Origin of the sequence: Vibrio owensii (assembly GCF_002021755.1) — a bacterium.
GTDB lineage: Bacteria > Pseudomonadota > Gammaproteobacteria > Enterobacterales > Vibrionaceae > Vibrio > Vibrio owensii.
Window position 1 is genome coordinate 115,343 of sequence record NZ_CP019960.1, and the last position, 461,373, is coordinate 576,715.

A 461,373-nucleotide genomic window follows, 5' to 3' on the forward strand; every position below is an offset into this window, starting at 1 on the left:
GCTCAAGCCATGCTAGAGCAGGTCGGGCTCATTGCGGCTCAAGATAAGTATCCCCATGAGTTATCAGGTGGCATGAGACAACGGCTTTCGATTGCTCAGGCTTTGATTAAGAAGCCAAGAATACTCCTACTGGATGAGCCGTTTGGTGCACTTGATCCTGGTATTCGAAAGGACATGCACACCTTAGTTAAATCGCTGTGGAAAGAGCAGCAACTCACCGTATTTATGATCACACATGATCTCAGCGAAGGTTTTCACCTTGGTAATCGCCTATGGGTGTTTGACCACACTCGACAAGATGACCAAGCCCCGGAAAGGTTTGGCGCTCAAGTGACGTTTGATATCCCGACAGAGCAAATTGATCAAACGCCTCGAGATCTTATTCTCAAGAAAATCGCATAAGGAACTGAATATGTTAATAGGACAGGACGTGTCTTTTTCCGACACATTACCCGGTGCTGCACACTGGTCTATGGTGGTGCCGAAAGGGCGCACGGTAAGGTTTAAAGACTTAGAAGGCGGAGCAAACTTGAGTGTGTTGTTCTACAACCCTGCAAACCCTCTAGAGCGCTACAATGCACCAGATACATTGAAGTGCCAACACACCTTTAAGCTTTCGACGGGTAACTGTTTGTACTCGGATATGGGGCGAATCTTCTGTTCTATCGTTCGTGATGATACCGGATGGATCGATACCGTTTGTGGTGTCGCGAACAAACAGAAAGTGGCGCAAAAGTGGGGGGAAAGAGACTACCAAACTGAGCGAAATCAATGGAAGCAAAATGGCTACGATGCCTTGCTAGTTGAAGTGGCAAAATACGGCTTAGGAAAGCGAGATTTGGCCGCAAATCTTAATCTGTTTAGCAAAGTGGCGACGGATGAAGAAGGCAATCTGGCTTATCACTTAGGTCACAGTAAAGCCGATGACTGTATCGAACTTCGCTTTGAGATGGATACCTTGGTTGTGATGACCACGTGTCCACATCCTCTCAATCCATCAGAGACCTATCCATATAAACCAGTAGAAGTATCCGTGTTTGAGTCGGAGGCGATGTTAGAAAGCGATGCATGCCTAAATCATCGAGAAGAAAATGCGCGCGGTTTTGAAAACAACCGACGCTATACCAATGCTACTCAGCAAGCGTCCTCTCAATCTCATCATCGTTATTAAAGGAGTAAAACATGATCGTCGAAAGCCAATTAATACCAAGTGAAGCGCTCTATCGAGATGTCGTTCCTGCGGGTGACTACTACATGAAGGTGGTCAAGAAAGGCCACACCGTTCGTATTCTAGATATTGAAGGCAACCAAGCGGCGGATGTGCTGTTTTACAATGCGAATGACCCATCAGAACGTTACAGTGCAATTGATACGATACGAGAGCAAGGCAATGTTTACCTCACCGCAGGCACTAAAATTCTCTCAGATCTTGGTAACGTGATGCTTGAAATCGTCGCAGACACATGTGGTCGACACGATACTCTTGGTGGTGCGTGTGCGACGGAGAGCAATACGGTCCGCTATTCGATTGACAAAAAATGCATGCATGCCTGTCGTGACAGCTGGTTACTTGCGGTTTCAGAGAATGAGCATTTTGGCATGAGTAAGCGCGACCTTACTCATAACATCAACTTTTTTATGAATGTGCCTGTTACCGCGGAAGGTGGGTTGACCTTTGCCGATGGGATCAGTGGCGCTGGTAAATACGTTGAGCTCAAAGCCCACATGGATACCATCGTACTCATGTCAAACTGCCCGCAATTAAACAACCCATGCAACGCTTACAATCCAACGCCTGTTGAGGTTCTTGTTTGGCAGTAAATCCCAGTAAATGAGCTGAGAAAACGAGCTAGGGACGACCCTATTTGATGCTCTTTATTCTTCCGGGACGACCCGGATTTTAGGGACAAAATTATGTTTAGTAAGGTGTTAATTGCTAACCGTGGTGCCATTGCCTGCCGTGTCATTCGTACATTAAAACAACTCAATATCGGAAGTGTCGCCGTTTACAGTGAGGCCGATGCGCAAAGCCTACATGTTGTCGATGCAGACCAAGCTTTCTCACTTGGAAAGGGTGGAGCATCGGAAACCTATCTCGATCAAGAAAAGATTATCTCTATCGCCAAACTGACGGGTGCGGAAGCCATTCATCCCGGCTACGGCTTTCTTAGTGAAAACCCAGAATTTGTAGAACGTTGTGAACAAGAAGGGTTGGTCTTTTTAGGACCGACCGCGGAACAAATGCGAGCGTTTGGCTTGAAGCATTCAGCTCGCCGTATTGCAACACAAGCGAAGGTTCCGTTGCTTCCCGGGACGGAGCTTCTCAGCGACAAACAGCAAGCACTTTTCGCGGCAGAAAAGATTGGTTATCCAGTGATGCTAAAAAGTACCGCTGGTGGTGGTGGCATAGGCATGCAATGTTGCTTTTCTAGTGATGAACTGACGGAAGCTTTCGATAGCGTAAAGCGGCTTAGCGCAAACAACTTCAGTAATGACGGTGTGTTTGTCGAAAAGTTTATTCAGCAAGCTCGCCACATCGAGGTACAGATTTTTGGTGATGGACGCGGACATGTGGTTGCACTCGGAGAGCGAGATTGCTCAGCTCAGCGCCGAAACCAAAAAGTCATTGAAGAAACGCCAGCTCCGAACTTGAGCGAAAGTACTCGAATAGAACTTCAGAACACGGCAATTCGTCTTGCTAGCAAGGTGAACTATCGAAACGCGGGTACGGTCGAGTTTGTGTTGGACCAACAAACCCAAGCGTTCTACTTTTTGGAAGTGAACACACGGCTGCAAGTTGAGCATGGTGTAACGGAAGAGGTGTTTGGTGTTGATCTGGTCGAATGGATGATTCGCCAAGGTGCAGAGGCATTCGATCTGGAAAAAGCAGGCACAAACCTAGAATCAAAAGGCCATGCCATCCAAGTTCGACTCTATGCGGAAGACGCCAACAAAAATTTCCAACCTTGTGCTGGGTTATTGAGCCATGTGGACTGGGCGAAGCAAGATAACTTACGCATCGAACATTGGATTGAGGCCGGGGTGGAAGTCTCTCCGTTCTTTGACCCTATGCTTGCTAAAGTCATCGTTCATGCGAAAGACCGAGAGACCGCACTAGCAGAGCTTAAACGCGGCCTTGATAGCAGCACTGTTTATGGCATTGAGCACAACCAAGCTTACCTGAGCCAACTACTCGATAGTGAGTTAGTCAAAAAGGGCGAAGTGCTGACTCAATCTTTAAATAGCTTTGAATTCCAACCTCATACTTTTGATGTTCTCAGTGGCGGGACGCAAACCACGATTCAAGACTACCCTGCACGCACCGGTTATTGGGATATTGGTGTACCTCCGTCGGGCCCCATGGACTCATTAAGTTTCCGTTTAGCGAATTGCCTTGTTGGAAACCTTGAGTCAGTTGCAGGATTAGAGATGATCGTGTCTGGTCCAACGTTAAGATTCAATCAGGCCACGTTTATCGCGCTGACTGGGGCAACGATAGAAGCTTCACTGGATGGTCAGAAAATCGAAATGAAAACCCGTGTGAAAGTGGAAGCGGGACAAGTGTTAAAGCTGGGCAAGGTACTTGATAGAGCTAGAACTTATCTGGCGGTGCATGGCGGCATAGATTGTCCAGAATACCTTGGCAGTCGTTCAACATTTACCCTTGGGCAGTTTGGTGGTCACGCTGGGCGAGCACTTGTGGCTGGTGATGTTTTGCACCTCAATAGAGAAGTGTCAAAGGCAGAACCTAAGCTAGACGCGATAACACAAACCGAATTTGATGGTGAGTGGCAAATTAGGGTGATTTACGGCCCACATGGAGCACCGGACTATTTCACCCAACAGGATATTGACAACTTCTTTGACGCAGAATGGAAAGTGCACTTCAACTCCAGTCGTACTGGCGTTCGCCTAATCGGACCGAAACCAAATTGGGCGCGCTCTGATGGTGGTGAAGCAGGGCTACATCCCTCCAATATCCACGATAATGCGTATGCGGTTGGCACGATTGATTTTACTGGGGATATGCCAGTCATTCTGGGGCCTGATGGCCCAAGCTTAGGTGGTTTCGTTTGTCCTGCAACCATCATAAAAGCAGACCTATGGAAAATGGGACAACTCAAAGCGGGTGACAAAATTCGTTTTATTCCGGTGTCGGTGGAAGATGCAGAACATGCGGAGCGCGTGCAACTGGCTCAGATTGAAACGGGCGTGATCAGTGAACTAGCACTGCCAAAAGCCGAGCCTATCTCACCAGTCATCAAAACCATTCCAGCTGATCGCTGTGGCGAAGAGGTTATTTATCGTCCAAGTGGTGAAGATTACTTATTGGTCGAATATGGTCCTCAAGTGTTGGATATCCGTCTTCGCTTTCGTGTTCATGCCCTCATGCTCAAGTTGCAGCAGAAGCAAATTGTGGGTGTTGAAGAGCTCACTCCGGGGATTCGTTCCTTGCAGATTCACTACGATAACCTTGTGTTACCGAGAGAGCAGTTACTAGCAGAGTTAGAAGCGATTGAAGCGGGGTTAGATAACATTGACCAGTTATCGGTGCCTGCCCGAATCGTGCATTTACCGCTTTCTTGGGACGACGAAGCAACACGACTTGCGATTCGAAAATACGATGAAGTGGTTCGTAAAGATGCGCCTTGGTGCCCTGATAATATTGAGTTTATCCGCCGTATCAATGGCCTCGATTCTGTCGAGGACGTAAAGAAAATCGTCTTTGATGCCAGTTACTTAGTCATGGGACTTGGGGACGTTTATCTTGGAGCGCCAGTGGCAACACCGATGGATCCTCGACATCGCTTAGTCACAACAAAATACAATCCAGCTCGTACTTGGACACCTGAAAATGCGGTGGGGATTGGTGGTGCATATATGTGTGTCTATGGCATGGAAGGGCCGGGAGGGTATCAATTTGTGGGGCGTACCTTGCAAATGTGGAACCGTTACCGCCTAACAGAGGCTTTCACTAAACCTTGGCTGTTGCGATTTTTTGATCAGATTAAGTTCTATGAAGTCAGTGCAGAAGAGCTCCTTGATATTCGTGAGAAACACCCACAAGGTCATTATCCAGTGAAAATTGAACAGACAGAATTTTCACTCTCGGATTATCAAGCTTTTCTCGATGAGCATGCCGATGAGATCAAAGCGAGTAAAACGCGTCAGCAGAAGGCTTTTGAAGAAGAGCGTCAACGCTGGGAAGAGTCAGGACAAGCGAACTTTGTAGCGACAGAAATCGAGCAATCAACTGTGAAAATGGAACTCGCAGAAGGGCAAGAGGCGATAGAAAGTCATGTCGCAGGCAATATTTGGCAAGTGCTTGTTGAGCCGGGGCAGACCGTTAAAGAAAACGAGGTCGTGATGATACTCGAAGCCATGAAGATGGAACTAGAGGTGACGGCAAGTGTGTCTGGTGTTGTCGATTCCATTTGTCATGATGCCGGCGCTCAAGTTCATGCTGGTGAGCCACTCCTTGTTGTAAACACGTGTGCCGCATAACGGTTCTAAGGATAGAAATATGAATGATTCAACCGTATCAAATCTCTCTCAATCAGCCCCTTTAACGATTTGTGGTTTGCTAGAGGCTTATCGCTCTGAAGAACTCGACGTTAAAGCGTTTCTAACTGAAAAACTTCAGCAAGTGCGAGAGGATGAGTTTAACTCTTGGATTTCAGTGATTTCAGATGAACAACTGGATGTTTTTCTAAATTACCTAACGGAAAAGGGCAGCCACGACTTACCTCTGTTTGGTGTTCCTTTCGCCATTAAAGACAATATTGATCTCGCCGGATTAGAAACGACAGCGGGTTGTGAAGCATACCGCTATCAACCTTCTGAATCCGCATTTGTTGTTGAACTGCTGATAAAAGCGGGGGCTGTACCACTTGGAAAAGCCAATATGGATCAGTTCGCGACAGGCTTAGTTGGTACTCGCAGCCCTTGGGGGGCAGTGAAAAACAGCTTCGACCCAAGTTATATTTCGGGCGGCTCAAGCTCGGGTAGTGCGGTTTCTGTGGCGACTAACCAAGTCTACTTTTCGTTAGGGACTGACACAGCAGGCTCCGGGCGCGTTCCTGCTGCATTTAATAACCTATACGGTCTAAAGCCGAGTAAGGGCTTGTTGAGTTGCAGTGGCGTTGTTCCTGCCTGTCGAACCTTGGACTGCGTAACTTTCTTTGCAAAGAGTGCAGAGGATCTCAGTGCACTGTATCAAGTCGCTGCTAAATACGATGAGAAGGATTGCTTTTCACGATGTTCTATTGGGCGAAGCTTTGACGACCCGAAAACATTTGCAGGTGTTCGGGTTGGTGTTCCAAATGAAGCGCAATTGAAGTTCTTCGGTAATGATGAGTATCGCAAGCTTTATGCTCAGGCTGTAGCTCGCTTGGAAGCATTGGGCGCGGAGGTTATTACGTTTGATCTTAAGCCATTTATCCAAGCTGCAGATTTACTTTATCACGGTCCTTGGGTTGCGGAGCGATATGCTGCGATACAAGAGTTCTTTGAGAGTAATGAAGAAAACTGTTTGGATGTGATTCAAAAGATTGTCGGTGGAGCAAAAACGCTCTCGGCGGCAGATACCTTTAAAGCCATCTACCAACTTCAAGAATACAAAGTGCAGTGTGATCAGTTAATGGATGACATTGATGTTGTTCTAACCCCAACGACAGGCACCATCTACAAGATTGAGGAGGTCAATAACGACCCTATTGCACTCAATACCAACCTCGGTTACTACACTAACTTCATGAACTTGTTGGATTACAGCGCCATTGCGATACCCGCCGGGTTTACCGATGAAGGGCTGCCATTTGGCGTGACTTTATTTGCTCAGGCGTATCAAGATGAAACCTTAATCAACTTGGCTTGTGAGTGGCAAACCATGATGAACTTGCCTCTTGGTGCGACTCAAATTCAGCTTGCTAATCTTGATAGCGTAGATCTGCTGGTGTGTGGGGCGCACATGAAAGACTTAACGCTAAATCATCAGTTGATTGAGTTAGGGGCGAATTTCAAGCTGCGAACAACAACGTCTGAAAACTACGCGCTTTATTGTCTTGCTGGTGGACCACCATTAAGGCCGGGCCTGGTAAGAATGCCAGAGCAAGGCAAGAGGATTGAAGTCGAAATTTGGCGAATACCAAAACGTCATATTGGAGCATTGCTTGAACAAATTCCACACCCTATAGGATTAGGTAATGTCGAGTTAGATTCCGGCCAATGGGTGAAGGGCTTTATATGTGAACCCATCGCTGTCGATGGTTCAACGGACATTACACATACTGGCGGGTGGAGAAGGTTTATCGCTGAAACGCTCTAGCTGAATACAATACTAAAAATTCTGTAATTAGCAGATTTTCTCCCTCAGCTCATTACTATGCTTGTGCTGAGGGAGGTCACAGTATCAAACGATCAATAACGATCCCAATACGGTGTATCAGTGCCGAGCTTCTCGCTGATGAAGTCGATGAATACACGCACTTTCAATGGCATGTGTTTGCGTTCGGGGAACACCGCATAGATGGCATGCTCTGGGAGGGAAAACTCTTCCATCAGCGGTTTTAAGTTACCGGCTGCAAAGTCTTTCGCGGCGATGAAAGTCGGTAATTGCGCGATGCCAGACCCTCTTAATAGCAACTGGCGAATCGCTTCACTGTTGTTGACCACAAAGTTGCCCTTCGGCAGTACCTTATATTCGTTACCGCTGTTGATGAACATCCATTCCACCCCGCCTCGGAAATACGAATAACGCAAACAGTTGTGTGTCACCAAATCGCTTGGTTTAGTTGGTACGCCAAACTCTTCTAGGTATTTGGGAGAGGCACACAGCACGCTTTTACACGGAGCAAGGCGCTTAGCGACAAGGTTAGAAGTCGCAAGTTCGCCAATGCGAATCCCCAAATCAAAGCCTTGTTCAACCAAATCCACCATGGCGTCTTCGAGTTGTAAATCGACCTCAATTTTCGGGTAACGTGCAAGAAATTCGCTGATAAGTGGCGCAACGTGCAAAACACCGAAAGACATCGGTGCAGTGATTTTTAGTCGACCTTGCGGTGAGCCTTGCAGCTCAGAAACGGCATCGACACCTTGTTGAGCTAAGTTGACTGCTTGTGAAGCGTACTCGAAGTATCGACGTCCAGCTTCGGTTAGGCTGAGCTTTCTTGTGGTGCGATTAATCAAGCGAATGCCGAGGTCATCTTCGAGTTGGTTAATGCGTTTGCTTATCGCCGATTTAGTCAGGTTTAACTGCTTGGCGGCAAGGGAAAAGCTGCCGCATTCGACGACAGCGACAAATACTGGCAGTGACGCAATGGCATTCACGGCGTGCTCCTAGGTTATGGGGGTTATTTATTATTAATTTTATTGTTGAGAAAAACGATACAATCATTTTCCAATTATAGAGATTATCTTCAAGAAGAAAACAATTAGACTATGCGGCAGAAAACGACCTGGATATTGGAAAGAAGAAAATGAAATACGATTGGATCTTGTTTGACGCTGACGAAACCTTGTTTCACTTTGATGCCTTCAAAGGTTTGCAGCTGATGTTTTCTCGCAAAGGCGTAGATTTCACCGAGCAAGATTTTGCCCACTACCAAACGGTCAACAAACCACTTTGGGTAGATTACCAAGATGGTAAAGTGACGGCAGATGAGCTCAAGCACAAACGCTTTACTGAGTGGGCTGAAAAGCTCAACACCACAACGGCGGATCTTAACAGCGCATTCTTAGAAGCGATGGCAGACATCTGTACTTTGTTGCCGGGGGCGAAAGAGTTGATGGAAGCGCTGCAAGGTAAAGCAAAAATGGGCATCATCACCAATGGTTTTACTGAACTGCAAGCGATTCGCCTAGAGCGCACAGGCATGAGCGATTACTTCGAGCACGTGGTGATTTCTGAGCAAGTTGGTATTGCTAAGCCGGATCTGGGCATCTTTGAATATGCGATGACGCAAATGGGCAACCCATGTAAGACGCGCGTATTGATGGTGGGCGACAACCTGCATTCCGATATCTTGGGCGGTAACAACTTTGGTATTGAAACGTGTTGGCTGAACACCACAGGCGCAAGTGTCGATGAGCGTATTGCACCAAGCTACACGGTGGAATCGTTGAACGAGCTTAAGAACATTCTTGTGGCCTAAGTGAACAAACAAACCAAAAAAAGCGCTGATTTCTCAGCGCTTTTTTGTTTCTATCGATGCTGTTTTGTATTCATCGATCTTGCTTATTAGCTAGCGTTATTTTCTGCCAACTCACGTTGTGCTTGTTGTTCTTTCTCACCAAGTTTGAAGTAAATCTTACCGACGATGACTTCTGAAATCAGGATGGTAAACACCACTGCAAAGAAGGCGACGACACCGTTCCAAGGGCCACTAAAGTCAACCTTGTCACCAAATAGGATGTTAATTGCTTCTAGCATCACGAACTTCGAACCGACCAAGATAACGTAAGTCGAGATACCACGGTAAATCTTAGGTGCCGTACCCGGCTTCGATTTAAAGTACTCTGCGATTTTGTGTTCCGCTTTAATAGACAGCTTCAAGAGCAACTGAAGCAGCAATGCCGCGGCGAAAGAAATCGTAAATGAATCAATGGTTACGAAATCCCAATATTCGTCATAGAAGTTCAGTACCGTAAGGTCTACCAATACCGCCAAGGTATAACCAACAAACAGACGTTGTGGAGTGTTGAAACCGTAGACTTTATCCGATGCGCTCATAAGAACCCTCAATCAATAATGAACAAGTTTGCAAAGCCATGCCTTGCGTCGATGGGTTAACTATATGAGTTCCTCGAATTGAAAACTTGCCATTTCGCGCCATCGTAATCATTGCGATGAATGATTGTTTTGATTGGATATATTGAATACCAATAAGCGCGTTGAATTTGAAAACCGTCTACAAACTGACACGCAAACAGCGTTAGAATGGCTTCTAATCCAATAACTAATTTCGAAGAATCAAGCAGTAAGGACTCTCATGGCAGACATCAAGCAGCTCGACAGCAAAGTGGTGTATCAAAACAAATGGATGACGGTACGTGAAGATAAAATCCAACGCCCTAGCGGAGCAGAAGGCATCTACGGTGTGGTCGACAAGCCAGACTGTGCAGCAATTCTGGCTATCGATAATGGCGTGATTCACTTAGTACAGCAATTTCGTTACACCGTAGGGCAACGTTGTTGGGAAATCCCACAAGGTGCTTGGGAATCAAATCCAGATGCGGATCATCTTGAGCTAGCAAAAGGTGAGCTTCGAGAAGAGACGGGCATGCAAGCCAATAAGATGGAGTACGTTGGTGCGCAGTTCATCGCTTATGGATTCTTAAACCAGACTTGCCATGTGTATTTCGCGAGTGAGTTGGCCGAAGTGGGAAATCAGCTAGACAGTGAAGAAGAAGACTTGATCACACGCTCGTTCTCAGTTGAAGCATTCGAGCAAATGATGATAGATGGTGAAATCAAAGACTGCGTCACCATCGCCGCTTATGGTTTGGCGAAATTGAAAGGCTTGGTGTAAGCAAAACGAAGCTTTGAAGTTACCAAAGGTGATAAGCTAAAAGGCTCGTGATGAGCCTTTTCGTGTTTAATATTGAGATGACTTAGCGTCGCTTTTTATTACCACAGATGCTAGCGTGATGCTATTCACCGCCACCATCTCCACCGCCGTCTCCTCCAAAGTCTCCGCCATCAGCATCGAAATCATCCGAATCGGTAGCGGGCTGTTGTTTGTGGCTGTCTTGAATCTCCGCGTAAGTCAGTAAAGCACTGACGCTCACAAGATCCGTCGCTTGGTCAAACAAAGCAAGTGAGACTTCTGATTGAAACTCAGCATGCTCACCTAACTCTTGGCTTAGGCCCATCGGCACGTAAGCGGCTTGGCTAATCAACATGCCGTATGCGATCAGGGCAAAGGCATCATCTGTCTTACCATTTTCTTTCAGCGCCCAGTCGATCTCTTCCTTCGAGTAATCTGCTTTCTCACCATACTTGAGTGCTAATTTGGGCGTAATGTCTTTTGCGACCTCGCGAATTTGGCGGTTTCGTTTCCAATTTCCAAACATAAAACTTCCTTTTCTATGGGTGGTGAACGTTATGGTTATCGCTTCTCTAACACTTCAATCAGCTCGTATCGATACAAGCTCGCATCGGCTGGTGCATTCTCTGGGGTAAATCGCTGAGTGCGTTTGATTTTTAAGGTGTACTCGGAACCTGATTCAAATTCAAAACCGTCGATTTGGTCATAGAAGTAGTTACCATCGACCACCATGCATTTCATTGGCCCGACACCCACACAATCCACCAGTTCTGGACCTACATTAACGGTCATGATTTTTGCGGTGTCATCGGATTCGTGTTGAGCACAGCCAAATAGCGCAGCTGCCATCATGGGCAACACAACATAGCGTTTAAGATTCATTCTTTGCTCCTTAAAGGGTTACCAAATCATCATAGCAAGATTGACGAAAAGTGATGGTAAACCCACGATAAAAAAGATAAACCCACCCTAACAATTTTTGCCTGTGTCTGTCTCTAAACGCTGCTTATAGAACCCGACACTGTACATTCTCGTTGTAGAGACGATTACTCATCGGGAAAAGGGATTGAGAGGATGAGCTTGAACTTTGCGATGGTGGCTTTATAGTACTCCATTCACAAACCTTTTGGCGGAGCAGTAACGTGAAATTATTGGCAGATAAAACGGGCGAGCAGTTCTTGCAGATTTTAGATGAGCAAGGTGACGCGCTAACGGTGCAATTCATCTCCAATGAAGGTGAGCCAAAAGGACAACCATTCAAAGATTCTCTCAAGGGCTTGAAGCTAGCGGGATGGTCTCATCGAACAACGTCGACTGCGATTGGTATCTCTCGATTCAAAAAGGGTTATCTAGAGGATGCGCATGTGAGCTTTGCGCTGCATCGTTTGTACCCGTTGGGACGCAAAGTCAAACTGCCAAGCGGCGAGATTGTGCAAATTGCCAGTTACGCCAATACCCACGCAGATGGTTACTACATGTTTGTTCGACGTGATGATGAGCAACAGTTGGTGCGCATGAAGATGTCACCAGATTGGCTGTTAATGCCATCAGAGAAGTTACTTGCGCTGCCGTATTATCCGCGTCCTCGTACTCAACAAGAGCTCAACGTGATTGACGATTTCGACAAATGGGCTGGTGGCTTTTAAGCGCCAGTCTGTTGATAATCAAACCCAAATCGCGCTAAGTAGTGCCAGACTTTTTTCAAATCTTGCTCGTCAAACGTTTTTGCTTTTACCGCTTCACCAATAATGCGAGGTGTTAGCATGCCATTTTCTGCAACCTGATTGGCGATGTCTAAAATGGCTTGTCCTCGGTAGTCTGGATAAAGATTGATGTCTTCTATTGAGACACAAAAACCACTGTGCCAACGAATTTCAACTGGTAATTCACGAGCGTAATCTTCTACCTCTGTGCCTTTAAATGAAGGGTCGAGCACCAAGGCTTGAATATCTTCCTCTAAGCGCAAATCGCCGTGGATTTGAGTCTCGATATAGGCGTCCAACCTGTCTGGCGCTTGTGCGTTTAACTCATCCAACAAGGGTTGAACGCGTTCAATGGTGGCAAAGTGCTCTGGCTCGAAGAAGCTATCTGGATAACAGAATGTCGCTCGTTTGCTGATCTCTGGTTTCAATAAGAAGTAGCTCGAACCAAATCTTGGTGAAGCGCCAATTTCTGAACCTGAGAAGTTTAATGCGCCATACTTTGGGCGTTGATTTGGTTGGCTATTGTCGTAAACCCCATCAAACACACGTTGCTCCCAACGCCAACGCTCCCCACCTTCGTAAGCCGTCAGTCCGCCATTGCTTGTACCGGTTTCAAATTGGGATTTGAGCTTGCCATCTTGGGCTATTGCCATAAGCAAAGACTCGCCCTTAGAAGTGGTTCGATCGGGATGAAAGTTGATGGTCACTGCGAAAGGATGTGATTGCGGCGCTCCTGCGGATTTCGAGCGAATCACATCAAGAGCACGTTGAGTTAATGGATGATCGAGCACGACATTGACCTCTGGTTTTTCTTTCAACTTACCGAGTTTATCCGTGCGGTGCAATTGGTTGATTTAGCTTTTCTCACCATCCTGTGGCCAGTCGCGAACGTGCACATCCATTTGTGGGAAGGCGATTTCGATGTCGTTCTCTTTGAACAGTTTATCGATGTTTTTGTTGATGATGTGAATGGTCGATAAGCGGTGATCGATGGAGTTAATGTGCACACGTAACTCAAAGTCTAAACTGCTTGCCCCGAACGCTAAGAAAAAGACTGACGGAGACGGATCGTTCAGCACTAATGGGTGCTCTTCCGCTACTTGATACAACAACTCTTCGACTTTTTCGACATCAGAGCCGTACGCCACGCCAATTGGAATCACAATACGAGTGATTGAATCCGTGAGTGACCAGTTGATGAGCTTTTCGGTAATGAAGGTTTTGTTCGGCACCACAATCTCTTTATTGTCCCAATCGATGATGGTGGTAGCGCGAGTTTGGATTTTGCTCACTGTGCCAGATAGGTCATTGATGGTGACGATATCTCCAATACGAATTGGGCGTTCAAACAGCAAGATCAAACCAGAGATAAAGTTCGCAAAGATTTCTTGCAGACCGAAGCCCAAGCCAACACCAAATGCCGCCACGAGCCATTGTAGGCGCGACCACTGAAAGCCAAGAATGGCGAAAGCAGACAGCACACCCGTCATCAAAATCAGATAGCGAAGCAAAGTGGTCACCGCGTAGCCCGTGCCGGGAGATAACTCTAAACGGCGCAGAATCAGCAGCTCCAGAATACCCGGTAGGTTGCGCACGCCAACAAAGGTAACAAGCAAGGTGATTAGCGCATAAATCAGAGACTGTAGCGTTACGTCAACCAAGGTCGAACTGCCGCTGACCACTTCACTGACTTGCCACACCACCACTTTATCGAGCCAACTGGTCATCTCTAACGCACTCGACCATAAAGTCAGAACCGCAATAACCAAGCCAATCAAGGATAAACCGCGCAACAGTGTCATGGATTGTTCGCTGATCTGCTCGCTACCTAAGCCTTGCTCTTCCACTTCTGGGAAGTTTTCTCTGAGTTCGGCGATTTCCGGTGGTTCGTCTGCTTGTTCTTGTTGCTGAGCAATTAGCTCTTCACGGCGCGCCAGTAGGCGTTGGTAATTAAGTTGACGGTGTTCGAGTTTGAGCCAGCGCTCGCCAAGCTGATAAGTAAACAAGACGCCAAGCACGACAAACAAGGTGAGCTGCTGGTAAATGAGCAACAGCCATGCAGCAATGTACAAACCCATCAACGCCATAATGATGATGGCAATGAAGGAGCCGAGGATCATCACTTTAAGCAGCAACAATCCAAGTCCGCGATTAAGGGGAACAGGCAGTGTCGATGGGATGCGATCAGATTTAAGTAAAGCGCCATACACCATTGTCATGCCGACCATTAGCATCAGAAAGAACAGGCGAGATATTTCTGCTTCTTGGTCACCGGCAACCAACTCTGCAAAGAAGATCAACAAGAGGAAGAGGGCAAATGGAAAGCGCAGGCGGTTACTCTGCTTATGAACATAATCACAAATGCGTTCTGGCCAATTTAGGTGCAGCTCCAACAAGCCTTTTTTCGAACTCATGGCGTAAATCAATTCAATAACAAACAAGGCAGAAGCGCTAGCAACAATCAGCATTTTGGATTCGGTTGCGTTGGGAGCCGGCCACAGCCAGAACAGTGCTGCTGCGGTGATGGCATACCAAAGTGGCAAAATCACGGCTCGACACATCGCCATAAACAGCAGTGAAATACTGTTTTGGAAGCGGTCCTTGAGCGGGTGGCCAAACACCTTTTTGTATTCATGACGAAGTCGAGTCGTACGACGAACCAAACGACGCCCCAGATAAAACAACACCAAGGTGTAGAAAACAAACGCACCACCCACCATTTTGAGTTGGTCAGGATTGACCTCATCTTGCAGGGTTTTCAATGGGGTTTTGGTGCCAAACCAAATCTCTTTATCGAAGTCAGTCAGGTGCTGCCAGAAAGGCACATTACTGCGTGTCCAAAGTTGTTGTTCACGTAAGAATGCTCGCGCATTTTCGACTTCAATGGCGTACTGGTTAATGGTCAGCTGCAGTTTTCCTAAAGCAATAATGAGCTTTTCATAATCTTGAGATAGCTGCTCTATGAGCTCATGCGATAAGGTTTCTAAACGGTCTGGAGCTTTGGCATTGGATTGCGTTGCACGAACGGCATCTTCAAGCGCAAAATCATCCAACAACTGGCTGATTTCGTATTTGCGAATGTGAGCATTGGCAATCTCATCGGGAATGGTCTTGTTTTGAATTTGGTTTGGCAAACGCTGTAGCTGAGCGCGAATCGAAGCGCCAAATGCGGTGCTGTCTCGCAGCCATGAGAGGTTTTCTTTGATTAGGCGCTGTTCTTCCGACAAGCTCCGGCGCTCTGATTCAAATTTTTGCCCAGCAATGCGAGCTTGGTCGATTTCTACCAATACTTGTTCTAGCTCTAACGTGTACTGACGAAGCTGCTCGATGAGTCGCTGTTTCTCCACGTCAGATTCATCGGCCTTCGCGCTTAGCTCCCGCGCTTCGGCAATCAAACTTCTTACCGATTCTTGTTCAACTCGGGTGAGCTTGTCTTGCAGTTCAATCAGCATGGGAGAGGCTAACTGAAGCTTCTTCGCCAGTAATTGCTGTTCTAATCGTACAAGCTCTGTGCGTTCATCCAAACTTTGTAGTTCAGCCGTCATCACCTCTTTTTGTAACTTAAGGTAGGTGAGATTCGCGGTCTCTAACCATTGATCTATTTCTGCGCCGTTTTCACTTTTGACCAATGAAGCTTGCTCAATTTGTTGATTCAATTGAGCCAAAGAAACGGGGAGGGAGGTTCTTGCTGCGTTGAGTTGTTTGGTCTTTTCAGCATTCGCTTGTGAAGTGGTGCGCCATTCACTCATGGCTGCCTGAAGTGACGCTATAGATTGAGATAGGTCGCTGTAACTATTGAGCTGCTTGGCCTTGAACATGTCGAGCTTTTCGGCTTCTTCGATTTGTTTGAGAAGACGTTCTCGCTGCAAGGGGAACTGGCTAATGATTTTTCGGTAATCGTCACGCGATGCTCTCTGTGCGCCGAACCCCGTAATTTGATTGAGTAGTGTTTCGTACTGACCAATCAGCGTGTCGTTTTTTGGTGACTCCGCGTTCAAGCGTGCGATTTCGCTTTTCAGAAAGTCGGTTTCGGGTAGGGTTTGCGCGACGGTGACAAAGGAAATCAGCAATAACAACACAGCGGTTAAGCAACGCAAGCTGCGGGCAAACATCGGCTTTCTCATTCCCTTCACACCAACCTCGACTCTGAATTTATTGAGTAGAAATAAGTGTATACGCTAGATGGGATGTACGCCTGTTTTGACAAAAAATCCCCGAGCGCACCAGAAGCAAAGCACTCGGGGATAAACTAAGAAAAGATAGTTGGGGGGTTAAGCGACCGCTTTTTCGCCAAGGGCGCGTAGGTCTTGCATGGTGTCTGCGTAGCTCTTTGGTTTACCAAACAGCCCCGCAGTACCAAGAATAAAGTACTCCACTTTGTCGCTCAGACGTTCAATTACTTCTGGGCTGATCGCGCCGTCGATGGCGATCTTAGTGTTGGTGCCTTTCGCTTCGATCATTTCGATAATACGCTCGATGCGGTTGTAAGCATTTGGAATAAAGGCTTGTCCTGCAAAACCAGGGTTTACCGACATCACCAAAATCACGTCCGTCACATCCAGTACGTCTTCAATTGCGCTCAATGGCGTACCTGGGTTGATTGCTAAGCCAGACTTAATGCCTTTCGCTTGGATGTTACCGAGTGAACGATGCAGGTGCGGTGGTGCTTCTGCGTGGATGTACATCAACTTAGGGCCCAGTGCTGCAAACAAGTCGATGAACTGGTCTGGATCCGACAACATTAGGTGCACATCGTATTCGATGTCCGTTAGGTTACGAATCGCTTTGATGTCTTCTGGGCCAAGCGCGAAGTTTGGTACAAAGTGACCGTCCATCACATCAATATGCAGCATATCGACGTTCGCTTTTTCTAGCTCTTTCAGCTCGCTTGCCAACTTAGAGAAGTCGACACACATCATTGAAGGACAAAACTTAGCCATCTTATCGCTCCTCAATTTCTGTAATTTGGTTTACACGGTTCTGATGACGACCACCTTCGAACTCTGCTTCTAACCAGCTATCGATGATCATTTTTGCTAGCTCAATGCCAATAACGCGAGAGCCGAACGCAAGGATGTTGGTGTTGTTGTGCTGTTTAGATAGCTGCGCTGTGTATGGGTCGCTACAAACGACTGCGCGAATGCCCGGAACTTTGTTTGCTGCTAGCGAAATGCCAACACCTGTACCGCAAATCAAAAGACCTTGGTCTGCATCGCCACTTGTTACCGCTTTCGCGACCGCTAAACCGTATTGAGGGTAGTCAGTACGCTCTGCTGAATGCGTGCCGAAATCAATCACTTCAATACCTTTACTTTCTAAGTGTTTGATAACCAATTCTTTATGTTCGATCCCTACATGATCACAACCGATAGCAATTTTCATATTCGTAACTCTCAAGCGTTCAGATTTGCTTTAAAGTTTACAAATAAAATCACAACTGTAAACATTGAATTTAATTGAAACTCACCGAATGTTATTTAAGTTGTTGTATTTAAAATAAATAAAAGTTCACAATAAAATTCACAGAAATGAAAAATTCACAGAAAGTTTATTTTTGTGATCTCGGTAGAGGCAGAGTCTATGACTTATTGATAGCTTAATAGGCAGTTAATCCATTAATCACGAAACAGGTTTGAATATGTCTTACACGATGATTGCAGAAGAGTTGGTGGGCTCGTTAGGCGGAGAAGAAAACATTGTCTCTGTCGCTCACTGTGCCACTCGATTACGCGTAATGGTTGCCGATGAAAACAAAATTGATAAGAAACGCATCGAAGGCACCGACAAGGTAAAAGGCGCATTTTTTAACAGCGGCCAATACCAAATTATTTTCGGCACCGGAACGGTGAACCGAGTCTTTGAAGCGTTTGAGAACTTAAAGCTGAAGACCGCTTCGAAAGATGAACAACGTAAAGCGGTTGAAAAACAAGGGACGGCTTTCCAACGTGCGATCCGTACGTTTGGTGATGTTTTCGTGCCAATCATTCCAGCGCTTGTTGCGACAGGTTTGTTTATGGGGTTGCGTGGCTTGTTCATGCAGCCAGAGATCTTAGGCTTGTTTGGTCTAACGCCAGAAACCATTCCGCAAAACTTCATTCTTTATACTCAAATTCTGACGGATACTGCCTTCATTTTCCTACCAGCATTGATCGCGTGGTCGGCGGCGCGCGTGTTTGGTGGCTCTCCTTTAATTGGTTTGATTTTGGGTATGATGCTGGTGTCGCCAGCGCTGCCAAATGCATGGTCTGTGGCGTCTGGTGAGCTTGATCCAATCATGTTCTTTGGCTTTATTCCTGTGCTTGGTTACCAAGGTTCGGTTATCCCTGCCTTTATTGCCGGTATGTTGGGAGCCAAACTAGAGCGCCGTATTCGTAACTTCGTACCAGAAGCTTTGGACTTAGTCGTCACGCCATTCCTAACGCTATTGGTGATGATTACGGCTTCTCTATTTGTGATTGGTCCTATCTTCCACTGGTTAGAGCTTATTATTCTGCAAGGCGCACAGTTCATGCTGGATCTGCCACTGGGTCTGAGCGGTATCTTGATTGGTGGTCTGCAACAGATCGTTGTGATGACGGGTGTTCACCACATCTTCAACCTGCTTGAGATTCAATTGCTGACCAACACTGGCGCAAACGAATTCAACGCCATCATCACCGCTGCAATCGCTGCACAAGGTGCTGCTTGTCTTGCGGTAGGTGTGAAAACCAAAGACAAGAAACTCAAAGCTCTGGCAATGCCATCAACACTATCTGCATTCTTGGGTATCACTGAGCCAGCGCTATACGGTGTGAACCTTCGCTTCTTCAAACCATTCATTATGGGCTTGATTGGCGGTGCTGTTGGCGGCTTCTTCGCAACGGTATTTGGTTTGAAAGCAACAGGCATGGCTATCACGGTAATTCCAGGTGCGCTGCTCTACTTGAATGGTCAAATGCTGGGTTATCTAGCGGTGAACTTAATTGCTATCGGTACGGCATTTACTCTGACTTACCTATTTGGTTACTCAGACAAGATGCTGCAAGACAAGTAATCCCTTGTGTTTTCATCCCCCTGACTTCAGGGGGATTCCTGTTTCTAGATTTTAATAAGGCTTACCATGACAGCAGAACAAACCTACATTAACGACGTGTTGGCGATTGCCTTAAATCAGATGGCAAATCCGCAAGAAGACCCTTACCGTCCAACTTGGCACTTTGCGCCGCAATTTGGTTTATTGAACGACCCAAACGGCTTGGCACACTTTGCGGGTGAATATCACCTGTTTTATCAATGGAATCCAAAAGCGTGTGCGCATGGTGCGAAAGCATGGGGACACGCCACCAGTAAAGATCTTATTCACTGGCAGCATCAACCTTTGGCGTTAGCACCAACAGAAAACTACGAAACGCACGGTTGTTATTCTGGCTCAGGCTTGGTAGTGGATGGTGTGCTGGAACTGTTTTACACCGGCAACGTGAAGTTCGAACAAGGTGGCCGAACCGCTTACCAATGCCGAGCTACGTTAGAGGCGGGCAAACAGGCAGAGAAGCAAGGCATTGTGCTCGACTTACCACAAGGCTACAGCGGCCATGTGCGCGATCCAAAAGTGTGGCTGCACGATGGTGAGTACTACATGGTGCTGGGTGCAGAAGATCTCGATTACAAAGGCAAAGTGCTGTTGTACCGTTCATCAGACCGAAAACAATGGCAGTTTGTTGGTGAAGTATTTGGTGATGGCTGCAATCAACATCAAAGTGATGACTTTATGTTGGAATGCCCAGATCTTTTCCCGATTGGTGACCAATACGCGCTGATCACTTGCCCGAAAAACTGGTTAGAAGTGGACGGTCGTAAAGTGGAAACCTTTGATGTGACTTATCATCTCGGTCAGCTTGATTACCCAACGGCGGGCTTTGAACATGGCGAAGGCGTATTGATGGATCATGGTTTCGACTTTTACGCGCCACAAACGTTTGAAGATGAACAAGGTCGTCGCATTCTCTTTGGATGGATGGGAAAACCAGATGAGTTCGAATCTTACCAACCAACGATAGAGTTTGGTTGGATTCATCAAATGACTTGCCCGCGAGAGCTGATTCTTCAAGATGGCCGCTTACTGCAAAAACCAAGTGCAGAACTCGAATCTTTGCGTTCTCAACCACAAAGCTTTACCAACCAATCGCTGCGTTTTTATGGATTGTCTTCTGAACTGCTGATTGAAGATGTTCCGGCACAACTGACCATCGACGTTGCCGCCGATTTGAAGTTGCAAGTGACGCCACAAGGGCTAGCAACGATTCGCCGAAATCTCAAAACGGGTGAGTGGGAATCAAAGCAGTGGCAAGGTGAGGTTCGTCACTTACAAATTCTACGCGACCATTCATGTGTGGAAGTATTTATTAACCAAGGTGAGGCGGTATCGACATCACGCTTCTTCGGCCAAAACGCGCAAGGTGTGGGCTTTGTGATTGAGAGCGAAAGCGCAGTCACGGCAACACATTGGCAATTAAAGGCATAACTGTAGCTGCAAGTGCAGTTACCATGACGAGAGAGCGGTAGCTATGTATAATGATCCGACTGTTTCACAAGGAATGATATGGTCCGTGGATGTCAATCAAGTAATTCCCAATATTCGTATGCGTATGCCTTCACTCACGCGTACCGAACAATCCATTGCGGAAAACTTTCTCAAGCCTCACTTCATGCAGAAGTCGACTTCAATTAAAGAAGTGGCGGAGCGATTGGGTGTGTCAACGGCGTTGATCGTTAAGGTGTCAAAGAAGCTTGGCTTCAGTGGTTTCAAACAGCTTAAAGACGCGTTAAACGCTCATCATCACTCAGATTCTTACGCGCCAAGTGAGCAACTTCAGCCGGATGATTCTTGCGAGCAGATCGTCACTAAGGTGCTGCAAAACTCCATCAATGCCTTGACGGAAATCCTCAACTTCGTGGATGCTAACATGGTGAGCGCTGCTGCCGAGGCCATCATTAACGCACGTAACATAGAGTTGTACGCAGCAGGTGGTTCGAACATCATCTGTGAAGACTTCCAGCATAAGCTTTTGCGTTTTGGTATTCGCGCCTCAGTGCCTCGTGACCGTCACTTAATGTTGATGTCGGCTAGCGTGTTGAGCGAAAAAGATGTGGTGCTGGTGGTATCGCATTCAGGTCAAACCGTTGATTTGATGGATGCTGTCCGTCTTGCGAAGCAATCTGGTGCGACGATCATCTCTATCACCAACAACTTCCACGCTGAGTTATCCCAGCTTTCCGATTACCCGCTATACGCGCCTGCATCGCCAGAGCCACTACTGGGTAAAAACGGTATCGCGCGCTTGGTCAAACTTGCCATGATCGACAGCTTGTATGCGACCATTGCGAGTAAGATTCCAGACCAAGCGGAAGAGAATTTAGAGAAGACCACTAAAGCGGTGGCGATTCTGCATCGATAAAGGTCGCTAGACGAGGCAAAGCTTCGAGATAAACAGGATTCAAAAATAATAAAGGCTGACATTACGTCAGCCTTTTTCTTATCTGTACCTCGGGTTCTAGGATTAGAACGGATGGTTCGATAGCTGGTTGCTGCTTTCTAGCATCTTCTCTGCTACGTAGCGATGCGTGGCCGTAGTTGGGTGAGTTACATCCCAGAACACAAACTTGTCAGAGCCAGAAGAAGCACACTCAGAGCGCAGCGCATGATGATACAAGTAATCTGCAGAAGACGAACGGTTAATGTCTTGGCAAGCTTGGCTCGCATTAACGAAGCCGTATTGCTCAGGGTTCGCTGTTAAGCTTTCAAACAGGGCATGGGTATCATACAGAGTGATGTTGTAGCCTTGCGCTGTGTAGTACGCCGCTTGCGTTTTGATGAACTCGTTCATTTCCACGATCTTCGCACGGATCTTGTCGATTTCCTCTTGAGTTGAGTAGGTAAACTGTGGCGCACGGGTGGCGTCTGGCAGTGTCATCAACAACAAGTTCTTCGCACCCGCATCGGTCAGTTTGATCAATGCTTCCGCGTAGTCTGATTTCACTTCGGGAACGCTGCGGTTGTAGTTCATGAAGTCATTCAAACCAAACTCAAGCGTAAACAATGTATTGGCTGGCTTGTAGTTTTTGGCAAGTTTCGCATACGCCAAGTAAGAAGAAACTTGCTCACCCACTCCCGTCAGAGCGATGTATTGGTTTTCACCTGCTGCGCCGCCAACAGCCCAGTTGTAGAGCGGTAGGTTCTTCGCTTGAGCAATGTACTCTGTCCATACAAACCCGTTAGAGAAATGCCCTAAGAACCAGCTATTTGGATTCGGGAATCGCCATTGTGATGCGTTAAAGATGTTGCCTGTATCCGACAAACTGTCACCCAGCGCCACGACCTTGTTGATTTGATCGGGCTGCATGACAGGATCATTACTCCAGATGGTGTGGTTGTAGGAGAAACGGTTATCGGCAGCAAAGAAGGTGATGTCTGCGTTTTCATTCGCCAGATCTAGGGTCTGCTCACAACGCTCTTTGATGATGTTTTGTGGTGTGTCGGTGTAAAACATGTTTTTGAAAGAAACAGCACTCCACCAATAGCCGTCAATTGTGAAGTAACTGCCGTCAGGATTCTCGGCCCATTCCCAATCTGTCGCAGGCTCGTCTTCTGAATAACTGGTGCGGTACCAACAGCGAACATAAGTGTAGGTTTGTTTCGCTTGCGCACTTCTGACTTGCGAGGCGCTTACCATTTCAGGAGTCAGGGATGGCTCGTCGGCGTGAGCCAAACTCAGTGGTAGTAATAATGCACTAAGTAACGTAATGGTCTTATTCATGATTCACTCTCTATGATGATTATCGTCATGATTTAAGTGAGAATTTATCTCACCAAACGCCCTCATTCTGAGTAAATACCCTACTTAGTCAAATATCTAATTATTCATTCTGTCAATTTTGGTACCGCAATCGTATTTCAATAGATTTGGTAAATACTAAGACTTTATAAAATCTAGAATAATTACTCACTAACATTAATTTAACATGCACTTTTTGTGTTAATAAGTAATTGCTTTATAAGGTTTTGGTGGTGTTTTTATATGTTAACTAAATCTGTTGTTTAGATGATCTTTTGTTCATTGTTGTGTATTCATGAAACAAATTGTTTGGCATTTTTAGGCGATAACCTATAGCTGAATCGCTCATGCATAAGTCAGGGTTATGATTTTTCATGAGAATAAAGTGAATAAAAATCAGCTCAAAAAGGAATAGAGCAAATGCATCACACAACAACTAAATTAAATGGCTTGTTTTCATTGTCTGCCGTTGCAGTAGCACTGACGTTTTCGATGTCAGCGCATGCGGCTCCTTTAACGGGGTTCGACGAATCTAACTTGCCGACTAAATACATCGTCAAATTTAAAGAAGATACGTCCAGTCCTTCAGCATTGGGTGGGAACTCATTCTGGGGGCCACGCATCGCGCAAGAGTCGGTCTTAGATCAGCTCAAAGCGCGTAAAGTGGAAAAGCTAGGAAATCGCGCGATTTACAGCGTGGAGATGGAAGACTCGGAGTTGGGGCAATTACGTAATCGCAGCGATGTGGAATACGTTGAAATTGACCCACCGCGTTATCTGTTAAGCGAGACTATCCCTTGGGGCTATGAGGCGGTGAACGCTCAGTTTCTGGATGACTCAAATGCAGGGAATCGCACCGTGTGTATCATCGACTCGGGTTACGATCTGGCGCACAACGATCTGAGTGGTAACCGAGTGTCGGGCACAAACGATAGCGGTACAGGTTCTTGGAGTGTTCCGGGGAACAACAACGCTCACGGTACGCACGTAGCAGGTACGATTGCCGCGATTGCCAACACAGAGGGCATCAAAGGCGTTATGCCGAACCAAAACGTGAATTTGCACATCGTTAAGGTGTTCAATGAAGCGGGTTGGGGCTACTCATCCAGCTTGGTTAAAGCGGTACAAACTTGTGCTGACAACGGCGCGAACGTCGTCAACATGAGCCTTGGTGGTAGCCAGTCGAGTGTGACAGAGAAAAACGCGTTGCAAACCATTTACGACCAAGGCGTGCTGCTGATTGCCGCTGCGGGTAACGATGGTAACACTGCGCACAGCTACCCAGCGTCTTACGACTCAGTTATGTCCGTTGCGGCGGTGGATGATAAGCGTGATCACGCGGCGTTCTCCCAAGCGACAGACCAAGTTGAAATCGCAGGTCCGGGCGTAGCAATTCTGTCTACGGTGACTGTGGGCGAGGGTAAGCTTTCAGACATTCGCTTGAATGGTGTTAGCCAGTTCGATCGTGGCATCGTTCCTCACAACCGCTTGATCCAATCGGGCGGCAGTTACGGTCCTGATCCAGTAGCCGGTTCTATCACAGCGACACTGGCAAGCTGTGACGTATCTGGTAGCAGTTTCAGCTGTGGCGATATGACGGGCAAGATTTGTTTGACCGAGCGTGTGGGCAACCAATCATCAGGCAACTACCCAGAAATCGATGCAGTTCAAGCGTGTTACAACGCAGGCGCAAGTGCGGCGATTGTGTACAGTAACTCTGAGCTACCGGGTTTGCAGAATCCTTTCCTTGTCGATCAAAACAACGCGGCGCGTATTGTGTCAGTAACCGTTGATCGTGCCTTCGGTCAGGAGCTGTTGGGCTACGTTGGTCAAGACATCACGGTATCGACCACCAAGGGTGAAGACTACGAGTACTACAACGGTACTTCGATGGCGACACCGCACGTAACGGGTGTTGCAGGTTTAGTGTGGAGTTACCATCCAACCTGTACCGCAGCACAAGTACGTAACGCATTGATCAAGACAGCAACGGACATCGACGTAACAGGTCGTGATAACCGCACAGGTCATGGTCTTGTGAATGCTGAAGCAGCGAAACAATACCTAGACGCAGGCTGTAATGGTCCGGATGGCGGCGGTTCTGGCGACGACAACGTTCTAGAAAACGGCGTGGCGAAAACGCAGCTTTCTGGCGGCAGCAAATCAAGCACAGTATTCGTGTTTGACGTCCCTGCGGATGCAACGCAAGCGACATTCAACATGAGTGGTGGCTCTGGTGATGCTGACCTTTACGTGCGCTTTAATGGCACACCAAGCACCAGCACTTACGACTGTCGTTCATGGGCGGGCGGTAATGGCGAAAGCTGTAGCTTGAACGTCTCTGGCGCAGGGCAATATGAAGTATTGGTTTACGGCTACAGCGCGTACTCTGGTGTTTCTCTTGTTGCCGCGCATAACGGTTCGGACGATTCATCAGGTGGCGGTTCTGCACCTTCTAGCTACACCAACTCGAATGCAGTAGCAATTCCTGACAACAGCTCTGCAGGTATTGTAAGCCCATTAGATGTGGCTCGCTCTGGCGATGCAGGTTCAGTGACTATCGACTTGGATATCACTCACACCTACATTGGCGATCTTCGTGTCACGCTAACGTCACCTGACGGTGGTCAAGTAGTACTGCACGACAATGCGGGTGGTGGTGCGAACGACATTAAAACCAGTTTCCAAGCGGACTTCTCTGGTTTTGAATCGCAAGGCACATGGGAACTTAAAGCGGTGGACAATGCCAGAAGAGACACAGGCACCATCAACAGTTGGACTCTGACCTTTCAATAAGGAGTGACTATGAAGAAGTTGACCTTACTTTCTTTGTCTGCGGTAGGCGCTACCGCACTATTGGCAATCGGACTGAGCTCAAGCAGCTTGGCAAACAATCAAGGATTTCCTCTCGTGGATGAACGCCAAGATCAAGCCGAGCAGCAACCTGCACGTTACTTTGTTAAGTATCATGAAGGGAAAGAGAGCGAAGTGAGAGCGCTTCTTCGTCAGCACAACATTGAAGTGGTCGACGCTCTGGTGAAACAACACGTGTTGATTGTGGTGGGTGAACAGGCGGAAGTCGATAAGCTCGCCGATCACGATGCGGTCGAGTACACCGAGCAAGAGCCGACAAGAAAGCTGCTATCTAACGGAAGTACGCTTCAATAAGCCAAACCTCCTTAAGATAGTGCCAAAAAGAAAAACGCCCCTCACGTGAGGGGCGTTTGTTTTCTTTCTATGATTACTTTTTATGACTGGGTTCTTCTAAAGTCAGTCGCTTGCTATGACTAGAGACTCTTTAGGATTGATGCCGATGAGCCTATTCGCGCATCAATCAAGTCAGTTATCAGCTAGTCATATTCAGACTAACCACTTAGCGAACAATCAGACCCAGTAGGATACCAACAGCGCCGAAGTCTGCGTCACTAAAGGTCGTGTTGGCAAAGCCTAGGTCACCCAGTACCGGCATTAGGAATACTGGTAGGAAGGTAATTAGTAGACCTTGTGCAAAAGCACCCAAGATTGCACCGCGACGACCACCTGTAGCGTTACCAAATACACCTGCTGCTGCACCCACAAAGAAGTGTGGAACGACACCAGGGATAATCACAGTAAGCCCCATCACGTAAAGTAGGAACATGCCCAAAAGACCCGCCGCAAAGCTCGATAGGAAGCCAACCAATACTGCGTTTGGTGCGTATGGGAATACAACCGGACAATCAAGTGCAGGTTTTGCGTTTGGTACTAGTTTGTCTGAGATACCTTTGAACGCTGGAACGATTTCTGCGATAACCATACGTACACCTTGAAGGATAACGTACACACCACCGGCGAATGTGATGGATTGCATCAGCGCGAACATGAACCAGTGCTTACCACCACTGACTTCGCGTACAAAGTCACCGCCAGCGAAGATACACGTCACCATAAAGATGATGCCCATGGTGAACGAGATTGCCACTGGCGTATCACGTAGGAACAACAAGCTCTTAGGTACGTTCATCTCTTCAGTAGAGTGTTCTTTGTTACCGAACTTGCTGCCAATAAAGCCCGCTAGCACGTAAGAAAGGGTAGAGAAGTGACCAATCGCAACGTCATCAGAACCTGTTACTTGCTTCATGTACTTGTGAGCAATCGCAGGGAAGAACACCATCACAGAGCCCACAACCAGAGAGCCAAGTGCGATCAGTGGAACACCTTTCATGCCGCTAGAAGCAAGGATCGCCGCTACCATCATCGACATGAATAGCGTGTGGTGACCTGTTAGGAAGATGAATTTCCATGGCGTGAAGCGAGCGATCAAGATGTTCACTAACATACCGAAGAACATGATCATCGCCATCTCTTTACCAAACGCTTCTTGCGCGATAGAGACGATAGCTTCGTTGTTTGGAACCACGCCAGTGATGCCGAACGCGTGTTGGAAAATCGTCGCAAAGTCACCCAGAGAAGTCACAACCAGACCCGCACCCGCGCCAAGCACGATGAAACCAAGAATGGTTTTTACTGTACCTTTAATACACTCAGTGATCGGTTTTTTCTGGGCAATTAAGCCGATTAGGGCGATGAGACCTACCAGAACTGCCGGCTCTGATAGGACATCGTTCATTAAGAAACTGAAGAATTCCATAACGCCACCTTATAGAGCGCCAAGCTCTTGAAGTGCTACAGATAGACGCTCTTTCATTGCCACTTTGTCGACCATGTTATCAAGCGCAACGATGCGAGGTTCAACGCCAAGTGCGTTCAACTGTTCAACGATGTCGTTAGTACCGATGAAGATGTCACAATCCGTACCTTTTGCAGAGCCTAGATCGATATGATCCACTTCTGCGTTTACATTCAATTCTTTCACGATGCCTTTGATGCTCATTTCCATCATTAGGCTAGTACCAAGACCGTGACCGCAAACAACCATAATTTTCATAATTCAGACCTTTTCTTTTTATAGGGGTGTATGCCCATTTTGAAGGGCACATCAGGAGTTAGTATTTTTCGATGATCGCGAGAACATCTTGTGTGTTTTGAGCGGTGCAGATGGCTTCTACATGCTCTTCATTCATAAACAACTCAGCCAGTTTAGAAATCGCATTCACGTGCGAGTTACTGTCTGTCGCGGCTAACGTAACCAGCATTTTTACTGGATCGTTACCTTCAGAATCGAAGTTCACGCCGTTTTGAATCACTGTGATGGCAAGAGACAAACGGTTAACACCATCTTCAGGGCGAGCGTGTGGCATTGCCATACCAGGACCTACCACGTAGTAAGGACCGAGCTCTTCGTGTGAGCGGTAAATAGCGTCCACGTAGCTTGGCTCAATCGCACCATTTTCAATCAGTGCTTCACAGGATTTGCTCACCGCATCTTTCCAGTCAGTAGCATCAGAATGGATGCGAATCACATCAGAGGTAATCAGTTCACGTAGCATTGGATCTTTCCGGTTTGTTGTTTTGTTGATGGGTACTTTATCGATCAATTTGTCAGAAAAACCTGAGAATGATCACAAATGGTAGCGCTATCTGATAGCGCTATCATAAATTGTGATAGCGCTACCATTTTTATCAGTCATCCGAGTTTCATATGCTTGTGATCGACTTCTAATGCGCTAATATCAAAACCACTAAAACGCTGTGGTAAGATGTCGCGGCAGAAAATAGAGAACACTAAATAAGAACAATGAGCGAACCTCGCAAACGAAGAAGTACTGGCAATGTCACCTTGGCGGACGTCGCTAAAAAAGCCGGCGTAGGCACCATGACGGTATCGAGAGCATTACGAACGCCCGAGCTAGTATCTGACAAGCTGAGAGAAAAGATTCAACAAGTGGTTGATGAGCTCGGCTATATCCCGAATAAAGCGGCAGGGGCTTTGGCGTCTGCTGAAAGTTACTCCATCGCTCTTATCATTCCTTCCCTGTTTGAAAAAGCGTGCGCGCTTTTCTTACCGAGCTTTCAACAAGCGTTGAACAAAGCGGGTTATCAGTTGCTGCTTGGCTACAGCGACTACTCGGTAGAGCAAGAAGAGAAACTGCTTTCGACATTTCTTGAGAGCCGTCCAGCCGGAGTGGTGTTGTTTGGTAATGAACACAGCCAACGTACTAATCAGCTTTTGGAAGCCTCGAACACACCAGTGTTGGAAATTGCTGAGTTAAGTTCGAAAGCCAGTTATCTCAATATCGGTGTTGACCATTTTGAGGTGGGTAAAGCCTGTACCAAGCATGTGATTGAGCAAGGCTTCAAGAACGTGGGCTTCATTGGTGCGCGCGGCGATCACTCCACTTTGCAACGTAAGCTACACGGCTGGCAAAGCGCAATGATTGAGAACTACCTTGCGCCGGACCATTTCTTAACCACGCACGAAGCGCCATCTTCACAATTAGGTGCGGAAGGATTGGCAAAACTATTGCTGCGCGATTCAAGTTTGAATGCTCTGGTATGTAGCCATGAAGAGATTGCGATTGGCGCATTGTTTGAGTGTCACCGCCGAGTGCTGAAAGTCCCGACCGACATTGCGATTATCTGTTTGGAAGGCTCTTCCATGGGTGAGCACGCCTACCCAAGTTTGACTTGTGCGGAATTCGATTACGAACGTATGGGGACGAAAGCCGCAGACAAGTTACTGCAAGCCATTAAAGGTGAGCCCGTAGAGCATGCAACGGACATGGGCTTTAAGCTAAAACGCCGAGCGAGTACTGCGATCAACTAACCTCATTTGGTTAGAAACTAATACGTGATACAAAAAACCTCTCGATGCTGAGAGGTTTTTTATGCGTGAGAATAATGATTCTCTACTAAGGGCGTTCACCTGCTGCTAGGCGACGTTCGATATCTGCCACTACTTCTGGGAAGTCAGCAATGGTGTCGATGAGGTAATGCGGCGAGCTCTTGAGCAATTTTGCACGCGCTTTTTCACGAGCGGCATCAAGCGTTGCTTCGTCCGCGGCTTGGTATTCTTCAAACGTTAGACCTGCTTCGTTACCAGAAAGCAGCAAACCAACGGTCCACATACCGGAGTTGTGACCTTCATCGATGCCCGGTGCGGCGTCATCCACTTTGATGCACGCATTAACGTCGGTTACATTCAGCTCAATCACGTTCTTCAGTGCCATAAATGGTGCAGGGCGACCACCTTGTGGCAGGTCATCCGTTGCTACTACGTAATCCGGTTTGTAGCCGTAATCCGCTGCCACGGGAATCAGTACGTCCATCACTTCACGAGGATAACCAGAACAAGAACCGATCTTGATGCCTTTGTCTTTCAGACTGTTCACAACTTCAATCGCATTTAAGATAGGCTCTGCATGGTCAGCCACTTTCGCTTTTTGCAGAGGCATAAATGCTGCGTAGATAGCGTCGATGTCTTCGCTGGTCATTGAGCGACCAAACTTCTCATTCCAACGCTTATCAACGGCAGGGATGCGTCCCACTGCTTGGATGTGATCCCACTTACCAAGACCCATTGGTTCGCGCGCTTCTTCAAGGTCGATTTCGAAATCAAAGCCTTGTTTGAACGCTTCCACAAAGATGCTGGTTGGCGCAAAAGAGCCAAAATCGACGATAGTGCCAGCCCAGTCAAAGATCACTGCTTGAATTGGTGAGTTGCTCATGTTCAATCCTTTTTCTTGCTTGCCAGAGCGCTTGCCTTCACATTGGAACCGCGCTCTGGATAAATTGGTTTTGTTGAGGTTAGAAGTAGTTAAAGTCTTTGCATACTTTGGCGATGGCTTCTTCGAATATCGCCAACGCTTCGGTTAGTTGTTCGCGAGTAATGATCAGCGGTGGGCTGAGCTGAATCACGTTACCTTGCGATACCTTGAAGCTCACTCCGTTGTTGAGGCATTGGTACAACACAGCTTCCGCTTCGTCATACGCGCGTGCTTTGCTTTCGTGGTCAGTGACCAACTCAATGCCCCACAACATGCCAATGCCACGCACATCACCAATCACTGGGTATTTGGCTTTCATCTCTAGCAGCTTTTCACGCATGAACTGGCTGTCGGCTTTGGCTTTATCTAGCAAGCCGTCTTGCTCAATAGCTTCCATGGTTGCCAGTGCCGCAGCACAACCGATAGGGCTTTTCTCATGAGTGTAATGACCCATGGAGATTTGCTCGGCGGTGTTGTATTTGTCTTTGGTTACCATGGCTGCGATAGGTACTAAGCCTCCGCCCAAACCTTTACCGATGCAGAGCATATCTGGCTCGATGTCGTAGGCTTGGTAGGTAAACCATTCACCGCTGCGACCCATGCCGTTAGGGATATCGTCGATGATCAGCATGACATTGTGTTTGTCACAGATTTCACGGATACGTTTCCAGTAGGCTTTGCTCGGCACTTGTACGTCGGTATTACGAACTGCTTCTGCGATAAACGCGCCCACGCCGCCTTCTTTCTCAATCACGTATTCGAGGTAATCGGCGTAATGCACGTCGCTGCCGTCCGCGATTGGGAAAGCACCACGGTAAGATACGGCTGGTGGGATGCGCTCAACACCTGCCATTAATGGTCCCATGCCTTGGCGGAAACACGCTTCGCCACCCACTGAGATGGCATCCAACGATGCGCCGTGGAAGGAGTCCCACAACGACACCACCTTATAGTTGCCCGTGATGTGGCGAGCTAATTTAAGAGCCATGCCAACCGCAGATGTGCCACCCGGAGCAAACAACACGCGATTCAACTCGCCGCCACAGATTTGGGTGAGTTTTTCGGCACATTCAATCGCGGTCTCGTTGGTAAAACGACGTGGTGAAAACGGCAGTTTGGCAATTTGCTCTTGCACACGTTTAATCACATGCGGGTGACCGTAGCCCAGTTGATGGACGTTATTGCCATGGAAATCCATGTACTTTTTACCGGTAGCATCTTGGATGTAGATGCCTTCTGCTGCTTCCAAGGTATCTAAGCAAGGCGTCGACATGGCTTGATGAAGAAAGACCTCCGAATCACGCTTCAACAATGCTTGTGTGCGTTCATCGTCCATCGATGCATTCCAAGCTTGGCGCGCTGGTGTTGTGTTAACATCGCCTTCGCTGCGGAAGTGGGTGGGTTTGATATTCTGAGTCATAACGCTCTCTCAATCAGAAGGCTGCTTTACGCAACTTGCCAGTACATTGCTTTTTCAATTGCACCGATTAAGCGCTCGATATCTGCTGGGTAAACTTCACCAATGTTGCCGATGCGGAAGCAATCTGCGTTCGATACCTTACCCGGATAGATCACGAAGCCCTGCTCTTTCAAACGTGTGTAGAACGCTTTGAACTGGTAATCACTGTGCGTCGGAGAGTAGAAAGAAGTGATGATTGGCGAGTGAAGGTCATCACTCAGTAGTGGCTCAAACCCCAAAGAACGCATACCTGCAACCAGTGTTTTCTGGTTAGTTTGGTAACGGTGATGACGAGCTTCAATGCCGCCTTCTTGCTCCAGCTCTAATAGTGCTTGGTAGAAAGCGCGAACCGTGTGCGTTGGAGACGTGAAACGCCATTTACCGTGGTTCACTTCCATGCAGTGCCACTGGTCGTAAAGATCAAGGCTCAAAGAACGTGCCTGACCTTGGCACTTTTCGAGCTCAGTTTGTTTTGCAATCACAAAGCCAAAGCCCGGCACGCCTTGAATACATTTGTTTGCAGAGCTGATCATAAAATCGATGCCTAGCTCTGCGATATCGATAGGAATGCCACCAAAGCTCGACATGGCATCGAGAATCACTACTTTACCGTGAGCTTTTGCCGCAGAAGCAAATGCCTCAATTGGGTTAAGCATGCCAGTGGTTGTCTCGCAATGAACAATCGCCACGTGTGTGATTGTAGGATCCGATGCCAATGCAGTTTCCACCTCGTTCAAGTGTGGCTGTGATGTTTCGCCTGGGGAAACTACATGGCATGGAATATTTAGGTATTCAGCGATCTGAGCGATACGTGCACCGTACGCACCGTTGTCGACAACCAACAATTTTCCATCTTTGCCAATGGCGCTGCCAATCGTTGCTTCTACTGATGCGGTCCCGCTACCTTGCATTAGTACGCTGGTGTAGCCGTCTTGTTGAGTCGCCAGTTTTACAAGCTTAGTGCGGATCACTTCTACGATGTCTTTGTTGTATTCATCATCCCAAGTACACCAGTCTTTAAGCATGGCTTCACGTACCGTTTCAGAAGTAGATAGAGGACCTGGAGTCAGTAGTAGGTATTCGTTTTTCATCTCGATTTCCATCAGAATAGGCTAATTGGTCTACACCAAATTTCGAGTTCACTCTAGCGAGGAAGAAAAGGGCAGTAAATAGGCGAATCTCCAATTTCATAAAACTTTAATATCCAGAAAATGGCGGATCAATTGAACGATTATTCATCGCAAATTTTCGTAAAACTGCCATTTAATGGTCATAATTTCGTCACAAAGGCTCAGTAGGGTGTATATCGTCAACTGGTACAGACCAAATGAAAACTTAGCCAAATTAACTGGAGAAAATGATGAAAAACCGTTTGATGAAAGGATCGCTGGCTGCACTTGTCTCTCTGCTAGCTACGAATGCAATGGCAGCACAGGAAGTCACGGTTTACACCGCTTTCGAAACTGACATTCTTGCTAAATACAAGTCTGCGTTTGAGAAAGATAACCCAGATATCAAGATTAAGTGGGTTCGCGATTCCACCGGTATCATGACGGCGAAATTGCTGGCCGAAAAGAACAACCCTCAAGCGGAAGTGGTTTGGGGTCTTGCTGGCTCGTCAATGGCACTGCTTAAAGATGAAGGTCTTCTTAAGCCTTACACACCAAAAGGTTTGGAAGAGCTGCACGCGAACCTAAACGACCCTCAATCAAACCAAGCTTGGTTTGGTAACGATGCGTTCTTTAACGCAGTTTGTTTCAACGAAGCGGTAGCGAAACAACTTAACCTACCGAAACCAACGTCTTGGGAAGACCTAACAAAGCCGGTTTACAAAGGTCACATTGCAATGCCGAACCCAGCGTCTTCAGGCACTGGCTACATGCAGGTTTCTGCTTGGCTACAAAACATGGGTGAAGATCAGGCATGGAACTACATGCGTGACCTAGATAAGAACATTGCACACTACACGCACTCTGGCTCTAAACCATGTGTTCAAGCGGGTATGGGTGAAGTGGCTATCGGTATTTCGATGGCAAGCCGCGGCGCGAAGCTGAAAACACAAGGCGCACCACTAGCGGTTATCACACCAAAAGGCATCGGCTGGGAATCAGAAGCCGTTGGCCTAGTAAAAGAATCGGATGCAGCGAAGCGCGTCGTCGACTGGTCAATCTCTAAAGCGGCAAACGAGCTTTACGTAGAAATGTACCCAGTGGTTGCACATAAAGAAGTGAAAGCGACTGTGTCTAACTTCCCTAATGTTCAAGAGAACATGGCGAAGATGGACTTCGCGCAAATGGGCAGCAAGCGTGCAGAGATTCTAGCGGCATGGTCTGAGAAGTTTGACGCGAAATCAGAACCAAAGTCTTAATTGAATTTGCTTTGAGTTGAATACTGAAATCCACCTCGGTTGAGGTGGATTTTTTGTTTTTGGAAGAGGCGAGAGTCAAAAGCCTTAAAGCAGCAACCCCACCTAACCTCCCCTTGGCTTTAACTTCTGGGGACTACAACAGTCGCGCTGGTAAAGGGGAGGGACTAACTGTACTTGTTGCTCGTGATAGGGAAAGCATCAAAGTCTGTATAACGGGGGGCACTAAGCTCACCACGAAAAAGAAAACCCTCCCCCTTGATAACCGCATTCAAATGCTTGGCAAACTATGCTGATAAAAGGGGGAGTTGGAGGGGGTTGCAAGCGTAGAAACAAACCTCATCACCCTTCATCTATTTGTCATCTTCTGGCTATAAATTTGTCATTGGAACGTAACACTCCAAAACTAAAGTTGGTATATACCATCTGGAGCGTGTGTTATGTCAACTAACCAACATTACCTAAATATTGAAAATGTAGTGAAGCAATTCGGACAGTTCACTGCATTAAAGAAGATCTCGCTAGCGATTGAAAAGGGCGAGTTTGTTTGTTTTCTTGGTCCTTCTGGCTGCGGTAAAACCACTCTGCTACGTGCCATTGCAGGTTTAGACTTGCCAACGTCTGGTGCGATTTTTCAAAACGGTCAAGAGACCACATTCCTACCACCAGAGAAGCGCGATTTCGGCATCGTATTCCAATCTTATGCGCTGTTTCCGAACCTAACTGTGCAAGAGAACATTGCGGTGGGTTTGAAAAACCAAGGTATTTCGACCAAAGAAGCGTTAGAGAAGGTGGATTACTGGCTAGAAACCATTGGTCTTCCAACCTCTGGCGAGAAATTCCCGAATCAACTTTCTGGTGGTCAGCAGCAGCGTGTTGCTTTGGCTCGTGCATTGGCGCTATCTCCGGGTCTACTGCTACTTGATGAGCCGCTGTCAGCGCTGGATGCAAAAGTACGTGTTCACTTACGTGATGAGATTTGCAAGCTGCAACGTAAGCTGGGCATCACCACCATCATGGTTACGCACGATCAGGACGAAGCATTGTCGATGGCGGATCGCATTGTGGTGATGAACCATGGCGTGATTGAGCAAGTAGGTACACCTCAAGAGATCTACCAACAACCAGCAACGCGCTTTGTTGCTGAGTTTGTCGGCAGCATGAACTTTATTGAAACCTCAGCCGCAACAGACTCCCAAGTGCGCATTGCTGAAACCTTGATGCCAGCGCCAAGCTTGACTAATCGTAAGATCCAACGTGGTGACCGCTTCGACCTTGCGGTGCGTCCTGAAAGCATCAAGTTCGTTGAAAACTACAATAACTCTTTACCTGTGCGAGTTACGGCAACCGAGTTTCTGGGGGCGTTTTTCCGCATTGATTGCGTATTGCAAAACGACAGCTCAACGAAAACCATCGTAGTGGATGTGCCTGTGGAAACGGTTCAAAAACTCAATATCAAGGCGGGCGATGTACGTTACATCCAGTTTGCTGAAGAAGGGCTGCATGGTTACGCCGTGCCCTCGGTTGATAAAGCGCTAGCAGCGTAGGTGTAAACATGGATGCGAAGACAATGACGATGAATAGCCTGACCACACAAGACAAAGCAAAATCCTTACTCGGACGTGTTAGCCGCGACAACCTTGTGTTGTTTGGTTTGCTCGCTGGTTTGTCGACCATGATGGTGCTGTTCATCTTAATGCCGCTTTGGGCAATGTTGACCAAGAGTGTGCAAAATGCCAATGGCGAATTTGTTGGATTGGCAAACTTTGCGACGTACTTTTCCTCTTCAAGCTTGTGGGTGTCGGTAGGCAACACCTTCACTTTGGGCGTGATAGTGACCTCGGTGGTGGGTGTACTTGCGTTTGGTTATGCCTACGCGCTGACTCGTTCATGCATGCCGTTTAAAGGTTTGTTCCAAATCTTAGGTACTGCGCCAATCCTTGCGCCTTCGTTGTTGCCGGCGATCAGTTTAATCTTCCTTTTCGGTAATCAAGGTATTGCGAAAGAAATGCTGTTAGGAAACTCGGTTTACGGCGTGATTGGTATCTCGATGGGTTTGATCTTCTGGACCTTTCCTCATGCATTGATGATCTTAACCACTTCGCTGCGCACTTCTGATGCTCGCTTGTATGAAGCAGCCCGCGCACTGAAAACTTCACCCATCAAAACCTTCTTTATGGTGACGTTACCTGCGGCGAAATACGGTTTGATCAGTACGCTTATCGTGGTCTTTACGCTGGTTATCACGGACTTTGGTGTGCCGAAAGTGATTGGTGGAAGCTACAACGTCCTGGCGACTGACATCTTCAAGCAAGTTGTGGGACAGCAAAACTTTGCCATGGGTGCGGTGACCAGCATTATGTTGCTATTTCCTGCGGTAATGGCGTTCGGCGCAGACCGCTGGGTACAGAAAAAGCAAAAGAGCTTATTCGACACACGTTCAGTGCCTTATCAGCCTGAACCCAACAAAGCGCGCGACAGCATTTGCTTGGTTTACTGCAGCATCATTTCTATTGCAGTGTTGGCTGTGCTTGGCATGGCGGTGTATGGCTCGTTAGTTACGTTCTGGCCTTGGAACAAAGCGCTGACGCTAAACAACTACAACTTTGCCGAAATGAGCACTTACGGTTGGAGCCCATTCTTCAACTCACTAACACTGGCAGGTTGGACGGCAGTGATCGGTACAGCCATTATCTTTGTCGGTGCTTACTGCATTGAGAAAGGGCGTGCGTTTGGTCCAATTCGTCAGGTGATGCAAATGCTCAGCGTGGTGCCAATGGCGGTTCCTGGTATGGTGCTTGGCTTGGGTTACATCTTTTACTTCAACGATGCGAACAATCCTCTGAACGTGCTTTATGGCACCATGGCATTCTTGGTGATTAACACGGTAGTGCATTACTACACCGTGGGTCACATGACCGCCCTGGCAGCGCTAAAGCAGTTGCCATCGGAGATTGAAGCCACAGCAGCATCGGTGAAGCTTCCTCAGTACAAGTTGTTCTTTAAAGTGACATTACCTGTGTGCTTACCTGCGATTTTGGACATTGCGACTTACTTGTTTGTTAATGCATTGACCACCACTTCTGCGGTAGTATTCCTTTACTCAACCGATACGATTCCGGCTTCGGTCTCGATTCTGAATATGGATGATGCAGGTCAAACTGGCGCTGCAGCGGCAATGGCTGTCATGATCATGATTGCTGCCGCAATTGCGAAGATTGTTCAGATGACTTTGGGTAAATTGTTAGAAAATCGCACACAAGCTTGGCGCAAAAGATAAGGACACTTCGTGCAATACGTAAAAATTAAAGATTCGATTGTTGAACAGATTGAAGCGGGCATGCTATCGCCGCGTCAAAAACTGCCAGCAGAGCGTAAGTTGGCGGAGTCGTTCGATACTACACGCGTCACTTTGCGTGAAGCGTTATCACTGCTGGAAGCAGAAGGTCGAATCTATCGCGAAGATCGCCGAGGTTGGTTTATCTCACCTGAGCCATTGCGTTACGACCCAACCCAAACGCTGAACTTCCCGAACATGGCGAAAGCGCAAAATCGTGTGCCAAAAACGGAGTTGGTCGCAGCAAAAGGGACGTTGGCAAACAAACAAGCCGCGCGCTTGTTGGACTTGCAGCCTTTCTCGGATGTGTATCGAGTCGACCGTGTGCGATACCTTGAAGACAGACCTGTGGTGTTCGTAACAAACTACATTCGCCCAGAGTTGTTTCCGAACCTGTTGGACTACGATTTATCAAATTCGCTGACGGATATTTATCGCGATCATTATGGCGTTACATATCAAAAGATTCGCTACCGCATTTCAACCAGCACTTTGTTGGGGGAAATGGCTCAAGCACTGCGCGCGACAGTCGGCACGCCAGCGATGGTGGTGGAGCGCATCAACTATAACCAGCACGGTGAGTTGATTGATTGCGATATCGAGTATTGGCGACACGATGCCATCAGCATTGAATCTCTGGCGGAACTCAATCGTTAAGTGGATTTTCTCATTGTCTAAGGCTCCATCTCGGGGCCTTTATTTTATTCAGACAGGAACATTGAAATGGATTTGTTGGCGATTGGTCTCGTCGTTTTTTCTGCTGTTCTCCATGCGGGTTGGAATATCCTTGGTAAAAGCAACTCAGGCTCTGGACTCGCGTTTACTATGGCGGCCAGCTTTTCTGCATGTTTCATTCTTACCCCTTATTTGATTTGGTATTTGGCAACCATTGGCTGGACATCATTACCGAGTGAGTTTTGGGGGTTGCTGTTCATTAGCGGCACTTCACAAATGGTTTATTTGGTCGGTTTGATTGTCGCTTATAAGCACGCTGATGTGGGTGTGGTTTATCCGATTGCTCGGGCGCTGCCTGTGATGATGGTCGGCGCAATCAGTGTGGCATTGGGGCATGAATTATCTAGTCAGCAGTGGCTTGGATTCTTACTAATTACTCTTGGTTGTATGCTGGTACCACTGACGAATTTTCGTCAGATGACATTGGGCTCTTATTTGAACGTTGGTGTGTTCTGGGCATTGATTGCCGCAATAGGCACAACGGGTTACTCCGTGGTTGATAAAGAAGCGCTGAGTTTACTCACAGGGCAAGCGTCAGAGATCTTGAATGATCAGTACAGTGCAATCTTCTACTTAGGTGTGCAGTTTTGGGCGATAGGTATTCCTGCTCTTGTGTGGTGCTTAGTTACGGGCAAGCCAGATGAGATTAAGACAGCGTGGCAGATCCGCAAAACAGCCAGCATGGCAGGGGTAATGATGGCATCCACCTACGGCTTGGTGTTGTTTGCGATGACCATGACAGACAACGTGAGTTTGGTGGTGGCACTAAGGCAAATCAGCATCGTGTTTGGATTGTTTATGGGGATTTGGTTTCTGTCTGAGAAATGGTATCTCACGCGAGGGCTAGGCGTTGCTTCGATTGTGGCAGGGATCATTCTTGCGTTGACGAACTGACACATATTGATGAAAGAAAAAGGCAGCGACTCAGGCCATCGCTGCCTTTTTCTTTTTTAGTTTTTGGGAAGGTTAGGAGTATAAGGGACGTCAGAAACGCAATTGAGCGCCGAACATCACGCCACCAGAATCAAAATCACTGTTCTTTGAGTACACATACTCAGCATTCAAACCAAAGTGCTTGTAGCTCCATCCTAATCCTGCCGCTGCTTCACCGCCAACGCTAGTATGTTCAATGTTTCGGCTCTGTCCATTCACCTTGTAAGTGTACTCAAGGGTGTAGAGCGTCATACCTGCTTTACCGTAAAGTTCGAAACCAGCACCAAGAGGATAACTCGCATAGCCACTTAAACGTGGGCCAGAAAAACTCGTGTCGGTAACCTCTGAAATTGGGCTTAACAGCGTTGAGCCAATACCATCAAACGCCCCTTTGAAGCCCGCTTCAATCCCGAAGTTTTGCGTCGGCATGTATCGGTAATAAACTTCACCAAGAAACATATCACCGGATTCTTCACTTGCGGGGGCGTCATAGCTTACACCGCCATAACCTAGGTTCGTGCCTATGATGTGCTGGCTTGTACTAGCGTTCGCCGATAGGGAAAGAGTCGACAACACCAGAGCAGCAACGAATGAATAACGCATGAACGTTTCTCCTCAGCTTTTTAGCTTTTAGGCTTTTAGCTTTTTAGTTTCTTAGTACTTGTTCGAATGTTGCTTTGGTGTTGTCTAGCCATTCATAACGACGACGGTACATCGAACGTTTAGATCGCGACATCCCGTCGAGATCACGGCGCGGAGCATTCACTGGGAGTGAGTAGAAGTTGCGATCGTACTCAGTACCGCCAAGTTCCTTCCACAATGCATCGTAATCCGTTTTAATTCGTCCTTTGCTATAACGTTTAGCGGCATAAGTGTGTGACTGGGTTTTCACTGCAAGAATGGTTTCACCCCCCCAAATCTGAGCAAGAAGATCCAGCAGACTGACCATCAAACTTTTTGGACGCTGACCGTACAATTTACGAGTCAGCTTTTTGATTTTTTCATTGCTAGTTTCGTTACTGCGTGGGCCTTGTAAGCCACCAATCATGATGCTGCGAGCGCCGTTCTCGTGTCCCAATGTGAACGATAGAGTATAGAAGTTGCCATCTTCTTGGCTGTGTAATACCAAACTCATGTCGCCTTCTTTTTGGTAGCGAGCTTCATAAACCAATTTGACCGTGTAGAGAATATCCTCGATCTCAAAGGTCATCAGAGTGAGTCCCTTGGCATCGGTATAGATCTGTTTCATTAGATCAGGCGAGACGAGCTCCGACACTGTGTTGTAGTGATCAACCACAAGCGCTGAACGATCAATCGCAGGGCTATTTTTTACGATATACGGACGAAATGGTTTTTCTAAGAATCGATGAGTGCGCGTACATAGCATCTCCAACAGTGAAGCCTCGATGTTGTCTGCCAGATACTTAAATGACTTTCGGTAGAACAACGCACGCGCAATGAACTTGATGCGGTATGTCCAGATTGGATGATAAATCTCAGCATACTCATCCGAGTAAATGGTTTTGCTGTGGTGAAGGATGGATTTATTCATGGTTATTTCACTCCAAACTCATTTCCAGTGGTGTCGGTCCTGTCATGTGGCTGTGAGCGTTAGGTATCGAACGCAAAAAGGGAGAAAGCAAAGTGAGCCGTTCTTCACTCCAGCTAGACAGGAACTAGTTTTGAACAGTGTTCTTTTGCTGAGGATTCTATGAGAAAAGCGTGGCGAGGTATTGTAAGGCTTGGTATGAGAGTGTCAGGATTCGCGGTCAGAGCGCGTACAAGAGAGAAGCATCGTGTCATATCCAAAATGCACTTATTTATAGCGATTAGATATATTAAATCTGATAAGAAAAAATTTAGACGGTATGATTAAGCTATCGAGAAAAGCTAATCTACGGATTTACTTAGTTTTTTATTAAAAGCAAAAGCCAAGCCTAACAGTAAATTAAAAATAAAATGGAAATTAATTAAAGTTTTTCTGAAATTAATCTGACTCGCTATAGGTCTCTATACGTACCCTACATTAATCGAGTATTTGGAACTCGATATTTAAAAGGTAAGTAAGGAGCACATTATGAAACGTTTAATCACTCTAGCAAGTCTTATCGCATTAACCGCTACTCCAATCGCTGCTATTGCTGGTGGTTACCAATGGACTAATAACAGCAGAACCATTCATGGTAATGTTGTAGATAGTAAACAAGCCGCTTACGACATGGGCTTTGAAATGATTAAGAACTATCAAAGCAAGTCGTCAGCACAGCTAAGAGACGAATTCAAAAGCTCATTTGATATCGTAGACCGCCAGTCTTTCTCTATTACTAATGCGAAAGTAACAGTAGATGAATTCCTGCAAGATAACGGTCAAATCGCATACCAACCAATATTGAATGTGAAATACGAATACCGCATGCGTGAACCTGGTAATCGTTAATTAATTTATTCGCTAGCATTTATAACTCTATTGCCTGTTTAATCCTTGTTGTATATTCGTTCTATTATTTTTGGGGAGCATTTGCTCCCCTTTTTTATTATTAAATATATATTTCCGGTGAATGTGTTTCTTAAATATAATATCTCATAAATATTTTCTAACGCTCAGCGTAAGTTTTTCTAGCTCGTTGAATATTCGGTAGGTTTGTAAAGTGGTGACAAAGCACGGTTGTGTGCGTCACTTTTACAAAGGATATCGAATGACTCACCCTTCATATTGGTTTAAGCAAGCGCTTGAAATTGAGCAGCCAGAAACCGCTAAACCACTTCAACAAAATATCCAAGCAGATGTCGCTATCGTCGGCGGTGGTTACACAGGTCTTTGGACTGCGATCATGATCAAGCAGCAATCGCCGGAAAAACAGGTGGTTGTGATTGAAAAAGGCTTGTGTGGCAGTGGTGCATCGGGCGCAAACGGCGGTTGTATGCTGACTTGGTCGACAAAGTTTCCGACCTTGAAACGCTTATTCGGTGAAGAACACGCCGCTTGGTTGGTAAAAGAGTCGGAACAAGCAGTGCTAGAGATTGACGACTTTTGTCAGCAGCACAACATCGATGCGCAATTATCATTAAAAGGGGTTTATTACACTGCAACCAATCAGGCTCAAACTGGGGGAATGCAGCCAGTTGTGGACGAGTTAAAGCGTTTAGAAGTAAATAGTTGGCGCCGTTGCCAAGCTGAGGAGCTGCGTGCCAATGCGGGATCGCCGCGCAATATAGAAGGCTTTCACTCTCCAGTAGCAGCCAGCGTTCAACCAGCTTTATTGGTGAGAGGATTAAGACGCGTCGCAATAGAATTGGGTGTTGAGATCTATGAGAATACGCCGATGACGCGTTTAGATTATGGAAAACCTGCCACTGTCTGTACACCTAAAGGAAATGTTCAAGCGCAGCAGGTGGTGTTGGCATTAAACGCGTGGATGGTGGAGCAGTTTAAGCAATTCAAAAGCAGTATCGTGGTGGTCTCTTCCGACATGGTGATCACCAAACCGCTTGGTGACGCGCTATCTCAATCTGGTTGGCAGGCCGGTTCTAGCGTGTTGGATTCACGTATTTTCGTCCACTATTACCGAGATACGCCAGATGGCCGTTTGATGTTGGGGAAAGGCGGCAATCAATTCTCTTTCAACAACCAAGTCAACGCGATGTTCAACAAGCCAACGCGCTATCAAGAGCTACTGCGTAAATCGTTCGATAAGTTGTTCCCGCGTTTGAAAGGGGCTGAGTTCGCTTATTCATGGACGGGCGGTTCAGATCGTTCCGCTACTGGTTTTCCATTCTTCGGTGAGTTAGATAACCAAAGCAATATCTTTTATGGCTTTGGTTATTCGGGTAACGGGGTAGCGCAGACTCGAATGGGCGGAAAGATCTTATCTTCGTTGGTATTGGGAATCGAGAATGAATGGACGAAAAGCGGTTTAGCCAAAGGGCCGTTGGGGCATTTCCCGCCAGAGCCATTTCGATGGACGGGAGCGATGATGGTACGCAACGCGGTACGCCGAAAAGAGGAAGCAGAAGATAACGAGCAGACGCCGTTCATCTGGGATAAGTGGCTAGCAAAACTCGCAGGACCAGCAGGCAAAGCGGATAAGCTCGACTAAACTGAATATTTTGATCGCAAACGGATAGGGAAGAAGTGAAAGTGTTAGAGGCACCTCTTCCCTTTGTGTTAGCCTCAGTCTTTCAAGCTCAGATGCAAAAGGTGAGTAATAAAATGAAAGTATTCAGCAACTTTGACAGCGGCAGCATTCACGTAGTGAAAGCGGACGACAAAAACGACATCCAACTCAAAATTCCTAACGACAACATGTCGGAATTCTACCAGTGGTTCCACTTCCGTCTAGAGACAGAAGCCGAGCAATCACACACCATCAAACTTCTTGATCTTGCGAAATCGGCTTACCCAGAAGGTTGGCAAGGTTACGACGTGGTTGCGTCTTACGATCGTGAAGAGTGGTTCCGAGTACCGGCAGAGTTCGATGGCGACACGCTGACTTTCACTGTTATCCCTGAGCGCAGCTCAATTTACTTCGCGTACTTTGCACCTTACACGTACGATCGTCACCTAGACCTGTTACACATGGCACAAAGCGCGCACCACTGCCAACTAGAGACGCTTGGTCATACGCTAGATGGCAATGACATGAGCCTACTTACTTTCGGTGAGCCAGAAGAAGGCAAAAAGAAAATCTGGATGATTGCACGTCAGCACCCAGGTGAGACGATGGCTGAATGGTTCATGGAAGGCATGATCCAACGTCTGCTTGATGAGAACGACACGGTTGCACGCGCATTGCTTGAAAAAGCAGTACTTTACGTTGTACCAAACATGAACCCAGACGGCGGTGTGCGTGGTCACTTACGTACTAACGCGGTTGGCGTAAACCTAAACCGTGAGTGGCAAACGCCATCAATGGAAAAGAGTCCTGAAGTCTTCTTGGTTCGTGAGCGCATGCTAGAAACTGGCGTGGATATGTTCCTAGATATTCATGGTGATGAAGCTATCCCGTACAACTTTGTAGCGGGCTCTGAAGGTATTCCTTCTTATGACGAAGGCATGGCTGAGTTGGAAAACGCGTTTAAACAAGCACTTCTAACGATTACACCAGAGTTCCAAGACGAGATCGGTTACGACAAAGATGAACCGGGTAAAGCGAACCTAACCGTTGGCTCTAACTGGGTGGCAGAGCAATTCAAGTGTTTGTCTTACACCATTGAGATGCCATTCAAAGACAATAACAACCATCCAGACCCTCTATACGGTTGGTCTCCTGAGCGTAGTGTCTTGTTTGGACAGGATGTTTTGGCTGCAACATTGGCGGTCTCTGACAAAATTTAACGCAATTCGTTCACAGCCCGTACTTTACGGGCTGTCTTTTCTGCCACTATTCTTTCCACGTTCTCTATTGACGAACTACTTTCTAAGCGCTTTAAACAAAAAATCTGCAATATCTGATGGTTATCTGAGTATCGATAAGAATTTTTTGTCGTGACGACAAAAATAATGATTTATTTTAGAGATGGTTATTCTGTTAAAGTCCGTTTCGAGATTCTTGTCACAAAACTCATATCATCTCATAGGGTTACCGATCCAGAGTTTGCGGTTGAAGTAGGCACAGCCGATTAAATTACTTTTTAGTTGCTATGTGATTACAAGATAGAATCCGGATAATTTTTGTCCCGGAATCTTGTACCTACAGAGGTTTGCTCATCGTTATCTCTCACTCCTGATGTGCTGGTTAAAGGCGTCAGTGATATCGTGGCAGATAGGTGCATCAAAATTCCAACCAACGCTCTTAATGGATGAATCCCGATTAAGGCGTCGCATGAAGATGCGTTAATAGAGATTGTTGGCGTAGTTTTTAATCACTTGAAAACAGTGTAGGTTCTGAGTTTCCTAAAAACAGATTTTTCTGGGGAAAGTAATCGGGTCGCCTCGCATAAAGGAAAAATAATGAAAAAGATCGCTCTTGCAGTGGCTACCGTTCTAGCTGGTGGCGTAATGTCGAATGTTGCTCTTGCTGATACATACATCGGCGGCAAACTTGGTTACAACGCTCTAAACGACGCATGTCACCTAGACGCTCCATGTGATGACGACAGCTTCGCAGCTGGTATGCACATTGGTTACAACTTCAACGAATACGTTGCAGCTGAATACGGTGTTGATTACCTAGGTAACTTCACAGCTAACTTCAACAAAGCTGGCCTAAACACAGTTGACGGTGACCTATGGGCGCTAACTCTAGCTCCTAAGTTCAACCTTCCTCTAACTGATTCTTGGAACCTATTTGCTAAAGTAGGTGCTGCATACATGATGGCTGGTGACGAGAAAGATTTCGTACCAACTGGCTCTCTAGGTGCTGAATACCAAATCAACTACAACTGGAGCCTACGCGCTGAGTACCAACGTTACCAAGACATGTCTGATGACATCATCGACGACATGGATGCTGACTTCTTCGGTATCGGCTTCAACTACAAGTTCGGTTCTGAGCCAGTAGTTCAAGAAGAAGTAGTTGAAACTCGTCCAGCGACTCGCATCGTTGAGAACGAATACCCAGCTCAAACAGCAACAGTACAATTCGGCCTAGAAAGCGCTGAACTACAAGACGCTTCTGCGTTCAACGGTACTGTAGAGCTAATGAACACTTACCCACAAGCTCAAGTTGAAATCAACGGCTACAGTGACACAACTGGTTCTGAAGCTTACAACCAACAGCTAACTGAGAAGCGTGCACAAGCAGTTGCTGATCACTTCCAAGCTGAAGGTATCGCTGCAGACCGTATGACTGTTAAAGGTATGGGCGAAGCTAACCCAGTAGCTAGCAACGAAACTCGCGAAGGTCGTGAAGAGAACCGTCGTGTAGAAGTTGTTGTTCCTGCGTTCCAATACCAAACTGAAGAAGCTGCTCAATAATTCATTATTGAATCAGTAACTTTAAAAGCCAGCGTCTGACGCTGGCTTTTTTGTTTCCCCTTCATTTATCTGTCACAGCTCCGTCATAGTATTTTCTTACTTGTTCGTCTGGAGCCTGATATGCAAAACCTACCGCCACTCAATTCTCTCAAAGCGTTTGAAGCAACCGCTCGATTGCAAAGCTTTACTAAGGCGGCAGAAGAGCTCAATGTCACCCGTGCGGCGGTCAGTCAGCAAGTAAAATCCCTCGAAGTGTACTTAGACGCCACCTTGTTTGAACGCAATGGTGCTCAGCTCAATCTTACTCAAGCTGCTCATGATTATTTACCTGTGGTAAGTCACGTCTTTCAGAGTCTTTCTGCAGCAACCCAACATCTTTTCTCTCGACAAAAGCAGGCGCAGTTAACGTTACACGTGGCACACAGCTTTTGCTCTCAATGGCTAATGCCACGACTGGCTGATTTTCATCGCCAACATCCTAAAGTGAGTTTTAAAGTCTCTACCACGGCCAACGCAATGCCGAGCAACAGTGATATCGCTGATGTGGAGATCATCAATGGTTATGGCGATTGGCAGTCACAGCAAGCCATTCAACTGACGCAAGAAAACTGGATTGTGGTGGCAAGCCCAGGCTTTTTGCATCTGAATCCCATTTCTCACTTATCTGATCTTGCTCGTTTGCCTAAGTTGGCTACGGGAGGCTACCAAGAAACGTGGCAGTGTTGGTTAGCGTATCAAGGTGTCGAAAGCAAAGGGGTGAAGCTCACAGGAGAGTTTGAGCACTCTCTGTTAGCGATCGAAGCTGCGGTGAATCAACTGGGCATTTTGCTTGTAAGAGACTTATTGGTCGAGGACCATCTTCAGCAAGGATCGTTGGTGCAAATCGGAGGTTGGTCGATGCCAAGCCGAGGTGCGCATCACATGATTGTTCGTGGTGAAGAAAGGCCGCACGTGAAAGCATTTATCGAGTGGTTAAGGCAAAGTCTAGAAGCGCAATTTTAGCGCTCAATCACAAGACGGAAACGAACTGCGATTTATCTAACAATCTGAAACATTATCAGCCTCCATGAGTAAAGTTCGAGTGCTAAGATGACGAAGTACGTTTCATGTCGTCATCACTCACAGAGCGCACGCTCTGAGCATCAAGGAGCTGTAATGGAAGCGTTAGAAGGTGGCAGAGAGAATGCCATTTACCGTAAGGGAGAGCTCGTTAGCCGGCCTGCCAGTCATTGGACGATGACGGTTCATCAATTGCTCCAACATCTTCACAGCCACGGCTTTACTGCGTGTCCAAAAGCCGTCTCCATTGAGGGAGGAAAAGAGCTGCTGACTTTCGTTGAAGGCGAGACTTACAATTACCCGCTAGAAGGCCCAATTAGCTCGTTAACGGCGCTGAAATCCGCCGCTAAACTACTACGTCGTTTTCACGATGCCTCTGGAAGTTTCCTCAAGCTCAATACACAAGATGTCCATCACTGGATGCTGCCTTCACGCTCTCCAAAAGAGGTGATTTGCCATGGCGATTTCATGCCTTATAACGTCGCGTTAGAGGGCGATGTTGTGGTGGGAGTATTCGATTTTGATACCGCTCACCCAGCACCTCGAATTTGGGACATCGCCTTTTCTGTGTATGGCTGGGCACCGTTCAAAACTAATGAAGACGATAAAATGGGTACGCTTGAGGAGCAAATTCGCAGAGCCAAGATCTTCTGTGATGCTTATGGTTGTACTCGATTAGAGCGTGAAGAGTTGGTCGAGGTAATGACGTTGCGTTTGACGGCGTTGGTAGACCACATGCGGTCAATGGCTGCGAATGGCGATGCTCAGTTCCAAGCTAATATGGAGGACTGTCACCATACCGCTTACTTGCAAGATATTGAATACATTAATAAGCATCACCAAGCCATTACGCTCGGAGTACTCGGCGAAATCAAATTTTAATCTGGCTTTGAATGCTGCTTAATGATGGATTGAATCACGTCAAACAACCATTGGTTTTGTGGATCATGCTGCTGAGAACGTCGGCAGCTCATCACAAAGCTCACGCCAAGTTCCAGCCCGTTTGGTAGCTCGATACTGCGACATGATTCAGGAACGTTTCCACTCATGGTAATACCGAAATGGTCGGTGTTCATGATAATGCTGTGAATCATCGCAGGGTGCTCAATCTCAACTTTGGGCTCAACGTGAAAACCGATGTTTCTTAATCGATCCAAAAGCGGGTATTTGTGATCGTTCCACCCCGGTGTTTTGAACAGAACAAAGGTGTAATCGCTCAAAGATTGAAAGTCTTGCGCAGGATGATCTTCTTTCACAAAGAAGACGGCTTTCCCTCGACCAAGTTCTTTTTGAGCGATGGATTGAGGCAGGTCTTCATCAAAGTAGTGAATCGCAATGGCATTCTCACCTTCAATGATGCGATTGCGCGCATCTGCCCCCCATCTTAAAAAGGCATAACTGGCGTGTGGTGCTTGCTTGAGTAGTTCGAGATAAAGCTTGTCACCGAATCGATCCCAAAACAGTGTGTTGGCATAGATGGCAACCTCGCCCGCAAATAAATCTGGTGAGAACTGCTGTGGCTTAATGGCGTCTGCACTGGCGAGGATCTGTTCAAAGTGAGGCATGTTGGCTTCAATAAACGAGGTCGGCTCAAAGCCATTTTTGGTTTGAATGAACAAAGGATCGTCCAGTTGCGCTTTCATCTTGGTTAAGTTCTTACTGATGGCACCTGAGGTTTTCCCCATTGATTCTGCCACTAAACGAACGTTACGCAGCTCATACATGCGCTTTAATACCAAGACGTTTTGCATATCTAGATTCATTGTCATTCTTTTACTCCAGCCAACGTTGCCACGGCATCATAACTCCGCCTCCCATAAAAAAAGACAGGGGATGGTCAATTCTAAGTTTATGGCAGAAAAGCATTTTTTGGCCGAGGATTTCCATTTGGTAAATTCGGGTTTTCCTCGTGCTACTTTGGAACTGTTGCTACAGTTTCTTCATCGAAACGATGTACCACAAATAATCGAGGTGACGTATGAAAAAACTAATCGCACTAGTAGGCTTAATGGCTTGTTCAATGAATGTAGCATTCGCTGGCGATGGCTCATACACGGGTACTATTGATATGGCTACTAGCCAAACAAACCAAGTTAATGTGGAGCGCGCGGATTCTAATCTGACTCTTAAAGGTCGTAATGACGCTACTTACGGTGGCGTGATGATTCAAACAGACGCTTCTAACCAACCAATTCAATTGCGCGGCCGTCGCGACTAAGTAATCGAAACCATCCCCCGCTTTCAATGCCGCGTCTAACGCGGCATTGTTGTTTTTGGTCGATGGCAATCCAAATTCAACAGAAGGTTTTTGATAGCTTTTGTTTATCGATAATTAAAAATTAATTGTTGAAATCTTAATTACCGTTTTTGCGTACCTAAATGATATTGATTCTCATTTGGGTGGGCGTATGATTCTCTCATCGACTAGAGAGGAATATCGCCATGAGTAATGTATCGATAAATAATGCATCCATACATTTAGATGCCGCCACAACATCAAAAGTTTCGGCATTCAATAAAATCAAACGCAAAATGCTGATGTTAGGCCCGGCGTTCATTGCGGCGATTGGTTACATCGACCCAGGCAACTTTGCGACAAATATTGAATCAGGATCTTCATTTGGTTACCAGCTACTTTGGGTAGTGCTATGGGCGAACCTAATGGCGATGTTGATTCAGTATTTATCCGCCAAGCTAGGCATCGTCACAGGCAAAAACCTAGCAGAGCATCTACGTGACCACTTACCAAACAAATGGGCGGTGGGCTTCTACTGGATCCAAGCTGAAATCATCGCGATAGCGACAGACCTTGCCGAGTTTATCGGTGCAGCAGTCGGCTTTCAGTTGTTGTTTGGAATTAGCTTAATGGAAGGTGCGATGATCACTGCGGTAGCAACCGTGATGATTTTGATGCTGAACCAGAAAGGCCAAAAACCGCTAGAAGTCGTGATTGGTTCACTTTTGATGTTGGTGGCGGTTATCTACATTGCTGAACTGTTTTTTGCGCAACCTGCGGGAGGTGAAATGGTGAAAGGTCTGCTGACTCCAACCTTTACTGATTCGCATCAAATCTACCTTGCTGCGGGTATTTTAGGCGCGACTGTAATGCCTCACGTGATTTATCTTCATTCTGCACTGTTCAAAAACAGCTATGGCGAAAGCACCAAAACTCGCCTTCGTACCACTCGCTTTGATGTGTTGATTGCGATGGTAATTGCAGGCTTTGTGAATATCGCGATTGTGGCGATGGCAGCTGCCGTGTTCCATTACTCAGGCAACCAACATGTGGCGGAAATTGAAACGGCATACATGACACTAACGCCATTGGTAGGTAAAGCCGCATCTGTGTTGTTTGGCGTCTCGTTGATTGCTTCAGGCTTGTCCTCTACCGTCGTTGGCACAATGGCAGGTCAGGTGGTGATGCAAGGCTTTGTCCGCTTCTCTATCCCAATGTGGGTACGACGCTTTATTACTATGGCACCTTCGTTTGTGGTGATTGGTTTGGGCATGAACACCACCGATATCTTGGTGATGAGCCAAGTGGTATTGAGCTTTGGTATTGCGCTGGCGATTATCCCATTGCTTATCTTTACCAACAGCGAACGCTTGATGGGTGAGTTCAAAAACAACAAATGGGTCTCTTACGCAGGTATGGTTATCGTTACTTTGGTACTGGCACTCAACGGTTATCTGATGGTTACCTTAACCGCTTAATGATTTCTCCCTCCTTTTCTCTGTCGATAAAAAAAACGGAAGCCGCTTGGCTTCCGTTTTTGTTTGATGCTGAGAGAGAATTAGTTTTGCTCAACCACTTCCAATTCAGCTTCACTTTGTTTTGCCGCTTCAAGCATCTTACGAATGATGAACGATGCACCAAGTGCGATAGCCACCATGACAACCGCTAGGATAGTCAGCAGTTGGAAGTAGTCACCGTAAACGTGTTGTACGATTTCTTGCGTGATCTCTTGGCCTTTCTCTAGTGCGATAGACGTAGAGAACGCAGCACCGACGATACCACTTAGCGCGATTGCTACAGAGAACAAGCTTACTGAGAAGTTTTCAATGTGCTTAGGTGCCACAGATAGAATGAACGCAACAACCATTGAACCTACGATAACTTCCGCAATTGCTTGGAAGAAGTGAATCGCTAGGAAGATTTCAGGCATGATGATAACGTCTTCGCCAACAGTCGTTACCGCGAATGTTAGGATGCCGAATGCGATAGCGGTTAACACGAATGCCAATGCAATCTTAGTCGCTGTTGATAGGTGAATATCGCGTTTTTCTAGCATGCCAAAGAAGCCAGCAACGATAGGGCCACCAACCATACACCATAGTGGGTTCATTGCCATTGCGGCTTCAGGCTCTAGTGGGATGAAGCCAAATAGAGAACCTTTCAGAGTGTTGATCGCTACCATGTTCATTGAAGTCATCATTTGACCGTAGTAAACGAAGAAACACGTGGTTAGGAAGGTAACGATAAGGATAGTACCCATCTTCAATGATTCCGCTTTGCTTGCTTTCAACATCAAAGAAACAAAGTAAAGAATCGCTGCACCGCCGATGGCGTAAACGATGTTTTGACCGATATCCATGTTAGAGAACATGAAGAATACCAGTGCAATCATCGCAGCTGAGATAATCGCGAAGAAAATCCAGTTCTTCGTGCTTACGCTTTGACGATCCAGATCAGAAGCAACGCCAACCAAGCCTTTACGGAACACAAGTAGCATCACCAATGCTGCGCCAGCCATCACTGCTGAAATAGTGAAACCACCATTAAAGCCGATGATCAGCACAATCATAGGGAACAAGTATTGGCCTAGGAAAGCGCCCACGTTGTTCACTGAGTAGTTGATTGGGTAGCCTTTCTCGAAGTCTTCTTGTGACTTAAAGGTACGTTTGTACAAGCTAGGATAAGAAGGAGACATCAAACCACGGCCGTAACTTGCTAGCGCGATACCACACATTGAAAGTGGTACGTTGGTTGCCGAAGCACCAAGAACAAGCAGTACGTAGCCAGATGCGAATGCTAAGAAGGCAATCGATAGAGAGCGGTAAGCACCTAAAAATTTGTCAGCGATAAAGCCGCCAGCAATCGCAAATAGAGGGCCAATCGCCGAAAATGCACCGACGATCATCATGGTATCAGCTTCGTTGTAATTCAGATCCTCTAAGAAGAAACGCGTCAGACTGACTAACACGCCGTAAAATGATAAGCCAAACATCATTTGGCAGAACATCATAGATTTATTTAGTTTATTCCACATAATTAAATACTCACTATTGCGAGAAAGGTAGTTATTATTTCTGTTAAATGTTACTTAAACGCTATGTTACATATTGAAACAATTGTCGCATAAAACGAAATTAATGCACTAAAATTTCTAATGCGAAACGTTTGCCTCGCTAATGTGTTGTTCTAGATCAACTGAAAATTATGTGAATAAATGACTAAAAAATAACAATTTATAAGACTATTATTCTTTTGTGTTTTTTAAGGTTTTGAAAAGTCGCTGAATTAATAAGCTGAATGAAGAGAAGCGAGAGGTAGGCTGATTTTTATACACGAACAAAGGCGTTGGCGGAATTTTGTCCGCCAACAATGAAAAATATTAATTAGCAAAAACTGATATAAAGTATGCTATTCGCATGGTGGAGCCATATGAATCACCGCGAGTCCACCAAGTGATGTCTCACGATATTTCTTATTCATGTCTTTGCCCGTCTGATACATGGTTTCGATAACTTTATCTAATGAAATAAGGCATTTGCTGGTGCGTTTCAGTGCCATGCGTGATGCGTTAATGGCCTTCATCGCGCCCATCGCGTTTCGCTCAATACACGGCACCTGAACTAGACCGCCTATTGGGTCACAAGTCATGCCTAGTGAGTGCTCCATGGCGATCTCTGCGGCAATACAGATTTGTTCGTTGCTGCCTCCACGCAGTGCCGTTAAGCCTGCGGCCGCCATCGAAGAAGATACGCCGACTTCGCCTTGGCATCCCACCTCAGCCCCAGAGATGGAAGCGTTGGTTTTGTACAAGATGCCAATTGCCCCCGCCACGGCTAAGAAGTCTTTTAATTGTTTGTTATCGAGCTCTTTAATGAAGCGATGGTAGTACATAAGCACGGCAGGAATAACACCAGCAGCGCCGTTGGTTGGCGACGTCACTACCTGGCCACCTGCGGCGTTCTCTTCACTTACTGCAAAGGCAAACAGGTTAATCCAATCCATGATCTCCATTGGATCGTTCTCTACTGCCGCATTGGCTTCGAGTTTTTTGAGTAGGTTTGGCGCGCGGCGCGTTACGTTCAACCCGCCTTCAAGAATGCCTTCGGTATCAAAGCCTCGTTGCATGCACAGCGACATCACTTTCCAGATTTGTTCGGCTTTTTGATCGATCTCTTCCTGTTCACGGAAGGCACGCTCGTTTTGCAGAATCATTCCACCTAAGCTGAATCCGTTTTGCTCCGCTTTTTCTAGCATTTCATCGGCGGATTTGAATGGGTAAGGTACCTGTACTTCCGCTTCGGAACTGCCATTTTCCAACTCGGCTGCGGTTGCAATAAAGCCACCACCGATAGAGTAGTAAGTTTCAAACGCCACCTGATCACCAGCAGCATCATAAGCCGTGATGGTCATGCCATTTTCATGAAGGGGAAGGTTATCACTGTGGAAGACAATATCGTGATCATAGCTAAACACGATTTCATGAACACCTGCGACCGAGAGTGTGCCATGTTCAATAGTATGTTGCAGTGCACTTTTGGCGCTGGTCATTTTAATGGTATCGGGCTTATTGCCCATCAAACCAAGGACGGTGGCTCGGTCTGTATGGTGGCCTTTGCCAGTCAGCGATAAAGAACCGTAAAGGTCAACTTGCACCTTGTGCACTTTCGCCATAGAGTCGCTAAGTAATTGAGTGAAATGGTAACCTGCGAGCATTGGGCCATTGGTGTGGGAACTGGATGGACCGACACCGACCTTAAAAATATCGAAAATCGACAGCATAATTGACTTCCTTTCTCTGCGGACCTTTGTTCAGGTCTCTAGAACGACATTGTTAATTAGATGTTAATGCCTGAAAGAGTATTGGCAAAGCAAATTTTTGTATACAAATTGTTCGCTAAAGTATGAGTAATTGAGATCTGGGTAATGAAGTTAAACAAGCTAGTGATCATTCTAGGTAAGCGGTTGGTGCACGATCAGTTGAGTGCTGAAGGTCGCTCACGCGTGGAAGCGCTGTTGAATGTTTTAAACGAATTTTGCTTTGAGACGACTGCCTTGGTTTTTTGTGGCGGTGTGACTCAAGGACAAACCGTCTCAGAAGCGGATGCGATGTATCGCTACTTTTGCCAGTTAGCCAAGGCTAGGGAAATCGATTTTCCTGAGCAGCAGGTCATCATCGAGAATCGCTCACTCAATACGGTGCAGAACATGCAAAATGCCGCTGCGGAATTATTGAGAAGTGGTCTTTGCGAGGCAGGGCAAACCATTGAAGTCACTTTACTCTCCAATGACTATCACCTAGAGCGCATCATCGAGATTCAAACCTTAATGGATGAACAAGGCTTATTGCGCGTGCTGAAGTCGCGTTGTGCGGACATGGGGGTAAAGCTCAATATTCCACTCGATCTCTCGCATCATGTGAGTGTGCCTTACCCCAATACAGGTGTTTTAGCGGACGCATTTCTATTGTTTGATGAACTCACGACTTACCGCGTGTATCTAGAGGGAGTCAAGCGTGGTGCCTTTGAACGTGATCTCGCTGAGGTACGAGCAAAGCCCTTAGCCATTGGCCTTGGTGCGATAGAAAAGCTTCAAGCGCTCGATTTAGAGCCTGAAGTGCGAGGGCAAATTGCAGATATGAAAAAGGCCATCGAAATGACGGCCTTTGATGATTCAGTGGTTGCAGCAGAGCAAGCGTTAGCAGTGTTTCATCCGATATTGACGACGTTGAACCTGCAACTTGACCCCGAAGCGAATGGCTAGTTAAGCCACTTCAACTTACTGACGCTTAAGTTCGCGACGTGTACGTACGGCACTTAGCGCGATTAGGCTGTAACACAGCAGCTCCATCCCTTCTTCTGAGATGTTTTTCACATCGCGTACGTAGTGCTCACCCATTACGTGTTGCCAGAAGCTACCCATGCCGTACAGGCGAGAGAACACCAACAACAAGATCACCGAGCCGATAAGTAGCTTCATGTAAGGTGATTGTAGAATGGTTGCCATTTCGTTCACCGTGCCTTTACCGCCTTGGTACGCTTTCGCACAAGCTAGAGCAGTTATCGCAAGAGCAGGGAAGACCCAAGAACCGTGGTGAATCATGTCGAACCAGTAGTCCATTTCACGGATCATCAATACCGCAAAGAACCCAGCGATCAAGATTGCCGCGTGTGATACATGGCTTTCTTGTTTAGAAATGCGGAAGAAAGACCAAGACGCAACAGCCAACATGATCAGCTGTAAGGTTTCCGTAACAGAGGTTTCCCCCAAGCTTGAACCAAGTAAAACGTAATCCACACGGATACTTAGGTTGACCAAAATACTAAGCGCAATGATGGTCAATGCACTTAACATCGATTTGTAGATGATGCGCTTTGACTCTTCAGTAATCACATTAGTTTGTGCCGATTCGGCTTGTTTGACTGTATCTGTTTTCATCCTGACCACCCGCTCCCGTAAAAAATGTGGAAAAAACGTGAAATTTCGTGATGTGCGCGAGAAATTTTATTGACCAAGTGGAAAGTAATGTCAGAGGAATGTCAGGAATAAAACGCCGTTCGATATCGTACCGCTATGCGGTAAGGCCGATGGATAAAGGGGTAAGTATCAGAAAGTAGGGAAATTTACGGTAAACAAAAAGGAGCTTAAAGCTCCTTTGTTGATAAAATTGCAATCTTAGATTGCGTAAATGTTAACGTTGTTTACGACTCGCCATCTTCTTTGTGGTTGTTGCGGTAGTATTCCCACTGCTCAAAGCGCTCGTTTTCAGACAGTTGGCAGTAAGTTACGCGTTCACCATTTTCCGTTACTGTATCTAGCTCGCCGCCTTGCTGTACGCAGTATACCGCTGCTGGGTTTGCTGCTGATGTGTATTCATTTGAGCGAGTTGCACCGTCATAAGTTGAGCAACCTGCCAACACCATCGCTGCTGCCACTGCCGTTACTAAAGTTGTCTTTTTCATTCTTGATCTCCGCATGGGATTAACGAGTAGTGTGTTGATTATAGGAGAGTTTCAGAAAAATATTGTCTTATGTTTGTTAAAAGCACGACGCTTGTAAGGGAATTCTGTGCAATTTTAGAATTTGCTCACTGTTCGCCTATATTTGTTTCAGACGTGCTCAAATTGAAACTTGGGAATGCGCATGAATTTCGGTAGTATGCGCGCAAAACATTCACAGTGGATTCTGCGATGAGACATTTGAAAACCACCACGCACCCAGACATCGAACATCTGGATGACAAAATCATCTTCCAACGCAATGCGGCGCGCGCCATTGTATTAGACGGTGAAGATGTCCTGCTTCTTTACACAGAGCGTTACCACGATTACACACTGCCTGGCGGTGGCATCGATGACGGTGAGGATGTGATTGCAGGTTTAGTTCGTGAGCTGGAAGAAGAAACCGGTGCGAAGAACATTCACAACATCAAGCCTTACGGCATCTTCGAAGAATTTCGTCCTTGGTACAAAGACGATGCGGATGTGATGCACATGACGTCATACTGCTACACGTGCAAAATTGACCGTGAGCTAGGTGAAACGGCTTATGAGGATTACGAAGTGAAGAACGGCATGCGTCCAGTTTGGATGAATGTTCACGACGCGATCGCGCACAATGAAAAGACGATGGCGGAAAGCCCGAAGAAAGGCATGAGCATTGAACGCGAAACTTTCTTGCTACAACTTATCGCAAAAGAGCTGCTGTAACCCCCTCAGATCAAAATTGTAACTTCCAAGCAATAAAAAAAGTCCGAGCTCCCCCCCGGAACCCGGACTTATTCCAGACGCGCAAGCGAAGCGTCATCTCGATATTCTGTTTTTTGTATCAATCTGTGAAAACAATAGCGGCTTTATATTTGTTGTGTAAATAATTAATAGGTCTAACTATTGGTTTTCACTTTATTTGCACACGTAATGTGATGGATATCTAGCCAATACACAAGTGCAAGTTGGTAAATTATCAGCAAACCACTGCTCTTTCTTATCTTTGAGATACATTACCGTAACTTTTATGCACGCGTTTGCATCGAGATCACGAGTTTGCAAATTGGCAGAACAGGATCTTGTAATTTTACGTGCTTCTGACATTGGTTGAATTTAGTGAGAGTGTTCACAATTCCACGAGTGGCGGTAATCGACTAAGGTCTATAAGCGGTTCGGCGTAGATAGTGGAATGGTTTGCAAACAAAAGTAATGGCTGGAAAGAATCGGTACGCAATTGCTGTATATTCACCAAACGTTCCAACGCATAAAAGCGATTGACGTATTGCTGAGTCTCTTTCGGCAAAGTAAGTGCCGTGAAATCTCGACTACCTGCCTTTTTGATCGCTCGTGCAACGCGACCTTCACCTGCGTTGTAAGCGGCCAGAGTGAGCGCAATATCTTGATCAAACTTGTTATACAGAAATTCCAAATATCTTATGGCGGCTTGAGTGCTGGCTTTGGTATCAAAGCGCTCGTCTTGCTTATCGCTCACTTGCAAGCCAAAGCGCGTCGCCGTAGCAGGAATCAGTTGCCATAAACCGGCGGCATTGGCGTGTGATACAGCTTTGGGGTTGTAGGATGATTCCAGCATGGGCACTAACACCAAGTTGGCGGGCAAAGACTTTTGCTTAAGCTGTTTGAAGATATGATCGAGAAGCGGGCTAACGGAATCGAGACGTTGGGTAATTTGCGTTTGATATGGCGCGAGCACTTGATATTGCTGGTCGATAGTGGCTTTATGCGGCTTGGCCATCGTCATTGGAGACAAGCACATCACGCACAAAACAAAAAAGCCCACAGCAATCGACCGGGATGGCGGTAGACTCTGCAGGCAAGGCGAGAATCGTTGTTTAGAACGAACGCTCTTCATAAGTGTGTTGCACAGGTTGTTTGAGTTGACTGACTAACTCTTGGAACGCTGCAGAGCTTTGGCCATTGCTCTGATTGTCCTGTTGGCATTGTTTCACCAAGGATTCCAACAGCGTCCATTGTTTTCTCGCTTGCGTACCAATCTTGGCGGGCAAGGCATTGAAAATACGATTCACACTGGTCTCATTACAAGGCAATCCGAGCTTACGCATTAACTGGCTTCTTTCGCTTGCAGAGCGACCAAGCTGATTCAAAATCGGCATTTGTTTTTGAATGTTCTCGCTTAGCGCCTCACCATCGAACTTCAAATACAGTGCTTTTTGCTGTTGAGTCAGCCCAAGCAATTGCTGGTAGAGTTTGATGTCTTCCGAAATAGAACGAACAAACTGCTGAATATGCTGTGATGCCGCCGTTGCCATGCATGACTCCTAGTGCGCTGCGTTACTCGTGACCGGTGTGAAATTGCATTACTGCTTTGGATAATGCTTTGGTATCTAGATTCAGTTCACCACGTGCCAACGCATTACGAATTTGCTCAACCTTTGCCATGTCTACGTCTGGCAGGGATTTCATTTCTGCTTGAGCGCGATCTATCGCAGCCGTGTTCGCTTGAAATGCTGGCTCGTTAATTTTGCTCTGTGCGATGGTGTCGACTGGCTTTTTACTCGCCTGCTGGAATTTAGTTTGTGGGACATGACCGCCCGCGACTTTGTCGATTTTCATGCTGTTGTCCTCAATCATCATGTTCTAAATCGAATAGGCGACTAGGGTGTGATGAACATTAAATATTTATTTTTTGTACTCGAAGTTCACCTGTGATGACGAGTGCCTAAATCGAAAAATGATAACCTGAGTCCAAAATCAAAATTGGGTATGCACCTGATTGAGCCCCGTTACGACAGCGCGTATCACCTTGCCAGAACTGATGTTTTCTACCTCAATCTGCTGACCTTTCTTACCTTGTTCTAAAGCGACTCCCTTAGTGCTGGCACTAAATCCATCTTTGCTGGCGATGATAATCACTTCGTTGCCTTTCTCGATCAATGGCGGCGAACTTAAGTTGGTTGGGTCAATGATTTGACCTGCTCGAATGCGGCGGGTGGTCTCAAGGCCAATGGCTTGGTTTGCTTTCGTGTAGAAATCGTCTTGGCGCGAAATCGTGCGTGTTTCAGATTTTAAGTTTGAGGCTGAGAGGGTTTCGTTGCGGTCAATTGTGCTGGTGGCAACAAGCACAGGAAGCGTCACCGCCGATTTGATTGTGACATTGATGCGCCATGGAGAGCTTACCGCTTCACAACTGACAGCACGCTTTAAATTGCCAACAGGCAACGGGCGGTTATCGCGTCCTGTGATTGCCAAAGGGGCGTCACAAACCGGTAGATGATTGGCAGAGCCTGGCACCCATATTTGATAATCGAGTTGGTAGCTTCCCCATTGACGTGAGTGTGCTATTTGCGCCACTTCTTGCTCAAACTGCTCGCCGACAATGGCTTTTAACTCGTCTGCGGTTAGGTTTTTCTCATTCTCTAAAGCACTGACTGAGCTTGCACTCATAGCCAAACCGCAAAGCAGCATGATTGAGGAAAATCGACCTTTCCCCTTGGCTTGAATGGTTTCCGTAAACCGGAAGCGAGGCTTCCTTCCTTGCTTGTAATTCATTGATATATATAACTAAATTTTATGGCATGCATCTTGTTTTGATCTTGGCGTATTCGAGCCGACTTTAAGGAAAGATGCATGGCGATCACATTCGAAAATGCGTTAGGTGTACATCCAGAGGCACTCAATTTTCGCGTTCAGCGTACCAAAGTCCTCGCCAGTAACCTAGCAAATGTTGATACCCCTGGGTACTTGGCGAAGGACCTAAGTTTCACCACCGTGATGAACCAAATGTCAGCGGGCAGTGTGAACAAACCGGTGCCGAAGTTTCAGGTTGAGGCGCAATATTCGGTGCCTTACCAAAACAGCAAAGACGGCAACACTGTGGAACTGGGCGTTGAACAAGCCAAGTTCACGCAAAACAACATGGACTTTCAAACCAGCCTGACGTTTCTCAACATGAAATTCAGTGGCTTGGCGAAAGTGATTGAGGGACGTTAAACATGTCATTTACTGATATCTATTCGATCACTGGCTCGGCGATGACGGCGCAAACCGTTCGCCTGAACACGGTAGCCAGTAACCTTGCCAACGCCGATGCGGTGTCTGCCAATCCAGATGATGCCTACAAAGCACTCAAACCTGTGTTTGCCACTGTGTATCAAAAAACGCAGATGGCGACGGAAAACGGTGTTTATCCGAATGCGGAAGTGCGCATAGTAGATGTGGTGCAAAACGCAGGTCAGGCAGAAAAACGCTTCGAACCTAACAACCCGTTAGCGAACGACGAAGGCTACGTGTACTACCCAGACATTGATGTGGTGTCAGAGATGGCCGACATGATGTCCGCAACGCGCAGCTTTGAAACTAACGTGGAAGTGCTGACGAATGTGAAAAGCATGCAGCAAGGTCTGCTTCGACTAGGGCAGGGTAACTAATGAGTCTCGCACAATACACAGCGCTCTCTTCTGACGCACCAGTTGCCACTACCGCTAGTGGTGATACCGGCGGCATTTCTGCGAACCCGTCGGATATGAACAGCGCAACGTCACTGCAAAATGAGTTTATCTCGCTCATGGTGGCGCAAATTCAAAACCAAGACCCGCTGAACCCGCTTGATGGTACTGAGTATGTCAGCCAGCTAGCGCAATTTTCGCAAGTTCAAAGTACTGAAAATATGTCGATGCTAATGCAAAACAGCATGGTATTGCTCGACAACATGCAGGTGCTTTCAACGGCTGGTTTGGTTGGTCAAACCGTGTACGTCTCTTCGAATGAATTTGAACTTGGTGAAGGCGTGCAAAGTGGCAAGGTCGAGCTTGAACACGGTTCGAACCAAGTGACATTAGTCGTCAAAGATGAATTCGGCCAATCGACCAAAGTGCCTTTAGGTGCGCACGGTGCGGGTGACGTTGAGTTCTCGCTCAATCCCGAAGAGCTTGGTTTGAAACCGGGTAAATACACCGTTGCGGTGGAAGTTCAAGAAGGGCAAAAGAGCCCAAATGTTTTGCTGGCAGGCACGGTTGAGCAGGTACGTATTCCTAGCTCTGGTGGCGCAGCACTGGTCAATGTTCAAGGCGTTGGCAACGTTCCTTTCTATCAAATCACTCAGTTTGGTGCTTAACCAAATAAGGAAATCAGAGGTTATTTATGAGTTTTAACATCGCACTTAGTGGTCTGGACGCGACCAACACAGAGTTAAACACCATCAGCCACAACATTGCCAACGCATCAACGTACGGCTTTAAAGGTGGCCGCACAGAATTTGCAGCGGTTTACAACGGCATGCAGCCTGGCGGCGTAGAAGTGGCGTCGATTTCTCAGAACTTCGATAAGAATGGTTCGGTGACAGGCACAGGCCGTGCAATGGACTTGGCGATCAACGGCAGCGGCTTCTTCGTGACGAAAGATCACATGGGGCAGATGCTTTACACTCGCGCAGGTGTGTTTGGCACTGATAAGAACAACTTTGTGACCGCAAATAACGGTGCCAAGTTGCAAGGTTACAGCGTAGACAACAATGCGAACCTTCAAACTGGCTCTGTTGGCGACATCAAAGTATCTACTTCTTCACTTAACGCAAAAGCGACCGACAATCTGGACTTTGTGGCGAACTTCGACGCAAGCGCAACGGCAGTCGACCAAGCGATTTACCCATTCGATTCTTCCGATCCAAACTCATTCAACTCTTCTTACACCACCAAGGTGTACGACTCACTTGGTAACTCGCACACAGTCACTCAGTACTTCACCAAGACATCAGATAACGAATGGCAAGTGAATGTGGAAGTTGACGGTGCACCAACGACGCCAGCAACGGCTCAAACGGTTCAATTCAATACCGACGGCACGCTAGCTTCTCCAACGGGTTCTTTCAATGTTGCATTCCCAGCAGCGGGCGCAAACGCAATGAGCATTGATATCAGCTTGAACGGCAGTACTCAGTTTGGCGCTGCGTTTGGCGTGAGCACCAACAACCCGAACGGTTACACCTCTGGTGAGCTTGCGGGCGTTCGAGTGGAAGATAACGGTATGGTTTACGCCACTTACACCAATGGTCAGTCTCAACTGCAAGGTCAGGTTGTGCTTGCGGATTTCGCTAACACGCAAGGTCTATCGAAAGTGAGCGGCACGGCTTGGACACAAAGCTTTAGCTCAGGCGCGCCAATCATGGGTGTTCCGGGGACGGGCACATTGGGTGACTTAACACCGGGTGCGCTAGAAGGCTCTAACGTTGACTTAACCAGCGAACTGGTTGCGCTTATGACGGCGCAGCGTAACTACCAAGCGAACGCGAAAACCATTTCGACCAATGACAAGCTGACTCAAGCTCTGTTCAACGCGGTGTAATGGGAGAGTCGCATGGATAGCTTGTTATTTACTGCCACGTCGGGTGCGAGTCGAGTTCTCAAAGCTCAGCACGTACGTTCGAACAACTTATCGAACGCTGACACCGCAGGTTTCCGTGCCGATATGGAACGCGTTCGCAGCGTTGAGCTACAAGGTGCGGGCTTTGATGGCCGCACCATGGTGGTGACCAACTCAGCCGCAACGCGTTTTGATTCTGGCGACATCATGAAAACCGGTCGTCCTCTCGATGTGGCGATCATGGGCGAGGGCTACCTTACCGTCGAAACGCCAATTGGCAATGAGGCTTACACCCGAGCGGGCAACATCAAAGTCGATACCTTTGGCGCAATGAGCATCAATGGCTTCCCCGTTGTCGGTGAAAACGGACCCATCGTTGTGCCTGATTTTCAGAAGATTGAAATCAGTGAACGTGGCCGCGTATCTGTGATTCCTCCGGGTGGTGGTGCAGAAGTGGAAGTGGGCACTTTGAAAATGGTGAAACCACCAATCAACCAGCTGCAAAAAGAGAGCGACAGCTTGTTGCATAGCGTAGATGGTGTGCCTTTCCCTGCGGATGAAACCGTGCAGCTATCTCCAGAGCACATTGAAGGCAGTAACGTGTCTGCCATTGATGAACTGCTGAGCGTGATGTCGCTGACACGTAACTTCGAAATGCAAGTCCGCATGATGAAAACCGCAGAAACCTTGGCGCAAGCCGGAAACAAATTGATGGCGGCGAGATAACCCTCTCACCAAGGGATTCTCGTCCAAAGGAGATAACCAATGCATTCAGCATTATGGGTAAGTAAAACGGGCATGGCAGCTCAAGATACCAAAATGACTGCCATCTCTAACAACCTAGCGAACGTTAACACGGTCGGCTTTAAGCGTGACCGCGTGGTGTTTGAAGACTTGTTTTACAGCATTCAGCGTCAGCCGGGCGCGCAAGTCGACCAAGTGAATGAACTGCCAAGCGGTGTTCAGCTTGGTTCCGGTGTTCGCGTAGTTGGTACGCAGAAAGTCTTCACTCAAGGCAACACGCAAAACACCACTCAAGAGTTGGATCTAGCGGTGATGGGGCAAGGCTTCTTCCAAATCGAAAACTCTGACGGCCAGATCATGTACACGCGTAATGGTCAGTTCCACATCAACTCAGAGGGTTTGATGGTCAACAGCCAAGGTTTGCCACTAGAGCCACAAATTCAAATCCCAGACAACGCGATTTCGTTCTCTGTGGGTGTGGATGGCACGGTAACAACCACATCGGCTGACGACCCAACGCCGCAGCAACTGGGTCAAATCACACTGGCGAAGTTCATCAACCCAGCCGGTCTAGAAGCCGTTGGCGGTAACTTGTTCCGTGAGACAGAAGCAAGTGGTCCTGCGGATGAATTGATTGCAGGCGAAGACGGAGCAGGCAGCATCAAACAGGGCGCTTTAGAAGGCTCAAACGTGCAGGTAGTGGAAGAGATGGTCGACATGATCACCACTCAACGTGCGTACGAGATGAACGCCAAAGTAGTTTCTGCCGCAGACGACATGCTGAAGTTTGTCGCGCAATCGATGTAAGTAAGAAATTGGTGATGATGAAGGAAAAAGCAATGAAATGGCTTTCGAAGAGTTGGGCAGTTGCCGTCGTGTTGCTGGTGGGATGTGCAGGGCGTCAGGAGTTTATTCCACCTGAGCCAAACACAGAGGAATACGCGCCGCCAGTGCTGGATTACACCTTGCCAGAAGCCAAATCCGGCAGCCTTTATCGTCACCAATACACCATGACGTTATTCCAAGACCGCCGCGCTTACCGAGTGGGTGATGTCTTGACTGTGCAGCTTTCTGAAGAGACCGAGTCCAGCAAGAAAGCAGGCACTCAGTTTGGCAAAAGCTCTACCGTTGATTTTGCTACGCCAACCATTGGCACCAAAACCATAGATGAGTTGGGCGTGAGTATTGATGGCAGTCGTAATTTCGATGGCAGCGCATCTAGCTCGCAAGGCAACAAGTTACAAGGCGCGATCACCGTGACGGTGCATGAGGTACTGCCAAATGGTGTACTTCGCATTAGCGGTGAAAAGTGGCTCCGACTCAACCAAGGCGACGAGTTTATTCGCCTAACGGGCATTGTGCGCGTTGATGATATCAACCGCAGCAACCAAGTGTCTTCTCAACGTATTGCGGATGCTCGCATTACTTATGCTGGTCGTGGCGCATTAGCCGACAGCAACGCAGCCGGGTGGCTGACTCAGTTCTTCAACAGCCCATGGGTACCATTCTAATGAAGCCAATCAACGCATTCTTTACTTCTTTCCTATTGGCTCTGACCTTGGGACTTCCTGCCACTTCACAAGCCGAAGTGGAAATTCCGATCATGGACTTGGTGGATGTGCAGGGCATCCGAGAAAACCAATTGGTCGGTTACGGTTTGGTGGTGGGCCTGGCCGGTCAAGGCGACCGTAACCAAGTGAAATTCACCGCCCAATCGATTACCAACATGCTGCGCCAATTTGGTGTTCAGATTGACGACAGCATGAATCCGAAGTTACGTAACGTGGCTTCTGTAAGTGTTACCGCATCCGTTGACCCAATGGCGGGACCGGGTCAAACACTGGACGTAGTAGTTTCTTCTATCGGCGATGCGAAAAGCTTACGTGGCGGCACGTTACTGCTGACGCCACTGCGCGGTATCGATGGTGAAGTGTACGCCATTGCTCAAGGTAGCGTGGTGGTTGGCGGTTTGTCAGCCGAAGGCAGAAGCGGCTCTAAGGTGGAAGTGAACACGCCAACTGCGGGTCGCATTCCAAACGGAGCTACGCTAGAGCGAGAAATCGAAACCGACTTTAACCAACGCGATGAAATTACTCTGAACTTGCGTAAACCAAGCTTCACAACGGCGAAAAACATCGCCCGTGAAATCAACAATACTTTTGGTCCAAACGTAGCGAAAGCGATCAACAAAGCGCGAGTAGAAATGCGTGCACCAATGGACACCCAACAGCGTGTCACCATGATGTCGATGTTGGAAGAAATGAGCGTGGAAGAAGGCCGTAAACCAGCTCGAATCGTCTTCAACTCACGTACGGGTACAGTGGTGATTGGTAAGAACGTTAAGGTTGGTGAAGCGGCAGTAAGCCACGGCAACTTGACTGTTCGAATCTCCGAATCTCAACAAGTCAGCCAACCGAACGCGTTTGCTGATGGTGAAACCAAAGTCGTGGATCAAACCCAAATCGAAGTAAACGAAGAACAAGCGCAAATGGTGATTTGGCCTCCGGGTACGGAACTGAACACCATCGTCAACGCAGTAAACAGCTTGGGCGCAACGCCAACGGATCTGATGTCGATTCTGCAAGCATTGAACGAAGCGGGCGCACTGAATGCTGAGCTTGTGGTGATTTAAGGAGTTAGCGATGAAGTTAGATACGAGCGGCGATCAAGCTCAACTCAATACCATGCTGTATCACGACAACAGCGCCCTAGCGAGCATCAAGAAAAGCCGCGATCAAGAAGGTGCTCTTGAAGTGGTTGCGGGTCAATTCGAGGCGATGTTCCTACAAATGGTGCTACGCCAAATGCGCAGCAGCAGTGATGTATTGGCCGACAAAGACAGCCCGTTTGCTAGCCAACAACAAGGCGTGTTTCGCGATATGTACGATGGGCAATTGGCGATGGAGCTGGCGAAAAAACAGAACTCTGGTATCGCCAATATGCTGATCCAGCAACTTAGCCCTTCAATGCGAGAAGTGGCGTTCGACCAATCACGGAATGTCTCTCCGGCGAACGATGGAAAAGTGGTCAGCCTTGAACGCATGTCACAACTTGAAAACGATGAAATCGCGATGAAGACCGATGCAGTTAATCCCACACTGCAAGCGGTCGCCTCTGTTAAACAAGTGCTCGGTGAAGCCGGAATGACGACCGCATTTACTCAGCCGCTGATCAGGAAAATGGAGCTGTAAATGAACCTTGTTAATATCGCCCTTTCAGGCTTAAACGCGAACCGTGTGGCGTTGGATGTGACCGCGCAAAACGTGGCAAACATTAATACGCCCGGATACAGCCGCCAACAAGCGCTAACCGCGTCTGTCGGTGACGGTAAGTACAACAAGCTAAGCCCAGGCATGGGTGTTGAAGTGACGAGCATTCGTCGTGTCACTGACCAGTTCTTGGTGAAGCAAACGTGGTCCACCAACAGTTTAGCGGCGTATTCGGCAGGTTATACCACCGCTATGAGCCAGCTTGAGAACACGCTTGGCGCGGATGGATTTAGTGTTTCTGCGGGGTTAGATTCCCTTAATGCTGCGCTTAATGATGCCACAGTAAAACCAGAATCAATCCCATACCGTCAGCAGATCATTAATGAATCGGAAGCGTTGGCGCGTCGTTTCAATACGTTAACTGAGTCCCTTCATAATCAGCATAAAGACATGAGTGACAAGCGCACTGCGGCGTTGAACCATGCCAATAGCTTGATGGCGAACATTGCGGATGTGAACAAGCAGATCGTAGAGATGCAAGGCACGGGCGGCAATCCGGCTCAATTGATGGACACTCGCGATGTGCTGATTGGCGAGCTTTCCCAGATCGTTGAAATCAAAACTACCGATCAACCAGATGGCAGCATGCAGGTGACACTCGCTTCTGGTCAGCCTTTGGTAATGGGTTCGGATTATGGTCAGTTGACAGCGAAGCCAGATCCAAGCGACCCATATCTTGCGGATTTGAGTGTCGATTTCGCCTCGCAAAGCTTTGTCATTGACCACTCGGTAGGCGGTAAGTTGGGTGCGATTAACGATTATCAAACCGATGTGCTTAAGCCAAACCAAGTCGCTTTGGATGACATGGCAAAAGCATTGGCGGATGAATACAACGCTGTGCTGGCGACAGGGCAAGATCTTAACGGCAATCCGGGCAAGCCATTGTTTAGCTACGATCCGGCAAACCCAGCAGCGAGCCTCACCATTACTGATATCAGTGCGGAAGAATTAGCGTTCTCCAGCGATGGCACTCCGGGTAATGCAGATGTGTTGAATGACCTAATTCAACTGAGCAATAAGCCGGTTTCAGTTACTGGCTATGGCTCGCTGAGCTTAAACGATGCGTTCACCGCAATGGTCGGTGAAACGGCAATCAAAGCACGCCAAGCGGAAGCGGATTATGAAGCTAAAGCGGCAATGAACAAACAAGCGCATGCCGCGCGCGACAACGTCAGTGCGGTGAACAGCGATGAAGAAGCGGCGAATCTGATGACATTTGCTAACGCACACAACGCCAACATGAAAGTCATTAGCACCGCTAACAAGCTTTTCGACTCTGTATTGCAGTTATTCTAAAAGGAACCCGAGATGCGAATCAGTGACAGTCAATTTAGCCAAATGATGCTGCAAAGCCTGCAAACCAACAACGCAGGTTTGGGGCATGTTCTTCAACAAATGGCCACGGGTAACCGACTAACCAAGCTTTCTGATGATCCTATGGCGTCGATAAAGCTGCTGAACCTTGAGCGTGAAAACAGCGCGATTGGCCAGTACCAGAGTAATATAGCTAACCTGAAAACCACACTCTCTGCTCAAGAAACCCATCTGGATTCGGTCAACGAGAGCTTGAAGAGTGTGCGTGATTTGGTGCTTTGGGGCGCGAACGGTACATTAACTGATGAAGACCGTAGCGGCATGGTCATCGAACTAAAAAGCTACCGTGATTCGATTGAATCTTCATTCAATGCGCAAGACGAAGAAGGCCACTACCTGTTTTCAGGCACTCAGACGGACACGCCTGCGGTGAGTAATGCAGGCGGTGCGTACCAAGTTGATGGTAACAGCGATAAGCGTGTGGTCACCGTCGCGAAGGGCGTGACCATGGATTCCAACATGACGGCAAAAGAGATTCTGGAACTTGGCGGTGGCGATAACGTATTGAACCAAATCGACGCTTTGATTGCAGAATTTGAGAACCCGAGTCCGAATTTTCAAGCGGAAGTAGACGCTAGCTTATCTGCCATTGATGATACCTTGGCGAACGTGCTGGGGGCGATGACGGAAATTGGTGGCCGCCATAACAACCTTGACTTAATGGACAGCGCGCACGGCGAAAATAAGTTGTTCGTTGATAAGGTGACCAGTGACTTATCGGCATTGGATTACGGTGAGGCGTCAGTACGTTTGAGCAACTACATGGCGGCGTTACAAGCAACGCAAGCTAGCTACGTGAAGATCAACGATCTCAACCTGTTTGATCGTATTTAAGGAAGTTTTGTATGGTGATGAGCACAGTAGAGGTAAGACCCCATAGCATACGCTTAGGAGGGCAAGAACAAGCCTCTATCATGCCAACCCGCTCCGCGGATTCGAGCAGTGCGATTAAGCCGCGTCCTACGCAAATTCAGGCTGACACCGCGTCAGCCTATTCCGTTTCTGGCATTCAGCTTACTCAAGGTCAGCAACAAGCAACAGCGGTGCAAATCGCCTCTAAATCGTTGCAAGTGATCGGTAAAGAGCTGACTCAAATCAAGCGGGGTTTGACCCAAGCTGTCAACCAAGGCGTGCAGAATGTTCCCGGTTTGCAAGAAGGGCTAGTACGTTCTAAAGCTTTGATTCAACAAGTGGTTGAACAGGCACGTTTTGACGGGCAGAAAGTGATTGATAACGAACTGCACCTCAAACTGGATAAAGCGGATATTCGCCGTTTCTCCATTCCCGGTTTGAACGTGCATCGTTTGAGTGAGAAAGCCGAGCAAATCCGTTTAGACTTTCCGCAAGGTCAATCGGTGATGATCCAATTTGATGGTCAAGCCGATGGTGCGCGCACTGTGAAAATGCTCGACCGCAGTTTGATTGCGATGGGCATGCGAGCGTCACTGGCAGAAGACGGCACCATTTTGTTTGAAGCGCGCGATACGGCATATCAACAAATGCAGCAAAAGGTACTAGTGACGGGCGAAGGTCATCGTTTTCCTGCAGGGCAAGCGAATGTTCTGAACCTAAAATCAGAACCGGATGGCATCGCTGAGTTGAGCTTTGATTTAGGCTCTCGTGATGGCATTAAGCAAACCATCGCCAAAGTGAATCAGCATATAAGACAAGTGCAAACCAGCTTGGAAGAAGCCAAAGCGTTTCACGGTGAGTTTAACTCCCAAATGCGCGCTGTGCAGAGCCAATCCAAGCAGTTAAGTGCTGCTGATGTGAATGCGAAACTCGATGGCTTTATGGCCACTTCCGGTCAGTTTAGCTCGACATTCCAAGCGCTGAATGCGCAAGCGAATGTTCGTCGTCATACGGTTGTGGCGCTGTTGAAATAATTCTTTATTTGAAATGGACCCCAGTTGAAATAGCGCAGTAAGAACACTCCAAGATTCCCTTCTCAATTCACCAGTGGTTGCGTAACCCAGAAAAGAGTTGGGAATCACCTTTCTTATCTAAAACTTTATTCCGCTTGCTCGACAGGCTCTGCGACCGAGCGGTGCAGTTTTTGGAATAACCATCCTAATCCAATCAGTGATGCGCCTAGACCCAAGAAGCTGATCGCACGCCAGAAGCCATCCAATGAGCGGACATCCCACAGGAATACCTTAAGCGCGACGCACGCCAGTACGGCTAAGCCAAGGCGTTGAATCGTCATCGCTTTGCGGGTTGCGCCAACCCAAGTCAGTATGCCGCCGACAATCAAACCAGCAATCGAGTAAGTAAACAGCTCTGCCATGCCAGTTGGCTGAGCTAGTGTCATCGAGATAGGTTGCCAGAACTGGCGAATCGACATACCTAGCCAAATGGCTGCCAAGATAAGACCAAAGCTGGCGACCACAGGGCGAGGGATCTGCAACGTGTTCCAACGCTTGTAAGTGGTTACTAGCAAAACAATCGCAGGCAGTAACCAGCCAAGAGACAGCATGTTGAACACAGGCATGGATTCCGCGGAAACATTATTGACCATCAACGGTGATTCAAGGCTATTGAGCAACATCATCAGCACAACAAAAGCGCCCCAAAGTAGATAGCTGTATGCTTGATAGACGCGTTCTAGTTGCTGCGCAAACTGGCTGCGATAGCTGTAAACCAACCCCATCACTAATGCTTGGTTAGCAAACACAATCGCCGAAGTGAAATCGATGTAGCCTAGGTAGCCGTATTGTCCCGTCAGCCAGTAGTTGGTTTGGGTGAACACCGCCATCAAGAACACGTGTAAGAACGCCCCTTCAAACCAATTGGCGAGTTCTGTATCTGAGCGGTGTAACACAGTGCGAGCGTAAGCAAGAATCACCAAAGAAGGCAGGTAACTGATCAGTACCCAAGCCCAATGTCCAGCATTAACAGGCTGCCACTCTGGAATAAACGGTAATAGTGTAAGACGTACGACTAAGATGCCCATGGCGACTTTGACTGCCCAATTCGCAGGGCGGAAAACATTGGCTTGAGTCTGCAACGCCATAACCGCCACTTGAATCGAAATAGCGGTCGTGAGCCATGTGTCATTCAGCCAAACGAAAGCCGTTCCGGCAATGATGGCATGCATGATGGCAGAGCATTCCAGTGCCAGCGCTTTGAACCTTTGTCCTAGTAAGGCGTAGTAAACCGTAATTGCAGCGGTGAAGAGCGTCCAACCTAAAACATGACGGCTCATGAACTCGTAGGTGTAGAGCAGGGTAATCAAGGTCATCGCAGGGGCAAGTACAAGGAAGAGGATGCCCGTTAGTTGAGAGCGGTCACCTGCCAATGTCTGGAATAATGTTCTCAGTGCAATCAACACGATACTGATGCCGAGCGCGAGCAGTACTGGCGTTTGTCCTTCAGCCATGTAGATAGATTCAAGCGCAATAGAAAGCAACATGATCGCGGTAGAAGGCACCAATATCGATGGTAAATAGACTCTTAATGACCAAGTTTTACGAATGGCGGGTAGCCAAATCATGGCAGTAAAGAAGGCATAGAAGTAAATCATCTCAGCGGTATCAATGCTAGACATGCGAGCTAGTGCCGACAGCACTAATAATGTCAGTGCGAGAGCAATACCTGTCGGTGGATGCGTCCATCTGCCTTGGCAATGACGGTAACGCGGTTTGAGCATCCAACCCATTCTTGGCACCGCAAACAGCAGGTACAAACTCAGAGAAAGGAAGATCGCAAGCCATGAGAAAAGTTGCTCTATCGGCATGCTCTCAATCAGCAACAACATCCACAAAACATGCGGCACGGTAATCGATGGTGAAATCCAAGCGTGTCGGATCTTTTGCATCAGTAGCGTTGCGGCAACTGAAATTGCAGTGATGTAGCCAGCGAGTAAGTAATAGTTAGGCTCTGCACCGCCAATCCAAAGTGGTGCTGAATAACCGCCGATTAAGCCGAGCACGGCCATCAAAGGACCTTGGCGTAGAGAAAGCGCTAAGCTCGAAAATGCCGCGCCTGCCAAAATTATCAGAGATGCACTTGGCGATAAGAGTTGATAAAAGACAAACGCAAAGATCACCGTGCAGTAGATGCCAGTTAACCCTGTTCCGGTTATGGCGGCAGGAACGTAAGTAAAGCCTTTCGCTCGTTCTGCTCGGTCTGGGGATTTCTGCTCGCGACGATGGAACCATTCACCTGCTATCACGGTAGCGAAAGAGATAGAGAATGCGATGGTCACGCGCATGATTGGTGAGAACTCAATGTGACTGCCAATCACTTGTACAAGGTAACCACCACCAATCAACATGGCGAGCGCGCCAACCCAAACCAACCAGTTTTCTTGGATGTTGGTCAGCAGTTTATTGGCTTGTTTCTCAAATACCGATTCACTGCTTTGCGCCAGACCACCGATGTGTACTTCATCGAGTGAAGGGAGGCTCGGCTCGACAATTGGCGGTGGTACTTCTTTGGCTGCTAGAGGCGCAGAGGTAGGCTCTGAAACCAATGTTGGACCTGATTCAAGCGTCGGAGCACTAGGTTGTGCGGGCTGTTTCGGAGGCGCCTGTTGTGGTTGAGAAGCGTGTTGCTCGGGTTCTGGAGTCGACGGTGTCTCTCTCTCAAACCAACGCGCGCGCAGTTCTGCCAGTTCTTTATGAAGCTGAGACACTTCGTCTTCGAGTCTCGATACTCGACCGACTGCTTTCAATGTGATGAGTAAGGCGCAAACCGCCAAGATAACCGCCAATGAGATAAACAACTGCTGCACTCCCTGTCCTTGTTTCAGAATCCTTAACTTTGAGCAACTTAGCTAAGCTTAGTTCACTGTGTGACAAGCTAACGGGATATACAACACAGACCGATAATTTTGAGAGAGAGTCGCATATTTGAACGAAAACTGGCGGAGCGTTCACTCTAAACTAATCTTTTTTATAGAGTTAATCGGTTTTGGGCGAAAGCTCACCAGAACAATAACAAATTAGGTGATGATAAATGCAAGTGGGCAACGAAGCACTGGTGCTATCGGCGGTTGGGGTAATAGGTTTAGGTTGTCAGTGGTTAGCGTGGCGAATGCGCTTACCAGCCATACTGTTCTTATTGTTGGCGGGGATCATTGTTGGGCCGATCCTGCAATGGCTTAATCCAGACGACATTCTCGGGGATTTACTCTTTCCCTTAGTCTCTCTCGCGGTGGCGGTGATTCTGTTTGAGGGCAGTTTAACCCTTAACTTTAAAGAGATTCGTGGCGTGAGCGGTTCGGTGTGGAGCATTGTGTCTGTTGGCGCGATCATCTCTTGGGTGGCAACTAGTGTAGCGACGCACTATTTCCTTGATTTTACTTGGGAGCTTGCGATTTTGTTCGCCAGTTTAACCGTCGTGACTGGTCCAACGGTGATTGTGCCGTTGCTGAGAACCGTGCGCCCAAGTTCCAAACTCGCCAATATTCTGCGCTGGGAAGGTATCTTGATCGACCCATTAGGCGCGTTGTTTGTGGTGATGGTGTACGAGTTTATTGTCTCGCACAATGCCGTTAACAGCGTCGAAGTGTTTGGCACCATCATTGCGGTGGGCTTGATCCTCGGTGTCGCTTCTGGTGCTGCGGTGTCTACTGTTTTGCGTAGAGCTTGGCTGCCAGAATACCTTCAGCCCTTTGCGGTATTGATGGTCGTGCTCGGTGTGTTCTCGATTTCTAACCAAATGGAATCGGAAGCAGGCCTACTGACGGTCACCGTTATGGGCATGTGGTTAGCAAATGCAAAGGGCATCAACATTCAGCAAATCCTGCACTTTAAAGAGCACTTAACCATCTTGTTGATCACTGGGTTGTTCATCTTCCTAGCGGCACGCATTAGTCTTGATGATTTTGCGGCGCTTGGTAGCGGTGCGGTGTTGCTGTTTGTTTTCATGCAGTTAGTGTCGCGTCCACTTTCGATTTTCGCTTCAACCATTCGCAGTAATTTGACCTTCAAAGATAAGCTGTTCCTCTCGTGGGTTGCGCCGCGCGGTATCGTGGCGGCGTCCATCTCATCACTGTTTGCTATCAAGCTAACGGAATATGGCATTTCAGAAGCCATGCTGTTGGTGCCAATGACCTTTATGGTGATCATCGGCACGGTGGTGCTGCAAAGTGCGACGGCGCGTCCTATGGCTAAAGCGCTAGGTGTGGCTGAGCCAGCACCAAGAGGTTTCCTACTGATTGGTGCAAACCGAGTGGCGCAAGAGATAGGTAAAGCGCTGGCGAGATACGATCGCAAAGTTCTGCTCACCGATTCAAACTGGGACTACATTAGCCAAGTTCGCATGCTGGGCCTAGACCATTACTACGGTAACCCGATCTCTAGCCATGCTGATGACAACTTGAATCTAATTGGCATTGGGCAAGTGGTGGCACTAACTCCAGACCAACACTTCAATATCATGGCGTGTATGCAATTTGTCGGCGAGTTTGGCGAAGATAAAGTACATTGCCTGCAGAAAACCAAATCTAACGGCAATGAAAAACACTCGGTTGCCGAGGAGTATCACGGCAAATTGCTGATGGGCGGCAACGTCAGTTACACCCAAATGGCCAGTTTGCTGAGCCAAGGTGCAGAAATCAAACACACTAAGTTGAGTGAGAGCTTCACCTACCAAGATTACCTTGAGCACCACAAAGACAATTTGGTGATTCCGCTTTTTCATGTTGAAGAGAAAGGTAAAATTCAATTCTGTGATGATCCGGACCAGTTCACACCACCTACAACCAGCACGGTGGTGGCGCTTATTCAATCCGTCGAGACTCAATAGTCTAAATGACATCTAGAACTGCCACTTTTGGCACATCGGAGTGGCAACATTGTTAATCGTTACCCAAGCTTAATAGAGCAGTGGGGCGCAGTGTTTTAAACGCTGCTCCTTAATATGATTCCTTAGTCATAAGGCCAGAGCCCACAAGGCTCGATTCGGTAAATAAATTGTTCAATTTCCGAATTTTCGCATTGACGGCAATGACAAGGATCGCAATACTGCGCGACTGTTTTACTTTAGGGTGACATTATGGCTCCGCAATCTAATCGAAAAGACTTACATCTAGACGCTGTTTTACATCATGACATGAACATGAAAAGCAAAACGGCGGGCTTTGAGTCTGTCGAATTTGAGCATTGCGCATTGCCTGAATGTGACTTTAACGCCATCGATCTTTCGAGCGAGTTTCTTGGCCATTCATTAACGCTGCCGTTTTTGATCAGTTCAATGACGGGTGGCGCAAAAGATGCAGAGATCATCAACTGTCGTTTGGCAGAAGCGGCCAGTGAAATGGGCATTGCGATGGGAGTTGGCTCGCAGCGCGTGAGCCTAGAAGACAGCCTACATTCAGGTTTGGGCAAAACCATTCGTGATCTTGCGAAAGGCGTGCCTTTGTATTCCAACTTAGGGGCCGCTCAACTGAGAGACAAACAACGCCTCGACAACGCCCAACGTGCAGTCGACTTTATCCAAGCGGACGCTTTATTTGTGCATCTCAACCCTATGCAAGAAGCCTTTCAGCAGAATGGTGACCATGATTGGATTGGTGTGCTCAAATCGATTGAACAGTTAAAACAGCGCGTCGATGTCCCGGTGATCATCAAAGAGGTTGGCTTTGGCATTAGTGGTGCAGTAGCCAAGCAGCTTGTTGACGCTGGAGTGGATGCAATTGATGTTGCGGGCGCTGGTGGCACGAGTTGGTCTGCGGTTGAAGGTTATTGTCAGACAGACAACAAGATGCAGCGCGCTGCGGAGCTATTTCGTGACTGGGGCATTCCTACGGCTAAGTGTTTAGAGCAAATCCACGCTCAATACCCTAACTTACCTTTAATTGCGTCTGGTGGCGTGCATAACGGCTTAGAAGCGGCCAAAGCGATACACCTTGGTGCTAGCCTTGTTGGGCAAGCTGGTGCGGTATTAAAAGCCGCGACGATTAGCACGCAATCTGTCGTCGACCACTTTGAACAAATGGCATTAGAGTTACGTTTGGCGTGCTTTGGTACAGGTTCTGCGAATCTCCAAGCATTGACTCAAGCTCGCCGTCTTTAGCGTCAATCAGACCTAGAGCTCTTCTAGGTCTCGGACAAATTCTAAAACTTAAACCTACAAAACAGTTTTGGACTATTCGTCCTGATAGCGATAGCTCTGCAAGGTTTTTACTAGAGCTTGCAAAACCGGGCCCATACCTCGGGTTCGAGAGACTAAACATCCAACTGTCGTGAGCCAGCCATCAAATTCGTGCGCAACGGGCAGAGCAACGAGCTTACCGCTCTCAATCTCATTGCTGACCACTCTTTCTGGCAATAATCCCCAACCAACGTTTTGACACGCTAAGTCGGTCAGCGTCTGATGCGAATTAGCGAACCATAACTGAGTGCTGATAGCGTAACTGAACCACAGTTCTTTCCTTTGTGCACTGCGCAGTACCAGTTGGCGATGGGCTTTGAGCTCCGCATCATGAACCACCGACAGCTGTGCCAATGGGTGAGAAGGCGAAGCCACAGTGAGAAAACGAGTGTGCCCGAGGGTAAAGAAATCCATGTCCATTTTTAGCTCACCATCAGCCAACACGATACCCACTTGCGCTTTTCCTTTGCGAATCAGCTCTTCTACATCGAATGTTGGTGCGGTAATGATATCGAACTGCGTAATAGGGAATTGGTCAGCCAAGCTAGCAAATTGCGCCAGTAGCGATTGGTTGATAAGAGATTCATCCACCGCAATCACTAGCTCGTGTTCGTAGGCTTGCTCTAATGACTCGACTTTTTGGTCGAAGAATTTCTGTTGATGCAGAATGGACTGAGCGATGGGCAATAAGGCTTTACCGTTATCTGTGAGTGTCGGTGTATTTTTCTCTCGATTGAACAACTCTTGGTTAATTGCGATCTCAAGGTTAGCGACAGATTGGCTTACACCTGATTGTGCGCGCTTTAGTTTTCTTGCCGCTGCGGAGAAAGAACCTGTTTCGCACACGGTGACAAAGATTTTGAGTTGTTCAAAGCTGTACATTTAAATACCTAAAGAGAATTTGGATGAGACTCATCCAGAAAGCCTAGTTGTAAGCTATCACTATTCGTGATGGTTGTTAACTTTCCCTTCGTTATCACGCTGTCATAATCGCCGCCACTTAACTTGTTCCATGTGAAGTTGTGAGGTTTTTATGGGAGCGTTAGAGCGTGTGTTTCACGCCGTATTATTTGAAGTATTGGCAATCAGTTTATCCATTATTGGTTTGGCATTGTTTACGGATCATGAAGTCAGTGCATTATCAGGAACCATGATAGTCGTTGCGACCATTGCGATGATTTGGAATTTTATCTTCAACTGGATATTTGATCGCTTTGCGACAGGGGCAAAAGAGAAACGCACAATCCGACTTCGAATCGTACACGTGGTGTTGTTTGAAGCAGGCCTGTTATTTGCCACCATTCCGGCGATGGCGTGGATGCTAAAAGTCAGTATGTGGGAAGCGTTTGTCATGGACGTGGGCGTGACGATTTTCATTACCCTGTATGCGTTTGTCTTCAATTACATCTATGATCATGTTCGAGCGTTTATGATGAGACGTCGAATGGCAACTTCGGTGCAGTTAGGCTGATTTAAGGGAATTTCGTCACTTTTACGGAGCGTGAGTCGATAAATTGTCGTTGGCTTAACACGAGCACTGATATTTTGGGTATAGTTCATTCATCAATTGAAAGTGGAACCTAAATTTATGAAAAAACTGGTAATGCTACTGCTAGCGGCAACAGCGCTAACGGCATGTTCTGACGAAGTGGGTACAGAAGCTTGGTGTAAAGACATGCGCGAAAAGCCAAAGACAGAATGGACAACAGACAACGCGGTTGATTTCGCGAAGCACTGTGTTCTGCAAGATGGCATCGGTAGCGAGCAGTGGTGTAAGAACCTAAAAGACAAGCCGAAAGGTGAGTGGACGGCAAACGAAGCGACAGACTTTGCTAAGCACTGTGTGTTCTAAATTGACCGAACAAAAATGAGAAAGCCGAGCACTATGCTCGGCTTTCTTGTATTTGAAGGTCATCAACACCGACACTAACATCGATATCTACGTCGGTGACCTTTTGTAGAGTCGGCTCAACGGCATTCTTATGGGTTCTCTTGGTGACGTTCTTTTGTAGCAAGAGGTTATTTGGGTAAGTCGAAAAGTCGCCGTCTTCATGTTTTATCAAGGTGTGAAACAAACGAATGTCTATGATCATCCCTTCAATTCCTGCGCCATCATCAATACGAATGTTATCGCCTACACGGTAAGGGAAAACGAAGAAGATAAGAAAGCTAGCGGTGATGTTGCTCAGAATTGACCACTGAGCAATAAAGCTCACACCTAGAACGGTAAACACAGAAGAAAGGAAGATCGAAAAATTCCCATAGCCAATACCACTCACGAGCAAAAACGTAGCAAATAAGAAGACGAACAACAAAATGTTCACCGTTCTGGTAATGAATAAAATTCTTGGTGGTTTGACTTTTTTATTCCGCGCTAACGTAGTGAGTGCTTTCGTCGCGATCTTACTGAAGATTTGATAAGCCAAAATGAAAATCAGACCGAGCAGTATGTCGTAGTCACTCAGGATTTGTAGAAGTTGTTCAATCGATGACAGCATTACGTTCTCCTCTTTATAGGGCGAGTGTACGGTCAACCATCAGAAAAAGCGTCAAGTCTCTCTCAGCAAAAAATCATATCTCCCTCATGCTATTTTATAAGCCAAAGAAACCGTTTCTTTTGGTACGAATTTCTCACCTTTGGTGGTTTTTGGTTTGTTTAAAGTAATGAAATTGAAGTGTTTATTTGTTTTATATTTTCTTTATCTTTTTCTAAGTGCTTTGTGATGTGGTTATGAAACGGGTGAATACAATAGCCTTCCTCTGATTAACCACAACCTTGGAGAAAGTGATGACACTTATCGCGATCAAATTGCTTTACGTGTTCTACAAAGCAATGAAAAGACGCTACTCATAATTGCGTCATTAGGGAACAACTCACCCAAAGCACCTAAGAACGGAATACAGACTTCCCCATGTTAGAGAGGGGATTTGAGCGCAAGGTAGTGCCTGCTTAGGAGAGAGTGGATATTGAATAACTATTCTTTCGTACTTTGCACAGAGAACTTAAATAATGAATCTCGACTACTTTATCGCCTTCGGCACGTTACTCATGTTAGAACTCATTCTGGGTGTCGATAACATCGTCTTTATTACCATCATGACGGAGCGTCTTCCTGCTCATTTGCGTCAACGCGTACGTAATCTCGGTATCGGTTTAGCAGTGTTAAACCGCATTGCACTGGTCTTTTCGGTATCTTGGTTGCTGTCTTGGAAAGAACCGTTTGTCGAATACCAAGGGGTATCACTCTCTTGTAATGATCTTATCTTTATTGTCGGCGGTGCATTCCTGTTGTTTAAAGGCATCAAAGAGCTTTGGGCGTGGGTCGTGCCTATTGAAACGCCACCACATCAATTCTTTGCTGGGCAAGTTGGCACGGTAATATTGCAGATTATTGCGGTGGACGCGGTGTTTTCTCTCGATTCGTTGATTATCGCGGCGAGCCTAACGCAGGACATCACCATTCTTGCTGGCGTGATCATCTCTTCAAGCGTGATTCTGATGTTGATGGCGAATAAAGTTCAGGCTGTAATTACTCGCCATCCGGGATTGAAAGTGCTCGCGCTGCTATTCCTCATTGTATTAGGTGCGCTGCTGATTGTTGAAGGGTTGGGGCTGAACATCGATAAGCACTACGTTTACAGTGCGCTCGCGTTTGGTTTGCTGCTTGAGCTATGCCATATCTTAATCAGCCGACAACCTTCTTCTCGACGTGTGGCAGGACAATATTTCTAAACTTTAATGCGAAGCTAACCACTATGGGTTAGCTTCGCTTTTTACGCTTTGCAATTCTTTAATCATGGTGTCCAAGTTGCTGTCAAAGAACAATGGACCCGCAAGTTTCAGTGCAATTGGCGACGACGTATTTTGTGTCGCTTGCAAATACAGTTCTTTTGCCCCACTTGTATGACCGCGAGCTTCTTCCGCTTTCGCTAGTAATAGATAGGTTAAGGACGTTTGCTGATTGTACGGAATCGACAGCAGTATTTGTGATGCCTTATCTGGGTTATCTTCCGACAGCGCCAAGATTGCGTTGGCTTCACACACTCTTGGGTTATTCCCTCGCTTCAACACCTCGGACAAAGAAGAAGAGTATTCTTTGTTCAGTGTTTCAATTACTTGCTTCTTATTCGCTTCATCTTTTGCAAATACTCTCATGACTTCACCAATGTAGCTTACCGAAATGGTGTAGGCATTATCTGGTGCGAGGGCTTTTGCTTGGCGAAAATACGCCATCGCATTCTCATAGCCAGCGTTGTTGTACAAAGCCCCCGTCCCAGACATCAAGGCTTTTACTGCTTCTGGATCTTTAGGGAAGATCGACACATTGTGTTCCAACTCTTCTTCCGGCACTTCAATGTACATCGCGCGCAGCATGTCATCGATCATGGATGGGAAAGTTTGATGAAACCGTTCAAAGTTGGTCGAGTAACGACGATTCAAATGAGTCTGCCCCGATACGCGATTGTGATACTGGAACAACAAACGCAGCTTTTTACCGTCGCTGCTCTTGCTGGTGGAGATGTTGAACTCTACGGCGGCGAGTTTTCTGTGTTCTTTAGATTTGACCACACGAATATTGCTGTAAAACCCAATGTGTTCCATGAACTTAATGACGATACCGTACAATTCTGGTCGTGCTTTCACATCCTCACTGACATTCAATACTGCATAACGAAATTCGTAATGGCTCAAGTGCCCGGTGCGAACATCAGGGTTCGGTTTTGAGTCGTTTGCGCTAAACAGTAAAAATGCCGCCTGAATAAGAACAATCAAAGAAAGTGCACCAATTAAGATGGGGTGTTTGCTCTTTTTAGGGTGGGATTTAACGGCCTCTACCGAAGGTTTCGAGGCTTCAGTTTGCGACTCTTCCTCTTCAATCACCTGATCTTCAGGTTTCTGTATCGCGATTTTTTCCAGTTTTACTTCGCCATCAAATCGATACCCACGCTTTGGTACGGTGACGATGTAGCTGCATTCCTGTTGGCTGTGCTTTTTCAGTACTTTTCTGAGTTCAAATACCGCTTGAGTGACCACTTGATCGGTCAATACACTGCCGCCCCACACTTGCTCGATAAGTTCATCACGCGTGTGAGTCAGTCCTGGGTTCAGACACAAGAACTCAAGCAACTTTGAGAGACGGTTATCAATCGTAATGCATGAGTCAGCAAACTGTATTTGCCCCTCATTGGGCACAAAACGCCACTCATCTACGATAAAACTGATGTTTTTGTCAGGCATTCACGCTCGCTCTTCTATTTTTTATTCATCTCATTGAGTAAATGTAGTCTCAATTGAATGATTTTGCTGACAATTTAAAGCGCGAGTAACGTGATTTTCTACACATTTCGTTATTGGAATGCCGATTTCTGCTCTCAACCTCTAGTGCTTTCCTTTTTACCTAGGAAATCAACACTGAATGGAAGAAAAGTTCCAATTAATTTGGTTGTTTTACCTTCTGTTTTGATGTTTAAGTTTATGTATTTATTGGTTTTATATTTTGTTTATATGCCAGTGATGAAGTTTTATTAACTGCTGAGCTTTACGTTATGTCACAGCGGCGAAAACACAGGATGATGCATCCCATACCGCAAGTGAGGGGCGAGCTTCTTAAAAGAGAAAAGGCGCAACGTTCTCTGGAGTCACTTGCAATAAGGAAATAAAAAATCGATGCATGAGCATCACGTACTGAAGGATTAGGGAATGTTAGTCAACCTTTTATATTGAGAGTTATTAAGAAATGAAACTGAACAAATTTATTCTTCCAATCGCTGCTATCTTCTTTGCTACACAAGCTGCTGCTAACCCATACATTGGTGCTAGCTACCTATATTCTGAATACCAAGTAAAGAACGAGAACACAGACTTTAGTGATCAAAACAGCGGTTACAACCTTTACATCGGTTACCAGTTTAATGACCTACTATCGATTGAAGGTGGATATGCAGATTTCATCGATACGCACAAAGACTTCGAGCACATCTATTCTGATGCTTGGTTAGCAAGTGCGAAACTAACACTACCAATCACTATTTTCGACGTTTACGGTCGTGTCGGTATGGGTCACTTCCAAACTAACCTTGGTGACACGAACGACATCTACTACGGCGTAGGTGCTGGTGTGACATTGGGCCCAGCTCGCGTTGCACTTGAGTACACCATGTACGAAGCAAAAGTTGTTGAGAACAGCTACGCGCTAAGTGCAGAGTTCCGCTTCTAAAAAAAAGCAACGACTTGTCCTAGTTGTTTTCCACTGCGCTTATGGAAGAGTGCGGTGGTTTTCTTCGTTCCATTTTTGCAAACCTGACTTACTTGTCTTTATTTCGTCGTGTTGGACTGGCATGGTGATTCGGTAACTGACATTCCAATAAAGAGAAGGACTTAACAATGGAAGTACTCAAAGGCTCATGTCTGTGTGGCAAGGTGAAACTCGAAGTCGCGGATGAATTCAAATACATGGGCAATTGTCATTGCTCTGAATGCCGCAAATTTACCGGATCCGATTACTCCTCTGCAGGTGGCGTTGCACTGGATAAACTGATTGTGATCGAGGGCGCGGAACACATTCAAACCTATCAGAAGAGCGCCAATACCGAACTCTCATTCTGCCGTCACTGCGGCTCTAGCCTTTATTCGAAAAAGAACAACGGTATCGTCAATGTGCGCTTGGGTATTCTTGATGATGTGCCTTCCCATAAGCCAAGCTTCCATATTTTTGTCGCATCCAAAGCGCCTTGGAATGACATTACTGATGACCTCAAGCAATTCGAAGCCGAACCCAAGCTATAAGCCGGTTTGAGACTGAGCATCGTACCAAATCAGAAAGCATTTAAAGTTGTGAGATAGAGCCACTCAAATGAGTGGCTTTTTGCTTTTGAGTGGCAGTAATATCCGACACTATACGGATACGGTTAAATAACATCGACAGATTTTGGGAGAACATCAGTGAGCGAAGAATACAACCAAGCCATCTCTAAGCATTACGCGGCTTATCGTCCGCCGCTGCATCAAGTCATCCTACAAGCCAATTTAGGTGTGTTACCCCAGTTCCAGTTGGGATTAGATATTGGCTGCGGTACGGGCGTATCAACACTGGCATTGGCTAAATACTGTCAGCAACTGCATGGTGTGGATCCGAGCACGTCAATGATTGAGCAAACCAAACCATCAGCAGGAATTGAGTATCATGTCGGCGATGGTGAGCATGTGCCATTACCAGACAACAGTGTGGATGTCGTGACGTTTGCTGGCTCACTTTCTTACGCAAAGTCTGCGGCTTTGGTGACTGAGCTTCAACGCGTTTGCCAATCTGCAGCGCACGTTGTGGTGTACGATTTTGAAGTGCTGTTAGAAAAGCCCCTAGAGCTATTAGGCATAGAGATGGAGCTGACGGAATCCAACTATGACCACGCTATCAACTTCAGTGATTGTGACGCTTTCCAAGCGATGAAGGTTTACAAAGAGACCGTAGAGCTAGAAGTCAGCGCTGAAGAGCTGGCGCATGTGCTGTTTTCTTCTTCAAAGCGTTACAACAAGTTGGTTGAAGAATTCTCAGGAGATGACCCATTCGCAAACGCTGTTGAGGCTTTGAAGCACCTTAGCCAAAAACACGTTATTCAAGCCGATACCTATTTCGCGATGTACCAGATAAATGCGTGAAGTTCACGCCAATTAATGACTTACCAAGGCCGCTATCACAGTGGCCTTTTTGTTCCGTGAAACTGTGAAATACGCTCCGTTTTTCTTTTGTATGTGAATTTGCGGTCAGATTTTGAGTAACTGTTTCATCTGTAAGTAAATCCAAAGGAAAGTGCGGTCAAACTCTAATTTTGGGGGTAGGGGCTTGTGATAGGCTCACTTCAATTATGGAGCAGAATCACCATCAAATTAGCAAGCCTTTCTATTTGAGCACCGGGATGCTGCCTATTTCCAGATCTGCACTGTTACCTTAGGACCCCATTATGGCGAAAGCACTAAAAATCGAATCTGGTCGTTACCTGAATATGGACCAAGTTGTTACGTTCGAACTCAGCCATGATTCCATCAAAATTACGTCGACGGTCGAGTCTTTTGCTCATGTGTATATCGGCATTGATGGTAAAACAGAATACGCCGATTGCTTTGTCTCGGTACAAGACTTTCACCGAATTAAACGTGAACTGTGTGACTACATGGGTATCGACGAGCCAACGCTATTAATTGACTGATCACTCAAAAATGACAACAAAATTACAAGTACAGTATGCGGTGTTGCAACTTGTAGTCTAACTTTTAACAACCACTGGCTAGGGTGAGCAATAACACGGCGGCGAAGATCGTCCGTTCACCAAATACAATAAGGGACGTTATGTCTGATAAATACATCTCAATGATCCAGGACTTTTTTCATGTGTTCGAAGCACTGAACCAATACGTCTTGGATTCCTACGGTGAATTGGCAGCGTGGGAAACTCAATTGGTGAGGCTTGATATTGACCAAGGTGATAAAGAAAAGTCGTATGACGTCGCGCAAGTCGCGAGCATGCTTAACTTTTCGGAAGACGCAGTAAAATCATTCTTAGTGGTATACAGCTTCTTAAGTAATAACCTTTACGATCTCATTGGTAATCGTGAGTACGAAGATTGGGGTACGGACGGCAACAGCCTGCAAGTCGAGTATTCTGATCTGACGATCGAATCATTTGATGCAGACCAAATTGCTCCGCTGATGGAACGTCGCGTCTACTTCGAATGGACGTTTGATGCATTACAACGTACCTACGATGAAATGATGGCAATCAGCCACGGAAGAATTGCCTGACAGGTTTAATGTTTACTTAAACACCTGAGTAAACACTAAAGCAAATACAAAAGCCGCTCATTCGTAGCGGCTTTGTTTTTGGGGCTTTCAAACGTTTCTGTTTCCTCTTCTTACAACTCTTGAATTAAAATCTATCGGCTAATCACGTATTGTGATGATTAGCGATTTACTTGTTAGAAGAACAAATATGAAAAAGACAATCTCAACAATGGTTTTAGCAATGGCACTTGTCGGCTGTGATGACGCAAGCAAAGCCATTGACCAAGCACAAGAAGCCGCAAACAAAGCGATTGATACGGTTCAAGAGCAGATGGATTCAGTAGAAGAAGCGTTTAACCTAGACCAATTTGGTGATGCTGCGGAATCTGCAGAAGAACTTGCGGCATCGGTTGAAGAAGCAATGAATGTGGATTTCAGTGACCCTGAAGCGCTTATTGAAGCGAAAGAACACATTGCCAATGCGTACGCTTGTTTGGTGGAAGCGTCTTCTGAATCGACAGTGGATAAGGTGATGGACAAAGTGATGTCATCTATCGGCAGCGAAGAAACCAAGTCTCTGATTGAAGAAGGCATCGAGAAAGCACAAGCAGCAAAAGAGTGCGTGATGTAATCACTCTCAGCGAATCAAACCGATGAAAAAGGGGATAGTGATATCCCCTTTGTTGTTTCTGTGTGTTGTTTTTATCTGTCGTTGTTTCTACGCTGTGCGAGCTCTACTCGCTTTTCAGCTCTTGCTGGAAGTAATCCATACAAAGCTGCTGAGCTTCCGGCTTAATACTGACTTGCTCGTTCTTTCGCAGCGATAGATACAGCTCTACGATCTTTTCAAATGCAGGAATCAGCGCTTCTCGCTCTGGCATTGCGACGGTTTGTTTTAGCTGCGCCGTAAACGCAGGCATGCGTGATTCAATTTTTCTCACGCCAGAGGGAGTTAATCCTTGTTGTTTCAGGGCTAATGGTGATATCGCAACAGAGCGCAGGAACGACAAGAATTCCGCGGCCTCAAAGTATTCCCCACGCGCAATCTTGGTTGCGCCGTAATGAACCCAAATCCAAAAGCGGTCTTCAATCCATTGTGGATCAGGTTGAGGGTAGTGAGGCTCTGCAGTCTCGAAGACTTGCGATAGCTGCCCGTCACGTTCCCAAAGCACTTTGGTGTCATCAACACGAGTCGCAGCATCGGGTAAAGATACAAATTTGAAATCGACATGAATCGCATCTGGCGCGTAGATTGCGATCACCAATCTTGGCTCTCCCACGTGTTCGCCAGTGAAAGCCGCGACTTGGCCTTCTACTTGGTCGATAAGTGCAAAGCGCTCTGCCATTACCGAGTCAAAATCTTCAGGATTGATGGCGATGACCAAATCCAAATCACTGTATTTGTCCATAGAGTCAGAGGCGTAAGAGCCACTTGCACCAATGCCAAGAATACGTGGGTCAGCAGTAAATACCGCAAGAATTTTACTTAGAAGCTGTTCATGAGTTTGAGGAAGCGTGCTTGAGAATTTCATATTTTACCTATTAATCATGGTTGATATTAGAACCATCAGCAGGATGGTTAGTGCGGTAAAATTAGCGCAGCATTACAATATGGCGTGAAGCATCTTAAGAAGCAACAAAAACCGCCCAAAATTGAACGGTTTTTGATATGGGCTGTGAATTACTTCAGCGAGTTATGGTGCATAAATTGCTCGTCGATGCCTTTTAGTTTCATTTCATCCATGATGAAGTTCACTGTGTTCAACAAACGCTGTTCGCCTTTCGGAATAAGGTAGCCAAACTGACCTTTGGTGAACGGGTCTTCACAGCGAGCCGCTTCTAAACGCTCGTCCGTGACTTGATAGAACAGGCCTTCTGGCGTTTCGGTTACCATCACGTCGACTTTACCTGTTGCAACAGCTTTCGGTACGTCTAAGTTATTTTCGAAACGAGTAAAGCTGGCCTTTTGTAAATTAGCATCGGCGAAGGCTTCGTTTGTACCGCCAATATTCACGCCCACACGCACTGAAGCCTGATTTACTTTGTCTATTGTGTTGTATTGCTCGGCTTTCCCTTTAGCGACCAAGAAGCACTTACCAAACGTCATGTAACCTTGGGTTTGTTCTGCATTCAGTTGGCGTTGCATTTTGCGGGTAATACCGCCCATGGCGATGTCGTACTTATCTTGGTTCAGGTCGGTCAGAAGATCTTTCCAACTTGTGCGAACAATTTCTAACTCTACGCCGAGCTGTTTCGCGACGTGCTTCGCGACATCAATATCGTAACCAGAGTAGGTCTTGCCATCATAGTAAGAAAACGGTTTGTAATCGCCCGTGGTTCCGACACGTAATGTGCCTGATTTTTGGATATCTTCCAGCTTATCGGCTTGGGCGACACCGGAAAGCGCCATTGCTACGGAAGCAAGTAAAAGTGTTGTTTTTTTCATTGTCGTTGTTTGATGTGTTGTGTTTGTTTGAACACTCAAAGTAACAGGAAGTATCAGAAAAAGAGATCAAACCAATAAGAAAAAACACGATATTGAAGAAAAAAATAGCGACATTGAATGTGATTGCATTTGCTAATTTATACGTATGAAAAGCAAACTTTTTCTTATGAATGGCAGAGCGTTATGAATCGAGTTCACCCTAAAAAGTTACTTCGCAGCAAATGGACTGCGACAGAGCCGGTAAACAAAGAGAAGCACTTCATCATTTCAGAAATGGAGTTTGATGAAGAAGGCAATGTCGTGAGATGCGTGATTGAAGCGGTTATGACCAAGCGAGAGCGCGAGCTAGATTGGCATGATTTGAAAGACACGCAACAATGGCGACAAGGATGGAAATAACCATGGTGTGAGGAGCAAAAACGAGATGGAGTTAGAAAAGTCACCAAAATCAATAGGCTCGTGGTAGAGACTTTGCTATTAATTGATGAGTGATTTTATTTACATTCTAAGGTAACGCCATGATCGATTTCGAAAACTCATCGATATTCAAACTCAAGCCAATTGAAATCTCAAAGGTGCGCGATGATTTCCACAAATTCTTAATTGATGGAGAAAGCATTTTCGCTGGCTTCAAAACGGTACGTGATCAAGTGGTGTTCACCAACAAGCGCGTTATCGCAGCGAACGTGCAAGGGATTACAGGTTCAAAAGTGGACTACACCTCTCTGCCATACAGCAAGATTAATGCATTCTCGATTGAAACCTCAGGCACGCTAGATCTGGACTGTGAGATTGAATTGTTCCTCAGTGAAGTAGGGCGAGTGCGCTTTGAAATCAGAGGCTCTTTTGATCTAGTCTCGTTCAACAAGATGATCAGCGAACGCGTACTGGCTTAAATATCAGCCCAGAAACGAAAAGGAACGCCAAAGACAAGGAGTCAACATGGCCAAACAAATGGTATCGAAAGAGAAGCACAGCAAACCGAGCTCAACATTTTTGGCCATATTAGGGTTCACGGCAGGTGTTCTCTTTTATTTGATGATTCGGTAGTCCGATACAGAACACTTCAAAGCCCATCTATCACTTTCAAAGGAAGCTATTATTGCTTCCTTTTTTCATTTCTTTCATATGGTTATCAGAGGCACGTTTGCTAAGTATTTGATGGTCAACACTACTATTACGATTCTCGTTGGAGCCATGATGGGATGGACGATGCTATGTTGGACATTTGGCGCTCTAAACTTTCAAAAGAAACATGCTGATACCCGTTTTCTTGTCTACTTGAATAAGGTCTTGTGGTACGTGCTTTTGATTGCACACCCGATCATCATTTACTGTTCTTGGAAGGCATGGCTGACATTTTCTGAGGCGCTGTTTCCTCTGTTGATTTGTCATGTGCTGTTTGGCGTCATTTTTGCCCGAGACGTCGGTACCGAATGATGCGTAACAATCACACCAAAAAGAAGAAATACAGAAAGCAGACGAACGCTAGTAGCGTTGCTGAAAGTACTGGGTAGATGATGTAAGAATCGTGGTTGCTGGTGCGCTGGTAGCAAAAAGAGACCAGCAAGATGTTATAGAGCACGAGCAACAAGCTAATCATGGTGCCGCTGTTGAGATTGAGGCTTGATAACTGAGTGAGAAAAAACGCCAGCAATAGGTAGTCGAAAATGATCAGCCAGAGAAAGGCTTTTTTAAGCGAGTCATTTTTTGATTTATTGGGCGCGGGTACGGGCATATCGAACTCAACTAAACAAATTTCAGCAATATTATCGTTGGGAATAAAAGGTCACGCAGAGGGTAGAAACTGGTGACCTTTTAGGGGGTTAGAGGTCTTGAATCTGAGCTTTTTGGTCGCTCGGTTCGACCGAGTAACGAATCACTTCTTGCCTAATGACGGGCTGATTAAATTCCGCTTGTTGCTTGGCCTTTTGTAACTCACTGTCTTCTTGATTACCAAAGAAGGTTTCCAACACTTGTGCCGCTGGCGTAGTCAGAATAAACAACTCGATTCGACGGTTTTCGCTAGAGTCAGGCTCTTCAGGATTCAGTAGCGCGCGATCCGACATGCCTGTCACTTGCATGACGCGATCATCTGGCATGCCGCCTTCCACCAAGGTATTTCTTGCAACATCCGCACGAGAGGCGGACAACGCCCAGTTTGATTGTCGACCAAAACGCTTCTTGAACGGTGTCGAGTCAGTATGGCCACTGATGATCAATGGATTGCTGATACGTTCGAACACAGGAGCAAGCGCAAGTAATAAGTCTTCAAAGAAAGGGGTCAACTCAGCGCCGCCACGACTGAACATGTGTTGCTTGTAGTCATCTTGCAAAACAATACGCAGACCTTGCGGTGTGATGGTGACATTAACGTTACCTTGCGCGCTGATTTGTCCGACGACTTCATCAATTACTTTTGCCAGCAGAGCAAGTTGCTCTTGGGTATCGAAATTGCCTGGGATAAGCGAGTCAATCTCTGGGCCATCGCCGTCACCTTGGAAGAACGAGCTGACGACATGGTTGGAGTTGTGTTTACTTGGCACAGAAGAGTCCTGTGCCAAGTCGATAGGAGAGATACTTTGTGAGGTATCGAAAGGGTTGCCGTAGCTCTTATCAAAAACGCTCGAACTATGAAGGTGCGCCACAATGGCTTTGCGCTCTTCCTTGTCGACCACTTGCATGACCCAAAGGACAAGAAACAGCGCCATCAACGCGATCATGAAGTCGGCAAACGCGACCTTCCACGCGCCACCATGAAACTCGTCATGGTTATGTGCTTTTGCGCGTTTGAACACCACATGCTCTTGTTTTTGCATTATCCCTCCTGTTCAGCTAGCCACTTCTCCATTTGGTTGAAAGTTGGTTTGATGTCTAACTGAATGTGTTTACGGCCAGCGTCGATAGCGAGCAAGGTAGGCTTCTTCGCAACGTAAGCAACCAAAGTGGCGCGTACACATTCGAAAGCCGTCATGTTTCGTCTAACTCGTTGAGCCATGGCGTTACTGAGTGGATCTAAACAACAGTAACAACCGAAAATACCAATGAATGTACCAACAAGGGCGGCAGCAACGTGGTAACCAATCAACGCAATTGAGCCATCAATGGCTTGCATGGTGATGATGATGCCACCGACTGCTGCAAGAATACCGAACCCTGGAAGTGCCTCTGCCGTGCGCTGCATAGAGCGTGAAGGTAGGAGCATCTCGGTTTGAATCGCTTCGATTTCTTGTTCTAACAGTCCCTCTAATTCATGAGGCGACATTTGTCCCATTGCCATTAAACGTAAATTGTCGGTAATGAAAGAAATAAGGCGGTGATCGTTACTGACTTGTGGGTAAGCAAGGAAAATCGAGCTCTGCTCTGGTGATTCAATGTGAGAATCGAGAAACTTAAAGCCACGGCTGCGTGCGGTTTCAAGTAAGTTGTTCAGCAGCGCCATCAGTTCCATGTAGTACTCGTACTCTTCACGTGGGCCAGAGATGGTCGCACGCACTTGTTGGCGCATTTCTTTTAGCACTTGTGGCGGGTTACCGATGATCAGTGAGCCAGCGGCCGCGCCAATGATGATCAAAAACTCGGCTGGCTGCCAAATTGCACCGAGGTTACCGCCTGCCCACATGTATCCGCCGAAGACACACATCAGGACGGTAATGGCTCCAAAAAACTTTTGCATCTTGTGACTCCTAAGAGGACATTAATTGGTTGAGTTGTTTAAGCGCTTGTTTGTGCAACTGACAGATGCGAGGTGGTGTCAGGTCGAGCACGAGCGCGATTTCATGGAGGTTGAGTTCGTGTTGATAGAACAAGGTGAGCAAGAGCTGATCGCGCTTCGACATTTTGCCAAGTGCGGTGTCTAAACTGCGACGAATGTGTTCATGCTCCATACCGTCGTATTGGCCGCCGAAGTGGCTGTCTCCACCTGTTTCCATCAGTTGGTCGAGGCTTTGCATTTCGCCCGCCAACGCTGCATTTTGACGGTTGTAGAAGTCTTGCTCGTCAGTGCCAAGCGCTTTGATGATTTCCGCATCGGTCGGCATTCTGCCCAGTGCACGAGTGAGGTCTCGGGTTACGTCGTTCAACTCATGCGCTTGTTGGCGGGTTTTGCGAGAGCGCCAATCTAAACGGCGAAGCTCGTCCAAAATCGCGCCACGAACACGACAAACAGCAAAAGCGGGGAAGTGTGGGTCATCCACATCCCCATAACGACGTCCGGCTTCGACAAGCGCTATCAAACCAATTTGCTGCATGTCTTCAATACTGCAATGAGAGGTCGCGTGAACGCGCAGTTGGTTGACCACGCGTTTAACCATGACTTGATGACGTTGCAGCAAGGCGTTTTCATCAATCGGGCGAGACGGAGTATTCACTTCCTCCGTCGCGGTATAACTTTCCTGTAAGTTCATCTCCAACATAGCTGTGCTCCGTTATTGCACAACGTATTTGGTCAGCAGAACATCATCGATATCGCGCACGATGTCGGTTTTTGCAAAGGCCAGTAGTAGGGTTTCTTTCACTTCGCTTTGCAGAATATCGATAGCGCCCGTTTGTTGTAGCTCATCAAAGGTTTTGTCACTGAAGAGTTTTAGCAGTGAGTTTTGTACCATTGGCATGTAAGCATCAATGTTCTTCATGCGTTCAGGACGGCGTGTTTCCACGGCAAGCTCAAGCATCACAAAGTGCGTCTGCTTTTTACCTTTGATGGTTAGAACCACTTTGTCTAATGGATGAAAGCTTGGGCCTTTCGTCGTCGGTTGCTCACCAGTTAAGAAAGCCAGCGGTGAATCTTCCAAGAAAGTGCTCACGCTCGATTCAGATGAAGAAGACTCCGAACTTTTGTTGAGGTACCAAATACCGCCTACCACAGTGGCAGCGGAAACGAGGGCACTGGTGATGATCATGGCGATAAACAGGGCGATCATTTGTTGTTTGGTCATAACCTTTTTCCTCGATGATTAATTAGGCTTGAGTGTTCAGCCAATGCTCTGAATAGTTTGTTGTTGTATGTGTTTGAAATGCGTTGGTATCACGCGCAGCGAAGATGTTTGTCTCTTCTTGAGCACCTTCATGTGCTTGTCTTTCTTGACCTTGGTCCGAACCTACGTTGACATCTACATGCACAAAGTTTTGCTCTTGAAGCTCGGTGCGAAGGCGCTCAGACACTTGCATCAAGGCTTCACGAGTTGCGGCGGTATTGGCGTTGATTTGCACGCTCAGGCGGTCACCTTCCACGCGTACCAGCAAATCCAACTTGCCCAGTTCTGGTGGGTCGAGACGGATTTTAGCTTCTTGTAGGTTTTGCTGAGCTTGCAAAGTCACGCGGTCTTGCAGCACTTGCATCATCTGCTCGCCCCATTTACCAGAACTGGTATCCACGCGAACCGCCGCCCACTCCGCACCTTGAGCTGGAGTCGCTGCCAATGGTGAGGTTGGGTTCGAATGCGTCCCTGTTGCTGTGTGCGTTTGTGAGCTGGCCGCTAGCACTTGCCCTTGAACGGGTTGATTAAGCAGAGTTTGCAAGTCCGAAGCCGACACCTTTAGTGCGCTTGTTGTGCCGGTTTGAGGGGCGTTTGGGCTCTCTTGCACTGTGGCGTTAAGCATTGGGTTTGCTTGGTTTCCGACATTTGTATTTTGATAAGACTGACCTGCCGATACTTGCGCAAGTTGGTTGGTTTCGCCTTGCTTGAGCTCGGTTTTACCCATTCCTTGGATGAGAGCTTGCGCTTGAGTGGCGAGATCCGTAATAGCAGGAACCGCAGTCAGTAACGCGCCATCAGGGCTGACTTCAGCGTTGAGTTCCTGTGTGTCAGCTTCTGGTGGGGTAGCTTGCGCTGGTAAGGCTTGTGCATTTAAACGAAACCCCGCCACCACAAGAGGTGCGTTGGTTTGGCCCTGTTGATTTACCGAGGCTGCATCGGTTTTCGAAAAGCCTTGTTCTGAACGCGCTTGTGAAATTTTGCCCGACGATGACGACTGAGAAGACGCATTTGCAGGCACTGAATTGGTTACCATCATTGCGTTAGCTCCATCGTCATCGCGAGTTGATAAGCCATGGCACGCTCTTGTTGATCGTTCACCATATTCATTTCTTGTTTTAGCTCGCTGGTGGCTTTTTCCAATGCCGTGAACGCGCACGCATGCACGGCTTTTGCTCGCTGGATTTCCGGTGCGAGTTTCGGATCTTTCAAAAATGGCTTATGGCTGATCAGCAGTTCGCGCAATTGTAAGTCGTAACGTTTAAGCGCTTGCCAATCGGCCGTTTTAGTGGCGATTTGGATCAGTTTTGACAAGTGGCGAAATCGCTCTGGCGACACTTTATGCTTGCTGTCCAAAGTTCATCCATCCTTCTCGAATGTTACCCATTACACGCTCAACATTGTCTAAGCGCGCTGCATCATTCTGTACACTGGTGTAATACAGTTCGACTTGGCAGAAGTCATAGAGTTGGCGTAAGTTTTCCGCGATCTCTCCGCCATTTTCTTCATCTAACGCGCTGCTCAGGCCGATAAGGATATTCATACACTTATTGATACCCGTTCCCTTTTCTGCCAGACGGTTTGCCGCCAGATGGCCACGAACACGTTCTATTTCATCGAGTAACCCATCGATCAACATGACGACGAGTTGGTGTGGGTTGGCTGATGCAGCTTGAGCATCAAGATCGACCTGTTGGTATGAGTCGTAGCCGGAATCCATTAGCATGAGTACTTCTCCTAAAGCCTTAACCAAACATCGACATGGTTTGGTTCATTTGCGTCATTAAGGTGTTCATTTGAGTGAATTGTTTTAGGTAGCGGTTGTACGACATCTCGTACTTGCGTTCTAAAGTGGTTTGTTTGTCTTCAATTCGGTCTAAGTTGGCTTGCAGCGCATCTTTGCGAGAATTGAACGTGCCTGAAGAGAACTTCAAGAATGGTTCTGCCATGTCATCAAGCGAGTCGAGCAGGGCGCCATCACCGTTAAACATGGTTTCTAGTGCGGCACTGTTGTTCTTCTGTGCTTCGGCAAACTTATCCTGATCGACTTTCATTTTGCCGTTTCGATCAAGAGTGATACCGACTTCGCTTAAACGCATGCCTCCATGTTCGCCACGAACTAAGCTAGTTAGTTGGCTTTCAATAGAGCGTAAGGTTGGGTCGCTGGCCAAAACGCCACGGGCTTTATCTTCCCCGCCAACTTGAGTGTATTCATCGAGTGTAGAGACTAAGGAGTTATAGGCTTCGACAAACTTGTTCAGTTGTTCTTTCGTGCCTTCGCTGTCCGTTCCTACTTCCATTGAAATAGGTGCGTCACCTGAGGTTTGTGCTTTGGTGACGGTAATATCGACACCACCAATCACGCCTTCAAAAGTATTGCTAGAGTTGGTGAGTTGAAGACCAGTTCCTTCCGCGCCAAGCCAGATAACAGCATCTTGTGGTTTGCTGATTTCTGTCGTGTTGGTGAACGCATCTTCAAACCAAGCTTGCCCTGTTCCCGTCGCACTGACATTGATGGTGTTTGCCACGCCTGTCTCGGTACTAGAGAGCATGAAGTGTGTTTGTCCGTTTGAGCGAACAAGTGTGGCATTTACGCCTGGGTTATCAGGGTTGTTGTTGATTGCACTGACTAGGTCTGTCACGGTCGCTTTGCCATCGCCGTCGGTATCTACCGTCGACATATCTAACGTCATAGTTTCACCGTTGATGGTGAACTCTAGAGTGCCGGCAGTCGGAACTTCTGTTGAGGCATCTAGATTTGCTGGCATGCCGGTAGATATTTGGTGTGACGTTGCGACTTGTTCAACAAAGATCTGGTAGTTACCGACTAACGCGTTCGCATCGGCACTCGCGGTGAAAAAGCCATCTTGAGAGGTTGTTGCCGTATTCTTGATGATGCTGTTTGTGCTGCTGTTCATCTCGTTAACCGCAGTGCGGAATTCACGCAGTGCACTTTCCACTTTACCTAAAGCAGTAAGCTGCGCTTGGTATCGATCGGCTTGCAATTGGTAGCGCTGTTGAAATGGCTGAACATCTAACGTGGCGAACTGGGTTGCCATGGTAATTGGATCTAACGAACTCATGAGGTCGCTCCCTCTCTCATCTGTATTTGGCTTTTGTTGTGCCAGTAATAAATACTCAATCGCAAGATGTGTGCCTGATGTTTATATCTATATAAAACAGTGTCTTACGATATTTTTTGTTAGTTGGGAGGAAGCGCTTTTTCCACCTTGTTGGTTCCGCTTTCCCCTTGATGGTTAAAGGGGTTTCCCAAATAAAACAGGCGACCAAAAGGGCTGAAAGATTTAATCCAATGGAGGAAAGAAAGGAGAGGTATGGGGTTGTATGCATAACGAGCAGAATTCGGCGTTTACTGCTAAAGGATTCAGATTTTTCTGATCCTGTCTGAATGCAAAGGTTTGCTATCTTATGCCCCTGCAATTTTTGTGGTTGCTAACGTCTGGCTATTCCCCCCAATTCGACTAAAAAGAACGACAGTAATGAATGAATTTGTTTTACGACTGATGAAGTGTGCCCGTGCGTATGAGGCTTTCATTGGCACTAAACTACGCAGTAAACAGAACATTAATGCCGAAGAACTGGCGAACATCCGCATAGAAGCGATCTCTCGATTCCCTGAACTCAAAGCGTATCAACCTCATCGAGGAGTAGAGTCTGCCGAGTTGGAGCTGTTCAACAAGGTTTTGCACAACACCATGCTAAAAGCTGGTTTCCGTATTCCTGCTAACCACACTAACGAAGCCACTTCCATCTACATCCGTCGCTAGAACGCTTTTCCAAAGCAGACAAAGAAAAAGCCTCCCGGATGAAGGGGAGGCTTTGAGCTTTCGGACGAACTAAATTTTGCGCGTTGTTAGCGAATAGAAAGGTTCTATTAACGCAGTAGCGACATTGCCATGCCTGGCAGCTGGTTAGTTTGAGAAAGAACTGTTGTACCTGCTTGCATTAGCATTTGGTTCTTAGTCATGTTTGAAGATTCAACAGCAAAGTCTGCATCAGTGATACGGCCTTTCGCTGCAGATGTGTTCTCAACCATGTTGCCTAGGTTAACCATTGTGTGTTCAAGACGGTTAATGCTTGCACCTAGGTCTGAACGAACAGCACCTAGTTGACCAATAACACCACCATCGGCAGCAGTACCAGCGGTGCCATCAGCTAGCGTGTCAGAGTTAACAGATAACGCATCCATCATAGACTGTGGTGAGTCACCACCAGCTGCTGTGAAATCAGCCGCTTTAGCATCAGCTGCGAAGGCCTTTAGAGCAGCTAGTCCATCAGTGCTTGCAGCACCAGTACCACCAATGCTTAGTGTTTCTGCTTGCGAAGCACCGATTTGGAATGTTACACCGGTGCTGATTGCGCCGCCTGCATCAAGTAAATTGTTACCACCAAAGTTAGTGTTTGTGATGATATTTTCTAGCTCTGCGCCTAGAGCTTGGAACTCTGATGATAAAGAAGCGAGGTCAGCATCAGAGTTGGCACCGTTTGCAGCTTGCGTTGCTAAGTCGTTCATACGGTAAGCAATGTTAGTCATTTCGTCCATTGCGCCTTCGGCGGTTTGCATCATTGAGATGCCGTCTTGTGCATTACGCATCGCAACGTTCATACCACGTGACTGAGCTTCTAGACGGTTTGCGATTTGCAGACCTGCAGCGTCATCTGCTGCTGAGTTGATGCGGTAACCCGTGCTTAGACGCTCCATCGCAGTGTTAAGCATGTTGTTTGTATTGCTTAGCGTGTTTTGAGTAACCAGCGAAGCGTAGTTAGTGTGCATTGATAGAGCCATAATCTGTTCTCCTTGATTGTTCAATGTGGGACTATCGCCCCGCTCACTAACTAGAGGCGGTCGGTTGGTTTTAATGATTAATTGGAAATTTAAAAATTTTTTCGAAATCGCCTAATTTGATGATTTTTGGTGACATCTATTCCAGAAAATCCGCATTTTAAGGCTGTTCAGACATAAAAAAGGGCGAGTTCTTATTGCTGAACTCACCCTTTATCGTCACCCCTGTTTATTCATCGTCGAACGATTTAAACGACAATGAAGTGGGAATATCACTGAAATAGCCAAAGTAATAACTCGCACCAAGTAAGCGGTAGCGGTTGAGTTCATTTTGGCTTGCGACTCTTCCGGCTACCCAAGGAAATTGGTTACGACGCAGGAAGCGAGCTATAGGTAGGAACGCGTGTTGATCTTGTTTGTTTTCCATGGTGACGGACAGCTTGATCATGTCGGGTTCAAACTCAGCAATGCGCTCAAAGTGCGCTTGGCTGGTCGCGATTTCAAACCATAAGGCATACGCGTTGTCTTTCAGTTGTTCAACCAAAGTGGTGACTCGTTCGTGCAGGCACAGGGTTTCATCGGCCTGCAAAGAGGGCACCACATGCTGAAATGCCGCTTTGTGGAATTGAATCATCTGATTCAAAAAATAGCCGCCTGCCTGCCACAACAAAGCGTCAACACGAATGGGTACGACGACATTGCTGATAAGGTCGGGATGAAAGGTCTCAAGTTGGAACTGTGTTTGGCGCAGCGCTAAATACAAGCTGTATAAATCTAAGCAATATTGCATTTGCTCTGACAATTCAAACTGATAGACACTCTGCTCCCCACGTAGGCCAAAGCGTAGAGTGAGGTGTTGGTATTCCACCTCGCCAGTTTTGGTTTCACGGATCGCCTGACAGGCGTGTTGAATGTCATTGTGTTTAAGTGCATCAAACACCAGTTGGTCGTCGTCCGTGACAATGTGTTGCAGTGCGAGATCGCACAGATAGTCGTACATCGCTTTTGTTGAGATGAGATTAACCAAGGTTTCCTACCACGTTGATCTGTTTGTTTTCTGGAATTTCATTGTAAGACAGTACCGCCAATCCTTGGGTAAAGGTACGTGCATATCGTGCCAGCAATGGGCGCAGCTGAGGCATGACCAATAAGATTGGCGGCAGCCCTTGTTGCTTCAATTGCTGACGAATCAAAGGCAAGTTCTGTTGGAACTGACTAAGAATGTTTGGCTCGATTGGGAAGCTATCGAGCATGACAGCGCCTGCGGCTTGAGCTTGTTGCAACGACGTCATTAACATCTGTTCAAGTTCATCAGACAAGGCGTAGACGTTCAGTTCGTTTTTCTGACCCGCAACCAAGTTAATCAAGGTTCGCTTAAGTGCGCAGCGTACATCCGCCGCGAGTAAAATCGGATCTTTGGTGTTTTCTGAAGATTCCAACATGGTGTTAGCGATGGTGCGAATGTCTTTCAATGGCACTTGGTCGAGCAGAAGCTGACGGTAAACCTTAAGTTGCTGTGCTGGCGTTAGTGCAGCGGCTAAGGCTTCAGCCAATTTTGGCGCTTGCGCCGTAAGACGTTGAGTCATGGCTTCAACATCGTCATGAGTAAACAATTCAGCCAAATTGGTTTTCATGATTTTGCTGATGTGTGTGGCGATAACCGTGCCATCATCAACCACTTGGTAGCCCATGTTTAGCGCTTTCGCTTTGTCTTGATGTTCAATCCAAACCGCAGGCAATTGGTAGGCTGGGTCACTGCCAAGAATACCATCCACTTCGCCATAGGTTTCACCCACAGCAATCGCCATCAAACGTTCTGGCTCGATAAAACCTTGTTCAATCACTTCGCCGTTCAGAGCAATGGTGTATTGGTTCGGCTTTAAACTTAGGTTGTCGCGAATACGCACTTCCGGCAGTAGAAAGCCCACTTGCTCGGACAGGTTTCGACGAACACCGCGAATACGCTGCGCCAAAGGTGCACCTTGCTCTTTGTTAACCAAGTGAACCAATCGGTAGCCCAACGCAAGAGACAGGGTATGGACATGAGGAATATCGTCCCAAGTAAGTGCGGTTTCTTCTTCCTGCATGGCATGAGAGAGTGCTTCTACTTGGTCGATTTGCGTATCTTGCACTGGCTTTTTGCTCTGTCGCCAACCTGCAAACGCCAATACTGCTGCAAAGGTGAAGAACGCGAGATGAGGCATTCCCGGAACCATACCAATAATAGCCATGATCGCCGCTACGGTAAACAAGGTTGCCGGTGTTGCAAGCAACTGCTTGTGCATGGTTTCCGACATGCCGTTATCGCTGTCGTTAATGCGCGTTACGATGATAGCGGCAGCGGTAGCAAGTAGAAGTGATGGAATTTGAGCAACTAAGCCGTCACCGATGGTCAGTAGGGCGTAAGTCTTGAAGGCTTCTGATGCTGGTAGTCCGTGTTCGAACACACCAATGCTGATACCACCAATGATGTTGATGAACAGGATCAGCAAGCCGGCAACCGCATCACCGCGAACAAACTTGGATGCACCATCCATTGAACCGTGGAAGTCCGCTTCGTTTGCCACTTCTTTGCGGCGTTGACGCGCAGTTTCTTGGTCAATCAAGCCTGCGTTTAAGTCGGCATCGATGGCCATTTGTTTGCCCGGTAGCGCATCCAAGGTAAAGCGTGCTGATACTTCAGAAATACGTTCGCCACCTTTGGTGATCACGACAAAGTTAATGATCATCAAGATGATGAACACCACCATACCGACCACGTAGTTTCCGCCGATCACCACTTCACCGAAGGCTTGAATCACCTTACCAGCCGCATCGCCGCCGTTGTGACCCTCAAGCAATACGATACGCGTTGAAGCCACGTTCAGAGTAAGACGCAGCAAGGTCGCGACCAACAGAATGGTTGGGAAAATCGAAAAGTCGAGTGGTCGCTTCGCTGTGGTGCTGACCAACAATACCAAGATGGCTAATACGATGTTGAAGGTGAACAGCGCATCCAATAGCAAGGGTGGCAAAGGCAAGATGACCATCGCCAGTACCATCAACAAGACGATTGGAATGCCAATGTAGCCTTTGGTGGAAGTTTGAAGTTGTTTTAACCGGTTAAACATACTCTGGTGTCCTTGGGTAAACGCGGGTTAATCAGTGTTGCAAATGCTTTGGAATTGAAAAATGAGGCAAAGGCGTTGGCTCTTTTCCATCCCCTTTACGGAAGGCTTTCAATTGCAAAACGTAAGTCAGAATGTGTGCCACGGCGATGTAGAGCTGGCTTGGTATGGCTTGCTCAATCGCCGTGGTGTGATAAATCGAACGAGTCAGCGGCGGCGAGTTGATGATCTCAACTTTGTTCTCGCGTGCGATGCGTTGAATGTGCATGGCGGTTTCATCGACGCCTTTTGCCACCACAAATGGTGCATCGGACAGGGATGGCTCGTATTTCAATGCAACGGCATAGTGGGTAGGGTTGGTGATCACCACGTCTGCGGTGGGCACCATTTTGTCGATTTTTCGACGTGCGAACTGTTGCTGAATTTGGCGAATGCGTTGTTTAACTTCAGGTCGACCTTCGTTGTTCTTAAATTCTTCTTTCAGCTCTTGTTTGGTCATGCGCAGTTCTTTGAGGTGCTCCCAACGTTGATAAGGAATATCAATCACCCCAAACAACAACAGGGCAAAGCCCATCAGCAGCAGACCTTCAAACAGAATCGACATGATCAGTGAGAAGCCTTGGCTAAGTGGTAAGTTTTGCATGCCAAGCAGTGGCTGAAGGTGGTTGTCTAGGTAGCCATAAAGAATGCCGAAGATGACTAATACTTTGACGGTGGATTTAACCAGCTCCACCACTGAGCGAGTGGATAAAATACGCTTGATACCCGAGATAGGATTGAGCTTACTCAGTTTCGGTAGCACGTTCGCCGGACGGAACATCCAGCCGCCTAACACCATGCTGCTGCCAAAGGTGACAATGATGATGACCGTGAAGAGAGGCAAGAGCATCTCAATGATCACCGCCAAGCTCTGACCAAGGTGCTCCACCAATTGTTTTGGGTTTTCTAGGTCTGCTTTGGTTAAGGTCATGTTGTAACGGAATACGCCCGACATGCTCTCCCAAATGCTATTGAGCTGGGAATAGAAAAACATCGCAACGGCTAAGAAGATAACCGCGGTAGTGAATTCTTTTGCACGAGGAATTTGCCCTTCTTGACGGGCTTTTTTTACCTTCTGGGGGGAGGCTTTCTCGGTTTTGTCTTGAGACGACTGTTCGCTCATGCGCCCCCCAACATAAAGTTATTTAAGAAACGAATGGTGTCGTGGACTAACGCGGTATAGCGACTTGGCACCCCAGAAACAGAGATCAACACGCTGAACAAACCTAACAGCATGGTCATCGGGAAGCCCAGAGCATAAACGTTTAGAGAGGGCGCGGCTCGGTTCATCACACCAAAGCTGATGTTGGCGAGCAGCATGGAAACGATAGCTGGCAATGCGAGAGCCAACGCAGAAGCAAACATCCACCCAAAGATATTCACGACGCCTTGCAAAGACAGGGCGGTGATACCCGATCCCACCGGCCAAACGACAAAGCTCTGAATGACGATGTCGATAACCAGTAAATGCCCTTCAAGCGCAAGAAACAGCAAAGTTGAGAGGATAAGGAACATGCGACCGAGAATTGCCACGGACAAGCCGTTAACCGGATCGTTCATCACGGCCATACCTAAGCCCATTTGCAATGAAATTGTCTGGCCGAGCATGGTAAAAACATTGAATAACATGTGCAGGATTAAGCCGAACATCAGGCCCCATATCGCTTGCTCAAACGCTAAGAAAAGCGAGGTCATTGAGAACAGTTCGACTTCTGGCATCGGTGGCATAAGTGGCGCGGTGATCACCACAATTGAGAGGGCAAGCAAGCTGCGAACCCAGACTGGAATCAACGCGTCACCAAAAAATGGCATGGAAATGAACACGGCACCGACGCGAAAAAATGGCCACCAAAGCTGACCTAGAATCACGGATAGTTCCGCAAACGTGATCGCCATTAGCCGATCATCCCCGGAATGTTGTGGAACAAGAAATCAAACAGTTCCATGATTTTTCGCAGCATCCAGTGACCTGCAAAAATCACCATTAGCAGCGTGACCAACAAACGTGGCAGGAAGCTTAGCGTTTGCTCGTTAATTTGCGTAGCAGCCTGAAATACAGCAATACACAGGCCGACAATCAAACCCGGTACGACCAAAACGGCCACCATCAAGATGATCAGCCAAACGGCATCAGAAAATAGGGTAACGGTGAGTTCCGGTGTCATGATGCGCCCCCACTACCCAAAGCTGGCGGATAGTGTGCCGACCGTCATTGCCCAACCGTCGACCAGAACAAACACCACCAATTTGAATGGCAGAGAAATGATCAGAGGTGACAGCATCATCATACCCATCGCCATCAAGACGCTGGCGACGACAAGGTCGATGATCAGGAACGGGATAAACAACATAAAGCCGATTTGAAACGCGGTTTTCAGCTCACTGATGACAAAAGCCGGCAACACGACCGCAAACGAAATGTCTTCCACATTTTGGTCGATGGGCTCGTTGGCAATGCGCAACATTTGCTCCAGCGAGCTTTGGTGGGTTTGTGCCAACATAAAGTTTCGCACTGGTTTTTCGGCCACCGAAAACGCCTGCATCAAGGTGATTTCGCCATTGTCATAAGGCTTAAAAGCATTGTCGTGGATATCGGTCCAGACAGGACGCATGATGAGTAACGTCAATGCCAGTGCAATGCCGACCAACACACGGTTTGGTGGACTTTGTTGTAGACCTAATGCCTGACGCAGAATCGCCAATACCACGATAATGCGCGTAAAGCTGGTGGCCATGAGTATGAAAGCTGGCAAGAAGCTGAGCGCCGTCATCAGCAATAGAATCTGCAGCTTAACGCTGTACTCTTGCTGCGTGTCTCCGTCGGAAACGGATAAGATGGTTAAACCGTTGTCAGCAGCCATGGTTGGAAGCGTAAACAACAGCACACCAAGCAATGCAATCACCAATAAAGGTAATCGACGCTGACTGGCACCCAGAACATTCATCGCACAACCCACCTGAAATTATCGACCTACGCTGTTAAGCGCAGAATCATGAACGTTGATCAGGCGCAGGCCATATTTGTCGTTAATGACCACGACTTCCGCTTGCCCCATTAGGGAACCATTTACTTTTACATCAAGCGGTTCGCCATTGAGCTTGTCCAGTTCAATCACGGTTCCTTCACCGGCTTTCATCAAGTCACCCAAAGGAATTTCTTTGCTCGCCACCTCAAGTGTCACGGTAACCGGGATGCTTTTGAAGAAACTCAAATCGCGCTCAGCAACGGGCTCTGGAGCGAAAGCTTGTTCGGTTTCGAAATCTTCTAATTGAAAATCGTCAAAGTTTAATTCATCGGCGTCGAATGCTTGGTTCTCTTGCGCTTCGCTCATCGCTGCGATTCCTTATCTGGGTTAAAGATCAATACAAGCTGACCGTCTTGTTCTGCAACACGACCAGAGAAAAGAGTTTGGTTACCAATGCTCACTGGCACGGTATTGAGAAGTTCGATTGGCAAAATATCGTCTGGCTGTAATCCAACCACATCACTCAATGCCATGGTTTTCTTGCTCAAAACGACGTTAAGACGTACGGGGGTTGACTCTAACGAGCGACAAAACGGCTGATACAAATCCGCATCGTTATGAAGGGCTAGCTGCTCAATCAAGGTTTGAATCATGGTGCTATCAAGCTTGAGATGAATGGCACCTTGGAAATCTTCAAACGCGATTGAAAGCTCAGCATGCAGACCGATGCCTCGTGGCGTTTCATATTCGCAGGGTTGCCACATTTCTTGAGGCGCTAGCCAGTTGATGATGATTCGACTGATACGCTCTTGAAGGCGCAGGTCACTCGCGGTCAAGCTAGTAGAAGTACGCTCTGTTGCCGCACCGTAAAAACGGTCAGCCAGTTTGATTAGTGCTTGTGCGTCTCCGTGGATATACACCATGCCACCATCTTGATGCTGATAAGTGGAGGTTTGGTCTTTATCCAATAACGTTGGCGAGAATCTGTGTAGCTCTACTGCAACTAAATTCGCTTCGATTTTGTTGGAGCTGAGCCAATTTTGTAATTCATTGGTTAGGCTTGAACAAGATTCTGAAATCAAACTTTCGAGCTTTTCACGAATGATATGAATAGGTTTGCCTAGCAACTCTACATCAAGCAATTTGATGTCGGAAATAGGCTCGTTAACTCTGCTTTCCATTTATATTTTACCGTGCGTTAACAAACGAAACTGTTTTAACTTAATTGCGGACAGTCTACACAGACTTTTTTATGATCCTTTAGTTTCAACTTTAAAGATTGTGACTTTAGTTCACATGTTGATTTGAAGCTAACCATAGGTACTTTTAATAAAAATTAAAAAGAGTTAGTTTTGACTTATAAAAGAGTTAATAAAAAATTATAACAATTATTAGCTAAGTTGTTGTTAATTCGGTCAGTTTATGCTGATAGGGAAAACGGCAGCTTTTTCAATTTGAGCTTTGTAACTCATTGTTTTGTTGGTCTAAAAAAGTCTTTCGACGAATGCTTCTCTAAGCTGTGTGAACGATTAATGACCACTTTTAATATTTCAGAATAGGGAATTAATATGATTACCTATGCCAAATTTTTTCATCCAATGGCATATTTAATTAAACCTTCAATGTCAGGGTTGTGTGATAAATACCTGCGAAGAAGAGGTTTGATAATATTTTCTAAAGTATTCCTATTAGCTGGTTTAACTTCACCTAATTTTGCATTGGCAGGTGAAAAAATCACCATACCCATGGACCTTTCTACTTGGCTATATAAAGGAAATAAATTTGAGTGCAACTTAATGCATTCAAATATTCCACAGGGGAAGTTTTATTTCCTAGCGGAACCAAATAACCAAGTTACATTTATTGCTGACGTTCACAATAACAACAATAAATGGAATAACGTTTTATTGTTTAGTGAGAGTGCTCCTTGGGAAAAAGAGCTTTTAAGGAAAGAAGAGGCTTCTCTTGCATTAACAACAGCAACGAATCAGTTTGCTTTCACGCATGGGACGGAGTCTCTACTTAAAGCCATTACTTCCGGAAGTTGGGTTACGTTGTCACTAAGCGGAAAGAATGATTCCGCCATCAGTGGTGTCACCTTACCAACCATTCAAATTCAAAATGCGTTGGCATCATTCAATCAATGTCGAGCGCAGTTGCCGAAGTTGTCGTACTCCCAAGCTCGTGATGTGAACTTGCCATTCCAGTTTGGCCAAAAAACACTAAGTCGTAGCCAACAAAGCACTATCGTAGCTTTATACAGCTACATTTCTGTCGATGACCGCGTCACCAAGATTCTGGTTGATGGTCATACCGACAATGTTGGCTCTCAATTGGCGAACTTAACCGTATCTCGCCAGCGAGCGGAGCAAGTCGCAGAAGCTCTGGTTCAACTAGGCGTTGACCGTTCGTTGATTGAAGTTCGTGCTCATGGCTCGCGATACCCAATAGCAAGCAATAACACGCAAGCGGGACAAGCTAAAAACCGTCGTGTGACGTTGCGCCTTGTTCGAGACAACGAGCGTGTGGTTGCCAAAATCAACGTTGCTACCAACAACGCAGAAGCAAAACAACAAACCCAACAAGAGAAGGTAAAGGTTCAATGATGACGAAAACGGATATTTTGTTGGTTGAGCCAAATGAACACCTTGCTCAACCAGTGCTTGATGTTCTCGGGAACGCTGGTTATTCCGCAAGACACAGCCGCACTGGTCGCAGCGCGCTATTGGAAGAGCGAGCTTGCATTACGTTGGTCAGCTCAAACTTACCGGACATGTGTGTGCGTGAGTTTGTCGCTTGTCATCAAAAGCAGCGTAATGCTGGCGTGGTGATTGCGATTGTTGACCAAGAGCAGGGCATTTTGGCGGCGGAGACGATGAAGTCGGGTGCGACGGATTACTTGCTTCGCCCATTTGAAACAAACCAATTGCTGAACTTGCTCAAGCGTGTAGAAGCGTTGGGCAAACCACTGGCAAACATCGTTGCCGAATCATGGCGCAGTAAACAAGTGCTTCAACTCGCGCATCGCGCCGCGTGTACCAATGCTAGCGTGCTTATTACTGGTGAATCTGGCACGGGTAAGGAAGTGCTGGCGCGTTACGTTCATGAACAATCGCCTCGTGATGATGGCCCGTTTGTTGCCGTTAACTGTGCCGCTATTCCAGAATCAATGCTGGAAGCGGTGTTGTTTGGTCACGTGAAAGGGGCATTTACCGGAGCCACGAATTCGCAAAGTGGTAAGTTTGAAGAGGCCAATGGCGGCACGATTCTGCTCGATGAAATTGGTGAAATGTCACCGGCGGTTCAAGCAAAGTTGTTACGTGTACTTCAAGAGCGCGAAGTAGAACGTGTTGGCAGCCACAAAGCGATTCAGTTGGATATCCGAGTGATCGCCGCGACCAACAAAGACTTGCGTGAAGAAGTGCAAAAAGGCACGTTCCGTGAAGATCTTTACTACCGCCTAGATGTGCTGCCATTGCATTGGCCGCCATTGCGTGAGCGCAAAGAAGACATCTTACCTATCAGCCAATTCTTTATTGAAAAATACCAAGATAGCAGCCGTTGTCATCTGTCCCAAGATGCCATTGCTGCGCTAAGCCAGTACCACTGGCCGGGCAATATTCGTGAACTCGAAAACGTCATTCAACGAGCACTTGTCATGCGCCATGGGGATTACATCACGGCTCATGATCTAATGCTGCCGATTGAATTGCTGACGCCAGTGCCTTCCGCTGAGCCTGTTTCTAGCTTTGGTCATGTCGAAGCGAAGAAGCAAGCCGAGTTCCAATTCATCCTAGATAAATTACGTCAGTTTGGTGGAAACCGAACCAAAACCGCCAACGCTTTGGGTGTGTCTACTCGGGCGTTACGTTACAAGCTTGCAGCAATGCGCGAACACGGTATTGATTTACAGTCGGCGCTTGGCTCGGCTGCCTAAAAGGAGAAAAGTAGATGGCAAGTCAACCAACTAATGCAGTCTCAGCAGAGCAATTAATGCTGTCTAAAATGGAGGCGATGCGAACGCAAGCTCAGCCACCTGAATTTGTTGTGAGTGCAAACCCGTTAGATCAACAGACTTTGAATGCACCGATTTCTTTCTCACAAGCGATGACCAATGTGCTCGACACGGTCAATCAACATCAATCGGTAGCAAGCCAAAAAATGACCGCAGTTGAAACCGGCGCGAGTGACGATCTGGTCGGTGCGATGGTCGCCAGTCAAAAGGCGAGCCTTTCTTTCAATGCTTTGATGCAAGTGCGCAACAAAGTGGTCATGTCCTTTGAAGATATCATGAAGATGCCGGTGTAACCCATGTCAGAACTATCCACTCAAGTGGCCGGAAATTCTGCAATGCATGCCGGCTCCACTCAGACTCTGTCCCCAAACCGTGGGATGGATGACGTAACCAATAAACTCAAGCAACTGTGGTCAAGCAGCCAACGTAACTTGGTATTGTCTGCGGTTTTAGCGGCCATTGTTGCGGCTATCATCGTGGTAGCGCTCTGGAGTTCTTCGCAAAGTTTCCGTCCGCTTTACAGTCAGCAAGAGCGTTTTGATATCGGCGAAATTGTGTCGGTATTAGAAACTGAAGGCATCAGCTACCGCATGCAAGAGCAAAATGGCCAAGTATTAGTTCCAGAAGGTGAAGTCGCCCGTATCCGCATGTTGCTTGCGTCGAAAGGTGTCAAAGCCAAACTGCCAACCGGTCTGGATTCATTGAAAGAAGACAGCTCTCTGGGTACGAGTCAGTTTATGGAAACGGCACGTTACCGCCATGGTTTAGAGGGGGAGTTAGTGCGCACTATCATGTCGCTGAATGCGGTAGCCAACGCGCGTGTGCACTTAGCGATTCCTCGTCAAACCTTATTCGTGCGTCAAAACACGGAAAACCCTTCGGCTTCTGTCATGTTAGAACTCAAGCCGGGTGAAGATCTTAAGCCTGAGCAAGTGGAAGCGATCATCAATTTGGTGGTTGGCAGTGTCACGGCAATGAAGCCAGAATTTGTTTCAGTGATTGACCAATACGGCCGACTACTTAGTGCTGACGTCGCTTCTGCCGAGGCGGGTAAAGTCAACGCGAAGTACCTTGAATACCAAAAGAGTGTTGAGAAGCAGATTATCCAACGTGCGGCAGACATGCTAACGCCAATCGTGGGGCCAAGTAACTTCCGCGTACAAGTTGCGGCAGACATGAACTTCAGCCAAGTCGAGGAAACCCAAGAGATCCTCGATAACGCACCAGTGGTTCGTAACGAGCACACCATTCAAAACAATTCCGTTGATCAAATTGCGCTTGGCATTCCTGGCTCTCTAAGCAATCAACCGCCAGTAACCGGTGAAACGCCAACCAACGATAGCCAGAACACCAATGCTCGCTCAGAGATCAACCGTCAGTATGCAGTTGGCAGTAGCGTGCGTCGTACTCAGTACCAGCAAGGCCAAATCGAAAAATTGAGCGTTTCTGTATTGCTTAACTCGCAAGCGGCACCAGACGGCGTTGCTTGGAGTGAAGCGGACAAAACTCAGATCTCAACCATGATCATGGACGCAGTAGGCATCTCAAATACTCGTGGTGACAGCCTAAGTTTGATGAGCTTTAACTTCACTCCGATTGAGATTGATGCGCCGCCAGCACTGCCTTGGTGGCAAGACCCGACGGTACAGCAGCCACTGCGCTACGTAATTGGCGGCATGCTGGGCTTAGCGATGATCTTCTTCGTGCTTCGTCCTTTGATCATGCACCTAACGGGCGCGGACAAACCAGCACCAGAGCTTGAATTTGCCGAGCCACAAGTGGAGCCGGAATACGACAACCTTCAGACACGTGAAGAGCGTGAGCGAGAAGAAGTGCTTAACCGCAAACTGTCGGAGAAAGGCATTGCCGTGTCGTCTGGCTTGGATGTAAACAGCGACATGCTGCCGCCAGCAGGCTCTCCACTCGAGATTCAATTGAAACACCTACAGCTTATTGCTAACGAAGAGCCAGAGCGTGTAGCCGAAATTCTGAAACAATGGGTAAACATCAATGAACACAGCGCAGTCGACGTCAAAGCAGACGCTTAGTTATGTAGAACAAACCGCACTTGTGCTGTTGGGCATGGGTGAAGATGCGGCAGCCAAAGTGTTGCAACACTTCAGCCGAGATGAAACCCAACGCGTCACACGTGCAATGGCGAAGTTGAATGGCATTAAGAGTGATTCTGCACGAGGGGTGATTCAACATTTCTTCGAAGATTTTCGTGAACACAGTGGTATTCGTGGTGCTTCAAAAGAGTACCTATCGAATACGCTGCGTAAAGCCTTGGGTAATGACTTAGCGAAAGGTTTACTCAATAATCTGTATGGCGATGAAATTCGCAACAACATGCAGCGTTTACAATGGGTAGAAGCAGAAACGTTGGCTCGCTTTATTGTCAATGAACACCCTCAGATGCAAGCTATTTTCTTGGCCTATTTGCCAGCAGACAGCTCTTCGGCGGTCTTAAAGCATCTACCTCAGGATTACCACGATGAAATCTTGTTCCGCATCGCTCAGTTGCAAGACATCGATCATCAAGTAGCGAATGACTTGCATGAACTGGTGGAACGTTGCATCGAGAAAGTGTCAGCAAGTCAAAGCACACCGCTTTCGGGCGTGAAACAAGCCGCAGACATCATTAACCGATTCGAAGGTGACCGCGCATCCTTGATGGAAATGCTCAAGTTGCACGACGAAAACGTGGTCAACGAAATCGAAGAGAACATGTTCGACTTTATGGTGCTTGGCCGTCAGCGCGAAGAAACCATGGATGCGCTTGTTCAGCAAATCCCGTTGGAATTGTGGGCGGTGGCATTAAAAGGCTCCGAGATTACCTTGCAGCAAACCATCAAACGTTCAATGCCACAACGCATGGCGAAAGCATTGGAAGACGATATGGAGCTGCGCGGTGCTGTGGTATTAAGCCGAGTACAACGCGCTCGCCAAGATATTATGCAGCTGGTTCGTGAGCTTGATGAAGCGGGCGAAATCCAATTGCTGCTTTATGAAGAGCAGACGGTGGAGTAAGGCAATGGCAGAAAGAGCAACCAACACCATGCGCTTACCACCGAGTGGCTACCGCTTACATCGTTTTCCGCCGCTAGCCCAGCCAGTGAATATTGAAGATGATTTCGCGCTAGATAATCAAGGTTGGCAAGATACCCAAGCGGATATTCAACAGCAGCTTGAAGCAGGCTTCCAGCAAGGTTTGCAGCAAGGCCATGATGAAGGGTTACGTCAGGGGCTTGATCAAGGTAAACAACAAGGATTGCTTGAAGGGCAGAAAGAAGGCTTCCAGAAGGGATTCATCTCTGGTGAGCAATCAGGTAAGCAAAGCTTTGTCGAAGCGGCGAAGCCAGTCAATGAACTGTTTCAAGCCTTGTCTCGTTGGCAAAATGACAAAGAACAACAGCAGCGTCATATGATTTGTGAGCTGGTGCAGAAGGTGGCGCAGCAAGTGATTCGTGCGGAGCTCACCTTGATGCCACAACAGATTCTGGCTCTTGTTGATGAAACCTTGTCAGCCATGCCGGGTAAAGCGGAAAGCGTGATTGTTCATCTTAATCCTCAGGATTTGGAGCGAATTACGCAAATCAATGCTGACCTACCAACGGCTTGGAAGTTAGTGGCAAACGCGGAACTACCCGTTGGTGGATGCCAACTTGTGACAGAAGACGCAGAAGCAGACGCAAGCTGCGATTCACGCCTGCAAGCCTGCATGGATAACGTAAAACAGCATTTGCTCGATGAAGTCTCGATGCCACAAGTAGAGACTGAACATGAGTAACACGTTGAGCCACGAACTGTTAAACGAGAGATTGAGTGATGCGTTGGCGTCACTCGATTCGATTCCTGTTGCGCGAGTGACGGGACGTTTGATTAAAGTGAACGGCTTAATGCTGCAAGCCGTCGGGTGCCGATTCAAACTTGAACAGCGCTGCCTAGTGGAAACGGCAGAGGGCGACATGATCGAGGCACAAGTGGTTGGTTTTGATCATACTGTGGCCTACTTAATGCCGATTCGCCGCTTAGGTGGCTTGTTTGCTGGTGCCAAGGTGATTCCCCTTGATGGCGACAGTACGGTTCAGCTCAGTTCACAATGGCTAGGGCGTGTAGTGAATGGGCTTGGCGAACCTTTTGATGACGGTGCGCCGCTTAAGGGGGGAGATCGTGTTTCACTTGAACCTAAACCGATCAACCCACTTAAGCGTCGTCCTGTTGATACGCCTTTAGACGTTGGCGTCCGCGCGATCAATGGTTTGCTCACCGTGGGCAAGGGACAACGCATCGGCTTAATGGCGGGCAGTGGCGTGGGTAAAAGTGTCCTGATGGGCATGATTACTCAGAACACCGAGGCCGATGTGATTGTGGTGGGCTTGATTGGCGAACGTGGTCGAGAGGTGCGTGAGTTTGTTGAACGAAACCTCACTCCAGAAGCGCGTAAAAAAGCCATTATCGTTGCCGCGCCAGCCGATGAATCTCCGCTCATGCGACTGCGTGCGACATTACTTTGCCACCGTGTTGCTGAGTATTTTCGCGACCAAGGCAAAGACGTCTTACTACTGATGGACTCATTGACGCGATATGCCATGGCACAACGTGAAATTGCCCTTTCTTTAGGTGAGCCGCCTGCCTCACGTGGTTATCCGCCTTCGGTATTCAGCGTATTGCCTCAGCTTCTTGAGCGAGCAGGTAACAGCGAAAACCCCCACGGCAGTTTAACCGCGATCTATACCGTTCTCGCCGAGGGGGATGATCAACAAGATCCAGTGGTGGATTCGGCGCGCGCAATTCTTGATGGACACGTGGTGTTGTCTCGTCAACTGGCTGAGCAAGGCCATTATCCTGCGATTGATATCAACGCCTCCATCAGCCGTTGTATGAACGCTTGTACTCATGAAGCGCACAGTACGATTGCGAATAACTTCCGTCAGCTTTACTCCAATTATCTGCAAGTGAAAGAGTTATTGCCTCTTGGTGGATACCAACCTGGGCAAGATCCTGAACTGGATCAGTCGGTTTCTATGTATCCGCATTTGCGTGCTTATTTACAACAGTCAGCCAATGAAGCGGTGGACTACCCAACCAGTTTGACGGCGTTAGCGCAGATGTTTCAAAGCGAGCAGTAATTGCTGCTTGATAAGCGGATTAAGGAATTAGATGGAGTCGAAACTTAAGGCGGTGGGCAAGCTGCAATTGATGGAAGAGAAGCAGCGAGACAAAGTCGGGCAGCAACTTGATGTCATGCGTCAGCGTCACTCCCACCTTACGATGCAACTAGCGCAACTTTCTGCCCTGAAGAACCACGCTGGACAATCCGCTTTAACCACGCCTGTGCTGAATAGTGCCGCGCTGATGAATCTTAATCGAGTAGACCAAATGCTACAAAAGATGTTGCGCCACCACGAACACGAACAAGCGGTGATGCAGGCGGAATGTGCATCGGTACAAAAGCACCTCGAATACAAACACGCCCGAGTTCAAGGCTTGGAGAGGGTGCTGGAACGTTGGCGCACTAAGCAAAACTACGAAAAAGCCAAGAAAGAACAAAAGCTGATTGAAGATATCATCAACTCTCGCTTAAAGCGCAAAGCCTTATAGCGTCTCCAACTCTGGCTGTTGAGCTTTGTGTGAAGCCTTAAATAACTCGTCTAAATACTCGCTCAAAGGTATCGGTTTCGCGACCCCATAACCCTGCGCAAAGTCGATGCCTAGACCTCTTAATATCGCAATGTGTGCGGTGCTCTCGACAAACTCTGCCACTGTTTCTAAATGCATTTCTTTTGCGACCGTCGCGATAGAGCTGACGATCAAACGGTCGGTTTCATTCTGCGTAATCTCACGAACAAACGCTCCTTCAATTTTAAGAATATCCAGTGGCAATCTGCGCAAGTACGCGAAGCTAGCGTAACCTGTTCCAAAGTCGTCTATCGCGATTTTGCAGCCCTGATTTCGCAAGTAATTCAAGGTTGCAATGGCTTGCTGTTCATTGATCAGGGCGGACGATTCGGTGATCTCAAAGCAAATCTTATTTAACGGAATAGAGAAGCTTTGAGCGCTTTCAATAATGCGTGCTGCAAGGTTTTCGGCACTGAGTGTTTTGGCGGTTAAGTTGATTGCACAGTGGCCAATCTCATCCCAATTCTTAACCTTGTCACTCAGCATTCGGAAGGTATTGAGAATGACCCAATGGTCGAGTTTGAGCTCCAACCCAAACTGATTAATCAATGGGAAAAATGCCGAAGGTGGTAGAACTTGACCATCGCGCTCTTTAAGGCGAAGGAGCACTTCAAAGCTGTGTTTAGACGGCTCAGATTCAGAAAGCTTCATGTATGGTTGGCAGAACAACTCAAACTGCTCGCGCTTAAATACCTGTTGAATGTGATTGAGTTTGTCCACGCGGTCCATCTCAAAAGATTGGATGTTGACCCAATGGATGCTGCTGTCATTCTGAGGTGGTTGATCGCACAGAATCGACACCACTTTCTCAATGTCTTGGTCTTGGCTAACGAGCGTGCAGAAGATGGTCGGCGACACCAATGCGACGGATGTGCCTCGCCAGTAGAATTGGAAGCTCTCTAAGTACTCGGCGACTTCGTTAAGGTCATCCTCTGCAGTATCTGAGTAATGGGTAAAGCTCAGCAGCCCTGTAGAGAAAGGCGGGCGATAGCAGCGATTGATGCTGTTGTTTCGTGAGTACAAAAACTCACTGAGTTGCATGATGAGCTGAGATTTTCCCTCATGTCCTAGATCGGTCAACATCGATAGCGTTGGCGTTAAGTCAAGGTAGATCAACAAGGAACGAGATTGATGACTGATGTCCTCTTTCAACTGAGCAATGTTCGAAAGCCCTGAGTATGGGTCGATACGCTCTGAGCGGATTTGTCTTTGTGTCATCTCAAACAGTTTCACTGAGTAGCCGCCAAGTAGGTAAGCTAACGTAGTGAGCACGGTAATAATGATCAGCAAGCCGTAGAACTGTTTGTCTCCAATCAATCCTTCATTGAAGTGACGAATACCGTCGTTAAGGATCAACAAAATAAACGGCGACCCGACAAAGAGTGGGCGAATCAAGCCGTGTTTTGCTAAACCAACTACGACAAGTAAGACGGCAAAGAAGCTCAGTGAATTGAGCATAAATGAAGAAGAAGAGAGTGCGGCAGCAAAGAAAATCGCGACGCAACTTACCAACCAAGTTATGTAGCTTTGACAACGGTTGTTAGAGACCCTCAAACGTTTATCCAGTGCAAGGTAGGACTGGGTATCGGTGTCGGTCAACAAACTGACCACTACGTACAAGATTGGCGTGACTAGCAATTGAGTTAAGTAGTTACCTAACGTGGCATAAAACAGAAAATCGGCACTCAAGAACTGGCCATCAACGAAGGTGTTGACCAACATCATCTTGGTGGTATTAACGAACGGAAATAAACAACCAATAATGATGAAAAACAGGCTGATCCGCCGTGCGGCAGGTTGATGAAGTGAACGACTGTTGAGATAGTGAAATAAGCTTGAAAACGCAAAAGGCAGTATGGGAACCGTGAGGGAGTAGAGCAATGCATGCTCAAAGCTTCGACCCGTAAAGAAGTAATAGGCCATCAAGCTCAATACAATCGCAGGTAAAGCTCGCCATTGGTAACGTAAAAAACTCACCACCATTACTGAGCTAACGACTGATATAAGCTGGAATGCATCTTTTTCAATGACGAACATTTGCGACAGTGCAAATCCGGCAAATACGGACAGGGTGACGCCAAGAGTCAGAAACAGCATCGCTTTGATTCGGCGAGCCGATGCAGCTTTATTCATGAGTTTGATCTGAAAATGGTTGGATAGCCGATAATAACAGTATTATCGGCTTGAGATGAACTGGAAAATAACGTGGATTAGAGTTTTTATTCTAAAAAATGTAACTAAGGATAAAGTTACGTGCTACAAAGACTTACGTCGTCTTGTCCAAGCCAGTAGGCCTCCTAAAGCGACCCAACCAAGTCCGATAGAACCCCCATCACTGCCATTATCACCGAAGTCATTACTTGTGGTGTCTTCTGGGTCAAAACCGGAATCTCCTTCACTGTGATAATCTTCGGTCGTGGCTAATGCGGCATCGTAAGTGGTCTTAGTGCCAGCGCTGGTTTGTGCCTCAATCCAAGGGGTGTAATTCAATACTTCAGTAAATACGCTAGGAATGGCAGGAGATTCGCAAACTGATGAGCCATAACTAACGATGCCGATTTGTTGATAATTACCGCTACCATCTTGATACGTTAACGGGCCGCCGGAATCACCACTACATATTCCCGTGTAAGCTCGGTTTGGGAAGCCGTTCGCACACAAACTTTCTTGAGAGTTAAAACCAGAAACCAGTGAAGAACATTGTGAGTCTGTAAGAGGTTGGATTTCTGCCCAGCGCAGGTAATTCGGTCCTGTCTCATCGTTGGTCGAGGTTTGACCAAGGCCAAAAATTTGGAAAACTGACCGGTTACTGTAGTCACCAAAGTCCTGTGGCAAAGTGATGGATTGGACGTTGTCTGTGATAGGGCGAGTCAGTTCCAGTATCGCGATGTCATTGATCCACAAGTCACTCGCGTTGTAATCGGGATGAATCGTGATAGAGCGTACGTCTTTGAACTCTTCGACAAACACATCATCCATGGTTGGGTTTTTGACTAACACGCGAAGATCATTGATTGTCCACCCGTCGGTGAATACATCCGATTCTACACAGTGTGCTGCCGTCATGATGTACCTGTCATTGACGATCGTACCGCCACAGATGTTGGCAAATTGACTTGAGCCAGTGCGGTGCAGTATAAGGCGCGCAAAGAAGGGGAGTTGATTAGCAGACGCTTGTTGCCCGCCAATAATAAACGTTTTTAAATCAGGGTCGTTACCGCTACTGGCGGTTTCTGCGGATCCAGACAGTGGCACCATGAGTAAAACGCCACTCATTAAGACATGATACAACCTCATAAAGCCATCCTTGGGTTTTGAAAGTACTCTTCTTACTTTATACCAATTCCGGCATTAATCTATTCACTTAAGAAACGAATAATTTTAATAAAGCCTATAGGTTACTCAAGGGGTTGTATATTGCTCTGACCAAACTCTTGTCGCAGCCAAGAGCGTAACAAGTGAAACGCCTCATGTTTAAGTTTGTGCGGCGGACAGACAAAGTAAAACTGCTGATAAGGATTGATGATTGGCTGGCCTAATTCTACGAGTTGGCCGTATTTGATGTCATCTTTTACAAATAGACGGTGCGTGACCAACAAGCCCAGTCGCCGTGTTGTGGCTTGCACGGCCTGAATCGACATATCAAAGGTGACCGGCTTTTTCCCTTTTGGACGTTCTATGCCGGTTTCTTCTTGCCAAACTTGCCAGTCGTGTTTGCGGCGGTCATTGGTGACTTCGATAATGGGGTAGGTGTTCAGAAGTTCTGGAATGTCATATGGGGCAGAGTGTTCGAGTAGTTCAGGGCTGCACACCAAGACCAACTCATCCTCACTCAGCTTCTCACAATAGTAATCTTGCCATTCAAGAGGACTGCCGTGCACCAAGGCGGCATCAATGCCTTCCTGTTCCAAACTGAATTGACCAATCAGGTTAGATAAGCGGATATCTAGTTGCGGGGCGAACTCTTGCAAACTCGACATTCGAGGTATCCACCAATGCAGGGCCAGTGAGTTGACCATATTAAAGGTAATGCGCTTGGAATTTTGGTCATGAATCAGCGCTTCTGTGGCATCGACAATCTGCTCAAGTGCAGGTGCGACTTTACGATAGTATTTTTTCCCTTCGTTATTGAGGCGAACTTGGCGACCAACTCGATCAAACAAAGGCTTGTTCACTTGGCTTTCTAAGGATTTGATGGCTTGGCTAACCGCGGAATGGCTAACAGAGAGCAGTTGAGCCGCTTCTGTCATGCTGCCAGTCTCTGCTACCGCAACAAAGGCATAGATTGACTTCAGTGGGACTAATTTGCGCATAGTGTCTTCACTCCTATTACCTTTGTAGTTAGCGGTAAGCTGATTCTTAATCTGTAAGTTTTTCTTACATTAGCGTTTAAAATAACTCGCTATTTCTGATGAACGCCTTTGCCTAAAATACTCCATGAATTAAGGAGTATCCAATGAAAGTCGAAAATAAACCCGTCATCTTTATGTTGATGTCTACATTAAGCTTATCTGTTACTGGACTGCTAGCGAAGCAGCTTAGTGATGATCTTTCGGTGACCCTATTCAGTTTCTTGCGCTTTTTCACTCCGGCGTTGATTTTATTGGTCATGCTGCGCTTCAAAAACCTGACTCTCCCTACTGGCAAGACTTTTAAACCCATTTTGCTTCGTGCCTTTTGTATTGGTATGTGTCAGTTGTGCTTTATCGCTTCTCTACAAACGCTCACCCTAGTCGAAGGTGTGGTGTTGTTTGCGACAGGGCCTTTGTTTATGCCTATCGTAGAAAAACTCTTTATGCGCGGACAGATTCGAATGTCGACCATAGTGGCACTGATTATGGCATTCACTGGGGTCATTCTGTTGGCTGGCGCAGATGGTGAATTTACATGGCGAGTCGACCTGTTATTGGGTTTGGCTGGCGGCTTGTTCAACTCAGGCTCGCAACTGACACTCTATAAAGCCAGTAAAAGTGACTTGTCGCCATTAGAAATCAACTTCTGGACGTTCGGTTGTGCTGCTTTACTGATATTGCCACTGATGCTTTTCAACGATACAAGTGTGTTATTGCACTCGCTTTCACTCCACGCGTTTGAAACACCGAATACATTGCTTGTCTTTTTGATGTCTCTTTTGATCATCAATACACAGGTCTTTCGTTCGAAAGCGTATCAATTGGCTAGCAGTGGCTCTCAACTTGCCCCGCTTATTTTCACCAATCTACTGTTTACCGCAGTATGGCAATGGATGTTTTTCGATGACCAAATGAGCCACAGACAAATATTCGGAATAAGCCTTATTGTGCTAGCAACGATATTAAACACCTGTTGGGTTCGGTTCTCTGCAACGTTTGAAATGCGAAAACAGAGGCACGGATTTACAAAAATTCACTAAAAAATAGAAGCGGAAGATATAAATCTTCCGCTTTTTTTATGTTTTTTCATCTCTGTCTTAGAACTTAGTACTCAGTTTGAATTAACAGTTTTTTATTTCCATAATGCATTCGTATGCAAGAATTTTATTCTTGAATTATATTCAGTTGAAGATCGAATTGACTGAAAATCGACGTAATCTCTCCTCTAAATCTGTAGCACATAAAATAACCATGACAGTTTTAAGTCATTTGTAGCTAAAGCCCTGTCGTATCTAAATTCCTTATCGATATTCTTATCAAATTAGACCAGTTGCTATGAAATTGGCTTATTAGCATTGTTATGGAAATGATTTATAAAATGCTAATTTGAGATTTTATTAGCCTGATAAATTAAATTTGAACTCAGGAAATGAGAGTTTGGTTCACAAAATAATGTTGAATCCCGAAGTTTACATTTATAAATCAAGATTAAAGGAAGATTTCATATGAAGCTCACTCAATTAGTTTCTATCTTAGGTTTCACTCTATTCACATCATCTGTACTTGCGGCATCTGCAAATACCATCACTTTCCAGGGTGAAGTTACGGATGAAACTTGTACGGTAGCGGTGAATGGTGAAAGTGCGTCTCCAGTGGTGTTACTGGAAACCGTGTCTAAATCGCAACTAACGACCAATGGTGATACTGCTGGCGGTGCTGACTTTGATATTTCTATCTCTGGCTGTACTGGCGACGTTGCAGGTGTTCCAAACATCTCGACTGTCTTTGTTGGCAACCAAGTAACGGGCAATGGAAACCTTGGCAATACGGGCAGCGCAACCAATGTTGAGATTCAAATCCTAGATACATCAGGGTCTGCGATTGATCTGACAGGTGGCTTTAAAGGCAGCAATGACCTAGCACTAGCGGCAGGTGAAACCTCAAATACTGCGACATACAGTGCGCAATACTACGCAACAGGTGCAGCAACGGCAGGTACGGTGAACGCGTCACTTCAATACGCGGTTTCTTACCAGTAATCAGTGTTGGGAGAGAGGTTCACCCCTCTCTCTAACCAAGCCAAATAACGAGGTGATAATGTTTTTGCGATTCTGTGTTGTCTTTATCACGTTAATTTCTGGCTTCGCTGCCCATGCCAATATTGTCATGACGGGAAGCCGAATTATTTACCCAGAAGGTGAACCCTTCGTTAACGTTTACCTAAAGAACAAAAGTCAAAACGTCTTCATGGTTCAGTCTTGGTTTGAGAACGAAGATGGAACCAAAGCGACTCAAAATGAAGTGCCATTTATTGTGCTGCCGCCAATCGCGAAAATCGAACCGCAGCAAGGCCAAACACTAAGAATAATCAAAGGGGTAGAAGGAGAGCTGCCCCAAGACAAAGAGTCTGTATTTTACTTTAATTTCTTGCAGATCCCATCCAATGCAGCCATCTCAAAAGTGGTTTCAAGTGGCAATAAGCTTGTCGTGACAGTGAAGCACAAAGTGAAACTGTTTTATCGACCATTGTCAGTGGTTAATTACAAAAGAAATTGGGTTGATGATTTTCAAATACAGCTCATTAAATATCATGATGGAATAGCTAAAATCCGCATTAATAATAATCAGCCATTACATGTTTCTTTATCATCAAGTATTTACTTTGAACATAAAGGAAAAAGATGGGCTACAGATGCGAAGATGATTTCTCCTTATTCATATAAGGACTTTACTTTCAACAGTATGGAAGTGAAGAAGGGTGAGAAAGTGGACTTGGTAATAACTACAATTAGTGATCAAGGAGCTTTAATACCTAAGCGCTACTCCATCCAATTTTAAAAACTATTTTAAATTTGGTGAGTGTTATGTTGTTCGTCAAACGTTCGTCTTTTATCTTTTCCTTGCTTGCTATCCCGCCAACCTTCGGTGAGGAACTGGCTTTTGACCCATCCCTTTTTCAAGGTGATGTCGATATAAAAAAGCATACGATTTCCAATGGTGCTTTTAACGGTTCTACGTTTGAAAATGGTCATCTAGTGGACCTGTATGTGAATGGAGAAATGATTGCTCAAGGCAGTGTGGTTTCTTCTGCTTTCAATAAGAAAACGAAACGCAAAGAACCCTGCTTTACGACACAGCAACTTGAGCTGGTTGGACTCAAAGTTGAGCCAAAAGGGAAAGCGAAATCTGGTTGCCACTTATTGTCAGAGATCGCTCCCATGGTGAAGTGGAATTACGACGAGTCAAATTTTCATTTGAACTTAGATATTCCCCAAGCCGCTATGGTCAACAAGCCACGTGGTTACATCGACTCAGAGAAGTGGGACGAGGGTATGACGGCTTTGTTCATCAAGCACAATACGAATTACTACCACAACGAGTATGACCGCTTGGAAGACAGCGATTATCTCTACAGTAATTTGAAAGTCGGGATGAACCTAGGCTTATGGCAATTTCGCCATGATGGTTACTTCCGTTATCTCGAGGATGAAACGAAATACACCACGTTAAACACCTATGTTCAACGTCCAATTGCATCGATAAATAGTTCGTTGCTATTAGGTGAGTCTTACACCAATGGGTCGATGTTTGGCAGCTTGTCATTCAGTGGTATTCAACTGTCGACAGACAAGCGCATGCTGCCGCAGAGTCAGCTTGGTTACGCCCCTGAGGTTCGAGGTGTCGCGGCGACTTATGCCCATGTGGTTATTAAGCAGCAAGGCAAAGTGATTAAAGAAGCCGATGTGCCCCCTGGTCCCTTTGTGATCAGCGATTTGAACGATACCAAGAGCGACGGTGAGCTAGAGGTATTCATTCATGAAGCAGACGGCAGCGTGAGTTCATTTAACGTTCCTTACTCGTCGGTACCACTGTCGGTTAGACCAGGGCAAGTGCTTTACAACACAGTAATAGGGGATGTTCGTGGTTATGAAGACGTTAGCAACTGGTTTGCAGAAGGCTCTATTCAACAAGGTGTGAATAACCGTTTAACGCTCAACTACGGTCTTCGCATGGGGAAAGACTATCAAGCTTACTTAGCTGGTGGTGTGGTTGCGACGCCGATAGGTGCCTTTGGTGTGAACAGTACATTCTCTTTCGCGCGAGTCTATGAGGAAGAAGAGTATCAAAGAGGTTGGCAAGTAGAGATGAACTACGGTCGCTCATTTGATACGGGAACAAACTTCTCCTTGTTGGCATACCGATACTCTTCCGAAAACTATAAGGAACTTGAAGATGTTCTCGGATTAAGAAAGCAACGCCAAAACACCAGTGATGACGATTACGACTATCAATCACAGTCACTAAACCAACGAAACAGGCTGACGATGTCGGTGAGCCAGTCGCTGAACGAGTATGGCACCATCAACTTAAGTGGCTCTTTGGTGGATTACTACGACGGTGATGAGAGTGTGGATTATCAAGCGAGCTACAACAATCACTGGAACAGCATTTCGTACAACGTCAGTGTTGGTCGTCAGTATTACTACGGCACACAGGATAGCGGTGACTACGAAAGTACAGTGGCGCTGGGTGTATCCATTCCATTTGATTTTTATGACCGTTGGTCAACATTTGGATTCAACCATACGCACAGCAAGTCGAACGAATCTTCGACGGCTAATGTGTCGGGTACATTGGGTGAAGATGCGCCAGTTTCCTATTCGGTTTATGCCGGTCGAGAAGGCGACAGTAATACCTATGGTGGCAGCTTATACACAAGAACTCCTTATGGCGGCGTTTCTTTAGCGTCTGCGAGTGGTGAAGACTACCATCGCCTGTCTGCTGGTATTTCTAGCACGGTCTTGGTGCATGGTGGAGGCGTGACTCTTGGTCCTTATACCAATGATTCATTTGCTCTGGTTGAAGCCAAAGGAGCGAAAGGTGCCAAAGTCATGAACGGGCAAGGCGCAAGAATAGATGATTCTGGCTATGCCTTACTGCCTTCTTTAATGCCTTATCGTTACACCGATGTGTCATTGCAAAGCACTGGGTTGGATAACGGCGCAGAGATTAAAACGGGCAGTCGCAAAGTGGTTCCGTATTCCGGTGCCGTCGTGAAGGTCAAGTTCGAAACCTTAAAAGGAAAAGCGGTGCTGATTAACACGACTCTGGATGAAGGGGGCATTCCTCCAATGGGGGCAGACGCGTTCGACCAACAAGGCATCAAAATTGGCATGGTAGGCCAAGCGGGACAAGTCTATGCCCGATTGAAAGAAACGAATAAAGAAGTGATTTTGCGTTGGGGAATGGGCAAAGAGTGTCACATTCGTTACACGCCACCTAAGTCTGACAAGGTCCTTCTTCTTACAGAACAAACCTGCATGATGAGGTAAACATGAACAATTCAATCAGGATGATTGGCCTATCCGTTTGGTTTGTAAGTGCATCAGTTTTTGCAACTTGTACCAAGCTGAACACAACGAATCAGAACTACTTGTCTGCGGAAGCGCAAAGCGCAGGCTATTACGTGAGTAATAATTTTGTTGGTGCCGCTGACGGATACTTTGGCCAGTATGGCTTGCCAAGTGTCATCAACATCAATAGCGGCAGCAACTTTCAGCCTTATGGCAGCGTACTCGCATCAGCAACAACGTCATTCTTAGGCGCTGCAAACCGCACGCCTTATGGAGATAAGCAAGTGTTATTTCGCTGTGACTTAACGGATAAGGACGACTTGTGGGAGTACTACTCGGTAAATGGTGACGATGGCTATGCGGGCCAGCATGACGTCCCCGATATTCCAGGAGCTTACTATTCGGATTATCGCTATGCCGCATTTCGTCTGACCAATTTAGCGACGGGTGAATACTACTCACGTTACTGGAAATCGAGAAAGCTCAACCCAGACGACATGTTTCAAGACAGCAATTACATCTATGTGCATGCCGGATTGTTCAGTGATGTCAGTGTTGAGGTTTTGAAAGTGACGGAAGAGCCGTACAAAAACTACGGTTTGAATTACGGTCGATACCGACCAACCGCACAACGTGTTCAAGGTTACATTGCGTTCAAAGGCGGCGGCCGAAGTGCAGGGCTGAGCGTTGGCTGTGACCACGGTGGAGGTTGCTACAGTGGCTGGTATGGCGATTGGCCTGGCGCATGGGGGTGGGCAAATCAAGTGACCTTCATCCGAGGCGCATTTTGCCAAGTCTCAGATTACACACCCGTGGTGACCATACCTAAAACAACGGCAGCGTCCTTAAATGGCGGCATACCTTCACAAGCCAATTTTACTATCGGCCTGTCGTGTGAACTTGATGCGGAATCAGGAACCACATCCAACACCAGCAGCAGCTTGACCGCAACAAGGCCAATAGCAATTGGATTGCTAGCGAATTCAGCTAACGCCGTTAGCCAAGCCGAGTTGTTGGGACTTAAAACAACAGGTGGAGGTTTGACGTACTTGCTAAGCAATGACTACGGCAATGCGGGCGTGGCGGAAGGTGTTGGTATCAAGATATATGACGACTCGGGTACCGCGATGAACTTTTTGCCAAGCCCGACTACCGGAACGGGGAATTCTGGTGGGTGGTATGGCTTTAAAGAAGTCACACAACTGGAATCGACAGGCACGTCTTTAGAAACATATCGAGGTCACTTTACGGCCTCACTAGAAAAAATAAGTGGCGAAACCGCCACCCCAGGGACAGTTTATGCACAAGCTCAAATTATCGTTACTTTTCAATAGCTTTATATGCTTGTTCTTTTTCATGGTTCTCAATCTTTGGATATCGACTGCGAACGCTGCTGTCGACATCGATAGAACCCGAATTGTAATGAATGAAGGGGACACAGAAGCCGGCTTTATGCTGGCAAACACTGGCAAAGGAAACGTGCTATTGCAGATTTGGACAGATACAGGGGATCTCACCGTTTCCCCTTCTGAAGTGGAGACGCCTTTGTTTGTTGTTCCGCCTATTTTCAAGATGGCGCCAGAGGAAGTAAGGGGAGCGCGTTTGTTACTTAATCGAGAAGATTTGCAGTTCGATGACCGTGAAAACTTGCTGTGGTTAAACATCTTTCAAGTAAACGAAGTGACAGATGACGCCAATGCAAACAGCCAAAAGATCGTTTTGCCATTGAGGTTGAGATTAAAAGTATTTGTTCGTCCCGAAGGGATTGAAAAACCGAATAAAAAATCCTTTGAGAAGATTCGCTTCGTACAGACAGGGGAGAGCATTAAGGTTGTCAATGAACTGCCTTGGTATGCGAATTTTCTCGCTATCAAAGTAGGAGAGGAGAAGTTTGAAAGAATCACTGTTGAACCTTTCTCCAGCATTAATCTAACGCTGGCTCAACAACTAAAAACACAACAAGTACAGTTTGACATCCTAGGAGATGACGGCAATACAACAAACTATAAAAGTACCTTGGTTAATTAGCATTTAAGTGGTGGATTTATGAATTACAAGTTTGAGAGGGAGCTCGCTTCTTGGCTAGAGGAAAAATCAATCTCTAGAAAAGAACTGATCGCGATTTTACAGCAAAATTATTACGAAGAATTTAAAGGTTTGGACACGATCACTTTGAGTCGTTGGTTGAACGGGAAAGTGGTGCCGCCTTTGTATAAACAGTTCTACATAGCACGTTCGTTGGAAGTGAGCTTGATAGATATCTTCCTTAATATCGACGAAAGCCAGCATAAATTTCCAGTGCGTTATGCGTCGGTTGTGGCTAACTTGGTAAAAGCATTCGACTTCTCGTTAACCGCGCTCTCGTACTACAAGGTGACAGAATGCGTTCGAAGTGAAGTGCGTTGTCAGACTTACTATGAGCATGTGGATACATTCCAAGATTTTTACAGCAATGTGTCCGCTCTAGAGGGCTTCATCAGTGAACTTTATGCGATGAAGACGGACATCAAATATCAATGTATTTTGTTGAAAAATAAGAGAGATGACATCGTTGGTCACTGGGCGGGCATCCTCAATTTGGAGAAGTTAAATAACCTACCAAGCTTTATTTCTATTCCTGAAAGTGAGCTCAAGCGCAGCTGCTTAGTGAAGCTGGGATACTCCATGAACTCGACTCACTTTTTTGAATTAGTGGTGCAGGCTATTTGCTATTACTTACTCGATCTTTATAAGACAAAAGACTACGTATACATGTTTGTTTCTGGATACCCAATTCTAGAACTGGCGAAAAAAGTGTTTAACGCAGAAGAAGTGAAATACTACCCACCGAAGGACAGAAGCCAAAAAGTCGGCTTATACCTTGTTAAAGTGGATATCGTTCGTTCCATTGCAAACCCAATTTTGATCCCTAAGGTCAAAAAGAAACTTCAATGTCTGCAAGATACCAGCAAAGATTGCAGCTTCTGTAATTTGAGACAGTTTTGCTAGCTCTCTCCTTATAGACTGACCGCTCGCGTATTATATAAGAACCCTTGTAAGCCCCAAAAAGGCACCTGATGTAGAGTGATATCGCTTCGCTCTAGGTGAGACTCGACCCGTTCAATGATCAGCTTTGTGCGGGTCCTCTTACTCAGTTCAATGACTTTGTTGTAGTAGTTGTCTTCGGCTGAGTGTTCAACTTTCACGAATTGATAGAATCCAGAAAGTAACTCTTGCTCTCTAAAATCAGCGTTAAGGTCATAATCATCCACGGCCAACAGCACTTTGTGGTCGCGGAGAAATTCAAAGCCTTTACGAACGCTAGAACAGTCTTTACAGACATTTCGTTCAGTGATTTCAATGACTAAATAGGCGTTAAGTGCTTCTAACGCGTTCTTAAGCATTACTAGATCGCACAATAGATACTTATCGCATAGATTGCTTCTCTCTAGGTTGATAAAGAGGTGCTTGCCGGCGAAGTCACTCACATGGCGATTAATGTATCGCTCTAATCGAGTGACTAACGCACGGCTTAGATGTGGATATTTTATTTCTCTTTTATAGACGTCGTTAGCAAGTTTCTTTGAGAGATTGATAGGGTCGATCAGAACTTCGTAGCCAAGGTTTGTTCCGTTTTCATCGACGATCTCTTGTAGCTTGTAATTGATATCAGAAAGGTTGATCTTGCTGTTTTTATTTAAGTAATCTTCAATCAAAAAGCACATTTGTCCGTTATTCCATTTTCTTGAACATGATGGTGATGAACTCCATCTCTTCATCGGAGATAAGTGGTTTCTCATCGAGTAGCGATTTCCTTTTAAATTCAATGACGCCTTTGATTTCGTGGAGCTGTTCTGGCCTCATTTCATTAATGCGTTGTTTTATGTAATTAAACTCGCTGTGTTCTACGCTATTCATGCTCATTCCATTGCTAGTGTATTACTGTGTCGCGGGTTGTTATCGACGAGGTAAATGTAATAAAAACCACTGAGCATTGAGATGGCACTTCTATATAAAAATGTCCTAAACTGCTAAGCCTTTCTAAGTGCTCATATTTCCCTGTCAGGTTGCACCATTGATGTCGGGCTTCGCAATTCTCCTTTGGTTGCCATTGAATTGTTTGATTTTTAATCAGAATGAACTAGCGTCAAGAAAGGAGCAGGGAGAGAAAATATGCTGACTTTAAACTATCATGTCGAGATTGCCGCGACGCCTCAACGCGTATGGAGCGTGTTGACCGATGTCGAACTATACAAGCGATGGGCGCAAGCCTTTTCACCTCAGTCTCAATTTGATGGTGCATGGGAAGAGGGAAGTGACATTACTTTCTTTGACCCTGATATGGGCGGGACAAGGGCGATCATCGATACGGTGCTGCCGCTGCAAAAACTCGAGTTTCATCATGTTGCCATTTTTAACCCGGATAATCGGCAGCAGTTGGATGGGGATTTGGCATCTAAGTGGATCGGATCGCGGGAGATCTATCAGATCGAGACGATAGAAGATCGCTTGTTGCTGAGTATCACCATTCATACTCACAGTGATTTTGTGTCGATGTTCAATCATGGTTGGGAAAAGGCACTGCCGTTAATCAAGCTCATCAGCGAAGAGTAAGGTTAGATTGCGGGTCAATTTGGGCTGACGACAGGTTGCTTGTGGGTATACAATAGCCGCCAATTTGCGCACCAAGAGAGTTGATGATGGAATTTAAGGTTGATACCCACACGCATACGTACGCCAGCGGCCACGCTTATAGTACGTTGATTGAAAACGCGAAATCGGCAAAAGAGAACGGGCTGGATATGTTCTGCACGACCGACCACGCTGAATCAATGCCGGGTGCGCCTCATTACTGGTTCTTCTCTAACCAGAAAATTCTGCCTCGCTTTCTTGAAGGCGTTGCGATTATTCGTGGCGTTGAATCTAACATTATGAACACCAAGGGTGAGATCGATATTCCAGATAGCGTTGATCGCAATTTGGATTGGGTGATTGCTAGCTTTCATGAGCCAGTGTTCCGCCCAGCAGATAGTGCTACGCACACTGAAGCGCTGTTGAACATCATCAAAAATGGTCGTGTTGACGCGCTAGGCCATTTGGGTAACCCCAACTTTGACTTCGATTTTGAAGCCGTACTGAAGTGCGCTAAAGAGCACAATGTCGCGATTGAAATCAATAACACCACATTGAAAGGCAACAGCCGTGTTGGCAGTGTAGACCGTTGCCATGAGATTGCCCAAATCGGTAAAGAGCTCGGTGTCTTCTTCACCACAGGCAGTGATGCGCACTTCTGCCACGATGTGGGTAACCTGAGCTTGGTAGGTGAGTTAATGGATAGAGTTGGCATTGATAGCAGCAAGGTTATTACTCACTCAGCACAACAATTCTTGGCCTTCTTAGAGCTGCGTGGTCGTATGCCAATTGCAGAGTATGACGAGATTCGCAACGCATAAACTTGATTACATTTTTGGTTATGCAAGTGTTAAGGGATTGCTTTACACTGCTCGCATTAAAAAGCCGACTCAGAATTCGGCATTCAATGGAGAAGTGAAGATGTTACGTCCTTTAGTGTTGGGGTGTGTAATTGCGTTAGGCTCAACGTACGCAATGGCAGAAGCCGTCGACTTAAAACAAAACATGAAGCAGATGAAGATGGAATTCAAACAGGCGGCAGAAGCGTCTGATGTTGAAACCATGAAATCTGCGATTGATAGCTTGCAAGCGATCGTTGAACAATCTAAGCGTGGTAATTACCCACCAGAGAAGTTCGATATCTACCTAGAAGGCTTTAATAAGCTGACGGTAACGCTAGATAAGATTGAAGCAGATCTTGATGCAGGCAAGCTAGAAGAAGCGAAAGAGCAACTGCGTGAAATCGATAGCCTTCGTGAAGAGTATCACGACAAACGCAACCCAAGTATCTGGAGCAAACTGTTTAGCTAACCGTTTATCCAACTTGAAGAAATGACCATAGGCCTGCCACTTCGGCGGGCTTTTTTGTGCCTGTCAATCGAGGTATTCAAGAAAACCTGTGAGGTAGCAGCCACTTATTGATCCTGTTTTTGAGCTACCACTCAGAATTAGTTACGCTGTGTGAAATTTGTTAAGTCACCGTTATGCGTAGATTAATTCCTTTTTACCGCTCGATGTTATTTGCTAGTGCTCTCAGTTGGGCGCTAGTGACGCTGATGCCTGTTATCAATGCTCATGGTAACAGCATGGGCGTGTGGGCGACGTTATGTACGCTTAACGGTTTTGAGTTGGTTCAAATAGAAGAGGGCGACAATTCTGTCAGCCACAAAGGTAAGCCTTGTCCTTTTAGCCACTTCTCGACTTTTCATCACGATACACTTCCAACGACACCAATACTCTCAAGACTGAGCTTGGTGATTTCTGACAGCTACGCTTATTTGGCTCTAAGTGTGCGATTTGAAACACCAGTTCCTCGAGCGCCGCCAGTTTCCCTTCTCTCATAACAAAAACAATTACAAGTAAAGTCACATAACACTGCCACTTCGAGCAGTGGTACTCCCAAATCTAAGTCAAATAGCGCCGCATACGAATGCGTATGTGCAGGATGCGTTTGGCTGAATTTGGGTGTTCAACAATGAAAAAAGGAAAATACACATGTTGAGAAACTCGGCAAAGCCTCAACTCAAGGAAGCCTCACGCGCAAAATCCATCTACTTTATGACGTGGCGATGGCACTTCTACGCAGGTTTGTTCGTCATTCCATTTATGCTCATGCTTTCCCTCACGGGGTTGGTGATGTTGTTTGATGATGAAATCGAACTGGCTCGATACGAAGCGACATTACAAGTTTCACCACAAGAGCAAATAGTTCCTGTCTCTGCACAATTGGAAACCGTCAAGCAGGCGTATCCCGATTTTAATGTTACTCAATTTGTACCTGCTAAAACGGCCGATATTGCCAACCGATTCTCGATTCAAAACCAAGAAGGCAGCTCGCTGATTGTTGCAGTAAATCCTTACACAGGAGACGTACAAGGCACCATTAATCGTGGTGATAGCATCTATGAACTGATGAACAGCATTCACGGTACGCTGCTCATCGGCGACCTAGGCGACCGTTTAATTGAAATCGCCGCAAGTCTGGGGATTTTGCTGTTGGTGTCTGGTTTGTACCTTTGGTTACCGAGAGACAACGCCAGCCGCGCCGGCTTTTTGAAAATTCGCCTTAACAATGGCCCTCGAATTTTGATGCGTGACCTGCATGCGAATTTAGGTGGTGTACTGTCGCTTGTTCTGTTGTTCTTTTTGATTTCAGGATTGTCGTGGGCAGGGATCTGGGGGGCGCAAATGGTGCAAGCTTGGAATACCTTCCCAACCTATTACACATGGGGTGAGAAACCGGAATCCACACTGACACATAAAGATCTTAACCACGGTGTTTCAGAAGAGATGCCATGGAACTTAGAGCTCGCTGCTGTACCAGAGTCGAAAGATAAGCCCGCTCATGATCATGCCAATATGAAGGAAGAGATGGCATACGCAGGCAGTCATGATGCGCTCTCCATTGATGATATCATCCTCAAGGCTGAAATGATGGGCTTTACGGGCTATAAGCTGTTTTTGCCACGCTCTGAGACGGGCGTTTATACCGTTGCCGCTAACTCTATGGGTGGCGATATCTCCGACCCAAGACAAGATCGCACCAGCCACTTTGACCAATATTCCGGTCGCTTGTTGGTGGATGTAACGTGGCAAGATTACAGCCTATTTGCCAAGTTCATGGCGGCAGGTGTGTCATTGCATCAAGGTGATGTCAGTGTGGTTAACAAAGTGCTCAACGTAGTGTTCTGTTTGGCGTTCATTTTAATCTCAATCACAGGTGTGGTGATGTGGTGGATTCGTAGACCAAGTCGCAGTGCCGCATTGGGCGCACCACCTAAGTTTCAGCAAGACGGCATTTGGAAGCTTGGTTTAGTAACTTTGGTAGTATTGTGTCTGGCGTTCCCGATGGGCGGTTTGGCGATTGTTACGGTCCTCACTCTGGATTGGTTGTTGTTTAACCGCGTTGAGAAGCTGAAAACGGCGTTGAATTAGTAACAGACAAAGAGTGGAATAGTAGAAGAGCCAGCGAAGTGCTGGCTCTTTTTATTTCTGGTAAATTTCCAGTGGCAAGCCATCTGGGTCTTGGAAGAAGGTAAAAGCTTTGCCTGTGAATTCGTCAATACGAATTGGCTCAACTTCAACGTCATTCGATTCTAGGTAGGCTTTCACCTGTTCAACATCATCAACCAAAAACGCGAGATGTCGCAGCCCTTGTGCTTCAGGAAAGCTCGGTCTCTCTGGTGCGCTCGGAAAGCTAAACAGTTCCACTTGGCTACCGTCAGGTAAAGCGAGGTCAAGCTTGTAGGAGTCTCTGGCTTCACGATAGTTTTCAGCAATGACTTTCAATCCCAACACTTCAGTGTAAAAGCGTTTTGACCTTGGGTAGTCGCTGCAAATGATCGCGACGTGATGAATGGCATTAAACATGGTTAGCCTCTTCAAACATGGCTCGTATCCTCAAGCATGGTTAGTATCGTCGGAGACTAAATGCTCCTTAACGAAGTCGATAAACACGCGCAGACGAGCAGGCATGTATTTGGTTTGTGCATACTGCATCGCGATAGCGCCATGGTAGTTACTCTTGATCATCCAATCCGGCAATACTTCCACCACTTCCCCTTGCTCTAATGCGTCTTTGATCACGAAGTCATGGAAGATCCCAATTCCCAAGCCAGACTTAACCCCGTTCAAGCGCATTTGAGAATGGTTGACGGCGTAGCGTCCACTCACGGCAATCGAGTGGAAAGCTTCCTCTTTAAAGAACGACCAGATATTGTCTTTGTCATTCTCGGCAAGGTAAATACAGTCGTGCTGCTCAAGCTCGGTTGGATGCTCAGGCATACCGTGTTTGGCTAGGTAATCTGGAGAGGCACATAAAACGAGATTGGTCTTGCTGATCTCTTTGAGTACTAGATTCTCATCGGGTTTGTCGGTGAGCTTAAACGCGACATCAATACCTTGGCGGAACAAATCGATCTCACCATCTGCTGCACGCAGCTTAAGCTGAATGTTTGGATAACGTTCTAGGAATGGCAACACAAATGGCTGAAGCACCGAATTAAGAAATGCTTCAGGGGCTGCCACTGTGAGTGCGCCTGTTGGCTCGGCATGATCTTCTGCAGATAGCTCAACGGCTTGCTGCGCGGCATTCACCATTGCGATGCTTTGGTCGTAAACCTTTTGCCCAGCTTGAGTGATGATCAACTTACGAGTCGTGCGCTCAAACAGTTTGACCGAGAGGGCTTGTTCCAACCGTGTGATCAACTTACTTAAAGCCGATGGCGTCACGCCGAGTTGTTTGGCTGCAGCGGTAAAACTGCCTTCGTTTACCACTAAGATAAACGAAGCAAGATCAGGAAGTAGGGCAATGAGTTTTGGATTAACCATAATTGTTCAGTTCTGCGCAGCGGAATAACGATATTGTCTGGTACGGTTTCACGAGGTTCAAGTGTCACCGTCTCGCTTTAACGATATTTTGCCAAAAATGCATTGAGTGCAGGCAAGCCAGATTCACCAGTATGGTATTGCTGCCAACAGTGATAAATGGCCGTTTCGTGGTCTGCAATCAACTCGATAGCTTCTCGCTCAGCGATTGAATACTGGTGTGAAGCTTTCACTTCTTCATGCCACTCTCGATACTTGACCTCATAAGGTTCTACCCACTTCAGAAGAGTCGCCACCAACTCTTGCCATGGTAAACCAATCCACTTGGTTGCATCTGCCAAGCCTTTATCCAGCATCTCTTGGTGTCGACTTTCGATATCCATGCCATTTGTTAGCAGTACAGGTTTGAGCTTTTCTGCGGTGAGTTCTTCCACTTCAATCAAGGTTTGCCACAGTGTTTGTTGTTCACTTTGGGCGTAATGGCTCAAGTAGTGGTTGAAAAAAGCGATGCCGTAGATTTCGCCGTAGTAGGCAGACAGAACGTTATGAATCATGCTGAGAATCGTGATTTAAACAGAGAATACCGCATTGTAGGAGGGGAAAGCGCGACGTGTAAATACCTGATTAAGAGTAAAAAAGTGCTGCTGGCAGAATTCGAACAGAACTTGTGAGAATTTTATGAGAATTCGATGAAGTTGCTGATAGATTTGCTCGTCATTCTTAGAGGCAAGAACGCAAAACGTTCGAAACGTAATGCTTAACCTACTCAAGTCACGAACAAAGAAGTAAAGCCGTACACATGGGCTTGGGTAGTTCAACCCTCATTAAAGGATGGAATCACAATGAAAAAACGTACCCAACTCGGACTCGTCATGACTTCAGTCGCTATGGCACTAGGCTCTGCATCAGTGAATGCGGCGGAATTGGAAATCACCGTGACAAACGCAACCAAAGGCATCTACTTTACGCCACTTATTGTTGCTGCACATGGCTCTGATCTTCAAATGTTCAGAACGGGTCAAGCAGCAACGCCAGAACTAGAAGCAATGGCAGAAGGTGGTGATATCTCTGGGCTTGCTAGTGTGATTGGTAACGCTGGTGGTGCGGTGGTTGAGAACCCTGCTGGTGGCATTTTGAACCCAGGTGTTGCAACCACCTTCACCTTGGATAGTGGCGACCACGGTTATCTTTCTCTGAGCGCGATGTTGCTGCCAACCAATGACGGTTTCGTCGGTCTGGATAGTTGGAAGATTCCAACGGAAGCGGGTACATACCGAGCAACGCTAAGAAGTTACGATGCCGGTACAGAAGCGAACGATGAACTTGCGTCTAGCATGCCAAACCCACCTTTCATTACCTTTGGTACTGGCGGCACAGGCGTTGAAGCAACGGTAACTAACGACAAAGTTCACGTGCATCCGGGTAACCTTGGTGATAGCGATCCAACCGGCGGCATCAGTGACCTAGACAGCAGCAGCCATCGTTGGTTAAACCCAGTTGCAACCATCACAATCGTTGTGAAGTAAGGGGGATGTATGAAATACAGAATCTTACTAGTAGCAGCTTCAGTCGGCTTGCTCGCCGGTTGCCCAAGCGATGATGATAATGACGTAGTGAAATCGTACCGCTACACCGTCAACGTGGCGAACTTGACTGCGAATCAACCTATGTCTCCGCTCGCGGTACTCACTCACAATGGTGACTACCAACTGTTTGAAATTGGCCAAGCGGCATCTGTTGAACTCGAGCATCTTGCCGAAGGCGGCAGTAACGCAGAGCTGATTGAATTGATGAACAGCAATGACAGTGTTTACCAAGGTATTTCGGGTAATGGATTGGTGTTGCCGGGGGCATCGGACGAAGTCACCATCACGGTTGATCCTAGTCGTTACGGTTACTTGTCTGTGGCGTCTATGTTTGTGAATACCAATGATGCCTTTGTTGGCGAAACGGGGCTATCGCTCAAATCGCTCGCTGTGGGTGAAAGCTACGAAATGAGCATGAACGTTTGGGATTCTGGCACGGAACTGAATGATGAACTTGCTGCAACCATTCCGGGCCCAGCAGGTGGCGGTGAAGGTTTCAATGCCGCTCGTAATGATAGCAATGACGTTGTTGCATTCCATGCGGGGGTAGTTAGCCAAGATGATGGATTAGCAAACTCAGCACTTTCTGCGAACCATCGTTTCCTGAACCCAGGTGCGAAAGTCACCATCACTCGAGTCGAGTAACACAGGCTCCGATGACGTCTCCTTTCCAAAGCGCTTGTAGCCGAGTGCTTTATCCCTCATGGCGTCATCGGAACCTTTTTTGAAAGAATTTCTAATTTGTTCCGGTCATGTGCAAAGTGAGGATACTCGAAGGCAAGGAAAGGACCATGGAACAACAGGCAATCAATTTAGTCGCGAACATCTTGTTGGTGGAAGATGACGATGATTTGGCAGAACTGGTTCAGATGCATCTCAAGTTTCAAGGACACCAAGTGTCGCGAGCCACAAATGTCGCCGATGCTAAAGCGCAATATCAGCAACAACCCTTTGATTTATTGATCCTTGACCGAGGTTTACCAGATGGTGATGGCCTAGACATCTGCCATTATTTGCGTCAGCAACAAGATTGGAGCCCAGTGCTCATGCTGACAGCCAGAGACGGTGAAATGGACAAGGTAGACGGCTTAGAAGCGGGCGTTGATGACTACATCACCAAGCCATTTAGCGTATTAGAATTCCAAGCACGAGTGCGAAACGTGCTACGCAGAGTCAGCCAAACCGCAGAAGTCAAAGTAGCAAATGAAGTCCTCGATGATGCGATGGATTTTGGTCCGCTGAGAATCATTCCGGAGTTGCACCAAGTATCCCTAAACGACAAAGACGTCGCTCTTACCGCGACAGAGTTTACTTTGCTGCAGTTTCTCGCGACTCGTCCGGGCAGAGTCTACAGTAAAGATGAATTGCTCGATCACGTTTGGAACACCAGTCATTCTGGTTATCACCATACGGTGTGTAGCACCATTAACCGTTTACGCAGCAAGCTGTCGTTGTCTGACTCTGATCATCACTTCATTCAAACCGTGTGGGGTGTTGGATATAAGTTTCAGCCAAGACTCTAATGCAAGAAAGTAAGTCAAAACATCAAGCCAAGACAGTAAGTCGGCAGTTGTTTTCACCGTCATTTTTCAATCATCACGGGTGTTGCAAAAGCACCGCTGTTTAAGGAGGCGATAGGATGAGCTTCAAATCTCGCTTGGTAGTATTTACTAGCTTGTGGTTCTGCCTCGCGGCGGTGGTGATTGCACTGACTTACAATTGGCAAAAAGAAACCATTGAGTTACGCACCAAGCAAAGCTTGCATAAAGAGCTAGCCAGCCACATGCGTGATGATAACCCGCTGATGATCGGGACGGATTACAACCCTAAAGCGCTCAAGTCGATTTTTCACACGCTCATGCTGATCGGCCCTGATTTTGAAATCTACTTCCTCGATAGCCAAGGCAACATTACCACTCACGCAGCGCCGGAAGGGGCGGAGATCATGGGGAAGGTGGATCTCAATCCCATTAAGCAATTCTTAAATGACCAGCCTTTTCCTATTTTGGGTGAAGACCCACGTAATCGTGGTGAACACAAAGTCTTTTCTGTCGCGGCGATAGAGGAATTAGGCTCTACGGTCGGTTATCTCTACGTGGTGATTGGCAGTACCCGACATGACGCCATTGCCAATGCTCAAGTCGACACCCCTTACATCGCGCTGGCAGGATTGGTCTTAGTGTCCATTTTAGGCTTTGCTCTTGGAGCTTATGTGCTGGTCAAACGTAGTCTGTTGAACCCGATTGAGCGTGTGACCAAACAACTACAACAGCAAGCTGAACATGATTTCCGCCTGCAACCTGATTTCACTCACCAAGTGCCGGAGCTCGTGCCGATTGCGAACTCTTATCAGATGATGGCGAAGCATATTCAGCAGCAGTTTTTACAGTTGGAGTATCAATCGTCTCATCGTCGTCAAAGTCTGTTGCAGCTCAGTCACGATTTAAAAACGCCGTTATCGAGCGTGCTGGGCTATTTGGAAACGTGGCGTTTGCAACATCCGGAATCCGATCCTTTGATTGACGTTGCTTTCCGAAATTGTGAGAAGCTCTCAACTCAATTGCATTCTTTGTTAGACGCCGCGCGCAAAGAAGCTCCAATGCCAAACTACGAGTACCGCCCCGTAGATCTTGGCGCGTTGATGGCAGAATGTGCTGAAACGATGCAGAGCCAGTTTTCTCGTAAAGAAGTGGTGTTGAAAGTGGATATCGATAGTGAAATCCAAACCGTGGGTGATAAAGGACTCTTAGAGCGGTTGGTATTGAACCTGCTTGAAAATGCATTGCGCCACAGCCCAATCGGCTCAGAAGTGCATTGCCAAGCGCATTTGAGTGAAGATAAGTCGCGTATCCACTTTACCTTCGTCAATCACATCGAGGAAGAAGCGGAGGGCGGTTCTTTGGGGATCGGGACGAAGATTGTCCAATCGATCTTAATGCTTCACCACAGCTACCTTGAGACCAATGCAACATCCTCTCAGTATCAACAGAAGTTCACTCTTAGAGCGGTGTGAGCGCTTTCTCACCGCCTCTAGGTTGTTACTCTGATTTCCTAGTTCCAACTCTTATCACACACAAAGCAAGCGCCTATCTATCGGGCGCTTTTTGTTTGTCTCATACAACTGGTATTTCTCTTAAGTTACACACTCAATGTACCTGCTCAAAAACAGAATCGGCTAATCATACTCATTAAACATTAATTTCATCTCGAATAATTCATCCAATCCGTTATTTAATCGGTGAACAAATAACATGTGCGAATAAAACGTATTCTGTTACATATTTAACGTGCTAGATTGCAATATTAACCTTGTTGTCTAATTTGTGATGAAAATATTACAAACATAGTTTTTCTCTTTTAGTGGAGATTATAAATTGATTTGTGATTTATATTAGCAATAAGTGTTTTAGTGAATATTTTAATATGTGTTTGGTTGTCTATTTGTAGGTGTGGGAATTGTTGCTTATATCATCAGATAGAATGAAAAAGTGGAACTAAAGTCACTTAATTGCAGCGGAAAAATCTAAACTATAGACCTATTAGGTAATAATGGTTTAGTAACAGATAGTTACGGATTCATAATTAATAATATGGCTAAACTTCCGACAAGGATCGAAAAGATGAGCGACAAGGAATCTATTCAGACTAATCGCAGCCGCCGCAATTTTTTAAAAGGTGCAACTGGTGCAGTTGTGGCTGGCGTCAGTGCTTCAGCGTTTTCTGGTGCTGTTCAAGCAAAGGAACCGAATATCGACTGGAGCCGTCTAGGTAAAAAGAACGATAAACGCTTTTGGCGTAAAGTTCAAAAGCAGTTCGTATTGGATAAACGAACGACTTACATGAACATCGGTACGACAGGTTCGATGCCAAAACATGTTCTTGAAGGATACGAAGACAACAACAAAATCGTTGCTAAGTACCCATGGGATATGAAAGACAAGTTTGGCGCTTGGCCTCATGTTTCTGAAATGGTGACGCAAGTAGCGCCGGGCTTTGGTGCTAACCCAGATGAAATCATTCTAAGCCGCAACACTACTGATGGCCTATGTTCTATTATCAATGGCCTTCATTTTGAACCGGGCGATGTCATCCTAACAACTCACCACGAACACGTTGCTGCCACTTCTCCAATGAATGTAGCAAAACACCGCTTCGGTGTGGATGTGGTCGAAATTCAACTTCCTGTTTTCACTGGTACTGAAGACGTTTCTGAACAAGATTACATTCAAGCGTTCCGCGAAGCGATTGAAGCCCACCACAACGTTCGTCTTATCGTTTTCTCGCACATTACCTACAAAACAGGTACTACACTTCCAGCCAAAGAAATCTGTTCTCTTGCAAAACAACACGGTATCCCAACCTTAGTTGATGGTGCGCACACTGTTGGTATGTTCGATTTAGACTTCCACGATATGGATTGTGATTTCTATGCAGGATCTGGTCATAAGTGGCAGTGTGGTCCTGGCGCGACAGGTATCTTGTATGTACGTGATAACGGCAACCGTTTGAATGAGTACTGGAGCGATCGCGAGAATCCACTATGGTTGATCAACTCTTCTCTTTCTCACGCTGATTACCTAGGCAAGCAATTGCAAATGCAATACATTGGTAATGACAACTACCCAGCAAAACAAGCACTTGCTGATAGCTGTAAGATGTGGGACGAGATTGGTCGTGACCGTATTCAAGAGCGCGTTCTTGAACTAAGTGACCTATGCAAAACGCTGCTTAATGAAGCGTTACCACATGCTCAAATGTACTCGCCAAATGTGGAAGGCTTAACCAGCGGCCTAACGACGTTCAACCCATTTAGCGATGTGACGGATGAAGAACGACTCACCTTGTTCCGCGACCGTCTGCGTGAAGACTATGGCTACATCATCCGTACGACAAGCTTCAAGCTGTACAAAGATGATGCATATGAAACACAAGCACTGCGCATCTCAACGCATCTATTCCACGATGAGAAAGACGTAGAAGGGCTTGTTGAAGCCATCACGGATCTTTACTACTCGTTCTAACGTTGTTGAACTTTCAAAGCGCCCTTTATTGGGCGCTTTGTGGAAGAGAGGGATATTCACCATGTCAGTGAAAACAATCAAACGAACCATGACGGCACTTACCGTTGCTCTTGCTTCAATCATGTCGACTTCTGTCTCGGCAGGCGATCTGCAAGACATCAAAGACAGTGGCGTGCTGCGTCATATCGGTGTGCCTTATGCCAACTTCGTTTCTTACATTGATCAAGGGGAAATGCAAACACTGACAGGTCTCGATGTCGATATCATCAAAGGGTTTGCTCAATCTCTCGGCGTGCGTTACCAATACGTACCAGCGCAGTGGAATAATGTGGTTGGTAAACTGACAGGTCAGCAAGTCGAATACAAAGATGCGCAGCTGGTTGTGGGTGAGAAGATGCCGGTTGAAGGCGACCTGATCGCTAACGGTGTCACTATTTTGGATTGGCGTGCTCAAATCGTCGATTTCTCAGATGACTACTTTCCATCTGCAGTGTGGCTGGTGGCTCGTACCGATTCTACTCTTACGCCAATCACGCCGACTGGCTCGGTGGAGCGCGACATCACCAAAGTAAAAGCTTTGATTAACGGACGTGAAGTTCTAGCGATGGAGCACTCATGCCTAGACCCAAATCTTTACAACTTGTATGACACGGGGGCTAAGGTGATTTTGCCTGATGGCCAGCGCCGTTTGAACGAAATGGTTCCTGCTATCATGAAGAACGATGCAGAGAGTACGCTGCTAGATGTGGCAGATACACTGATTGCATTAGAAAAATGGCCAGGTGAAATCAAAGTCATTGGCCCAGTCTCTGAAAATCAAAAAATGGCGGTTGCCTTCCGTAAGGATTCTCCTGAATTAAAAGCCGCGTTTAACCAATATTTGAATTCAATTAAGCAAGATGGGACGTACCAAGCCTTGGTCGAGAAATATTACCCATCTATTTACTATTTCTATAATGACTACTTCTTAGAAGATAGTAAGAAAGATATATGAGAAAGTCTGTAAAAAAAATATCAAGCCAGAAGATCATTACCATCAGTGCGATTTTGGTATCGCTCTACTTGGCGATGCTTATTACTGTGACGAGTTTAGGTCAAAATAAATTAAAAGATTCACAACACCGAGAACTCGGCCTAAAGGTGAAAAGTTACGCAGGTACGCTTGATAATTTATTTACGCTTGCCAGCGAAGATATAGACCATCTATCCACCGATAAAACGGTGCAGACCTTTTTTGCTAACCTCGCTTCTGGCATGTCGATGGAATACGGTTTGGGTGCGAGTTTAATTAATTTGAAACGCAAGCTGCAAGAAAAGTCCGAAACGAAAATCGTCAACAACCAAATCATCTACAAGAAGCTGACTCTGATTGGCCTAGATGGCTCAACAATCGTCACAACCGGTGCGAAAACAGACCATCGCATCGACACCTCGCGATTACTGCAAAACCACAAAAATACCGAAGAGATACGAGCCGTTCGTGATGACGGCAGAGTGTTAATCCAAGTGGTCAAGCAAGTGATGTTCTCAGGCAAACCGGTTGGTTACTTGATTGCAGACATCAACAAGCAAGTGGTGATTTCTCAACTCACCAATCAGGAGCATGAAGACAGCTACAGTCGCATGGTGCTGAAGATCAATGACGTTGAAATGGAAGTTTGGGATTCGATCAGCCGCAAACTGGAACAAGAAAACGTTACGGGCCCAGAGGCGCTTTCTCAAGAGCTTAAACAGAAGATTTACTTCGAAGTGCCAATTGAACGTCATCATTTTGAGTTGATGGCGTGGTTTGAATCGCTCAGTGAACGCGACATCTACACCTCGCGCGTATTCATTACTGGATTGAGCATCCTTGCTATCTTGATTGTGTTTGGTCTCTTGTATGCGTTTAGCCTAAATAACACGCGTGTTGAGCTTAAGATCAAACTGGAAGAAGAGAAAAAGCGTAAAGACTTCCTGTCTCAGCAAAACCAGCGATTAACCAGTGAAATCGAGCGCCGTAAATCATCAGAGATGGAGTTGGCTTACCAAGCAAAACATGACTCTCTGACCGGGTTGCCAAACCGAGTATATGGCTCAGAACGTTTGGAGCTGGAACTGTCACGCGCTGAGCGAATGGGGGCCAACGTGTTGGTTATGTTCATTGACCTTGACCACTTCAAACAAATCAATGATTCAATGGGTCACTTTGTCGGTGATGAAGTCTTGAAGCTGGCAGCAGAACGCTTGCACAACGCAGTACGCAAGACTGACTTACTCGCGCGTATTGGTGGCGATGAGTTCCTCTTGGTCATCCCAGATTTGCAAGATGCCGACAGCGCAAAACGTTTTGCAACAACTGTCCTGTCTGTGTTCAATGAACCGTTCGTTTGGCAAAACCATGAATTCTTCCTATCGGCGAGTGTTGGTATGTCGGTGTTCCCAGAGGATGGCGACAACGCAGAGCAACTACTGGCGTGTGCAGACATGGCGATGTACCGCGTGAAGCAAGACGGTCGTGATGCGTTCTGCTTCTATGACCACAACATGAACCAAGATTTGCAGCGCTTCTTAGATTTAGAGAGTCGTCTGCGTCATGCTATTGCGCACGATTTATTAGAGCTCTACTACCAACCTATTATTGACTTGAACAGCGGTACGATTGTCGGCGCTGAAGCTTTGATGCGTTGGAACGATGAGAAGTTTGGTTTCGTCAATCCAGAAGAGTTTATCTCGATTGCCGAGAAGAACGGTTTGATTCATCAGCTAGGGGACTTTGCGATTCGCCAAGCGTGTCATCAAGCTGCCCAATGGCAGACCCTTGCACCTCTGTTCGTGTCAGTAAACTTCTCTAGTGTGCAGTTTAGATACTGTGATCAACTCTTAGAACAAATTAAGCAGCATCTTGAAGAGTCGGGATTACCTGCTGAGATGTTTGATGTAGAAGTCACGGAAAGCTTGCTCTTCAACCACAGTAACGAACTGATGGGGATGTTAGACAGCTTACGAGCATTGGGCGCGAAGCTCACCATTGATGATTTCGGTACTGGTTATTCCGCATTAAGTTACTTGCAGAAGTTCCCATTTGATCGCCTTAAGATCGACCGCAGCTTCTTGCAGAACATGTTTGAAAATGAGTCCGACCGTGAACTTGTGAACGTGATTATTGCGATGGCGAAAGCGCTGAATCTGAAGATCGTCGCAGAAGGCATCGAAGAACAGCGTCATGTGGATTACCTGAAAAACCTAAACTGTGAGTTCGGACAAGGTTTCCACTATAGCCGACCATTACCTGCTAAGGACTTTGAAGCACTTTTAGCTAAGCCGACTTGGCTATAACTCCTTTCATTACAACCTCATAGAAAAGCATTAACTGGATTCGTGCCTTGGATTCATTAATGCTTTTCCACCTTGAGGGATAATCGTTTTTCCTTCCTTGAATTACACTACACTTAATTGATAAGTAAGTGCCTGTGACCCCCGTCACATAAAGGCTCAACCTAATTCTAATCGAGTGAAAACTCGACAAAATAAACAGGAAGGAATTGCGAATGTCTTCTGCATTTTACCAACAGATTGAACAGCAAATTGAAGAAGTGAAGGCGGAAGGCCTTTACAAGGCAGAGCGTATCATCACGTCTCAACAGCAAGCGGCTGTTAAAATCTCTACTGGTGAAGAAGTACTAAACTTCTGTGCGAACAACTACCTTGGTCTTGCTAACCACCCAGCACTTATCGAAGCGGGTAAAGCAGGCATGGACGAGCACGGCTTTGGTATGGCTTCAGTACGTTTCATCTGTGGTACTCAAGACATCCACAAAGAGCTTGAGCAGAAGCTTTCTAAGTTCCTAGGTAAAGAAGACACGATTCTTTACACATCATGTTTCGACGCAAACGCGGGCTTATTTGAAACTATTCTAGGTAAAGAAGACGCAATTATCTCTGACGCACTAAACCACGCGTCAATCATCGACGGTGTTCGTCTATGTAAAGCGATGCGTTTCCGTTACTCAAACAACAACATGGAAGAGCTAGAGCAACAACTGAACGCTGCGAAAGAAGCAGGCGCTCGCCACATTCTTATCGTAACGGACGGCGTGTTCTCAATGGACGGCGTAGTGGCAAACCTACCAGCTATCTGTGACCTAGCAGAGAAGTACGGCGCATTGACTATGGTTGATGACTCTCACGCTGTTGGCTTCATGGGTAAAACAGGTGCAGGTACGCACGAGCACCACAACGTGGTTGACCGTATCGACATCATCACTGGTACGCTAGGTAAAGCAATGGGCGGAGCTTCAGGCGGTTACACATCTGGTAAAGCAGAAGTGATTGACTGGCTACGTCAGCGTTCTCGTCCATACCTATTCTCTAACTCTGTTGCACCAGCAATCGTAAGCGCTTCTATCCGCGTTCTAGACCTACTAGAAGAGAGCGGTGACCTACGTGACCGTCTATGGGAAAACGCAGCACACTTCCGTACTCGTATGGAAGACGCTGGTTTCACAATGGGTGGTGCTGACCACGCAATCATTCCAATCATGCTTGGTGACGCAAAAGTAGCAGCAGAATTCGCAGAGCGCGCTCTAGAGAAAGGCATCTACGTAATTGGCTTCTCATTCCCTGTTGTACCAAAAGGTCAAGCGCGTATCCGTACTCAAATGTCTGCGGCGCACTCTCGTGAGCAACTAGACCGTGCAATCGACGCGTTCATCCAAGTTGGTAAGGACATGGGCATCATCTAAGTTTCGTTTCACCTTCCTAGCCTCCTCCTAAAACATAGGAGAGGGATTAGATGGAAAGGAGAAAGAGCTTACGTTTAAAGATAAAAAGGCTTTCCCAACTCTTCTGAGTCGGCTCATGGGCAAAGCCTTTATTTCTTCCTTAAACGCATTAGATGAAAGAATTTTTTGTCACGCATAGAGCGGGGCAATGTTTGGTGAATACTATGAAAATTAAAGCATTATCAAAGCTAAAGCCTGAAGAAGGCATCTGGATGACTGAGGTTGATAAACCTGAAGTTGGCCATAACGACATTCTGATCAAAATTAAGAAAACCGCTATCTGTGGTACAGACGTACATATCTACAACTGGGACGAATGGTCACAAAAGACAATTCCAGTACCGATGGTTGTTGGCCACGAATACGTGGGTGAAGTGGTTGCGATTGGTCAGGAAGTTCGTGGCTTTGAAATCGGTGACCGCGTATCTGGCGAAGGTCACATCACGTGTGGTCACTGTCGTAACTGTCGTGGCGGTCGTACTCACCTATGTCGTAACACAATTGGTGTGGGCGTTAACCGTGAAGGTGCATTCGCAGAATACCTAGTGATTCCAGCGTTCAATGCGTTCAAGATCCCTGAAGGCATCTCTGACGATCTAGCGTCTATCTTTGACCCGTTTGGTAACGCAGTACACACTGCGCTTTCTTTCGACCTAGTAGGCGAAGACGTGCTTATCACAGGTGCTGGCCCAATCGGTATCATGGCTGCTGCAGTCGCGAAACACGTTGGTGCTCGCCACGTAGTGATCACAGACGTGAACGAATACCGTCTAGAACTTGCTCGTAAGATGGGCGTAACGCGCGCAGTAAACGTTGCTGAAGAGAAGCTAGAAGACGTAATGGCTGAGCTAGGTATGACAGAAGGCTTCGACGTAGGTCTAGAAATGTCTGGTAACCCAGCTGCATTCAACTCAATGCTAACCACGATGAACCACGGTGGTCGTATTGCACTACTAGGTATTCCACCATCAGACATGGGCATCGACTGGAACCAAGTTATCTTCAAAGGCTTGGTGATCAAAGGTATCTACGGCCGTGAAATGTTCGAAACTTGGTACAAGATGGCTTCACTGATCCAGTCTGGTTTGGATCTATCACCAATCATCACGCACCACTACAAGATTGATGACTTCCAAGAAGGCTTCGACGTAATGCGCAGCGGTATGTCAGGAAAGGTTATTCTTGATTGGGAATAAGGTCGCGATAAAGCAGCCTAAAACCTCTTGATATCAAATTAATAAAAACGCCCTAAGTGAACCTTAGGGCGTTTTTTGTTTTTAATGACTGACTATTTTATTGGATTGCGCTCATTTACAACTCAAACTCATTATTACTTCAACGTTAGCGTTTTATTACTATGGTTCCCGTCTCAACCACACGAGACTCCTTCGACGCCATGACTTTTGCCGTGTGCTTTTCTGATGAGAAAAGAGTTTTAGCTGATGTCGTAGGTTGGCTGATAGAAGGAGCATGCTCTTGCTTCTGGTAATGAATTTCCCAATTTCGAGTTTGGGTGTTGTAGCGCATAAAGGCAAAGCCCGTAATATTCTTAATCGTGGTGCTGCCTTTTTGGTAAAAACCATAATCACGGAAACTCATATAGTTGATTAATCCGTTACTGTGGTCTTTCACGTCATTGTATTGCTTATCTTCTTTGCCACCTTCCACATGGTAAACCCTGATTAAATCATCGCTCCAGTCATCCACAACAAAAGAGCAGCCGCTGAAGTTGGGCGTGAAAACATATAAATGGTCGCGATGAGGATCAGGGTGTTTAGGTATATCGAGATACTTGCCTTGTGCGACCCAGTAGGCCATCTGTGATGTATTTTTATCGGGTTGTTCGCCTGCATATGTATCGACAACTTGAAGTGCACCTACCGTGCCATGAGCATGTTTGTATTGCATGCCGCTAAATACAAGCTCACCACTCTCTTTAACTTCCTTTTGAGTCGCAGGATTGAGTGATGACATCTGAAGAGCGACAACCTCTGCACTAACAGGCTGATTGGCAAAAATAGAACCGAGCAGGTCGGATGGCAATACACGTTTTCCTATCGCATCGTTCATTGCCATTCTTGATGTGGGCATCGGTGACAGGATAGCGTCAGGCACCTCACGCTCTTCGCCCACGTGAATATGGTTTTTCTGTTCTTCTTCTTTGCGGTCGGCGACGACTTTATCTCGGTTATCATTCCAGCGCTTATAGTCACTTGAGGAGTAAGTTAACTCATTCCTGCGTTCTTGCTGTTGTCGTGCTGCTCGTTGCGCTGTGGTTTCTTGTGCTTCTTCTGTATTAGCAGGCGCTGATTGATATCGCATAGTCGGCATTCCAATAAAAATAAATAAAAGAATACCTATGATTTTCAATATTTCATGAGGTGACTGTTTAAATAGTGATTTTTACTAACAGAAAGCTCAGAACGAAATTGTATTTTAAATTCGGCTGTGTGTTTAAGTTTGTTGTGGCTAAATAAAAACCACTTATAAAATTCAATAGATGACTGCTAAGAACTTATTTATTTGCAATGGTTATTAAAGTGTGCCTTTATAATATTCAAGGTTATTGTTTTAACAGTCAGCTTAGCCAATAACCTCCCCGTTATTGCTGCAATATTTTTGTACTGAACTGATTCTCTATGGTTTCTAATTGTCGACTTATCAATTACATAAAATGTGGAGATCATTTCCAAATTTAGCAGGTAAACATAGATTGCATAGCGCGAGCTAATCCATTTTCTTCATTCCTTTGTTAATACTGCATGCGTGAACATACGCATAAGAAAGTGTTCATTACTTAACCATAGATACAAAAGGAAATGAAAATGAGAAAGTCACTGACAGCACTTGGTTTAGCATTGGTATTTGCAGGCTCAGCAAACGCGGCAAACTGGGGCTATGAAGGTGAACACGGCCCGGAAAATTGGGGTGAGTTCGCTTCTGAATGTGCGAAAGGTCAAAACCAAAGTCCAATCAATATCGAATCAGCGACCGAAGCCAAGCTAGAAAAACTGGATTTCGATTACGAAGGTAAGGCAATTTCACTGCTGAATAACGGCCACACTTTACAGACCAGTCTAGAAGGCAAAAACACGCTCACTATTGATGGTAAAGAGTTTACGTTAAAACAGTTCCACTTCCATACGCCATCTGAAAACCATGTAGATGGTAAAGAATACCCACTGGAAGCACACTTTGTGCATGCCGACAAAGTTGGCCATCTGGCGGTTGTCGCTGTCTTCTTTAAACTGGGTGACGCGAACCCAGATCTAGCTAAGCTGCTCGCTAACATCCCAACTAAAGATCAAGATGTTGCCATCAAGGTTCCATTTGATGCTGACGCGCTAATCCCAAGTGACAAAGATTACTACCGTTTCAATGGTTCTCTAACCACGCCACCGTGTTCTGAAGGTGTTCGCTGGTTGGTGATCAAAGAGACACAAACCATTTCCCCAGAGCAGGTGAAAGAGTTTGCGAAAGCGATGGGGCAAAACAACCGTCCAATCCAACCGCTTAACGCTCGAATGATTCTAGCGCAGCAATAATGGTTGAAGTGACCAGTCATAAAAAAGCCCGCTGATTTAGCGGGCTTTGTGTTTGGTATTTTGAAATTAGAAACCACTGTCGTCTTGCGCTTGAGCTTTCGCCATTTGAATCGGGTCAAGCTTGAGTGTTTGCGTAGGGAACGCAATATCCGCTTCGTGCTTCTTAATGATCGCCATGACCTGCAAAAGCACATCTTGCTTCACTTCGTGGTAGCGAACCCAGTTCACTGTTTTGGTGAAGGTATAGATAAAGAAGTTCAGTGAAGATGCACCAAACGCATCGAAGTTGACGATAAGTGTCTGGCGCGTATCGATGTCTTTGTGGTTCTTCAGCATTTCGCGCACTTCATCAATGATTACTGGTACTTTGTCTGCATCGTCGTAGCGCAGGCCAATTGTCTCAAAGATTCGGCGGTTCAACATGCGAGACGGGTTTTCGACCACGATGTTGCTAAATACTGAGTTAGGCACATAGATAGGTCGCTTATCGAAGGTACGAATGCTGGTCATGCGCCATCCAATACGTTCCACCGTTCCTTCTATTTGACGGTCTGGAGAGCGGATCCAATCGCCAACTTTAAACGGACGATCGAAGTAAATCATCAAACCACCAAAGAAGTTTGATAGAAGATCTTTGGCTGCCAAACCGACAATCAAACCACCGACACCACCAAAGGTCAGTAAACCAGAAAGGCTGAGACCAAATGCCTGCATAACGGTCAATACGCCGATGACGATAAAGAACAGGCGAGCGACTTTCGCGACGGCTTGTACGGTTGTCTCGTCACGAGTTTTTTGCTCAAGCACGTAGTCTTCGACGTTGGTGATAAGACGCATCACAATCCAAACTAGGATGCTGATAACAAGAATGAGTTTAAGAGTGCTGAGCCAGTTGAACTCGTTCCCCAACTCACTTTGCAGAACAATGCCTAAAGATACCGTCGCAGGCCAACACCAGATTAAGGTGCTGACGGGGGTTTTGAGTGCTTCTAATAAAAGGTCATCCCAATGAAAGGGGGTTTTCTCGACCAAAATGGCTAATCGAGAATGCAATACGCGCCACGCAATCCAAGCAAAAAAGCTCGCAATCGTAATGAACAGTACGCTGCTGCTCCAGTCTTGATGATGGGCCATGATGTAAGTTTGAAGTTCTGTAAACCACTGTGGCATAAGTAAAGTTTCATTTTTTGGAACAATGAGTGAAAGGTAGCAGAGTTTGAGTTTTCGCCCTAGCAAAATGATGTGATTCGAATAATCCGTTCTTGTCTTCTTATAACTGTTATTAAGGAGATGAGTGTTTAGTGTGATGTTAATGATTAATGTGTAAATACAAGATAATGATACGTATGGTGAAATGTAAAGTTTGTGCTGTTCAACCTACATGGTGTGATGAAACTCGAACTTTGAAAGATAAGCGCTATCATTCGAACCATCAATTGTAGGTTCTTTGACTCATCGCTAACATTTATCAAGCTCAAATATGAGACTTTAGTGTCACTTTGACATACGGAGATAAACCATGGAATTCACAGAGCTAGATAGAAATGCGCTCTACGACATTTGGATGTCGCAAAAAGCAAAAATGCACCTCACCCAAATGGAGATGGCAAAGCGCCTAGGCTTAAGCTTGCATGAGTTCTCTGCTTTGTTACGTGGGAATGCTCCGCTAACACTTGGCTTCGTGAAGCAACTTTGCGAACAATTGCATGTTCGTCCAGGTCAAGTGATTCCATCTATGAGCAAACGCGATATTTCTTCTTCGGGCTCCGTGTACCTGCAAAACCGTATCACTGTAGATGGTGAAATCCGTAATGTCTTCATTGAAGGCAACCAAGTTGTGATCGAGTACGAACACACGGTGAACTAACCGATTCCATCCGTGTATTTTTTGTCGTAGACAATTTATTCACATCTCTACTGATAAAACTAGCAGCCATGATGTCCCTTTGAATGAAAGGAATGGCTGTGAAGACTTTTCTCCGTAATTTCGATAAACAACGTCGTCGTTTGACGCACCAACTTGAGCCTAAACTTGCAGGTTGGTTGAATGACGACTCTCTCACTGTTCACGACCCAATGCCCCACGATCAGGTGAAACGTATTTTGATCGTGAGAAACAACAGTCGTATCGGAAATATGTACTTCCTGCTTCCGTTTGTTCATCAGGTTCTGCGCTTATACTCCAATGCGAAAGTTGATCTATTGTTGAATTCGCCTTGGCAAGGTGAAGTCTTCAAGAATCTTGGCATCAATCAGATTCATTACTCCAACTTGTCATTCAAATCGCCAGATAAAGCACTTGCGACCATCCGTCTGTTAAAGCAAGAGAAATATGACTTGTTGTTTGCACCGACGGCGGGCGCGTGTGACACTTTTCTTTCCGCTGTTATTCCCGCGAAGAACAAGATCGCTTTTAAGAAAGTGAAAACAGAGCAAGTATTTACTCACTCCTCGGTCACCGATTCGCCTTTTCGTCACGGTGCCTACAAGCCACTTTCTATCCTTGAAGCGATGGGACATGAGCTTGATAGCGCCTTGGACCATCATATTGTGTTTGATTCAAAAGAGCTTTCCTCTGGTATTCAGCAAGCACGTAAATTACGCGAAGAAGGCAAGCCAACATTTGCTTTCTTCCGTGGTGCGCGAGGCAAGAAAAAGCTCAGTGATCATGCTTGGTTAACCATTCTGGCTGAATTTGAACGCAAGCAAGGACAGAGTGTGAATTGGGTAGAGGTATTAAGCCCAGATATCCAGCAGCCACTATTAAAAGACTCCCGCACTATGGCATGCAAGGACCTGCGTCAATTGGGTGCAACGTTGCGTTATCTTGATGGCTTTCTTTGCTGTGATACGGGGCCGCTGCATTTAGCGGATGCCGCAGGTGCGACTTGCTTTGGTTTTTATACAGAGACGTGCCCACAGCGATTCGGATTGATGGGAGAGAAATGCCATGCGATTCGATTGTTTCTTTCGGAGGAACAAGCCGAGTTTGAGCCTGTGTTAAGAATGGCGTAACGCCGGATGAAATGAAAAAGTGACAGCACCATAGGCTGTCACTTTGTGTATGAACATGGTTTAGGGCGATTTGCCTAAGGAATCTTCACCAAAGAATCACGCGATAGGTCAGAGATGGTTTTCGCTCCTGTAAGCGTCATTGCTACGCGCATTTCCTTGTCGTAAAGGTCAAGCAAGTTCTCTACGCCTGCACCGCCTTGCGCTGCGAGTGCGTATACAAAAGAGCGACCAAGTAGCGTACAGTCTGCGCCAAGTGCCAGCATACGCACGACGTCCAAACCAGTACGAATGCCTGAATCGACGAAAATCTTCAGGTCACCTTTTACGGCATCTGCAATACTTGGCAGCGCTTTTGCTGTTGAAAGTACGCCATCAAGCTGACGACCACCGTGGTTCGATACCACGATACCATCGGCACCGAAGCGAACCGCGTCTTTGGCATCTTCTTCATCCAAAATACCTTTGATGACCATTGGACCATCCCAAAAGTCTCGAATCCACTCTAGATCTTTCCAAGAGATTGAAGGATCGAAGTTTGCGCCTAACCAGCCAATGTAGTCTTCCAACTTGGTTGGCTCGCCACGGTAAGTCGAGATATTGCCTAAGTCGTGAGGTTTACCTAATACACCGACATCCAACGCCCAACTTGGGTGACGCATTGCTTGGAATACACGGCGCATTGCGGCATTAGGGCCACTCATACCAGAGTGCATGTCACGGTAACGCGCTCCCGGAACTGGCATATCTACTGTGAAAACCAGCGTTGTTACACCAGCGGCTTTCGCGCGCTCAAGTACGTTCTTCATAAAGCCACGGTCTTTTAGAACATACAGCTGGAACCACATTGGGCGTTCAATCGCAGGTGCCACTTCTTCAATTGGACACACGGATACGGTCGACATGGTGAAAGGAATGCCTTTCTTTTCTGCCGCTTTTGCTGCTTGAACCTCACCACGTCGCGCGTACATGCCGGTCAGGCCAACAGGCGCCAGAGCGATTGGCATTGCCAACTTCTCACCGAAGATTTCTGTTTCTAGGCTTAGATCGCTCATGTCACGCAGAACACGTTGTCGCAGTGCAACGTCACCTAAGTCATCGGTGTTGCGCTTTAATGTGCGCTCGTCGTATGAACCGCCATCAATGTAATGGAAAAGGAATGGAGGCAGCTTGGCTTTCGCAGCAGCGCGGTAATCTGTAGAAGCAGAGATAATCATATTCGTGTGTCCTGGCTGTTATTCTAAGATTGCGTCCTGAGTCAATGAGCACCTGCTCTGTCAGTGTTTCACTGACTGCCATCCTTTCGGCAGTCGACATCAGAATAGAGTATAGATAAGTGATTGAGCTGTGAGACATTCCATACACGGAACAATCAATTATCTGCACTGAAAAAGACTGGCACATCGGTCGGGGGATTGATGCAGCAAGCCACACCAAAAGTGTCGGGGTAGTAGTGCTGACCGCTGTGCCAGAGAAAGTGCAGGGCGGGGGAGACCCTGCGTAAGTGTTACTTCATTAAGGCGTCTGTTAGTTGGAATCCGTAAATCAGAATCAGACCGATGATGCCTGTGACCACCAAGTAGTAGAACGTTGGGATAACCGTCTTGCGCAGCGTTGCACCTTCTCGTCCTAGCAGGCCAACCGTTGCAGAGGCTGCCACAACGTTGTGGATGGCAATCATGTTACCGGCAGCAGCGCCAACCGCTTGAAGAGCAACCACAATGGCACTTGAGATAGTCAGAGTCTGCGCTACTTCGAACTGGAACTGGCTGAACATCATGTTCGACACGGTATTAGAGCCGGCGATGAATGCACCAAGGGCACCAACAGTAGCACTCAACGCCGGGAATGCTGAGCCAACGAGGTCTGCTGCAAAGTTCGCCGTCGTTACAGGCATACTTGCTAGCTCGGCGCCGTTGACACCTGAGTTAATAAAGATACGAACCATAGGGATGGTGAACACGAGAACGAAACCTGCACCGACTAGTGTCTTGCTTGATTCGCCAAACGCTTTGCCTAGTGACTTAGCGCCACCACCTTGCAGAAGAACCGCAAGTAACGCAACGAAGACTAAGATGCCACCCGGAAGGTAAAGAGGTTGAATCGCTGTGCTGATGCCTGTTTCACCAAGAATATTACCAAATGATAGGCTTACACTCTTAAGCAGACCTTTGAACTCAGGGCTTACACGGCTTGCCACTAGGATAACCGCTAGCATCACGTATGGTGCCCAAGCTTTGGTTAGGCTCATTGGTTTGCCTGGGTTGTCATCAAGATTGATCTTTAGAGAACCTAGCCATTCTGCTGGCCATTTATCTTCGCTTTCGAAGTCCCATTTGGTTTTTGGTACGAGGAAACCTTTCTTCGCCGCAGTAACTACAATCGCCAGACCAACTAGACCACCGATTAATGACGGGAACTCAGCACCTAGGAACACACCTGTTAGTGCGTAAGGCACGGTAAAGGCAACACCTGCGAACAGCGCGAAAGGTAGAATGTCTAGACCTTCGCTCCAGCTCTTATTCTTACCGAAGAAGCGCGTCAGCATCATTGCCATGAGTACAGGAATGAGAGTACCAACCGTTGCGTGAATCATTGCTACGCTTGCGGTGATTTGCTGTAGGTACGCGTCCCATGTTGATCCATGAGCAACCAGTGCTTCGCCGATGTTGTGCGTATCTAAACCTTTGTTCACACCTACGATGATTGGTGTCCCAACCGCACCAAAAGATACTGGCGTAGATTGGATCATCATACCCATCAGTACCGCTGCAAGTGCAGGGAAGCCAATGGCGACCAATAGAGGAGCGGCGATAGCAGCAGGCGTACCGAAGCCCGATGCGCCCTCAATGAATGAGCCGAAACACCAAGCGATGATGATGGCTTGAACGCGACGGTCGGCTGAAATATCAGTAAACCCATTGCGAATAGTGGTGATCGCGCCAGTGTGTTTTAAAGTGTTGAGCAAGAAGATGGCACCAAACACGATCCATAGAACAGAGACTGTAATACCTAATCCTTGGAAGACAGACGCCAGTACGCGAGTAGCTGACATATCCCAAAACATTAGGGCGATAGCGACGGTTAGACCGAACGCAACAGGCATGGCTTTTTTAGCAGGCCAGTTGAGACCAACCAATAATATGGCGGCGACAACAATTGGCGAAAACGCCACAAGGGCAAGTAGGGTTTCACTCATTGGTACATCCTCGTACGCTGACTTCTCGAACGGCTTTATGCTGTAGAGATGATTTTTGTTGTAATGGTTTTGTTAATTTGGCGTGAATTTACCCCTTTATTTTTTATAGATATAGGGAAATAATGAAATTAATTTATTCCAAAAGTGACATAATCGATGCGTGCAGATGACCTAATCCTGTTCTCACAGGTAGTAGAAATGGGCAGCTTTAGTAAGGTGGCGGAAGAAAATAACCTTACAAATTCGGTAGTTAGTAAGAGAATTGCTCGGCTAGAAGAAGAAATCGGCGCTCAGCTATTATATCGAACAACGCGTAAATTGACCCTGACCGAAGCGGGAAAGGTTTTGTTACACAGTGCTAAAAATGTGAAGCAAGCCACTCAGGAGGCTATGGATGCAGTTTCAGGCTTTGGTGAGAATGTCAGCGGTCATATCAAAATGTCGGTGCCGACTATCTCGGGTGATTTGATTTTGGCAGACGCCGTTGCCGAGTTTTGTAATATGCATCCAGGCCTCACCGTCGATATGTCGCTTGATAATCGCTTTGTTGACTTGGTTGCTGGAGGCTTTGACTTGGTAATTCGAACTGGCTATCTAGAAGATTCCAGCCTGATTGCCCGTCATATTCTCGATTCACAATGGGTGGTTTGTGCGTCGCCTTCTTACATCGCCAAGAATGGCAAACCAATTGAGCCTATCGATTTAACCACACACAACTGTCTGCAATACGCTTATCAAACTACTGGGGCGACCGACTGGCAGTTTAAAGGCAAAGATGGCGATTACATCGTCAGAGTCTCGGGTTGTTTCTCGACAGATAACGCTACGGCCTTACGCAAGGCAGCTTTGGGTGGGCATGGTATCGCCTACGTACCGCGTTGTTTGGTCTATCACGATATTCGTAGTGGTGAGTTGGTGGATATTTTCCCTGAGTTAGTAGGTAAAAAGCTTGGCATCTATGCGGTTTACCCTTTTACTCGTCAGCCGCCGAATAAAGTGAAGCTCTTGATTGAACACATCCGAGAGCGATACCTCACTATCTCGCATTACTTTTAATTGGTTCATAAATATAAGAAATGTTTCAATCTATTGGTTGAAATTCGGTGTTTGAACCCTAAGGTAGGTATTGAGAATAAATCTCAACAAAATAATAAAACAAAACACTTAACTTCAAACGGAGTAACACGGACGTTATGCATTACCCAAAAACTCGTAAAGATTCTGTCGTCGACACTTATTTTGGTCACGACATCGCAGACCCATACCGCTGGCTAGAGGACGATCTCAGCCAAGAAACGGCGGAGTGGGTTTCAGGACAAAACTCAGTGACCTTTGATTACCTAGGTCAGATTCCTTTCCGCCAACAAATTCGCGACTTAGTGGCGAGCAGTCAGAATTACGAAAAGTACTCTCAACCTTTTGTTCATGGTGAATACACTTACTTCTACAAAAACGATGGCTTGCAGAACCAGAGCGTTTTATACCGTCGCAAAGGGGATGAAGAAGCGGAAATCTTCTTAGACCCGAATACCTTTTCAGAAGAAGGAACAACATCACTTGGTGAAGTGAAGTTCTCTAAAGACGATTCTCTTGTCGCGTATTCCATTTCTGAGGGCGGCAGCGACTGGCGTAAGATCTTCGTCATTAATGTAGAAACCAAAGAACAGCTTGAGCCTGAAATTGTCGACGCTAAGTTCACCACAATTTCTTGGCTTGGTAACAAGGGCTTTTACTACGCGAGTTATGACAAACCTAAGGGCAGTGAGCTTTCGGCGCGTACTGAGCAGCACAAGCTTTACTACCATGAGTTAGGCACACCACAATCTCAAGACAAAGTCGTCTTTGGTGCGTTGGACGCGCAGAAGCATCGTTATGTAGGGGGAGTGACAACCAAAGATGATCGCTTCCTTATCATTACCGGCGCAGAGTCGACATCGGGTAACAGGCTGTTCTATGTCGATCTAGCTTCAGAAGGGCAAGACGTAATCACGCTTCGAGATACAACCGATGGTGATACACATCTGATTGATAACCAAGATGACACCTTAATCTTCTATACCAACCTAGATGCGCCTAACGGCAAAGTGGTTGGCTATAACACTCAAACTCAACAATGGACAGAAATCATTGCCGAGCAGGAGCAACCACTGGATATCAGCAAAGGTGGTGGTTACTTGTTTGCAACTTACATGGTTGATGTTCTCTCCAAGGTTCAGCAGTTTACTTACCAAGGTGAGTTAGTGCGTGAGGTTACTCTGCCTGATCAAGGCACCGTATATGGCTTACAGGGCAAAGCAGAAGATAAGACGCTTTACTACACCTTTACTAACTACGTGACCCCTCCAACTATCTTCTCTTTTAATGTGGAAAGCGGTGATTCTGCACTCTACCAAGAATCGAAAGCCCCGTTCGACCGTAAAGAATACGAGTCTCAACAAGTGTTCTATACCTCAAAAGACGGGACGAAAGTGCCGATGATCATCTCGTATAAGAAAGGCACCAAACTCGATGGTACAGCACCAACCATGCTTTATGGCTATGGTGGCTTTAACATCAGTTTGACGCCGATGTTCTCGGGAAATGTCGCGAACTGGTTAGAGCTTGGTGGTATTTACGCGGTGGCAAACATGCGTGGCGGCGGCGAATATGGCAAAGCTTGGCACAATGCAGGTACTCAGCAACAAAAGCAAAATGTGTTTGATGACTTTATTGCCGCGGCGGAATACTTGATTGAGCACGACTACACTAGCTCAGAGCGCCTTGCGATTCGTGGTGGCTCAAATGGCGGCTTGTTGGTTGGCGCTTGTATGACTCAGCGTCCAGAACTGTTTAAAGTGGCGATTCCTGCAGTTGGCGTATTAGACATGCTTCGCTACCACACCTTTACCTCTGGTGAGGGCTGGAAGTACGACTACGGCACGTCAGAGCAAACCGAGGCGATGTTCCAATATCTACTTGGTTATTCACCAGTGCATAACGTGAAAGAGGGTGTCTCGTACCCGGCTACACTTGTTACGACTGCAGACCACGACGACCGTGTTGTCCCTGCGCACTCATATAAGTTCATTGCAGAGCTGCAAGAGAAGCATCAAGGAGACAATCCGGTGCTGATTCGTATCGATGTGAATGCTGGCCATGGCGCGGGGATGCCGCTGAGCAAACAAATCGACCTGACTACCGACGTTTACGCGTTTGCATTACATAACATGGGCATCGAAACGCTCGATATTTAATGCCAAGCGTAGGCTCAACATAATAAAAAATGCCGCGACATCCATCGCGGCATTTTTCATGGTTGGGGGAACTCAATGTGTTAGTTAGGGTGACTAAGCCTAACTTTGAACCAACCAGTCTCGGCGGCCAAACCGAATGGCAGCTATACCATTTTTCGTAGTTATGGCGAAAAATTCACCATACTTTAATCCTAGTTTAAGAATATGAAACTGTGATGAATCTAGGCTGCATCATCTTGATTTTCATTGTTTTCAAGGTCAAATGAGGCATCAATCAGTTTTCTTGTGTAATCGCTTTTCGGATTATGGAAGATTTCTTCTGCCGTTCCTTGCTCCATGACTTCACCCTTTTGCATCACCAGAACACGGTCCGACAACGCTTTGACTACGGAGAGATCGTGACTGATAAACAAGAAGCCGATGTTGTGTTTCTTCTGCAGATCTTTCAGAAGATCAATGACGGTCAGCTGAACAGAGCGGTCGAGAGCAGAGGTTGGCTCATCAAGCAAAATGAAAGAAGGCTCAAGAATTAACGCACGCGCAATAGCGATACGTTGACGCTGACCACCAGAAAACTCGTGCGGGTAACGGTTAATAGATGCAGGGTCTAAGCGCACCTCTCGCAGAACATCACGTGCTTTTTGCATTCGTTCTGCTTTGCTCATTTGAGGTTGATGCACTGTGAGACCTTCAGTGATGATGTCACCGACCGTCATACGAGGAGAAAGCGAGCCGTAAGGGTCTTGGAACACCATCTGCACATCTTTCTTTAACTCAAAACGTTGTTTGGCAGAGAGTAGGGAAAGGTCTTGTCCTTTGAATTGAATCTTGCCACTTGATGGCAGCAAACCAATCAAAGCTCGTCCTAGTGTTGATTTACCGGAACCTGATTCACCAACAATACCAAGCGTTTCGCCTTGCTTTAACTCTAGTGAAATGCCTTTAACTGCCTCAAAATACTCGTTCTTGCTGGCGATGAAGTGCGGCTTAACAAGAAACTTAACGCGGATATCATCGGCTTTAAGAAGTTCAGCGGCGTTTTCTTCAATCGGGTCTTTGCTGCCTTTAGGAATCGAGTTAATCAGCATCTTGGTGCAGTCATGCTGCGGTTCGGAGAAGAGTGCGTCTGTAATGCCTTCTTCGACCACTTCACCTTTACACATCACCAATACTCGGTCAGCAAAGTGTTTCACTACGCCTAAGTCATGAGTGATGAACAAAATCGCCATGCCCATCTTGGCTTGGATCTCTTTGATCAGATAAAGCACCTCTGCCTGAACGGTAACGTCAAGCGCCGTGGTTGGCTCATCAGCAATCAGAATGTCTGGCTCGTTGATCAAAGCCATGGCAATCATGATGCGTTGCAACTGACCACCGGAGAATTCGTGCGGATACTTTGTGTAAGCTTGTTGAGGATTTGGTAGGTGCACCAAGTCAAACAGCTCAAGCACCTTATCTTTGGCTTGTTTCTTACTCACCGGGCGATGACACATAATGGCTTCCGCCACTTGAATACCAACGCGCATGTATGGGTTAAGAGAAGTCATTGGCTCTTGGAAAATCATACCAATGCGATCGCCACGGATGCTTTGCATTTGGCGTTCGGTTTTCTCTAGGATTGATTCGCCTTCAAAGACGATAGAGGAGTCGGCGTGCAAAATGGCATTATCTGGCAGCAACCTCATCAACGCATTGGTTGAGACAGATTTACCAGAGCCAGATTCGCCTACGATAGACAGCGTTTCACCGGCTTTAAGATCAAAGCTAACCTTCTTTACTGCATCGACGATACCATCGTTTGTCGTAAAGCTGACAGACAGGTTGTTCACCGAAAGAATGGTTTGTGTGGACATCACGTTTCCTTGTGTATCGAGTTGTTATTACTGTTATTTGTTGTGCCTTACCGTGGCAGCTTCTGATGAAGAGGGCTAATTGTAGAGTTGAGACGCGCCCGCTTCTGCAGAACTCATGGCTTGTAGATACAAGAACTGTTCATGAGCTCGGGTGACGTGATCGAGCTCTATCATCCATTGAGCGTTACGTTGGGCAGAGCAAAATGCTGCCATGTGCGCCAATAAATCTTCACTCTGTTTGCTCAGCATTTGGCTAACGCGGCCAATTAAATCGTGGCTTTCGAGCTGTAAGAACTGGAACAGAGCGTAAGACTGGTTAAGCGCCGCGAACGCTTCTTGCTGCATACCGAGTTTGTTGAGAATTTCTGACTGCGCAACGCTCGCATCACGCAACCCACTGATTAAACACACAAACTGACACGGCTTGGTTTGTTCGTTTTCAAGTGCGGAGTGAATATGGTTTGGCAGGTGGCTAAGCACGTCTTCGTACAAGCGATGAGCTTCTGGCCAATGGCCTTGTTCCATCAGCTGCTCTGCTTTCAAATAGCGCATCCAGCATTGCTCAATATTCATCTTCATCTCCACAAAATTCGATTTGAACAGATATTAAATGAAATTAATTATCAATTGCAAGTGCGACTTTTTATCATTTTAAAAGGCGTACAGCTGTTCGTAAAATGTCCAAACGAACCGGGGTGGAAGATAAATCACTTAAATTTAAACAAATAATCTCTACACTGAGGTAACGACAATAAGAAAAGGAGGCGAGTATGGCAGTACAAAGATTGGAACCTAAACAGCTGTATTCTGTAGCTGATCTAGAGAATATGCCATGTAAGTCGACCAAGGAATTACCTCCGATTGACGAAATTGTAGGGCAAGAGCGCGCACAGAAAGCGGTCGAGTTCGCCATGTCAATCAAGGAGAAAGGGTACAACATCTACGCCATTGGTCAGAACGGCCTAGGCAAGCGCACCATGATTTTGCGCTATTTAAACCGCCATCAACATGATGCTGCGGCACTGTTTGATTGGTGTTATGTCGCGAACTTTGAAGACACGCGTATACCAAAAGTCCTAAAACTCCCTTGCGGAATTGGCAGCAAGCTAAAAGTAGACATCGAAAAGCTGATGGGTAAATTGCTCAATGCTTTACCTCTCGCGTTCGACAATGAGATGTACTACAGCCGAGCTGATCGCTTAAAAAACCAACTTGCGAATAAACAGCAACACGAGTTGGACAGCATCAGTAAGGAAGCAAAAGAGAAAGGCATCAGCCTAACGATCACGGCGCAAGGTGATTATCAGTTTGTTGCGATGGACGGTGAAGAGCTGCATACCGAAGAGTCTTTCGAAGCGCTCAGCAAGAAAGAGCAAGAATACTTTGGCAGCAGTATCGACGAGCTAGAAGTCAGTTTGCGTAATATGGTTCGCGAGCTCACTGAGTGGGAAGACTCATTTAGCGAGAAGATCAAAAAGCTTAATGATGACGTAACGCTGGACGTGATTACCCACTTCATCAAGCAATTGAAAGTGGATTACGCTGAGTATTCGGAAATCAAAACCTACCTAACTGATCTGCAAAAAGATATTGTCGAAAACGCTGACATCTTCCTAGAGCAGAGTGGTGAACAAGGTGAGATTGCTACCGCTTCCTTAGATAAGAAGCTTCCACGTCGTTACAAAGTCAACGTACTGGTTAGTCGTAAAGATTGCGAGTTCCCAATCGTGGTGGAAGAGAATCCGAACTACCACTCGCTATTTGGTTCAATTGAAACGGCGACGTTCAAAGGCACAGTGTTTACTGATTTCTCTTTGATTCGAGCGGGTAGCTTGCATAAAGCGAACGGCGGTGTGTTGTTGATGGATGCACAAAAGGTGCTTGAGCAACCTTATGTGTGGGATGGATTGAAGCGTGCATTACGTTCTCGTCAGCTGAGTTTTACCTCTTTAGAAAAAGAAGTGACATTGACTGGCGCGGTTTCTCTTGATCCTGAACCGATTCCATTAGACATCAAAATCATTTTGTTTGGTGATTACCGCACTTACCAACTGCTACAACACTACGATCCAGAGTTTGGAGAACTGTTCCGTGTGACGGCGGATTTCGAAGACGAAATGAAGCGTACACCGGATTCAGAACTGCAATACGCACGTTTTATCTCTAGTGTGGTGAACGACAACAACATGCTGCACTGCGATAAGAAAGCCATCGCGCGCATCATCGAGTACAGTTCGCGTTTGTCTGGAGACCAAACCAAGCTTTCGTTGCATTCTGCCAACATCGCTAACCTATTGCGTGAGTCTAACTACGTGGCTCGTCAGGCGAATTCCAACATGATCCGTATCGGACACGTGGAAGAGGCACTGAGCAATCAAGAAATGCGAGTCAGCCGTTTGCAAGATAGCGTGATGGAAACCTTCGTTAACGGCACGACCTTGATTCGTACAGAAGGCTCTGCAGTTGGTCAGGTTAACGCACTGTCGGTATTGAGCACCAGTGACCACATGTTTGGCGCGCCGAACCGCATTACGGCAACCACGTGTTACGGTGATGGTGAAGTGATTGATATCGAAAGAAGTGTTGATCTTGGCGGTAGCATTCACTCGAAAGGTGTGATGATTCTGTCTGCTTACTTGTCGTCTGTGTTTGGCAAGACAGCACGCGTGCCACTCACAACCACGATTACCTTTGAGCAATCGTACGGTGGTGTAGATGGTGACAGTGCAAGTATGGCTGAGTTCTGTGCAGTTGTTTCTGCGTTCTCGAAACAGCCGAACCGTCAGGACATTGCGATTACCGGTTCGATGAACCAATTCGGTGAAGCGCAGCCTATTGGGGGTGTAAACGAGAAGATCGAAGGCTTCTACGATGTGTGTGAAATCAAAGGTCGTCATGCTGGACAAGGGGTAATTATTCCGCGTTCAAACGTACATAACCTGATGCTTCGCCCAGACATTGTCAAAGCGGTAGATAAGGGGGATTTCCACATCTGGGCTATCGACCACGTAACCGAAGCGGTAGAGCTGTTTACTGGCAAAGATGCTGGTGAAGCGACCGACGAGGGAACTTACCCTATCGACACCATCTTTGGCTTGGCACAAGCTAAGCTAAATGCGCTGAGAAAATAAGCACTTATTGACATAAAAGTTGATAGAAAAGCGTATAAATTTTCATAACTTGTCACAATGACAATATCCCGACGCAGTTGTCGGGATATTGTCGCTAAAGCCATGAAATTGATGGCTTTTTGCTCTGGACAAAAGTGTGATCTATCTCTAGTATTTGCCCCCTTGTCTATTCGTCTGGGAATAATCCCATCGCAAGGAAGCCAACACTCAAATACCTGAGGTTACTCATGCAGCTATCACTGAAAAACTTGTCAGTACGAACGCAAGTTTTGGTTCCAGTTCTATTCACCGCGATCACTCTGTTCATCACATTGTGGATCACTCAAAACAACCTAGAAGCAGAGCAAGAATTGGTTGCTTCTAACTCCGACTCTCTTGTGTTCTACAAAGACACATTGGCTAAAATCGACGACCAAGTTTACCCATTGCGCATTAGCGCGGTTTACGCGATTTACGATGCGTCTCGTCGTGATGCTTTCCTTGCTGACCTAAAAGCGGGTGCAAAAGCAATTGATGCTGATCTCGATCTTGTCGATGCTCGCGGTACGTTCAGCAAAGAAGCGCAGAAAGTACGCCAAAGTATTGATGCTTACATTGATTACTCAACACGTGCGGTAGAATTCTTTAACCGTCACGACCGTGGCTTAGTATCTGATAGCGAATACACAAACTTTATCTCAGGTTACCGCCGTGTTGGTAACGAAATGGTGGCAACCATCAACGCGCTATCACAGCGTGTGAATGAGATTGCGACGGAAGCAACCGCAGCAAGCGCACGTGAACATACTCGCGTACAAAACAATGCCATGATGTCAGTCATTGCGGTATTTGCATTCTCTTTGCTAGGTGCTTGGTTCCTATCTGGCATGATTGTTACGCCAATCCAAAAACTTCAAGAAGTGATGCGCAAGCTAGCAGGTGGTGACCTGTCGGTACGTGCAGACATTGATGGCGACAACGAAATTTCACAGCTAAGCAAAGACGTAAACCAAACAGCGAAACAGCTTCACGATACGGTTGATCAACTGATGCGCATCAGTGAAGAGGTGGCTTCTGCTTCAACAGAACTTGCAGCGGTAATGACACAAGCTGAAGCGAATGCACAACAAGAATTGGCTGAAATCGAGCAAGTGGCATCGGCGGTTAACGAGCTTGCGAGCACAGCAAACAACGTAAGCGACAACGCGACATCAGCAGACGCAACAGCACGTGAAGCAGACGGTCTAGCACAATCTGGCCTAGCTATCTTCCAAGAGAGTGCACAAGCAAGCGAGCAAATGTCTCAAGCGCTTAACGATGCGGCGCAAGTGGTTCTTCGTCTGAAAGAACAATCGGTTCAAATCAACGACGTTATTGAAGTGATTCGTGGCGTATCTGAGCAAACTAACCTTCTAGCACTGAACGCAGCGATTGAAGCAGCACGTGCTGGTGAATCTGGTCGTGGTTTTGCTGTTGTAGCAGATGAAGTTCGTATGCTAGCGGCACGCACTCAAGACTCAACGCAAGAAATCTCTTCTATCATTGAAGAGCTTCAAGCGCAGTCTGGTCTTGCAAACGACAGCATGCAGGTGAGCCTAGAGATGCTTAACCGCAACAACGAGCTAACTCAGCAAGCGAACGATGCGTTGATTGGTATTACCGAGTCGGTAGCGAACATCAACGATTCAAACACGCAAGTGGCGACGGCAGCGGAAGAGCAGTCTCAAGTAACACAAGACATCAACCGTAACGTGGTAAACATGTCTGAACTTGTAAACCAAAACGTAGCGGGCATCAGCCAAAGCGCGAGCGCAAGTACAGAGCTTTCTCATCTTGCTGAAAAACAAAAAGAGCAGTTGAGTTTCTTCAAGCTTTAGTCAAAAGCAGCAAGCGACAAACATCGACTGATTGAAAAGAATCCCTGAGCTTCGGCTTGGGGATTTTTTTATCAAAAATCGAGTAATGATTTAATTAACAGTAATTAAAACAGTCAGTTACTAAAAATAAAAGGTGATTAATGTCACATTTATAAATGTTGGATCTCACTTTTTAGCGTCAAAAGTTTTTTGACGCGCACGCTTTTATTCACCGAACCGATAACTTGAGGGTTTGGAGGTATTCATATCGTCATCTCCAGTGGTGTTTTGTTCAATTGAGGCTGTGTATTCAACTTGTTGCGTTAAAAATAGCAGCTGCTACGATGCCGCCCGTTTTCTCGTTGGTACAGAAAAGTCCTGTTTTCTGGTGAGAAAATGATGACAAAACAAAGATATGGAAAACTATAAATGAAATTGAAAACTTTAGCTGTAGCAGTGGCGCTAATGGCATCTGGATCTCAAGTTGTCGCTTCAGAATTGTACAACCAAGACGGTACATCACTAGAAATGGGCGGCCGCGCTGAAGCTCGTCTATCTATGATCGACGGCAAAGCAGAAGACCGTTCACGTATCCGTCTTAACTTCCTAGGCAAACAGGAAATCAGCGATAGCCTATACGGTGTTGGTTTTTGGGAAGGTGAGTTCGAAACATTCGAAAACGGCGCAGTTGATAACAACAGCGATCTAGAGACTCGTTACGCGTACGCAGGTCTTGGCGGTAAATACGGTGAAATCACTTACGGTAAAAACGACGGTGCACTGGGCGTTATCACTGACTTCACTGATATCATGGCTTACCACGGCAACACTGCAGCACTAAAACTGCCAGTTGCTGACCGCACAGACAACATGGTTTCTTACTCAGGCCAGTTCGAGCAACTAGCGCTTCGTGCAAGCTACCGTTTTGCTGATCGCACAACAGATGCAAACGGCTTTGACGACAACGAGCAAGATGGCTTCTCTCTATCTGGTATTTACGCATTCGCTGACACTGGCCTTGAGCTAGGTGCTGGCTTTGCTAACCAAGATGACGTTGACCAATACATGCTAGCGGCTTCTTACACTGTAGGTAACTTCTACGTTGCTGGTAACTACACAGGTATCGAGCAAGATTCTGACGATTACAAAGGTTACGAACTAGCAGCTGCATACACTATGGGTCAAACAGTGTTCACTTCTACTTACAACAAAGGTGACGTAGAAGACACAGATACTGTAGAAAACCTAGCTGTTGACGTAACTTACTACTTCAAGCCTAACTTCCGTGGCTACGCGTCATACAACTTCGACCTAATGGACAACGAAGGTTCTGACGAGCAAGACGAACTAGCACTAGGTCTACGTTACGACTTCTAAGTCAAATTGTTTTCTAAGATCCCGCCTTTTTCTTAGTAAAACAAAACCCCTTACCGTGTGGTAAGGGGTTTTCTTCATTTAAGGGGCATTTGAACGCCTTAGGGTTATTTGAACTAATTAGGCACTTGAACGCAGTGCTTCATACGTTGGATATGGGTTGGTTTATCCTTTCAGCGTTAGCTTGGTGCCATCAAATTTGAGGTGACTTAAAAGGTTTTTGGCATTTGCTTTCCCGAAATCATCAAACTCGACCCCGTATCGTGCGTAGTGTGTCGATTTCTGTAAGTTACAGATTCGCCCTTTTAGTGGCGCTAACATGCGTCCGTTACCCGGCATTGTTATGTCGAGAGTGACAAGATCACCGACTTGGAGCGTTCTACTCATCGGTGAGGTAACAAATCGACAGCCACTCTTAGAAAGATCTCGTATTTCACATTCTGCTCGGTATTGCTCGAACTGAAGGCGGCTGCGCAGATTCACTTCGTATCGCATTTCTTTTCGTAGTTGATAAACCTGCATGGTGTTAGGCAGACTCAGTACCAATAATGGATATGGGTCGCCCAAACGGTGTTGAAGCTGGGCGCGAAAAGGGATCACGGCGCCTTCACCACGATGGGAATAGGCTTTTACGTTAATCCAGAAGCCTTCCTGAAAGTAAAACTTCAAATCCTCGTCGGAGATATTTGGGAGTTCAATCAGCGCGGTATTGTTGGAATGACAGCCCATAAATGTGCTAGTGGTGATGAACTTGGTGCCTACCGGCGTGGTGACGTTAAGTGTCACTTCACTTCCATGTTCCACCATTGCCATTGCATCGGTGCTGTTTAATGTGCTTGCCTGACGTTCTGGTGCTTTTTTATTTGTAAGAGACGAACGATTGTCCCTTGCACTCGTCATCATATTTCTCATTATTATTGTCGTACCTAATGTGAGAAGACGGTTTTGCGCTATGTTATGGTAGTACTAAATGACTAGACTATTGCGTGGATATCATTCTATGCAGTCACATAGCTGGTTTCAATAAAGCACGAGTGAAAAGTGGGGCACGGATAATGCAGAAAGTGACACAAGACACAACAAGCCAAATTTTTTGGGTCGATTTAGAGCAAGACCACAAAGCAAAAGTGGTTTATAAGCTTGATGGACAAGAGATGCACATAACATCCACGCTGATACCTGAGGAAGTGCGCGGTAAAGGCTATGGCAAAGTGATGATGGAAGCCGTCTTGCCAGAGATTGAAGCACAAGGCTATCGCGTTGTACCCGTTTGCCCTTACGTGATTAAATACATGGCAACACACCCTGAATGGGCGCATTTACTCGCATAATGGAGCCAATGAACAATCCGCTTTATCAAAACATCGGTGACGAGCTCAAGCTAGGTTCGCTTGAACGCATCGATGTGATTCAATCTCTATGGGGTGGTTATGGTGAGTTAGTTCGGCTGACTTTTCCGTGCCGCTCGATCATTGTTAAACACGTTCAACTTCCTAAACCATCGGAACATCCGCGTGGTTGGAACACCGATCGCTCCCATCAACGTAAGCTGCATTCTTATCAGGTTGAAGTCAGTTGGTATCAGCACTTCAGTCAACAGGCCGACGAACGTTGCCGAATCCCGCAAGGGCTCAAGTGTTTTCAGAACGAAAATGAATGGCTGATTGTGATGGAAGACCTCGCTCAAGCCGGTTATCCAAACGTGATTAAAGAGGCGAGTAAAGCACACTTGAAAGCCTGCTTGGTTTGGTTGGCAAACTTCCACGCGCGCTATATTGGTGTTACTGACGACACTTTATGGCCAACAGGTACCTATTGGCATTTGGACACAAGACCTGATGAATTGGCCGCACTTCAAGATGACAGGCTCAACCAACATGCGGAGATGATTGACTGCACTTTGCGTCAGGCACGCTTTCAAACACTGGTTCATGGTGATGCCAAGCTGGCCAATTTTTGCTTTGATGATGAAGGCTCAGCTGTTGCTGCAGTAGATTTTCAGTATGTAGGTCATGGCTGCGCGATGAAAGACGTGGCGCTGTTCATGAGCAGTGCTGTTGAACCGAATCAGTGTGCAGAGATGGAATCTTGGGTGCTGAATACCTACTTTGACGCCCTAGATAGTGCACTTAAACATTATCAACCTGAGCTTGATGCTTCTTTGGTTGAGCAAGAATGGCGACTATTGTTCGCTGTTGCTTGGGCGGATTTTCAGCGCTTTGTGAAAGGTTGGAGTCCGGGTCATTGGAAGATTAACCCCTATACCGAATCGTTAACGAAACGAGCGTTAGACTATTTGGACTTAAAGCAGTAAATAAAAACTCCCGCTGGATTTCACAGTGAAAAAGCGGGAGTTTTATCATGGAGGATAACTGTTAGTTTTTCGGTTTTCGAATGCGAGCCATGCTATAGGTGTTGATAAACTCACCGTCTCGGAAGGAGGCATCAACAAACTCACCTTCAATCTCAAAGCCGTGCTTCTTGTACAAGCCTATTGCAGCGTCGTTATCGGCATTCACTTCGATATGGATACGTCTTACATTTAACCAGTTATCGGCCAGTTCTGTCACCGTACTAATCAACGCACTTCCAACGCCTAAGCCGTGAAACTTGTCATGAACACCAATGCCAAACGAGGCGGTGTGCGAAGTTCTCGGGCGCTGTGAATGATGAAATCCAATGTTTCCCACTACCTTGCCATCGATTTCTGCAACATAGCTATACACACCAGCTGGCATGTTCGATAGTCGCTCAACCCACATCTTGAGAGATGGCTTAGGGAGTTGCAGGGTTTCACGTTGTGCTTTTGGTTGCGAATAAATTTCGACTAGCGCAGCGGCGTCTTCAACAGTGGTTGGACGAACGATAATTTCCATGCTTCTCTCCTGTGGTTTGTTGGAATTAACTTCAATCTAACCAGAGAAAGTTACTTTGAATAGCCTTTTTTTGCTTTTACCCTTCAAATGGCTTTTAAATTAGTATGTTACGAACCTCCAACTTTCACTTTTTATAGTGAATTATCATTGAAAATACCAATGAGAGTGATTTTCCGTTGAATTTTTGTACTAAGAAAGTTCACCTTTATGGAGAATAATGGTGAAGTTGTATTGACTAAAATAAACTCATTTTTATCAAAGTGTGAAGTTGGTATCTGCAACGAGTTGATTTTAATCAAGACAGGTTGGAGTTACCTCTTATGGGGTATGGGGAGCACGCCTTTTTAGCGCTATTTATGCTTAACTTATTTAAGAGCAATTAGAGCGTGTTTGGGGAAAATAATAATGAAATCCTCTCAGTCAAAAGTCTCGCAAAGTCGACGTCGATTCTTGCGTGACACTGCCCGTACCGCCGCTGGTGTGGGTGCGGCAGCGTGTGTTCTTGGATTGCAGTCTTTGCAGAGCCAAGCACGCGAAACTAAAGGTGTGCCTATTCGTCCGCCTGGCGCTTTGCCAGAAGGTGATTTTGAGTCTGCCTGTATTCGTTGTGGGTTGTGTGTTCAGGCGTGCCCTTATGACACTTTGAAGCTTGCGAGTCTGCTATCTCCAGTTGCCACAGGTTCACCGTACTTTACTGCGCGCGATATTCCTTGCGAAATGTGTGAAGACATTCCTTGTGTCGTGGCTTGTCCTAGCGGTGCGCTGGATCATGACCTCACCGATATAGATGATGCGAGAATGGGAACGGCTGTGCTGATCGACCACGAAACCTGCCTCAACTGGCAAGGTTTACGTTGTGATGTTTGTTACCGCGTGTGCCCGCTGATCGACGAAGCGATCACATTGGAAAATATTCGTAATGACAGAACGGGCTATCACGCGAAACTGATCCCGACCGTCAATTCTGATGTATGTACGGGCTGTGGTAAATGCGAACAAGCTTGCGTGCTTGATGTGGCAGCGATCAAAGTGGTGCCGACCGATCTCGCCAAAGGTAAGGTTGGTAGTCACTACAACTTTGGCTGGCAAGAAATCGACAAGCCGCTTGAAAATGTCTTACCAGCAGATAATCCAGTACCAAGTGGTGCGCTTGAGTCGCTCAAAGGAGGTCAATAATGGCCAAGAACTTAGCGCAAGATGCTGGCAAAGAAGCCATCGAAAAACTGGGCTGGTGGCGTGCGCATCGTTTTCTCATTCTACGTCGATTATGCCAACTGACCATCATTGTTCTGTTTATGGCAGGGCCAACATGGGGCATTCTGCAAGGCAATTTATCTTCCAGTATGCTGCTTAATACGGTGCCATTAAGCGATCCTTTGATTGTATTACAGTCTCTCGCCACAGGTCATATTCCAGAGTTTAACGCTTTCCTGGGCGTAGCGATTGTGTTGGTGTTTTACGCGACTCTTGCTCCGCGCGCTTTTTGTGCTTGGGTATGCCCACTCAATATCGTGACGGATTTTGCTGCGTGGCTGCGCAGAAAACTCAATCTCAAAGCGAGTTATCGTTGGTCGCCAAACATTCGCTATTGGTTAATTCCCGCATTGATGCTTGGCAGCGCGATTTCGGGCTCAGTGCTTTGGACTTGGCTGGACCCTGTTGCGGCGCTGCATCGTGGTTTGGTATTTGGCATGGGCGCTGGCTGGGTTTTGATCTTATTGGTGTTTGTGCTGGATTTATTGCTAGTTGAGCACGGCTGGTGTGGTCATTTGTGTCCACTGGGAGCAACGTACAGTGTGATTGGTAGCAAGAGTTTAATGCGAGTCACTGCCGTGCGCCGAGAACACTGTACTAAGTGCATGGATTGTTTTTATGTTTGCCCCGAGCCGGAGATTTTGCGTCAACCGTTAAAAGAAGGCGACCGTCGCGTGATGGATCAAACCTGCATGAGTTGCGGGCGTTGTTTAGATGTTTGTCCTGAAAAGGTGTTTGAGTTCCAGAATCGACTGAATGTGAAGAACATTGAATAACAAAACAAAGAGTAAGAGAACAAAGAGCGAGTTTAGCTGGTAGGCAGTCTAGTTTTGCTTAATTTTTCGATGCCATCAAAATATTATTGAGCTTAATTAAGATTCATCACTGTTATAGAAATAGCGTATTCCTTTTTATTAACCACCCTTGTATCTGGGTGGTTTTTTTTGACTGTTATGACGTGAATGAAAGACTCTATTGTTATGAAAAGCCTCTTAGTTCCTTTTGTTTTACTTAGCGCTGGCTGTGTTAACCAAGCTCAACCCACTGGACGTGAAGTTGACATCATCGTTGTTGCTCCTATGGAGTCTCAAGTCAGAGTTACTTATCAAGAGCACAATCTATTGAATACCGTTTACCTTAGTGGCGAAGCATGCCGCTTTGATATTGGGCCTACGACGATTAAAGGCGAGGGGGCTTCGGTTGAGCTAAAACCAAATGGCCAGTGTCGATAAACACTGGCCATTTTAGGAAGGAATGGAAGGTGGGCGCTTAGTCCGACTTTTCGTCTTTGATAAGGCCTTTTCTTTCTAGTCGCTTCTTAGGGTTAACGCGATGGTCGACGCCTAGCGCTTCTTTCGTAGTATCCGCGATCGTCTCATCAAGCGTACAACGGTTACCTACAACCTTCGTTACACCGTTAGCCAGCTTCTTAGGGCTACATTTCGGGTCGATAGGGCCAGCGTTTGCGACCACAGGAAGCAGTGACAATAACATCACTGAAAATGCGTATTTCATCTCATGAATCCTAATCTCTCAATTCGGTGCTTAATTTAGCATCGGTACTAAAAAGGATTTAGGCATTCCCAAGATTGTTCATCATCCAGATGACTATAGACGTTTAGTTCGGTATAGAAAGTTGAAAGCCCTCTCTCTTCCGTGAGAAAAGGGCTTTCGATGAGGCTTCACCTCATTATCACTAGGCGTGCGGTCTGCTTGTTTAATGGAGCAAGTAGTCCATGCTGACTAGCTGTCGCCAAAGTATCGAACTGCTGACCACAACCCACAAAACGGTCTTCGCGATTTTAGCGTTTCGCATGGGTATTCCCGATTATCAAAGATGAAATATTGATTGAGCCAGTTGTTTGGCTGATGTTCAGATGATATCTCAATGAATACTGGCCGAAGTTATCACCTTTAAAACATATCGGTCTGGAATGCCTACACACTGCATCTTTTGAAAAAAAGCCCACCTATGGAGTGGTAGGTGGGCAAGGCTTATGTGGAGTCACAAACTGCTACCAGCTGGAGTCGGGACCGTAGTAGCAAGATACTTACAATATCGTTTGCCTGTGTGTTCAAAAAGGCATCTTAAATAAAGCGATTTTGGTCGATGCCCAACAGAGAAATGGTTATTTTGCTCATCTAAAACCAAGAGGTATGGGTTATACCCAAAAGCGGAAAGATTGCGCTTTATTATTTAAATATATCAATGGTTTATATTTTTTTTGAGCTTGGGTAATTACCAAGCAATAGAATTGACGAAACGATGACAAGGTGACACTGCTTCAAATAAAAATATTCAGCAGTGTCTTTGAATTAAATGTAGCGGTGTGGTGGGAGTGAAGCTCTTATTGCTCGTTCTGTTGCGCGGCTTTTAAGCGCGATTTCTCAACGTTAATGATGCCAGGGTTACCAACGCGAACCGTTTGCAGTAAATGCTTGATCCACATCGGCAAAGATGGCGATAAGCGGTAATGAATCCAAAGCCCTTGGCGTGTGTCTTTTAAGAATGTGGTATCGCGCAATAATGCTAAGTGGCGAGAGACTTTAGGCTGGCTTTCATTTAACGCGTTTTTAAGATCCGTGACCGTCAAGTCTTGTTCGTCCTCCAAAAGCATTAATATTTTCAAGCGTAGCGGATCGCTCATCAGTTTAAAGAAGCTGCTCGGGTCAACATGCGTGTTGTTCTCTTCGCTGTTGAGGAGCAAAAATAGGCTAATGCGTTCAATCAGTTCTTTGGCGGTATTTTTAAATGGCTTAACGCCTTCCAGTGGTTTGGGATCAACAAGATTCCAATGCAGCTGATCGACATCTTGCTCGAAAATAACACATTCATCTTTTGCGTTGTCACATAAGGTGATGACAAAGTCGTAGTGCTTGCTTTCAACTTCCGCATAATCTTTAGAGCGAAGCCCTTCACTCGTGATGTTTTGCCCATCTAAAACTTCAAACACTCTTGGGTCGACTTCACTTGGGTGAACGCCTGCGCTGTCAGCATGAAAACGGTCTCCTGCCATGTGGTTAAAGATCGCTTCGGCAAGTTGCGAGCGAGCGGAGTTACCAGTGCAAAGAAATAGGACTTGTTTTTTCATCATATCAAACTAAAAAATGCGGAGGCGTATGCCACTGTGACCATTGATAGAAGACAGTATAACGCTGCATGGGGTGAACAAGAAGCACTCGAACGTGCATCAGGTTCTATATTAACCGTTTAGACGTGCTAGATATGAAGAATCGTGATGAAAAAGTGGAGAATAGAAAAGTGCGGAAGAGAAAGTTATAGCGGGAAGAGTAAAGTAGCCTTACTGCGACGTTTGCGCAGTAAGGCTCAATCCGAATTACTTCTCTAGCTTAGTGAAGTAGTCGAAGATTACTGGTACGTCAGATTGACCTAGACCAGCGTTTAGCGCTGATTGTAGGTTTGCAGAAGTACCTTCAGCGATAAGAGACTCAGTACCTAGGTCTTTTACCATCTCTAGGAAGTAACCAAGGTCTTTGTTTGCGTTTGCAATAGAGAAACCTAGGTTTGGATTACCATCTACAGCGTAGTTCTTACAGAACTGCATAAATGGTGAGTTTGATGGGCCTGCAGACATGATGTCGAACAGTTGTTGGCCATCAACACCAGCAAGTTTTGCAACTGCAAACGCTTGAGACATGGTTGCTACTGTTGTCATACCCATGAAGTTGTTTACAAGTTTCGTCACGTGACCAGAACCTAGTGCGCCTAGGTGGAATACATTCTCGCCTTGCTCATCAAGTACTGGCTTCACTTTGTTGAATGTATCCATGTCACCAGCAGCCATGATGTTTAGTAGGCCTTCTTTCGCGTGAGCAGGAGTACGGCCAAGAGGGGCGTCAATCATGCCTGCGCCTTTTGCCGCTAGATCTGCGCCAATCTTACGAGTAGAAGCTGGGATAGAAGTACCGAAGTCGATCAGCACTGCACCTTCTTTGATGCCTGCTAGGATACCGTCTTCTGCGTAAACCAGTTTTTCTACAACTTCTGAAGTGGTTAGACAAAGCATCACGATGTCACTTGCTGCAGCCAGTTCTTTTGCAGAGCTTGCTTCTTTCGCACCACGAGCAACACACGCTGCAACCGCTTCTTTGTTCAGGTCCATTACGTTTAGTTCGTAACCACGGTTTTGTAGGTTCTCAACCATGTTGCCGCCCATTAGACCTAGTCCAATGAAACCAATCACAGGTTTTGTCATATCTAACTCCTAAAATATACTATTGTATGATTATATGGTCATTATAATATTCGCCCGTCTGGAATTTGCAATGAAAAAATTCCCCAAATGTGTTGTCGGATCTCAGTTTCTTCTAGTGAATTAAATTTTATGTTTTTGTTTTTAATTTATATCAATGGCTTATGTTCAGTTTTGACGCCTAAAAAGGTTAAAAAGCTAGAGGCATGAATTCACGGTTTTGTGATCTGGCGAGCATACAAGTCTTCGTAAGTAGAATAAGTTCATTTGTATTACAAATATATCTTGTTTTATTTACTTGAGGCATTTATGTACACCGGACATTTAGCACACTTAACGTTCCTTTCTTATTTATCTCCTAAGCTGCAAAGCGTCATCGAGATAGCAAAAGATAAGCTCAGCACACCGATTGAAAATGGTAAGTATGAGTTATTTGGAGAATCGGCTTTTATGATGGTGGTTGAAGATCAAACCCAGCCACTTGAAAACCGACGTTCTGAGATCCACCGTAACTATCTAGATGTACAAATCCTGCTCGAAGGTGAAGAGGTATTTGGCTACAGTTTGAATCCTTTCACAGCGATAGAAGAAGACCTGCTAGCAGACAAAGACGTGGCCTTCAGTGAACAGTTGGTTGATGAGAAGTTCATAAAAGTGGGAGCCGGAGAGTTCATTATTTTCTATCCGGGGCAACCACATCGCCCATTGGTTGCAACAGAATCAGGACCGGCATCCGTTCGTAAGGCAATCATCAAAGTACATAAAGATTTTTTGTAAAATAAACTTTAAAAAATAAAGACATAGCCGCTTTTTAAACGCAAGTTTAGAGGCGGTTTTTTATTCTAACTTTCGGAAATTTAAGTGAAAAACACAAAGTAAATAAATAATAATGATATTGCGAATTTGTTACATTTGGCGGTATGATGGCGGCTTCATATCCTAAGGACTCATCATGAATACGCCACAAAAAAGTTGGAGAACGCCACAAAACTTTCTTCTGCTGATTTCCATTATTGTTCCTATTGCCTTCTCCACTTGGATGGCGCTGCTGAACAACTTCGTTATCGAAAAAGCCAACTTTGATGGAGCTGACATCGGTTTACTGCAAAGTGTGCGTGAGATTCCCGGTTTTCTTGCTTTCACTGTTGTCTTTGTTTTGCTGTTTATCCGTGAGCAACGTTTTATGTTGGTCTCGCTCGCCATGCTGACACTGGGCACGGCAATCACAGGTTACTTCCCATCTTTGTTTGGACTTCTTTTTACTACCTTGTTGATGTCGACTGGCTTCCACTATTTCGAAACATTAAAGCAATCTTTGTCTTTACAATGGCTTTCTAAAGAAGAAGCGCCAGAGATGTTGGGTAAGTTCATCTCGGTTGGGGCATTGGCGTCTTTAATTACGTATGGTGCGATTTGGGTTCTGCTAGAACAGCTGAAGCTGGATTTTAAAACGGTCTATTTATTAGCGGGTGGTACGGGTTTTATCCTGATTATGGTGATGGCGTTTGCGTTCCCTGAATTCAAAACGGAAGTACCACAAAACAAAAAGTTGGTGCTGCGTAAGCGCTATTGGCTTTACTATGCATTGACCTTTATGAGCGGTGCTCGCCGTCAAATCTTCACGGTCTTTGCTGGTTTCTTGATGGTGGAGAAGTTTGGCTATTCGGCTGCGGACATTACACTGCTTTTCTTAATCAACTATTTGTTCAACTTCCTATTTGCTAAACGTATTGGTCGTTTTATCGGAGCAGTTGGTGAACGCAAAGCATTGATGTTTGAATATGTGGGACTGATTTTTGTCTTCGTCGGATATGGTTTAGTGCAAACTGCGGAGTGGGCGGCAGCATTGTACGTGATTGACCATTTGTTCTTTGCGTTGGCTCTCGCAATCAAAACTTACTTCCAGAAGATAGCTGATCCGGCAGATATGGCATCAACCGCTGGTGTGGCGTTTACCATCAACCACATTGCCGCTGTCGTGATTCCGGTAACCTTTGGTGTGATTTGGTTGGTTTCGCCTTCAAGCGTGTTTTACATTGGTGCCGCTATGGCCGCAGTGAGCTTGTTACTGTCCTTAAATATCCCAGCTAAACCGGGAGAGGGTAACGAAACACGTGTGTTGAGATGGAACTAAGTTAGTGCTTACTAATCAATGACTTAACGCGAAAATTGGTTATAAAAATGGGATGCAGAGGCATCCCATTTTTGTATTCGGTTTTCAACGTGATACTGGTTTGTTGTGAGAGTGGTTCGTTTAGAACGGATACCAAAACAGTTGAGTGTCTATGACGCGTTTGCTAATCGCTGCGGCAACAATCACGACGATGCCTGCCATACACACCATATCGGCCTTGGTAAGCGGCTTTAGGCTGTACCAAGTACGAGAAGAATGACGACCAAAACCACGCAATGTCATCGCGTTAGAGATTTGGTCAGCGCGATCTAGGCTAGAGAAAATCAAAGGGCCTAAGATCTTAGAAACGTTCTTCATCCGGGTAAACAACGGCGCTTTCTTACTCAGTTCAACACCACGAGCTTGTTGAGCGTGCATGATGTTGACGAAGTCTTTCTTCACTTCTGGCAAGTAACGCAAGGTCAAACTTACTGCATAGGCGATTTTGTAAGGCACACCCATGCGGTTCAAACTTGCTGCAAACTCAGTAGGATGCGTAGTAAACACAAACACCAAAGCAATTGGGAACATGCTGAAGTATTTCAGTGTCACGGTTACTAAATAGAATAAGGTCTCTTGGGTGAGTGAGTAATTACCCGGTAACGATAACAATACCGTTGTTGAGCCCATGTATTCACTGCCTTGCTGCGGCGCTAATGCGAACATAAACAGCGCATTAATCAACAAAACACTGCCTGTACCGATCAGTAAAGGTTTGTACACATGGAAAGGTACCTTGGTCATTTTTAACAAACCAAGACCTACAACGATCAGTAGAGCAATGATGCGCAAATCAAAGGTCGTAAGTACCACCGTTACCCATGCAATGAACATCAAAAACTTGGTGATGCCATTGAGTTTGTGCAGTGGCGATTGGGTATCGATGTAGTTGATACCAAACTTCATCTTGTTGTCTTTCATGCCACTACTTTCTCAATGTTTTTAGCATCATTATTTTGTGAATCTTGAGCTTCTGAAGTTTGTACATCGGCGTTGTTTTCACGCTCTCGACGCGCTTTTTCAACGTCAATAAAGTGCTGCATAAAGTCGTTCGTATTCTCAATGCCTAACTCAGTAGCCAGTTCATACAAGCTAGTTGTCGCCAAGTTCGCTTGGTCTAACAGTGCTGGGGAACTAAACACCTCAGTCATTGGCGCGTCAGCAATCAACTTGCTGTCGGCAATCACGATGGAACGAGTGGTGTACTCCAAGACCAAGTGCATGTCGTGAGAGATGATCATCACCGTAATGCCAAGTTCACGATTAAGCTTCTCGATAAAGCTCAGCATTGATGTGTAGTTACGATAATCCTGACCAGCAGTAGGCTCGTCCAGAATCAAAAGCTCAGGCTCTAGGGCAAGAATCGATGCAATCGTCACACGCTTCTTCTGACCGTAGCTTAATGCTTCAATTGGCCAGTGGCGGTACTTGCTCAAACCACACAGCTCAAGGACTTCCAATACCTTCGCTTCGACTTGTTTCTCTTCAACACCACGGTTACGCAGACCGAAAGCCACTTCGTCGAAAATCATGTGATGCGAAATCATATGATTTGGGTTTTGCATTACCACGCCAACCTTTTGGCTGCGCTCGAAAATGGTTAGCTCGTTTAAGTCTTGGCCGTTCAAGATCATCGAACCTTGGTCTGGTTCAATCACGCCCATCACAAGTTTAGTGATGGTGGATTTGCCGGAACCGTTTTTACCCAAAACCGAAACGAATTCGCCGCGTTTTACATCGAAGCTAACGTCTTCAAGTGCGTTTTTCTCACCATCGTATGAATAGGTAAGGTTACGAACAGCCAGAAGAGTCTCGGCTTGCTTTTCAACGTGGGTCGCTTTTGAGGCTTCAAACCATGCGCTGACGGCGGTTTGGTATTGCGCCAATGGCAGTGTGCTTAAGCTCGATGGCTTTGCATTGCCTTCAATCGCGCAGCCCGCTTCTTTCAACGCGGAAAGGTAAAGTGGCTCACGAATACCGTATTCCTCAAGAAGAGGGGATGCCAATATCTCATCCGGTGTGGTATCTGCGATTATTTCACCGCTTTCCATTAGAATGATGCGGTCAACAGAGCGGTGCAGTACATCCTCAAGACGGTGCTCGATAATGATGATGGTTTTGCCCGTTTCACGGTGCAGATCATCGATAATCTCGATGGTCTTCTTACCCGTCTTTGGATCAAGGGCTGCAAGTGGTTCGTCAAACAACAAGATGTCGACGTCATCGACTAAAATACCCGCCAAAGAAACGCGCTGTTTCTGACCGCCTGATAAATCGTGAGGAGAGCGATCTAACATCTGTTCCAAGTCGACCATTTTGGCCGTCGCTTTGACCAATGGGTACATGTCGATGTTAGACATCAATTGGTTTTCCAACGCGAATGCGATGTCTTCACCAATGCTCAACCCAACAAATTGGCTGTCCGTATCTTGTAGTACGGTACCAACTTGTTCGGTGAATTGGTGCATGTCAAAAGGGGCGGTGTCTTGACCGTTGATGGTCAGTTGGCCACTGGTTTCCCCTTTGATAGCGTGTGGGATCAGTCCGTTAAGACATTGGCCAAGGGTAGATTTACCACTACCACTTGGACCGATAATGACGATTTTCTCTCCTTTCTCTATCCTTAGATTGATATTTTTTAGCGTCGGTTTGTCCAGCGACTCATATCTAAAAGAGAAGTTAGAAAATTCGATTGTCATTCGACATTAAGCCTCTGTTAAGTTGCGGCTTTGCTTGTTACGTTTTGCGACAGACTTAAGAATGAAGAAGCCAACAATAGCAATAAGAATGGTGTTACCCAGTGCGATGATCGACAGCTGTGTAAATACCTTAGTGAACGGTTCTGCATACAAGATGGTGTCTAGGAAGGCTGAGCAGCCGTAACCAAATACGTTACCCAATAGAGCAAGCACCACGAACAACGCGAAGTCTTTCATATTGAAGTCACCTTTCTCTAAGCGGTTGCGTGTTAGAGAAGGGAAAAGACCGATAATTAAACCGACAATGCCTGAACCAAGTACCCAAGTTAGCCATACGCCCCAGCCTGCAAATAGGTCAGTAACCCAGTGGCCAATGAAGCCAACCAAGAAGCCTACAAGAGGGCCGAATAACACTGAGAACAATGCCAATACCGCCATTGCTGGTTTCAGCGTCGTGTTTGCAAACACAGGAATGCCAAACATTGGCAAACCGCCGATGCCGTATAGCGCAGCACCGATTGCAATAACCACTACGGTTTTAGCAGAAAGATTCATAGATAACCTCAGTTCAATTGTCGATTTTAAAGAACGTTCACTTGCTTTGTTTTATAGCGCTGATTGTGTAACAAAGTTAGGAAACAACCAAGCTGCTTATTGTTTGCTCTGTTTTTCTTCAAGAAATGTGTGATTGGATTCACGCATCCCATTGACTGGCTTAGTTTTTCAGCAAGCATCAAAAATAAGGCGCGCATTATACAGAATATTGATAAAAGTGGGAATGCTATCTGTCTGGATGGCTAGAATGAAAACAGGGGCTGACTGTCAGCCCCTGATTACACTTTTTGATGCGTTTTTCGCCATTAAATTAATGGTCTAGGTATAGGTAGTTTTGCCAGCTCTTCATGCGGATAAGCACTTTTCGCATGATAGAAACGTGGGTAAAGCTATCTGAATAAACCGCGACCTCAACCGCCGTACCGAGTGGTAGGTGATACTCAGTCAGATCATCAGTGATTTGCAAAGTAACGAACACACGACCACTGGTGCGAAGCGCATCGGTACCCAGTAGTGCACCACGTGCTTGGAACTGGCTTTCCGCGATGGCAGGTAGCACTTCGATGACCTTACCTTTGAACACTTGTCCCGGTAGCGCACGGAACATGAACTCGGCCTCAAAGCCAGGTTCTAGGCGTTGCAGAGAGTTTTGACGAAACGCTGCGGTGTACAGTTTTTGTTCGGTGTGAACGAAAGTCATCACAGGAGCAAGTGGCAGCGGTACCGCCATTACGCCCGGGCGCAATGCCAACTGAGTCACGTAGCCGTCTGTTGGCGCTTTCACGACGGTTTGATCGAGGTTGAACTCTGCTTGGCGTAACTCGGCCAATAGTGAAGCAACCTGAGTGTTTTCTCCGCCGACTTCAGAGTCCAACGCAATTTGTGCTTGTTCACGTTTGGACTGAGCAACTTCAAGCGTCGCTTGAGCCGCTTTAAATGCTTGACGGCGAGTATCCAATTGTTGCTCGGTGAAGGCGCCACGATCGAAGCCACGTTGGTAACGGTCGAATTCGCGTTGCGCTTTATCACGCTCAGCAAGTGCTTTGATGACCGCTGCTTCCGCTTCTTGAACGCCAGACTCTAGCCCCAGTGCACCTTGGCTGGCTTCTTTCACTTTCGCGCGCAGCTTATCCACTTCCGCTTGGAATGGAATCGGATCGATACGGAAAAGTACATCACCTTTCTGCAATGGTTGGTTTGGTTGAACAGGTACTTCAATCACTCGGCCACGAACGCCAGAAACGACGGGTGTGGTTGAGAAGACTTGGTTACCAATTTGCGTGAACGGATGGTTGTAGTTCATCAGCAAGATAAGTGTACCGACCAACACCACACCACCAAGAACAGCAGTTGGAACTGTCCATTTGTTCAATGGGATATTGAAGATTTTGAAAATCGCGATACATAACGCGGCGTAAGTCAGAACCAGTAGTAAATCCATTATTGTTCCTCCTTACCTTGTTCTTTTTGTGCTGGAGTGCTTGACGTTGGCTTTTCGCCTTTCAGCGTAGAGACTTCTTTTTTCAATTCGTTGACTTCATCTATTAGCTCTTCGAGGCGATGATGGATATCATGCGTTTCTTGTTCGAGTTGTTTGAAGCCCCAGCCTCGTTCTTTGCGCCATAATGTCGCCCAAATCCAAAGGAAAGGCCAAAGGGCGTGAAGTGTGAAAAGGCTTACCCAGCCAGCGTAGTGAATAGCGTCTTGGTGAGGATGCTCGCGCTCTTTTGCTATTTCATAAGGAATATCGTGAATCACAATGATTCCGTAGAAGATAACCAAAGCAACGAAAATGAGTAACCCAAGTGCAAAATAGTCTAGAAACATCTTACTTCCCTGTGCTTGTTGCTAAATAGAAAAACTTACGTAAATTAACTGTTTAAGTATTTGATGAAACAATAAGTGAATCAAGTTATTTATAACTCGATGCGCTGTTATTGAGAGATACGGCATGCAATACGAAGGAGTAAGCAGTGCAATATTCAGGTGAGATCGCTGCAATTTGCGCGGCGGTCGTTTGGGCGGTTGCCACATGGATATACAGTCAGTTCAGTCATCGCTTTTCGGCGATGCAGTTGAACATTGTCAAAGGCGTTATTGCGTCGGCGATGATGCTGGTGGTCATGCCATTTTTGCCGCAGGGTATACCAACACAAATTGAACCATTACATCTCGCGGTATTGGCGATTTCCGGTGTGATTGGTATTGCCATTGGTGACAGTGCTTACTTCGCTGCGTTGAAGCGCATTGGTCCGAATAAAACCTTATTGCTGGAATCTCTTGCTCCTCCGCTATCGGGCGTGCTTGCTTTGGTGTTTCTTGGTTCGGAGCTGACATTACAAAGTTGGCTTGGCGTGGTAGTGACAACCGCAGCAGTGACTTTTGTGGTCTTTCAACCTTCTTCTTCAGGCGAAGAAACAAATTGGAGCGGCATCGGGTTTGGTCTGTTGGCGAGTGTATGCCAAGCTTCGGGTGTGGTGATTTCGCACTATGCGTTGGTTGCAGGCGATCTTCCACCGTTGCTTGGTGCATTGATTCGACTCAGCATTGGTGTGTTAGCGGTTTGCTTGGTGATTAAAGTCGTTGAGCCTGCACCGTTTAAAGGCATCAAGCAGCACATTCAAGAGATGGGTAACAAAGCAATGGGATGGTTGTTACTGGCGATCTTTGTCGGGACCTTTCTTGCCCTTTGGCTACAACAGATTGCGTTGAAGTACGCCAACCCAGCGATAGCGCAAACCTTAATCGCCACAAGCCCGCTGTTTATCTTAGTAATTTACGCCATTAAAGGTGAAAAGGTTGGCGTGAAGAGTGTAATAGGAACATTGGTCGCGCTCGGCGGTATTTCATTGTTCTTTCTTTAAGTCTTTCTCTTAACGAGTGGAAGCAAGATATAAAAACGCCCCAGTTTGAGCTAGGGCGTTTTTTGTTGTTCAGAGCTTGGTTTGTGGGGCAGAGCTTTGTTTATCGTTGAGGGCTTGACTTATAGCTCAGTACACACTTGATTTCGGCCGTTGGCTTTCGCGCGATACAGAGCTTTGTCGGCACGATAGAAGGTACGTTGAGTGTTTTCACCTTCGCGATGTAAGGTGATGCCGATGGAGACGGTCAAACCGCGCTCGCCCAAGATTTCATGCCAACCAAACTGGTAAATGCGCTCACGGTAGTTTTCAGCGTGCATTTCAGCTTTAGCGACTTCGGTGTTTTCAAGAATCACCAAGAACTCTTCTCCACCAAAACGTACACATGAAGACCCACGGAATTTAAAGTAATCGGAGAGTTCTTTCGAAACGTTCACAATGGCTTTATCACCCACTAAGTGGCTTAGCTCATCGTTAATCGATTTGAAGTGGTCAATGTCGATAACCAGTAAGGCAAAAGGCGTGTCGTGCAGCAGCAAATCTTTGAGCTTCACTTCCAACCAACGTCGGTTGTGCAAAGACGTCAGAGGGTCTGTGAACACGTCTTGTTGCAACTGAGCTACCGTATTTTTGTGTTGTTGAGTCGTCTCTTTCAGTTCTTTGTTTTCAATCTCTGAAAGGATTAGTTTGAGTTGTAATTCAAATCGAGTGAGGCGGCGCAATTGCGCAGGCCCTAGCTCGCTGATTGGAATGTGTTTCACCAAGTCAGATTCGACACGAAACGCTTTCTTCTCGTAATTGAGTGCCTCTTTGAACAAACCTTGCGATGAACACACTTGGCTCATTGCATTGTAAAAGCGGTTCGCAATCAGTGGTGAAGAATGTTCGTTGATACGTTTGCCAGTCGAGGCCAACAGTAGGTTTGACAGCGATTGGTGACCGACTTCATTCAAGCAGTAAGCCGTCTCTATTTTTACCATGGTTGAGAGCCAGAATGTGTGCTGCTTACCGGTCGCATACTGGATTTGAGAGATGGCAAGCAGCGCTTCGTTGTACTCTTTTTGTAAACGGTGCAGTTTGGCTCGGTATAAATGAATCTGACCCGTTAGGTTTTTATCACTGACCAAGATGCTGAGTTCTTCACATTCGCTGAGCAAGTCTGTCGCCGCGCCGATGCGCTGAAGGCTGATGTAACACGCCAACATATAGAGTTTGTAGCGTAATCTCAGTGAGCGGCTACCAATCGCATGATCAATTGCATCGATCTTTTGGTAGTAGCGTAGAGCGCGATTATGATCGCCATACGCGTCACACAGATTGCCCATTCCAATGATAGCTAACACGTACTCATCAATGTAACCGTATTCCACCGATATATTGGAGGAAGAGATGTACTCGGTTAATGCCGCGTTGTAGTCGCCTTTCTCGACCAAGCGATCGCTCAAGCTCGATTTCACCGAAAGAATGTCTTCGACGTCCTCTGGCAGTTTGAGTAAATCGAGCGCGTGGCGTAACTCTTCAATGCTTTCTGTTAACTGTTTAATCTTGCTGCGATACTCAGCACTGATGATATAGCAATGCGCTTTCTCTCGATTGGTTGAAGCAATATGTAGGCGAATGTGTTCCCACAAGATCAACGCCTCTTCACCAGTGACTGAGGAGGGATCCATGCCTGCATCAGTGACCTTACTAAGCAGTTGTTCCATTCTTCATTACCTCAATGTGGCTCTCTTCCAACTGCTCTAATGTGAACGGGAAGGTTAGGATGTCCTGTAGATAAAGGGTCGGCTTAGGGCCAGTTAAACCGCGACGTTTCCAAGGGTAGATGTCTAACATCGCGCAAACGGTGCGGTAGAGATCTTCGGCGGCTTGATCCTTTTCAGCAATCAACATTGCCAGACGGTCGCTGCTCAAGCGAGAGATAAGATCACTAGACGTGGTGAGCGAGTGGACTAATTCGGTACAGATGTCGAGAAACGCTGGATCGGAGTGACGTATCATGATGATCGCATGATTAGAGCGTTTCAATTCGGTCTTAAACAGAACCAGTTGTTCCCACCAATAGGTTTCTGACACTACATTTGAGAACTGCTTTTCTGGGTCATATTCATGTTGAGCACGAATACGGTTGATGAGTTTTCTTGCTCGCTGTTCTAGCTGGCGTTTTGAGCCACGAGCTTTGTCCATGCTGACTCGGTGTGTCTGCTCTTTAAGCATCTTGAGGGCATGTTTGCGATATTTTTGAAACGCTTGGAAAGCGAGCTCGTAATTGCCTTGCTCTTCGGCAACTCGTGATTGTTGGAAGCAGATTTGGCTGAGTAGTTCACCGTTATCAAACGCGAGCGCGGATTGTTCGGCGGATTGCAAAAGTTTAGCCGCACTTTCGGTGTTTTTACGCAATAGTTCGAGTCTTGCTCGGCTGATGAAAGAGTGGGCCTTCATCCAAGTCAGGTCTTGCTCTATCGCGAGCTGGTGGGCTTTTTGCGTCGCTTCTTCTGCGGCATCGAGACGTTCTAAGCCAAGAAGCGCCAGTCCTTTAAAATCCCATATCTCAGCTTGCCAAGTGCTGTCTTCATGATCTCTCAGGACTTCGGTTGCGCCGTCTAAAACGGTGAGCATTTCAACAAAGTTGTTGAGTAGGTAGTAATCCCAAGCCAGCAGGATTCTCGCTTTCCCCTCTAACCAAGCGATACGGACGTTATTTGCCACTTTAACCGCAAGCTCGTGCGTGGAAGCGGCAAGCTTATGTTCATTAGTGATTCGCCAAACATTGCCTAGGCCAATTAAGGCTTCGATTTGAATCTCGATGTCGTCGACCAAGGCCGATTGTTCAAGGGCATTAATCCAATATTGTTGAGCGGAGTAATATTTAGCTTGTCCCCAATATTGAAGCGCGAATAGGTGGAGAATTTCTGGAAGGTGATCGTCAGTATCGAGTTGAATTTGAATATTGTAAGCGTCTTTAATCAGCTTTAGGCCATGACGATAGTCCATGCTACACCAGCATGCGTGCGACATGATGATAAGTGCACGGATCTCGCCATCGACAAATAGAATTTGCTCTGCACGAATACGGCACTGCTCTGCGATTCGGAATGCTCGCTCGGGATCAGATTTTATCTGGCCTTCAAGGGCGTTGAGCTCGGCCTCGAGCTGAATTTGGCTTTTATCCAACGTTCACATCCATGACTATCGAACTGGAATTTACACCTAAAAACAAGTGGTTAGATGCGTTTATCGTTTTGGTGTGGAAAATGGCCACACCAATAAGGAATCGGATACTGTAATGTATACCGTGTTCAACACTTACTTACCACTCATAAATGAGTAAACTGTTAAATAGTCATGACAACAATTGTTTGATCGTTAGCGGTGCGTCTGTGACCTTCAGTCTTTGGGCAGCAGTAAGTCCTTGCTTATCCTGATAGCACAAATTATGCCAAGCTCTGAATATATCTAAAAGAGGCAATATCCCGGCAGGTCGTAATTTGCGACGTGGCTCGTTGATAAAGCTCTCAAACAGCAGTTGGAAGCGGTTTTGATAGAACTGAATGTGACGTGTTGTTGCCACATTAAACCAGGCTTCTGGCTCGTTTTTATCGCCAGCTAAATAGCAAATACCCTTGTTACACTCATACTGGCTAGAAATCGCCCAGCGATCTCGCCACCAACTCATGTAGGCAATGTCTACTTTGCCAAATGGCGCATTCATGTCCCAAATCGCATCTTCTTCTACGTACATCAGATCCACATTTTTCTCTTGGATACGAGACAAACAAACGCTCAACGCAGCAGAGCGGAGCAGGGGATCTTGAGGCATGTAAATAGAAACGCGCTTCTCAGGGCAGCACATATCTAGCACATGAAGATAGTGCGCATAAGAAGTGTATGGCGGACGAATCAAAGCGCCCTTGGATGGGTAATGGAACACCGAAAGGTTACCCAAAGGATCCTCAACGTTGCCACGAGCCAGAATGGTTTGATATTTCTGATCGATGCGCTCACGCAGTTTTTTAGACGGTGCTGGTGGCGGTTCACTCGCTTCCGCTGTGTATTCTTGCGAGACAAAGCGAGACACTTCATCGTATGGGTTGTGATCCAGTGTAGCGACTGGCTCATCATCAGAAGAGTAGTTCACATGCTGACAAAGGATATAACCCGAATGTGCTTCACCCGAAGCGATCCAGTAAACGCCATTATTGCTGTTTGGTTGCAGCGCGACGTAGTTCGACGCGAGCTCATAATGCTCAGCGTGGTTTACCCAACGTGCATCAATCGTTGCCAGTTTGCGTCGGCAACGGCTAGCGATGTGGTCAACATGATCGTAAAAGGTTTTTGGGTTGATGCTGAGTTTGCGGCAGATTTCACGAACGGAATAACCAGTAAACAATAAGCCCATTAAATTCTCTTGGAATTGAAGCTTTTTGTTGGCACCAGACCATTTATCGACAAAAGTACTTTGACACACTTTGCAGCGGTAACGTTGGCGATCGCCACTGTAACCGAAAGCGTGATAGAGGTGTTTATGAGTATGGACAGAAAGCCCAAAGTTATCGCAGTCATCGTTGCGACAAGCAGGTAACCCGTCACTGTGGACGTGACGCAGACGATGAAGCTCGTTCACTACATCGCGGTTATTAAGTAAGGGGGGGAAAGCTCCACACTCACGGCATACCATCGCCGGACGTTTAGGGTTAGCATGTTGCAAAACGTATCGCTTTGCATCACTCAATCCAAAGTTGTCACACGCCAATGTTTTACAAAAGTTGAGTTGTAACCCATCTGCGTCCCTTGGCAGTTCGCCGTTAGACACAATCGCCCCCTCGGGATAATTCTTGCAGCCGGTCAGGCCCCGGCTGCTATTTACTACTTAGGTGTTTCTTAGATGTTGATTGCTGTTTCTAGAGCAACTTTCATCATGTCGTTGAACGACTTTTGACGCTCTTCAGAGCTTAGTTTTTCGCCACGGATGATGTGGTCAGAAACTGTTAGGATAGTTAGAGCTTTCGCGCCTAGGTCAGCAGCAACGCCGTAGATACCAGCCGCTTCCATGTCTACACCTAGGATGCCTAGTTTTTCCATTTTCTCGAACAGGTCTGCTTCTGGTGTGTAGAACAGGTCTGCAGAGAATACGTTACCAACTTTAACTGGTACTTCTTGAGCACGTGCTTGGTTAACCGCTTCTTCTAGAAGACCGTAGTCAGCGATTGCAGCGAAGTCGTGGTTGTTGAAACGGATACGGTTAACTTTTGAGTCTGTAGATGCACCCATACCGATAACAACGTCCATTAGTTTAACGTCGTCACGTACTGCACCACAGCTACCTACACGGATAACGTTTTTCACGCCGTATTCAGCGATTAGTTCGTGCACGTAGATACAGCAAGATGGGATACCCATACCGTGGCCCATTACAGAAACTTTCTTGCCTTTGTAAGTGCCAGTAAAGCCGAACATGTTGCGAACGTCACAAACTTGTTTCACATCTTCTAGGAACGTTTCTGCGATGTATTTAGCGCGCAACGGGTCGCCTGGCATTAGAACTGTTTCAGCGAAATCACCTGGTTGTGCGTTAATGTGTGGGGTTGCCATAAGTGCTCTCCAAAGTTTTGTTCAGGTAAAACGCATCAATTATAGAATGCTATTACCAATTCTGTTGAACTTGTTCGTTTTCGTTGAGGCCATAATATCGGGACAGGGTAAGGGTACTTGAGAGTTAAGTCACAAAACGGTCGGTTTTAGTGTTTAAATATTCTGTTGATAACTAAATCTGTTGAAAGCAAAAAGGCAATCGATTTGCTTTTGAGCAGTTTGTCGATTGCGCGCACAAATTCTTCCTTTCTTCGCCTAAATTTTTTCTGAAATTGTGCTGATCGAATTCCTGTACAACTGAGTAAAACGGTTAAATTGTACAATTTATTTTCTTGTACAATCTGGAAAGGCTTGCTATAAGTTATACAACAAAACATTTTGTATAGGGATGCGTCATCATGGAATCGTCAATCAAAGTAGGTATCAGCTCTTGTGTGTTAGGTGAACGTGTACGTTTCGACTCTGGGCACAAAATCAGCAACTTCGTTACTAAAGAATTAGATGGGTACTTCAGCTTCGTGCCCGTATGCCCGGAAGTCGGTGTTGGCATGACAGTGCCTCGCCCAACCATTCGTCTAGTGAGCAACGAAGAGCGCATTGCATTGGTCGAAACAAAGAATCCTGAAAACGATCATACCGATAAAATGCTGACGTACTCAGAAAACAAAGTGAACGAGCTGCAAGGGGAACAGCTGTGTGGCTACATCGTATGTGCTAAGTCTCCAACATGTGGCATGGAACGTGTGAAGGTTTACAGCAAGAACAGTGCTGCAAAAGAAGGCATTGGCTTGTACACCAAAACTTTGATGGAAAAAATGCCGTGGTTACCAGTAGAAGAAGACGGTCGCTTAAATGATCCTGTATTGAAAGAGAACTTCATTACTCGCGTTTACTGCTTGAACGACTTTTATGAGTCGATGGACGGCGAGCCAACCCGTGGCAAGATCATCGAGTTCCACTCACGTTACAAACTAACACTGATGGCGCACCACCCAGAATCTTACCGCTCTCTAGGTCGATTAGTGGCTGATGTTGCGAACTATGAAATCGAAGACTTCTACAGCGAATATCGCCTTGGCCTGATGAAGGCATTGCAAAACCGCGCGAGTCGTAAAAATAACACCAACGTGTTGATGCACTTACAAGGCTACTTTAAGCGTTCGCTGAGCAGTGATGAGAAAGCAGAGTTAGCGACGGTTATCAGTGACTACCGAACTGGCCTGTTACCATTGCTTGCCCCGTTAACCTTAATTAAGCACTATCTCAATGCGTACCCAGATGAGTACCTACAAAAACAAAAATATTTAGAACCATACCCGCAGGAGATGAGACTACGTTATGGATTGTAGCCAAGAAGAAAAACTATACGCAATTAGAGATGTATCAGAGTTGACGGGCGTAAAACCCGTCACCCTGAGAGCTTGGCAAAGACGCTATAACTTGATTCAACCTCAGAGAACAGAAAAAGGCCATCGCCTATACCGCCAACAAGACCTAGATACGATCCGTGAGATCCAAGGGTGGCTTGCCAAGGGTGTGGCGATTGGCAAAGTTAAGGGATTATTGGGTCAAGAGTCCGATGTTGACGTCGCCTCTGACGTTCAGCGTTTGGAAGAAGCCGAAGCCATGCTGAAAGCCCTGTCCGAACTCAACCGTGGCAAAACGGAAACCTTGTTATCTGGTGTATTAAAGGAATACCCACTTAACATTGTTATAGAACAGCTGATAAACCCAGTTTTCGAAGCGTTAGACTTAGTGAAAGTGTCGCAGCGTTCTCTGCAACTGGGGTTGTTCCAGACTTGTTTGATCACTCGATTGGCCTTGGTTGTCGATTCTGAAAACAAAGCGTCCTCAAAGGGTAAATGCTTACTGCTTAGCTTTGACCAAGCACGTGATTCAGAGAGTTGGGTACAAGCAGCAAAACTGTGTGAACAGGGCTATCACATTACTTTGATCGATAAAGTAGAAGACGTTTCTGGTCTGATTGACCATGACGTGCTCTCTCGTTATCAATTCGTCCACTTCTTCTCAAACAAAGCACTGCCTATCAAGCAAGTGGAAGTGCTAACCACTTTACAAACACAACTTCCAGAAAAGGTTCAGTTTTCTGAAGTGATAGAAAAGTTGCACTTCGCTGCCTAAAAATACCCTCGTAAGGAGACGACATGATTCTGGTTTGGTTTCGACGTGATCTAAGAACGTTAGACCACACAGCGCTTAAGGCTGCTCTCGATTCTGGGCAGCCTGTTGTTGCCGGTTTTGTTGCAACGCCAGAGCAATGGCAAGAACACCACATGGCACCCATGCAGGCGGATCTCATTGCACGACGTTTGACGCATCTTGAAGAAGAGCTTACAGAGCTTAATATCCCGCTCCTGTACAAAGAAGTACCCAAATTTTCCGACGTGACCGAGGTCATTAAGGGTTGGGCGTTATCATTGAACGCAGAAAGCGTCATGGCGAACATCCATTACGAGGTCAATGAACAAGCGTTAGACCGAGAGGTGTCAGAGGTTCTTGCTAAAAGCGACGTCGCGTTCGAAGCCTTCCACGACAAATGTGTTCATGCGCCAACCACGGTATTAAACAAGCAAGGTGAATACTTCAAGGTATTCACGCCATTCAAACGCGCTTGGTTGCTGAAATTCCAAATGCCAATGGTGTTCAAACCACAACCGCAAGCCGAGCTGTCCAAAGACGTGCTTCAGACAGTTGAAGCAGATCTTTATCATGCCGATGTGCCTTTTTCTTACCCACGCGAATCCAGTGAACGTTGGCACGCCTCAACCACAGATATTGTTCAACAGCTGAGAGAGTTCGCCCGTGAGCGCAGCGATGCGTATCAAGCAGAAAGAGATCTACCTGCTGTCGATGGAACCAGTCAGTTATCTCCGTATCTCGCAATTGGCGCGCTGTCTCCAAGACAATGTATCGCAAGGCTTTATGCAGAAAACCCACTTCCTGATCTCACCGAAGGGAAAGCCACTTGGTTGAGTGAAATTATCTGGCGAGAGTTTTACCAACATTTATTGGTGTTTGAACCAAAGCTTGTTAGAGGAAAGGGCTTTATTCCGTGGGAAGAGAAGATCCAATGGTCTTATGATGAGCAAGCTTTCGAACGCTGGAAAACAGGCACAACAGGGTACCCTATTGTTGATGCTGCAATGCGCCAACTGAACATGACGGGTTGGATGCACAACCGTCTACGCATGGTTGTAGCGAGCTTCTTAACTAAAGACCTGCATATTGACTGGCGTTGGGGAGAGGCATACTTCATGAGTAAGCTGGTGGATGGCGATTTCGCTGCCAACAATGGTGGATGGCAATGGTCGGCGTCCACGGGCTGTGATGGGCAACCTTACTTCCGAATCTTCAACCCTATCAGTCAGGGTGAAAAGTTTGACTCTGATGGCACCTTTGTTCGCCATTGGGTACCGGAAATTAAAGAGGTACCGAATAAGTTTATTCATAACCCTTGGCTATGGAGTGGTTTTAATTTACTGGATTATCACAAGCCGATGGTTGATCACAAGGTGGAAAGAGAGATAACCTTACGGCTCTTCAAAAACGCCAAGGAATAGAGAGAGATGCCTAGCAAGAAGCGTCCGATGAGTATCGCTAAACGAACCCTGTTGTCTGTATCGCTATCTTTAGTGAGTGGTTTGTCATTCGCAAAGATGTACGAATTGCCGGAGGACGGGGCGCGCGTCATAGGCCGCATGGAAAACCACGTGGTTGAACAAGGCGAAACCATGGCAAACATTGCTAAGCAGTACGATGTTGGCATGCTGGCGTTAATGGCGGCCAACAAAGGCGTGGACCCTTTTCTACCAAAAGAAGGCCACGTTCTGACTATTCCTACTCAGCTTATTCTCCCAGACGTTCCCCATAAAGGCATCGTTATTAACTTGGCAGAGCTGCGTCTTTACTACTTTCCGGCTAAAGAAAATGTGGTTCATGTATTCCCGGTAGGTATTGGCCGTATTGGCCGAGACACGCCAGAGATGACAACGAGCATCAGCCAGAAGCGTCCAAACCCAACCTGGACACCACCTTCATCTATCCGTGCGGAATACAAGGCGAAGGGCATTGACCTACCTGCAGTCGTACCAGCTGGGCCTGATAACCCACTCGGTATGTTTGCGCTGCGCTTGGCGTATGGTCATGGTGAGTACTTGATCCACGGTACTAACAAAGACTTTGGTATTGGCATGCGTGTAAGTGCGGGTTGTATTCGTATGGACCCTAACGACATCGAGTGGCTATTCGACAAGGTACGTCGTGGTGAAAAAGTGAAAATCATCAATCAGCCAGTTAAAGTCACGCTAGAACCAGACCGCAGTGTATTTGTTGAGGCGCATGAACCATTGACTCGCAGTAACGGCGAGAAAGATCACCTACAAATTCCACAAGAGTTGAATTGGTGGTTGGATGAATATGGGATGACGAATGCGAAAGCTAAAGCTAAAGCAACGATTGCTGCTCAGAATGGTGTTCCAGTAGAAATAACCGCGCCTTAACAAGCGTTAAAGCGCGGAATCACATCTTACTTAGTGTAATGCATAGCAAGTTCTTGAGCCCTTTAAAGTCAAGAGTTTTCCCGTTGTTTCAATGACTTAAAAAATGTGCGTTTATTCAATATGATTTAATATCCGTCAGTAACGATAAAATTTGTCATCACTTTGCCGCCACTTTTTTGGATTGAGTGGCTACAGAACTAAACTGGAAGTAGGGTTCAATTCAGCTGCTTGAATTAGGTGGTAGGGTGAAAAATGGGCATATCTCATTGTCATCTTGATGTCACTGTGACCAAGGATTTTTTGCAATACTAGAATGTTTCCGCCTGCTCCCATAAACCGACTTGCAAACGTATGACGAAACACGTGCGTATTTTGCCCTTTAGGTAAGTCATGGAATGTCTTGTTAACAATATACGCGATGCCGTGAAGACAGCATTTAAATAACTTATCCTTGTCGCCCGTTCGCTTAAACTCTATCAACTCGTTATAGAGTTTCTCTGTGATTGGCACAGTACGGTTCTTTTTGCTTTTGGTATCAAGACACGTGATCTTGTATTTCGTAATCTGTGGAATACGAAGATTATTAGCTTCGGAAGTGCGTGCACCAGTAGACAAGCAAATCTTGCAAACTAGTTCATATTCTTTGGCTCGTTTACTTTTGCTTATCCTATCGAATAGCGTAGTGATATTTTCATTTGAGAAAAAGCCCATTTCGGATTCAGCGACTTGAATCGATTTAACACTGGTAAGTGGGTTTAGTTGGGTCCACTCGCCAAGGGCAATAAGCTCATTGAAAACGGCTCGCAAATATCTCAAATCGAGATTGTTGGCTGGAGCAGAAATTGATTTCCCTGCAGTAGTCTCATCACCGTATCGGTTTTTTGCTTTTCGACTAGAACGCCAGTGAACAAAGTTTTTTGCAGTAAACTTGATTGCAAACGGGTTGCCGAGTTCTTCAACGATAGTGCAGAGGCGAGGGTAAACTTTTTTCGCGGATTTTAGGTGTTGACCGTGCAGCTTATACCAAAGTTCGACTAAGTCTTGAAGTGTGCGTAAGTCCTTCTTATCACTAAGCTAAGGTTTGTCGCCGACTTCTTTCATCAAGAACCTTTCGCAAGCTAACGCCTCGTCTTTGGTGGCGAAGCGTTTACGTTTTCTGGCTCCACTTCGGCCTTGCGGGTAACACTCGCAAAGCCATGGTTTTTTATTTTCGCCTTCAAGCTTTCTTACAGACATTGTTTTAATCCAATGAGTGTTAGGGACCACAGTTGTTTAGCCTTGATTTTCATAGTTTTTATATTGTAGATGGTGAACTGTTATAGAAGTGCTATGAATCATCGAGGTATAAAAAAAGCTGCTAAAGCAGCTTTTCTATCTTATTCCAAATTAGCCACCTAGGCTAAGAACTGTGACAATGGGCATTGCGAATTTGGCTGCTAACTCATTGTATTTGTTTGCAAGTGATTCGACTTGGTTGTATAAGTTACCTGCCTGGTCGATAACTTTGCCTACGCTGTTTGCCTTAGTTAAAGCAGCTTCTAAGAAGTTTTGAACTCTAGAGAAGTGCTTCAAATTTCTTTCTGCTGATTCTTTGTCTTCAACTTCTGCTTCTAAGGTTTCAATTGCTTGAGAAACTTTTGAGCATTCTTTAGTTGCAAATTCTTTCAGCTTTCTGTCGCTATTAGTTAGTTCTTCAATCGCTTCTTCTATATCTTCGATAACAAACTCTGACTGACCTTTGAACGCCCTCAACTCTTGTTTTATATCGATAGTAGAGGTCGCTGTGGCTGTTACTTCTGCAGCTTGGTCTTGCGTAGTTGTGACTGTTGTAGTTACGTTTGCACCAGTAACAGTGTTGGTGTTTTCATTATTCATTATGTTTATCATTCCGCTAGGAGCTGATTCTAACAAAGTTTGAATCGCTCTCTTGGTATCTTGTGGAGGTTCGATTTCGCCCAAAAGCTCGCTTATGTTGAATGCTCGGCCTAGTTTTCCACTTATGTATTTTGACTCGCCCATCGACTTTAATCCTATAAGCTCAGTATAGCCCACAGTTTCAGCTGAGTCATTAAGCGGAATTAGCTCTTGTAATCCAATTGCGTTCTTGCTTGCCAATTTATCAATAAGTTCATTTATTGTTGACCTTAAATTGATAAATAGATCTCGTTTCTCAGCGCCGCTAATTTGGATGTGAAGCTCTCTCTCTACTTTGGCTAGTTCTAGTTTCGCTTGAGCTCTTAGGTGAGACGGTGTGAGTATTGCACCTGTCCTCCAACGCTTATCACCATGAATCCACTCATGTATTCTAACTAGCAGCATGGGCATCAAGTTTGGTGGAAGAAACTTTTCAAACTTGAACATAAAGCGAATGCTATCTTCCTGGACAAGCTCTGAATCGATAGCTGAAGTATCAATTTGTGGAGGAAGAAGTATAGGTATTAGGTATGTCTCAGAGCCTACCGTTCGGTGACAAAGTTGGAATGTTTCCATGGCATCTAAGATATATGATGCTTTGTCTTCAAAGCGTCCTACAGCGTCAGAGTAACTATCAAGAGCTGCTTGGGCCTCTTTTATTGAAATGACACCGTTGTTTTCAGCTAAAGGCCTTGAACGTATGAGACCATAAATACCCTCAGTTATCCATGAAGGCTCAAGAATTGCGGTATTATGTTTTTTTAACTCTTCAAAAGCGATTACTTCACCAAGATCGTGGAGCAAACGTAATAGAGTCTCTTTAGCCACTTTGTTTCTTATATCATGCTTTGAACAGATTTCTTGGTACGTATTTAAGTGTAACAAGTCGTGTGTTTGTGCCTGAGATTTTAGTTCATTTTTTACGTTAAGCCAGTTTTGCGGTAACTCTAGTCTTCGCATTGGCAAGTCAATGATGCAACGGTTTAGTGTAGCTGATAGCCTATCTAGCCCCGTGCCTTTTAAGCATGACACTTCATGAAATGCGACAATATTTGGAAACTTTGTTTTAAGTCGGTTAGTTTGAATATCACCATGGGGGTTTTCGTCTATTTTATTCTTTACGACAATAATAGGCGGCTTTCCACCCAGGCTATTTATTTGCGTAAGCCATTGTTCTATATCTTGGTCTTTGTGCAAATCATTTTTCCTATCCTCAACTACTAATACATAGATACTGCGTTTTGATAGGAAAAGCTGATGAGTTGCTTGCAATATTTGTTGCCCACCAAAGTCCCAGATAGCAGCATTAATGCAACATTCATTTTCTAATGGTACTTTGTAATTCATTATTTCGATGCCGTCAGTCTGGCTTTCTCTTTCATCGAAATCATCGCTTACGAGCCGTTTCATCAGTGAGGTTTTACCTGCAGCCCCATCCCCAACAAAAACCACTTTTGCTTCATTTAGTGTGGTTGTTTTTCCTGTCATCGAGGAATAATATTCAATGATAGATTCTCTTCCTTGTGCAAGTAGCTCTAATGGAGGATTTTGTAATGGGTTTTCAGATAAGTTGATAGTTCCTTCTTTTATAGCTCTTTCCCTTGTTTTTCCAACATTTATTTCAAGGGATAGAGCAATGCTTTTGGGGATATTGATTATTTTGCATCCACAAGCGCTTATTCTTCTAAGTTTTTTGGGTAGATTGTTCGGTATTTCTTCTATTGGGTTTAGATCGACGTGTAACAATTCTATATTTGTCAGACTCTTTATGAAATCTAGGTTTTTAATATTACACTTGTTTAAGTATAATCTTTTGATTTTTTTGTTTTCTTTTATTCCATTGGTATCTATAGGCATGTTTGTTAAGTAGAGCGTTATTAAGCTTTCCAGCTCTAGTGCTGTTTTTAGAATGCTACTATCTAATATTGAACTACTTAAGTTTAAATTGGTTGCTCTATTGATTGATGAAAAGTTGTGACTTTTAATATTCAACCCAAGTATTGTTACGTCTTCGATATTTTCATTTAAAAATATGTTTTGTGGAATTTTCTTGGCTAAAGCTGGGGTGTTATCAATAGATATGCCATGAATGTCGTATATCGTTAATTTTTTAATTTCCTTGTTTTCTCTAAAATCATAACTTTCTATTTCTGGTTTAAAATGAGAAATTATACTTACTTCATTTAATTCCTTCATTTTATTGATTCGAGATAATATTGCGCCTGTAAACATACCATACCAACTGAAATATTTTAAATTCTCTGAGTTTAAAATATCAAAATTATCAGCTTTAATACGATTGTCTATATGAATTCTTAAGTTAAATACGTGTTGGGGAACTTCAAAAGAAACTGGATTATTTGAATCTATATGTAGATCTATGCTAGTTAGATTTTTTAATTCATCAAATATGGATGGGTCATTGTGAATATTGGTTTTTATATGTTCAATATTTTTGATTGAATTTAAAATATCTATATTTTCTTTGTTGATAATTATATCTAAATGCAATAAGTCTTCTAATAGTTTTAATTCTTTAAGCTTTTCTATTATTTTTTTCCGTTAGACTCTTCTATAAAAGTGTCGCAATTTGCTATTTTTATTAATTTGTCATTTTTCACAACAAGTAAAATTGTCATGAAGTCTTCGTCGAGATTCTTATCTACAATTTTTACGTTGTTACTAATGTTGGCAATGAACCAGTCTTTAAACTCATTGATGGGTTTTATCATTTTTATCTAGCCTTACTTTTTCTTCATTTCCATAGCTACACGGCCTACAACCTTGATATCTTCTTCGGATATTTCAATGGTCGAAGTATCAAACGTGATGGCTAATTTCTTACCTGGTAAACGTTGCAGATAGTTCACAGAGATTACACCGTCAATATCAAGTACGTAGTCACCAGAAGATGGCTGTTTCTCGGCGGTGTTGACGTATAGCTGAATTCCATTTTGCTCAATCACAAAAAGTTCATCTTTGACGAGTCCGAAATCTTCCAGAGTCGATAGTCCAAGATCGACAGTACCAGTTTTTTCTAGCTGCCCATTTGCGAAGATGAACTTATCAATGCCGCTCGTTGGTGAGGAATCATTATTCAGAGGGAAAGGTTCACCTTTTCCAAGAGCCATGTAGCGAACAGAAGCTCCCGTAGCCAAGTGAGTTCTGACTATCAATTCCCACCCAGTTCGGTTGTGCGTGTGCCACGTAGAAAACGTAGAGTTAGGGACACCATAGTAATCACTGAGCAATTCATACGTTTTGCACTCAGTTACCGCCTTTAGCTTTTCGGTAAATTCTCGACCACTAAGGTAGTCAAATGGTGGTGCCTTGGCTGGAATTCTGCTCATTAGATAAAAAACCTCCATCTCTCCTTAGCTAAATGAGTAATTGATTGCTCAAATGCAACCTTTAACTTCTGTTATGAAAATGAAAATTATCAAAGCAGAAATTTTGATCTAATAATTACTCAAACGCGAAAATGGTTTGTCAATCTCACTCAATAACCATCATTAAAATCTCAAACGAGCAGGATACCACTTATGGCAGCACTGCAAATAGCAATTGATGCACCCGTATGCACAAAAAAGGAATTTTTGCGTCGTACTGGCATGTCTTCCTCTTCATTTGATCTCTAAAAGGACCTTGGCAACATTCCTATTGTTCTAAAAGACGCTTCTGAAGTCCTGATTATGGTGAATATGGTCAGCACACTGAAGACGCGGTCACCATCAAGTTCAATGGCGGAAAAGGTGTGTACACAGACACGAGTATCTGCCTGTTTATGGGGAAGCCGAATGTAGACGTATCAAGCACTGTAGTTGCAGGAAAAGACTTATGATACTAAGCAAAGCATCACTGAAAGAGAAGTTAGAAAACGAGTTAAAAGCACAGGGCTTTGTTCTTGATGGTGAATTCGCTATGGCAGGTAAGATGGCAGAAGCCATTGCTAATGCAGTAGTGGACGAAATTACTCAGAATGCCCAAGTGCCAGTTACAGGCGGCAGCTCAACCGAGAATTACAAAGTAACCTAAGCTAAACACATACCATATCATCACCAAGAGCCCACCATGGGCGCTTTTCTTATATCCAAAGCCCAATGGTATGGCTGCAGCCTAATGCCACGGAAAGGAGCAATCAGGTGACGGAATCTGCACTCCTCCTCCCCACCTGCGACGTTTTCGACCTGATTTTTTCGCAATTTTGATTTAGTGAAAATCTACGATGCTAGGAAAGGCGTAGAGGACGCGATAAAACCCTTTGCCATAAGGGTTTCGAGTGATATGAAAAGCCGCTGAAAAGGGCTTATATTGCGCCTAATAGAATTTCAACAATTATGTTTTTTTCGATAAATTGAAAAAATGATGATCAGAAAAGATCTTGGATTAAATTGTAACTTATTGAATTATATTGGGTGGTTGTAATTTTTGTCAGGGTTTTAATGATCTGGTGAGAAAAGGTAAAGATCCATTCTGGTGGTTTTAAGCCCAGATTTATTAAGGCCTGAATGCTAATAACAGGCCTAAAGTAAATTTTCGGAACCGATCTTTCAAGAGAGCTTACGATTCATCTTCAAGGATTAAGTGATGCGCACAAAGTTCAAGAATCACTTCGCGTCTCATTCCTTCCGTAGATTTCTTAACGCCAGTTTCATAGTATTTCTTCAATGCTTCACACTTATTTGAGGAAAATCCCACGAAACAATCCGAGTAGCGATAAGTTATTCCAATAGCTTCATCATTCTTCAAATTCGTGATCTCGAAAAAATCAGTCTTCATAAGATAGCTATACCAATCCTCACTTGGCTCTGTTAGAGTTAATTCATCTACTTCTTCCAGTGTCATTTGTAAATATTCGTCATTGAAATCAGGCTCGTCATTCTCTTCAGACACGTATACCGATGAACAAAGAGGTCCAATTTGCTTGAATAATAATTTGTAGAAATTATAAGTAGCCTGTCTTATTTCACTGTGATGGATTAATTCTTTTGTTTTCTGTTCCCCAACCTCTTTGTCATGCAAGCTACCAACTAGGGCTTCAAGTTTAGAGGATGAACCAGCTAATTTGCTAAGTATTGATGCCATTTCTTCCACTCTATCTTGTTCTTTACGCTTTTGTAAAAATGAAAAGAACAAACCTGCCCACTGTTTTTTGAGGTGGTTTTCGATATCAGTAAACGACTGATAGGTTTCAATTCCATTGTTGGTACTTGCGCGATGAACTGATTCTATAAAACTAAAAATAGAAGTCGCGTCGCTTTGCTTTTGAATTGCTGGATAAGTAATTTGTTCGGCGAACTCTCTACTGTGCTCACGTGAGTTTTCTTTGTAGTAGTGCTGGGCAGCAGAAACATCTGCTTTCACAAAGGTAAAGATTGGTAAACCAAGTTCTCGGGCTCTGTTGTATTCTGCTTGAGTAATTGACTCACCATTGCCACCTCTATACTTGCCGCCGTATCGACCAGAAATAATCAAAACAAACATGTCACAGTACATCACCTCGTTTACGCATGATTCATGAGTGTGTTCATCGACGTCATAGTAAACACCGCTGTATTCGCTTAAAACGGGTGTAAAGCCGTAGCCACTAATAAATCGCTCTAATTGAGCGCGTTCTTCCTGTAGGTCATAACAGGTAGAACTTACGAAAACCTTTGGTATAGCCATGTTGTTGCTCTTTATTGTTTTTAGTTGGTGTCGACATTCCTCAATGCATACGAATATAACCCATTGACACAAAAGGGGCTATGATCTACGAGACAAACTCACTGGCAAAACGTAAAGATTTACGTTTGGTGAATAAAGCAGGTTTTCAGAGCTTCTAAGCCAGATTATAACTACAACAAAACTAATTGATGAGATGATGCGAGTGAGCAGAAACCACCGTTCGTTGAGTGGGCATAATTTGTATGATTAACTGACAGTCGGCATAAAACAAAAGTGGCGACATGAAAACATGTCGCCACTTTATCGCTTTCATCTTGCCTAACTTTTTAATAAATAGAGACTTATTAGGCTGCTTATTCTTACTTAGTGTAAGACTGAGCGATGTTGTCGATACGCTCGTTAGCACGTGCAGCTTCTTCTTGAGCTGCCATAGCCGCGTCGTTAGACTTTTGAACGTCAGATTGTAGAGACTGAACGTCTTGGCTTAGTTGGCTAACTTGGTTGCTTAGTTCGTCTAGTTTAGTAGCTGTTGCTGCTTCGTCAGAAGAAGCACAACCTGCTAGTAGAAGTACTGAAGTTGCTGCAGCTGCGATCAACGTTTTGTTCATTTTAGAACTCCTTGCCTATAGTTAAATTCCTACGCTATACGTTTTGTGTCATATAGTCATAGTGGTAAATGTGAATACATTCTATCAGTACATGATGTAGCAAAAGTCAAAAAAATCCAAGGATTTCATAGAGTACCTGATACGGACGCTAACCTTTAGTTTACATAAGTGAGCGTTTACTCACCTTTAACGCCAGTATCGGGTAGTACAGCAGCTCTTTTACCACGTCCCTGATATCAATAATTTAGACGAAATTTACACAAATGAAAGTTTCTTAGATGAATCTTTATTTTTTCTAATGGAATTAGTTTGTGTGATCTCTATCTATACTCCTATGATTTGCGGTATTATATCGAGCTTTTATTTTTTGCTGCGTTAGAGCGGAAACGACACTGAAAAAACGCTCAAACGATGACTATTTATTGGAGAATACTTTGCAATTTAAAGATCTAGGCCTAGACAACCGATTGTTGAAGAACCTAAAACACTACGATTTCAAAAAAGCGACTGACATTCAGAAGCAGGCGATTCCTGTTGCGATTGCAGGCAAGGATCTATTGGCATCTTCGAAAACGGGTTCGGGTAAGACTTTGGCGTTTGTATTACCAATGCTTCACAAGTCACTAAAGACGAAGTCGTTTTCTGCAAAAGACCCTCGTGCAGTCATCCTTGCTCCTACTCGTGAGCTAGCAAAACAAGTATATGGCGAGCTTCGTTCAATGCTTGGTGGTCTGAGTTATGACGCAGCATTGATTCTTGGTGGTGAGAACTTTAACGATCAGGTAAAAGCGCTACGCCGCTACCCTAAGTTCATCGTGGCAACACCAGGACGTTTGGCTGACCACCTAGAGCATCGCTCTCTGTTTCTTGATGGTTTGGAAACGCTGATTCTAGATGAAGCTGACCGTATGCTCGATCTAGGTTTTGCACCAGAGCTTCGTCGTATCCACAAAGCGGCGAAACACCGTCGTCGTCAAACTCTGATGTTCTCAGCAACGCTTGATCACGCAGAAGTGAATGACATTGCATCAGAGATGCTGAATGCGCCAAAACGTATTGCTATCGGCGTATCAAACGAAGAGCACAAAGACATCACTCAAAAATTCTACTTGTGTGATCACCTAGATCACAAAGAAGCGATCCTTGAGCGTGTTCTTGAAGAAGCAGAATACCGTCAGGTGATCATCTTTACTGCAACTCGTGATGACACTGAGCGTCTAACGAACAAGCTGAATGAGAAGAAGCTTAAAGCGGTCGCGCTGAGCGGTAACTTGAACCAGACTCAACGTAACACCATCATGAGTCAGTTTGAGCGTGCTGTATTTAAGATTCTAGTAACGACAGACGTTGCATCTCGTGGCCTTGATATCGCAACAGTAACGCACGTTATCAACTTCGATATGCCGAAGCACACAGAAGAATACGTTCACCGTGTAGGCCGTACTGGTCGTGCGGGTAACAAAGGTGACGCAGTGTCTCTTGTTGGCCCTAAAGACTGGGATAGCTTTAAGCGTGTTGAAACTTACCTACAGCAAGATTTGAACTTCTCTGTATTTGAAGATTTAAAGGGTAAATTCAAAGGCTTGAAACCACGTAAACCTGATTTCCGTGGTAAGAAGACCGAAACCAAAAAAGCACGCCCACAAGCGAAGAAAGTCGCAAAGAAACCTGCTAAGCGCGATAAAGGTTTCTACCAAAACGTGGCAGTGGGTGAAAACGTGTTTATTCCTAAGAAAAAGCCAGCGGAACCAAAAGCTGAAGATTAATCTTCAACTCAGCGTTAGAGGTTAACTGAATTCAAATCCGAGCTTACGAGCTCGGATTTTTTATATCTGAAATTTGCTTTCTCACGACTATTGTTTAACTGCTCTAAACAAGGGTTAAATAGTCTTTGATTTTTCTGAACGCCAATTTTGCTTAGCATAGGTTTCCAGAAGAGGAGACAAAATATGTATCAAGAAGAACAGTGGTTAGAAGACATCGATCTGAGCCTTACAGAACAACAGTGCAAATCGTTAGGTTGGGGAAAGAAAGGCGTCTGGGTTGAGATGTTGGCGTTTCTCTGCGTAGCGTTGGTGAGTTGTACCTTAGTACACAATCGCGGAGGCTCACATGATTACTGAAAAGTCTCAAATGGGTGAATTGATTAAATCGGTCGTTTTTTCCTCCCTCTATTTTGTTGGATTTCTTGCTTTACTTTGGGTTGTAACTAGTCATCTTTTCTAGTTTTTCTACCCCTTTTGAGCTACTGACTAAAGTAAAAAAGTTACCCTCGTCACCTTCTTCAGGTGACGTTTTCATTTCTTGATTCTTAATTGCATAGCAATAGATGACTTATCTAACAATAGCTTTGCATCACAGTGCATTCATCCATGATTTAAACGTTTGGCATAATAAAAACCGATAAAAATGTCACGAAAATATGTAAATGATAATTGATCTCATTTTTATTTAAGGGCAGAATACGCGACATAATATTAATCCTATAAATAGTTGTGCCATTTATATGAAATTTAGTCATGTTTTTTTGGGGCTTTTAGTCACCTCTATGCCCAGTGTTGCCTCGGATAACTTTGATTGGCTGAGAGACGATTCCAGACAAGATGAGCGAGTTCTCTCTTACCTCAAGCAACAGAACCAAAAAACAGAACAATTTCAGAAACGCTATGATGAGATTACGCAAAATCTGTTGAGCCAATGGGAAGCCATGGCAGCAGAAAAAGGCGAGAAGCCTTGGGCGATTAAAAACGGTCAAGAATGGAACCTGACTCGTCGACAAGGCAACTTCGTTTTGCTTTCGCGAGCTGATAACAACGCGCAAGAGAAAGTGGTTTACGATTTCTCTTCTCGCCAAGAAGAACGTCAATACTTCCAAATTGGTCAATGGCGTATTCAAGGCGACTCTTTGTTGTTTACAGAAGATATTGATGGCAGCGAGCAGTACCGTGCTGTGTTGGTTGATCTAAAGAGTGGTGCAGCACGCGAGCTTATCAGCAACATTGATAATGGGGTTCTGCTCTCACCAAATGGCAAGTTTGCTTTCGCCGTCTCAAAAGAAGCGAAAACTCAACGTCCTTACCAAATCGTTCGAATTAATACTCAAACCAATGAGCAGAAAGTACTTTGGCAAGAGGACAAGACCGATTGGCTCATGTCTTTTTATCCCTCAGCCGACGCGCGTTTCGCACTGGTACAAAGTAACAATGAATCGACCACCGAACAAAAGATCCTAGACCTTGATTCTGGAGAGCTAACGGCCTCGTTACGTAAACCGGAATCCGGTGTGGAGTATTATGCGGATGTTGCTCAAGACAGAGTCTTTATCAACAGCAATCTTAATGGTCAGTTTGGTTTGTTTGAAACAGCGATGCCCGAGAAAGATGCGGACACTGTTGAGTCTAATTGGAAGTCTTTTTTACGCTCAAAAAATGGCGTAGAACAATTTTACTTGTACGATGCGGGACTTGTGGCATTAACCAAGCAAGACAATCAAACGACAATCTCGGTTTACTCTTATGATGGCACCGCGAAAAAAACGCTTCCGTTAGAGTCGGAAGGTCGCGTTGCTTGGTTGAGCACACTTGGTGACTACCGCTCTAACAAAATCCGAATTCGTAGTATGTCGATGACGACACCGCCGCTGTGGGAAGAGTTTGATGTTAAAGCACTGACAAAGACAAATCTCTCGCAAGATATTTATCACGGCTTCTCTAGCCAAGATTATGTTTCTCAACGCATTATGGTCAAAAGTCATGGTGTGGAAGTGCCGGTTTCTCTTGCTTACCGCAAAGATAAGCTCAGCGACAACGCTCCTGTTGTGCTGTACGGCTATGGCGCTTACGGGTTTACCATGAAACCTTACTTCATGCCTCAAACCGTGAGCTTACTAGATCAAGGCGTTATCTACGCGATAGCGCATGTTCGTGGTGGCGGTTACTTTGGTGCTGACTGGCACGAGCAAGGCCGAGGCGTTCTTAAAGCTAACTCTATCAATGATTTCACGGCAGTTGCGCAAGCACTTAAACACTTTGATGGTGGTGAGCGTGATGTTTACGCGATTGGTTCCAGTGCCGGTGGCACTTTAGTTGCCGGTTCGATCAACCAAGCTCCTGACTTGTTTGCTGGCGCAGTGATGAAGGTTCCTTTTGTCGATGTTGTTGCCAGCATGTCCGATACGACGTTACCACTTACCGCACAACAATATGGAGAATGGGGGAATCCGACACTCCCAGAACAGCTCAAAGCGATGCAAGCTTATGATCCTATTATCAATATCCACAAAGACGCTTACCCACCCATGTTGGTTCAAGTCGGATTGAACGACCAACGTGTGCCTTATTGGGAAGGCGCGAAGTATCTCGCTCAAATCTCGTCGACCAGTGAATCGACAGGCCCTTATTTGTTGCAAACGGATTTTCACTCTGGCCACCGCATGGATCCAAGGCAGGCAAGAGAGCAACAAGCGAAGGAATACGCATTTCTACTATCACTAATTAAAACATCTAAAGCGGAGCAGTAAATGAAGCTTAACCCAGTGTCAGCGGCAGTACTTTCGGTACTTGCTGCCAGTCAAGTGCACGCCGAATCTAAGGTTTTCTCAATGGAAGAGGTGGTTGTAACCGCCAATAAAATCGATCAGCCATTGTCAAAAGTGGCAGGTAGTGTCGCGGTTATCACAAACGAGCAAATCGAAGAACGAGGCGAAACCGAGCTTTATGACGTGCTGCGTAACGAACCTGGTGTAAGCGTGACGGGCGGTGCAGGACGTCCGCAAAACATTACCATCCGTGGTATGACAGGTAACCGCATTATGATCGTTCGTGATGGCATTCGTTCTGCGGATGGCTTCGGTGCGAATGACATTAATGATGCAGTTGGGCGAGATACGTTTGATTTATCCAATTTTGAATCGCTGCAAATCATTAAAGGTGCAAGCTCTTCGGTGCATGGCTCTGGCGCGATCGGCGGTGTGGTGATTTTAGAATCCAGTAAGCCGGGTGATTTCTTAAAAGACAAAGACTTCTACACCGATGTATCCGGTACTTACACCGATATCAGCAACAAGTACAAAGGCACGAGTAATCTAGCTTTCCGCTCCGGTGATACAGAGAGTTTGTTTAACGTTTCATACTGGCAAGGGCAAGAGACACGTAACTTTGATGAGGATTTGTATAACCGCGATCTAGATGGTTACAGCGGTGCTTATACGATCAACCACTTTTTCAATGAAGAGGTGATGTTGAAAGCCAAAGCGGAACTCTACACCCAGAATCAAGAGCGTTTGGAGGGTTCTCCGTCCATTCAACCTGATGGCATCTGGCATATTGAAGACTTTGCTGAAGATGAAACCTCCGAAGAGTACAGCGCTTACATTGGTGCGGAGGTGACACCGATTAATCCAACTTGGTTCGAAGAGTTGGATACCAAAGTTTACTGGCGTCACACCGAAGTCGTGGAAGACACCAACCGTTTAATGCGCCAAGTGGATCACAATGGTTTGATCACCAAACGTCGCGAGCTGGAACACAAAACCTTCATTGACGAGACAATAGGCTTCCGTGGTGACTTCACCAATACGATTTATGCAGCAAGTGCAGAGCACCAATTGGCTTACGGTGTCGAGCTTTCTACTGACTATTACGAACGCACAGATAGCGATTCCAAGATTGATTGGAACGGGGTAACGCCTTCGACCAAACAACCTTTCGCTCCTGCTCGTGCTTATAACATTGGTTTGTACGTTCGAGACATGGTGGAACTGGATAAATGGACCATCACAGGCGGTTTGCGCTTTGATGCGCACCGTTTAACGCCGGACGGTGAGGGTGAAGTGGGCGGCTTCCCATTAAAGGACATGGATAGCTCGGAGGTGTCTCCAAGCCTGTCGGTTTCTCGTGAAATGTTTGCCAACAACATCGTTTATGTATCGTACAACCACGGTTACCGTGCTCCGGAATACGACAAAGCATATGGCTTCGTGAACCATGATTTCGTACCACTAACGCCTTTTGTTATCGCACCTAACTTAGACCTAGAAGCTGAGACTTCGGACTCATTTGAAATTGGTAACAAGTTCGATAACGGTCGTGCGCATGTCTATGCGTCTGTGTTCTACAACAAGTTTGAAAACTTCATCGATGTTGTGACCACAGGCTTTGACTCAAGCACTGGTAATTACATCAAACAGTACCAAAACCTTGATGGCGTAGAGACTTATGGCGCAGAGCTTTCTGCGGGGTACGCGCTCACCAAACAATGGGACATCAGCACTAAGTTTGGCTACGTAGATGGCAAAGACGCGGAAGGCGAATACGTTCGAAGCATTACGCCATTCGAAGGTAATGCTCAACTGAAATACGCCAACCAAGACTTCAATGCTTACGTGGCTTGGAACTGGGCCGCTGCTATGGATCGCGTTCCTAAATGCCAGACCACGCTTGGCCTAGCGACAGAGTGTGCGCAGACAAGCGCGTGGAATACGTTTGATATTGGCGCAACTTACTACGTTTCCAAAGACCTTCGTGTTAGCGCAAACATCGTCAACTTGTTCGACAAAGAGTACATCCGATACCAAGACGTAGCGGGTATCGCTGAGGAAAGTAAGCGTTACTCAACTGAGCCTGGGCGCTACTTCACGCTAAATGCAAAATACGAATTCTAGGACGAAATCATGAAGCTAAAACCATTGGCGTTTTCACTGCTTATTGCATGTACCCCAGCGGTGCAGTCTGCAGAGTGGGATTATCCCGCAACGGACTCTGTGGTAACGAATGAAGCGCAAGCGAAAACTTATCTAGACAGCCACTACTCAGAAGCGGGCGAGTTTAAGTTCCGTTACAAAACCCAGTCTCAGCTTGGTGAGCATTACAATTTTGATGTTTGGGTAAACGGTGAATATCAAGCACAGCGTGCCCTAGTAGTAACAACCGATAAAAATCATCACGTTGTGCGAGTGTTTAAGAGCCTTGAAGATACGATAATTCGCAACGGTAAACCAACGGTTGCAATGGAATTGGAATCGCCTCGCCAACTGCAAGCACAAGAGCCACCTGCTCTGAGCTCTGGAAGTCTGGTTGATGTTGAGGTTTCTTTATTCAACCCAGATCTTCGTACCATGCAACAGCAAGCGGCACCAGAATCGACGTGGTCAGCACTATCTGATTACCCTCAGCCGCTCGAGTACGTAACCAAGTCGATTGAGGTTTTAAAGTCGGGCGGTAAGTTCTATCTCTCTAACCCACGATTAAAACAAGTAGATGCGACGGGTTTATTTGCAGCCCCGACACCTGGTGAAGCACCTGTACTTGATACGTTGGACTTTCTCAGCGCAGAAGGGGTTCAAGCATTTGACAGTGTTGATGAGATGCAAAGCACCGAGTTTGGTGACAATGCGTTCCCACAGTTGATGGCTTTTTATCATCTTGATAGCTCGATCCAATATTTGACAAGCCTGACTTACGACTTGTTTGACGAACCGCTTCGTTTTGATGCTCGCGGTTTATCAAAAGATAACTCTACTTACTATTACGGCCCGAAAGCACTCATGCTCGGTGTCGGTGGTGTTTCTCCGGATGCAGTCGATGCTGATGTAGTGATACACGAACTTGGGCATGGCATTCATTACCAAATCGTACCGGATTGGGCGTACGGTCACACTGGTGCTATCGCAGAAGGTTTTGCTGATTACTGGGCGGGCAGCGCGAGCTACCGCACTCAATATTTGGATGCTTCGCGTCGTGGTCAAGAATTCGAGTTAGATACGGTGTTCAACTGGGACGGTGTGTTCGGAACACGCAAAACAACTCGCAGCTTATGGAACCAAAGAGCGCGTTACTTCGAGAGCTCCGAGTATCCAGCGCACGTCAGTGTGGGCGGTGAACTAGGCGACGAGCTTTGGTCAACGCCACTGTTCCAAGCGCTTAAAGCGTCGGTTGAACGATACGGTGATGATACCGATAACGTATTCCGTGAGTTTGACGCCATTGTACTTGAAGGCATGTATGGCATTGGTCGTGGCGTGAAAATGCATGATCTGGCGGAATCGACCGTGTTTGCCGCAAACACCTTGTTCCCAAATAAAGATTACGCCCAATTCCTAACGGACAGCTTCAACAAACACAACTTACTTAAAGCGCCTCTTCGTGTTCGCTATGACGCTCGATACATCGCACAAGATGAAGACGTTGGTGTGAGCCTGAGCCAAACTGGCCGCGAAGCGAGCATCAAAGGGCAATGGCAGCTAAACAACGCATCCGTTTTCGACTTTGATGAAACGCTTTCTGATTCGACCTCAATGAAGGTGGCGTTACCAAGCGGTCTGACGTGTGGCACGCAATTCGATTCCTCTATTTCATTGGATTACCAATTTGCAGAAGGTTTAAAGACTCACCAGTGGAGTGAACAGGTGATGCTGGTTAATGGTACGCCAGAGCTTGATATCCAGCCTCAATCAGTGAATTCCGCTTTGCCAGAGCAGGGCGACAGACTGTTCTCTCAGACGCTATCGGACAAGTCACGCACGATTGATGACTCGTTTGCGGTTTACCTGAACATCGAACATGACTCACTGCAGGATCTGCAAGTGACGCTTGTGTCTCCACAAGGCAAATCGGTCGTGCTACTTAGCCATCAATCAAGCAATACCAATGGATTTAAAGGTTACTTCACAGCTCAGTATGACGAGGAGTTACAAGCGCTTGTCGGTCAACCGAGTTGGGGTACTTGGCGTCTCGAAGTGTCTGACCGTGTGTCAGGTAACTCTGGGGTGTTGAAAGAGTGGGGTGTGAGTCACTTTGCTCAGTATCAGTGTAGTGCTGATACCACTAAAGAAAGCAGTGGTAGTGGTGGTGGTTCAGGTGGCAGTGGCTCGCCTTGGACCTTGTTAGGACTTTTCCTGCTTTCAATGGTGAGAGTGATTCGCTCTCGTTAATTAAAATCAAAAGAAGATAAAATCTATGAAGTTTCAATATTCTTTCGTTGCTATGTCACTAGCCCTAGCTGGCTGTGGTGGTGGTTCTGGTGGTGACACGTCGGCACCGACCTATGATGTAGCTGGCACCATCGTTTCTGCAGGTACACTTCTTGATACGCCAGTGTGCATCGATTTAAACCAAAACTACGTTTGTGATACTACTGAACCGAGTGCTAAAACGGATAATGCCGGTAAATTTAGCCTGACTTCAAGCGATAAAAACGTACTAACCAGCACCATTCTTGCTCAAGTTGATCAAGGTTCAAACCAAACGTTGCGTCTTGCGGCGCCGGGGCAAAATTTAGCAACGGGTAACACGGTCAATGGTGTAACAACGTTGCTCGCAGGTCTTGTGGTTGACGGTAAAACCGTTGCTCAAGCTGAAGAGATCGTGAAAGCGCAACTCACCGATGCCGGCGTTTCTTTGTCTGGTACGGTAATGTCTAACGCAGAAGCCAGCGAGCTAGACAAGCTAGAGCAAAACACGGTTGCGCTATTAGCTGCGATGCAACCACAACAAATGACCAAAGGCGTAGCGTTGCTTGCTCAAAGCCTTAGCTTCCAAGGTAAATCGTTGGCCTCTGATCTTCTGTCTGAAGCGGAAGTGAGTGCATTTGCTGAAGAAATTGCAGCGGTTGCTGAACAAACGGTTGGTAGCAACGATACGGGTGCCGTTCTTCATTTTGCTGATGGCGCAGCAGATGTTGCTGAGGTTCAAGCTTCTTACCCTGGTCAAGATGCGGAATACGGCTTCGACAAAGAGGACAAGCAAACGTCGACAGGCGCAGGTTTTAAGTTCGTTAAGCTAGATGCACAAGGTGCTGCTTTAGCTGCAGATGCGACTGAGTGGGCTTGTACTATGGACGAGCGTACTGGTCTTGTTTGGGAAAACAAGAGTGCGGATGCGAGCTCGGTTCAATTTAAAGATCGCCTATTTGCGTTTGAGTCTGAAACATTTAAGCCATTTAGTAAAGATGTAGAACTTGCAGGTTGTAAAGACGCTGGTGATGAAGTTTGTACCACTAGCCAATATGTGGAGCATATCAATAAGCAATCTTTGTGTGGCATCGCTGGTTGGCGCTTACCTACTTACCGCGAGACTTATGACTTATTAGACTTTGGTGAACAAACACTGTTCGCTCCGAAACCATACAACGTGTATGGATTTAATGTTAAATACTTCCCACAGCAAACGATAGGCAGTCCTTATTTAGAGTATGGTGCGTTTTGGCATAGCGATTTTACGTTTGTGAATACATCATCACAGCTCGTTGATGCTGAGGTTTATTTCCCTGCAATTATCTCTCGGGGCGTAGATAGAGGCACTATTTCACTCGTCGATATTCGCTCAAGCAACACAAGTGCAGACGCCGATGACTCATACCAATTCCCAATCCGTCTAGTAGCAGTAAAGGGCCAATAAGATGAAGAAATTAATAACTGTACTATCTCTTGCTTTGGCCTCTCAAACTGCAATGGCTGCACAAGAGTGTTCTACTGACTTTGCTAAAACGGCACCTAACACGCGTTATACATATTCTGATAACGGTACCGTAACTGACTTAAAAACAGGTCTTACATGGATGCGTTGCCCTGTTGGCTCAACGTGGAATGCGGCAAATGAAGCCTGTGATGGCGCTGCGACTAAGATGTCATGGCAGTTAGCGCTATCAACCGCTGAGCAAATCCGCAATGAATCAGGTAACCATGCTTTACATGACTTCGCTGGCAAAAAGAATTGGCGCTTACCAAACATTAAGGAGTTGGTCGCGTTGACGGAACGTGCTTGCCACAGCCCTGCGATGAACGGCACTGCATTCGCAAGTGGTTACACGCTAGAGGTGGGTGACTACGCAGGTTATATATGGAGTAATACTCCGAACGGTGATGGTTCAAACGTTATTGTGTTTGATTCAGTGAATGGTGAGATTTACAACTGGAACCCACTAGAGCCAACGAACACTTTCTCTGTTCTACTAGTCACTGACGAAGAATAATCACACCGTTGGATTTTCTCTAATCCAGATATTAAAAAGCTCCGCCAGTGCGGAGCTTTTTTCTTTTCTAATCTTTGAAACTTATCGTCTTGAGCAGAACCTTTAAACTTGGAACTGCTTAAGTTGGTGCTTTTGGTTTTCTGCTAAGCCAGACAGCTCTTGCGCCGCTGCGGCGGATTGAGTGATACCAGTGACGTTCTGACTCACCAATTCATAGATGGTGCTCAGGTTGTTGTTGATGTCCGACGTTACTTGCTTTTGTTCTTCAGAAGCGGTCGCAACTTGGGTGTTGATCGCATTCAAATCTGAAATCGCACTGTTGATGTCGCTCAGTGAACGACTTACTTCTGCAGCAAGCGCTTGGTTGTCTTCTAACATGGCTAAGCTTGAATGCATGCTTTCATTTGCGTGGCCAGACTGCTGCTGTAGCTCTTCAATGATGGTTTGGATCTCTTTGGTTGATTCTTGAGTTCTCGCTGCCAGCATACGTACTTCGTCAGCAACCACGGCAAAGCCTCGACCACTTTCACCCGCTCGTGCTGCTTCAATCGCCGCATTCAATGCAAGTAGGTTGGTTTGCTCAGAGATGCTCTCAATAACTTCAATCACTTTACCAATCTGCTCGGACTGATCTTTAAGCGAGGTGATAACGTGTGCGGCTTCATTTAGCTGATCCGCCATCTTGGTACTTGCGCGCGTGCTTTCTTCAAACATGCTTAAGCTTTGAGAAGTCAGCTTACTTGCTTCATTCGACGCGCTATCTGCTTGTTGTGCATTACTTGAAACCTCAGCCGCTGTGGACTCAAGCTGGTTAATTGCAGACGCAACCTGTTCGACTTCTTGCTTTTCTTGATCAGAGTTTGCGCTGCTTTGCGTCATTACGGTTGCCAGTTCGGTCGATGCTGATGCAACGTCTTCACTGATTCGAATCAGTGAGTCGACCGTACCACGAAGCTGGTGGATGGTTTGGTTTACGTCATGCGCAAGTTGTGAGACTTCGTTCTTGCCCACTTCGTCGGCTTCTACCAACAAGTTACCTTTTGCGACTTCTCGCATGGTTTCTTGCAGGTTACGGATCGGGGCCACAATGTAGCTCGCCAATAGCCAGCTGATCAAAGAAGCAACAGAAAGAATAATCACCAGAGAGACCGTACTGTAGGTCAATGTGGTGGAGTGAAGAACACCGTTTTCTTCGACTTCGTCAGTAACGATTTGATTGAGCTTCTTAGACAAGTTGTCGATAGCGTTAATCATCGCTTCACCGGCAAGGCGGTATTGACCCATTGCGGTTTCATACTCTCGGTCAAAATCGGACGTGGTGTAATCAGAAGAATGCTTGGTATTAAGAAGTGGCGTCATGGTGACACGAGTAAAATCGACGTAATGATTCATCGCATCGCGCATGGCGTTAACTTCAGTTTGAATGCCTTCAATTTGGTCGATGGAGTTGAGAAATTCTCGGTTGGTTGCCTGACGTTGTTGTAATTGTTGGTTAAGTGTTTTGACATCTTCAGCCCTGAAGAGACTGTAGATTGCCTTAATGCGCATCGCGTAAGTGTTGTCTACGATGGAGCTTAACTCTTCTTTATGCACGATAAGGTTATTGGTGGAAACCGTCACCTTGTCGAATGCTTGTTCTAACTTTCCTATGCCTATGCTCAAACCGACGATGAGAAGTATGACAGTAAAAAGTACGGGCACGAAAACCTGTGACTTAATAGACAGCGTACTAAGTAATTGACGCATGATTGACCCTCTAAAGATTGGAACTATTATCATTTTTGTAAATAAAGCAACCCGATTCTAATTATTAGGCTTGATATATCAATCATTTAACGATGTTTATTTGTTATGAAATATATTAAAAGCGATGTGGTTGGCATTTTGTTATAACCAAATCATTGCAAAGTATTTTGAGCTCGAAAGTAAATAAAGTTTGATTGCCGATTTATTAAGCAGAAATGACAACGTGTCATAGAGCTTTCAACTAAGTGAAACACAACTGTCATATTTGGATTCTAAAGTGAGCACCGTTCAAGTGAAACACAACGGCAATAAGGCCACTTAAAGGAAATTGTGATGAAAAAGACAGTAATCGGTGCAATCGCACTTCTAGGCGCAATGGCAGTGACTCCTGTTTCTGCTAAAGAAACTATCTCTGCAGTGGGTTCTAGCAGCGTAACTCCACTGATGGAAGTTTTCTCTGAAACATACATGAAGACAAACCCGAACGTATTTATCGAAGTTCAAGGTCCTGGTTCATCTGCAGGTGTTAAAGCAGCGAAGAACGGTTCTGCTGACCTAGGTATGTCTTCTCGTAACCTAAAAGATTCTGAAAAAGAGCCAACGCTAAAAGAAGAAGCGGTTGCTCTAGACGGTATCGCAGTTGTTGTAAACCCACAAAACAAACTTACTGGCCTTACAGCTGAGCAAGTTACTGCAATCTACAAAGGTGAAGTAACAAACTGGAAAGACGTTGGCGGTGCAGACAAGCCAATCGTTGCTATCACTCGTGACACGGCTTCTGGTACTCGTGGCGCATTCGAAGACATCATGTCTCTAAAAATGAAGATTTCTGGTAAAAAAGTTTCTGCAATCTCTCAACGTGCTCAAGTTGCTAACGGTAACGGCGCACTGAAGACAATGGTTGCTTCTAACCCATACGCAATCGGCTACATCTCTCTAGGTACGGTTGATTCATCTGTAAACGCACTTCCAATTGATGGCATCCAAGCTTCTGTAGACAACGTGAAAAACGGTTCTTACAAAGTTGCTCGTCCATTCCTTGTTCTTTACAAAGAAGGCAAGCCATCAGCTGAAACTCAAAAATTCCTAGACTGGATGCTAACTGACGAAGCGCAAGCGCTAGTTGACCAAAAAGGTTACATCTCAGTTAACTAATTCTATCGGGACTCTAAAGTTTGCTCAGCCCATCGTTTCGGGCTGAGCCTTTTCTATCCATTGTGTTCGACGCCATTGCCAAGAACCGTGAGATTTTTATGACCATCGCAACAAATAGTGAAAAGCTTATGACTACTGACGCAAAAGCGATCAGCAAGCCAGGCCTACGCGAAAAACGCCGCGTAGACTGGAGAGAGCGCATCTTCCACGGCTTGTTCCTAACGAGTGCTGTAATCGGCATCGTATCATTAGCAGTTATCGCATACTTCATCGTTCGAGAGAGTATCCCAGCATTCCAAGAAGCGGGCGTCTCGGGCATCGTTCTAGGCCAAAACTGGCTACCACCGGCACTGTACGGTGTTGCAACCATGATTGTTGCTTCTATCGTTTCGACAGCAGGCGCTGTTTTAGTGGGTGTTCCAGTTGGTGTCTTAACCGCTATCTTCATCGCTGAAATCGCACCAAAGCGTTTAGCTGACATCATCCGCCCAGCGGTTGAGCTGCTAGCCGGTATTCCTTCGGTGGTTTACGGTTTCTTTGGTCTGGTTATTATCGTTCCACTGATTCAAAACGTATTCGATGTACCAGCAGGTAACACTATCTTGGCCGGTATCATTGTTCTTGGTGTGATGATTCTACCAACGGTAATTACGGTATCTGAAACCTCTATCCGCGCTGTTCCTCGTACTTACAAAGAAGGTTCTTTGGCACTGGGCGCATCGAAAATCTACACCATCTTTAAATTGCTCGTTCCAGCGGCTCGCTCTGGCATCATGACAGGTGTGATTCTGGGGATCGGTCGTGCGTTGGGTGAGACCATGGCGATCATCATGGTAATGGGTAACGCGCCGGCAATGCCAGAAGGCATCCTTGATTCGGCTCGTACGCTAACCGCAAACATCGCTATTGAAATGTCTTACGCAAGTGGTGTTCACGCGAACGCACTTTACGCTACAGGTGTGGTACTTCTGGTCTTCATCATGTCGTTGAACGCTGTACTACTGTACCTAAACCGAGAAAAAGCGAAGTAATCGCTCGTTAAAGGTGACTATTATGGATCGCGCAAAACTGAAAAAAGCACGCCAGTTCAAAGATAATGTCTTTAACGCATTTGTCTGGATCTCGGCAGCACTAACGGTAGGTTTCTTGTTCTGGATTATCTGGTACATCCTATCAAACGGCCTACAACACGTAGATTGGAACTTCATTACTGATAACTACACGCGCACAGGTGAAGAGCACGGTATCTTCCCAATGATTGTGGCGACAATTTACATGGTTATCGCTTCTATCGCAGTGGCAGCACCACTCGGTATCATGACGGCAATCTACTTGACCGAATACGCGAAAGTGGGCAGTCGTTTGGTGAAAATCATCCGATTCTGTACTGAGTCATTGGCGGGTATCCCGTCGATCATCTTCGGTCTGTTCGGTATGACTTTCTTCGTGGCGATTCTTGGCCTTGGCTTCTCGATTCTATCGGGTGCATTGACGCTAAGTATCCTAATCCTGCCAGTTATCATCCGTACTACGGAAGAAGCGTTGATGGCAGTACCACAGACGTACCGTGAAGGCTCTTACGGCCTGGGTGCATCTAAGATTTACACTATTTGGCGTTTGATTCTTCCAAGCGCAATGCCAGGTATCTTAACCTCGGTCATTCTAAGTATTGGTCGTGTCATTGGTGAGTCTGCTCCAGTATTCCTGACAGCAGGTATGGTTGCACGTATTCCGGATTCTTTATTGGATTCAGGTCGTACGCTAACCGTTCACCTATACAAACTGACTACCGAACTGTTTACCATTGAAGAATGGAATCAGGCTTACGGTACGGCGACAGTTCTGATTGTTGTTGTTCTACTGATCAACATGTTTACAAAACTGATTGCACGACGTTTTAACACCGCAACTTACTAACAAAACGAATTAAGAACGCACGTTAAAAGACACGAATTCAAGATTTAAGAGATTAAGAAAATGAACAAGTTTGATATTGAAAACCTAGACCTGTTTTACGGTGACAACCAAGCACTGAAATCAATCAACCTGCCTATTCCAGTACGCCAAGTGACGGCACTTATTGGTCCTTCTGGTTGTGGTAAATCAACACTACTACGTTGTTTGAACCGCATGAATGATCTTATTGAAGGCGTAAAGATCACGGGTAAGCTGTCAATGGATGGCGAAGACATTTACGGCAACATTGACGTTGCTGACCTTCGCATCAAGGTGGGCATGGTATTCCAAAAGCCAAACCCATTCCCGATGAGCATCTACGAGAACGTGGCTTACGGTCTACGCGCTCAAGGCATCAAAGATAAGAAGCACATTGATGAAGTGGTTGAGAGCTCACTTCGTGGCGCAGCGCTTTGGGACGAAGTGAAAGACCGTCTTAAGTCACATGCATTTGGTCTATCTGGTGGTCAGCAGCAACGTCTATGTATCGCGCGCACAATCGCGATGGAGCCTGATGTGATTCTAATGGATGAACCAACATCTGCACTTGACCCAATTGCAACACACAAAATCGAAGAATTGATGGAAGAACTGAAGAAGAACTACACCATCGTTATCGTGACTCACTCAATGCAACAGGCGCGTCGTATCTCTGACCGCACTGCGTTCTTCCTAATGGGTGAACTGGTTGAACACGATGATACACAAGTTATCTTCAGCAACCCGCAAGACGACCGTACTCAAGGTTACGTAAACGGTGACTTCGGTTAATCCACACATTTACTGGCATATACACAAATAACTATAAGCGATGGTACTCTTGCCCCTCTTGATGAGGGGCCTTTTTTATTTTTGGACTTGAAAAACACCAATATTAAGAATGTTCATGTTGATTCATTTTTGCGCATATTTTTGCAGTATGTAATCCGGATGAAACACCTGTCTAAAAATGTTGAAGGGTTCTCGAATGTGAAATTAAGTCCATATTTTTTGCGAATGACTTAACAGCTCAACTTGGATTCCATTGATTGCATATCCACCCCTAAGTAGTTTTTTATCGAGGATAAAAAAGTAGATTAGGTTGGTCAGGTGAGTTTAAAGAGTTTTACAAGAACGGTCTCTTCCACAAGGGACCATAGGTTATTGGCTGAAGCCATATTCGAACATCTAGAGCAGCATTTTTCCCCCAGTGCGATAGCGATCTTTGATGATCCGCTGACCAACCCTTCTTGGACAGTTCGATTCTCGCGGGGTGACCTCTTTCCTCTCCAAAATTATCCAGAAGCATTCTGGGATTGGGCTAACCAATTCGATACTTCAGAAAGCATCATTCCTCTGGCCATCAATACCTGCAATTGGAATCACGTCCAAGACCTCGGTGGCGAAAGTTATATCATGATGCTCGACAACACGCCGATTAAACGTACCTACCTACTGATTCAAAACGTTCAAGCTCGCAGCGCACACAATATTTATGAAGAAAGCTATGACGCAATGCAACTCTCGGCGGCGCGTTGGCAGTGTGTCCGCGCAGAAAAACACGCCTCGTTAGAAATGAAGCATCGCGATGTACGAGAAGCGCAGTATGTCGATGAGCTTGGGCAACGCGAACGTTTTATCGAAAACATGAAGCTTGTCCAGCAGGTTGCATTAGATATTTCTAACCCTGATTCACTGAAAGATCTTTATTTGAAAGCGGTGGAGGCACTTCGAGAACATCTAGGTTTCGACCGCTCCACCTTAATGTTGCTGGACATGAAAAAGCGCAGTTTCAGTGGTACTTATGGGACGAACGAGGATGGCATCACCATTGATGAATTCCATACCCAATATGACCTTCATCAGCTGAGTGAAGAGTACATTGCATCACTGTCCAGCTTGGATCGTAACCTCGTTATTGTAGAGGATGCGCCTATCTATACGGCTGGCAAAGTTGTGGGGCAGGGCTGGAATGCAATGCTGATTTTAAGAGATGGAAACGAGCCATTTGGTTGGTTTGCTCTTGATAACTTTATCCACCGTAAACCCGTCACTGCCTATCAAAAACAGATGCTGGAATCATTCGGTTCGCTTTTCTCTCAAATCTTTATTCGCAAACGCCAAGAGCAAAACGTACGTATGCTGCATTCGAGCATGGTTGAGTTATCACGCTGTACAACGGTAAGCGATGTTTGCAAATCTGCCGTGACGTTTGCCATTAAGAATCTAGGTATCGACCGTATGGCGGTGTTTTTGACCGATGAAAACTGCTCTTATATGCAAGGAACTTGGGGAACCGATATTCAAGGCAATGTGGTTGATGAGTCGTATTTTTTTGGGGAAACCCAAGACTTTTCTTTAATAAACTTAGCTAAATCCATGCCCAATGAAGTGGCGTTCGAAGAGTCCGTTCCTATTTACCATGATTGCAACATCGTCGGTTTTGGTTGGGCGGCCATGACAGTGCTGACGTCGAACAGTAGTGGGCCAATTGCGTTCATCGCGGTCGATAACTTGTTAACCCGTGCGCCTTTGACCTCGCAACTGCGTGAAGTGATTCGGATGTTTGCTTCTAGCTTGGTTGAAGTCTTACAACGTACACAAGCACAAGAGGCAATCAGAGAGCTCAATGAGAATCTAGAGCTCGAAGTGCAGAACCGAACTAAAGAGTTGGAAGAAGCCAATCGGCAATTGGAAGTCTTGTCTAAGCTCGATCCCTTAACGAGACTGGGTAACCGACGCATGTTAGAACACGTTATGCAAAAGTACTGCTCTCTTGAGCATAACGAAGTGATGTCGTTTGGATTGATTCTGATCGATATTGACCACTTTGGCTTGTTTAACAATCATTATGGGCATTTAGAAGGTGACATTGCGCTGATGCGTATTGGCAACATTCTCGACCATCATACAAAAGATGAAGACGAAGTCTTTTGCCGAATCGGCGGAGAAGAGTTTGTTTTGTTGATGATTGGGTCAAACCAAGAAGAGGTCAGGTTGAGAGCTGAATGTATTCGTCAATGCATTGAAGAAGAAGGCATAAGACATTGCCATAATCCTGAAGGAGAGTTGCTGACCGTATCTGTGGGTTACTCGCGTTATCAAGCGCAAGGCAAAGACTTTAATTTTGATCACTTATACCAACTGGCTGATAAAGCACTCTACCTAGCAAAAAACAGTGGTCGAAACTGCGTTCGAACCTGTGAGCTGACAAGTCAAATTGTCGCTTAAGCCATCACGACTGAATGAATAGATACAAAAATGGCAGCTCAATAAGAGCTGCCATTTTCACTAGTCACGCCATTTTACTATTAGAGCTTTTCTAGCTGGTGGCTAGGCTTACTCTTCTTCTCTTTGGCCAATTGCTTGAGCTTAGCGAGCAGAGAATCTGGTTTCCATTCTTGCTGAGTAGCGCTAAAGCGAGCTTGATTCATCACATTCAACTCTTCTTTCACCGCTTTTGTCGCTTCGGATTCACTGTTGAAGTGATGTGTGTTTAAGTAGTCGTTAACCGCTCTTTCAATCTTGGCACTATCACCTTGCTTGATGATGCTTTCCAAATCTTGCAGAGATGAGCCGTGCGTTGAAGTCTCGACTTTCTCAGGCTTTACGGTTCCGCGCTTTTTCCAAAACCCAAACGCAATTGCTGATGAGACAAGCCAAAGGGCACCAAACACGAACGTCAGTGTTTTCCAGACTGTATCCACACCACTTTGAACCACAGGTGCTGAGGTTGTCGCTGGTTGTGCTGGCAACGCACTTTCTGGCAGCGTGATTAGGCCACTGTCACTTTTCTCTACCTTAAGTTTTAATGCTGAAATGTCGGCTTTTCTCGCTTGGTCACGGTTACTGTCCCACCAATTTAGGCTGTAGCCCGGCAGGGTGAGATCCCCGGCTTCTGTGGGAATCAAAACCTGCTTCACTGTCATGGTGACAGTGCCATCACGCGATGTCTCGAACTGAGGTTGTTCAGGATAAACACGCAGTGTGCTTGGATAGACAATACCAATACGAGGTAGATATTCCGCTTGTGTACCACGAGCTCGAATACGAATCGTACGAGTAATTGAAGAGCCTTGTTTCACTGTGCTGACGGCATTTGCTGATAGCGGATTGCCTTGCTCATCTTGCCAGCTTTGCGTTAATTCTAAAGCAGAAGCTGGCAGCCAGTTACCTTTAAAGTCTTTAGGGATAGGCTTTACAGTAATTGGCATTTGCTCAGTTTTAGTATTGATTGGCATGACCTTGGTTGAGCCGGTTAGGCTGTCACCATAGATGTAAGACCCCGTCAATTTAGGGCCATTCAGCGTGTAGGTGCCAGGTTGCTCCGCTGTAATGCGGAAAGCTTGCTCTACGACCGTCACTTCTAAGCCATCAATGATGCGTTGTGCCTGCTTCATATCGCTGGCTGGCTCAATTTTCATCCCATCAATGCTTGGCGGCACGACTTGTGGATTATCTAAACGACGAGGGTCGACTTTGATCGCCAACTGCATACGCAGCGTTGCTGACTGTTGTGGGTACAAAGTATGGCTATCCACGCTCATGTTAAAGCTAAACAAATCGTCGAGATTCGGCTCACCTTTGTCTTTTGTCACACGCAGCTTAATTGGCTCGGTTTTCATCCCATCTGCAGAAAAGCTCGGTATGGTGATGACGCCTTCTTTCATCGGTGCAATCGAGATGCTCCATTCTGTGCGAACGGTTTTGTGGCCGTTAATGTTGTTACTAGAACGGCCGTAGCGAGGTTGTCCTAAAAAGAAGTCCTGTTTCAATGCATCGAAGTCAATCGCATCTGAGCCAAGCTCGGTATCTGCCATGATCCTTAGGTTGATCACTTCGTTCTTCGCCACCTGAGTTTTGTTTACACTAGCTTGTAGGGTTTGTGCAAAAACCGAAAAGCTAGTCAGTAGGCTGGCCATCAGAACAAAGACCAGTTTTGCGCCTTTTTTCATCATGGACTTACCACTCCTTATTAGATTGTTGTGGACGTTGTTTTTGTTGAGCTTGAAGCTGCATTTGAGCTCGAATCAAGAAACTAGGGTCACGCGCGCTTTCTACCGCTTCTAAGCGACGGAACTCAGGATCATCCTGAGGCGTTTTCTCTGGCTGAGCTTGAGCCTGCATAGGTTCACCTTTTTGCTCGCCTTGTTTTTCTTCTTCTTGTTTAGCTTTTTGTCGCTCAGATTTCTGATTTTCTTGTTTATTTTCAGGTTCTTGCTGGTTTTGTGACTGTTGCCCTTGCTCTTGTTTAGCATCACTCTGAGACTTTTGTTGCTGCTGTTGCTGCTGTTGCTGCTGTTGCTGCTGTTGCTGCTGTTGCTGCTGTTGCTGCTGTTGCTGCTGTTGCTGCTGTTGCTGCTGTTGCTGCTGTTGCTGCTGTTGCTGCTGTTGCTGCTGTTGCTGCTGTTGCTGCTGTTGCTGCTGTTGCTGCTGTTGCTGCTGCTGCTGCTGTTGCTGCTGTTGCTGCTGTTGCTTCAGTTTCTCCTCTACAACCGACAGGTTCTTTTTCGCAGCTTCAAAGTCAGGCTTTTCTTGAATTACGTTTTTATAGAGCTCCGCCGCATCCTCAAGCTGTCCGTTCTTGGCAAGTGCGTTTGCCAAGTTGTAACGGCCATCAAGGCTTGGATTATTGGAGAATGCTTCTATCGCACTTTCGTAATCCCCAGCTTGGTAGCTTGCTGCACCTTTCCAGTTAGGATCAGTAAAGGTACTTTGGGCTTTTTCGTATTCACCTTGTTGATAAAGCTGTTCGCCTTGTTGGTTTTGATTCAAGAACGCATTGGCTTCTGCTTTCGGTGTCCAACTCATCGGTAATACGGCCGCGACCAGTACCCAAATCATGCCGCGTCGGAAGAGTAGGGCTGCAGGAATCAACAGCAGAGGTAGCAACCAGAAACCACCGTTCAAGCGAGAGTCGGTTTTTACGTCGTCACTTTGCTTGGCGGCAAGGTTGTTGCTCGCGTTATTGGTAAACGCGGCAATGTTCTCAACATCACGGTTATTGTGTTGAATTGGCACAAATAATCCGCCGGTATCCTTGGCTAACTTCTGTAAGTTTTTCAGGTTAGTCTTCGCTACCACGGTGTTGCCTTGTCGGCTCTTCATTAAAGAACCATCCGGAAGAGCAATTGGTGCGCCAGTTGATGTGCCGATAGCAAGTACTGACACACGAATGTCTTTACCGTTTAATAGCGCTAATGAGCTAGACAATTCAGAGTCATCCAAATCATCTGCCAGCACGACGATGTCACCTTTATTTACACCCGCTTGAGTAAACTGACCAAGCGCGGTTTCAATCGCTGATGGTAAGTTGGAGCCTTGATAAGGCATTAACTCAGGGGATAAGTTTTCGATGATGCCAGCGAGTGTGCTGGAATCTGTCGTCAGTGGACTTAACGTATAAGCATCGCCCGCGTACGCGACCAAACCTGTTGAGCCTTCTTTCCATTTCGGCAATAAATCCAACGCTTTATAGCGGGTTTGTGACAGGCGATTTGGCTTCACATCCGTTGCGTACATAGACCGCGACATATCCAGAACTAACACTCGGTTTTGACTTAGTTCAAAGCTCGGACGAGTGTTGGATTGCCAACTTGGACCTGCTAGAGCAATACATGCGATCGCCCATGCTAATCCCCAAATGGCGAAGTAGTGCTTGGTTTTCACTGAATGGCCAAGCATTTTGGCTAAATGGGGCGCAATCAACGATGACTTTTTGGTTCTGTATTGGCTGTTAATCGCAAGAACGACAGGAATGACGAGCAAACCCAACAACCAATATGGATTTAGGAAAGTAAACTCAACCATGTTTTCTCCTTAGAACAAACAGGAACACGGAAAGCACAAGGGCAGCACCTAGTGGGTAAGGGAACCATTCCGACTGAGGACGCCAAGTTTGCGTATCGCTAGAAACTGGCTCTAGTTGATTAATGGTGTCGTAGATCGTTTCAAGTTCTTTAGCATCACGTGCTCGGAAGTATTTACCACCTGTCATCTCTGCAATCTTGTTCAGCGTTTGCTCATCAAGATCTGAGGCGGTATTGACTTTGCGAGTCATGAAGAAGTCTTTCACCATCATTTCACCAGCGCCCACACCTACGGTGTAGATGGTTGCGTTGTATTTTTTAGCGATTTCAGCGGCTTCAAGCGGATCAAGGACACCAGCTGTATTGCTACCATCGCTGAGCAAGATCATCACACGTTGTGGTGCGTCACTGTCTACAAAGGTTTTGGTGCCTAAGCCGATACCATCACCAATTGCGGTGCGCTGGCCAACCAAGCCAATGACGGTTTGATTGATCTGTTGCATCACGGTTTTACGGTCAGCGGTCAGCGGCGTTTGTAGATAAGCATGATCACCAAATAGAACCACACCTAAGCGGTCGCCTTGGCGTTTTTCTACGAAATCAGATAAGACTCTTTTGACGGCGGTTAGACGGTCTATGTATTCACCGTTGTCGTTCATGTCTTCTTTCTGCATAGAGCCAGATAAGTCGACCACTAACATCATGTCGCGGTATTTCGGTTGGAACTCAACCGGATCGCCATACCAAACCGGTCGAGCACAAGCGACAACCAACAGAGTCCATACGCCAATAGACAGGAATTTTTGCACGACCTGTTTTGGTTTGTTGCTGTGTTTGTTGTCTGGCAGGTACGCCAGCTTAATTTCAGCTTGCTGAGTCTCTTCAGGGAAGAACTTATAAATCAGCCAAGGTAGAGGCAGTAACAATAATGCCCACCACCAGACAAACTCAATGTTCAACCACTGAGAGAGGCTCGAAACGAGAGTTGCCTCAGTCACGAGTTTTTGCCTTTTTCTTTGGTGGCAATGCGGTTTCAATCCAGAAAGCACAATCATCAATTAAGGCTTGATGCTGCTCTTGACCAGACTTTTGATACAGCGCCGCTTGCCACTGTTGTTGTTTATCGACAAATCGAGTTTCTTTGGTGTAGCTATCAAGAAACTCGTACCAAGCAGAACCTGTTAATGGCGCGATTTCTTCACGAGGGAAGTAACTCAAAGCCGCTTGACGAAGAACCTCTAATGCAGAAGACGGTGTGTGTGGTGTGATCGGGTTGGTCAATAATTTCAATGCGGTCTTCTTAGCAACAAGACGCTTTGTACGCCATCTTAAGTACAGTACGACGATTAAGATGGAGAGAACTACACCACCCAGAACAGCCCACCATCCCCAAGCAAGTGGGAACCAATCAGGTGCATTCGGTAGGATTAAAGGTTCAAGGTTTAGGCTTTGATTATTCGTTGTCATTATTACTACTGCTTGAATGATTTGTATGTTGTTGCTTTGACTAGCTTAACTGCTGAACTAGCGGTAACCCGCTCGACAGACTGTTAAATGGAATTGCCATTGAGTGACACTGCTGTTTAATGGCTTGTTGATGCTTAACGAAGTGAGACTCCAATTCTTGGCGTTCCCCTTTAGATCCGAAATTAAACCACTGACTTCGATGACCATCGGATGCTTTCGCCTGGCCTCGGAAGTCGGTTTCGCCTCGCTCAAGAGGATCATAAAACTGCACTGCACGAACGCTGTTGTGTTGCTTTAATCGACGCAATTGAACCAGCTCTTTCTCTTCCACTTGAGCAAAGTCGCTCAGCAGAATAAGCTCACTGCCTTTCGGCGTCAGGTTGTGTAGCGTTTCAATTGCGCTCATGTATGGCAACGTGCGTGTGCTGTCAGCTTGTTGATTCGTAAGTAATTGATTGTGAGTATTCACTATCGCGTCAAGAATTCTCAGCCCTTGCTTTTGTAAAGAAGAAGGGCGGAACTCAATACACTGGGAACCATCATCTATCACTGCGCCGATGCGGTCTTTCTTGGCTAACGTCAGCCAAATCAAGACGCTAGCGAAATGCGCCAGTTGAACCGATTTCAATACATATTGCGATCCAAAGTGCATGCTTGGGCTCAAGTCGATGTATAAGATCACCGCTTGCTCTTTGTCTTCAGCAAACAACTTGGTGTGCGCTTTTCCCGTTCGAGCCGTGACTCGCCAATCGATGCTGCGAATATCATCACCCGCTTGGTATTGGCGCACTTCCATGAAGTCCATACCGCGCCCTTTTTGACGACTGGTATGGTTACCGCTCATTTGCGACCAAATGCTCTGGGCTGGTGGCAACCAACGAACCGATTGAGTGCGATATTGAAGCAGCTCTTCAAGGGTTAATGTCACCCCATTCGCATGAGGTGGCAATGCATATGATGCAGACATGTCACCTACCTACGTTATGCGCTACCTACAAGATTAAGAAGCTTGTCGATAACCTGATTTGCTGTAATGCCTTCTGCCTGAGCGTGGTAGCTAAGCAGCAGACGGTGACGTAGCACAGGGTAAGCCATGGCTTGAACGTCTTCTGGTGAAACGAAGTCACGACCTGCCAGCCACGCATGAGCACGAGCACAACGGTCAAGGGCGATCGTCGCACGCGGGCTCACACCCATAGATAGCCATTTAGCAAGCTCTGAGTCGTAATCGCTTGGCTGTCGAGTCGCCATCACAAGGCGAACGATGTATTGCTCAATCGCATCTGCCATGTGGATGTTGAGTACTTCTTTGCGTGCGGTGAAGATGTCTTCTTGGCTCAAGCTTGGACGTTCAATCGTCGCTTCGCCTTTTGCCTCACCACGGTTGATGCGCAAGATAGCCAACTCATGTTCCGTATCTGGATAATCCACATCAAGGTGCAGCAAGAAACGGTCAAGCTGCGCTTCTGGGAGCGGGTAAGTACCTTCTTGCTCGATTGGGTTTTGAGTTGCCATCACCAAGAACAGCTCTGGGAGTGCGTATGTGTTTCGTCCCGCTGTCACTTGCTTCTCAGCCATTGCTTCAAGCATCGCGGCTTGCACTTTAGCTGGCGCACGGTTGATCTCATCAGCAAGGATCAGTGAGTTGAAAATAGGACCAGACTGGAAGGTAAATTCGCCCGTTTCTGGACGGAAGATGTCGGTACCCGTCAAATCGGCTGGCAGTAGGTCTGGTGTGAACTGAATACGGTGGAAATCACCTTCTACACAATCCGATAGAGATTTCACCGCACGGGTCTTAGCCAATCCTGGAGGACCTTCAACCAAGATATGCCCATCGGCAAGTAGAGCAATAAGTAATTGTTTTACCAGATCATGCTGACCAATGATCTGAGACTCTAAGTAGCTTTGAAGAGTTTCGAAGTTTGTTTTGTGCATTTTTTGGACTCTCTGGTATCCATATGATTCTTGTTTTGAGTATTGGTCACTTTCTCAAGGGGAAAAGTTCCAGTACGTCCGTGTAATTTATCTTTTCAATATTGGGGTATTGCTATGTTTTACAAGGTTCTGACGTAGTCTTCGGTGTATCGAACGTTCTAATCATACGGTAGCTCACAATGCGTGCTTTAGTGTGAGCCAAAAATTGTCATCTTCATCCGCATTTATTGAAACCGTCGCTTCTTCTGTGATGTTGTGGCCAACTTGAGTCACCAATTCAAACAAACGTACTTTTTTGCCTCCAACACTGTAGGTGTATTGAGGCACTAAGTTCACAAACCAGTCACTGCTTACTTGCCAGCGAATGAGGCTATAAAGCGTAATAATGGGGGTGTCGGGAAACAGGCTTTGTCGTGCTCGTTTATCGTCTGTCCAAGTTGAACCATACAAGAGTGCAGGATTAATGCGTAATGTCTCAGTGACAGGAATAACTTGAATCGCCCCGAAAGAAGCACGGTTGATAGGAATTGGGTTGGTATTATTGCGCTGCGCATCGACAAACAGACCTGTTCCTGTTGGTTTATAAATAGAGAAGTGGCGTAAATGCACGGTTTCAAAGTCGTCTTTAAATTGAAGGAAACTGTTATGACCAAATGCGCTATCAGGACGATGGAAACTCAGTTGGCCAATGGCACCGTATCCATTGCTACCAGAACGGAGCCCGACAAATGAACTGAGTGCAGTAGGGTCGTCCAGTTCCGTATTACTTTCAGAGTGAGAGGTTGGTGATGCGTACACTGTTGCGACGAGAAAAACGAACAACAGCAAACACAGTAGCTTAAGAGTCATGGCTACCTCGATATCAGTCTGTATTTGAATTAGGAATGGCAGGAAGGGGATACCTGCCATAGGAATCAAGCGAGTGGAGTAACTAACTTTGATGACAAGGGAACATCAGTTCAAAGTTGTTAGTGGTGGTATAGAAGGTTCTCGGGTAGTACTCGCGCATCACGGAGGCAATGTCTTTGTCTTGTTGGATATTTTGAATGGCATGCTCGAATTTAGGTGAGGCAAGCATATGACGAATTTGAACGATTGATGCATCTTTATCTACAATCCCATCTCCATCATCAGCCATTGGAAGCCAACCAATACCACATTGAGTAAAAGCATTGCGAGGCCTGTCTGATTTGCGACTTACGGCAATGGTATAGTAACCATCTTTGTCGACGGGGATGCGCTCGTCGTATAGGCAATCGTTGACTTTGGTAACCGCAAAACCTTTGTTCGAACATACTGACCAGTAACGCAATTCACCGCCAGTCATCTGTTTATCGCCATGAAACGTTTTCGGGGTTACGGGAGCTTTAGCGCGTAAAACATACACAGGACCATGTTTACGATTCACTACGGTTCTAATGTAGTTATTGTCTAAGTTTGGATAGAAACCACCTGAACTACGACGCGCCTCAGGATTGATCTTCCCTGTGTAGATGCCAAGCAAGCTCTGACGATCTAACTGAATATGCCAAGTAGAAGGGTTCGTTGCGGGGAATCCTGCTGGCTTATTTGGTTGGGTGACCAGTTTGCGATATTTCTCGACAGGTATTCCAAGAGCGTTGAGTTGTGCCTTTAAGGGCTGGGCACTATTCAACGCTGCGCACGCTTCAGAACCACGCAACACTTTACCAGAGGCAAGGGTTAGGATGGGTTTAGGTAAGGATACGTTTGCGGTTCCATCGCTATTTTCGTCTTTGGCGTAAATTCGATAAATCAACACTTGCTGATTCGCAGAGGACTTTGGTGCATGCAGTTGGTCTGACTCGACTCCCTCACGAATTTGTCCTGCGGTGTAATCGTCTTTGGGTTCGTAATCGAGCACATTTACAGCATAGTTTCTGAAAACGCTGTCCCTCTGACTTCCTTCACGAAAAGGGTTCACGTTACTTTGGCTTGGCTTAATCATGTAATCTGGAAGAGATTGAACCGGCCTTCCTCGATCATCATAGCTAATCAGTGACATGTAGCGAGCATGGGGAAATTGACCTTCTAGCTTCAGTTTCGCCCCTTTAGGCATTGTAAATGCTGCACCCCAATATTTTACAGCGGCATCAGGGTAGGCAACGTTAATGTAAGGATCGGCTGAAACTGGCCCATAACGAAAGAAACAAGTTCTTTCGCCGGGAATTCCCTCAAAGGTGTCGTTCGCAACAGAAGTTGTCGTCCAAGTCGCAATGGTAAAATACATTGCTGTGATGGCGGTTGTACGTATCCATCGGCTTAGAGTTGTTACGCATGGCATTAGCATAATTAAATCCTCGTCCCACAACCTTGTGGTTTTTCTCTGGTATTTTTATTCGATTAATTGTTAGTCTTTCTGTAACAATTAATTAACAACGTATCAGAGGTAGGATTCGAACAATGTCTAAAATCTTACAATCTCACTTGAGTCATTCATTGAGCCAAGAAGATCCCACTGTGTTTACTGACCAAGTGCTAAATACAGATCCGACATTGGCAGAGTTGGATAGGACGGCAGTGGACGAAATGGTACTCGCAGCTAGAGTCGAGAGTTATAAAGTGCCTACTTTGCTAAATTCAGCCCACACCAAGGTAGATACCATGCGCCTTGTTGTGTCCGGTCATATCGAGCTGGTGAGTTGTAATGCAAATGGTGAAGAGGCCTGCATTGCGATTTTGGGTCCAGGAAGTTGGTTGACGTGGCTAGGCTGTTTTGAAGACCAACCAACAAAACATGATTTTTACTCTGCTTCTGATACGCTCACCATCGCTATACCAGTGAAGAAAATGCGCGATATCGCATCGCGTTATCCTCAACTTTATCAAATCGCTATCCATGAAATCAGCGTCCGCTTTAGGCTTTTGATGGAGTGGACCACAGAATCCGTGTTGCTAAAAAATGAGTATCGAGTCGCTAAATTGCTTGCATTGGTTAGTCGATTGAATACGTCTAGCGGGCACAACGCTCCTATTTTATACACTCAAGATAAATTAGCTCACCTTTCAAGGTGTTCACGCCAGACATTAAGTCGTTCACTACAACAGTTGGCTAAACAAGGAATCATCAGCATTGGCTATCGTCGAATCGATATTATTAATGGCGAAAAGTTGGACGATTTTATTCGCTCCGGACTGCCCAATTGATGATGTTAAGTTCATGATCAAAAGAAAGAAATTTTAGCTGAGCTTGATTAATGTCACGTATTTAATTATCAATTGCATTTTAGTTGCACATATTTGTGAGAAATTTCTCTAGTTTTGTAGGGGAAGGCCGATATAAGTTCCAAGCCGTGCATAGCGAGTTGTTATGCATCCAGTTTTATCCTGTTCAGAATACAGATAACGAGTGATTCTTTTTAAAGGTCCAGATATGTTGAAACTTAACTCCCTGAGTATCAAACAGAAGGTTGTCATTGGTATTACTTTTGCCGTGCTCGCTTCTACCATCATTGTCGGTGTCATGGCACAGCGACACGCACGTGAAGTGCTAAGTCATCGCTTAATCGATATCGAATTACCTGCAATGCTGCAGCAGATTAATACTGAAATTGACCGTGAAGTTGTACAAATGCAGCAAGCGGCAAAACAGCTTGCCACGAACGAATTTGTCATTGAGGCGCTATCGACGACAGATCGTAACCCAATGGTAGAAGCGCAACTTGTTCAACAGCTTAACAATGTGAAGTCTCAATATCAGTTGAACGATGCTTCGGTAGCAAACCGACAAACAGCATACTACTGGAACCAAAACGGTTTCTTACGCCAGCTTAATCGTTCGCAAGATGCGTGGTTCTTTGGCTTTACATCTTCAGGGCAAGACACGTCGGTAAGCGTTTTCCAAGAAGCGAATGGTGATGTGAAAATGTTCACTAACTACCAAGATGTGAATGGCGTATCGATGTCAGGCCTGTCTAAGTCGATGGATGACATGGTTTCGCTACTGAATGGCTTTAAGATTGAGAAAACAGGCTATGTGTTTCTGACCAATAGCAAAGGTGATATCCAGATCCACCGTCAGCAAGGCAAAAACAAAACCTCTATTAGCCAATTGTTTGGACGTGAAGCTTCCCAGCTACTTAACAAAGGTCACTTCAATCTTGTGACAACAGAGATTGAAGGCCAAGACATGTTCGTGTCTAGCTTGTATGTGCCCTCGATGGATTGGTTTGTTGTTGGTGTTGTACCTGTCGATGAAGTCTTTGCTGATCTTGATGCAACCGCAGAGAAAATGTTGTTCACGACAGCCATCGTCGCGCTGATCTTCATCGCAATGGGCGTTCTGTTAGCAAACAGCATTACTAACCCAATTAGCCAAATTGCAGACCGATTCACTGACCTTGGCGAAGGAGAAGGTGATTTAGCCCAGCGTATTGAAATCAAGGGTAACGACGAGATCGCCCAGCTATCAAAAGGCTTTAATGGCTTTATTGAGAAGATTCACGCAACCATGAAAGAAGTGTCTCTAACTAGTGGTGCGTTAAGTGAGGCTGCGGATAGTGTTTCTAGCAAAGCGACTTCGACTCATGACAACAGCCAAGAACAACGTGACCAAACGATCCAAGTCGTGACGGCAATTAACCAAATGGGTGCGACGATCAGTGAGATTGCCTCAAACGCAGCAACCGCAGCTGATACGGCAAACCAAGCATCTGACAATACACAGACTGGTCGCCAAGTCGTGACGCAAGCGAAGGAAGTGATTAGTCGTCTTGCTGATGACGTTGAAACGACCAGTATGGTAGTGACCCAGCTTGCAACAACCACCAAAGACATCGGCTCTATTCTGGATGTGATTCGCGATATTTCTGAGCAAACCAACTTACTTGCGTTGAACGCAGCGATCGAAGCAGCACGCGCAGGTGAGCAAGGACGAGGCTTTGCAGTGGTAGCGGATGAGGTGCGCAATCTAGCATCTCGTACTGCAGATTCAACGGAAGAGATTCAGAAGATGATCAACCAACTTCAAAGTGATGCTCAAGACGCAGTGACCGCGATGGAAGCTGGTAAAGTGGTAACGTTTGAAGGTGTGGCATCAACAGATGAAGCGGTTGATGTACTGATGAATATTTCTGAGCGTATTGCGGATATTTCAGATAGAAACACCCAAGTTGCGACAGCGACAGAAGAGCAATCGACAGTGGTTCATACTATCAACCAAAACATTGAAGAAATTAACGCTATCAATGAGATGACAACAGCAACAGCAGAAGAACTGGCTGGAGCAAGCCGAGACCTACAAGAGCTGTCATCTCGCCTAGATAAGATGGTTGGTAGCTTCAAGCTGTAGAGTTGGATAGAATAGGGCTAGTTTACAAGTTTAATGACTCGATATTTTAGGTAAGTACTATGAATGATTTCGAAAAAGAACTAGAACTGATCTCACAAGAAGCTGGTGACGAACCAGAGGTAAAGCTGCCATCTCTTGAAGAACAACAGGAAATCGTAGCAGAGCTTAAAAAGCTAGAGGCTGAAGGAAAGCTGACACCAGAAATCCTTGAGCAATACTTTGGTAAGTTCAATCAGAAAAGTTCGGTGCCAGTGCACTAATAAAGAGGGAGTTTCATACTCCCTTTTTTAATACCCGCCATTTAACTCATGCCTTGCAACTATTTACTAATCAATAAGTTATTAGTTGTTACTACTTTTTTTCATACTTGACAATACTGCCGCTCTAACTAAATCTATTGCTTATTTCAATCAAAATAACTAAAGGGCAGCGAACAAGATGGAGCATCAAAATACAAGGAACGTGATCTTAATAACTGAGGACAGCTTACAGTCCTCTTTATTGAAGGATGTGCTCGAAACGAAGCTCAGCATCAACGTAAGTCTAATCGCACCTGAAAAGCTTGCTGCCCAAGCAGAGTTGCAAAATCCCGCCTCAGCAATCGTGTTGGACTACAGTGTGATTACCGATGAAGTGTTCTCTCATTACATGGAATTTAAGAAAGCTACATTTAAAGACACTATTGAGGTCTTGATAAACTGTGACAAGTCTATTTCTACGGAAGAGTTATTTGTATGGCAAACGCTCGCGGGAATATTCTACACATCGGATGACATAAGCACTCTTCAAGTTGGAATTGGTAAAGTATTACAAGGTGACATGTGGTTTAGCCGCAAGTTTTCTCAACAGTACATTACTCATCTACGTAGACACAGCAGACCACTTAATAAGAACGTTCCCGCAATTTTAACTAAAAGAGAACAACAAATAATTACCTTCTTATCAATGGGTGCTTCGAATCAACAGATCGCAGAACAGTTATTTGTGAGTGAAAATACTGTAAAAACCCATCTTCATAATATTTTTAAGAAGATTGACGTGAAAAATAGAGTGCAAGCATTAATTTGGGCTAAAGAGAATATGTCTGATCTTTCTATTGCCGTATAATAAATATGGTTATTTCAATCAATTTCATAATCTTTGCGACTTATATCTAATATAATTATCTCGTTCCAAAAAAGTGTTTCTTTTATGAGAAACACTTTTTTTGTTTATGATCTTAACGAAATTGCAATTTAAAAAAGTAGCAAATAACTCTACTCTATCGGCTAGCACTTAGATATGAGTTCAAATACTTATAACTAGTTATTAATCTAAAATATTTAGTCAATAAAAGTATGAGAAACATTATGGGACAGTATAAAGAAAAACCTGAAATCCTAATGATCACTCAACAAAGTCTGCAGAGTGAGAACTTCAAGGAGATGCTTTCAAAAAACACCGATACCAAGATTACGATTATCGATAGCAAAAATCCAAGCTATCATGAACTCATTCCAGAACAATATTTCCTGTTGGTAGATTTTTCAGTAGATACGCCATCTGATACTTTAGTTTATTTAAAGGATAGCGATAAAGTATTAGGTACTATTATGCTCAATTTAGGGCATGAGTTGGATACATCGGAGTTAGCTTCTTGGCCCAATGTTAAAGGTATTTTTGGTCCAAGTGATTCTATGGAGAAATTATGCCAAGGCTTAAGTGCAATTATAGAAGGAGAGAATTGGCTATCGCGTCGTTTGCTTGATCAACTTGTCAATTATTATAAAGGAAAAGAAGCGAGTCATATTATTGATCCAACTATAGAGGTAGAGCTCACGCGAAGAGAGGTTCAAGTTTTACAGATGCTGAAAGAAGGCGGATCAAATATGGAAATTGCCGACTCTTTATTTATCAGCGAGCATACTATTAAATCTCACCTTTACAACATATTTCGAAAAATAGAAGTCAAAAACCGAACGCAAGCCACTAGTTGGGCGAGAAGAAACCTGTAGTACTAGATTTAACCTTATGTTTTAAATACCTTTTATATCTAAAAGTACCAGTTTTTAATGTGCTAATAATATTGTTAGTTTGAAATATCAATCCATATTCAAACTTGTTCCTATGCTTTTGTTTATTAGACTTCCGGTGTCTGTAGGAAGTTAAACAGGCGTGAAATAAAGGTCTATTCAAATAGAAAGCCAAGAGGGACATAAAATGAGCACAAATGACACTTACTATGGTGACGCGGGTGATAACCATCAGGTCGCTGACTTTGACGGTGGCAATGACGTATTTATCGGTTTTGGTGGCAACGATTCTTTCGTTGGTGGCGGTGGTAACGACTTCGTTGTCGGTGGTGAGGGAAATGATCGTCTAACTGGTGGTGCAGGTGACGACATTCTAATGGCTGGCACAGGTAACGACTATCTCGGCGGTGGTACAGGTAGCGATTTATTGCTCGGTTTGCTGGGTGACAACAAGCTAAACGGTGGTACAGGCGATGACCTACTGGTTGCTGGTTCTGGTGACAATGTAATGGTTGGTGGTAGTGGCGCAGACAAGTTTATCTTTACCGACAAATTTGGCGGTCATGGGGAAGCGAAAGTCGTTGATTTCACTATTGGTGAAGATTCACTGCATATCATCAGCGACTCTGTAACATCATATGCTGATCTGAGCTTTACTTATGACGCTAAAGGCAATGCTGTCTTTACTGATGGCGCGGATCTGACGGTCAAATTGCTTGGTGTTACGCAAGAGGACATCAACTCATACGGCAGCGACTTATTCATTATCTAAGTCACCTTTTTGGGCGCTAGCGAGTCTAGCGCCTAATGTATAAAAATATGTGGAAATAATCGTGCAACAAACGGTTTTCAAAGAAGTTAGACAAAAACTATGCACGCTCATAGGCTTGCTGGTTGGTTTTAGTTTATTCATAAATTTATTAGTACTTGCTATTCCTCTGTACATGCTCCAAGTGTACAACCGCGTTATCTCTTCTTATTCAATCGATACACTTTTCTTACTGACCGTTATTGTCCTTGCGGCACTACTTACCATGTCTTTGATAGATATTGCTCGTGCGCAAATGAGTAAGTCATTTGGCTATTGGCTGGATGCAAAACTGTCGGCATTTATGCTCAAGCGTAGTATCCAATATCAAACTCATACTGGTAAAAGCTACACATCCCAAGTGCTAAGGGATATACAAAACATTAAGAGTTTTTTAAGTAGTCAGGCGCCTTATCCTTTGCTGGATGCACCTTGGACACCAGTTTTTATCCTTTTCGTTTATTTGCTGCATCCTGTTTTAGGTCACATTGCTTTAGGTGGTTCGATTGTTCTGTTTAGCCTTGGAATCATCAATGAACTGGTGACAAGAAAGGTGTTACAAGAGAGTGAAGTTCGGTCAATTTCGCATATCAATCACGCTGAAATTGCCACTCAAAACGCAAACTCGATTGTCGCAATGGGGATGATGAATGCGTTCTTAGAACGATGGTATGCGAAAGCAAACGAATCCAACTTGTTAGAACAGACGGTGGCGGGGAAGTCGATCTATCTCGCTAATTTTTCTAAGTTTGTTCGTGGCTCGTTGCAAATATGCTTGCTAGGGGGAGGCGCATGGCTGGTGATCCAGCATGAGATTACCGCAGGCGCGATGATTGCCAGTTCCATTCTGATGAGCAGAGCGTTATCGCCAATGGAACAAGCCATAGGAACATGGCGCAGCGCGATGTCTGCTCGAAATGCTTATAAGCGGTTGTGGGAAATTGATAGGATCGTTAAACAAGATGAATCGGACATGCCGCTACCTCGTCCGAAAGGACATTTTGAATTTACGGGTTTAGCTTATCGTCACCCTGGCGCGACAGAGCCTGTTTTATCATCCATCTCTTTATCAATACCTCCCGGTGTCTCCGTGGGGGTCATTGGCCCCTCTGGTACAGGAAAGTCGACCTTTGCAAGACTGCTTCTCGGTAACATCAAACCGCTCGCAGGCAAGGTTACTCTAGATGGGATGGAGGTTTCTTCGTGGGCTTCTGAAGATAGAGGAGCCCACTTTGGTTATCTCGCACAAGAAGTGGAACTGTTTCCGGGGACGATTAGAGATAATATCGCGCGATTTAAAGATGAAGACCCTGCAAAAGTCATTCAAGCCGCTCAGTTAGCCGGTTGTCACGAGCTTATCCTTAAGAAAAACAAAGGCTATGATTTTGTCATTGGCGAAAATGGACGTGGATTGTCCGGTGGAGAGCGTCAGCGTATTGCTCTGGCTCGCACCGTTTACGGCAATCCATCCGTTGTTGTATTTGATGAAGCCAACGCGAATCTCGATGGGGAGGGCGAAGCGTCATATCAGCGTTTAATCGCGCACCTTAAGTCAGAAGGGGCCACTGTCATTGTGATTGCTCACAACCCAAGTACGTTGCGCCAGATGGACCGATTACTGTATCTCGCTGAAGGTCGCGTCAAATTGTATGGCGTAAGAGATGAGGTGTTAAAGCGCTTAATGGGAGAAGAAAGAACAGATATACCGAGGGTGCGAAATGAGCAATCAACTGCCAACCGATAACAAACTGACGGCGGAAAACGTTTTCCGTTTTATGCCAACGGCCGAGCTTAAACTTAAAGGTCCCATTCTACTCGGCGTGTTGACGCTGAGTTTATTCTTGGGCGGATTAGGCTACTGGGCTGCCACCTCAAAACTAGAGAGTGCTGCTATCGCTTACGGTGATTTATCTGTATTGAGTAAGCGCCAAGAGATTCAACATTTGGAAGGTGGAATTATTGAAAAGCTTTATGTTCAAGAAGGCGACTTGGTCGAAAAAGGACAGTTACTTATCCAGCTTTCGAAGCGTCAAGCAAATGCAAAATTAGATTCTCTTGGTGGTCAGTACATTCATACTCTAGCCAAAGAAAATCGATTGAATGCTGAGCTTGATGAATTACCGGAGATTAATTGGGCGCAAGATATCGAGACGATTAAAAACGCAGAGATTGTTGCTGAAGCTAAATCAGTACAACGTAAGATATTTGAGGCGAGAAAGCGCTTTTTCGACAGCAAACTAAACATCATTGCGCAGAGCATCTCAGGCGCGAATTTGGAATTGGATAACCTCAATGCAACGAAAGTAATCGAACGTGAGCGCTTGAAATTCATTGAGGAAGAAATTGCCAGTAATCAGGCGTTAGTACAAAAAGGCTTTTCAGGGAAGTCAGCTCTACTTCAGCTTAAACGTCTTGCCGCAGAAGTCCGCAGTACGCTCAGCCAATTGGACCGCCAATCATTGACCGTGGCCAAGCGATTAGATGAAAACCAAGCAAAAATCGAAGAATTGAAACTAGAGCGACTCAATCAAATTGTCGAAGAGTTGCGTAACACTAAGACAGAGCTTGTTTCGATCAAAGAGGAGTATGGTTCTGCAAAAGATGTCGTCGCAAGAACAGCGATTGTCGCTCCAATCTCCGGCAGAGTAGTGAATATGCAAGTGTTTACTGAAAAGGGGGTGATTGGCTCGGGCGAGACCTTGCTTGAGCTCGTTCCTCAAGATGACAAGTTGCTGGTGGAGGCGCGTGTGAGTCCACAAGACATCGATTTGATTACGCCAGGGCAGCATGCTCAAGTTCGTTTAACGGCTTTGAATGCAAGAACGCTAGCACCTCTCGATGGCACCGTATTAACTATCTCCGCGGATAAGCTCTCAGAGCAAAACCAAGATGATTTTTATCTTGCCCGTATTGCTTTAGCTCAAGAGGACGTTGCGAAGCATCGGTTGACTTCTGGGATGAACGCTGAAGTGTTGATTCTATCAGAGCCAAGAACACCGCTGAGTTACCTTGTTAAACCATTAACCGAGAGTATGAATCGCGCATTCCGAGAAGACTAGCAGATAGCTTCTGTTTGAAATCTCGTCATTGAACGTACGTAAATTACGTAAATAAATGATCCATTAACGAGGTCACATTTTGTGAGATTGGGATGTGTTTTGATGCGCCTTTATTTTGTGTGAGATGACGTGAACAATGAGAACAGAAAAAGAAAAAATGTTGGCTGGTGAGCCATACAATGCATGGGATAAAGAACTTTACCAAGCACGTATTGAATGCAGAAAAGTACTGCAGAAAATCAACAACAGCATTCCAGATACAGAGGAATGGCGTAATGCAATTGATGCACTTATTCCAGACTCTGAAGGGGCCTATTTAGAACCGCCTTTCCGATGTGATTATGGCTCAAACATCAAACTAGGAAAGAACTTCTACGCGAACTTTAACTGCGTCGTACTAGACGTGGCGGAAGTACATATTGGAGATAATGTTCTATTTGCTCCTAATGTACAGATTTACACTGCAGGACACCCTTTGGATGTAAAAGGCCGGGTAGAAGAAGGAGTTGAGTTTGGCACGCCGATTACTATTGGCGACAACGTATGGTTAGGCGGCGGCGTGATTGTTTGCCCAGGTGTGACTATCGGTGAAAACTCAGTGATTGGTGCGGGTAGCGTTGTTACGAAAGATGTGCCACCGAACGTAGTTGCAGCAGGAAATCCATGTAAAGTAATTCGTCCAATCGAACAAAAATAATCGAATTGGTTACTTATCTCAGGGCGGGATAGCGAATTAACAGTAAGAAGCCGACACTCCGTCGGCTTTTTTTATGCATTTTAAAGGTGTATTAAAGCATGCTGGAGTGAACTTGTTGCCCTTGCTCTGTCAGCGAGTAAATTCGCCCATCCTCTTTAATTACCAATCCGCTGTTGACAAGTTGTTTTAGGTGGAAGTTGAATTTGGTGTGGTCCTCAATACCAACCACACGGCAGAGGTCCATGAACTTCATTTTTCGATGGATCTTGAGCTGCTTTATAACCGAGCGACGAATCGGGTTGGATAGCGCACTAAAAATCTGGTCATGCTTTCTTTCATCAAGCGGTGACTTTGGTGACCGCTCTGCGTGGACACGCTTTAACGTGACAGACAATGCAGCAAGGTTGAACGGCTTAGTAAGAAATTCATCAGCACCCTTCTTCATCGCATCGACGGCGACATCAACAGTAGCAAAAGCGGTGGTGATGATGATGCCAATGTTTGGATGTAGGCGTCTTAGGGCAGAAAGGGCTTCAATCCCTGTCATGCCTGTCATCACGACATCAAACAAAGCTAAGTCAAAGTGTTGCTCGCTGGCAATATCTAGTGCGTCTTCAGCGTTATCACACGCGACCACTTCAAACGATTCCAAGGTTAATGCCTCAATGAGGACCTCTCGCAATTCAACATCGTCTTCTGCAAGTAAGAGTTTTAGTGTCATTCAATATTCCTTGGTAAGCGGATTTCAACTGTTAAGCCAGTAATGTGGTCACTCTTCTTCGAGTTCCTCAAGTTTAGCTCGCCACCGTGTTGTAAGATAATTTGATTACTGATTGCCAATCCCATACCTGTGCCTTCACCCCTTGGCTTTGTGGTGTAGAAAGGTGTTTTCGCTTTGGCAATTTTGTCCAGTGGCATCCCAGTCCCCCAATCGGAAATGGAGAGAATTGCCACCAGTTTGTCTTGATACGTTTCTATGTAGAGTTGCTTGTGTTCTTGGCTAGCGTCAATCGCATTGCCGATGATATTGGTCACCACTTCTTCTAATTGGCCTGCATCACCTAAGACATTAAGTGTGTCATCAAGGGAAGTACTTACAATGAAGCCCTCTAAGCGGTATTGGTTTAAGGAAAGTGCTTGGTCCACGATCTTTTTCAAAGAAACCACTTCGCGTTGGATTGGTTTGTGGTGAGCATAATTCAAGACTTCATGGCTGATCTCTGCAGCACGTTCTAAACCGTGACGGATGCGGGCTAGGTGTCTATGACTGTCTTCGTTGTCTGGTAAATGTTTCTCCAACAAATCGCAGCTCATCGTCGCACTGGAGAGTGGCGTTTTGATTTCATGAGCGACCGCGGAAGTCAGTTCACCAAGTTCTTTAAGTTTGGCATCTTGTTGAGAGAGTTGGATGTTACTTTCAAGTTGTTTGCTTTTTTCATCATCAAACACGCGCAGTGCGATCCATAAGGTGCATAAAATACAAATGGCACAAACCATTCTGACGCCAAGCACCCAAAGGCCTAAATCGGAGGTCAATACACCTGCTGCAATGCCATAAGCGATCAAAGCAAGACCGGTTAACTTAAATGGAAGTGATGCGCCATGGCCTTCTTTTTCTAGGATGTTCGCATAGCTCATCATTGCTAACCCAGAGATGGCGCCAGCGCCCAAGCCGAAGATCCATCGGACTTGGTTTGCGGTGTTGTGAATGTAAATTGCGTACTCGTTACTTCCGAACCGAACGATTAAGCTGATAACAAACAAGGTAAGGACAGTGAGTGCACCATATTTGATGGCTTTAATGTACTTCCAGTCCGTGAGATCTAGCATCTTCCATGCAAAAGCACCAAGCGCAATAAATGAGAACCAGAGCTTGAATACCTTAAAAGTCTCTATTCCCTTGGTGAGCGTGAACTCATGCTCATACATGACCAAGTAAAGTTCTGACCATTCGTGGAAACCGTGAATGAACCCAAATAACGCAAGAATAGGTAAAGCAGAAGCGATAGCGATCCGGCTTTTGCGTAAGTCTCGAAAAAGAATGGCAAAAAAGATGGCGAAGAAAGCTAAGCCATAGAAGAGGTAGATCTTAAAGATGAGTAACATGTCCATGGTTTGAGTCTAAATGACTCCGTACCCTTCATCAATATTTAATATTTGCAATCTTATTATGGTGCATTGCATACATATCCTTTTACATCTGCACTTACTTTATAAAAGTTGTGTGAAGTTTTCTTATCATAATTAATTCCGCCGAGATAATTGTTATTCACATGGTGCGCTTTAGTGTCGATGTTTAATAAAACTGTCATATTGAATTTCTAATCTGCACCCGTCGATTGGTGAGCACCGATTGATTGTTGGATTTATTTCAATACCTAGTTTTACTTGAACACTAAAACTAATCTGGGCTAATTAAATGTTGCTTTTTTTATTAGCCCAACTTAATCGCTAAATTATATCGGAGATATATTGTGAAATTCATGAAATCAGCTCTAGTGTCTTCAGTTCTGGTTGCAGCATCATTTGGCGTTGCTGCCAAAACAACGATCAATGGCGCTGGTGCGACATTCCCTCATCCAATTTATGCGAAGTGGGCTGAGCAGTACCAAAAGGAAACGGGCGTTCAGATCAACTACCAAGCGATCGGCTCTGGTGGCGGTATCCGTCAGATCACAGCAAACACAGTAGACTTTGGTGCGACAGATGCGCCGTTGACTATTGAAGAGTTGAACAAAGAGGGCATGATTCAGTTCCCAATGGTGATGGGTGCAATTGTTCCTGTAGTAAACATCCCTGGCATTGATGCTGGTGAAGTTAAGCTAACAGGCAAAGTGCTGGCTGATATCTACCTAGGCAACATCAAGAATTGGAATGATCCGGCGATTGCAGCGCTAAACGAAGGCGTGAAGTTACCAAATCAACCTATCTACGTAGTGCACCGTTCGGACGGTTCTGGTACGACTTACAACTTTACTGATTACCTAGACCGCGTAAGCCCTGAATGGCATGAGTCTATTGGTGTTGGCAAAGATATCACATGGCCAAAGAAAGCAACAACAATTGGCGGTAACGGTAACGCAGGTGTCGCAAACTTCGTAAACCGTACTCGCGGTGCGATCGGTTATGTGGAATACGCATTTGCTAAGCAAAACGACCTTGCTTACACCCAAATGCAGTCTAAAGAAGGCAAGTTCCTAAACCCAAGTATGGACACTTTCCAATCAGCTGCAGTTAACGCTGATTGGGAAAATGCACCAGGTTACCACCTGTTACTCAACGACCAGCCAGGTGCTGATTCTTGGCCAATGACGGCTGCTACGTTCATCCTAATGCACACAGACCAATCGGATGCGAACAAAGCAAAAGAAATCGTGAAGTTCTTCGAGTGGAGCTATGAGCAAGGTGAGCTTGCGGAAGAGTTAGATTACATCCCAATGCCAAGCAAGGTAGTTAACATGGTTAACGAAACTTGGAAAAATGGTTTGAAATCAGACGGCCAAGCGATTATTCAATAATTAATTAAGTTGTCTGGGGAATATATTCTCCAGACAACTGAATAAAATATTATGACTACATTAGCTATTAAAAATAAAGTAAATGGTGATTCGGTTTTTAATAAATTGAGTTTCGCGAGTGCTTTATTAATTTTTGTGACTCTAACTGGTATTTTATTATCACTAATTGAAGGTGGATGGCCTGCTTTTAAAGAATTTGGCCCTGGCTTTGTATTTAGAGATATTTGGGATCCTATTAATGGTCAATTTGGTGCTGCCTCTGCAATTTACGGCACACTTGTTACTTCTTTCATCGCTATTGTTATTGCTGCACCTATCGCGTTAGGTACGGCAGTGTTCCTCGCTGAACTAGCACCTAAATGGCTAAGTCAGCCAGTGAGTAAGGCTATTGAGCTACTCGCTGCCGTACCAAGCATTATCTATGGTATGTGGGGATTGCTTGTCTTTGTTCCTTGGTTCTCTGAAGGGTTCCAAATGTGGGCAGGCATGCATTTAGTTGATATTCCTTTGATCGGTAGTTGGTTTAATGGACCACCGATTGGTATCGGTTTATTAGCGGCGGGCATTATTCTTTCATTTATGATTTTGCCAATCATGACATCATTGACGCGTGACGCACTTAAATCGGTTCCTGATGTTCTTCGTGAAGCGGCGTATGGAACAGGTGCGACACCATTTGAGGTGATCACCAAAGTTCTTATCCCAAAAGTAAAAAACGCAACGGTGAGCGCAGGCATCTTAGGCCTGGGGCGAGCACTTGGCGAAACAATGGCGGTGGCTTTTGTTATCGGTGGTGCGAGTCGTATTGAGTTCTCATTCTTTATGCCAGCGAGCTCAATTTCATCGACGATTGCTCAGCAATTTAATGAAGCGACAGACCCAATTCATATCGCTTCACTGATTGGCCTTGGCGTCGTGCTCTTTATTATCACTTTCTTTGTGATGGGCTTTGCTCGACGTTTACTAAGGAAGTCATCATGAATACTAGAAAATTAAAGAACTTTAGTTTCTTAGCGTTTTGTTCTTTGTCAGCTGCCTTCGGTGTCTTTGTTCTCGCCAGTATTTTGTACACGCTTGTGGGTGAAGGTGTGAAGGGCTTGAGTTTGGCTATCTTCACCGAACTGACTCCAGGTCCTGGCAGCCAAGGTGGTTTGAAAAACGCACTAATTGGTAGCTTGATGCTGACTGGTTTGGGCATTTTAATCGCAGCACCGATTGGTATTCTGGCTGGTACTTGGCTTGCTGAGGCAGGTAATGACAACAAGATCGCGGAGTCTTTGCGCTTCCTTAACGGCATGCTAATGAGCGCACCATCAATTCTCGTCGGTCTGTTTGTTTACGCTTTGATTGTGGTTCCAACTGGTGGTTACTCGGGTTGGGCGGGGGCAATTGCACTCGCGGTCCTTGCATTGCCAGTGATTGTGGCATCAACAGAAGAGATGCTTCGTCTTGTTCCACCAACACTCAAAGAAGCAGGCAGTGGCGTAGGCGCACCTAAATGGCGCGTGATTACCCAACTGAGTTACCGAGCTGCCGCACCGGGTATTATTACCGCGATTCTATTATCTATCGCACGTATCTCGGGCGAAACAGCACCCTTGCTGTTTACTGCGCTAAACAGCAGTTTTATGACCACGGACATGAGCAAACCGATGGCAAACTTGCCAGTAACGATTTACCAGTTTGCGATGAGTCCTTACACATCGTGGCAGGAGCTAGCATGGGCTGGCGCACTGATTGTCACGACCTTTATTTTGATTGTTAACGTACTGGCGACCTCGTTGCCGCAGCTATTTAAAGCGAGAAGAGCATGAACACGGCAACTTTAAACCCAGTCACTACAAACAACATGAACGGGCCAACTATGAGCACTTTGGTAGACAGCATTAATACCAACGATGTGACAGCAAATCTGACTCATCGTATGGATATTCAAAACTTAAATTTTTACTACAACAAAGGCGCAGATGCAGCACTGAAATCGGTATCCATGCCGATTTACAAAAACCGTGTGACAGCACTTATTGGTCCATCGGGTTGTGGCAAATCCACGCTTCTTCGTACCTTGAACCGAATTTACGATTTGTACGGTCATCAGTATGCAGAAGGTGAAATCCTGTTGGATGGCGAAAGCATCTTTAACAACACCGATGTTAATGAGTTGCGTTCTAAAGTCGGAATGGTTTTCCAAAAACCGACACCATTCCCAATGTCGATTTACGAGAACATGGCGTTTGGTCTAAAAATCCAAGGTACGTTCAGCAAAGCAGAAATCAAAGATCGTGTTGAGTCTGCATTAAAACGCGCGCATTTATGGGAAGAGGTGAAAGACAAGCTGGATGCTGATGCAAATGGCCTATCTGGTGGTCAGCAGCAGCGTTTATGTATCGCTCGTACGATTGCTCTAGAGCCGGAAGTAATCCTAATGGATGAACCGACTTCTGCGCTTGACCCAATTGCGACTGCAGCGATTGAAACCTTGATTACTGAACTGCGCGAGAAATACACCATTGTTATCGTTACGCATAACATGCAGCAAGCGATGCGTATCTCTGATTACACCGGGTTTATGTACCTCGGTAAGTTAGAAGAATATGGCACGACCGATAAAATTTTCCACCACCCAGATAATGATCGTACTAAGCGATACATCTCTGGTGATTTTGGATAACGAATAACAACAATAGCGGCTGTTGACTCAGCACTCTTTAGGCACGATTTTGCGAGAATCGTGCCTATTTTTTTATGCGTTTGGGCTCTAAAATTGGGGTTATTAAAAATAATTAAGAACTCTGTATGTATAAAGATAAAGTGGTCGTGATTACTGGCGGTAGCCAAGGTATCGGTCAACACCTTGCTCTTGCCTACCTTGAGCAACAAGCAAAAGTTATCGTGCTAGACATTGCGCCCAATAGGAATCCAGATATGGATTTTCACCTCGTTGATTTAGGGCGACCAGAGCAGATTGAACAGGCTTTTGATGAGATCCAAGGAAAGTACGGCAAAGTCGATGTTCTCATCAACAATGGTGCGATCGCCAACTTTAACAAACCCATTCAGCAGCTGACTTTTGAAGAGTTTTCTCGTGTGATTGACGTTAACCTTAAAGGCGCGTTTGCTTGTTCCCGACGATTTATCGCATTGAATCATGCTCAGTCTTATGGACGAATTATCAACATTGCTTCTACGCGCTGGAATCAAAATGAATCTGGTTGGGATGCTTACGGCGCATCAAAAGGTGGTGTGGTCTCTATGACACAATCGATGGCCATTTCGTTGTCAGATACGCCAATTACCGTCAACGCGGTTAGCCCCGGTTGGATTCAGGTTGAAGGGTATGGTGAACTTGACAGTTTTGACCATCAGCAGCACCCATCAGGTCGAGTCGGGAAAGCAAAAGATATTGTTAATGCGTGTCTTTTTTTAACGCACCCAGAGAATGACTTCATTAATGGCCATAACTTGGTCGTTGATGGTGGAATGAGTAAAAAAATGATTTATCAAGACAGCTTGCTAGATTAAGAAAAGTCCCTTCTCTATCGACTAGGAATGCTCTGAAATAGCGCGTTCCTAGTCTTTCATGTCAACAAAAATTTCCCTTTCCGATTTTGAATTGATTGCTTATTGACCGGTTTTATAAGTTTTTATCAACTAAAGAGTTATAAAATCATTGGTTCTGATTTGGCGAGTTGTAGCGATATATCAATGCTTTGAATGCTACCCCCCTTAAATCCTGCCTTACATATTGTTTTTCTTCATGGTCGTAATAGGCATTTAAAAAACTCTTCGCTCAAAAGATGCCGACTGTAATCACACTCGCTTCGCTAAACTTTTCTGCTGATTAATTCGCCTTAATTAATCTTAATTCTCCTTAACTAGCTGATTTGGGTAGTAGAAGTAAGCATGTCGAAAGATTTTAGTCGTTTGATTCGCACCCTAGGTGGTGCGTTTTTGTCGTTCCTAATGGTATTGATTGCTATGCCTGCGAAAGCGGATATAGCCGGGCTTGATGTCCAGTTGTCACCAGTAAGTGGCCAATACGATAACGGCAACCAGATTGAATACACGTTGACCTTAACCAACACCTCTGGTTCCACACTTTCTGGGTTAGAGGTCAATGATGAGATCATGAACATCATGACTTCCGGTGACTCCGGCGGTTCAGTGAATGCGTTTGAAAGCGCAGAGATCTCCGCGTCCGCTTCTTTTCTATCTTCTGCTGGTGACTACGACAGAAATGGCAACCTTACTGCGACTGATGTTCGAATTCGCAATAACGGCACGGTTTCTTACACTATCGAAGCAACCGTTTCTGAGCAGGCGGCGGGTGATATTAACAACGTTGCCAATGTTCGCTCTGGTGCGCTTTCACGAGAAGACTCAAACACAACTACCCACCAGAGAGTGGTATATGAACACAGCATCGATCTTTCTGCGTCGGTTGATAAATATGGCACAGGGCAGGCTCTGGTTTACACCCTAAAAGTATCGAACACAGGCTCTGCAAAAATCCAAGGTATGACTGTTACCGACCTTGTGGCCGATATTGAGGCCGAAGACATCAATGGTGCAATGATTCCAGCTTTTACGTCTGTCTCAAACAGTTCTTCTACTTCGGGCTCTGGCAGTAATGCGGGGACGTTCTCAACAAGCGGCAACTTGGATGCGAAGGATGTATCTATCGCAGTTGGTGGTTCAGTCACCTATACCATTCGAGGTCAAATCGATTCGACGTTGGTCGGCGACATCATCAATGACAGCGCTGAAGCAAAAACACGTGACGACAACCAATCAGCTGGTGGTATCACAACGCCGCCAAAAGACGCTGATGTCACACTCTCGCACTCGCTAAACAAAACGGACGATTATCTCGTTAGCGAAGATTTCTCCTACACCATCACAGTGCGTAACGCTTCAGGTGCAGGTATCGCTCACAACTACACTGTTCAGCAGTTGATGGACTCGTTGAAGTCGGATCTAGGTAACGACATCAGCAACGACAAAAATGCCGATGACACAACGGGTAACCCGTACTCGACTTGGACCAATGAAGTGGCATCGATTGGCTCGAACAGCCTTTCTGAGCTTCAAGCATCGGGCAAGCAAACCGACAAATCACTCGACGACAAAGTGTCTATCTACCCTGGTGAAGAAATCGTTTATTCCATTGTGGTGCATGCAAGTCCCGTTTCTATCGGTAAGATCCCTCAGTTGGAGGCGAAAGTTCTTAACGATGAAGGCGGCGCTGATTCAGCTGGCGTGCTTGCAAATACGCTAAACACGGAAGATGTTCTCGATTCATCATCGAGCCAAATTAAACGCGACAAGCGAACCAAAGACACGACGTATGTGCCAGGTGTTTCTGGTGAGAATGAAGTGGTTTACGACATCGAAATCTCGAACGCGGATTCGAAATACTTTGCCAATGATGTCATCGTGCTAGACAAGTTTGCGTGTAACGTTACTGAGCAAGTTGATGGTTCGTCTGGATCTGCTTTTTCTGAATGGAAACTTGAAGTTGCGGATAGCCGTGGCGAAGGCTCTAACTACGGCTCGTTTAACTATGGCGCTTGGACCACCGACGACATTGACCTAAAAGTCGATTTGGCTCCTGAAGGTTATGTTCGTTACAAGTTGACGGCAAGAGTGGCGGACGACAGTGTAGGTCAGATTGTTGATGATGAAGCTGATGCAGGTTTGTGTCTGGGTGATAACCTCATAGAGAGTGGCTCTGGTGTACAAATGCCAAACGCCAACTTAAAAGTTCAAAAAGAGGTGGATTCACGTTATTACTCTGCTGGTGGTACGTTGAACTACACCATTACGGTCGAGAATAGTGGTGATGGGTACGCTATTGATGTGCCGGTATTTGATGATCTTGCATCGGTATCTACTACATCAATCAACGGAACTAATGTTAACGCTTACGTCAGTTGGGTCGTTACTGCTCAAGCTTATTCTGAGGATGGCTCCCCTTCGACTATTAGCAAGCCTGGATTTGTTGACCCGATCGAGGGCAACCAGACCAACGATAACATTCTCGATGTGGATGCGATGCTCGCTCCGCGAGAAACGATCATCTACTCTATTTCTGCGGTAGTGAACCCAATCGCTGATGGGGAGATCCGAAACCAAGTAGAAGTGGATGGTAAGCTCTATTCTGACCGAGGCTCATACCCTCGTGATTACTACTTAGTGCTGGATAAGCGCGTTGATGGTAATGATGAACAAAACTGGTACACCAATACGACCAATGAAGTGACTTACACCATCAGCGTAACTAACCCTGAAGGTAATGGTTTTGCTTCCAATATCGAAATTAAAGACGACATCAGCACCATAGAGGCAGAGCTCTTAGAGCCAGCTGGTGCGATGAAGAAAGTCTTCACCTCTTGGACTATTTCTGCAGACATTGAGGCGGATTCGCCTTGGTTAAAAGTAGCCGCTGACGCAGGAGACTTTTCTGATAACAACGACCTTGATGTTATCGCTCAAATCCCACCGGGTGTAACCATCACATATACAATCGTTGGTACCCTTGATCGCAGCGTAGACACTGAAATCCTATGGGGACATTTCTCAAATACGGCAACCGTCAAATCGACTGAAGCGGAAGACAGCATCAACTTGTCAGATTCAGTAACGACGCACCCGAACGAACCAAACCTTGTTGTCGCGAAAACAGCTCAAAACACTGATTTTGTCGTTGGTGAAACGGCCACATTTGATATCTATGTGTATAACCGTGGTGCTGGTTATGCTAATGACGCAACAGTAAAAGATGATATTGAAGCGTTGAATTTCTTCTCCAATTGGTCCGTAACTGGTTCGACAAACACTGACGAACCTGGCTCGCGCTACGGCGATGTATCAAATAACGAAAATATCGATACTGACGTCGATATTACTCCAGGAGGTTGGGTTCATTACGAAATCACTGGGTTAGTGAAGAGTGATTATCCTCATGAACAAGTTTCTAACCGAGTAGATGTATATGATCCACTTACCGATCGCGACCACAGTTCGTCGGCCCAAATCGATAATAGAGACAGTGTATATGATGTAAACGTCTCTCTGACAAAAACAACGAGTGTTGTGCGCTATACGCCGGGAGAAGAGCTGATTTACACGATTGTCGTAGCAAATAATGCTGATGAGCCAGAATCTGAGCTGATATTAATTGACCGCTTGAGTGAGATAACGACAACATTAGCAAACGACAAAGATGGAGAAGTGGAAGATTTGCTCGAGCAAAATCCATTTGAACATTGGTCGTATTCAGTGGATGGCGGTGCCTACAGTACGCCTAATACCGACGATGTTGAGATCCCGCTGAACATTCCTGCGAACGATTTTGTTACCGTTAAAATCAAAGCGCTGGTCAAAGACAACGCGGTTTCTAACGGGGTCGAAGCGGGTGAACAATATTTGATCCGCAACGAGGCATTGTTGATTCACAAAGATGACGCAGGTTGTACTACTTCATGTGAGTACTTAAAACGTGCTGTGGCTGAAAACCATCAGGTTTATAACAATGGTGAAGTAATTCGTACGACCAACATCAACCGATACTCTCCAGGTGATGAGCTGATCTACACCTTCAAATACACGTCACAAGATGGCAAAGGCTACCGCAATAACGTTGATGTTAATGAATTGATTAATGGTATTTCGGTTGAGCTGCAAGATGGTTCTGCGGGCAACCCATTCTATGATCCTACGACAAAGACCAATCAGTTCAGCGTAAGCGTAGAGAAAAGTGATCCTGCGAATGCGGGCACGACAGATGGTACTAAAGACGGTACGGTCGCTGACAATAATGACATCGTGACTACGATTGATATCGATGAAGGAGAAGATGTTACGTACACCGTGAAAGGGATGATTCGTCCAGATGCGGTGGGTAATATCAGCTATCGTGACACCATTGTCATTCCGAATGATTATCACCTGAATTTTGACAAAATCACTGATGAAACGGTTTACGAGCCGGGTAAAACCATTACCTATCGCCTGATCATTGAGAATGATGGAAAAGCAAATGCAAATGATATCCCTATCTTGGATGACATTTCTTCTATTGAAACTCAATTGGTCGATGGTACTTCTGGTAAGGCTTTTACTGATTGGACATTAACTTCTAGTGCGTCGGGGGCGAATGCTGAATACGTAGATGCTGGTAATGGTCAGGGCAATGTGTATACGACAAATAGCTCGGAGAGCGCTGGGTTAAATGTCACTGCAGATATTCCAATGGGGGCTTCTGTTGAGTATCGAGTCATTGCTAATGTTAACGAAAATGCCAATGGCAATATTGTCAATCTATTGAAGGTTGATGGCGATACCATCTCACACGACATCCAGCAGGAATCCCGAAAGATTGAATATCAAAAAAATATTCTAGCTTTCTACGATGTTGATGGTAACGAGATGCTAGGTGCGTCAGATTACATGCCAGGTGGTTATATAGAATATGAGATTCTGATTGGCAATATTTCCAACGCGCACGTTGATGATATGAGCTTGAGAGATGATCTAGATACGATTACCACCGATTATTATGACGGAACTAGTGGACCTGCATTCGAAAGCTGGACCATCGACACCTTTTCAGACAGTTCTAGTATCAGCGACCCCGATGTAGATAGTGCTATTAGAGATAATCAGCCTATCAACACGCATTTCGACATTGCAGCGAAAGGTTTTAGTGGCTTCTTATCGGATTCTTATGTGCGATATGTCATTCGTGCAAAGATCAGTCCAAAAGCGGTTGGTTCATTCACTAACCGAGCTTATATCGATGAAGGCAATGGCAACAAGCTAATTGCTGTATCACCAATAGCGTCAATGGCCGATCCGGAAATCAGCTTTAATAAGAAAGCCTTCTCTGATGCTGGATTCAGCACAGAGAAAACCACCTACTCGCAAGCATCGGGTGAGAGTGAGGTTTACTACCGTATTCTGCTGAAAAACAACGGCTATGGCACCGAGTATGGCTCTCATTTAAAAGACACCATCTCTGCGATTCAAACCCGTATTGCGGAAGATAATTCGACGGCGGGTGGCGATCCTGTCGGCCAACCATTTAATGCGGGTTGGGAAGTGAGTTTGGCGAAAGATGCAGCAACAGACTCGATTACCGAGGCAGTTGGTTTTGTCGATGGTTCTCGTATTGATATCGACAATGACATTGTTATCGCACCTCAGGAGTCATTGACGTTCACCATCCATGGCACCATCCGTGAAGATGCGTTGGGAGATATTCAAAACACCGCGAACTACGATGGCAAAAATCGTACGGCGCTGTTGCTGCCTTTGGCGAACAACATCAATGTGGAAAAACGCGTCGTGTCTATTAATGGTACGCCTTTCACCTCAGGAGATACTTACATTCCGGGTGACGAAGTAGAGTACGAGTTCGTCGTTACTAACCCAGAAAACGGGTGGGCGAACGATGTGCGTATTCAAGATACGGTGACCGATATTGGTGTTGAAGTTATTGGCGGTACCACCAAACCGGCGTATGCCTCTGGTGATATCAGTCATACGGTGAGTAATGGTATCGACACGAATATTGATACCTATGTTCCGGGTTACAGCGTAGCCGGCAATCTCGATATCGAAGTGGATATTGCAGCTGGAGAAGCGCTGACCTTTAATCTGACAGGTGCAGTGAGAGACGATGCGTTGGGTGAGATTGAAGCGAACCGAGTGACCGCAGATGGTAAGTCGGCTTCGTCGGAAACTATTCCACCTAAGCCTTCAGAAATCAACTACTTCAAGACGCTAGAGTACACCGATGGCGATTCCGCGAGTTGTTCGGTTCCTTCTAGTGATGGCAGTGGCTGTACTTATGCACCTCGCGGTGATGTGGAGTATCAAGTCACCCTTGAAAACACGGGCGATAGCATCGCTAATGACGTTCGGGTTATCGATGCCATCAACAATATTAATACTTCAGATGGCACAGCAGCATTTACGCAATGGTCAACGTCGATCGCAGTTGAGCCGGCGGGAACCTACGACGTCCAGGGTAACTACAACGGTAACGTACCATTGAATGCCACAGTAGACCTTCGACCAGGAGAACGCATTGTTTTTGATGTGAAAGGGACGGTGGCTGCTTCTGCGACAGGTTCAATAACCAATGCTGCACAAGTCAATGGCGACAACACGAACGATATTGTTCTGGAAGCTGGCCGATCTCAGTACTTAATCGATAAATGGACTGATACTCCTCAATATGTACCGGGGGGCACAGTTAACTACTACATCGATATTACCAATGACGATGTAAGTACCGGCTTTTTTGGTCTGCTGGATGACATTAACAGTTTTGAAGTTGAAACAGTTGATGGCTCTATGAAGCCTGCTCTAGAAGAATGGACTCTGGATTATGAAGTGTTGTTTGATTCTGCACCTTCAGATCCTGCGGCAAATGATTTCTCCGAGCTAGATAAGCTCGTTGGTGTAACTAATCCGGATATCAATATTCCTGCGGGCTCAATAAAAATGGCAGGACGTGATGATGCAGGTACTGGTGGTGGAGATAAATACACCGTTATTCGTATCCACATACAAGGTAAAGTTCGTGATGATGCCGTAGGTCGTTTTACCAATACCGCTTTCCTTCTTTATGGTCTGGGTAGTAAACGAGCGAAGCTAACACAAGGCTACATCACACCAAAACCGGGCCAATTGGAACTGACAAAAGAGACGACACCGATTGCGGAGCCGGATGCGAAATACCAACCGGGTCAGCCTGTTGCGTACAAAATCACGTTAACTAACGTCGGTGAAGGTTACTTGGTCGACCAAGTACTGGTGGATCGCATCGATACCATTATGACCGATGTGGCGAACAGTACCGACAAAGCACAAGCCTTCACGGGTAAGTGGGTGATCAGTGATGAAGTACTTGGTGGTAGTGGCGATCCTTTGCTAAACGCTCGCAAAAACGTGATCGATACCGATCAAGGTTACAGTGCGACTTACAGTATCCATCCTGGTGATAGTTACTCTTTCGTTGTGACGAATACCGTTAACGACAAGGCCAAAGGCAACATCACTAACCTAGTTAAAGTGGACAGTGATGGCACAGACTACACAGCGGAAGCAACGTATTTGCCTGAAGACGCACAAGTCACGTTGGCGAAAGAAGTCGACAAGCTTGAATACCTACCGGGTGATACGCTGACTTATACCGTTACGGTTAAGAACAACGGCTTAGGTTGGGCGGAAGCCGTTGAAATTGAAGACACATTGAAGTCGATTGAAACAACGCTTGCTGGCGGTACCACAGGAAAAGCATTTGACCCAAGTTCAATTCAGATTTCAGCGGTCTCAACTACGGGTGAAACGCCAGTTCCAGCACCAACAACAGGTGAAGATCTGAAAGAGACGCTGGATATCGCTCCTGAAGATACGATCGTTTATACCATTCAAGCGACAACGGTAGCCAATGCGACGGGTGACATCACCAATACCGCGAGTACAACGTTTGAAGGGAATACAACAGAAAAGAGTGCAATCAGTACACCGATCCTCGCGACGGTATCCATCGACAAATCAGTAGACACTCCAACCTATGAAGTGACGAAGCTGATCAACTATGACATTACCGTGAGTAACACATCATTGGCGTTTGCTTCTGGTGTTGAACTGAAAGACATCATCAGCGACATCAATGTTGATACCACCAGTGGTAATAAAGAGTCGGCGTTTATGTTGTGGGAAGTGACGTACGAAGCATCGGATGAACGCACTGTTGTGACACCAAAAACGTTCGAACTCAGCGACGATATTAATGCAACCATGGATATTGCGCCTGAGAGTACCGTGACCTTCCGTGTGAAAGCGCTGATCCGTACCACCGCGATTGGTGAGATCAGTAACACTGCAACCGTCACTTACAACGGTGTTTCTCAAGATTCAACGGCGATTATGCTGCCGATGGATTCCGATTTTGTTGCCACCAAAACAAACGTTCAAACCGAATACGAGCCTGGTGAAGAGTTGGAGTTCTTGATCACTATCGAGAACACCTCGAATAACTACATCACCGATTTGAGCGTGGTGGATGACATGTCTTCTATCCAAGTTGGTTATTACGATGGTACGACAGGTCCTGCGTTTGTCGATGGCTCAACATCGCTTGAGGTTGAATCACAAACCATAGGCAGTAATGTCGAATCAGTCAGTCCAACAGAATACAGCGTGGATATTGCACCAAAAGGTAAGGTGGTATTCCGCGCGAAAGGCACGGTTGTGGATTCAGCGACCGGGGCTATTGTAAACACCGCGCAAGTCGATGGTGGTGATGTGATCAGTCCACCCGTTCAGAGTGTGAGTGCGGTTGTACAAGCTGAGCTGTATACCGACGCACCACATTACGTGCCGGGTGAAAAAGTGGAATATCACCTAGTGATTGAAAACATTGGACGCGGTATTGCGAAGAACGTTGCTATCTATACCCAGTTCAGTGAATCCATGGGTGATTACATCGATGGTTCTCGTGACAAAGCCTTTGATGATTGGACGTTAACGGCGGATTGGCAGGGTGCTGAAACTCAGCCGGGCGATTATGAAGACGATAAAGATCTGTTCACCATCGTTGATATTGCGCCGGGCGGTAAGATTGATTACACCTTCACGTTGACCGTCAATGAAGACATGCTGACCAACATTGATGTACTCGGTTACTACTTAGATCTGACGTGGAATCCGGCTGCAATGGCGCGCTCAAAAGGCATGATGCCGTCGCCAACCTCAGTGCAAGGTTCTGCAGACCAAGTCGCAGCGTTGGATTTACCACCTGTTCCTGCTGAGCTTGTGGTTGAGAAGCGTTCTGATAAGCCGGAATACACACCGGATGATGATTCCGTGACTTACTACTTAGCCGTGACGAACCAAGGTGACGGTAACGCAGCCAATGTTCGTCTGACCGATGAAATCAGTGAGCTGCAAAATGACGCGGGCAACAAAGTCTTTACCGACTGGACGATTGAAGGTGTTGAAGTAGACGACAGCGGCAGCGTGATCGATCGCCACACCTTCCCGGCAAGCGAAGATTTGGATTTAACGGTTAACTTAAAGTCGAAAAAACGTAATGCGTTTGCCTTTGAAGTTGTGGGCACGCTAGGTAAAGGCTTGGATGACGACATCACCAACACCTTTACCGCGACAGAAACCGACGGTACACAAACCAGTGACAGCGTGACCACGCACATCAAGAAGATCCCGGATAACAGTGGTGAACTTCTGCTAACGAAAGCGGCGTTGCAAGACACCGCGCAAGTGGGCGATGCCGTCGAATACGAAGTGATCGTGGAAAACAACAACGAATCGTACTTCAAAAACGTCACCGTGGAAGACCGTTACCCAGGCGGCTTCAAGTACATCCTTGATACATCGGAAGTGGTGTTGAGTGGCCCAGATGGTGAGTTTGGTAATGAAGACGACCGAGTGTTGACTATTGAACCATCAGACACGGGCAAGTTGCTGTTTACTTCATTGAACTTCGATCCGGGCGAGAAGCTACGTATTCGTTATCTACTGCGAGTTTCCGTTGGCGCAACGTTTGGAGACTACATCAACACCGCGGTATCGAAAGTCGATGGCCTTGCGGTGTCGAACGAAGACAGTGCCAAAGTGACCGTAGAACCGGACAAGGTATTCGATACCTCATCCATCATCGGTAAGGTGTTTGAAGACCACAACAAAGACGGTTTCCAAGCAGACGCGACGGCATTTGATGTGGAATTGATTGCCAACTTGCCTACACAGGACTACATCGCTGGCTCTACAATCGTCGTCCGTGATGGGAAAGAGCTGTCGGTTGAGGATGAGCGAGACAATGGTCAAGTGATTTCAGCCGTGCAAGAAGGTGTTGAATTGGGTGATCTTTGGGGCCACTCGATAAACCGCACCATCTCTGAAACAAAATCTGTCGCGATTCAATTCAAAACACGTACTCGTGAGAGCTTTGATTTTACCGTCACATCGGACGGTGGCTCACGCATCGAATTTGATGCGCAAGGCCAAATCAAGTTTGCTCATGAATCAGACAAAAAGAACGGCCTAAGTGCAGAGAATCTTAACGTCACAAGAAACCTCTATCGACATGGCGATGCCTACTTGTGGGAAATCGTGATTGAGAACAAAGGGGTTTATGAAGACGGGATACCTGGTGTCAAGCTGATGACGGTGGAAGGCATCGTCATTCATACAGACCAGTACGGACGCTACCACGTGCCCGACCAATGGGTACTGAATAAGAAAGGGAAAAACTTCCTAGTGAAGTTAGACACTGACTCGTTACCGACTTCGATGGAAGTGGTGAGCGAAAACCCGAAAGTGTTGCGAATTACCCCGAATAAGCTCACGAAGTTTAACTTCAGTGTTCATCGCAAAGCGAAAGACACCGAGCAAGAGTAGTGAGTCATTGGAGCAGTATCTGGAATTTGTATGAAAGTATTTAGCAAGTCTCGTTTAGCTACCTGTATTATTTCTGCCATGCCGATGATGGGCATGGCAGCCGATACCAGCAAGTTAGAAAAACTCGAGTCAGAGACCACTGATATCTCGGTCGAAACACCAAAACAAGAAGACGACGCATCGCGTATTTATTTAGACCAAGGCGCTATTTGGGCGAGTCGTGATATCACGCGATTTGACCCTGTGCTGGATGTGAGCGTCAGTGATGAGCTAGAAGTGGAAGAGGGTACGCTGCGCGATAGCGTTGGTTTCACCATTACCACTAACTACAGCTACTACATCAAAAAATACCAACTTGAAGTTTATCGTGTGGGCGACTTTGGTTTGTCCGAGCCGATTGCCGTGCTAGAAGGCGATAAGTTGGCCAACGATTTTGATATCAACTGGGACGGTGCTACAGATGTAGACTACCAGTTTGATGTTGGCGGCCAGCTGTTGTTCCGACTAAAAGCATGGGACAAAGACGGCAATATGGATGTCACTACGGTGGGTGTGACGGATCTCGTTCGTCCGGATGCAGAAGTGGACATCGACCGAAACGACAACGAAGACGAAGAAGGCAAAGGCCGCAGCTATGGCCAAGCTAAGTTGATGCGTCACAACATTCCGACCGACGCAGGTCTGGCGAAGTTTATTGGTACCGGCCTTAAAGGCGTTGATAAAGTCATCATTGGCGAAGACGAATTCGACGTTGAAGATGGCAACTTGTACGCAGAGCAGTACCTACCTACCGACGCGTACGTATTTCCAACCAAAGTCGTGTTTGATAATGGCGATGAGCGTCGTTACCAACTCTACGTGCGTATCCCAGACACTTACTATGCACAAACTGGTTTGGCGGATTTGTACATCGGTAAGAGCAACGTATCAGGCAACAGTGCAGCGCTTGGCGTTGATGATCAATACCAAAACGACATCTACAACCAAGGTCGTTTGGCGTACTTTGGCCAAGGTAAGTTTGGTGACAAGCTGCGTATTACTACCCACTTTGACACCAAAGAAAGTGAACTGAAAGACATGTTTAAGCATCCGTTTGCATCGGAAGATTCAGACGTGTTTGACATTCTGGAAGACGATGACGAGTTGTACTACGGCAACTATGGCGACAGCTCAAACATCGAGAAAGTGGTCAATACCAAAGGCAAAGTCTACCTAAATGTAGAATACGACAAGTCGCAGTACTTGTGGGGTAACTACAACACGGGCGTCACAGGCACAGAAACCAGCGATTACAACCGCAGCTTATATGGCTTTAAAGCGGACTACCGCACTCGCGATACCACTCAGTACGGTGAAGATCGATTGAACATCGTTGGTTTTGCAGCAGAAGCAGATTCCCTGTACGCACACGATGAATTTCTTGGCACGGGCGGCTCGCTTTACTTCTTGCGTCATGGTGAAGCAGTACCAGGCAGTGACAAGGTTTACGTTAGGGTCGTGGATGAAAGCGGTTTAACGCAAAACGAAGTGCCATTAGAGCCGGGGCGTGACTATGAATTCGACCCATACCAAGGCCGAATTATCCTGACTAAGCCGCTAGACAACATCATGTCTGACAGCTTTGGCAGCGTAATTGAGGGCAACGACGATTACGAAAACTATCTGGTTGTGGACTACGAATACGTCCCTCAAGGCTCTGACTCACTGGATGCGATGTCTTACGGCGGCCGTGTGAAAGGCTGGGTGAATGACTACATCGGCCTTGGCGTCACCTACGCGACGGAAGAGAAAGACAACCAAAACTACCAAGTTTACAGCTCTGATTTAACGCTTCGCGCAACGGAAGGAACGTTCATCAAAGCGGAATTCGCTCACAGTGAAGGCCGACAAACCGAGTCGAACTTTGTCTCGTACGATGGTGGTTTAACCTTTACGCCAATTGGTGACAGCCTAGAAGACCGCGAAGGTGACAGCATTCAAGTGACAGCCGTTGCGAACTTGTATGACTTGGCGCCGAGCATCTTTGGTGCGGTCGGTAACGACGTCAAACTTTGGTACAAAGACAAAGACGCCGGTTACAGCTATGCGAGCAGCAGTGACGACCTTGAGCAAGAAGCGTATGGAGCGGAATTGCGTCTGCAAGCCACTGACCGTATTGCTGTGTTATCGCGTTTTTCTGCCAACGAAGAGCGTGACATGGACGGCAATCTGAAAACAGATTCTGAGACCATTGAGCTAGAAACCCAATTCAAACTGACTCAGCACATCAAGCTATCGGCAGCAGGCCAACAGGTGGATGAGCTCAACCAAGCCGATGAACAAAGTAATGCAACCTTGGCAGGTTTACGTTTGGATTATATGTGGGACAGCGACAACAGCGTGTACGTCAAAGGCCAAACCACCATGAACCAATCGGACGACTACGACGATAATGACAGCGTTTCTGTTGGTGCTGAGTTCCGCGTGTTGGAAGACTTATCACTGGGCGGTGAGTACACCACTGGTGATCGTGGCGAAATTGCCGAAGCGACGGTGACGTATGATGTCTCTGACGACCACTCTACCTATGTCACTTACGTGGATGACAACTACGAAGGTGAAAACAACGTGATTGTCGGCCAACGTGCTGACCTGACTTCAAGCGTGGATTTCTACCAAGAAAACCAGTTTGTCGATGAAAACGATGGCCACGGCCGTATCGACTCCTACGGATTTGGTTATGACGTGACGGACGATGTCGAAATGGGCATTGGTTATCAACAAGGTGAAATTGAAGACGATGAAAACCAAGTCACTGAGCGACAATCTGTCAGCTTGAATGCGTCAATCGATTTGGATGACATCAACTTGAGTCACAAACTGGAATACCGTGTCGACAAGAACGAAGACGATCCCGATGTCGCACAGCGAGAGCTGGAGCAGATCGTGACGACCAACAGTTACACGCATCGCTTAACGGAAGAGCACACCTTGTTTGGTAAGTACAACTACTCGATCACTGAGAGTCAAACCACAGGTGAGACCATGGCGCGCTTTGTCGAGGCAACCGGTGGCTTAGCATACCGTCCAATCTACAACGACCGTCTGAACTTATTGAGTCGTTATACCTACATTGCGGATTATGACCAATTAGACCGTGATGTGGATTACCAAGATGAAACCAGTCAAATCATCGAAGTCGAAGCGATTTACAGCATCGATGAAAACTGGGATGTCGGCGCGAAATACGCACATAAAGACAAAGAAGAAGTCTTTGCACGTGAATCCGGTAAGAACGAAATCGTCAAAAGTGACATTGATCTGTATGGCTTAAGCGCCTCTTACCGAGTGATGAAAGAGTGGGACGTCACTGGTGAATACCACTGGAAAACGGACACCTTAAATGATGAGTTAGAACATGGTGCCTTGGTGTCAGTGAACAAGCACATCGGCAACAACTTCAAAGTCGGTATTGGTTACAACTTCTCTGCCTTTGATAGCGACTTAACCAACGATGATGACTACGACGCACAAGGCGTATTCATCAACTTGGTTGGTAAGTTATAACCCCATCCGTGAATGAGTGAGAGGAATTTATGAAAACAACCCTTCGTCTTCTTGGTGGGGTAGTGGTCACGCTGCTTGTCGCTGGTTGCGCCACCGATACTTACGTAAGCCAAGAGAACCGAGACAAGTTTACCGACTTGGACGTATCGAAATTCTTAATCAGCGAATGTTTAGCGCCAGAGCGAGAAATTCACATTGCTGTGGCAGAGCACTTTGCTTTTGATAAGTACAACATTCGAGACGTGGATGCGACGAGTTTGAATGCCTTCGTGCATGAAATCGAAGGCTTGAGCGGTCGAATTACCATTGTCGGCCATACCGATTACAAAGGCTCACTGGAATACAACGAAGCCTTGTCACTGCGCCGTGCTCAATCAGTGGAAAGCTTCCTGAAAGAAAAACTCGACCCAGACCATTATGACTGGGAAGTGAAGTATTTTGGTGAAACGCAGCCACTAGCGCTAGGTAAAACCGATGAAGATCGTGCTGAAAACCGCCGTGCTTTTGTGGTGTTCGAAGAAGCGCAAAAATATGAAGAAATGCCATTTTGTGAGCCACCAAAACCGGATCGCAAAATCTACATGGCGATGACACCGCACTTCGATTTCGACAAGTCTGAACTGAAGCCGGAAGACTTAGCCAAATTAGACAGCTTCACTGATAAGCTACAAGGTTTGCAGGGCAGTATTCTCGTTGCGGGACACACTGACCAAATTGGTTCGTTGTCATACAACGAGAAGTTGGCACAGCGCCGAGCATCTGAAGTGGTGAAGTATCTGAAAACCAAGATCGACCCATCGCAATTCTTGTGGGAAGTGAAGTCGTTTGGTGAGCTACAACCGGTTATCAATGAACGCTCAAAAGAAGCCAATGCCCTTAACCGCCGAGCCTTCATCGTATTCAAAGAAGGTTCGATAGAGCAGCCAACTATCCAACCTAAACAATAATTAAAAAAGCCAGCCTTGGATTGAATCAATAAAGGCTGGCTTTTTTACCTTTATTCTTTATTTCCACTCTATTTTCTCCTCCTTTCCTACTTTCTCAAACGCTGGCAAATACACGCTAGATGAAATAAAACCGCTTTGCCCTTAGCACAAATTATTTTCATTTGTATTTCTATGAGTTGTATTTATTTGAATAACAATTATTCGATTTAAGTATCTAGAATCGCAATATGATAACGAGAATTGTGATATTGACCTGAAAAACATATAGGAATTTTCTGAGTTCTGGGTAATACCCTGATTTAGCGAGATTTATAGACTAACTTTATTAGTGACGTCGTGTTAGCTAAAGCTAGGTATATAACTATGAAATGGATTTTGTTGCTTGTAAGCCACACTTTATGTGTTTTGGCTGGTTTTGCTGCGGGGATTTACGCTCTACCTATTCTTATTCAACCGGATTCCCCAGATATTTCCGTTATCTCTAATTCCACTGAAGGTGTGCTGTATCAAGGCTCTTTTGATCGCAACCGGACTGACAGTGATTTCCTGCACTGGGGAGAAGGGGAGATCTGGCTAACTGAGGACACCATTGCGTTCCAAGGTGAGTTAGCTCCTGGCCCTGACTATAAAGTTTACCTCTCTCCAACATTCGTTGAAACGGAAGCTGATTTCAATCGATTGAATCCGCAAATGATTAATGTGGGTGACGTGAAAACATTTGACCGTTTTATGGTCACTCTTCCTCAAGATCTACCTTTAGACAACTACACGACCGTTATTATTTGGTGTGAAACATTTGGTGAATTTATTACCTCTGCGCAGCTCGAATCTGTCGCAAATCTGAACCAGAACTGACAGCCAAAAAGTTTTAACGGATGCCGAATAAAAAATGACAGAAACGTGACAATGTTAATTTTTCTGTCGCCAATATCTCGGCGCCTAGTTTTTGACGCTATTGCTAGCTTAGTCATAAATATCTAAATAATTAATATTTTATATGAGTCGGAAAAGTATTGTGCCAATTGTTCAACGTTATCTAGCCTTGTTTTTGCTGATGTTTTTGCTTCCTTTCAAAGCATTAGCTGCAGGGGAAATAGAAATATCCTTTAATCCAACATTCGGTCTGCCTTACGAAAATGGACAGGTCATTACATACTCGATTGAAGTTCGAAATACGACGATCAGTACGATCAGTGATGTCTCCGTAACGAATGCCATTTGGGATGTGATGTCTGGTTCGAATAGGGCGTTCAGTAGTGTCAAGATCACTGATACTCATACGCTAGGAACGAATGCAGGTACTTACTCCTCTAGCAATAGCAACCTGAATGTGACCGGCGCAAACTTATTACCGCTAGGGCGTATTACTTACCAAATTGAAGCGACGGTTGCTGATGATGCTGCTGAAGATATTGTTCTTGGCAACACCGAAGTAAAAGGAACGGTTTCCGGCACAGAGACGACTTTTACTAACCCAGATACAATTACTTTCCCTCCAGCTGAATATGATTATCTTCTCGAAGAATACGTTAGCCCGACCGAATACGATGTTGGCGGCACACTGACTTATTCTTTAACGGCAACCAATAATGGTGCTTATGCGGTTAAAGGATTAGATATTGAGCAAGAGTTTGCGTCTTTAACAGGACAAAAGTTAGATGGCACAACAGGGAATGCATTTAGCAGCGTGACCATTAGTGCCGTGGCTTCATCGGGGAGCGATGCGGGTACCTTTGCTACAACAGGAGATTTGTCAGTCACCGATGCGGAGATCTCTGTTGGTGGTTACATTACTTACACTATCAAAGCGACGGTTGCTGCGGACTTAGTTTCCGATATTGATACCCAAGCAAGCTCCACGACTCGTGCTGGTACGGTCGACGGCAATCCGCTATCAACGCCTCCATCTGATCCTGAAATTGCACTGGAACACACGCTCAACTCAACATCGCCATACCTGATTAACGGTGAGGTTGATTTTGAATTGAAGGTGACCAACAACGGTGGCGCGATTGCTCATAATTATCATGTAAAACAAAACATTAAAGACCTAGTTAGCCGCAATGGTTTAGCTAACAATTTATCCTCTTCTTACAACAACACCGATGTGGATGGTAACCCCTTCACGACTTGGGATATCACGGTTTCAAGCATTGGCAGTAACTCACTTTCTGACTACCAAGGCAGCGTACAAACGGATGTCGATTTTGACGATACCGTTTCTATCTATCCGGGTGAGTCGATCACTTACCAAATTAAAGCAACTCTTACCCCAATCACGATTGGCACCTTGCAAGGCTTTACTGCTTCAGTAACGGATGACTCAGGCTCTTTGGTCGAGAGCTCTAGTATTTCTGATACGGTTGACGCTGAAAAAGTGCTGAGTGTGACGGATTCTGATATCTCTATTTCTAAAACCACTTCTGCATCGGAATATGTACCAGGCGGTGAAATTGAGTACGAAATTACCGTTACAAATGGCTCATCAAAATACTTTGCCAACAACCTGTTAGTCCAAGATAACCTGACGTGTGTTAAGACTGAGCAAGCGGGTGGCGCAGGGGATGGCCAAGCTTTTGAACAGTGGAAAGTTGAGGTTATTTCGGGTGAGGACTCGATTGGCTCGGACCCAGGCACCTTTAGCTACGGCACTTGGACGTCGAATCCACTTTCGCTAACCCCAGATATCGCTCCAGGTAAAACCATCAAGTACAAGCTGACTGCGAAAACCAATGATACCAGCACAGGTCTCATTCTTGATGACGATCCAAGTTGTTCTAACGATAACGTCACTGAAGAAGGCTCGGGTGTTCAAACACCAGATGACAACTTGCGCGCAAGTAAAGATGTAGATAGCCGCTTTTACTCTTCAGGCCAGACTCTTACTTACACCATTACCGTGACGAACGATGGTGATGGTTTTGCAAACCAAGTTCAGGTGCTAGATGACCTGAACTCAGTGAAAACAACCGATATCAACGGCAAAGAAATCAATGCTTATTCGGATTGGACGATCACCGCTGAAGCATTTAAAGACGATGGCACACCAGCAACTGCTTCAAATACGGGGATGACCGGAGAAGTTAAACACCCTGACAATTTAAATGTCATCGCAACGCTTCAACCTCACTCCTATATCGAATACACCATCGTTGCTGACACTAACCCAATTGCAAATGGTCATATCTCAAACGAAGTCACGGTGGATGGCTCTGTCTATGCAGACCGTGGTTCTGATCCTCGTGATTTTGCGATTGAGTTAAACAAACGCGTTAAGACCAATACTGACTCAGGTTTTCATGGTGAGCAGACGGCTTACTCTAAGCTGGATACCGAAGTCACTTACCAAATCAGCCTGAAGAACGATAAAGAAAACGGTTATGCGACAAATGTGGCGGTAAAAGACGCCTTATCTTCGATCACCGCGAAGATATTGGAACCAGACACGACGTCAAAACAAGTCTTCAAGTCGTGGAAGATCAGTGCTGAGATCATTTCGGATGATCCTCAACTTGATGGCAACCCTGCTTATACAGATGTCGGTACCTTCAGTGATAACACAGATCTAGACACGACAGCGCAGATCCCGCCAAACGTTGAAGTGCTTTACACTATCGTGGCACAAATCGATCGCTCAAATGAAAACGAGATCATTTACTCTCGATTTGATAACACGGCAGAAATTAAAACGCCTGATTCAAGCATTCAAAGTTCAGCTTCGGACACGGTTGTGGTTTACCCTCATGACCCGAAAGTTATTGTCGCCAAAACAACGCCAGATGATGATTTTAAGCCAGGAGATAAGGTGACGTTTAAAGTCACAATCGTCAATACTGGTCCAGGCTATGCCAACGAAGTGCATGTTACGGATGATATCCTCGGCCTGAATGCGTTCTCAGATTGGACAATTACAGCGTCGACAGACTCCAATAATTCACCATTTAAAACAGGCAGTTATGAAGGTGAAAAGTCAGGTTTTCCAAACAACGGCAACATCAATAGCTACATCGATATTGACCCTAAGATCAATGGCTCAGAAGGTTATGTCGTCTATACCATTAACGCTACAGTTAAAAATGACTACGTAGAAGATGAGATCTCTAATACCGCAGAGATCTATGACCCATCGACGAACTTAAACCAATCCTCTTCTGCCGAAATTGGTGGTACATCGGGGGATTCTCTTAACGTTTCTATTCTGAAAACAGCGGACAAAGTTCGCTTCATTCCTGGCGATGACGTCACTTATGAAATTCGTGTCTTGAACAATGGCGCGAATGTCGAAAATGGTCTTAAGGTCGTTGATTTACTGACAGACATTCGCTCTGTTTTGGCGAATGACAAAGACAACCAATATGAAAACTACCCAGATCAATCTCCTTTCGAATACTGGCAGTTTGATTTCGATGACGGTGGCGGTTTTCAATCTCAAACTACCGAAGATTTTATCTACCCACCGGGCGATGCATCGAACACGATGACACTTGCTGCGGGCGAATTGCGTACGTTCAAGATTAAAGCTCGTGTTAAAGACAATGTCATTGGTTCTCAGGATTCAATGGGTAACTTAAATGACAAAATTGAGAATGACGCCTACGTCTACCGTGACTTTGGCCAAGTGACTGAAGAATCACACGTTTCTCATCACGAGATGGAGCGCGCATACAATGGTGGTGATGTAGTTAGAAAGCTACTGGTTAATGGCGTGGAATCAAAATTCTACTCTCCGGGAGATACGCTTACCTACCAAGTGACGGTTTCTTCTCAAACTGGTTATGTCAATGACCACGCAGTAAGCGAAAACATTACCGGAGTGACGACTCAGCTTTTGGATGGATCTTTAGCGACGCCATTTGATAAAGGTTTCACAGTAGATGTTTCGAAGGACGATTCTAATGGTGGCGACGGTACAACCGATGGCACGTTAGATGGCACCGTTGCGGATAATCAAGACATCAATACAACGATTGATGTCGCAGGAAAAGACTCTGTTACCTTTGAAGTTGTTGGTGTAGTGCGCGAAGACGCGACTGGCACAATCACCATTGGTGGCATCACGGTCATTCCAAACAGCTACCATCTAGCATTCTCCAAAACGGTAGATCAATCAAGCTATGAACCGGGACAACCTCTGGTTTACCGCTTAACGATCGAAAACGATGGTAAGGGCAACGCATACAACATTCCCGTTATCGACCGACTGTCCAATATCATGGTCGATCTTGTCGATGGCACGAGCGGTAAAGCGTTTGACTCGGGTTGGACGGTCGTTCCAAGGATCGTTAGTGGTAGCTCCTCGGCTATTCTCGATCTGGATGGCAAGATTGCTGATAACGCAGACATCGATACTCATGCATCCATCCCTAAAGGCACAACTATTGAGTACGTTGTCACAGCTAAGGTGAACAACAACGCCGTTGGTGAGATTTTGAACTTGCTTACGGTCGATGGTGATACCGTGAGTGCGGAGACCAAAGCGTCTGCTGAGAAATACGACTTCTCTAAACATGTTACCAAAATCTACGATCAGGATGGCACTACTGAGCTAAGTGGTGGTTATACGCCGGGTGGTTACATCGAGTATGAAATCTCACTGAAGAACCTGAACAACGTTCACATCAATGAGATGCCAATCAAGGATGAAATCAGCAAGATCCAGACTGATTACTTCGATGGAAGCGGTAAAGGTCGTGCGTTTGATTCATGGACCATTGTGACCAGTACCGATTCGAGTGGTATCAGTGATGCAGGCTCTGTCAGCAATAACAGTGATATCGACACTAAGTTCAACTTAGCCGCAAACGGATTCGCGACAGGTGGAACCTTTGTTACTTACACCATCAAAGCGAAGATCAGTGAGAAAGCCGTTGGCCAAATTCTCAACGTTGCGGTGGTAGACAACAGCCATAATTTACCGTCAGAACCTGTGAACATGCTGCCGGTGAAAATTGCTAAGTCGCACAAAGCGTACACTGATACATCATTGGCGACACACAAGACCACTTACAACCATACGACGGACGGCGAAAAGATCGTTTACCACTTGCGCATTGAGAACAATGGTAAAGGTTTGGAGTACAACAAATCACTGAAAGAGTTGTTCTCAAACGTCAAAGTACGTGTCGCGCAGAACGCAGCAGGTGAATCTGACTCACAAACGCTACCTGCATTTGACCAATATGGTTGGACAGTCACCGCGACTACCTCGGGTGAAGCGACGACGCTAATTGATGGCTATATTGGCGGCGCAAATGCAGACATCGATATCCCTGTACTTTCGATTGCGCCGGGTGGTTGGATTGACTTTGTCATGGAGTCACAAATCCGCCAAGATGCGCTCGACCAGATTGTTGCGACTCCGAAATACAACGGCAGCAACTTCAATTCTGCGAAAGTCACGCCAGAGGGCAGTAACCTGTCGGTGAGTAAAGAAATTGTCTCTATCGATGGCAAATCTTATGTATCCGGTGACACCTACAAACCGGAAGATGAGGTCATCTACAAATTTACGGTGACCAACACCGAACCCGTGTGGCGTGACCAAACCGTTATCCAAGATATCGTCTCTAACGTTCGCGTTGAGGTGATTGGCGGGACGACGAAATCTGCGTTCTCAGAGACAAACATCTCTCATGCCTTTACTTCAACAGGTACAACGGGAACACAAGACACTTATATTGAATCTTATGATGCAACTGATGATCTTGACCTGTTAGTCGATATTGCCCCAGAAGAAGTCATTGAATTTACGGTTACCGGTAAAGTTCGCCCAGATGCACTTGGTGATATCGATGGCAACACGGGTAAAGCTGGCAATCAAAGTGATACAACTGATGTGATTCCACCAGTTACTCCTGTTCTGGTTGTGACCAAAACTGTTATTGGTACTACCGCGGATGAAATTGGTCCAAGTTGTACGTTCCCGTCAGATACAGGCACAGACTGTCACTATAACCCTGGCGGGCAGGTTCAATATCAGGTTACTGTTCAAAATACAGGTGAAGGTATTGCTAACGATGTGAGCATCGTAGATAAGTTGAACGAAATAGATACATCCCTTGGAGGATCTGCGTTCACAGACTACAGTGTTGCGGTTGTTAGCGCTCCTGACCCAGACCGTTTCTCTATAAGTGGCCAATACCAAGGTAACGTGCCTCTTGATGCTACGTTTGACTTGATGCCAACTGATACTGTCGTATTTGAGATTGATGGTGCTGTAGCGACCGACGCAACAGGAACCATCACAAACGTTGCGACTGTCGATGGAGTGGATAGTAATGATGTTACTTTGAATCAAGGCACATCAAGCTTAACAGCTGAGAAGTCGACGACGACACCGACCTATACCCCCGGTTCTGAAATTGTTTATCAAATCCGAGTTCGAAATGAGACGACGAATAACGAGTTGATTGATATTCAAGATACGATTACGGATTACAAGGTTCAAACAGCAAGTGGTAAAGAAGAGGTTGCGCTGAAAGATTGGACAGTTTCTGCGCAAATTGTAGACCCTGGTCTTGACGCTACTTTTACTAAAGTTGATTTAATTAATGCTGCGCCCGCGGATAAGGACATCAATGTAGAGGATGTCCCCATGAGTGGTAATGCAGAGATACTTATCGAAGTTGTCGGCCACGTACGCGATGATGCTGTTGGTGAGTTCACTAACCAAATCAAAGGAAGACTAGCCTCTAGTACCGATTTCTATACATACAACTTACGTGAAAAGTTCATCTATCCAGAACCGGGGACACTTGCAGTTTCGAAAGCCACCTCAATCACCCCAGCGATTTACCATCCGGGCGATACCATCGGTTACGACATTGAGGTGAAAAATACCGGTACAGGTTATGCGACCGATGTGTTGATTTCAGACCTTTGGAAGACGATTCGCGCTGAGAAAGCAGGCGCAACATTACCTGTGCGTGCGTTTGATTCTTGGTCAGCAACATCTGTGAGTGTTGATGGTACAGATCCAACGCTGACTCAACCAATTGCTGGCTCTGAGGTGACTGGTGACAATGGTTATCAAGTTCGCTACAACATTCACCCAGATCACACAGTGAAACTTCATGTTGAAGGTGTTGTAAAAGCGGACCTTGTTGGCGATATCACCAACGTAGTGGAAGTGAGCGATTCAAGCGGATCGCAAACTGCGGATGCGACTTACGTGGCGGCAACGGCTGATCTCACGGTCGATAAAACCGTTGATAAGAGCCAATACGAATCAGGTGACAAGCTGACTTATACCATCAAGATCGAAAACACCACCGCCAACTGGGCGAGTGATGTGGCGATCAAAGATCTAGTCAACGACATCACTTCAACCAGTATTACTGGCGCGACAGTAAAAGCCTTTGAATCTGGCACCATTTTCTTCAATGCATCTTCACAGACGGGTGACACTAAGTTCCCATCGTCTACTGGTGAGTTTTTAGATGGCAGCTTGGACATCGGTCCAAATGATGTAGTGACTATTACGGCGGAAGGGGAGCTTGACCCAGAAGTGGTGGGCGATGTCACCAACCAAGTTGAAGTGACCTACAACGGTTCGACTAAAACCGCAGAAGCGACCAGCACGGCGAAGATCCCAGATTTAACCTTCACCAAAGAGCCAATGGTAGAGTTTTATAGCCCTAACCAAGCGGCAGGTTACATCCTGAAAATCGTCAATGAAGGCAACAGCTACGCGAATGACATCAACCTAAAAGATGAAATTGGTGCGCTTACCGTGAACACCATTGATGGCTCGGCGAACCAAGCCTTCCTGCAATGGGCGGTTCAGTATGTTACGGGCAGTTCACTGACCACTGTCGATGCTAACTCACTCGTTGTCGATAAGGATATCGATTACAACATCGACCTCGCACCGAACGACACCATCACCCTTTACGTTATTGGCTTAGTCAATACGGAAGCGACGGGTGACATTGTTAACACCGCAACGTTGAATCACAACAGTAAAGACGTAACGGCAACTGCAACGTTGAAACCGCGTCCGGGCGATATCGTTCTAGAGAAAACCACTGATGAGCGTTACTACCAACCGGGAGAGTTCTCTACATTCCGTGTCAAAGTGACCAACAACGGTTCCGGTTTTGCGGCCGATGTAAAAGTCGATGACATCATTTCTTCACTTGAAGTGGAAACCTCGGGTGGGGCAATGGAGCCTGCATTGAATGATTGGACGATAGTGACCACTAAAGGCGACCCACGTACCAATATCGAAACGGTACCAGGACCAAACGGTGACATTTCTACCAACCTTGATATTGCACCTGGCGACACGGTTGAATTTGCCATCACAGGTACAGTCAACAGCAGTGCGGTTGCTAACATCGTTAACACCGCGACGGCTGAGTTCGGCGGTGCGACTACCGATGCAACTGCAACGTTAGAAACCCTACCTGAAGAAGTTTGGATTGAGAAAACAGCAGAGTCACCAATTTACATTCCGGGTGAAGACGCGGTGTTCCATGTTCGTGTTTACAACGGTACCGATGGCTTCGATAACGACATTAAATTGGATGACATTCTATCGGGTATCAAAGCGACCAACATCTACGGGGTTAATGAGCGAGCGTTTGAAAGCTGGACGATTGAAACAACCAACAGTGACAGCCGCACAACGATCACACCAATGCCTATCGATAACCAAGACATTCGTTCAGTGATCGATATCGCGCCCCATGACATTGTTGAGTTCACCATTACGGTGAAAACCAACCCATTAGCGGCGAGTGAAATTACCAACACTGCCACCGCTGATTTGAATGGCACCACACAACAATCGAGCGCGACTATTCAGCCTCAATCGCAAGGCATCTCTATTGAGAAAACCGCTGACACTGAGTTCTACATTCCGGGCAAAGAAGCGACATTCCGCGTCAAAGTGAAGAACGAAGGTACGGTGCCAGCAACAGACGTTGAGGTGAAAGATGCCATTAGTGATCTTGAAGTGGTTCGCTTAGATGGCACGACAGTCAAAGCGTTCGATTCGTGGCGTATCGAAGTGAACAAGGGCAGTTCCGATACTGACATTACCAATATTCCAAGCGTAAATACGGACATCGATTCAACGCTGACCATTGCAGCGAATGATGAAGTGGAGTTCGTCATCACTGGTTTGGTGAATCAATACGCAACGGGCGAGATTGAGAACACAGCAAGTGCGTTGTTCCGCGGTGAAACTCAAGAAGCAAGCGCGATGCTATTGGCGATGCCAGAGTCGGTCAAGCTAGAGAAGACCGTTGATGATGAGTACTACCGTCCGGGTGAAAACGTCACTTACCACGTGGTGTTAAGTAATGAATCTGGCTCGTTTACCGAAGAGATAGTGCTTAAAGATCTTATCTCAGAGTTGAAAGTAAATACGATTCACGACACCGAAGCGCCAGCGTTTACCAGTTGGAGCATGACAAGCTCATACAGTGACGATCGCACCATCGTGTTACCACAGATTCAAGGTGACAATTTGGATGTGAATAGCCGTGTGATTATTGCGCCAAACGATAAGTTGGATATTGAAATCACAGGTGTCGTCAATGCAGATGCGATGGGAGAAATCACCAACCACGCGTATGCCTACGACAAGTCAGAAAGTGATGTTCTGGCAGATGATTTCGCAACTATCAAACCACTGCCGATCATTTTGTCGGTGACCAAGGTGGCAGATAAAGCGGAATACACCAACGACGACGATGAAATTACCTTCACGATGACGGCGACCAACCGAGGCTCTGCAGATGCAGAAAGCGTCAACCTGTTGGATGAAATCGATAAGCTTATTGGTAACAACGGCAATCCATTGTTCACCACATGGAAAGCGACCATCACTGAGCTCAAGTCTGGTGTGGTGGTTTCTGTCGATTCAGATAGCAACGTCGATTCAAACCACACTATGAAGGCGTACCAAGGTAATGAATACGAAATCGTAGTGACGGGTGAAATCAACCAAGGCATTGATGACAACTTCACGAACGTCTTTACCGCGAAAGCATCGACAGGTGAAGTCGCGTCCGCCAACGTCACGATCAAGGTTAAGAAGCAAGCTTACAACGAAGGCATGCTGAAAGTGACCAAGGTAGCGAGCAAGTCAGAGGCGAGCGTCGGTGAAGTTGTCGAATACGAAGTCGTGATTACCAATGAAAACGACAATCCATTCACTGGTGTACGTTTGGTTGACCGCTATCCGGGCGGCTTTGCTTACATCCCAGACTCGACAGAGATGGTCAACAGTGGTCCTGATGGCGTATTTGATACCTCGGATGACATCCAAATCACCGTAGAGCCAACGAAGACCAATCAACTGTTCTTCGAAGTCGGCGACATGAATATTTACGGCAAGGGCGATTCGAAAACCGCTGATGCTGTTCGTATCCGTTACCTAATGCGTGTAAGCGTAGGTGCTACCTTTGGCGTTTACACCAACACAGCATGGGCCGAAGCGCCACCGGCAGAAAGCTTCTCGGCACAAAACACCACGACCAATTACGTTGTGAAGTCGAACCTCGCCAGTGCAACGGTCGAAGTCATGCCAGATAAAGTATTCGACACAGCTTCGATCATCGGCAAGGTGTTCGAAGACCACAACGGTGACGGTTTCCAAGCAGACGCAACGGCAGATGACATTTACATCGATGTAGACCTTACCGCGGGCGATTACGTACCGGGGTCGACCTTCATTACTCAAGATGGTGTTGAAACCCAACTGAAAGATGTGAAGGTGAAGCACAAAGGCCAAGACGTCGTGATGTCGAGTGTCGATAAAGGTTATGAAGTCGATGAGCTGTTCGGTCTATCTCGTAACCGTACCCTCGAACACAGCAACAAAGTGGTGTTCCAGTTTAATACACGAACTCGCCAAGGTTTCCCTTTCAAGGTGACAACGGATAACGGCACGCACATTGAGTTCGATAAGCAAGGTAACGCGCTTACCAAGCACAAAGGAGATAAGAAAAAAGGTCTGTCGGCAGAGAACATCGACGTGGTGAGAAACCTCTACCGAGATGGTGATATGTACCTATGGGAAATCATCGTAGAGAACAAAGGACTTTACGAAGACGGTATCCCAGGCGTTCGACTGTTAACGGTCGAAGGCATCATCATCGAGACAGACCAATATGGTCGATACCACGTTCCAGATCAGTGGGTGTTGAATAAAAAAGGTAAGCAGTTCTTGGTCAAAGTCGACACAGACTCGCTACCGACAGGTATGAGGGTGGTCAGTGAGAACCCGAAAGTACGCCGGATCACACCAAACAAACTGACGAAATTTAACTTCAGTATTCAAAGCAGTGGGGATGATTAACCGTTCGCAGTACAGACGCAGGCTGGGCCAGTCCCAGCCAACCACTCAAGCGGTTAAGCAGGATTATTATGATTAGATTTAGACAATCAAAACTGACAATGTGTATCGCGGCTGCGTTGCCGATACTTTCGTACGCGAAAGACACCAGCCAATTGGAGAAACTTGACAGTGACTCACTGGGTATTGAAGTAAAAGCTCACGAACAAACGGATAATTCCCGTATCTACCTAGACCAAGGTGCGATTTGGGTAAGCCGCGACATCATGCGATTTGACCCGGTACTTGACCTGAGCATTAGCAGCGATGTTGAAGTGAAAGATGGCAAACCATTGCAAGAAATGAGTTTTGCTATCACAACCAACTTCAGCTACTACGTTGACCATTACCAACTGGAAGTCTTCCGTGGTGGTGACCGTGGCTTGGTTGATCCTTTAGCAGTGGTAGAAGGTCAGCAATTTGCAAACGATTTCAACATTGTTTGGGATGGTGCGACCGACCAAGAGTATCAATTTGAATCCAACACGCAGCTGTTGTTCCGTTTAAAAGCCTTCGATAAAGACGGCAATATGGACGTGACGACGGTTGGTGTGATTGACCTTGTCGAGCCAGATTCTGAAGTCGATATCGATAAGAACGACGGTGAAGAAGAGCAAAGCCGCAAGCTTGGTAAAGCTCAGTTGATGCGTCACAATATTCCTACCTCTGCTGGTCTGGCTAGATTCATGGGTACGGGACTAAAAGGCGTTGATAAAGTCGTGATTGGCGAAGACGAGTTTGATGTGGAAGAGGGCGAACTATACGCAGAACAATACTTGCCAGCAGATGCCTATCTGTTCCCAACTCGTGTGGTATTCGACAGTGGTGAAGAGCGTCGTTACCAACTATACGTGCGTATTCCTGATGAGTATTGGGTACAAGCGGGTCTTGCGGATTTCTACATCGGTAAGAATAAAGTGACGGGCAACTCCGCCGCATTAGCCGTTGACGAGCAATACCAAGATGACATCTATAACCAAGGACGTTTAGCGTACTTTGGTCAGGGTAAGTTTGGCGACAAACTCAGAGTGACCACTCACTTTGATACTAAAGAGAGTGACGTGCGAGACATGTTTAAGAACCCGTTTGCCTCTGACTCATCCAGCGTATTCGACATTCTCGAAGACGACGATGAGATGTATTACGGCAACTATGGTGACAGCTCCAACATCTACAAAGTGGTGAACACCAAAGGTAAGGTTTACCTCAACGTTGAGTACGACAAATCCAATGTGTTGTGGGGTAACTACAACACTGGCATTACTGGCACCGACAACAACGATTACAACCGTAGCTTATACGGCTTTAAAGGTGACTACCGTACTCGTTCAACCACCAAGTTTGGTGAAGATCGTCTAAACATTGTCGGCTTTGCGGCTGAATCTGACTCACTCTTCGCTCACGATGAATTCCTAGGCACTGGTGGTTCGTTGTACTTCTTGCGTCATGGTGAAGTGGTACCGGGCAGTGACAAAGTAATGGTGAAAGTTGTCGACCCAGACAGTAGCATCACTGTGCAAGAAATGCCGCTGCAATCGGGGCGTGACTATGAAATCGACCCGTACCAAGGCCGCATTATTCTGACCAGACCGCTGAACAACATCATTTCGGATAACTTCGGCACTGTCATCAACGACCAACCAGCCTCTGGCTACGACAACTACCTTTCGGTGGACTATGAATACGTTCCCCAAGGCAGTGACGCGCTTGACGCAATGACCGCTGGTGGTCGTGTGAAAGGTTGGGTGAACGACTACATTGGTGTGGGCGCAAACTACCAAACCGAAGAAAAAGACAACCAAGACTACGAAGCGTACGGCACGGACTTAACCTTGCGTGCATCAGAAGGGACGTACTTGAAAGCCGAATTCGGACACAGTAAAGGTCGTCAAACCGATTCCAACTACGTATCTTTCGATGGCGGCTTAACCTTCACTCCGATTGGTAGCAACGCGGAAGATCGTGAAGGCGATATCTACCAAGTGAAAGGGGTGATGAACCTCTACGACTTAGCTCCAAACGTATTCTCTGCGGTGGGTAACGACGTCAAAGCTTGGTACAAATCCAAAGACGCTGGCTACAGTTTTGCCAGCCAAGATGACGACTTAGAGCAAGAGTCTTACGGTACTGAAATTCGTTTCCAAGCCACTGACCGAGTTGCTGTGAAGACGCGCTTTACCTCGGTGGAAGAGCGCGAATCCGATGGTGATTTGCGAACTGATACCCAGCAAGCAGAATTGGAAACCCAAGTTAAAGTCACCAAACACATCAAGATCTCGGCAGCGGGTAAACAAGTTGAAGAGCTAAACAACCAAGATGAAAAAGGCAAAGGGACCTTAGCGGGTCTGCGTGCTGACTACATCTGGGACAGCGACAACAACGTGTACATCAAAGGCCAAAAAACTGTCGGTCAAACCGACGAATACGATGAGAACGACAGCGTCACGCTAGGTGGTGAAACACGCATTCTAGAAGACTTTGTGGTTGGTGCGGAATACACCACGGGTGATCGCGGTGATGCCGCAGAAGCGAGCGTGACGTATGACGTAACCGAAGATTACAGCACCTACTTAACCTACGTAGACGACACTTACGAAGGCAAAAACAACGTGATTGTCGGCCAACGTGCAGACCTGACTTCTACCGTCGATTTCTACCAAGAAAACCAATTTGTTGATGAGAACAACGGCAAAGGTCGAATCGACTCGTTTGGTTTTGGTTACGACATGAATGACGACATCGACATGGGCATCGGCTATCAAAAAGGCGAAATCGAAGACGACCAGAAGATCACCACCGAGCGCCAAGCCGTGAGTGTGAGCACGTCGATTGATGTGGATGACGTATTGTTCAAGAACAAAGTCGAGTATCGTGTCGACAAGACCGATGATTCTGCAGACCCAGATAAAAAACGTGTCGACCAATGGGTGACGACTAACCGTTACACACATCATCTAACGGAAGAGTACACCTTATTTGGTAAATTCAACTACTCACGCTCAGAAAGTAAATCGAGCGATAAAGTGTTGGCTCGTTTTATTGAATCCACTGCAGGTTTAGCATATCGCCCAATCTACAACGACCGTTTGAACGTACTCTCTCGTTACACCTATTTGGTGGACTTCGACCAACTTAACCGCGATGTGGATTACAAAGATGAAGAAAGCCACATCATCGAAATCGAAGGTATCTACTCGTTGGATGCAAATTGGGATTTAGGCGCGAAATACGCTTATAAGGACAAGCATGAAATCTTCACTCGCCAGTCAGGCGAAGACATTCCAGTCGACAGTAAAATTTCTCTCTACGGTTTGAGTGCCTCTTATCGTGTTATGAAAGATTGGGACGTGACCGGTGAGTACCACTGGAAGACGGACAGCACCTACGATGAGCTAGAGCAAGGCGCATTGGTTTCGGTTAACAAACATTTGAGCGACAACTTCAAAGTCGGTGTGGGTTACAACTTCTCAGGCTTTGATGGCAACCTAGCGAATGATGACGATTACGACGCATCAGGCGTGTTCATTAACCTAGTTGGTAAGTTATAAGAGGGCGATATGAAAACGACGATTCGTTTGTTAAGCGGCATGATCGCAGGGGCAATATTGGCAGGGTGCTCGGCGGATGCGTATGTAAGCCAAGAGAACCGAGAGAAGTTTGCCGATGTCAATGTCTCCAAGTTTCTGATCAGTGAATGTTTAGCACCACAACGCGAAATCCATATTGCGGTTGCCGAGCATTTCGACTTCGATAAATCCATCATTCGTGAAGCCGATGCGGCAAGCCTAGATGCGTTTATCCGTGATATTCAAGGCTTGAGCGGACGCATCACGATTGTTGGTCACACTGATTTTAAAGGCTCTGACGAATATAACGAGAAGCTGTCTATGCACCGCGCTGAATCGGTAGAGGCGTATCTTCAGCAACAACTCGACCCAGGCCAATACGATTGGGAAGTGAAGCACTTTGGTGAGTCACAGCCGCTAGCGTTGGGTAAATCGGATCAAGCTCGTGCTGAAAACCGTCGTGCTTACGTGATGTTTGAAGAGGCGAAGAAGTACGAAGAGATGCCTTTCTGTGAGCCGCCAAAGCCAGAACGTAAGATCTACATGGCGATGACACCGCACTTTGATTTCGATAAGTCGGAATTAAAACCGGAAGACCTTTCACAATTAGATGATTTCATCGCAAAACTGCAAGGTTTAGAAGGTAGCATTATGGTGGCTGGTCATACCGACCAAGTGGGCTCGCTCTCTTATAATGAACAATTGGCGGAGCGAAGAGCGCAAACCGTGGTGGCGTATCTCAAGACGAAGCTCGATCCATCGCAGTTTGTGTGGGAAGTAAAAGCCTTTGGTGAGCTTCAACCTGTGATCAACGAAGAATCTCCAGAAGCCAATGCTTTAAACCGCCGTGCGTTTATCGTATTTAAAGAAAGCGAACTGGGGCAACCGACTGAATAATTTGGTAAGGTTGTCCTCTCGCAAGCTAGCTATCTGTTTTCTGAGCGATATTTAGCATGAAAGGTCAACCTATCTAAACCAAACAGGGAGTCGGGTAATGGAGAAAGTGCAGTTAGTCGTCGATTTTCTTCTCACTCACAAAATTTTATTTTCCGCATTAATCCTGCTGTTTATCATTGTTCTACGTCGTTTGATTCTGTCTCGAATTCGTGGTGACGATGCCTTCATTACGGAAGAACAACGCAGTTGGATGTCGAGAACCAAAAACGGCACATTTGCTCTCACTCTGATTCTGTTGTTCATCTTATGGCAATCAGAAATCAGCGAGTTCGCCCTAAGCGTTACGGCGATTGCAGTGGCGATTGTGGTCGCATCTAAAGAGATTATTCTTTGTTTTACTGGTTCGATTCAGCGAGCCAGTTCGCGTTCATTCCGCATCGGTGACTGGATTGAAGTCGGCAAGCTATGTGGCGAAGTGATTGAGCACAACATGATGGCGACAGTGATTCAAGAAATCGACCTGCATCATGGGCAATACCACTTCACGGGGAAAACCGCGACGTTGCCCAACAGCATGTTCTTTACCTACCCAGTGAAGAACCTCAACTTCATGAAGCGTTACGTCTACCATGACTTTTCTGTTGTGGTGAAAGACTTCGTCAATCTCTACCCACTTTTGCCTTTACTGACCGATAAGATTGATGAACATTGCAGTTACTTTGCCGATGTTGCTCACCGTTACAATGCGATGATCGAGAAACACGCTGGTGTCGATCTACCGGGTGCAGAGCCGCACATTCATATCTCAAGTAACATTAATGGTGAGCAAATCCTGCACATCATGATTTTCTGCCCGACAGATAAAGCAAACCATCTAGAGCATCTGATTCGTAAAGACTTTATGGAGCTTTATGAGCAACGATTTCCAATGAATACTGAGCATTAAGTTCTCGCTCAATAATCATCTGGCAAATGTTAACCCTCGCTTTTTACAGTGAGGGTTATTTTTATGTATCCGCTTATCGTCACGACAAATAATCTTAATGGATCGAGGCGCATATAATCGCTAAATTACGCCTCGCAACCTATCCGCACAACTTACGCTTGCTGCTAAGCACTAAAAATTACTACTAACTAAGACTACATAGATGGTCACGCCTAAAAAGGCACAGGTTGCAATTACGGCTGTTCGTTTAACAGCTCACTCCCCCATTTATAATAAGATGCTCCATGCAAACTGGCTTTACACTCAAATTTGCACCTGCCCAACGTTTATTGGCAGTGGTGAGTCAATGGCGAGCGAGCTCCAAGTCCTATTTAACGGATTTGGCGTCTATTGCTTTGCTGTTACTTCCGCTGACTTTGTCTAATGCGTTGGCCATATTTCTCGGACACGTTTTCAGGCTTACCGGTTTGGCTGATTTGTCGCAGTTGTTATTCCACGTCTCCGACATTTTGATCAACCTCTATCCAAGTGCGTTTTGTGTCGTGGCAGGGTACTACCTTTCCCACAAAACCAATGTTTCGAGCGCGCTGTTCATCATCTATTCATTGATCATGTTTTATTTGGTCTCGATAGAAAACAGCAGCTTGTCAGCAACTTATATGCTGCCAAACAACCCGTTGCTCGCTTTGTTGAGCGCGACGATGACGTATGTGTATTGCAGTCTATTCAAGATACGTTTGTTAGAGCCGCAAGCCCTAGATTTCTCGTCCCGTTTGCTCAAGCACGTGGTGCACTTTTTCTTGTTTGTGCTGGTGGCCTTGGTCATGTCCCACTTCACAGCGATTTTTATGGCGTTGTTTGGTGGCATGGTCCGTGATTTGGGTGTCGACCCACTTACGCTCACTGGCGGATTGATGTATCAAACCGTGCTTGGGTTACTTGGCTCGATTGGTATCAACGGACACAACTTGCTGTTTGCGATTAAGCAGCAGATCTTTGCTGCCACAGAAGCCAATATGATGGCTTGGCAAGCAGGGGATGCGCCACTCAACGTCATTAGCCAAGGCTTTTATGATGCGTTCATGTCGATGGGTGGCTCTGGTAACTCGATTAGCTTGTTGTTGTGTGTGCTGATGTTCGCGAGAGAGCGTAACCACCTGATGCTTGCTCTGGCAGCAATGCCACTGGTGATTTTCAATATCAACGAAGTGTTGCTGTTTGGCTTGCCGATCATCTTTAACCCGATCCTGATCGTCCCTTTCGTTCTGGTGCCTTTGGTGAGTTTTGTTATCACCTATTCGTGTATTTCGTTTGGTTTAGTGCCACCGGTAGAGAACATCGTAAACTGGATGACGCCACCCATTTTCAGCGGTTACATGGCAATGGGAAATCAAATCGAAGGTTCGATTCTGCAAGCGTTGATCATTGTGTTGGGTGTTTTCATTTACCGCCCATTTTACTTGGCATACGCAGGGAAGTTTTCGGCGCAGTTTCGTGCGAACACCGCCTATACCGGTATTGAGAGCTCGATATTCAAATCATTGTTGAACAATGTAAGAGACTCCAATAACTCCAGTATCAGCAAATCAACAGCACAAAAGCGTTTAACCACGATACTGCGAGAAGGTGAGTTGGTGATGTTTTATCAAAAACTTCAGTCGACAAAGAAGGTTAACGTGTTCTCTTATGAAGCGTTACTTCGTTATATCGATAAAGACGGAAACCTTTGCCCTCCGACGTTTGTGAGTGACTTCCAAATGCTCAACTCAATGCCGTTGTTGGATAAGTTGGTCATTGAAAGAGTCTTGGCAGATATGCAGCAAATGACGCTGTCCAAAGATCGCCGTATCGCCATCAACATCGCAGTAGCGACGATTGAGCAAGAAGAGTTTGTGCCGCACTTACTATCGCGCTTGGCGCACTACGGCATCTCACCAGAGTGGTTGGAAATTGAAATTACCGAAGAAGCGATTCTTAGCAATAAGGTGTTTTTGATTAAAACTATGGAAGCGCTGCAAGCTCAAGGCATTCGTATCGCGATGGATGACTTTGGTACGGGCTATGCGTCGTTCCCGCATTTGCTGAAATACCCGTTTGATAAGATCAAGCTCGACCGTTCTCTGTTGCTCGATGCCAACGATCAAAAGGGCAGAGACCTCTATGAGTTGGTCGCAAAGTTGGGCCACATTACCCATTGCGAAGTGGTCGCAGAAGGGGTGGAAACTCAACAAGAGTACGATTTTGTGAAAGGCTGTGGTGTCGATAAAGTGCAAGGTTATTTCTTTGCTCGCCCGTCACCACTGGTGGATATCCTTGGTGAGCAACAAGACAAGCCACTTTTATCGTCACAATCACAAAGTCGAGTGGAAATATAGACTTGCTGACGCTAATGTGCGCCTCCTTGCTTAAATAGCAGGCGAAATAACAAACGACGTTGACCCAAGAAACAACGCGTTTAACCAGACTAAAAGAGTACGAGGGTCCTAGCTTGTGCTCTTTTTGTTTGGATGATAACAACAAGTTGGCTATGGCTACCTTTGTTGAGTGACTATTCGCAACGTTGAACGATCAACGCTTTGTTACTCGAATGATACCGTCCTCGACGAGCATGTCGAAACTCTCCCTCATTGCGAAACAAACTAAACGGATTTAATTGCGGCGAACTTCCTGAACGGCTCTTTGAGTCGTACTTTGATGGATTTACTTAGCCAAATGAATAATCGATACATTAATCGGCTTTTTACTTTAATTTCTTCCAATTCATACATTAACGGTTTGTGTAATGTCCTCGTGATGTTATTGCCCGTGTCGCTCATTTCAGCATTTAGTACTTTGCTGAGTAACCTATTTATGATTGCTGGTTATGAGCAACTTGGCATCACGATTGGCACAGCAAGCGCGATCATTTGGAAGCTTTTCCCGATCTTACTGTTAGTGTATTTCTCGCAGTTTCTTTCTTCTTTGCTGAAAGTATCTCGTGTAAATGTCATCACGCCATCGCTGATGGTTTACTTTATCGTGTGTAACGAATGGGGTTTGCTGCAAGAAGGCACTGTCGTTCCGAGTAACTACCCACTGGCGATCCTTGTACCAACAGTGATCGCTTGGTCTGTGCGTGTGATGCAAAACCGAAAATGGTTCATGCGTTCAGAGTTGCCAAATGTGGTGGATCAGTCATACAACCTTGTGATGGCTACCGTTGTATTGGTGGTTGGATATTCTGCTCTTGGCTACGTGCTGGGCAAGGCGGTTTGCGCAGCGGATATCGCGAGTTTTCTGCTGCCAGAACTTGACCCGAACTCTTTGCTTGACGGCATTATCTATGAGTTTGTACGTAACCTGTTTTGGTCGATTGGCATCAATGGTCACATCATCTTTGCTCCTTACAAAGCAGAGTTGTATGAGACAACGCGTGTCGCGATAGAGAACCACGAAGCGCTTGGTACACCACTGCCAATTTTAACCACCAACTTCTATGACTTTTATGCGGGAATGGGTGGGGCAGGAAACACCATTTCTCTGGTGCTGTGTATGCTGTTTCTGACCAAGAATCGCAGTTACAAAGCATTGGCGGCGACGGCGTTAGTATTGAGCTTGTTCAACATCAACGAACCGATCATTTATGGCTTACCAATCATGTTCAACCCAGTCATGATTGTGCCGTTTCTGATTGCGCCGATTATCGGTCTTATTATTGCGTACATTGCTACAGTGATGGGTTTAGTTGCGCCGATAACAGAAATCATGAGCTGGATGACACCGCCATTAGCCAGTGGTTACATCGGTACAGGTTACACTTGGACGGGCGCGATATTACAGCTGATCATTATTCTGGTCGGTATCGTGATTTACTATCCGTTCTTTAAGCAGATGGACAAAATTGGCAGCTCAAACGCTTTGTTTGCGAAGTCAGTCTCTGACGATTTCTTCAACTATGAAGGGTTAGACAACGGTAAAGTCGCGGGGGCTTTCTTCCCGGAGATCACCAATAAGTTTGCTGCTCAGAAACGCATTAGCGATTTGAAGAAACACGGTGAGTTCGTCCTGTTTTACCAACCGCAAGTAAACGCTCGCACTGGTGAGATTCGTTCGCTTGAGGTGTTGATTCGCCATCGCTCTGAAACAGGTGACATCACGCCTCCGACGTTTCTAGAAGATTTTGCCAAAGTGGGCTTGATGAGTGAATTGGACCTGTGGGTGGTAGAAACAACGCTGCGAGAAGTAGCGCCGTTAGCGAATCGTCCAAGCTTTAAGGTGTCGATCAACCTGTCTCCAGAAACGTGTTTGGTGCCAGATTTCACAGAGAAAGTGTTGATGATGATTCACCAAAGCGCACTTTCTTACTCGCAAGTTGAGTTTGAAATTACCGAAGACATGTTGATTCAAGATGAGCATCGCACCCACCGTGTGTTGAGTGAGTTACGAGAAGCGGGAGTGAAGATCGCACTGGATGATTTTGGCTCCGGCTATTCGTCTATCGGCTACTTGTCGAAATACGATTTCGATAAGGTGAAAATCGACCGCTCTTTAGTGCTCAACCTTGATAACAAGAACGGAAGAGAGTTGTTCAGACTGACAGCTAAACTGGTGAAAATCACTGGGGCAGAAACCGTTGCGGAAGGCATCGAAACGAAGCGTGAGTTAGAGTTTATGGCCGAGCAGGGGATTGATTTGATTCAGGGCTTCTACTTCTATAAACCCATGCCGTTTGATGACATTACGAAACTTGAATACACCCAATCAGACGACAGTTCAGAGTACGATCATTTCGCGTTTTAACGTTTGAACTACAGATACAATTAAGGGAAGCCATCGTGCTTCCCTTTTCTTTTTCAGAGGCTTAAGTTCGAGCGTGAACGCTTATTTGAACTCAAACTTGCCCTGCATGATTGCCCAGTGACCAGGGAAAGAACAGAAGAACGAGTAGTCGCCCCCTGGAGTCATTTTCTCTGTGCTGAACGTGATGGAGGTGCTTTCACCGCCGCCGATCACTTTAGTGAAGGCATAAACACGGTCATCGTTAGGTTTCACGTAGTTGTTTTCAAGACCTGCTGACATGCCTTCTGTGCCGACTGCTTGTAGGTTAGCCGTGTCTGCAATGACTACGTTGTGACCCATTGACTGCGCTGGCATCTTACCTGTGTGGTTCAGCGTCAGTTTTACTTCTTTACACGTTGCTGGAACACTCAAAGTTTTGGTCGAAAACTGCATCATATCGTTTGCATCGATAGACACTTCACACTCTGCGCTCGCTTGTGCGCCAAAGCTCATTCCAACTAGTGCAAAGGTTGCTGCTACTAAACGTAAAGACATATAACACTCTCCATATTTTATTTTGGGCTGACTTGGATTCAAACCGATCCAATGCATCTCATTATCATCGAATATTCAATCTGAAACCGTGCTTCAATCCGGATATTGACGTTTTGTTGCAAAGTTATACTTATCGTTTTCACTGGATGATCATTCATATACCTTATTTTTCGCGCTTCAATTAAGAAGTGTGAAGACGATCTTGATAACCGCTTTAGGCGCTTCATTTATGTCTTAAGAACGCCCAAGTTTTGGTGCTTTTTTCGCTAACATGTAACTAAGTATTTCAAGTGTATTTATTCTGTAACTTATTGATTTTCAGATGCATAAAGGTGTGAAAAACACAAATTCCACTATTTGTAGAAACGGATAAATTGATTTGTTTTATCTTGCGCACACTTTCAGAAAATTGAACTAGAGTCCCAGATTTATGTTTGCTTATCGATTGCGTGCGAAATGTCGTCAAATTGACGTAAAAAGACGCTTTATTTTTGGCACTTTTACACCTGTAAGTTGAGTTACATTTAGTTACATCTGTCCGCTGCGGCGCGAAAAAAGTCCCCCTCTATAATGCTGTTCCTTTTTATTGTTGTTTGTATAAGTCCTTAATTATGAGAAAGAATACGCTAGCGATCATGCCAAGTGTTTTAGCACTGGCGATCGGTATGGGGTTGCCTGCTGCACACGCAGGAGTGATCACAGACGCAACTATCGTCGGCTCAGAAAGCCAGTGGTGGAACACTTACAAAGTGATCCTGACGAACGACGGTTCAAAGCCAGTTGAACTGCGTGATGCGAAAGTGACGTTTGATTCGAACCTATCAATGTCGACACCCTCTTGGTCTGCGACTGGCATCAGCTACCCGGGAATGAAGTTCACCAGCGACGCGCAAGGTAACGTGTTCAAGAACACACTTGCGCTCGCTTTTGATAGCGGTAGCTGGGTGAAATCTCAACTTCCGGCAGGTGAACGTATTGAGCTAACGCTAGGTGTGAGCGGCGTATTGGATCTGACACTTCTTCAAAATACCATTCGTCTGATCGCTGACGATGAGGGTGAAGTCGGCGAGCCAGAAATTTCTCTTCAATTGGCTTCGCCAGTGAACGGCGCTGAGTTTGAAGAAGGTCAAGCGGTTGCCATGCTAGCAAACGTAACGGCGACAAATACCAGCGTTAAAGCGGTGACTTTCTTTGTCGACAACAAACAAGTAGCTCGCGTAACACAAGCTCCATTCCAAGCGAGTTGGACTTCTGTTGGTGCAGGCGCTCACACGATCAAAGCTGTAGTGGAAGACACCTCAGGTCTTACACAGCAACAAGCGGTCAGCATTTCAGTAAAAGAGAAGCCAGTTGAGCCACCTGTGGAGCCAGAAGTGCATGAGCTGACGTTCGTCGCGCCTACACAAGGTCAAACATTGATGGTGGGTCAGGCAACGACGATTAAAGCGCGTGTTGATGGTGAATTGATCTCTAAACTAGAGTTTTGGGCAAATGACCGCAAGCTAGGTCAACGTAACATCGCTGCGGGTCAAACGACGTATTCTCAATCTTGGACGCCAAATGAAGTGGGCAATGCGACACTTAAAGTGGTGGTTCTCGATCAGAACAACCAGATGGTTGAACAACGCAGTATCGCTGTTGCTATTGAAGCAGCTCCAAGCTTTGTTAAGCCAGAAGTGAGCTTCTCTTCGCCTTCAAACGGTTCGAAGTTTGAGAAAGGCGAAGCGGTTTCGATTTCTGTTCGTGCAACGGATGCTGATGACGATTTGTCTCGCGTTATCGTGAAAGCAAACAACAAGCAAATCTGTGATTTCAACGCAGCAACCACAAACCAGTTCTCTTGTAACTGGACGGCGTCAGAAGTTGGTGCAGTTAAGCTAGAAGCGATTGCGACGGATGCTGAGAACCTAACGGCGACAGCAAGTGTAAACATCACAGTTGAAAAAGTAGAAACACCGACACCTCCGCCAACAGGTGGACTGTGTGCTGACTTTAATGTGTACCCAGACTGGACTCGTGGTGATCACGCGACAGGCGGTGACATTATGGTTCACAAGAACATTGCTTACTCAGCGGTTTACTGGACGCAATCTGTTCCTGGCAGCGATAGCTCATGGTCATTGCATCTAAACTGTGATGGTACTGAGCCGGGTACAGCGCCAGCGCTATCATTGCGTAACCCAATGGACCCAATACGTCTAGAAGTGGCAGGTTGGCCAAATACATTCGTAGTGGCGAGCCCATCAACTCAAGCGCCAAGCATGCTAACTATTGCAGCAAGCAGCAGTGATGCGATCACAGACCTAGAGCAACTGACACGTTCGTTTGTATCGGCTATCGAACAAGCAGAGAGCGCGGGTACAGCATCTATCGTGATTCAATCGGATGTTCTGGATCTCGCTACGCAAGACAAAGGTGCATCGTTTGGTGCCGTTGCGGTTAAACAAGCACTGACGAATGCCATTGATATCACGGGTAGCCGTATTGATATTGATGCGATCAACGCACTGAGCGATGATGTGAAAGGCTGGACGCATGCTTACAACTTGATCTTCACCACCTTTGCGCCACAAGCGACATTTGGTTGGTCACTAAGCATTGGTGAGTTTGCTTACGATACCCACTCTGGCCGTCAGTCTGTATGGGATGAAGCGTCCGTGTTCACGGCTGATCTACTTGATAGCTTCGAGCTTTTCAAAGCAGATGCTGCGAACAAAGCTGACTTTGTGGCGTTTACTAAATCAAACGCTACCGCTGCGCTAACTAGTGAGCAGTGGCACTACGCTCTTGAGTACGTAAAACAGGTAACAGATTACGTTGAAGCGCCTGCAATGCTAGCGAACATGCCGACAGAGCAAACCGCAGACTACTTCATGGGTAACACGCAAACCGAGCAGCAAATCCGTAAAGCGGCGTACAGCAACGTGTTTGCATTGATGTTTGATCAAGACTCTCAAGCCCTAACCAGCAAAATTGAGCTTTACCAAACGGCGAAAGTGCCACTGTACTACGTAGGTGAAGAGTTAGAGAAAGGTTCATTGACTCGCATTGAAGCGCTAAACCAAGAGTTAGCAAATGCTGAAAGTGTGATGGATAACGAAGCCTTCCTATACGAAACGCCACAATCTCAGTGGGTTCCGTCAACGGTTTACAAATGGAACGACTTCCTAGATGGCTTGAACGCAATGCACAACATTGGTGTAGCGGGCAACAAGTTCTGGTTGATGAACGATGAAGTTGATGACGCAACCAACATCAAATACGCGAAAGTCGCGATTGCTGCGTTCCTTGCGCAAAGTATGCAAGAGACCATCCGCTACAACGCGTGTGATGAAAACAACTGGTCTGAAGTGAAATATGGCGCGCCTGCGGATTACCCAATGACAGCAAGCTGTGGTCAATTGGGTCAGAAATACGCAGATTACGGCGTAAACCCAGTTTCTGGTTTAGATCATGCGTACTCTTGTCCTCGTGATGACAAAATGGAAGTCAGCGCTCTGACTCACGCGAAATGGTATGGCGCTCCAGCTCCAGTCTTTGCTGCACCTGATGCAGTACTTGAAGAGCGTGGTCTATTGGTGAACGGTGCAGCAGGTCGTTGGACAAACAACGGTCACTGTAACGATGTTCCAGAAAGCGTAGATACGTCTAAGCAAGTGTGGGAACGTGACGAATGTAAGACTTACGTGGGTCAGAAAGCAGGTAAGTTCATTTGGGACGGCAGCAGCCAAGAAAGCGTTGAAGGTTGTGGCTGGTGGGGGCGTGGTGTTATCCAAACCACAGGTCGTCAGAACTTCGGTACTCTTAACCACTACCTAGGTCGTTCGCACGTTGATCCATCAACCATTGGTAAGACGATTGATGGCGTAACGGTAGAAGCGCCACCGGCGAACCCACTTTATGCTGAGCTAGACTTCTGTTCTAACCCAGGCCTGATTTGTAGCTCGGAAGAGAACAAAGAGATCAAGTGGATCGCAGGTCTGTTCTATTGGGTAACGTCTGTACAGGCGTACAACGATGAAGGCGGTCAGTACGCGGATTGGAACTACCACAACGAGCTGAAGAAGTACGTAGATAGTGGTCTGCAAGGTTCACAATTTATCGATGACGTTTCAGGCATCGTTAACCGTGGCTGTCCGGATCTGACGTGTTCGACAGGTGATGTTCACAACGTGAAAGAGCGCCGCGAGAACTTCAAACTGGTACTACAAAAGTTAGGTCTTGATCCTCGCTAATCAAGACAAAGCAACATCGATGAAGCAAAGCCATCACTGAAAAGTGGTGGCTTTTTTGTTTTTAGCATTTGGCTCAGATGCTTAGTTTTCATTATTACAAATCCGTAATAGTTATTTTCTTTTTCAGCTTATTATCATTTATTTGCAACTCAATATAATGCCCGCCATTCCAAACGTATTTGCTGCGTTTTTGATTTTTATCTTTCGATGGATGGTTTCCGGGAGGGGAGTATGTCGAATTTTGTTGTTGTCGGTGGTGGTGCTGCGGGTCTAGAAATGGTCACGCGTTTAGCGAGCAGTTTTGCTGGCAAATCTGACCATACCGTTACTTTGGTTGAGCCATCTTCTCATCACTTATGGAAACCAAGACTGCATGAGATTGCGGCGGGCACGTTTGATAATGAGCTCGATTCGGTTGCGTTTCGTCTTCATGCTGTTTGTCACGGTTACCAATATGTTCAAGCTCGTATGTCAGGCTTAGACCGAGCAAATAAAACCATTACGGTGAGCGCCGAGTTCTCTCCAGAGCAAACATTGAAATACGATTACCTCGTTATTGCCGTTGGCGCGATCAGTAACGATTTCAAAATTCCGGGCGTAAGCGATCATTGCTTGTTCTTAGATTCGGCTTCTCAAGCAGAAAAAGCGTGGGAACAGATGAAGCAAATGCTGGCGAACGGCGGCTCACATCGTGTTTCTATCGTGGGTGCAGGTGCGACTGGGGTTGAGTTGGCGGCCGAGTGGGCGAAAGTCAGCAAGCAATTAAACCGCTATCAAGATGATACTCAACTTTCCATTACGCTTATCGAAGCGGCGGATCGTGTTTTACCTGCAAGTGCTGAGTGCATGTCTGCCAAGGTACTGAAGAAACTACAAAAGCAAGGCATTAATGTTCGCTTAAACACTAAAGTTCAGCGTGCAGAAGCAGACCGTATCGTGACGGAAAATGAAGTCATTCCTGCCGATCTACAAATATGGGCGGCAGGGATTCGATGTCCGGATTGGTTAGCGAATCTTGATGGTCTTGAAAGCAACCGCATTAACCAACTTAAAGTGCTGCCAACACTGCAAACCACTCTTGATGAAAGCGTGTTTGTTATTGGGGATAGTGCTGAATGCCCACAAGAAGATGGAAGCATCGTGCCACCACGAGCGCAAGCCGCCAACCAAGCCGCTGCACATTTGGCGAAGCAATTTAAACGCTTGGTGAAAGGCAAAGAGCTAAAGCCGTTTGTATTCAAAGACGGCGGGATGGTCGTTGCTCTTGGACATGACTACGCGGTTGGCGCATTGATGAATGATAAAGTCGTATTGCGTGGACGCTACGTTCGCCGCTTGTACGACACGATCTTTAGGCTGCATCAGCGCGTTATTTTCGGTTGGTTCCGTGTGTCGGCTTTGGTAGTGCTTAAACGCGTAAAAGGTTTATTGAACCCATATTACAAAGGCTCTTGGTCTTAATCCAAGTCGTGACTCTTTACTTCCATTTTTTCATTTTTATCGAGCGCCCAAATCATCAGGATTTGTGGCGCTAGGTGTTTTTTATGCGTCATTTGCAACTCTCTTTGCCCGTTCAACTTCTTATTTCTGCCCTATTTGCGTGGGGTGGGGCTCAAGCCATCCTTCTTTTAGTCGACCATGGGTTGGCAGACAAATCGCTTTTACTGTCGAGTGATTACTACCAAATTTTAATGTTGGGCAAAACGGTCTATCTCGGCTTACTGAAAATGGTGGTGGGCTTGATGGTGCTGTTTTCTCTTGTCGAAGGCATCACCAATATTGGCTCAACCGTTCGCCTTAAAGCTCTGGGTGGGCGAACACTGCTCTTCTACAGTTTCACCACCTTAATTGCCATTAGTTTAGGGCTTGGTGCGTCGTTAGCATTGCCTGCATGGGAGCCACTTAGCCAAAGCATTTCTGTGGGTAGTGATGTCCATTTGATTGACGAGCAAGGCGCTGGTGGTGCCGCGATACTCACTAACCTCGTCAAGATGGCGATGGTGAATCCGTTTGCAGCACTGGCGAATGGCAACTTACTGGCGATCGTGGTTTTCTCCTTTATGGCAGGCGTTGCGATTTTGCTTTCTGTTCCGTCAGGTCATCCGTTGCTAGCAGTGATTTCGGGGCTGAACAAAAGCGTCAACACCATGATTCGAGGCATCGTTAAACTGTCTCCGATTGCTATTTTTGCGATCGTGTTTGATATCACGCTGACTTCAAGTGGGAATCTGATTCAGCAACTCGCCTTGTTTGCGTTACTGGTGTTTGTACTCACAATGGTGCACGGGTTAGTCGTGTTACCAACGATTGCCAAGGTAATGACGGGGATTTCTCCTGTTGCGCTGTTTAAAGCGATTTCAGCACCATTAGCCATGGCGTTTGCAACGTCATCAAGTGCGGCAGCGCTGCCTTTAGCAAAGCAAAGTGCGGAAGATAATTTAGATGTCGCGCCAGAAGTCAGTAGCATGGTGCTGCCACTCGGCTCTGTAATGAACATGGATGGTACCGCGCTATTTGAAGGTGTCGCAGCGATTTTCCTAGCACAGCTGTTTGGTGTGGATTTGAGTACCACTGGATTGGTGATGATCTTCATCATGGCAATGGTTTCTTCCGTTGGTGCGCCGGGCATGCCTTCGGGCTCCATGTCGGGGATGCAGTTAGTGCTGCTGGCTGCGGGTATTCCGCTGGAAGCGATTGCGATTTTATTGGTGATAGAAAGACCGTTAGATACCTTCCGTACCGCTGTTAATGTGGAAGGGGATTTGATTGCGACGCTTGTGATCGACCGCTGGCAGAAGAAGCAGGCGGTAGAACCTCAATCGCTCGATTCTTCAGAGATGTTGATGAGCTAAAAGTAAAACGCACTCCCAATTGAGAGTGCGTTTTTGTATCTATGTGGATTCTATGAGCGACCAAGCATTCGAGAAATGGTGCCATCTTTGTCGACCACTTGGTGTTTGATGGCGCCAGCAACGTGGAGAACAAACACAGCAATCAGAATCTCAACTGCAGAGTGATGAATGGTTGAGCCAATCTCCTGAAGCCAAGGGGTTTCTGGGCCTTCAGCGATAATAACCCAACCGAAGATATCGACTGCTCGGCCACCACCTGCGCTCATTGCGATACCAGAGATAGGCATTGCCAAAGTAGCGAGCAGAAGGATACCGTGTACTGCTTTGGCCGCTTTATCTTGCCATGCAGGCATTTCTGAAGCGGGTGGCAGAGCGCCTTCTTTTAAGCGCCACACTAGACGGATAAGAGCGACAACTAAAATGATAGCGCCTAGTGATTTGTGGATGCCATACCACTCAAACTTTTCTGGACTGCGTGGCAAATCAACCATGTATAGACCAAGCGCGAATACACCGATAAAGGCAAGCCCCGTTATCCAGTGCAATGTAATGGTTTGCCAAGTTAATGGCTTCTTGTTGAGCATGAATTAATCCTCGTTTTATTTGTGGTTATACGAGCAATTATCCATCAATGTTGTGAATAGAACTACACGTCTCAGTGTAAAGTTGGGTAAATATTATCCACAAAAAACGCCCCGAAAGATGGAGCGTTTTTAGTCAGTTAGATGAGTGGGAACGGGTTATGCCTGTTTTAACTCAGCTAATGCGTGATGCAAGGAAGGAACAATCGCATGGCCAAAGGCACGAACTTCCTTGCAAGGTTCTACAAGGTCTGGGATTTGGAAAGTGACCATATTCGCCGCTACTGCAGAACGTACGCCATTGTTGGAATCTTCAAACGCGATACATTTGGTTGGATCTACGTTTAGACGACTTGCTGCAAGCAGGTAGATCTCTGGATCTGGTTTGCCGTGGGACACTTCACAGCCTGTCGTTAAGTTGTCGAAATACTTGCTTAGGCCCGCCAATTCTAACTTCTTCTGTGCCACTTCTTTTGCAGTTGAAGTAGCAACCGCAATAGGTAAGCCTTGTTCTTTCAACCATTCAAGCAGTTCAACCACACCGTCTTTTACCGGAATCGCTTGATGCTTCACGACCGCATCGTAGCGAGTACGCCATTCATTGTGCAGACGGTCTAAGTCATCACCGTAGGTCTTACGAAAAATCGCTTCAACGCCAGCGGCATTGCGGCCTATGATGGTTAAGTAAACCTCTTCGAAGAAAGGAAGATTTTGTGCTTCGCATGCCTCTTTGAAGATACGCATACAAACGCGTTCGGTGTCGAGGAGTAACCCATCCATGTCGAAAATAGCTGCTTGATAATTCATTACTTTATGACTTGTCGATTGAGATGGCGCATTTTGACACAAGCAACATCGATTTTCCTGCGGAATTCCACCATCTCACACGCTTTTTACCCAATCCCTATTTTATCCCTAGGCGTTTTGCTAATCGGTGCAAATTGCCGTTATCTATTTCAAGCTGACGTGCCGTTGCTGCCCAGTTGCCTTGGTTTTCTTCCAGAGCTCGAACAATCATCGCTTTTTGGAAGGCGTCAGTGGCTGGTTTCAATCCGCCTTCTGGTAGCTCAAGCCGAGAGTTTTGTTCCGTTTCTTCAGCGTTCTTGATGTTCTGATTCGGCGCTCGGATGTCAAAATCTTGCTCAACTAACTCAATGTCCATGGCGTGAGTGCGCGCTTTTGCCAAAACACCAGCACGTTTAATGACATGTTCAAGTTCCCGTACATTGCCTGGCCATGTATAGTCTTTAAGTGCCTGCACCAAAGTAGGAGACAAACGAATGCTGTTCAATCCCAATTTGCTTCTTAAGCGTTCGGCAAAAAAGCCTGCGAGTAATACCACATCGTCTTCACGTTCACGAAGAGGTGGAACATGAAGCGGGAAGACACTTAAACGATGGTACAAGTCGGCTCGGAAGCGACCAGCGGTCACTTCTTCATGCAATATACGGTTGGTGGCGGCGACAATGCGTGTGTTGACTCGAATATGGCGGTCATCACCCACACGTTGAATGTCACCGTATTGTAGGGCTCGAAGTAACTTAGCTTGCAGCTCTAACGACAGTTCGCCGACTTCATCTAAAAACAGTGTGCCACCATCGGCTTGTTCGAACTTACCCTTGCGATTGCTGATTGCACCTGTGAATGCGCCTTTGATATGGCCGAACAACTCGCTTTCCGCGACTGATTCCGGCAGCGCCGCACAGTTGAGGTAAACCAAAGTATTGCTAGAGCGGCTAGAACGATGGTGAATAGCGCTGGCAACCAACTCTTTACCTACGCCCGTTTCTCCCATTACTAGCACAGACAATTCCGTATCGGCGACTGCATCAATCTGCTCTTGAAGATTCTTCATGCCCTGAGAGTTACCAATGATTTCATTACTTAAGGTGCGTTTCTCAGCGTAAGAGTCACGTGGCAGACTCGCTTGTGTCTCTAGTTGTTCTAGCAGGAGTGCAGTGTGCAAGCCACCTGCTGCCAATGCGCTGACAAAACGTAATTCTTGGTTGCGTAGCCCATCAAATTGGTTGGGGTCGAAGGCGTCAATCGTAATGGCACCAATCAGTTGATCGTCGATCAGCAAAGGTAAACCAATGCAGGAATGGACATGCAGTTTGTCATCGTGGTTTGGAATCAAGCCGTCGTATGGATCAGGTAAGTCGCTGTCAGAGGGAAAGCGCACGATATCGCCTGCTCGGGCAATGGCTTCTAATCTTGGGTGCTGCTCAATGGAGAAACGGCGTCCAAGCACTTCTTTCGCCAATCCATTGATTGCTAAAGGTTTAAAGTGCTGGTCTTCATACAAAAGAAGGGCAGAAGAGTCACACTTCAATACATCTCGAATCGTGGTTAATAACGTATCGAAGCGAGCCTGTTGAGTGAGCGCCGAGTTAAGGTCTTGCGTGATGTGTAGCCATTGCGCGATTAAAGAAGTCATAGCCAATACCGATTGTGTCAATATGACTATTGTAGTGTCTTAATGACAATTTTCAACTGTGTCTCAATGACACTTGCTAAAGTTGACTTTTAATTAAGTTGTTGAAATTTATAGTAATTAAAAGTTGGCACGCCCGGTGCAATACAAGAAGAAATTATTTTTGTTTATCCCGTCATTCAAGGTAGTAATTATGACAATTCACGTAAAAAACAACATTCACTGGGTAGGTCAACGCGATTGGGAAGTTCAAGACTTCCACGGTACAGAATACAAAATGACAAAAGGTACCAGCTACAACAGTTATCTAATTCGTGAAGAGAAAACCGTATTGATTGATACGGTCGATCATCGATTCAGTCAACAATTCATCCAAAATTTAGAGATGGAAATCGACCTTAAGTCTATCGACTTTATCGTAGTAAACCATGCAGAAGAAGATCACTCAGGCGCATTGTCGGCATTGATGGAGAAGATTCCGAACACGCCAATTTACTGTACAGAAGCGGCGATTGATTCGATTGTGGGTCATCACCACCATCCTGAGTGGAACTTCAAAACCGTAAAAACGGGCGATAGCATTGATATTGGTAACGGTAAGCAATTGGTGTTCGTGGAAGCGCCGATGCTGCATTGGCCAGACAGCATGATGACTTACCTAACTGGCGATGCAGTGCTATTCAGTAATGACGCATTTGGCCAGCACTACTGCGATGAACGCTTATTCAATGATGAAGTGGATCAAAATGAGTTGATGGAACAGTGTTTGCGTTACTACTCAAACATCTTAACGCCATTCAGCAGCTTGGTAACCGCTAAAATCAAAGAAGTGCTGAGCTTCAATTTGCCTGTCGACATGATCGCCACGTCACACGGTATTGTATGGCGCGATAATCCGGTTCAAATCATCGAGCAATACTTAGCATGGGCAGACAATTATCAAGAAGATCGCATTACGATTTTCTACGATTCAATGTCAAACAACACTCGAATGATGGCCGATGCAATCGCGCAAGGCATTCACGATGTCGATCCTGGCGTGGCGGTCAAAGTCTTTAATGTCTCTAAGCATGATAAGAATGAAATTCTCGCCAACGTATTCCGCTCAAAAGGCATCTTGGTTGGTTCTTCTACCATGAATAACGTCATGATGCCGAAGATCGCAGGCATGCTAGAAGAAATTACCGGTCTGCGCTTTAAGGCGAAGAAAGCCGCTGCGTTCGGTAGCTACGGTTGGAACGGTGGTGCGGTGGATCGTATCCATGCTCGATTGACTGACGCAGGCTTTGAAACCGCGGTGAGTTTGAAAACTAAATGGCGACCAGATGGTAAAGCGATGCGTGAATGTCGCGAACATGGTCAAAACATCGCGAAATTGTGGGCAAAGCATGACCTGACAAGTCCTGTTATTTCTCCGGCGATTGCGGCGTCTGCACCACAAGTTCAATCACAACCCGCTGCGCCAGTGACAACACAAGCGGCAGTAGATGCTGCTTCTAGCAACCCTAGTACTGAGGCGCATCCTGCAGATTGTCAATGCATGGTTTGCACCGTTTGTAATTGGGTATACGACCCAGCTAAAGGCGAGCCTAATCAAGGCGTTGTACCGGGTACGGCATGGTCTGAAGTGCCAGATTACTTCTTGTGCCCAGAATGCCACTTGGGTAAAGACGTCTTTGTCGAATACAACGGGTAAGGGGGCGAATATGCAAGCACCTATTGTGATTATTGGTAGCGGCTTTGCGGCTTACCAATTGGTGAAAACAGTGCGTCGAATGGACGCACATATTCCGCTGCAAGTGTTTACTGCTGATGATGGCGCGGAATACAACAAGCCTGATTTGAGTCATGTATTCAGCAACAAGCAAACCGCCCAAGACTTGGTAGTTAAAAGTGGTGAGGCGTTCGCACAGGAACACAACATCGAACTGTTCGCCCATACCATGATTGAGCATGTCGACGTGCAAGCTCAGCAAGTGGTCGCCAACGGCCAAACCTATCCTTACTCCAAACTGGTGTTTGCGACAGGCGCGAAAGCCTTTGTGCCGCCAATATCTGGTGAGGCAGCACCTGAGGTGATAACGCTGAACTCGCTACAAGAATATCAATTAGCGGAAGAGCAAATCAGCCGCGCGAAACGAATTCTAGTAATGGGTGGTGGTTTGATCGGCGTCGAGATCGCCATGGATCTCGCAACCAGTGGTAAAGCGGTTACGGTGGTTGAGCCAAATTCCCGTTTTCTCGCTAACTTGATTCCTGAATTCGTCGCATTGCCGCTTGAAAACCAACTTAAGCAACAAGGTATTCAACTTGCCTTGGAGACTGGTGTAGTTGCGATCAATCGTTCAGATGATTCGCTGGTGGCAAGCTTGAGCAAAGGTAAAGCAATCGAAGCCGATGTAGTGATTTCAGCGGCGGGTTTACGTGCTAACACTTGGTTAGCGAAGGCTTGTGGGTTGAGTATCAATAAAGGCATTGAGGTGAATGCCCGATTACAGACATCAGCTGCCAATGTATTTGCATTGGGCGATTGCGCCGAGATCCAAGGCCGAATGATGCCGTATCTCCAACCGATCGTGCTAAGTGCCAATGTGTTAGGCAAACAATTATTGGGGCAAGAAGCAGTATTGAAACTACCGCCTATGATGGTAAAGGTGAAAACGCCGAGTTATCCAATTCAATTGGCAGGCGATTTTAGTTCGGTGACGAACTGGAGCGTGCAGATTTCTCAAACTGGCATTGCCGCGAAAGCAGAAGATGAAAATAGCCGACTCATGGGCTTCGTCGTGACGGGAGAACAAGTTACGCAAGCATTTCCATTGCTTCGAGAGTTGTCTCAAGCCGGTCAGGCTTAACCGATTTAAACGAAAAGAATTGTAATTAGAGAGGGTATTATTATGTCGCATCTACGAATTCCTAAAGACTGGACTGTTCAACGTTCAACGCCTTTCTTCACTAAAGACAATGTGCCACCAGCGCTACTGACTCATCACAATACCGCTGAGGGAGTGTTTGGACAGCTGTGTGTCATGGAAGGGCAAGTGACTTACTACGGCTTTGCTGATGAAAATGCCACAGAAGCAGAAGTAGTGGTGGTGATTAATGCAGGTCAGTTTGCTACCAGCCCACCGCAGTACTGGCACCGTATTGAGATGAGCGATGATGCTCAGTTCAACATCAATTTCTGGTCGAATAAGGACAAGAGTGGGCAAGCGATGTTCCACGCGAAGAAATAACGCATACAGAAGTTAATACAGCGCTAATTTGTCGGGAAGAAGCGTTTTCTATCAAGCTTAATCATTAAGCGTAGGCAAAAGGGTAGAGATTCGTCTCTGCTCTTTTTTTGTTTGTCGCAAGCTGGCGCCTTGAAGCACAGAAACTTTTTGGGAGATCCGATGAGCGGAGTTCCAAAATGAAACCTTGCTCCCATTTATGTGATGGACATCAACTATATAGTCGGAACGTAACAACAAGTTACTTTGTTTTTGTTATGTTATAACGTAAATATTGTTTGACGAACTCGAGCTAGTCGAAACAATCAAACTAAGGAAATACTATGACGCTAAAAAAAGCGGTTCTATTTTGCGCTCTGTCTTTTGCTACCAATGCAATGGCGGATGTGGTTGTCAAAGATACCAACAGCTTTAACGACGTTGCGGCTAAAGTAAACCAACTCAAACAAGCAGGAAAAAATCCCCTGATTGTGGTCGATATTGATAACACATTGCTGACTTCAACGTCCGATATCGGTGGTGATATCTGGTACCAGTGGCAACGAGGCAAACTCGATGTGAAGCCAAAAGAATCTGACAAAGTAGACTGCCTGTTCCAAGACTCTATTGGCATGTTGTACGAGCTGGTTCCGATGAAAACCATTGAAAGTGATGTACCTGCCATGCTTCGTGGTTGGCAAGATGAGGGCTTAACGGTTATGGCGTTAACGTCTCGCTCTCCGAACTATCGCTACGCGACCGAACGAGAGTTAATGCGTAACCAATTCGATATGACGCGTACCGCGCTTAAGGAAAAAGGGGCGGAATCTTTGCCGGTTTACATTGATAACCCTGAACGTCCGATGAGTTACATCAACGGCGTCATGATGACCACGGGAATGAACAAGGGCACCATGCTTGAGTACATTCTGGATAAAACAGGTCAAAGTTTCAGTGACATCGTGTTTGTCGATGACAGCAAAAAGAACGTCGTCAACATGGAAAATGCTTACAAAGACGACAAAGCGATGGATATGACGATTTTTCACTACACCAAGGTGGAGCACGACCGCATTGCTGCCAATGGCACGGTGCTAACGCAAGAGCAAGCCAACAAGATGGCAAGTGATTGGAAAGCGTTAAACAAAGTCTTGGACCAGATCGCCCCAGCGCGTATTGGTGACACTTGTTTAGGTCAGTAAACAGATAAAAGTGATTTTAGGTTTGTTGCTTGTGCCGGGTTATTAATACCCGTTTAGAGAGATGGAGGGGTCCAATCGATTTTTTCGGAATATTTACTGGTCTTGCAACCTTATCCAAAGCGATATCAATATTGGTATCGCTTTTTTTCTGCCTGTAGAAAGCGAGATTCAATCCTGTTCTGCTTATTCTGAAACTATTCAGAACTTGAATGAGTATAGAGTTCTAACTTGATGATTTTATGGACAATTAAATATCACTAAACTGTCATTTAAACAGGAATCAATAGTCCTGATGTAAGCCTCATCCTACTATTTCTTCATTGCGACGGAGCGACAAGCTTAAGGAAAGTCATCACTCAGTTACGTTTTAGCAGTGTTTAGCGCGTCTTAAATGTCTAGAACGTCTTAAACTAGGAGCTTCCACAATGAATTTAACCCTGGACTACGCCTCTCTGGCGATCTTATTTGTGGTGCTATTGATTCTGATTTTTGGATTGATTGCCCTACACGATATTCCCTACGAAATTGCGAAAAAACGTAACCACCCTCATGCCGATGCGATTCATGTTGCGGGATGGGTGAGCTTGTTCTTTCTCCACGTGATTTGGCCGTTCCTTTGGATCTGGGCAACCATGTACGACGGAGAGAAGAAAAACTGGTTAGGTGCTAAGCCTTCGATATCTCAACAAGATTACGAGCAACTGTTGGCTCGCATCAATCAACTTGAGCAAGCGAGAGGGGAAGAATAATGGAAACACTCATCATCCTAAGTTACGTAGCGCTGTGCGTTATCGTGTTTCGAGTATTTCGTGTGCCTAAAACCAAGTGGACACTCACCACGGCGTCGGTCATTGGCATGTTCATCGTTGGTTGGATTTTTCTCTACATGGCGATGTATCAACCGGTTTCTCGTATGGCGCGTTTGTATAGCGTGACGACGCCAATCACGTCTCAGGTAGAAGGCATGGTTACCCAAGTGTATGTGCAAGGAAACCAGCAAGTGAAAGCGGGTGACCCACTTTATCAAATTGACGACACGCCGTTTAAAGACAAAGTGAACCGTATTCAAGGTGACATCAAACGCACGGAATCAGCGATTGATTTTTACCAATCTGAATTAGTGAGATACAAAAAGCTGGGCAGCAAAGGTTACTCTTCTCAAGAGAAAATTGACAACATTGAGAACCAATTACTGGAACAAAAAGCCAATCAAAGTAAATACCAATCAGAGCTTGAGGTCGCACAGTTTAATCTGAGCAAAACCACCGTTACCGCACCAACGGATGGCTATGTCACGCAAGTGGCGCTGCGTCCGGGTATGAAGAGTCGTATTGTGCCGTTTCAAGGCAACCTGACCTTTGTTCATAAAGAAGACAAACAGTTGTTTGCTGCATTTAAACAAGCGCCAGCACGATATGTGAAAGTCGGTTATCCGGCAGAAGTGACCTTCAATACTATTCCTGGTCATGCTTACAAGGCGCATGTGACACAAGTGAATGACATTTTTGCTCAAGGCGCGGTATCACCATCAGGGAATATGAAATACCCAGAGCAAATTCCTGCTGGTGGCCGAATCTTAGTGAAAGTGGAATTGGATAATCCAAACTTAGTCAAAGACATGCCATTGCCATCTGGCACTGATGCACACGTCGCGGTGTACTCACCGAAATGGGAAATGTTCAGCATAGTACGTAAAGTGATTCTGAGAATGCAGAGTTGGCAAAACTGGTTATTCGAAGGCTAATGACATCAAGGGCAAGGCAGTAGGCTTTGCCCTTTTTCTGTGGGTGTACTGCTATTGCTCGTCTGTTACACAATGGATTGAGCGACCGCTTGTTTAATCGCATTCCTTAGCCATTCATGCCCTTTGTCGTTCTTTTGTGATTGGTGCCACGTCATGTAAATAGGCACCTTATTGGCTTCAAAGGGCAAAGGGAAAGCGTTCAATCCGAGCTTGCTTGCCAAGTTGTCAGAGAACCAACGCGAGGTAACGCATATCCAATCGGTTTGAGACACTAACTGCAGCGCTGTCATGGTCGAGCCGGTGGAGTAAGCCACTTGTCTCGGGGGAAGCGTATCTTCGATGATCAAAGAGTCTAAAGCGTTGGTGTTGAGCCGCTGCGTTCGCCAAGTTACATGAGATTCACGCATGAAGTCGTCGTACGTGAGTGCGTCCTGAATACGAGGGTGATCTTGGCTTACCGTCACCATAAGCTCTTGCTCAAACAACAATTCATTGTGATAACCATGATCCGTCAAAGGCACGGTAGCAAGAATCACATCCACGCGTCGGCGTCTTAAATCGTCTTGGCGGTCTTGTTCGTTTAAGTGTTCCACATCCGCTTCAATAGATACTAATGGCGCATGCTGGGATTTGTATTTCGCCAAGGCTGGCACGAGCATTAAATCGATATCTTTATGGCTAGAGATTCGAAACGTGCGTTGGCTGGTTTCTGGCGTGAATTCTTGACGAGATTTCGAACCGTTGATCAGCAGGCTCAAAGGCTCTTTGATTTCTGCGTGTAGCTCAATCGCGAAATTCGTCGGGACGATGCCTCTGCCTTGACGAACAAAGAGGGGATCTTGGTATTGATCTCTTAACTTGTTGAGTGCGTGACTCACGGCGGGCGCAGTGATGTTTAACGCGGTAGCGGCATCGTTGACGCTTTTTGACTTCATGACCGCATCAAACGTTTTTAACAAGTTAAGGTCCATAGGCTATCTCTTTGATTTGCTTTATCTTCAATGTAGGTGGATAGCGTAAAGATTTCGAGGATTATTTCTGTCAGGCGAGATTCAAATCATCACCAACGAAAAGACCAGAGTTTGGGTTCTGTTCTTTTCGTTGGTTGAAGAGGGTTATAAACATTGCAGTAAACGGCGAGGTAGCGCGGTTTGATCCATCCAATGATTTGGAATCGACATTGGTGTGTCGTAGTAACTTGCCCCAAGAATGGCACCGAGCGGAATAGCTCGTCCACTTGAATCGCCGCCACAGTAAATGTTCTCACGCATGGCGGTTTCGTAGCTTTCAGAGTTCATCAACAAATGACAAATCACTACAAATGAAGCATCTAAACCGCAATGCATTCCAACGGACTCCGCGACGCTGGTGGCGCTTCTGCCGCTCATCGCTTCTGCACGTTGAATATCGCTGGCAATCTTTGGAGAAACCGTCTGAGCTGCCATCACACACGCTTTGGGCGCAGCGCCTTGCAACGCCATCTGAATCATCACTGCGATAGCTTGGGAGTACATAACTGCGGTGTCGTTGTTATTGGTAACCCGCACGGCGGAGTCGACCAGTTTAGCGAGTTTGTCATCATCAGAGTGAAAAGCCACCAACGGAGGAAGCTTAGATAGTGCTGGATTTTGAGTGTCGTCAGCCCCACACAAAGTTACGCGCAGTTCTTTGGCTTCCAACTCATGAATGTTGAGCAATGTTTGCTTAGTCGGTTTGTCTGTATAGCCCTGCCATTTACCACCAAAATCAAACCATTCTCGAAAGGAGCGAATGTAACGCGCCTCGTCGTAGTGTCCGGTTTGAACCAGAGCATCTAACATGGCAACAAGCTGTGCGCCATAGTGGGTGAGGTCACCGACTTGTTTGCTACCGTGGGCAAAATAACCTTTGTCATGGTATTCAGTTCGATTCGGTTGATGAAATTCCGGATGCGGAGAACCAAACTGCCTGATGAGTTCTTGATCGTAAAGCCAATGAAATCCGAGAGATGCTGCATCACCGACGAGTGCGCCGATAATGGCATGAAGAGAGCGAGCGTTTCTATGAGTCATCTTGCCACCTTTATCAACAGGGCTACTCAATAAGTCTTACACAGTTTCTTGGTTTTGTAGGGAAATTTTTCTGTTTTGGATCAAGACTATAGTGCTTAATTAACCATTGCTTTACTAGGGTTAAAAAGATTAGGGTTAAAAGCAAAACGCCTCGCGAGTGGCGAGGCGTTGGTTTTAGTGACGTACTATTAATAATAACGATTAACTGTAAGCGCGTGCGACACGACCTTCACAATCCAAAGTAACCTGTTTTGCGTAAGCCGGAATGAAAACTGATTGTCCTTTTTCAATTACGCATGTTTCGCCGTTTGCGTGAGTTAGCACAAGTTTGGTGTCCAGAGGCATAAGGATCTCAGCGGTTTGAACTTCTAGAGTACGCTGGTGAGCTTGTTTAACGATGGCGAATTTGAAATCGTCCACAGGAATTGGGTATTCCAACATATCGTCGATTTCAGTCGGTGCAAGCAATAGGTTGTCGAATGGCTTCTCATTGAAGCGTGTGCACGCAACGAGCTCTTTCACGTCCATGTATTTTGGTGTCAGACCTGCGCGCAGTACGTTGTCTGAGTTCGCCATGATCTCAAGACCCGTACCTTTCAAGTAAGCGTGTGGTGTTTCTGCATCCAAGAACATAGCATCACCCGGTTGTAGGGTAATGACATTAAGCATCAGTGGTGCAAACAAACCAATATCGCCAGGGTATTGCTTCTCTAGCTCAAGAATAAGGTTGAACAGAGGTAAGTCGGTGATGCGAGCTTGAGCCAATAGCACCGTCAACGCCATCTCTTTCTGTTCGCCCTCTAGTGACAGTAGACCCGAGAAGAAGGTCGCCAAGCCTGTTGGCGTCTGGTTTGCGATAAGGTCATCCACCAAGCCTTGCAGCTCAGGAATCGCCAGTTCAGAGAAGAAGCTGATGATTTCACTTGTTGGGCGGAAGCCATTCATCGCTTGGTATTCGGTTAGCGCGTAAACCAACTCAGGTTTGTGGTTTGGATCTTTGTAGTTACGGTTTGCAGCGGTTAGGGGAATGCCTTGTTTTTCTTCCAGTGCAAAGCCTAGCTCTGCTTGTTGTTTGTTTGGGTGAACCTGAATCGACAGCGCTTTCTCAGCGGCAAGCACTTTAAACAGGTATGGAAGTTCACCAAAACGGTTTGCGACTTCTTCACTCAGAAAGGCATTCATGTCTTGAGCAATCAGCGAAGAGAGTTTGGTCTCCTCACCGTTTACCATCACCAATGAGCAGCCGTTTGGATGCGCGCCCATCCATACTTCTGCTTGTGGTTCGCCCGTTGGGTTTTCAATGCCAAACAGTTGGTTAACAGAAGTAGTACTGCCCCAAGCGTAGTTTTGAATCACGTTGTTCATCAGGAAAAACATCGGATGCTTAGCTTGAGTTTGAATCGTTTGTGTATCGGACATCGTTAAATCAGACATAGAGTGTCACCATGAGAGAAAATCATGGCTTGGGCGACATTGCCCAAGCCATAGGAGCCATTTGGGGGTAGGGGTGATTAAGCGGCTGCTTGCATCATTTTTGCTTTGCGAACTTTCTTCAGAGTTACACACGTTACTGCGGTAACCACTGCGCCAGTTGCCATACAAATCAGAGCAAGTACTGGGTGGTTCATCGCGCCAAGTAGAGCGACAACTGGACCGCCGTGAGCAACACTGTTGGTAATGCCGAATGAGAACGCCATTACTGCCGCTACCATTGAGCCAAGTACGTTTGCAGGAATCACTGACATTGGATCTTGCGCTGCGAACGGAATCGCACCCTCAGAGATACCAACCAGACCCATTGCACCAGCTGCTTTACCCGCTTCGGTTTCTGATTCTTCGAACAGGTCGAACTTACGACCAAGCGCCGTTGCCAGTGCCATGCCTAGAGGTGCTACAGGGATTGCACACGCCATTGCACCCATAAACTGAGTTTGACCGCTCGCAATCATGCCCACAGAGAATAGGAATGCGACCTTGTTGAATGGACCACCCATATCGAAGCCAGCCATACCACCAAGTACGATACCCAGTAGAACGACGTTACCTGTACTCATGCTCGTTAGTAGCGCAGTCAGGCCGTCCATTAGACTTGCGATTGGCGCGCCGATAACGAAGATGAAAAGACCAGCGATGAATAGCGAACCTGTGATTGGCGCAATCATGATTGGCACTAAAGGTTGAATGAATTTGTGGTAGTTAATCGACGTAATCCACTTCACGAAGTAACCCACAAGCAGACCAGCGATGATGGCACCGATAAAGCCTGTACCAGCGTCTGCGCCGTAGAAAGAACCGTTGTTTGCAATCCAACCACCGATCAAGCCAGGAGCTAGAGCAGGACGGTCAGCAATCGCGTAAGCAATGTAACCCGCTAGGATTGGGATCATCAGCGTAAAGGCAACCACACCAACGTTGAGGATTTGGTTCCACATGCTGCCTTCAGGAATTGCCATGCCCGCTTCACTTGGCTGACCACCGACGGCAAGAGCAAGTGCAATCAACAGACCACCCGTTACAACGAATGGGATCATGTGTGATACGCCGTTCATCAAGTAGCGGTAAAGGTCCGAGCGAGCCTGAGAGGCTTTGTTTGCCACAGACGCTTGTGCATTGCTGCTTGCTTCTGCTTGGTATTCTGGAGCGCTTAACGCTTCGTTAATCAGACCTTGAGCATCGCGGATAGGGGCTTTTACGTTGGTTTTTACCACGCGTTTGCCCGCAAAGCGGTTCATGTCGACTTGCTTGTCACATGCCACGATGATTGCGTCTGCACGCTCGATTTCTTCTGCGGTTGGGCTGTTTTTCACACCGATTGAACCGTTCGTTTCAACCTTGATTTCGTAACCCATCGCCGCTGCACCTTTCTCTAGCGCTTCTGCCGCTAGGTAAGTGTGCGCAACGCCCGCAGGACAACCAGTAACACCAATGATGAAGCCTTGGTTTGCCGGTGCGTCTGTCACTGCTTGAGGCTCTTCTTTAGCAAGTAGAAGTGCCAGTGCGTCTTGGCTGTTTGCTGCACCTAAGAACGCATCAATGAAACCATCTTCGATCAGTTTTGAAGACAGCTCTGCAAGTACTTCGATATGGTGGTTATCGCCACCGTCTGGAGAAGCGATCATGAAGAACAGTTTTGAAGGCAAACCGTCTTCAGCGCCGTATTCGATACCTGATTTGCTTACGCCGATCACAACCGCTGGTTCAAGAACCGCGGCACTTTTCGCGTGCGGGATAGCAACGCCATCCTCAAATCCGGTGTTACCTAATTCTTCACGTGCTTTTATATCTGCAAGAAATTGCTCTTGGTCTGAAATACGACCTTGGGCGTGTAGAACTGCAACCAGTTCTTTAAATACGTCTTCTTTTGAAGTCGCTTGAAGATCAAGCTTAATCAAGTCTTCATTTATTAGTTTGGTGATCATTGTCGAACCCCTATAAATATAATTTTTATTTCAGGGGTATTTTGAAATTAACCAAGCGGGGACAGTAGTGAAGAAAAAATGCATTTACTGGACGATTGTAACCGCCCGGCTAGAGTGTGATGTAGATCGTCTACTGGATAAACTTACTGCATATCTGTGACATTATGTGGAAGTCGATGAACCATAAGTGAAATGTGTTATTGCTCCCATATATAAGGGTTTAAGGACTTTATTGATGATTTACTAGACTGGATAATTGATACGTTAACTGGATTTTTGTAACCTTAAAATGGAAGTGTGATTTTGCTCAATAGCACAAAAATCCAGTAGGGTGTATATCTATAGGTATAGCATCATGGATGCGTGTTTAAGAGTACGTAAAATGATTTTTCATGATTTGATTTCATCAGTATTAAACGAGCGAGAACCATTCCACAATATATGGTTTGCTGGTGATTTTCATACACCACCTGAATTTAGCTATCAGGTTAACTTCCCTCGATTAGAATTGGTTTTGTCTGGTGAATATATTAATGAAATGGAAAGTCATGATCGCAAAGTGACGCATATCGTGGCGAAAACCGGTGATGCGATATTTATTCCGCCTAACTGTTGGAATAAACCTGACTGGGATACAGATTGCTCGGTATTAAGTATTCTCTTCGGTCGCCGTCAATTGGGTTTGAGTCTCGTGTCCAAACGTAAAGGGGAAGCGAGCTTTTACGATATTCAAAAACACAGCATTCAAACCCGTTCTGGATTTGCCATTGATAATATCTTGGAAGCGCTGAGTTCATTGGCTCGTGAGTGTAATAAGAAGCCAATGGATGAGTTGTTGCTACAAGCCTTGCTGCAATACGCTAAGTCGATGTTAGATGCACCTATAGAGACGCAGGCGCACAGCCGAGTGCAAGATCTGTATCAGGGCATTTGTATCTACATCCAAGAGAATTTCCACCGCCCAATCACACGTGACAGTATTGCGTCGAGGTTCAGTATCTCTTCTAACCATTTGTCGCGTTTGTTCCGTCAGCAAGGTCACATGACGTTAGCCGATTACATTACGTGGGTACGGGTAGACCGCGCGAAGTTTATGCTCAAGAAATACAACTTTAAGTTGAATGAGGTATCGGTGCGCTGTGGATTCAAAGATGTGAACTACTTCTGTCGAGTATTTAAGAACCGAACGGGCAGAACGCCGACGGAATATCGCGGTTCAATCTAGAACAGAAATCAAAACAGTAAAGACTAAGCGAGCAGCCTCGACATGGCGTACATCAGAAGCGCCTGCAAGTCGACGCTGCTTTTTGTTAGCAGTAAACGTTCAGCCATTTGGTCGGTCAGCAGATTACGAGTTAAGTTGGTTGCCGCAATGATGTGCTCGCGTGTGGGTTTTGCTGGCATTACTAATGCTATAGCAAGATGCACTTCACCCATTTTAGATGCCCAATCCATCGGAATCTCGTTCGCGATAACCGCTACAGAAATGTGGTCCACACCTTCGAACATGACATGGGGCAGGGCAATGCCTGGTGTTACTGCGGTCGAAGAGCGTTCTTCGCGTTTGATAAAGGCGAGAATGAGTTCGTCTGGGTGAATCGGATGAATAAGCTGCGCTAGCCCTTTCAAGCACTCAAATTTGGTGAGCTCGGTGTGCGCTTTGGCGTAATGCCATTGGATTTCACACGGTGGGCAAATCTGGGGAAGACGCTCTGCAAGTTGGCTTGAGAACTCGTAATTAATGTGGGAACCCACAACGGTAAAGTTCTCAGCAATGATGTCTTTGATAACGAAACAGGCAAGCTCGGCATCAATACCGATGGCAGTGATTTGACACAGGTCGCCTTGCTGCAAGCCGACCTGTAAAACCGCGACTGACTTGGTGAGTTCAGCGATGCGGTTTTGGGTTATGTTAATGATGTGTATGGTGCTTTTAAACTTTTTGGCGACGCGATTGAGCGGCTGCGCTACGTGAGCACTGGCATTAATATCGTCGACAAAAAAGGTGATTTGGTATTCGTTCATCAGCACAGCGTATCATCGACAGTGCACGAGGAACACTTTATCGACATTGAGTAACACATCTTCAATTGGGATTTGGACTTTGTTGGTGCCTTCAAAGCGGGCTGGCTGTTCAATCTCAATATCGGACACAATTAAAACACGATCCGCCTGTGCAATGTCGTGGGGAGTGAGCTGATTCTCAATACCCATCGCACCTTGCGTCTCGACCTTAATTTGTACGTTATGCTTAGGCGCAGCTTTCATTAGAGCATCTGCCGCCATATAAGTATGAGCGATGCCTGTAGGGCACGCTGTCACCGCTACGATTTTCATGTTCTATCCATTTTATTTTTTGTGGATTTTAGCATAGTGGTCGACGAAAGGATGGATTTAAAGCAGATAATCGCAAGAGCTCTATCACAGTTTAAATCTCATGTTACATTAATCCAGTTAATGCACTTTTTATCCTGTATTGAAAACAGAAAGTGTTGGTTACTCTGTACACAGTCATAGATGGAACAAATAACTCATGACTCACGAGCGTGAACATTGCAAGGTACAAACAATGGACATATTAAACCTTATTGAGCCGGAAACCATTTGCTTGGATTTGCAGGCTCAAACCAAAGATGAAGCGCTCAAAGAGCTCGTCGAATTGTTGGATGCGGCGGGCAAGCTCACTAGCAAAAGTCAGTTCTTGGCGGACATTTGGAAACGAGAAGAGATTGGCAATACCGGCTTTGACGAGGGTATTGCCATTCCTCACGCCAAAAGTAATGCAGTCGCTAAACCCGCAGTCGCAGTGGGCATCAGCCGAAAAGGGATTGATTACGGTGCCGATGATGGCGAACTGTCTGACGTATTTTTTATGTTGGCTTCTCCGGATGGGGATGACCATCACCACATCGAAGTCTTGGCACAAATTTCCACCAAAATCATTGAAGATGGTTTCGTCAATAAGTTAAAAGCGGCGGAGTCAGTGGAGGAAGCGCGCGAGCTACTTACCGATATTCAATCGAACACGAATGACCCTGGTATCGATCCTTTAGAGTTTGCGTCTGAGCCACTCAGCCCTTGGGCACAAAAGCTCGGCAGAATGAAAGAACACTTGCTGTTTGGCACCTCTCATATGATTCCGTTTATTGTCGCGGGCGGCGTGTTGTTGTCTCTATCTGTGATGATTTCGGGCCATGGCGGCGTTCCGGAAGAAGGTATTCTGGCAGATATCGCTGAGATGGGTATCGCAGGTTTGACGCTGTTTACCGCGGTATTGGGTGGTTACATTGCCTATTCGATTGCGGATAAACCGGGTCTGGCTCCGGGTATGATTGGCTCATGGATTGCGGTTAGTCACTACAACACCGGCTTCTTGGGCGCGATTGTGGTCGGATTTTTCGCAGGCTTTGTGGTTTGGCTACTGAAGAAGATTCAACTGCCGGACAGCATGAGTTCGCTCGGCTCGATCTTTATCTACCCACTGGTTGGTACGTTTGTCACCTGTGGCGCAGTGATGTGGGTGATTGGTTCACCGATCGCGAGCGCAATGACGACCATGAACGATGTGCTCACGGGTATGGCGGGCTCAGGCAAAGTGATGTTGGGCACTGTACTGGGTGCAATGACCGCATTTGATATGGGCGGTCCTATCAACAAAGTGGCGACTTTGTTTGCTCAGACTCAAGTGAATACTCAGCCGTGGCTAATGGGTGGTGTCGGTATTGCGATCTGTACTCCGCCTTTGGGTATGGCGTTAGCGACTTTCCTATCTCCAAGTAAGTTTAAACGTGATGAGCGTGAGGCCGGTAAAGCCGCGGGCATCATGGGCATGATTGGCATCAGTGAAGGGGCGATTCCGTTTGCTGCAGGAGACCCAGCTCGCGTACTGCCTGCGATTGTTGCTGGTGGCATTGTCGGTAACGTGATTGGATTTATGTTCCATGTCATTAACCATGCTCCGTGGGGCGGCTGGATTGTACTGCCAGTCGTTGATGGCAAGATTGGCTACATTGTTGGCACAATCGCAGGCTCGTTTACCACAGCATTGATTGTCATTGCGCTTAAGAAGACCGTCACAGAAGACGACAGTCCGGTTGGTCAATCTCAAGCTTACACGTCTGTGCAAGGCGAGGGCGAAGCAGACATTCTTGCCGTGACATCTTGTCCATCTGGGGTGGCACATACCTTCTTAGCGGCAAAGTCATTAGAGAAAGCCGCCTGCGCGTTAGGCATTAAGATCAAGGTCGAAACGCAAGGTGCGAACGGCATCATTAACCGAATCACTGACAAAGACATCGCCAACGCGAGGTTTGTTATCTTCGCTCACGATGTGGCCATCAAAGAGCCGGAGCGCTTCAGAAAAATGAAGGTATTGGATGTCAGCACTAAAGACGCGATGCTCAATGCCGCAGCACTGTTGCAGGCGAAAAGAATCCCTTAAGTATGTAGCCCCCTAACTAAGGCTATCTGCTAGTTAGCTCCATCATTTTTGATGGAGCTTTTTTTATCCCTTAGAAAAGTGCTTAACCAAGAAATCAATGAAAGTGCGAATGCGCTGAGGTTGGTACTCACTATCTTTGTAAACCATGTACATTGGTAGCTTAACTGATTGATATTGCGTTAGTACTTGAATTAACTCACCGTTGTTAAGCTCTTGTTCTACCATCCATTTTGGCATTGCAGCGATGCCTTGCCCAAGCTTCGCCATTTGCACCAACATTTCAGGACTATCACTTCGAACCTGCTCTTTCACTTTGACTTTAATGGTTTCATTTCCATCGCTAAAACGCCACAAGTTAGATGGATTAGAGAGTGAGTAGGTTAAACAAAGATGTTTGCTCAAATCGTTAGCGGTATGAATAGGTTTGTGCTTGTCTACGTAACTGGGAGACGCGAAGTAAACTAATTCGTTATCCATTAACCAACGCGCTTTTAAACCCGAGTCTTTTAGGTAGGCGGCACGAATCGCGATATCAACATTGCCTTCAACTAAATCGACAAACTTGTCCGAAACCGACACATCAACGCTAAGCTCTGGATGTTGGTTGAGAAACTCATTCAGTGGCGCAGATAACAAGCGAACGCTAAACGCACTCGGCACTGAAAGCTTGAGCTCGCCAGAGACCGACGCTTGTTCTTGTCTAAGCTGCGACTCGAAGGAATCCATTTGTTCTGTGAGTGTCTGCGCCAGCTCGAGATATTGTTTTCCACCAGAAGTTAAGCTGATAGCGCGAGCATGACGGTGAAACAAGGTGATACCAATTTCTCTCTCAAGCCACGCGATCTTCTTACTCACTGCGCTCTGAGTGGTATTGAGCTCATTGGAGGCCAAGGTAAATGAACCTAACTGAGCGACACGAGAAAAGACTTTCAAACAATCAAATTTATCCATGACGCATTCCTACTTGGAATGATAAGTAGCTAAATACTACTCTCCTTAAGTTTTAAGTGGAATGCTTTAATAGTTCCATCATCTGTTCGGGAGTTAAAATTATGGTGTTTATTCAAGGGTTGTTAATCGCGTTTTTCTTGTTTGCCAGTTCTATCAAAATCATCGGTTGGGTGAAGCCGATTTTTGAGCCACAGCTCGCTTTCTTTCATAGATATGGACTGAACCGTGCCGCTATGTTTCTAGTTGGACTGGTCGAGGTAACGGGTGCAATTTTGATGTTAATTGGCTTGTTATCGACGAACAACTTGTTAAGTGCGATAGGTGCAAGTTTTATTGTTTTCACCTCAGTTGGTGCGATGTTTTTCCATTTTCGTTTTGATACTTGGAAAGATGCGATTCCGTCTATTGTGACGCTTTTATTATCACTTTTGGTGGCTTCACCTTTGATTGAGTTTGTTGCGCTTATTTAAGACGAAATTATTGCAAGTAATGTTCTGAAATCTTTAGTAACATGTTTCAAATATTAACTGTTTCAAATAGTAATAGTTTCAAAACGTCACTTATTTCGAATTCAAGGAGGCTTGCAATGGAAAAACTAAGAGTAGCATTTATTGGTCTGGGTGTGATGGGATACCCAATGGCTGGTTACCTAAGTAAAGCGGGCTTTGAAACCAAAGTATACAACCGCACAAAAGCGAAAGCCGACAAATGGGCTGAAGAATACCAAGGCTTGGCTTGTGAAACACCACGTGAAGCGGCAGAAGGCTGTGACATTGTTTTTACCTGTGTGGGTAATGATGATGACGTTCGTAGCGTTGTTTACGGTGAAGAAGGCATTCTGGTTGGCTTGAAAGCGGATGCAGTGTTAGTGGACCACACAACGACTTCTGCAGACCTAGCGGTTGAGCTGGCTGAAGCGTGTGTTAAGTACGGTAATCACTTCATTGACGCGCCAGTTTCTGGTGGTCAAGCGGGCGCAGAAAACGGTGTTCTAACCATCATGTGTGGTGGTGAACAAAGCATTTTTGATCGTGTCTCTCCAGCGATGGATGTGTACGCGAAGCAGATGACACTACTGGGTGAAAACGGTCAGGGTCAACGCTGTAAGATGGTAAATCAAATCTGTATTGGTGGCGTTTTACAAGGTCTGAGTGAAGCTTTGCTGCTGGCACAAAAGTCAGGCTTGGACATCGCTCAAGTTGTAGAAACGCTGAAGCATGGCGCTGCAGGTTCGTGGCAGATGGAAAACCGCGCAAATACCATGGCGGAAGATAAGTTCGATTTTGGCTTCGCTATTGATTGGATGCGCAAAGACTTGGGTTTCTGTCTGCAAGAAGCAGAGCGAGTGGGTCTAGAACTTCCACTGACTAGGAAAGTGGATGAGCAATACGCAGACCTTCAACGAGATGGTTTAGGTCGCATGGATACATCAGTACTGATCAAAGCGGTAGCTAAAAATCAGTAGTTGATGAATCAGTAATAGATAAACAGTTCTTTGGTATCAAAGAGCTTAAAGAAATCTAAGTTAATCATAATGAATCTCCTTGAGCATGGTTTGTGACTAGTGATTAAGGATTAGTGATTTGAAATCAGGAGGTGCTGTTGGGCACCTCCTTTTTTATGTCTTTTAATCACACAGTGTGATGATTACCGCGTTCGCTTACTTGTTTAAGCCTAGTGCAATCTCAAGACCTTTGCCGTACGCTTCGTCCGCTTGGTATGCGTGTTGAACGTGGCGTTGTTGGATGAACTCTGGCACACCGTCCATTGCGCGAGCTGTGTTGTCGAACAGAGTTTGACGTTGCTCTTCGCTCATCAGACGGAATAGGTCACCCGCTTGGCTGAAGTAGTCTTCGTCTACACGATGGTCGTAGTGATCAGCGTTGCCGTTGATGCGTAGAGGTGGCTCAGAGTAATCTGGCTGCTCTGCCCATTCTTGTTTGTAGTTTGGCTCGTAACCTAGTGTTGAACCAAAGTTGCCATCAACGCGCATTGCGCCATCGCGGTGGTAGCTGTGAACAGGGCAACGAGGTGCGTTCACAGGGATTTGATGGTGGTTTACACCTAGACGGTAACGCTGAGCATCGCCGTAAGCGAACAGACGACCTTGTAGCATCTTATCTGGAGAGAAGCCGATGCCAGGTACGACTGCTGCTGGGTTGAACGCTGATTGCTCAACTTCTGCGTAGAAGTTTTCTGGGTTACGGTTCAGTTCGAACTCACCAACTGGGATCAGTGGGTAGTCTTTTTGAGACCATACACGTGTTAGGTCGAATGGGTTGAAGTTGACTTCATCCGCTTCTAGCTCAGGCATGATCTGTACGTACATCTTCCATTTAGGGAAGTCTTGACGCTCAATCGCTTCGTAAAGGTCACGGTGATGGCTTTCGCGGTCTTTACCTACGATTGCTTCTGCTTCTTGGTCAGTTAGGTTTTTGATGCCTTGCTGAGTTTTGAAGTGGAATTTCACCCAGTATCGCTCGTTTTCTGCGTTGATGAAGCTGAATGTGTGGCTACCAAAACCATGCATATGACGGTAAGAAGCTGGGATACCACGGTCACTCATTACGATAGTCACTTGGTGGAATGCTTCTGGTAGTGATGTCCAGAAATCCCAGTTGTTGGTAGAGCTACGCATGTTAGTGCGAGGGTCGCGTTTTACTGCGTGGTTTAGGTCTGGGAATTTTAGTGGGTCACGTAGGAAGAATACTGGTGTGTTGTTACCAACCAAGTCCCAGTTACCCTCTTCAGTGTAGAATTTTAGTGCGAAACCACGGATGTCGCGTTCTGCGTCTGCTGCACCGCGCTCACCAGCTACAGTAGTGAAGCGAGCGAATAGTTCTGTTTTTTTGCCGATGTCAGAGAAGATCTTAGCGCGAGTGTATTTTGTGATGTCGTGCGTTACTGTGAACGTACCGTAAGCACCAGAACCTTTTGCGTGCATACGACGCTCAGGGATCACTTCGCGGTCAAAGTGTGCCAATTTTTCAAGGAACCAAACGTCTTGTAATAGTTGAGGGCCACGAGGACCTGCAGTCATAACGTTTTGGTTATGTGCGACAGGGCAACCTGCTGCTGTAGTCAATTTCTTGCTCATTTGAATTTCCTTGCAATAGTGATAATAAATCTTGTCTTTTGGATGAATCCGAAAGTTATGCGAGGAGAATAACGCTGCAATTGAGAAGAAAAAAACTGTTATTAACAATCAGTGTGATAGGTATCACCTATGCTTTAAGTGGTTGTTAATTAATGGCTTTATGTCAATTAACATTATTTGTCGTGTGGATTATAAATGGTATTCAGGCATGTTTAGTGTGAATGGTTTCTGCCTATTTCAAAGATTCCCGAAATAGACAGAAATTTTCAACGGTTTGAGAAGGTCTCAACTCGATTAACCGAATTTCACTTCAAGTTCTTCTGCTTTAGTAAACGCAGGATGAGTCGCGAGCTGCGCACCATAACGTTGGATGTTTGGGAAGCGCTCAATGACGCCAAACTTGTTTAGGACATCGACGACAAAAGACATCATGAAATCCGCGCCTGTTAGTCGCTCTTCTACAAAGTAGGTTTTCCCTTCTAAGCTTTGATCAACGTAGCCCATGACTTTCATGGTTTCCGCATCGGCATAATCCGCAAGGAAATTGGTCTGTGCGCCATCTTTAGCAACAAACATCTTGAGCAGCAGGGGAACCATGGCTGAGCTCTCTGCAAAATGCAGCCATTGAATGTACTGCGTGTAAGCTTTGCTGCCACGCTCTGGTGCAAAACGTCCATCTGCATACTTTTCAATTAAGTATTCAGTGATAGCACCAGACTCTGTAACGATCTCGTCGCCATCTTCCAATACAGGTGACTTGCCGAGTGGGTGAATGCTCTTGAGCTCAGGTGGTGCAAGGAAGGTGACGCTGTCACGAAGGTAAGGCACGATCTCATAATCCACCCCCAATTCTTCTAACAACCAAATGATACGTTTTGAGCGAGATTGGTTTAAATGATGCAGTTTAATCATAGAAGAATCCTTTCTTATACAGGTTGATTGGTTTGAATAACAAGCTTGCCGAAGTTTTTGCCTTCCAGTAGACCGATGAATGCCTCTGGCGCGTTTTCTAAACCTTCTACTAGATGTTCGCGATAGTGGATTTTGCCTTCTGCTAGCCATTGGTTTACATCTTTGACGAAGTTTGTGTAGCTTTGCTCATAGTGGTCAAAAATGATGAAGCCTTGCATCTTGATGCGTTTAACCAGAATGTTACCCATCAGCATCGACATACGATCTGGACCTTCTGGTAATGCTGTCGCGTTGTATTGAGAAATCAAACCACAAAGTGGCACGCGAGCGCCGACATTTAGCAGAGGTAATACCGCATCAAAGACTTTACCGCCTACGTTTTCAAAGTAGACATCGATACCTTTATCGCATGTTGCAGCTAGCTGCTCTGCAAAGTCATCTGCGGTGTGATCAAGACATTCATCAAAGCCTAGGGTCTCTTTTGCGTACTGACACTTCTCTGCGCCGCCTGCGACACCGATTACACGACAACCTTTTAGCTTACCGATTTGACCAACCATAGAACCAACCGCACCAGTTGCAGCTGCAACAACTAAGGTATCACCAGCTTTAGGCTGACCAATTTCCAATAAACCCACATAAGCGGTAAAGCCAGGCATACCAAGCACACCGAGGGCATAAGACGGATGTGTCGGCTCGCTGCCTAATTTAAACAGACCTTCGCCTTTAGATAGCGCGTAATCTTGCCAGCCTGTGTAAGCTACCACCCATTCGCCAGTTTGGAAGTCAGAGTTCTTCGATTCCACCACCTGACAAACGGTTCCGCCAACCATCACATCGTTTAGCTCTACCGGATCAGCGTAGGATTTGCCTTCATTCATACGGCCGCGCATATATGGGTCAAGAGAGAGATACACGCTACGTAAAAGCACTTCACCCTCACTCGGCGTAGGGATGGCAGTTTGTTCTAAACGGAAGTTCTCTGGGACAGGCGAGCCTTTTGGACGGTTAGCCAATACGATTTGACGGTTGAGCGTTTGGGTCATGGTAAGTTCCTATATTAATTATTAGACCAGTCGTCTAGTTTTGATTCCTAAAAAATCCGCCGTACTTTTTGGGTAAAGATAAGGCGGATTAAGTGTGGTTCGTTATTTGCCTTTTAGCATACTTTGAGTGCTCTCAAAGCTACGCATTAAACCGGAACGATCCTGATACAGTTTGTTGAGTAAGCTTGCGCCAATCCATTGATGGTAAATCAAGTGGGCGGTTTGTTCTGCTGACTCAACTTGGATTGAGCCGTCTTCAATGCCCGCTTGGACACAATCTTCGATGGCTTTCACCACTTGAGTGGCACCCGAAGCCAGTTTTACGCGCATTGCTTCTGAAAGATCAGAGACTTCAGCACTCAACTTCACGACCAAGCATTTGTTGGCGTTACATTGGCCATTTTCAATCGCCATCCAGCGTTCGAAATAGCTCAAAAGGCGGTCGCAACCAGAGCCTTCACTTTCAGTAAAGTGGGCTGTGATCATCTTAAGGTAGCGAGAGAAGTAATCTTCAATCAATGCCTCACCAAATTGCTCTTTCGACTTAAAGTAATGGTAGAAAGAGCCTTTCGGCACATCCGCTGCCTTTAAAAGTTCTGAGAGCCCAACGCTCGTAAAACCTTTGGTCACTACCAATTGGTAGCCGACATCGAGAATGTGTTGGCGTGTATCGTTCGTTTTTGCGTTCATGAGCAATACTATAAAAGCGATTAGACCAGTCGTCTAGTAAATTATGGTTCTTACTTGATCAGTTCGTATTCAATCACATACAGTTCATCGATATTCGGGTAGATCTCGCGAATAAGCTCTTTCAGTTTTGGCAGTTCAATCGCTTCTTGTTCTGCGTGGAACTCGTTGATGTCATCAAACTTCAGTGGTGCAACTGATAGGATTTTGATGTCACACACCTTACGGTCTGTTTCTAGGGTGAACACTTCCACTTCAGTGTTTGGCACGTAGTGGCTTTCTGATTCATCACGAATCGTGATTGTCTTTTTACCCGCTGTGATAAGTGGAGTTAGGAACTCAAAGAAAGTGATTTTAGTTGGATGTGAAGACATAACCGATGCTCATATTAATGTAATAGGGCGAGAGTATATCTCGGCCTTTAAGAAAAATATCCAAAAAAGTGCTAACCGAGGAAACCTACGCTGAGTCGCTATTTCGAGGAGCGCAGTCGGTAGTAGGTCTCAGTATGATTGCCACTTTTCGCTTTAACGTTATTGGTCTTTCCCTGTTCATTTTTGACAGGGCTGAAGGTTAAAATGATGCCGAAAGCTTTGTTCTCGAACTCGTTTTCCGTCATTGGAATGAAAGTAAATGAGGGTTGACCTACCATCTGAGCTTTTAATGCTCCATCATCAATGAACACCTCTACTACCTTTTTGCCATCCAAGGCTTTATATGTTCCCGTGAAGGCCTTAAGTTGCCCTTCATTCATTGTCATGTTTGGGCGGTCATAATCTGGCAATTCAACCTTCTCATCAAAGTACAAACCGACAATATTTCTCACAATATCGTCATAGGTTTCATGAAGTCCGTTGATTGAGATGACTATCGCAACATCTTGTTTGGGGAAGTACAGCATTGACGAGCGATAACCTTCCAAGATGCCATCGTGTCCATAGCGCTCCAGCTGCGAGTATTCAGGGCTGTAAATACCAAAATACTCCTTCGTCATCATTTTCACTGTTTCTTTCGAAAGCAACTCACCTTGGAACAGTGCCCGAATAAACCGAGAAACATCGAGTGTTGTTGACGTAATGCTCGCCGCTGCACCTGTTACGGTTGGCGACCAGTGTGGTGTGATTGCCACCCATGCGTTGTTCCAATAATAGAACGACGCAATGTGAATATCGCACGCCTTGAGATCAAGACAATATTGAGTGTGCGTTAAGTTTAATGGTTGCGTGATTTGAGCGCGGAGTACCTCGTCAAAGCTATTTCCCGTCACTTTTTCAATGATATAGCCTAGAAAAAGGTAATTTGCGTTTGAGTATTCATATTGACTACCTGGCGGAAAGTTAGAGGGCAGCGCTGCCAATCTCGCAATCATTTGTGCTTGCGTTTGAGGTTTTGTGTAGTAACTCAGAAAGTTGGGTTCATCAATAAAGTTCACCAACCCAGAGCGGTGTTGGAGCAAATCTCTGATGCTGATGTTCTCAGCGTTGCTAATCTCAGGAAAGAAGTCGTTCAGTTTGGTGTTCAAACTTAGCTTATTTGCTTCAATTAGCTGCATCACCATGGTAGCCGTCATGGTTTTGGAGATAGATGCCACTTTGTATGAGCTTGAGCTGTCTGCAGGAACATAACCACGGCTGGCTAACAAACCAACTTTACGGTTTGAGTAACCAGTTTGTCTGTCCAACACCACGTTACCTTTATCCAAAATAGTGAAGCTGCCCATGGCTTTGTTATATGTAAAGAGATCGTCGATATAACTGTTAATGACGGAGAGTTTGTTTTCCTGTGCTTGTACTTGTGTTAGGCACGAGAGCGTAGCAACTAAGGCAATAGCGGATTTGGATGCAATTCGAGAAAGTGTTCTTTTTAAAATCAAGGCGCTGTACAGAATGGAGAAAGGATAGAGAGAGTATAACGCCTGTGGAGGACAGGCGTGTAGTTTGTCGATTTAGAGTGGTGTGTATGCTGGAAAAATCACTGACTAGTAAAGAGTTTTATAAGTTTGGCACAGAAATAGCCCAAAATGATACCTATCCAGTTGGTGCTTAAGTCATCAAAACTGAATGAGCGAGTTTCGATAAACAGCTGACTAAACTCTTCAAGAGAAACAATACACAGCAGAATAATCAGCAGGCGAATACCAAACATATCTGCTTTTGTTGCCTTCACCCATTTAGGGAAATTAAACACCGCAAGAAACCCAATCAATAGGCTAAAGGTAAAGTGTAACGTGCTAGAACCACCGACGTAGTTCTCCATGCTTTGATACATGTTATGGTCGATGTCTGAGCTCTTCCAAAGTGATAGAGACACGGTCAGTAGCAATACGCCAATAAAGCTCACTCTCGCAATCGTATTTGTCATGTTTACCCCACAGGAAAGAAGCCTAGATAACGTTTCACAAAATACAGCGCGGCTAGATTTTGAATCGCTAAGCCAATCGCAATGGCCCAAGCTGCGCCTAGCACGCCATAGAATTGAGATAGAGCAATCAGCAGCAAGATAGAAACAACACCAGACACGATAGTGATGTATTTCATCGTTTTTTCGTGCCCGCTCATGAGTAATAGGAAACCAACCGAGCCTGTTGCCACGTTGATTAATTGCCCTAAAGACAGTGCGATAAGGAGTGGAGCAGCAGCAACAAACTCTTTGCCAAATAACTGCATCACAAACTCGGGGAACAACACGCAAACAATTACTGGAATGGTTGAGGCTGCGATATTCGCACGGCACGCAAGTCGGCTCAGATTACGTAATCGATCCATCTTGCCCTCTTTGTAGAGTGAGGCAAACATAGGCGCGACAACGAAGTTGATGGTGATGAGGACAAAGCCAATGAGCAATGATGTTCTCTGTGCAGCGGCAAGTAAGCCAAGCTCAGCAGTTGAGATGAAGAAACCCGCAATGACTAAGCTTCCCCACTGGACTAAATTGGTGAAGATACTGCCAATCCAGACTTGTTTGGCTGAATAGGAGAGTTCACTGTTTGCACTCGTTTTTCCATGTTGATATTCGCCAGAACGAACCCATTGAAGCGTCGACTGTAACGCAACAATCGCTGCTGCAACTAAGAGTAACGTCATCAATGTATCTGTGGTGATCTGCAATGATGGCCTTGCAGCAACAATCAACAGCACCATAAGAAAGCTGACGCCCAATTGCAGTGCGATAAGAGATGAAATCATTCTCTTGCTTGCTTGTAGTACTCGACTGTTGGTTTGACCGATCACGAGGAGAGGAATAGCCGCAAGCGCGAAGATAAGTGAGAAATCAGATACGTTAGTGGTGTTGAGTTGGCTTGGGAAGGTGAAAAACGCCAAGTAGATAAGAGCACATGCGACAAAGCTAAACAAAAGGCTGCGCACTAAAGCAATTCGATAATTATTACTTTGGTCGCTCCTGTTTTGGCTTTTAAACGCAATGGCATTGAACTTAACCAGAGATATATTGAAGCCCAATTGAGCAATAATGGCGACTAAGGAAACAAGGTTAAACAGATAAAAAAACTGACCCGCAGTGTTGGCGTCAGAGTATCTTGATACTACTAGGGTGAGTAAGAATGCGAAGAAAGCGGCTAGGGCTTTTACTATCCCGGTCGCGGCACCGAGTGAGAAGAACTGCTTCTTTTCACTCGGTAAGTTTTGGAGCTTTTGACTAATGGATTGAAGCATAGAAAACCTTAGTTATAGATGCTGTTTAACGCCAAACGTTGCTTCTCTTCACTGAACGCTTCGTTGAGCCCAATCGTGTACGGATGAAAGTCAATTTCATGGTAGTGGTTGATGCAATGAGTCAACTGCTTCGCCATGTCATGAGGACTTTGCGCTAAGAACGGATAATTCAGGTCTTTCGTTGCGCCGATAGAACGAATAACCATAGGTAAATGCATTTTTGCTGCTTCAAGGATGGTGAGTGGCATTCCTTCCCAAGCGGCGGTATGCAAATACAAATCTGAGTTTTTCAGTAAGCTCACGACTTCATTACGTGGAATCATCCCTGTTACTGTTATCCCATGACTACGCAACTGATCTTCGAGTTCTGTATCACCTCCGCCAATCCAAGTGATATCGAACTCGCGTGTTAGGTCGGATTGTTTGATATGACTTAACGTGTCGAGCAGGAATTGCGGATCTTTTTGTGGGGCGACCCGGCCAAGTACTACAAGTTTTAAGCTGGATAGCGTTTCGCTTTTTGGTCGTTCGTTACTCTCGTAAGTCACGTAGTTATTGAGCAACTCTGCTCGTTTTGCACCAATGCTGACAGCCAAATCGCACTCACGCTGACTGCAACCTGCGACAACATCAATCTTGTTCATTTGGATTTTTTCTAACGTCTTATATACGTGGCGAGCAAAACCGGAGATATCTTCACGCTCAAATGCATAGCAATGTGGTGTGTAGATTAAACGTGCTCCACCGAGCTTTAAAAAGCGCCCTAAGAAGCCAGCTTTACTCGAATGCAAATGAACAATGTCTGGCTTTAATTCACTGATAAAGGCGTTCGCATCTTTCATAAATTGTAATAAGCCACCTTCGACCCATTTCGTATGTTGGAAGGCATGATTACTGGATTCGTTCGTCATATCATTTGAGCGTGCACGGGCGAGCAATGAGTGCTCGAAAGGTTCAGAACGTGACGAATGGACGTAGCTATAAAGTGCCGTTTGAACCCCGCCACCAAAGGCTTCGGTAATGTGTAATACTTTTTTCATGCTGACTTTGTCCCTGGTGTTTGCTTCCACTTATTTTTGAAAGCTTCACGCTCTTGTTCTGAGTAAACATGGCGATAAAGAGGGAGGTCATACATGTAAAAAAGCTTGGAAAAGTCGTAGTGTTCTTTGAAGTACTGGTGGATGTTGGAATACCACTTGTTCTTTGCTTCATTACTGTTTTTAAGAATGAAGTCATCAAGTTGAAGAAACTCACCAATCTCTTGATCGAGTGAGCTCAATTGCTCACATTTGATCAAGATAACGCTCGCTTGATCGTTGTTAAACGTATAGAAAGGTTGTGTGTTATCCAGTTCTTGGCGTAACACATCAATGTTGAAGTTGCGCTTAAGTTCGTTATCAAACCAGTTAGCGAAGTAATTCAGGTTGATGTAGTTATCGAAGCAATGCTCCAAGTGTTTGTAGGTCACATCCATATCGCGATGAATCGCGTCATTTTTCTTACCTTCAATGAACTGAAGATGTAAGTCTTGGAAAAATCTAGAGAAAACGGTCGCGATAGGATCACGAACGAGTGTAACGATTTTAATGTGTTCGCGTTTTTGCAAGATGCGTTTACGTTTGTTTAAGACTAAGCGATACATGGTGCGATTTTTAAAATCAAAGAACTTACTTACATCCTTTTTGTTGTGATACATGTGAAATTCTTCATGATCATCAAAGGTATGGATGTGGTAACTCGGTATTTTTCTTTCACCTAACGTGTGCTCAATAGACGAAGAACCGACTTTGCCCATTTGATAAACCAATACGAAATTGTCGGCTTGAAGTTCTCGGTTTTTTTCAAATTGTCGAGAGATTGAATATTTCATTTATCCTATCCTTGATAACTATAAGTTCGTTGTTCCGCGGCGTTTATTGATTGTTTGTTATTGGCGGAATCGGTAATTCAGATTGATGTTGATGATCAGTTTGTTTTTGCTGTTCTGTATGAAGACTATGATGCCGTTTTTTGCTCATCATGACGGGTAGTAAAAGTATTAAAATGATGGTGGTGTTGACGGCAACGAAAAACACCATAATCAGTGCATAGATGGAAAGTAATAGGCTTTTTCTATTGTCTTTCAATGTGTTGAAGCAAAACTTCATAAATAAGAAATAACCACCAAACAACAAAGCGATACCAAGCAAGCCGTACTCGATTGAAGTGTCGAGAATGAAGTTATGGGTGTAAATCGCGAGCTCATCGTAATTGAAGTAGTTGATCATATAGTTAGGTAGCATCTTTGCCCCAACGCCTAAAATAGGGTGCTGAAGTAAGATGTCTAAGCCATTTGCTAGCAGCAATTTACGGTGTAAATTGGAGACCCAACGAGCTTCACTTTGATTCGCGAACAGGATGTCTTCTTGGGTGATTTCAAGCTTGTCTGCGAACTGATCAAATCCAAAATAAAGCGTGGTAGAGACGGTTGCCAAGACAATTAAGGCGCTCGCGATTAACACTGTCCATGTATAAGTCTCACTAATGGTCTGGCGTATCAGCCTTTTAATAACCAATTGATCAACAAAGACTAATAAACAGAAACCGAGCAGTGCTTTTCTCTCTTGTGAGAGTAGAAGTAGAGCAAAAGCCAACAGCATTAAGAAAGGGAACGCTCTAATTCGGTCACGATATAAATAGAGTAGGGAACAGAGCACGCCGAAAGCATACTTACTTACGCCAAGTAGCTTAAAACCACTGTGGTAACCTTGCGCGAAGTGCCATGCAGCCACCAGAGAGCAAATCAGCACAAGACAATAAGTGAGGTATACCATTACCCGTTCATCATCAAATACTCCATAGGCGAACAGCACTCCTAACAGACTGAGGATCGCTATCCACTGTACCGTCTCGGTAATCAACGGTAGTAGGGGGACACGGTTGAGCAGGCCATTGATAAATACGTAGCTGGTAAACAACAGCAAGAAGCCGATACAAGGGTGAAACAGCTTATGCGCCTTACCTTCAATCACCACAAGCGCTGCTAACCCTAATGACAACAAACTCACAATATCAGACGGTGCTAATGCGACTCCACCGGCTCTAACTTTTACTGGAACAAAGAAAAGAGCCAGAGTTATCGCCGCCAGTAGAGCGATACGGTTACTTGCTGGCGCAAAGTTGTTGGTAAATGCCATAGTATCCATCTCGGAACTTGTCGATAGTGTAGAGCTTGGCGCGATTCACTGAATATTCGCTCGCTTGTTGGTAAAGCTCTGCGGTGTTACATAGCTGCGTGAGTTTCTCGGCTAGTTGGTCTGGTTGGCCGACTTTAAACAGGTAAGTATCGCTACCCATGACTTCATCTAGCCCAGGCACATCAGAAGAGAGAACAGGTAAACCGGCGGCCATGGCTTCAACCGCTGCTAAACCGAAGCCTTCCACATGTGAAGACTGAACGTATACGTCCATATCAGACAAGAAGGCGGGAATGTCCGAGACAACACCATGGAAGTGAATACGCTGAGTAATATTGAGCTCTTGGCTTAGAGATTCGAGTTCACTTCGCTTAACGCCATCTCCGGCTAAGTGGAGATGATAGTGTGAGGGGAGTTGGGCAGTGGCGCGAATCAGCGTTTCATGGTCTTTGTGTTCATGCAGACGACCCACCATTCCGATGTTGATCGTCGATTTGCCCATAAGTTGACTGCCTGATTTTACTGTAAGAGGAAAGCGAGCTAAATCGACACCGTTATGCACGACACGGTATTTATGTTCAAAATGCGGCATGAACTTGACCAGCTCTTCTTGTACTTTTTCACTGATGCTCACTGTAAGGTTATGGCCGCGATACAGCAGGAATTCCATAAACTTAAACAATGGATAGTCACGACGGCGATTATATGAGCAATGCTCGGTCTGAATTCGCTTTTTACCAACAGCGAGTAACGCGAGGTAGATTGATGGGTATAAATGCCCATGCACGAGATCTGGCCAGCGCAACAGCGTCCATTTCTCTTTGAGGGAGAGGGTTTGCCAGTTAAAGCATTCAATATTCTTGGAAGTGAGTTGCTCTAAATAATCGTTGTCATCACAGAGCACGAGAACTTTAATCTCATACTCAGATGTGTGCTCCATAACCAAATCAACGAGAAACTTTTGAGCGCCGCCGTTCTTAGATAGATCATTGATAATGTGAAGTATTTTAGTTTTCATGACTTGGCCGCTAGATACTTTTGTTTGAACTTTTCAATTTCAGGCGCGGTAAAGAAATGCCTAGTCAGCGTTGACGAAAGCATTTCTTCAACAAACTCGGATTTTGGCTGGTATGAGCTTTTAAACTCTTTAATCAATGGCGAATACCATTTGTTGTCGGCTTGGTTTTCGTGAACGACTGTGACGTCTTGTTGCAGGAAATCACTAATAGCCTGTTGTGATTGATCGAGCTTATCGATACGAATCACCATGAGTGAGAAGTTACGATTTTGATAGGTTTGATAACCAAGCTCTTGATTGAAAGGCTGAGCAAAAACATCGATGCCTGTCAGCGCTTTGATTTCATTATCAAACCACTGGAGCGGATATTGGTGGTTTACGTGCTCTTCAAACGCTTCATGAAGCAATTGAGGACGCTCGGAACGCACGGCACTGTCGTCTTTCAGGTACTTATCCGCCATCCAAAACGGCAGTGACTGAAAGAACATGGAGATGTTTCGGCCCACCGGTTCTCTAACTAGGGAGATAATACGTACTTGTTGCTTACGCTTAAGCATATTGACCATGATGGTTCGTTTCAAAATACGTTTCACATGGTTAGTGATGGGTTTATGCAGTTGAGCTCGAACGGGTGAAATCTGTTTGCTAGCTTCAATTGACATCAAATCGTGCAGGTGAAGCGAATTTGGGATCGACTTCTCCAGTGCGCTAGAGCCCACTTTGCCCATTTGATAAATGAGTACAGGTTCTGCTTGGCTTTTGAGAAGCTGATACCACTGCATACTTTGATTAGTAGGCGTATTTTTGGACATAAAGCGCTTCTCCTTCCTTAGATTTTGCTTGAGTGATCAGAACGCCAAGTGATGGTATTGAATGTTGAATTTGTTTGGATAACGCCACGTTAACCAGTGATGCTTTGGTGGATTCAGATCGAATGACCGTAATCAGTCCGTTGGCTTTTTGACCAAGGATTAATGCGTCGCTCACCGAGAGCAGTGGCGGGGTGTCGATGATGATGCGGTCGTATTTACTCTTGAGGTATTCAAGGAGCTTTTCGAACCGCTCGGAAGCTAATAACTCTTGCGGGTTGGGTGGAATAATGCCTGCTGGCAACACATCCAAGTTCGCTTCGTCACTACGAACAATACACTCACTTAAGGGCGTATCCATGGTGAGAATATTAGTCAGTCCCGGGTTTGATTCAGGAAGATTGAATCGCTTAGCCAATGATGGTCTGCGCAAGTCGCAATCAATAAGTAGAACCTTCTCCATCGTTGAGAAAGAGACGGCCATATTGATGCTGGTGGATGTTTTGCCTTCTTCCGGTATAGCCGAAGTAAAGGGCAATACTTTTTGTTTCGTGTTGGTCAATCTCAGCAATAGTGAGGTTCGAACCGAGCGACAAGCTTCACTAAAGAGCTTTTCATCCTGATCTAAGTATGCCGAATAGGTAACTCCGCCTTGTCTTAAGCTGCGTTTTTTCACCTTTGGGATAGTGCCAAGGCAAGTGACTCCAAGTTTGTCTTGTACATCCGATGAGGTGCGAATCACTTCTCGCAATGTTTCCAGGATAATCACAAGCGCGCACGCGATAGCGAAGCCAAAGAGGGTCGCAATCAGGACTAACTTCATGCGTTGAGGCGCAATAGGGAAGAGCGGCACGATTGCAGGATCGGTAAATCGCGCCGTAACGTTTTTGTAATCGCTGGTTGCGTTCGTCTCTTTTTCGCGGTTTAAGAATGCTTCGTACAAGTCTTTGTTTGATTCCACTTCGCGCTTGAGTTGCTCGTAACGTGCTTTTTGTGAGCCCAACATTTGGAAGTCAGACTTCTTACTGTCTAGTTCTGCTCGTAATAGATCTTCTTGTGACTTAGCAGCGAGTAAGTCTTGTTGTTTACTAAAGGAAATTTCGCGAATCAGTCGCTGCGTTCTTGCTTGAATCGAAGCTAACTGTGCTTTCGCTTGGATCATACGATCGTGTTTTGGACCGTATCGTTGAGAGAGTTCAGAGACGTTTTTGGCCGCTTGGGCTTCTGAAAGCTTTAAATCACGGATCTGTGCTTGGTTGGCAAATTCGTCGATCGACAATAGGCTATCTAAGTCTTGAGATGACTTACGTTTTAGCAATTCAATCAGAGTTTGGGCTTCGATACGTTTATTGACTGCGGCGTTCAATTTACGGTTGAGCTCTTCGAGTTCATTGGCGTAAATATCATCAATGCCATTAATATCGATGAGTCCTTCCTGCATCAAGAAGTCTTGTAAAGCTTGTTCAGAAGCTCTCAATCGTTCCTCGAGCTTCTGTGAGTTATTGGTTAACCAAGTCGCTGCATTTTGTGTCACAACGAGCTTTGCTTCGAAGTTAGCGTCGATATAAGCCTGACCAACGGCGTTTGCGATGGTTGTCGCTAATTGAGGGTCAGTCGAGCGGAAACGAATTCTCACCAACTGAGTATTGCGCACAGGCTCAATCTCAAGCTTTCTCTTGAAGGTTTGGAGTGCTTGATAATAAGGCTTAGTGTGTTGCGAGGTTTCCTTTGGGTTCGGTGCAACATGAAGTAAGTCCTGTACAAATGGGATGGCTTTTACTTCATCTATTTTCTGCTTTAAGCCGCTGGCACTGGTGAACTCGGGATGCTTGGTTAAGTTCAGCTGTGTGATCACTTTGTCTGCGATATGGTTTGATTTCAGGATCGCAATTTGAGTTTGGAAGTACTCTTTTTTGGTCGTATCTACACCATAGACTTCTTCTATCGAAAGGGCGCTTTTTTGCTCTTCTTGGATAAGAAGGATCGCCGTGGCTTGGTAGACCGACTTCTTAGAATAGATATACCAAGTACAGGTCAAAGAAAAAATGATGGTGAAAGCGAGGATGCTCAACCAGTTTTTTTTGAGTGTTCTAAAGTGATGCCCAAAACGAATCAACTCGACGTGATTCGAAGAAGGGTGAGTAGAATGAGTTCCGTTCATTGAATTGCCTGTCATTAGAAGAAGCTCTGATCGATAAATACAATGTCGCCAGGTTCTACAGAGCGCTGCATGCTGACGCTTTCCACGGTTTTCCCCGTGTTGTGTTGGGTTAGGTTAATGCTTTTGCGAGAGGCTCTATCGGTTAGGCCACCGGCAAGGGCGATAGCTTTCTCTATGGTTAAACCGGGTTGATATTCAAATCCGCCAGGTTTTCTCACTTCGCCATTGACGTAGAAAAGTCGAAAACTATTGATGGTTACCATTACCTTTGGGTTGATCAGGTAGTCGCCTTTTAATCCCGTTTCTATTTCGTATTTAAGCTGTTTAGGGGTTTTGTTGATGGCCTTGATGCGTCCAAGGTATGGGTAATCAAAATAGCCGTCTGAAGTGATCAGAATGTTCTTTATGGAAAGATCTTCCTCACCGTAAACCTGAACCGAAATTGTGTCACCAGTGTCGAGTAAGTAATCTTGCTCATTGGTACTGGCAAAAGAAGGTGTGCTAAGAAGCACAAGTACTAAGCCAAATAACGTTGCTAGTAAGTTCATTCACATTCCTTGTTACAAAGAGAATCGAGCACTAAGGGACCAAACGTTTTGGTCAAAGCTGTAGCCTTGCCAGTTGGAGCTCTTATCTTGGTAGCGCCAATCTGCTTGAAGCAAAACCCATCGTTTGATTTGGTAATCGAGCCCTGCTGAGAGGGCATAGCGGTCTTCTTTACGAGTGACACCGGTGTAGTCATCCTCTTGATAAAGCGCACCTAAGCGTGTCGTGAGATAACTATTCCAATCGTGCTTGAGGTTTAACTGATAGCGAGTTTGTAAGTCGTAATCACCATCTTGATCTGGGCTCACTGCGGCTTGAGTGGTTTTGAGCGTAATCAACGAGTGCTCTTGAGGTAGCCACTCTAAACCGATGTCCCAACTGAAGCCGTTAAAGGTCTCGCGTTGATGGCTGTCAAAGTCTTTAATTTGATAACCTAAACGGGCGATACCTTTGGTTTTCCCTGTGACTTCCCACTGTGCGCCGGTGTAGTAGAAACCAGAGTAACTGTCTTTTGATGGCACTGAAGTATTGTCTGAAAGGTAATCGGTGCTCATTTGTTGAGTACCAACCAACCAATATGTTCTTGGTGTTGCTCGAAGATAAAACTCTAAGTGCGCGTTTGGGGCGCGAAAGTCGTTGTATTTGGTCTTGGCGTCAGGTTTTTCCGGCAAGCCATCACGGTAGTTTTGGTAAGTTTTGTCTCGATAGCCAACACCCAATTCCAGCCTACCTTTTGAGCCTTCAGAGCCAAATACATAGTTTGTTCTCACATCGTTGCGATGAAACTCAACGGGTTCGTTTAATAATCTGCCTTGCCCTTCGGTAAAGTCTTCCCCTTTTTCTTCATGCTGCGCACGAAACTGATAGTCAACCACTAGACGATTGCGGTGGTTGAACTCGAAAAAGTTGGTAAATTGAAAGGTATGGTCATCGTAATCATTCTGGTCATCGGAAGAGAAACCGGCATTCAGCTTGTACAAGATATTTGCTCGATATTGATTACGTTCAATTTTTGCCAACAGGGCAGGCTCTACTCCCCAAATGTTGACCGATTCGATGTTCTCTCCACGATCGGCCTTGTTGATATTGTCATCACCTTCGTAGAACACGCCTAAGGTCGGGATGAACTCAATCCCAGAATCCGTTTTATACGCCATTGGGTCAGCGTTCGCAGAAAGCGAAGCCAAAGCAATCGACACAAAACTTGCCGCTTTTGTCATGTTGATGAACTTAGTACGCATTGGAACCGGTAAACCCTTTGAAAATCGTAAGGAAGATGATCTTGATGTCCATCCAAACTGACCAGTGGTGGATGTAGTCCAAGTCGAACTCGACGCGTTTTTCCATCTTGTCGAGCGTGTCTGTTTCACCACGATAGCCATTGATTTGCGCCCAGCCAGTGATACCCGGTTTGACTTTGTGGCGAAGCATGTATCGGTCGACTATCTGACGGTACTCCTCGTTGTGTGAAACCGCATGAGGACGTGGGCCTACGATGGACATTGTGCCTTGAAGAACGTTGATAAATTGCGGTAACTCATCAAGAGACGTTCGGCGAAGAAACCCACCGAAAGGCGTGATACGTGGGTCATTCTTGGTGGCTTGTTTTACGTCACTACCTTGTTCCATGGTGGTCATTGAGCGAAATTTCCAGACCTCGATTTTTCTTCCATCCAAACCGTAGCGGAATTGTTTGAAGATCACCGGACCTTTAGACGTCGCTTTTATGCCGATAGAGATGGCGAGCAAAATTGGGGAAATAAGTAGCAAGATGATGCTAGATAAGATGATGTCTTCTAATCTTTTTACCCATGATGAGATACCTGCAAATGGCGTATCAAATACACTCAAGGTTTGAACTTGGCCGATTTGATCCCAGCGCGAATGCAGCAAGTTGTAAGTGAAGAAATCAGGGATGAGATAGGTATTAGCAGTGGTATCCGAGAACTGATTCAGAAACAGTGCAATACGTTCATTAGCGTGCATTGGCATCGCGATGTAAACGTAATCGACTTCGCCACGCTTTGCTCTTTCAAGTGCTAACCCAACGTTGCCTTTGATTGGGTACTCCGACTCAGGTAAACGCTCTTTCGATCGCTCGTCATAAAAGCCATCGAACAACACACCATGCTCAGCATGATTCTCTAATTCGTTGGCAAGGGTGAGGCCATGCGGTGTTTGACCTATGATGATGGCAGTACGTGTGTTGTATCCGAGCTTTCTCATGTAAGCCAGCGCTACTCGAAATAGTGTGCGCCATGAGAGGAGAAGTACAGGCGTAATCAATAACCAAGTCGCAAGAATATAACGTTCAAATAGAGTATGGACGTGCGAGAAATAGAGAACCATGAATAAGAATGCGCAAGTCACAAGCCATGAGACACAAACAATGAAGACTTGGTCTTTGAACGAGCTGGTACGCCAAGAGCGGTAGAGCTTGCCACTTTCAGCAATGATGAAGAAAGTCACGCTGCTGACGAAAGACAGAATAACGTAGTCTTTTTCAATCGACGTGTTGGCGTCATTCAGAATTAAAAACAGCATGAATGAGACGATGACTGCAAGGTCGGTGAGGCGATAGAGAAATGCAAATTCCACCTCATGAGAACGAATAAGTCCTTTATGTTTCATATCCTAATTTCCTAAACGGTACGCTACCGTTCTTTAGCGGCTAAAATTGATGGTTTTAACTTAGTGTTTGAATAGACAGAAAGTATTTAGATGCCTAGCTTCCGACGTACAGACTTATGCTCTTATATTTTGAAGATAAGTTTAAAAAGTTGTGCTATTTAGGTAAGTGGAAATAAGAATGAAATTTTGAGGTTGGGTCGAGTTTAGAGGTTTAAGACAAAGTTAGTACTTAGCCAGTAGGAATGAGGAAAAGTATTATACGGAGAGTTTTACCATAAAAAATAAGGCTTAATAGATGTCTTATCGAAGGGGTTATTTATTTCCATTGAAATTAATGCTTTAGTTTCGGAAATAAAAAATCCCTCTCAGATGAGAGGGATTAGTAGCAAGCAAAGGTGAAAGAGTTCTTACTCGAAATCTACGCCGTTTTCTTTGTGTAGTCGGCGGCATGCACGGCCATCGCTGTGGAATAGATGACAACGATACGCAGGGATACCAATTTCAAGTTTGTCACCAGTTTCAACTGGTAGTGTGTCTGGTTGACGGTAGATAACGTCAGCGTCTGCGCCTTCCAGGTTTAGGTAAACCTGAGTTTCGTTACCTAGTTTTTCAACGATCATCACTTCACCGTGAATCGTCGCGTCAGCTTCAACCGCTTGAACTAAGTGCTCAGGGCGAATACCTAGTGACATACGGTCACCACGGTTAACTGTTGTGCCATCGACTGGAATCCAGAACGACACACCGTTAGAAAGCTGTACTTTTACGCGCTCTGCTTCGACTTCTTCAATGAATACACTCATGAAGTTCATTTTTGGAGAACCGATGAAACCAGCTACGAAACGGTTTTGTGGGTAGTGGTAAAGCTCAAGAGGCTTACCAACTTGCGAAACGTAACCGCCGTCTAGAACAACGATTTTGTCTGCCATGGTCATTGCTTCAACCTGATCGTGCGTTACGTAGATCATGGTACAACCAAGTTGGCGCTGAAGTTTCGTGATTTGAGCACGCATGTTTACACGCAGTGCTGCATCCAAGTTTGATAGTGGTTCATCAAGAAGGAATACGTCTGGCTGAGACACTAGCGTACGACCGATAGCAACACGTTGACGCTGACCGCCAGAAAGTGCTTTTGGTTGACGGTCCAGTAGGTGACCAAGCTGTAGGATTTCAGCAGCGTGTTCTACGCGCTTGTCCATTTCTGCTTTGTCTGCTTTTGCTAGTTTCAGACCAAATGACATGTTGTCATATAGGTTTAGGTGTGGGTAAAGAGCGTAAGACTGGAATACCATACCAACACCACGTTTGGATGGTTCTACGTCGTTCATGCGCTGGTCACCAATATACAAATCACCTGAAGTAATGTCTTCAAGACCGGCAATACAACGTAGCAGGGTAGATTTACCACAACCTGATGGCCCTACGAAAACCACGAATTCACCTTCGTGGATTTCCAGATCTACGTTCTTAGAAATCAGTACGTCGCCATACGCTTTACAAACATTTTTTAACGTGACACTCGCCATGTAGCTCGTCCTCGATCAATTTTTATTATTCACCGCTCATCATTATATGAATTATCTAGCGAGCAGTAACAGTAGGAATCGGTAAGTTATTGTGATTGGTAAGAAAAACAGGGTAGTACTCCAAATGTCCTGAACTGGAGCACTACCCACCATAGCCAAATACGAGTTTCTCTCCCCCACATTATTCGTGTTGTCTCCCCCGTGAAATAATTACCACAAACAACACCAATAATGACATTCCACTCGTATGGCAATGAAAAACCAGCAAATCTTTTTTACCTATAGGGTAGGTACTGCTGGGAAAGGGTTCTTACCATCCACTCTTGGATGACTGCAGTTTCTAAGATTGTGTTCACTGCTACATCCTCCTAATCGAAATAATTGTAGGGGGAGTAGGCAGGGAGGAGGCAAAAAGTAGTAGTAGAGGTGGAGTTGGGCGGAAGTCACATTATTGCGCGACCTAAAGTTGAATTCGATCACAGGAAGTATTCGTTTTGTGATTTGAGTCTCTAACCCTTGGCGATTCAGATCACGAAAATACGTCATAATTGCAAGGGCGTAGGGATTAGGAGGATGAGACATATGGGATTATTTCAGATGATATATGTCGAAATACGGCTGAACCTCAATGGACTAGCCCTACATCAAAAATATAAAAAGGATACGAACATGAAAAAATTAAGCGCTGCAGCACTAGGTACTCTTGTTGCTCTGGGCTCTTTCGGTGCAAACGCTGCCATCGAAGAAGGACAACTTACTATCTGGATCAACGGTGATAAAGGCTACAACGGTCTTGCAGAGGTTGGTAAGAAGTTTGAAGAAGACACTGGTATCAAAGTAACAGTGGCTCACCCAGACGGCCTACAAGATAAGTTCCCTCAAACTGCAGCGACAGGTGATGGTCCTGATATCGTATTCTGGGCACACGACCGTTTCGGTGGTTATGCAGAAGCTGGTCTACTTGCTGAAATCAAACCTTCTAAAGAGGTTCAAGAAGGTATCGTTGATTTCGCTTGGGATGCAGTACGTTACGACGGCAAATTGATCGGCTACCCTGTAGCGGTTGAGTCTCTATCTCTTATCTACAACAAAGATCTAGTTCCAAACCCACCTAAGACTTGGGAAGAAGTTGCTGCGCTAGACGCAAAACTTAAGAAAGACGGTAAGTCTGCAATTATGTGGAACCTAAAAGAACCGTACTTCACATGGCCACTAATGGCTGCTGATGGTGGTTACGCATTCAAGTACACTTCAACTGGCTACGATGTTAAAGATGCTGGTATCGCGAACGAAGGCGTGAAAGACGCAATGAACTTCGTGAAAGGTCTTGTAGACAAAGGTGTTATCTCTGCAGATATGGACTACTCAGTATCTGAGTCTGCATTCAACCAAGGCACTGCGGCGATGACTATCAATGGCCCATGGTCATGGGGCAACATCGAGAAGTCTGGTGTGAACTACGGCGTAACAACGCTACCTAAGTTCCAAGGTCAATCTTCTAAGCCATTCGTTGGTGTTCTAACTGCTGGTATCAGCACTGCATCACCTAACAAAGACCTAGCAGTAGAGTTCATCGAGAACTACCTACTAACTAACGACGGTCTTCGTATGGTTAACAACGATAAGCCACTTGGTGCGGTTGCTCTAAACTCATTCCAAAAAGAGCTAGATTCAGATACTCGTATTGCTGCAACAATGGACAATGCGATGAACGGTGAAATCATGCCAAACATCCCACAAATGAACGCATTCTGGGGTGCTGCTAAGAACGCTATCATCAACGTTGTTGACGGTCGTCAAACTGTAGATGCTGCACTAGCAGATGCAGAAAAACAAATGACTAAATAATTCAGTAATACCCTTTTAAGGAGGGGGCAACTCCTCCTTACTTTTCTATTTTTATCCTATATTCGCTAGCAGGTTCCCTATGCAGTCAGTTCAAGGTACAAATGCTATGACAGCACCAGACGCCAGCCTTCCGAGCAGCAAAAAAGTGTTTATCAAGTGGGCACTATTGGGCACAGTCGGCATTATCAATGGCTACGCAACAATCCTTATGTATTCTCGTGGTGAGATTGCGTTTGCACTCCTTACGCTCATTCTTACCGCTTTAGCGCTATTTATTTTTGGTAGTAAAAAGACCTACGCTCATCGCTATATCTACCCAGGTATTGCGGGGATGATCTTATTCATCCTTTTCCCTTTGGCTTATACCATAGGTCTTGCATTCACTAACTACAGCGCAAAAAACCAACTCTCTTTTGACCGTGCGCAGACCGTTTTGATGGACAGAACGTACCAAAGTGGCGACAGCTACCCGTTCACTCTGTACAAAACTGAGCAGGGTCACCAAATTGTAGTGAAGAAAGGTGAAGCGCTTTTAGCAACACCAACCTTTGAATTGCAAGGTTTCTCTGCAACGGATTTAGACTTAACACCAATCACAGAAGCGACAGGCGATAAAGAACCGATTAAAACGATCGTTAAAAACCGCAGTGCTCTGAGTGGCGTTGATTTACACATGCCGAACGGCGATGACATCCGTATGAGCGGTCTTCGTAAGTTTGCGGCAGTTGTTCCTCTTTACACGCTGCAAGACGATGGTGAGACGCTATACAACAATCGTACTCAAGAGACACTACGTCCTAATATGGATGTGGGTTACTACCAACCAGTAGACGAAAATGGTCAGTTTGTCGGAAACACGGTTTCTCCAGGTTTCGTGGTAAACATCGGTACGCACAACTTTGAACGTGTTTGGAAAGATGATGGCATTAAAGAACCGTTCATCAGCATCTTTATCTGGACGATTGTTTTCTCTGCGTTGACCGTTGTTTGTACACTAGTTATCGGTTTGGTACTTGCAAGTGTCGTTCAGTGGGAAGCCTTGAAAGGCCGCTCTGTTTACCGATTACTGCTTATTCTTCCGTATGCGGTACCAGCGTTTATCTCTATCTTGATCTTTAAGGGTCTCTTCAACCAGAGCTTTGGTGAGATCAACATGTTGTTGGAAGGGCTGTTTGGTATTAGCCCTGCGTGGTTCTCAGACCCATTCATGGCGAAAACCATGATCCTAGTGGTCAACACTTGGTTGGGTTTCCCTTACATGATGATTCTTTGTATGGGGTTACTGAAAGCTATTCCTGAAGATCTGTACGAAGCATCGGCTATTGATGGCGCAAACTTCATCACTAACTTCACTCGCATTACATTGCCGATGATGCTGAAACCATTAACGCCACTGCTGATTGCTAGCTTCGCGTTTAACTTCAACAACTTTGTACTTATCCAGCTATTGACGGGTGGTGGTCCAAACATGATTGGCACATCAGAGCCTGCAGGTTACACGGACTTACTTGTAAGCTACACGTACCGCATCGCATTTGAAGGTGCTGGTGGTCAAGACTTCGGTCTAGCAAGTGCAGTTGCAACGCTTATCTTCCTATTGGTTGGCGCACTAGCACTATTGAACCTACGTGTTACTAAAGTAGCTCAGGATTAAGGAGACAGAACAATGGCAATGGTACAAGGCAAGTCATTAAAATATCGTGTTTGGGCTACGCATATCGCAATGTGGGCGTTCCTAGCGCTGATTATCTTCCCACTGTTGATGATCATTGCGATCTCATTCCGTGAAGGTAACTTTGCAACGGGTAGCCTTATCCCAGACAATCCAACGCTAGACCACTGGAAACTGGCGCTTGGTATATCAATAACAAACGCAGATGGTTCAATTACACCACCTCCATTCCCAGTCATGACTTGGTTATGGAACTCAGTAAAAGTTGGCGGAATCTCAGCTATCTTGATTGTGGCGCTATCGACAACATCAGCTTATGCGTTTGCTCGTATGAAGTTTAAAGGCAAGAACACTATCCTGAAAGCGATGATGATCTTCCAAATGTTCCCTGCAGTATTGGCATTGGTTGCCCTATACGCATTGTTTGACAAGCTAGGTCAGTACATTCCGTTCCTAGGTTTGAACACGCACGGTGGTTTGATCTTCGCTTACTTAGGTGGTATTGCGCTTCACGTATGGACAATCAAAGGCTACTTTGAAAGTATCGACTCTTCATTAGAAGAAGCAGCAGCGCTTGATGGTGCAACGCCTTGGCAAGCATTCCGTCTGGTACTACTTCCACTGTCAGTGCCAATTTTAGCGGTAGTGTTTATCTTGTCATTTATCATGGTGATAGGCGAAGTTCCGGTAGCATCACTACTGCTATCTGATGTAAACTCGTACACTCTTGCGGTTGGTATGCAGCAGTACTTGTACCCTCAGAACTACTTGTGGGGCGACTTTGCGGCAGCAGCAGTGCTTTCAGCTGTACCAATCACAGCAGTATTCTTACTGGCGCAACGCTGGCTTGTTGGTGGTCTAACGGCTGGTGGTGTGAAAGGTTAATCTTGGTTGGTCACTAAGATACAAAAGAATAACTAGAAAAGGGCGACCATTAGGTCGCCCTTATATTTAGCATCGATATTACACTTTTGGTTTGGCCGCCGATCAGTAATATCTCGCTTTTATTGGCGTTACGCATAGCTGGCTGTTAGCTTAGTTCCTTACGCTTTAATCACTAACAGTTTCTTGTAACCATAACCTGAGTTTAGACTCAGGTTTTTTTATGCCTATAGATTCACTTTGTCTTTATAACAGACACAGACTAACCAGTTTGCAATGCATTACACAGTGGCATCCGAATGCCGTGCGTATCACTTCACATAATTAGTGTAGGGGTATTCGAAAGGGAACGGTGATGTAATCAGGGGGAGGGCTTTAAAACTCGCGGCTAGATGGCGCACAGCCTACATATTGCAGCAGTGTGTACAAACTCTCCTGTTGCAATGCGACACGACGGAAAAGATCGGCGAATGTGGTATCGCCACCAAAGCAGGTCTGGATGTAGTGGTTAATTTCGTCTTCGTTATAACCTTCCACATACATGGTGCGCACCCACTGGTACTCGACCGCCTTTAAATTGGTCAATGTCTTTTCACTTAATGTGGTCTCTTTTAATCTCAAGATCCAAACTCTATCCAACACTAAAATTGTGCGTGGATTTAATCAAATCAAAGTGAAAGATTTATGACAATTTGAATCTAGTGTGAAGTGAATGACAGAACCATGACATTACTTCACACATATAGGGAGCAAACGATTACTTGATAATCAGTTTGGGGCCTTGGGGGGCAAGTTATTTGAATTGTTTGAGCTATTTGAGCTATTTGAGCTATTTGAGATATTTGACGTGCGCTTCCATCTCTTCGCCAATTTGCTTACGCATGTTCATCAAGCGAATAGCCGATTGTTCTAGTGCTTTGTCTTCATCCGACTCAGGAATCCACTTCGGTACATCGGTTGGTTTTCCGTCTTCATCGACCGCAACCATGATAACGATACAATGCGTCGTCAGGCGGTTTTTTAACTCTTTTGGATCGCTAGCTTGTACATCAATCGCGATATGCATTGAGCTACGACCTGTGTAAATGACCTTCGCGCTGACTTCGACTAAGTTACCGACATGAATCGGCGCAACAAAGCGAATACCACCCGCATACGCTGTGATGCAGTACTTGCCACTCCAAGCCGCGCTGCACGCGTAAGCGGCCAAGTCGATCCATTTCATCACGGCGCCACCGTGCACTTTACCACCGAAGTTTACGTCTCCCGGTTCAGCAAGAAAACGAAGGGTAATATCTCTTTGACCACTGCTCATCTGTCATTCCTTTGTGCGTTGTTACTCACTTCAATGTATCAATAAGGAATCGATACTGGAATAGCTAATGCAACAAAATATTAACTTTTCTATCAACGTTTCAGGTAAAGCCGTCAGATACAAAAAAGCCACGCTAATGACCGTGGCTTGTGAGATTGAATTACGATGTCGCTGGTGGTAAATCTGGGCTTGGCGATTGTATCTTCTTGCGAATCTTAATTTGCGACAAGATAACGCCAGAGATAACCAGCATGCCGCCAATGATGTGGTAAACATGCACTTCTTCGCCGAGCATAGTTGAAGCTAAAGCTACCGAAACCACAGGCATCAGGTTCATGAACATGGCACTAGAATCCGCGCCAATCAAGTCAATTGCTTTCACCCACATCAACGGGGCAAAGATAGACGCCGCAACACCAGCGTAAGCAATCAACGGTAGCGCACTTTGGCTTGGTAGAAGTTGATCGCTGCTTAGCCACAATGGCGCAAGCATAACCAATGAGAAAAAGCCCTGCATGTAAACCAGAGTCATGCTGTTGAATGGCATCTTCCAGCGCTTAAGTAACACGCAGTAAATCGCGTAACAAAGTGCAGCAAGAAGCATCAAGCTGTCACCTTGTGTCATATCTTGATGTAGGAAGTAGGTAATATCACCATGACCAAGCATAAACGCCAAGCCGCCAAGCGAAATCACGCCACCAGCCACGCTCAACATAGAAATAGACTTACCTAGTAAGGGCACGCTCAGAAAAACACTGATAAGAGGAACAAGTGAAGTGATCAGTGCCATATTCGATGCTGTCGTAGTCAAACCAGCGTAGTAGCCCAACGATTGGTTTAGCACCATCCCAAGCAGCGCTAGGCACGCGAGTTTTGGCAGGTAAGGGCGAATGACATGACGTTGACGGATTACGGAAGGTAAGCAAAATGGCGTCAGAAGCACCATAGCGACAAACCAACGGTAGAAACTCATTGCACTCGGTTCGATGGCACTTGCTGCCATTTTATTTACGATGGAATTCCCACCCCAAATCATGACAGTAAAAAACGGAAGCAAATAAACCATGAGAACCCCATCGCACAATAATTAATGGCGCTAGTCTGACAGGTCTTTATAATGAAAAGTATCTCTGGAAAGACATCGTAAGCGATAGGAAGACAATTTTGAAAAAGAGCACGAGGAATCTTCATCCTTCATTATCAATTGAGCAAGCACCATCAGATGTGTTTATGAATTTTGAAGCCTTTCTGTCGAATACTGAAACTCGGATTCATAGTCACCCTTGGGGACAAGTGCAGTTGATAAGTGGCGGCATTCTAGAAATGGATGCAGAAGACACACGCTTTTTAGCACCACCACATCTGGCTATTTGGGTGCCGGCCGGAATTCGTCATACCAGCTATAACCGTAAACCATTGGAATACTGCTCTTTAAATATTGCACCAGAGCTAACGCAGCACTTCCCGTCTAAAACCAGTTTGATCAAAGTAACGCCAATAGTGTCTGCGATTGTGGAAGACTTTCGTCAGCGCGACATTAACGTGGCAAAGAGTGAAGAAGACAAACGCATCGTACAGGTACTGCTTGATCAGTTAGCGAAGCAAGAGGTTGAGCATCACTTCTTGCCAACCACAGACAACAAATATCTGGAACCCATCCTAAAAGCCGTCGAAGAAGCGCCAACGGATGAAATTAGTTTAGGCGAGTGGGCGGAAAAGGTGCACACCACCGAACGTACGTTAGCTCGCCATTGCCAAAGTGAGTTAGGGATGAGTTTTACTGAATGGCGATTGCGAGTTCGTTATCTGCATTCAATGGAGCTATTAAGAAAAGGACAAACCGTGAAAGAGGTGGCGTTGACGTTAGGCTATAACCAAGCCAGTCCTTTCATCGCAATGTTCAAAAAATACTCCGGCATTACACCGGAGCAATATAAGAACCGCTTGTTATAGCTGAGCGAGCACGTAGTTTAAACCGCCCACAACTGCTGCAACTTGAGCGTCGTTACACTCTTCATCAGTCACTTTCGGGCTGTCAGGGTAAACTTCTGTTGTGGTGCCGTAAGTGCAGTTGGTTACGCCGCCACACAAACCCAGTTTCACCATTGGATAATTAATCACACCAAATTGCACCACTGGCGAGCCAATGATTTCGCCTTTATCGTCAGCAGGTGCAATATGCGTTACCTTCGCTACTGACTCGATGACTGCTTTTTGGAACTCAGGTTGCGGGTTTTCTGTATCACCCACTGTGTAGAAACCGTCTGGGATCATGCCTTCGATGTATTCAAGGCCATCACGCGCCGCAAGTGCAGGGCGGAATTCAGTTTCATCAGAATCGGTGGTCTCGTGCAGGTCGATGTGCATTAGAACATCACCCAAGGTCGCAACAAGCTTAATCAAGTTTGCTGACTCTTCCGCAGGGCTATCTGCATAGAAAGAGCGGTTTGGATCGATCGCATTTGGGTTCCAGCGGTTAATCACTTCGTAACCCCAAGGGCTAACACATGGCGCAACGACAATGTTGAAGTGTTCTGCGTAGCGTTCTGCTTGCGTATCAACAAACTTCAGTGCGCCGTGCACGCCACTTGTTTCGTAGCCGTGCACGCCGCCAGTGACTAAAACAACAGGCTTTGCCGCATCCCAATTACGAGTCTTGATACAAAACAGAGGGAAGCGTGCTTCATCGTAAGAAAGTGCGCCGTATTGCTCAACATCAAAACGCTCGCGAAGGGCATCAATTTTGGTCACGACTTCTTCTTGGTAGCTACGTTTTACGTCACGTTGCTCATACCAAGCTTTGCGTTCTGCTTCGCCCCATGGTTGACCTGGGGTACCGACTGGGTAAGTGTATCCGCTTTTCATCTATACTTTTCTTTTGTGTGCTTGAAAGGTAAGACAAGACTAGTCCTGTCTCAAAGCCACATCAACACAAAACACAATTTGTGACCTTATTCTTTGCAGAATCATAACTTTGCTGAGTGATTTAATGGTGTTACATTTTGTTACTTATTCAATTCCATAAAAGAGATAAATAAATGGCTGGAGCAAGTTTACTAACACTGTTGGATGACATTGCAGCTGTATTGGATGACGTCGCATTGATGTCGAAGGTAGCGGCGAAAAAGACCGCTGGAGTATTGGGCGACGATTTGGCGCTAAACGCGCAGCAAGTATCGGGTGTTGCTGCCGAACGAGAAATTCCAGTGGTATGGGCAGTCGCGAAAGGTTCATTTAAAAACAAGTTGATACTGGTGCCTGCGGCGTTGCTCATTAGTGCGTTTATTCCTTGGTTGATCATGCCATTACTCTTGATTGGCGGTTTGTTTCTCTGCTTTGAAGGCGCAGAGAAGATCTTAGAGAAACTATTCCCTCACGCTCATCAGCATGAAGATAACGCGGAAGAGTCTTCTGATACGGGTGAATCCGTGGAAGAGTATGAAAAGAGAAAAGTGGCGGGCGCGATCCGTACTGACTTTATTTTGTCAGCTGAAATCATCGTGATTGCGTTAGGCACCGTCACAGGAACAAGTATCGTGACGCAGATTCTGGTAGTAAGCCTGATTGCGATCTTGATGACCATTGGTGTCTACGGTTTAGTGGCTGGCATTGTTAAGCTCGATGATTTGGGCTTCTATCTAGAGCGTAAATCCAATGGCGAAGGTCTGAAAGCCAAACTCGGTGGTGCGTTAGTGGCGTTCGCCCCGAAATTGATGAAGATGCTTGCGATTGTCGGTACTGCAGCAATGTTCTTGGTTGGCGGCGGCATTGTTGTCCATAACGTCCCTGCGATTCATCACCTGATTGAACCTATCATTATGGACTTCCGTGGTCACACTGTAGCTACTGCGATCGTACCGACACTGCTTAACGGTGTGATTGGTGTCATTGCTGGTTTGATTGTGGTTGCTGCTTGGACTGTGGTTGAAAAGGTTCGCGGTAAATAAGCGCGAGTTCAGTTTGTTGAGGCTGCATTGAAGTCAAAAGAAAAGGGTCATGCCTTTCCATATCAAATATGGTGGCATGACCCTTTTTCATTTCTTGAGGGTGATTACTTCACTTCCCACTCAATTTTTTCATTTGCACGGATTGGCACAACGATGTCGCTGCCAAATGGCATCGTTTCTGGTACATCCCACGCAGCTTTTTCTAGCGTGACGGTATCTGTGTTACGAGCGATGCCGTAAAAATCAGGGCCATTCAAGCTTGCGAATGCTTCTAGGTTTTCTAGCTTGCCTTCGTTCTCAAAGACTTCAGCGTAAAGCTCTAGCGCTGCGTGTGCAGTGTAAGACCCAGCACAACCACAAGCCGATTCTTTTGCGCCTTTTGCGTGTGGCGCTGAATCCGTACCTAGGAAGAACTTCTTGCTGCCGCTTGTTGCTGCTTCGATAAGCGCTTGTTGGTGGGTATTGCGCTTAAGAATTGGTAGGCAGTAGAAGTGTGGCTTAATGCCGCCGACTAGCATGTGGTTACGGTTGAACAGCAGGTGGTGAGCGGTGATAGTGGCTGCAACGTTGTCAGAAGCGTTGTTTACGAAGTTAGCCGCATCCGCAGTCGTGATGTGCTCTAGAACGATTTTTAGGTTAGGGAAGTCGTTGACGATAGGAGCAAGAACCGTGTCTAGGAATTCCTTCTCACGGTCAAAAATATCAACGTGGTTGTGAGTCACTTCACCATGAACCAAAAGCAGCATGCCAACTTCTTCCATCGCTTCAAAAACGTGGTAGATGTTCTTTGCGTCGGTTACGCCAGAATCAGAGTTGGTAGTTGCGCCTGCTGGGTAAAGCTTTGCTGCAACGATTTTGCCTGTTGCTTTAGCTTTGCGGATTTCGTCTGGCGTGGTGTTGTCTGTTAGGTACAGCGCCATAAGAGGTTCGAATTGCTCACCGTGTTGTTCAGCAAGGATGCGATCACGGTAGGCTAGCGCCATTTCAGTATTGGTCACTGGTGGGACGGTGTTTGGCATGATCAGTGCGCGGCCGTTATAACGGCTAATATCGCGAACGGTATCTTTTAGAACTTCACCATCGCGTAAATGAACGTGCCAATCGTCAGGACGAGTAATAGTCAGTGTTGTCATTAATTGCTCCCACCATTTAAAAGTTATGTTTGGAGCCTAAACGCTGCATTTACCTCAAGAGCAAACGCTTGCGCTTAGGCGACAGGATGATAGTGGAATTGCACTTTCATTTCATCCCATTTTTCACATTTCTTTTGGGCAGGAGCTCAGTTGGTTACTTCATCGTCAACCAAAGCGCGTGAATGGTGCCTGGTAGGAAGAAGAAGAACGTTAGGATCAGGTTGATGAAGAAGTCTTTCTCTAGACCTTTTTCCATGTAAACCGCCACTGGTGGAAGGAAGATACAAAGTAGAATTAGAATCAGTTTATTAGTATCCATGGTCTATGCTCCGGATAGGTTATGTATAGTGTCAAAAAGTTGGCGAATTATGTGTGCGATGTCACGTTTTGGCAATCCTTATTTCGTCAATACTGTGCAAATTTATGGAACTCTGTTCATAAAGTGAGACAAAAAAGAACGTTAAAGAGAGACAACGTCAATCACCTTGGGAAGATACCTTATAAAAATTGAGTTTTTATAGGCACTTGGGTCATTACTCTTATGAGGATATGATAGTCCAATAATGAGAAAGTACCTGTAGGAAGAAGGCTATGTCGCAATCAGTTTTGTCCCAAATTAATGTTTTTCCAGTTAAATCCGTCGGAGGTGTTGCCTTATCTTCCGCTTGGGTAGAAAAACAAGGATTGAGTTTTGATCGTCGATTTATGATTGCGACATCAGATGGCTCAATGGTGACCGCTCGAAAATTCCCTCAAATGGTGACCATCAAGTCCGCGCTGTTGCCAGACGGAGTGGTGTTTACCAGTCTTGGCGAAGAGCCACTAAAGATCCGTTATCAAGATTTCAAAATGCAGGAAGCACCTGCAACGGTTTGGAAAGACAGTTTTACGGCATACACCACCACTGACGAAGCGGATGATTGGTTTAGTAAAGTGTTAGGCCTTCGCGTTGAGTTACTTTTTACTGGTGAGCAATCCAATCGTGTAAGAGAGAAGTTGGGTCACAACGTTAGCTTTGCCGATGGTTATCCGGTGCTTGTTATCAGTGAAGCGTCACTGGAAGAGCTAAATCGCAGAAGCTCTGAACAGCACTCAATGGATCAATTTCGAACCAACCTAGTGGTATCTGATACCAAGCCATTTGAAGAAGACTCATGGAAACGTATTCGCATTGGCGAAGTGGAATTTGAATCTGTAAAACCTTGTGAGCGTTGTATTCTAACCACCGTTAATACTCAACGCGGTACATTCCGAGAAAGCAAAGAACCACTTAAGACTCTGCAAGAATTCCGTGCGAACGAGCGTGGCGGTGTGTTCTTTGGTCAAAACCTTGTTGCTCTTAATGAAGGCATTATTCGTTCTGGTGACAAAGTCGAAGTGCTGGAATACAAAGAGCCAGAGTTTTATCCAGACAATTCTCCTAATCGAATGACGCTCACTTGTGTGGAACGAGAAGAGATTGCGCGCGACTTCGTCACCTTATGGCTTGAGCCAAGCAAAGGTCAGTTACCAACGTACTTACCGGGTCAGCATTTACCTATTGAAGTGGATATAGAAGGTAAGAAAGTAGGGCGTCGCTACACCTTGTCATCTAGCCCATCTCGCCCGGGTCGCTACGCGATTTCGGTTAAGCGCGTTTCTGGTGGGCGTGTGTCTAATTCACTGCTTGATAATCTGCAAGTAGGGGATGTTCTGGAAGCAGAAACGCCAGATGGTCAATTTCATCTAAAAGAGCATTCTGTCCAGCCTCTATTGTTGTTGTCTGCAGGCAGCGGTGTAACCCCAATGCTGTCGATGGTTCGTTACTTGGCTGATCACAACCAACTTGATGATGTGGTGTTCTACCATCAGTGCAGCAGCGAGATTGATATCCCATGTAAAGATGAGCTAGATGAACTGAGACGTCAGCATCCGGGACTAGATGTGAAGATTTGCTTAACTCAACCTGCGGTGGATTGGTTTGGTTTGAAAGGAAGAATCAGTCTGTCTCATATCAAGCAGATCAAAGATGTTGAGAAGCGCCAAGTGTTCGTTTGTGGCCCTGATGGTTTTATGCAAAAGGCGAAAAATCTCCTACTCAAGAAAGGCCTACCAGAAGATAACTATCATCAAGAAGCATTCGGCGTTGCGGCTACTACAGCCAAGCCAGAGAAAAGTGTTGAGATTGAATTCAACGGCTTTAAGTTGATGGGTAACAACCAACAAACGCTACTTGAGCAAGTAGAGAATGCAGGCAAAACCATTAGCAACAGCTGTCGAGCAGGCTTGTGTGGTGCTTGTAAGGTTCAATTAGAATCAGGGCTAGTCGATCACCCAGATGTACCTGCTATCAGCGCAGAGGAACGTGCGATGGGTAAAGTGTTGGCATGTTGTGCAATCCCACAAACGGACGTGACACTCGCGGACTGAACGCGTTAAAAATAAACGGTAACAAACAAAAACGCCGCTAATTTAGCGGCGTTTTTCTATTTATCTCAGAGCGGTTTCAGAAACAAATCGCTTAAGGATAAAATCGTCATTTAGTCGTAGATCGTTGGGATCGGCTGACGTTTGTGCTGAGTCATTTTGTAGATTGCTACAAGACGATCACTCACTTCTTGCGATACAGGCTTGCCTTCTAGGAAGTCATCGATCTGCTCGTAAGTTAGGCTCAAAGCATCTTCATCTGCTTTTTGTGGCGCCAGTTCTTCTAGGTCTGCAGTCGGGACTTTCTTCACTAGTTGCTCAGGTGCACCTAATGTTGCAGCCACTTCACGAACTTGACGTTTGCTCAAACCAAACAGTGGTGCCATATCGCACGCACCATCACCGAACTTGGTGTAAAAACCGGTGATGTTTTCCGCTGAGTGGTCAGTACCAAGCACTAAACCGCCAACGTAACCGGCGATTTCGTATTGAGCAACCATGCGAGCACGCGCTTTTACGTTACCTTTCACGAAGTCTACTTTTGCTGCTTCCGTTGGAAGAAGACCAGTACCTTCTAATGCAACGTGAGAAGCGGCGTGAAGACCATCTACACCTGCTTTGATGTTTACCGATACAGAGTGCGTTGGTTGGATAAAAGCAAGAGCAAGTTGTGCTTCGTCTTCATCTTTTTGCTCACCGTAAGGCAAACGAACGGCGATAAACTGGTAGCTATTGTCGCCAGCTTCTTCGTTCAGTTCGTCTACAGCCAATTGAGCCAAACGACCACATGTCGTTGAGTCAACGCCACCGCTGATGCCAAGAACAAGAGACTTACAGCCTGCTTCTTGCAATTTACGCTTGATAAAAGCGACACGGCGTTCAATTTCGAAATGCGGATCGATAGAAGGGAGTACTCGCATTTCATCGCGGATGGATTGTTCCATTTAGGGTTCCTTTTCCTGCAAATATGTACGACACCAAATGAGTGTGAATAAATTCATACTGCGGCAGGCGTTTATAGTTCACAAATGGTGAGAAACCATGCAGTTGATGTTCATAAACGTCGCTTTAGTGTCAAAAAGCTCTAAAGATTAGTAGTATCATACCGAAATCATCGGATTAGAAAACTCTCTTCAACCAGGTAATCACCGGATATGAAAAAAATCGCCGTTTTTGGCAGCGCATTTAACCCGCCAAGCTTAGGTCACAAGAGCGTGATCGAGTCACTGAGCCACTTTGATCTCGTGCTACTTGAGCCAAGCATTGCACACGCTTGGGGCAAAAATATGTTGGATTACCCAATTCGGTGCAAACTGGTTGATGCCTTCATTAAGGACATGGGGCTTTCTAATGTTCAACGCTCTGACCTTGAGCAAGCTTTGTACCAGCCTGGACAAAGTGTGACGACTTTTGCGTTATTAGAAAAAATTCAAGAAATCCACACGCAAGCCGATATAACTTTTGTCATAGGTCCTGATAATTTTTTCAAATTTGCTAAATTTTACAGAGCAGAAGAAATAACCGAACGTTGGACTGTGATGGCGTGTCCTGAAAAAGTCAAAATCAGAAGCACGGACATTCGTAATGCATTGTTAGAGGGTGAAGACATCAGTGCATTCACGACACCAACGGTCAATAAACTATTGCTAAGCGAAGGCTTATACAAACAATCGTAATCTGAAAACGAAGAGGTCAGATTTTCATGGTCAGAGTTGTGGTACTTAGTGCATGCGCGCTGCTTGTGGCAACACAGGCTAGCTCTGCTTGTAACTATTTATCTGATCGTTCCGTCGTGTTTGCTGATAACACCATGCCTATCTGTGAAGATATTTTTGATAGTGTGGGTGTGTTAAGTATGGACACGATCAATTGGTACATTGCTGAAAAGTCGATTGAAGGGCCTACAGAGAGCTATTGGGATCAGTGGGCAATCAAATCGGAAGACACGCCGATTCTTACTCAGAATCTAGAAAGTAACTACTTTGGTCTTGGGCTATGGATGCCAGAAGAACTGAGGGATGAAGAGGCGAAGATGAGCACAGAAGAGTGGCTAAAAAGCCATGGTTTGATGTTCAGCGTCGGTTTTGGTGATAAGAGCGGTGATGAACCAAGAATGCGTTTTGATTACCGCTGGCACGAATACTACGATGCCGATTGGATGATGCAAATAGAAGTGCCGTTTTAACCGAATTCAAAACAAAAAGGACGTACTCAGTACGTCCTTTTTTCATTCTTGTCTTCGTTAGTTTTTATAGTGCTTCCCCAAACACTAAAAAACACAACTGTTCGTATTCTTCGTCGTTGTTGTCGAACAATCTTGCAACGATGTCCGCTTGCTTCTTGCCTGACAACTTCATCTTACGTGCTTCTCTTAAGGTCAAGACAAGACAAAGCTCTATCGAAATTGAAGAATCACAGCCCGGCTTCCACTTATTAATCGAGTCTGTCAGTGGAGAGCCAGTCAACATTGGCTTTAGTGTCAGAACTTCATGTCTAACAACTGCCAGTAAATCCATCTGGTGTTCGCTACGTGCTTTTGTTGTCACTAACTTTTCAATCAACGCTGACAATAGAGCAGATGGCTTCACGTAACCTGCTTGTTGAGCAAATGCGTCAGTTAAGCGCACAGAAAAGTCACAGCGAGTTACTCGCGTGTTAGGCAAAAAGGTGAGGGAGCTCAAACATCCCTGAGGAATCCAGAAATACTGACCCGGTTCAATGGCATACTCATGTTTACCCAATTTAATGATCGCCAAACCTTCTACTACTGATAGTAAGCTGTGTTTTAGCGCTTTTTTACGCGCAGCAACATTAAGAAAAGGGTAATTAGCGTCGTGAAATTCAATTGCGTAGTTCATTGTGAATACCAGAGTTTTTGGGGCGCTAAGGGTAACGCTAAACCCCTAAATTGCCAACCGGATAACAGATTTTTTTGCGAATAGAAATTGTAATGGTACTGGTATGACCATGTTAAAAGTATGGTCTGAATTGCTGCGGGTTGGCAAAACAATGCGTAAAATGTGCCAGCTCTTTTTGAAATGAATTGAATAATGACTGCCAATACCGATCCTTATATTGAAATTCGTCCATATAACGACGAAGAAATCCCAGCTGCGCTGGACCGCCTGATCAAAGACGATGAGTTTATCAGCGCGATTTTAAACCACCGTTTTGCAAACAAAGCTGCGTGGTTCAAAACTCTCATGAGTCCGATTATCCGTGTCTACTTAAAAGCGAAGTGGAGCAAATTGGATTCTGTGGAGGCAATTCAGCTGGAAGTGAAGAAGTATCTTCAAGATACGCTTAATAGCACCACTGACGGTGTGACGTTTTCTGGCCTTGACCAACTGGACAAGAATACGTCTTACTTATTTGTTTCTAACCACCGTGATATCGCGATGGATCCTGCTCTAGTAAACTACGGTTTGCACCAAACGGATCATCGTACAGTGCGTATTGCAATTGGTGACAACCTGCTTAAGAAGCCTTGTGCGACTGAGCTAATGAGATTGAACAAAAGCTTTATCGTTAAACGCTCGGCGAAAGCGCCGCGCGAAATGATGAAAGCGTTGGGCTTGCTATCAAGCTACATCAAGCACTCTCTTGATACCGGCAACTCGATTTGGATTGCGCAAAAAGAAGGTCGTGCCAAAGACGGTAATGACTTTACTGATCCTGCCATCTTAAAGATGTTTCATGTTGAAGGGCGTAAGCAAAAAGTAAGTTTTGGTGAATACACGCGTTCATTGAAGATTGTGCCTGTTTCCATCTCTTACCAGAATGACCCTTGTGACATTGCAAAAGCCAAAGAGCTGTATGAGAAAGCAGAGAATGGTAGCTACGAGAAAGGTGAATTCGAAGATATCGAAAGCATCATTCAAGGTATCGTTGGCTACAAAGGTAAAGTACACGTTGCATTTGGTGATGTGATCGATCAAGAGTTTGAGACTCCGGATGAGCTCGCGAACGAAATCGATCGTCAAATTCACAATAACTATCGTGTGTTCCCAATCAACCTGCTTGCTGCGGGTCGTGAAGATGAGTCGATTACGGAGTCGGTGAAATCTCAGTTGCAAGAGAAGTTGGAGCAACTGCCTAACGGTGCTCACAGTTACTTAGTGGCTAGTTACGCTAACCCAGTAAACAACCAAGAATGATTTAAACTTCGCTCAGTGCTTTGCAATAAAGTACTGAGCGCTTGGTTTCAGGAAGGAGCTTTCATCCAAGCCTTTCTATGGCGCAACTGCGCCACCTAGGGTCAAATTCGTTGGCCATTTCGTAACTCGATTTCCGCCCAAAAAGATATTGCCTTTCACTGTCATGGTGTCTGGAAATTTTGTCAGTTTAGAACCACCTATGTACAGGTTACCATCCACGATTAAACCTTCCGGCAGTTCGGTAAGCGGTGTGCGAATGACGCTTAGATCGCCTTTCACTCTTAATCTTGCGGGCAAACTGGTTAACGGGTTATCGGTTAAGTTTAAATAGCCGCCTAATTTGACACCGCGTGGCCAACGTTCAATCTTACTACCGAGTAAGTTCGCGTAACCCTTAATTTTTACCCCTGGTCTTATCGTTTTTAATGCGCTGTTGGTGGCTTCTAGGCTTCCTTGAACATCTAACCCTCTCGGTAATTTGGTGATTGGTGTTTGTGAAATGTTTAGATTGCCTTTTACAACCAATCCATCAGGTATCGTGGTATAGGGCTTATTACGAAGGTCAATGTTGCCATAGTTATCGGTATGGCCAAATTTGGCATAGTAATCGAGCTCATAAGCAATGGATGAGCTGGAAAAAGCCGTCAGAGCGAGTGAGATAAGTAAAGCGCGCATAACCGATACAGTATTGAGGATAAGTGGAAAAGGATAACGTAAAGCATAGTAGGCCGCTACAGTCTAATGTCTCAAGAATATGAGATGCTGCCAAGAACATGAAACGTTTCTTTGTTAACTTATGTGGTCTTCATTGAGGGGATATTCATGAACTTAAGAACGATTTCTATGCTGGTCGCGAGTACTGCTATGGCCTTCTCAGGCGTTGTATTAGCAAAATCTTACAGTACACCAGATACTAAGGCTCTAGTAGTGGCAGACGGGAAACTAGGACAGCGGGTTTGTTACTACGACGATAAGGCATACACGACTGGGGCGGTGCTAAACATAGATGGCGTATTGCTCGTGTGTACCGATGAGAATGACTTTGAAACCAACGGTTCACTGAAGTGGGTTGTGTTTCAGAAAGACAACCAGTAACAAACCAATCAAGCATTAAAAAAGCGAGCTAAGAGCTCGCTTTTATCTATATGTCGATTATATATCGATGATTAACGCGCTAGAGAGCGAGTCTTAAGTTCAAAGATAAGCTTTTCAGCACTTACTTCAAACTTGAATCGAGCCGTTAGCTCTTTAGATTCTTCTGTCAGTTCTGAAACGTTGTATTCAACGTCAGCACAAACTTGTGTTGCTAGTTCGATGTATTTCGCCAACTCAGCTTCTAGTGCTGCTTTAGTCTCTGCGAAAATCGTTACGTCGGCAACATCGTCACCTTCTTTGATGATAAAACCCATTTCACCAGCGCAACCGCAAGCTTCACATACTTGGTTTTCTTCTAATTCGACACTCATAACGAATCCTCTTGTAAATACTGTGGGTATTCTATCAGGTATTTGATCTCTATCTACAAAAATGAATGATTTTGGATAAAAAAGGCACGGTATGTTATGTTGTTAACAGTGGGTTAATTAATTTTATTAGAACTTCCTTAAGGAAATTAATGTGATATGTATCAATATTTAAAATCAATTAACCTAGATATTCGTGAGATTTTTGTCAGGTTAGTTGAACTGGGGTTCAATTTATAAGACTATTTCCGGATTAATTATTTTTACATAATTATCATTCTTAGCCTGAGAATAGTTTCGATGAATGATTTGGTGCAAGGTTTTGATGGAGTGGACTTTTCGCCATATTTTGAGTCACATGTATTGACAGAAATATCACTGTAAATTGCACGTTACGCAGTGCACTTTAGTTATGATTGGTCCTCTGATTTGTTGTTAGAGGCATACAGTACATAATGCTGAGGATGATTTTCATTCTGGCCTCATTTAATTGTGAGTTAGATGGATTTACAAAGAGAAGAGCTTAAAATATGCCAAAGCGTAGTAAAGAAGATACCGAAATCACTATCCAGAAAATCATGGATGCCGTTGTTGATCAGCTTCTAAGACTTGGTTATGACAAAATGTCTTACACCACGTTAAGTCAACAAACAGGTGTATCGCGTACAGGTATTAGCCACCATTTCCCTAAGAAAACGGACTTTACCGCCGCGTTAGACGGTCGTATCTTCAAAATGTTCGTAGAACATCTAGAATTTGATAAAGGTCTGGATGCGTTCTCTAAGAGCTGGATTAAGGCTCTAGAAGATACTGAATTCTTAGCGATCTTGCGTCTATTGTTCCACCATATTGTTACTTCAGAAAGCGCACATGAGTTTGCTGCAAATGGCATCGACCGTTTGTACAAGATGGCAGAAAGCCAATTTGGTGCAGGTAGCGACAAAGAGCTAGAGTGGTTGATTGGTCGTTCGTTGATTCAAATGAGCAAATAACCCCAAAACAAAAAGCCCCGCAACGTTGCGGGGCTTTTTGTATGCCTATCATTTGGAATGACAAACAAGGGCTTAAAACGCGCTGATTAAGCCGCTGCGTGCACTTGAGGAAAATCCAAGGTTGGGTGCTTAGTCACGATTGAGCGGTAGCCATAGACTTGCTCAATGCGTTCTGGAGTCAGTGCATTCCAAGGCGTGTCATCACATACTAACTTGCCATCATGCAGCAGGACTAAGCGGTCTGCATATTGAGAAGCTAAGTTCAAATCATGCAACACAACCACGACGGCAGCATTATTCTCTTTGGCTGCTGCGCGAGCAATTTTTAAGGTGTTGTGCTGGTGAGCCAAATCCAAAGCGGAGGTCGGCTCATCTAACATCAAGATTTTCTTATCGCCAGACTGATGAAGCTGAGTGAGAACACGTGCTAAATGCAAACGCTGCTTTTCACCACCAGATAGGGCAGGGTAGAGGCTATCAGCTAAATGCAAAACATCAGTTTGTTGCATGTAATGCAACGCGAGTTCACTGGTTTCTTTATTGGAGATAGAAAGAGGGATTGCTCCGAGCTCGACCACTTCTCTCGCTAAGAATGGAAACGTCAATGTGCTGTGTTGCGGCAGCATCGCGACGTGTTTTGCACTCTCTGCAGGTTCCCAATCATTCTTTTGGGTACCAAAGAATTCGATATCATTTTGAGATGGGATTTCACCACACAGCAGCTTTAATAACGTACTCTTGCCGGCTCCGTTCGGACCAAGCAATGCTGTGACTTCTCCAGCTCTAATCTCAATACTGATGTCGTCCAGAACGACACGGCTTCCGTATCGCATCGAAATATTTCTGCCCGACAAAACGGTGTTATTCATTACAGGATTTTCCCTTTTTGTTGGAACAGTAAGTAGATAAAGAATGGAGCACCAATCAGTGCAGTAACGATACCTACTGGTAATTCTGCTGGTGCAACTGCGACACGTGCAAACATATCTGCTGCCGTAAGAAGTAATGCGCCCATCAAAGCAGAAATAGGAAGCAGAGTTCGATGGTCAGGACCTGCGAGCATACGACCTAAGTGAGGAATAACAAGGCCGATAAAGCCAATAGCGCCACAGATACTCACGGTAATCCCCACACCTACTGCAGATAACAAAATGAGCTGTCGTTTTAGCTTCTGAACGGGAACGCCCAAATGCCTTGCTTCAGATTCGCCCAGTAGGAGAGCGTTTAGCGACATCGCTTTTTTCTGGAACCAGAACATCAGCAATACCAATGTCACGGCCGCTAAGCCAATACCTGACCAATTCGCACCGGCTAGTGATCCCATAGACCACAGCGTTAAGTCACGCAGCATTTGATCGTCTGCGATGAAGTTCATGAAGCCAATAGCGGCCCCTGATAATGCACTGATAGCAACACCAGCAAGAAGCATGATGGTAACGGATGTACCAAACTTGCTTGTACCCAGCCAGTAAACTAAGACAGTAGTGATTGCGCCGCCCAAGAAAGCAAAAAAAGGCAGTGCTGCTAGGTTCATTAATGTTGGGTAGTTTTGGCTGAAATCAGCAAAAACGACGATAGCAAATGCACCACCTAGCGCCGCACCAGCAGAGACACCGATGATGCCAGGCTCGGCGAGTGGGTTTCGGAACAAGCCCTGCATGACGACACCACAGATCGCTAAAATGGCACCGATAAACATGCAAAGAATAGTGCGAGGAAGTCGTATTTCGTTGATAACCAGTTGGATGTGAGGAGCAAGGTCAGAGCTTGCCCCTGTTAAGCTTCGCAGGCTGTCTGCGAAGCTGATATTCATTGGGCCTACAGTAATTGAAGCAACTGCGATAAAGGCTAAGATGCCGGATAAAGCAAGCAGAATAGTAGGTAAAGGGGTACGTCTTAATAGCATTGAATCTCTCTACGGGTATAGCAGCTCATTTAGGCGCTTCGCTTCAGAAAGGCTCTTTAGTCCCAAACCACCTACGAGTGCGTGGCCATCAATCGTCACGATGTTTTTGTTCATCCCAGCCGGGGTAGCTGCAAGCAGAGGCATCGCTTTCAAAATGGCATCTGCACCACCCATTGTTTGGTAACTGCGGCCACTTACTAGGATTACATCAGGCTGCATTTCAACCATGGCCTCTGTAGATAGAGGTTTGTATGACGATAGCTGACCTGCCGCTGGGTTTTCACCACCCGCAAGCTGAATGATGGCATCTGGCGTGGTTTCTGAACCTGCGACGTTTGCAGGACGACCTTCATGAATAAGAAGGAAGAGGACTTTCTTTTTGTCAGCTTTTGCAGGTTGGTTGCTCTCAAGTGCTTTTACTTGCGTTTCAACTTCTGTTTTTAGCGCTGTTGCTTGAGTTTGACGATGCATGATGTTGGCAATTTGGTCTATGCGATCCACAAGACCTTCAACATTTGCTTCTGTGTTTACAATCTCTACATCTACACCAGCAGACTTTAGTTGCTCAAGTGTTGTGCTCGGGCCCATTTCATCAGAACCAATCACTTTAGTTGGGCTAAGTGCTAGTAAACCTTCAGCAGACAGACGACGGTGGTAACCTACTTTTGGCAATTCCATTTCTTTTGGAAGTTGGCTGGTGACGTCAACAGCAACAAGGCTGTCTTTCGCATCAAGCGCGATAAGCAATTCGGTGACAGCGCTACCCGCACTAACAACACGTTCAGAAGATGGGGCTTCATTGGCAAAAAGACTCGCACTTGCCAGCATCGTGACAGCTGCTGTTAAGGCGGTGCGTACTGGAGATAGTGTTTTATTCATTAGGATGTTCTCAATCTTATGTTCTTTTATTGCGACTCTTCAGTGAGCAATTGAGTCGCTTGAATTCCGTTTTCTTGTAAAAAGCCAAGAAGCTTAACCAGTGACTGAATATCGGCGGTTTTTTCAGCGCCAATCACAATCGGTTTATCTGTTGATTTACTTTCTTCTAGCAGAGCAATCGTGAAGTTTTCCCAATCGATGTAAGACTTGCCATTGATTGCCCAGTGCGGCTCGTCTTTAAGGATGTTGACCGTAATTGATTGTTTATCAACTTCAGCAACGGCTTGGGAATCAGTGCTTGGAAGGTTGACATCCAAAGAGTCGAGCTTCACCGCTGCAGTCAACATCAAGAACACCATTACAATAAAGATAATATCCAGTAACGGGGTTAGGTCCGGTGTTAAACCATGGCTGCTATTGTCTTGAGGTGCTTTAATCATGAGCTTCTCGCTTCCACATGATCAGCAACCGTTGCGATTTCTTTGTTGTTTTCTGGAGAAACGTGTTGCAAAGAAATGCCTTCTAACCAGAGGTTTACATAGTTCAGTGTGTGCTCAAGCTTGGCAATAACGCGGTCAGCCCAAAGACCAATCAGTTGTGCACCAGAAATAGCAGGTAACGCGATGATCAAGCCAGCGGCAGTCGTGCGCATCGCGAGACCTAGGCCATCAGCCAAATCGTTTGGCGTGATGTTACCTGTGGAAGACGCTATGCCTTTAAACATATCGATCAGGCCAAGTACCGTACCTAATAAACCGATAAGCGGGCTGATCACGCCAATCAGAGTCAATAAACGAAGACCTGAATGCAATTGATGGCGCTTTTCTTGTAGCCAAATCCCTGCCGCATCTTCTCGCAAAGATTTAGAAAATGAGTGATGCGCTAGCAACATTGCAACGCCGCGATAGAGAAGAGGGCGTTTGCCTGAAAGTTCATCCGCTAGCGCTTCGATATCTTTGTTGTTGGTCGGATCAAGGTTATTCAGCTTTTGACGAATTGCGCGTTTGCCTACGCCTAGACTGATGAATACTTGAAAGAGTCGTTCCGCAATGATCATGACTGTAAGTGCAGAGCAAATAACTAAAGGCCAAGTCATAAGACCAAATTGGGTTTGTAAATGTTGTAGCTGTTCCATTATCCATCCAACTTAAAACGAACTGGGATTTGAACTCGGTGAGCAACTTTTTGCCCGCCAGAAATATGTGGTGAGAATTGCCATTGTTTGATGGCACGCAGTGCTGAAACGTCGAGCATTTCTGCACCGGAAGATTCGATAAGTACTTGTTTTACTTGGTTGCCATTTTCGTCCAACCAAACCTCATAAAGTGCCACGCCTTCGATACCACGTTTACGAGCTGAACGAGGGTAACGAGGCTGAACAGGCTGGGAAACAAAAGCAGGCTGATCAATCATCACAGGCTGAGACGTTGCGCCTTTTGATTGTTCCGTCGGCGCTGCTTTTTGTTGCGGTACAGGCTCTTTTGCCACTTTCTTTTCCACTTTTTCTTTTGGCTGTGGATCTTTCTTGGCAACAGGCTTAGATGTTTGCGGCTTCTTAACTGGCTTCGGTTTTTTCTCGACAGGTTTCTTTTTGATCGCTTCTTTCTTCACGATTGGCTTTTCTACCGTCTTTTTAACCGGTTTAGGCTCTGGCTTTGGTTGAGGCTTTTTTTGTGGCTCTGGTTGCTTCTCTTCTACCACTTCTTGTGGTGTCGGTTCAGCTTGGACTGGTTTGGGAGCCGAGACTAAATTGAGGCTAACCGAGCTAGTAGGATTCCCTGCAGGCATTGCAAACACCTTCGTCTCTTGGGAGACAAAAAGCAGTGCAGCGTGCACCACTAAAGAGGCGCCTCCGGCAATGACATATCTTTTTACGTTCACGGGTAAATCTCGGTATTGCTAATCATTATCAACTTGGACTGATTATCACTTACAAAAGAAATAAGATCAATTATCAATTGCATTATCATTACGGCCAAATTATGATCTTTGCAGTTTTTTTGAAATGAGCCTCAATCCTTTGTGTGGTGGGCTTTAAGTGAGTAAATATGACCGTCGATATTTATAAATTTGACGAATCAATCCTTGGGAGTGATAGCCCCGATCCGTTGCGCTTTGCTTTTGTGAAAAAACACTCTGCGCATGCGGGTGGCAGTAGCATGCCAGTGCCGCCGCCACAACAAGGTGACATCCTATCGAGAATCACCTCGGAAACGACGACTAAGAACAATAAGCGCTGCTTATATATTCATGTTCCATTCTGTCGAGTGCGCTGTACTTTCTGTAACTTCTTCCAAAATGCTGCCAGCCGTAAGTTAGTCGATGAATACTTTGATGCTCTGATGAAAGAGCTGAAAGAGAAAGCGGCGATGCCGTGGACGCAAAGTGGCATCTTCCATGCGGTTTACATCGGCGGTGGCACGCCAACGGATCTGGCACCAGAACAAGTTCGCATTCTTGGTCAGGCCATTCACGACTATTTCCCTCTAGCAGCTGACTGCGAAATTACACTTGAAGGTCGTATCAACCGATTCTCTGACGAGTTATATCAAGGTGCGCTAGACGGCGGATTCAACCGTTTCTCATTTGGTGTGCAGAGCTTTAATACCAAAGTTCGTCGCAGCGCTAAGCGTTTGGATGATCGCGAAGACGTATTGAATCGCGTTAGTGAGTTGGCAAAAGAAGACAAGATTCCTGTCATCATTGATTTACTTTACGGCCTGCCTTACCAAACAAAAGAAGTGTTAGAGCAAGATCTTAAGGACTTCATGTCTACAGGCGCTCATGGCTTGGACCTTTATCAGCTAGTAGTTGGCGGTACAGCGCCAATGCTCAATTTGGTTGAAAAAGGAAAAATGCCGCCACCTGCAACGACTCCGGAAAAAGCGGGCATGTACGAGCTTGGTGCCAAGTTTATGGCAGAGCACCACATGAAGCAGCTTAGCGTGAACCACTGGGCAATTGATAACCGTGAACGCAGCTTATACAACAGCTTAGCGAAGACCTATGCAGAAGTACTGCCTGTCGGTTGTGGAGCGGGCGGTAACATCGGTGGTTACGGCATGATGCAGCACCGCACGCTAGACACTTACGTTAAAGCTGTAAATGAAGGGCAGAGCACCATCGCAATGATGATGAAGCAAAGCCCACTTGAGCCGCTATTCGCAGCACTGAAGTCCGGCTTTGATCGAGGCATTGTTCAGGCGAGCAAGCTGCCAGCATTTATGGGCGAAGACACCTTCAGTTTCCTGATGCCACTATTCAAAGTTTGGCATGACAAAGGTTTGGCCGAGTTACAAGAGCGCAGTTTAGTTCTGACGTTAGCAGGTAGCTTCTGGGCTGTGTCTCTGGCTCAGGCATGTATTCAAGTACTGACTTCTGAAATGAACGAAAACGTACCAAAAGTATCTAACAATTAATCTGAAAGAAATGGAAAAAACAATGGAATCAATTAAGCAACAGGTCGAATCCCTACTAGAACAAGAGCCGCAACTACTTCCAGCAGCAATGGCTGAGCGCCTTGGTGTATCAGAGTTTAAAGTGGTAGCTGCACTTCCTCAAGAGATGGTTGCAGTAGCACCAGGCGAGCAAGCACAAAGCATCTTAGAAGGTCTTGTTGGTTTTGGCCCAGTAACAACTATCGTTCATTCTTTTGGTTCTATCTTTGAAGTAAAAGCGCCGTTCCCGAAAGGTAAAGTTGCTCGTGGTTACTACAACCTTATGGGTAAAGAAGGTGAGCTTCATGGCCACCTAAAACTGGATAACGTGAAAAACATTGCGCTAGTAAGCAAGCCTTTCATGGGCCGTGAGAGCCATTACTTTGGTTTCTTCTCTGAGTGTGGCAGCAATATCTTTAAGATTTACCTAGGCCGCAACGAGAAGCGTGAGCTAATCGAAGATCAAGTAACAGCATTCCGTGCAATGCAAGCAGAGTTCAACAAGTAGTCTCGAATGAGCATGACACTGCACTAATTCGTTAGCGCAGTGTCATTTTATTAAAGAATAACCGAGTTAAAACTCGGAACAACAAACAAGTAAAGTTAGGTATCAAAATGGATCAGCAAGTTAAACAAGAGCGTTTACAAGGTCGTCTAGGACCAGAAATTAAGGAATTTCGTCAGGAGCGTCGTACCATTCAATTAGCAACCGTTGATGCGGAAGGCCGTCCAAACGTAAGTTACGCCCCATACGTTCAAAACCAGGAAGGTTACTTCGTTCTTATTTCTCAGATTGCTCGTCACGCACGCAACCTACTAGAGAATCCAAACGTATCTTTGATGATGATTGAAGACGAAGACTCGTCGAAGCAGTTGTTCGCTCGTAAGCGTCTAACGTTTGATGCGGTTGCAACCGTTGTTGAGCGTGATACTGAAATGTGGCAACAAGTTGTTGGTCAAATGAAAGATCGTTTTGGTGAGATCATCGATGGTCTGAGCCAACTAGAAGACTTCGTTCTGTTCAATCTAAAAGCAGAGCAAGGTCTATTCGTAAAAGGCTTTGGTCAAGCTTACCAAGTATCAGGCGATGATCTGGTTGATTTCGTTCACCTTCAAGAAGGTCACAAGAAAATCGAAAACGCATAAGCCGATTTTCTAACTTATGATCGTTTAAACGGATGTGATTGCCCAAAGGGAGTTAGGTTATACTGACTCCCTTTTTTATTAGAACCAAAGCACAGAGAAAGAGCATGAGACCAGTAAGCAAGGAACTTGACGAGATTTGTTACCCATTCATCTATGAAGACAGTCCAGTATGTGACTTTGAAATCATTGCTGATGAGTTGTGTAGCCGAATTGGGTTGGTTCTATCGATGGAACTCGATGACTTTAGCCGTGACATACTGACTCGAATGCAGCCCAACGTATATCATGTAAATGGCTCTATCCGCGGAAAACTCGCGATTACAGAAGCGGAAGTCGATGAGCTAAAAGCCGATTACGATGCAATCAAAGCTCGTATCGATGGCGGCTTTAAAGGGTTTGTGCTTCCTGGCGGCCACCCAACGTCAAGCCAGTTGCATTTGTGTCGTTGCCAAGCAAAGAAGGTGGTTCGTGCATTGGTTGCCGTTGAGCATTCAGGTAAGAAGCACCCCGATCCTATTTTGTTCCGCTATTCAAACCTGCTCGCAAATGTGCTCTACAGTCTTGCGTCTTATATCAACCACATTTATCAAGTCGAAGAAACTGAATTCGTGTCTCGCAGCTACACAATGCCAAGTAAATAGGCAAAATATCACCTAATAGTCTGAATTTAATGACTTTAAGCTAGCCGTCGCAGAGTTCTCATTCGAGTGCTTTGATTACCTTTACCCATCTTTCTGCTTTTGTTTGAATAACGATTAAAATTGATTCAGAGGAAAGAAACGATGGGTTTAGTTGTTGGGGGGCCTTTATTGGTCTGGCTGTTTTGCGCGGTATTGTCTATCAGAGCGGGGTTTGTGTTGTTTGCAGGGCAGCATTTTTCGAGTGTTCTGATTGCTATAGCGTTTGCGGTGGGGGCGACAGCTTCTATTATTTTCTACAACTGGTATTCGATTGCGAAAAGGGAGGAGGTTTACTTTTTCTCCCTTGCAATGGAATTGGTGTGTCGCCCCGCATTGATTATGCCAACGGTTATCGCGATAGGACTGTATTTCTTCGGCGGAGGGCTATTGCTCAATAGTTACATCAAAATGTTCGTCTTTGTTGCACTGTTTTCATGTTCGGTAGCGAGTATCACGAGTTTGTTCACTGCCGAGAAAGTTATTGATGTATACCAGATCAAGCAAACTTATTAGATATGATTAAGAAGCCATCGCTTTTGCTTCCAGCTCTTTTGCACCGCGCAGCATCGCTTCAATCAATTCCCCAGCGTTGAATTTCTCTAATGCCTCGTGAGCGCCAACTTGGTGAGCTCGGTCAACACAAATCTCGCTTGATAGAGACGTGTGAAGAATTCGGTAAGAGTTGTTCAGCGCAGAATCATTTTGAACTTCAAACGCAAGTTCATAACCATCCAGCCCTGGCATTTCAATGTCACTCACTAAAAGGTCAATTGGGCGGTTAGCTTCTGCATCTCGCTTCATCAAGTCGAGTGCGTCTGAGCCGTTTTTACAGATTTGATACGGGATGTTGATGCGGTCTAGCGCGTCGCTCAATTGCTTGCGAGCGATAGAAGAGTCGTCCACCAAAAGGATATTTAAGGCTTTCAAACGCTCGCGCTCGATGTCTGTAAGCATTGGAATCTTGGTATTCTCGTATTGCGGGTAGATCTTCGATAGTAGAAGCTCCACATCCAACATTTGGACGATCTTCTCTTCATAGCGAGTAATACCCGTTACAAAGATATTATGACCCGCACTTGATGGCGGTGTTTCGATAGATTTCCAATCACATTCAATGATCTTCTCGATACTTCGCACCATAAATGCCACTACGGTACGTAGACAATCTGTCACGATCAAATAGCAATTCTTGTATTCTTCCTCTTGGATAGGACGGAATCCAATTGCTGCCGCCATATCGATGACTGGCACCGTCAAATCACGAATTGTCACAGTGCCAATTACATGATGGTGCGAATAGGGAATTTTGGTGGTCGGCATGTAAGGTACAATTTCACGGACTTTAAGTGTGCCAATTGCGAAGTTCTGTTGCAGGGTGAGTTTAAACACCAACATACCTTGAGATTGGTTCGCTTTACTCGCGACTTTTGCCATGAAAATAACCTTATCAATATCACTGATTTATGTAACTAATCTAATCTTATAAGGCGACCGCTTCAACCGTAGAGCGTGGAAAAGTGAGCTTTTTAGGAAATAGCGCAAATTAAAGGTGAAATTGAATCGGTTAGCGGCCAAGTTTTCATCAAATTGTTAGATAGGACCGAGTATCAAAAGATGAAGATAAGAACGGCATGAGAGAAATTATTGCGATATTGAAGCGATTCGGTAAACTTGCGCCACCCGAACAGTGAGAGACAGACACATGGCAAATACAGCAGCCGCTTTACACATTCTTGTAAAGCATAAAGAACAAGCTGAAGACATCATCCAGCAGCTTAAAAAAGGTGCTAAATTCCAGACATTGGCAAAGAAATACTCGACTTGTCCATCTGGTAAACGTGGTGGCGACCTAGGTGAGTTTCGCCGCGGTCAAATGGTGCCACAGTTCGACAAAGTTTGTTTTTCTGGTGAGGTTCTTACTCCACACCTAGTCAAAACCAAATTTGGTTGGCACGTTGTGAAGGTGTTATACCGCACTTAAAAAATAGCGCGTTTATCGCGCTATTTTTGTATCTAGCGTTCTTTATTCGCGCACCTCTCGTCATCATTTCGACTCTTCCTCTTCTTTCCTATCAATTTATAAACCGCACCAACTGTGACGTGAGCAGCAGTTTCGCTTTCTTAAATATTTGTTACATATCGAATTATTGCCCCATATTCACATTCTTACTGAGAAAAGGCGTAATAGTGAGAGTAGGCGCGATCAGAATGGTTTATCTGCAAAATGCTTATAAAACAGGTGTTTAAATCGGTATCCTTGCGATCTTTGTTTTGGCTTGGGCGTTCGAATACTTTTAAACGGACGTTTAAACCTTAACTGGGGATGAGCTACGCCTTGTTTTTCCACCTAGCAGAAACGCGAAAGGGGTGAGGGAGGTTCGCTAATAGTTCTTATAATTTTGGCTATTGGATTCGCTCACGAAGAATACGAGTAACAATGGGTGAGCGAACGCGACGAGGAGAGAAACATGAGTGGCTTACAGGAAACACAATCAACAGGTGCAAATGTTATCTTGCACGCTTTTGATTGGAAGTATGCTGACATTGCCCAACGCGCAGCGGAGATCAGCGAGCTAGGTTATGGCTCGGTATTGGTTTCTCCGCCGATGAAAAGCGCACAAGACGAACGCTGGTGGCAGCGTTACCAACCTCAAGATTATCGTGTTATCGACAATGCGCTCGGTAATACCACAGATTTTAAAAACATGGTTGAAGCACTCGACCGTGTAGGTGTATTGGTTTACGCCGATGTCGTCTTTAATCACATGGCGAACGAAGCACACCTGCGCTCGGATTTACAATATCCGCGCCAAGCCGTGATGGACGATTACCAGCAAAATGCAAGCAAGTATCAAGATCTGACTCTATTCGGTGACTTGTCAGAACCGCTATTTGATGAGAATGACTTCGTTGAAGCTTTTGGCATCAAAGATTGGAAAGACAAGTGGGAAGTTCAAAATGGTCGAATCTCGGGCGGTCCAACCGATCCTGGGTTGCCGACTTTACGTGTGTGCAAGCATGTTATTGAGCAGCAACGTACTTACCTGAAAGCGCTTAAGGCTCTGGGCGTGAAAGGTTTCCGTATTGATGCCGCAAAGCACATGACGCTAGAACACCTAAAGTTGGTTTGGACCGAAGACATTACTCAAGACGTCCATATCTTTGGTGAAATCATCACAGATGGTGGCGCGACAGAAGAAGAATATGAGCTGTTCCTAGAACCGTATTTGAAAGAAACACGGTTAGGTGCATACGATTTTCCGTTGTTCTCAACCATCTTTAAGGCGTTCTCGAAGAAGGGCAGTTTTAAGTCTTTGATCGACCCGTACTGTTTTGGTCAGGCTTTATCTAACCGTCGAGCTATTACTTTCGCGATCACTCATGATATTCCAAACAATGATGTGTTCCTGGATTTGGTCATGGATGAAGAGAACGAATGGCTAGCGTATGCCTACATTCTGGGACGCGATGGCGGTGTTCCGCTTATCTACACGGATTTGGATACCAGTGGTATCAAGGGCGTGGATGGCAAACCAAGATGGCAGAATGCGTGGAAGGACGCACGTATGGCAAAGATGGTGGCATTCCATAATCTTGTTCATGGTGAGCCAATGACGGTACTGGAAGGTAACGACGATATGTTGGTACTTCAGCGCGGCGAGAAGGGCATCTTGGTACTCAACAAATCTGCGCGAGCGCAATCACTGCAACTGACAGTGAACAAGGCTCTGGTTGATATGATGACCGGAGAACAAGTGCCTAGCGGTGAAGAGATTAAAGTGGCGGCGAAATCAGCAATGCTGCTTGTAGAAAACTAATACCCCTTAGAAGCGCAAACAGCTTTGGAGTTTGCGCTTCTTTTTTCCTTATTTTGTCGCTTGGGATTTAGTCGACGAGTTTAGCGACGATCTTTCCGACCGTTCGTTGCTGACGAATAGACACTAGAGCTTGAGCGACGTCTTTTAATGCGACGACTTCCAATTTAGGCACCATGACTTCACCACGTTCTAGCATGTGGGAGAATTCCACCCCAGCGTTAACGATAGAAGCAAAACCTTTTTCACCGTGAACATGACCAGAGCCTAAGCTCAGTTGGTGGAAGGTGAGCCCTTGCAAAAAGGCTCCTGGGTATTCGGTTGCACGCGTTGTTCTTACTAGCTCTACCATTTCACCTTCAAAACCAAGCACTGAAGCACACAGAATGTCGTTGTCGCCGCCAACGCAGTCCAATGATACCTCTACGCCAAAGCCTTCAGTGATAGCCATGATCTGCTCACGTACATCCTCTTGTTTGTAGTCAATGACATGTGTTGCACCCAACGAACGCACAAACTCGTGGTTTGCCCCAGAGCTTGTAGTGATGATGGTTTCTACACCGAAGAAGCGAGCGAGCTGAATGGCAAAGCTGCCCACGCCACCAGAACCACCAGCAATAAAAATGCTCTTACGCGTAGAAATGTTCAGTTTATCAACAAGCGCTCGATAGGCCGTCCAGCCCGCGCAAGGTGAAGCGGCTGCGACTTCAGGAGCGACATCAGGGTGGGCAATCAACGTACGTGAGTCTTGAATTGCGTATTCGGCGAAACCACCGCTCATTCGACGCATGTTGCCATGATAGAGAACGCGATCACCTACCTGCCAACCCGATACCTTGTCACCGATGGCAACGATTTCCCCCGAAACATCGAGGCCACCAACGAAAGTATCGTTCATACCATCGACCATCTCGTGCCAAAGATTCACTTTAGCATCGACAGGGTTGAGCCCAACGGCATGAACTTTTACTAACACATCTAACCCACTCGCAATCGCTGGAGTGTCGATGTCGGTATAGGTGAAGGTATCTTGATCTTTTTGGTAAGTGATCGCTTTCATTCTTTTCCCCAAAGGGCACTTGCCCGAAAAATAAAAAACCAACGGCGCAATCACCGTTGGATAGTTTTGATGATTTATTGGTATGCGCCTGCCGAGTAAGTTAACTCGTAGCTGTGGCTGTAGATTTCTAGGATGTTGCCGAACGGGTCTTCCATGTAGATCATGCGATAAGGTTTTTCGCCTGGGTAGTAGTAACGGGGTTCTTTCATGCGTTTCTTACCACCTGCGGCAACGATCTTTTCAGCTAGACCTTCGACATCTGGATCTTGGACGCAGAAATGGAAAATCCCAGTTTTCCAGTATTCAAAGTTATCTTCTGGGTTTTCTTGGTTCTTGAATTGGAACAGTTCGACACCAATTCGATCCCCTGTTGATAAGTGAGCGATACGAAACCGCTCCCAGCCTGCGCCAAAGACATCAGTACACATTTCACCGATCGCACTGTCGTCTTCGACGATTTCAGTTGGCTCCATAATCAGATACCAACCCAGAACTTCGGTATAGAATTTTACGGCTGCTTCTAAATCGGGTACGGAAATACCAATGTGAGAAAACGTTCTTGGATATGGGATAGACATAACCTTTGCCTCTTCTGTGTGTTCATCCTGTTCAAAGCATATTAGCTAGTTCAATCTTTATCCAAAAATTATCATTTGTTCTCATTGTAATAAATTTATGTAATCAACGGTCTTTAATCAGGCTGGCACGATCGGCAAGTAAGATGTCATCTTCTGCCAGTGTGTGGCGCGATTGGATAGCATAAACTTTATCCATACCAACAACGACGTTAGCTCATACTAAGAGGACAAGCACATGACAAATACAGCATTAATTACAGGCGCATCAGGTGGTATCGGTGAAGAATTAGCGCGTATACACGCCGAGAAGGGGAGAGACTTAGTGCTTGTTGCCCGCTCTAAAGATAAGCTAGAGGCACTGGCATCAGAGCTTCGCGATAAACACAAGGTTCAGGTTGCTGTGATTGCAGAGGATTTGACTCAGGCTGATTCTGCTGCGCGTGTGTTTGAGCAAACCGAAGCGCAAGGCTTGCAAATTGATGTGTTGATTAACAATGCAGGCTTTGGTGGTCACGGAAAATTCCATGAACGCGAATTGGTGGCAGACCAAGCCATGATGCAACTTAATATGGTGACGTTAACCAATCTGACGCACTTGTATCTGCAAGGCATGGTGGCACGCAATCGCGGTAAGATCTTAAATGTGTCATCAACGGCGTCGTTTATGCCGGGTCCGTTACAGGCGGTGTACTACGCAACCAAGGCTTATGTTACATCGTTTACTCAAGCGATAGCGGAAGAGCTTAGAGACACCAATGTAACGGCGACAGCGTTGTGTCCGGGTGCGGTAGCGACGGGTTTTGTTGCTGCCGGGGATTTGCAAGGTGTGGAAGTGTTTAAAAATGCCAAGTCTCCTCGTTCGGTTGCAGAGTGTGGTTACAATGCGATGGAACAGGGTAAGTTGGTGGCTTTCAACGAAGGTGGTTTGAAGTTCATGCTTGAATGGATTGTGCCTTTCCTACCAAGAAAATTGGTGCTAAAAATATCGCGTCAAACCATGGAAAAAAGTGCTTAGGAATCAAATATGATCAAGCGAGCGAGTCAATTCACCGTGCCTCAGAGTTGGAAAGTGCTGCTTAACGATATGGATATCGATCCGCAACTGGTGCTGGCATACGCCAAGTTACCTGCCGACTTGTTCAATCGAGAAAAGGCAACGCTTAGCCCAAATGAGTACTTTCAGCTTTGGGTCGGAGTTGAACAAGCGTCCGGAGAGCGCGAGATGCCGTTGCTCCTTGCTGAACATATGTCGGTTGAGGGGTTTGATGCTCCAATTTTTGCCGCTATTTGCAGTCCGAACTTGAACACCGCACTCAAACGGATTCAGCAATATAAGCCGTTGATTGGACCTATGGTAATGACGTTAGACGTCACCGATAAAGAAACAAAACTCGGCATTAGTTGCTATGGCCAACGACAAGCGCTGCCTAAATCTTTGGCTTTGACAGAAGTGGTGTTCTTTACCCAGTTAGCACGTTTAGCGACGAGAAAGCGGATTCAACCGCTACAAGTTACGTTGCCTGAGCTTCCCAACAATCTTGAGGAATACCAAGCTTACTTTGGTTGCCCGCTGGTCAAAGGTGATGGCGTAGAGGTGCGTTTTAAAGCGGAAGATGCAGTGCATCCGTTCGTGACTTCAAATGCGCAAATGTGGGGATTTTTCGAACAAGGGTTGAACCAAAAGCTAAAAGATCTTGATGCCAGCGCCTCAACAGTTGAACGTGTTCGAGCAGTCTTGATCGAGTCATTGCCTGCGGGGAACAGTGCTATTGAAATGGTGGCAGACAAACTGGCAATGAGTAAACGTACATTGCAGCGTAAGCTCACGGCAGAAGCTGAAAGTTATCAATCCGTGTTGCAAATGGTACGGGTGGAGCTTGCCGATCACTATTTAGAGAAGTCTCAAATGTCACTGGGTGAAATCTCCTTCCTACTGGGATTTCAAGAAGCGAACTCATTTATTCGAGCTTACAGCGCTTGGAAGGGAATATCTCCTGGGCATTATCGAGACCAGTGCCATTGAGCACACCACGAATAGAAAGGAAAAGCGCCGAACATGTCGGCGCTTTTTTTGAATGGTGCTTTTGTCCACACACCTTTCAAGTTCTATTGTTTAAGCTATTTCACTAAGTGCTGACCCATGACGCCATCACCTTTTTCTAAGCGGGATGAAATGTCACCAAACAGATCCGGTAAATCGGCTTTGATGGTGTAGTTATGTCCGTCATTCAACTTGTTAAAGTCCACTGAGTACTGCGTGTAACTGTCGTCATACTGGTAACGCACGTTCATCACTTTTTGGTCTAGGTTGTACACCAAACCATAGATGGTTGCGTAGCCACGCATTTCGCCATTCACTGGGCGGTTTGCCGCATCCAATGGGATTTTGTAGGTCACACTATCCAGTTTCGCAATGCCATTGGTGTAGCTGCTAGGTTCTTTAAGCTGGTCCTTCATGTAGCTGTTCCAGATAAAACGTTGAGCAGAATTAATGTTACCCGGGATCGGGAATTCACCATTCACATCACTCTTCGCTTTTGGTTGCGCTTCTTGCCAATTTTTCAAGTGTTGCGCGTACTCTGGGCTGTTAGTCATCACGTCATATTGTTTGCCATGATGAACTTGCCATGCGCCGCCGATGTATTCCAACACAGCAGAGTCACCACTTGCGTCTTCTAATGAATAATGTCCCTTCATTTCGATGCCATTGTGGCTGAACTGTTGGATTTGGATTGAATCTAGATGCTTCAATGCTTCATCAACGGATGCAAAACTATCAATCAGGTAAGCGACAAAGCGCGAGTTTTCGATTTGTTGTTTGCCAGCTTGTGGTGCGCCTGGGTTTTCTTCATCCAAGAAAAGCGCATTAGCCGCAAAGCCTTTCTCGTTAAAGCCATCAATAATGCCCACGCCGTAAATGCTCACACCGATAGAGGCGTATTTCGATGTCCATGTAAGCGCATCGTCTTTATCGTAGCCGCTGTAGGTTTGGCCCGCGTGACGAACATCAATGGTTGGCTGATTGGCTTCCATCCAATCCATAGTTCGAGAGACAAATACACCGTGGTCTTGAGTCTCCCAAACCAAACGTGAACACGCATTTGCTGCAGTAGAGATGCTGCCAACTGCCATTGCGACTGATGCTGCTAGAAGTACTTTTTTGCTAAAACCTTTCATTGAATTGCCCTCGTAACGTTTCAATACGAAGTCATTATTACGCTTCGTATTCACCATGTAATCTCAGTTATGTTGCAGATTTTGCAACAAGGTGGTTTGGATTGAGCTAAGATAAACGGGTTTATTGTTTGAGGACCTTCTATGCCTAGAGCCAGTTTTGACCAACTTACTGCATTTGTTGCTGTCGCAGAGCATGGATCATTTAGCCAAGCCGCAAGGGTAATCGGGAAAGACAGAGCGACGCTACACCACCAAGTCAGCGACCTAGAAATTGATTGGGATGTGATCTTGTTTGAACGCAAAGGAAGGACACCAGTCTTGACGGAGGTCGGAGTGACGTTACTGACCCAAGCCAAACACATTCTTTATCAAATGCAGTCTTTAGAGCTTTCTTGTGATAGCTACTCTCAAGGGGATGTTCCGGAGATAACGATTTGCCACGACATGTCGGTACCGTGTGATGCCATAGCGGACATCGATCTTTCTTTGCGTAAGCAATACAAGAGTACCGCGATTCATTGGTTACATCGCAGCCGAGATGAAGCGTTAGAAATGCTCATGGCGAAACAAGCGGATTTTGCGGTGGTACTTAACAGCGGCAAAGCGTTCCCAACCGAAGGGATGTCGTTCATTAACTTGGGCTACCCAAGATTTACCTTCTATGCGCATCGTAAAAGTCCAATAGCGCAGAAACCCGTTGTGACTCTGCAGGATCTCGCGTCACATCATCAGTACATTGCAGAAAATTTCAGCACCAGCGCACTTGGTAATCAACAGGTGATGTCGCCAAACATTTCTCGAATCAGTAACATCGATGTGTTGATGCGATTATTGAAAAATGATGGCTTTGCTTTGCTTCCTCATCATTTAGTGCAGGCTCATGATGAGAAAGGCGAATTTGTCCCGTTAAACATCGATTTCATGGCGAACGAAGGTCGTGCAGGCTATGTGTTACTAAAGCGAGGCAATACGTTAAGTCCTGTGCATCAAAAGCTGGTGGCGCTGATGACCGAATGGTTTGATAAACAGGTGTAAAAGCCAAAACTTCCCGCTTTGGATTTGTACTGGATTAAGAAAGCTCTAATCGTAGTGATATATCACCATCATCGAGGATGCCATCCTCTTGAAATCCGAACGCATGATAAAGCTTACCTGCCTGCTGATTGGAGGGTTTATGCATCGTGAGTAAGGTTTTCCCTCCGAGTTGTTTCACTTCTCCAACGAGCAAGTTGAGTACTTGCTTTCCATAGCCTTTGTTCTGGTGATCTTTGTCGATCATAAAGCGGAACAGCGAGTAAATGGAGTAATCAAGCGGCTCGTCTTCATGGCAAAACGCAAGCAAACCGATCACCGTCTCTTGCTCATAAATCACTTTCAATCGGTAGTCGGTTTCAAAGCGTGACTGAGCAATCGTAATCGCGTTGGAGGCAAGGTTTTCTTCTTGTTCTGGGTGAAGATTGAGACGAATACAATCTAGATAGTTTTCTTTGGTGAGTTCTCTTAATGAGATCATAAATATAAGTTTCCTTCTTCCTTAAAGCAGAAGAAGTAAAGCTTACTATTCAGCAAGATAGCAAATGAGAGAGCGGACGAAGAGATAAAGCTGTGATTGAGTTCATGGATAGGCGACTCAATAACGAGCCGCCAAGCTATCGGTCTTCATTGTGAGGTGGGCATTCAGCGAGGGATTAACATTTATCGCAAGAAGCACCGTTTTGGTTGCAATCTGTCATACGACCTTGTTTGTCGAACGAGAAACTGCAACATTCTTCAAATAGCTTTTTCAATTCGACACGTCCTCTCTGTACGCGCGATTTGAGGGTTGAGTAGCTGATACCTTGTTCTTCGGCCAACTTCTTCTGGCTCATGCCTTCAAGCTCTATAGAAGAGAGCAGTTGCGATTGCTCATCTGGTAATGCTTGCACAAACGGCGCAATGCACTTTGACAGTTCTTGTTTCAGGTTTGATTCTTGCTCTTCAAACCAAAGATCGTCAGCAACGAGGTCATTATCACGCTGATTTCGAGCACGTTTACGGTAGAAATCGATGATGGCGTTATTCGCGATTTGGAAGAGCCAAGATTTGACGCTAGATACATCACGAATATCCGCAAGGTTTTGATAAGTCTTAAGCAAAATCTCTTGTTTTAAGTCGTCTACATCATCTTCATTACTGACTTTAGAGCGCAAAAACGCATGAATAGCGTGTTCGTATTCGCTCCAAATCGATTCGAGGTTAGCAGTTTTCATTGATGCAACACTCGTCACGCAAGAAACCAATAACCGTATCTAAGCATTCATACTCAGCAACACAATATAAAGTACGACCTTCACGACGCTGACTGATTAAGCCGGCTGAGGCTAGGCTCGAAATGTGATGAGAAAGGGTAGAGGCTGGAATACCAAGTTTATCTTGTACGCCACCAACCGCGATTCCTTCATAGCCTGCTTTGACCACCTCTTTATAGATACATAAACGGGTAGGGTGTCCTAGCTCTTTGAGCGCTTTTGCTACAGCTTCGAGTTCCATACTGACCTCTTGGAATGACAGACGATAAATACATTTCGATGATAGTGAAAGTGTGGGTGAATAGCAAACAAGAAAAATTACCTAGTTAATTAATTGATTATTAAGACTTTAAATTATATTTCGATATTTATCGAAATATAATGGTTGACGCGTCGATTTTTAATTCTATAATTCGAGAAAAATAGAAATGAAGAATTCAGCTTCATTAGGAAATTTACATTTACTGATGTGACATCAGTAGGAGAATCAATATGAATCCAGAAATCATGACCATGGCTAAGGAAGCGCTTGATATGTTTGCGTTTCTAGCAACCGAACTTATCATCTTATTCCTAGCAATTAGCTACATCGTGGGTGTGTTGCAAGATTTTCTAACGCCAGAAAAAATTCAATCTATCCTGAGCTCAAAAAAGGGTAAAGGTTACTTTATTGCTGCGCTATTAGGTTCGATTACGCCTTTCTGTTCGTGTTCGACCATTCCTTTCTTGAAAGGTTTATTGCGTGCAAGAGCAGGTTTTGGGCCTATGATGGTGTTCCTATTTGCTAGTCCACTGCTTAACCCAGTGATCATTGGTTTGTTTGTAGTGACCTTTGGTTGGAAAGTAGCGGTATTCTACTTTGCTATCGCGATGACAGTGTCTGTGGTTGCAGGCTATGTACTTGAAAAGCTGGGCTTTGAACGTTACGTAAAACCAGAAGCGTATGAAGCAGCAGGCACCTCTTCATGTGGTACATCTTGCGGTGATTCAAGCAAGAAAAAAGAACAAGCGAAACCTGCATCAAGCTGTGGTACCAGCGCTTGTGGCGAACCTGCACCAGTTGCAGCAAAAACATCATGCTGTAGTGAGCCAGCGCCTGTGGTAGCGAAAACATCTTGTTGTGGTGATAGCGCGCCAAAAGCGGAGCCTAAAGTAGAAGTGTCTTGCTGTTCATCAGACGGTAGTGCAACAGCGACCATCGTGGAAGAAAAAGAGCCTAGCCGCTGGGTACGTATTTGGCACTCAACTTGGAAAGACTTTAAACAAGTGTTCCCTTACCTAATGATGGGTATTGCGATTGGTTCATTCATCTACGGCTTCATCCCAACGGATCTTATTGCGGAGTACGCAGGTGAAGCGAAGTGGTACGCGATTCCAGTAGCAGCAATTATTGGTATTCCATTGTACATCCGTGCAGAGGCAGTTATTCCACTAAGTGCGGCGCTAGTACAAAAAGGTATGGCACTGGGTTCAGTAATGGCACTTATCATTGGTAGCGCAGGCGCAAGTCTTACAGAAGTGATTTTGTTGAAATCAATCTTTAAGAACCAAATGATTGCAGCCTTCCTATTCGTTATCTTAACGATGGCAATGGGCGCAGGTTACCTATACACCTTCATCTTTGCTTAATTTAATTAAGTAAACTGAAAGACAAAAATCCCCAAGTTTCGGCTTGGGGATTTTTTAATTCTGAAAGACTTAAAGCTTATCGTTCGCCAAGCACTTCGAATTCATCGTAAGTTAGGCGAGACAACCCATCTTCTTGAATTTCCCATAACTCTTTGTGCACGACACCAAACGCTTTGTTCATCGTCCAATCTGAAGTAAGGATGTAGCCATTTTCGCTGTCTTTTTCCCACTTAGTGTTGGTGTAGTCCACGTTGTTAAAGCCTTGGTCCATGATGTTTTGCCAGAATGCTTGGATTGCTTCACGTCCCTCAAATGTGCCAAATGGTTTTGCAATCATAACCGCATCTTCTGCGTATTGTGCTGCACAGCCCGCGGCGTCTTGATTATTGAAAGCGATTTGCCATGCTGAGATGCCTGCTTGAGCGCGTTCTAAAACTGATTGAGTCATCCTGAATATCCTGTGATTGGTGTTTGTTTATGGAGTAATCATAGGGTTAGAATTGAGATAGAAAAACAAAGTAATAAGAATTGAATGTTCTGTAAAAAAGAACAATAAGGAAGGGCGATGAATAAGCTGCGTTTGATGTCTCTGTTCGTTCATATTGTCGAGTGTGGTTCAATCTCCAAAGCTGCCGATAAGTTAGAGCTTTCTAAGTCAGTGTTGAGCTCTGCTTTGAAGCAATTAGAGCAAGAGCTGGATACTTGCTTACTCAAACGTACGACCAGAAAGCAAACTTTGACCTCGACGGGTGAACGCTTTTACGAGCAGTGCGCGCAAATGACAAAACAAGCAGAGGCCGCGTGGTTAGAAGCCACAGAGTTAAAGCAAGTGCCAACGGGAAGGCTTACCGTCACTGCGCCACATGCATTAATGCGCTCAATAGTGCTGCCTGCTTTAACGAGTGCTTTTGCTGATTACTCTGATGTGCAGTTAAATTTGATCAGTGATGATAAGCATGTGGATATCGTTCAACAGGATATCGATCTGGCGGTACGAGTAGGGGCTTCTGGTGATTCAAATATTAAACAGCGCAAAGTAGGACAGTTTTGTGACGTCTTGTGCCGTGCGAAAGGCGCGCATTCTGATTTTGAAAGTGCGCCTTATATTGCTCAACATTGGCAGCTTGAACCTGTTATTCATGCGTTTGCCTCCAAGGAACCGGAACATCAAATTCAATATCCAGTGAAGCACCGAGCGAATACCGTCTTTGATGTGGCCAGTCTTTTAGAAATGGGGTTAGGCGTTGGGATTTTGCCTGATTTTATGCTGGAGTCGAATTCGCTTCTTGAACCTGTACCCAGTGCGAAAGCGTCAAAGGTGAACCCAATTTATGTATTGCATCCCTACCAAGCTCATGTACCGATGACAGTGACAATAGCAATAAAAGCGATTGAATCGCGCATTGAGGAAGTCATTTTATGTAAAAACTGACGGTTAGCGGGGCGAACACTCAGAGTCGGTTTGGAATTAAAATTGATGAATTTTTATTCAGGATCAATCTTCATTATTATTTCACCCCACGTTCAAAATGCCTCGTCTACACTGTTTGATGAGTTGTCAGTTGGCAGACCAAGGAGGCAGCCATGATTGCAGTTCATCGAGAGTATTGTTTATCGAATAGCCCAGATTTACACGCCCATGTTGAGGTCAATCCCGTCGGTAAATTGGAAGTTGAAATTGTCGAGCTTCATGAACACCACACGACCGAGTTTGATGATCTTTCTTTTGAAAGTAGTGGCGCTCAAACGCGTATTTGCGGGAAAGAAGACACCGTTCCGTGGCAGTTCAACTTAGCGAAAACCGATGCATTAGAACTGTCGCATTTAGTTGATGAAGCGAACGAAGAGTATGAGACATTGATGAGTGATCTTATGTAGCTCCGCTTTTTCACCGGCAATAAAAAACCTCCCAGTGGGAGGTTTTCGCGTTTATTGAGCGTCTTCTTTTGGTGGATGCAACTCTTGGACATTTTCTTCGTTGAAGTCGTCGGCATAGCCTTTTGGTGGCGGTGTCCAACCACGCTCTGAGCGGGAGAGCTTATCGTGACGATCTTTTTGCATCTCTTCTGCCATTTTTTCTTCTAGATGAATAAATAGTTGACGGAAGTTGTTGTCGTAACGTTCACCTTCCGAATCATCGACCCACGCTTCATATAGCATGTTGGATTTACGATCTTCAACGCGGCGATAAGTCGATTTTTGTTGCTCAGTGAAGAACGGATGAATACCAATGGCTTTCATCGCGTGACCACCAATCTCTAATGCAGAATGGTAAGTTTCTGATTCGATGATATCTGCACCCGCTTGACGCAATAAGTAGCCATGTCCACGGTCAAATGCACGCGCAATCACTGTCACGTTTGGATAGGTGTGCTTGACGTACTTAACCAACTCAACGCTCGATTCTTGATTATCTATCGCGACGACAAGTGCAGAGGCATGCTCAATACCTGCCGTGTGTAGCATGTCTGGTCGAGTCGCATCACCAAAGTAAGCGCGAGTACCAATTTGGCGCATGTTATCAATCTGGCTGGCTTGGTGGTCTAGTACAACCGTTTCCACGCCATTAGATACCAATAAGCGGTTTACGATCTGACCAAAGCGACCAATACCTGCAATGATGACGGTGCCTTGCTCTTCAATCGTGTCACTTTCACGCTCATTCGATTCACTTTCAAAGCGAGGAAGAATCACCTTATCAAATAGAATAAATAGACCAGGTGTTAGGAACATAGAGATCGCAACAACCAATGCCAGTGTTTGTGAAAGCTCGAATGGGATTACGTGGTTTTGTACCGAGAAGCTCAATAATACAAAGCCGAATTCACCTGCTTGTGCCAAGCTCAAAGTAAACAACCAACGGTTACTGCCTTTGATACGGAAGATGAACGCAAGTGCGAATAGAATCGCGGCTTTCAGAATCATCACACCAAGTGTTAGACCGATGATCAAACCAAAGTCGCTGAACAGCACTGAAAAGTCGATGCCGGCACCTACCGTGATAAAGAACAAGCCAAGCAGTAAGCCTTTAAACGGTTCAATGTTTGATTCCAACTCATGGCGGAACTCACTGTTCGCCAGAACCACACCCGCTAAGAACGTACCCAGCGCAGGGGACAGACCCACTAAGCTCATTAAAGCCGCAATGCCGATCACCAGCATTAATGCTGTTGCAGTAAAGATTTCACGTAGGCCAGAGCTTGCTACGTAGCGGAACAGTGGACGACTTAGGAAATGCCCGCCAACAACGACGATAGCAATAGAAGCCGTAATCACTAGACCGTAAGCCCAGCCAGGAAGTCCAGCCACTAGGCTAAGTTCTTCATGATGTTCTGCGGCTGCTTGCGCTGCCGATTGTGCTTGTTCTACCAACTCTGGTAGTGCTAATAGCGGAATAAACGCCAGCATTGGAATCACGGCGATATCTTGGAAAAGCAGCACTGAGAACGCGTTCTGACCACCTTCTGTTTTGGTCAGTCCTTTCTCGCTAAAGGTTTGCAGAACAATCGCGGTGGAAGAAAGCGCGAAGATCAAACCGATCGCTAATGCTATGGTCCAAGATTGGCCAAAGTACAGAGCAATCGCCATGATCAGTGCGGCAGTACCACCAACTTGTAAGCCACCTAAGCCCATTAAGCGGTTACGCATTGCCCATAGCATCTTAGGCTCAAGTTCCAAACCAACGAGGAACAACATCATAACCACACCAAATTCAGCAAAGTGTTGAATTGTCGTGGTTTCTTCACCTACGAGGCCAATAATAGGGCCAATGACCACACCCGCAATCAAGTAACCTAATACCGAGCCTAAGCCTAGACGTTTTGCTAAAGGAACGGCGACGACAGCGGCAATAAGGTAAACAAAGGCTTGTAAGAATATCCCTGTCATGATGCTTCCTTAATCAGTTGTGGTAATGCACTGTTGAGTTTGATGAGCGATGCCGCTGCTTCAAGATCAAGTGTGTCATTGACGAGCGCATTGAGTAGCGTTTTGTAGCGTTCAACATGCTGTGGAATTCGATCTTCTTCTTGAGCTGTACGGGAACCAAACAACGCGAGTGGAGCGATGTAGTTCATCCCAGTCAGTGCCGACATTTGCTCGATAGGAGCCAATAGCTCACGGATGGTGAAGTGGTTGTAGCCTTCGGCTTTATAGGCCTCTTCTTTACCACCTGCGGATAAGACACAAAGCATGGTTTTGCCATGAAGCTCTGTACCTTCTGAGCCATAAGCAAAGCCATATTCTAAAACCAGATCTTGCCACTCTTTTAGAATGGCTGGCGTGGAATACCAGTACAGCGGAAATTGAAAAATCACCACATCGTGGTCACGTAAACGCTGTTGTTCTCGGTCAATATTGATATTGAAGTGCGGGTACTCGGCATAGAGATCGACACAAGTGACACCTTCAATCGTATTAGCTGCTTTAAAAAGGGGAGCATTCACCTCAGAGCGATGCTGGGAAGGATGCGCAAAGAGAATCAATACTTTTTTATTTATCATAGGAATCCTTGCTATGCGTCTAAACCATTTTTGGTATAAGAATGAAAGACTTTGATTGTTGTAAGAAACTGTAACCCATAAACCTTATCCTATCTACTTTAGTGATTGAACATTGGAAAGTTAAAATCACTTTCAATGAAATATAGAAAATCTTCACGGGGCACTGCTTTTTATCTTCCTTAATAAACGCTTGAGCAGCTCCTTTATTAGAGAAAGATGGATGCACTTACCGGAAGTTCTCAATCTACAAATTTGGTGTGGGTTATCTCGTTTAATGTACTAGGTTTTTTACTCTATTTTTTGAGAATCAACGCATAAAAACGAACACTGGATATCCTCATACCTGTATCAAAGACGTTATCTAGAAGCCCGCATCCGAGCTGATACTGGGATGAGCGAAACGACTTATTTCAAAGCCATGTAAAATGATAAATTTGAGGAATGTGATAAGCGAAGAATGCCGCAGATCAACGTTTACTGAGAGTAGGGTGTTCATCGGAGCGGTGCATTTGTGATTTTATAAACGCCAACTTGATCGCGGCCATTGTTATTTTTCCGTCATAGAAGCGTAGCGAGCGCAAAGAATTCATGCGTTGAGATTGGAAAGTACGCAAATCTCTTCTTATGCTGAATAATAACCTCAAGTTATTATCGACGTGGAATATGGCCAAAGATCTCTTCTCAAACCTCGACCTGAATTTGCTCCGAACATTCCTTATTTTGCATCAAGAGCGCAATATGCGCCGAGCGGCAGAGCGCTTGTTTGTTTCTCAACCCGCCGTGAGTAAGGCATTGCAGCGGCTGCGTGATCATTTTGAAGATGAGCTGTTTGTGAAAACCCATCACGGGTTGCGGGCAACGGAGTACGCGAACGATTTAGCGGAAAATCTCGCGCCGTTACTGGATGAAATCTCTATCACGCTCAATGGTTCTAAAGCATTTAACCCATTAGAAATGAACGGGACCATCAAGATTGCGTTAGCGCCTTTTATCTTGAGCTCTTATGCCAGTGAAATCTGTCAGGCGATTCGACAAGCAGCGCCAAACGTCCAGATCCACTTGTTGAATTGGTCTCGCTCCACCATGGATGAGATCATCAAAGACGATGTCACGCTTGGTGTGAACTATGAAATCAACCACGCTCCAAAAGAGCTACTGACGAAAATGATCGTCAAAGACACCTTCTGTGCGTACGTGCGAAAAGATCATCCGTTTCCCGGTGACCGACTACAAATCTCGGATTGCAGGGATTTGGAGTTTGCGACCGTGATCGCGGCCGATTGGAACTCCAGCGTGTCGTTTTCTGAGAAGATAATGAAAATCAAAGGCGTAGAGCCCAAAATCGCGTTTCGCTCTGAATTGCCGTCGGCCATTATCGACGTGGTGGCTAACTCGGACATGGTCTTTCCCGCTTCAAAAACGGTGAACGTCGATAAGATCTCTCAATTGAGAAGATTGGATATCGAGTTTGACGGTATCGTGATTGAGCCTTGCTTGCACGCTTACTATCACCATAAAAATCGCCGTAATGAAATGGTTCATTGGCTGCGCAGCATCATCACGGATGTCATAACCAAACACCTAGAGCGCTCACAACAGCGATAATAACCCTTGGTTATCACGCTCTCTACTCTTGTTTATTAATAACCCGCCGTTAAGTGCGGGTTTCTTTTTAGCGATTAGAGTAATAAAACACTGCTCAATATACTTCTCTTCATCGGGCAGGGAGTCCACTTTTCTTGCAAGAGGCATCCCTGAGTTTCGACAAATTAAGAGAGTAAATCATGAAAGTTAAATTACTGAGTGCAATCATCGCGGCGACATTTCTAGCTGGCTGTTCTTCATCGGGTTCGGATTCCTCAAATGAGCCAGTAGGTGTTGCTTCTGTTCAAACCTTTGATGGCGAGCACTTTGATGGCATGGCTATCCAAGGTGATAACGGTGAGGTTACGACAGTTGCGATCCGTGGCGAGGAAGGAAACACCGTATTTAACGTCGGTGGTGAGCTTTACTACACTGATGGTGAGGTGGTTAAAGATTCATCAGGCGAAGTAGTGGGTCACATTGAAGTCCGTAATAACGAACTTATCTTTGTTAGTGATGATGGCTTCGTACATTTAAGCGTTGAAGATGGTCGCCTTATTGTAGAAGAAGCGAAACTAAACCCTGTTCATCCAATTGAACCAACACCAGAACATCCTATCGCTGGTTCACCTTCTAACCCGATGGAGCCGATTCCAGAGCATCCAATCGCGGACGGTCCAGTGAATCCAATTGAGATCACGCCTGAAAACCCTATTGAGGCGACGCCTGAGCCTGCAATGGAGGCATCGGCGAAGAGCTTAACGCCGGAACAGCGCGCAGAATTGAAACAAAAGGTTCAATCCCTATCACAAGAGCAACGTCAGGAAATAAAAAGAGCGATTCGCGACCGCGTTGAGCGCTCGTAAACCAAATCGCATAAGGGTAAGTAGCAAGGAGCCGCTTGATTTAAGTGGCTCCTTTTTTCTTTTCGAGTTTTTCTGATAGGTATCCCAATGAATAAATCTCTGACGCTGCTTTGCGCGCTCTTTGCCGTGCCGTGTTTTTCTGCTGACCACAAAATGCCAGAGTTTGGTTTAGATGTGTCCAATACAGATGATGAATGGATTGTGACTGCTTCAGGGTACTTACAAGCAACCGAAGAGTGGAACATTTCTGCTGAGGTCGATTCTACGGGGTATTTAGAATTGGGGACGGGATATGGCGTGATGCTCGGGCAATTCTACACAGAAGCATTTGTGAGCTATGGCCGCGCAGATCTGTTCGACGTTTATGATGCGGGCGTGTTTACCGGAACCGCGTTAGGCGATGATTGGATGGTTTTCGCCAACAGCTCTCATGAGTGGAGAACCAGCTCAATCGGTAAGTCATTCCCATCATTGGAAAAAACAGAAAGAGAGTGGAAAAACACCGTTGGTGCAAGCTATACACCGATTGATTTTATCCGGCTTGGTTATTCTTATAACTACGATAAAAAACTCACAGAGGGCGGTCATCGAACCAATCACGAAGTGCGTATTACTTTAAAACCGAAATGGATAGAGCCTTATGTGAAGTATACATTTGGTGAGCATCGAGTTTCACCAGGATCGACCAAGATAAGTGAAGAGAACAGCGTAGAACTAGGTATTAATTTTAACTTTTAACTAAGGTGGGAGTATGAACTTTCAATCCATTATTCTTGAGTATGCAGTGGCGATTATGGGCTTACTTTTGACAGGAATAACCCTCTAAGCAGGATGCTCAGAGGGCGACAAAATTAACGGTTGATGTTGTAGCGAGCCATTGCCGCTTCTTCTGTTGTCACGACTGTTTTACCAATCGGAGCCAGAGAGATAACCGCCAGTTTCAGGTGTTGAAGTGCGAACGGAATACCAATGATGGTTACGAAGCATGCTACGGCAGAAAGTATATGACCGATTGCCAACCAAATACCTGCAAATACAAACCAAATCACGTTACCAATCACGCCAAGCGGGCTAGTACCGATGTCCATTTCATTGGTCAGTTCATCTCGTGAAACCGCTTCTTTGCCGAATGGGAAGAACGAGAAGTTACCCATCACGAAACAAGCGCGCCCCCATGGAATGCCGATGATGCTGATGAAAGCCAGTAGTCCGAAGAACCACCATAGTAAACCCATGAATACGCCACCGAATACAAACCAGATGATGTTGCCGAGTGTTCTCATTTAAAACCCTTTTTGATTTATAGCGTTGTGTTAAGTATGTCACACGAATCTTAACAGAGGATGAATGGACGCACTTTATCTTAAATAAGCAATCATTGATGAGAATGCCTATTCGATTGAGGGAAAACAGAAAGCGTGTTGCGGGGAGAAAAGAGAAAAGGCTCCCAACGATAACATTAAGAGCCTTCTTAGATTACGCGGTTGCCCAGTTCAAACGTGGCACCGGTTTGTCATTGATCGGCAGGTGAATAAGAGCCGCGATAAATGCCAACACGACTGTTGACCACCAGATTGGATCGTAAGAGCCGTAGTAATCGTAAATGCGACCACCAACCCAAGCCCCCAAGAAGCTGCCTACTTGGTGAGTGAAGAACACCAAGCCGTACAAGGTAGAAAGGTAACGAGCACCAAAAATCTGGCGGACCAAGCCGGAAGTCAGTGGAACCGTGCCTAACCAACAGAAGCCGATAGCACCACCAAAAATGGCTGCAGTGTGTTCGGTGACAGGTAAAGTCACAAAAGCACCAATCACCACCGTGCGCATCAAGTACAGGGCAGACATAACGTGCCGTTTGTTAAAGCGATCGGCCATCACACCCCAGAAGTAAGAGCCAAAGATGTTGAAGATGCCGACATACGCCAGTGCCATCGCCGCTGTTGAAGCCGGTAAATCTTTATCTGCCAAATAACTTGGTAAATGAGTAGCGATAAACATGACATGGAAGCCACACACGAAGAAACCGGCGTGGATCAACCAGTAACCTTTGTGCGCGAAAGCTTCTTTTAACGCTTCTTTCAGAGTTTGCGTATCTTCTTGAGCGTTTGCTGCGTTGTTAGTTTGTGGTTTTGCCGTTCTCATGAACAACGCAAACATCACCATAAAGCTACACAATACGGCAAACACCTGAAGTGCGCCTTGCCAACCAAAGTCACTTAATAGCGCTTGTGCGCCGGGGATCATCGCAAACATGCCGAATGAGCCCGCTGCTGTTGTTAAACCAAATGCTTTTGCAGCGTGTTGGGCAGGGACGACTTTCGCCACAGCGCCTAGCACGATCACATAACTGGTCGCGCTTAAGCCGAAACCAACCAGTACACCCAGCGACAAATACATCATGGTTGGCTCAACTGCGATAGAAGTCAGGTAGAGACCCAAAGCGTAAGAAATGGCACCTAAAATGATTATACGCTTCGCGCCCCAACGGTCTGACGCCATACCAACAAACGGTTGGAACACACCAAACAACAGGTTTTGCAAGGCGATAGCAAAGCTAAAGAACTCGCGGCCCGTTTGGAAGTGGTCTGAAATTGGCATCATGAAAATGCCGAACGATTGTCTGATCCCTAGACAGATAATCAAAATCCCTATTCCAAGCCAAACAAGAATTGGAAATCGGAAAATACTCATAATTTGCTCTTATTAATGGTGATGGTGGTGATGAGAGTGATCCTGGTGTTCGCCGTCGCCAGTGGTTTGATGGCAACCGCTGTTGATGGCTTGTTCTGCCAATATTTCCAATAACTTAGGTGAGTTATGGACGATGATTAACGACAGGCCCAACATGACGGACATTCTCAGCACCTGAGCGAAAATGGTTTGAGAAAAAAGCATGCATTGTGCGCTCAAGTAGAAAAAAGAGCGCGAAGTGTAGAGATAAGTCTGTGATGACACAAATGATAAAAAGTGAAGTAAGGTATGCGTTTTATGCATACCTTATTGAGTGTCCAAAATACCAACAATTGGCTTAAAAAACAGAATCTAAAACAGACAGCACTCGACAGTTGCCCAATGGATCCAATATCACCATGATGGCTCTGGTTTCGGTAGAAATACTGCACGTGTCTATCACCGTTGTAGTGCCTGTTTCTCTGATTTCAATCGGAACATTTGCGGTATTCGCACCTACGATGATCTGGCTCGACAAGGTTCTTTTGCTCAGATTAAAGATCCGTTGGGACCCATCCACCCAAACATCACTGTTGATACCGCCTTGGAGTTGGCTAGCATCCATAACGAATACAGAGACTTGAGTATTGGTTGTACTGCTCGTGTCGGGTTTGTCTTGGAAGACGAGGTCATAAAATCCTGTGTTAGCGTCGCCAAAAGCAAAGATCACTTGAGGATTAGAGACAGCAATTGAACGTGCCTCACTGACTAAGGTTTGCTGGCTATTGGTTTCAATCAAATCAAACGTGATATCAAAAGTACTGGCGTTTTCTTGAATCAACAGCAAGCCTGTTTCTGTCGCACCATAAAGTGGCAGATTGGAATAAATATCTTCTTGCAGGCTGCCATAATTGGCTTGAACACTGATATCTGAAACACCGCTCGGGTTTTGGTTGACGAAGTTAACGGTCTGAAAGTTGAGAGCTCTTACCGCAATCTCAGGATCTGAGGAGTCGCTCCCTCCACAACCAGTGAGTGCGCTCGATAAGGTGATAATTGATAAAACTGACATCCACTTCATTGTGCTGTCCCTATAGAGTTAATGAGAGTCAGTGCCAACCAACAGGACCCGACGCTTGGCGCATCGGGCCATTCTAATTAAGACAGTATAGTGGATGCTCGCTGGCTTACAGTTTTTGTTCTGCCGTTACTAGTGGGACGCGAGTTGATACAGCGTGCAGTGCGATGTTGTGGATCATTTCATCGACCGTTGTACAGCAGTCCATAAGAATTGATACCTCGTATTTTTCTGCCGCTTTAGAAATCGCAGTATGAGTGACACAGTTTTGCGTCATCATGCCAGTTACTAATAGCTCTGTTACCCCGTGTTTTTGCAGTACTTCTTCAAGGTTTGTTTGTTCAAAGCCGTCTGCAAAGTGTTTGATAACCACATCAGCATTTGGCGCTAGCGCTAAGATCTCAGGGTGAATGTCAGCGCCTTCAGAACCTTCATTAAAGAAAGGCGCAATGCCCATTGCTGGGTCGGCGATGTGCTGAATATGAATGACAGGAATATTTTTCTCATTCGCTTTAGCAATTGCGCTCTTGATGTTGTTTAGTGTTGCTTCTGTATTCCATAGAGGGAATTTACCGTTAGGGAAGTAGTCGTTTTGTAGATCGATAACAAGAAGTGCTGCTTGGCTCATGATGTTTTCCTTTTGTTTTCAGTGAATGTGTTGCTTTGGTATGGGAGCTATTATGCGTGCTTTCTTTTATCTTGCTTAGTGTCTAAAATGACAAAAAATAGGCCAAAAGCGACAATTGGAATGAACGAGATAAACATTGCTATTGTGAACTATCCGGGAGCTTCAAAAGCGTCAGTCTATGGTTTGCAGGAACTGTTTGAGATGGCAAACCGTGCTTCGATTGAGCTTGATGTTGAATGCCGCTTTCATGCAGACATCATTAATTGGAAAGAAGGCGTTATTCGAGCCGATGATTTCACGGTCGTCATACTGCCGCCAAGCGGTGCGGAACAATATTACCTTTCGCCAAGTCAGGCGTTAACGTCTTGGTTGTTTGAGCAGCACAAAGCTGGTGCGGTTGTGGCGTCTGCATGTGCAGGCGCGTTTGTTCTCGCTCACGCTGATTTGTTGAATAACAAAGCGTGCACAACACACTGGGGGCTGGCAGGGTTATTCCGAGATAGGTTTCCTAACGTGACGCTTAAGCCCGAGTCCATCCTTATCAACGAAGGCAGCATCATTACCGCTGGTGGCATGATGTCTTGGCTTGATTTGGGGTTGGAGCTGGTTTCTCAGCTAAGTACACCTGCAGTGATGCGTTTGTTGGGAAAGATGCTGGTGGTCGATACAGGTGCCAGAGAGCAACGTTTTTATCAGCAATTCACACCTAACTTTCAACATGGTGATAGTGCCGTTCTTAATGCCCAGCACTACATGGCTGATCATTTCTCACATGTGATTTCAAACCAAGCTCTATCGGAGATCAGTTGTTTAACTGAGCGCACGCTTCAGAGACGTTTTCAAAAAGCGACAGGTTTGAACTTGAATCAGTATCTGCAGCATCTTCGTGTGCAAAAGGCGTGTGATTTATTAGAGTCGAGTAACTTAGCTTTTGAAGTCATCGCTTATCAAGTTGGGTACCAAGATGCGAGCGCGTTTCGCAAAGTGTTCATTAAAACCATGGGATTGGCTCCCAAAGCATTCCGCGCTCGTTTTAGTGCTTAATTATCGACGCACTGATTGTTCAATATGCTGATAAATCGCTTCGGCAAGTTGGTGGCTAGCGATATTACGCGCTACGATATCAGAGGCGATTTTGCCGGACTGGATAACTTCAAACCAATCTAGCAGCATAGAGTGGAAGCCTTTACTGGTTAGCATTGGCGTCCAATCTTTTGAGCTCAACTTCTGGTCTTGATTGTCTTGCCACAGTTTCCCTTCAACAAACGAATCAAACTCCATTGCTTTGTTTGAATAGCACGCTTGGACACGCTCTGTGGTGATCCCAAAATGGCGGTTCATGGATGCGTGAAGCAGTGTCTCACCATGCTGCCATTGGATATCTAAACGAGCCAGTTGGTCACCATCCATTTGATGTGTAATGTAAGCGTCTTTCAGATCTGCTCTGGCCGTGATGTTCACGCTATCAAGAGGGTGGATAAAATCATCAAAAATGAAGGTACGGATATCCCCCGGTAATTGATGACGGTTTTTCTCCCAACGCAGAGATTTCAAGCCTGAAAGTTCGCCTTTCTGGATGTTCGGCATATGTTGATTGTAGAGCGGAATATGACGGCGATTGAAGCCAATATACAGAGGCTGTTTCACGCGTTTAGCCAGTTCATATAGCTTTTCTACTTCAGCAGCGCTGTCTGCCAAAGGCTTATCAACGAATGTCGGGATGCCTTGTTCTAAAAAGAAAGACGCGATTTGAGGGTGAACGCTAGTAGCGGCGTGAATCATGACCGCATCTACGCCCATACCAACCAGTTGCTGATAGTCTTGGCAGGTTTCTGTGATTCGATACTGTTGAGCTAGTGAATTGAGTGCGTTTGCATTGCGGGTACAAAATACCAACTCTACATTGGGAAGTTGAGTGATAACAGGAAGGTAAGCTTTTTGAGCAATGTCGCCCAAGCCAATGATGCCAATTTTCATTTTGAGTTCTTCTTTCGACGTTCTATTTGCAGGAAAAGAGTATAACTTGAATTTGGCTCCTCGTTTATGAGCAGGTTAGCGATAATTCTGTATTAATGAATGAACCCTGCGTACCGTAATACGCAGGTATCTTCTTAACACGCAGGTAACGTATTAATCCGCAAACGATGTTAGGAAGCTCAAGCCATAGCATCGGTTGTAAGGGCCAAGAATAACCATTTGAGGAGTGTCTTTGGTGCTAAATTTACAAGTCTTACTGACGCCATTGTGATTAAATGTTGCCGTCATCTCTTGCTGGTTTTTTGGTACCTTCAAGGCTCTAGAGAGCGTCTTACTTGGAAGGTTATCGATCGTTTGCCCTTCGACCGTGACGCTTGTTTGGGAACCCTTTGTAACGTCGCTTGAGTCTAAAATATAGATTGGAACTTCGTCTGAGGAGGCACTGGAAATATTAGGTTTGTTTTGAACCGACAGTTCGTAATAGCCTTTATCTACGTCACCGAAAGCGAACACGATCTTGTGGTCACCCGAGTTTAAAGTGAGTTTCTTTTGGGCTAACTCATTTTGTGAGTTGGTATCAAAAAGTTTGAAGGTATAAGGAATGGTGTTGCTTTTCTGTTGAGCAATCAAAAGGCTTGATGAGGAAGCACCATATTGAATGATGTCAGAGTACATGAGCTGCTCTTTTCCATTCTCGTAAGCTTTTAACTGCACATCTGAATATTGGTTTTTCCCAAAGTCGACGAGATTAACGGTTTGAACATGAACGGCTTGTATCGGGTCTGGGGTGAGCGATGGTTGATTGTCAGTACCACAACCTGAAAGAACGGCGGTTGTGATTGCGATTGCGATGAGTGTTTGTTTTTTCATTATAGAACCTTGTATTGCATGAAATTTTCCACCTAGCCATAGATGTTGATTTGAATGCTTATGGTTCGAAGTAGGAGAGGGTAAATATCCCCCTCCTTTTGGTTATGAATATGATTGTTAGCTTTGACGACAAGTCTTAAAGATATCTAAAGCGCCGTCGTAGGCATTGGTTTCCACATCCATAATGCCCAACAATGAGTGGAAGACATTATCGTGTGAGTGCGTTGCGGTTTGCTGCGCTTCTTGTTCCAAGCAATCGGTGTTGACATGTTTGGCTTGCTTAAAGCCCAGTGACATCCAAAGCATCATAGGAACACGCTTTTGGAAATCCGGTGCTAAACCATAAGGCATGCCATGTAAGAACAATCCGTTTTCGCCCAGAGACTCGCCGTGGTCAGAGACGTAGATCATCGCCGTGTTGTATTTATCTTCCAACGTTTTCAGTTTTGCAATGGTTTGATCCAAGACGAAGTCTGTGTAGCGGATCGTGTTGTCGTAAGAGTTAACAATTTGCTCCACACTGCAGTTTTCAATATCTGCGCGAGGGCAGTCTGGTTGGAAAAACGCTTTGTCTTTCGGGTAGCGCTGGAAATAAGTCGGACCATGGCTGCCAATCAGGTGAAGCGCAACAACTCGGTTACCTTTCATGCTCGCGATTTGGTCGTCCAAATTGTCTAGCAGCGCCATGTCATAGCAGGTATTGCCGTTGCAAAGCGTGTTTTGTTTGCCGCGTGCGACATCCATCTTATTGATCTTATGAGCGACGCCTTTGTCACCACCGTCGTTGTCTTTCCACATCAAATCAATGCCAGCGCGCTGCATGATATCCAATGCGTTATCTTGGTTGTCTGCTTTACTGCGATCGAAGTCGTGGCGTGGTAATTGAGAGAACATGCAAGGCACAGAGACAGCGGTTGCAGTACCACAGGAAGAAACGTCTTGGAACGAGATCACGTCTAACTTGCTGGTGTATGGGTTAGTCTCTCGTTCATAGCCGTTGATTTGATAATTTTGAGTTCGTGCCGTTTCACCTAATACAAAGACAAGCAGCGTCGGCTTCTCTTTTGCTTGCTCTAGTGCAAGTTGGGATTGTTTCGCATCCGTACCAATCTCACGGTAGGGTTCTGGCGTGGTTAAGTAGTTTTCTTTTACATAGCTAGAGATCGCGTACACGTATTGAGTCGGGATGATTACTTTCTTTAGGTAACTGTTGTTGCGACCTACTGACGCATAGTCTTGGTAATACATGCCTGCAATCACAGCGATAACAGCCAACGAAGCGAGCATGGAGACGATTTTAGTCAACGTGAAGCGAAGCCATTTGCCGTCAAGAGGCTTAAACTTAATCTTGAAGACGATTAGGGCAGGGAGAGCTCCCATCAATAGTGTCCAGATAAGTGAGTAGGCACTCAAGTATGAGCTGGCTTCACTGGTATCTGTCTCAACGATGTTGGTGATCATGTCCGTATCGAACAAAGTGCCGTAGTTGTAGCTTGCGTAACTCACCATGCCCGATGTGATCAGCAATAAGATGAAGAAAGGCTTGCTGATCCAAGGCCAACTGAATAGGTTAAATAGGAAATTCAACGCCGCAAAAAAGAAGATTGGAATCGTAATGATGAAACCGATCTTAACCTGGTCGAGATCCGCAAAGATATGCACCAACTCTTTGTAGATGGGGATATTGACTACAAGAGCGAAATACAAGGCTAATAAAAGCGTAAAGGTAATGTAGGAGATACCTTTAGTTGGGAGTTCAATTGTCTTCATAATTGACGTGCTTCGATGTGACTAAAGTAAAATCGACGCCCAAACAAATAGGGCGAGAAAAAGTGCAACAAATACTGCTGCGGAGCCAATGTCTTTGGCTCTTCCACTGAGTTCATGCCAGTCATCGCTGACACGATCGACAACCGCTTCGATGGCGGAATTAATCAATTCAACAATTACGACCAACAGAAGGCTGCTGATCATCATGATGCGTTCTAAGGTGGTGACAGGAAGCAAGAATGCGCAAACAGAAAGGACAAGTGTAAGTACCAGTTCTTGTCTGAAAGCGGCTTCATGAGTCCACGCTGCTTTCAATCCTTGAAGTGAATAGCCGGTTGCGTCCAATATCCGGCGAATGCCTGTTTTACCTGGTTTCAAAATGTGGCCTTTTAACTGCTAAGCCCTAAAAAAGAGGGGCGCTTTGAGGGATAAAGCCTCCCCTGATGACAGAAGTGCATCGAATTGGAAAACATGAAACTAATAGGTCGAGCGTGAAACATTTGTGAAATTAACGTCGCTCAACACAAAATTTTGTGTAATTGATGCGAATTTATACGTTATGAATCAAGGTCGTATACGGTATAGCCTTTGTTCGCTAGGCATTTACGCAGAACTAAGGATTGAGTTTTGGTTGAATCGTTAGCACCACCAACAGCCCCAGCACCTGCAACAACAGCACTGCCTGCCACCGCGCCCACAGCAGCGCCGCCAATGCCATTTTCTAATGCGCCTGCAACGGCACCGACCAACGCACCTGTAACGGCACCATTTTGTGCTTCAGTTTTAGCGGCTTCGCCTTTATCTACTTTTTCTGCGTAACCTTGGCAATACGCAAAATCTTGCTCGTATTGGGCTTGGTCAACATTGGTCATATCGACAACTGGTTCTTGGTTGTAAGCACAAGCAGCAAGTGTGGAAGAAAGGGTGACGAGAAGAAGAGGTTTATACATTGCGTTGATCCATTATTGCTGTGAATTCATGGATTAAATGTACACTGTTTTATTGTGGTGCTCTGTCGGCCAATTGTATTGAAGTGTCGCCTTTTGTAATGACGTTTAATGGAGTATTGATAAGTTTATGAATTTACTTGGGAAAGCAGATTGTAAAACACGCACCACCGTACGGGCTGTGTGAGACATAGACTTCGCCGTTCTGCAATTCAACGATCTGTTTGACGATCGCAAGCCCCAAACCGAAGCCGCTGGTGCTTTTGTTACGCGATTTATCAGCGCTGTAAAATGCATCAAACAGATGAGGCCAATCCTTTTCTTCCACACCACAGCCATCGTCATGCACACGAATACAAGATTTCTCCGGTGTCTCCATAATTTCTAGCACGATTTGGGTTTGTGCATAACGCATTGCATTGCGAAGTAGGTTATCTAAGGCACGTTTTAGCAGTTTCGGGTCGGCGTCAATGATTGCCTGTTGCGAGCTCGTGTCGTCAATCAAGATAGAAAGTTGGGTGTCACGTTGCCACTTGGGTAAAAACGATTGAGCAAAACTTGATAAGGCGACAGAAGAAGTTTGAATCTCGGCATTTGGTCGCTCCATTTTGGCGTAGTAGAGCAGTTCTTCCACCATATTTTCCATGTCGTCGATATCTTCTACGATGCTGTCGACGTACTTCTGTTGTTGTTCATTTAAAGCGGCGTCGGCCAGTAGATCAGCTTGCCATTGCAGACGAAAGATCGGAGTACGAAGCTCATGCGCTACCGCGTTGGTGAGCATTTTATTGGTGGTGATGAGTCGAGACACCTTATCAGCCATATGGTTGAAGCTTCTATTCAACGTACCGACGGATTTGGCACTGGAGGTGTCCGCTCTGGCGTTGAAATCTCCAGAGGCAAAATCAACGGTAACCTTCTCTAAAGCGCGAACTCGTCGACTTAAGAACCAAATCAGCAAGACACAATACAGCGCAAAACCAGCAAGGAAAAACAGCCAAACGATGTTGTCGTCAAAATTGATGGCTTGAATGATAGGGCTGTTGGGGTTTTGGGTTAACTTGAAGATAGGGGAGCCGGGCTCAAAGCGAAACCACAAGTCTCGCTCATCATCAAACGCTGTATTAACGGATGGATCTTCATCGAATGCTTTCTGCACCTCTGGAGGAAGATTCGTCATTTCCTGAGCAATTAACAACATGTGACTCGATGTTGCGAATTTCTCTAATTGCTGAACGGTGTATTCCTCGCCTTTTTCTTGATACATCGGATAGATCAGCTCATGGAAAGCTTGAGCTTCATGCTCTTCTAGTAGGTAGTCGTAGTCCGTATTAAGCTGATAAACAATGACTTCATAGCCAACAAGACTGGCTACAAATAGGATGATCAGACCTAAAAAGCTTTCGAGATAAATGCGCTTCATTACGCGTTCCAAGCGTCAGGCATAAACAAGTAACCTTTACCTCGCACGGTAATGATTTTCTGTGGTGGTGTAGTGCTGTCACCTAACTTTTTACGCAGTGTCACGACACGGTTATCAATGGTGCGGTCGGTGCCGTCGTATTCGATGCCACGTAATGTTTTAGTGAGCCACTCGCGTGAAAGGGTTTGTTCAGGATGGCTTGCGAGTACCCAAAGGAGATCAAATTCACCGTCGGTGAGAGGAATGGGTTCTTGGTTTAGAGCGCACGTTTTACGCAGACGGTTAAGGCACAGGACGCCCACTTCTAAGCATGTGTCTGAATCTGTTGCTGATGCTTCTTTACGGCGTAATAGCATTCGAATGCGAGCAAGCAGAACACGTGGCTTGATCGGCTTAGTCACAAAATCATCGGCACCAATTTCTAACGCTGCAACATGGTCAAAGTCATCATCACTGGCAGTAAGCATCAGCACTTTTCCTTTGTAGCATTCGCGGATCTGGCGGCAAACGCTCAATCCATCTTGCCCCGGCAACATCAAATCTAAAAGAACGAGATCTGGCTGGCTTTCAAGAATCGCATCCGGAGCGTCCGTTCCATTGTCTATGCAGCTAACTTCAAAGCCTTGTCCTTCAAAGTATTCGCTTAGCATAGCCTGCAGTTTGGGATCGTCTTCCACGATGATAAGTGATTGCTTAGTGTCTTGTACGTTCATAGCAGTGATGCATCTTGTAGGAATTATCCCTGAAACTTAAACAAATTTGTCAGGGATTTCAATAAACGTAAAGAGTCAGAGGGGATTTATAGACAAGAGTGATTAAAATTAACAAGACAAAACAAAAAAGCTCCGAGATTACTCGGAGCTTTTTGCTATCGGTGTGCGACCTTTAACTAGCTTGTGGTGCGGGGTCTTACTACATCACTTCAACTTTTTTTTGCAAGAATTTCGTCTTGTTAGTAGTGAAAATCCTTTCGGGTATTGAGTGTATTATTAGGAGGCGTTTGAGGAAGTGTTGCTTGGGTTTTATTTGTAAGGTTGCTTTGAATTAAATGATAAAGATAAGTTAAATCAATATCGATTTATTTGTTTTTTTTCTATGGGATTTGACCATTGTAAAAAATGTAATTGTGCTATTACTCACAATTACAAACCCTTACATAACTATTGTTTGATAACTATTCATGGTGTGATTAAATTTTAAATATTTTATAAAGTTAATCTTTATGAGTCTAAAATGCTCTACAATCTGTAGAGTCTTGCATTTAGGGTGTTTCGTGAGTTCTATTAGAATTAAACTAAGGTTGTTTAGGTATAAAATTAAAAGTTGTTTTGTTAACAAAAAAAGATTGATAAAAATAAAAATAAAAATGCTAGAAATTCATATAAATAACGGTGATATAAATAAAGCTATTAGAGAAGTGAAATTTCTATATAATCATGATGAAGATCCAGGTTGGTATTTTGCTCTTAAGAACCTATTTGTTCTTAATAATAAATTGGATGAAGCTAGTAATTTAGAGGAAAAAGCGGATTGTTATCGAAGTGATATAGTATCTTCAATACATACAATAAATAAATCAATACCAAATTCTTATAAAGTCGAATTTATTGAAAACTATGTTAGATCTAAAGCTGGGACTCCTTCTTTTATCTGTCTTAAGAATAAAGGGAGAGGTTTGGGTAAGAAGTCTAGTACAGAAGTAGAATTGTTAACAAACCCAAGTTTATATATCAGAAATAGAAAAAATTGGTATCAGTCAAATAATGTGCCTGATTATATAAAAAGTTTATATAGTACTAGTGAAATTGAAAATATATCAAAATTATTTGAGTATGGCGCACCCATAATAAAAGCAACGAAAGTCGTACTTTCCGATTTTGATAATGGTTTTGTTTCTATAAAAAATGGACAAAGAAAAACAATAGGGCAACCAGAAAACGCAGTCAAAAGAGTTTTGTTATTTGGTTCTTCAACAACCTGCAGTTTTGGTGTAAAGGATAGCGATACAATTTCAAGTCAATTGCAAGCGTACTTTAACAGCCGCTTTGGTGATGTAATCGTAGAAAATCACGGTTGTCTTGGTATGAACCTTTTGTTGGCTATTAACAATCTAGTTCAGACCGAGGTTAAACCTAACGACATTGTTGTATTCTTTGATTTTAACGAATTTATCGGTCTAAATGACACAAGAATTGAATCAATTGATTTAAACGAGATAGATAGAGGTAACAAGTTCTTCCTTGATTTAGATAAAGTAAATTGCCATTTTTCTCCTTTAGGGAATGAAATTATGGCGAATGAAGTTGGGGATAGAATTTTGTCAAAATTAATAAGTCTACCTCCAGTTCAATCAGTTGGCGATCTTCAATGTAATCAGAATGAGAGTGATTTCTATAAAGTCTTGGAAAACTTTAAGTACTTTTTATTTAAGCATGTAGCTCGAACATTAGAGTCTTGTGAAATGAAAAGTTATTTATCTTTGCTAGAGCAATATATGCCAGATGATCGGATTAATGTCGGTAGTATTGCTGTAAATTGTAATCCTATTACAAATGGCCACATGCATTTAATTGATTATGCTTCTAAAAAAGTTGATAAGTTATTTATTTTTGTTATTGAAGAAGATTTGTCTTTCTTTAAGTTTAAAGACCGCTTACAGCTTGTTCATGATAGCACTCGACATTTAGAAAATGTAACGGTACTCCCTGGGGGGAAGTTTATTTGTACTGAACTTACTTATCCAGATTACTTTGATAAAGAAGTAAAAAGCGAAGTTATTGCTGATGCTTCTATGGAAACTTGGTTCTTTTGTGAGTTTATTGCTAAGAAATTAAATATTAGCAAGATTTTCTTGGGTGATGAACCAACCTGTAAAGTAACCAAACAATACAACCAGAAAATGCAAGAGTTGTTGCCCAAATACAATATTGATGTGGATATTATTGAACGTATTTCAACAGGTGGGCGAGTCATAAGTGCTTCTACAGTTCGTAAATTACTAAAAGAAAGAGATTTTGATTCAATTAAGCCACTAGTTCCGACTCCGACATATGAGTTTTTGAAGGCTAATTATTGATTTTTTTCCAGCGCTTCGAAACAAAAAAGCGGCTTAAAGCCGCTTTTTGAATTTCTTCGTCTTAGAATCGCAGAGATTAAGGCTGTTGCTTAGTTGGTGCTAGAGCGATTTCACGGATACAAACGTTTTGTGGTTGTTGGTAAGCAAATACAACTGCACGTGCGATGTCATCAGCAGCTAGCACGCCGCCCATGTCTTCTTTCCACGCACCGTAACCATCTTTGATTTCTTGCGATGTTGTGTGAGAAAGCAGTTCAGTTTCTACAGCGCCTGGTGCGATTGTTGTTACGCGAACGTTTGATGCAGCCACCTCTTCACGAACGTTTTCAGAGATAGCGTGAACTGCGAATTTAGTACCACAGTAAGCCGCATGATCTGGGAACGTCTTTTTACCTGCGATTGAGCTGATGTTGATGATAGTACCGCTGTTACGTGCTTTCATTGGTGCTAACACAGACTGCATGCCGTTTAGCAAACCAAGTACGTTCACGTCGAACATACGTTTCCACTCTGATGTATCTTGTGTTTCAATTTGACCAAGTAGCATTACGCCGGCGTTGTTTACTAATGCGTCAGCAGGGCCAAATTTCTCTTCTGCTTTAGCAATTGCCGCTTCAAATGAAGCTTTTTCAGTAACGTCTACTTTTTCACATAGCGTGTTTGGCAGGTTTAGTGCTTCTAAGCGCTCTACACGACGAGCAAGAAGAAGAAGTGGGTGACCTTCATCGCTTAGACGGCGTGCGATAGCTTCACCAATACCAGAACTTGCACCTGTGATTACAATCAGTTTTTTCATCTTTTGTTTCCTTAATTTTTTAAGAATTGCTTTCGTTTGAGAGCAGCTTTTAGTCAAGAACACCTGTTTCGCTGCGATGTGGATATATTAAGGAAATGGCTTTTGTTGATATATATCACTTCAGTTAAAACACTGTTGTCATATAGCAACAATAAGTGATAACTCAATGAAAATTAGACAATAAAAAAGGCGCACTCGGTGCGCCTTTGTTTCTGAATTGTGTGCTAAGCGATTTGTTCTTGTGTGCATACGACGCTGTTATCGCTACCAAAGCCATTTGGCACGTATGCGTCTGCTTGTGGATCGTTTTCCCACTCGGCTTCGTTGAATAGGTAACGGAACTGGATATTCTGTTCCTTCGGCAAGCGCGTCTTAAACTTAAACTGGCCACTTTTCTTCACGAGCTTCATTGGTTCTGGTTGCCAGTTGTTGAAATCGCCTGCAATTTGAATCGACTCCCACTGGTTTTTGTCTAGCTCGAACGTGACTTCGACTTCATCTTTTGTTTTAAAGAATCTCTTTTTAAGCATTAATCTTTCCTTGTTTGTACAAAAACTGATCTAACTATTACTCAGGTTTCATAGTGATTTCAAGTGTTATCGGCATTGCAGTCGGTATCGAGTGTCAGAATCGTCTTGTTTGTGAACCTAGCATTAAGTGATTGGCTTGTATGAAAAGAAGGATTCTGTATGATGAAGATTCACCGTATTTTGAAGAAGTTATATGCTGAGTTTTAACCGTACATTCATGACGACAATGTTCTGTCTATTAGCCATGTTGCTAACGGGCGTAGCGTCGAGTGTGCGTGCAGCCACAGCGCCAATCGAAGTGAGTTCGGATAACGATAGAACGGCTGAGCTTCATCAAAAAATGGGCGTGGACAATACGGACTGTATTGAATCACACCATGGTGATCATCTGATGGAGAAAGGGCAGCAAGTACACACCAGTTGTAGCTCTTCTTGTATCGTCAAAATACCAACCAACCTCTTACAAGATGATGTGATTTTATTACCGCATAGTCTTGCATTGATTGATAAATCACCCACCCCAAAAGCAGTGACCGTGATTTATAAGCCTTACCGTCCCCCAATTGTTTGATCCTTTTATTCATCACAAACCAGCACTGCTGGGCTTTTAAACATTAACAAATGAATACGGCACACCTGTGCCCAAAGGAATCAAACATGAAAAAGCTATTTGCTCTTTGCAGCACTCTATTACTTGCATTCACTGCTCACGCTGCGCAATTTGAAGCGGGTAAACACTACAAAATCTTGGATGTAGAGAAATCAAAAACACCGACAGTCACTGAGTTCTTCTCTTTCTATTGCCCACACTGCTACAAATTTGAATCTGTCATCGACAACTTGAAACCAGCGTTACCGAAAGATGCTAGCTTTGAGAAAGTGCATGTCGCATTCATGGGCGGTGATATGGCTGTTCCGATGGCGAAGTCTTACGCAACAATGGTGTCACTAGGTGTTGAGGATAAGATGGTGCCAGCGATGTTTGCACAAATTCATCAGAAGCGTCAAGCACCTCAAAACGAAGCAGAGCTTAAGCAGCTGTTTGTTGATAACGGCGTTGATGGCAAGAAGTTCGATGCGGCATACAACAGCTTTGCAGTGAACTCTATGCAGAAAGGCTTTGATAAGCAATTCAAACAAAGCACGCTGACCGGGGTTCCGGGTGTTGTGGTGAACAACAAGTACATTGTGTTGCCAAATGAGATCCGCAGTTACGATGATTACAACGCGTTGGTGAACTACTTATTAACGCTATAATCGCATCAATAAAAATGGCGACCGCTGAGGTCGCCATTTTTTATGTTCTTTTTGCGTTAGCGAAGCACAGCCGTGCAAGCTGCGGTTGGCATATCAGTCATAAAGATCGCATTTGGATAAAACAAGCTAGCAACAGTGACGGCAACGTTACAAGGCTGAGCGATGGTGGTTTTCACTACGTTGTTAAGAACCACTCCAGTGGTATTCACCGTATTGACCGCAGCCTGTTGTGCTTGATAAGACACACAACCCGCTGTTGCATTGATAACTGCGGTACTAAAAAGAAGTTTACGAAAAAACATATTCATATCCTTTGTGAATGCTTTTGAGATACTTGTATGACCATCCATTCATAATTAAAACAAAACGGTGTTCAAAATTACGCGCGCTTCACGAAATGAACATTGTTTTATATAACTTGGTTAATTTTGTGATCTGGTAGGTGGACAGACCAGTTTAAGCAATTAAAACCAACCCATGCATAAGTACCACACCGGTCGTGAGCTTGCCTCGCATCATCTGATACCCTTTTGGCTCCGCCTCTTTTTCTACTCTTCGAATCAGCTTTTCCGCGTACCAAACGGCAATGTAGCCAGCTGCCAATAACAGAGTCGCGATGGCATAATGCTTGTTACCTTGCAGCAATGCTCCCCAAGCAAGCAATACGAATAAGTTACTTAGCACCAAGGCATTTCGACTCAATCGATGGTAGAAATGATCAATGGCGTTGCCCCAAAGTACCCCGGAAAGAAAACTCAAAATCACCGCACTGTAAGCAATAAAAAACTGCTCCCCAGATAAGTTGAACAAAGTCCTTTCGGTAACGATGAGAACCAAGCTGAACAGAAAGGGCAGCAGTCCTAAATAACCTAATTGCAGCATTGTCGTACGTGTGGTCGTCATGGCAGCCTTCCTTACAGTTGCTGTTCAATCATGTTAGTAAGCGTAGTACTTGTTGGAGAGGTTGAACTTGGGAAGGTCGCAACGACTTTACCTTCTTTGTTGATCAAGAACTTGTAGAAGTTCCATTTCGGTGTAACGCCCGCTTGAGTGCTGATCTCGGCGAATACTGGGTTTGCATCCTCGCCAAGAACAGAGGTTCGCGCCATCATAGGGAAGGTAACACCGTAGTCGAGGTAGCAAATTTTGGCGGTTTTTTCTTCACTGCCACGGTCTTGACGAAAGTCGTTACTAGGGAAGCCCACAACGGCAAAGTTTTGATCTTTGTAAGTTTGATGCAATTGCTCTAATTGCTCGAATTGAGGGGTAAAGCCGCACTGGCTCGCGGTGTTCACTACCAGTAGCGTTTTGCCTTTGAAGGCGTCACACAGCTCTATTTCTTCCGTTGAATTGAGAAGCCTTTGCTTTCCTTGCAAGATATCTGGACAGCTCGATGCAAAAGCCAAAGAGCTGGTGGAGAGTAGTGTTGCGGTAAGTGCGCTACGAGTGATGCCCTTCATGATGTTGATTCTTTTTGTTTTTACTAAGTATAACTACTCGCAAAGGAATCAAATCGATCAAAAAAGCCGCTGAGTTCAGCGGCTTTCGACTAGAGCAAATGCGTGTTGATTACGCTAGCTTCAAATCAAATTGATTACGGTAAGCAACCATATCTTCGATGGTGAGTACTGGCATGTTGTGTAAACGACCAAACGCGACGATCTCTGGTGCTTTTGCCATGGTGCCATCTGGGTTTGTCACTTCACATAGCACGCCTGCAGGCTGCAAACCGGCCATTTGCATCAGATCGATAGTGCCTTCTGTGTGACCACGACGAGTCATTACGCCACCAGGACGAGCGCGTAGAGGGAATACATGACCAGGGCGAGCTAAGTCATCTGGTTTTGCATTTGGGTTTGCTGCTGTTTTGATGGTTGTTACACGGTCAGCGGCAGAAACGCCAGTTGTTACGCCTTGCTTCGCTTCAATAGAAACTGTGAAAGCCGTTTGGTTTGCGCTGTTGTTGTTCACAACCATTGGTGGCAGTTCCAATTTGTCTGCTTGAGCGTCTGTCAGGCATAGGCACACAATGCCGCTGCATTCGCGGATCATCAGAGCCATTTGCTCATTAGTCAGGTGCTCTACGGAATAAATGATGTCGCCTTCGTTTTCACGATCTTCATCGTCGAGAAGAAGCACGCCACGGCCTTCTTTTAATGCGATAAGTGCGTTTTCAACGCGAGTAATTGGGTCGCCAAATTCGGCAAGTAGTGATGACTGATTCATGGTTAACTCCTAAATATCACCAGAATCAGGGCGGTATGAGAGATCGTCATATTTTACGCATGCACTGAGCCACCAACGGTAAGATGGCACAAACCCACGCAATAAAAAATGCGATCCAAAAAGAAGTGCACCAGTGTTCATCAACACAGAACGTTGAGGAAACCGCTGATGTTTTCTTATTCTCTTTCATCCGGACTATAACCGTCGGCTCTGGCATCTCACCAGATCTGCTGACCTCGACGAATCGAGCGCTCGCGGGCTCACTCAAAAAAGTATACCGCCGGTGGGGAATTTCGCCCCGCCCTGAGAACATTGAATCCAACCAATATGGTTAGAAGTAAAAACTCCGACACTCAAATGAGTGGTCGGAGTAGAGATAGTACTGCGAACGCCTTGGCTTGAAAAGTAGATTGCAACTACTTGATGGAAAAGTGCGCTATCGGCTGAAGTGATCAGTTTTGATAAAGTGATCAATCTGCGCAGGTACATAGGTGTTGTAGATAAGGCTAGTGTGAGTCTGTTTCGTCTCTATATGATCTTGCATGCCTTCTAAACGTGTTTCATCAACGGTCACTGTGCCATCAGACATAGTGTTGTCTTTATGCATTAGAATCGGCCTTGCGCCAATGCCCATTGTGCCTGCGATGCTGCCGAGCTTTTGTGGGAAAGTCCAAACATCTTCGTGCTTGTTAAGGCCGTGATACGGTGAATTACCAAGCATCGCACCGAATCCCAAATCTTGAATGCGAGTGACGATAGATGCGCCTTTCAGTGGCGAGCCAATTGCCACAACGTGGGACACCAGACTTGTCGATGGTTTTCTGCTTGCGAGGTATCGTTTAATCATCAAACCACCTAGGCTATGGCCCACCAACACATTTGCAGTCAGTGGATTAAGCGCTTTGTCGATGGAATCGAACAGCGACTCTTCGTTAATTGAAACCGTGTTGTAACTCAATACTTGGGTCTCGTAGCCTAGCTTTCTCAGCTTCTGGCTAAGAGGCTGCATGACCAGCCCATGCATATAAAGACCATGTAAGATGATGATTTTCATAATACCTCCTAGATTTATGACGTTGATTTCATCCTACTAGATTCTCCACAAGACTACTGTCAGCGAATTAGCAAATCTTGCACTTCTTTTTGTAACAAATGGCGATCTAACATGGTTGGTTGTAATAACTCACCAATATTGACTTCGATACGAGACCAAAAGCGAGTAGGGCGCTTCGTCAACGCGTGTCCATTTTTGTGGCTGAAGAAAGAGCCCCATAAGCCTTTTAACGCCATTGGAATCACTGGAACCGGTGTACGTTTAAGAATCTTCTCAACACCCGGTCGGAACTCGCCCAGTTCACCATTTGAGGTCAAACGACCTTCAGGGAAGATACAAACTACCTCGTCGTTATTAAGAGCTTGCTCAATCTGTTCGAAAGCTCTTTTGTAAGTCTCTGCGCATTTGCGTGGAGAGCAGATTGGGATAACGCCAGCATGACGAAAAACGTGCTTAAGAACAGGCAGCTCACTGATTGATTTGTCCATCACGAATCGAACAGGGCGGGTTGATGTACCCATTAGAATCAAGGCGTCTACATAGCTCACATGGTTTGCCACAATCAGGGCAGCGCCTTGTTCTGGGATATGCTGACGGCCGGTTACCGAAACTCGATACAGACAGTGGCTCAGCAAGTAGCTAATAAAACGCTGAGTAAACTCAGGTACTTGACGGTAAACGTAGATAGCTACGATGAAGTTACCGACGGCCAAAATGGCAAATAGCTCAACAATTGAGAACTCTAAAACACTTAACACCAAGATAGAAACAGCAGCGGAAGCGACCATAAACAGTGCGTTCATGATGTTGTTTGCCGCAATAGATTGAGCACATTCGCCCTCTTCTGAGCGCGATTGGATAAACGCATAAAGGGGAACAATAAATACGCCTCCGCTCACACCAACCAAGAACAAGTCGATCATTACTCGAATATGTGAAGATTGGGCAACAAAGCTTTGTACGTTGTAATACTGACTTGGGAAAGATTCGATTGCAGGTACTGCCCATAGTAGGTCGGCACTGAAAATCGTTAAACCCAAAATACCAAATGGCAGAATACCCAGTTCAACTTGATTGAAAGACAGTTTTTCACATAGCCATGAACCTGTTGCGATACCAACTGAGAACAGAGCCAACAACAGAGAAACCACAGTGCTGTCTGCAAATAGGTGTTCGCGAGCAAAGTTTGGGAATTGAGTTAGGTAAGTTGCGCCCATAAACCAGAACCAACTGATCGCTAGAATCGACATCCAAATACCGCGTTGTTTTTGTGCCAGTTTGAGTGTTTTCTTCAAACCAGTAATAGGCTCGAATTTTACTTGGTCACTTTTCTTACTTGGCAGAGAAGGGATGTTTGCGCTGCTTAAAAAGCCCAGTAGTGACAGTGTAATCACAATGCAAGAGGCGATAAGCATACCATTTGGAATTGCAAGCAATAGACCTGCGCTTAAGGTGCCAATCAGGATAGAAAGGAAAGTCCCCATCTCAACCCAAGCATTACCTTTCACTAGTTCATCAGATTTTAGCGCCTGAGGAAGTAGAGCGTATTTCACAGGGCCGAAGTAAGCCGATTGAGTACCAGTCATGAAGAGTAGAACCAGCATTAGAATGGCACTCTGCGTCATGATAGCCGTCGCTGCACAACTCATGATCACTAACTCAATAAGTTTTAAGCGGCGGATTAATTTGGCTTTGTCCATGTTGTCGGCAATCGCACCGGCGTGGGCAGAAAACAGAAAGAAGGGAAGAATGAATAAGCCAGCCGCAAGGTTAACAAAGAGGTCGACCGACATTGGTAGTGAGTCAATTTGGCTGTAGGTCACCATCAACAAGAGAACATTCTTGTAGATATTGTCGTTCAGTGCACCAAGGCACTGAGTCACGAAATAGGGGAAGAATCGTTTAGTGAGAAACATGCTGGCTCCGTAATTGCAAAATCGCGTTGAGATGGGAGCACTTTAAAGGTTGCGTTTTAGGAAGCTAGCACGAAGAAAAGAGTTACGTTATGAGAAACCAAAAGTAACACTTTGCGATACTTTTGGTTTCATGATTTTGTGATATTGCACTGATTGGTGCTCTTATGCGTTACGAGATGAGCTTAGTGTCGAAACCAGACGCTGAGCATTCTCAATGTGACAAACAGAATAAAACCAGAGAGTCCAATAAAGCCTAATGTCACCAAATAAAAGAACAGACGCACCAAGCGAGCTTTCATTCGTTTGAAAAAACCGAGGCTCGGCGTAAGTTCAGGAACATGCTGAAAGCTTGAGATCATCACCCAAGCGGCAAGCGCCCACAACGCCGTTACGCCACTCGGAATAAGATAAGACTCCTTAACCACATCAGAAAGTTGCAAGAGTGTGGTAATGAACACCGCAAAACCACCAAACGCGATGAGTATGAACAAAGGGAGAATCGGTCTTGTCTTGACCGATAGGCTTTTGAGTTTATCGAGCATCAGTTCTTCTCTATTTGCGTTCCCAAGGGTTAAACAGCGGGAATGTCCAACGACGCATCGCAATCACCAGAGAGGTACCGTGCTTCTCATTCATGTCCAATGAGTCGTCGCTTTGACAGATCTGATAAAACTCATCGATGACTTTTTGTAGCTTTTGCTGCATCTTCTTGTTGGTTGGTAAGCTCATTAAGCCCGTTGCCATCACTAACTTCTCATCCTCAGCAGAGAAATAGCTCTGGAAGAAAGCTTCTTGAACTTGTTGCTGGAAGAAACGCTGAATAGGGCCACCTGTGTGCCACTTGAAAGTCGGGGATATACGCAGACGAATCTTGTTACCTGGCAGCAAGTCGATGATATTGAGGCGGTCGAGTTGAGCGAGCTTTTGTATCAGCTCTAACTCATCAAAGGTGTATTGCTCGATGATTTGTTCGAAGCGATAACCATTGACCACACAAACCGCAACCAACAATAAGCCTTTATCATCAACCAGCTGTTTTTCTTGTTCTAGCGTGAGCGACTCCAGCCCTTTGTTGTGTGCTGCTGCCAGTTTAAATAGCTCCGCCATTTCTAACCCAATCAGCTGACAGATACGTTCCAAGCGGTCGAGGCTGATTTGACTGCCTTCTGCCAATAAGCGTTTTACCGAGCCCTCGCTCAGTTCCAAGTGCTGCGCGACATCGGCATAGTGCAAGCCAGATTGCTTGAGTTGGCGTTTGAGCTCTTTAATTAGGTCGTGACTTTCCGACATATTAACCTTCTACTTCTTGGCGCAACTGATCTAGGTAAGACTGCATAAACGCTTTACGCTTCAAACCTTCTTCATAGGCTGCTTTGGTGTTCATCGTCTCGACTATTTTAAACAATTTGGTTTGGAAATGATCGATGGTGAATCGTTTATCTTCCAATTCTCGATGCTCTGCAAACATGTCCTGTTCGTTATATAAGACGGCATCAAACAACGTGCTCACTTGAATACAACGTGTCACACCAATTGCGCCAAGCGCGTCTAAGCGGTCTGCGTCTTGGACGACCTGAGCTTCCAAAGTATTAGGTGTAATGTTGGCGCTAAAGCTGTGAGATTCTATAGCGTGGGCGATAGCATCATGGTATTGAGCAGGGTAGTCGATGCTTTCTAGAAACGAAATCGCTTTGGTTGCCGCAATTGTTGAGCTTTGCTTGCGGTTCGGGTGATCTTTTGGGTAAGTAAAGCAATCGTGCAGATACGCAGCAGGCAATACAACGGCTAAATCTGCGCCTTCTTGTTCTGCTAGCTGACGAGCGGTTTTGACTACGCGTCGGACGTGACTGAGGTCGTGAGCGGCATCAGTTTGCATCTCTTGCTGCATAAACTGTAGGAACTGAGGCTCAAATTGGCTGAGCTCTGCTAGGTTGAGTTGAGACATGGATTTCTTCTAAAAAATAAAGGCTTAGACAGAGTATGCCTAAGCCTTTATTAAATTGCCAAATGAGACGTTGTTATTGAGATGTTGCGAAGAAAGCCTTGTTGTTTTATTGGGTGCGAGTGAATCGGAACGTTTGTACTTTTTGTTCTGCTCCGTCGATGTAAGCGTAGCTATCGATGGTCCAAACGTTTGGACCAGCAAAACCTAGCTCGACACGCACATCACCCGTCGGAATACCTTGGTAAATGACGTCGTTAATGTTCATCGGGTAGAAGTTGTAGCGATGGTTTTGTGATTGTTGTTCACCTGCAAAAGCAACCGATACATCTTTTGCTTCATTAGTCAGCGTTAGTTGGTAGCCTGCTTGTGGATCGAACGTGAACGCGGCATTAAGGTCAACACCTTGCGAATTGGTCACCTTAACATTTGCTTCTGTTGTTTTTGCTAGCGAGCCGTGTGCCGACAGACCTTCTAAACCTTTAAAGTCGCGATTGTGGTTCTGGATATTTACGTTCCAATCACCAACAAAGTTATCGATCTCTTGCCACTGCTGAGGGGCATTGGTTGCTGCTGTGTTCTGACCACCGTTAATACCACTAATCGCGTCATTGCGGCTGTCGTGGCGAATGTTGTCACGGTTATTGTGAATATCCGCGCCAGCACCTGCGACACCACCGGCTACACCACCCGCAACTGCGCCTTTCACGGCGAGCTCAGCATCACCCGTCAAAGCGCCCATAGTCAGACCTAAAAGTGCACCACCTGCAGCGCCTTGTTTTGTTAATGCGTTTGGATCATCTTCTCCCGGAGTCACGCATCCTGCAAGTAGGGGAAGAGATAGCGCCGCGACCAATGTAGTTTTGTTGAAAATGTTCATGTATTTCACTCCGAGATGTTTGGTTCGAAGCTATTATTGAACGCTGTTTGATTAGGAATCCACTTATCTCGCTGATAACCGACAGTTATCACGCAAAAGTTTTGTTTACTATAAGGCTCAAAGTTTTTCTGTTTGGCTCGAGTTGAGGGAAGCAAAGAAAAGGGTCAACATTACTGTTGACCCTAGGTTTTGTTTTATTCTTTATTTTATAAGCACTAATTTTGACGTTGCTAGTGTTAAATCTGTGTTTGGGCGATTTGTGGCTTTTTAGTATAAAGCTCAACTAACTCCCTAACTTTAGTGTTTGTTACGAAGGAGTGCAAATATTTATTACGCAAACTGTCTATATTCTGAAATTTAATTTGAATGCAGTTCACAAAATTTCACATTCAAAAACACATTCAAACCATGAAGTGTCTCAAGTTTGAGCCCACCATAATTAGGATCTATCTTTCATGATCCAGATCAGTATTGATATCTCTTTAGAGGGATAGCATTCACGCGAAAATTGATAATTATAAATTGAGTCCGAGATATGCAGGATTTATATGAGCTAGAACGTAAGTTGGTGGAATACGGCGCAGATATGAAAGGCTTAAAGGTTGTACCTGCCATTGTTGATGAAGATGGCAAGATTGTCTATTTAGGGAATACGCCTTCGTTGTTAAGGAATGTCATTAGTTGCCGTAGACACCTAACACAGCGCGTGAAGAAATAAAAAAAGGGTCTGATTTAATCAGACCCTTTTTTTGTTTAAAAGCTCAGTGATTAGCGCTTGTAAGTCACTTGCTCTTGCTCACCAAGGTGAATGTGTGTTGTCGCAGGCTGTGTTTCTGCAATCACTTTACCGTGACGAACAGAGAAGCGAACCGGCACTTGGCGACGTACTGCATCAAAACCATTTTCTGCAGGAAGAATCAGTAAACTACCTGGCTTACCTGTTTCGATGCCGTGCTTGTCTTGAATGTTCAGTGTACGTGCTGAATTGGTGCTGATCAGATCCAGTGAGTTGTTGATTTGGTCGTAACCCATTACCTGACATACGTGCAGACCCATGTGCAGAACTTGCAGCATGTTTGCAGTACCTAGTGGGTACCAAGGGTCAAATACATCATCGTGACCAAAACAGACGTTGATGTTCGCATTCAGCATTTCTTTCACACGAGTCACACCACGGCGTTTCGGGTAATCATCGAAGCGACCTTGAAGGTGGATGTTCACCAATGGGTTTGCAACGAAGTTGATGCCAGACATGCGTAGCAGACGGAACAGGCGAGATGCGTAAGCACCGTTGTAAGAGCCCATAGCCGTTGTATGGCTTGCGGTTACCTTGTGCCCCATGTTGAACTTGTGCGCTAGCGCTGCAAGCGTTTCAACAAAACGTGATTGCTCGTCATCGATCTCGTCACAGTGTACGTCGATCAAACGGTCGTATTTCTGTGCCAGTTCGAAAACGTAGTGCAGAGATTCGATGCCGTACTCACGAGTGAATTCAAAGTGAGGAATAGCACCAATAACGTCAGCACCTAGTTGAACTGCTTCTTCTAGCAATTCTTTACCATTCGGGTAAGACAGAATACCTTCTTGTGGAAATGCAACGATTTGGATGTCTACCCACTCTTTCATTTCTTCACGAACTTCTACCATCGCTTTTAGGGCAATTAGGGTAGGGTCAGAAACGTCAACGTGGGTACGAACGTGTTGGACGCCGTTTGCAATTTGCCACTTAAGCGTTTGCTTTGCGCGTGATTTCACGTCTTCAATCGACAGCGTCTCTTTACGCTCAGCCCAACGCTCGATACCTTCGAAAAGCGTGCCAGAGATGTTCCAGCTTGGCTCACCGGCGGTTTGCGTGGTGTCTAGGTGAATGTGCGGCTCACAGAAAGGAGCGACAGCCATGCCGCCCTCCGCATCAAGAACATCACCTGTGTAATTTAGTTCTACATTATTGTCTTCAATACGCTTGAATTGACCATCCTCAATCAAAATTTGCTGGAGACCTTCCTGTCCCTTTAGCGTTGCGTTCTTGATCAATAGTGTCGTCATGATGGTTCCTTACGCTGGCTGTTGTGCCAGTGTCTTTTTATTAAGAATAGGATTTAGAATCAGGTAGCTGATTGTGCCGCCTAGTACCGCATTCACAGGCACGATACCCGGAAGGAAGTGACCTGCTGCAACACCAATCGCCACAGCGATAATGCCAGCCCAGTTAACCGTTTGGAACTCTGCTGCTGCGAAATTTGTGTAACGTTTACGGTTCATGAAGAAGTCCGCAATGATTACGCCGCCAATTGGTGGAATTGCAAGCGATAGGAAGGTTAACCAGCCTACAAAGTTATTGTACAACCATAGTGCACACAATGTACCTACTAAACCGTTCGCCATTGAGATGTATTTACTTGGCAAACCAGTGATGTTGGAAAAGCCTAGACCCGATGCGTAAAGCGCGTTGTCGTTGGTTGTCCAGATGTTCAAGCCAAGAACGATGATAGCTGGAATAAGAAGACCTTGCGCGATCATCACTTCTGAAATGTCCGATTGACCGGTTACCGCCGCACCAGCTGCGCCGAAGATGAACATCAGCGAGTTACCGATAAAGAATGCCACCATTGTGACCATCACTGCGCCTTTTGGCTTCTTGCCGAATCGAACAAAGTCTGCGGTTAGGGTACCCGCACTGATGAATGAGCCAACCACCATTGCTAGCGCTACTGAAAAGTCGATAGGTTGTGCCGGTTGTACTTTTTGCAGTTCAGCCACGCCGCCAACACTGTTTACTGCTTCAATCACAGAGTAACCGCCAAGAAGGGCAATCGCCGGAACTGCAATCGCAGATAACACCATAAGCGCAGAGATGCCGAAGTAAACCGTTGCGGTCATGAGTAGACCAGAAATGATGATAAGCGTGTTTGTATCGATGCCTGTTGCTTTGTTTACTGGAATCGCAAACATTGCTACGCCAACACCAAACCAACCAACTTGTGTACCGCCAAGAAGTGCGGAAGGAAGCCAAGAGCCTTTAGAGCCAAAAGAGAAACGAGCAAGGAGGTGAGTGGAGAGACCAGTAGAAGCGCCGATGTAACCGAGGAAAGAAGTGTAGATACCGAGGATTAGGTTACCAATGAGAACAGCGAGGAAGAAATCATCAAAAGAAAGGCCAGTACCGAGCGAGCCGCCCGTCCACATACTTGCGGAGAAGAAAGTGAGTCCCAACATAACCATGGTTAATGATGCCACGCCTTTTCTGGCAGTGTTAGGAACCGGTCCGAGACTGTAGTTATTGTCTGCAGCCATTTTTACCTCCGCATAAAAATTAAAACTAATTATAGATCCCAATTTCTGGGCAAACGGCGCGTATTATCGTGATGTAAATCTCATAGTCAATGAGTTTTTTGTCATTTAAACGTTTACTCAAGTCTTTGTGTTTTTTTATTCCATTAAAAACATAAGGTTATATTTTATTTGAAGAGCAAAAAAGTTTGTTAATTGATTGCTCCATGCAAGAGTAATCTGTCATGAAATCGGTATCATTGGGCACTTTCTTATATCACCTTTGCTTTACACGCTTTCTTTATAAACTCAACCATTGTTACCTCTTATGTTTTTTAAGCAAACGTTTTCTTTCTGGTTGGGTGTTGTGTTGCGCATAAATTAAACATAATTAAGTTTAATCACTGATGTTTATGCGGCTTAAATAAGGAATGTAGCCTCAGGTGGTTATTTTTAGTGGTTAACTTAGCGAAATATGGAGTGAAATCGTTTGTAAGTTTTTGGAGTTTTGACTTTGATACTGGGATTTTGCTGCAGCTTGAATAGAGAGTACTGAGTGCGAGAAGGAGGAAGGCGAAGAAAGGAATCACGAAAACACAGATAAAAAAATAGCCAACCGCAAAGAGTGCGATTGGCTTATATACTTGTGAACAAATTCAAGTTCACTAACAACGTCAGTTGGCTAGGTGACCCTCGGCTTAAGAAGGGTCATTTTAGATAATGCAGTTAGCGTGCCAACTTTAAAACCACCGTAAAAACGCGGTTTCTGTGATATAGGTTGCCTAATTTATTGTGTTAATTGCAAAATGCAAATGCGGATTGCAATTTGTAATTAATATGCTAATGATGAATTAATTAACTAGGGCAATCATTTTTACAACATTACTAGGCTGGCAGTACCCAAGAAAGCAAAGAAACCGACGACATCAGTAACGGTCGTCAGGATGACTGAACCTGCCAAGGCTGGGTCTAGCTTTAGTTTATCCAGAACAATAGGGATCAGAACGCCAAATAATGCTGCGGTAACGATATTGACGATGATGGCTAACGCGATGGTTCCGCCTAGAACGGGAGATTGGAACCAAAGTCCTGCTAATCCACCGATGATCAGCGCCCACAATAAAGCGTTAAGAGAGCCGATACCCAGTTCGTTTTTAAGCAGCGCAAAACGGTTACCTGGGGTGATCTGATTTAATGCCATAGCACGAACCATCAAGGTCAGTGTTTGACTGCCCGCAATACCACCCATAGAGGCGACGATTGGCATCAGAACAGCAAGAGCAACCACTTGTGAAATGACGTCTTCAAACAAACCGATAGTGACAGACGCTAGAATCGCTGTCAGTAAGTTGATACCGAGCCAGACGCCGCGCTTTTGCGAGCTTTTTAGAATAGGCGCGAACAAGTCATCGCCCTCATCCATACCGGTACCCGCCATCAAGCGTGCTTCGTAGATTTCACGTTGCGTGCTCAGAGCAAACTGCCAATCTACTTCCCCAATTAAGGTTTGGTCAGCATCCGTCACTGGCAAAGCAGGAAGAGGGCTGTGCTCTAGCGCTTCGACCGCTTCTGGTAACTCCATTTTACTGTCGAGTACGGTGACGGTCTCTATCGCTAAGGTTTTAAGGCGAACGTCTTCCTCACTACGCAAGATTTCATAGTAGTTCACCGCGCCACGAAACTGTTTCTTACGGTTGATGAGATACACTTGTTGCGGTGTATCGTAGCTGTAACGCTCCATTAGGCGTCGAGCTTTGCCAACCGTGATATTAAAAGGGAGGGTGATGATCTTACGCTCAGCCCAGCGGCCAAGTTCTTCGTCTTCGTATTCATTTGCTTGATCGTAGAGGTCGAGTTCGTCTTTCTCAATCAGCTCTAACGCTTCATTGATGAACTCTTCAGGCAGAGAGTCTGCCCATTCGATCAGAGATAAGTTATCTAGCTTGGCTAAGGTAAGCTTTAACTCAACTTCAGAAAGCGCTTCGATGATCGAAAGACGCACTTCTGCACGCATTTCGGTTAGCACATCGATGTGCAGTTCCATAGGCAACGCACGCCACAAGCGCACACGATCATCGATCGGGAAAGCTTCGAGGATCAATGCAACCGCACCGGGCTCGAGACCGCATTCGATAGAATCATTCAAAGCGGTGACTTGTTCCGCTTCGTCTGCTTGGACAATTTGTTCGATTAGAGTGGAGAGGTCTTGAAACTTACTCACCGAGCACCCCGACAGTCAGATTATTCTTATAGGCAGCTGTTCAAGGTACTCGAAAATAGCAGAAAAACAATAGCCTATTGGTCAGTTATCTGTAGGTAAGGTGAGACCAATTGGCGAATGTTCACTTTTGCGCCAATGCGAGCGGCGAGTAAGTACATACCGCCGATTTTTCTGTGCAAGAATAGGGCATCGGCTGGTGGCGTGTGCCAGTACTCTTGCTCCATGCTTAGAATAGTGCCAGCCTCGCGAAGCTTTTGTGCTAAACCGCTAGCTTTGAAATCATACGGCTCATCGACCAACATGGGTTCACATGCCATTTTCACGAGATCGAGAATCGCTTGGCGCTGGTCTGGTAGTATGGTTTGGCTGAAGAAACCTATTTGTTCAAGCGCATCATTCAAGCCTTGTTCGTCATTATTTACGACAGATGCAAAAGCTTGACGATAGCCAGTACTGAATCGTTCGCTGTATTCGCGGGTCGCCCCAAAGTCTAGCAAGCCGATTTGACGAGTGTTTTCGATATATAAGTAGTTGGCGAAGTTGGGATCGGTTTGCACCATCTTAAATTCGAACAGCTCCCGAAACAGTAATTCGAGTAGGCTGTGCATGACAAAATCTCGCGTACTCTGATCATAATGTTCGATTTGCTCAATCGGGCTGCCATCAATGAATTCCATCGCGAGAACGGAGTCTGAGCAACTTTCGGTGTGAATCTTCGGCACCACAAAATGAGGGTGTTCCTTCAAAGCGTCATGATAACGAATGGCAAACTGCGCTTCTCGTGCGTAATCTGCTTCATCATGCAGTTGTTTTTTCGCTTCTTCGAGCAGTCCTTTGTAGTCGACGGACTCCGGAATCAACCCAACGACTTTGAGTAGTGTGCCGACATTATCGACGTCGCTATCGATGCTTTTTCGTATACCCGGATATTGCACTTTGACGGCTAGGTTATCACCTGCATCGCTGTAGGCTTGATGCACTTGTCCGATTGAGGCGCTAGCAATAGGTTTGAAGTTAAAGGAGAGGAACTCGGCTTTCCAGTTAGCACCAAGCGAACCTTCCATAACACCGTTCAGTTGCTTCGCTGGCATTGGGTCTGCGTTGGAGCGAAGACGCGAGAGAATATCGGCGAGTTCTGGTTCAAGCACATCACCAGCATCCATTGACAGCATTTGACCGAGTTTCATTGCGGCGCCACGCAGATGGGCGAGCTGGTCGGTTAAGCGCGCGATGTTCTGCGGCGTCAGCAATAGGTCTTTCGCTTTTGGTTTGTTGCCTTTGGCGATCTGCTTCGTGCCTTCTGCAATCACATTGCCTGCGACACGGGTAGCAAGTGAAGCGAACTTGCTGAATCTTGAGATGCGATGGGTAGGTAGGCTTCTTTCCTTTGCCGACATGAATCTTCTCCGTTGTTTACTAACTAATTGTTATACGGGAAAAGTACGTGCTTGGATACAAATGAAAAGAAAACCGCCAGCGGAACTGGCGGTTTGTGAGTTTAGATAGAGTAGAAGAAGTACAGTTGAGACTTCATTCGGATAATGATCCCGCGAATCACATCCAAGAAGGCCATGAAGCCTATCGGTTTTTCACCGCTGACCCATGCAAGGCCAACAGAGCCAACAGGGATGTCGTAGCCTTCTGGCTCATCAATCTTAAGACGAACAAAGTGGTGTTTGTTCTGCAAGTTCTTACCAGTTGTTACGCGAACAGAGTCATCGAACCCCATTAGGTTACCTTGTGATTCACCTGTTGCCTCAACAATACCCTCGACGGTCGCTGAGAAGATCTTACCTGGATAAACCGAAGAGGAGAATTCCGCAGGTTGACCCGGTTTGATATTGCGAATCGCTTGGTGGTTCACTCGCATCAGGACGTACTTCTCGTTGGTGTACATATTAATACGCGGCATTGCTGATACACGCTGACCTTCACGCAGGATAAAGTTAGTCACAAAGCCGTCGCTAGGAGCATGCACTTTGGTGCTGTTCAAATCCCATTGTGCTTTTGCAATTTGCTCTTCCGCTTGACGCAATTCTGCCTGTTTCGTTTCAACCGCTAACTCCGCTTTATGAATCGCCAGCTTCGCACGTGAAATATCGACTTGTTTCTTCTTGATTTGAGATTCAAGAGTCAACACATTGTGGCGAGCCATGTCTACTGTGCTCGACTGTTTGTCGATGTCGCTTTCCGTGATGGTGTTTTGCACCACTCGGTTTTGCTCAACATAACGATCTAGCATCTTTTTCTGCAATTTGTAGTCAACTTTCGCGGCTTCCAATTGGCTCTTTGATGTTTCCAGATCTTGCACTAGCGCTTCGTGGTTAGCTTCTTCAATCTCGATGTCGCCTTTTGCTGTCGCTAATGCGACGCGAGCAGAATCAGCGGATACGTTCGCTTGATTTAATGCAATTTCGTATTGCGTTGGGTCAAGTTCATAAATGAGCTGACCTTTTTCAACTTGTTGATTCGGCTTGATGTAAATGTGATCAACTTTGCCTTTCACGTTCGTTGAATCTGGACGCAATTGAACATGAGGAGATTGCACCACTGAACCGCCGGACAAATCCATCGGTGTGAAGTTAATCAAGCCCACCCATACGAACATCAGCCAACCCAAACCGCCAAGATAAGCGAACGATTTAGTCGCTTTGTTCCAGGGCATGCCGACTAAACGCAGCAAGTAGATGAAGAGTGCCCAAACCGCTAAACCTTCTAACATTACGCCTCCTCTTGTGGCTGTGCTTCTGTTTGCGGTTTACTTTTCCATGTATCACGCAGATTGATGATGGCTTTTTCCATATCAACGAATGCAAAAATCACGGCTAGCACCCATACCCAGTGCCAGACAAAACCTATCCAGGTGAGGGCGGTGATCAACCCTATCTGATGGTGGTCTTTGCTATGTGCCTTGTTAATTGGCAACTCATGGATTTTCCAAAAGCCGTAACACGCGCCTGCAACACTCGCGATTAAAACGACGGCAGCAACGACATGCAACGCTGTATCTGCGCCGGTTCCGACAAATGGGACACTCAGTAAACTCATTAAACACTCCTCTATCAAACTGTTGGCTTATTGTGATCTGGAATTGAAATAGGTGAGTCTTTGTGACAAATTCAATCACTAGAGGATTAAATTTGATGTGATTGGTTATGAGAACAGTTCGGTTTATTCGCGCCATGGGTATTTTAAACATGAATAACCTTGCGTTATCTAAGTATAATTTGAGCTCAGATGAGCTTGGTATACCTGCTTCGGTGTTTCATAACCCGATGGGTTTAATTCCGTTGAGGGCGGTGTCCGAATGGTATCGACGTGTTGAAGAGCGAAGCAATGACCCTGATGTGATATTAAATCTTAGCCGAGACATTGAGCTGCAAAAGCTTGGCCCTGTGGGGCGTTGGCTGTTTTCTGGCAATGACTTAGCTAGCACGATTCGAAGAGTCAATTATGGTACGAGTAATCTTCAATCTGGTGCCTTCTTTGCGGGTGAACAATCCGGAAAAATCATCAAATGGACCTATCATAATCCCTTTATTGAAACCTCAGTGAAAGTGCACGACAGCATTCGTTGTGCAATATTCATGATCAAAATCTTACGCGAGTTTTTGGGTGAAGATTATCAACCCTTGCGAGTGATGATTTCTGGCTCTAGGAAAAACAGTGCGCTCTATAAAGAGTACTTTGGCTGTGAAGTGGAATGGAGCCAACCCAAGACAGAAATATGGATTAACGGCGATGACCGTCTTGCTTCGCGACAGGTAAATCATCGTGAAGACAACCGTTTAGCGATGAGTTTTTCCGATTTGGATGATTTACTCAACATGCCTGATCCAGAAGATGAGCTGAAAGTGATTTATGAAGTGGTGAATTACAGTAGCCATTATGGGCTTCCTACACTTGAACGCGTTTCTACATTGTTGGGTTTGTCCGAGCAGCAGTTTCAACGCCGCTTACACAAATTAGGGCTTAACTTTTCAACCGTGTCTGGCTATGTACTGAGTAATGTCGCGGCAGAGTTGTTGAGTAAGCAGAATAGTATTGACGATATTGCACTGCGGCTTGGCTACACCAATGTGGCGAGTTTCAATCGCATGTTCAAAAAGCACCGAGGCTTAACACCGAAACAGTATGCAGCGCGACTAGAAAAATAGTCTGACAAGGCGTGTATTAACAAAAAAGCCCTCTAAGTTGAGGGCTTTGGTTTTTGTGCGTAATTTAGCCGCTTATTCTTCAGGGCGCCAGCTCAGTGCACTCGCAACAGCACCGATGGCAACCACATCTTTTTGTTTATCGTTAAGCTCTGGCAACATCTGTACGGCAATTGTGCCGTTCGTCTGCACTGCTGCTACTTCTTGTGTGCCTTGCTTGAAGCTGTAACCCAATGGAATGTCTACCGCCATCATGGAATCAGGGCTCGTGTGTACGGTTTCCACATTGAAATGTGTGTTGCCAACTCGAACGACGCCAGTCTCTTTTTTCTCAAGGCTGATGTCGATAAGTGCAGATTTTGGCTCCATCGCAAACTCACCGACTTTTTTACCATCTTGAGTAATGTCACAGGTGTATGGATCGTTGCCACCAAAATCAACGCCCATGTAGTTAACCGACATGCCGCCGCCTGTGCAGTTTAGGAGCCAAGTTTCACCGCTGTCTATGCGAGTTACTTCTGCGCCCATTGCGCCTTCTTTAAATGAGATGCGATTGAACCAGCTTGAGTTTGAAGCACTGCGTGAATATTTACCTTTGTACTTGCCAGCAAAATCAAAATGGCCATCTGCACCGAATCCCCAAAAATCGCCGTCGGTTTTCACCAACATTTCTGGTTGCGCTTTTACTGCATCAGTACGATCCATGACAGCAAGGCCACCACAACCAACAAGGAATAGAGGAGCGAGTAAAGTAAGTTTCTTCATGTTTTTCATTGTTTATAGCTTGGTTACATCTAAAGTTTGATCGGTGAATTGGATGTTCTGAATGTCGTATAGCTCGTCAGTGCCTGTGCTAGGACACTCAACAGAGACGTTCTTCGCTTTGATTACGATACATTCCGCCAGTTTGTGCGGCACGATGTAGGTGTTGACGCCGCCTTCACCATAAATGCTGTTGTCTTTGTTGTTGCCTTCAAACGTATTGTCTTGGTCATTACCGATGACATTCATTGCGTCGTCGCCAACGATTTTCACTTTTGTCAGCCACTGAGATTTGTAGGTGTACGCTTCTACCAAACCGTCTTTGTTTGGTGACATACGGAAGGTAGGCACCGTGCCCGGATTCGTTTTCTCTGTGTAAAGCTTGACGCCTGCAGAATCGATGTTTGCAGTGTATTGCAAATATCCGTGGAATAAGCCGCTAATCCAATCAACCGCTTGTGGATCTTGGGTTTGCATTTCCTCACGCGTTAATGCTTGGTACCCGTCTAAGCCTTGCCCGTTTGCTTTTGCTACGCCCATGTACGCTTCAAAAGCGGCAGCAAAATATTCGTGAGAATAAGAAGGGCCTGTTTGCTTAACACGTTCTGGATCGAAGTCGTCTGATTCCCAATCTTCCCAATCATCTTGTGTAGGGCGCCATACCGTTGGCTTGCTAGCTTGGATATCGTTATAGATGCTTAACGCATGAGCTTGAATGTCGTTTTGCAGTGTCGCAGTCGACGCGTTAGGTGCAATGCCTTGCGCTTGGACCAAGTGTAGAATTTCTTCAAAAGCGGCATCACGGTCGGCGTGGTTGCCAAGATTGGCACAGTAATCAGCAAAGTTGCTCATGTAATGGCAATCGCCTTCAACCGTGAGTTCTCGGTACATTAGAGATTGGCTGTTCATGAGCCAGTTTGGCGTGTCTTTGCTGCTCATTAGTGTCGTTATCAAAGACTCCACTAATGTGTCCATGTCGTCTTCGTTAAGTGCCATCATGTCAGCAATAAACTTGTCTAGTGAACTGGTATCAAAAGATTGAGATAACCCTGAGTCTGCGACGGCATCATTTAGCTTGCCTTGACGAAGTAGCTCACCAATAAAAATCTTGGTTAGCATTTCGTTATTCTGGTCATCGTTTGCTGTCAGCATTAGTGTCGCATCACGGTCGGCTAATGTCTTAGCGATACCAGACTTGTCGGCGCCGTACTTTGAATCCGGTTGGTTTGTGAGTAGGTGTTGGATGATTTTTGCGGCACGAAAGATTTTTTCATTATTCACACCGTCATCAACCGCCACAATGTGAAATGCATCGTCGCTGTTTGCTTCAGAAAGGGAGATTTTTACATAGTGGGTGAAGCCAGCATCTGCCGCTACTTTTAACTCGGCTGGAAATTCTGTAGAAACGGCAGTAGGGATAATAACGGTGTTCAATGTTGGGGTTGGTGGCGTTGGAGGTGTGGTTGTCGAGGTTTTCGAATTTGAGTCACTACCACCGCAAGCTGTTAGGCTAACCGCACACAACATGGCTAAAGGCGTTAATCGAGCGAATTTCATTTTTGTATTACTCACAGGCTGAGGGTTCGGTGGGAATTTAGGGGGAACAGAAAAATCTGTCTATATGAGCAAGCTGAGTCATAATGATTAGAAATGTTTTGTTGTAAGGTTTTTAATTCGATAAACCCAAAATAATAAAGGATTTATATATTGTCATGGTTGGTTTTAATTATTTAATGTTCTGTCTTTGATTTATAAATTGGTGATTTACTCTAATTGTCTTATTTTTAGTGTGGTTGGCTTTTATAAATGTATGGTTTGTAAGTGTTTGTAAGCGATCTCTTGTAGGAAAAAGTGCCGTGTATGTGGGTTGCGCCCTACAAAACGAACGATATACTTCTTCTGTTTTATAGATGGAGTGAATGGTTCATGGGTGGCAATAAAATCTTGCTAGTAGAGGATGATTCTGAGATTGCTCGACTAACCAAAATGTATCTAGAGGCGGAAGGCTATCTAGTCACAGTGGTCGATAATGGTCTAAACGCGTTAGAGGCGATTAAGGAACTCAAGCCGGAATTAGTGCTGTTAGATTTGATGCTACCCGGCAAAAATGGCGCGGAAATATGCCAAGAGGCGCGAGAGTTCTACCACGGTATCATCATTGTTTTAACCGCAACGGATGATGAGATGAGTGAAGTCAGCTTGTTTAAGTTTGGGGCTGATGATTACCTGACCAAACCGATCAAAGGTAATATTCTGCTCGCTCGCATTGAAGCCGCGTTGCGCCGCTATCGCCGCCAAGTGGATACCGTAGAAGAGACTGAATTGAGTCGATATGGTATTGACCTCTGCACACGTCGTTCCAAAGCTTACTACTTGGAACAAGACATCGATCTCACAGACTCTGAGTTTGAGATCCTAGAGCTCCTAATGCTCAACGTAGATAAGCCGGTCTCCCGAGAGTCATGCTGCCGTCTCGCACGAGGTATTGAATATTGCATTACCGATCGTTCAATTGACATGCGAATCTCCTCGCTCAGGAAAAAATTTTCCAAGGCTCATATCCATACCGCAACCATAAAAACCGTGCGTAATCGCGGCTATATGCTCACAGGGAAGTAGCGCATGTTTTCCATGTTTACTCGTCTTTACGTGGGGTTGGTGACTGGCCTCGCGTTAACGGTCGCGTTGTTCCTTTTCATGGGCGACGAGTACATGCGTAAAACAGAAGCCGGTATCTTCTTAAGCGACGGAGCTTACTTTGTTGACCAGTATATTGAGCAGCGAGGCTCACCCGATTCACTGTACAAAAAGCTCACCGCCAACGGAAAACAAGATTTCTTTATCTTCGACCTCACATTGTTGAACAACTGGGATGGCTCACCACCGTGCTTGGATTGCGAGTTGCTTTATCGTATGCAAGGGGTACCCGTTTATTTAATCGATGACAGTATCTACGCTGCGGTATTCCCGCTTCCTAATACGTCAGAGAGCTTGGTCTTTAAAGAAAAGCGTGACTTTTTCAGTCCAGATATCGATTGGGATGAAGATTCTGAGATCATTTTCGTTCTCACTCTGTTACTTACTGTGGTGTGCAGTTTAGGTGTCATGGTTTACATACCTGTACGCCGCCTTGATCGCCAGATCCGACAGCTGACGGCCGCACAACAACAATTTGGATCTGGTGAGTTGAATACGCGAGTCGATCTGAAGCAATTTTCGCAACCTGTGAAAGAACTTGCCCAAGGCTTCAACAACATGTCAGAAGACATAGAGAGGCGAGTACGTCAGACACACATCTTTACCCAAGCTATCCCTCACGAAGTTCGCACTCCGCTCAGCCGAATTCAGTTAGCGACCGATTTAGCAAGGCGCACCAGCGGTGAAATGCAGGCAGAGTTGCATGATGATATTGAACGGTACGTTGATGTCGTGACGGATTTAACGTCCGACATTGTCATGCTGTCTCGTTTGAGCGTCAAAAACCATTCTTTGAGTGATTCTGTTGAAACCATTGAACTGCCGCTTTGGTGCAAAAGCCGAATGAATTACCGAGGCTTAGAGTTCGCCAAGCTGACGGTAGAAAATGAACTCGCGTATCAATCCATTCACTTGCAACCGACTTTAGGTAACCTTGTCCTCGATAACTTGCTGCAGAACGCAAAACGTTACGGTGAATCTTGCGTTGAGGTGACGATTCGATCGGTTGAGCATTTCTGGATTGTTGATATCGAAGATGATGGTCCGGGCATCCCGGAAGCGATGCGAGAAGAAGTGTTTGTTCCATTTTCTCGTTTAGACAAAAGCCGCAACGCCGACGTGAAAGGTTTTGGTTTAGGACTTGCCATCGCTACCAGTGCAGCGAGGCAATTAGGTTGGGAACTTTCTGTCGGCGAGAGCCACTTAGGCGGTGCACGTTTTACGGTACTTATTCCTGCCAACGATTAGGGTAGGCACTGCGGTAATCTGGCTCAGCGATACCTTCATACAAATCGTCACAAGCTTGCAGTGGGCCTACGATGGTTCGGTAGGGCAAGACACCAGCCCAAACAGGAATGTCCATGTCTTCCGCATCGTCATTGACGCCAAAATTGCTGATTTTCACTGATGCTTCTGTGAGTGGAATACGCAGTAGCATGGTGGCTTTGAGTTCTTTCTCATTACTCAAACGGACTTCTTCGGTTCTCCCCGGAGCGATCTGTTCGATAAAGTGATTCAGTAATCTGTCTTTCTCTTGGTTACAATCCACAACCTCAAACTGACCAAAGACCACGGCGCTACGATAATGCGCGCTATGATGAAATGCACTTCGAGCTAATACCCAACCATCAAACAAAGTAAAGGTAAGGCACGTTTGCACTCCTTGTTTGAGTGAGCGTAACAATCGACTGTTGTTGGCACCATGGATATACACGTAATCATCGACACGCCATGCCAACATGGGAATAACTACAGGGCCAGACTCGTTGGTTATTGCAATATGAGCGATCAGGCTTTCATCTATGATGGCGTGCAGTTTGCTAACATCAGAGACGGCTTTATGTACGCCTTTCTTAATTTCCGTTCTATTGGTATTGGATAACATCTTTTCTCCTTATTTGCTCACATCGACGAGCACTTGCTCCTCAATCTCTGATTGCAATGTAGCGTTTAACTGGTAGCTTAAAGAGAGCCAGTTTTAACTAATGGGTGGATCCAGTTTGTCTTTGATTGATATCGGTGACCTGCATTTAAAAGAAAGTGATGGAACGCGTCAGCAAGCGTTGTTTTTTGCTATCCGCGAAAAGGTTGTTCAAGGACTGTGGGCGAAGAATGGGAAATTGCCGTCTACACGAAAGCTGTCACAAGAGCTTAATCTTAGTCGGAATACGGTAATTTCAGCCTACGAGCAGTTAGTGGCGGAAGGGTACTTGAACAGTCAGAAAGGTTCGGGTTTTTATGTTGCCGTAGAACTGCCGGAGCAGTATCTACCTGAACCGAGTTCAATCAAGACGGACTCTTCACCGAAAACCAACTTTGATATCAACCGCGCATTTGCACCGGGTGTGCCTGATTTGGAAGCGTTTCCGATGGCGCAATGGCAAAAGTTACTTGCTCGCCATCTCTCCCGCCCCTGCTTGTTGGGGAATCAAGATATTCAGGGCAGTTGGACATTACGCTGTGCTCTAGCTGACTACCTTGCATCAAGCCGCTCTGTGAATTGCTCCCCAGAGCGCATCATTATTACTTCTGGGGCGCAGCAAGCGTTGTCGATTGCGACGATGGTTGTTCTCAAGCAAGGCGATAAGGTTCTGATGGAGCAACCGGGTTACGCGCAAATGCGGAAGTTGATTCAATTCCAGCAGTATCAATTTGAGCCTTTATTCGTGCGAGAGAAACTAGGCTTTGATGTGGAAGCGGTGACCACAAGCGATGCCGATGCGCTGTATATCACCCCAAGTAATCAATATCCGATGGGCACCACACTCAATACCGAGCAAAGAGGGAAGATCATCAACTGGGCAGTCGAACAGTCACGCTGGATCATCGAGGACGATTATGACAGCGAATTCCAGTTTGCTCATCGCCCCTATACCAGTTTACAAGGGCTAGCGGCTCAAATGGGTCGAGACGATCGCGTGTTGTATGTGGGTTCTTTCAGTAAAGTGATGTTTAACGGCTTGCGGCTTGGCTACCTTGTGGTTCCTGAAGGTTTAGTGGAGCAATGTTTAGTGGTTAAAGATGCGTTGAGTGGTGATTCACCTACGCACACACAAGAAGCGTTGGCAGATTTTATTACTGAAGGTGGGTTATTACGTCATATCCGAAGAATACGCCGACTGTACAAAACTAAGCATGAGCAGATGTGTTTGGCGGTTGAAAAGCACTTTGGCGATAGAGTTGCGGTGATCAGTCAGGCTGCTGGTCTCCATATCACTTTAAAGTGGCAGCAGGGTATTGATGAACACGAATGGACGCAGCGTGCTCAGTCTAAAGGTATTGTGCTGCGTCCGATGAGTTTTTATGAGCATTCAGATTTTAGAACGCGAGATTGGCAAGGTGCAGTCTTAGGTTACGGCAATGTCGCGCTGAGTAAGATTGATGCTCTGGTTGAACAGCTTTCTGAGTTGTTTTAGTTGCTGAAGTATCACTTTAACTAACGTTGAATTGATGCTTCACAGGTGCTTGAGATAACAAAAACAAGATGTTCGATTTTCTGCTCTATCTCGTCTGAGGATGGAAGTGGTTTCATGTTGAACACGAATGGCCACAAAAACAGACCATTGAACAGGCTAGAATATGTATTAGAAAGCAAAGCACTATCAATGTGTTGTACTGCATTGGCCTGTTGGGCTTCCTCAAACCATTTCGCTAGGACGTGAGAACGATACAGCTTTGTTATGATTTGTTGAGCCATTTCTGGTTGGCGCAAAAATTCAGCCATCACCACACGAGTAAAGGGAATTCCATAAGTTTTGTAAAGAATTTCCACTTCACTCCGAGTTATGGCTGTCAGTTGTTCAGTCAGGCTCTTATGTGCATCAAACGGATAATGATTTTTTTCATCGACGCTTGATTTGATGATGGCAAGTATCGACTCAAACAATACTTCCTTACTCTTAAAGTGACGATAAAGAGTTCGCTTTGATACCCCTGCAGACGCACATACTCTATCCATATTCGCCTTGGTAAACCCATGTTCAATAAACTCTTCTTTAGCCGCAATAATAATGGCTAAACGCTTTTCTTCTATGAGTGCCATGGTCTCTCTCCTTTATGAGTTCCAGCCAATCTAACAAATTGATACAAACAGGTAAACTTATGAGTTTACCCTGTATTGAATTGGTCTTAAAATAAACTCTGAAGTTTACCTTTTTACAAAGTTGTCACATAACTGTTGGCCGGTAGGTTTATCGGTCACGCTCTTGGAGTGAAGTATCTATGGTCGTAGCAAAAGTTGGCCAAAAAGTTCTTAAATTGAGTGTAACCTCGGCATTGTTGATGTCCGTTATTAACCTTAACGGCTGTGGTAGTGAGGCGAATCCTTCCGTGGTTGTCCCTACTGCTAAGCCTGCACTTACCGAGGTAGTTAGTACCCAGTCAGCAACGGAGCTCAGCTTTAATGGCATCGTGCGTGCTGCAGATAGTGCAGATCTTGCTTTCCGAGTAAGTGGAAAACTGACCAATATTTTCGTTAAGGAAGGAGATGAAGTAAGCAAGGGGCAACTGCTTGCTTCCTTAGATGATAGAGATGCAAAAAATGCATTGGTGTCAGCGCAACTAGAGTTTGAGAATGTGTCTCGTGAGTACGAGCGAGCTCAAGCTGTATTTAAGAAAAGCCAAGCAATTTCAAAGGCTGACCTAGATACCATCACGACACGCTATAACCTTGCTCGTACACGCGTGGAAGATGCAAAACGTCACCTAGAATACACCCAAATCTTTGCTCCTTTTGATGGTGTGGTTGGACGCAAGTTGGTTGACAACTACATTCAAGTCCAAGCAAATGCACCGATCTTGATTGTTCATAATATTAATGATCTTGAGGTGGTCATCCACATTCCACATAAAGTGATGCTCTCTGGCAAAGAGGAGACCAAAGCGATTGCTGAAATCTCTGCCATTCCAGGTCAATCTTTTCCATTAAAGCTGCGTACAGTGGCGACCGTTGCAGACCCTGTATCTCAGACGTATCCGGTTGTGTTGGGCTTCGAGCACTTGAACGGTTTCCATGTATTACCGGGAATGGCGGTGAAAGTGTTGCCAGTTTCTTCTTCTGGTAAAGCTCAGAATCAACAAATTACTTTACCGCTGACGTCTATTGTCCCAGATAACCAAGGCAAGCAATTTGTCTGGGTTGTTGGTAATGACAACAAAGCACAGAAGCGTTATGTGGCGATTGGCGCGCTCAGCAAAGATCGCATTATTGTCACGGAACACCTTTCGTTGGGTGAGAAGGTGATCATTGCTGGGGTATCAAGTGTGAGAGAGGGTATGGAAGTTCGCCCTTACACGGATGATCGCGCTGGAGCACAATGATGGACATTGCACGTTATACCATAGCCAAGCGAACGAGTGTTTGGGTGCTGATTGCTCTGATACTGTTAGGCGGTTACATCAGTTACCTCAAACTAGGCCGCTTTGAGGATCCTGAGTTTGTTATTCGTCAGGCGGTGATTGCAACCCCATACTCAGGTGCGACGGCACAGGAAGTCTCTGATGAAGTGACCGATGTTATCGAAGGTGCTGTTCAGGCTTTGCAAGAAGTCAAAGAAGTGAAATCCGTCTCGATGCAAGGAATGTCAGAGGTCACGGTCGAGATCAAGTTGGAGTTTGCAGGCAGCGCCGCAGAGCTACAGCAAGTATGGGATAAACTTCGCCGTAAAGTGACAGACGCACAGCGCCTGCTTCCACCGGGAGCAGGGCCATCAATTGTGAATGATGACTTTGCGGATGTGTATGCCTTGTTCTTTGCCGTTACTGGTGAAGGGTTCAGCGATAAGCAATTGCAAGATTATGTCGATAGCTTACGTCGTGAAATCGTACTTGTTCCGGGGGTAGCGAAAACAGCGACGCTGGCACAACAGCAAGAAACCATCTTCGTGGAAATCTCAAGTGAGCGCTTAGCCGAATTTGGTGTATCAGTTGAGAAAGTGTTTCAGGTTCTGCAAAAGCAAAACTTAGTCACAGTAGCTGGCAGCATCGAAACCAACGCAATGCGCATTCCTGTTATCCCAAGTTCCAATATTGACTCTGTTGCCGACCTTAAAAACCTGCAAGTCGGACTGGGTAACAACAATACTGTGCTTCGTTTAGGCGACATTGCAGACATCACTCGCGGTTACCAAACACCAGCAACCATGTTGATGCGTTTCAACGGTGAACGAGCAGTGGGCTTTGGTATCTCCAACGTATCCGGCGGTAACGTGGTGGATATGGGAGATGCAGTAAAAGCACGCTTGGCCGAGTTGGAAAGTCAGCGTCCATTGGGGATGGAGCTGAATGTGATTTCGATGCAGTCAGACTCTGTACGCGCATCGGTTGCGAACTTTATCGACAACTTGATCGCTGCGGTTGGCATTGTATTCGTCGTGCTTCTGCTGTTTATGGGGGTACGCTCGGGCGTCATTATCGGTTTCGTTCTTCTACTAACGGTGGCTGGCACCCTGTGCATCATGCTCATTGAAGATATTGCAATGCAGCGAATCTCTCTTGGGGCGTTGATCATTGCCTTGGGTATGCTGGTGGATAATGCCATTGTAGTGACCGACGGTATCTTGGTTCGTTTTCAACAAGATCCAAACGCCGATCGTAACGCTGTGGTGTCTGAAGTTGTCGATGCAACCAAATGGCCTTTGTTAGGAGGAACCGTCGTTGGTATCTGTGCATTCAGTGCGATTGGTTTATCACCTTCAGATATGGGGGAATACGCAGGTTCTCTGTTTTGGGTGATCCTTTACTCAATGCTCCTTAGTTGGGTATTCGCAGTCACAGTAACGCCAATGCTGTGTCACGATTTCCTCAAAGTAAAAGCGGCAAATGCAGATAAGAAGCCTAGTCGCGTCGTGGCAAGCTACAAGTCACTGCTCGCATGGGTATTGAAATACCGCATCATCAGTTGTGCACTGTTGCTGGGAATGATGACAGCAGCAATTTGGGGCGTGAAGTTTGTACCACCGGGCTTTATGCCAGAGTCTCAACGCCCGCAATTTGTTGTGGATGTTTACTTGCCGCAAGGCTCTGATATCAAACGTACCGAGGCAGTGGTTGCGAGTATTGAGCAAGATGTGAAAGCCAAAGAGGGAATTACCAACATCACCAGTTTTATCGGTGGTGGCGGCTTACGTTTCATGCTGACCTACGCGCCAGAAGCTCGTAACCCAAGTTACGGTCAACTGCTGATTGATATCGACGATTACACAAAGATCGCTCCATTACTGGGTGAGCTACAAAGTGAGTTGGAAGCCAAATACCCAGATGCGTCCATCAAAGTGTGGAAGTTCATGCTTGGTCGCGGAGGCGGTAAGAAGATAGAAGCCGGTTTCAAAGGGCCTGATAGTGCGGTGTTGCGTCAACTGGCAGAGCAAGCGAAAGCCATCATGCTAGCAGACAGCAAATTGATAGCGGTTCAGGATGATTGGCGTCAACAAGTTCCTGTGCTTCGCCCTGCATATTCTGCCGAAGAAGCGCAAAGATATGGGCTGACAACGATGGAAATTAATCAGGCTATCGCGCAAACCCTAACAGGCCGAAACGTGGGCGTGTATCGAGAGGGAGATGATTTGATCCCAATCGTTGTCCGTGCGCCAGAAAGTGAGCGCAGCCACCAACGTGCGATTGAAAATACGGAAGTTTTTAGCCCAACGGTCGGTGCTTATATTCCGGTAAGTCAACTGGTTAACTCTGTGGATGTGATATACCAAGATGCCATTTTGCGTCGAATTGACCGCATGCCGACGATTTTGGTGCAAGCGGATCCAGCTCCGGGTGTATTAACAGCAGATGCATTCAAGCAAGTACGTTCTCAAATTGAAGCCATCGAGTTGCCAGCAGGGTACGAGTTGAAATGGTATGGGGAATATAAAGCGTCGAAAGATGCCAATGAAGGGTTAGTTATCTCAGCGCCATACGGGTTTGCTGCGATGATCCTTTCGGTGATTTTCATGTTCAACGCACTGCGTCAGCCATTGGTGATTTGGCTAACGGCACCGCTCGCGGTTGTCGGCGTCACCGTGGGGCTTATCATCTTCCAAACACCGTTTGAGTTTATGGCTATTCTCGGCTTCTTAAGCTTGATTGGTATGATGGTGAAAAACGCGATTGTATTGGTGGACCAAGCGGATGTTGAAATTCGTGAAGGTAAAACACCGTATACCGCGATTATTGATGCAGCACTAAGTCGCGCTCGTCCGGTTCTACTGGGCGCATTCACGACTATTTTGGGTGTTGCCCCGCTGTTGGTTGACCCGTTCTTTAAGAGCATGGCGGTGACCATTATGTTCGGTCTATTGTTTGCCACGATTCTTACTTTGGTTGTCATCCCGCTGTTTTACGCCATTTTCTTCCGCGTAAAAATAGAGACGGCATAAATTATCGTTAAAACTTAAGAAGGAGCCATTTGGCTCCTTCCTTTTTTTGGGTACTTGTTTGACTTATTCAGTCACCCGTCTAGTGTGCTTTTTTCGCCATTGCTTCCAAGGTAAAGAGAGCACGGCAAAAATAGTAACGGCGTAGAGCATAGACCAACCTAAACAAATGAATACTGCGGTGCACAACACAAGAGAAACTCCCGCGAGGATCTTTCCCCAACCTTGCAACAACTTATAAGCGGCAAGCATGGCGAGTAGGTAAACCAGCACAAAAATACCATTAGCAAGTTTAAGGAAGAACTCCAAATCCAATCCGGATAGCGAACCAATAACACAAGAAGCAAGCAATATAGCGCCGACGATTAACGTGGCATTTGCTGGAACGCCTCGAGCTGACACTCTCGCGATGGCGCTGGTTGGCTTGTGTTCTCTTGCTTGCGCCCACACCATTCGAGCTAGGCTTTGAGTGTAGAGGTTCACACTTGCAAAACACGCAGAGAAACCGATAACACTGATTAGCCATTTGGCGTGATTACCAAATAGATGGGCACTTAGCCAAGGAATCGATGCACTGTCGAACTCTGCACTGCCGTAAGCACCAAATTTTAGTATCACAACAGAACATGCCCAATAGGTCGCGCCCGCGACAAAACAGCCAACGATAATCGCAATTGGGAAGTCTCGTTGTGGGTTCTTAAACTCTTCGCCCATATGAGCAAAAGCTTCTATTCCAACAAAACACCAGAACATCACGCCCAAAGCTGCTGCAATCGACCACATTGAATCCATCGTAATGACAGGCATGGTTAAATCGACAGAACCAACATCGCCTTTCCACAGAAATGCACCGACCAAAGCAAAAATGCTCAGTGCGATGATGGTTTGTAAGCGACCTGATGATTTGGTACCGAGCAAATTGACCACCATTAACAGAGCGACCGTGAGAATTTGAGCGAAAAGGTGATTACTAATGGACTCTGGTAACAGTTGTTGTAAAAAGCCTGCAGCAAGTGCGACAGCAGCAGGGACACCAACAGGAATGACGCTAACGAACAACCACGCCACGCTGCTCTCTAGCTTACTGTTGAAGGCTTTGCGGACGAAAAACGCTGTGCCGCCAGCACTTGGGTAGCGTTTGCCTAACTGAGCAAAGGTAAGCGCGATAGGGCAAATAGCGATGAATAAGATAATCCAAGCCCAAAGCGAGAAGTGACCTGCAATGCCAGCGGCAATCGCTGGGATCATAAATAGACCTGTGCCCATTAAGGTTGTTGAGAGCTGACCGATTCCGGATATCAGCGTAATGTCTTTTTTGAGTTGTTCCATAACGACCTCTGAACGTCTAGGTAATGCAAGCCATAAGCATATCTAAATTCTGCACAGCAAAATGATGTTGTCGACCGTCAAAATGACGGTTGTTTTGCCGATAAACCGCAAATTGTCGGTTTTCAATAAGTTGTAATTGAGTAGAATGACTAAATTAAGGAAAGCTTGGTGATGTTATGGACAAATTTGATCATCAGATCATAGACCTCTTACGGCAGAACGCCCGTCTCTCTATTACTGAAATCTCAGAGCAAGTTAACTTGTCACGTTCTGCTGTGACCGCACGAATCAAAAAGCTAGAAAAAGACCAAGTGATCCTTGGCTATCATGCCGATATTGCGACATCGAAAGAGTCGACGATTTGCGCGTATATGGCGCTGAAGTTTGATACATCAGCCTCTAGCCATCACTGTGATAATTACGCTAACGATCTGTACAAAATCGATGGCGTGAAATGGTGCCATGCGATCAGTGGTGAAACCGATATGATGTTATTCGTCGAAGTGCCGAATATCGCTCGTCTCAACGAGATTCGAGACTATATCCAAAGCTATCCAGAACTTCGTAACGTGATGACACATACCGTGTTAACGGAGTTTTTCAATACCACAGGGAGCAAGTTCGTAAAATGACCGAGAAAGATATCGTCCTCAATTTCTGGAAAGTCATGGCAAGCAATGACTTCTATGCGGCAGCGGAACTCCTCGCGCCCGATTGTGAAGTTGTTTGGCCGCTGACAAAAGAAGTGATTCGTGGCAGAAGGAATTTTGCCCAATTGAATTCTGCTTACCCAGCAAAAGGTGAGTGGACTTTTACGATTGAGCGTATTGTGGGGGAAGGCGAACAGGTGGTCACTGATGTGGTAGTTAGTGATGGGGTTCGCTCTGATCGCGCGATTACTTTTCACACTGTGCGAGATGGATTGATTTGCAAGCAAGTTGAATATTGGCCAGAAGAGTATGCCGCTGCAGATTGGCGCGCGAAATGGGTAGAACGTGCTGAATAACATTAACCTTAATCTGCTGCGTTCTTTGCATGTATTGCTTGAAGAATGCCATGTGAGCAGAACTGCTGAGCGTTTACACATCACTCAATCGGCGGTAAGCCGTCAATTAGCGCAATTACGTGAATTGTGCGGTGACCCTTTATTAGTTCGGCAGGGTAACCAACTCATTCCAACACCAAGAGCATTGCTTCTAAAAGAGAAGTTGGATGATTTGTTAGCGGAATTCGATCACCTTCTCGATGACAAGCCTTTTGAACCTGAGGATTGGAAAGCAGAGTTAGTATTTGCATCGAGTGATTATGTCGCCCAATACGTTCTCCCTGACATTGCCTCTCACCTGAGTGGCTTTGCTCCTCAGTTAGATATGGCGTACCGACTATGGCAGCCAGACTTTCTCGATAAGCTGCATGAGACTGGTATTCATATCGCGTCTTCCATGTATCCAGAGAAGCCTCAGGGTGTATCTAGTGTGAAGATTGGTGAAGACTCATCAGTTTGTTTGATGAAAGCTTCTCATCCGTTAGCAAAGCAAGACTGCATCAGTGTTGAAGATTTAATTTCTTACTCCCACATTAAAGTCACAGGTGGTGGGGACAAAGATTCGTACACCGACTTAGCATTAAGAGAACTAGGGCATACACGTCATATTACGTTCAAAGTGCCTTTCTTCTCTGCTGCCATCAATCGCTTAGTTTCTAGTGAGCATCTGATGGTGGTTCCAGAGCATATTGCGGTCAATCTTGCGAAGCATTGGGACTTAGCCCATAAAGCACTGCCTCTCGAAACGCCCATTCATCAGTATTGGTTAATGTGGCATCCAAAATACGATACCGATCCTGCGCATAAATGGGTGCGCGAAGAGATTCGTTCGGTCATGCAGATTTCAGAGTATTCCATCCGATAATAAATGCCTTATTAGGTTATGATTTGAAATCATGCTTAGTATGAAAAACTTTGATTTCTAATTATACCTGTTCCGTTGATAGATTAGCGTCAAAGAGGGGAGATTCTTATGACACTAACAGTTTGGTTATCACTTTTTACCGTGTGTTTATTAGGGGCAATGTCACCAGGCCCGAGTTTAGCGATTGTCGCTAAGCACTCGTTAGCTGGTGGCCGCATGAATGGTTTGGCTACCGCATGGGCGCACGCGTTTGGTATTGGTATCTATGCGTTCATTACCTTGATAGGTTTGGCTGTGGTACTTCAACAAAGCCCATTGCTATTTAAGACTATCAGTTTGGCAGGTGCTGCTTACTTGGCGTATCTCGGTTTCAATGCATTACGCTCAAAAGGTGGTGTGGCAGCGAAGCTCGAATCCGGTGAAGAGACGACGGTTTTACAATCGGCGCGAGAAGGCTTTCTTATTTCGATTCTAAGCCCGAAAATTGCGCTGTTCTTCATCGCATTGTTCAGCCAGTTTGTGGCGCTAGGTAACGATCTGAGCAACCAAATGATTATCGTCGCGACACCGTTCGTCGTTGATGGTTTGTGGTACACCTTCATCACATTGGTGCTGTCGAACTCGCGCGTTGTGGACCGTATTCGCTCAAAGGCAGTACTGATTGACCGACTATCTGGCATCGTTTTAATGCTATTAGCGGTGCGAGTGGTTGTGACGATTTGATCATCATCCAACTTGTCAAAAGCAGCCTAAATTGGCTGCTTTTTTTGTTTAATTAGTTTGATTTTTTTATGAATTATTCGCATTCATTTGACATGCTCTATAGTTAAAAAGATTATTATCAATAAATGTTACCTTGGTTCATAAATCAGGTATTATTGGTGAGATTCCCTACTCTGACAGTGAAGTCTCTAGCTAGAATCATCATTCAACTAGTGTATTTAACATGGTGACTAATTTGGTCGCATATAACACCTAGATAACTTGTTCGAACAAATGGATTTTCCTTACCCGCCGCACAAATGGGTTTAAACAAGATCTTGATTTAAGTGAGAGAAAAGTGAAAAAAACACTTGGCTTGATTCCTGCTGCGTTATTGACTGGCTTGCTTTTTTTAGCTTGGTTTTTTCTGACTGGAAAGAGTTCGATGGGTTTTCTAAGCCTATTCTTTTTTACCGTTAGCTGTGCGTTTTTAATTCGATCGTACATGCATAAAATTGATCCTGAATCCTCTTTGTATATCAGGAGCAAGATTGAAGATATTCGCGGTGAAGGAAAAGCCGCTTTTCTGTGTGGTGAGCCGAAAGTGGCGAACCCTTATACAGGTGCTGATGGTGAGCTTTGGGATGAAGGTTATGATTTAGCTAGTAAACAAAACGCCCAAGAGAACAAACTCTAATTTTGCCATTGTTTTTTTCTACAGACAAAAAAACATCCTAACTCTTAACGAGATAGGATGTCAGCAAAGAAGGTTGCTCAGGAACATAGGGGGAGTGTGGAATCTTCAGAAGCGTTAGCGACGAACTTCTTCAAACTCGCCTTCAATCGCGTCGGATTTGCCCGTATTGAATTCATACTCTTCATGCATTTCTTGTTGCATTTGCTTCACGCGCTTTTCAATACGTTTACCAGTAATCAGTGCAGCGATGGTCAATGGAATCGCCATGATTAGGCTGAATACCAAAGTAAAAAAGCCAGTAATCAGTGCTAGTGCAGTAACGATAATTCGATTCATAATCATGACCTCTCTTTCAATCTATGGGTTCATATTACGAGTTTGAATATGAACGAAACATGAATATACCGTTCAATTTCGCATCGATTTGTCTGAGGAATGTCAAAGTGTCTTAAAAACGAAAAAACGCCTGAGGGTCATCAGGCGTATAAGCGGGGAAGTATATTAGTAATGCGCAAGGCGCTTATTATTTAAAACAAATGCTGGGGTGTTGCTCGTTACACATTGTGGTTAACGTTGTGGAGCAAGGTTCACCTTATTGAGGGAATGTTTGGTAACGAACGCCCATCATTTGTTCCATACAGTGCACAACTTGGCAGCTGTAACCGAATTCGTTGTCGTACCAGATGTACAGTACACAACGCTTGTCTTGAGCAATGGTCGCTTGGCCATCTACTACACCTGCGTGGCGAGAGCCAACTAGGTCGCTTGATACGATTTCTGTCGAATCTGTGTAATCGATCTGTGCAGAAAGCTCAGAGTTCAATGCCATTTCACGTAGGTATTCGTTTAGCGAATCACGGTCTACATCTTCACCTAAGTTCAGGTTCGCAACTGCCATTGATACGTTTGGAGTCGGTACACGAATTGCGTTGCCTGTCAGCTTACCTGCAAGTTCTGGCAGTGCTTTTGCTACCGCTTTTGCTGCGCCTGTTGATGTTAGAACCATGTTCAGTGAAGCGCTACGACCACGACGATCGCCTGAGTGGAAGTTGTCGATTAGGTTTTGATCGTTGGTGTAAGAGTGAACTGTCTCAATATGGCCAGACAGCACGCCGTATTTATCGTTAAGTGCTTTTAGAACCGGAGTGATGGCGTTAGTCGTACAACTTGCTGCAGAGATGATGGTGTCATCTTCTTGAATCACAGATTCATTCACACCAAATACGACGTTCTTGATGTCGCCTTTACCTGGCGCGGTAAGCAGTACTTTCTCTGCTCCGTTACAAGCTACGTGTTGGCTAAGACCTTCGGCATCACGCCAAACACCTGTGTTATCGACAACAAGCGCATTGTTGATGCCATAAACCGAGTAATCCACATCACTTGGGCTGTTAGCGTAAATGATTTGAATGTAGTTACCGTTCACGATCAGCGCTTTACGCTCTTCGTCAATCACGATACTACCGTTGAATTGTCCATGAACGGAGTCACGACGCAGCAAGCTAGCACGCTTTTCTAGGTCGCCTTTCTTACCGCCACGCACAACAATTGCACGCAGACGCAGTGGGTAACCAGGACCGCTCTTTTCAATCAGCAGGCGAGTCAATAGGCGACCGATACGACCGAAACCATACAGCACCACATCACGAGCAGCCAGAGATGAATCTGCATCGCGAGCACCATGTAAAGCGGTGTGTAAGAAGTCGTTAAGTGCAGCTGTGTCTTCGTGATCTTTCCAGTACATACCAGCAAGCTGACCAACATCTACGCGGCAAGATGAAATGCTCATTTCGCACAATGCTTGGATGATTGGCATGGTTTGTTCTAGAGAGAGAGGGCTTCCGGTGTAACGTCTTGCAATACGGTGAGTTTTGAGAATGTCTATGGTTGTTGCGTTGATAAGTGTTTTACCAAACAGAACCACTTCGATTCCTTTTTGACGATACAGCTTACCAATAAGAGGGGAGATAGATTCAGCAATCGTTTGGCTAGTTTGCCAGTCTTGGAGATATTTCTCTGGACTCATTGTTGTTTTGGACCTTTCACGTTTTGGGGGCTGACCTTACTTTCTGCTGTTACCTCAACGGTAGAGCGTGAAGTGAGGGTGTTTTGTAATTGGGTTGTAATAATTATGTGTGCGGATTGTACGGGTGGAGGTCTTATTCTGCTAGGAAAAATAAATCCAGTTTAAAGTGTCGTGAATCGTCTTTTTGATGGTCGATTAATGTGACTAAGGCAGGGTTTGATGGGGATTGACTTTTTACAAATATGAAACTTAATTCGCGATGATAACGGATCGCTTCAAATGGAAAGATTGTAACAATGATATTTTTTGTTTGGTTTTTGTGATGCCCGTTTTCTTTAACACGAAAATAGTAAACGTTTCAGGCGCTTTTTAGCGATAGTTCGGGATTCACCAATGGTATGAGTCGATTTAACCAAATCTGTTTAAAATTGATGCTGCAAAATTTTGCAAGCAATCACACTTTTTGTTTGGTTAACCTTGGTGCAACAAAGGGCTCTAAGTGTTGTTTTTGCCTATTTGAGCAGATAAGCGAAGCAAAAGCGTCAATAAAACCCTTCGCATAAGTTCATATTCAATCTATGAAAGTAGTCTAGTATTAATTCGAGGGCCTTTTATTAACTCGGGCGAACGGATGATAAAACTTTCTATAAAATTACGTTTAGCTCTACTCGCACTGTTACCTGCGGTGGTTATTTCTGTGTTTGCCGTTCACCAATTCTCTGTTAACTCCCAACGAGTCGCCAGACTCAATCAAACCGTTAGTAATATCCAAGGCTTAAAGCTGATTTCAGAAGCCTCTCACTTTGTATACGAGATGGAGAAAGAGCGTCACCAATATGGAGAAGAACAGCCTCTTCCTATTGAAGTCAAAGTTCAACGAGATAAAGCGCTCGCTATTTATGACAAGTTCATGAAAAACAGCCACACCTTGGAGTATTCCGAAGATTTAAAGCAAGCCATGTTAGATGTGATCTCTGGTGACATAAGGGGCAGTGTGGATGCAGGAGATTGGTCATTTCGTCTCTTACAGGAAATGTCTGAAGCATTGGTTCAGCATTACCACCTATTCGACAGTGACGAAGCGCATTGGATGCAAGACTTCATTGCTTATCTCGCGCAGCTTTCTTATTGGACTCAAAAAGAGGCATGGTTAACCTATCGCTTGGTGTTAGAGCCAGAAAGCAAGCCGAATCAAGGGATGTTTTTCCAAGCAATTGAGCGACAACAGCAAAGTTTGGAAGGGTTTCTAAAGCTAGGGGCTTCAAATGAACAAGTTGATAAACTACTGAGCTTGTACACATCGCCGCGCTATCTCTCTGGCATTGAAGCTCGTGGACGTTTGATGGCTGGTGAGTTGTCGCAATCGGATTATGTGACTTATCTGAGAGATCTCGACCATCGCGTGCAACGTTTACAAGTGATGACGGAAGGGTTCACGCAACAAGTTGAAAGCGCGTTATTAGTCCAAGTCAGTTCTCAAAAACAAAGCATCACGCTGATGACGTCGGGAGTCATGGTCATCATCGTCTTATTGTGTTGGTTGGGATTTGGTACTTGGTATCGAGTGCACAGCAAACTGGACGCCATTATTCACTCTCTCAACACTCTCATCCATGAGCATGTGAAAGGAGAAAAGGTTGCCGTTGACGGTAATGATGAATTCACTATTTTCGCGCAGCAAGTTAATCGCATGATGGAAGAGCAAAACCGACAAACAGAAGAGATTCTTAAAACCAAAGAGTCAGCCATCTCTGCAAACCGCGCAAAATCGGTCTTTCTTGCCAGTATGTCTCATGAAATACGAACTCCGCTGAATGGCATTATTGGGATGACGGAGATACTGTCCCAAAGTGATCTTTCCGATCATCAGAAAGAAGTCTTAACCGATATTGATACTTCGTCTCATACCTTGTTGACTCTGCTAAACGACATTCTCGATTTGTCGAAAATTGAATCCGGGCACTTGCAACTTTCTTTAATCGAGACAGACATTCGCGAGGTCGTTTATCAGTCGATGATTTTATTTCAATCCAAGGCAACGTCTAAGCAATTGGAATTAAACATCAACCTGGATGAACGTATTCCTCCGCGCATTATGGTCGACGATCACCGCATCAAACAGATCATCATGAACTTAGTTTCGAATGCGGTGAAGTTCACCCATGAAGGGCACATTTCAGTCGATGTTGATTATCAAGAGTCGACGACGCAAAAGAGCGTTTTCCTAACGTTCAGAGTGACAGACACAGGGGTAGGTATTGAGCGAGACAAACTGAATACCATATTCGAACCTTTTACTCAGGAAGATGAAGGCATCTCACGCCAGTTTGGTGGCACCGGATTAGGTTTAGCGATTTGTCGTCAATTGGTTGCCATGATGGGGGGCAAACTCACCGCGACGTCATCGAAAGGAATTGGAACCAGTTTCGAATTCTCAATCGAAGTGGAAGTGCTTCCAATTGTTGGCTGGCGTTCAGAAATAATCCGAACCGGTATACTCATCGCAGACCAATACCCTTACACCGACCAAATCGTCAAAGAATGCCGCTTGGCAGGAATACAACTCTCAGAGGTTAAGCACATTGATGATTTGACCTCCTCCGCAAGAGAATCTGAAGTCATTTTTTACTGTCATGATGGCAAAAGTAAGCTGGATTCAGCTATTGATGAGTTAGAGAGTTATGTCGACGCAAGCCGAATCATTGTGTGTCAGCATCATCTCACTACCACCTATACCAACTCGGAACGAATTCATGCGGTGTTGACTCAGCCATTTCTTGGTAATCGCTTTAGGCATGCCATTGATGAGCTTGCTCAAGTTGAGCAGAATGCCAAAAGTTACCATGTCACGCAATCGGCTGTGATTCACAATATTAATCAGTCACGCACGCATCGTCGCATTTTGATTGCCGAAGACAATTTGATGAACCAAAAGATAGCCAGTTTCTTTCTAGATAAAGCAGGGTACGATTATCTTATCGCGAGCAATGGGCAGGAAGCTCTGGAGGCAATCACCACAGGCGAGCAGTTTGATGCCATATTGATGGATTGCATGATGCCAGTAATGGACGGGTTGACTGCGACAAAAGAGATTCGTCGTTGGGAGAAAGAAGTCGGGAGCGACAAAATCACAATCATTGCTCTTACAGCTAGCGTGCTAGAAGAAGATATCCAAAACTGTTTTGCTGCAGGGATGGACGCATACTTACCGAAACCTTACAAATCGAATCAACTATTTGAGTTGTTTAATGAACTAAAGCTTGCTTAAATCGCACTTGAAAGCCGGACTCTTTACGGCTTTTAGAACGATAAAGAAAAGGAAGTAACATGTTCAAACTTGCTGTAATCGGGACAAACTGGATCTCTCAACAATTTGTTGAAGCAGCGATTCAGACCAAAGAATTTTGCCTTCAAGCCGTTTACTCACGCGATGTAGAGAAAGCGCGCGAATTTGGCTCACCTTACAACGCAGAAGCATACTACGACAGCCTAGAGGCGTTGGGTGCCGATGAGAGTATTGACGCGGTGTACATTGCGAGCCCTAACTCATTTCACGCGCCTCAAGCAATGCAAATGCTTAAAGCCGGTAAGCATGTGATTTGTGAAAAGCCAATGGCGTCTAATTATTCTCTTGCTCAAGCGATGTTCAAAACGGCTGAAGAGAATAACGTCGTATTGTTTGAAGCCTTCATGTCGCCATACACACCAAACTTCCAAGTGCTAAAAGATAGCCTTCCGACAATTGCTCCTCTTCGTCATGCCACCATTAGCTACTGTCAGTATTCTTCTCGTTACCAGAAATACCTGAACGGTGAGAACCCAAATACCTTCAATCCAGAGTTTTCGAACGGTTCTATCATGGACATTGGTTACTACTGTGTTGGTTCTGCTGTTGAGTTGTTTGGAGAGCCTAACAGCGTGCAAGCAAGTGCTCATGTTCTGCCTTCCGGCGTTGATGGTTGTGGCAGCGTGACGCTCGCTTACGATGGCTTTAATGTGAACCTATTGCACTCGAAGGTGAGTGATTCACTTATCCCAAGTGAATTCCAAGGTGAACAGGGCAGTGTGCTGGTGGATATGATTGCCACAGGTCGTGGCGTTGAACGCATTCTACGTGGCGAAGACAAAAAAGTTCTCACGCTACCTCAAGAAGAGAACCACATGTTCTATGAAGCGCAGGCGTTTGCTAACCAACTGAAACTTGGCTCGATTGACCCTCAAATGAAGCAGCGCTCATTGACGGTTGCCAAAGTGCTTACTGAAGTGAGAAGACAAACTGGTGTTGTGTTCCCTGCCGATAAAATCGCATTAGGCTAATTTACTCAACTTCTCAATCAAACACTGAAAAGCCCTCGTTATGAGGGCTTTGTTTTGTGCGATATTCTTAAATTGTTTTTAAGCGGATGCAAGCTTATGAATGGTTTTGCGATACGTAATATAAGCGGCAATGCCAGCCATTATGTTACCGAGACAAGCTCCGATAAGTAGTCCTTTGATTCCGCCCATTTGTGCACCGACCCACAGGCAAGGAAGGAAAAACAAGAACAGACGCAATGCTGAAATCGTTAACGCGGTGTATGACTTGCCTAGAGCATTGCAGATAGACACCATCAGCATACACACGCCCAAAGAGCCCAAGCTAATTGGCACAATCATCAGGTGCATTTCAAGTACGTTGGTCACTTCTGCATCGCTGGTCATCAGTAGCGCAAGTGGGTTTGCGGCGATAAACGTAATCACTGCAATCATCAGCTGGAAACCTAGAATGAACTTCACCGCGATAGAAATCAGCGACTGGATATCAGTGTAGTTTTTTGCGCCCAACAAACGACCAACCATCGGTGGCATAGACATGGTTAATGCCAATACCGAAACGATAGCGAAGAACTCGTAGCGAGACCCCAATGCCCAAGAAGCGACAGCGGCAGTACCAAAGCCTGCAAGTAGCTTGGTTGCTAACATAGAAGAGAGCGGTGGTAGAAGCTGGCTGATCATCGCTGGGCCCATGATATTACCAATGGAAGTGATGCTCTTAACCACATTCAAATCTTGCCACTGGAAGGTTGCCCAATGGTTTTTTTGAACACGAGGAGCGACGACCAATATACCGAAACCAAAGGCGATGATGGTGGCAATGGCTGCACCGTTAATCCCCAAGTCAAATGTGAAGATAAATAACGGATCGAGCACTAAGTTCACACCGCTGGTGACCATCATCATGGTACCAGGTAGCATGGTGTTGCCATTGGCGCGGCAAATACTGTAGTAGAAGTACAGTACCGCGCCTACCCAAGAACTCAACAGCCACCAAGGCCAGTAACTGTCGATGATTGGCATCACGGTATCAGGTGCGCTCAATAGTGAGAGAATAGGGTAGCGTAATAGCCAGATAAGCAAGCCAAATACAGCCACGCCTACAGAGCCAATCATCAGGACGAGACCGCCTAGTTGTTTTGCATAGCGAGTGTCATTTGCGCCTAGCGCTTTTGAAATAACAGCGGTGGTAGCAATGCCGAGGCCAACTTGGATGCCAATAACCACCATTTGCAAAGGCAGAGTAAAGCCTTGAGCCGCGAGCGGCAAAATGCCCAGTTGACCGATGAAGGCACTGTCAACAAGTTGAAAGCTCATCAATGACAACACACCAAAGAGCATTGGCCATGTCATAGTAAACAGTTGTTTTGCTAACGTCGGTTGTGCGTTAGAAGAAGTAGAAGGCATAGGAACGTTGAGTGTGTTTAGAACAGAAATTGATTTTATTGTACACAGTGTACAACAAAGAGACAAAAAGAAACCCCGAGCAAGTTATCCCTGCTCGGGGTTGAATTCTGAAACTAATTCGACTTATTTTTTGCCGCTAGTTTGCTTGTCTTCTTCAGTCAGCTCGCGGATACGACGGCTGATATCACGACGTGCTTTAGAGATTTCTGCACTCTTGATGATGTGATCGTCAACGCGGTCTTCGTAATCTGCTTTCATGTTTTTGATGATTGCTAGGATTTCATCGTGAGTCATTTCTGGCTTGATGTAGTCTAGTAGGTTTTCTAGTAGATCTACACGTTTACGGTTGTCACGAACTTTTTTCTCGTTATCAAGCAGCTCACGTTTTAGTTTGTTTTTACGACGAGCTTGGTTCACGATTTCAAATACGCTACTCATGGTTCCCTTTCCTAATTTGTGAATATCTGACTCGATTAAAGCACAACATCTCGTGGCATAACAGTCTTTAGATCAAACGTCATGCTGGGTTGAGCATTTATCCATCAATTCTGATGAGCTATTAACAATCGAGTGTTAAAAGCGTGAATGTTGCTCACTTGAACGCAGGGACTCGTTGTCATGGTGATGCCTTCGCTATATTATCAGCGTCATTCAATACAAAAATATGAAGCTCGAAATGAACTCTGGGACTATTGCGGAGCAAGTTGAAAGCCAAGATGTCGAAACCCAAAACGACTCTCTGGCGGCCAAGCTCAAAGCATCCTATGTTGCGGCGAGAACGCAACTTGAAATCACTGAAGTCGAACTCAATCGTTCGAAGATAATGATGATTGATGAGAATGGAAAAATGACCAAGGTGTCGATTCTCTCAGAGCATTAAGACCTAACCCGATTCGCAAAGGGTGTCAGGTCCATGCGCTATGCTTTAGCCTGATACCCAAATTCAAATGCAACAATAATAAGGAAATGCATTATGAAAGTTGAGCTAACGGCAATTGAAGCACGAGTAATTGGCTGCTTAATCGAAAAAGAAGTGACCACCCCCGACCAATACCCTCTAAGCCTTAACGCGCTGACTAACGCATGTAACCAAAAAAGTAACCGCGAACCAGTAATGTCGCTATCCGAAGCCGATGTACTGGATGCGGTTGATGCGCTGATTGAGCGCCGTCTAGTCAGCGACGAAAGTGGTTTTAACAGCCGCGTGAGCAAATACCAACATCGATTCTGCAATACTGAATTTGGCGATCTAAAACTGACGGAGCAAGAAAAGGGCATCGTATGCTGCATGTTGCTTCGTGGCGCGCAAACTCCAGGTGAAATTCGCACTCGTACTAACCGTCTGGCTACTTTCAATGATGTAAAAGAAGTCGAAAACGTACTTGAGCATCTAGCAAGTGATGAGAAAGGCCCACTTGTGGTTAAGCTTCCTCGTGAAGCTGGCAAACGTGAATCACGCTACATGCACCTATTCTGTGGTGAAGTGGATGTGAGTGAGTTGGCAGTAGCAAGCGCAGCCCCTTCTTCTGCGGCTTCTGAACGTATTGCTCAATTAGAACAAGAAGTCGCGGAACTTCGTGAAGAGCTTGCAGCGCTAAAAGAGCAGGTTGAATCTCTACTTTCATGAGTGAGACTGCCGAGCAGAATTGGAGCGTTTACCTGATTCGTAATAACCGCAATGCGCTGTATTGCGGTGTGACGAATAACGTTGAGCGACGCTTCAAGCAGCACGAGAGTGGGAAAGGCGCGAAAGCCTTAAAAGGCAAAGGGCCGCTAACGTTAGAGTGGTCCTGTTCTTTTGAGAACAAAAGCATGGCAATGAAGGCTGAATATTTCATCAAGCAGCTTACCAAGACGAAGAAAGAACTGTTGGTGCAAAAAAGTGCGGATATTCAGGTAGGTGAAGACCAATTGCTTGCATTTCAAACGCGTAAATAACAACGCTAAGAGATCATCCAGTTGCTTGATAGGCGTTTGAGTTAAATCTAGCAAGTACAACCCTCAATCGGTCAAAAAGTGCAAAATTGTGCAGCTAGTTCAACGTTTGTCCTCTAAATTAATACCTAATTATGTCAAAAAATAAACCGCCTTCAAATGGCGGTTTATTTTTGGCGCTTGTGGGTATCATTTCGGGCGCTTGTACCACATAATACGTTGATGTCCGTTCGGCTTTATATCAACAATATTTATATAGAAACGGACAATTTATGGAAGATGAAATTAATAGGGTAAAGGATGACTCGGCTAGGTAATAAAATAGAGCAGCTCCATGCTCCATAAAAAACTAAATGAGCAACAAATGAATAAAGCGTTACTATTTTCCTTAATTTCTATGGTGAGTTTTTCTCCAGTTACCCACGCCACTCAAGTGTTGAATGGGTACTGGGCATATCAAGAATTCTTAGATGAATTTCCTGAGCAGAGAAAACTGACCAATGCGTTGGCGGAAGCCGTTCGAGAGCGTCCTGTTCCGCTTTCTAAAGCCAAAAAGCGTCCACTCAAAATATCGGTTGTTTATCCAGGACAACAGGTGTCCGATTACTGGGTAAGAAACATCGCTGCATTTGAAAAACGACTAGACAAGTTGAATATCAACTATCAAATCAACCAAGTATTTACACGACCAAATGCCGATATTAAGCAACAGAGCTTGTCATTAATGGAGGCGCTTAAGAGCAAATCCGATTATTTGATTTTCACGCTTGATACGACAAGACACCGTAAATTTGTTGAGCACGTATTAGATTCCACCAACACCAAATTAATCTTACAAAATATCACCACGCCAGTGCGTGAATGGGATAAACATCAGCCATTTTTATATGTTGGGTTTGACCATGCAGAAGGCAGTCGTGAACTCGCAACAGAATTCGGAAAGTACTTCCCAAAACACACATATTACAGTGTGCTTTACTTTTCTGAAGGGTACATTAGCGACGTAAGAGGTGACACTTTCATTCACCAAGTTAACCGTGACAATAACTTTGAGCTACAATCAGCGTACTACACGAAAGCAACCAAGCAATCCGGCTATGAGGCCGCGAAGGCGAGTTTAGCGAAACACCCAGACGTTGATTTTATTTATGCGTGTTCGACCGATGTGGCTTTAGGCGCTGTTGATGCATTGGCTGAGTTGGGTCGTGACGACATTATGGTTAATGGATGGGGTGGAGGCTCTGCTGAGCTAGACGCTATTCAAAAAGGCGATTTAGACATTACCGTCATGCGTATGAATGACGATACTGGCATCGCCATGGCAGAAGCCATTAAGTGGGACTTGGAAGGAAAGCCAGTGCCAACCGTATACTCCGGTGACTTTGAAATTGTCACAAAGGCGGATTCACCGGAACGAATCGAAGCGCTTAAAAAGCGTGCATTTAGATATTCAGATAATTGATGACGACAACGCGATCAAACATAAAAAAGCGTCGCTCTCTGGCGACGCTCATTACAAAGATCATCATCCTTGTTCTTGCTCCGATCATTCTAGGGATTTTCATTCAGAGCTACTACTTCTCCAAGCAGATAATCTGGCAAGAAGTAGACAGGACGAAGCAACAAACCTCTGCACTGATCCACAATATATTTGATAGCCACTTTGCGGCGATTCAAATACATCATGACAGCAACTCCAAAAGTGAAGTGATTCGTGATTTTTACACCAGTCGAAATACGGATGCGCTCAACTTCTTCTTTCTCAGCATCGACCAGAGCGACCCGTCACACACACCAGAATTTCGCTTTCTGACCGATCACAAAGGCATTATTTGGGACGATGGCAATGCACATTTCTATGGTGTGAATGACCTGATTCTGGATAGCCTTGCCAATCGAGTGACCTTTAGCAACAACTGGTACTACGTGAATGTGATGACCTCTATTGGGTCAAGGCACATGCTGATTCGTCGAGTTCCTGTATTAGATCCGCCAACAGGTGAGGTGCTTGGCTTTTCGTTCAATGCCGTTGTGTTGGACAACAACTTTGCGTTGATGGAAAAACTCAAGAGTGAGAGTAACGTCGATAACGTCGTCTTGATTGCCAATAACGTGCCCCTAGCGAACTCTTTGATTGGCGATGAGCCTTATGATGTGGTGGATGTACTGCACCGTAAAGCTTCAGACAGAAGGCTCGATAAACTGCTGGTGATTGAAACTCCAATTGAAGTGAATGCGGTGACGACCGAGCTTTGCCTGTTGACGGTACAAGACAACCAGAGCGTCGTGACGTTACAAATTCAACACATTTTGGCCATGCTGGCTTCTATCATTGGTATGATCATGATTGCGCTCATGACCAAAGAGTGGATTGAAAGCAAAGTGGCGGCTCAGTTGGAATCTTTGATGTCCTATACTCGCTCTGCGCGAGAGGAGAAGGGGTTTGAACGATTTGGTGGCTCGGATATCGAAGAGTTTGACCACATAGGCTCAACTCTAGAAAGTACCTTTGAAGAGCTAGAAGCACAGAAAAAGTCGTTCCGAGATCTGTTTAATTTTGCGCTATCGCCAATCATGGTTTGGTCTGAAGAAAGCATCTTGATTCAAATGAACCCAGCAGCGCGCAAAGAGTTAGTGATTGAAGACGATCACGAAACTATGCATCCGGTATTCCAAGGTTTCAAAGACAAACTGACGCCACACCTTAAGATGGCCGCCCAAGGCGCGACATTGACGGGCGTTAACGTGCCTATCGGTAACAAGATCTACCGTTGGAACTTGTCACCAATTCGTGTTGATGGTGATATCAGTGGCATTATCGTTCAAGGCCAAGACATTACAACGCTTATCGAAGCTGAGAAGCAGAGTAATATTGCTCGTCGAGAAGCGGAGAAATCAGCGCAAGCACGAGCCGATTTCCTTGCCAAGATGAGCCATGAAATCCGCACGCCTATCAACGGCATTCTTGGTGTTGCTCAGTTGCTTAAAGATTCGGTAGAAACGGAAGAACAGAAGAACCAAATCGATGTACTTTGTCACAGTGGCGAGCATCTACTGGCGGTATTGAACGACATTCTTGATTTCTCGAAGATAGAGCAGGGTAAATTCAATATTCAGAAACATCCATTCTCGTTCACCGATACGATGCGTACGTTGGAAAACATCTACCGTCCAATCTGTGCGAACAAAGGGGTCGAGTTGGTTATCGAGAACAAACTTGATCCGAATGTTGAGATCTTCACTGACCAAGTTCGCCTCAATCAAATCCTGTTTAATTTGGTGAGCAATGCCGTTAAGTTCACCCCTTCTGGTTCGATTCGCCTAAATGCCGAACTGGAGCAATTCTACGGCGCAGATAACAGCGTTTTAGTGGTGGAAATCACCGACACGGGTATCGGTATTGAATCCGACAAACTAGATCAAATGTTTGAACCTTTTGTGCAGGAAGAGGCAACGACCACACGTGAGTACGGTGGAAGCGGCCTAGGTTTGACCATCGTGAAGAACCTTGTCGACATGCTAGAAGGTGACGTTCAAGTTCGCAGTAGCAAGGGGGTGGGGACCACGTTTGTTGTGACGCTCCCAGTGAAGGATCGTGAACGCGTATTGAGACCTTTAGAGGTTAGCCAACGTGTTAAGCCAGAACTCTTGTTTGATGAGAGTTTGAAAGTGCTATTGGTGGAAGACAACCACACCAATGCGTTTATTCTTCAGGCTTTTTGCAAGAAGTACAAGATGCAGGTGGATTGGGCTAAAGATGGGTTGGAAGCGATGGAGTTTCTTGCTGATAATACCTATGACCTTATTTTGATGGATAACCAGTTGCCGCACCTTGGTGGTATCGAAACAACACATGAGATTCGTCAGAACTTACGTTTAGGTACACCGATTTACGCATGTACAGCGGATACCGCGAAGGAAACCAGCGATGCGTTTATGGCAGCAGGCGCGAACTACGTTTTACTTAAGCCTATAAAAGAAAACGCATTACATGAGGCGTTTGTCGATTTTAAGCAGCGGTTCTTGCTTGAAAGGACATAATGAAAAAGAGAGAGGGAGCGAAATGCTCCCTTTTTGTATCTGATTGTTTGCTAAATCTTAAATAGTGCTGGCCGAAAAAGATTGCTCCAGCAGTTCATTCTTAAGTGCTTCCGTCATATCGAGAGGCTCTGCAAACTTAACCCCAACAATCCAGCCTTTTTGTAGCTTTTTGATATTGGCGATAGAGCAGCGGTTGTCTTCATCAATGTAACCACTTAAAGGGGACTCAATCGTGATTCTATCCCCAACGGCAAACTCTGGTTCAATCAGAGTGGATATACCGCACCCAGAAAGTGAGAAGTCGACCAAACAGCCGTCGTATTTATTGCTCATGTGGTCGATCGCGCAATCGAGCTGCAATTTATAGCGCTCATGCTCTCGTACTGGCTTCGTTGCAAACGTTGCAGGGATTCGAATAAACAGCAATGGCGAAGGACGAACTAAGTTCATCAACACGCTCGTTTTGAAAGCGACAACATGCCCAAGATCGGTGTCTGACACTCCACGAATAACCACATCTACATTGTTGAGTTTTCTAAGTGCTTGCTCTTCCAATAAGCGAGTAGGTATATCGAGGATGATATAAGCGTTTTCTTTCAGCCCCAGATAGGTCGCAGCGTAAATGTACTTTTCGTCCTGACCAAACTCAAAGTTAATTGAGAGTCGCATCCCTGTTTTTAGGAATTTATTCAGTTCATCTTTAGTATGAGTGGATGGCATAACTTCTGACGTTTTAATTTATTATCCAGACAGGTTATCAAATCGCCGTTTTTGCTTTCAATAGGCGAAATGAAAAGTTATGCAGTTTTATTCTTATCTGTGAACGGGAGGCTGATAATTTTGGCTAGGATCTTGTTCCATGAGAACATTGCTTGCGACGATGCTTCCGCAGGTAACGAACAGCAGCGCACACCAAGTGAGAGTATCTGGTTGTTCGTTAAAGACAGGAATCGCTAATAACGTTGCTAATACGGGCGTGAGTGACCCAAATGCCGCACTGGCTTCTGCACCTATGGTTCTAACCGCGTAAAGGAAGGTGAACGAAGCCAACAAGCCTGCTCCTATGCCTTGTAACATCAAGTGACCAAACAACTCATTCCAAGGCCATTGATTGACAGGCGTTGATGCAAGGTAGCTATCAAGCCAGCCAAAACCAACCGCGATGATCAGTAGTGCAAATGAAATCAGCGAAACAAACCCAGCACAAACATACGCACTCAAATTGGCGACGCGCGCACTAATGGTGAAGCCTGCCCACATCAAACTGCCAACCAAAAACAGAAGATGCCCTTTTAATTGCAGCCAGTTGTATTCTGCACCAACGTTAGATAGCAAGAAGATCAGGATGCCGAGTAAAACTGCGGATAAGCCGATGATGCGATGTTGACTTAATGGTTGTTGATAACACACTACTGCGATCGTAGAGACAAATAGCGGCAAAGTGCCAGGGATAAGTGCGCTGCCATGAGAGACGGGCGCAAAGTGCATTGCTGTACCAGCGACGAGGAGATAAGGCAGACCGCTGCCCACAACGATACCCAGTAAGTATTTGCTCGGTACAGCACGGATGTTATCCATAGACTTTAGAACGAATGGAAGCAGCACAATGGCAGGGATAAGAAAGCGTGCTAACGCAATGTCGGCGGGTTGAAGGTTTGATATCGCGCCCCCGCGTAGTGAGAGAAAAAAGCCCGACCAAAGAAATAACGTTGTGATGATTGCGGCGTATCCAAGTGCCATAAGGCGTTCCGTGCGTTTGTAAATAATGTGTTAATTATCGAATGAAAGTGACGCTCAATGGTGGCAAAATATGACCGAATATAATTAGAACTTAGCGGTTTTCATCTTGGAATGAATGTTATTTGGTGAAATTTGGCAAGGAAGACGTAATGGATAAAATTGATCGACTGTTATTGGATTTGATCCAACAAGACGCCACAATGACGACAAGCGAGCTCGCGGATAAGGTTGGGCTTTCTGCTTCGCCTTGTGCGCGAAGAATAAAACGCCTAGAGCAAGAGGGCGTGATCAGTGGTTACCGAGCAATGATTTCTCGCGAACAAGCAGGTATTGCGATGACAGTGTTCGTAGAAGTCAGTCTAAACAACCATCAAGCGGCCTCTATTGATGATTTTGAGCAAGCAATTAGCGATATGGAAGAGGTGATTTCATGCCATGTGGTCTCTGGCGCTTATGACTACTTGTTAGAGGTCGTGAGCAAAGATCTCACCGGGTACGAAGCTTTCACGCGTAAACTACAACGACTTGAAAACGTCAAAGACATCCATACGCATCTGGCCATCCGCCAAGTGAAGGGCAATGGTAACCTGCCAATTTACTCGTAAATACGTCGATTCACGGGTAACCCATACAAAGGTAATAAGGCATTATGAAGTGGCTCGATAGATTACGCATCGCACACTATCACCGAAAAAGACACAAGCAGTTTGGTGACGACAAAGCGAGAACACTTGGTTGGCAAGACACTTTTAGCCAAATCACGCGCTTTGAAGCTCTATGCCGGGATCTAGAGTTAGATGGTAAAAGCGTTCTCGATATTGGTTGTGGTTATGGAGACTTATTGACCTTCATCGAACAAAAGGGCGGCAGCCCAAGCCTTTATGTTGGCATCGATCAGCAAAAACAGTTTGTCGCGGAGTCTCGCACGCGCAGTTTCCGGACAAAGACTCAATTTATTCGTGGTGATTTTTCGAAATTGGTGTTGCCAAAGTCGGACTACGTGATTGCTTCGGGCTCATTGAATTACCAGTCCGCAAACCCGGATCATACAGTAGAGATGATAGAGAAGATGTATCATGCGGCGAACATCGCATGTGCGTTTAATCTTCTGGATGAGGCCAAATTACCGAGCATGAGATTACTAGAATCTCATAACAAAGAGGGCGTGTTGCGTTACTGCAAATTGCTGAGTGAAAGGAGTTATCTCATTGAGGGATATTCCGACCATGATTTCACGGTGGTGATGCCTAAGCTGAGCAAATAGCGCGCAATAAAAAACGGAGCCAGTTTCCTGCCTCCGTTTGCGTATTCTTTTAAGCCTTATTGGTATTTGTATTTTGAGATCTCACAGTTGCCTGTGTGTCTATCAACCTTGAATGAGAACGCGGCTGAATGGTATTCCCTCCCATCGCTCCAAATTGTTTCTCCAAAGATTTTACAAAGGTCCAAATCACTGATTGAACCAAACTCTTTAACGTGCCTAACTACTGACAAAAACTTGGCTCTGGTAGCATTAGGACAATCCCTGTTACTTAAACGATTGATAACCATTGGTTTAGCATCATCTCCAGCCAAATGTGACTTTATATTAAATTTTGTTAATGGGTAAATTACCCAAAAACTGGTCGCAAGTAAAGCGTTATTGTGACGTACATCTCTATTATTTGACCTGTTTGTCTATTAATTGCTCAATTTTAAAAGGGGGACAATCCCAATATGAACAGATTTAATCGGAAACATTTTTTGCGTAATTTATCACTTCGATTTCTTTACCGTATTGGTTAGCTAAGGTGAGATATTTACCCGCTAAAACGCGGAACTCTTCCTGCATCTCAAGGGTATTGGTGAGATACCAGTTGGCTGAAATTTCATTCGATTTAGAACCACCTTTCTGGCAGTAAAAAACAATACGTTTCCAATTCTCTGCGATGTTTTGTGAGTGGTGCATCAACGCATTAATGGAACGCGACATCTCAATAAACTCTTGTTGTTGCTCTTTGGACTCCAACAATTGTTTTTTCAACATGGTTTTATTGGAAGGGGTTCGCCAAAGATTGGTGAGCTCATCAACTGAGAAGGTTTGCGAGAGCAACTGGTGCTCATTGTGCTCTCTCAACCTCTCATTAAACAAATTTGCATGCTCATTGTAGTTGGACTCTAAACGGTTGAATTGGGTAAGATTGTCATTCCACGATGCGTGATCACATTGAAGGTTTGCCAAAGCGGGAAAAGGCAGGAATAACAATATCCAACTGAACTTGTTCATCATTCTTTTCATGCTTACGGCTTTCAGGTTCATTGTTTTGGAATGAATGGTTTTACGATTATTGGTTTTGAAATTATTTGTTTTCACGTTACTTGGGTTCGCGTCAGCTATGCATCTTCTATCAGTATAGTTAGTGTGGAAGCGTCTAGTGCATAAGGAACAAAAAAGGAATCGAACATGAAGAAAGCCCTGATAGCGTTGGCCATTTTGCTTATATTAGGCGGAGCAGGAGCCGGGTATTACTTTTTCTTTATGCAAAAAGACGAGCCAGTGGTTGAGCAAAAGCCAGAGCCTGAGCAACCAAGCGAGCCAGAAGAAAAGCCAAAGCCGATCATGGATCTCGAAGCTCCAGCACCGGAAATCACCGAATACTACGTGACTGAGCGACGCATTAACGTGTACAACAAGCCGGAGAACCAAGCCTTAATCGTTGATACTCTCTACAAAGGTGAGAAAGTCTCTGTGCTTGAAAAAGCCGATGGTTGGTTCCGTTTATCAGATTACATCGTGTATGAAGAGGGTGGGGAAGAAACCGCTGAGTGGGTGGATTCAAAAGGGCTGTCTGATGCAGAGCCAGTTATCAAAGAACAAGAGCGTTTGGAAATCTTGGATGGCTACCTGCAAAAATCCGACGATTTAAAAACGCATTTGGATATGTTCCGCAACAAAACGCAGCAATTGCTTGATGATGAAACCTGTGACCCTAGTGATTTCGAAGAACTCGGTGGTTGGGTTCGCTCAGTTACCTATAAGAAGCGTAACGTGTACTTCATCTATTGTGGCGGACTGGAACAAGAAAACAAAATCTACTTAGATGTGGATAAAGGCGAAATATTTTATCGATGAATATAGCCTCAACCCTTATGGCCATTGCTTTCCACGATTGAAAACAGAGATTTATAACTTTTTAGTTGTTAAGTATAAGCAATAGGAATACTATCTCCGAGCTGAGTTGAAGAACTCGGCTCGTTTTGTTTTAAGTGAGCTATCATGCCTTGGATTTACGTTAGAAAACTGTTTTTGTTGCTTCTTGCAATGGCTTTGTCGCCAATGCAGGCGTCGGCTGCACAAACAGAACAAAAATCCTATTTGCCTCACTTTTCTAAACTGCAGCCATTTACGGCGAGCAGCTCTGCGTCTAACTCTCCGGTTGATTTCTCTGAATTGACTGAAGAAAGCACGCAGTCTCCAGTTTCTGAAGGGCATGCGCTTCAAGATTCACTGGCCATCTTTAATTCTCAGCGCTGGACATCGCATCTGCGTGAGAATATCGACGATGAACACATTGATTTTATTGGCGATTTAAATGCACCTTTCTACGCTGATGCTGGCTACGCTTATAGCCTAATGGACATCAGCTGGCGTCAAAACCAAGCCGTATTTAATCACTTCGTTAGCGACCATCGTCTTTCCGGCTGGAAAGAAACTAATGCTATGTACGTCGCCCTCAATAGTCAGTTTCCTGCGTAAGCACCATCACTCTGCACATCTTGTGCGTTCTTAACACGACAACTCTTCGACAGAGCGATTGAAGCTCTGGGCATTCTGTACCTGCATTTTAGTCAGGTGAGCGTTTTGTCGTGTCTTGAATCCAATTATTGAAAACTTCACTGTTTAGTGAAGGGATGATGTTTACATGAAGAAAACACCAAAACCACAAAAAACCAGAAAAGTGCTGAATCATTACTCAGCATGGAAATACGTCGTACTTATCACGACCATTATCATTTTAACCTTAAGTGCCATTCCAACTTGGTTTGGTGAGCAGCCTTCTATTCAGGTGACGTTTGCTGACCAAAACAACAGCGCAATGTCTGTGGTTCAGTTAGACCAATTGCTGAAAACGCACCACATTCCTGCGTCTAAGATCATTGAGAAAGACGGCAAAACCACCATCGTTTTTGATGGTGAAGACGCACAAAGTAAAGCGCGTGCATTGCTTAACGAACAGCTAGACAAAGATGACAACATTACGTTCTCTTACGTTTCTGTTGCGCCTGAATGGTTGAATGAAATGGGCTTTAGCCCTATCAAACTTGGTCTCGACCTTCGCGGTGGTGTGCAGTTCCTACTGAACGTAGATGTGAACAAAGCTTTCGAAGAACAACGTGATGCACTCGTTGATGAGATCAAAGCAAGCCTTCGTGAAGAACGTGTTCGTGGCGTTCAAGTTCGTGCAGAAGCGCACAACCACATCGCAGTAAACAGCGAAAACGAAGCGGGCCTAAAAGCAGCGAGCCAGTTCATTCGTCAAAACTACCCAGGTTGGACAATGACAAGCTCAGACCGTGGTTTTGAACTTCAACCAAGCGAACAAAACATCCAAGAATTCCAAACCACGACATTGCAACAAAACTTGAAGATCATGCGTGGCCGTATCGAAGAGCTTGGTATTACTGAAGCGTTGGTTCAACGCCAAGGTAAAGAGAGCATTCGTATTGAGCTACCAGGTGTTCAAGATCCTGCTCAAGCGAAAAACGTTATCGGTGCAACAGCGAGCCTTGCGTTCTACGAAGTAAAAGACGCTGGTCAAGCACGTAGTAGCCAAGATCTCGTTCTGAAAGACAACGATGGCCGCACAGTAATCCTAACCAAGCGTCCAGTACTAACGGGTGAGCACATCGTAAACGCGCGTGCGGGCGTTGATAAAATGGGCATGTCAGAAGTAAACATCTCTCTAGACCACGCGGGTGGTAAGAAGATGAGTGACTTCTCTGCAACACACATCGGCAAACCAATGGCGACTGTATACCGTGAGTACAAAACAGACGAACGTGGTATGACTGAGCGTAGCGAGCGCGTCATCAGTGTTGCAACTATCCAGTCTCAACTTGGTAGCCAATTCCGCATCACAGGTGCGGGCAGCATGGATGAAGCACAGCAACTTGCATTGCTTCTACGTGCGGGCTCTCTAACTGCGCCAGTAACCATTGTTGAAGAACGCACAATCGGTGCTTCTCTAGGTGCAGAGAACATTCAAAACGGTTTTGCTGCTCTAGCATTGGGTATGGGTCTAACACTTACATTTATGGCACTTTGGTACCGTCGTCTTGGTTGGGTTGCGAACGTGGCTTTGTGTGCAAACATGCTTTGCTTGCTTGGTCTAATCGCACTGCTTCCTGGTGCCGTGCTAACGCTCCCTGGTATTGCCGGTTTGGTTCTAACTGTCGGTATGGCGGTAGATACCAACGTAATCATCTTCGAACGTATCAAAGATAAAATGCGTGAAGGTCGTAGTTTTGCACAAGCTATCGACTTAGGCTTCGACAGCGCGTTCGCTACTATCCTTGATGCCAACATCACAACCATGATCACTGCTGTGATTCTATACGCGATTGGTAACGGTCCAATCCAAGGCTTTGCACTAACGCTAGGCTTGGGCCTGATGACCAGTATGTTTACTGGCGTATTCGCTTCTCGTGCAATGATCAATTTAATTTGGGGCCGCGATGGCCGTCGTGATGTGAGGGTTTAATCATGGTCGAAATGCTAAAACAAAATATCCGCAAGATTCGTTACTTCACGACTGTAGTATCGGTAATTCTAACGATTATTGCTCTGGTTGCTCTTGGTATGAAAGGGCTTAACCTAGGTCTAGACTTCACTGGCGGTATGGTTACTGAAGTGAAAGTCGATAAACAACTGACTAACCACGATCTGCTTAACGCACTTCAACCTAAGCTTGGTGAATCAACATCAGTAACACGCTCAGGTGAAGATGGCCGTTGGGTGATTCGCTACTCTGCGCCTGCAGAAGGTCAAACACTACCGAGCGTAGCTGATGTGCTTAAGCCTATTTCACACCAAGTGGATGTGGTGAGTAACAGCATCGTTGGTGCACAAGTGGGTCAAGATCTGTTCGATCAAGGTGGTTTGGCACTATTAGTCTCGGTACTAACGATTCTTGGTTACTTGTGTTTCCGCTTTGAATGGCGTCTGGCGAGTGGTTCTCTATTCGCATTAGCTCACGACGTTATCTTGGTATTAGGCTTCTTTGCGATTACACAAATGGAGTTCAACCTAACGGTGTTTGCGGCGATTCTGGCGATCCTTGGTTACTCGCTCAATGACTCGATCATCATCGCAGACCGAATTCGTGAATTGCTGGTGGCTAAGCAAAACTGGAAAACAGAGCAGATCAACGATGAAGCCGTACTGGCGACATTCTCTCGTACAATGGTGACATCAGGTACGACTCTGATCACTGTTGGGGCGTTGTGGATTATGGGCGGCTCGGCTCTGGCTGGCTTCTCAACAGCGATGTTTATTGGCGTACTTTCAGGTACGTGGTCATCCATCTCGATTGGTACGGTGCTTCCTGAATGGTTGAAGCTAGAACCAAAACACTACCTACCAGTAGAGATCGACACTGCACCATAATGCTTGGTGTTTAAGGTAAAAGTGCTTGCGCCACTCAATTTGAGTGGCGCTTTTTTATCTAGAGAAACGAGAAACGAGAAACGAGAAACGAGAAACGAAATAGAAAATAGAAGAGGGGCTATTTCACGCGCATCAAGCGATGTTTGACTGCACCTAAATCAAACTCAATGATTTGCGAACGCTTCATTGATTCAACTTTGGTAAGCATCGCCTCTTTATACCCTTTCTTTTTCATCCATTGTAATGGCTCAGAAAAACTGTCTTCATTAACCACATAAGACTCGCCTTTATGTTCGCCGGCATAGACGTTGACAACCCACACTCGGGCCTGAAAATCCAGCACTTCACCAATAGATTGCTTGAGCTTGTTTAAAATGTTCTTCATAGCTTTGGCTTTTCTAACTCATTAATAGCCATACACCCACACCCATCATCAAGGTGCCAGCGATTCGGTTCATTAAGCGTACGTTTTTTGATTGCCCCAGTAAACGCTTAAATCCTTTGCCGCCTGTTGCGTAAAGAGACATACAAATGAACTCAAACATCAAAATAATAGAAACCAGTATGACAAGTTGAGGTGCAAGATCAGCACTCTGATCGATAAAAGGAGGCAGAAGAGAAATCATAAACGCCCAGCCCTTTGGGTTCGCAATAGCAGTAACAAAGCCCTGCAAGAGCAAATCCCAGTTGCCGCTGGTAGGGACATCAACGTTCTCAACATTGATCGCGAGTTTGCCTCTTGAGCGCCACATTTCGATACCCAAGTAGAGTAAGTAACCACCACCAATCAATTTAAGTGCGGTAAATAACCAAGGGTAGTTAAGCATAATGGCTGCGATACCGAGTACTGCTGCGACAGAAACGAGAGCAACACCAACTAATTCGCCTGCCATCATCCATAGGGTTCGTCGATATCCGACACTCATCCCTAGTGTTAGAGCAAGCGTCATGCACATCCCAGGCGTAATAGAGACAAAAAAGAAGGTGGGGATGAACATGGTTAACAAGGCTGTATTCATGAATATTGATGATTGTATAAGTAAACAACTAGGCCACAAAGATAGTGCAAAAGGAGAAGAGATGCCACCTCTAAACAATCTTGAATGCGCCAGTATAGAGTTAATATTCAATTATTTAATAAAACTTAAATAGTAATTAAATGCATGCGACATATTAATGCGACATTGCACCAAAGAATGACATTTATAAATAAATGTGGCTGATTGGAATTAAGGTTAAAAGAATGTTTACTTGATATTTAATATTTTTCCAATAAACAAATTTATCACCAAGTGAGGTTTGTTTTAATAAATTAAATACTCAATAAAATGCTAAACAAATGATATGTTTCATATTTATTAGTAAGTCGGTTAGAAGTATTGCTCCAATGATTTAATCGCAATTTATTACTTGATTGAAGAAGGATGATCTTAAACTCTTAGTCAATGTAACGCACATAAAAATGCGTGCAACTTACTGAATAAGCAGTGTTTTTTTAATTTAATAATGACATTGTAGTTAAGGTTTTTTCTTTTAAAACATGAGCTTATGTTAAGTTAACGTTTTTATAGCATTTCATTGCGAGTGAGATCTAAATCAATCTTATGCAAATGAATGAGTTTTTTATTTGAAATGTAATATTTCTAGGTTAACTTAAAATAAAAGGCAGCAGAGGATTTGTTGCCACAAGAATAAATTAACACGTCAGTTGGCGATACATTTCGCCAGTGTCTTAATTCGCTTTTTTAATGCCGTTAAGAATGGAGTCTTCAATGAAGAAAGTCGCTTTGATCACTGGATCAAAAGGCGGAATTGGTTCTGCTATTTCCTCTCAATTAGTGAATGATGGTTATCGAGTAATAGCTACTTATTATACTGGTAATTATGAATGTGCTTTGGAATGGTTTAATGAAAAAGGGTTTACGAAAGATCAGGTACGCCTTTTTGAATTGGATGTCACCAACACAGCGCAATGTGCTGAAAAATTAGCACTTTTGCTTGAGGAAGAAGGAACCGTTGATGTCGTGATCAACAATGCAGGTATCACACGTGATGGCGTGTTTAAAAAGATGACTGCACAAGCTTGGAACGATGTAATCAACACCAACCTCAACAGCTTATTCAATGTCACACAGCCTTTATTCGCAACGATGTGCGAAAAGGGTGGTGGTCGCATCATTAACATCTCTTCTGTAAATGGCCTTAAAGGCCAGTTCGGTCAAGCAAACTACTCAGCGGCTAAGGCTGGCATGATTGGTTTCTCTAAAGCATTGGCGTACGAAGGTGCTCGTTCTGGCGTAACCGTGAACGTGATTGCTCCGGGATACACAGGCACGCCAATGGTTGAACAGATGAAGCCGGAAGTGCTTGAGTCTATTACTAACCAAATTCCAATGAAGCGTTTAGCTACGCCTGAAGAAATTGCAGCATCAGTAAGCTTCTTAGTGAGTGATGCCGGCGCGTACATCACTGGCGAGACATTGTCAGTGAATGGCGGCCTATACATGAGCTAAGGAGTGGGATGATGGAAAAAGTATTTATCGTTGCAGCGAAACGCACACCTATCGGTGCGTTTGGCGGAAGCTTAAAAAACACATCAGCAGGCGATCTAGCTGCGGTTGCGATCAAAGGTGCTCTTGAGGCCGCATCACTATCTGGCGATAAAGTTGATGAGGTTATCGTTGGTAACGTGATTGCCGCAGGGCAAGGCATGGGTGTTGGGCGTCAAGCGGCATTGTTTGCTGGCATTCCAGAGTCAGTCCCTGCATACGGCGTTAACATGGTTTGCGGCAGTGGTATGAAAACCGTCATGGATGGCGTTTCTCATATTCGCAGTGGCGATGCAGAAATCGTTGTGGCTGCAGGTGTAGAAGTGATGTCACAAATCCCATTCATTGTGCCTAGCGTTGTACGTGATGGTAACAAGATGGGCAACATGGAGTTGAAAGATCTCCTTATTGCAGACGGTTTGACCGACGTTTACAACCAATACCACATGGGCGTAACCGCAGAAAATGTGGCTAAGGAAGTGGGCTTATCGCGTCAACAACAAGACGAATATGCACTTTTAAGCCAGCAGAAAGCCGTGGCTGCGATTGAAGCAGGCAAGTTCAAAGATGAAATTGTCCCAGTAGAAGTCAAGCAGCGCCGCGAAACTGTTGTATTTGATACAGATGAATATCCAAAAGCGAACGCGACGCTAGAAGGTTTGAGCAAGCTACGTCCTGCGTTTGACCGTGAAGGTACAGTAACCGCAGGTAACGCTTCAGGTATCAACGACGGTGCAAGTGCCATCATTTTAGCATCAGAAAGCGCGGTTCAAGCGCATGGTCTGACGCCAATTGCTGAAGTGGTGAGCTACGCTCAATCCGGCTTGGATCCTAAGATTATGGGTCTTGGTCCTGTGGAATCAGTGAATAAGGCGCTGAAAAAAGCCGAGCTGAAAACCAGCGACATTGATGTTTATGAACTGAATGAAGCCTTTGCTGCGCAAGCACTAGGTGTGATTCATAAACTGGCAGAAACCAACCAAGTACCAGTGAGCTCAATTCAAGATAAAGCCAACTTTAATGGTGGTGCTATCGCATTGGGCCACCCACTCGGTGCATCGGGTAACCGCATTCTGGTTACGCTAGTACACGAACTTCACAAACAAGACGGTCAGTACGGTGTTGCTTCACTTTGTGTAGGCGGCGGTATGGGCACGGCTGTGGTTGTAAAAGCAGTTAAGTAGTTATTTAAACGGACATTTTTAATTCTTTCTCTAGGAGATAAACCATGTACACTGATTTCTTCAAAACTTTTAGCGATCAAACTGAAAAGAATCTAGAACCATACTTGAAGTTCAACAAGCTAGTGACAAAGAACGTGGAAGTTCTTACTGAGCTTCAACTGAACGCAATCCGCACTTACAGTGAAGTTGGCCTAAACCAGATGAAAGCAGCGTCTGAAATCAAAGACGTGACTTCTCTAACGGCTTTCAACAGCCAACAGCTAGCTGTTCTTACTAAGCTTTCTCAGCAAATGATGGACGACAGCAACAAGCTGCAATCTATCGCGAAAGAATTCAAAGAAGACGTTGAGCAAATGACTTCGGAAAACCTTAAGACTGTTACTCCTGCGTAATACGTCCGCTTATCGCCGCCCGAGATCTTGGGCGGCGTTGTTTTTTCCGAATACAGGAGTAAGACTATGTTTCAACACTTCTTTTCGGACTATCTTGTAAAGCTTCAGGAAACCAATCATCAGTGGTGGCATGATTTCGAAGTGAACAAGGCAGTCGTGAATTCTCCTTTGAATAAGGCCATGCAAGAAGTGAACTTCGAAGATACTGCCAAACTGTTCGAACAAGCGGCAAACCAGCCAGCGGCGATTTTAAAGTTACAAGCCGAATGGTGGGAGCAACAGCTTCAAATATGGCAGAATGTGGCACTAGCGGGCAACCAAACACAAATTATCGAAGCAGAGAAGGGCGATAAGCGTTTCTCAAACGATGCTTGGCAACAAGAAGCCATGTACAGCTTCATCAAACAATCCTACTTATTGTTCAGCAAGACATACCTCGACACGCTTGATTCTATCGAAGGTCTTGATGAGAAGACGAAAGAGCGTATTACTTTCTTTTCTCGCCAAGCTATCAATGCACTCTCTCCATCTAACTTCATTGCGACTAACCCAGAACTGCTTAAACTCACTCTTGAGCAAAATGGTGAAAACCTGCTGACGGGGCTGGAAAAGCTTAAGGAAGATGTTGAGTCGAGTGCCGATATTCTCAAAGTGCGCATGACCAACAATAATGCCTTCCGTGTGGGGGATGATGTTGCGACAACGCCGGGTGACGTGGTTTTCCAAAACGAACTGTTTGAGTTGATTCAATATCGTCCTTTGACAGAAAAAGTGAATGCAACACCACTGCTGATCGTCCCGCCGTTTATCAATAAATACTACATCCTTGACCTAACGGCGAAGAACTCTATGGTTCGCTGGTTGCTAGAGCAAGGTCACAGCGTATTTATGATGTCTTGGCGCAATCCGGGTAAAGAGCAGGCTCACGTTGAGTTTGGCGACTACGTAACGGAAGGCGTGGCGAAAGCGGTCACGGCGATTGAAGATATTACTGGCCAAGAGCAGATCAACGCAGCGGGTTATTGCATCGGTGGTACGGTTCTGGCGAGCACGGTTGCGTACTATGCGGCGAAGCGTATGAAGAAGCGCATTAAGTCGGCAACCTTCTTTACCACGCTACTGGACTTCTCTCAGCCGGGCGAAGTAGGGGCGTACATCAACGATACCATCATCAGTGCAATTGAAACGCAAAACAACGCGAAAGGTTACATGGATGGTCGCTCTCTTAGCGTGACGTTCAGTTTGCTGCGTGAGAACAGCTTATATTGGAACTACTACGTTGATAACTACCTCAAAGGCAACAGCCCTGTAGACTTCGATCTTCTGTACTGGAATAGCGACAGCACCAATGTGAGTGCAGCTTCCCACAACTTCTTATTGCGTGAACTCTATCTAGAGAACAAGCTCGTTCAAGACAAGGGCGTGAAGATCGGTGGCGTCTGGATCGATCTAAATAAGATTAAGATCCCGAGCTACTTTGTATCGACCAAAGAAGACCATATCGCATTGTGGCAAGGAACCTATCGTGGTGCACTCAATACTGGCGGCAACAAGACCTTTGTGTTGGGCGAGTCTGGCCACATCGCGGGTATCGTTAACCATCCTGCTAAAAACAAGTATGGCTACTGGTTAAACGACAACCTTGATGACTCGGCTGATGAATGGTTTAACAACGCTAATCACCAGGAAGGCTCTTGGTGGACGCATTGGCATCAATGGCTGTTGCAATTCAACCCAGAAGAGCAAGTTGAGCCGTTCCCTGTGGGGTCAGAGCAGAATCCAGTGATTGAAGACGCTCCGGGTCAGTACGTAAGACAAGTATTGCCAATCAAAGAGTCCTAAGCTGCTCCTCACAGCAGTCTCATTTGGCGGCCTACCATGGTCGCCTTTTTTGTTTTGGCGTACCTCAAGGAAGCCGAGGAGGCTTAGTGAGGGAGTGAAGCACGGAAGCTTGAGTTATGGTAATGAGAGTTTGAGTCGGTGGGAGGGGATTGAAAACAGAACTTCTTAGAGCATTGTCAGCGGAATTGAATTGTCAAAACCACAAAGAAAAAACGCCAAGCAAATGCTTGGCGTTTTCCGTCAACAAAATAGGCAAAAATGTCGACTGATTCGAGGCAGATTAAACCTCTTTATCCTTACCTAGTGAGAGTAGCCATAGAGAGACTGCTGCTACTCCGACAAAGCCGGAAAGAATAATAACTGGCATTGCACTGTACCCAAGGAAATGCCAGATAAAGGATTCAAGATTACTCATTGTCTTTGTTTCTCCTTATTGCCAGCCTTCAACGCCGTGCATGTCAGGCAGTTTGTGTGCGATACCTTTGTGACAGTCTACACACGTTTTCTCGCCTGAAGCCAGAGCGGTTGAGTGTTGTTCAGCTGCACGTTTACCCTGTTGAGAGTAATCCATGAAGTCGAACTCGTGACAGTTACGACACTCAAGTGAGTCGTTTTTCTTCATTCGTGCCCATTCACGTTCGGCTAAGTGCTCACGACGTGCTTGGAATTTCTCCGGCGTGTCGATCGTCTTCGTTACGAAGTGCGCGAACAGCTCTTTAGATGCCTGAACTTTACGAACGATTTTATCGGTCCATTCGTGTGGTACGTGACAGTCTGAACAGATTGCACGAACACCAGAGCGGTTCGAGTAGTGAATCGTTTCTTGAATTTCAGCAACGATTGGAGCGTGACAGCCAGAACAGAACTCTTCTGTGTTGGTCGCTTCCATACCCGTGTTGAACGCGCCCCAAAATAGAAGACCACCAGTAAAGCCTAAGAATAAAACGATACCAGCGGCAGCTTTACTTGGGCTCGACAGTCTCTTCCAAAACGCTTTAAGTATTTTCATAAGTAACCTCTTAGTACTCGCGTTTCAATTACTGAAGCGAATCGACTGCCTTAAACTCGTTTTCCACTAGTGGAGTAGCACTTGTTTGTGGAACGTGACATTGCAAACAGAAGTAACGACGTGGCGACATATCTGCCAGTACCGCGTCTTCACGGTTAACGTAGTGCGTTACACTGATTTTGGTAGCGCCTGCGTCTTTAGCATTTTTCCAGCTGTGACATGCTAGACATTTGTTTGCGTTCAAAGACACTTCGTAGTTGCGGATGCTATGTGGGATCAGCGGCGGCTGATATACAAAGCTGTCTGCAACGATTTGGTCTTTTGGAAAGTCTTTGAAATCATCTGCAGGACGCGTGTCTTCAAGTTGTGCAGTACCACGTAGCGAGTCTAGACCGCCTGTGCCACCCGGATTGTCCAGCTCAGCTTGTGCAACGCCTGTCAACAAAGCACCTACAGATAAAAGTGCGATAAGGTATTTTTTCATCATTTCATCTCCGCCTTATGGCTTAAATTCTTTTTAGGCCGCCGAGTAGACGGCCCTTGCATTCGTTATTTGACGGTTAAGCGACTTTGGTGATTTTGACTGGACACTTCTTAAAGTCTGTCTGTTTTGACAGTGGGTCAGTCGCATCAAGGATCAACTTGTTAATCAAAATACGGGCATCAAAGAATGGTACGAATACCAAGCCTTCAGGTGGACGGTTACGGCCGCGAGTTTCAACGCGAACGCGTACTTCACCACGTTTGTTTGCAATCAGAACTTCTTCACCGCGACGAACGTTACGTTTCTTCGCATCCGCAGGGTGCATGTAAACCACGGCGTCAGGAACCGCTTTGTAAAGCTCTGGTACACGACGAGTCATAGTACCTGTGTGCCAGTGCTCAAGAACACGGCCAGTACATAGCCATAGGTCAAACTCTTCGTTTGGCACTTCTGGTGGCGCTTCGTATGGTGCAGAGATGATCTTCGCTTTACCATCAGCATTGCCGTAGAAATCCCAACCTGAACCAGCTTTCGCGTACGGGTCAGAGCCTTCTTTAAAGCGCCATTGTGTTTCTTTGCCATCAACAACCGGCCAACGTAGACCACGTACTGTGTGGTAAACATCGTATGGTGCTAAGTCGTGACCGTGACCACGGCCAAACGTCGCGTACTCTTCGAACAGACCTTTCTGTACGTAGTAGCCGAAGTGGTGAGCATCATCGTTCATCTCACGCGCTTCTTCGATAGGGAACTTGTCGACTTGACCGTTCTTGAACAGCATGTCGTACATTGTCTTACCGCGGTATTCAGGTGCTTTTGCAAGTAGCTCTTCTGGCCACACTTCTTCCATCTTGAAGCGTTTTGCAAATTCCATTACCTGCCATAGGTCAGACTTCGCATCGCCAATAGTCTCAACTTGTTGGTACCAAGCCTGCGTACGACGCTCTGCGTTACCGTAAGCACCTTCTTTCTCGATCCACATTGCTGTAGGAAGGATAAGGTCAGCTGCCTGCGCTGTTGCTGTTGGGTATGGGTCAGATACAACGATGAAGTTTTCTGGGTTACGGTAACCAGGAAGACGTTCAGTGTTGATGTTCGGACCTGCTTGCATGTTGTTGTTACATTGAACCCAGTAACAGTTCAGAACGCCGTCATGCAACATACGGTCTTGTAGTACTGCGTGGAAGCCAGGTTTTGGTGGAATAGTACCTTCTGGTAGTTTCCAGATGTCTTCTGCGATCTTACGGTGTTTAGGGTTAGCAACCACCATGTCTGCTGGTAGACGGTGAGCAAACGTACCAACCTCACGAGCCGTACCACACGCTGATGGCTGACCTGTTAGTGAGAATGGGCTGTTACCCGGAGTCGCAATCTTACCGGTTAGTAGGTGGATGTTGTAAACCAAGTTGTTCATCCATACACCACGAGTATGTTGGTTCATACCCATCGTCCATAGAGACATTACTTTCGTGTTTGGATCC

At 45.6% G+C, this 461,373-nt stretch carries 411 protein-coding genes, 1 pseudogene and 1 riboswitch (2 of these 413 only partly in view); of the genes and pseudogenes, 214 read left to right on the forward strand and 198 right to left on the reverse strand.

Annotated elements, in window-relative coordinates; all coding sequences use genetic code 11:
- The 5 genes from A9237_RS17130 to atzF all read left to right on the forward strand — a co-directional run.
- Positions 1–402, forward strand: the 3' portion of a protein-coding gene (locus A9237_RS17130; RefSeq protein ID WP_078608800.1) for an ABC transporter ATP-binding protein. Its footprint begins 384 nt before the window's first position; 402 of the gene's 786 nt are visible here — the last part of the coding sequence; the start codon falls outside the window, past its left edge; the stop codon is at positions 400–402.
- Between the two features lie 10 nt (positions 403–412).
- Complete coding sequence (locus A9237_RS17135; protein ID WP_078608801.1) at positions 413–1,171, forward strand: urea amidolyase associated protein UAAP1; 759 nt, start codon at positions 413–415, stop codon at positions 1,169–1,171.
- An 11-nt stretch (positions 1,172–1,182) separates the two neighbouring features.
- The gene (locus A9237_RS17140) at positions 1,183–1,821 is read left to right on the forward strand and encodes an urea amidolyase associated protein UAAP2 (RefSeq protein ID WP_009705079.1); all 639 of its coding nucleotides are present in this window, start codon (positions 1,183–1,185) and stop codon (positions 1,819–1,821) included.
- A gap of 93 nt (positions 1,822–1,914) precedes the next feature.
- Positions 1,915–5,505 carry an urea carboxylase gene (gene uca, locus A9237_RS17145; RefSeq protein WP_078608802.1) on the forward strand — a complete coding sequence of 1,197 codons (3,591 nt, stop codon included), beginning with the start codon at positions 1,915–1,917 and terminating at the stop codon, positions 5,503–5,505.
- A 19-nt stretch (positions 5,506–5,524) separates the two neighbouring features.
- The gene (gene atzF, locus A9237_RS17150) at positions 5,525–7,327 is read left to right on the forward strand and encodes an allophanate hydrolase (RefSeq protein ID WP_078608803.1); all 1,803 of its coding nucleotides are present in this window, start codon (positions 5,525–5,527) and stop codon (positions 7,325–7,327) included.
- Between the two features lie 92 nt (positions 7,328–7,419).
- Here atzF and A9237_RS17155 read toward each other — a convergent pair whose 3' ends face one another.
- Positions 7,420–8,328 carry a LysR family transcriptional regulator gene (locus A9237_RS17155; protein ID WP_078608804.1) on the reverse strand — a complete coding sequence of 303 codons (909 nt, stop codon included), beginning with the start codon at positions 8,326–8,328 and terminating at the stop codon, positions 7,420–7,422.
- Between the two features lie 149 nt (positions 8,329–8,477).
- Between A9237_RS17155 and yjjG the strand changes: the two genes are divergently transcribed.
- On the forward strand, positions 8,478–9,152 hold the full coding sequence (gene yjjG, locus A9237_RS17160; protein WP_041054186.1) for a pyrimidine 5'-nucleotidase: 675 nt from the start codon (positions 8,478–8,480) through the stop codon (positions 9,150–9,152).
- Between the two features lie 86 nt (positions 9,153–9,238).
- On the opposite strand, the gene A9237_RS17165 is transcribed toward yjjG, so the two are convergent.
- A complete protein-coding gene (locus A9237_RS17165; RefSeq protein ID WP_005442324.1) occupies positions 9,239–9,730 on the reverse strand; it encodes a hypothetical protein in 492 nt (163 codons plus the stop codon).
- Positions 9,731–9,989: 259 nt separating this feature from the next.
- Between A9237_RS17165 and A9237_RS17170 the strand changes: the two genes are divergently transcribed.
- Entirely contained in the window at positions 9,990–10,529 is a 540-nt protein-coding gene (locus A9237_RS17170) for an NUDIX domain-containing protein (protein WP_041054182.1), read from the forward strand.
- 121 nt (positions 10,530–10,650) lie between these two features.
- Here A9237_RS17170 and A9237_RS17175 read toward each other — a convergent pair whose 3' ends face one another.
- Positions 10,651–11,073: a hypothetical protein gene (locus A9237_RS17175; protein ID WP_042599943.1), complete on the reverse strand. Its 423-nt coding sequence runs from the start codon at positions 11,071–11,073 to the stop codon at positions 10,651–10,653.
- A gap of 35 nt (positions 11,074–11,108) precedes the next feature.
- Positions 11,109–11,429 (reverse strand): DUF4377 domain-containing protein, encoded by a 321-nt coding sequence (locus A9237_RS17180; RefSeq protein ID WP_009705071.1) that lies wholly within the window; start codon positions 11,427–11,429, stop codon positions 11,109–11,111.
- A 260-nt stretch (positions 11,430–11,689) separates the two neighbouring features.
- On the opposite strand from A9237_RS17180, the gene A9237_RS17185 reads away from it, so the two are divergent.
- On the forward strand, positions 11,690–12,193 hold the full coding sequence (locus A9237_RS17185; RefSeq protein WP_078608805.1) for a hypothetical protein: 504 nt from the start codon (positions 11,690–11,692) through the stop codon (positions 12,191–12,193).
- Here the strand turns inward: A9237_RS17185 and A9237_RS17190 are convergent.
- From A9237_RS17190 to rpiB, 4 genes are all read right to left on the reverse strand, one after another.
- Entirely contained in the window at positions 12,190–13,041 is an 852-nt protein-coding gene (locus A9237_RS17190; protein WP_078610216.1) for a DUF3626 domain-containing protein, read from the reverse strand. The genes A9237_RS17185 and A9237_RS17190 overlap by 4 nt on opposite strands.
- A gap of 63 nt (positions 13,042–13,104) precedes the next feature.
- The gene (locus tag A9237_RS17195) at positions 13,105–16,374 is read right to left on the reverse strand and encodes a mechanosensitive ion channel domain-containing protein (protein ID WP_237358452.1); all 3,270 of its coding nucleotides are present in this window, start codon (positions 16,372–16,374) and stop codon (positions 13,105–13,107) included.
- A gap of 147 nt (positions 16,375–16,521) precedes the next feature.
- Positions 16,522–17,190 carry a ribulose-phosphate 3-epimerase gene (gene rpe / locus A9237_RS17200; protein ID WP_009705067.1) on the reverse strand — a complete coding sequence of 223 codons (669 nt, stop codon included), beginning with the start codon at positions 17,188–17,190 and terminating at the stop codon, positions 16,522–16,524.
- A gap of 1 nt (position 17,191) precedes the next feature.
- Complete coding sequence (gene rpiB / locus A9237_RS17205; RefSeq protein WP_078608807.1) at positions 17,192–17,632, reverse strand: ribose 5-phosphate isomerase B; 441 nt, start codon at positions 17,630–17,632, stop codon at positions 17,192–17,194.
- A gap of 256 nt (positions 17,633–17,888) precedes the next feature.
- Here rpiB and A9237_RS17210 point away from each other — a divergent pair, with 256 nt between their 5' ends.
- From A9237_RS17210 to A9237_RS17220, 3 genes are all read left to right on the forward strand, one after another.
- Complete coding sequence (locus A9237_RS17210) at positions 17,889–19,283, forward strand: sucrose-specific PTS transporter subunit IIBC (RefSeq protein ID WP_005442341.1); 1,395 nt, start codon at positions 17,889–17,891, stop codon at positions 19,281–19,283.
- A gap of 66 nt (positions 19,284–19,349) precedes the next feature.
- Positions 19,350–20,750 (forward strand): glycoside hydrolase family 32 protein, encoded by a 1,401-nt coding sequence (locus tag A9237_RS17215; protein WP_078608808.1) that lies wholly within the window; start codon positions 19,350–19,352, stop codon positions 20,748–20,750.
- 85 nt (positions 20,751–20,835) lie between these two features.
- Entirely contained in the window at positions 20,836–21,684 is an 849-nt protein-coding gene (locus A9237_RS17220) for an SIS domain-containing protein (protein WP_009705064.1), read from the forward strand.
- 102 nt (positions 21,685–21,786) lie between these two features.
- Here the strand turns inward: A9237_RS17220 and A9237_RS17225 are convergent, their stop codons facing one another.
- Positions 21,787–23,046: an SGNH/GDSL hydrolase family protein gene (locus A9237_RS17225; protein WP_153303261.1), complete on the reverse strand. Its 1,260-nt coding sequence runs from the start codon at positions 23,044–23,046 to the stop codon at positions 21,787–21,789.
- Between the two features lie 435 nt (positions 23,047–23,481).
- Here A9237_RS17225 and A9237_RS17230 point away from each other — a divergent pair, with 435 nt between their 5' ends.
- On the forward strand, positions 23,482–25,857 hold the full coding sequence (locus A9237_RS17230) for a S8 family serine peptidase (RefSeq protein ID WP_078608810.1): 2,376 nt from the start codon (positions 23,482–23,484) through the stop codon (positions 25,855–25,857).
- 9 nt (positions 25,858–25,866) lie between these two features.
- On the forward strand, positions 25,867–26,229 hold the full coding sequence (locus A9237_RS17235; RefSeq protein WP_020196609.1) for a hypothetical protein: 363 nt from the start codon (positions 25,867–25,869) through the stop codon (positions 26,227–26,229).
- A 205-nt stretch (positions 26,230–26,434) separates the two neighbouring features.
- Here the strand turns inward: A9237_RS17235 and A9237_RS17240 are convergent, their stop codons facing one another.
- The 3 genes from A9237_RS17240 to A9237_RS17250 are packed head-to-tail and all read right to left on the reverse strand — an operon-like array spanning position 26,435 to position 28,490.
- Complete coding sequence (locus A9237_RS17240; RefSeq protein WP_078608811.1) at positions 26,435–27,691, reverse strand: PTS ascorbate transporter subunit IIC; 1,257 nt, start codon at positions 27,689–27,691, stop codon at positions 26,435–26,437.
- Between the two features lie 9 nt (positions 27,692–27,700).
- Positions 27,701–27,988, reverse strand: a complete 288-nt coding sequence (locus tag A9237_RS17245; RefSeq protein WP_005374080.1) for a PTS sugar transporter subunit IIB — start codon at positions 27,986–27,988, stop codon at positions 27,701–27,703.
- Positions 27,989–28,046: 58 nt separating this feature from the next.
- Positions 28,047–28,490: a PTS sugar transporter subunit IIA gene (locus tag A9237_RS17250; protein WP_078608812.1), complete on the reverse strand. Its 444-nt coding sequence runs from the start codon at positions 28,488–28,490 to the stop codon at positions 28,047–28,049.
- 248 nt (positions 28,491–28,738) lie between these two features.
- On the opposite strand from A9237_RS17250, the gene A9237_RS17255 reads away from it, so the two are divergent.
- A complete protein-coding gene (locus tag A9237_RS17255) occupies positions 28,739–29,767 on the forward strand; it encodes a LacI family DNA-binding transcriptional regulator (RefSeq protein ID WP_005442357.1) in 1,029 nt (342 codons plus the stop codon).
- A gap of 85 nt (positions 29,768–29,852) precedes the next feature.
- Here A9237_RS17255 and phnX read toward each other — a convergent pair whose 3' ends face one another.
- From phnX to phnW, 3 genes are all read right to left on the reverse strand, one after another.
- On the reverse strand, positions 29,853–30,668 hold the full coding sequence (gene phnX / locus A9237_RS17260; RefSeq protein WP_078608813.1) for a phosphonoacetaldehyde hydrolase: 816 nt from the start codon (positions 30,666–30,668) through the stop codon (positions 29,853–29,855).
- Between the two features lie 79 nt (positions 30,669–30,747).
- Positions 30,748–32,127 carry an aspartate aminotransferase family protein gene (locus tag A9237_RS17265; RefSeq protein WP_078608814.1) on the reverse strand — a complete coding sequence of 460 codons (1,380 nt, stop codon included), beginning with the start codon at positions 32,125–32,127 and terminating at the stop codon, positions 30,748–30,750.
- Positions 32,128–32,153: 26 nt separating this feature from the next.
- Positions 32,154–33,257 (reverse strand): 2-aminoethylphosphonate--pyruvate transaminase, encoded by a 1,104-nt coding sequence (gene phnW / locus A9237_RS17270; protein WP_078608815.1) that lies wholly within the window; start codon positions 33,255–33,257, stop codon positions 32,154–32,156.
- A 266-nt stretch (positions 33,258–33,523) separates the two neighbouring features.
- Between phnW and A9237_RS17275 the strand changes: the two genes are divergently transcribed.
- The 5 genes from A9237_RS17275 (at position 33,524) to A9237_RS17300 (ending at position 39,497) form a co-directional block, all read left to right on the forward strand.
- Complete coding sequence (locus A9237_RS17275) at positions 33,524–34,534, forward strand: putative 2-aminoethylphosphonate ABC transporter substrate-binding protein (RefSeq protein WP_005384363.1); 1,011 nt, start codon at positions 33,524–33,526, stop codon at positions 34,532–34,534.
- Between the two features lie 437 nt (positions 34,535–34,971).
- Positions 34,972–36,078 (forward strand): putative 2-aminoethylphosphonate ABC transporter ATP-binding protein, encoded by a 1,107-nt coding sequence (locus tag A9237_RS17285; RefSeq protein WP_078608817.1) that lies wholly within the window; start codon positions 34,972–34,974, stop codon positions 36,076–36,078.
- A gap of 8 nt (positions 36,079–36,086) precedes the next feature.
- On the forward strand, positions 36,087–37,811 hold the full coding sequence (locus A9237_RS17290) for a putative 2-aminoethylphosphonate ABC transporter permease subunit (RefSeq protein ID WP_078608818.1): 1,725 nt from the start codon (positions 36,087–36,089) through the stop codon (positions 37,809–37,811).
- Positions 37,812–37,820: 9 nt separating this feature from the next.
- Positions 37,821–38,525, forward strand: a complete 705-nt coding sequence (gene phnR, locus A9237_RS17295; RefSeq protein WP_078608819.1) for a phosphonate utilization transcriptional regulator PhnR — start codon at positions 37,821–37,823, stop codon at positions 38,523–38,525.
- Between the two features lie 66 nt (positions 38,526–38,591).
- Positions 38,592–39,497, forward strand: coding sequence for an EamA family transporter (locus tag A9237_RS17300; protein WP_078608820.1), 906 nt, complete (start codon positions 38,592–38,594; stop codon positions 39,495–39,497).
- Positions 39,498–39,587: 90 nt separating this feature from the next.
- Here the strand turns inward: A9237_RS17300 and A9237_RS17305 are convergent, their stop codons facing one another.
- Together A9237_RS17305 and A9237_RS17310 are read right to left on the reverse strand one after the other, a co-directional pair.
- Positions 39,588–40,139: an outer membrane beta-barrel protein gene (locus tag A9237_RS17305; RefSeq protein ID WP_038868237.1), complete on the reverse strand. Its 552-nt coding sequence runs from the start codon at positions 40,137–40,139 to the stop codon at positions 39,588–39,590.
- A 43-nt stretch (positions 40,140–40,182) separates the two neighbouring features.
- Positions 40,183–41,088 (reverse strand): VirK/YbjX family protein, encoded by a 906-nt coding sequence (locus A9237_RS17310; RefSeq protein ID WP_078608821.1) that lies wholly within the window; start codon positions 41,086–41,088, stop codon positions 40,183–40,185.
- A gap of 525 nt (positions 41,089–41,613) precedes the next feature.
- On the opposite strand from A9237_RS17310, the gene A9237_RS17315 reads away from it, so the two are divergent.
- From A9237_RS17315 to A9237_RS17340, 6 genes are all read left to right on the forward strand, one after another.
- Positions 41,614–41,973: a DUF3316 domain-containing protein gene (locus A9237_RS17315; protein WP_005442378.1), complete on the forward strand. Its 360-nt coding sequence runs from the start codon at positions 41,614–41,616 to the stop codon at positions 41,971–41,973.
- Positions 41,974–42,232: 259 nt separating this feature from the next.
- A complete protein-coding gene (locus A9237_RS17320) occupies positions 42,233–43,633 on the forward strand; it encodes an FAD-dependent oxidoreductase (RefSeq protein ID WP_054824286.1) in 1,401 nt (466 codons plus the stop codon).
- 113 nt (positions 43,634–43,746) lie between these two features.
- Entirely contained in the window at positions 43,747–44,871 is a 1,125-nt protein-coding gene (locus A9237_RS17325; protein ID WP_009705048.1) for a M14 family metallopeptidase, read from the forward strand.
- Positions 44,872–45,486: 615 nt separating this feature from the next.
- Positions 45,487–46,452 (forward strand): OmpA family protein, encoded by a 966-nt coding sequence (locus A9237_RS17330; RefSeq protein WP_045413387.1) that lies wholly within the window; start codon positions 45,487–45,489, stop codon positions 46,450–46,452.
- A 120-nt stretch (positions 46,453–46,572) separates the two neighbouring features.
- Positions 46,573–47,454 (forward strand): LysR substrate-binding domain-containing protein, encoded by an 882-nt coding sequence (locus A9237_RS17335; RefSeq protein ID WP_078608822.1) that lies wholly within the window; start codon positions 46,573–46,575, stop codon positions 47,452–47,454.
- A 153-nt stretch (positions 47,455–47,607) separates the two neighbouring features.
- Positions 47,608–48,393: a phosphotransferase enzyme family protein gene (locus tag A9237_RS17340; protein ID WP_237358462.1), complete on the forward strand. Its 786-nt coding sequence runs from the start codon at positions 47,608–47,610 to the stop codon at positions 48,391–48,393.
- Here the strand turns inward: A9237_RS17340 and A9237_RS17345 are convergent.
- Positions 48,390–49,280 (reverse strand): LysR family transcriptional regulator, encoded by an 891-nt coding sequence (locus tag A9237_RS17345; RefSeq protein WP_027726653.1) that lies wholly within the window; start codon positions 49,278–49,280, stop codon positions 48,390–48,392. The two genes, A9237_RS17340 and A9237_RS17345, sit on opposite strands and share 4 nt — an antisense overlap.
- 209 nt (positions 49,281–49,489) lie before the next feature.
- On the opposite strand from A9237_RS17345, the gene A9237_RS17350 reads away from it, so the two are divergent.
- Together A9237_RS17350 and A9237_RS17355 are read left to right on the forward strand one after the other, a co-directional pair.
- Complete coding sequence (locus A9237_RS17350) at positions 49,490–49,729, forward strand: VPA0252 family protein (RefSeq protein ID WP_009705043.1); 240 nt, start codon at positions 49,490–49,492, stop codon at positions 49,727–49,729.
- 224 nt (positions 49,730–49,953) lie between these two features.
- A complete protein-coding gene (locus A9237_RS17355) occupies positions 49,954–51,225 on the forward strand; it encodes an Nramp family divalent metal transporter (protein WP_078608824.1) in 1,272 nt (423 codons plus the stop codon).
- 80 nt (positions 51,226–51,305) lie between these two features.
- On the opposite strand, the gene A9237_RS17360 is transcribed toward A9237_RS17355, so the two are convergent.
- Positions 51,306–52,781, reverse strand: coding sequence for a peptide MFS transporter (locus A9237_RS17360; protein ID WP_078608825.1), 1,476 nt, complete (start codon positions 52,779–52,781; stop codon positions 51,306–51,308).
- A 374-nt stretch (positions 52,782–53,155) separates the two neighbouring features.
- Complete coding sequence (locus tag A9237_RS17365; RefSeq protein ID WP_071234129.1) at positions 53,156–54,526, reverse strand: L-serine ammonia-lyase; 1,371 nt, start codon at positions 54,524–54,526, stop codon at positions 53,156–53,158.
- Positions 54,527–54,670: 144 nt separating this feature from the next.
- Here A9237_RS17365 and A9237_RS17370 point away from each other — a divergent pair, with 144 nt between their 5' ends.
- Positions 54,671–55,507, forward strand: coding sequence for a YdcF family protein (locus A9237_RS17370; protein WP_078608826.1), 837 nt, complete (start codon positions 54,671–54,673; stop codon positions 55,505–55,507).
- 15 nt (positions 55,508–55,522) lie between these two features.
- Here A9237_RS17370 and A9237_RS17375 read toward each other — a convergent pair whose 3' ends face one another.
- Together A9237_RS17375 and A9237_RS17380 are read right to left on the reverse strand one after the other, a co-directional pair.
- Positions 55,523–56,182, reverse strand: coding sequence for a hypothetical protein (locus A9237_RS17375; RefSeq protein ID WP_078608827.1), 660 nt, complete (start codon positions 56,180–56,182; stop codon positions 55,523–55,525).
- A 263-nt stretch (positions 56,183–56,445) separates the two neighbouring features.
- Positions 56,446–56,706 carry a putative hemolysin gene (locus A9237_RS17380; protein WP_005443680.1) on the reverse strand — a complete coding sequence of 87 codons (261 nt, stop codon included), beginning with the start codon at positions 56,704–56,706 and terminating at the stop codon, positions 56,446–56,448.
- A 228-nt stretch (positions 56,707–56,934) separates the two neighbouring features.
- Between A9237_RS17380 and A9237_RS17385 the strand changes: the two genes are divergently transcribed.
- On the forward strand, positions 56,935–57,453 hold the full coding sequence (locus tag A9237_RS17385) for an NUDIX hydrolase (protein WP_005443683.1): 519 nt from the start codon (positions 56,935–56,937) through the stop codon (positions 57,451–57,453).
- A 403-nt stretch (positions 57,454–57,856) separates the two neighbouring features.
- Here the strand turns inward: A9237_RS17385 and A9237_RS17390 are convergent, their stop codons facing one another.
- The 4 genes from A9237_RS17390 to flgA form a co-directional block, all read right to left on the reverse strand.
- Positions 57,857–58,534, reverse strand: a complete 678-nt coding sequence (locus A9237_RS17390) for a lytic transglycosylase domain-containing protein (protein ID WP_041054401.1) — start codon at positions 58,532–58,534, stop codon at positions 57,857–57,859.
- 46 nt (positions 58,535–58,580) lie between these two features.
- The gene (gene flgN / locus A9237_RS17395; RefSeq protein ID WP_078608828.1) at positions 58,581–59,018 is read right to left on the reverse strand and encodes a flagellar export chaperone FlgN; all 438 of its coding nucleotides are present in this window, start codon (positions 59,016–59,018) and stop codon (positions 58,581–58,583) included.
- A 22-nt stretch (positions 59,019–59,040) separates the two neighbouring features.
- Complete coding sequence (gene flgM / locus A9237_RS17400) at positions 59,041–59,322, reverse strand: flagellar biosynthesis anti-sigma factor FlgM (protein WP_027726655.1); 282 nt, start codon at positions 59,320–59,322, stop codon at positions 59,041–59,043.
- Between the two features lie 138 nt (positions 59,323–59,460).
- Complete coding sequence (gene flgA, locus A9237_RS17405) at positions 59,461–60,258, reverse strand: flagellar basal body P-ring formation chaperone FlgA (RefSeq protein ID WP_078608829.1); 798 nt, start codon at positions 60,256–60,258, stop codon at positions 59,461–59,463.
- 78 nt (positions 60,259–60,336) lie between these two features.
- Between flgA and flgB the strand changes: the two genes are divergently transcribed.
- The 12 genes from flgB to A9237_RS17465 are packed head-to-tail and all read left to right on the forward strand — an operon-like array spanning position 60,337 to position 70,339.
- A complete protein-coding gene (gene flgB / locus A9237_RS17410; RefSeq protein ID WP_005432433.1) occupies positions 60,337–60,699 on the forward strand; it encodes a flagellar basal body rod protein FlgB in 363 nt (120 codons plus the stop codon).
- A 2-nt stretch (positions 60,700–60,701) separates the two neighbouring features.
- Positions 60,702–61,136 carry a flagellar basal body rod protein FlgC gene (gene flgC, locus A9237_RS17415; RefSeq protein WP_005432431.1) on the forward strand — a complete coding sequence of 145 codons (435 nt, stop codon included), beginning with the start codon at positions 60,702–60,704 and terminating at the stop codon, positions 61,134–61,136.
- On the forward strand, positions 61,136–61,822 hold the full coding sequence (flgD, locus tag A9237_RS17420) for a flagellar hook assembly protein FlgD (RefSeq protein WP_078608830.1): 687 nt from the start codon (positions 61,136–61,138) through the stop codon (positions 61,820–61,822). Before flgC ends, flgD begins: the two co-directional genes overlap by 1 nt.
- 26 nt (positions 61,823–61,848) lie before the next feature.
- On the forward strand, positions 61,849–63,048 hold the full coding sequence (flgE, locus tag A9237_RS17425) for a flagellar hook protein FlgE (protein ID WP_005535960.1): 1,200 nt from the start codon (positions 61,849–61,851) through the stop codon (positions 63,046–63,048).
- A gap of 12 nt (positions 63,049–63,060) precedes the next feature.
- On the forward strand, positions 63,061–63,792 hold the full coding sequence (gene flgF / locus A9237_RS17430; RefSeq protein WP_005435899.1) for a flagellar basal-body rod protein FlgF: 732 nt from the start codon (positions 63,061–63,063) through the stop codon (positions 63,790–63,792).
- A gap of 39 nt (positions 63,793–63,831) precedes the next feature.
- On the forward strand, positions 63,832–64,617 hold the full coding sequence (gene flgG / locus A9237_RS17435) for a flagellar basal-body rod protein FlgG (RefSeq protein ID WP_005432423.1): 786 nt from the start codon (positions 63,832–63,834) through the stop codon (positions 64,615–64,617).
- A gap of 32 nt (positions 64,618–64,649) precedes the next feature.
- On the forward strand, positions 64,650–65,321 hold the full coding sequence (gene flgH / locus A9237_RS17440) for a flagellar basal body L-ring protein FlgH (protein WP_005435900.1): 672 nt from the start codon (positions 64,650–64,652) through the stop codon (positions 65,319–65,321).
- Entirely contained in the window at positions 65,321–66,442 is a 1,122-nt protein-coding gene (locus tag A9237_RS17445; protein WP_038895878.1) for a flagellar basal body P-ring protein FlgI, read from the forward strand. The genes flgH and A9237_RS17445 overlap by 1 nt, the downstream gene beginning before the upstream one ends.
- A gap of 10 nt (positions 66,443–66,452) precedes the next feature.
- Entirely contained in the window at positions 66,453–67,001 is a 549-nt protein-coding gene (locus A9237_RS17450; RefSeq protein ID WP_078608831.1) for a rod-binding protein, read from the forward strand.
- Entirely contained in the window at positions 67,002–68,375 is a 1,374-nt protein-coding gene (flgK, locus tag A9237_RS17455; protein ID WP_078608832.1) for a flagellar hook-associated protein FlgK, read from the forward strand.
- A 12-nt stretch (positions 68,376–68,387) separates the two neighbouring features.
- On the forward strand, positions 68,388–69,287 hold the full coding sequence (gene flgL / locus A9237_RS17460) for a flagellar hook-associated protein FlgL (RefSeq protein WP_039842737.1): 900 nt from the start codon (positions 68,388–68,390) through the stop codon (positions 69,285–69,287).
- Between the two features lie 11 nt (positions 69,288–69,298).
- The gene (locus A9237_RS17465; protein ID WP_078608833.1) at positions 69,299–70,339 is read left to right on the forward strand and encodes a flagellin; all 1,041 of its coding nucleotides are present in this window, start codon (positions 69,299–69,301) and stop codon (positions 70,337–70,339) included.
- 125 nt (positions 70,340–70,464) lie between these two features.
- Here A9237_RS17465 and A9237_RS17470 read toward each other — a convergent pair whose 3' ends face one another.
- Positions 70,465–73,188: a DUF2339 domain-containing protein gene (locus tag A9237_RS17470; protein WP_078608834.1), complete on the reverse strand. Its 2,724-nt coding sequence runs from the start codon at positions 73,186–73,188 to the stop codon at positions 70,465–70,467.
- Positions 73,189–73,412: 224 nt separating this feature from the next.
- Between A9237_RS17470 and A9237_RS17475 the strand changes: the two genes are divergently transcribed.
- Entirely contained in the window at positions 73,413–75,206 is a 1,794-nt protein-coding gene (locus tag A9237_RS17475; RefSeq protein ID WP_009705027.1) for a cation:proton antiporter, read from the forward strand.
- Between the two features lie 249 nt (positions 75,207–75,455).
- Positions 75,456–76,475 (forward strand): type 2 isopentenyl-diphosphate Delta-isomerase, encoded by a 1,020-nt coding sequence (gene fni / locus A9237_RS17480; protein ID WP_078608835.1) that lies wholly within the window; start codon positions 75,456–75,458, stop codon positions 76,473–76,475.
- A 72-nt stretch (positions 76,476–76,547) separates the two neighbouring features.
- Here the strand turns inward: fni and A9237_RS17485 are convergent, their stop codons facing one another.
- Entirely contained in the window at positions 76,548–77,435 is an 888-nt protein-coding gene (locus tag A9237_RS17485) for a LysR family transcriptional regulator (protein ID WP_041054086.1), read from the reverse strand.
- A 151-nt stretch (positions 77,436–77,586) separates the two neighbouring features.
- Between A9237_RS17485 and A9237_RS17490 the strand changes: the two genes are divergently transcribed.
- Positions 77,587–78,024, forward strand: a complete 438-nt coding sequence (locus tag A9237_RS17490) for a PACE efflux transporter (RefSeq protein WP_020195742.1) — start codon at positions 77,587–77,589, stop codon at positions 78,022–78,024.
- Positions 78,025–78,141: 117 nt separating this feature from the next.
- Entirely contained in the window at positions 78,142–78,405 is a 264-nt protein-coding gene (locus A9237_RS17495) for a DUF3012 domain-containing protein (RefSeq protein WP_005435930.1), read from the forward strand.
- A gap of 31 nt (positions 78,406–78,436) precedes the next feature.
- On the opposite strand, the gene A9237_RS17500 is transcribed toward A9237_RS17495, so the two are convergent.
- Complete coding sequence (locus A9237_RS17500) at positions 78,437–79,051, reverse strand: mechanosensitive ion channel domain-containing protein (RefSeq protein WP_078608836.1); 615 nt, start codon at positions 79,049–79,051, stop codon at positions 78,437–78,439.
- A gap of 512 nt (positions 79,052–79,563) precedes the next feature.
- On the opposite strand from A9237_RS17500, the gene A9237_RS17505 reads away from it, so the two are divergent.
- Entirely contained in the window at positions 79,564–80,286 is a 723-nt protein-coding gene (locus tag A9237_RS17505; protein ID WP_009705022.1) for a TerC family protein, read from the forward strand.
- A 21-nt stretch (positions 80,287–80,307) separates the two neighbouring features.
- Here the strand turns inward: A9237_RS17505 and A9237_RS17510 are convergent, their stop codons facing one another.
- Entirely contained in the window at positions 80,308–81,792 is a 1,485-nt protein-coding gene (locus A9237_RS17510) for a winged helix-turn-helix domain-containing protein (RefSeq protein ID WP_078608837.1), read from the reverse strand.
- Between the two features lie 499 nt (positions 81,793–82,291).
- On the opposite strand from A9237_RS17510, the gene A9237_RS17515 reads away from it, so the two are divergent.
- From A9237_RS17515 to A9237_RS17540, 6 genes are all read left to right on the forward strand, one after another.
- Positions 82,292–82,771 (forward strand): porin, encoded by a 480-nt coding sequence (locus tag A9237_RS17515; protein WP_009705020.1) that lies wholly within the window; start codon positions 82,292–82,294, stop codon positions 82,769–82,771.
- A 167-nt stretch (positions 82,772–82,938) separates the two neighbouring features.
- Positions 82,939–83,340, forward strand: a complete 402-nt coding sequence (locus A9237_RS17520) for a GFA family protein (RefSeq protein ID WP_005435931.1) — start codon at positions 82,939–82,941, stop codon at positions 83,338–83,340.
- A 156-nt stretch (positions 83,341–83,496) separates the two neighbouring features.
- The gene (locus tag A9237_RS17525; RefSeq protein WP_078608838.1) at positions 83,497–84,210 is read left to right on the forward strand and encodes a class I SAM-dependent methyltransferase; all 714 of its coding nucleotides are present in this window, start codon (positions 83,497–83,499) and stop codon (positions 84,208–84,210) included.
- Positions 84,211–84,512: 302 nt separating this feature from the next.
- Positions 84,513–84,758, forward strand: coding sequence for a hypothetical protein (locus A9237_RS17530; RefSeq protein WP_005435933.1), 246 nt, complete (start codon positions 84,513–84,515; stop codon positions 84,756–84,758).
- A gap of 140 nt (positions 84,759–84,898) precedes the next feature.
- Entirely contained in the window at positions 84,899–85,351 is a 453-nt protein-coding gene (locus tag A9237_RS17535) for a hypothetical protein (RefSeq protein ID WP_009705016.1), read from the forward strand.
- 187 nt (positions 85,352–85,538) lie between these two features.
- On the forward strand, positions 85,539–85,961 hold the full coding sequence (locus tag A9237_RS17540; protein ID WP_009705015.1) for a hypothetical protein: 423 nt from the start codon (positions 85,539–85,541) through the stop codon (positions 85,959–85,961).
- Between the two features lie 103 nt (positions 85,962–86,064).
- Here A9237_RS17540 and A9237_RS17545 read toward each other — a convergent pair whose 3' ends face one another.
- Entirely contained in the window at positions 86,065–86,862 is a 798-nt protein-coding gene (locus A9237_RS17545) for an aminoglycoside 6-adenylyltransferase (RefSeq protein ID WP_078608839.1), read from the reverse strand.
- 149 nt (positions 86,863–87,011) lie between these two features.
- On the reverse strand, positions 87,012–87,776 hold the full coding sequence (locus A9237_RS17550) for a transporter substrate-binding domain-containing protein (protein ID WP_009705012.1): 765 nt from the start codon (positions 87,774–87,776) through the stop codon (positions 87,012–87,014).
- A gap of 183 nt (positions 87,777–87,959) precedes the next feature.
- Between A9237_RS17550 and A9237_RS17555 the strand changes: the two genes are divergently transcribed.
- Positions 87,960–88,175, forward strand: coding sequence for a TIGR02450 family Trp-rich protein (locus A9237_RS17555; protein ID WP_005435943.1), 216 nt, complete (start codon positions 87,960–87,962; stop codon positions 88,173–88,175).
- A gap of 119 nt (positions 88,176–88,294) precedes the next feature.
- A complete protein-coding gene (locus A9237_RS17560; protein WP_005435945.1) occupies positions 88,295–88,672 on the forward strand; it encodes a PH domain-containing protein in 378 nt (125 codons plus the stop codon).
- 554 nt (positions 88,673–89,226) lie between these two features.
- Here the strand turns inward: A9237_RS17560 and A9237_RS17570 are convergent.
- The 9 genes from A9237_RS17570 to fliD form a co-directional block, all read right to left on the reverse strand.
- Positions 89,227–89,514 (reverse strand): hypothetical protein, encoded by a 288-nt coding sequence (locus A9237_RS17570; RefSeq protein ID WP_005435947.1) that lies wholly within the window; start codon positions 89,512–89,514, stop codon positions 89,227–89,229.
- Positions 89,515–89,602: 88 nt separating this feature from the next.
- Positions 89,603–90,595, reverse strand: a complete 993-nt coding sequence (locus tag A9237_RS17575) for a flagellar motor protein MotB (RefSeq protein ID WP_078608840.1) — start codon at positions 90,593–90,595, stop codon at positions 89,603–89,605.
- Complete coding sequence (gene motA / locus A9237_RS17580; protein ID WP_005435952.1) at positions 90,595–91,452, reverse strand: flagellar motor stator protein MotA; 858 nt, start codon at positions 91,450–91,452, stop codon at positions 90,595–90,597. The genes A9237_RS17575 and motA overlap by 1 nt, the downstream gene beginning before the upstream one ends.
- A 10-nt stretch (positions 91,453–91,462) precedes the next feature.
- Entirely contained in the window at positions 91,463–92,191 is a 729-nt protein-coding gene (locus tag A9237_RS17585; RefSeq protein ID WP_020195753.1) for a FliA/WhiG family RNA polymerase sigma factor, read from the reverse strand.
- 12 nt (positions 92,192–92,203) lie between these two features.
- The gene (locus A9237_RS17590) at positions 92,204–92,713 is read right to left on the reverse strand and encodes a flagellar basal body-associated FliL family protein (RefSeq protein WP_078608841.1); all 510 of its coding nucleotides are present in this window, start codon (positions 92,711–92,713) and stop codon (positions 92,204–92,206) included.
- A 22-nt stretch (positions 92,714–92,735) separates the two neighbouring features.
- Positions 92,736–93,791, reverse strand: a complete 1,056-nt coding sequence (locus A9237_RS17595; protein WP_078608842.1) for a flagellar hook-length control protein FliK — start codon at positions 93,789–93,791, stop codon at positions 92,736–92,738.
- Positions 93,788–94,108, reverse strand: a complete 321-nt coding sequence (locus A9237_RS17600; RefSeq protein ID WP_009705006.1) for a hypothetical protein — start codon at positions 94,106–94,108, stop codon at positions 93,788–93,790. Before A9237_RS17600 ends, A9237_RS17595 begins: the two co-directional genes overlap by 4 nt.
- Positions 94,092–94,478 carry a flagellar export chaperone FliS gene (gene fliS / locus A9237_RS17605; protein ID WP_045479820.1) on the reverse strand — a complete coding sequence of 129 codons (387 nt, stop codon included), beginning with the start codon at positions 94,476–94,478 and terminating at the stop codon, positions 94,092–94,094. The genes A9237_RS17600 and fliS overlap by 17 nt, the downstream gene beginning before the upstream one ends.
- Positions 94,479–94,497: 19 nt before the next feature.
- A complete protein-coding gene (fliD, locus tag A9237_RS17610; protein ID WP_078608843.1) occupies positions 94,498–95,835 on the reverse strand; it encodes a flagellar filament capping protein FliD in 1,338 nt (445 codons plus the stop codon).
- A 417-nt stretch (positions 95,836–96,252) separates the two neighbouring features.
- On the opposite strand from fliD, the gene A9237_RS17615 reads away from it, so the two are divergent.
- The gene (locus A9237_RS17615; protein ID WP_078608844.1) at positions 96,253–96,540 is read left to right on the forward strand and encodes a hypothetical protein; all 288 of its coding nucleotides are present in this window, start codon (positions 96,253–96,255) and stop codon (positions 96,538–96,540) included.
- A gap of 107 nt (positions 96,541–96,647) precedes the next feature.
- Here A9237_RS17615 and lafA read toward each other — a convergent pair whose 3' ends face one another.
- The 9 genes from lafA to A9237_RS17660 form a co-directional block, all read right to left on the reverse strand.
- Positions 96,648–97,559, reverse strand: coding sequence for a lateral flagellin LafA (gene lafA / locus A9237_RS17620; protein ID WP_078608845.1), 912 nt, complete (start codon positions 97,557–97,559; stop codon positions 96,648–96,650).
- Between the two features lie 226 nt (positions 97,560–97,785).
- Positions 97,786–98,583, reverse strand: a complete 798-nt coding sequence (locus tag A9237_RS17625; RefSeq protein WP_086027696.1) for an EAL domain-containing protein — start codon at positions 98,581–98,583, stop codon at positions 97,786–97,788.
- Positions 98,576–100,666 (reverse strand): flagellar biosynthesis protein FlhA, encoded by a 2,091-nt coding sequence (flhA, locus tag A9237_RS17630; RefSeq protein WP_078608846.1) that lies wholly within the window; start codon positions 100,664–100,666, stop codon positions 98,576–98,578. The genes A9237_RS17625 and flhA overlap by 8 nt, the downstream gene beginning before the upstream one ends.
- A gap of 31 nt (positions 100,667–100,697) precedes the next feature.
- Positions 100,698–101,825: a flagellar biosynthesis protein FlhB gene (gene flhB, locus A9237_RS17635; protein ID WP_078608847.1), complete on the reverse strand. Its 1,128-nt coding sequence runs from the start codon at positions 101,823–101,825 to the stop codon at positions 100,698–100,700.
- On the reverse strand, positions 101,822–102,598 hold the full coding sequence (gene fliR / locus A9237_RS17640) for a flagellar biosynthetic protein FliR (protein WP_078608848.1): 777 nt from the start codon (positions 102,596–102,598) through the stop codon (positions 101,822–101,824). The genes flhB and fliR overlap by 4 nt, the downstream gene beginning before the upstream one ends.
- Positions 102,598–102,867, reverse strand: coding sequence for a flagellar biosynthesis protein FliQ (fliQ, locus tag A9237_RS17645; protein ID WP_005375036.1), 270 nt, complete (start codon positions 102,865–102,867; stop codon positions 102,598–102,600). Before fliQ ends, fliR begins: the two co-directional genes overlap by 1 nt.
- 12 nt (positions 102,868–102,879) lie before the next feature.
- On the reverse strand, positions 102,880–103,647 hold the full coding sequence (gene fliP / locus A9237_RS17650; RefSeq protein WP_078608850.1) for a flagellar type III secretion system pore protein FliP: 768 nt from the start codon (positions 103,645–103,647) through the stop codon (positions 102,880–102,882).
- A gap of 18 nt (positions 103,648–103,665) precedes the next feature.
- The gene (fliN, locus tag A9237_RS17655) at positions 103,666–104,034 is read right to left on the reverse strand and encodes a flagellar motor switch protein FliN (protein WP_005435977.1); all 369 of its coding nucleotides are present in this window, start codon (positions 104,032–104,034) and stop codon (positions 103,666–103,668) included.
- Entirely contained in the window at positions 104,031–104,849 is an 819-nt protein-coding gene (locus A9237_RS17660) for a FliM/FliN family flagellar motor switch protein (RefSeq protein ID WP_005435978.1), read from the reverse strand. Before A9237_RS17660 ends, fliN begins: the two co-directional genes overlap by 4 nt.
- Before the next feature lie 486 nt (positions 104,850–105,335).
- Between A9237_RS17660 and A9237_RS17665 the strand changes: the two genes are divergently transcribed.
- From A9237_RS17665 to fliJ, 8 genes are read left to right on the forward strand one after another with little or no spacing between them, the layout of a single operon-like run.
- Complete coding sequence (locus tag A9237_RS17665) at positions 105,336–106,274, forward strand: MotY family protein (RefSeq protein ID WP_237358464.1); 939 nt, start codon at positions 105,336–105,338, stop codon at positions 106,272–106,274.
- Positions 106,274–107,605 (forward strand): sigma-54-dependent transcriptional regulator, encoded by a 1,332-nt coding sequence (locus A9237_RS17670; RefSeq protein ID WP_009704998.1) that lies wholly within the window; start codon positions 106,274–106,276, stop codon positions 107,603–107,605. The genes A9237_RS17665 and A9237_RS17670 overlap by 1 nt, the downstream gene beginning before the upstream one ends.
- A gap of 14 nt (positions 107,606–107,619) precedes the next feature.
- Positions 107,620–107,976 carry a flagellar hook-basal body complex protein FliE gene (fliE, locus tag A9237_RS17675; RefSeq protein WP_005435984.1) on the forward strand — a complete coding sequence of 119 codons (357 nt, stop codon included), beginning with the start codon at positions 107,620–107,622 and terminating at the stop codon, positions 107,974–107,976.
- A 3-nt stretch (positions 107,977–107,979) separates the two neighbouring features.
- The gene (gene fliF / locus A9237_RS17680) at positions 107,980–109,731 is read left to right on the forward strand and encodes a flagellar basal-body MS-ring/collar protein FliF (protein WP_032802161.1); all 1,752 of its coding nucleotides are present in this window, start codon (positions 107,980–107,982) and stop codon (positions 109,729–109,731) included.
- A complete protein-coding gene (locus A9237_RS17685; protein ID WP_009704996.1) occupies positions 109,694–110,713 on the forward strand; it encodes a flagellar motor switch protein FliG in 1,020 nt (339 codons plus the stop codon). Before fliF ends, A9237_RS17685 begins: the two co-directional genes overlap by 38 nt.
- A 4-nt stretch (positions 110,714–110,717) precedes the next feature.
- On the forward strand, positions 110,718–111,473 hold the full coding sequence (gene fliH / locus A9237_RS17690) for a flagellar assembly protein FliH (protein WP_039987483.1): 756 nt from the start codon (positions 110,718–110,720) through the stop codon (positions 111,471–111,473).
- A complete protein-coding gene (gene fliI / locus A9237_RS17695; RefSeq protein WP_041053994.1) occupies positions 111,466–112,815 on the forward strand; it encodes a flagellar protein export ATPase FliI in 1,350 nt (449 codons plus the stop codon). The genes fliH and fliI overlap by 8 nt, the downstream gene beginning before the upstream one ends.
- 31 nt (positions 112,816–112,846) lie before the next feature.
- Positions 112,847–113,287: a flagellar export protein FliJ gene (fliJ, locus tag A9237_RS17700; protein ID WP_078608854.1), complete on the forward strand. Its 441-nt coding sequence runs from the start codon at positions 112,847–112,849 to the stop codon at positions 113,285–113,287.
- On the opposite strand, the gene A9237_RS17705 is transcribed toward fliJ, so the two are convergent.
- The 3 genes from A9237_RS17705 to A9237_RS17715 all read right to left on the reverse strand — a co-directional run bounded on the left by A9237_RS17705 (position 113,282) and on the right by A9237_RS17715 (position 117,678).
- Entirely contained in the window at positions 113,282–115,498 is a 2,217-nt protein-coding gene (locus tag A9237_RS17705) for an EAL domain-containing protein (RefSeq protein ID WP_078608856.1), read from the reverse strand. The two genes, fliJ and A9237_RS17705, sit on opposite strands and share 6 nt — an antisense overlap.
- A gap of 123 nt (positions 115,499–115,621) precedes the next feature.
- On the reverse strand, positions 115,622–116,623 hold the full coding sequence (locus A9237_RS17710; RefSeq protein ID WP_174575004.1) for a S1 family peptidase: 1,002 nt from the start codon (positions 116,621–116,623) through the stop codon (positions 115,622–115,624).
- A 140-nt stretch (positions 116,624–116,763) separates the two neighbouring features.
- Positions 116,764–117,678 (reverse strand): LysR substrate-binding domain-containing protein, encoded by a 915-nt coding sequence (locus A9237_RS17715; RefSeq protein WP_038895913.1) that lies wholly within the window; start codon positions 117,676–117,678, stop codon positions 116,764–116,766.
- 143 nt (positions 117,679–117,821) lie between these two features.
- Here A9237_RS17715 and A9237_RS17720 point away from each other — a divergent pair, with 143 nt between their 5' ends.
- From A9237_RS17720 to A9237_RS17750, 7 genes are all read left to right on the forward strand, one after another.
- Positions 117,822–118,757, forward strand: a complete 936-nt coding sequence (locus A9237_RS17720; RefSeq protein WP_078608860.1) for a DMT family transporter — start codon at positions 117,822–117,824, stop codon at positions 118,755–118,757.
- A gap of 465 nt (positions 118,758–119,222) precedes the next feature.
- Positions 119,223–119,756: a fimbrial protein gene (locus tag A9237_RS17725; RefSeq protein ID WP_005436006.1), complete on the forward strand. Its 534-nt coding sequence runs from the start codon at positions 119,223–119,225 to the stop codon at positions 119,754–119,756.
- A 58-nt stretch (positions 119,757–119,814) separates the two neighbouring features.
- Positions 119,815–120,555, forward strand: coding sequence for a fimbrial biogenesis chaperone (locus A9237_RS17730; protein ID WP_005436008.1), 741 nt, complete (start codon positions 119,815–119,817; stop codon positions 120,553–120,555).
- Positions 120,556–120,581: 26 nt separating this feature from the next.
- Complete coding sequence (locus A9237_RS17735; RefSeq protein WP_078608862.1) at positions 120,582–123,050, forward strand: fimbria/pilus outer membrane usher protein; 2,469 nt, start codon at positions 120,582–120,584, stop codon at positions 123,048–123,050.
- 2 nt (positions 123,051–123,052) lie between these two features.
- Entirely contained in the window at positions 123,053–124,405 is a 1,353-nt protein-coding gene (gene stbD / locus A9237_RS17740; protein ID WP_041053977.1) for a fimbrial usher protein StbD, read from the forward strand.
- Complete coding sequence (locus A9237_RS17745) at positions 124,371–125,099, forward strand: fimbria/pilus periplasmic chaperone (RefSeq protein WP_167371691.1); 729 nt, start codon at positions 124,371–124,373, stop codon at positions 125,097–125,099. The genes stbD and A9237_RS17745 overlap by 35 nt, the downstream gene beginning before the upstream one ends.
- Positions 125,100–125,117: 18 nt before the next feature.
- Entirely contained in the window at positions 125,118–126,059 is a 942-nt protein-coding gene (locus A9237_RS17750; RefSeq protein ID WP_005436017.1) for a hypothetical protein, read from the forward strand.
- Positions 126,060–126,067: 8 nt separating this feature from the next.
- Here the strand turns inward: A9237_RS17750 and A9237_RS17755 are convergent, their stop codons facing one another.
- Complete coding sequence (locus A9237_RS17755; protein WP_078608864.1) at positions 126,068–126,775, reverse strand: EAL domain-containing protein; 708 nt, start codon at positions 126,773–126,775, stop codon at positions 126,068–126,070.
- A gap of 7 nt (positions 126,776–126,782) precedes the next feature.
- Complete coding sequence (locus A9237_RS17760; RefSeq protein ID WP_033005232.1) at positions 126,783–126,968, reverse strand: hypothetical protein; 186 nt, start codon at positions 126,966–126,968, stop codon at positions 126,783–126,785.
- A gap of 255 nt (positions 126,969–127,223) precedes the next feature.
- Between A9237_RS17760 and A9237_RS17765 the strand changes: the two genes are divergently transcribed.
- The 5 genes from A9237_RS17765 (at position 127,224) to A9237_RS17785 (ending at position 131,117) form a co-directional block, all read left to right on the forward strand.
- Complete coding sequence (locus A9237_RS17765) at positions 127,224–127,664, forward strand: SRPBCC family protein (RefSeq protein ID WP_005436019.1); 441 nt, start codon at positions 127,224–127,226, stop codon at positions 127,662–127,664.
- 86 nt (positions 127,665–127,750) lie between these two features.
- The gene (locus tag A9237_RS17770; RefSeq protein WP_039987536.1) at positions 127,751–128,503 is read left to right on the forward strand and encodes a phosphatase; all 753 of its coding nucleotides are present in this window, start codon (positions 127,751–127,753) and stop codon (positions 128,501–128,503) included.
- Positions 128,504–128,603: 100 nt separating this feature from the next.
- Positions 128,604–128,993, forward strand: coding sequence for a cytochrome b562 (locus tag A9237_RS17775; protein ID WP_039840069.1), 390 nt, complete (start codon positions 128,604–128,606; stop codon positions 128,991–128,993).
- Positions 128,994–129,166: 173 nt separating this feature from the next.
- Entirely contained in the window at positions 129,167–129,526 is a 360-nt protein-coding gene (locus A9237_RS17780) for a hypothetical protein (RefSeq protein ID WP_078608866.1), read from the forward strand.
- A gap of 151 nt (positions 129,527–129,677) precedes the next feature.
- Positions 129,678–131,117, forward strand: a complete 1,440-nt coding sequence (locus A9237_RS17785; protein WP_078608868.1) for a PepSY-associated TM helix domain-containing protein — start codon at positions 129,678–129,680, stop codon at positions 131,115–131,117.
- A gap of 51 nt (positions 131,118–131,168) precedes the next feature.
- On the opposite strand, the gene gloA2 is transcribed toward A9237_RS17785, so the two are convergent.
- The 3 genes from gloA2 to A9237_RS17800 all read right to left on the reverse strand — a co-directional run bounded on the left by gloA2 (position 131,169) and on the right by A9237_RS17800 (position 133,063).
- Positions 131,169–131,552 (reverse strand): SMU1112c/YaeR family gloxylase I-like metalloprotein, encoded by a 384-nt coding sequence (gene gloA2 / locus A9237_RS17790; protein WP_054824245.1) that lies wholly within the window; start codon positions 131,550–131,552, stop codon positions 131,169–131,171.
- Positions 131,553–131,582: 30 nt separating this feature from the next.
- Complete coding sequence (locus A9237_RS17795; RefSeq protein WP_005384005.1) at positions 131,583–132,512, reverse strand: LysR family transcriptional regulator; 930 nt, start codon at positions 132,510–132,512, stop codon at positions 131,583–131,585.
- A 77-nt stretch (positions 132,513–132,589) separates the two neighbouring features.
- On the reverse strand, positions 132,590–133,063 hold the full coding sequence (locus tag A9237_RS17800) for a hypothetical protein (protein WP_078608870.1): 474 nt from the start codon (positions 133,061–133,063) through the stop codon (positions 132,590–132,592).
- A gap of 288 nt (positions 133,064–133,351) precedes the next feature.
- On the opposite strand from A9237_RS17800, the gene A9237_RS17805 reads away from it, so the two are divergent.
- From A9237_RS17805 to tdh, 9 genes are all read left to right on the forward strand, one after another.
- Entirely contained in the window at positions 133,352–134,035 is a 684-nt protein-coding gene (locus A9237_RS17805; protein WP_005384002.1) for a spondin domain-containing protein, read from the forward strand.
- A 9-nt stretch (positions 134,036–134,044) separates the two neighbouring features.
- On the forward strand, positions 134,045–134,740 hold the full coding sequence (locus A9237_RS17810; protein ID WP_005383999.1) for a spondin domain-containing protein: 696 nt from the start codon (positions 134,045–134,047) through the stop codon (positions 134,738–134,740).
- A 146-nt stretch (positions 134,741–134,886) separates the two neighbouring features.
- The gene (locus A9237_RS17815; RefSeq protein WP_078608872.1) at positions 134,887–135,618 is read left to right on the forward strand and encodes a response regulator transcription factor; all 732 of its coding nucleotides are present in this window, start codon (positions 134,887–134,889) and stop codon (positions 135,616–135,618) included.
- 116 nt (positions 135,619–135,734) lie between these two features.
- Positions 135,735–137,108, forward strand: a complete 1,374-nt coding sequence (locus A9237_RS17820) for a sensor histidine kinase (protein ID WP_038895926.1) — start codon at positions 135,735–135,737, stop codon at positions 137,106–137,108.
- 607 nt (positions 137,109–137,715) lie between these two features.
- A complete protein-coding gene (locus tag A9237_RS17825; protein WP_020195783.1) occupies positions 137,716–139,116 on the forward strand; it encodes an aminotransferase class V-fold PLP-dependent enzyme in 1,401 nt (466 codons plus the stop codon).
- 61 nt (positions 139,117–139,177) lie between these two features.
- On the forward strand, positions 139,178–140,110 hold the full coding sequence (locus tag A9237_RS17830; RefSeq protein WP_038895929.1) for a transporter substrate-binding domain-containing protein: 933 nt from the start codon (positions 139,178–139,180) through the stop codon (positions 140,108–140,110).
- On the forward strand, positions 140,107–142,434 hold the full coding sequence (locus A9237_RS17835) for a putative bifunctional diguanylate cyclase/phosphodiesterase (protein ID WP_078608874.1): 2,328 nt from the start codon (positions 140,107–140,109) through the stop codon (positions 142,432–142,434). Before A9237_RS17830 ends, A9237_RS17835 begins: the two co-directional genes overlap by 4 nt.
- Before the next feature lie 212 nt (positions 142,435–142,646).
- Positions 142,647–143,840, forward strand: coding sequence for a glycine C-acetyltransferase (locus tag A9237_RS17840; RefSeq protein WP_078608876.1), 1,194 nt, complete (start codon positions 142,647–142,649; stop codon positions 143,838–143,840).
- Between the two features lie 203 nt (positions 143,841–144,043).
- Complete coding sequence (gene tdh / locus A9237_RS17845) at positions 144,044–145,075, forward strand: L-threonine 3-dehydrogenase (protein WP_005383983.1); 1,032 nt, start codon at positions 144,044–144,046, stop codon at positions 145,073–145,075.
- Between the two features lie 145 nt (positions 145,076–145,220).
- Here tdh and A9237_RS17850 read toward each other — a convergent pair whose 3' ends face one another.
- On the reverse strand, positions 145,221–146,201 hold the full coding sequence (locus A9237_RS17850) for a cytotoxin (protein ID WP_078608878.1): 981 nt from the start codon (positions 146,199–146,201) through the stop codon (positions 145,221–145,223).
- Between the two features lie 503 nt (positions 146,202–146,704).
- Between A9237_RS17850 and A9237_RS17855 the strand changes: the two genes are divergently transcribed.
- Positions 146,705–147,424, forward strand: a complete 720-nt coding sequence (locus A9237_RS17855) for a carbonic anhydrase (RefSeq protein ID WP_078608880.1) — start codon at positions 146,705–146,707, stop codon at positions 147,422–147,424.
- Between the two features lie 66 nt (positions 147,425–147,490).
- Here the strand turns inward: A9237_RS17855 and A9237_RS17860 are convergent, their stop codons facing one another.
- Positions 147,491–148,594 (reverse strand): mechanosensitive ion channel family protein, encoded by a 1,104-nt coding sequence (locus A9237_RS17860; RefSeq protein ID WP_039988581.1) that lies wholly within the window; start codon positions 148,592–148,594, stop codon positions 147,491–147,493.
- A gap of 349 nt (positions 148,595–148,943) precedes the next feature.
- Here A9237_RS17860 and A9237_RS17865 point away from each other — a divergent pair, with 349 nt between their 5' ends.
- Positions 148,944–149,291: a helix-turn-helix domain-containing protein gene (locus A9237_RS17865; protein WP_005439037.1), complete on the forward strand. Its 348-nt coding sequence runs from the start codon at positions 148,944–148,946 to the stop codon at positions 149,289–149,291.
- Between the two features lie 92 nt (positions 149,292–149,383).
- Positions 149,384–150,439, forward strand: a complete 1,056-nt coding sequence (locus tag A9237_RS17870) for a glycosyltransferase family 9 protein (RefSeq protein WP_078608882.1) — start codon at positions 149,384–149,386, stop codon at positions 150,437–150,439.
- 74 nt (positions 150,440–150,513) lie between these two features.
- Here the strand turns inward: A9237_RS17870 and lldD are convergent, their stop codons facing one another.
- Together lldD and A9237_RS17880 are read right to left on the reverse strand one after the other, a co-directional pair.
- The gene (gene lldD, locus A9237_RS17875; protein WP_005439035.1) at positions 150,514–151,653 is read right to left on the reverse strand and encodes an FMN-dependent L-lactate dehydrogenase LldD; all 1,140 of its coding nucleotides are present in this window, start codon (positions 151,651–151,653) and stop codon (positions 150,514–150,516) included.
- A 290-nt stretch (positions 151,654–151,943) separates the two neighbouring features.
- Complete coding sequence (locus A9237_RS17880; RefSeq protein ID WP_020197864.1) at positions 151,944–153,635, reverse strand: L-lactate permease; 1,692 nt, start codon at positions 153,633–153,635, stop codon at positions 151,944–151,946.
- Positions 153,636–153,791: 156 nt separating this feature from the next.
- Between A9237_RS17880 and A9237_RS17885 the strand changes: the two genes are divergently transcribed.
- Together A9237_RS17885 and A9237_RS17890 are read left to right on the forward strand one after the other, a co-directional pair.
- A complete protein-coding gene (locus A9237_RS17885; protein ID WP_005439033.1) occupies positions 153,792–154,691 on the forward strand; it encodes a LysR family transcriptional regulator in 900 nt (299 codons plus the stop codon).
- Between the two features lie 137 nt (positions 154,692–154,828).
- A complete protein-coding gene (locus tag A9237_RS17890) occupies positions 154,829–156,868 on the forward strand; it encodes a prolyl oligopeptidase family serine peptidase (RefSeq protein ID WP_078608883.1) in 2,040 nt (679 codons plus the stop codon).
- 221 nt (positions 156,869–157,089) lie between these two features.
- Here A9237_RS17890 and A9237_RS17895 read toward each other — a convergent pair whose 3' ends face one another.
- Both A9237_RS17895 and A9237_RS17900 read right to left on the reverse strand, forming a co-directional pair.
- Positions 157,090–158,721: an ABC transporter ATP-binding protein gene (locus tag A9237_RS17895; protein ID WP_078608885.1), complete on the reverse strand. Its 1,632-nt coding sequence runs from the start codon at positions 158,719–158,721 to the stop codon at positions 157,090–157,092.
- Between the two features lie 75 nt (positions 158,722–158,796).
- Positions 158,797–159,294, reverse strand: a complete 498-nt coding sequence (locus A9237_RS17900) for a hypothetical protein (protein WP_005439030.1) — start codon at positions 159,292–159,294, stop codon at positions 158,797–158,799.
- A 197-nt stretch (positions 159,295–159,491) separates the two neighbouring features.
- Here A9237_RS17900 and A9237_RS17905 point away from each other — a divergent pair, with 197 nt between their 5' ends.
- The 3 genes from A9237_RS17905 (at position 159,492) to A9237_RS17915 (ending at position 165,064) form a co-directional block, all read left to right on the forward strand.
- Positions 159,492–161,852, forward strand: a complete 2,361-nt coding sequence (locus tag A9237_RS17905) for a Lon protease family protein (RefSeq protein ID WP_078608887.1) — start codon at positions 159,492–159,494, stop codon at positions 161,850–161,852.
- Positions 161,853–162,079: 227 nt separating this feature from the next.
- Complete coding sequence (locus A9237_RS17910) at positions 162,080–163,708, forward strand: methyl-accepting chemotaxis protein (RefSeq protein WP_038895942.1); 1,629 nt, start codon at positions 162,080–162,082, stop codon at positions 163,706–163,708.
- A 408-nt stretch (positions 163,709–164,116) separates the two neighbouring features.
- Complete coding sequence (locus A9237_RS17915; RefSeq protein ID WP_005439023.1) at positions 164,117–165,064, forward strand: porin; 948 nt, start codon at positions 164,117–164,119, stop codon at positions 165,062–165,064.
- 162 nt (positions 165,065–165,226) lie between these two features.
- Here the strand turns inward: A9237_RS17915 and A9237_RS17920 are convergent, their stop codons facing one another.
- Complete coding sequence (locus A9237_RS17920; RefSeq protein ID WP_418386554.1) at positions 165,227–165,964, reverse strand: flagellar brake protein; 738 nt, start codon at positions 165,962–165,964, stop codon at positions 165,227–165,229.
- A 152-nt stretch (positions 165,965–166,116) separates the two neighbouring features.
- Here A9237_RS17920 and A9237_RS17925 point away from each other — a divergent pair, with 152 nt between their 5' ends.
- Positions 166,117–166,392 carry a GNAT family N-acetyltransferase gene (locus A9237_RS17925; RefSeq protein ID WP_005439019.1) on the forward strand — a complete coding sequence of 92 codons (276 nt, stop codon included), beginning with the start codon at positions 166,117–166,119 and terminating at the stop codon, positions 166,390–166,392.
- Complete coding sequence (locus A9237_RS17930; RefSeq protein ID WP_078608891.1) at positions 166,392–167,375, forward strand: phosphotransferase; 984 nt, start codon at positions 166,392–166,394, stop codon at positions 167,373–167,375. Before A9237_RS17925 ends, A9237_RS17930 begins: the two co-directional genes overlap by 1 nt.
- A gap of 61 nt (positions 167,376–167,436) precedes the next feature.
- Here the strand turns inward: A9237_RS17930 and A9237_RS17935 are convergent, their stop codons facing one another.
- Positions 167,437–167,937, reverse strand: coding sequence for a GNAT family N-acetyltransferase (locus tag A9237_RS17935; RefSeq protein WP_005439016.1), 501 nt, complete (start codon positions 167,935–167,937; stop codon positions 167,437–167,439).
- Positions 167,938–168,342: 405 nt separating this feature from the next.
- Here A9237_RS17935 and napG point away from each other — a divergent pair, with 405 nt between their 5' ends.
- The 3 genes from napG to A9237_RS17950 all read left to right on the forward strand — a co-directional run bounded on the left by napG (position 168,343) and on the right by A9237_RS17950 (position 170,423).
- Positions 168,343–169,113, forward strand: coding sequence for a ferredoxin-type protein NapG (gene napG / locus A9237_RS17940; protein ID WP_005439014.1), 771 nt, complete (start codon positions 168,343–168,345; stop codon positions 169,111–169,113).
- Positions 169,113–169,967: a quinol dehydrogenase ferredoxin subunit NapH gene (gene napH, locus A9237_RS17945; protein ID WP_078608893.1), complete on the forward strand. Its 855-nt coding sequence runs from the start codon at positions 169,113–169,115 to the stop codon at positions 169,965–169,967. Before napG ends, napH begins: the two co-directional genes overlap by 1 nt.
- Positions 169,968–170,171: 204 nt before the next feature.
- The gene (locus A9237_RS17950; protein WP_054824338.1) at positions 170,172–170,423 is read left to right on the forward strand and encodes a hypothetical protein; all 252 of its coding nucleotides are present in this window, start codon (positions 170,172–170,174) and stop codon (positions 170,421–170,423) included.
- 37 nt (positions 170,424–170,460) lie between these two features.
- On the opposite strand, the gene A9237_RS17955 is transcribed toward A9237_RS17950, so the two are convergent.
- The 3 genes from A9237_RS17955 to A9237_RS17965 form a co-directional block, all read right to left on the reverse strand.
- The gene (locus A9237_RS17955) at positions 170,461–170,706 is read right to left on the reverse strand and encodes a hypothetical protein (protein ID WP_005439002.1); all 246 of its coding nucleotides are present in this window, start codon (positions 170,704–170,706) and stop codon (positions 170,461–170,463) included.
- 833 nt (positions 170,707–171,539) lie between these two features.
- Positions 171,540–172,286, reverse strand: coding sequence for a metalloregulator ArsR/SmtB family transcription factor (locus tag A9237_RS17960; protein ID WP_038895949.1), 747 nt, complete (start codon positions 172,284–172,286; stop codon positions 171,540–171,542).
- Between the two features lie 243 nt (positions 172,287–172,529).
- Positions 172,530–173,408: an NAD(P)-dependent oxidoreductase gene (locus tag A9237_RS17965; protein ID WP_005438999.1), complete on the reverse strand. Its 879-nt coding sequence runs from the start codon at positions 173,406–173,408 to the stop codon at positions 172,530–172,532.
- A gap of 306 nt (positions 173,409–173,714) precedes the next feature.
- Here A9237_RS17965 and A9237_RS17970 point away from each other — a divergent pair, with 306 nt between their 5' ends.
- Positions 173,715–174,182 carry a NanQ anomerase/TabA/YiaL family protein gene (locus A9237_RS17970; RefSeq protein ID WP_045479727.1) on the forward strand — a complete coding sequence of 156 codons (468 nt, stop codon included), beginning with the start codon at positions 173,715–173,717 and terminating at the stop codon, positions 174,180–174,182.
- A gap of 175 nt (positions 174,183–174,357) precedes the next feature.
- Entirely contained in the window at positions 174,358–175,539 is a 1,182-nt protein-coding gene (locus A9237_RS17975; RefSeq protein WP_005438997.1) for an MFS transporter, read from the forward strand.
- Positions 175,540–175,659: 120 nt separating this feature from the next.
- Here the strand turns inward: A9237_RS17975 and A9237_RS17980 are convergent, their stop codons facing one another.
- From A9237_RS17980 to A9237_RS18000, 5 genes are all read right to left on the reverse strand, one after another.
- A complete protein-coding gene (locus A9237_RS17980) occupies positions 175,660–176,499 on the reverse strand; it encodes an energy-coupling factor transporter transmembrane component T family protein (RefSeq protein ID WP_020197879.1) in 840 nt (279 codons plus the stop codon).
- Positions 176,496–178,277 carry an ABC transporter ATP-binding protein gene (locus A9237_RS17985; RefSeq protein ID WP_078608895.1) on the reverse strand — a complete coding sequence of 594 codons (1,782 nt, stop codon included), beginning with the start codon at positions 178,275–178,277 and terminating at the stop codon, positions 176,496–176,498. The genes A9237_RS17980 and A9237_RS17985 overlap by 4 nt, the downstream gene beginning before the upstream one ends.
- A 6-nt stretch (positions 178,278–178,283) precedes the next feature.
- Positions 178,284–178,832 (reverse strand): ECF-type riboflavin transporter substrate-binding protein, encoded by a 549-nt coding sequence (locus A9237_RS17990; RefSeq protein WP_005432209.1) that lies wholly within the window; start codon positions 178,830–178,832, stop codon positions 178,284–178,286.
- Positions 178,833–179,142: 310 nt separating this feature from the next.
- Positions 179,143–180,273 (reverse strand): HlyD family secretion protein, encoded by a 1,131-nt coding sequence (locus tag A9237_RS17995; RefSeq protein ID WP_009704951.1) that lies wholly within the window; start codon positions 180,271–180,273, stop codon positions 179,143–179,145.
- Positions 180,273–180,659: a DUF3302 domain-containing protein gene (locus tag A9237_RS18000; RefSeq protein ID WP_078608897.1), complete on the reverse strand. Its 387-nt coding sequence runs from the start codon at positions 180,657–180,659 to the stop codon at positions 180,273–180,275. The genes A9237_RS17995 and A9237_RS18000 overlap by 1 nt, the downstream gene beginning before the upstream one ends.
- A gap of 146 nt (positions 180,660–180,805) precedes the next feature.
- Between A9237_RS18000 and A9237_RS18005 the strand changes: the two genes are divergently transcribed.
- On the forward strand, positions 180,806–181,696 hold the full coding sequence (locus tag A9237_RS18005) for a DMT family transporter (RefSeq protein WP_078608899.1): 891 nt from the start codon (positions 180,806–180,808) through the stop codon (positions 181,694–181,696).
- Between the two features lie 119 nt (positions 181,697–181,815).
- Here A9237_RS18005 and A9237_RS18010 read toward each other — a convergent pair whose 3' ends face one another.
- The 4 genes from A9237_RS18010 to deoD form a co-directional block, all read right to left on the reverse strand.
- Positions 181,816–183,399: a GGDEF domain-containing protein gene (locus A9237_RS18010; RefSeq protein WP_078608901.1), complete on the reverse strand. Its 1,584-nt coding sequence runs from the start codon at positions 183,397–183,399 to the stop codon at positions 181,816–181,818.
- Complete coding sequence (locus A9237_RS18015) at positions 183,383–184,867, reverse strand: tetratricopeptide repeat protein (RefSeq protein ID WP_009704947.1); 1,485 nt, start codon at positions 184,865–184,867, stop codon at positions 183,383–183,385. The genes A9237_RS18010 and A9237_RS18015 overlap by 17 nt, the downstream gene beginning before the upstream one ends.
- Positions 184,868–185,036: 169 nt before the next feature.
- Positions 185,037–186,506, reverse strand: coding sequence for a lactate dehydrogenase (locus A9237_RS18020; RefSeq protein WP_078608903.1), 1,470 nt, complete (start codon positions 186,504–186,506; stop codon positions 185,037–185,039).
- Positions 186,507–186,574: 68 nt separating this feature from the next.
- Positions 186,575–187,285: a purine-nucleoside phosphorylase gene (gene deoD, locus A9237_RS18025; protein ID WP_005441106.1), complete on the reverse strand. Its 711-nt coding sequence runs from the start codon at positions 187,283–187,285 to the stop codon at positions 186,575–186,577.
- A gap of 398 nt (positions 187,286–187,683) precedes the next feature.
- Between deoD and A9237_RS18030 the strand changes: the two genes are divergently transcribed.
- The 4 genes from A9237_RS18030 to A9237_RS18045 are packed head-to-tail and all read left to right on the forward strand — an operon-like array spanning position 187,684 to position 191,805.
- Positions 187,684–188,634: a YbgA family protein gene (locus tag A9237_RS18030; RefSeq protein WP_078608905.1), complete on the forward strand. Its 951-nt coding sequence runs from the start codon at positions 187,684–187,686 to the stop codon at positions 188,632–188,634.
- Positions 188,624–189,427, forward strand: coding sequence for a MerR family transcriptional regulator (locus A9237_RS18035; protein WP_009704945.1), 804 nt, complete (start codon positions 188,624–188,626; stop codon positions 189,425–189,427). Before A9237_RS18030 ends, A9237_RS18035 begins: the two co-directional genes overlap by 11 nt.
- 23 nt (positions 189,428–189,450) lie before the next feature.
- The gene (gene phrB / locus A9237_RS18040; protein WP_045479712.1) at positions 189,451–190,866 is read left to right on the forward strand and encodes a deoxyribodipyrimidine photo-lyase; all 1,416 of its coding nucleotides are present in this window, start codon (positions 189,451–189,453) and stop codon (positions 190,864–190,866) included.
- Between the two features lie 6 nt (positions 190,867–190,872).
- Positions 190,873–191,805: a L,D-transpeptidase family protein gene (locus A9237_RS18045; RefSeq protein WP_078608907.1), complete on the forward strand. Its 933-nt coding sequence runs from the start codon at positions 190,873–190,875 to the stop codon at positions 191,803–191,805.
- Positions 191,806–191,994: 189 nt separating this feature from the next.
- Here the strand turns inward: A9237_RS18045 and A9237_RS27635 are convergent.
- From A9237_RS27635 to A9237_RS18065, 3 genes and pseudogenes are all read right to left on the reverse strand, one after another.
- Positions 191,995–193,041: pseudogene (locus A9237_RS27635) on the reverse strand (phage integrase).
- 150 nt (positions 193,042–193,191) lie between these two features.
- Entirely contained in the window at positions 193,192–196,230 is a 3,039-nt protein-coding gene (locus A9237_RS18055) for a COR domain-containing protein (RefSeq protein WP_078608910.1), read from the reverse strand.
- 233 nt (positions 196,231–196,463) lie between these two features.
- A complete protein-coding gene (locus A9237_RS18065) occupies positions 196,464–197,069 on the reverse strand; it encodes a helix-turn-helix domain-containing protein (protein ID WP_078608915.1) in 606 nt (201 codons plus the stop codon).
- Between the two features lie 487 nt (positions 197,070–197,556).
- Here A9237_RS18065 and A9237_RS18075 point away from each other — a divergent pair, with 487 nt between their 5' ends.
- On the forward strand, positions 197,557–197,754 hold the full coding sequence (locus tag A9237_RS18075; RefSeq protein WP_078608918.1) for a hypothetical protein: 198 nt from the start codon (positions 197,557–197,559) through the stop codon (positions 197,752–197,754).
- A 525-nt stretch (positions 197,755–198,279) separates the two neighbouring features.
- Here the strand turns inward: A9237_RS18075 and A9237_RS18080 are convergent.
- Entirely contained in the window at positions 198,280–199,386 is a 1,107-nt protein-coding gene (locus A9237_RS18080; protein ID WP_078608920.1) for a DUF4062 domain-containing protein, read from the reverse strand.
- Positions 199,387–199,745: 359 nt separating this feature from the next.
- Positions 199,746–199,994 (reverse strand): Lpp/OprI family alanine-zipper lipoprotein, encoded by a 249-nt coding sequence (locus A9237_RS18085; protein WP_005441096.1) that lies wholly within the window; start codon positions 199,992–199,994, stop codon positions 199,746–199,748.
- A 422-nt stretch (positions 199,995–200,416) separates the two neighbouring features.
- Between A9237_RS18085 and A9237_RS18090 the strand changes: the two genes are divergently transcribed.
- The 7 genes from A9237_RS18090 (at position 200,417) to A9237_RS18115 (ending at position 210,962) form a co-directional block, all read left to right on the forward strand.
- On the forward strand, positions 200,417–201,760 hold the full coding sequence (locus A9237_RS18090; protein ID WP_005441090.1) for a DEAD/DEAH box helicase: 1,344 nt from the start codon (positions 200,417–200,419) through the stop codon (positions 201,758–201,760).
- Positions 201,761–201,943: 183 nt separating this feature from the next.
- Positions 201,944–202,117, forward strand: a complete 174-nt coding sequence (locus A9237_RS27380; protein ID WP_009704941.1) for a hypothetical protein — start codon at positions 201,944–201,946, stop codon at positions 202,115–202,117.
- Positions 202,118–202,500: 383 nt separating this feature from the next.
- Positions 202,501–204,513, forward strand: coding sequence for a prolyl oligopeptidase family serine peptidase (locus tag A9237_RS18095; RefSeq protein WP_078608923.1), 2,013 nt, complete (start codon positions 202,501–202,503; stop codon positions 204,511–204,513).
- Complete coding sequence (locus A9237_RS18100; protein ID WP_078608926.1) at positions 204,514–206,655, forward strand: TonB-dependent hemoglobin/transferrin/lactoferrin family receptor; 2,142 nt, start codon at positions 204,514–204,516, stop codon at positions 206,653–206,655.
- A gap of 9 nt (positions 206,656–206,664) precedes the next feature.
- A complete protein-coding gene (locus A9237_RS18105) occupies positions 206,665–208,923 on the forward strand; it encodes a proprotein convertase P-domain-containing protein (protein WP_078608928.1) in 2,259 nt (752 codons plus the stop codon).
- Between the two features lie 25 nt (positions 208,924–208,948).
- Entirely contained in the window at positions 208,949–210,388 is a 1,440-nt protein-coding gene (locus tag A9237_RS18110) for an Lcl domain-containing protein (protein WP_078608929.1), read from the forward strand.
- 1 nt (position 210,389) lies between these two features.
- Positions 210,390–210,962, forward strand: coding sequence for an Lcl C-terminal domain-containing protein (locus tag A9237_RS18115; RefSeq protein ID WP_041053840.1), 573 nt, complete (start codon positions 210,390–210,392; stop codon positions 210,960–210,962).
- Positions 210,963–211,064: 102 nt separating this feature from the next.
- On the opposite strand, the gene A9237_RS18120 is transcribed toward A9237_RS18115, so the two are convergent.
- The gene (locus A9237_RS18120; protein WP_078608930.1) at positions 211,065–212,708 is read right to left on the reverse strand and encodes a methyl-accepting chemotaxis protein; all 1,644 of its coding nucleotides are present in this window, start codon (positions 212,706–212,708) and stop codon (positions 211,065–211,067) included.
- Positions 212,709–213,041: 333 nt separating this feature from the next.
- Here A9237_RS18120 and A9237_RS18125 point away from each other — a divergent pair, with 333 nt between their 5' ends.
- The 5 genes from A9237_RS18125 (at position 213,042) to A9237_RS18145 (ending at position 219,029) form a co-directional block, all read left to right on the forward strand.
- Positions 213,042–213,863, forward strand: a complete 822-nt coding sequence (locus tag A9237_RS18125) for a phosphate ABC transporter substrate-binding protein (RefSeq protein WP_005441064.1) — start codon at positions 213,042–213,044, stop codon at positions 213,861–213,863.
- 98 nt (positions 213,864–213,961) lie between these two features.
- Positions 213,962–214,894, forward strand: a complete 933-nt coding sequence (gene pstC / locus A9237_RS18130; protein ID WP_020197853.1) for a phosphate ABC transporter permease subunit PstC — start codon at positions 213,962–213,964, stop codon at positions 214,892–214,894.
- Positions 214,895–214,916: 22 nt separating this feature from the next.
- A complete protein-coding gene (gene pstA / locus A9237_RS18135) occupies positions 214,917–215,780 on the forward strand; it encodes a phosphate ABC transporter permease PstA (RefSeq protein ID WP_005441059.1) in 864 nt (287 codons plus the stop codon).
- A gap of 60 nt (positions 215,781–215,840) precedes the next feature.
- The gene (gene pstB / locus A9237_RS18140) at positions 215,841–216,590 is read left to right on the forward strand and encodes a phosphate ABC transporter ATP-binding protein PstB (protein ID WP_005441058.1); all 750 of its coding nucleotides are present in this window, start codon (positions 215,841–215,843) and stop codon (positions 216,588–216,590) included.
- Positions 216,591–216,962: 372 nt separating this feature from the next.
- Complete coding sequence (locus A9237_RS18145; RefSeq protein ID WP_045479686.1) at positions 216,963–219,029, forward strand: sensor domain-containing diguanylate cyclase; 2,067 nt, start codon at positions 216,963–216,965, stop codon at positions 219,027–219,029.
- 80 nt (positions 219,030–219,109) lie between these two features.
- On the opposite strand, the gene A9237_RS18150 is transcribed toward A9237_RS18145, so the two are convergent.
- The 8 genes from A9237_RS18150 to A9237_RS18185 form a co-directional block, all read right to left on the reverse strand.
- Positions 219,110–220,756, reverse strand: a complete 1,647-nt coding sequence (locus A9237_RS18150) for a BatD family protein (RefSeq protein WP_078608932.1) — start codon at positions 220,754–220,756, stop codon at positions 219,110–219,112.
- 4 nt (positions 220,757–220,760) lie between these two features.
- Positions 220,761–222,608: a VWA domain-containing protein gene (locus A9237_RS18155; protein ID WP_078608934.1), complete on the reverse strand. Its 1,848-nt coding sequence runs from the start codon at positions 222,606–222,608 to the stop codon at positions 220,761–220,763.
- Complete coding sequence (locus tag A9237_RS18160) at positions 222,601–223,605, reverse strand: vWA domain-containing protein (RefSeq protein ID WP_078608936.1); 1,005 nt, start codon at positions 223,603–223,605, stop codon at positions 222,601–222,603. The genes A9237_RS18155 and A9237_RS18160 overlap by 8 nt, the downstream gene beginning before the upstream one ends.
- Positions 223,598–224,074: a DUF4381 domain-containing protein gene (locus A9237_RS18165; RefSeq protein WP_020197346.1), complete on the reverse strand. Its 477-nt coding sequence runs from the start codon at positions 224,072–224,074 to the stop codon at positions 223,598–223,600. The genes A9237_RS18160 and A9237_RS18165 overlap by 8 nt, the downstream gene beginning before the upstream one ends.
- 40 nt (positions 224,075–224,114) lie before the next feature.
- A complete protein-coding gene (locus tag A9237_RS18170; RefSeq protein WP_078608938.1) occupies positions 224,115–225,041 on the reverse strand; it encodes a DUF58 domain-containing protein in 927 nt (308 codons plus the stop codon).
- 14 nt (positions 225,042–225,055) lie between these two features.
- The gene (locus A9237_RS18175; RefSeq protein ID WP_078608940.1) at positions 225,056–226,012 is read right to left on the reverse strand and encodes an AAA family ATPase; all 957 of its coding nucleotides are present in this window, start codon (positions 226,010–226,012) and stop codon (positions 225,056–225,058) included.
- A 174-nt stretch (positions 226,013–226,186) separates the two neighbouring features.
- Entirely contained in the window at positions 226,187–226,861 is a 675-nt protein-coding gene (locus tag A9237_RS18180; RefSeq protein ID WP_078608942.1) for a hypothetical protein, read from the reverse strand.
- Positions 226,862–226,943: 82 nt separating this feature from the next.
- Positions 226,944–228,320 carry a hypothetical protein gene (locus A9237_RS18185; RefSeq protein WP_078608944.1) on the reverse strand — a complete coding sequence of 459 codons (1,377 nt, stop codon included), beginning with the start codon at positions 228,318–228,320 and terminating at the stop codon, positions 226,944–226,946.
- A 113-nt stretch (positions 228,321–228,433) separates the two neighbouring features.
- Here A9237_RS18185 and A9237_RS18190 point away from each other — a divergent pair, with 113 nt between their 5' ends.
- From A9237_RS18190 to A9237_RS18230, 9 genes are all read left to right on the forward strand, one after another.
- Positions 228,434–229,177, forward strand: coding sequence for a Crp/Fnr family transcriptional regulator (locus tag A9237_RS18190; protein WP_078608946.1), 744 nt, complete (start codon positions 228,434–228,436; stop codon positions 229,175–229,177).
- 226 nt (positions 229,178–229,403) lie between these two features.
- The gene (locus tag A9237_RS18195; RefSeq protein WP_078608948.1) at positions 229,404–231,320 is read left to right on the forward strand and encodes a methyl-accepting chemotaxis protein; all 1,917 of its coding nucleotides are present in this window, start codon (positions 229,404–229,406) and stop codon (positions 231,318–231,320) included.
- 59 nt (positions 231,321–231,379) lie between these two features.
- Positions 231,380–231,580 (forward strand): restriction endonuclease subunit S domain-containing protein, encoded by a 201-nt coding sequence (locus A9237_RS18200; RefSeq protein WP_009704926.1) that lies wholly within the window; start codon positions 231,380–231,382, stop codon positions 231,578–231,580.
- A gap of 178 nt (positions 231,581–231,758) precedes the next feature.
- Positions 231,759–232,427 carry a LuxR C-terminal-related transcriptional regulator gene (locus A9237_RS18205; RefSeq protein ID WP_009704925.1) on the forward strand — a complete coding sequence of 223 codons (669 nt, stop codon included), beginning with the start codon at positions 231,759–231,761 and terminating at the stop codon, positions 232,425–232,427.
- 230 nt (positions 232,428–232,657) lie between these two features.
- Positions 232,658–233,314: a LuxR C-terminal-related transcriptional regulator gene (locus A9237_RS18210; protein ID WP_032802144.1), complete on the forward strand. Its 657-nt coding sequence runs from the start codon at positions 232,658–232,660 to the stop codon at positions 233,312–233,314.
- 205 nt (positions 233,315–233,519) lie between these two features.
- Positions 233,520–234,104: a calcium-binding protein gene (locus A9237_RS18215; RefSeq protein ID WP_009704923.1), complete on the forward strand. Its 585-nt coding sequence runs from the start codon at positions 233,520–233,522 to the stop codon at positions 234,102–234,104.
- A 61-nt stretch (positions 234,105–234,165) separates the two neighbouring features.
- Entirely contained in the window at positions 234,166–235,884 is a 1,719-nt protein-coding gene (locus tag A9237_RS18220; RefSeq protein ID WP_078608949.1) for a type I secretion system permease/ATPase, read from the forward strand.
- Positions 235,859–237,199 (forward strand): HlyD family type I secretion periplasmic adaptor subunit, encoded by a 1,341-nt coding sequence (locus A9237_RS18225; RefSeq protein ID WP_078608951.1) that lies wholly within the window; start codon positions 235,859–235,861, stop codon positions 237,197–237,199. The genes A9237_RS18220 and A9237_RS18225 overlap by 26 nt, the downstream gene beginning before the upstream one ends.
- 136 nt (positions 237,200–237,335) lie before the next feature.
- Positions 237,336–237,896: a sugar O-acetyltransferase gene (locus tag A9237_RS18230; protein WP_009704920.1), complete on the forward strand. Its 561-nt coding sequence runs from the start codon at positions 237,336–237,338 to the stop codon at positions 237,894–237,896.
- 91 nt (positions 237,897–237,987) lie between these two features.
- Here A9237_RS18230 and A9237_RS18235 read toward each other — a convergent pair whose 3' ends face one another.
- Positions 237,988–238,617, reverse strand: coding sequence for a response regulator (locus A9237_RS18235; RefSeq protein ID WP_005441035.1), 630 nt, complete (start codon positions 238,615–238,617; stop codon positions 237,988–237,990).
- Entirely contained in the window at positions 238,614–240,008 is a 1,395-nt protein-coding gene (locus A9237_RS18240) for a sensor histidine kinase (RefSeq protein ID WP_078608953.1), read from the reverse strand. Before A9237_RS18240 ends, A9237_RS18235 begins: the two co-directional genes overlap by 4 nt.
- Before the next feature lie 371 nt (positions 240,009–240,379).
- On the opposite strand from A9237_RS18240, the gene pstS reads away from it, so the two are divergent.
- From pstS to A9237_RS18315, 15 genes are all read left to right on the forward strand, one after another.
- The gene (gene pstS, locus A9237_RS18245) at positions 240,380–241,414 is read left to right on the forward strand and encodes a phosphate ABC transporter substrate-binding protein PstS (RefSeq protein ID WP_078610219.1); all 1,035 of its coding nucleotides are present in this window, start codon (positions 240,380–240,382) and stop codon (positions 241,412–241,414) included.
- 51 nt (positions 241,415–241,465) lie between these two features.
- The gene (pstC, locus tag A9237_RS18250; RefSeq protein ID WP_078608955.1) at positions 241,466–242,395 is read left to right on the forward strand and encodes a phosphate ABC transporter permease subunit PstC; all 930 of its coding nucleotides are present in this window, start codon (positions 241,466–241,468) and stop codon (positions 242,393–242,395) included.
- Positions 242,392–243,228 (forward strand): phosphate ABC transporter permease PstA, encoded by an 837-nt coding sequence (gene pstA, locus A9237_RS18255; protein WP_078608957.1) that lies wholly within the window; start codon positions 242,392–242,394, stop codon positions 243,226–243,228. Before pstC (A9237_RS18250) ends, pstA (A9237_RS18255) begins: the two co-directional genes overlap by 4 nt.
- On the forward strand, positions 243,225–244,085 hold the full coding sequence (gene pstB, locus A9237_RS18260) for a phosphate ABC transporter ATP-binding protein PstB (protein WP_174575002.1): 861 nt from the start codon (positions 243,225–243,227) through the stop codon (positions 244,083–244,085). Before pstA (A9237_RS18255) ends, pstB (A9237_RS18260) begins: the two co-directional genes overlap by 4 nt.
- A 125-nt stretch (positions 244,086–244,210) precedes the next feature.
- Entirely contained in the window at positions 244,211–244,936 is a 726-nt protein-coding gene (locus tag A9237_RS18265; protein ID WP_078608959.1) for an SDR family NAD(P)-dependent oxidoreductase, read from the forward strand.
- Between the two features lie 441 nt (positions 244,937–245,377).
- Positions 245,378–255,850 (forward strand): DUF11 domain-containing protein, encoded by a 10,473-nt coding sequence (locus tag A9237_RS18270; RefSeq protein WP_078610220.1) that lies wholly within the window; start codon positions 245,378–245,380, stop codon positions 255,848–255,850.
- Positions 255,851–255,880: 30 nt separating this feature from the next.
- Positions 255,881–259,396, forward strand: a complete 3,516-nt coding sequence (locus A9237_RS18275; protein ID WP_078608961.1) for a TonB-dependent receptor — start codon at positions 255,881–255,883, stop codon at positions 259,394–259,396.
- Positions 259,397–259,425: 29 nt separating this feature from the next.
- Positions 259,426–260,343, forward strand: coding sequence for an OmpA family protein (locus tag A9237_RS18280; protein WP_009704911.1), 918 nt, complete (start codon positions 259,426–259,428; stop codon positions 260,341–260,343).
- A gap of 363 nt (positions 260,344–260,706) precedes the next feature.
- A complete protein-coding gene (locus A9237_RS18285) occupies positions 260,707–261,198 on the forward strand; it encodes a DM13 domain-containing protein (RefSeq protein WP_078608963.1) in 492 nt (163 codons plus the stop codon).
- Between the two features lie 142 nt (positions 261,199–261,340).
- Positions 261,341–272,653 carry a hypothetical protein gene (locus A9237_RS18290; RefSeq protein ID WP_418386459.1) on the forward strand — a complete coding sequence of 3,771 codons (11,313 nt, stop codon included), beginning with the start codon at positions 261,341–261,343 and terminating at the stop codon, positions 272,651–272,653.
- A gap of 68 nt (positions 272,654–272,721) precedes the next feature.
- Entirely contained in the window at positions 272,722–276,237 is a 3,516-nt protein-coding gene (locus A9237_RS18295) for a hypothetical protein (protein ID WP_039985300.1), read from the forward strand.
- Positions 276,238–276,246: 9 nt separating this feature from the next.
- A complete protein-coding gene (locus tag A9237_RS18300; protein ID WP_078608965.1) occupies positions 276,247–277,152 on the forward strand; it encodes an OmpA family protein in 906 nt (301 codons plus the stop codon).
- Positions 277,153–277,249: 97 nt separating this feature from the next.
- Entirely contained in the window at positions 277,250–278,098 is an 849-nt protein-coding gene (locus tag A9237_RS18305) for a mechanosensitive ion channel family protein (RefSeq protein WP_005441240.1), read from the forward strand.
- 284 nt (positions 278,099–278,382) lie between these two features.
- A complete protein-coding gene (locus A9237_RS18310) occupies positions 278,383–280,473 on the forward strand; it encodes an EAL domain-containing protein (RefSeq protein WP_045479639.1) in 2,091 nt (696 codons plus the stop codon).
- Between the two features lie 337 nt (positions 280,474–280,810).
- Positions 280,811–282,877 carry an EAL domain-containing protein gene (locus tag A9237_RS18315; RefSeq protein WP_078610222.1) on the forward strand — a complete coding sequence of 689 codons (2,067 nt, stop codon included), beginning with the start codon at positions 280,811–280,813 and terminating at the stop codon, positions 282,875–282,877.
- A gap of 81 nt (positions 282,878–282,958) precedes the next feature.
- On the opposite strand, the gene azu is transcribed toward A9237_RS18315, so the two are convergent.
- Positions 282,959–283,411: an azurin gene (gene azu, locus A9237_RS18320; RefSeq protein WP_005441233.1), complete on the reverse strand. Its 453-nt coding sequence runs from the start codon at positions 283,409–283,411 to the stop codon at positions 282,959–282,961.
- A 611-nt stretch (positions 283,412–284,022) separates the two neighbouring features.
- On the opposite strand from azu, the gene A9237_RS18325 reads away from it, so the two are divergent.
- From A9237_RS18325 to A9237_RS18335, 3 genes are all read left to right on the forward strand, one after another.
- Positions 284,023–287,646, forward strand: coding sequence for an Ig-like domain-containing protein (locus A9237_RS18325; RefSeq protein ID WP_078608967.1), 3,624 nt, complete (start codon positions 284,023–284,025; stop codon positions 287,644–287,646).
- A 231-nt stretch (positions 287,647–287,877) separates the two neighbouring features.
- Positions 287,878–289,107, forward strand: coding sequence for an NAD(P)/FAD-dependent oxidoreductase (locus tag A9237_RS18330; protein WP_078608969.1), 1,230 nt, complete (start codon positions 287,878–287,880; stop codon positions 289,105–289,107).
- A gap of 83 nt (positions 289,108–289,190) precedes the next feature.
- Positions 289,191–290,498: a dicarboxylate/amino acid:cation symporter gene (locus A9237_RS18335; protein WP_078608971.1), complete on the forward strand. Its 1,308-nt coding sequence runs from the start codon at positions 289,191–289,193 to the stop codon at positions 290,496–290,498.
- A 50-nt stretch (positions 290,499–290,548) separates the two neighbouring features.
- Here A9237_RS18335 and A9237_RS18340 read toward each other — a convergent pair whose 3' ends face one another.
- The 3 genes from A9237_RS18340 to norR all read right to left on the reverse strand — a co-directional run bounded on the left by A9237_RS18340 (position 290,549) and on the right by norR (position 293,516).
- Positions 290,549–291,082 (reverse strand): cytochrome b, encoded by a 534-nt coding sequence (locus A9237_RS18340; protein WP_020197157.1) that lies wholly within the window; start codon positions 291,080–291,082, stop codon positions 290,549–290,551.
- A 156-nt stretch (positions 291,083–291,238) separates the two neighbouring features.
- Positions 291,239–291,886, reverse strand: coding sequence for an HAD family hydrolase (locus A9237_RS18345; RefSeq protein WP_078608973.1), 648 nt, complete (start codon positions 291,884–291,886; stop codon positions 291,239–291,241).
- Positions 291,887–291,983: 97 nt separating this feature from the next.
- Positions 291,984–293,516 (reverse strand): nitric oxide reductase transcriptional regulator NorR, encoded by a 1,533-nt coding sequence (norR, locus tag A9237_RS18350; protein ID WP_078608975.1) that lies wholly within the window; start codon positions 293,514–293,516, stop codon positions 291,984–291,986.
- A gap of 190 nt (positions 293,517–293,706) precedes the next feature.
- Between norR and norV the strand changes: the two genes are divergently transcribed.
- The 6 genes from norV to A9237_RS18380 all read left to right on the forward strand — a co-directional run bounded on the left by norV (position 293,707) and on the right by A9237_RS18380 (position 299,671).
- Entirely contained in the window at positions 293,707–295,209 is a 1,503-nt protein-coding gene (gene norV, locus A9237_RS18355; protein WP_078608977.1) for an anaerobic nitric oxide reductase flavorubredoxin, read from the forward strand.
- A 10-nt stretch (positions 295,210–295,219) separates the two neighbouring features.
- Positions 295,220–296,368, forward strand: coding sequence for an NADH:flavorubredoxin reductase NorW (gene norW / locus A9237_RS18360; protein ID WP_078608979.1), 1,149 nt, complete (start codon positions 295,220–295,222; stop codon positions 296,366–296,368).
- Between the two features lie 42 nt (positions 296,369–296,410).
- Positions 296,411–296,749 carry a TehB family protein gene (locus A9237_RS18365; RefSeq protein WP_005441220.1) on the forward strand — a complete coding sequence of 113 codons (339 nt, stop codon included), beginning with the start codon at positions 296,411–296,413 and terminating at the stop codon, positions 296,747–296,749.
- Between the two features lie 320 nt (positions 296,750–297,069).
- Positions 297,070–297,927 carry a DUF2608 domain-containing protein gene (locus tag A9237_RS18370; protein WP_078608981.1) on the forward strand — a complete coding sequence of 286 codons (858 nt, stop codon included), beginning with the start codon at positions 297,070–297,072 and terminating at the stop codon, positions 297,925–297,927.
- A gap of 425 nt (positions 297,928–298,352) precedes the next feature.
- Positions 298,353–298,676 (forward strand): DUF3302 domain-containing protein, encoded by a 324-nt coding sequence (locus A9237_RS18375; protein ID WP_020194030.1) that lies wholly within the window; start codon positions 298,353–298,355, stop codon positions 298,674–298,676.
- Complete coding sequence (locus A9237_RS18380; protein ID WP_078608984.1) at positions 298,676–299,671, forward strand: HlyD family secretion protein; 996 nt, start codon at positions 298,676–298,678, stop codon at positions 299,669–299,671. Before A9237_RS18375 ends, A9237_RS18380 begins: the two co-directional genes overlap by 1 nt.
- A 65-nt stretch (positions 299,672–299,736) precedes the next feature.
- Here the strand turns inward: A9237_RS18380 and A9237_RS18385 are convergent, their stop codons facing one another.
- The 4 genes from A9237_RS18385 to A9237_RS18400 all read right to left on the reverse strand — a co-directional run bounded on the left by A9237_RS18385 (position 299,737) and on the right by A9237_RS18400 (position 305,141).
- Positions 299,737–300,642 carry a LysR family transcriptional regulator gene (locus A9237_RS18385; protein ID WP_045417267.1) on the reverse strand — a complete coding sequence of 302 codons (906 nt, stop codon included), beginning with the start codon at positions 300,640–300,642 and terminating at the stop codon, positions 299,737–299,739.
- Between the two features lie 144 nt (positions 300,643–300,786).
- Complete coding sequence (locus tag A9237_RS18390; RefSeq protein ID WP_078608986.1) at positions 300,787–301,722, reverse strand: ADP-ribosylglycohydrolase family protein; 936 nt, start codon at positions 301,720–301,722, stop codon at positions 300,787–300,789.
- A gap of 201 nt (positions 301,723–301,923) precedes the next feature.
- Complete coding sequence (gene manA, locus A9237_RS18395; protein WP_078608988.1) at positions 301,924–303,156, reverse strand: mannose-6-phosphate isomerase, class I; 1,233 nt, start codon at positions 303,154–303,156, stop codon at positions 301,924–301,926.
- A 77-nt stretch (positions 303,157–303,233) separates the two neighbouring features.
- On the reverse strand, positions 303,234–305,141 hold the full coding sequence (locus A9237_RS18400; RefSeq protein WP_078608990.1) for a PTS fructose transporter subunit IIABC: 1,908 nt from the start codon (positions 305,139–305,141) through the stop codon (positions 303,234–303,236).
- Positions 305,142–305,523: 382 nt separating this feature from the next.
- Between A9237_RS18400 and A9237_RS18405 the strand changes: the two genes are divergently transcribed.
- Entirely contained in the window at positions 305,524–306,366 is an 843-nt protein-coding gene (locus tag A9237_RS18405) for a helix-turn-helix transcriptional regulator (protein WP_005451367.1), read from the forward strand.
- A 23-nt stretch (positions 306,367–306,389) separates the two neighbouring features.
- Here A9237_RS18405 and A9237_RS18410 read toward each other — a convergent pair whose 3' ends face one another.
- Both A9237_RS18410 and A9237_RS18415 read right to left on the reverse strand, forming a co-directional pair.
- Positions 306,390–307,166: a PTS sugar transporter subunit IIA gene (locus A9237_RS18410; RefSeq protein WP_005432062.1), complete on the reverse strand. Its 777-nt coding sequence runs from the start codon at positions 307,164–307,166 to the stop codon at positions 306,390–306,392.
- A 12-nt stretch (positions 307,167–307,178) separates the two neighbouring features.
- Positions 307,179–307,478, reverse strand: a complete 300-nt coding sequence (locus A9237_RS18415) for a PTS fructose transporter subunit IIB (RefSeq protein WP_005441202.1) — start codon at positions 307,476–307,478, stop codon at positions 307,179–307,181.
- Between the two features lie 232 nt (positions 307,479–307,710).
- Between A9237_RS18415 and A9237_RS18420 the strand changes: the two genes are divergently transcribed.
- The gene (locus tag A9237_RS18420) at positions 307,711–309,582 is read left to right on the forward strand and encodes a fructose-specific PTS transporter subunit EIIC (protein ID WP_078608992.1); all 1,872 of its coding nucleotides are present in this window, start codon (positions 307,711–307,713) and stop codon (positions 309,580–309,582) included.
- A 63-nt stretch (positions 309,583–309,645) separates the two neighbouring features.
- Here the strand turns inward: A9237_RS18420 and A9237_RS18425 are convergent, their stop codons facing one another.
- Positions 309,646–310,533: a LysR family transcriptional regulator gene (locus A9237_RS18425; RefSeq protein ID WP_078608994.1), complete on the reverse strand. Its 888-nt coding sequence runs from the start codon at positions 310,531–310,533 to the stop codon at positions 309,646–309,648.
- Positions 310,534–310,634: 101 nt separating this feature from the next.
- Here A9237_RS18425 and A9237_RS18430 point away from each other — a divergent pair, with 101 nt between their 5' ends.
- Both A9237_RS18430 and A9237_RS18435 read left to right on the forward strand, forming a co-directional pair.
- Positions 310,635–311,003, forward strand: coding sequence for a DoxX family protein (locus tag A9237_RS18430; RefSeq protein WP_078608996.1), 369 nt, complete (start codon positions 310,635–310,637; stop codon positions 311,001–311,003).
- Positions 311,004–311,119: 116 nt separating this feature from the next.
- Positions 311,120–311,998 carry an NAD(P)-dependent oxidoreductase gene (locus A9237_RS18435; RefSeq protein ID WP_078608998.1) on the forward strand — a complete coding sequence of 293 codons (879 nt, stop codon included), beginning with the start codon at positions 311,120–311,122 and terminating at the stop codon, positions 311,996–311,998.
- 195 nt (positions 311,999–312,193) lie between these two features.
- Here A9237_RS18435 and katE2 read toward each other — a convergent pair whose 3' ends face one another.
- The 18 genes from katE2 to malK all read right to left on the reverse strand — a co-directional run bounded on the left by katE2 (position 312,194) and on the right by malK (position 331,813).
- Positions 312,194–313,630 (reverse strand): catalase KatE2, encoded by a 1,437-nt coding sequence (gene katE2, locus A9237_RS18440; protein WP_009704876.1) that lies wholly within the window; start codon positions 313,628–313,630, stop codon positions 312,194–312,196.
- Positions 313,631–313,924: 294 nt separating this feature from the next.
- Positions 313,925–314,542 (reverse strand): glutathione S-transferase family protein, encoded by a 618-nt coding sequence (locus A9237_RS18445; RefSeq protein ID WP_020194040.1) that lies wholly within the window; start codon positions 314,540–314,542, stop codon positions 313,925–313,927.
- A 14-nt stretch (positions 314,543–314,556) separates the two neighbouring features.
- Entirely contained in the window at positions 314,557–315,588 is a 1,032-nt protein-coding gene (locus A9237_RS18450; protein ID WP_078609000.1) for an NADP-dependent oxidoreductase, read from the reverse strand.
- A gap of 102 nt (positions 315,589–315,690) precedes the next feature.
- On the reverse strand, positions 315,691–316,278 hold the full coding sequence (locus tag A9237_RS18455; RefSeq protein ID WP_045417243.1) for a TetR/AcrR family transcriptional regulator: 588 nt from the start codon (positions 316,276–316,278) through the stop codon (positions 315,691–315,693).
- Between the two features lie 50 nt (positions 316,279–316,328).
- The gene (gene yqfB / locus A9237_RS18460) at positions 316,329–316,649 is read right to left on the reverse strand and encodes a N(4)-acetylcytidine aminohydrolase (protein ID WP_005432046.1); all 321 of its coding nucleotides are present in this window, start codon (positions 316,647–316,649) and stop codon (positions 316,329–316,331) included.
- 98 nt (positions 316,650–316,747) lie between these two features.
- Positions 316,748–318,148: a serine hydrolase domain-containing protein gene (locus A9237_RS18465; RefSeq protein WP_078609002.1), complete on the reverse strand. Its 1,401-nt coding sequence runs from the start codon at positions 318,146–318,148 to the stop codon at positions 316,748–316,750.
- A 98-nt stretch (positions 318,149–318,246) separates the two neighbouring features.
- The gene (locus A9237_RS18470; RefSeq protein ID WP_078609004.1) at positions 318,247–318,636 is read right to left on the reverse strand and encodes a VanZ family protein; all 390 of its coding nucleotides are present in this window, start codon (positions 318,634–318,636) and stop codon (positions 318,247–318,249) included.
- A gap of 2 nt (positions 318,637–318,638) precedes the next feature.
- Complete coding sequence (locus A9237_RS18475) at positions 318,639–319,946, reverse strand: oligosaccharide flippase family protein (RefSeq protein ID WP_078609006.1); 1,308 nt, start codon at positions 319,944–319,946, stop codon at positions 318,639–318,641.
- 8 nt (positions 319,947–319,954) lie between these two features.
- Complete coding sequence (locus A9237_RS18480) at positions 319,955–320,986, reverse strand: glycosyltransferase (protein WP_078609008.1); 1,032 nt, start codon at positions 320,984–320,986, stop codon at positions 319,955–319,957.
- Positions 320,983–321,816 (reverse strand): putative capsular polysaccharide synthesis family protein, encoded by an 834-nt coding sequence (locus A9237_RS18485; RefSeq protein WP_005441181.1) that lies wholly within the window; start codon positions 321,814–321,816, stop codon positions 320,983–320,985. The genes A9237_RS18480 and A9237_RS18485 overlap by 4 nt, the downstream gene beginning before the upstream one ends.
- A 43-nt stretch (positions 321,817–321,859) precedes the next feature.
- Complete coding sequence (locus A9237_RS18490) at positions 321,860–323,122, reverse strand: O-antigen ligase family protein (RefSeq protein ID WP_078609009.1); 1,263 nt, start codon at positions 323,120–323,122, stop codon at positions 321,860–321,862.
- Positions 323,088–324,140 (reverse strand): glycosyltransferase, encoded by a 1,053-nt coding sequence (locus tag A9237_RS18495; protein WP_078609010.1) that lies wholly within the window; start codon positions 324,138–324,140, stop codon positions 323,088–323,090. Before A9237_RS18495 ends, A9237_RS18490 begins: the two co-directional genes overlap by 35 nt.
- Complete coding sequence (locus tag A9237_RS18500) at positions 324,137–324,952, reverse strand: putative capsular polysaccharide synthesis family protein (protein ID WP_078609011.1); 816 nt, start codon at positions 324,950–324,952, stop codon at positions 324,137–324,139. The genes A9237_RS18495 and A9237_RS18500 overlap by 4 nt, the downstream gene beginning before the upstream one ends.
- A complete protein-coding gene (locus A9237_RS18505; RefSeq protein ID WP_078609013.1) occupies positions 324,930–327,125 on the reverse strand; it encodes a GumC family protein in 2,196 nt (731 codons plus the stop codon). Before A9237_RS18505 ends, A9237_RS18500 begins: the two co-directional genes overlap by 23 nt.
- Positions 327,125–327,658: a polysaccharide biosynthesis/export family protein gene (locus tag A9237_RS18510; RefSeq protein ID WP_038893491.1), complete on the reverse strand. Its 534-nt coding sequence runs from the start codon at positions 327,656–327,658 to the stop codon at positions 327,125–327,127. Before A9237_RS18510 ends, A9237_RS18505 begins: the two co-directional genes overlap by 1 nt.
- A 12-nt stretch (positions 327,659–327,670) precedes the next feature.
- Positions 327,671–328,897, reverse strand: coding sequence for an outer membrane beta-barrel protein (locus A9237_RS18515; protein WP_078609015.1), 1,227 nt, complete (start codon positions 328,895–328,897; stop codon positions 327,671–327,673).
- On the reverse strand, positions 328,887–330,287 hold the full coding sequence (locus A9237_RS18520; RefSeq protein WP_039839898.1) for an undecaprenyl-phosphate glucose phosphotransferase: 1,401 nt from the start codon (positions 330,285–330,287) through the stop codon (positions 328,887–328,889). The genes A9237_RS18515 and A9237_RS18520 overlap by 11 nt, the downstream gene beginning before the upstream one ends.
- Positions 330,288–330,694: 407 nt before the next feature.
- A complete protein-coding gene (malK, locus tag A9237_RS18525) occupies positions 330,695–331,813 on the reverse strand; it encodes a maltose/maltodextrin ABC transporter ATP-binding protein MalK (protein WP_005441167.1) in 1,119 nt (372 codons plus the stop codon).
- A gap of 669 nt (positions 331,814–332,482) precedes the next feature.
- Here malK and malE point away from each other — a divergent pair.
- From malE to malG, 3 genes are all read left to right on the forward strand, one after another.
- Positions 332,483–333,661, forward strand: coding sequence for a maltose/maltodextrin ABC transporter substrate-binding protein MalE (malE, locus tag A9237_RS18535; protein ID WP_033006399.1), 1,179 nt, complete (start codon positions 332,483–332,485; stop codon positions 333,659–333,661).
- Positions 333,662–333,740: 79 nt separating this feature from the next.
- A complete protein-coding gene (malF, locus tag A9237_RS18540) occupies positions 333,741–335,315 on the forward strand; it encodes a maltose ABC transporter permease MalF (protein WP_009704860.1) in 1,575 nt (524 codons plus the stop codon).
- Positions 335,316–335,327: 12 nt separating this feature from the next.
- The gene (gene malG / locus A9237_RS18545; RefSeq protein WP_078609017.1) at positions 335,328–336,218 is read left to right on the forward strand and encodes a maltose ABC transporter permease MalG; all 891 of its coding nucleotides are present in this window, start codon (positions 335,328–335,330) and stop codon (positions 336,216–336,218) included.
- A gap of 372 nt (positions 336,219–336,590) precedes the next feature.
- Here malG and A9237_RS18550 read toward each other — a convergent pair whose 3' ends face one another.
- The 3 genes from A9237_RS18550 to A9237_RS18560 all read right to left on the reverse strand — a co-directional run bounded on the left by A9237_RS18550 (position 336,591) and on the right by A9237_RS18560 (position 338,596).
- Positions 336,591–336,836 carry a hypothetical protein gene (locus A9237_RS18550; protein WP_027726536.1) on the reverse strand — a complete coding sequence of 82 codons (246 nt, stop codon included), beginning with the start codon at positions 336,834–336,836 and terminating at the stop codon, positions 336,591–336,593.
- A gap of 208 nt (positions 336,837–337,044) precedes the next feature.
- Positions 337,045–337,530, reverse strand: coding sequence for an acyl-CoA thioesterase (locus A9237_RS18555; protein WP_005441158.1), 486 nt, complete (start codon positions 337,528–337,530; stop codon positions 337,045–337,047).
- Positions 337,531–337,690: 160 nt separating this feature from the next.
- A complete protein-coding gene (locus tag A9237_RS18560; protein ID WP_078609019.1) occupies positions 337,691–338,596 on the reverse strand; it encodes a DMT family transporter in 906 nt (301 codons plus the stop codon).
- Positions 338,597–338,694: 98 nt separating this feature from the next.
- On the opposite strand from A9237_RS18560, the gene A9237_RS18565 reads away from it, so the two are divergent.
- Complete coding sequence (locus A9237_RS18565; RefSeq protein ID WP_038893499.1) at positions 338,695–339,483, forward strand: AraC family transcriptional regulator; 789 nt, start codon at positions 338,695–338,697, stop codon at positions 339,481–339,483.
- Here A9237_RS18565 and A9237_RS18570 read toward each other — a convergent pair.
- Positions 339,478–340,395 (reverse strand): M14 family metallopeptidase, encoded by a 918-nt coding sequence (locus tag A9237_RS18570; protein WP_078609021.1) that lies wholly within the window; start codon positions 340,393–340,395, stop codon positions 339,478–339,480. The two genes, A9237_RS18565 and A9237_RS18570, sit on opposite strands and share 6 nt — an antisense overlap.
- Positions 340,396–340,568: 173 nt before the next feature.
- Between A9237_RS18570 and A9237_RS18575 the strand changes: the two genes are divergently transcribed.
- Positions 340,569–341,477, forward strand: a complete 909-nt coding sequence (locus A9237_RS18575; RefSeq protein WP_078609024.1) for a DUF808 domain-containing protein — start codon at positions 340,569–340,571, stop codon at positions 341,475–341,477.
- A 104-nt stretch (positions 341,478–341,581) separates the two neighbouring features.
- Here A9237_RS18575 and pyrC read toward each other — a convergent pair whose 3' ends face one another.
- Complete coding sequence (gene pyrC / locus A9237_RS18580; protein WP_020194060.1) at positions 341,582–342,610, reverse strand: dihydroorotase; 1,029 nt, start codon at positions 342,608–342,610, stop codon at positions 341,582–341,584.
- 154 nt (positions 342,611–342,764) lie between these two features.
- Positions 342,765–342,929 (reverse strand): YqaE/Pmp3 family membrane protein, encoded by a 165-nt coding sequence (locus A9237_RS18585; RefSeq protein ID WP_005453437.1) that lies wholly within the window; start codon positions 342,927–342,929, stop codon positions 342,765–342,767.
- 272 nt (positions 342,930–343,201) lie between these two features.
- Between A9237_RS18585 and A9237_RS18590 the strand changes: the two genes are divergently transcribed.
- Positions 343,202–345,019: a hybrid-cluster NAD(P)-dependent oxidoreductase gene (locus A9237_RS18590; protein ID WP_078609026.1), complete on the forward strand. Its 1,818-nt coding sequence runs from the start codon at positions 343,202–343,204 to the stop codon at positions 345,017–345,019.
- A gap of 110 nt (positions 345,020–345,129) precedes the next feature.
- Here the strand turns inward: A9237_RS18590 and nadE are convergent, their stop codons facing one another.
- Positions 345,130–345,960, reverse strand: coding sequence for an ammonia-dependent NAD(+) synthetase (nadE, locus tag A9237_RS18595; protein ID WP_020194062.1), 831 nt, complete (start codon positions 345,958–345,960; stop codon positions 345,130–345,132).
- 210 nt (positions 345,961–346,170) lie between these two features.
- Between nadE and A9237_RS18600 the strand changes: the two genes are divergently transcribed.
- Together A9237_RS18600 and A9237_RS18605 are read left to right on the forward strand one after the other, a co-directional pair.
- Positions 346,171–346,692 carry a nicotinate-nicotinamide nucleotide adenylyltransferase gene (locus A9237_RS18600; RefSeq protein WP_020194063.1) on the forward strand — a complete coding sequence of 174 codons (522 nt, stop codon included), beginning with the start codon at positions 346,171–346,173 and terminating at the stop codon, positions 346,690–346,692.
- Between the two features lie 26 nt (positions 346,693–346,718).
- Positions 346,719–347,201 carry a hypothetical protein gene (locus tag A9237_RS18605; RefSeq protein WP_005441137.1) on the forward strand — a complete coding sequence of 161 codons (483 nt, stop codon included), beginning with the start codon at positions 346,719–346,721 and terminating at the stop codon, positions 347,199–347,201.
- Positions 347,202–347,265: 64 nt separating this feature from the next.
- Here A9237_RS18605 and A9237_RS18610 read toward each other — a convergent pair whose 3' ends face one another.
- Positions 347,266–347,874: a cupin domain-containing protein gene (locus A9237_RS18610; protein ID WP_078609029.1), complete on the reverse strand. Its 609-nt coding sequence runs from the start codon at positions 347,872–347,874 to the stop codon at positions 347,266–347,268.
- A 192-nt stretch (positions 347,875–348,066) separates the two neighbouring features.
- On the opposite strand from A9237_RS18610, the gene A9237_RS18615 reads away from it, so the two are divergent.
- Entirely contained in the window at positions 348,067–349,173 is a 1,107-nt protein-coding gene (locus A9237_RS18615) for a 1-acyl-sn-glycerol-3-phosphate acyltransferase (RefSeq protein ID WP_009704848.1), read from the forward strand.
- Between the two features lie 75 nt (positions 349,174–349,248).
- On the opposite strand, the gene A9237_RS18620 is transcribed toward A9237_RS18615, so the two are convergent.
- Positions 349,249–349,848: a hypothetical protein gene (locus tag A9237_RS18620; protein ID WP_078609031.1), complete on the reverse strand. Its 600-nt coding sequence runs from the start codon at positions 349,846–349,848 to the stop codon at positions 349,249–349,251.
- A 147-nt stretch (positions 349,849–349,995) separates the two neighbouring features.
- On the opposite strand from A9237_RS18620, the gene A9237_RS18625 reads away from it, so the two are divergent.
- Positions 349,996–350,268 (forward strand): YnjH family protein, encoded by a 273-nt coding sequence (locus A9237_RS18625; protein WP_032802124.1) that lies wholly within the window; start codon positions 349,996–349,998, stop codon positions 350,266–350,268.
- Between the two features lie 71 nt (positions 350,269–350,339).
- On the opposite strand, the gene A9237_RS18630 is transcribed toward A9237_RS18625, so the two are convergent.
- The gene (locus tag A9237_RS18630) at positions 350,340–350,639 is read right to left on the reverse strand and encodes a YfcZ/YiiS family protein (protein WP_005441132.1); all 300 of its coding nucleotides are present in this window, start codon (positions 350,637–350,639) and stop codon (positions 350,340–350,342) included.
- A gap of 527 nt (positions 350,640–351,166) precedes the next feature.
- On the opposite strand from A9237_RS18630, the gene A9237_RS18635 reads away from it, so the two are divergent.
- Positions 351,167–351,628, forward strand: a complete 462-nt coding sequence (locus tag A9237_RS18635; protein ID WP_005441131.1) for a TetR/AcrR family transcriptional regulator — start codon at positions 351,167–351,169, stop codon at positions 351,626–351,628.
- Between the two features lie 86 nt (positions 351,629–351,714).
- On the opposite strand, the gene A9237_RS18640 is transcribed toward A9237_RS18635, so the two are convergent.
- The 6 genes from A9237_RS18640 to A9237_RS18665 are packed head-to-tail and all read right to left on the reverse strand — an operon-like array spanning position 351,715 to position 356,294.
- Positions 351,715–352,497, reverse strand: a complete 783-nt coding sequence (locus A9237_RS18640) for a heme ABC transporter ATP-binding protein (RefSeq protein ID WP_078609034.1) — start codon at positions 352,495–352,497, stop codon at positions 351,715–351,717.
- Entirely contained in the window at positions 352,497–353,534 is a 1,038-nt protein-coding gene (locus tag A9237_RS18645; RefSeq protein ID WP_020194069.1) for a FecCD family ABC transporter permease, read from the reverse strand. Before A9237_RS18645 ends, A9237_RS18640 begins: the two co-directional genes overlap by 1 nt.
- Before the next feature lie 9 nt (positions 353,535–353,543).
- Complete coding sequence (locus A9237_RS18650; protein WP_078609036.1) at positions 353,544–354,413, reverse strand: heme/hemin ABC transporter substrate-binding protein; 870 nt, start codon at positions 354,411–354,413, stop codon at positions 353,544–353,546.
- A gap of 26 nt (positions 354,414–354,439) precedes the next feature.
- On the reverse strand, positions 354,440–354,853 hold the full coding sequence (locus tag A9237_RS18655) for an ExbD/TolR family protein (RefSeq protein WP_005441127.1): 414 nt from the start codon (positions 354,851–354,853) through the stop codon (positions 354,440–354,442).
- The gene (locus A9237_RS18660; protein ID WP_005441125.1) at positions 354,850–355,548 is read right to left on the reverse strand and encodes a MotA/TolQ/ExbB proton channel family protein; all 699 of its coding nucleotides are present in this window, start codon (positions 355,546–355,548) and stop codon (positions 354,850–354,852) included. Before A9237_RS18660 ends, A9237_RS18655 begins: the two co-directional genes overlap by 4 nt.
- The gene (locus tag A9237_RS18665; protein ID WP_038893514.1) at positions 355,548–356,294 is read right to left on the reverse strand and encodes an energy transducer TonB; all 747 of its coding nucleotides are present in this window, start codon (positions 356,292–356,294) and stop codon (positions 355,548–355,550) included. Before A9237_RS18665 ends, A9237_RS18660 begins: the two co-directional genes overlap by 1 nt.
- Before the next feature lie 167 nt (positions 356,295–356,461).
- Between A9237_RS18665 and hutW the strand changes: the two genes are divergently transcribed.
- The 5 genes from hutW to A9237_RS27385 all read left to right on the forward strand — a co-directional run bounded on the left by hutW (position 356,462) and on the right by A9237_RS27385 (position 360,189).
- A complete protein-coding gene (hutW, locus tag A9237_RS18670) occupies positions 356,462–357,832 on the forward strand; it encodes a heme anaerobic degradation radical SAM methyltransferase ChuW/HutW (protein WP_078609039.1) in 1,371 nt (456 codons plus the stop codon).
- A 22-nt stretch (positions 357,833–357,854) separates the two neighbouring features.
- On the forward strand, positions 357,855–358,358 hold the full coding sequence (gene hutX, locus A9237_RS18675) for a heme utilization cystosolic carrier protein HutX (protein ID WP_078609040.1): 504 nt from the start codon (positions 357,855–357,857) through the stop codon (positions 358,356–358,358).
- Positions 358,359–358,465: 107 nt separating this feature from the next.
- On the forward strand, positions 358,466–358,996 hold the full coding sequence (hutZ, locus tag A9237_RS18680) for a heme utilization protein HutZ (protein WP_005441121.1): 531 nt from the start codon (positions 358,466–358,468) through the stop codon (positions 358,994–358,996).
- Positions 358,997–359,100: 104 nt separating this feature from the next.
- Positions 359,101–359,637 carry an ATP:cob(I)alamin adenosyltransferase gene (locus A9237_RS18685; RefSeq protein ID WP_078609042.1) on the forward strand — a complete coding sequence of 179 codons (537 nt, stop codon included), beginning with the start codon at positions 359,101–359,103 and terminating at the stop codon, positions 359,635–359,637.
- A 141-nt stretch (positions 359,638–359,778) separates the two neighbouring features.
- Positions 359,779–360,189: a hypothetical protein gene (locus tag A9237_RS27385; protein WP_078609045.1), complete on the forward strand. Its 411-nt coding sequence runs from the start codon at positions 359,779–359,781 to the stop codon at positions 360,187–360,189.
- A gap of 6 nt (positions 360,190–360,195) precedes the next feature.
- Here A9237_RS27385 and A9237_RS18695 read toward each other — a convergent pair whose 3' ends face one another.
- Positions 360,196–361,110 (reverse strand): chemotaxis protein, encoded by a 915-nt coding sequence (locus A9237_RS18695; RefSeq protein ID WP_005441118.1) that lies wholly within the window; start codon positions 361,108–361,110, stop codon positions 360,196–360,198.
- A 268-nt stretch (positions 361,111–361,378) separates the two neighbouring features.
- Here A9237_RS18695 and ppiC point away from each other — a divergent pair, with 268 nt between their 5' ends.
- Positions 361,379–361,657 (forward strand): peptidylprolyl isomerase PpiC, encoded by a 279-nt coding sequence (ppiC, locus tag A9237_RS18700; RefSeq protein ID WP_005433507.1) that lies wholly within the window; start codon positions 361,379–361,381, stop codon positions 361,655–361,657.
- Between the two features lie 487 nt (positions 361,658–362,144).
- Positions 362,145–363,494: an alpha-amylase family protein gene (locus A9237_RS18705; RefSeq protein WP_078609047.1), complete on the forward strand. Its 1,350-nt coding sequence runs from the start codon at positions 362,145–362,147 to the stop codon at positions 363,492–363,494.
- Between the two features lie 67 nt (positions 363,495–363,561).
- On the opposite strand, the gene A9237_RS18710 is transcribed toward A9237_RS18705, so the two are convergent.
- Both A9237_RS18710 and A9237_RS18715 read right to left on the reverse strand, forming a co-directional pair.
- Complete coding sequence (locus tag A9237_RS18710) at positions 363,562–364,551, reverse strand: zinc-binding dehydrogenase (RefSeq protein ID WP_078609050.1); 990 nt, start codon at positions 364,549–364,551, stop codon at positions 363,562–363,564.
- 74 nt (positions 364,552–364,625) lie between these two features.
- Positions 364,626–365,129: a lactoylglutathione lyase family protein gene (locus A9237_RS18715; RefSeq protein WP_005441115.1), complete on the reverse strand. Its 504-nt coding sequence runs from the start codon at positions 365,127–365,129 to the stop codon at positions 364,626–364,628.
- Positions 365,130–365,364: 235 nt separating this feature from the next.
- On the opposite strand from A9237_RS18715, the gene A9237_RS18720 reads away from it, so the two are divergent.
- A complete protein-coding gene (locus A9237_RS18720) occupies positions 365,365–366,144 on the forward strand; it encodes an SDR family NAD(P)-dependent oxidoreductase (RefSeq protein ID WP_078609053.1) in 780 nt (259 codons plus the stop codon).
- 9 nt (positions 366,145–366,153) lie between these two features.
- Positions 366,154–367,152, forward strand: coding sequence for an AraC family transcriptional regulator (locus tag A9237_RS18725; protein ID WP_078609055.1), 999 nt, complete (start codon positions 366,154–366,156; stop codon positions 367,150–367,152).
- 95 nt (positions 367,153–367,247) lie between these two features.
- Here the strand turns inward: A9237_RS18725 and A9237_RS18730 are convergent, their stop codons facing one another.
- Positions 367,248–368,363 (reverse strand): linear amide C-N hydrolase, encoded by a 1,116-nt coding sequence (locus tag A9237_RS18730; RefSeq protein WP_078609058.1) that lies wholly within the window; start codon positions 368,361–368,363, stop codon positions 367,248–367,250.
- An 84-nt stretch (positions 368,364–368,447) separates the two neighbouring features.
- Between A9237_RS18730 and A9237_RS18735 the strand changes: the two genes are divergently transcribed.
- Positions 368,448–369,341 (forward strand): LysR family transcriptional regulator, encoded by an 894-nt coding sequence (locus A9237_RS18735; RefSeq protein ID WP_078609060.1) that lies wholly within the window; start codon positions 368,448–368,450, stop codon positions 369,339–369,341.
- Between the two features lie 34 nt (positions 369,342–369,375).
- Here A9237_RS18735 and A9237_RS18740 read toward each other — a convergent pair whose 3' ends face one another.
- The 3 genes from A9237_RS18740 to A9237_RS18750 all read right to left on the reverse strand — a co-directional run bounded on the left by A9237_RS18740 (position 369,376) and on the right by A9237_RS18750 (position 370,835).
- Positions 369,376–369,819: a GNAT family N-acetyltransferase gene (locus A9237_RS18740; RefSeq protein WP_078609063.1), complete on the reverse strand. Its 444-nt coding sequence runs from the start codon at positions 369,817–369,819 to the stop codon at positions 369,376–369,378.
- A 175-nt stretch (positions 369,820–369,994) separates the two neighbouring features.
- Complete coding sequence (sigZ, locus tag A9237_RS18745) at positions 369,995–370,555, reverse strand: RNA polymerase sigma factor SigZ (RefSeq protein ID WP_005442530.1); 561 nt, start codon at positions 370,553–370,555, stop codon at positions 369,995–369,997.
- Positions 370,542–370,835, reverse strand: a complete 294-nt coding sequence (locus tag A9237_RS18750; protein ID WP_005433559.1) for an ArsR/SmtB family transcription factor — start codon at positions 370,833–370,835, stop codon at positions 370,542–370,544. Before A9237_RS18750 ends, sigZ begins: the two co-directional genes overlap by 14 nt.
- Before the next feature lie 251 nt (positions 370,836–371,086).
- Between A9237_RS18750 and A9237_RS18755 the strand changes: the two genes are divergently transcribed.
- Positions 371,087–372,223: a permease gene (locus A9237_RS18755; RefSeq protein ID WP_038893537.1), complete on the forward strand. Its 1,137-nt coding sequence runs from the start codon at positions 371,087–371,089 to the stop codon at positions 372,221–372,223.
- A gap of 76 nt (positions 372,224–372,299) precedes the next feature.
- On the opposite strand, the gene A9237_RS18760 is transcribed toward A9237_RS18755, so the two are convergent.
- Positions 372,300–372,671, reverse strand: a complete 372-nt coding sequence (locus A9237_RS18760; RefSeq protein WP_078609065.1) for a YybH family protein — start codon at positions 372,669–372,671, stop codon at positions 372,300–372,302.
- Between the two features lie 117 nt (positions 372,672–372,788).
- Here A9237_RS18760 and A9237_RS18765 point away from each other — a divergent pair, with 117 nt between their 5' ends.
- Complete coding sequence (locus A9237_RS18765) at positions 372,789–373,655, forward strand: LysR family transcriptional regulator (RefSeq protein ID WP_078609067.1); 867 nt, start codon at positions 372,789–372,791, stop codon at positions 373,653–373,655.
- A gap of 152 nt (positions 373,656–373,807) precedes the next feature.
- A complete protein-coding gene (locus A9237_RS18770) occupies positions 373,808–374,101 on the forward strand; it encodes a hypothetical protein (protein WP_005442525.1) in 294 nt (97 codons plus the stop codon).
- A 51-nt stretch (positions 374,102–374,152) separates the two neighbouring features.
- Here the strand turns inward: A9237_RS18770 and A9237_RS18775 are convergent, their stop codons facing one another.
- Together A9237_RS18775 and A9237_RS18780 are read right to left on the reverse strand one after the other, a co-directional pair.
- The gene (locus A9237_RS18775) at positions 374,153–376,111 is read right to left on the reverse strand and encodes a monovalent cation:proton antiporter-2 (CPA2) family protein (RefSeq protein ID WP_005442523.1); all 1,959 of its coding nucleotides are present in this window, start codon (positions 376,109–376,111) and stop codon (positions 374,153–374,155) included.
- Entirely contained in the window at positions 376,108–376,725 is a 618-nt protein-coding gene (locus A9237_RS18780) for an NAD(P)H-dependent oxidoreductase (RefSeq protein WP_009704823.1), read from the reverse strand. Before A9237_RS18780 ends, A9237_RS18775 begins: the two co-directional genes overlap by 4 nt.
- A 663-nt stretch (positions 376,726–377,388) precedes the next feature.
- On the opposite strand from A9237_RS18780, the gene A9237_RS18785 reads away from it, so the two are divergent.
- The 3 genes from A9237_RS18785 to A9237_RS18795 all read left to right on the forward strand — a co-directional run bounded on the left by A9237_RS18785 (position 377,389) and on the right by A9237_RS18795 (position 379,913).
- Positions 377,389–378,330 carry a LysR family transcriptional regulator gene (locus A9237_RS18785; RefSeq protein ID WP_078609069.1) on the forward strand — a complete coding sequence of 314 codons (942 nt, stop codon included), beginning with the start codon at positions 377,389–377,391 and terminating at the stop codon, positions 378,328–378,330.
- A gap of 179 nt (positions 378,331–378,509) precedes the next feature.
- Complete coding sequence (locus A9237_RS18790; RefSeq protein WP_005442518.1) at positions 378,510–379,175, forward strand: zona pellucida protein alpha; 666 nt, start codon at positions 378,510–378,512, stop codon at positions 379,173–379,175.
- Between the two features lie 87 nt (positions 379,176–379,262).
- Complete coding sequence (locus tag A9237_RS18795) at positions 379,263–379,913, forward strand: hypothetical protein (protein WP_045417111.1); 651 nt, start codon at positions 379,263–379,265, stop codon at positions 379,911–379,913.
- Between the two features lie 113 nt (positions 379,914–380,026).
- On the opposite strand, the gene A9237_RS18800 is transcribed toward A9237_RS18795, so the two are convergent.
- From A9237_RS18800 to A9237_RS18815, 5 genes are all read right to left on the reverse strand, one after another.
- Positions 380,027–380,458 (reverse strand): YccF domain-containing protein, encoded by a 432-nt coding sequence (locus A9237_RS18800; protein WP_009704819.1) that lies wholly within the window; start codon positions 380,456–380,458, stop codon positions 380,027–380,029.
- A 193-nt stretch (positions 380,459–380,651) separates the two neighbouring features.
- On the reverse strand, positions 380,652–381,866 hold the full coding sequence (locus A9237_RS18805) for an MFS transporter (RefSeq protein ID WP_078609072.1): 1,215 nt from the start codon (positions 381,864–381,866) through the stop codon (positions 380,652–380,654).
- Between the two features lie 12 nt (positions 381,867–381,878).
- On the reverse strand, positions 381,879–382,031 hold the full coding sequence (locus tag A9237_RS27215) for a hypothetical protein (protein WP_005535284.1): 153 nt from the start codon (positions 382,029–382,031) through the stop codon (positions 381,879–381,881).
- 172 nt (positions 382,032–382,203) lie between these two features.
- Positions 382,204–382,926 (reverse strand): hypothetical protein, encoded by a 723-nt coding sequence (locus A9237_RS18810; protein WP_078609074.1) that lies wholly within the window; start codon positions 382,924–382,926, stop codon positions 382,204–382,206.
- 106 nt (positions 382,927–383,032) lie between these two features.
- Complete coding sequence (locus tag A9237_RS18815; protein WP_038893544.1) at positions 383,033–383,551, reverse strand: cysteine hydrolase family protein; 519 nt, start codon at positions 383,549–383,551, stop codon at positions 383,033–383,035.
- Between the two features lie 120 nt (positions 383,552–383,671).
- Here A9237_RS18815 and A9237_RS18820 point away from each other — a divergent pair, with 120 nt between their 5' ends.
- Entirely contained in the window at positions 383,672–384,595 is a 924-nt protein-coding gene (locus A9237_RS18820; protein ID WP_078609076.1) for a GlxA family transcriptional regulator, read from the forward strand.
- Here A9237_RS18820 and A9237_RS18825 read toward each other — a convergent pair whose 3' ends face one another.
- From A9237_RS18825 to A9237_RS18855, 7 genes are all read right to left on the reverse strand, one after another.
- Positions 384,596–385,528 carry a Gfo/Idh/MocA family protein gene (locus A9237_RS18825; RefSeq protein ID WP_078609078.1) on the reverse strand — a complete coding sequence of 311 codons (933 nt, stop codon included), beginning with the start codon at positions 385,526–385,528 and terminating at the stop codon, positions 384,596–384,598. It lies immediately after the preceding gene.
- Between the two features lie 153 nt (positions 385,529–385,681).
- Positions 385,682–386,398, reverse strand: a complete 717-nt coding sequence (locus tag A9237_RS18830) for a hypothetical protein (protein ID WP_078609080.1) — start codon at positions 386,396–386,398, stop codon at positions 385,682–385,684.
- 117 nt (positions 386,399–386,515) lie between these two features.
- Positions 386,516–388,168 (reverse strand): phosphoethanolamine transferase, encoded by a 1,653-nt coding sequence (locus A9237_RS18835; RefSeq protein ID WP_078609082.1) that lies wholly within the window; start codon positions 388,166–388,168, stop codon positions 386,516–386,518.
- A 21-nt stretch (positions 388,169–388,189) separates the two neighbouring features.
- Positions 388,190–388,546: a diacylglycerol kinase gene (locus A9237_RS18840; protein WP_011999519.1), complete on the reverse strand. Its 357-nt coding sequence runs from the start codon at positions 388,544–388,546 to the stop codon at positions 388,190–388,192.
- A 179-nt stretch (positions 388,547–388,725) separates the two neighbouring features.
- Positions 388,726–389,118, reverse strand: a complete 393-nt coding sequence (locus tag A9237_RS18845; protein WP_078609084.1) for a glycine zipper family protein — start codon at positions 389,116–389,118, stop codon at positions 388,726–388,728.
- A gap of 133 nt (positions 389,119–389,251) precedes the next feature.
- A complete protein-coding gene (locus A9237_RS18850; protein WP_078609087.1) occupies positions 389,252–390,538 on the reverse strand; it encodes an ATP-binding protein in 1,287 nt (428 codons plus the stop codon).
- Complete coding sequence (locus tag A9237_RS18855) at positions 390,538–391,251, reverse strand: response regulator (RefSeq protein WP_005442490.1); 714 nt, start codon at positions 391,249–391,251, stop codon at positions 390,538–390,540. The genes A9237_RS18850 and A9237_RS18855 overlap by 1 nt, the downstream gene beginning before the upstream one ends.
- 560 nt (positions 391,252–391,811) lie before the next feature.
- Here A9237_RS18855 and A9237_RS18860 point away from each other — a divergent pair.
- Entirely contained in the window at positions 391,812–393,614 is a 1,803-nt protein-coding gene (locus tag A9237_RS18860; protein WP_237358454.1) for a nucleotidyl transferase family protein, read from the forward strand.
- A gap of 76 nt (positions 393,615–393,690) precedes the next feature.
- Here A9237_RS18860 and A9237_RS18865 read toward each other — a convergent pair whose 3' ends face one another.
- Positions 393,691–394,410, reverse strand: coding sequence for an SDR family oxidoreductase (locus tag A9237_RS18865; protein ID WP_078609094.1), 720 nt, complete (start codon positions 394,408–394,410; stop codon positions 393,691–393,693).
- A gap of 224 nt (positions 394,411–394,634) precedes the next feature.
- The gene (locus A9237_RS18870; protein WP_009704801.1) at positions 394,635–394,940 is read right to left on the reverse strand and encodes an isoamylase early set domain-containing protein; all 306 of its coding nucleotides are present in this window, start codon (positions 394,938–394,940) and stop codon (positions 394,635–394,637) included.
- Positions 394,941–395,133: 193 nt separating this feature from the next.
- Here A9237_RS18870 and A9237_RS18875 point away from each other — a divergent pair, with 193 nt between their 5' ends.
- Both A9237_RS18875 and A9237_RS18880 read left to right on the forward strand, forming a co-directional pair.
- The gene (locus A9237_RS18875; protein ID WP_078609096.1) at positions 395,134–395,511 is read left to right on the forward strand and encodes a hypothetical protein; all 378 of its coding nucleotides are present in this window, start codon (positions 395,134–395,136) and stop codon (positions 395,509–395,511) included.
- 86 nt (positions 395,512–395,597) lie between these two features.
- Positions 395,598–396,197 carry a thiol:disulfide interchange protein DsbA/DsbL gene (locus tag A9237_RS18880; protein ID WP_039839820.1) on the forward strand — a complete coding sequence of 200 codons (600 nt, stop codon included), beginning with the start codon at positions 395,598–395,600 and terminating at the stop codon, positions 396,195–396,197.
- Positions 396,198–396,253: 56 nt separating this feature from the next.
- Here A9237_RS18880 and A9237_RS18885 read toward each other — a convergent pair whose 3' ends face one another.
- From A9237_RS18885 to A9237_RS18930, 10 genes are all read right to left on the reverse strand, one after another.
- Positions 396,254–396,499 (reverse strand): hypothetical protein, encoded by a 246-nt coding sequence (locus tag A9237_RS18885; RefSeq protein WP_005433479.1) that lies wholly within the window; start codon positions 396,497–396,499, stop codon positions 396,254–396,256.
- A gap of 154 nt (positions 396,500–396,653) precedes the next feature.
- The gene (locus A9237_RS18890; protein WP_078609098.1) at positions 396,654–397,100 is read right to left on the reverse strand and encodes a DUF3429 domain-containing protein; all 447 of its coding nucleotides are present in this window, start codon (positions 397,098–397,100) and stop codon (positions 396,654–396,656) included.
- Between the two features lie 11 nt (positions 397,101–397,111).
- Positions 397,112–397,657 (reverse strand): glutathione peroxidase, encoded by a 546-nt coding sequence (locus tag A9237_RS18895; protein ID WP_020194100.1) that lies wholly within the window; start codon positions 397,655–397,657, stop codon positions 397,112–397,114.
- A gap of 109 nt (positions 397,658–397,766) precedes the next feature.
- The gene (gene ribB, locus A9237_RS18900; protein WP_005433496.1) at positions 397,767–398,423 is read right to left on the reverse strand and encodes a 3,4-dihydroxy-2-butanone-4-phosphate synthase; all 657 of its coding nucleotides are present in this window, start codon (positions 398,421–398,423) and stop codon (positions 397,767–397,769) included.
- Positions 398,424–398,597: 174 nt separating this feature from the next.
- Positions 398,598–398,738, reverse strand: a riboswitch (FMN riboswitch).
- 121 nt (positions 398,739–398,859) lie between these two features.
- The gene (locus A9237_RS18905; protein ID WP_005442468.1) at positions 398,860–399,477 is read right to left on the reverse strand and encodes a PGAP1-like alpha/beta domain-containing protein; all 618 of its coding nucleotides are present in this window, start codon (positions 399,475–399,477) and stop codon (positions 398,860–398,862) included.
- A 59-nt stretch (positions 399,478–399,536) separates the two neighbouring features.
- The gene (locus A9237_RS18910; protein ID WP_078609100.1) at positions 399,537–401,393 is read right to left on the reverse strand and encodes an MFS transporter; all 1,857 of its coding nucleotides are present in this window, start codon (positions 401,391–401,393) and stop codon (positions 399,537–399,539) included.
- A 182-nt stretch (positions 401,394–401,575) separates the two neighbouring features.
- Positions 401,576–401,935 (reverse strand): hypothetical protein, encoded by a 360-nt coding sequence (locus tag A9237_RS18915; protein WP_009704794.1) that lies wholly within the window; start codon positions 401,933–401,935, stop codon positions 401,576–401,578.
- A gap of 10 nt (positions 401,936–401,945) precedes the next feature.
- Positions 401,946–402,683 carry a helix-turn-helix domain-containing protein gene (locus A9237_RS18920; protein ID WP_078609102.1) on the reverse strand — a complete coding sequence of 246 codons (738 nt, stop codon included), beginning with the start codon at positions 402,681–402,683 and terminating at the stop codon, positions 401,946–401,948.
- 1 nt (position 402,684) lies between these two features.
- Positions 402,685–403,338 carry an HD domain-containing protein gene (locus tag A9237_RS18925; protein ID WP_020194105.1) on the reverse strand — a complete coding sequence of 218 codons (654 nt, stop codon included), beginning with the start codon at positions 403,336–403,338 and terminating at the stop codon, positions 402,685–402,687.
- A gap of 106 nt (positions 403,339–403,444) precedes the next feature.
- Positions 403,445–404,215, reverse strand: a complete 771-nt coding sequence (locus A9237_RS18930) for a hypothetical protein (RefSeq protein WP_005442462.1) — start codon at positions 404,213–404,215, stop codon at positions 403,445–403,447.
- A gap of 535 nt (positions 404,216–404,750) precedes the next feature.
- Between A9237_RS18930 and A9237_RS18935 the strand changes: the two genes are divergently transcribed.
- On the forward strand, positions 404,751–404,933 hold the full coding sequence (locus A9237_RS18935) for a hypothetical protein (RefSeq protein WP_078609103.1): 183 nt from the start codon (positions 404,751–404,753) through the stop codon (positions 404,931–404,933).
- A 50-nt stretch (positions 404,934–404,983) separates the two neighbouring features.
- On the opposite strand, the gene A9237_RS18940 is transcribed toward A9237_RS18935, so the two are convergent.
- The 6 genes from A9237_RS18940 to A9237_RS18965 all read right to left on the reverse strand — a co-directional run bounded on the left by A9237_RS18940 (position 404,984) and on the right by A9237_RS18965 (position 412,754).
- The gene (locus A9237_RS18940) at positions 404,984–406,261 is read right to left on the reverse strand and encodes a cytosine deaminase (RefSeq protein ID WP_078609104.1); all 1,278 of its coding nucleotides are present in this window, start codon (positions 406,259–406,261) and stop codon (positions 404,984–404,986) included.
- Positions 406,262–406,270: 9 nt separating this feature from the next.
- Entirely contained in the window at positions 406,271–407,509 is a 1,239-nt protein-coding gene (gene codB / locus A9237_RS18945; RefSeq protein ID WP_005442458.1) for a cytosine permease, read from the reverse strand.
- Between the two features lie 850 nt (positions 407,510–408,359).
- The gene (locus A9237_RS18950; protein ID WP_009704789.1) at positions 408,360–409,706 is read right to left on the reverse strand and encodes a magnesium transporter; all 1,347 of its coding nucleotides are present in this window, start codon (positions 409,704–409,706) and stop codon (positions 408,360–408,362) included.
- Between the two features lie 74 nt (positions 409,707–409,780).
- On the reverse strand, positions 409,781–411,103 hold the full coding sequence (locus A9237_RS18955; protein ID WP_045417049.1) for an ABC1 kinase family protein: 1,323 nt from the start codon (positions 411,101–411,103) through the stop codon (positions 409,781–409,783).
- Between the two features lie 101 nt (positions 411,104–411,204).
- Entirely contained in the window at positions 411,205–412,428 is a 1,224-nt protein-coding gene (locus A9237_RS18960) for an HlyD family secretion protein (RefSeq protein WP_005442453.1), read from the reverse strand.
- Complete coding sequence (locus A9237_RS18965) at positions 412,428–412,754, reverse strand: MFS transporter (RefSeq protein ID WP_005442452.1); 327 nt, start codon at positions 412,752–412,754, stop codon at positions 412,428–412,430. The genes A9237_RS18960 and A9237_RS18965 overlap by 1 nt, the downstream gene beginning before the upstream one ends.
- 107 nt (positions 412,755–412,861) lie before the next feature.
- Here A9237_RS18965 and A9237_RS18970 point away from each other — a divergent pair, with 107 nt between their 5' ends.
- Entirely contained in the window at positions 412,862–413,863 is a 1,002-nt protein-coding gene (locus A9237_RS18970; protein WP_005442451.1) for an AraC family transcriptional regulator, read from the forward strand.
- 72 nt (positions 413,864–413,935) lie between these two features.
- On the opposite strand, the gene A9237_RS18975 is transcribed toward A9237_RS18970, so the two are convergent.
- A complete protein-coding gene (locus tag A9237_RS18975) occupies positions 413,936–414,625 on the reverse strand; it encodes a VV20781 family protein (RefSeq protein ID WP_038893570.1) in 690 nt (229 codons plus the stop codon).
- Between the two features lie 12 nt (positions 414,626–414,637).
- Complete coding sequence (locus A9237_RS18980) at positions 414,638–416,179, reverse strand: hypothetical protein (RefSeq protein ID WP_078609105.1); 1,542 nt, start codon at positions 416,177–416,179, stop codon at positions 414,638–414,640.
- Between the two features lie 369 nt (positions 416,180–416,548).
- Here A9237_RS18980 and A9237_RS18985 point away from each other — a divergent pair, with 369 nt between their 5' ends.
- Complete coding sequence (locus tag A9237_RS18985; RefSeq protein WP_009704784.1) at positions 416,549–417,241, forward strand: response regulator transcription factor; 693 nt, start codon at positions 416,549–416,551, stop codon at positions 417,239–417,241.
- 3 nt (positions 417,242–417,244) lie between these two features.
- The gene (locus A9237_RS18990; RefSeq protein WP_078609108.1) at positions 417,245–418,567 is read left to right on the forward strand and encodes an ATP-binding protein; all 1,323 of its coding nucleotides are present in this window, start codon (positions 417,245–417,247) and stop codon (positions 418,565–418,567) included.
- Here the strand turns inward: A9237_RS18990 and A9237_RS18995 are convergent.
- Positions 418,548–419,204, reverse strand: coding sequence for a pyridoxamine 5'-phosphate oxidase family protein (locus A9237_RS18995; RefSeq protein WP_078609110.1), 657 nt, complete (start codon positions 419,202–419,204; stop codon positions 418,548–418,550). The two genes, A9237_RS18990 and A9237_RS18995, sit on opposite strands and share 20 nt — an antisense overlap.
- 100 nt (positions 419,205–419,304) lie before the next feature.
- On the opposite strand from A9237_RS18995, the gene pdxR reads away from it, so the two are divergent.
- Positions 419,305–420,735 (forward strand): MocR-like pyridoxine biosynthesis transcription factor PdxR, encoded by a 1,431-nt coding sequence (pdxR, locus tag A9237_RS19000; RefSeq protein ID WP_078609112.1) that lies wholly within the window; start codon positions 419,305–419,307, stop codon positions 420,733–420,735.
- A gap of 20 nt (positions 420,736–420,755) precedes the next feature.
- Here pdxR and A9237_RS19005 read toward each other — a convergent pair whose 3' ends face one another.
- Entirely contained in the window at positions 420,756–421,361 is a 606-nt protein-coding gene (locus tag A9237_RS19005; RefSeq protein WP_078609114.1) for a TetR/AcrR family transcriptional regulator, read from the reverse strand.
- Positions 421,362–421,540: 179 nt separating this feature from the next.
- Between A9237_RS19005 and A9237_RS19010 the strand changes: the two genes are divergently transcribed.
- Both A9237_RS19010 and A9237_RS19015 read left to right on the forward strand, forming a co-directional pair.
- Complete coding sequence (locus tag A9237_RS19010; protein ID WP_005442435.1) at positions 421,541–422,638, forward strand: efflux RND transporter periplasmic adaptor subunit; 1,098 nt, start codon at positions 421,541–421,543, stop codon at positions 422,636–422,638.
- Positions 422,638–425,688: an efflux RND transporter permease subunit gene (locus A9237_RS19015; RefSeq protein WP_078609116.1), complete on the forward strand. Its 3,051-nt coding sequence runs from the start codon at positions 422,638–422,640 to the stop codon at positions 425,686–425,688. The genes A9237_RS19010 and A9237_RS19015 overlap by 1 nt, the downstream gene beginning before the upstream one ends.
- 63 nt (positions 425,689–425,751) lie before the next feature.
- On the opposite strand, the gene yjeH is transcribed toward A9237_RS19015, so the two are convergent.
- On the reverse strand, positions 425,752–427,014 hold the full coding sequence (yjeH, locus tag A9237_RS19020; RefSeq protein ID WP_078609118.1) for an L-methionine/branched-chain amino acid transporter: 1,263 nt from the start codon (positions 427,012–427,014) through the stop codon (positions 425,752–425,754).
- Between the two features lie 176 nt (positions 427,015–427,190).
- Between yjeH and A9237_RS19025 the strand changes: the two genes are divergently transcribed.
- From A9237_RS19025 to A9237_RS27565, 5 genes are all read left to right on the forward strand, one after another.
- Positions 427,191–427,646: an Lrp/AsnC family transcriptional regulator gene (locus A9237_RS19025; protein WP_005442432.1), complete on the forward strand. Its 456-nt coding sequence runs from the start codon at positions 427,191–427,193 to the stop codon at positions 427,644–427,646.
- A complete protein-coding gene (locus A9237_RS19030) occupies positions 427,643–428,020 on the forward strand; it encodes a nuclear transport factor 2 family protein (RefSeq protein ID WP_078609120.1) in 378 nt (125 codons plus the stop codon). Before A9237_RS19025 ends, A9237_RS19030 begins: the two co-directional genes overlap by 4 nt.
- On the forward strand, positions 428,010–428,924 hold the full coding sequence (locus A9237_RS19035; protein WP_078609122.1) for a LysR family transcriptional regulator: 915 nt from the start codon (positions 428,010–428,012) through the stop codon (positions 428,922–428,924). The genes A9237_RS19030 and A9237_RS19035 overlap by 11 nt, the downstream gene beginning before the upstream one ends.
- Before the next feature lie 108 nt (positions 428,925–429,032).
- Positions 429,033–429,647 (forward strand): LysE family translocator, encoded by a 615-nt coding sequence (locus A9237_RS19040; RefSeq protein ID WP_009704775.1) that lies wholly within the window; start codon positions 429,033–429,035, stop codon positions 429,645–429,647.
- A 337-nt stretch (positions 429,648–429,984) separates the two neighbouring features.
- Complete coding sequence (locus tag A9237_RS27565) at positions 429,985–430,323, forward strand: hypothetical protein (RefSeq protein WP_227739837.1); 339 nt, start codon at positions 429,985–429,987, stop codon at positions 430,321–430,323.
- 114 nt (positions 430,324–430,437) lie between these two features.
- On the opposite strand, the gene A9237_RS19050 is transcribed toward A9237_RS27565, so the two are convergent.
- Positions 430,438–430,659, reverse strand: a complete 222-nt coding sequence (locus A9237_RS19050; protein ID WP_005442428.1) for a hypothetical protein — start codon at positions 430,657–430,659, stop codon at positions 430,438–430,440.
- Positions 430,660–430,915: 256 nt separating this feature from the next.
- Positions 430,916–432,349 carry a glyceraldehyde-3-phosphate dehydrogenase gene (locus A9237_RS19055; RefSeq protein ID WP_005442427.1) on the reverse strand — a complete coding sequence of 478 codons (1,434 nt, stop codon included), beginning with the start codon at positions 432,347–432,349 and terminating at the stop codon, positions 430,916–430,918.
- Between the two features lie 631 nt (positions 432,350–432,980).
- Here A9237_RS19055 and A9237_RS19060 point away from each other — a divergent pair.
- Positions 432,981–435,617 carry a hybrid sensor histidine kinase/response regulator gene (locus tag A9237_RS19060; RefSeq protein WP_078609124.1) on the forward strand — a complete coding sequence of 879 codons (2,637 nt, stop codon included), beginning with the start codon at positions 432,981–432,983 and terminating at the stop codon, positions 435,615–435,617.
- A gap of 59 nt (positions 435,618–435,676) precedes the next feature.
- A complete protein-coding gene (locus A9237_RS19065) occupies positions 435,677–436,666 on the forward strand; it encodes a Gfo/Idh/MocA family protein (protein ID WP_078609126.1) in 990 nt (329 codons plus the stop codon).
- Positions 436,667–436,744: 78 nt separating this feature from the next.
- Here A9237_RS19065 and A9237_RS19070 read toward each other — a convergent pair whose 3' ends face one another.
- Positions 436,745–438,070: an MATE family efflux transporter gene (locus tag A9237_RS19070; protein WP_078609128.1), complete on the reverse strand. Its 1,326-nt coding sequence runs from the start codon at positions 438,068–438,070 to the stop codon at positions 436,745–436,747.
- Positions 438,071–438,193: 123 nt separating this feature from the next.
- Positions 438,194–438,508, reverse strand: a complete 315-nt coding sequence (locus tag A9237_RS19075; RefSeq protein WP_005442423.1) for a DUF496 family protein — start codon at positions 438,506–438,508, stop codon at positions 438,194–438,196.
- Between the two features lie 238 nt (positions 438,509–438,746).
- On the opposite strand from A9237_RS19075, the gene A9237_RS19080 reads away from it, so the two are divergent.
- The 5 genes from A9237_RS19080 to luxQ all read left to right on the forward strand — a co-directional run bounded on the left by A9237_RS19080 (position 438,747) and on the right by luxQ (position 444,046).
- Complete coding sequence (locus tag A9237_RS19080; RefSeq protein ID WP_009704769.1) at positions 438,747–438,950, forward strand: hypothetical protein; 204 nt, start codon at positions 438,747–438,749, stop codon at positions 438,948–438,950.
- Between the two features lie 93 nt (positions 438,951–439,043).
- Entirely contained in the window at positions 439,044–439,697 is a 654-nt protein-coding gene (locus tag A9237_RS19085; protein ID WP_078609130.1) for a YceH family protein, read from the forward strand.
- On the forward strand, positions 439,694–440,008 hold the full coding sequence (locus A9237_RS19090; RefSeq protein ID WP_020194123.1) for a GIY-YIG nuclease family protein: 315 nt from the start codon (positions 439,694–439,696) through the stop codon (positions 440,006–440,008). Before A9237_RS19085 ends, A9237_RS19090 begins: the two co-directional genes overlap by 4 nt.
- 361 nt (positions 440,009–440,369) lie before the next feature.
- Positions 440,370–441,467, forward strand: a complete 1,098-nt coding sequence (locus tag A9237_RS19095) for an autoinducer 2-binding periplasmic protein LuxP (RefSeq protein WP_009704766.1) — start codon at positions 440,370–440,372, stop codon at positions 441,465–441,467.
- The gene (gene luxQ, locus A9237_RS19100) at positions 441,467–444,046 is read left to right on the forward strand and encodes a quorum-sensing autoinducer 2 sensor kinase/phosphatase LuxQ (RefSeq protein ID WP_038893588.1); all 2,580 of its coding nucleotides are present in this window, start codon (positions 441,467–441,469) and stop codon (positions 444,044–444,046) included. Before A9237_RS19095 ends, luxQ begins: the two co-directional genes overlap by 1 nt.
- Before the next feature lie 57 nt (positions 444,047–444,103).
- On the opposite strand, the gene A9237_RS19105 is transcribed toward luxQ, so the two are convergent.
- Together A9237_RS19105 and A9237_RS19110 are read right to left on the reverse strand one after the other, a co-directional pair.
- Complete coding sequence (locus A9237_RS19105; protein WP_009704764.1) at positions 444,104–444,766, reverse strand: PilZ domain-containing protein; 663 nt, start codon at positions 444,764–444,766, stop codon at positions 444,104–444,106.
- A 93-nt stretch (positions 444,767–444,859) separates the two neighbouring features.
- Positions 444,860–445,786, reverse strand: a complete 927-nt coding sequence (locus tag A9237_RS19110; protein WP_078609132.1) for a DMT family transporter — start codon at positions 445,784–445,786, stop codon at positions 444,860–444,862.
- Between the two features lie 149 nt (positions 445,787–445,935).
- Here A9237_RS19110 and A9237_RS19115 point away from each other — a divergent pair, with 149 nt between their 5' ends.
- Both A9237_RS19115 and A9237_RS19120 read left to right on the forward strand, forming a co-directional pair.
- The gene (locus tag A9237_RS19115) at positions 445,936–446,391 is read left to right on the forward strand and encodes an Lrp/AsnC family transcriptional regulator (protein ID WP_039985186.1); all 456 of its coding nucleotides are present in this window, start codon (positions 445,936–445,938) and stop codon (positions 446,389–446,391) included.
- A 44-nt stretch (positions 446,392–446,435) separates the two neighbouring features.
- A complete protein-coding gene (locus A9237_RS19120) occupies positions 446,436–447,050 on the forward strand; it encodes a class I SAM-dependent methyltransferase (protein WP_078609134.1) in 615 nt (204 codons plus the stop codon).
- A gap of 56 nt (positions 447,051–447,106) precedes the next feature.
- On the opposite strand, the gene A9237_RS27640 is transcribed toward A9237_RS19120, so the two are convergent.
- A complete protein-coding gene (locus tag A9237_RS27640) occupies positions 447,107–447,337 on the reverse strand; it encodes a hypothetical protein (RefSeq protein WP_078609136.1) in 231 nt (76 codons plus the stop codon).
- Between the two features lie 175 nt (positions 447,338–447,512).
- Positions 447,513–448,064 carry an ATPase gene (locus A9237_RS19130; RefSeq protein ID WP_237358455.1) on the reverse strand — a complete coding sequence of 184 codons (552 nt, stop codon included), beginning with the start codon at positions 448,062–448,064 and terminating at the stop codon, positions 447,513–447,515.
- Between the two features lie 165 nt (positions 448,065–448,229).
- Here A9237_RS19130 and A9237_RS19135 point away from each other — a divergent pair, with 165 nt between their 5' ends.
- The 4 genes from A9237_RS19135 (at position 448,230) to secF (ending at position 452,432) form a co-directional block, all read left to right on the forward strand.
- Positions 448,230–448,898 carry an SH3 domain-containing protein gene (locus A9237_RS19135; protein ID WP_078609138.1) on the forward strand — a complete coding sequence of 223 codons (669 nt, stop codon included), beginning with the start codon at positions 448,230–448,232 and terminating at the stop codon, positions 448,896–448,898.
- Positions 448,899–449,042: 144 nt separating this feature from the next.
- On the forward strand, positions 449,043–449,522 hold the full coding sequence (locus tag A9237_RS19140) for a hypothetical protein (protein WP_078609140.1): 480 nt from the start codon (positions 449,043–449,045) through the stop codon (positions 449,520–449,522).
- Between the two features lie 166 nt (positions 449,523–449,688).
- Complete coding sequence (gene secD, locus A9237_RS19145; protein WP_054823757.1) at positions 449,689–451,527, forward strand: protein translocase subunit SecD; 1,839 nt, start codon at positions 449,689–449,691, stop codon at positions 451,525–451,527.
- 2 nt (positions 451,528–451,529) lie between these two features.
- Positions 451,530–452,432 carry a protein translocase subunit SecF gene (gene secF, locus A9237_RS19150; protein ID WP_009704757.1) on the forward strand — a complete coding sequence of 301 codons (903 nt, stop codon included), beginning with the start codon at positions 451,530–451,532 and terminating at the stop codon, positions 452,430–452,432.
- 118 nt (positions 452,433–452,550) lie between these two features.
- Here secF and A9237_RS19155 read toward each other — a convergent pair whose 3' ends face one another.
- On the reverse strand, positions 452,551–452,817 hold the full coding sequence (locus A9237_RS19155) for a hypothetical protein (RefSeq protein WP_005435281.1): 267 nt from the start codon (positions 452,815–452,817) through the stop codon (positions 452,551–452,553).
- A 13-nt stretch (positions 452,818–452,830) separates the two neighbouring features.
- Positions 452,831–453,451: a LysE family translocator gene (locus A9237_RS19160; protein WP_078609142.1), complete on the reverse strand. Its 621-nt coding sequence runs from the start codon at positions 453,449–453,451 to the stop codon at positions 452,831–452,833.
- Between the two features lie 753 nt (positions 453,452–454,204).
- On the opposite strand from A9237_RS19160, the gene A9237_RS19165 reads away from it, so the two are divergent.
- The 4 genes from A9237_RS19165 to phaC all read left to right on the forward strand — a co-directional run bounded on the left by A9237_RS19165 (position 454,205) and on the right by phaC (position 458,399).
- A complete protein-coding gene (locus A9237_RS19165) occupies positions 454,205–454,945 on the forward strand; it encodes an SDR family oxidoreductase (RefSeq protein ID WP_005435287.1) in 741 nt (246 codons plus the stop codon).
- Positions 454,946–454,956: 11 nt separating this feature from the next.
- Entirely contained in the window at positions 454,957–456,165 is a 1,209-nt protein-coding gene (locus A9237_RS19170; protein WP_078609145.1) for an acetyl-CoA C-acetyltransferase, read from the forward strand.
- Between the two features lie 44 nt (positions 456,166–456,209).
- Positions 456,210–456,557 (forward strand): phasin family protein, encoded by a 348-nt coding sequence (locus A9237_RS19175; RefSeq protein ID WP_005435289.1) that lies wholly within the window; start codon positions 456,210–456,212, stop codon positions 456,555–456,557.
- Positions 456,558–456,623: 66 nt separating this feature from the next.
- Positions 456,624–458,399: a class I poly(R)-hydroxyalkanoic acid synthase gene (phaC, locus tag A9237_RS19180; RefSeq protein WP_009704754.1), complete on the forward strand. Its 1,776-nt coding sequence runs from the start codon at positions 456,624–456,626 to the stop codon at positions 458,397–458,399.
- A gap of 280 nt (positions 458,400–458,679) precedes the next feature.
- Here the strand turns inward: phaC and A9237_RS19185 are convergent, their stop codons facing one another.
- From A9237_RS19185 to napA, 4 genes are all read right to left on the reverse strand, one after another.
- A complete protein-coding gene (locus A9237_RS19185) occupies positions 458,680–458,814 on the reverse strand; it encodes a TIGR02808 family protein (RefSeq protein WP_009704753.1) in 135 nt (44 codons plus the stop codon).
- 15 nt (positions 458,815–458,829) lie between these two features.
- Positions 458,830–459,408, reverse strand: a complete 579-nt coding sequence (locus A9237_RS19190) for a NapC/NirT family cytochrome c (protein WP_005435291.1) — start codon at positions 459,406–459,408, stop codon at positions 458,830–458,832.
- A gap of 28 nt (positions 459,409–459,436) precedes the next feature.
- Positions 459,437–459,892 carry a nitrate reductase cytochrome c-type subunit gene (locus tag A9237_RS19195; RefSeq protein ID WP_033005082.1) on the reverse strand — a complete coding sequence of 152 codons (456 nt, stop codon included), beginning with the start codon at positions 459,890–459,892 and terminating at the stop codon, positions 459,437–459,439.
- A gap of 76 nt (positions 459,893–459,968) precedes the next feature.
- Positions 459,969–461,373: the 3' portion of a periplasmic nitrate reductase subunit alpha gene (gene napA, locus A9237_RS19200; RefSeq protein WP_009704751.1), read on the reverse strand. 1,085 nt of this gene lie beyond the right edge of the window; 1,405 of the gene's 2,490 nt are visible here — the last part of the coding sequence; its start codon lies off the right edge, out of view — the gene reads right to left on this strand; it ends in the stop codon at positions 459,969–459,971.

What these genes read in the sequence shown, in the direction of transcription:
- A9237_RS18750 (WP_005433559.1), bottom strand. Translation starts at nt 370,835, where the DNA reads ATGGAACTCGAAGCTGTAGCAAAAGCGCTCAAAGAGCTAGGACACCCT.
- A9237_RS19110 (WP_078609132.1), bottom strand. Translation starts at nt 445,786, where the DNA reads ATGGCACTTGGATACGCCGCAATCATCACAACGTTATTTCTTTGGTCG.
- A9237_RS18065 (WP_078608915.1), bottom strand. Translation starts at nt 197,069, where the DNA reads ATGAGCAGAATTCCAGCCAAGGCACCACCATTTGACTACCTTAGTGGT.
- A9237_RS18705 (WP_078609047.1), top strand. Translation starts at nt 362,145, where the DNA reads ATGAGTGGCTTACAGGAAACACAATCAACAGGTGCAAATGTTATCTTG.
- A9237_RS19030 (WP_078609120.1), top strand. Translation starts at nt 427,643, where the DNA reads ATGACCGAGAAAGATATCGTCCTCAATTTCTGGAAAGTCATGGCAAGC.
- A9237_RS17375 (WP_078608827.1), bottom strand. Translation starts at nt 56,182, where the DNA reads ATGAAAACAGATACAGTCAAACAAGCCGAATCGGCACAAACTAATGTG.
- A9237_RS18340 (WP_020197157.1), bottom strand. Translation starts at nt 291,082, where the DNA reads ATGCTCAACAAGAAGCCATTAACTTGGCAAACCATTACATTGCACTGG.
- fliI (WP_041053994.1), top strand. Translation starts at nt 111,466, where the DNA reads ATGAGTAACACGTTGAGCCACGAACTGTTAAACGAGAGATTGAGTGAT.
- pstB (WP_174575002.1), top strand. Translation starts at nt 243,225, where the DNA reads ATGAACACGGCAACTTTAAACCCAGTCACTACAAACAACATGAACGGG.
- A9237_RS17955 (WP_005439002.1), bottom strand. Translation starts at nt 170,706, where the DNA reads ATGAAATACGCATTTTCAGTGATGTTATTGTCACTGCTTCCTGTGGTC.
- A9237_RS17905 (WP_078608887.1), top strand. Translation starts at nt 159,492, where the DNA reads ATGGCAGTACAAAGATTGGAACCTAAACAGCTGTATTCTGTAGCTGAT.
- A9237_RS17520 (WP_005435931.1), top strand. Translation starts at nt 82,939, where the DNA reads ATGGAAGTACTCAAAGGCTCATGTCTGTGTGGCAAGGTGAAACTCGAA.
- A9237_RS18560 (WP_078609019.1), bottom strand. Translation starts at nt 338,596, where the DNA reads ATGGTTTATTTGCTTCCGTTTTTTACTGTCATGATTTGGGGTGGGAAT.
- A9237_RS17335 (WP_078608822.1), top strand. Translation starts at nt 46,573, where the DNA reads ATGCAAAACCTACCGCCACTCAATTCTCTCAAAGCGTTTGAAGCAACC.
- A9237_RS19070 (WP_078609128.1), bottom strand. Translation starts at nt 438,070, where the DNA reads ATGCCTTCTACTTCTTCTAACGCACAACCGACGTTAGCAAAACAACTG.
- A9237_RS18450 (WP_078609000.1), bottom strand. Translation starts at nt 315,588, where the DNA reads ATGACCCAAACGCTCAACCGTCAAATCGTATTGGCTAACCGTCCAAAA.
- A9237_RS18845 (WP_078609084.1), bottom strand. Translation starts at nt 389,118, where the DNA reads ATGTATAAACCTCTTCTTCTCGTCACCCTTTCTTCCACACTTGCTGCT.
- flgB (WP_005432433.1), top strand. Translation starts at nt 60,337, where the DNA reads ATGGCGATCACATTCGAAAATGCGTTAGGTGTACATCCAGAGGCACTC.
- motA (WP_005435952.1), bottom strand. Translation starts at nt 91,452, where the DNA reads ATGCAAAAGTTTTTTGGAGCCATTACCGTCCTGATGTGTGTCTTCGGC.
- A9237_RS17660 (WP_005435978.1), bottom strand. Translation starts at nt 104,849, where the DNA reads ATGGAAAGCAGAGTTAACGAGCCTATTTCCGACATCAAATTGCTTGAT.
- A9237_RS17210 (WP_005442341.1), top strand. Translation starts at nt 17,889, where the DNA reads ATGTCTTACACGATGATTGCAGAAGAGTTGGTGGGCTCGTTAGGCGGA.
- fliP (WP_078608850.1), bottom strand. Translation starts at nt 103,647, where the DNA reads ATGAATGTTCTGGGTGCCAGTCAGCGTCGATTACCTTTATTGGTGATT.
- A9237_RS17775 (WP_039840069.1), top strand. Translation starts at nt 128,604, where the DNA reads ATGTTACGTCCTTTAGTGTTGGGGTGTGTAATTGCGTTAGGCTCAACG.
- A9237_RS17365 (WP_071234129.1), bottom strand. Translation starts at nt 54,526, where the DNA reads ATGCTGTCGATTTTCGATATTTTTAAGGTCGGTGTCGGTCCATCCAGT.
- flgN (WP_078608828.1), bottom strand. Translation starts at nt 59,018, where the DNA reads ATGGCAACGGCGGCATCACAGCATATTCAGCAGTTTGTTCGTTCTATT.
- A9237_RS18150 (WP_078608932.1), bottom strand. Translation starts at nt 220,756, where the DNA reads ATGATGAAAAAAGGCGCAAAACTGGTCTTTGTTCTGATGGCCAGCCTA.
- A9237_RS17180 (WP_009705071.1), bottom strand. Translation starts at nt 11,429, where the DNA reads ATGAATCTTAAACGCTATGTTGTGTTGCCCATGATGGCAGCTGCGCTA.
- A9237_RS18635 (WP_005441131.1), top strand. Translation starts at nt 351,167, where the DNA reads ATGCCAAAGCGTAGTAAAGAAGATACCGAAATCACTATCCAGAAAATC.
- A9237_RS19195 (WP_033005082.1), bottom strand. Translation starts at nt 459,892, where the DNA reads ATGAAAAAATACCTTATCGCACTTTTATCTGTAGGTGCTTTGTTGACA.
- A9237_RS18655 (WP_005441127.1), bottom strand. Translation starts at nt 354,853, where the DNA reads ATGATTAAAGCACCTCAAGACAATAGCAGCCATGGTTTAACACCGGAC.
- A9237_RS18500 (WP_078609011.1), bottom strand. Translation starts at nt 324,952, where the DNA reads ATGTCCAAAAATACGCCTACTAATCAAAGTATGCAGTGGTATCAGCTT.
- A9237_RS18390 (WP_078608986.1), bottom strand. Translation starts at nt 301,722, where the DNA reads ATGACTCATAGAAACGCTCGCTCTCTTCATGCCATTATCGGCGCACTC.
- A9237_RS18905 (WP_005442468.1), bottom strand. Translation starts at nt 399,477, where the DNA reads ATGAAAATCATCATCTTACATGGTCTTTATATGCATGGGCTGGTCATG.
- A9237_RS19175 (WP_005435289.1), top strand. Translation starts at nt 456,210, where the DNA reads ATGTACACTGATTTCTTCAAAACTTTTAGCGATCAAACTGAAAAGAAT.
- A9237_RS18420 (WP_078608992.1), top strand. Translation starts at nt 307,711, where the DNA reads ATGGACATATTAAACCTTATTGAGCCGGAAACCATTTGCTTGGATTTG.
- A9237_RS18240 (WP_078608953.1), bottom strand. Translation starts at nt 240,008, where the DNA reads ATGGACATGTTACTCATCTTTAAGATCTACCTCTTCTATGGCTTAGCT.
- hutW (WP_078609039.1), top strand. Translation starts at nt 356,462, where the DNA reads ATGACCGTCGATATTTATAAATTTGACGAATCAATCCTTGGGAGTGAT.
- A9237_RS17590 (WP_078608841.1), bottom strand. Translation starts at nt 92,713, where the DNA reads ATGACCAAACAACAAATGATCGCCCTGTTTATCGCCATGATCATCACC.
- pdxR (WP_078609112.1), top strand. Translation starts at nt 419,305, where the DNA reads ATGGGTGGATCCAGTTTGTCTTTGATTGATATCGGTGACCTGCATTTA.
- A9237_RS17975 (WP_005438997.1), top strand. Translation starts at nt 174,358, where the DNA reads ATGAATACGCCACAAAAAAGTTGGAGAACGCCACAAAACTTTCTTCTG.
- A9237_RS18000 (WP_078608897.1), bottom strand. Translation starts at nt 180,659, where the DNA reads ATGTTTCTAGACTATTTTGCACTTGGGTTACTCATTTTCGTTGCTTTG.
- A9237_RS27380 (WP_009704941.1), top strand. Translation starts at nt 201,944, where the DNA reads ATGTATCAAGAAGAACAGTGGTTAGAAGACATCGATCTGAGCCTTACA.
- A9237_RS18515 (WP_078609015.1), bottom strand. Translation starts at nt 328,897, where the DNA reads ATGCGTACTAAGTTCATCAACATGACAAAAGCGGCAAGTTTTGTGTCG.
- A9237_RS17755 (WP_078608864.1), bottom strand. Translation starts at nt 126,775, where the DNA reads ATGTGCTTTTTGATTGAAGATTACTTAAATAAAAACAGCAAGATCAAC.
- A9237_RS18710 (WP_078609050.1), bottom strand. Translation starts at nt 364,551, where the DNA reads ATGAAAGCGATCACTTACCAAAAAGATCAAGATACCTTCACCTATACC.
- fni (WP_078608835.1), top strand. Translation starts at nt 75,456, where the DNA reads ATGGCTCCGCAATCTAATCGAAAAGACTTACATCTAGACGCTGTTTTA.
- A9237_RS18865 (WP_078609094.1), bottom strand. Translation starts at nt 394,410, where the DNA reads ATGAAAAAACTGATTGTAATCACAGGTGCAAGTTCTGGTATTGGTGAA.
- A9237_RS18775 (WP_005442523.1), bottom strand. Translation starts at nt 376,111, where the DNA reads ATGACAGGGATATTCTTACAAGCCTTTGTTTACCTTATTGCCGCTGTC.
- A9237_RS17255 (WP_005442357.1), top strand. Translation starts at nt 28,739, where the DNA reads ATGAGCGAACCTCGCAAACGAAGAAGTACTGGCAATGTCACCTTGGCG.
- A9237_RS17885 (WP_005439033.1), top strand. Translation starts at nt 153,792, where the DNA reads ATGCGTGCAGATGACCTAATCCTGTTCTCACAGGTAGTAGAAATGGGC.
- norW (WP_078608979.1), top strand. Translation starts at nt 295,220, where the DNA reads ATGCAAGCACCTATTGTGATTATTGGTAGCGGCTTTGCGGCTTACCAA.
- A9237_RS19105 (WP_009704764.1), bottom strand. Translation starts at nt 444,766, where the DNA reads ATGCCATCCACTCATACTAAAGATGAACTGAATAAATTCCTAAAAACA.
- A9237_RS17725 (WP_005436006.1), top strand. Translation starts at nt 119,223, where the DNA reads ATGAAGCTCACTCAATTAGTTTCTATCTTAGGTTTCACTCTATTCACA.
- A9237_RS17475 (WP_009705027.1), top strand. Translation starts at nt 73,413, where the DNA reads ATGCAAGTGGGCAACGAAGCACTGGTGCTATCGGCGGTTGGGGTAATA.
- A9237_RS17795 (WP_005384005.1), bottom strand. Translation starts at nt 132,512, where the DNA reads ATGGTTAATCCAAAACTCATTGCCCTACTTCCTGATCTTGCTTCGTTT.
- A9237_RS17990 (WP_005432209.1), bottom strand. Translation starts at nt 178,832, where the DNA reads ATGAATCTTTCTGCTAAAACCGTAGTGGTTATTGCAATCGGTGCTGCG.
- tdh (WP_005383983.1), top strand. Translation starts at nt 144,044, where the DNA reads ATGAAAATTAAAGCATTATCAAAGCTAAAGCCTGAAGAAGGCATCTGG.
- pstS (WP_078610219.1), top strand. Translation starts at nt 240,380, where the DNA reads ATGAAATCAGCTCTAGTGTCTTCAGTTCTGGTTGCAGCATCATTTGGC.
- ppiC (WP_005433507.1), top strand. Translation starts at nt 361,379, where the DNA reads ATGGCAAATACAGCAGCCGCTTTACACATTCTTGTAAAGCATAAAGAA.
- A9237_RS17515 (WP_009705020.1), top strand. Translation starts at nt 82,292, where the DNA reads ATGAAACTGAACAAATTTATTCTTCCAATCGCTGCTATCTTCTTTGCT.
- A9237_RS17930 (WP_078608891.1), top strand. Translation starts at nt 166,392, where the DNA reads ATGGAGCCAATGAACAATCCGCTTTATCAAAACATCGGTGACGAGCTC.
- A9237_RS18215 (WP_009704923.1), top strand. Translation starts at nt 233,520, where the DNA reads ATGAGCACAAATGACACTTACTATGGTGACGCGGGTGATAACCATCAG.
- A9237_RS17325 (WP_009705048.1), top strand. Translation starts at nt 43,747, where the DNA reads ATGAAAGTATTCAGCAACTTTGACAGCGGCAGCATTCACGTAGTGAAA.
- A9237_RS19130 (WP_237358455.1), bottom strand. Translation starts at nt 448,064, where the DNA reads ATGAAAAGAATGATGAACAAGTTCAGTTGGATATTGTTATTCCTGCCT.
- A9237_RS17850 (WP_078608878.1), bottom strand. Translation starts at nt 146,201, where the DNA reads ATGCGATATCAATCAGCGCCTGCTAATACAGAAGAAGCACAAGAAACC.
- A9237_RS18855 (WP_005442490.1), bottom strand. Translation starts at nt 391,251, where the DNA reads ATGAACGTACAAGACACTAAGCAATCACTTATCATCGTGGAAGACGAT.
- A9237_RS18290 (WP_418386459.1), top strand. Translation starts at nt 261,341, where the DNA reads ATGAGTCGGAAAAGTATTGTGCCAATTGTTCAACGTTATCTAGCCTTG.
- A9237_RS18155 (WP_078608934.1), bottom strand. Translation starts at nt 222,608, where the DNA reads ATGGTTGAGTTTACTTTCCTAAATCCATATTGGTTGTTGGGTTTGCTC.
- A9237_RS17555 (WP_005435943.1), top strand. Translation starts at nt 87,960, where the DNA reads ATGAATCGAGTTCACCCTAAAAAGTTACTTCGCAGCAAATGGACTGCG.
- A9237_RS17785 (WP_078608868.1), top strand. Translation starts at nt 129,678, where the DNA reads ATGTTGAGAAACTCGGCAAAGCCTCAACTCAAGGAAGCCTCACGCGCA.
- flgC (WP_005432431.1), top strand. Translation starts at nt 60,702, where the DNA reads ATGTCATTTACTGATATCTATTCGATCACTGGCTCGGCGATGACGGCG.
- A9237_RS18790 (WP_005442518.1), top strand. Translation starts at nt 378,510, where the DNA reads ATGAAAGTTAAATTACTGAGTGCAATCATCGCGGCGACATTTCTAGCT.
- A9237_RS18010 (WP_078608901.1), bottom strand. Translation starts at nt 183,399, where the DNA reads ATGGAACAACTGCTTAGTAAGGTCACTGATGCAGGCATGGATCCCTCC.
- A9237_RS19040 (WP_009704775.1), top strand. Translation starts at nt 429,033, where the DNA reads ATGACACTAACAGTTTGGTTATCACTTTTTACCGTGTGTTTATTAGGG.
- A9237_RS18590 (WP_078609026.1), top strand. Translation starts at nt 343,202, where the DNA reads ATGTCGCAATCAGTTTTGTCCCAAATTAATGTTTTTCCAGTTAAATCC.
- A9237_RS18035 (WP_009704945.1), top strand. Translation starts at nt 188,624, where the DNA reads ATGGATTGTAGCCAAGAAGAAAAACTATACGCAATTAGAGATGTATCA.
- A9237_RS18300 (WP_078608965.1), top strand. Translation starts at nt 276,247, where the DNA reads ATGAAAACGACGATTCGTTTGTTAAGCGGCATGATCGCAGGGGCAATA.
- A9237_RS18200 (WP_009704926.1), top strand. Translation starts at nt 231,380, where the DNA reads ATGAATGATTTCGAAAAAGAACTAGAACTGATCTCACAAGAAGCTGGT.
- A9237_RS17500 (WP_078608836.1), bottom strand. Translation starts at nt 79,051, where the DNA reads ATGCTGTCATCGATTGAACAACTTCTACAAATCCTGAGTGACTACGAC.
- rpiB (WP_078608807.1), bottom strand. Translation starts at nt 17,632, where the DNA reads ATGAAAATTGCTATCGGTTGTGATCATGTAGGGATCGAACATAAAGAA.
- flgK (WP_078608832.1), top strand. Translation starts at nt 67,002, where the DNA reads ATGAACCTTGTTAATATCGCCCTTTCAGGCTTAAACGCGAACCGTGTG.
- A9237_RS18170 (WP_078608938.1), bottom strand. Translation starts at nt 225,041, where the DNA reads ATGTCTGCATCATATGCATTGCCACCTCATGCGAATGGGGTGACATTA.
- phaC (WP_009704754.1), top strand. Translation starts at nt 456,624, where the DNA reads ATGTTTCAACACTTCTTTTCGGACTATCTTGTAAAGCTTCAGGAAACC.
- A9237_RS18910 (WP_078609100.1), bottom strand. Translation starts at nt 401,393, where the DNA reads ATGTTTCTCACTAAACGATTCTTCCCCTATTTCGTGACTCAGTGCCTT.
- A9237_RS18510 (WP_038893491.1), bottom strand. Translation starts at nt 327,658, where the DNA reads ATGAACTTACTAGCAACGTTATTTGGCTTAGTACTTGTGCTTCTTAGC.
- luxQ (WP_038893588.1), top strand. Translation starts at nt 441,467, where the DNA reads ATGACGACAACGCGATCAAACATAAAAAAGCGTCGCTCTCTGGCGACG.
- A9237_RS18870 (WP_009704801.1), bottom strand. Translation starts at nt 394,940, where the DNA reads ATGCTTAAAAAGAGATTCTTTAAAACAAAAGATGAAGTCGAAGTCACG.
- A9237_RS17380 (WP_005443680.1), bottom strand. Translation starts at nt 56,706, where the DNA reads ATGAAAAAGACAACTTTAGTAACGGCAGTGGCAGCAGCGATGGTGTTG.
- fliS (WP_045479820.1), bottom strand. Translation starts at nt 94,478, where the DNA reads ATGCTAATGGATTCCGGCTACGACTCATACCAACAGGTCGATCTTGAT.
- flgD (WP_078608830.1), top strand. Translation starts at nt 61,136, where the DNA reads ATGAGTCTCGCACAATACACAGCGCTCTCTTCTGACGCACCAGTTGCC.
- A9237_RS18380 (WP_078608984.1), top strand. Translation starts at nt 298,676, where the DNA reads ATGGAAACACTCATCATCCTAAGTTACGTAGCGCTGTGCGTTATCGTG.
- A9237_RS17745 (WP_167371691.1), top strand. Translation starts at nt 124,371, where the DNA reads ATGCACAAGCTCAAATTATCGTTACTTTTCAATAGCTTTATATGCTTG.
- phnW (WP_078608815.1), bottom strand. Translation starts at nt 33,257, where the DNA reads ATGAAAAACGAATACCTACTACTGACTCCAGGTCCTCTATCTACTTCT.
- A9237_RS19055 (WP_005442427.1), bottom strand. Translation starts at nt 432,349, where the DNA reads ATGAGTCCAGAGAAATATCTCCAAGACTGGCAAACTAGCCAAACGATT.
- A9237_RS18475 (WP_078609006.1), bottom strand. Translation starts at nt 319,946, where the DNA reads ATGCTTCAATCCATTAGTCAAAAGCTCCAAAACTTACCGAGTGAAAAG.
- A9237_RS17215 (WP_078608808.1), top strand. Translation starts at nt 19,350, where the DNA reads ATGACAGCAGAACAAACCTACATTAACGACGTGTTGGCGATTGCCTTA.
- A9237_RS18990 (WP_078609108.1), top strand. Translation starts at nt 417,245, where the DNA reads ATGTTTTCCATGTTTACTCGTCTTTACGTGGGGTTGGTGACTGGCCTC.
- A9237_RS17560 (WP_005435945.1), top strand. Translation starts at nt 88,295, where the DNA reads ATGATCGATTTCGAAAACTCATCGATATTCAAACTCAAGCCAATTGAA.
- A9237_RS18610 (WP_078609029.1), bottom strand. Translation starts at nt 347,874, where the DNA reads ATGAACTACGCAATTGAATTTCACGACGCTAATTACCCTTTTCTTAAT.
- A9237_RS18190 (WP_078608946.1), top strand. Translation starts at nt 228,434, where the DNA reads ATGTCTAAAATCTTACAATCTCACTTGAGTCATTCATTGAGCCAAGAA.
- A9237_RS17870 (WP_078608882.1), top strand. Translation starts at nt 149,384, where the DNA reads ATGGCTGTGAAGACTTTTCTCCGTAATTTCGATAAACAACGTCGTCGT.
- pstA (WP_005441059.1), top strand. Translation starts at nt 214,917, where the DNA reads ATGGATCGCGCAAAACTGAAAAAAGCACGCCAGTTCAAAGATAATGTC.
- A9237_RS18080 (WP_078608920.1), bottom strand. Translation starts at nt 199,386, where the DNA reads ATGGCTATACCAAAGGTTTTCGTAAGTTCTACCTGTTATGACCTACAG.
- fliN (WP_005435977.1), bottom strand. Translation starts at nt 104,034, where the DNA reads ATGAGCGAAGCGCAAGAGAACCAAGCATTCGACGCCGATGAATTAAAC.
- A9237_RS19050 (WP_005442428.1), bottom strand. Translation starts at nt 430,659, where the DNA reads ATGAATCGAATTATCGTTACTGCACTAGCACTGATTACTGGCTTTTTT.
- A9237_RS18765 (WP_078609067.1), top strand. Translation starts at nt 372,789, where the DNA reads ATGAATAAGCTGCGTTTGATGTCTCTGTTCGTTCATATTGTCGAGTGT.
- A9237_RS17750 (WP_005436017.1), top strand. Translation starts at nt 125,118, where the DNA reads ATGAATTACAAGTTTGAGAGGGAGCTCGCTTCTTGGCTAGAGGAAAAA.
- A9237_RS17730 (WP_005436008.1), top strand. Translation starts at nt 119,815, where the DNA reads ATGTTTTTGCGATTCTGTGTTGTCTTTATCACGTTAATTTCTGGCTTC.
- A9237_RS17865 (WP_005439037.1), top strand. Translation starts at nt 148,944, where the DNA reads ATGGAATTCACAGAGCTAGATAGAAATGCGCTCTACGACATTTGGATG.
- A9237_RS17820 (WP_038895926.1), top strand. Translation starts at nt 135,735, where the DNA reads ATGAGCTTCAAATCTCGCTTGGTAGTATTTACTAGCTTGTGGTTCTGC.
- A9237_RS18850 (WP_078609087.1), bottom strand. Translation starts at nt 390,538, where the DNA reads ATGAAGCGCATTTATCTCGAAAGCTTTTTAGGTCTGATCATCCTATTT.
- A9237_RS19015 (WP_078609116.1), top strand. Translation starts at nt 422,638, where the DNA reads ATGGACATTGCACGTTATACCATAGCCAAGCGAACGAGTGTTTGGGTG.
- phrB (WP_045479712.1), top strand. Translation starts at nt 189,451, where the DNA reads ATGATTCTGGTTTGGTTTCGACGTGATCTAAGAACGTTAGACCACACA.
- A9237_RS17250 (WP_078608812.1), bottom strand. Translation starts at nt 28,490, where the DNA reads ATGCTACGTGAACTGATTACCTCTGATGTGATTCGCATCCATTCTGAT.
- A9237_RS18980 (WP_078609105.1), bottom strand. Translation starts at nt 416,179, where the DNA reads ATGAAATTCGCTCGATTAACGCCTTTAGCCATGTTGTGTGCGGTTAGC.
- A9237_RS18485 (WP_005441181.1), bottom strand. Translation starts at nt 321,816, where the DNA reads ATGAAATATTCAATCTCTCGACAATTTGAAAAAAACCGAGAACTTCAA.
- hutZ (WP_005441121.1), top strand. Translation starts at nt 358,466, where the DNA reads ATGGATCAGCAAGTTAAACAAGAGCGTTTACAAGGTCGTCTAGGACCA.
- A9237_RS18125 (WP_005441064.1), top strand. Translation starts at nt 213,042, where the DNA reads ATGAAAAAGACAGTAATCGGTGCAATCGCACTTCTAGGCGCAATGGCA.
- fliE (WP_005435984.1), top strand. Translation starts at nt 107,620, where the DNA reads ATGGCAAGTCAACCAACTAATGCAGTCTCAGCAGAGCAATTAATGCTG.
- A9237_RS17140 (WP_009705079.1), top strand. Translation starts at nt 1,183, where the DNA reads ATGATCGTCGAAAGCCAATTAATACCAAGTGAAGCGCTCTATCGAGAT.
- A9237_RS17995 (WP_009704951.1), bottom strand. Translation starts at nt 180,273, where the DNA reads ATGGATTTACTACTGGTTCTGACTTACGCCGCGTTATGTATCGCGATT.
- A9237_RS18825 (WP_078609078.1), bottom strand. Translation starts at nt 385,528, where the DNA reads ATGAAAATTGGCATCATTGGCTTGGGCGACATTGCTCAAAAAGCTTAC.
- A9237_RS17235 (WP_020196609.1), top strand. Translation starts at nt 25,867, where the DNA reads ATGAAGAAGTTGACCTTACTTTCTTTGTCTGCGGTAGGCGCTACCGCA.
- A9237_RS18105 (WP_078608928.1), top strand. Translation starts at nt 206,665, where the DNA reads ATGAAGCTAAAACCATTGGCGTTTTCACTGCTTATTGCATGTACCCCA.
- A9237_RS17360 (WP_078608825.1), bottom strand. Translation starts at nt 52,781, where the DNA reads ATGTGGAATAAACTAAATAAATCTATGATGTTCTGCCAAATGATGTTT.
- A9237_RS17800 (WP_078608870.1), bottom strand. Translation starts at nt 133,063, where the DNA reads ATGATTCATAACGTTCTGTCTGCCTACTACGGCGAAATCTACGGCATC.
- A9237_RS18435 (WP_078608998.1), top strand. Translation starts at nt 311,120, where the DNA reads ATGGAAAAACTAAGAGTAGCATTTATTGGTCTGGGTGTGATGGGATAC.
- A9237_RS18575 (WP_078609024.1), top strand. Translation starts at nt 340,569, where the DNA reads ATGGCTGGAGCAAGTTTACTAACACTGTTGGATGACATTGCAGCTGTA.
- A9237_RS18895 (WP_020194100.1), bottom strand. Translation starts at nt 397,657, where the DNA reads ATGAAGGGCATCACTCGTAGCGCACTTACCGCAACACTACTCTCCACC.
- malE (WP_033006399.1), top strand. Translation starts at nt 332,483, where the DNA reads ATGAAAAAATTAAGCGCTGCAGCACTAGGTACTCTTGTTGCTCTGGGC.
- A9237_RS17685 (WP_009704996.1), top strand. Translation starts at nt 109,694, where the DNA reads ATGAACACAGCGCAGTCGACGTCAAAGCAGACGCTTAGTTATGTAGAA.
- A9237_RS18410 (WP_005432062.1), bottom strand. Translation starts at nt 307,166, where the DNA reads ATGAACGAATACCAAATCACCTTTTTTGTCGACGATATTAATGCCAGT.
- A9237_RS17720 (WP_078608860.1), top strand. Translation starts at nt 117,822, where the DNA reads ATGAAAGTCGAAAATAAACCCGTCATCTTTATGTTGATGTCTACATTA.
- katE2 (WP_009704876.1), bottom strand. Translation starts at nt 313,630, where the DNA reads ATGAGCAAGAAATTGACTACAGCAGCAGGTTGCCCTGTCGCACATAAC.
- A9237_RS17910 (WP_038895942.1), top strand. Translation starts at nt 162,080, where the DNA reads ATGCAGCTATCACTGAAAAACTTGTCAGTACGAACGCAAGTTTTGGTT.
- pstA (WP_078608957.1), top strand. Translation starts at nt 242,392, where the DNA reads ATGAATACTAGAAAATTAAAGAACTTTAGTTTCTTAGCGTTTTGTTCT.
- A9237_RS17285 (WP_078608817.1), top strand. Translation starts at nt 34,972, where the DNA reads ATGTCAACTAACCAACATTACCTAAATATTGAAAATGTAGTGAAGCAA.
- A9237_RS18955 (WP_045417049.1), bottom strand. Translation starts at nt 411,103, where the DNA reads ATGTCGGCAAAGGAAAGAAGCCTACCTACCCATCGCATCTCAAGATTC.
- A9237_RS17320 (WP_054824286.1), top strand. Translation starts at nt 42,233, where the DNA reads ATGACTCACCCTTCATATTGGTTTAAGCAAGCGCTTGAAATTGAGCAG.
- A9237_RS17825 (WP_020195783.1), top strand. Translation starts at nt 137,716, where the DNA reads ATGAGCGACAAGGAATCTATTCAGACTAATCGCAGCCGCCGCAATTTT.
- A9237_RS17890 (WP_078608883.1), top strand. Translation starts at nt 154,829, where the DNA reads ATGCATTACCCAAAAACTCGTAAAGATTCTGTCGTCGACACTTATTTT.
- A9237_RS17860 (WP_039988581.1), bottom strand. Translation starts at nt 148,594, where the DNA reads ATGCCACAGTGGTTTACAGAACTTCAAACTTACATCATGGCCCATCAT.
- A9237_RS17505 (WP_009705022.1), top strand. Translation starts at nt 79,564, where the DNA reads ATGAATCTCGACTACTTTATCGCCTTCGGCACGTTACTCATGTTAGAA.
- A9237_RS18480 (WP_078609008.1), bottom strand. Translation starts at nt 320,986, where the DNA reads ATGAAAAAAGTATTACACATTACCGAAGCCTTTGGTGGCGGGGTTCAA.
- A9237_RS18970 (WP_005442451.1), top strand. Translation starts at nt 412,862, where the DNA reads ATGAGAACAGTTCGGTTTATTCGCGCCATGGGTATTTTAAACATGAAT.
- A9237_RS17340 (WP_237358462.1), top strand. Translation starts at nt 47,608, where the DNA reads ATGGAAGCGTTAGAAGGTGGCAGAGAGAATGCCATTTACCGTAAGGGA.
- A9237_RS17300 (WP_078608820.1), top strand. Translation starts at nt 38,592, where the DNA reads ATGGATTTGTTGGCGATTGGTCTCGTCGTTTTTTCTGCTGTTCTCCAT.
- flgA (WP_078608829.1), bottom strand. Translation starts at nt 60,258, where the DNA reads ATGAATTACAAGCAAGGAAGGAAGCCTCGCTTCCGGTTTACGGAAACC.
- A9237_RS18800 (WP_009704819.1), bottom strand. Translation starts at nt 380,458, where the DNA reads ATGAGAACACTCGGCAACATCATCTGGTTTGTATTCGGTGGCGTATTC.
- A9237_RS18725 (WP_078609055.1), top strand. Translation starts at nt 366,154, where the DNA reads ATGATCAAGCGAGCGAGTCAATTCACCGTGCCTCAGAGTTGGAAAGTG.
- flgG (WP_005432423.1), top strand. Translation starts at nt 63,832, where the DNA reads ATGCATTCAGCATTATGGGTAAGTAAAACGGGCATGGCAGCTCAAGAT.
- A9237_RS17830 (WP_038895929.1), top strand. Translation starts at nt 139,178, where the DNA reads ATGTCAGTGAAAACAATCAAACGAACCATGACGGCACTTACCGTTGCT.
- A9237_RS17165 (WP_005442324.1), bottom strand. Translation starts at nt 9,730, where the DNA reads ATGAGCGCATCGGATAAAGTCTACGGTTTCAACACTCCACAACGTCTG.
- A9237_RS17170 (WP_041054182.1), top strand. Translation starts at nt 9,990, where the DNA reads ATGGCAGACATCAAGCAGCTCGACAGCAAAGTGGTGTATCAAAACAAA.
- A9237_RS17450 (WP_078608831.1), top strand. Translation starts at nt 66,453, where the DNA reads ATGAAGTTAGATACGAGCGGCGATCAAGCTCAACTCAATACCATGCTG.
- phnX (WP_078608813.1), bottom strand. Translation starts at nt 30,668, where the DNA reads ATGAGCAACTCACCAATTCAAGCAGTGATCTTTGACTGGGCTGGCACT.
- gloA2 (WP_054824245.1), bottom strand. Translation starts at nt 131,552, where the DNA reads ATGTTTAATGCCATTCATCACGTCGCGATCATTTGCAGCGACTACCCA.
- A9237_RS19140 (WP_078609140.1), top strand. Translation starts at nt 449,043, where the DNA reads ATGCCTTGGATTTACGTTAGAAAACTGTTTTTGTTGCTTCTTGCAATG.
- flhA (WP_078608846.1), bottom strand. Translation starts at nt 100,666, where the DNA reads ATGTTTAACCGGTTAAAACAACTTCAAACTTCCACCAAAGGCTACATT.
- A9237_RS18120 (WP_078608930.1), bottom strand. Translation starts at nt 212,708, where the DNA reads ATGCGTCAATTACTTAGTACGCTGTCTATTAAGTCACAGGTTTTCGTG.
- A9237_RS18455 (WP_045417243.1), bottom strand. Translation starts at nt 316,278, where the DNA reads ATGAACGCAAAAACGAACGATACACGCCAACACATTCTCGATGTCGGC.
- fliR (WP_078608848.1), bottom strand. Translation starts at nt 102,598, where the DNA reads ATGGCGATCACGTTTGCGGAACTATCCGTGATTCTAGGTCAGCTTTGG.
- malF (WP_009704860.1), top strand. Translation starts at nt 333,741, where the DNA reads ATGCAGTCAGTTCAAGGTACAAATGCTATGACAGCACCAGACGCCAGC.
- A9237_RS18650 (WP_078609036.1), bottom strand. Translation starts at nt 354,413, where the DNA reads ATGAATAAAACACTATCTCCAGTACGCACCGCCTTAACAGCAGCTGTC.
- pstB (WP_005441058.1), top strand. Translation starts at nt 215,841, where the DNA reads ATGAACAAGTTTGATATTGAAAACCTAGACCTGTTTTACGGTGACAAC.
- A9237_RS18085 (WP_005441096.1), bottom strand. Translation starts at nt 199,994, where the DNA reads ATGAACAAAACGTTGATCGCAGCTGCAGCAACTTCAGTACTTCTACTA.
- A9237_RS18185 (WP_078608944.1), bottom strand. Translation starts at nt 228,320, where the DNA reads ATGCTAATGCCATGCGTAACAACTCTAAGCCGATGGATACGTACAACC.
- A9237_RS17345 (WP_027726653.1), bottom strand. Translation starts at nt 49,280, where the DNA reads ATGACAATGAATCTAGATATGCAAAACGTCTTGGTATTAAAGCGCATG.
- A9237_RS17920 (WP_418386554.1), bottom strand. Translation starts at nt 165,964, where the DNA reads ATGATGACGAGTGCAAGGGACAATCGTTCGTCTCTTACAAATAAAAAA.
- A9237_RS18030 (WP_078608905.1), top strand. Translation starts at nt 187,684, where the DNA reads ATGGAATCGTCAATCAAAGTAGGTATCAGCTCTTGTGTGTTAGGTGAA.
- secD (WP_054823757.1), top strand. Translation starts at nt 449,689, where the DNA reads ATGAAGAAAACACCAAAACCACAAAAAACCAGAAAAGTGCTGAATCAT.
- fliH (WP_039987483.1), top strand. Translation starts at nt 110,718, where the DNA reads ATGGCAGAAAGAGCAACCAACACCATGCGCTTACCACCGAGTGGCTAC.
- atzF (WP_078608803.1), top strand. Translation starts at nt 5,525, where the DNA reads ATGAATGATTCAACCGTATCAAATCTCTCTCAATCAGCCCCTTTAACG.
- A9237_RS17960 (WP_038895949.1), bottom strand. Translation starts at nt 172,286, where the DNA reads ATGATGAAAAAACAAGTCCTATTTCTTTGCACTGGTAACTCCGCTCGC.
- A9237_RS19190 (WP_005435291.1), bottom strand. Translation starts at nt 459,408, where the DNA reads ATGAAAATACTTAAAGCGTTTTGGAAGAGACTGTCGAGCCCAAGTAAA.
- A9237_RS19005 (WP_078609114.1), bottom strand. Translation starts at nt 421,361, where the DNA reads ATGGCACTCATAGAAGAAAAGCGTTTAGCCATTATTATTGCGGCTAAA.
- A9237_RS18740 (WP_078609063.1), bottom strand. Translation starts at nt 369,819, where the DNA reads ATGATCTCATTAAGAGAACTCACCAAAGAAAACTATCTAGATTGTATT.
- A9237_RS17615 (WP_078608844.1), top strand. Translation starts at nt 96,253, where the DNA reads ATGAATGAATTTGTTTTACGACTGATGAAGTGTGCCCGTGCGTATGAG.
- A9237_RS18520 (WP_039839898.1), bottom strand. Translation starts at nt 330,287, where the DNA reads ATGAAACATAAAGGACTTATTCGTTCTCATGAGGTGGAATTTGCATTT.
- A9237_RS18695 (WP_005441118.1), bottom strand. Translation starts at nt 361,110, where the DNA reads ATGGCAAAAGTCGCGAGTAAAGCGAACCAATCTCAAGGTATGTTGGTG.
- A9237_RS27215 (WP_005535284.1), bottom strand. Translation starts at nt 382,031, where the DNA reads ATGTCCGTCATGTTGGGCCTGTCGTTAATCATCGTCCATAACTCACCT.
- A9237_RS19185 (WP_009704753.1), bottom strand. Translation starts at nt 458,814, where the DNA reads ATGAGTAATCTTGAATCCTTTATCTGGCATTTCCTTGGGTACAGTGCA.
- flgF (WP_005435899.1), top strand. Translation starts at nt 63,061, where the DNA reads ATGGATAGCTTGTTATTTACTGCCACGTCGGGTGCGAGTCGAGTTCTC.
- A9237_RS17770 (WP_039987536.1), top strand. Translation starts at nt 127,751, where the DNA reads ATGGAATTTAAGGTTGATACCCACACGCATACGTACGCCAGCGGCCAC.
- A9237_RS27640 (WP_078609136.1), bottom strand. Translation starts at nt 447,337, where the DNA reads ATGGTTATCAATCGTTTAAGTAACAGGGATTGTCCTAATGCTACCAGA.
- A9237_RS18730 (WP_078609058.1), bottom strand. Translation starts at nt 368,363, where the DNA reads ATGGTGAATACGAAGCGTAATAATGACTTCGTATTGAAACGTTACGAG.
- A9237_RS18095 (WP_078608923.1), top strand. Translation starts at nt 202,501, where the DNA reads ATGAAATTTAGTCATGTTTTTTTGGGGCTTTTAGTCACCTCTATGCCC.
- A9237_RS18165 (WP_020197346.1), bottom strand. Translation starts at nt 224,074, where the DNA reads ATGACAACGAATAATCAAAGCCTAAACCTTGAACCTTTAATCCTACCG.
- A9237_RS17315 (WP_005442378.1), top strand. Translation starts at nt 41,614, where the DNA reads ATGAAACGTTTAATCACTCTAGCAAGTCTTATCGCATTAACCGCTACT.
- A9237_RS18430 (WP_078608996.1), top strand. Translation starts at nt 310,635, where the DNA reads ATGGTGTTTATTCAAGGGTTGTTAATCGCGTTTTTCTTGTTTGCCAGT.
- A9237_RS17895 (WP_078608885.1), bottom strand. Translation starts at nt 158,721, where the DNA reads ATGTCCACACAAACCATTCTTTCGGTGAACAACCTGTCTGTCAGCTTT.
- A9237_RS19010 (WP_005442435.1), top strand. Translation starts at nt 421,541, where the DNA reads ATGGTCGTAGCAAAAGTTGGCCAAAAAGTTCTTAAATTGAGTGTAACC.
- A9237_RS17495 (WP_005435930.1), top strand. Translation starts at nt 78,142, where the DNA reads ATGAAAAAACTGGTAATGCTACTGCTAGCGGCAACAGCGCTAACGGCA.
- yjjG (WP_041054186.1), top strand. Translation starts at nt 8,478, where the DNA reads ATGAAATACGATTGGATCTTGTTTGACGCTGACGAAACCTTGTTTCAC.
- A9237_RS18600 (WP_020194063.1), top strand. Translation starts at nt 346,171, where the DNA reads ATGAAAAAAATCGCCGTTTTTGGCAGCGCATTTAACCCGCCAAGCTTA.
- A9237_RS18925 (WP_020194105.1), bottom strand. Translation starts at nt 403,338, where the DNA reads ATGTCTCAACTCAACCTAGCAGAGCTCAGCCAATTTGAGCCTCAGTTC.
- A9237_RS18045 (WP_078608907.1), top strand. Translation starts at nt 190,873, where the DNA reads ATGCCTAGCAAGAAGCGTCCGATGAGTATCGCTAAACGAACCCTGTTG.
- A9237_RS18715 (WP_005441115.1), bottom strand. Translation starts at nt 365,129, where the DNA reads ATGTCTATCCCATATCCAAGAACGTTTTCTCACATTGGTATTTCCGTA.
- A9237_RS18735 (WP_078609060.1), top strand. Translation starts at nt 368,448, where the DNA reads ATGCCTAGAGCCAGTTTTGACCAACTTACTGCATTTGTTGCTGTCGCA.
- A9237_RS17275 (WP_005384363.1), top strand. Translation starts at nt 33,524, where the DNA reads ATGATGAAAAACCGTTTGATGAAAGGATCGCTGGCTGCACTTGTCTCT.
- A9237_RS19085 (WP_078609130.1), top strand. Translation starts at nt 439,044, where the DNA reads ATGAAAGTTGAGCTAACGGCAATTGAAGCACGAGTAATTGGCTGCTTA.
- A9237_RS18295 (WP_039985300.1), top strand. Translation starts at nt 272,722, where the DNA reads ATGATTAGATTTAGACAATCAAAACTGACAATGTGTATCGCGGCTGCG.
- A9237_RS17355 (WP_078608824.1), top strand. Translation starts at nt 49,954, where the DNA reads ATGAGTAATGTATCGATAAATAATGCATCCATACATTTAGATGCCGCC.
- A9237_RS17855 (WP_078608880.1), top strand. Translation starts at nt 146,705, where the DNA reads ATGAGAAAGTCACTGACAGCACTTGGTTTAGCATTGGTATTTGCAGGC.
- A9237_RS18285 (WP_078608963.1), top strand. Translation starts at nt 260,707, where the DNA reads ATGAAATGGATTTTGTTGCTTGTAAGCCACACTTTATGTGTTTTGGCT.
- A9237_RS17445 (WP_038895878.1), top strand. Translation starts at nt 65,321, where the DNA reads ATGAAGCCAATCAACGCATTCTTTACTTCTTTCCTATTGGCTCTGACC.
- A9237_RS17175 (WP_042599943.1), bottom strand. Translation starts at nt 11,073, where the DNA reads ATGTTTGGAAATTGGAAACGAAACCGCCAAATTCGCGAGGTCGCAAAA.
- A9237_RS17530 (WP_005435933.1), top strand. Translation starts at nt 84,513, where the DNA reads ATGGCGAAAGCACTAAAAATCGAATCTGGTCGTTACCTGAATATGGAC.
- A9237_RS17305 (WP_038868237.1), bottom strand. Translation starts at nt 40,139, where the DNA reads ATGCGTTATTCATTCGTTGCTGCTCTGGTGTTGTCGACTCTTTCCCTA.
- sigZ (WP_005442530.1), bottom strand. Translation starts at nt 370,555, where the DNA reads ATGAAAACTGCTAACCTCGAATCGATTTGGAGCGAATACGAACACGCT.
- A9237_RS19115 (WP_039985186.1), top strand. Translation starts at nt 445,936, where the DNA reads ATGGATAAAATTGATCGACTGTTATTGGATTTGATCCAACAAGACGCC.
- nadE (WP_020194062.1), bottom strand. Translation starts at nt 345,960, where the DNA reads ATGGAACAATCCATCCGCGATGAAATGCGAGTACTCCCTTCTATCGAT.
- A9237_RS18195 (WP_078608948.1), top strand. Translation starts at nt 229,404, where the DNA reads ATGTTGAAACTTAACTCCCTGAGTATCAAACAGAAGGTTGTCATTGGT.
- A9237_RS17900 (WP_005439030.1), bottom strand. Translation starts at nt 159,294, where the DNA reads ATGAATATTGAGCAATGCTGGATGCGCTATTTGAAAGCAGAGCAGCTG.
- A9237_RS18640 (WP_078609034.1), bottom strand. Translation starts at nt 352,497, where the DNA reads ATGAATAACACCGTTTTGTCGGGCAGAAATATTTCGATGCGATACGGA.
- fliD (WP_078608843.1), bottom strand. Translation starts at nt 95,835, where the DNA reads ATGAGTTCGTTAGATCCAATTACCATGGCAACCCAGTTCGCCACGTTA.
- A9237_RS18570 (WP_078609021.1), bottom strand. Translation starts at nt 340,395, where the DNA reads ATGAAAAGCGGATACACTTACCCAGTCGGTACCCCAGGTCAACCATGG.
- A9237_RS18720 (WP_078609053.1), top strand. Translation starts at nt 365,365, where the DNA reads ATGACAAATACAGCATTAATTACAGGCGCATCAGGTGGTATCGGTGAA.
- A9237_RS17840 (WP_078608876.1), top strand. Translation starts at nt 142,647, where the DNA reads ATGTCTTCTGCATTTTACCAACAGATTGAACAGCAAATTGAAGAAGTG.
- A9237_RS17230 (WP_078608810.1), top strand. Translation starts at nt 23,482, where the DNA reads ATGCATCACACAACAACTAAATTAAATGGCTTGTTTTCATTGTCTGCC.
- A9237_RS18100 (WP_078608926.1), top strand. Translation starts at nt 204,514, where the DNA reads ATGAAGCTTAACCCAGTGTCAGCGGCAGTACTTTCGGTACTTGCTGCC.
- stbD (WP_041053977.1), top strand. Translation starts at nt 123,053, where the DNA reads ATGAACAATTCAATCAGGATGATTGGCCTATCCGTTTGGTTTGTAAGT.
- A9237_RS18075 (WP_078608918.1), top strand. Translation starts at nt 197,557, where the DNA reads ATGATACTAAGCAAAGCATCACTGAAAGAGAAGTTAGAAAACGAGTTA.
- lldD (WP_005439035.1), bottom strand. Translation starts at nt 151,653, where the DNA reads ATGATTATCTCTGCTTCTACAGATTACCGCGCTGCTGCGAAAGCCAAG.
- malG (WP_078609017.1), top strand. Translation starts at nt 335,328, where the DNA reads ATGGCAATGGTACAAGGCAAGTCATTAAAATATCGTGTTTGGGCTACG.
- A9237_RS18230 (WP_009704920.1), top strand. Translation starts at nt 237,336, where the DNA reads ATGAGAACAGAAAAAGAAAAAATGTTGGCTGGTGAGCCATACAATGCA.
- A9237_RS18280 (WP_009704911.1), top strand. Translation starts at nt 259,426, where the DNA reads ATGAAAACAACCCTTCGTCTTCTTGGTGGGGTAGTGGTCACGCTGCTT.
- azu (WP_005441233.1), bottom strand. Translation starts at nt 283,411, where the DNA reads ATGTCTTTACGTTTAGTAGCAGCAACCTTTGCACTAGTTGGAATGAGC.
- A9237_RS17570 (WP_005435947.1), bottom strand. Translation starts at nt 89,514, where the DNA reads ATGCCCGTACCCGCGCCCAATAAATCAAAAAATGACTCGCTTAAAAAA.
- pyrC (WP_020194060.1), bottom strand. Translation starts at nt 342,610, where the DNA reads ATGACAACACTGACTATTACTCGTCCTGACGATTGGCACGTTCATTTA.
- A9237_RS18275 (WP_078608961.1), top strand. Translation starts at nt 255,881, where the DNA reads ATGAAAGTATTTAGCAAGTCTCGTTTAGCTACCTGTATTATTTCTGCC.
- A9237_RS17965 (WP_005438999.1), bottom strand. Translation starts at nt 173,408, where the DNA reads ATGACAAAACCTGTGATTGGTTTCATTGGACTAGGTCTAATGGGCGGC.
- A9237_RS18335 (WP_078608971.1), top strand. Translation starts at nt 289,191, where the DNA reads ATGCGTCATTTGCAACTCTCTTTGCCCGTTCAACTTCTTATTTCTGCC.
- A9237_RS18400 (WP_078608990.1), bottom strand. Translation starts at nt 305,141, where the DNA reads ATGATCACCAAACTAATAAATGAAGACTTGATTAAGCTTGATCTTCAA.
- A9237_RS18660 (WP_005441125.1), bottom strand. Translation starts at nt 355,548, where the DNA reads ATGGAACAGCTACAACATTTACAAACCCAATTTGGTCTTATGACTTGG.
- A9237_RS17595 (WP_078608842.1), bottom strand. Translation starts at nt 93,791, where the DNA reads ATGATGGTAACCAATTCAGTGCCTGCAAATGCGTCTTCTCAGTCGTCA.
- A9237_RS17980 (WP_020197879.1), bottom strand. Translation starts at nt 176,499, where the DNA reads ATGAAAGACAACAAGATGAAGTTTGGTATCAACTACATCGATACCCAA.
- A9237_RS19065 (WP_078609126.1), top strand. Translation starts at nt 435,677, where the DNA reads ATGTTCAAACTTGCTGTAATCGGGACAAACTGGATCTCTCAACAATTT.
- flgL (WP_039842737.1), top strand. Translation starts at nt 68,388, where the DNA reads ATGCGAATCAGTGACAGTCAATTTAGCCAAATGATGCTGCAAAGCCTG.
- A9237_RS17760 (WP_033005232.1), bottom strand. Translation starts at nt 126,968, where the DNA reads ATGAATAGCGTAGAACACAGCGAGTTTAATTACATAAAACAACGCATT.
- A9237_RS18405 (WP_005451367.1), top strand. Translation starts at nt 305,524, where the DNA reads ATGATTTTTCATGATTTGATTTCATCAGTATTAAACGAGCGAGAACCA.
- A9237_RS17970 (WP_045479727.1), top strand. Translation starts at nt 173,715, where the DNA reads ATGTACACCGGACATTTAGCACACTTAACGTTCCTTTCTTATTTATCT.
- A9237_RS18760 (WP_078609065.1), bottom strand. Translation starts at nt 372,671, where the DNA reads ATGACTCAATCAGTTTTAGAACGCGCTCAAGCAGGCATCTCAGCATGG.
- A9237_RS18555 (WP_005441158.1), bottom strand. Translation starts at nt 337,530, where the DNA reads ATGAGCAGTGGTCAAAGAGATATTACCCTTCGTTTTCTTGCTGAACCG.
- A9237_RS17810 (WP_005383999.1), top strand. Translation starts at nt 134,045, where the DNA reads ATGAAATACAGAATCTTACTAGTAGCAGCTTCAGTCGGCTTGCTCGCC.
- A9237_RS17485 (WP_041054086.1), bottom strand. Translation starts at nt 77,435, where the DNA reads ATGTACAGCTTTGAACAACTCAAAATCTTTGTCACCGTGTGCGAAACA.
- A9237_RS18830 (WP_078609080.1), bottom strand. Translation starts at nt 386,398, where the DNA reads ATGAAAAAACAAACACTCATCGCAATCGCAATCACAACCGCCGTTCTT.
- A9237_RS17490 (WP_020195742.1), top strand. Translation starts at nt 77,587, where the DNA reads ATGGGAGCGTTAGAGCGTGTGTTTCACGCCGTATTATTTGAAGTATTG.
- A9237_RS18180 (WP_078608942.1), bottom strand. Translation starts at nt 226,861, where the DNA reads ATGACTCTTAAGCTACTGTGTTTGCTGTTGTTCGTTTTTCTCGTCGCA.
- A9237_RS18375 (WP_020194030.1), top strand. Translation starts at nt 298,353, where the DNA reads ATGAATTTAACCCTGGACTACGCCTCTCTGGCGATCTTATTTGTGGTG.
- norR (WP_078608975.1), bottom strand. Translation starts at nt 293,516, where the DNA reads ATGACTTCTTTAATCGCGCAATGGCTACACATCACGCAAGACCTTAAC.
- A9237_RS18795 (WP_045417111.1), top strand. Translation starts at nt 379,263, where the DNA reads ATGAATAAATCTCTGACGCTGCTTTGCGCGCTCTTTGCCGTGCCGTGT.
- A9237_RS18310 (WP_045479639.1), top strand. Translation starts at nt 278,383, where the DNA reads ATGCAAACTGGCTTTACACTCAAATTTGCACCTGCCCAACGTTTATTG.
- A9237_RS18110 (WP_078608929.1), top strand. Translation starts at nt 208,949, where the DNA reads ATGAAGTTTCAATATTCTTTCGTTGCTATGTCACTAGCCCTAGCTGGC.
- hutX (WP_078609040.1), top strand. Translation starts at nt 357,855, where the DNA reads ATGGAATCAATTAAGCAACAGGTCGAATCCCTACTAGAACAAGAGCCG.
- yjeH (WP_078609118.1), bottom strand. Translation starts at nt 427,014, where the DNA reads ATGGAACAACTCAAAAAAGACATTACGCTGATATCCGGAATCGGTCAG.
- napG (WP_005439014.1), top strand. Translation starts at nt 168,343, where the DNA reads ATGAAATCCTCTCAGTCAAAAGTCTCGCAAAGTCGACGTCGATTCTTG.
- flhB (WP_078608847.1), bottom strand. Translation starts at nt 101,825, where the DNA reads ATGAGCGAACAGTCGTCTCAAGACAAAACCGAGAAAGCCTCCCCCCAG.
- A9237_RS17805 (WP_005384002.1), top strand. Translation starts at nt 133,352, where the DNA reads ATGAAAAAACGTACCCAACTCGGACTCGTCATGACTTCAGTCGCTATG.
- lafA (WP_078608845.1), bottom strand. Translation starts at nt 97,559, where the DNA reads ATGGCTCTATCAATGCACACTAACTACGCTTCGCTGGTTACTCAAAAC.
- A9237_RS19075 (WP_005442423.1), bottom strand. Translation starts at nt 438,508, where the DNA reads ATGAGTAGCGTATTTGAAATCGTGAACCAAGCTCGTCGTAAAAACAAA.
- A9237_RS18630 (WP_005441132.1), bottom strand. Translation starts at nt 350,639, where the DNA reads ATGAGTGTCGAATTAGAAGAAAACCAAGTATGTGAAGCTTGCGGTTGC.
- A9237_RS18330 (WP_078608969.1), top strand. Translation starts at nt 287,878, where the DNA reads ATGTCGAATTTTGTTGTTGTCGGTGGTGGTGCTGCGGGTCTAGAAATG.
- norV (WP_078608977.1), top strand. Translation starts at nt 293,707, where the DNA reads ATGACAATTCACGTAAAAAACAACATTCACTGGGTAGGTCAACGCGAT.
- A9237_RS17575 (WP_078608840.1), bottom strand. Translation starts at nt 90,595, where the DNA reads ATGCAAAAACAAGAGCATGTGGTGTTCAAACGCGCAAAAGCACATAAC.
- A9237_RS17925 (WP_005439019.1), top strand. Translation starts at nt 166,117, where the DNA reads ATGCAGAAAGTGACACAAGACACAACAAGCCAAATTTTTTGGGTCGAT.
- A9237_RS17240 (WP_078608811.1), bottom strand. Translation starts at nt 27,691, where the DNA reads ATGGAATTCTTCAGTTTCTTAATGAACGATGTCCTATCAGAGCCGGCA.
- A9237_RS17510 (WP_078608837.1), bottom strand. Translation starts at nt 81,792, where the DNA reads ATGCCTGACAAAAACATCAGTTTTATCGTAGATGAGTGGCGTTTTGTG.
- A9237_RS18415 (WP_005441202.1), bottom strand. Translation starts at nt 307,478, where the DNA reads ATGAAAATCGTAGCGGTGACAGCGTGCCCTACAGGCATCGCTCATACT.
- A9237_RS18495 (WP_078609010.1), bottom strand. Translation starts at nt 324,140, where the DNA reads ATGAAAACTAAAATACTTCACATTATCAATGATCTATCTAAGAACGGC.
- A9237_RS18605 (WP_005441137.1), top strand. Translation starts at nt 346,719, where the DNA reads ATGGTCAGAGTTGTGGTACTTAGTGCATGCGCGCTGCTTGTGGCAACA.
- A9237_RS17330 (WP_045413387.1), top strand. Translation starts at nt 45,487, where the DNA reads ATGAAAAAGATCGCTCTTGCAGTGGCTACCGTTCTAGCTGGTGGCGTA.
- A9237_RS17195 (WP_237358452.1), bottom strand. Translation starts at nt 16,374, where the DNA reads ATGAGAAAGCCGATGTTTGCCCGCAGCTTGCGTTGCTTAACCGCTGTG.
- flgE (WP_005535960.1), top strand. Translation starts at nt 61,849, where the DNA reads ATGAGTTTTAACATCGCACTTAGTGGTCTGGACGCGACCAACACAGAG.
- A9237_RS17935 (WP_005439016.1), bottom strand. Translation starts at nt 167,937, where the DNA reads ATGGAAATTATCGTTCGTCCAACCACTGTTGAAGACGCCGCTGCGCTA.
- A9237_RS18385 (WP_045417267.1), bottom strand. Translation starts at nt 300,642, where the DNA reads ATGGACCTTAACTTGTTAAAAACGTTTGATGCGGTCATGAAGTCAAAA.
- A9237_RS19095 (WP_009704766.1), top strand. Translation starts at nt 440,370, where the DNA reads ATGAATAAAGCGTTACTATTTTCCTTAATTTCTATGGTGAGTTTTTCT.
- A9237_RS17950 (WP_054824338.1), top strand. Translation starts at nt 170,172, where the DNA reads ATGAAAAGCCTCTTAGTTCCTTTTGTTTTACTTAGCGCTGGCTGTGTT.
- A9237_RS17465 (WP_078608833.1), top strand. Translation starts at nt 69,299, where the DNA reads ATGGTGATGAGCACAGTAGAGGTAAGACCCCATAGCATACGCTTAGGA.
- A9237_RS18960 (WP_005442453.1), bottom strand. Translation starts at nt 412,428, where the DNA reads ATGTTAGAAGGTTTAGCGGTTTGGGCACTCTTCATCTACTTGCTGCGT.
- pstC (WP_078608955.1), top strand. Translation starts at nt 241,466, where the DNA reads ATGACTACATTAGCTATTAAAAATAAAGTAAATGGTGATTCGGTTTTT.
- A9237_RS19165 (WP_005435287.1), top strand. Translation starts at nt 454,205, where the DNA reads ATGAAGAAAGTCGCTTTGATCACTGGATCAAAAGGCGGAATTGGTTCT.
- A9237_RS18820 (WP_078609076.1), top strand. Translation starts at nt 383,672, where the DNA reads ATGAACGAGATAAACATTGCTATTGTGAACTATCCGGGAGCTTCAAAA.
- A9237_RS18345 (WP_078608973.1), bottom strand. Translation starts at nt 291,886, where the DNA reads ATGAATTATCAAGCAGCTATTTTCGACATGGATGGGTTACTCCTCGAC.
- A9237_RS27385 (WP_078609045.1), top strand. Translation starts at nt 359,779, where the DNA reads ATGGGTTTAGTTGTTGGGGGGCCTTTATTGGTCTGGCTGTTTTGCGCG.
- rpe (WP_009705067.1), bottom strand. Translation starts at nt 17,190, where the DNA reads ATGGCTAAGTTTTGTCCTTCAATGATGTGTGTCGACTTCTCTAAGTTG.
- A9237_RS17290 (WP_078608818.1), top strand. Translation starts at nt 36,087, where the DNA reads ATGGATGCGAAGACAATGACGATGAATAGCCTGACCACACAAGACAAA.
- A9237_RS17350 (WP_009705043.1), top strand. Translation starts at nt 49,490, where the DNA reads ATGAAAAAACTAATCGCACTAGTAGGCTTAATGGCTTGTTCAATGAAT.
- A9237_RS18935 (WP_078609103.1), top strand. Translation starts at nt 404,751, where the DNA reads ATGCAGGATTTATATGAGCTAGAACGTAAGTTGGTGGAATACGGCGCA.
- A9237_RS18975 (WP_038893570.1), bottom strand. Translation starts at nt 414,625, where the DNA reads ATGAAGAAACTTACTTTACTCGCTCCTCTATTCCTTGTTGGTTGTGGT.
- A9237_RS17585 (WP_020195753.1), bottom strand. Translation starts at nt 92,191, where the DNA reads ATGTTGGAGATGAACTTACAGGAAAGTTATACCGCGACGGAGGAAGTG.
- A9237_RS18755 (WP_038893537.1), top strand. Translation starts at nt 371,087, where the DNA reads ATGAATCCAGAAATCATGACCATGGCTAAGGAAGCGCTTGATATGTTT.
- pstC (WP_020197853.1), top strand. Translation starts at nt 213,962, where the DNA reads ATGACCATCGCAACAAATAGTGAAAAGCTTATGACTACTGACGCAAAA.
- A9237_RS19060 (WP_078609124.1), top strand. Translation starts at nt 432,981, where the DNA reads ATGATAAAACTTTCTATAAAATTACGTTTAGCTCTACTCGCACTGTTA.
- A9237_RS18620 (WP_078609031.1), bottom strand. Translation starts at nt 349,848, where the DNA reads ATGCGCGCTTTACTTATCTCACTCGCTCTGACGGCTTTTTCCAGCTCA.
- uca (WP_078608802.1), top strand. Translation starts at nt 1,915, where the DNA reads ATGTTTAGTAAGGTGTTAATTGCTAACCGTGGTGCCATTGCCTGCCGT.
- A9237_RS17710 (WP_174575004.1), bottom strand. Translation starts at nt 116,623, where the DNA reads ATGGTGCCACTGTCTGGATCCGCAGAAACCGCCAGTAGCGGTAACGAC.
- A9237_RS18225 (WP_078608951.1), top strand. Translation starts at nt 235,859, where the DNA reads ATGAGCAATCAACTGCCAACCGATAACAAACTGACGGCGGAAAACGTT.
- A9237_RS18965 (WP_005442452.1), bottom strand. Translation starts at nt 412,754, where the DNA reads ATGAGTTTACTGAGTGTCCCATTTGTCGGAACCGGCGCAGATACAGCG.
- A9237_RS18880 (WP_039839820.1), top strand. Translation starts at nt 395,598, where the DNA reads ATGAAAAAGCTATTTGCTCTTTGCAGCACTCTATTACTTGCATTCACT.
- malK (WP_005441167.1), bottom strand. Translation starts at nt 331,813, where the DNA reads ATGGCGAGTGTCACGTTAAAAAATGTTTGTAAAGCGTATGGCGACGTA.
- A9237_RS17540 (WP_009705015.1), top strand. Translation starts at nt 85,539, where the DNA reads ATGAAAAAGACAATCTCAACAATGGTTTTAGCAATGGCACTTGTCGGC.
- codB (WP_005442458.1), bottom strand. Translation starts at nt 407,509, where the DNA reads ATGGCTGCAGACAATAACTACAGTCTCGGACCGGTTCCTAACACTGCC.
- fliQ (WP_005375036.1), bottom strand. Translation starts at nt 102,867, where the DNA reads ATGACACCGGAACTCACCGTTACCCTATTTTCTGATGCCGTTTGGCTG.
- fliF (WP_032802161.1), top strand. Translation starts at nt 107,980, where the DNA reads ATGTCAGAACTATCCACTCAAGTGGCCGGAAATTCTGCAATGCATGCC.
- A9237_RS18235 (WP_005441035.1), bottom strand. Translation starts at nt 238,617, where the DNA reads ATGACACTAAAACTCTTACTTGCAGAAGACGATGTTGAATTGCGAGAG.
- A9237_RS18685 (WP_078609042.1), top strand. Translation starts at nt 359,101, where the DNA reads ATGAGACCAGTAAGCAAGGAACTTGACGAGATTTGTTACCCATTCATC.
- A9237_RS18785 (WP_078609069.1), top strand. Translation starts at nt 377,389, where the DNA reads ATGGCCAAAGATCTCTTCTCAAACCTCGACCTGAATTTGCTCCGAACA.
- A9237_RS17670 (WP_009704998.1), top strand. Translation starts at nt 106,274, where the DNA reads ATGACGAAAACGGATATTTTGTTGGTTGAGCCAAATGAACACCTTGCT.
- A9237_RS18425 (WP_078608994.1), bottom strand. Translation starts at nt 310,533, where the DNA reads ATGGATAAATTTGATTGTTTGAAAGTCTTTTCTCGTGTCGCTCAGTTA.
- manA (WP_078608988.1), bottom strand. Translation starts at nt 303,156, where the DNA reads ATGTCTGATTTAACGATGTCCGATACACAAACGATTCAAACTCAAGCT.
- A9237_RS18210 (WP_032802144.1), top strand. Translation starts at nt 232,658, where the DNA reads ATGAGAAACATTATGGGACAGTATAAAGAAAAACCTGAAATCCTAATG.
- A9237_RS18985 (WP_009704784.1), top strand. Translation starts at nt 416,549, where the DNA reads ATGGGTGGCAATAAAATCTTGCTAGTAGAGGATGATTCTGAGATTGCT.
- A9237_RS17985 (WP_078608895.1), bottom strand. Translation starts at nt 178,277, where the DNA reads ATGACAATCGAATTTTCTAACTTCTCTTTTAGATATGAGTCGCTGGAC.
- A9237_RS17535 (WP_009705016.1), top strand. Translation starts at nt 84,899, where the DNA reads ATGTCTGATAAATACATCTCAATGATCCAGGACTTTTTTCATGTGTTC.
- A9237_RS17765 (WP_005436019.1), top strand. Translation starts at nt 127,224, where the DNA reads ATGCTGACTTTAAACTATCATGTCGAGATTGCCGCGACGCCTCAACGC.
- A9237_RS18615 (WP_009704848.1), top strand. Translation starts at nt 348,067, where the DNA reads ATGACTGCCAATACCGATCCTTATATTGAAATTCGTCCATATAACGAC.
- A9237_RS18890 (WP_078609098.1), bottom strand. Translation starts at nt 397,100, where the DNA reads ATGACGACCACACGTACGACAATGCTGCAATTAGGTTATTTAGGACTG.
- A9237_RS18505 (WP_078609013.1), bottom strand. Translation starts at nt 327,125, where the DNA reads ATGACAGGCAATTCAATGAACGGAACTCATTCTACTCACCCTTCTTCG.
- A9237_RS18810 (WP_078609074.1), bottom strand. Translation starts at nt 382,926, where the DNA reads ATGAAGTGGATGTCAGTTTTATCAATTATCACCTTATCGAGCGCACTC.
- A9237_RS17835 (WP_078608874.1), top strand. Translation starts at nt 140,107, where the DNA reads ATGAGAAAGTCTGTAAAAAAAATATCAAGCCAGAAGATCATTACCATC.
- napH (WP_078608893.1), top strand. Translation starts at nt 169,113, where the DNA reads ATGGCCAAGAACTTAGCGCAAGATGCTGGCAAAGAAGCCATCGAAAAA.
- A9237_RS18835 (WP_078609082.1), bottom strand. Translation starts at nt 388,168, where the DNA reads ATGAAGACAATTGAACTCCCAACTAAAGGTATCTCCTACATTACCTTT.
- A9237_RS17735 (WP_078608862.1), top strand. Translation starts at nt 120,582, where the DNA reads ATGTTGTTCGTCAAACGTTCGTCTTTTATCTTTTCCTTGCTTGCTATC.
- A9237_RS18585 (WP_005453437.1), bottom strand. Translation starts at nt 342,929, where the DNA reads ATGGATACTAATAAACTGATTCTAATTCTACTTTGTATCTTCCTTCCA.
- A9237_RS17815 (WP_078608872.1), top strand. Translation starts at nt 134,887, where the DNA reads ATGGAACAACAGGCAATCAATTTAGTCGCGAACATCTTGTTGGTGGAA.
- A9237_RS18875 (WP_078609096.1), top strand. Translation starts at nt 395,134, where the DNA reads ATGCTGAGTTTTAACCGTACATTCATGACGACAATGTTCTGTCTATTA.
- fliJ (WP_078608854.1), top strand. Translation starts at nt 112,847, where the DNA reads ATGGAGTCGAAACTTAAGGCGGTGGGCAAGCTGCAATTGATGGAAGAG.
- A9237_RS17370 (WP_078608826.1), top strand. Translation starts at nt 54,671, where the DNA reads ATGAAGTTAAACAAGCTAGTGATCATTCTAGGTAAGCGGTTGGTGCAC.
- A9237_RS19170 (WP_078609145.1), top strand. Translation starts at nt 454,957, where the DNA reads ATGGAAAAAGTATTTATCGTTGCAGCGAAACGCACACCTATCGGTGCG.
- A9237_RS17310 (WP_078608821.1), bottom strand. Translation starts at nt 41,088, where the DNA reads ATGAATAAATCCATCCTTCACCACAGCAAAACCATTTACTCGGATGAG.
- A9237_RS18930 (WP_005442462.1), bottom strand. Translation starts at nt 404,215, where the DNA reads ATGAACATTTTCAACAAAACTACATTGGTCGCGGCGCTATCTCTTCCC.
- A9237_RS17545 (WP_078608839.1), bottom strand. Translation starts at nt 86,862, where the DNA reads ATGAAATTCTCAAGCACGCTTCCTCAAACTCATGAACAGCTTCTAAGT.
- A9237_RS17135 (WP_078608801.1), top strand. Translation starts at nt 413, where the DNA reads ATGTTAATAGGACAGGACGTGTCTTTTTCCGACACATTACCCGGTGCT.
- A9237_RS18920 (WP_078609102.1), bottom strand. Translation starts at nt 402,683, where the DNA reads ATGTCGGAAAGTCACGACCTAATTAAAGAGCTCAAACGCCAACTCAAG.
- A9237_RS17265 (WP_078608814.1), bottom strand. Translation starts at nt 32,127, where the DNA reads ATGACTCAGAATATCAAACCCACCCACTTCCGCAGCGAAGGCGATGTT.
- A9237_RS17715 (WP_038895913.1), bottom strand. Translation starts at nt 117,678, where the DNA reads ATGCGCAAATTAGTCCCACTGAAGTCAATCTATGCCTTTGTTGCGGTA.
- A9237_RS18325 (WP_078608967.1), top strand. Translation starts at nt 284,023, where the DNA reads ATGAGAAAGAATACGCTAGCGATCATGCCAAGTGTTTTAGCACTGGCG.
- A9237_RS17880 (WP_020197864.1), bottom strand. Translation starts at nt 153,635, where the DNA reads ATGAGTGAAACCCTACTTGCCCTTGTGGCGTTTTCGCCAATTGTTGTC.
- A9237_RS18770 (WP_005442525.1), top strand. Translation starts at nt 373,808, where the DNA reads ATGATTGCAGTTCATCGAGAGTATTGTTTATCGAATAGCCCAGATTTA.
- A9237_RS18370 (WP_078608981.1), top strand. Translation starts at nt 297,070, where the DNA reads ATGACGCTAAAAAAAGCGGTTCTATTTTGCGCTCTGTCTTTTGCTACC.
- A9237_RS18780 (WP_009704823.1), bottom strand. Translation starts at nt 376,725, where the DNA reads ATGATAAATAAAAAAGTATTGATTCTCTTTGCGCATCCTTCCCAGCAT.
- A9237_RS19160 (WP_078609142.1), bottom strand. Translation starts at nt 453,451, where the DNA reads ATGAATACAGCCTTGTTAACCATGTTCATCCCCACCTTCTTTTTTGTC.
- A9237_RS18470 (WP_078609004.1), bottom strand. Translation starts at nt 318,636, where the DNA reads ATGACAAATACGATTGCGAGAGTGAGCTTTATTGGCGTATTGCTACTG.
- flgH (WP_005435900.1), top strand. Translation starts at nt 64,650, where the DNA reads ATGAAATGGCTTTCGAAGAGTTGGGCAGTTGCCGTCGTGTTGCTGGTG.
- A9237_RS18625 (WP_032802124.1), top strand. Translation starts at nt 349,996, where the DNA reads ATGAACTTAAGAACGATTTCTATGCTGGTCGCGAGTACTGCTATGGCC.
- A9237_RS18995 (WP_078609110.1), bottom strand. Translation starts at nt 419,204, where the DNA reads ATGTTATCCAATACCAATAGAACGGAAATTAAGAAAGGCGTACATAAA.
- A9237_RS17245 (WP_005374080.1), bottom strand. Translation starts at nt 27,988, where the DNA reads ATGAAAATTATGGTTGTTTGCGGTCACGGTCTTGGTACTAGCCTAATG.
- flgM (WP_027726655.1), bottom strand. Translation starts at nt 59,322, where the DNA reads ATGAAAATCGACAAAGTCGCGGGCGGTCATGTCCCACAAACTAAATTC.
- A9237_RS18940 (WP_078609104.1), bottom strand. Translation starts at nt 406,261, where the DNA reads ATGACGACACTATTGATCAAGAACGCAACGCTAAAGGGACAGGAAGGT.
- A9237_RS18315 (WP_078610222.1), top strand. Translation starts at nt 280,811, where the DNA reads ATGAATAATCGATACATTAATCGGCTTTTTACTTTAATTTCTTCCAAT.
- A9237_RS18365 (WP_005441220.1), top strand. Translation starts at nt 296,411, where the DNA reads ATGTCGCATCTACGAATTCCTAAAGACTGGACTGTTCAACGTTCAACG.
- A9237_RS17550 (WP_009705012.1), bottom strand. Translation starts at nt 87,776, where the DNA reads ATGAAAAAAACAACACTTTTACTTGCTTCCGTAGCAATGGCGCTTTCC.
- A9237_RS18815 (WP_038893544.1), bottom strand. Translation starts at nt 383,551, where the DNA reads ATGAGCCAAGCAGCACTTCTTGTTATCGATCTACAAAACGACTACTTC.
- A9237_RS18175 (WP_078608940.1), bottom strand. Translation starts at nt 226,012, where the DNA reads ATGCACAAAACAAACTTCGAAACTCTTCAAAGCTACTTAGAGTCTCAG.
- ribB (WP_005433496.1), bottom strand. Translation starts at nt 398,423, where the DNA reads ATGAATCAGTCATCACTACTTGCCGAATTTGGCGACCCAATTACTCGC.
- A9237_RS18915 (WP_009704794.1), bottom strand. Translation starts at nt 401,935, where the DNA reads ATGCTCGATAAACTCAAAAGCCTATCGGTCAAGACAAGACCGATTCTC.
- A9237_RS18805 (WP_078609072.1), bottom strand. Translation starts at nt 381,866, where the DNA reads ATGAGTATTTTCCGATTTCCAATTCTTGTTTGGCTTGGAATAGGGATT.
- A9237_RS19080 (WP_009704769.1), top strand. Translation starts at nt 438,747, where the DNA reads ATGAACTCTGGGACTATTGCGGAGCAAGTTGAAAGCCAAGATGTCGAA.
- A9237_RS18205 (WP_009704925.1), top strand. Translation starts at nt 231,759, where the DNA reads ATGGAGCATCAAAATACAAGGAACGTGATCTTAATAACTGAGGACAGC.
- A9237_RS18115 (WP_041053840.1), top strand. Translation starts at nt 210,390, where the DNA reads ATGAAGAAATTAATAACTGTACTATCTCTTGCTTTGGCCTCTCAAACT.
- A9237_RS19155 (WP_005435281.1), bottom strand. Translation starts at nt 452,817, where the DNA reads ATGAAGAACATTTTAAACAAGCTCAAGCAATCTATTGGTGAAGTGCTG.
- A9237_RS18265 (WP_078608959.1), top strand. Translation starts at nt 244,211, where the DNA reads ATGTATAAAGATAAAGTGGTCGTGATTACTGGCGGTAGCCAAGGTATC.
- A9237_RS19120 (WP_078609134.1), top strand. Translation starts at nt 446,436, where the DNA reads ATGAAGTGGCTCGATAGATTACGCATCGCACACTATCACCGAAAAAGA.
- A9237_RS18490 (WP_078609009.1), bottom strand. Translation starts at nt 323,122, where the DNA reads ATGGCATTTACCAACAACTTTGCGCCAGCAAGTAACCGTATCGCTCTA.
- A9237_RS17705 (WP_078608856.1), bottom strand. Translation starts at nt 115,498, where the DNA reads ATGAATAAAGCTGCATCGGCTCGCCGAATCAAAGCGATGCTGTTTCTG.
- A9237_RS17915 (WP_005439023.1), top strand. Translation starts at nt 164,117, where the DNA reads ATGAAATTGAAAACTTTAGCTGTAGCAGTGGCGCTAATGGCATCTGGA.
- A9237_RS18305 (WP_005441240.1), top strand. Translation starts at nt 277,250, where the DNA reads ATGGAGAAAGTGCAGTTAGTCGTCGATTTTCTTCTCACTCACAAAATT.
- A9237_RS19135 (WP_078609138.1), top strand. Translation starts at nt 448,230, where the DNA reads ATGAAGAAAGCCCTGATAGCGTTGGCCATTTTGCTTATATTAGGCGGA.
- A9237_RS19090 (WP_020194123.1), top strand. Translation starts at nt 439,694, where the DNA reads ATGAGTGAGACTGCCGAGCAGAATTGGAGCGTTTACCTGATTCGTAAT.
- A9237_RS18445 (WP_020194040.1), bottom strand. Translation starts at nt 314,542, where the DNA reads ATGATTAAACTGCATCATTTAAACCAATCTCGCTCAAAACGTATCATT.
- A9237_RS19025 (WP_005442432.1), top strand. Translation starts at nt 427,191, where the DNA reads ATGGACAAATTTGATCATCAGATCATAGACCTCTTACGGCAGAACGCC.
- secF (WP_009704757.1), top strand. Translation starts at nt 451,530, where the DNA reads ATGGTCGAAATGCTAAAACAAAATATCCGCAAGATTCGTTACTTCACG.
- A9237_RS17780 (WP_078608866.1), top strand. Translation starts at nt 129,167, where the DNA reads ATGCGTAGATTAATTCCTTTTTACCGCTCGATGTTATTTGCTAGTGCT.
- deoD (WP_005441106.1), bottom strand. Translation starts at nt 187,285, where the DNA reads ATGGCAACCCCACACATTAACGCACAACCAGGTGATTTCGCTGAAACA.
- yqfB (WP_005432046.1), bottom strand. Translation starts at nt 316,649, where the DNA reads ATGTCTTCACATCCAACTAAAATCACTTTCTTTGAGTTCCTAACTCCA.
- A9237_RS18270 (WP_078610220.1), top strand. Translation starts at nt 245,378, where the DNA reads ATGGTATTGATTGCTATGCCTGCGAAAGCGGATATAGCCGGGCTTGAT.
- A9237_RS18645 (WP_020194069.1), bottom strand. Translation starts at nt 353,534, where the DNA reads ATGCTATTAAGACGTACCCCTTTACCTACTATTCTGCTTGCTTTATCC.
- A9237_RS18885 (WP_005433479.1), bottom strand. Translation starts at nt 396,499, where the DNA reads ATGTTTTTTCGTAAACTTCTTTTTAGTACCGCAGTTATCAATGCAACA.
- A9237_RS17385 (WP_005443683.1), top strand. Translation starts at nt 56,935, where the DNA reads ATGAGACATTTGAAAACCACCACGCACCCAGACATCGAACATCTGGAT.